General features: G+C 68.3%; 435 protein-coding genes, 6 tRNA genes, 1 other RNA gene, 1 pseudogene and 2 riboswitches (2 of these 445 cut by a window edge). Of the genes and pseudogenes, 166 read left to right on the top strand and 277 right to left on the bottom strand.

Features of this window, described 5'->3' with window-relative positions; translation table 11 throughout:
• From ACIQK7_RS00545 to ACIQK7_RS00555, 3 genes are all read right to left on the bottom strand, one after another.
• Positions 1-649, bottom strand: partial view of a 3-oxoacyl-ACP synthase III gene (locus ACIQK7_RS00545; RefSeq protein WP_403023894.1) — the 5' portion only. It extends 374 nt beyond the left edge of the window; only the first 649 of its 1023 coding nucleotides appear in the window; its start codon is at positions 647-649; the stop codon falls past the left edge of the window.
• Between the two features lie 94 nt (positions 650-743).
• Positions 744-1889 carry a flavodoxin-dependent (E)-4-hydroxy-3-methylbut-2-enyl-diphosphate synthase gene (ispG, locus tag ACIQK7_RS00550; protein ID WP_403020140.1) on the bottom strand — a complete coding sequence of 382 codons (1146 nt, stop codon included), beginning with the start codon at positions 1887-1889 and terminating at the stop codon, positions 744-746.
• Between the two features lie 38 nt (positions 1890-1927).
• The gene (locus tag ACIQK7_RS00555) at positions 1928-3256 is read right to left on the bottom strand and encodes a M50 family metallopeptidase (RefSeq protein ID WP_403020143.1); all 1329 of its coding nucleotides are present in this window, start codon (positions 3254-3256) and stop codon (positions 1928-1930) included.
• A 103-nt stretch (positions 3257-3359) separates the two neighbouring features.
• Between ACIQK7_RS00555 and ACIQK7_RS00560 the strand changes: the two genes are divergently transcribed.
• A complete protein-coding gene (locus ACIQK7_RS00560) occupies positions 3360-4553 on the top strand; it encodes a serine/threonine-protein kinase (RefSeq protein WP_403020145.1) in 1194 nt (397 codons plus the stop codon).
• Complete coding sequence (locus tag ACIQK7_RS00565; protein WP_403020148.1) at positions 4550-5026, top strand: hypothetical protein; 477 nt, start codon at positions 4550-4552, stop codon at positions 5024-5026. The genes ACIQK7_RS00560 and ACIQK7_RS00565 overlap by 4 nt, the downstream gene beginning before the upstream one ends.
• A 27-nt stretch (positions 5027-5053) precedes the next feature.
• Here ACIQK7_RS00565 and dxr read toward each other — a convergent pair whose 3' ends face one another.
• From dxr to ACIQK7_RS00630, 13 genes are all read right to left on the bottom strand, one after another.
• Complete coding sequence (gene dxr / locus ACIQK7_RS00570) at positions 5054-6133, bottom strand: 1-deoxy-D-xylulose-5-phosphate reductoisomerase (protein ID WP_403020150.1); 1080 nt, start codon at positions 6131-6133, stop codon at positions 5054-5056.
• Between the two features lie 33 nt (positions 6134-6166).
• Positions 6167-7120 carry an FKBP-type peptidyl-prolyl cis-trans isomerase gene (locus ACIQK7_RS00575; RefSeq protein ID WP_403020153.1) on the bottom strand — a complete coding sequence of 318 codons (954 nt, stop codon included), beginning with the start codon at positions 7118-7120 and terminating at the stop codon, positions 6167-6169.
• On the bottom strand, positions 7117-7593 hold the full coding sequence (locus tag ACIQK7_RS00580) for an OsmC family protein (RefSeq protein WP_403020154.1): 477 nt from the start codon (positions 7591-7593) through the stop codon (positions 7117-7119). Before ACIQK7_RS00580 ends, ACIQK7_RS00575 begins: the two co-directional genes overlap by 4 nt.
• A gap of 42 nt (positions 7594-7635) precedes the next feature.
• Positions 7636-9231 (bottom strand): long-chain fatty acid--CoA ligase, encoded by a 1596-nt coding sequence (locus tag ACIQK7_RS00585; protein WP_403020157.1) that lies wholly within the window; start codon positions 9229-9231, stop codon positions 7636-7638.
• Between the two features lie 99 nt (positions 9232-9330).
• Positions 9331-12294, bottom strand: a complete 2964-nt coding sequence (locus ACIQK7_RS00590; protein WP_403020159.1) for an FtsK/SpoIIIE domain-containing protein — start codon at positions 12292-12294, stop codon at positions 9331-9333.
• 91 nt (positions 12295-12385) lie between these two features.
• On the bottom strand, positions 12386-13651 hold the full coding sequence (locus ACIQK7_RS00595; protein ID WP_403020161.1) for a hypothetical protein: 1266 nt from the start codon (positions 13649-13651) through the stop codon (positions 12386-12388).
• Entirely contained in the window at positions 13648-15957 is a 2310-nt protein-coding gene (locus tag ACIQK7_RS00600) for a transglutaminase family protein (protein ID WP_403020164.1), read from the bottom strand. Before ACIQK7_RS00600 ends, ACIQK7_RS00595 begins: the two co-directional genes overlap by 4 nt.
• Positions 15954-17438, bottom strand: coding sequence for a DUF58 domain-containing protein (locus ACIQK7_RS00605; protein WP_403020168.1), 1485 nt, complete (start codon positions 17436-17438; stop codon positions 15954-15956). The genes ACIQK7_RS00600 and ACIQK7_RS00605 overlap by 4 nt, the downstream gene beginning before the upstream one ends.
• A complete protein-coding gene (locus ACIQK7_RS00610; RefSeq protein WP_403020170.1) occupies positions 17435-18406 on the bottom strand; it encodes an AAA family ATPase in 972 nt (323 codons plus the stop codon). The genes ACIQK7_RS00605 and ACIQK7_RS00610 overlap by 4 nt, the downstream gene beginning before the upstream one ends.
• 46 nt (positions 18407-18452) lie before the next feature.
• Positions 18453-24338 carry an Ig-like domain-containing protein gene (locus ACIQK7_RS00615; RefSeq protein ID WP_403020171.1) on the bottom strand — a complete coding sequence of 1962 codons (5886 nt, stop codon included), beginning with the start codon at positions 24336-24338 and terminating at the stop codon, positions 18453-18455.
• Positions 24335-25747 carry a serine/threonine-protein kinase gene (locus ACIQK7_RS00620; protein ID WP_403020173.1) on the bottom strand — a complete coding sequence of 471 codons (1413 nt, stop codon included), beginning with the start codon at positions 25745-25747 and terminating at the stop codon, positions 24335-24337. The genes ACIQK7_RS00615 and ACIQK7_RS00620 overlap by 4 nt, the downstream gene beginning before the upstream one ends.
• 164 nt (positions 25748-25911) lie before the next feature.
• Positions 25912-26790, bottom strand: a complete 879-nt coding sequence (locus tag ACIQK7_RS00625) for a PP2C family protein-serine/threonine phosphatase (RefSeq protein ID WP_403020176.1) — start codon at positions 26788-26790, stop codon at positions 25912-25914.
• On the bottom strand, positions 26787-27401 hold the full coding sequence (locus ACIQK7_RS00630) for an FHA domain-containing protein (RefSeq protein WP_403020177.1): 615 nt from the start codon (positions 27399-27401) through the stop codon (positions 26787-26789). The genes ACIQK7_RS00625 and ACIQK7_RS00630 overlap by 4 nt, the downstream gene beginning before the upstream one ends.
• A 124-nt stretch (positions 27402-27525) precedes the next feature.
• On the opposite strand from ACIQK7_RS00630, the gene ACIQK7_RS00635 reads away from it, so the two are divergent.
• Positions 27526-28584 carry a hypothetical protein gene (locus ACIQK7_RS00635; protein WP_403020179.1) on the top strand — a complete coding sequence of 353 codons (1059 nt, stop codon included), beginning with the start codon at positions 27526-27528 and terminating at the stop codon, positions 28582-28584.
• Positions 28585-28599: 15 nt separating this feature from the next.
• Here the strand turns inward: ACIQK7_RS00635 and ACIQK7_RS00640 are convergent, their stop codons facing one another.
• The 32 genes from ACIQK7_RS00640 to argS all read right to left on the bottom strand — a co-directional run bounded on the left by ACIQK7_RS00640 (position 28600) and on the right by argS (position 59897).
• The gene (locus ACIQK7_RS00640) at positions 28600-29406 is read right to left on the bottom strand and encodes an IclR family transcriptional regulator C-terminal domain-containing protein (RefSeq protein ID WP_403023897.1); all 807 of its coding nucleotides are present in this window, start codon (positions 29404-29406) and stop codon (positions 28600-28602) included.
• Positions 29407-29475: 69 nt separating this feature from the next.
• Positions 29476-30369: an ABC transporter ATP-binding protein gene (locus tag ACIQK7_RS00645; RefSeq protein ID WP_403020181.1), complete on the bottom strand. Its 894-nt coding sequence runs from the start codon at positions 30367-30369 to the stop codon at positions 29476-29478.
• A complete protein-coding gene (locus ACIQK7_RS00650) occupies positions 30366-31136 on the bottom strand; it encodes an ABC transporter permease (RefSeq protein ID WP_403020184.1) in 771 nt (256 codons plus the stop codon). Before ACIQK7_RS00650 ends, ACIQK7_RS00645 begins: the two co-directional genes overlap by 4 nt.
• The gene (locus ACIQK7_RS00655; RefSeq protein ID WP_403020186.1) at positions 31133-31921 is read right to left on the bottom strand and encodes an ABC transporter permease; all 789 of its coding nucleotides are present in this window, start codon (positions 31919-31921) and stop codon (positions 31133-31135) included. Before ACIQK7_RS00655 ends, ACIQK7_RS00650 begins: the two co-directional genes overlap by 4 nt.
• 153 nt (positions 31922-32074) lie before the next feature.
• On the bottom strand, positions 32075-33028 hold the full coding sequence (locus ACIQK7_RS00660) for an ABC transporter substrate-binding protein (RefSeq protein ID WP_403020189.1): 954 nt from the start codon (positions 33026-33028) through the stop codon (positions 32075-32077).
• Between the two features lie 156 nt (positions 33029-33184).
• Positions 33185-33592 (bottom strand): 4-carboxymuconolactone decarboxylase, encoded by a 408-nt coding sequence (pcaC, locus tag ACIQK7_RS00665; RefSeq protein WP_403020190.1) that lies wholly within the window; start codon positions 33590-33592, stop codon positions 33185-33187.
• The gene (locus ACIQK7_RS00670) at positions 33589-34374 is read right to left on the bottom strand and encodes an alpha/beta fold hydrolase (RefSeq protein WP_403020193.1); all 786 of its coding nucleotides are present in this window, start codon (positions 34372-34374) and stop codon (positions 33589-33591) included. Before ACIQK7_RS00670 ends, pcaC begins: the two co-directional genes overlap by 4 nt.
• Positions 34371-35753, bottom strand: coding sequence for a lyase family protein (locus ACIQK7_RS00675; protein ID WP_403020196.1), 1383 nt, complete (start codon positions 35751-35753; stop codon positions 34371-34373). Before ACIQK7_RS00675 ends, ACIQK7_RS00670 begins: the two co-directional genes overlap by 4 nt.
• Positions 35754-35757: 4 nt before the next feature.
• Complete coding sequence (gene pcaG / locus ACIQK7_RS00680; RefSeq protein ID WP_403020197.1) at positions 35758-36318, bottom strand: protocatechuate 3,4-dioxygenase subunit alpha; 561 nt, start codon at positions 36316-36318, stop codon at positions 35758-35760.
• Complete coding sequence (gene pcaH / locus ACIQK7_RS00685; RefSeq protein ID WP_403020199.1) at positions 36318-37187, bottom strand: protocatechuate 3,4-dioxygenase subunit beta; 870 nt, start codon at positions 37185-37187, stop codon at positions 36318-36320. Before pcaH ends, pcaG begins: the two co-directional genes overlap by 1 nt.
• A 69-nt stretch (positions 37188-37256) precedes the next feature.
• Positions 37257-38054, bottom strand: coding sequence for an IclR family transcriptional regulator (locus tag ACIQK7_RS00690; RefSeq protein ID WP_325208571.1), 798 nt, complete (start codon positions 38052-38054; stop codon positions 37257-37259).
• Positions 38055-38097: 43 nt separating this feature from the next.
• The gene (locus ACIQK7_RS00695) at positions 38098-38865 is read right to left on the bottom strand and encodes a YaaA family protein (RefSeq protein WP_403020202.1); all 768 of its coding nucleotides are present in this window, start codon (positions 38863-38865) and stop codon (positions 38098-38100) included.
• A gap of 28 nt (positions 38866-38893) precedes the next feature.
• A complete protein-coding gene (locus tag ACIQK7_RS00700) occupies positions 38894-39160 on the bottom strand; it encodes a F0F1 ATP synthase subunit epsilon (protein ID WP_403020205.1) in 267 nt (88 codons plus the stop codon).
• A gap of 2 nt (positions 39161-39162) precedes the next feature.
• Complete coding sequence (gene atpD / locus ACIQK7_RS00705; RefSeq protein ID WP_403020207.1) at positions 39163-40674, bottom strand: F0F1 ATP synthase subunit beta; 1512 nt, start codon at positions 40672-40674, stop codon at positions 39163-39165.
• A 27-nt stretch (positions 40675-40701) separates the two neighbouring features.
• Positions 40702-41601, bottom strand: a complete 900-nt coding sequence (locus ACIQK7_RS00710) for a F0F1 ATP synthase subunit gamma (RefSeq protein ID WP_403020210.1) — start codon at positions 41599-41601, stop codon at positions 40702-40704.
• Between the two features lie 51 nt (positions 41602-41652).
• A complete protein-coding gene (gene atpA, locus ACIQK7_RS00715) occupies positions 41653-43290 on the bottom strand; it encodes a F0F1 ATP synthase subunit alpha (protein ID WP_403020213.1) in 1638 nt (545 codons plus the stop codon).
• A 55-nt stretch (positions 43291-43345) separates the two neighbouring features.
• On the bottom strand, positions 43346-44143 hold the full coding sequence (locus ACIQK7_RS00720; RefSeq protein ID WP_403020216.1) for a F0F1 ATP synthase subunit delta: 798 nt from the start codon (positions 44141-44143) through the stop codon (positions 43346-43348).
• A gap of 3 nt (positions 44144-44146) precedes the next feature.
• Complete coding sequence (locus tag ACIQK7_RS00725; RefSeq protein WP_403020219.1) at positions 44147-44698, bottom strand: F0F1 ATP synthase subunit B; 552 nt, start codon at positions 44696-44698, stop codon at positions 44147-44149.
• A 9-nt stretch (positions 44699-44707) separates the two neighbouring features.
• Positions 44708-44941, bottom strand: coding sequence for an ATP synthase F0 subunit C (gene atpE / locus ACIQK7_RS00730; protein ID WP_403020222.1), 234 nt, complete (start codon positions 44939-44941; stop codon positions 44708-44710).
• A 65-nt stretch (positions 44942-45006) separates the two neighbouring features.
• Complete coding sequence (gene atpB, locus ACIQK7_RS00735; protein WP_403020224.1) at positions 45007-45747, bottom strand: F0F1 ATP synthase subunit A; 741 nt, start codon at positions 45745-45747, stop codon at positions 45007-45009.
• A 165-nt stretch (positions 45748-45912) separates the two neighbouring features.
• Entirely contained in the window at positions 45913-46353 is a 441-nt protein-coding gene (locus ACIQK7_RS00740) for a hypothetical protein (protein WP_403020225.1), read from the bottom strand.
• Positions 46350-47570: an MraY family glycosyltransferase gene (locus ACIQK7_RS00745; protein ID WP_403023900.1), complete on the bottom strand. Its 1221-nt coding sequence runs from the start codon at positions 47568-47570 to the stop codon at positions 46350-46352. Before ACIQK7_RS00745 ends, ACIQK7_RS00740 begins: the two co-directional genes overlap by 4 nt.
• Before the next feature lie 2 nt (positions 47571-47572).
• Positions 47573-48235 carry an L-threonylcarbamoyladenylate synthase gene (locus ACIQK7_RS00750; protein WP_403020227.1) on the bottom strand — a complete coding sequence of 221 codons (663 nt, stop codon included), beginning with the start codon at positions 48233-48235 and terminating at the stop codon, positions 47573-47575.
• A gap of 42 nt (positions 48236-48277) precedes the next feature.
• Positions 48278-49180 (bottom strand): peptide chain release factor N(5)-glutamine methyltransferase, encoded by a 903-nt coding sequence (prmC, locus tag ACIQK7_RS00755; RefSeq protein ID WP_403020230.1) that lies wholly within the window; start codon positions 49178-49180, stop codon positions 48278-48280.
• Positions 49140-50219, bottom strand: coding sequence for a peptide chain release factor 1 (gene prfA / locus ACIQK7_RS00760; RefSeq protein WP_403020233.1), 1080 nt, complete (start codon positions 50217-50219; stop codon positions 49140-49142). Before prfA ends, prmC begins: the two co-directional genes overlap by 41 nt.
• A 2-nt stretch (positions 50220-50221) precedes the next feature.
• Positions 50222-52438: a transcription termination factor Rho gene (gene rho / locus ACIQK7_RS00765; protein WP_403020236.1), complete on the bottom strand. Its 2217-nt coding sequence runs from the start codon at positions 52436-52438 to the stop codon at positions 50222-50224.
• A gap of 186 nt (positions 52439-52624) precedes the next feature.
• Positions 52625-53575 (bottom strand): homoserine kinase, encoded by a 951-nt coding sequence (gene thrB / locus ACIQK7_RS00770; RefSeq protein ID WP_403020238.1) that lies wholly within the window; start codon positions 53573-53575, stop codon positions 52625-52627.
• Entirely contained in the window at positions 53572-54654 is a 1083-nt protein-coding gene (gene thrC / locus ACIQK7_RS00775) for a threonine synthase (RefSeq protein ID WP_403020240.1), read from the bottom strand. Before thrC ends, thrB begins: the two co-directional genes overlap by 4 nt.
• Before the next feature lie 60 nt (positions 54655-54714).
• On the bottom strand, positions 54715-56040 hold the full coding sequence (locus ACIQK7_RS00780; protein WP_403020242.1) for a homoserine dehydrogenase: 1326 nt from the start codon (positions 56038-56040) through the stop codon (positions 54715-54717).
• Positions 56041-56042: 2 nt separating this feature from the next.
• Positions 56043-57467 (bottom strand): diaminopimelate decarboxylase, encoded by a 1425-nt coding sequence (gene lysA, locus ACIQK7_RS00785; RefSeq protein ID WP_403023903.1) that lies wholly within the window; start codon positions 57465-57467, stop codon positions 56043-56045.
• Positions 57468-57537: 70 nt separating this feature from the next.
• Positions 57538-58245, bottom strand: a complete 708-nt coding sequence (locus ACIQK7_RS00790) for an LmeA family phospholipid-binding protein (RefSeq protein WP_403020244.1) — start codon at positions 58243-58245, stop codon at positions 57538-57540.
• Positions 58246-58247: 2 nt separating this feature from the next.
• Positions 58248-59897 carry an arginine--tRNA ligase gene (argS, locus tag ACIQK7_RS00795; RefSeq protein ID WP_403020246.1) on the bottom strand — a complete coding sequence of 550 codons (1650 nt, stop codon included), beginning with the start codon at positions 59895-59897 and terminating at the stop codon, positions 58248-58250.
• Between the two features lie 62 nt (positions 59898-59959).
• On the opposite strand from argS, the gene ACIQK7_RS00800 reads away from it, so the two are divergent.
• Positions 59960-60598 carry a hypothetical protein gene (locus tag ACIQK7_RS00800; RefSeq protein WP_403020248.1) on the top strand — a complete coding sequence of 213 codons (639 nt, stop codon included), beginning with the start codon at positions 59960-59962 and terminating at the stop codon, positions 60596-60598.
• A gap of 73 nt (positions 60599-60671) precedes the next feature.
• A tRNA-Arg gene (locus ACIQK7_RS00805) sits at positions 60672-60744 on the top strand.
• Positions 60745-60759: 15 nt separating this feature from the next.
• Here the strand turns inward: ACIQK7_RS00805 and ACIQK7_RS00810 are convergent.
• The 4 genes from ACIQK7_RS00810 to ACIQK7_RS00825 form a co-directional block, all read right to left on the bottom strand.
• On the bottom strand, positions 60760-61263 hold the full coding sequence (locus tag ACIQK7_RS00810; protein WP_403020250.1) for a hypothetical protein: 504 nt from the start codon (positions 61261-61263) through the stop codon (positions 60760-60762).
• 304 nt (positions 61264-61567) lie between these two features.
• The gene (locus ACIQK7_RS00815) at positions 61568-62203 is read right to left on the bottom strand and encodes a hypothetical protein (RefSeq protein ID WP_403020252.1); all 636 of its coding nucleotides are present in this window, start codon (positions 62201-62203) and stop codon (positions 61568-61570) included.
• 34 nt (positions 62204-62237) lie between these two features.
• On the bottom strand, positions 62238-63200 hold the full coding sequence (locus ACIQK7_RS00820; protein ID WP_403020254.1) for a quinone oxidoreductase family protein: 963 nt from the start codon (positions 63198-63200) through the stop codon (positions 62238-62240).
• 60 nt (positions 63201-63260) lie between these two features.
• The gene (locus tag ACIQK7_RS00825) at positions 63261-63734 is read right to left on the bottom strand and encodes an ATP-dependent zinc protease (RefSeq protein ID WP_403020256.1); all 474 of its coding nucleotides are present in this window, start codon (positions 63732-63734) and stop codon (positions 63261-63263) included.
• Positions 63735-63760: 26 nt separating this feature from the next.
• Between ACIQK7_RS00825 and ACIQK7_RS00830 the strand changes: the two genes are divergently transcribed.
• From ACIQK7_RS00830 to ACIQK7_RS00840, 3 genes are all read left to right on the top strand, one after another.
• Positions 63761-64945, top strand: coding sequence for a RimK family alpha-L-glutamate ligase (locus ACIQK7_RS00830; RefSeq protein WP_403020258.1), 1185 nt, complete (start codon positions 63761-63763; stop codon positions 64943-64945).
• A gap of 88 nt (positions 64946-65033) precedes the next feature.
• Positions 65034-65531: a transporter substrate-binding domain-containing protein gene (locus ACIQK7_RS00835; protein ID WP_403020260.1), complete on the top strand. Its 498-nt coding sequence runs from the start codon at positions 65034-65036 to the stop codon at positions 65529-65531.
• Positions 65528-66523 carry a cation diffusion facilitator family transporter gene (locus ACIQK7_RS00840; protein WP_403020262.1) on the top strand — a complete coding sequence of 332 codons (996 nt, stop codon included), beginning with the start codon at positions 65528-65530 and terminating at the stop codon, positions 66521-66523. The genes ACIQK7_RS00835 and ACIQK7_RS00840 overlap by 4 nt, the downstream gene beginning before the upstream one ends.
• Position 66524: 1 nt before the next feature.
• On the opposite strand, the gene ACIQK7_RS00845 is transcribed toward ACIQK7_RS00840, so the two are convergent.
• Positions 66525-67961 (bottom strand): helix-turn-helix domain-containing protein, encoded by a 1437-nt coding sequence (locus tag ACIQK7_RS00845; protein WP_403020264.1) that lies wholly within the window; start codon positions 67959-67961, stop codon positions 66525-66527.
• A 128-nt stretch (positions 67962-68089) separates the two neighbouring features.
• Here ACIQK7_RS00845 and ACIQK7_RS00850 point away from each other — a divergent pair, with 128 nt between their 5' ends.
• The 6 genes from ACIQK7_RS00850 (at position 68090) to ACIQK7_RS00875 (ending at position 75186) form a co-directional block, all read left to right on the top strand.
• Positions 68090-69949, top strand: a complete 1860-nt coding sequence (locus ACIQK7_RS00850) for a phosphoenolpyruvate carboxykinase (GTP) (RefSeq protein ID WP_403020266.1) — start codon at positions 68090-68092, stop codon at positions 69947-69949.
• Positions 69950-70108: 159 nt separating this feature from the next.
• A complete protein-coding gene (locus ACIQK7_RS00855; protein ID WP_403020268.1) occupies positions 70109-70648 on the top strand; it encodes a SigE family RNA polymerase sigma factor in 540 nt (179 codons plus the stop codon).
• Positions 70645-71424: a hypothetical protein gene (locus ACIQK7_RS00860; protein WP_403020270.1), complete on the top strand. Its 780-nt coding sequence runs from the start codon at positions 70645-70647 to the stop codon at positions 71422-71424. The genes ACIQK7_RS00855 and ACIQK7_RS00860 overlap by 4 nt, the downstream gene beginning before the upstream one ends.
• 41 nt (positions 71425-71465) lie before the next feature.
• Positions 71466-73508: a TPM domain-containing protein gene (locus ACIQK7_RS00865; protein WP_403020272.1), complete on the top strand. Its 2043-nt coding sequence runs from the start codon at positions 71466-71468 to the stop codon at positions 73506-73508.
• Between the two features lie 85 nt (positions 73509-73593).
• Positions 73594-74334: a PspA/IM30 family protein gene (locus ACIQK7_RS00870; RefSeq protein WP_403020274.1), complete on the top strand. Its 741-nt coding sequence runs from the start codon at positions 73594-73596 to the stop codon at positions 74332-74334.
• A gap of 39 nt (positions 74335-74373) precedes the next feature.
• Positions 74374-75186: an arginase family protein gene (locus ACIQK7_RS00875; RefSeq protein WP_403020276.1), complete on the top strand. Its 813-nt coding sequence runs from the start codon at positions 74374-74376 to the stop codon at positions 75184-75186.
• Positions 75187-75194: 8 nt separating this feature from the next.
• Here ACIQK7_RS00875 and ACIQK7_RS00880 read toward each other — a convergent pair whose 3' ends face one another.
• A complete protein-coding gene (locus tag ACIQK7_RS00880; RefSeq protein WP_403020278.1) occupies positions 75195-76436 on the bottom strand; it encodes a glycosyltransferase in 1242 nt (413 codons plus the stop codon).
• Positions 76437-76486: 50 nt separating this feature from the next.
• On the opposite strand from ACIQK7_RS00880, the gene ACIQK7_RS00885 reads away from it, so the two are divergent.
• Together ACIQK7_RS00885 and ACIQK7_RS00890 are read left to right on the top strand one after the other, a co-directional pair.
• Positions 76487-76921: a hypothetical protein gene (locus tag ACIQK7_RS00885; protein ID WP_403020280.1), complete on the top strand. Its 435-nt coding sequence runs from the start codon at positions 76487-76489 to the stop codon at positions 76919-76921.
• A 99-nt stretch (positions 76922-77020) separates the two neighbouring features.
• Positions 77021-77602 carry a hypothetical protein gene (locus tag ACIQK7_RS00890; protein ID WP_403020282.1) on the top strand — a complete coding sequence of 194 codons (582 nt, stop codon included), beginning with the start codon at positions 77021-77023 and terminating at the stop codon, positions 77600-77602.
• 16 nt (positions 77603-77618) lie between these two features.
• Here ACIQK7_RS00890 and ACIQK7_RS00895 read toward each other — a convergent pair whose 3' ends face one another.
• A complete protein-coding gene (locus tag ACIQK7_RS00895) occupies positions 77619-79034 on the bottom strand; it encodes an amidase (RefSeq protein WP_403020285.1) in 1416 nt (471 codons plus the stop codon).
• A 79-nt stretch (positions 79035-79113) separates the two neighbouring features.
• On the opposite strand from ACIQK7_RS00895, the gene ACIQK7_RS00900 reads away from it, so the two are divergent.
• Genes ACIQK7_RS00900 through ACIQK7_RS00910 form a run of 3 tightly spaced genes read left to right on the top strand, consistent with a single transcriptional unit; the run spans position 79114 to position 81139 of the window.
• Positions 79114-79482, top strand: coding sequence for a GntR family transcriptional regulator (locus ACIQK7_RS00900; protein ID WP_403020287.1), 369 nt, complete (start codon positions 79114-79116; stop codon positions 79480-79482).
• Complete coding sequence (locus ACIQK7_RS00905; RefSeq protein ID WP_403020290.1) at positions 79479-80369, top strand: ABC transporter ATP-binding protein; 891 nt, start codon at positions 79479-79481, stop codon at positions 80367-80369. The genes ACIQK7_RS00900 and ACIQK7_RS00905 overlap by 4 nt, the downstream gene beginning before the upstream one ends.
• Complete coding sequence (locus tag ACIQK7_RS00910; protein WP_403020293.1) at positions 80366-81139, top strand: ABC transporter permease; 774 nt, start codon at positions 80366-80368, stop codon at positions 81137-81139. Before ACIQK7_RS00905 ends, ACIQK7_RS00910 begins: the two co-directional genes overlap by 4 nt.
• Before the next feature lie 4 nt (positions 81140-81143).
• Here the strand turns inward: ACIQK7_RS00910 and ACIQK7_RS00915 are convergent, their stop codons facing one another.
• The 5 genes from ACIQK7_RS00915 to ACIQK7_RS00935 are packed head-to-tail and all read right to left on the bottom strand — an operon-like array spanning position 81144 to position 84552.
• Complete coding sequence (locus ACIQK7_RS00915) at positions 81144-81512, bottom strand: hypothetical protein (RefSeq protein ID WP_403020295.1); 369 nt, start codon at positions 81510-81512, stop codon at positions 81144-81146.
• A gap of 13 nt (positions 81513-81525) precedes the next feature.
• Positions 81526-82104 carry a GNAT family N-acetyltransferase gene (locus ACIQK7_RS00920; protein ID WP_403020297.1) on the bottom strand — a complete coding sequence of 193 codons (579 nt, stop codon included), beginning with the start codon at positions 82102-82104 and terminating at the stop codon, positions 81526-81528.
• Positions 82104-82910: an ABC transporter permease gene (locus ACIQK7_RS00925; protein ID WP_403020299.1), complete on the bottom strand. Its 807-nt coding sequence runs from the start codon at positions 82908-82910 to the stop codon at positions 82104-82106. The genes ACIQK7_RS00920 and ACIQK7_RS00925 overlap by 1 nt, the downstream gene beginning before the upstream one ends.
• Positions 82907-83815, bottom strand: coding sequence for an ABC transporter ATP-binding protein (locus tag ACIQK7_RS00930; RefSeq protein ID WP_403020301.1), 909 nt, complete (start codon positions 83813-83815; stop codon positions 82907-82909). Before ACIQK7_RS00930 ends, ACIQK7_RS00925 begins: the two co-directional genes overlap by 4 nt.
• Positions 83816-83865: 50 nt before the next feature.
• The gene (locus ACIQK7_RS00935; RefSeq protein ID WP_403020303.1) at positions 83866-84552 is read right to left on the bottom strand and encodes a uracil-DNA glycosylase; all 687 of its coding nucleotides are present in this window, start codon (positions 84550-84552) and stop codon (positions 83866-83868) included.
• A gap of 80 nt (positions 84553-84632) precedes the next feature.
• Between ACIQK7_RS00935 and ACIQK7_RS00940 the strand changes: the two genes are divergently transcribed.
• The gene (locus tag ACIQK7_RS00940) at positions 84633-86144 is read left to right on the top strand and encodes an MFS transporter (RefSeq protein WP_403020305.1); all 1512 of its coding nucleotides are present in this window, start codon (positions 84633-84635) and stop codon (positions 86142-86144) included.
• A 2-nt stretch (positions 86145-86146) separates the two neighbouring features.
• On the opposite strand, the gene ACIQK7_RS00945 is transcribed toward ACIQK7_RS00940, so the two are convergent.
• Positions 86147-86941 (bottom strand): SDR family oxidoreductase, encoded by a 795-nt coding sequence (locus tag ACIQK7_RS00945; protein WP_403020307.1) that lies wholly within the window; start codon positions 86939-86941, stop codon positions 86147-86149.
• A 76-nt stretch (positions 86942-87017) separates the two neighbouring features.
• On the opposite strand from ACIQK7_RS00945, the gene ACIQK7_RS00950 reads away from it, so the two are divergent.
• The 7 genes from ACIQK7_RS00950 (at position 87018) to ACIQK7_RS00980 (ending at position 94689) form a co-directional block, all read left to right on the top strand.
• A complete protein-coding gene (locus ACIQK7_RS00950) occupies positions 87018-88121 on the top strand; it encodes an acyltransferase family protein (RefSeq protein ID WP_403020310.1) in 1104 nt (367 codons plus the stop codon).
• Between the two features lie 117 nt (positions 88122-88238).
• On the top strand, positions 88239-89558 hold the full coding sequence (locus tag ACIQK7_RS00955) for a bifunctional o-acetylhomoserine/o-acetylserine sulfhydrylase (RefSeq protein WP_325209070.1): 1320 nt from the start codon (positions 88239-88241) through the stop codon (positions 89556-89558).
• Between the two features lie 73 nt (positions 89559-89631).
• On the top strand, positions 89632-90837 hold the full coding sequence (locus ACIQK7_RS00960; protein ID WP_403020313.1) for a homoserine O-acetyltransferase: 1206 nt from the start codon (positions 89632-89634) through the stop codon (positions 90835-90837).
• Positions 90834-91514 (top strand): response regulator, encoded by a 681-nt coding sequence (locus ACIQK7_RS00965; RefSeq protein WP_403020315.1) that lies wholly within the window; start codon positions 90834-90836, stop codon positions 91512-91514. The genes ACIQK7_RS00960 and ACIQK7_RS00965 overlap by 4 nt, the downstream gene beginning before the upstream one ends.
• 70 nt (positions 91515-91584) lie before the next feature.
• Positions 91585-92751 carry a sensor histidine kinase gene (locus tag ACIQK7_RS00970; RefSeq protein ID WP_403020317.1) on the top strand — a complete coding sequence of 389 codons (1167 nt, stop codon included), beginning with the start codon at positions 91585-91587 and terminating at the stop codon, positions 92749-92751.
• The gene (locus ACIQK7_RS00975) at positions 92748-93983 is read left to right on the top strand and encodes a hypothetical protein (RefSeq protein ID WP_403020320.1); all 1236 of its coding nucleotides are present in this window, start codon (positions 92748-92750) and stop codon (positions 93981-93983) included. The genes ACIQK7_RS00970 and ACIQK7_RS00975 overlap by 4 nt, the downstream gene beginning before the upstream one ends.
• A gap of 34 nt (positions 93984-94017) precedes the next feature.
• Complete coding sequence (locus tag ACIQK7_RS00980) at positions 94018-94689, top strand: response regulator (RefSeq protein ID WP_403020323.1); 672 nt, start codon at positions 94018-94020, stop codon at positions 94687-94689.
• A 12-nt stretch (positions 94690-94701) separates the two neighbouring features.
• Here the strand turns inward: ACIQK7_RS00980 and ACIQK7_RS00985 are convergent, their stop codons facing one another.
• Positions 94702-95910 carry a glycosyltransferase 87 family protein gene (locus ACIQK7_RS00985; protein ID WP_403020326.1) on the bottom strand — a complete coding sequence of 403 codons (1209 nt, stop codon included), beginning with the start codon at positions 95908-95910 and terminating at the stop codon, positions 94702-94704.
• Complete coding sequence (locus ACIQK7_RS00990) at positions 95907-96710, bottom strand: NAD(P)H-hydrate dehydratase (protein ID WP_403020329.1); 804 nt, start codon at positions 96708-96710, stop codon at positions 95907-95909. The genes ACIQK7_RS00985 and ACIQK7_RS00990 overlap by 4 nt, the downstream gene beginning before the upstream one ends.
• A 22-nt stretch (positions 96711-96732) precedes the next feature.
• Here ACIQK7_RS00990 and ACIQK7_RS00995 point away from each other — a divergent pair, with 22 nt between their 5' ends.
• On the top strand, positions 96733-97848 hold the full coding sequence (locus ACIQK7_RS00995; RefSeq protein ID WP_403020332.1) for an NADH:flavin oxidoreductase/NADH oxidase: 1116 nt from the start codon (positions 96733-96735) through the stop codon (positions 97846-97848).
• Positions 97849-97858: 10 nt separating this feature from the next.
• Here ACIQK7_RS00995 and ACIQK7_RS01000 read toward each other — a convergent pair whose 3' ends face one another.
• From ACIQK7_RS01000 to ACIQK7_RS01010, 3 genes are all read right to left on the bottom strand, one after another.
• Entirely contained in the window at positions 97859-98899 is a 1041-nt protein-coding gene (locus ACIQK7_RS01000; protein ID WP_403020335.1) for a hemolysin family protein, read from the bottom strand.
• Complete coding sequence (locus tag ACIQK7_RS01005; protein ID WP_403020338.1) at positions 98896-100212, bottom strand: hemolysin family protein; 1317 nt, start codon at positions 100210-100212, stop codon at positions 98896-98898. Before ACIQK7_RS01005 ends, ACIQK7_RS01000 begins: the two co-directional genes overlap by 4 nt.
• 85 nt (positions 100213-100297) lie before the next feature.
• Positions 100298-101737, bottom strand: coding sequence for a GuaB1 family IMP dehydrogenase-related protein (locus ACIQK7_RS01010; RefSeq protein WP_403020340.1), 1440 nt, complete (start codon positions 101735-101737; stop codon positions 100298-100300).
• A gap of 134 nt (positions 101738-101871) precedes the next feature.
• Between ACIQK7_RS01010 and ACIQK7_RS01015 the strand changes: the two genes are divergently transcribed.
• Positions 101872-105696 (top strand): multifunctional oxoglutarate decarboxylase/oxoglutarate dehydrogenase thiamine pyrophosphate-binding subunit/dihydrolipoyllysine-residue succinyltransferase subunit, encoded by a 3825-nt coding sequence (locus ACIQK7_RS01015; protein ID WP_403020342.1) that lies wholly within the window; start codon positions 101872-101874, stop codon positions 105694-105696.
• A 63-nt stretch (positions 105697-105759) separates the two neighbouring features.
• Here the strand turns inward: ACIQK7_RS01015 and ACIQK7_RS01020 are convergent, their stop codons facing one another.
• Both ACIQK7_RS01020 and ACIQK7_RS01025 read right to left on the bottom strand, forming a co-directional pair.
• Positions 105760-106002 carry a zf-HC2 domain-containing protein gene (locus tag ACIQK7_RS01020; RefSeq protein WP_403020345.1) on the bottom strand — a complete coding sequence of 81 codons (243 nt, stop codon included), beginning with the start codon at positions 106000-106002 and terminating at the stop codon, positions 105760-105762.
• A complete protein-coding gene (locus ACIQK7_RS01025) occupies positions 105999-106730 on the bottom strand; it encodes a sigma-70 family RNA polymerase sigma factor (protein ID WP_403020347.1) in 732 nt (243 codons plus the stop codon). Before ACIQK7_RS01025 ends, ACIQK7_RS01020 begins: the two co-directional genes overlap by 4 nt.
• Before the next feature lie 46 nt (positions 106731-106776).
• On the opposite strand from ACIQK7_RS01025, the gene aroA reads away from it, so the two are divergent.
• Genes aroA through hisN form a run of 3 tightly spaced genes read left to right on the top strand, consistent with a single transcriptional unit; the run spans position 106777 to position 110038 of the window.
• Positions 106777-108180: a 3-phosphoshikimate 1-carboxyvinyltransferase gene (gene aroA / locus ACIQK7_RS01030; RefSeq protein WP_403020350.1), complete on the top strand. Its 1404-nt coding sequence runs from the start codon at positions 106777-106779 to the stop codon at positions 108178-108180.
• A 14-nt stretch (positions 108181-108194) separates the two neighbouring features.
• A complete protein-coding gene (rsgA, locus tag ACIQK7_RS01035; protein ID WP_403020353.1) occupies positions 108195-109217 on the top strand; it encodes a ribosome small subunit-dependent GTPase A in 1023 nt (340 codons plus the stop codon).
• Between the two features lie 41 nt (positions 109218-109258).
• A complete protein-coding gene (gene hisN / locus ACIQK7_RS01040) occupies positions 109259-110038 on the top strand; it encodes a histidinol-phosphatase (RefSeq protein WP_403020355.1) in 780 nt (259 codons plus the stop codon).
• A gap of 1 nt (position 110039) precedes the next feature.
• On the opposite strand, the gene ACIQK7_RS01045 is transcribed toward hisN, so the two are convergent.
• Entirely contained in the window at positions 110040-111494 is a 1455-nt protein-coding gene (locus tag ACIQK7_RS01045) for an MFS transporter (RefSeq protein WP_403020357.1), read from the bottom strand.
• Between the two features lie 61 nt (positions 111495-111555).
• Here ACIQK7_RS01045 and ACIQK7_RS01050 point away from each other — a divergent pair, with 61 nt between their 5' ends.
• Positions 111556-113181 carry an MDR family MFS transporter gene (locus ACIQK7_RS01050; protein ID WP_403020360.1) on the top strand — a complete coding sequence of 542 codons (1626 nt, stop codon included), beginning with the start codon at positions 111556-111558 and terminating at the stop codon, positions 113179-113181.
• Here ACIQK7_RS01050 and ACIQK7_RS01055 read toward each other — a convergent pair.
• Positions 113178-113396 (bottom strand): hypothetical protein, encoded by a 219-nt coding sequence (locus ACIQK7_RS01055; RefSeq protein WP_403020362.1) that lies wholly within the window; start codon positions 113394-113396, stop codon positions 113178-113180. The genes ACIQK7_RS01050 and ACIQK7_RS01055 overlap by 4 nt on opposite strands.
• Positions 113397-113527: 131 nt before the next feature.
• On the opposite strand from ACIQK7_RS01055, the gene ACIQK7_RS01060 reads away from it, so the two are divergent.
• Positions 113528-114178 carry an IMPACT family protein gene (locus ACIQK7_RS01060; protein WP_403020364.1) on the top strand — a complete coding sequence of 217 codons (651 nt, stop codon included), beginning with the start codon at positions 113528-113530 and terminating at the stop codon, positions 114176-114178.
• A 3-nt stretch (positions 114179-114181) separates the two neighbouring features.
• On the opposite strand, the gene ssrA is transcribed toward ACIQK7_RS01060, so the two are convergent.
• Positions 114182-114555: a transfer-messenger RNA gene (gene ssrA / locus ACIQK7_RS01065) on the bottom strand.
• Between the two features lie 214 nt (positions 114556-114769).
• Here ssrA and ACIQK7_RS01070 point away from each other — a divergent pair.
• The gene (locus ACIQK7_RS01070) at positions 114770-115255 is read left to right on the top strand and encodes a septum formation family protein (protein WP_403020365.1); all 486 of its coding nucleotides are present in this window, start codon (positions 114770-114772) and stop codon (positions 115253-115255) included.
• A 6-nt stretch (positions 115256-115261) separates the two neighbouring features.
• On the opposite strand, the gene smpB is transcribed toward ACIQK7_RS01070, so the two are convergent.
• The 3 genes from smpB to ftsE all read right to left on the bottom strand — a co-directional run bounded on the left by smpB (position 115262) and on the right by ftsE (position 117455).
• Complete coding sequence (smpB, locus tag ACIQK7_RS01075; protein WP_403020367.1) at positions 115262-115741, bottom strand: SsrA-binding protein SmpB; 480 nt, start codon at positions 115739-115741, stop codon at positions 115262-115264.
• Between the two features lie 77 nt (positions 115742-115818).
• Entirely contained in the window at positions 115819-116730 is a 912-nt protein-coding gene (ftsX, locus tag ACIQK7_RS01080; RefSeq protein ID WP_403020369.1) for a permease-like cell division protein FtsX, read from the bottom strand.
• Positions 116727-117455: a cell division ATP-binding protein FtsE gene (gene ftsE / locus ACIQK7_RS01085; protein WP_403020371.1), complete on the bottom strand. Its 729-nt coding sequence runs from the start codon at positions 117453-117455 to the stop codon at positions 116727-116729. The genes ftsX and ftsE overlap by 4 nt, the downstream gene beginning before the upstream one ends.
• Positions 117456-117775: 320 nt before the next feature.
• On the opposite strand from ftsE, the gene ACIQK7_RS01090 reads away from it, so the two are divergent.
• Positions 117776-119356: a hypothetical protein gene (locus ACIQK7_RS01090; RefSeq protein ID WP_403020374.1), complete on the top strand. Its 1581-nt coding sequence runs from the start codon at positions 117776-117778 to the stop codon at positions 119354-119356.
• 60 nt (positions 119357-119416) lie between these two features.
• Here the strand turns inward: ACIQK7_RS01090 and prfB are convergent, their stop codons facing one another.
• The 8 genes from prfB to ACIQK7_RS01130 all read right to left on the bottom strand — a co-directional run bounded on the left by prfB (position 119417) and on the right by ACIQK7_RS01130 (position 124375).
• Positions 119417-120526, bottom strand: a complete 1110-nt coding sequence (prfB, locus tag ACIQK7_RS01095; RefSeq protein ID WP_403020377.1) for a peptide chain release factor 2 — start codon at positions 120524-120526, stop codon at positions 119417-119419.
• Positions 120527-120574: 48 nt separating this feature from the next.
• On the bottom strand, positions 120575-121063 hold the full coding sequence (locus tag ACIQK7_RS01100; RefSeq protein WP_403020379.1) for a GyrI-like domain-containing protein: 489 nt from the start codon (positions 121061-121063) through the stop codon (positions 120575-120577).
• A gap of 75 nt (positions 121064-121138) precedes the next feature.
• Positions 121139-121588, bottom strand: coding sequence for a pilus assembly protein TadG-related protein (locus ACIQK7_RS01105; RefSeq protein ID WP_403020382.1), 450 nt, complete (start codon positions 121586-121588; stop codon positions 121139-121141).
• On the bottom strand, positions 121585-122052 hold the full coding sequence (locus ACIQK7_RS01110) for a hypothetical protein (RefSeq protein WP_403020384.1): 468 nt from the start codon (positions 122050-122052) through the stop codon (positions 121585-121587). Before ACIQK7_RS01110 ends, ACIQK7_RS01105 begins: the two co-directional genes overlap by 4 nt.
• A complete protein-coding gene (locus ACIQK7_RS01115) occupies positions 122027-122425 on the bottom strand; it encodes a TadE/TadG family type IV pilus assembly protein (protein ID WP_403020387.1) in 399 nt (132 codons plus the stop codon). The genes ACIQK7_RS01110 and ACIQK7_RS01115 overlap by 26 nt, the downstream gene beginning before the upstream one ends.
• A gap of 6 nt (positions 122426-122431) precedes the next feature.
• Complete coding sequence (locus tag ACIQK7_RS01120; RefSeq protein WP_403020388.1) at positions 122432-122614, bottom strand: hypothetical protein; 183 nt, start codon at positions 122612-122614, stop codon at positions 122432-122434.
• 64 nt (positions 122615-122678) lie between these two features.
• Positions 122679-124025 (bottom strand): permease prefix domain 1-containing protein, encoded by a 1347-nt coding sequence (locus ACIQK7_RS01125; RefSeq protein WP_403020390.1) that lies wholly within the window; start codon positions 124023-124025, stop codon positions 122679-122681.
• Between the two features lie 2 nt (positions 124026-124027).
• Positions 124028-124375: a PadR family transcriptional regulator gene (locus ACIQK7_RS01130; protein ID WP_147721982.1), complete on the bottom strand. Its 348-nt coding sequence runs from the start codon at positions 124373-124375 to the stop codon at positions 124028-124030.
• A gap of 205 nt (positions 124376-124580) precedes the next feature.
• On the opposite strand from ACIQK7_RS01130, the gene ACIQK7_RS01135 reads away from it, so the two are divergent.
• On the top strand, positions 124581-125387 hold the full coding sequence (locus ACIQK7_RS01135; RefSeq protein ID WP_403020394.1) for a fumarylacetoacetate hydrolase family protein: 807 nt from the start codon (positions 124581-124583) through the stop codon (positions 125385-125387).
• A gap of 7 nt (positions 125388-125394) precedes the next feature.
• Here the strand turns inward: ACIQK7_RS01135 and ACIQK7_RS01140 are convergent, their stop codons facing one another.
• Genes ACIQK7_RS01140 through ACIQK7_RS01155 form a run of 4 tightly spaced genes read right to left on the bottom strand, consistent with a single transcriptional unit; the run spans position 125395 to position 128629 of the window.
• Positions 125395-126336: a type II secretion system F family protein gene (locus tag ACIQK7_RS01140; RefSeq protein WP_403020397.1), complete on the bottom strand. Its 942-nt coding sequence runs from the start codon at positions 126334-126336 to the stop codon at positions 125395-125397.
• Complete coding sequence (locus ACIQK7_RS01145) at positions 126324-127196, bottom strand: type II secretion system F family protein (protein WP_403020400.1); 873 nt, start codon at positions 127194-127196, stop codon at positions 126324-126326. The genes ACIQK7_RS01140 and ACIQK7_RS01145 overlap by 13 nt, the downstream gene beginning before the upstream one ends.
• Complete coding sequence (locus tag ACIQK7_RS01150) at positions 127196-128416, bottom strand: CpaF family protein (protein WP_403020402.1); 1221 nt, start codon at positions 128414-128416, stop codon at positions 127196-127198. The genes ACIQK7_RS01145 and ACIQK7_RS01150 overlap by 1 nt, the downstream gene beginning before the upstream one ends.
• Before the next feature lie 54 nt (positions 128417-128470).
• Entirely contained in the window at positions 128471-128629 is a 159-nt protein-coding gene (locus ACIQK7_RS01155) for a hypothetical protein (RefSeq protein WP_325209108.1), read from the bottom strand.
• 80 nt (positions 128630-128709) lie between these two features.
• On the opposite strand from ACIQK7_RS01155, the gene ACIQK7_RS01160 reads away from it, so the two are divergent.
• Both ACIQK7_RS01160 and ACIQK7_RS01165 read left to right on the top strand, forming a co-directional pair.
• A tRNA-Leu gene (locus tag ACIQK7_RS01160) sits at positions 128710-128791 on the top strand.
• 136 nt (positions 128792-128927) lie between these two features.
• The gene (locus tag ACIQK7_RS01165; protein ID WP_403020405.1) at positions 128928-129665 is read left to right on the top strand and encodes a DedA family protein; all 738 of its coding nucleotides are present in this window, start codon (positions 128928-128930) and stop codon (positions 129663-129665) included.
• Here the strand turns inward: ACIQK7_RS01165 and ACIQK7_RS01170 are convergent.
• From ACIQK7_RS01170 to ACIQK7_RS01210, 9 genes are read right to left on the bottom strand one after another with little or no spacing between them, the layout of a single operon-like run.
• Positions 129662-130312 carry a metal-dependent transcriptional regulator gene (locus ACIQK7_RS01170; RefSeq protein WP_403020408.1) on the bottom strand — a complete coding sequence of 217 codons (651 nt, stop codon included), beginning with the start codon at positions 130310-130312 and terminating at the stop codon, positions 129662-129664. The genes ACIQK7_RS01165 and ACIQK7_RS01170 overlap by 4 nt on opposite strands.
• Positions 130309-131160, bottom strand: a complete 852-nt coding sequence (locus tag ACIQK7_RS01175; protein ID WP_403023906.1) for a metal ABC transporter permease — start codon at positions 131158-131160, stop codon at positions 130309-130311. Before ACIQK7_RS01175 ends, ACIQK7_RS01170 begins: the two co-directional genes overlap by 4 nt.
• A 2-nt stretch (positions 131161-131162) precedes the next feature.
• Positions 131163-131900 (bottom strand): metal ABC transporter ATP-binding protein, encoded by a 738-nt coding sequence (locus ACIQK7_RS01180; protein WP_403020410.1) that lies wholly within the window; start codon positions 131898-131900, stop codon positions 131163-131165.
• Between the two features lie 7 nt (positions 131901-131907).
• Positions 131908-132834 carry a metal ABC transporter substrate-binding protein gene (locus tag ACIQK7_RS01185; RefSeq protein WP_403020412.1) on the bottom strand — a complete coding sequence of 309 codons (927 nt, stop codon included), beginning with the start codon at positions 132832-132834 and terminating at the stop codon, positions 131908-131910.
• A 32-nt stretch (positions 132835-132866) separates the two neighbouring features.
• The gene (gene rdgB / locus ACIQK7_RS01190) at positions 132867-133454 is read right to left on the bottom strand and encodes an RdgB/HAM1 family non-canonical purine NTP pyrophosphatase (RefSeq protein WP_403020414.1); all 588 of its coding nucleotides are present in this window, start codon (positions 133452-133454) and stop codon (positions 132867-132869) included.
• A complete protein-coding gene (rph, locus tag ACIQK7_RS01195; protein WP_403020416.1) occupies positions 133451-134182 on the bottom strand; it encodes a ribonuclease PH in 732 nt (243 codons plus the stop codon). The genes rdgB and rph overlap by 4 nt, the downstream gene beginning before the upstream one ends.
• Positions 134175-135434, bottom strand: a complete 1260-nt coding sequence (locus ACIQK7_RS01200; RefSeq protein WP_403020418.1) for an FAD-dependent oxidoreductase — start codon at positions 135432-135434, stop codon at positions 134175-134177. The genes rph and ACIQK7_RS01200 overlap by 8 nt, the downstream gene beginning before the upstream one ends.
• A 5-nt stretch (positions 135435-135439) precedes the next feature.
• Positions 135440-136771 carry a UDP-N-acetylmuramoyl-L-alanine--D-glutamate ligase gene (gene murD, locus ACIQK7_RS01205; RefSeq protein WP_403020420.1) on the bottom strand — a complete coding sequence of 444 codons (1332 nt, stop codon included), beginning with the start codon at positions 136769-136771 and terminating at the stop codon, positions 135440-135442.
• Positions 136768-138165, bottom strand: a complete 1398-nt coding sequence (locus ACIQK7_RS01210) for a hypothetical protein (protein ID WP_403020421.1) — start codon at positions 138163-138165, stop codon at positions 136768-136770. Before ACIQK7_RS01210 ends, murD begins: the two co-directional genes overlap by 4 nt.
• Positions 138166-138273: 108 nt before the next feature.
• Between ACIQK7_RS01210 and ACIQK7_RS01215 the strand changes: the two genes are divergently transcribed.
• Positions 138274-139518 (top strand): nicotinate phosphoribosyltransferase, encoded by a 1245-nt coding sequence (locus ACIQK7_RS01215; protein ID WP_403023909.1) that lies wholly within the window; start codon positions 138274-138276, stop codon positions 139516-139518.
• 113 nt (positions 139519-139631) lie between these two features.
• Here ACIQK7_RS01215 and ACIQK7_RS01220 read toward each other — a convergent pair whose 3' ends face one another.
• A complete protein-coding gene (locus ACIQK7_RS01220; protein WP_403020423.1) occupies positions 139632-141089 on the bottom strand; it encodes a helix-turn-helix domain-containing protein in 1458 nt (485 codons plus the stop codon).
• 128 nt (positions 141090-141217) lie between these two features.
• Between ACIQK7_RS01220 and aceB the strand changes: the two genes are divergently transcribed.
• Both aceB and ACIQK7_RS01230 read left to right on the top strand, forming a co-directional pair.
• Positions 141218-142837 carry a malate synthase A gene (gene aceB, locus ACIQK7_RS01225; RefSeq protein WP_403020425.1) on the top strand — a complete coding sequence of 540 codons (1620 nt, stop codon included), beginning with the start codon at positions 141218-141220 and terminating at the stop codon, positions 142835-142837.
• Positions 142838-142877: 40 nt separating this feature from the next.
• A complete protein-coding gene (locus ACIQK7_RS01230; RefSeq protein ID WP_403020427.1) occupies positions 142878-144470 on the top strand; it encodes an isocitrate lyase in 1593 nt (530 codons plus the stop codon).
• Between the two features lie 66 nt (positions 144471-144536).
• Here the strand turns inward: ACIQK7_RS01230 and ACIQK7_RS01235 are convergent, their stop codons facing one another.
• The 4 genes from ACIQK7_RS01235 to ACIQK7_RS01250 are packed head-to-tail and all read right to left on the bottom strand — an operon-like array spanning position 144537 to position 147797.
• Positions 144537-144890 (bottom strand): GntR family transcriptional regulator, encoded by a 354-nt coding sequence (locus tag ACIQK7_RS01235; protein WP_403020429.1) that lies wholly within the window; start codon positions 144888-144890, stop codon positions 144537-144539.
• Positions 144891-144895: 5 nt separating this feature from the next.
• A complete protein-coding gene (locus ACIQK7_RS01240) occupies positions 144896-145156 on the bottom strand; it encodes a DUF3039 domain-containing protein (RefSeq protein ID WP_147722015.1) in 261 nt (86 codons plus the stop codon).
• Between the two features lie 59 nt (positions 145157-145215).
• Entirely contained in the window at positions 145216-146787 is a 1572-nt protein-coding gene (locus ACIQK7_RS01245; protein WP_403020431.1) for a hypothetical protein, read from the bottom strand.
• Positions 146763-147797: an ABC transporter ATP-binding protein gene (locus ACIQK7_RS01250; protein WP_403020433.1), complete on the bottom strand. Its 1035-nt coding sequence runs from the start codon at positions 147795-147797 to the stop codon at positions 146763-146765. Before ACIQK7_RS01250 ends, ACIQK7_RS01245 begins: the two co-directional genes overlap by 25 nt.
• Before the next feature lie 261 nt (positions 147798-148058).
• Between ACIQK7_RS01250 and ACIQK7_RS01255 the strand changes: the two genes are divergently transcribed.
• From ACIQK7_RS01255 to ACIQK7_RS01280, 6 genes are all read left to right on the top strand, one after another.
• The gene (locus ACIQK7_RS01255; protein ID WP_325209124.1) at positions 148059-148754 is read left to right on the top strand and encodes a phosphocholine cytidylyltransferase family protein; all 696 of its coding nucleotides are present in this window, start codon (positions 148059-148061) and stop codon (positions 148752-148754) included.
• 59 nt (positions 148755-148813) lie between these two features.
• A complete protein-coding gene (locus ACIQK7_RS01260) occupies positions 148814-149614 on the top strand; it encodes an ABC transporter permease (RefSeq protein ID WP_403020436.1) in 801 nt (266 codons plus the stop codon).
• Positions 149614-150369: an ABC transporter ATP-binding protein gene (locus ACIQK7_RS01265; protein ID WP_403020438.1), complete on the top strand. Its 756-nt coding sequence runs from the start codon at positions 149614-149616 to the stop codon at positions 150367-150369. Before ACIQK7_RS01260 ends, ACIQK7_RS01265 begins: the two co-directional genes overlap by 1 nt.
• Positions 150370-150467: 98 nt before the next feature.
• Positions 150468-152201, top strand: coding sequence for an ABC transporter ATP-binding protein (locus ACIQK7_RS01270; RefSeq protein ID WP_403020441.1), 1734 nt, complete (start codon positions 150468-150470; stop codon positions 152199-152201).
• A complete protein-coding gene (locus ACIQK7_RS01275) occupies positions 152201-154231 on the top strand; it encodes an ABC transporter ATP-binding protein (protein ID WP_403020443.1) in 2031 nt (676 codons plus the stop codon). Before ACIQK7_RS01270 ends, ACIQK7_RS01275 begins: the two co-directional genes overlap by 1 nt.
• 85 nt (positions 154232-154316) lie before the next feature.
• Positions 154317-155240 carry a hypothetical protein gene (locus tag ACIQK7_RS01280; protein ID WP_403020446.1) on the top strand — a complete coding sequence of 308 codons (924 nt, stop codon included), beginning with the start codon at positions 154317-154319 and terminating at the stop codon, positions 155238-155240.
• Between the two features lie 18 nt (positions 155241-155258).
• On the opposite strand, the gene ACIQK7_RS01285 is transcribed toward ACIQK7_RS01280, so the two are convergent.
• The 5 genes from ACIQK7_RS01285 to ACIQK7_RS01305 all read right to left on the bottom strand — a co-directional run bounded on the left by ACIQK7_RS01285 (position 155259) and on the right by ACIQK7_RS01305 (position 160896).
• Complete coding sequence (locus tag ACIQK7_RS01285; RefSeq protein ID WP_403020448.1) at positions 155259-156557, bottom strand: CDP-glycerol glycerophosphotransferase family protein; 1299 nt, start codon at positions 156555-156557, stop codon at positions 155259-155261.
• Between the two features lie 7 nt (positions 156558-156564).
• The gene (locus ACIQK7_RS01290; protein ID WP_403020450.1) at positions 156565-157437 is read right to left on the bottom strand and encodes a glycosyltransferase family 2 protein; all 873 of its coding nucleotides are present in this window, start codon (positions 157435-157437) and stop codon (positions 156565-156567) included.
• Positions 157434-158243 (bottom strand): CDP-alcohol phosphatidyltransferase family protein, encoded by an 810-nt coding sequence (locus ACIQK7_RS01295; protein ID WP_403020452.1) that lies wholly within the window; start codon positions 158241-158243, stop codon positions 157434-157436. Before ACIQK7_RS01295 ends, ACIQK7_RS01290 begins: the two co-directional genes overlap by 4 nt.
• A gap of 1 nt (position 158244) precedes the next feature.
• The gene (locus tag ACIQK7_RS01300; RefSeq protein WP_403020454.1) at positions 158245-159297 is read right to left on the bottom strand and encodes a glycosyltransferase family 2 protein; all 1053 of its coding nucleotides are present in this window, start codon (positions 159295-159297) and stop codon (positions 158245-158247) included.
• A 96-nt stretch (positions 159298-159393) separates the two neighbouring features.
• Positions 159394-160896, bottom strand: a complete 1503-nt coding sequence (locus ACIQK7_RS01305) for a S1C family serine protease (protein WP_403020456.1) — start codon at positions 160894-160896, stop codon at positions 159394-159396.
• Between the two features lie 158 nt (positions 160897-161054).
• Here ACIQK7_RS01305 and ACIQK7_RS01310 point away from each other — a divergent pair, with 158 nt between their 5' ends.
• Positions 161055-162251 (top strand): pyridoxal phosphate-dependent aminotransferase, encoded by a 1197-nt coding sequence (locus tag ACIQK7_RS01310; protein ID WP_403020458.1) that lies wholly within the window; start codon positions 161055-161057, stop codon positions 162249-162251.
• Here ACIQK7_RS01310 and ACIQK7_RS01315 read toward each other — a convergent pair.
• The 6 genes from ACIQK7_RS01315 to ACIQK7_RS01340 form a co-directional block, all read right to left on the bottom strand.
• The gene (locus ACIQK7_RS01315; protein WP_403020461.1) at positions 162248-164029 is read right to left on the bottom strand and encodes an ATP-binding protein; all 1782 of its coding nucleotides are present in this window, start codon (positions 164027-164029) and stop codon (positions 162248-162250) included. The genes ACIQK7_RS01310 and ACIQK7_RS01315 overlap by 4 nt on opposite strands.
• Entirely contained in the window at positions 164026-165093 is a 1068-nt protein-coding gene (locus ACIQK7_RS01320) for a response regulator (RefSeq protein ID WP_403020463.1), read from the bottom strand. The genes ACIQK7_RS01315 and ACIQK7_RS01320 overlap by 4 nt, the downstream gene beginning before the upstream one ends.
• Before the next feature lie 57 nt (positions 165094-165150).
• Positions 165151-165978 carry a carbon-nitrogen hydrolase family protein gene (locus ACIQK7_RS01325; RefSeq protein WP_403020466.1) on the bottom strand — a complete coding sequence of 276 codons (828 nt, stop codon included), beginning with the start codon at positions 165976-165978 and terminating at the stop codon, positions 165151-165153.
• A gap of 84 nt (positions 165979-166062) precedes the next feature.
• Positions 166063-166139, bottom strand: a tRNA-Met gene (locus tag ACIQK7_RS01330).
• Between the two features lie 74 nt (positions 166140-166213).
• The gene (locus ACIQK7_RS01335) at positions 166214-169108 is read right to left on the bottom strand and encodes a UPF0182 family protein (protein WP_403020468.1); all 2895 of its coding nucleotides are present in this window, start codon (positions 169106-169108) and stop codon (positions 166214-166216) included.
• Between the two features lie 88 nt (positions 169109-169196).
• Entirely contained in the window at positions 169197-170297 is a 1101-nt protein-coding gene (locus ACIQK7_RS01340) for a PDZ domain-containing protein (RefSeq protein WP_403020470.1), read from the bottom strand.
• A 103-nt stretch (positions 170298-170400) separates the two neighbouring features.
• Here ACIQK7_RS01340 and ACIQK7_RS01345 point away from each other — a divergent pair, with 103 nt between their 5' ends.
• Positions 170401-171753, top strand: coding sequence for a zinc-dependent metalloprotease (locus ACIQK7_RS01345; RefSeq protein WP_403020472.1), 1353 nt, complete (start codon positions 170401-170403; stop codon positions 171751-171753).
• A gap of 792 nt (positions 171754-172545) precedes the next feature.
• Here the strand turns inward: ACIQK7_RS01345 and ACIQK7_RS01350 are convergent.
• Together ACIQK7_RS01350 and nudC are read right to left on the bottom strand one after the other, a co-directional pair.
• Positions 172546-174270 carry an ATP-dependent helicase gene (locus tag ACIQK7_RS01350; RefSeq protein ID WP_403020474.1) on the bottom strand — a complete coding sequence of 575 codons (1725 nt, stop codon included), beginning with the start codon at positions 174268-174270 and terminating at the stop codon, positions 172546-172548.
• Positions 174267-175238, bottom strand: a complete 972-nt coding sequence (nudC, locus tag ACIQK7_RS01355; protein WP_403020476.1) for an NAD(+) diphosphatase — start codon at positions 175236-175238, stop codon at positions 174267-174269. Before nudC ends, ACIQK7_RS01350 begins: the two co-directional genes overlap by 4 nt.
• Positions 175239-175330: 92 nt before the next feature.
• On the opposite strand from nudC, the gene ACIQK7_RS01360 reads away from it, so the two are divergent.
• Entirely contained in the window at positions 175331-176341 is a 1011-nt protein-coding gene (locus tag ACIQK7_RS01360; protein WP_403020478.1) for a phosphotransferase, read from the top strand.
• 43 nt (positions 176342-176384) lie between these two features.
• On the opposite strand, the gene ACIQK7_RS01365 is transcribed toward ACIQK7_RS01360, so the two are convergent.
• Positions 176385-179675 (bottom strand): UvrD-helicase domain-containing protein, encoded by a 3291-nt coding sequence (locus ACIQK7_RS01365; RefSeq protein ID WP_403020480.1) that lies wholly within the window; start codon positions 179673-179675, stop codon positions 176385-176387.
• Positions 179668-182787 (bottom strand): ATP-dependent helicase, encoded by a 3120-nt coding sequence (locus tag ACIQK7_RS01370; protein ID WP_403020482.1) that lies wholly within the window; start codon positions 182785-182787, stop codon positions 179668-179670. Before ACIQK7_RS01370 ends, ACIQK7_RS01365 begins: the two co-directional genes overlap by 8 nt.
• A gap of 95 nt (positions 182788-182882) precedes the next feature.
• On the opposite strand from ACIQK7_RS01370, the gene ACIQK7_RS01375 reads away from it, so the two are divergent.
• From ACIQK7_RS01375 to surE, 4 genes are all read left to right on the top strand, one after another.
• On the top strand, positions 182883-183107 hold the full coding sequence (locus tag ACIQK7_RS01375) for a DUF3107 domain-containing protein (RefSeq protein ID WP_147722057.1): 225 nt from the start codon (positions 182883-182885) through the stop codon (positions 183105-183107).
• A 2-nt stretch (positions 183108-183109) separates the two neighbouring features.
• The gene (locus ACIQK7_RS01380) at positions 183110-183400 is read left to right on the top strand and encodes a hypothetical protein (RefSeq protein ID WP_403020484.1); all 291 of its coding nucleotides are present in this window, start codon (positions 183110-183112) and stop codon (positions 183398-183400) included.
• A gap of 72 nt (positions 183401-183472) precedes the next feature.
• Positions 183473-184456, top strand: coding sequence for a 1-phosphofructokinase family hexose kinase (locus ACIQK7_RS01385; protein WP_403020486.1), 984 nt, complete (start codon positions 183473-183475; stop codon positions 184454-184456).
• An 8-nt stretch (positions 184457-184464) separates the two neighbouring features.
• Positions 184465-185208: a 5'/3'-nucleotidase SurE gene (gene surE / locus ACIQK7_RS01390; protein ID WP_403020489.1), complete on the top strand. Its 744-nt coding sequence runs from the start codon at positions 184465-184467 to the stop codon at positions 185206-185208.
• 24 nt (positions 185209-185232) lie between these two features.
• On the opposite strand, the gene ACIQK7_RS01395 is transcribed toward surE, so the two are convergent.
• The 3 genes from ACIQK7_RS01395 to ACIQK7_RS01405 all read right to left on the bottom strand — a co-directional run bounded on the left by ACIQK7_RS01395 (position 185233) and on the right by ACIQK7_RS01405 (position 187360).
• Positions 185233-185679 (bottom strand): VanZ family protein, encoded by a 447-nt coding sequence (locus ACIQK7_RS01395; RefSeq protein WP_403020492.1) that lies wholly within the window; start codon positions 185677-185679, stop codon positions 185233-185235.
• Positions 185680-185747: 68 nt separating this feature from the next.
• On the bottom strand, positions 185748-186596 hold the full coding sequence (locus ACIQK7_RS01400; RefSeq protein ID WP_403020494.1) for an aldo/keto reductase: 849 nt from the start codon (positions 186594-186596) through the stop codon (positions 185748-185750).
• Positions 186597-186643: 47 nt separating this feature from the next.
• Positions 186644-187360, bottom strand: coding sequence for a ferritin-like fold-containing protein (locus ACIQK7_RS01405; RefSeq protein ID WP_403023911.1), 717 nt, complete (start codon positions 187358-187360; stop codon positions 186644-186646).
• A 248-nt stretch (positions 187361-187608) separates the two neighbouring features.
• Here ACIQK7_RS01405 and ACIQK7_RS01410 point away from each other — a divergent pair, with 248 nt between their 5' ends.
• Positions 187609-189015 (top strand): DEAD/DEAH box helicase, encoded by a 1407-nt coding sequence (locus ACIQK7_RS01410; RefSeq protein ID WP_403023913.1) that lies wholly within the window; start codon positions 187609-187611, stop codon positions 189013-189015.
• Between the two features lie 4 nt (positions 189016-189019).
• Here the strand turns inward: ACIQK7_RS01410 and ACIQK7_RS01415 are convergent, their stop codons facing one another.
• Positions 189020-189871 carry a PHP domain-containing protein gene (locus tag ACIQK7_RS01415; protein ID WP_403020496.1) on the bottom strand — a complete coding sequence of 284 codons (852 nt, stop codon included), beginning with the start codon at positions 189869-189871 and terminating at the stop codon, positions 189020-189022.
• A gap of 36 nt (positions 189872-189907) precedes the next feature.
• Here ACIQK7_RS01415 and ACIQK7_RS01420 point away from each other — a divergent pair, with 36 nt between their 5' ends.
• From ACIQK7_RS01420 to ACIQK7_RS01430, 3 genes are all read left to right on the top strand, one after another.
• Positions 189908-190966 carry an endonuclease/exonuclease/phosphatase family protein gene (locus ACIQK7_RS01420; protein ID WP_403020498.1) on the top strand — a complete coding sequence of 353 codons (1059 nt, stop codon included), beginning with the start codon at positions 189908-189910 and terminating at the stop codon, positions 190964-190966.
• Positions 190967-191169: 203 nt separating this feature from the next.
• A complete protein-coding gene (locus tag ACIQK7_RS01425; protein WP_403020499.1) occupies positions 191170-191361 on the top strand; it encodes a hypothetical protein in 192 nt (63 codons plus the stop codon).
• A 63-nt stretch (positions 191362-191424) separates the two neighbouring features.
• Positions 191425-192969, top strand: a complete 1545-nt coding sequence (locus ACIQK7_RS01430; protein WP_403020501.1) for an aminopeptidase P family protein — start codon at positions 191425-191427, stop codon at positions 192967-192969.
• Between the two features lie 19 nt (positions 192970-192988).
• On the opposite strand, the gene ACIQK7_RS01435 is transcribed toward ACIQK7_RS01430, so the two are convergent.
• A complete protein-coding gene (locus ACIQK7_RS01435) occupies positions 192989-193486 on the bottom strand; it encodes a general stress protein (RefSeq protein WP_403020502.1) in 498 nt (165 codons plus the stop codon).
• A 36-nt stretch (positions 193487-193522) separates the two neighbouring features.
• Between ACIQK7_RS01435 and ACIQK7_RS01440 the strand changes: the two genes are divergently transcribed.
• The 4 genes from ACIQK7_RS01440 to ACIQK7_RS01455 are packed head-to-tail and all read left to right on the top strand — an operon-like array spanning position 193523 to position 197991.
• Positions 193523-194857 carry a magnesium transporter MgtE N-terminal domain-containing protein gene (locus tag ACIQK7_RS01440; protein WP_403020504.1) on the top strand — a complete coding sequence of 445 codons (1335 nt, stop codon included), beginning with the start codon at positions 193523-193525 and terminating at the stop codon, positions 194855-194857.
• Positions 194841-195347: a DUF1003 domain-containing protein gene (locus tag ACIQK7_RS01445; protein WP_403020506.1), complete on the top strand. Its 507-nt coding sequence runs from the start codon at positions 194841-194843 to the stop codon at positions 195345-195347. Before ACIQK7_RS01440 ends, ACIQK7_RS01445 begins: the two co-directional genes overlap by 17 nt.
• Positions 195340-196431 (top strand): P-loop NTPase, encoded by a 1092-nt coding sequence (locus tag ACIQK7_RS01450; RefSeq protein WP_403020507.1) that lies wholly within the window; start codon positions 195340-195342, stop codon positions 196429-196431. The genes ACIQK7_RS01445 and ACIQK7_RS01450 overlap by 8 nt, the downstream gene beginning before the upstream one ends.
• Positions 196432-196440: 9 nt before the next feature.
• The gene (locus ACIQK7_RS01455) at positions 196441-197991 is read left to right on the top strand and encodes a succinic semialdehyde dehydrogenase (RefSeq protein WP_403020509.1); all 1551 of its coding nucleotides are present in this window, start codon (positions 196441-196443) and stop codon (positions 197989-197991) included.
• Positions 197992-198085: 94 nt separating this feature from the next.
• Here the strand turns inward: ACIQK7_RS01455 and ACIQK7_RS01460 are convergent, their stop codons facing one another.
• Positions 198086-198454 (bottom strand): sec-independent translocase, encoded by a 369-nt coding sequence (locus tag ACIQK7_RS01460; protein ID WP_325209174.1) that lies wholly within the window; start codon positions 198452-198454, stop codon positions 198086-198088.
• Positions 198455-198538: 84 nt separating this feature from the next.
• On the opposite strand from ACIQK7_RS01460, the gene ACIQK7_RS01465 reads away from it, so the two are divergent.
• A complete protein-coding gene (locus tag ACIQK7_RS01465; RefSeq protein ID WP_325209175.1) occupies positions 198539-199171 on the top strand; it encodes a class I SAM-dependent methyltransferase in 633 nt (210 codons plus the stop codon).
• Positions 199172-199221: 50 nt separating this feature from the next.
• Here ACIQK7_RS01465 and ACIQK7_RS01470 read toward each other — a convergent pair whose 3' ends face one another.
• Positions 199222-199392 carry a DUF3117 domain-containing protein gene (locus ACIQK7_RS01470; RefSeq protein WP_147722088.1) on the bottom strand — a complete coding sequence of 57 codons (171 nt, stop codon included), beginning with the start codon at positions 199390-199392 and terminating at the stop codon, positions 199222-199224.
• 78 nt (positions 199393-199470) lie between these two features.
• Positions 199471-200568 (bottom strand): succinyl-diaminopimelate desuccinylase, encoded by a 1098-nt coding sequence (gene dapE, locus ACIQK7_RS01475; protein WP_403020512.1) that lies wholly within the window; start codon positions 200566-200568, stop codon positions 199471-199473.
• A gap of 33 nt (positions 200569-200601) precedes the next feature.
• Here dapE and dapD point away from each other — a divergent pair, with 33 nt between their 5' ends.
• Positions 200602-201537, top strand: a complete 936-nt coding sequence (gene dapD / locus ACIQK7_RS01480; protein ID WP_403020515.1) for a 2,3,4,5-tetrahydropyridine-2,6-dicarboxylate N-succinyltransferase — start codon at positions 200602-200604, stop codon at positions 201535-201537.
• 56 nt (positions 201538-201593) lie between these two features.
• Here dapD and ACIQK7_RS01485 read toward each other — a convergent pair whose 3' ends face one another.
• From ACIQK7_RS01485 to ACIQK7_RS01525, 9 genes are all read right to left on the bottom strand, one after another.
• Complete coding sequence (locus ACIQK7_RS01485; RefSeq protein ID WP_403020518.1) at positions 201594-202895, bottom strand: citrate synthase; 1302 nt, start codon at positions 202893-202895, stop codon at positions 201594-201596.
• A gap of 114 nt (positions 202896-203009) precedes the next feature.
• Complete coding sequence (gene fdxA / locus ACIQK7_RS01490) at positions 203010-203333, bottom strand: ferredoxin (protein WP_325209179.1); 324 nt, start codon at positions 203331-203333, stop codon at positions 203010-203012.
• Entirely contained in the window at positions 203330-204580 is a 1251-nt protein-coding gene (locus tag ACIQK7_RS01495; protein ID WP_403020520.1) for a PIG-L family deacetylase, read from the bottom strand. The genes fdxA and ACIQK7_RS01495 overlap by 4 nt, the downstream gene beginning before the upstream one ends.
• A gap of 52 nt (positions 204581-204632) precedes the next feature.
• Positions 204633-206540 (bottom strand): translational GTPase TypA, encoded by a 1908-nt coding sequence (gene typA, locus ACIQK7_RS01500; RefSeq protein ID WP_403020522.1) that lies wholly within the window; start codon positions 206538-206540, stop codon positions 204633-204635.
• 88 nt (positions 206541-206628) lie between these two features.
• A complete protein-coding gene (locus tag ACIQK7_RS01505) occupies positions 206629-208452 on the bottom strand; it encodes an ABC transporter substrate-binding protein (protein ID WP_403020524.1) in 1824 nt (607 codons plus the stop codon).
• An 82-nt stretch (positions 208453-208534) separates the two neighbouring features.
• On the bottom strand, positions 208535-210265 hold the full coding sequence (locus ACIQK7_RS01510) for a dipeptide ABC transporter ATP-binding protein (RefSeq protein ID WP_403023915.1): 1731 nt from the start codon (positions 210263-210265) through the stop codon (positions 208535-208537).
• A 26-nt stretch (positions 210266-210291) separates the two neighbouring features.
• Complete coding sequence (locus tag ACIQK7_RS01515; RefSeq protein ID WP_403020526.1) at positions 210292-211254, bottom strand: ABC transporter permease; 963 nt, start codon at positions 211252-211254, stop codon at positions 210292-210294.
• Positions 211244-212173 (bottom strand): ABC transporter permease, encoded by a 930-nt coding sequence (locus ACIQK7_RS01520; RefSeq protein ID WP_403020528.1) that lies wholly within the window; start codon positions 212171-212173, stop codon positions 211244-211246. Before ACIQK7_RS01520 ends, ACIQK7_RS01515 begins: the two co-directional genes overlap by 11 nt.
• Positions 212174-212232: 59 nt before the next feature.
• Positions 212233-213843, bottom strand: coding sequence for an ABC transporter substrate-binding protein (locus ACIQK7_RS01525; protein WP_403020530.1), 1611 nt, complete (start codon positions 213841-213843; stop codon positions 212233-212235).
• Positions 213844-214202: 359 nt separating this feature from the next.
• Between ACIQK7_RS01525 and ACIQK7_RS01530 the strand changes: the two genes are divergently transcribed.
• The 3 genes from ACIQK7_RS01530 (at position 214203) to ACIQK7_RS01540 (ending at position 217138) form a co-directional block, all read left to right on the top strand.
• Positions 214203-214991, top strand: a complete 789-nt coding sequence (locus ACIQK7_RS01530) for a CPBP family intramembrane glutamic endopeptidase (protein WP_403020532.1) — start codon at positions 214203-214205, stop codon at positions 214989-214991.
• 186 nt (positions 214992-215177) lie between these two features.
• Positions 215178-215522: a DUF485 domain-containing protein gene (locus tag ACIQK7_RS01535; protein ID WP_403020534.1), complete on the top strand. Its 345-nt coding sequence runs from the start codon at positions 215178-215180 to the stop codon at positions 215520-215522.
• On the top strand, positions 215519-217138 hold the full coding sequence (locus tag ACIQK7_RS01540) for a cation acetate symporter (RefSeq protein WP_403020535.1): 1620 nt from the start codon (positions 215519-215521) through the stop codon (positions 217136-217138). Before ACIQK7_RS01535 ends, ACIQK7_RS01540 begins: the two co-directional genes overlap by 4 nt.
• A 61-nt stretch (positions 217139-217199) precedes the next feature.
• On the opposite strand, the gene gcvP is transcribed toward ACIQK7_RS01540, so the two are convergent.
• The 5 genes from gcvP to ACIQK7_RS01565 form a co-directional block, all read right to left on the bottom strand.
• Entirely contained in the window at positions 217200-220049 is a 2850-nt protein-coding gene (gene gcvP, locus ACIQK7_RS01545; protein WP_403023918.1) for an aminomethyl-transferring glycine dehydrogenase, read from the bottom strand.
• A gap of 69 nt (positions 220050-220118) precedes the next feature.
• Positions 220119-220505, bottom strand: a complete 387-nt coding sequence (gcvH, locus tag ACIQK7_RS01550) for a glycine cleavage system protein GcvH (RefSeq protein ID WP_403020537.1) — start codon at positions 220503-220505, stop codon at positions 220119-220121.
• The gene (gene gcvT / locus ACIQK7_RS01555) at positions 220502-221695 is read right to left on the bottom strand and encodes a glycine cleavage system aminomethyltransferase GcvT (RefSeq protein WP_403020540.1); all 1194 of its coding nucleotides are present in this window, start codon (positions 221693-221695) and stop codon (positions 220502-220504) included. The genes gcvH and gcvT overlap by 4 nt, the downstream gene beginning before the upstream one ends.
• A gap of 181 nt (positions 221696-221876) precedes the next feature.
• Positions 221877-221971, bottom strand: a riboswitch (glycine riboswitch).
• A gap of 59 nt (positions 221972-222030) precedes the next feature.
• Positions 222031-223737, bottom strand: coding sequence for a VWA domain-containing protein (locus ACIQK7_RS01560; RefSeq protein WP_403020542.1), 1707 nt, complete (start codon positions 223735-223737; stop codon positions 222031-222033).
• A gap of 171 nt (positions 223738-223908) precedes the next feature.
• Positions 223909-224457, bottom strand: coding sequence for a hypothetical protein (locus ACIQK7_RS01565; RefSeq protein WP_403020544.1), 549 nt, complete (start codon positions 224455-224457; stop codon positions 223909-223911).
• 217 nt (positions 224458-224674) lie between these two features.
• Here ACIQK7_RS01565 and ACIQK7_RS01570 point away from each other — a divergent pair, with 217 nt between their 5' ends.
• Positions 224675-225340: a hypothetical protein gene (locus ACIQK7_RS01570; protein WP_403020546.1), complete on the top strand. Its 666-nt coding sequence runs from the start codon at positions 224675-224677 to the stop codon at positions 225338-225340.
• A 59-nt stretch (positions 225341-225399) separates the two neighbouring features.
• Positions 225400-225972 carry a GNAT family N-acetyltransferase gene (locus tag ACIQK7_RS01575; protein ID WP_403020548.1) on the top strand — a complete coding sequence of 191 codons (573 nt, stop codon included), beginning with the start codon at positions 225400-225402 and terminating at the stop codon, positions 225970-225972.
• Positions 225973-226031: 59 nt separating this feature from the next.
• On the opposite strand, the gene ACIQK7_RS01580 is transcribed toward ACIQK7_RS01575, so the two are convergent.
• Entirely contained in the window at positions 226032-226361 is a 330-nt protein-coding gene (locus tag ACIQK7_RS01580) for a DMT family transporter (protein WP_403020551.1), read from the bottom strand.
• A 9-nt stretch (positions 226362-226370) separates the two neighbouring features.
• Positions 226371-226435: riboswitch (guanidine-III (ykkC-III) riboswitch) on the bottom strand.
• Positions 226436-226507: 72 nt separating this feature from the next.
• Here ACIQK7_RS01580 and ACIQK7_RS01585 point away from each other — a divergent pair.
• Complete coding sequence (locus ACIQK7_RS01585) at positions 226508-226897, top strand: hypothetical protein (RefSeq protein ID WP_403020554.1); 390 nt, start codon at positions 226508-226510, stop codon at positions 226895-226897.
• 7 nt (positions 226898-226904) lie between these two features.
• Here ACIQK7_RS01585 and ACIQK7_RS01590 read toward each other — a convergent pair whose 3' ends face one another.
• Positions 226905-228236 carry an MFS transporter gene (locus ACIQK7_RS01590; RefSeq protein WP_403020557.1) on the bottom strand — a complete coding sequence of 444 codons (1332 nt, stop codon included), beginning with the start codon at positions 228234-228236 and terminating at the stop codon, positions 226905-226907.
• A 74-nt stretch (positions 228237-228310) separates the two neighbouring features.
• On the opposite strand from ACIQK7_RS01590, the gene ACIQK7_RS01595 reads away from it, so the two are divergent.
• Positions 228311-228883 (top strand): nitroreductase family protein, encoded by a 573-nt coding sequence (locus tag ACIQK7_RS01595; RefSeq protein ID WP_403020560.1) that lies wholly within the window; start codon positions 228311-228313, stop codon positions 228881-228883.
• A gap of 5 nt (positions 228884-228888) precedes the next feature.
• On the opposite strand, the gene ACIQK7_RS01600 is transcribed toward ACIQK7_RS01595, so the two are convergent.
• A complete protein-coding gene (locus tag ACIQK7_RS01600; protein ID WP_403020563.1) occupies positions 228889-229131 on the bottom strand; it encodes a toxin-antitoxin system YwqK family antitoxin in 243 nt (80 codons plus the stop codon).
• Between the two features lie 67 nt (positions 229132-229198).
• Here ACIQK7_RS01600 and ACIQK7_RS01605 point away from each other — a divergent pair, with 67 nt between their 5' ends.
• Positions 229199-229774, top strand: a complete 576-nt coding sequence (locus tag ACIQK7_RS01605) for a 1-acyl-sn-glycerol-3-phosphate acyltransferase (protein WP_403020565.1) — start codon at positions 229199-229201, stop codon at positions 229772-229774.
• A 112-nt stretch (positions 229775-229886) separates the two neighbouring features.
• Complete coding sequence (locus ACIQK7_RS01610; protein WP_403020567.1) at positions 229887-230234, top strand: hypothetical protein; 348 nt, start codon at positions 229887-229889, stop codon at positions 230232-230234.
• A 3-nt stretch (positions 230235-230237) separates the two neighbouring features.
• On the opposite strand, the gene ACIQK7_RS01615 is transcribed toward ACIQK7_RS01610, so the two are convergent.
• Positions 230238-230600: a DUF4440 domain-containing protein gene (locus ACIQK7_RS01615; RefSeq protein WP_403020570.1), complete on the bottom strand. Its 363-nt coding sequence runs from the start codon at positions 230598-230600 to the stop codon at positions 230238-230240.
• A 106-nt stretch (positions 230601-230706) separates the two neighbouring features.
• On the opposite strand from ACIQK7_RS01615, the gene ACIQK7_RS01620 reads away from it, so the two are divergent.
• Positions 230707-231447: a polysaccharide deacetylase family protein gene (locus tag ACIQK7_RS01620; protein WP_403020572.1), complete on the top strand. Its 741-nt coding sequence runs from the start codon at positions 230707-230709 to the stop codon at positions 231445-231447.
• On the opposite strand, the gene ACIQK7_RS01625 is transcribed toward ACIQK7_RS01620, so the two are convergent.
• The 4 genes from ACIQK7_RS01625 to ychF form a co-directional block, all read right to left on the bottom strand.
• Complete coding sequence (locus tag ACIQK7_RS01625) at positions 231401-232270, bottom strand: EamA family transporter (RefSeq protein ID WP_403023921.1); 870 nt, start codon at positions 232268-232270, stop codon at positions 231401-231403. The genes ACIQK7_RS01620 and ACIQK7_RS01625 overlap by 47 nt on opposite strands.
• Before the next feature lie 47 nt (positions 232271-232317).
• On the bottom strand, positions 232318-232668 hold the full coding sequence (locus ACIQK7_RS01630) for a zinc ribbon domain-containing protein YjdM (RefSeq protein ID WP_403020575.1): 351 nt from the start codon (positions 232666-232668) through the stop codon (positions 232318-232320).
• Positions 232669-232733: 65 nt separating this feature from the next.
• Positions 232734-232952 (bottom strand): hypothetical protein, encoded by a 219-nt coding sequence (locus ACIQK7_RS01635; protein ID WP_403020578.1) that lies wholly within the window; start codon positions 232950-232952, stop codon positions 232734-232736.
• Positions 232953-233052: 100 nt separating this feature from the next.
• On the bottom strand, positions 233053-234129 hold the full coding sequence (gene ychF, locus ACIQK7_RS01640; RefSeq protein WP_403020580.1) for a redox-regulated ATPase YchF: 1077 nt from the start codon (positions 234127-234129) through the stop codon (positions 233053-233055).
• Positions 234130-234203: 74 nt separating this feature from the next.
• On the opposite strand from ychF, the gene ACIQK7_RS01645 reads away from it, so the two are divergent.
• The gene (locus ACIQK7_RS01645) at positions 234204-234806 is read left to right on the top strand and encodes an exonuclease domain-containing protein (RefSeq protein ID WP_403020582.1); all 603 of its coding nucleotides are present in this window, start codon (positions 234204-234206) and stop codon (positions 234804-234806) included.
• A gap of 20 nt (positions 234807-234826) precedes the next feature.
• Here the strand turns inward: ACIQK7_RS01645 and ACIQK7_RS01650 are convergent, their stop codons facing one another.
• Positions 234827-235105, bottom strand: coding sequence for a DUF2470 domain-containing protein (locus ACIQK7_RS01650; protein ID WP_168220109.1), 279 nt, complete (start codon positions 235103-235105; stop codon positions 234827-234829).
• A gap of 70 nt (positions 235106-235175) precedes the next feature.
• On the opposite strand from ACIQK7_RS01650, the gene rmuC reads away from it, so the two are divergent.
• Positions 235176-236660 carry a DNA recombination protein RmuC gene (gene rmuC, locus ACIQK7_RS01655; RefSeq protein ID WP_403020586.1) on the top strand — a complete coding sequence of 495 codons (1485 nt, stop codon included), beginning with the start codon at positions 235176-235178 and terminating at the stop codon, positions 236658-236660.
• A gap of 22 nt (positions 236661-236682) precedes the next feature.
• On the opposite strand, the gene ACIQK7_RS01660 is transcribed toward rmuC, so the two are convergent.
• Positions 236683-237639: a hypothetical protein gene (locus ACIQK7_RS01660; RefSeq protein ID WP_403020589.1), complete on the bottom strand. Its 957-nt coding sequence runs from the start codon at positions 237637-237639 to the stop codon at positions 236683-236685.
• A gap of 483 nt (positions 237640-238122) precedes the next feature.
• Positions 238123-239091: a class II fructose-bisphosphatase gene (gene glpX, locus ACIQK7_RS01665; protein ID WP_403023924.1), complete on the bottom strand. Its 969-nt coding sequence runs from the start codon at positions 239089-239091 to the stop codon at positions 238123-238125.
• Between the two features lie 261 nt (positions 239092-239352).
• Here glpX and fbaA point away from each other — a divergent pair, with 261 nt between their 5' ends.
• Positions 239353-240378 (top strand): class II fructose-bisphosphate aldolase, encoded by a 1026-nt coding sequence (gene fbaA / locus ACIQK7_RS01670; protein WP_147722165.1) that lies wholly within the window; start codon positions 239353-239355, stop codon positions 240376-240378.
• 57 nt (positions 240379-240435) lie between these two features.
• Here fbaA and ACIQK7_RS01675 read toward each other — a convergent pair whose 3' ends face one another.
• The 4 genes from ACIQK7_RS01675 to ACIQK7_RS01690 form a co-directional block, all read right to left on the bottom strand.
• Complete coding sequence (locus ACIQK7_RS01675; RefSeq protein WP_403020592.1) at positions 240436-241581, bottom strand: hypothetical protein; 1146 nt, start codon at positions 241579-241581, stop codon at positions 240436-240438.
• Positions 241578-242759 (bottom strand): sensor histidine kinase, encoded by a 1182-nt coding sequence (locus tag ACIQK7_RS01680; RefSeq protein ID WP_403020595.1) that lies wholly within the window; start codon positions 242757-242759, stop codon positions 241578-241580. Before ACIQK7_RS01680 ends, ACIQK7_RS01675 begins: the two co-directional genes overlap by 4 nt.
• Before the next feature lie 84 nt (positions 242760-242843).
• Positions 242844-243434 carry a DUF6264 family protein gene (locus ACIQK7_RS01685; RefSeq protein ID WP_403020598.1) on the bottom strand — a complete coding sequence of 197 codons (591 nt, stop codon included), beginning with the start codon at positions 243432-243434 and terminating at the stop codon, positions 242844-242846.
• Complete coding sequence (locus ACIQK7_RS01690) at positions 243431-244519, bottom strand: 4-hydroxy-3-methylbut-2-enyl diphosphate reductase (RefSeq protein WP_403020600.1); 1089 nt, start codon at positions 244517-244519, stop codon at positions 243431-243433. The genes ACIQK7_RS01685 and ACIQK7_RS01690 overlap by 4 nt, the downstream gene beginning before the upstream one ends.
• 82 nt (positions 244520-244601) lie before the next feature.
• Between ACIQK7_RS01690 and xseA the strand changes: the two genes are divergently transcribed.
• The 5 genes from xseA (at position 244602) to ACIQK7_RS01715 (ending at position 248898) form a co-directional block, all read left to right on the top strand.
• Positions 244602-245834 (top strand): exodeoxyribonuclease VII large subunit, encoded by a 1233-nt coding sequence (gene xseA, locus ACIQK7_RS01695; RefSeq protein ID WP_403020602.1) that lies wholly within the window; start codon positions 244602-244604, stop codon positions 245832-245834.
• Between the two features lie 9 nt (positions 245835-245843).
• Positions 245844-246059: an exodeoxyribonuclease VII small subunit gene (locus ACIQK7_RS01700; protein WP_147722179.1), complete on the top strand. Its 216-nt coding sequence runs from the start codon at positions 245844-245846 to the stop codon at positions 246057-246059.
• A 3-nt stretch (positions 246060-246062) separates the two neighbouring features.
• Positions 246063-246791 (top strand): DUF4245 domain-containing protein, encoded by a 729-nt coding sequence (locus ACIQK7_RS01705; RefSeq protein ID WP_403020606.1) that lies wholly within the window; start codon positions 246063-246065, stop codon positions 246789-246791.
• A complete protein-coding gene (locus ACIQK7_RS01710) occupies positions 246788-247423 on the top strand; it encodes a carbonic anhydrase (protein ID WP_403020609.1) in 636 nt (211 codons plus the stop codon). Before ACIQK7_RS01705 ends, ACIQK7_RS01710 begins: the two co-directional genes overlap by 4 nt.
• Positions 247424-247494: 71 nt before the next feature.
• Positions 247495-248898: a class II fumarate hydratase gene (locus ACIQK7_RS01715; RefSeq protein ID WP_403020611.1), complete on the top strand. Its 1404-nt coding sequence runs from the start codon at positions 247495-247497 to the stop codon at positions 248896-248898.
• Between the two features lie 94 nt (positions 248899-248992).
• Here ACIQK7_RS01715 and ACIQK7_RS01720 read toward each other — a convergent pair whose 3' ends face one another.
• The 4 genes from ACIQK7_RS01720 to ACIQK7_RS01735 all read right to left on the bottom strand — a co-directional run bounded on the left by ACIQK7_RS01720 (position 248993) and on the right by ACIQK7_RS01735 (position 253327).
• The gene (locus ACIQK7_RS01720; protein ID WP_403020614.1) at positions 248993-249757 is read right to left on the bottom strand and encodes a hypothetical protein; all 765 of its coding nucleotides are present in this window, start codon (positions 249755-249757) and stop codon (positions 248993-248995) included.
• A gap of 60 nt (positions 249758-249817) precedes the next feature.
• A complete protein-coding gene (locus ACIQK7_RS01725; protein WP_403023927.1) occupies positions 249818-251116 on the bottom strand; it encodes a PhoH family protein in 1299 nt (432 codons plus the stop codon).
• A gap of 265 nt (positions 251117-251381) precedes the next feature.
• A complete protein-coding gene (locus ACIQK7_RS01730; RefSeq protein ID WP_403020616.1) occupies positions 251382-252545 on the bottom strand; it encodes an aminotransferase class V-fold PLP-dependent enzyme in 1164 nt (387 codons plus the stop codon).
• Complete coding sequence (locus ACIQK7_RS01735; RefSeq protein ID WP_403020618.1) at positions 252542-253327, bottom strand: isoprenyl transferase; 786 nt, start codon at positions 253325-253327, stop codon at positions 252542-252544. The genes ACIQK7_RS01730 and ACIQK7_RS01735 overlap by 4 nt, the downstream gene beginning before the upstream one ends.
• An 81-nt stretch (positions 253328-253408) precedes the next feature.
• Between ACIQK7_RS01735 and ACIQK7_RS01740 the strand changes: the two genes are divergently transcribed.
• Positions 253409-254161 carry a hemolysin III family protein gene (locus ACIQK7_RS01740; protein ID WP_403020620.1) on the top strand — a complete coding sequence of 251 codons (753 nt, stop codon included), beginning with the start codon at positions 253409-253411 and terminating at the stop codon, positions 254159-254161.
• A gap of 12 nt (positions 254162-254173) precedes the next feature.
• Here ACIQK7_RS01740 and ACIQK7_RS01745 read toward each other — a convergent pair whose 3' ends face one another.
• Complete coding sequence (locus tag ACIQK7_RS01745; RefSeq protein ID WP_403020622.1) at positions 254174-254461, bottom strand: hypothetical protein; 288 nt, start codon at positions 254459-254461, stop codon at positions 254174-254176.
• Complete coding sequence (gene mca, locus ACIQK7_RS01750) at positions 254458-255354, bottom strand: mycothiol conjugate amidase Mca (protein ID WP_403020625.1); 897 nt, start codon at positions 255352-255354, stop codon at positions 254458-254460. The genes ACIQK7_RS01745 and mca overlap by 4 nt, the downstream gene beginning before the upstream one ends.
• Before the next feature lie 49 nt (positions 255355-255403).
• Between mca and ACIQK7_RS01755 the strand changes: the two genes are divergently transcribed.
• Positions 255404-255844: a DUF4307 domain-containing protein gene (locus ACIQK7_RS01755; RefSeq protein WP_403020627.1), complete on the top strand. Its 441-nt coding sequence runs from the start codon at positions 255404-255406 to the stop codon at positions 255842-255844.
• A 129-nt stretch (positions 255845-255973) separates the two neighbouring features.
• A complete protein-coding gene (gene greA, locus ACIQK7_RS01760) occupies positions 255974-256468 on the top strand; it encodes a transcription elongation factor GreA (RefSeq protein WP_403020629.1) in 495 nt (164 codons plus the stop codon).
• Between the two features lie 46 nt (positions 256469-256514).
• Here greA and ilvA read toward each other — a convergent pair whose 3' ends face one another.
• From ilvA to ACIQK7_RS01790, 6 genes are all read right to left on the bottom strand, one after another.
• The gene (gene ilvA, locus ACIQK7_RS01765; RefSeq protein ID WP_403020631.1) at positions 256515-257783 is read right to left on the bottom strand and encodes a threonine ammonia-lyase; all 1269 of its coding nucleotides are present in this window, start codon (positions 257781-257783) and stop codon (positions 256515-256517) included.
• The gene (locus tag ACIQK7_RS01770; RefSeq protein ID WP_403020633.1) at positions 257780-258967 is read right to left on the bottom strand and encodes an AI-2E family transporter; all 1188 of its coding nucleotides are present in this window, start codon (positions 258965-258967) and stop codon (positions 257780-257782) included. The genes ilvA and ACIQK7_RS01770 overlap by 4 nt, the downstream gene beginning before the upstream one ends.
• 70 nt (positions 258968-259037) lie before the next feature.
• Positions 259038-260123 carry an ABC transporter ATP-binding protein gene (locus ACIQK7_RS01775; RefSeq protein WP_403020636.1) on the bottom strand — a complete coding sequence of 362 codons (1086 nt, stop codon included), beginning with the start codon at positions 260121-260123 and terminating at the stop codon, positions 259038-259040.
• Positions 260120-260932 carry an ABC transporter permease subunit gene (locus tag ACIQK7_RS01780; RefSeq protein WP_403020637.1) on the bottom strand — a complete coding sequence of 271 codons (813 nt, stop codon included), beginning with the start codon at positions 260930-260932 and terminating at the stop codon, positions 260120-260122. Before ACIQK7_RS01780 ends, ACIQK7_RS01775 begins: the two co-directional genes overlap by 4 nt.
• Positions 260929-261795 (bottom strand): ABC transporter permease, encoded by an 867-nt coding sequence (locus ACIQK7_RS01785; protein WP_403020639.1) that lies wholly within the window; start codon positions 261793-261795, stop codon positions 260929-260931. Before ACIQK7_RS01785 ends, ACIQK7_RS01780 begins: the two co-directional genes overlap by 4 nt.
• Positions 261795-262922, bottom strand: a complete 1128-nt coding sequence (locus ACIQK7_RS01790) for an ABC transporter substrate-binding protein (protein WP_403023930.1) — start codon at positions 262920-262922, stop codon at positions 261795-261797. The genes ACIQK7_RS01785 and ACIQK7_RS01790 overlap by 1 nt, the downstream gene beginning before the upstream one ends.
• 150 nt (positions 262923-263072) lie before the next feature.
• Here ACIQK7_RS01790 and ACIQK7_RS01795 point away from each other — a divergent pair, with 150 nt between their 5' ends.
• Positions 263073-264293, top strand: a complete 1221-nt coding sequence (locus tag ACIQK7_RS01795) for a winged helix-turn-helix domain-containing protein (protein WP_403020640.1) — start codon at positions 263073-263075, stop codon at positions 264291-264293.
• Here the strand turns inward: ACIQK7_RS01795 and ACIQK7_RS01800 are convergent.
• The 4 genes from ACIQK7_RS01800 to ACIQK7_RS01815 are packed head-to-tail and all read right to left on the bottom strand — an operon-like array spanning position 264290 to position 268388.
• Complete coding sequence (locus ACIQK7_RS01800; RefSeq protein WP_403020641.1) at positions 264290-265174, bottom strand: M48 family metallopeptidase; 885 nt, start codon at positions 265172-265174, stop codon at positions 264290-264292. The two genes, ACIQK7_RS01795 and ACIQK7_RS01800, sit on opposite strands and share 4 nt — an antisense overlap.
• A 20-nt stretch (positions 265175-265194) precedes the next feature.
• Positions 265195-265761 carry a LemA family protein gene (locus ACIQK7_RS01805; protein ID WP_403020644.1) on the bottom strand — a complete coding sequence of 189 codons (567 nt, stop codon included), beginning with the start codon at positions 265759-265761 and terminating at the stop codon, positions 265195-265197.
• A 42-nt stretch (positions 265762-265803) separates the two neighbouring features.
• On the bottom strand, positions 265804-267156 hold the full coding sequence (locus ACIQK7_RS01810) for a D-arabinono-1,4-lactone oxidase (protein WP_403020646.1): 1353 nt from the start codon (positions 267154-267156) through the stop codon (positions 265804-265806).
• Positions 267153-268388, bottom strand: coding sequence for an amino acid deaminase/aldolase (locus ACIQK7_RS01815; protein WP_403020648.1), 1236 nt, complete (start codon positions 268386-268388; stop codon positions 267153-267155). The genes ACIQK7_RS01810 and ACIQK7_RS01815 overlap by 4 nt, the downstream gene beginning before the upstream one ends.
• Before the next feature lie 205 nt (positions 268389-268593).
• On the opposite strand from ACIQK7_RS01815, the gene ACIQK7_RS01820 reads away from it, so the two are divergent.
• Positions 268594-270681, top strand: coding sequence for a hypothetical protein (locus ACIQK7_RS01820; RefSeq protein ID WP_403020651.1), 2088 nt, complete (start codon positions 268594-268596; stop codon positions 270679-270681).
• 8 nt (positions 270682-270689) lie between these two features.
• Here the strand turns inward: ACIQK7_RS01820 and ACIQK7_RS01825 are convergent, their stop codons facing one another.
• The 11 genes from ACIQK7_RS01825 to ACIQK7_RS01875 form a co-directional block, all read right to left on the bottom strand.
• Entirely contained in the window at positions 270690-271400 is a 711-nt protein-coding gene (locus ACIQK7_RS01825) for an SOS response-associated peptidase (protein ID WP_403020653.1), read from the bottom strand.
• A gap of 44 nt (positions 271401-271444) precedes the next feature.
• Positions 271445-271518: transfer RNA gene (locus tag ACIQK7_RS01830), tRNA-Leu, on the bottom strand.
• 18 nt (positions 271519-271536) lie between these two features.
• Positions 271537-272874, bottom strand: a complete 1338-nt coding sequence (locus tag ACIQK7_RS01835; protein ID WP_403020656.1) for an NAD(P)/FAD-dependent oxidoreductase — start codon at positions 272872-272874, stop codon at positions 271537-271539.
• Between the two features lie 10 nt (positions 272875-272884).
• On the bottom strand, positions 272885-274156 hold the full coding sequence (locus ACIQK7_RS01840; RefSeq protein WP_403020659.1) for a S8 family peptidase: 1272 nt from the start codon (positions 274154-274156) through the stop codon (positions 272885-272887).
• Positions 274153-274695 (bottom strand): DUF501 domain-containing protein, encoded by a 543-nt coding sequence (locus tag ACIQK7_RS01845; RefSeq protein ID WP_403020662.1) that lies wholly within the window; start codon positions 274693-274695, stop codon positions 274153-274155. Before ACIQK7_RS01845 ends, ACIQK7_RS01840 begins: the two co-directional genes overlap by 4 nt.
• A complete protein-coding gene (locus tag ACIQK7_RS01850) occupies positions 274695-275201 on the bottom strand; it encodes a septum formation initiator family protein (protein ID WP_325209248.1) in 507 nt (168 codons plus the stop codon). The genes ACIQK7_RS01845 and ACIQK7_RS01850 overlap by 1 nt, the downstream gene beginning before the upstream one ends.
• 21 nt (positions 275202-275222) lie before the next feature.
• Positions 275223-276503, bottom strand: coding sequence for a phosphopyruvate hydratase (eno, locus tag ACIQK7_RS01855; RefSeq protein ID WP_403020665.1), 1281 nt, complete (start codon positions 276501-276503; stop codon positions 275223-275225).
• Positions 276504-276619: 116 nt separating this feature from the next.
• Complete coding sequence (hisS, locus tag ACIQK7_RS01860) at positions 276620-277849, bottom strand: histidine--tRNA ligase (protein ID WP_403020668.1); 1230 nt, start codon at positions 277847-277849, stop codon at positions 276620-276622.
• A 23-nt stretch (positions 277850-277872) separates the two neighbouring features.
• Positions 277873-278484: a TetR/AcrR family transcriptional regulator gene (locus tag ACIQK7_RS01865; RefSeq protein WP_403020671.1), complete on the bottom strand. Its 612-nt coding sequence runs from the start codon at positions 278482-278484 to the stop codon at positions 277873-277875.
• 37 nt (positions 278485-278521) lie between these two features.
• Positions 278522-279052, bottom strand: a complete 531-nt coding sequence (locus tag ACIQK7_RS01870; RefSeq protein ID WP_403020673.1) for a ferritin — start codon at positions 279050-279052, stop codon at positions 278522-278524.
• A gap of 287 nt (positions 279053-279339) precedes the next feature.
• On the bottom strand, positions 279340-280002 hold the full coding sequence (locus tag ACIQK7_RS01875) for a MazG family protein (RefSeq protein WP_403020676.1): 663 nt from the start codon (positions 280000-280002) through the stop codon (positions 279340-279342).
• Between the two features lie 65 nt (positions 280003-280067).
• On the opposite strand from ACIQK7_RS01875, the gene ACIQK7_RS01880 reads away from it, so the two are divergent.
• A complete protein-coding gene (locus ACIQK7_RS01880) occupies positions 280068-280829 on the top strand; it encodes a CPBP family intramembrane glutamic endopeptidase (RefSeq protein WP_403020678.1) in 762 nt (253 codons plus the stop codon).
• Positions 280830-280853: 24 nt separating this feature from the next.
• Here ACIQK7_RS01880 and mfd read toward each other — a convergent pair whose 3' ends face one another.
• From mfd to ACIQK7_RS01895, 3 genes are read right to left on the bottom strand one after another with little or no spacing between them, the layout of a single operon-like run.
• The gene (gene mfd / locus ACIQK7_RS01885; RefSeq protein WP_403020679.1) at positions 280854-284492 is read right to left on the bottom strand and encodes a transcription-repair coupling factor; all 3639 of its coding nucleotides are present in this window, start codon (positions 284490-284492) and stop codon (positions 280854-280856) included.
• Positions 284493-284534: 42 nt separating this feature from the next.
• A complete protein-coding gene (pth, locus tag ACIQK7_RS01890; RefSeq protein ID WP_403023933.1) occupies positions 284535-285137 on the bottom strand; it encodes an aminoacyl-tRNA hydrolase in 603 nt (200 codons plus the stop codon).
• 36 nt (positions 285138-285173) lie between these two features.
• On the bottom strand, positions 285174-285818 hold the full coding sequence (locus ACIQK7_RS01895; RefSeq protein ID WP_403020681.1) for a 50S ribosomal protein L25/general stress protein Ctc: 645 nt from the start codon (positions 285816-285818) through the stop codon (positions 285174-285176).
• 203 nt (positions 285819-286021) lie between these two features.
• On the opposite strand from ACIQK7_RS01895, the gene ACIQK7_RS01900 reads away from it, so the two are divergent.
• Complete coding sequence (locus ACIQK7_RS01900; RefSeq protein WP_403020683.1) at positions 286022-286969, top strand: NAD(P)-dependent oxidoreductase; 948 nt, start codon at positions 286022-286024, stop codon at positions 286967-286969.
• A 1-nt stretch (position 286970) separates the two neighbouring features.
• On the opposite strand, the gene ACIQK7_RS01905 is transcribed toward ACIQK7_RS01900, so the two are convergent.
• Positions 286971-287483 carry a gluconokinase gene (locus ACIQK7_RS01905; RefSeq protein WP_403020686.1) on the bottom strand — a complete coding sequence of 171 codons (513 nt, stop codon included), beginning with the start codon at positions 287481-287483 and terminating at the stop codon, positions 286971-286973.
• Positions 287484-287604: 121 nt separating this feature from the next.
• On the opposite strand from ACIQK7_RS01905, the gene gndA reads away from it, so the two are divergent.
• The 3 genes from gndA to ACIQK7_RS01920 are packed head-to-tail and all read left to right on the top strand — an operon-like array spanning position 287605 to position 289923.
• The gene (gene gndA, locus ACIQK7_RS01910; RefSeq protein ID WP_403020688.1) at positions 287605-289062 is read left to right on the top strand and encodes an NADP-dependent phosphogluconate dehydrogenase; all 1458 of its coding nucleotides are present in this window, start codon (positions 287605-287607) and stop codon (positions 289060-289062) included.
• A gap of 2 nt (positions 289063-289064) precedes the next feature.
• Positions 289065-289544, top strand: a complete 480-nt coding sequence (locus ACIQK7_RS01915; RefSeq protein ID WP_403020690.1) for a GNAT family N-acetyltransferase — start codon at positions 289065-289067, stop codon at positions 289542-289544.
• A gap of 4 nt (positions 289545-289548) precedes the next feature.
• Positions 289549-289923 carry a hypothetical protein gene (locus ACIQK7_RS01920; RefSeq protein WP_403020692.1) on the top strand — a complete coding sequence of 125 codons (375 nt, stop codon included), beginning with the start codon at positions 289549-289551 and terminating at the stop codon, positions 289921-289923.
• Here the strand turns inward: ACIQK7_RS01920 and ACIQK7_RS01925 are convergent.
• From ACIQK7_RS01925 to ACIQK7_RS01940, 4 genes are all read right to left on the bottom strand, one after another.
• Positions 289920-291326 (bottom strand): CoA transferase, encoded by a 1407-nt coding sequence (locus ACIQK7_RS01925; RefSeq protein WP_403020694.1) that lies wholly within the window; start codon positions 291324-291326, stop codon positions 289920-289922. The two genes, ACIQK7_RS01920 and ACIQK7_RS01925, sit on opposite strands and share 4 nt — an antisense overlap.
• A gap of 30 nt (positions 291327-291356) precedes the next feature.
• Positions 291357-292334 carry a ribose-phosphate diphosphokinase gene (locus ACIQK7_RS01930; protein ID WP_403020697.1) on the bottom strand — a complete coding sequence of 326 codons (978 nt, stop codon included), beginning with the start codon at positions 292332-292334 and terminating at the stop codon, positions 291357-291359.
• A 45-nt stretch (positions 292335-292379) separates the two neighbouring features.
• The gene (gene glmU / locus ACIQK7_RS01935; protein ID WP_403020699.1) at positions 292380-293819 is read right to left on the bottom strand and encodes a bifunctional UDP-N-acetylglucosamine diphosphorylase/glucosamine-1-phosphate N-acetyltransferase GlmU; all 1440 of its coding nucleotides are present in this window, start codon (positions 293817-293819) and stop codon (positions 292380-292382) included.
• Between the two features lie 149 nt (positions 293820-293968).
• Positions 293969-294043 (bottom strand) — tRNA-Gln (locus ACIQK7_RS01940).
• A 101-nt stretch (positions 294044-294144) separates the two neighbouring features.
• On the opposite strand from ACIQK7_RS01940, the gene ACIQK7_RS01945 reads away from it, so the two are divergent.
• Positions 294145-294654, top strand: a complete 510-nt coding sequence (locus ACIQK7_RS01945; protein ID WP_403020701.1) for a MarR family winged helix-turn-helix transcriptional regulator — start codon at positions 294145-294147, stop codon at positions 294652-294654.
• Between the two features lie 15 nt (positions 294655-294669).
• Here ACIQK7_RS01945 and ACIQK7_RS01950 read toward each other — a convergent pair whose 3' ends face one another.
• The 5 genes from ACIQK7_RS01950 to ACIQK7_RS01970 form a co-directional block, all read right to left on the bottom strand.
• Positions 294670-295038, bottom strand: a complete 369-nt coding sequence (locus ACIQK7_RS01950; RefSeq protein WP_403020703.1) for a TraR/DksA family transcriptional regulator — start codon at positions 295036-295038, stop codon at positions 294670-294672.
• A gap of 23 nt (positions 295039-295061) precedes the next feature.
• Entirely contained in the window at positions 295062-295721 is a 660-nt protein-coding gene (locus ACIQK7_RS01955) for a methionine ABC transporter permease (protein WP_403020705.1), read from the bottom strand.
• Positions 295721-296743: a methionine ABC transporter ATP-binding protein gene (locus tag ACIQK7_RS01960; RefSeq protein WP_403020708.1), complete on the bottom strand. Its 1023-nt coding sequence runs from the start codon at positions 296741-296743 to the stop codon at positions 295721-295723. Before ACIQK7_RS01960 ends, ACIQK7_RS01955 begins: the two co-directional genes overlap by 1 nt.
• Positions 296744-296824: 81 nt before the next feature.
• Positions 296825-297718, bottom strand: coding sequence for a MetQ/NlpA family ABC transporter substrate-binding protein (locus tag ACIQK7_RS01965; RefSeq protein WP_403020710.1), 894 nt, complete (start codon positions 297716-297718; stop codon positions 296825-296827).
• A 94-nt stretch (positions 297719-297812) separates the two neighbouring features.
• Positions 297813-299609, bottom strand: a complete 1797-nt coding sequence (locus ACIQK7_RS01970) for an ABC-F family ATP-binding cassette domain-containing protein (RefSeq protein WP_403020713.1) — start codon at positions 299607-299609, stop codon at positions 297813-297815.
• A gap of 330 nt (positions 299610-299939) precedes the next feature.
• On the opposite strand from ACIQK7_RS01970, the gene ACIQK7_RS01975 reads away from it, so the two are divergent.
• Complete coding sequence (locus ACIQK7_RS01975; RefSeq protein WP_403020715.1) at positions 299940-300794, top strand: DUF559 domain-containing protein; 855 nt, start codon at positions 299940-299942, stop codon at positions 300792-300794.
• 121 nt (positions 300795-300915) lie between these two features.
• Here ACIQK7_RS01975 and ACIQK7_RS01980 read toward each other — a convergent pair whose 3' ends face one another.
• Genes ACIQK7_RS01980 through metG form a run of 5 tightly spaced genes read right to left on the bottom strand, consistent with a single transcriptional unit; the run spans position 300916 to position 305741 of the window.
• On the bottom strand, positions 300916-301851 hold the full coding sequence (locus ACIQK7_RS01980) for a 4-(cytidine 5'-diphospho)-2-C-methyl-D-erythritol kinase (RefSeq protein WP_403020718.1): 936 nt from the start codon (positions 301849-301851) through the stop codon (positions 300916-300918).
• Positions 301852-301893: 42 nt separating this feature from the next.
• The gene (locus tag ACIQK7_RS01985) at positions 301894-302430 is read right to left on the bottom strand and encodes a hypothetical protein (protein ID WP_403020720.1); all 537 of its coding nucleotides are present in this window, start codon (positions 302428-302430) and stop codon (positions 301894-301896) included.
• 10 nt (positions 302431-302440) lie between these two features.
• On the bottom strand, positions 302441-303280 hold the full coding sequence (rsmA, locus tag ACIQK7_RS01990) for a 16S rRNA (adenine(1518)-N(6)/adenine(1519)-N(6))-dimethyltransferase RsmA (protein ID WP_403020722.1): 840 nt from the start codon (positions 303278-303280) through the stop codon (positions 302441-302443).
• The gene (locus tag ACIQK7_RS01995; protein ID WP_403020723.1) at positions 303277-304173 is read right to left on the bottom strand and encodes a TatD family hydrolase; all 897 of its coding nucleotides are present in this window, start codon (positions 304171-304173) and stop codon (positions 303277-303279) included. The genes rsmA and ACIQK7_RS01995 overlap by 4 nt, the downstream gene beginning before the upstream one ends.
• On the bottom strand, positions 304170-305741 hold the full coding sequence (metG, locus tag ACIQK7_RS02000; protein ID WP_403020725.1) for a methionine--tRNA ligase: 1572 nt from the start codon (positions 305739-305741) through the stop codon (positions 304170-304172). The genes ACIQK7_RS01995 and metG overlap by 4 nt, the downstream gene beginning before the upstream one ends.
• A 150-nt stretch (positions 305742-305891) precedes the next feature.
• On the opposite strand from metG, the gene ACIQK7_RS02005 reads away from it, so the two are divergent.
• From ACIQK7_RS02005 to ACIQK7_RS02020, 4 genes are read left to right on the top strand one after another with little or no spacing between them, the layout of a single operon-like run.
• Positions 305892-306680 (top strand): DeoR/GlpR family DNA-binding transcription regulator, encoded by a 789-nt coding sequence (locus ACIQK7_RS02005; protein ID WP_403020728.1) that lies wholly within the window; start codon positions 305892-305894, stop codon positions 306678-306680.
• Positions 306677-307642 carry a 1-phosphofructokinase family hexose kinase gene (locus ACIQK7_RS02010; protein ID WP_403020731.1) on the top strand — a complete coding sequence of 322 codons (966 nt, stop codon included), beginning with the start codon at positions 306677-306679 and terminating at the stop codon, positions 307640-307642. The genes ACIQK7_RS02005 and ACIQK7_RS02010 overlap by 4 nt, the downstream gene beginning before the upstream one ends.
• Positions 307643-307644: 2 nt before the next feature.
• On the top strand, positions 307645-309642 hold the full coding sequence (locus tag ACIQK7_RS02015) for a fructose-specific PTS transporter subunit EIIC (protein WP_403020733.1): 1998 nt from the start codon (positions 307645-307647) through the stop codon (positions 309640-309642).
• A 23-nt stretch (positions 309643-309665) separates the two neighbouring features.
• A complete protein-coding gene (locus tag ACIQK7_RS02020) occupies positions 309666-309935 on the top strand; it encodes an HPr family phosphocarrier protein (protein WP_403020735.1) in 270 nt (89 codons plus the stop codon).
• 73 nt (positions 309936-310008) lie between these two features.
• Here the strand turns inward: ACIQK7_RS02020 and rsmI are convergent, their stop codons facing one another.
• A complete protein-coding gene (rsmI, locus tag ACIQK7_RS02025) occupies positions 310009-310839 on the bottom strand; it encodes a 16S rRNA (cytidine(1402)-2'-O)-methyltransferase (RefSeq protein WP_403023935.1) in 831 nt (276 codons plus the stop codon).
• Positions 310840-310883: 44 nt separating this feature from the next.
• Here rsmI and ACIQK7_RS02030 point away from each other — a divergent pair, with 44 nt between their 5' ends.
• Positions 310884-312401: a dolichyl-phosphate-mannose--protein mannosyltransferase gene (locus tag ACIQK7_RS02030; RefSeq protein ID WP_403020738.1), complete on the top strand. Its 1518-nt coding sequence runs from the start codon at positions 310884-310886 to the stop codon at positions 312399-312401.
• On the opposite strand, the gene ACIQK7_RS02035 is transcribed toward ACIQK7_RS02030, so the two are convergent.
• The gene (locus tag ACIQK7_RS02035) at positions 312398-313375 is read right to left on the bottom strand and encodes an NAD(P)H-quinone oxidoreductase (protein ID WP_403020740.1); all 978 of its coding nucleotides are present in this window, start codon (positions 313373-313375) and stop codon (positions 312398-312400) included. The genes ACIQK7_RS02030 and ACIQK7_RS02035 overlap by 4 nt on opposite strands.
• 243 nt (positions 313376-313618) lie before the next feature.
• On the opposite strand from ACIQK7_RS02035, the gene ACIQK7_RS02040 reads away from it, so the two are divergent.
• The 8 genes from ACIQK7_RS02040 (at position 313619) to ACIQK7_RS02075 (ending at position 321856) form a co-directional block, all read left to right on the top strand.
• Positions 313619-314932, top strand: a complete 1314-nt coding sequence (locus ACIQK7_RS02040) for an O-acetylhomoserine aminocarboxypropyltransferase/cysteine synthase family protein (RefSeq protein WP_403020742.1) — start codon at positions 313619-313621, stop codon at positions 314930-314932.
• Positions 314929-315495, top strand: a complete 567-nt coding sequence (locus tag ACIQK7_RS02045) for a CoA-binding protein (RefSeq protein WP_403020744.1) — start codon at positions 314929-314931, stop codon at positions 315493-315495. The genes ACIQK7_RS02040 and ACIQK7_RS02045 overlap by 4 nt, the downstream gene beginning before the upstream one ends.
• Before the next feature lie 39 nt (positions 315496-315534).
• The gene (locus ACIQK7_RS02050; protein ID WP_403020746.1) at positions 315535-315948 is read left to right on the top strand and encodes a VOC family protein; all 414 of its coding nucleotides are present in this window, start codon (positions 315535-315537) and stop codon (positions 315946-315948) included.
• Positions 315949-315978: 30 nt separating this feature from the next.
• A complete protein-coding gene (locus ACIQK7_RS02055; RefSeq protein ID WP_403020748.1) occupies positions 315979-316638 on the top strand; it encodes an MBL fold metallo-hydrolase in 660 nt (219 codons plus the stop codon).
• A gap of 65 nt (positions 316639-316703) precedes the next feature.
• A complete protein-coding gene (locus tag ACIQK7_RS02060) occupies positions 316704-317144 on the top strand; it encodes an SRPBCC family protein (protein WP_403020750.1) in 441 nt (146 codons plus the stop codon).
• 144 nt (positions 317145-317288) lie between these two features.
• Positions 317289-319598 (top strand): glycosyltransferase family 2 protein, encoded by a 2310-nt coding sequence (locus tag ACIQK7_RS02065; RefSeq protein ID WP_403020752.1) that lies wholly within the window; start codon positions 317289-317291, stop codon positions 319596-319598.
• Positions 319595-321154, top strand: coding sequence for a glycosyl hydrolase family 18 (locus tag ACIQK7_RS02070; RefSeq protein ID WP_403020753.1), 1560 nt, complete (start codon positions 319595-319597; stop codon positions 321152-321154). Before ACIQK7_RS02065 ends, ACIQK7_RS02070 begins: the two co-directional genes overlap by 4 nt.
• A 69-nt stretch (positions 321155-321223) precedes the next feature.
• Positions 321224-321856, top strand: a complete 633-nt coding sequence (locus ACIQK7_RS02075) for a pyridoxal 5'-phosphate synthase (RefSeq protein WP_403020755.1) — start codon at positions 321224-321226, stop codon at positions 321854-321856.
• Positions 321857-321878: 22 nt separating this feature from the next.
• Here ACIQK7_RS02075 and ACIQK7_RS02080 read toward each other — a convergent pair whose 3' ends face one another.
• The 12 genes from ACIQK7_RS02080 to ACIQK7_RS02135 all read right to left on the bottom strand — a co-directional run bounded on the left by ACIQK7_RS02080 (position 321879) and on the right by ACIQK7_RS02135 (position 332236).
• On the bottom strand, positions 321879-322655 hold the full coding sequence (locus ACIQK7_RS02080; protein ID WP_403020757.1) for a sulfite exporter TauE/SafE family protein: 777 nt from the start codon (positions 322653-322655) through the stop codon (positions 321879-321881).
• A 52-nt stretch (positions 322656-322707) separates the two neighbouring features.
• The gene (locus tag ACIQK7_RS02085; RefSeq protein ID WP_403020759.1) at positions 322708-323535 is read right to left on the bottom strand and encodes an aldo/keto reductase; all 828 of its coding nucleotides are present in this window, start codon (positions 323533-323535) and stop codon (positions 322708-322710) included.
• A gap of 25 nt (positions 323536-323560) precedes the next feature.
• A complete protein-coding gene (locus ACIQK7_RS02090; protein WP_403020760.1) occupies positions 323561-324679 on the bottom strand; it encodes a bifunctional 2-methylcitrate synthase/citrate synthase in 1119 nt (372 codons plus the stop codon).
• A gap of 30 nt (positions 324680-324709) precedes the next feature.
• Positions 324710-325627: a methylisocitrate lyase gene (gene prpB, locus ACIQK7_RS02095; RefSeq protein ID WP_403020762.1), complete on the bottom strand. Its 918-nt coding sequence runs from the start codon at positions 325625-325627 to the stop codon at positions 324710-324712.
• Positions 325627-327129: an MmgE/PrpD family protein gene (locus ACIQK7_RS02100; RefSeq protein ID WP_403023938.1), complete on the bottom strand. Its 1503-nt coding sequence runs from the start codon at positions 327127-327129 to the stop codon at positions 325627-325629. Before ACIQK7_RS02100 ends, prpB begins: the two co-directional genes overlap by 1 nt.
• Entirely contained in the window at positions 327123-327785 is a 663-nt protein-coding gene (locus tag ACIQK7_RS02105; RefSeq protein ID WP_403020764.1) for a GntR family transcriptional regulator, read from the bottom strand. Before ACIQK7_RS02105 ends, ACIQK7_RS02100 begins: the two co-directional genes overlap by 7 nt.
• A 217-nt stretch (positions 327786-328002) precedes the next feature.
• Positions 328003-328755 carry an ABC transporter permease gene (locus ACIQK7_RS02110; RefSeq protein WP_403020765.1) on the bottom strand — a complete coding sequence of 251 codons (753 nt, stop codon included), beginning with the start codon at positions 328753-328755 and terminating at the stop codon, positions 328003-328005.
• Entirely contained in the window at positions 328755-329675 is a 921-nt protein-coding gene (locus ACIQK7_RS02115) for an ABC transporter ATP-binding protein (protein ID WP_403023941.1), read from the bottom strand. Before ACIQK7_RS02115 ends, ACIQK7_RS02110 begins: the two co-directional genes overlap by 1 nt.
• Entirely contained in the window at positions 329675-329965 is a 291-nt protein-coding gene (locus ACIQK7_RS02120; protein WP_403020767.1) for a transcriptional regulator, read from the bottom strand. The genes ACIQK7_RS02115 and ACIQK7_RS02120 overlap by 1 nt, the downstream gene beginning before the upstream one ends.
• Positions 329955-330593, bottom strand: a complete 639-nt coding sequence (locus tag ACIQK7_RS02125; protein WP_403020769.1) for a hypothetical protein — start codon at positions 330591-330593, stop codon at positions 329955-329957. Before ACIQK7_RS02125 ends, ACIQK7_RS02120 begins: the two co-directional genes overlap by 11 nt.
• 23 nt (positions 330594-330616) lie before the next feature.
• Positions 330617-331384, bottom strand: coding sequence for a lysostaphin resistance A-like protein (locus ACIQK7_RS02130; RefSeq protein ID WP_403020771.1), 768 nt, complete (start codon positions 331382-331384; stop codon positions 330617-330619).
• An 84-nt stretch (positions 331385-331468) separates the two neighbouring features.
• Complete coding sequence (locus tag ACIQK7_RS02135; RefSeq protein WP_403020773.1) at positions 331469-332236, bottom strand: GAP family protein; 768 nt, start codon at positions 332234-332236, stop codon at positions 331469-331471.
• Between the two features lie 117 nt (positions 332237-332353).
• Here ACIQK7_RS02135 and ACIQK7_RS02140 point away from each other — a divergent pair, with 117 nt between their 5' ends.
• The 3 genes from ACIQK7_RS02140 to hrpA are packed head-to-tail and all read left to right on the top strand — an operon-like array spanning position 332354 to position 338127.
• Positions 332354-333547, top strand: a complete 1194-nt coding sequence (locus tag ACIQK7_RS02140; protein WP_403020776.1) for a sensor histidine kinase — start codon at positions 332354-332356, stop codon at positions 333545-333547.
• Positions 333544-334200 (top strand): response regulator, encoded by a 657-nt coding sequence (locus ACIQK7_RS02145; protein WP_403020778.1) that lies wholly within the window; start codon positions 333544-333546, stop codon positions 334198-334200. The genes ACIQK7_RS02140 and ACIQK7_RS02145 overlap by 4 nt, the downstream gene beginning before the upstream one ends.
• 12 nt (positions 334201-334212) lie before the next feature.
• Positions 334213-338127 (top strand): ATP-dependent RNA helicase HrpA, encoded by a 3915-nt coding sequence (hrpA, locus tag ACIQK7_RS02150; protein WP_403020780.1) that lies wholly within the window; start codon positions 334213-334215, stop codon positions 338125-338127.
• On the opposite strand, the gene ACIQK7_RS02155 is transcribed toward hrpA, so the two are convergent.
• The 6 genes from ACIQK7_RS02155 to ACIQK7_RS02180 form a co-directional block, all read right to left on the bottom strand.
• Positions 338119-338892, bottom strand: coding sequence for a sulfite exporter TauE/SafE family protein (locus ACIQK7_RS02155; protein WP_403020782.1), 774 nt, complete (start codon positions 338890-338892; stop codon positions 338119-338121). The genes hrpA and ACIQK7_RS02155 overlap by 9 nt on opposite strands.
• 80 nt (positions 338893-338972) lie before the next feature.
• The gene (locus tag ACIQK7_RS02160) at positions 338973-340028 is read right to left on the bottom strand and encodes an amidohydrolase family protein (protein WP_403020785.1); all 1056 of its coding nucleotides are present in this window, start codon (positions 340026-340028) and stop codon (positions 338973-338975) included.
• Between the two features lie 14 nt (positions 340029-340042).
• Positions 340043-340567 carry a 3-hydroxyanthranilate 3,4-dioxygenase gene (locus ACIQK7_RS02165; RefSeq protein ID WP_403020788.1) on the bottom strand — a complete coding sequence of 175 codons (525 nt, stop codon included), beginning with the start codon at positions 340565-340567 and terminating at the stop codon, positions 340043-340045.
• 14 nt (positions 340568-340581) lie between these two features.
• Positions 340582-340995, bottom strand: a complete 414-nt coding sequence (locus ACIQK7_RS02170; RefSeq protein WP_403020789.1) for a RidA family protein — start codon at positions 340993-340995, stop codon at positions 340582-340584.
• Entirely contained in the window at positions 340988-341800 is an 813-nt protein-coding gene (locus ACIQK7_RS02175) for a 2-keto-4-pentenoate hydratase (RefSeq protein WP_403020792.1), read from the bottom strand. The genes ACIQK7_RS02170 and ACIQK7_RS02175 overlap by 8 nt, the downstream gene beginning before the upstream one ends.
• Positions 341797-343326 carry a 2-hydroxymuconic semialdehyde dehydrogenase gene (locus ACIQK7_RS02180; RefSeq protein WP_403020793.1) on the bottom strand — a complete coding sequence of 510 codons (1530 nt, stop codon included), beginning with the start codon at positions 343324-343326 and terminating at the stop codon, positions 341797-341799. The genes ACIQK7_RS02175 and ACIQK7_RS02180 overlap by 4 nt, the downstream gene beginning before the upstream one ends.
• A gap of 156 nt (positions 343327-343482) precedes the next feature.
• Here ACIQK7_RS02180 and ACIQK7_RS02185 point away from each other — a divergent pair, with 156 nt between their 5' ends.
• From ACIQK7_RS02185 to ACIQK7_RS02205, 5 genes are all read left to right on the top strand, one after another.
• A complete protein-coding gene (locus ACIQK7_RS02185; protein WP_403020796.1) occupies positions 343483-344433 on the top strand; it encodes a LysR substrate-binding domain-containing protein in 951 nt (316 codons plus the stop codon).
• A 162-nt stretch (positions 344434-344595) separates the two neighbouring features.
• Positions 344596-346233: a thiamine pyrophosphate-binding protein gene (locus tag ACIQK7_RS02190; protein ID WP_403020798.1), complete on the top strand. Its 1638-nt coding sequence runs from the start codon at positions 344596-344598 to the stop codon at positions 346231-346233.
• A gap of 56 nt (positions 346234-346289) precedes the next feature.
• On the top strand, positions 346290-347096 hold the full coding sequence (locus ACIQK7_RS02195; RefSeq protein WP_403020800.1) for a cyclase family protein: 807 nt from the start codon (positions 346290-346292) through the stop codon (positions 347094-347096).
• 21 nt (positions 347097-347117) lie between these two features.
• Positions 347118-348710: a phytoene desaturase family protein gene (locus ACIQK7_RS02200; protein ID WP_403020803.1), complete on the top strand. Its 1593-nt coding sequence runs from the start codon at positions 347118-347120 to the stop codon at positions 348708-348710.
• 269 nt (positions 348711-348979) lie between these two features.
• Entirely contained in the window at positions 348980-349480 is a 501-nt protein-coding gene (locus tag ACIQK7_RS02205; protein WP_403020805.1) for a CarD family transcriptional regulator, read from the top strand.
• Positions 349481-349564: 84 nt separating this feature from the next.
• Here ACIQK7_RS02205 and ACIQK7_RS02210 read toward each other — a convergent pair whose 3' ends face one another.
• Both ACIQK7_RS02210 and ACIQK7_RS02215 read right to left on the bottom strand, forming a co-directional pair.
• The gene (locus ACIQK7_RS02210; protein WP_403020807.1) at positions 349565-350557 is read right to left on the bottom strand and encodes a ribonucleotide-diphosphate reductase subunit beta; all 993 of its coding nucleotides are present in this window, start codon (positions 350555-350557) and stop codon (positions 349565-349567) included.
• Between the two features lie 169 nt (positions 350558-350726).
• Positions 350727-353258 carry a ribonucleoside-diphosphate reductase subunit alpha gene (locus ACIQK7_RS02215; RefSeq protein ID WP_403020809.1) on the bottom strand — a complete coding sequence of 844 codons (2532 nt, stop codon included), beginning with the start codon at positions 353256-353258 and terminating at the stop codon, positions 350727-350729.
• Between the two features lie 220 nt (positions 353259-353478).
• On the opposite strand from ACIQK7_RS02215, the gene ACIQK7_RS02220 reads away from it, so the two are divergent.
• Positions 353479-354681 carry an MFS transporter gene (locus ACIQK7_RS02220; protein ID WP_403020812.1) on the top strand — a complete coding sequence of 401 codons (1203 nt, stop codon included), beginning with the start codon at positions 353479-353481 and terminating at the stop codon, positions 354679-354681.
• 102 nt (positions 354682-354783) lie between these two features.
• Here the strand turns inward: ACIQK7_RS02220 and ACIQK7_RS02225 are convergent, their stop codons facing one another.
• Together ACIQK7_RS02225 and ACIQK7_RS02230 are read right to left on the bottom strand one after the other, a co-directional pair.
• Positions 354784-355782: an aldo/keto reductase gene (locus tag ACIQK7_RS02225; RefSeq protein WP_403020813.1), complete on the bottom strand. Its 999-nt coding sequence runs from the start codon at positions 355780-355782 to the stop codon at positions 354784-354786.
• Positions 355783-355791: 9 nt separating this feature from the next.
• The gene (locus tag ACIQK7_RS02230; RefSeq protein WP_325209308.1) at positions 355792-356679 is read right to left on the bottom strand and encodes an alpha/beta hydrolase; all 888 of its coding nucleotides are present in this window, start codon (positions 356677-356679) and stop codon (positions 355792-355794) included.
• Positions 356680-356778: 99 nt separating this feature from the next.
• Here ACIQK7_RS02230 and ACIQK7_RS02235 point away from each other — a divergent pair, with 99 nt between their 5' ends.
• The 5 genes from ACIQK7_RS02235 (at position 356779) to ACIQK7_RS02255 (ending at position 362887) form a co-directional block, all read left to right on the top strand.
• Positions 356779-357654, top strand: a complete 876-nt coding sequence (locus tag ACIQK7_RS02235; protein WP_403020816.1) for a DUF4349 domain-containing protein — start codon at positions 356779-356781, stop codon at positions 357652-357654.
• A 9-nt stretch (positions 357655-357663) separates the two neighbouring features.
• Positions 357664-358992, top strand: a complete 1329-nt coding sequence (locus ACIQK7_RS02240) for an MFS transporter (RefSeq protein ID WP_403020818.1) — start codon at positions 357664-357666, stop codon at positions 358990-358992.
• A gap of 63 nt (positions 358993-359055) precedes the next feature.
• The gene (locus tag ACIQK7_RS02245; RefSeq protein WP_403020820.1) at positions 359056-360933 is read left to right on the top strand and encodes a lipase maturation factor family protein; all 1878 of its coding nucleotides are present in this window, start codon (positions 359056-359058) and stop codon (positions 360931-360933) included.
• Entirely contained in the window at positions 360926-362359 is a 1434-nt protein-coding gene (locus ACIQK7_RS02250; RefSeq protein ID WP_403020821.1) for a phytoene desaturase family protein, read from the top strand. Before ACIQK7_RS02245 ends, ACIQK7_RS02250 begins: the two co-directional genes overlap by 8 nt.
• 24 nt (positions 362360-362383) lie before the next feature.
• On the top strand, positions 362384-362887 hold the full coding sequence (locus ACIQK7_RS02255) for a DUF805 domain-containing protein (RefSeq protein ID WP_403020824.1): 504 nt from the start codon (positions 362384-362386) through the stop codon (positions 362885-362887).
• 277 nt (positions 362888-363164) lie between these two features.
• Here ACIQK7_RS02255 and ACIQK7_RS02260 read toward each other — a convergent pair whose 3' ends face one another.
• From ACIQK7_RS02260 to ACIQK7_RS02270, 3 genes are all read right to left on the bottom strand, one after another.
• Positions 363165-363800: a DNA-3-methyladenine glycosylase I gene (locus ACIQK7_RS02260; protein WP_403023943.1), complete on the bottom strand. Its 636-nt coding sequence runs from the start codon at positions 363798-363800 to the stop codon at positions 363165-363167.
• Between the two features lie 86 nt (positions 363801-363886).
• Positions 363887-364504, bottom strand: a complete 618-nt coding sequence (locus tag ACIQK7_RS02265) for a methylated-DNA--[protein]-cysteine S-methyltransferase (protein WP_403020826.1) — start codon at positions 364502-364504, stop codon at positions 363887-363889.
• A gap of 76 nt (positions 364505-364580) precedes the next feature.
• A complete protein-coding gene (locus tag ACIQK7_RS02270) occupies positions 364581-365036 on the bottom strand; it encodes an RNA polymerase sigma factor (protein WP_403020828.1) in 456 nt (151 codons plus the stop codon).
• Positions 365037-365220: 184 nt separating this feature from the next.
• On the opposite strand from ACIQK7_RS02270, the gene ACIQK7_RS02275 reads away from it, so the two are divergent.
• Positions 365221-365811, top strand: coding sequence for an NADPH-dependent FMN reductase (locus tag ACIQK7_RS02275; protein ID WP_403020830.1), 591 nt, complete (start codon positions 365221-365223; stop codon positions 365809-365811).
• Positions 365812-365819: 8 nt separating this feature from the next.
• Here ACIQK7_RS02275 and ACIQK7_RS02280 read toward each other — a convergent pair whose 3' ends face one another.
• Both ACIQK7_RS02280 and ACIQK7_RS02285 read right to left on the bottom strand, forming a co-directional pair.
• The gene (locus ACIQK7_RS02280) at positions 365820-366209 is read right to left on the bottom strand and encodes a VOC family protein (protein WP_403020832.1); all 390 of its coding nucleotides are present in this window, start codon (positions 366207-366209) and stop codon (positions 365820-365822) included.
• Positions 366206-366487 carry an ArsR/SmtB family transcription factor gene (locus tag ACIQK7_RS02285; RefSeq protein WP_403020835.1) on the bottom strand — a complete coding sequence of 94 codons (282 nt, stop codon included), beginning with the start codon at positions 366485-366487 and terminating at the stop codon, positions 366206-366208. Before ACIQK7_RS02285 ends, ACIQK7_RS02280 begins: the two co-directional genes overlap by 4 nt.
• A gap of 72 nt (positions 366488-366559) precedes the next feature.
• Between ACIQK7_RS02285 and ACIQK7_RS02290 the strand changes: the two genes are divergently transcribed.
• Together ACIQK7_RS02290 and ACIQK7_RS02295 are read left to right on the top strand one after the other, a co-directional pair.
• Entirely contained in the window at positions 366560-367270 is a 711-nt protein-coding gene (locus ACIQK7_RS02290; protein WP_403020837.1) for an RNase H family protein, read from the top strand.
• Positions 367271-367341: 71 nt separating this feature from the next.
• Complete coding sequence (locus ACIQK7_RS02295) at positions 367342-368721, top strand: APC family permease (RefSeq protein ID WP_403020840.1); 1380 nt, start codon at positions 367342-367344, stop codon at positions 368719-368721.
• On the opposite strand, the gene ACIQK7_RS02300 is transcribed toward ACIQK7_RS02295, so the two are convergent.
• Positions 368698-369081 carry a hypothetical protein gene (locus ACIQK7_RS02300; protein WP_403020842.1) on the bottom strand — a complete coding sequence of 128 codons (384 nt, stop codon included), beginning with the start codon at positions 369079-369081 and terminating at the stop codon, positions 368698-368700. The genes ACIQK7_RS02295 and ACIQK7_RS02300 overlap by 24 nt on opposite strands.
• 54 nt (positions 369082-369135) lie before the next feature.
• On the opposite strand from ACIQK7_RS02300, the gene ACIQK7_RS02305 reads away from it, so the two are divergent.
• Both ACIQK7_RS02305 and ACIQK7_RS02310 read left to right on the top strand, forming a co-directional pair.
• The gene (locus ACIQK7_RS02305) at positions 369136-369501 is read left to right on the top strand and encodes a VOC family protein (RefSeq protein ID WP_403020843.1); all 366 of its coding nucleotides are present in this window, start codon (positions 369136-369138) and stop codon (positions 369499-369501) included.
• A 2-nt stretch (positions 369502-369503) separates the two neighbouring features.
• A complete protein-coding gene (locus tag ACIQK7_RS02310; RefSeq protein WP_325209322.1) occupies positions 369504-369866 on the top strand; it encodes a hypothetical protein in 363 nt (120 codons plus the stop codon).
• A gap of 17 nt (positions 369867-369883) precedes the next feature.
• On the opposite strand, the gene ACIQK7_RS02315 is transcribed toward ACIQK7_RS02310, so the two are convergent.
• Positions 369884-370171: a hypothetical protein gene (locus ACIQK7_RS02315; RefSeq protein WP_325209323.1), complete on the bottom strand. Its 288-nt coding sequence runs from the start codon at positions 370169-370171 to the stop codon at positions 369884-369886.
• 87 nt (positions 370172-370258) lie between these two features.
• On the opposite strand from ACIQK7_RS02315, the gene ACIQK7_RS02320 reads away from it, so the two are divergent.
• The 3 genes from ACIQK7_RS02320 to ACIQK7_RS02330 are packed head-to-tail and all read left to right on the top strand — an operon-like array spanning position 370259 to position 374386.
• The gene (locus ACIQK7_RS02320) at positions 370259-372967 is read left to right on the top strand and encodes a DEAD/DEAH box helicase (protein WP_403020847.1); all 2709 of its coding nucleotides are present in this window, start codon (positions 370259-370261) and stop codon (positions 372965-372967) included.
• Between the two features lie 50 nt (positions 372968-373017).
• Positions 373018-373836 carry an alpha/beta fold hydrolase gene (locus ACIQK7_RS02325; protein WP_403020849.1) on the top strand — a complete coding sequence of 273 codons (819 nt, stop codon included), beginning with the start codon at positions 373018-373020 and terminating at the stop codon, positions 373834-373836.
• Positions 373829-374386 carry a TetR-like C-terminal domain-containing protein gene (locus tag ACIQK7_RS02330; RefSeq protein WP_403020852.1) on the top strand — a complete coding sequence of 186 codons (558 nt, stop codon included), beginning with the start codon at positions 373829-373831 and terminating at the stop codon, positions 374384-374386. The genes ACIQK7_RS02325 and ACIQK7_RS02330 overlap by 8 nt, the downstream gene beginning before the upstream one ends.
• A gap of 58 nt (positions 374387-374444) precedes the next feature.
• Here the strand turns inward: ACIQK7_RS02330 and ACIQK7_RS02335 are convergent, their stop codons facing one another.
• From ACIQK7_RS02335 to ACIQK7_RS02345, 3 genes are all read right to left on the bottom strand, one after another.
• Positions 374445-375089, bottom strand: a complete 645-nt coding sequence (locus ACIQK7_RS02335) for a hypothetical protein (RefSeq protein ID WP_403020855.1) — start codon at positions 375087-375089, stop codon at positions 374445-374447.
• Positions 375090-375184: 95 nt separating this feature from the next.
• The gene (locus ACIQK7_RS02340) at positions 375185-375544 is read right to left on the bottom strand and encodes a hypothetical protein (RefSeq protein ID WP_403020858.1); all 360 of its coding nucleotides are present in this window, start codon (positions 375542-375544) and stop codon (positions 375185-375187) included.
• A gap of 427 nt (positions 375545-375971) precedes the next feature.
• Positions 375972-378479 carry an ATP-dependent Clp protease ATP-binding subunit gene (locus ACIQK7_RS02345; protein ID WP_403020861.1) on the bottom strand — a complete coding sequence of 836 codons (2508 nt, stop codon included), beginning with the start codon at positions 378477-378479 and terminating at the stop codon, positions 375972-375974.
• A gap of 201 nt (positions 378480-378680) precedes the next feature.
• On the opposite strand from ACIQK7_RS02345, the gene ACIQK7_RS02350 reads away from it, so the two are divergent.
• Positions 378681-379229, top strand: coding sequence for a type 1 glutamine amidotransferase domain-containing protein (locus ACIQK7_RS02350; protein WP_403020864.1), 549 nt, complete (start codon positions 378681-378683; stop codon positions 379227-379229).
• 86 nt (positions 379230-379315) lie between these two features.
• Here ACIQK7_RS02350 and ACIQK7_RS02355 read toward each other — a convergent pair whose 3' ends face one another.
• Positions 379316-382783: a TM0106 family RecB-like putative nuclease gene (locus tag ACIQK7_RS02355; protein WP_403020867.1), complete on the bottom strand. Its 3468-nt coding sequence runs from the start codon at positions 382781-382783 to the stop codon at positions 379316-379318.
• 99 nt (positions 382784-382882) lie between these two features.
• On the opposite strand from ACIQK7_RS02355, the gene ACIQK7_RS02360 reads away from it, so the two are divergent.
• Entirely contained in the window at positions 382883-383623 is a 741-nt protein-coding gene (locus tag ACIQK7_RS02360) for a hypothetical protein (RefSeq protein WP_403020869.1), read from the top strand.
• Between the two features lie 148 nt (positions 383624-383771).
• Positions 383772-384545: a hypothetical protein gene (locus ACIQK7_RS02365; protein ID WP_403020871.1), complete on the top strand. Its 774-nt coding sequence runs from the start codon at positions 383772-383774 to the stop codon at positions 384543-384545.
• Between the two features lies 1 nt (position 384546).
• On the opposite strand, the gene ACIQK7_RS02370 is transcribed toward ACIQK7_RS02365, so the two are convergent.
• Complete coding sequence (locus tag ACIQK7_RS02370) at positions 384547-385146, bottom strand: glyoxalase (protein WP_403020873.1); 600 nt, start codon at positions 385144-385146, stop codon at positions 384547-384549.
• A 65-nt stretch (positions 385147-385211) separates the two neighbouring features.
• On the bottom strand, positions 385212-386006 hold the full coding sequence (locus ACIQK7_RS02375) for a nuclease-related domain-containing protein (RefSeq protein WP_403020875.1): 795 nt from the start codon (positions 386004-386006) through the stop codon (positions 385212-385214).
• 173 nt (positions 386007-386179) lie between these two features.
• Here ACIQK7_RS02375 and ACIQK7_RS02380 point away from each other — a divergent pair, with 173 nt between their 5' ends.
• Both ACIQK7_RS02380 and ACIQK7_RS02385 read left to right on the top strand, forming a co-directional pair.
• The gene (locus ACIQK7_RS02380; RefSeq protein WP_403020877.1) at positions 386180-386656 is read left to right on the top strand and encodes a nucleotidyltransferase domain-containing protein; all 477 of its coding nucleotides are present in this window, start codon (positions 386180-386182) and stop codon (positions 386654-386656) included.
• Between the two features lie 32 nt (positions 386657-386688).
• The gene (locus tag ACIQK7_RS02385) at positions 386689-386997 is read left to right on the top strand and encodes a DUF86 domain-containing protein (RefSeq protein WP_403020879.1); all 309 of its coding nucleotides are present in this window, start codon (positions 386689-386691) and stop codon (positions 386995-386997) included.
• A 44-nt stretch (positions 386998-387041) separates the two neighbouring features.
• Here the strand turns inward: ACIQK7_RS02385 and ACIQK7_RS02390 are convergent, their stop codons facing one another.
• A complete protein-coding gene (locus ACIQK7_RS02390) occupies positions 387042-387413 on the bottom strand; it encodes a YccF domain-containing protein (protein WP_403020881.1) in 372 nt (123 codons plus the stop codon).
• Positions 387414-387474: 61 nt separating this feature from the next.
• On the opposite strand from ACIQK7_RS02390, the gene ACIQK7_RS02395 reads away from it, so the two are divergent.
• The 3 genes from ACIQK7_RS02395 (at position 387475) to ACIQK7_RS02405 (ending at position 389937) form a co-directional block, all read left to right on the top strand.
• Complete coding sequence (locus ACIQK7_RS02395) at positions 387475-387840, top strand: VOC family protein (RefSeq protein WP_403020883.1); 366 nt, start codon at positions 387475-387477, stop codon at positions 387838-387840.
• A 26-nt stretch (positions 387841-387866) separates the two neighbouring features.
• On the top strand, positions 387867-388187 hold the full coding sequence (locus tag ACIQK7_RS02400; protein ID WP_403020885.1) for a nucleotide pyrophosphohydrolase: 321 nt from the start codon (positions 387867-387869) through the stop codon (positions 388185-388187).
• A gap of 229 nt (positions 388188-388416) precedes the next feature.
• Positions 388417-389937, top strand: a complete 1521-nt coding sequence (locus ACIQK7_RS02405) for a DNA/RNA helicase domain-containing protein (protein WP_403023946.1) — start codon at positions 388417-388419, stop codon at positions 389935-389937.
• Between the two features lie 21 nt (positions 389938-389958).
• Here ACIQK7_RS02405 and ACIQK7_RS02410 read toward each other — a convergent pair whose 3' ends face one another.
• A complete protein-coding gene (locus ACIQK7_RS02410) occupies positions 389959-391065 on the bottom strand; it encodes a type I restriction endonuclease (RefSeq protein WP_403020887.1) in 1107 nt (368 codons plus the stop codon).
• A 477-nt stretch (positions 391066-391542) separates the two neighbouring features.
• Positions 391543-392943: a DUF2130 domain-containing protein gene (locus tag ACIQK7_RS02415; protein ID WP_403020889.1), complete on the bottom strand. Its 1401-nt coding sequence runs from the start codon at positions 392941-392943 to the stop codon at positions 391543-391545.
• A gap of 187 nt (positions 392944-393130) precedes the next feature.
• On the opposite strand from ACIQK7_RS02415, the gene ACIQK7_RS02420 reads away from it, so the two are divergent.
• Together ACIQK7_RS02420 and ACIQK7_RS02425 are read left to right on the top strand one after the other, a co-directional pair.
• Positions 393131-395047: a putative Ig domain-containing protein gene (locus ACIQK7_RS02420; RefSeq protein ID WP_403020891.1), complete on the top strand. Its 1917-nt coding sequence runs from the start codon at positions 393131-393133 to the stop codon at positions 395045-395047.
• A 147-nt stretch (positions 395048-395194) separates the two neighbouring features.
• Positions 395195-395896, top strand: a complete 702-nt coding sequence (locus ACIQK7_RS02425) for a M50 family metallopeptidase (protein WP_403020893.1) — start codon at positions 395195-395197, stop codon at positions 395894-395896.
• 96 nt (positions 395897-395992) lie between these two features.
• On the opposite strand, the gene ACIQK7_RS02430 is transcribed toward ACIQK7_RS02425, so the two are convergent.
• Both ACIQK7_RS02430 and ACIQK7_RS02435 read right to left on the bottom strand, forming a co-directional pair.
• Entirely contained in the window at positions 395993-396208 is a 216-nt protein-coding gene (locus ACIQK7_RS02430; protein WP_403020895.1) for a hypothetical protein, read from the bottom strand.
• A complete protein-coding gene (locus ACIQK7_RS02435) occupies positions 396205-396843 on the bottom strand; it encodes a maleylpyruvate isomerase family mycothiol-dependent enzyme (RefSeq protein WP_403020897.1) in 639 nt (212 codons plus the stop codon). Before ACIQK7_RS02435 ends, ACIQK7_RS02430 begins: the two co-directional genes overlap by 4 nt.
• Positions 396844-396922: 79 nt before the next feature.
• Between ACIQK7_RS02435 and ACIQK7_RS02440 the strand changes: the two genes are divergently transcribed.
• Genes ACIQK7_RS02440 through ACIQK7_RS02450 form a run of 3 tightly spaced genes read left to right on the top strand, consistent with a single transcriptional unit; the run spans position 396923 to position 398623 of the window.
• Positions 396923-397483 carry a hypothetical protein gene (locus ACIQK7_RS02440; RefSeq protein ID WP_403020900.1) on the top strand — a complete coding sequence of 187 codons (561 nt, stop codon included), beginning with the start codon at positions 396923-396925 and terminating at the stop codon, positions 397481-397483.
• A complete protein-coding gene (locus ACIQK7_RS02445; RefSeq protein WP_403020903.1) occupies positions 397477-398277 on the top strand; it encodes a hypothetical protein in 801 nt (266 codons plus the stop codon). The genes ACIQK7_RS02440 and ACIQK7_RS02445 overlap by 7 nt, the downstream gene beginning before the upstream one ends.
• A gap of 28 nt (positions 398278-398305) precedes the next feature.
• The gene (locus ACIQK7_RS02450) at positions 398306-398623 is read left to right on the top strand and encodes a cupin domain-containing protein (protein WP_403020905.1); all 318 of its coding nucleotides are present in this window, start codon (positions 398306-398308) and stop codon (positions 398621-398623) included.
• Between the two features lie 16 nt (positions 398624-398639).
• On the opposite strand, the gene ACIQK7_RS02455 is transcribed toward ACIQK7_RS02450, so the two are convergent.
• The 4 genes from ACIQK7_RS02455 to ACIQK7_RS02470 are packed head-to-tail and all read right to left on the bottom strand — an operon-like array spanning position 398640 to position 402824.
• Positions 398640-399347, bottom strand: coding sequence for a TSUP family transporter (locus tag ACIQK7_RS02455; RefSeq protein ID WP_403020907.1), 708 nt, complete (start codon positions 399345-399347; stop codon positions 398640-398642).
• Entirely contained in the window at positions 399344-400681 is a 1338-nt protein-coding gene (locus tag ACIQK7_RS02460) for an MFS transporter (protein ID WP_403020909.1), read from the bottom strand. Before ACIQK7_RS02460 ends, ACIQK7_RS02455 begins: the two co-directional genes overlap by 4 nt.
• A complete protein-coding gene (locus ACIQK7_RS02465; protein ID WP_325209367.1) occupies positions 400678-401499 on the bottom strand; it encodes an SDR family NAD(P)-dependent oxidoreductase in 822 nt (273 codons plus the stop codon). Before ACIQK7_RS02465 ends, ACIQK7_RS02460 begins: the two co-directional genes overlap by 4 nt.
• Entirely contained in the window at positions 401496-402824 is a 1329-nt protein-coding gene (locus ACIQK7_RS02470; RefSeq protein ID WP_325209368.1) for an NAD(P)-binding domain-containing protein, read from the bottom strand. The genes ACIQK7_RS02465 and ACIQK7_RS02470 overlap by 4 nt, the downstream gene beginning before the upstream one ends.
• Before the next feature lie 124 nt (positions 402825-402948).
• Between ACIQK7_RS02470 and ACIQK7_RS02475 the strand changes: the two genes are divergently transcribed.
• Positions 402949-404079: a helix-turn-helix domain-containing protein gene (locus tag ACIQK7_RS02475; RefSeq protein WP_403020911.1), complete on the top strand. Its 1131-nt coding sequence runs from the start codon at positions 402949-402951 to the stop codon at positions 404077-404079.
• Between the two features lie 38 nt (positions 404080-404117).
• The gene (locus ACIQK7_RS02480; RefSeq protein ID WP_403020912.1) at positions 404118-404315 is read left to right on the top strand and encodes a hypothetical protein; all 198 of its coding nucleotides are present in this window, start codon (positions 404118-404120) and stop codon (positions 404313-404315) included.
• 48 nt (positions 404316-404363) lie between these two features.
• On the opposite strand, the gene ACIQK7_RS02485 is transcribed toward ACIQK7_RS02480, so the two are convergent.
• From ACIQK7_RS02485 to ACIQK7_RS02495, 3 genes are all read right to left on the bottom strand, one after another.
• Complete coding sequence (locus ACIQK7_RS02485) at positions 404364-405116, bottom strand: SDR family NAD(P)-dependent oxidoreductase (RefSeq protein ID WP_403020914.1); 753 nt, start codon at positions 405114-405116, stop codon at positions 404364-404366.
• Positions 405117-405234: 118 nt separating this feature from the next.
• Complete coding sequence (locus ACIQK7_RS02490; RefSeq protein ID WP_403020916.1) at positions 405235-405786, bottom strand: ASCH domain-containing protein; 552 nt, start codon at positions 405784-405786, stop codon at positions 405235-405237.
• Between the two features lie 73 nt (positions 405787-405859).
• Positions 405860-406402, bottom strand: a complete 543-nt coding sequence (locus tag ACIQK7_RS02495) for a DUF1697 domain-containing protein (protein WP_403020919.1) — start codon at positions 406400-406402, stop codon at positions 405860-405862.
• 34 nt (positions 406403-406436) lie between these two features.
• Here ACIQK7_RS02495 and ACIQK7_RS02500 point away from each other — a divergent pair, with 34 nt between their 5' ends.
• Positions 406437-406733, top strand: coding sequence for an acylphosphatase (locus tag ACIQK7_RS02500; RefSeq protein ID WP_403020921.1), 297 nt, complete (start codon positions 406437-406439; stop codon positions 406731-406733).
• A gap of 7 nt (positions 406734-406740) precedes the next feature.
• On the opposite strand, the gene ACIQK7_RS02505 is transcribed toward ACIQK7_RS02500, so the two are convergent.
• Positions 406741-407481, bottom strand: coding sequence for a Pr6Pr family membrane protein (locus ACIQK7_RS02505; protein WP_403020923.1), 741 nt, complete (start codon positions 407479-407481; stop codon positions 406741-406743).
• Between the two features lie 101 nt (positions 407482-407582).
• Positions 407583-407747 carry a CsbD family protein gene (locus tag ACIQK7_RS02510; protein ID WP_147722482.1) on the bottom strand — a complete coding sequence of 55 codons (165 nt, stop codon included), beginning with the start codon at positions 407745-407747 and terminating at the stop codon, positions 407583-407585.
• Positions 407748-407909: 162 nt separating this feature from the next.
• Between ACIQK7_RS02510 and ACIQK7_RS02515 the strand changes: the two genes are divergently transcribed.
• Positions 407910-408725, top strand: a complete 816-nt coding sequence (locus ACIQK7_RS02515) for a DUF1206 domain-containing protein (RefSeq protein WP_403020927.1) — start codon at positions 407910-407912, stop codon at positions 408723-408725.
• A gap of 8 nt (positions 408726-408733) precedes the next feature.
• Here the strand turns inward: ACIQK7_RS02515 and ACIQK7_RS02520 are convergent, their stop codons facing one another.
• From ACIQK7_RS02520 to ACIQK7_RS02530, 3 genes are all read right to left on the bottom strand, one after another.
• Positions 408734-409129: a YchJ family protein gene (locus ACIQK7_RS02520; RefSeq protein WP_403020929.1), complete on the bottom strand. Its 396-nt coding sequence runs from the start codon at positions 409127-409129 to the stop codon at positions 408734-408736.
• A 192-nt stretch (positions 409130-409321) separates the two neighbouring features.
• On the bottom strand, positions 409322-410956 hold the full coding sequence (locus ACIQK7_RS02525) for an MDR family MFS transporter (RefSeq protein ID WP_403020931.1): 1635 nt from the start codon (positions 410954-410956) through the stop codon (positions 409322-409324).
• A 23-nt stretch (positions 410957-410979) separates the two neighbouring features.
• Positions 410980-411597, bottom strand: coding sequence for a TetR/AcrR family transcriptional regulator (locus ACIQK7_RS02530; RefSeq protein ID WP_403020933.1), 618 nt, complete (start codon positions 411595-411597; stop codon positions 410980-410982).
• Positions 411598-411713: 116 nt separating this feature from the next.
• Between ACIQK7_RS02530 and ACIQK7_RS02535 the strand changes: the two genes are divergently transcribed.
• A complete protein-coding gene (locus ACIQK7_RS02535) occupies positions 411714-413696 on the top strand; it encodes a diguanylate cyclase domain-containing protein (RefSeq protein WP_403020936.1) in 1983 nt (660 codons plus the stop codon).
• Positions 413697-413762: 66 nt separating this feature from the next.
• Here ACIQK7_RS02535 and ACIQK7_RS02540 read toward each other — a convergent pair whose 3' ends face one another.
• Positions 413763-414857, bottom strand: coding sequence for an acyl-CoA dehydrogenase family protein (locus tag ACIQK7_RS02540; RefSeq protein WP_403020938.1), 1095 nt, complete (start codon positions 414855-414857; stop codon positions 413763-413765).
• A 2-nt stretch (positions 414858-414859) separates the two neighbouring features.
• Positions 414860-415975 carry an acyl-CoA dehydrogenase family protein gene (locus tag ACIQK7_RS02545; RefSeq protein ID WP_403020940.1) on the bottom strand — a complete coding sequence of 372 codons (1116 nt, stop codon included), beginning with the start codon at positions 415973-415975 and terminating at the stop codon, positions 414860-414862.
• 271 nt (positions 415976-416246) lie between these two features.
• Between ACIQK7_RS02545 and ACIQK7_RS02550 the strand changes: the two genes are divergently transcribed.
• Together ACIQK7_RS02550 and ACIQK7_RS02555 are read left to right on the top strand one after the other, a co-directional pair.
• The gene (locus ACIQK7_RS02550) at positions 416247-417083 is read left to right on the top strand and encodes a formate/nitrite transporter family protein (protein WP_403020942.1); all 837 of its coding nucleotides are present in this window, start codon (positions 416247-416249) and stop codon (positions 417081-417083) included.
• A gap of 45 nt (positions 417084-417128) precedes the next feature.
• Complete coding sequence (locus ACIQK7_RS02555; protein WP_403020944.1) at positions 417129-419024, top strand: heavy metal translocating P-type ATPase; 1896 nt, start codon at positions 417129-417131, stop codon at positions 419022-419024.
• Here ACIQK7_RS02555 and ACIQK7_RS02560 read toward each other — a convergent pair.
• The 6 genes from ACIQK7_RS02560 to ACIQK7_RS02585 all read right to left on the bottom strand — a co-directional run bounded on the left by ACIQK7_RS02560 (position 418999) and on the right by ACIQK7_RS02585 (position 423311).
• Positions 418999-420228 (bottom strand): Dyp-type peroxidase, encoded by a 1230-nt coding sequence (locus ACIQK7_RS02560; protein ID WP_403020946.1) that lies wholly within the window; start codon positions 420226-420228, stop codon positions 418999-419001. The genes ACIQK7_RS02555 and ACIQK7_RS02560 overlap by 26 nt on opposite strands.
• The gene (locus tag ACIQK7_RS02565) at positions 420228-420791 is read right to left on the bottom strand and encodes a copper chaperone PCu(A)C (RefSeq protein WP_403020948.1); all 564 of its coding nucleotides are present in this window, start codon (positions 420789-420791) and stop codon (positions 420228-420230) included. Before ACIQK7_RS02565 ends, ACIQK7_RS02560 begins: the two co-directional genes overlap by 1 nt.
• The gene (locus ACIQK7_RS02570) at positions 420788-421417 is read right to left on the bottom strand and encodes a copper resistance protein CopC (protein ID WP_403020950.1); all 630 of its coding nucleotides are present in this window, start codon (positions 421415-421417) and stop codon (positions 420788-420790) included. The genes ACIQK7_RS02565 and ACIQK7_RS02570 overlap by 4 nt, the downstream gene beginning before the upstream one ends.
• 58 nt (positions 421418-421475) lie before the next feature.
• Positions 421476-422096 carry a hypothetical protein gene (locus ACIQK7_RS02575; RefSeq protein WP_403020952.1) on the bottom strand — a complete coding sequence of 207 codons (621 nt, stop codon included), beginning with the start codon at positions 422094-422096 and terminating at the stop codon, positions 421476-421478.
• Between the two features lie 73 nt (positions 422097-422169).
• Positions 422170-422245, bottom strand: a tRNA-Ala gene (locus ACIQK7_RS02580).
• Between the two features lie 52 nt (positions 422246-422297).
• The gene (locus ACIQK7_RS02585) at positions 422298-423311 is read right to left on the bottom strand and encodes a hypothetical protein (protein ID WP_403020954.1); all 1014 of its coding nucleotides are present in this window, start codon (positions 423309-423311) and stop codon (positions 422298-422300) included.
• A gap of 167 nt (positions 423312-423478) precedes the next feature.
• On the opposite strand from ACIQK7_RS02585, the gene ACIQK7_RS02590 reads away from it, so the two are divergent.
• Positions 423479-424180 (top strand): hypothetical protein, encoded by a 702-nt coding sequence (locus ACIQK7_RS02590; protein ID WP_403020957.1) that lies wholly within the window; start codon positions 423479-423481, stop codon positions 424178-424180.
• On the opposite strand, the gene ACIQK7_RS02595 is transcribed toward ACIQK7_RS02590, so the two are convergent.
• Positions 424177-424824, bottom strand: a complete 648-nt coding sequence (locus ACIQK7_RS02595; RefSeq protein WP_325209396.1) for a GNAT family protein — start codon at positions 424822-424824, stop codon at positions 424177-424179. The genes ACIQK7_RS02590 and ACIQK7_RS02595 overlap by 4 nt on opposite strands.
• A gap of 3 nt (positions 424825-424827) precedes the next feature.
• Positions 424828-425721: a UTP--glucose-1-phosphate uridylyltransferase GalU gene (gene galU, locus ACIQK7_RS02600; protein WP_403020959.1), complete on the bottom strand. Its 894-nt coding sequence runs from the start codon at positions 425719-425721 to the stop codon at positions 424828-424830.
• Between the two features lie 34 nt (positions 425722-425755).
• Here galU and ACIQK7_RS02605 point away from each other — a divergent pair, with 34 nt between their 5' ends.
• From ACIQK7_RS02605 to mscL, 3 genes are read left to right on the top strand one after another with little or no spacing between them, the layout of a single operon-like run.
• On the top strand, positions 425756-426346 hold the full coding sequence (locus ACIQK7_RS02605; RefSeq protein ID WP_403020962.1) for a 5-formyltetrahydrofolate cyclo-ligase: 591 nt from the start codon (positions 425756-425758) through the stop codon (positions 426344-426346).
• A gap of 16 nt (positions 426347-426362) precedes the next feature.
• Positions 426363-426665, top strand: a complete 303-nt coding sequence (locus tag ACIQK7_RS02610; RefSeq protein ID WP_403020964.1) for an FmdB family zinc ribbon protein — start codon at positions 426363-426365, stop codon at positions 426663-426665.
• 28 nt (positions 426666-426693) lie between these two features.
• Positions 426694-427125 (top strand): large conductance mechanosensitive channel protein MscL, encoded by a 432-nt coding sequence (gene mscL / locus ACIQK7_RS02615; RefSeq protein WP_403020967.1) that lies wholly within the window; start codon positions 426694-426696, stop codon positions 427123-427125.
• A gap of 20 nt (positions 427126-427145) precedes the next feature.
• Here mscL and ACIQK7_RS02620 read toward each other — a convergent pair whose 3' ends face one another.
• The gene (locus tag ACIQK7_RS02620; protein WP_403020970.1) at positions 427146-427460 is read right to left on the bottom strand and encodes a hypothetical protein; all 315 of its coding nucleotides are present in this window, start codon (positions 427458-427460) and stop codon (positions 427146-427148) included.
• A gap of 2 nt (positions 427461-427462) precedes the next feature.
• Positions 427463-431227, bottom strand: a complete 3765-nt coding sequence (locus tag ACIQK7_RS02625) for a DEAD/DEAH box helicase (protein WP_403020972.1) — start codon at positions 431225-431227, stop codon at positions 427463-427465.
• A 107-nt stretch (positions 431228-431334) separates the two neighbouring features.
• Between ACIQK7_RS02625 and ACIQK7_RS02630 the strand changes: the two genes are divergently transcribed.
• The 5 genes from ACIQK7_RS02630 to ACIQK7_RS02650 all read left to right on the top strand — a co-directional run bounded on the left by ACIQK7_RS02630 (position 431335) and on the right by ACIQK7_RS02650 (position 435197).
• A complete protein-coding gene (locus ACIQK7_RS02630) occupies positions 431335-432639 on the top strand; it encodes a hypothetical protein (protein WP_403020974.1) in 1305 nt (434 codons plus the stop codon).
• A gap of 243 nt (positions 432640-432882) precedes the next feature.
• On the top strand, positions 432883-434364 hold the full coding sequence (locus tag ACIQK7_RS02635; protein WP_403020977.1) for a DUF2510 domain-containing protein: 1482 nt from the start codon (positions 432883-432885) through the stop codon (positions 434362-434364).
• Between the two features lie 77 nt (positions 434365-434441).
• The gene (locus ACIQK7_RS02640) at positions 434442-434792 is read left to right on the top strand and encodes a hypothetical protein (RefSeq protein ID WP_403020979.1); all 351 of its coding nucleotides are present in this window, start codon (positions 434442-434444) and stop codon (positions 434790-434792) included.
• Complete coding sequence (locus ACIQK7_RS02645) at positions 434789-435007, top strand: hypothetical protein (protein WP_403020982.1); 219 nt, start codon at positions 434789-434791, stop codon at positions 435005-435007. The genes ACIQK7_RS02640 and ACIQK7_RS02645 overlap by 4 nt, the downstream gene beginning before the upstream one ends.
• A 34-nt stretch (positions 435008-435041) precedes the next feature.
• A complete protein-coding gene (locus ACIQK7_RS02650; RefSeq protein ID WP_403020984.1) occupies positions 435042-435197 on the top strand; it encodes a hypothetical protein in 156 nt (51 codons plus the stop codon).
• A 48-nt stretch (positions 435198-435245) separates the two neighbouring features.
• On the opposite strand, the gene ACIQK7_RS02655 is transcribed toward ACIQK7_RS02650, so the two are convergent.
• Positions 435246-436043, bottom strand: coding sequence for a hypothetical protein (locus ACIQK7_RS02655; protein WP_403020986.1), 798 nt, complete (start codon positions 436041-436043; stop codon positions 435246-435248).
• 48 nt (positions 436044-436091) lie between these two features.
• Positions 436092-436490, bottom strand: a complete 399-nt coding sequence (locus ACIQK7_RS02660) for a four-helix bundle copper-binding protein (protein WP_403020988.1) — start codon at positions 436488-436490, stop codon at positions 436092-436094.
• Between the two features lie 75 nt (positions 436491-436565).
• Between ACIQK7_RS02660 and ACIQK7_RS02665 the strand changes: the two are divergent.
• From ACIQK7_RS02665 to ACIQK7_RS02680, 4 genes and pseudogenes are all read left to right on the top strand, one after another.
• A pseudogene (locus tag ACIQK7_RS02665) lies at positions 436566-436820 on the top strand (SDR family oxidoreductase); the annotation flags it as partial.
• A gap of 93 nt (positions 436821-436913) precedes the next feature.
• A complete protein-coding gene (locus ACIQK7_RS02670; RefSeq protein ID WP_403020991.1) occupies positions 436914-437687 on the top strand; it encodes a hypothetical protein in 774 nt (257 codons plus the stop codon).
• Complete coding sequence (locus ACIQK7_RS02675) at positions 437684-438295, top strand: hypothetical protein (protein WP_403020992.1); 612 nt, start codon at positions 437684-437686, stop codon at positions 438293-438295. The genes ACIQK7_RS02670 and ACIQK7_RS02675 overlap by 4 nt, the downstream gene beginning before the upstream one ends.
• A gap of 112 nt (positions 438296-438407) precedes the next feature.
• Complete coding sequence (locus ACIQK7_RS02680; protein ID WP_403020995.1) at positions 438408-438842, top strand: hypothetical protein; 435 nt, start codon at positions 438408-438410, stop codon at positions 438840-438842.
• Between the two features lie 31 nt (positions 438843-438873).
• Here ACIQK7_RS02680 and ACIQK7_RS02685 read toward each other — a convergent pair whose 3' ends face one another.
• The 4 genes from ACIQK7_RS02685 to ACIQK7_RS02700 all read right to left on the bottom strand — a co-directional run bounded on the left by ACIQK7_RS02685 (position 438874) and on the right by ACIQK7_RS02700 (position 440917).
• The gene (locus ACIQK7_RS02685) at positions 438874-439446 is read right to left on the bottom strand and encodes a PKD domain-containing protein (RefSeq protein ID WP_403020997.1); all 573 of its coding nucleotides are present in this window, start codon (positions 439444-439446) and stop codon (positions 438874-438876) included.
• A 233-nt stretch (positions 439447-439679) separates the two neighbouring features.
• Positions 439680-440219, bottom strand: coding sequence for a hypothetical protein (locus ACIQK7_RS02690; RefSeq protein WP_403020999.1), 540 nt, complete (start codon positions 440217-440219; stop codon positions 439680-439682).
• Between the two features lie 69 nt (positions 440220-440288).
• Complete coding sequence (locus ACIQK7_RS02695; RefSeq protein WP_403021001.1) at positions 440289-440465, bottom strand: hypothetical protein; 177 nt, start codon at positions 440463-440465, stop codon at positions 440289-440291.
• Positions 440462-440917: a DUF1761 domain-containing protein gene (locus ACIQK7_RS02700; protein WP_403021004.1), complete on the bottom strand. Its 456-nt coding sequence runs from the start codon at positions 440915-440917 to the stop codon at positions 440462-440464. The genes ACIQK7_RS02695 and ACIQK7_RS02700 overlap by 4 nt, the downstream gene beginning before the upstream one ends.
• 73 nt (positions 440918-440990) lie before the next feature.
• Between ACIQK7_RS02700 and ACIQK7_RS02705 the strand changes: the two genes are divergently transcribed.
• Entirely contained in the window at positions 440991-441176 is a 186-nt protein-coding gene (locus ACIQK7_RS02705) for a hypothetical protein (RefSeq protein WP_403021006.1), read from the top strand.
• Positions 441177-441424: 248 nt separating this feature from the next.
• A complete protein-coding gene (locus ACIQK7_RS02710) occupies positions 441425-442111 on the top strand; it encodes an HNH endonuclease (RefSeq protein WP_403021007.1) in 687 nt (228 codons plus the stop codon).
• A 67-nt stretch (positions 442112-442178) separates the two neighbouring features.
• Here ACIQK7_RS02710 and ACIQK7_RS02715 read toward each other — a convergent pair whose 3' ends face one another.
• The gene (locus tag ACIQK7_RS02715; protein ID WP_403021009.1) at positions 442179-442622 is read right to left on the bottom strand and encodes an SRPBCC domain-containing protein; all 444 of its coding nucleotides are present in this window, start codon (positions 442620-442622) and stop codon (positions 442179-442181) included.
• 178 nt (positions 442623-442800) lie between these two features.
• Here ACIQK7_RS02715 and ACIQK7_RS02720 point away from each other — a divergent pair, with 178 nt between their 5' ends.
• On the top strand, positions 442801-443727 hold the full coding sequence (locus ACIQK7_RS02720; RefSeq protein ID WP_403021011.1) for an aldo/keto reductase: 927 nt from the start codon (positions 442801-442803) through the stop codon (positions 443725-443727).
• Positions 443728-443832: 105 nt separating this feature from the next.
• Here ACIQK7_RS02720 and ACIQK7_RS02725 read toward each other — a convergent pair whose 3' ends face one another.
• From ACIQK7_RS02725 to ACIQK7_RS02755, 7 genes are all read right to left on the bottom strand, one after another.
• Positions 443833-444669, bottom strand: coding sequence for a substrate-binding periplasmic protein (locus tag ACIQK7_RS02725; RefSeq protein ID WP_403021013.1), 837 nt, complete (start codon positions 444667-444669; stop codon positions 443833-443835).
• Positions 444670-444715: 46 nt separating this feature from the next.
• Complete coding sequence (locus tag ACIQK7_RS02730; RefSeq protein WP_403021014.1) at positions 444716-445372, bottom strand: amino acid ABC transporter permease; 657 nt, start codon at positions 445370-445372, stop codon at positions 444716-444718.
• 2 nt (positions 445373-445374) lie between these two features.
• Positions 445375-446013 carry an amino acid ABC transporter permease gene (locus ACIQK7_RS02735; RefSeq protein ID WP_403021017.1) on the bottom strand — a complete coding sequence of 213 codons (639 nt, stop codon included), beginning with the start codon at positions 446011-446013 and terminating at the stop codon, positions 445375-445377.
• Positions 446013-446786, bottom strand: coding sequence for an amino acid ABC transporter ATP-binding protein (locus tag ACIQK7_RS02740; RefSeq protein WP_403021020.1), 774 nt, complete (start codon positions 446784-446786; stop codon positions 446013-446015). The genes ACIQK7_RS02735 and ACIQK7_RS02740 overlap by 1 nt, the downstream gene beginning before the upstream one ends.
• A complete protein-coding gene (locus ACIQK7_RS02745) occupies positions 446783-447991 on the bottom strand; it encodes an aspartate aminotransferase family protein (protein WP_403021021.1) in 1209 nt (402 codons plus the stop codon). Before ACIQK7_RS02745 ends, ACIQK7_RS02740 begins: the two co-directional genes overlap by 4 nt.
• On the bottom strand, positions 447988-449526 hold the full coding sequence (locus tag ACIQK7_RS02750; RefSeq protein ID WP_403021024.1) for an aldehyde dehydrogenase family protein: 1539 nt from the start codon (positions 449524-449526) through the stop codon (positions 447988-447990). Before ACIQK7_RS02750 ends, ACIQK7_RS02745 begins: the two co-directional genes overlap by 4 nt.
• Positions 449527-450051: 525 nt before the next feature.
• Positions 450052-450355, bottom strand: the final stretch of a protein-coding gene (locus tag ACIQK7_RS02755; RefSeq protein WP_403021027.1) for a cache domain-containing protein. 419 nt of this gene lie beyond the right edge of the window; the window shows 304 of its 723 coding nt (coding positions 420-723); its start codon lies off the right edge, out of view — the gene reads right to left on this strand; the stop codon is at positions 450052-450054.

Here is a 450355-nt window from a genome sequence, read left to right on the forward strand (position 1 = left end):
AACGCGTGATGCCACCCAGGATGCGGTGCCCCTCCGGGTGCAGGTCACTCGGCCCCAAGACGGCCGCAGCGGCGCCGGAGCCGAGCGTGAGACTCGCGAACTCCTCCACGAACTCGTCCTTCGTGAGCTCGGACCCCGAGAGGCGTTCGAGCGTGTTGAGGTGCAGCTCGTCGGCATCCTCCCCGTCGACGATCACGGCGTACTTGATCTGCCCCGACTCGATCAGCTGGGCCGCGAGCGTCATGCCGTTGACGAAGCCGAGGCACGCGTTCGTGATGTCGAAGTTCATGGCGGATGACGGCAGGCCGAGCCCGTGATGGATGCTGACCGCGACGGAGGGCTCGAGGTGCTTTCGCGTCACCGAGGTGTTGATCATGAGCCCCACCTCGGAGGGGTCGACCTTCGCCTCCGAGAGCGCGCGAGCCGCAGCATCCGTCGCCGCCTCGACGAAGGTCATGCTCGAATCCCACTGCCGACGCTCCATCACGCCGGCGACGCGCTGCAGGAGCCCCTTCGGGAGGCGCAGCCGGCGCAACGACGCGCTCAGGCGGTCATCGATCTCCTCGGAGGTCACGACAACGGGCGCCGTCGTCGTCGTCACCGAGAGCAGGGACGTATTCCCGTGTCGGAATGTGGCGTTGCCACCCATCGTCTGCTCTGCACTCGCGCTGGTCCTCATACGACCTGACGCTATGCCGGGACGCCTCCGAAGTAGCTGGACGTCGCCTGAATGGCGATGCCCGCTAGACGGTGACGACCTCCGGCGAGCCGAGTTCGCCGGGCATGTCCTCCGCGAGGCGCGCGGCCTCCTGGATCAGCGTCGCCACGATCTCCGACTCGGGCACGGTCTTGATGACCTCGCCCTTGACGAAGATCTGGCCCTTGCCGTTGCCGGATGCGACACCCAGGTCGGCCTCGCGAGCTTCACCCGGTCCGTTGACGACGCAGCCCATGACCGCGACGCGCAGCGGCACCGTCACGTGCTTGAGCCCCTCCGTCACCTCATCCGCGAGGGAGTAGACGTCAACCTGGGCGCGGCCGCAGCTGGGGCAGGAGACGATCTCGAGCTTGCGCTCGCGCAGGTTGAGCGACTGCAGGATCTGCAGGCCGACCTTGACCTCCTCGACGGGAGGGGCGCTGAGTGAGACACGAATCGTGTCGCCGATGCCCTCCGAGAGCAGGATGCCGAAGGCGGTCGCCGACTTGATTGTGCCCTGGAAGGCGGGACCGGCCTCCGTGACGCCGAGGTGGAGAGGCCAGTCGCCGCGCTCGGCGAGGAGCCGGTAGGCCTTGACCATGACGATCGGGTCATTGTGCTTGACCGAGATCTTGAAGTCGTGGAAGTCGTGCTCCTCGAAGAGGCTCGCCTCCCACACGGCGCTCTCCACGAGCGCCTCCGGGGTGGCCTTGCCGTACTTCTGCAGCAAGCGCGGGTCGAGCGAACCGGCGTTGACGCCGATGCGGATGCTCACGCCGGCATCCTTCGCCTCCTTGGCGATCTGCGCGACCTGGTCGTCGAACTTCTTGATGTTGCCGGGATTGACGCGCACTGCGCCCACGCCCGCCTCGATCGCGGCGTAGACGTAGCGCGGCTGGAAGTGGATGTCGGCGATGACCGGGATCTGGCTCTTCTTGGCGATGATCTTGAGCGCATCGGCGTCGTCCTGATGCGGCACAGCCACACGCACGATGTCGCAGCCGGAGGCCGTGAGCTCCGCGATCTGCTGGAGGGTCGCGTTGATGTTGGTGGTCTGCGTCGTCGTCATCGACTGCACGCTCACGGGGGCATCGCCACCCACGAGCACATTGCCCACCGAGAGCTGGCGGGTCTTGCGGCGGGGAGCGAGTACTTCGGGGATTCTCGGCATTCCGAGATTGATGGCAGCCACGATGCAAGTCTACGCGGGCTCGCCTCAGAGACCGGTGATCAGAAGAGGGTGATCGGCTTGACGATGTCGGCGTAGATGAGCAGCGCGCTCATGCCGCCGAGGAGTACGACGACCGTGAGCGTGAGCGGAATGAGCTTCGCCGTGTCGACCGGGCCCGGGTCACGGCGGCCGAAGAGCTTCGCGATGCGACGACGCAGGCCCTCCCACAGCGCGCCCAACACATGGCCGCCGTCGAGCGGCATGAGCGGCACGAGATTGAAGACGAAGAGGGCAACGTTGACGGATGCGACGAGGCCGATGAGGAAGCTCACGCGCTCGACGATGGGGATCGTGTCGACCGTCGTGATCTCGCCCGCGATACGACCAACGCCGACGACCGAGAGCGGCCCGTTGGGGTCCCGCTCCTCCGGACCGAAGGCCGCCTCCGCGACATCGACGAGCCGCTGCGGCAGGTTCAGGATGACCTGCGCCACCGCGACCGTGTTGTTCCACACCTGGGGGAACGCGGCCGTGACGGGCTGGCGCACAAGCTCGTAGGCGGCGGTGATGCCGACCATGCCGACCTCCTCCGTCAGCAGCTCGCCGTCGGCACCCTCGACGGCCATGCCATCCTCATCGAAGACGTAGCGCTCATTGAGGTACGGAGTGATCTGGAGGGTCTCCCGCTCACCGTCCCTCTCGACGACGAGCTCGAGCGTCTCGCCCGGCGATTCGCGGAAGATCGCGCTCCCCTCCTCCCAGGAGGTCACGGGGGTGCCCCCGACGCTCAGCATCCGGTCGCCGGGGAGCACGCCCGCCTCGGCCGCTGGGGCCGTCGGCGCATCGGGATCGCACTCGTCCAGGGCTGAGCCGGCGGGAACCATGCACTCCGCGACCGAACCGATTGTCGTGCTGGGCTGCTGCACGCCGAAAGCCGACAGCACGACCATGAAGAGCACGAGGGCGATCAGGAGGTTCATGAAGGGCCCGCCCAGCATGATGATGATGCGCTTCCAGACGGGCAGGCGATAGAAGGCGCGGGCATCCTCTCCCGGCGCGATCGTCTCGGCACTCGCGACGCGCGCGTCCTGCACGAGGGTCTGGAAGAAGCCAGTGCTCGCCTCGCGCGCACGACCGCCCTTTGCCGCGGGCGGGTACATGCCCGACATCGAGATGTAGCCGCCGAGCGGGATCGCCTTGATGCCGTATTCGGTCTCGCCGCGGCGCCGGGACCACAGGGTCGGGCCGAAGCCGATCATGTACTGGCCGACGCGCACACCGAAGAGCTTGGCCGGCACCAGGTGCCCCACCTCGTGCAGCGCGATCGACAGCGCCAGGCCGACGACGATGACGATGACGCCCACGATGTAGAGCAAGACGGATTCCACTGTCCGAGGATACCCGCCCCTCTGCCCGCCCGAGCTGTGCCCCTGTGGGCCGTCGCGCGACGGGGTTAGCATGACCCAGAGAGCCAGCATGAGGAGTTGAGACGTGACGACGCTGCGAGCCGACGAGCACCTTCTCGGCGGCCGATACCGCCTCTCCCAAGAGCTGGGCCGGGGCGGGATGTCGACCGTGCACCGTGCCACGGATGAGGCGCTGGGGCGAGAAGTCGCCGTGAAGGTGCTCGCGAACGGCCTCACCGATGCGGAGGGTCTCGCGCGCCACCGCGAGGAGGTGCAACTGCTCGCGAGCCTCAGCCACCCGGGCCTCGTCACCCTGTTCGACGCCGCGACCGACGAGGAGGCCGACTGCGCCTTCCTCGTCATGGAACTGATCGACGGCCAAGACCTGCGCACTCGGCTCATGGAGGGCCCCCTGCCGCCGACCGAGGTCGCCGTGATCGGCCGGCACCTCGCGGAGGCACTCACCTACACGCACTCCCGCGCGGTTGTGCACCGCGACGTTAAGCCGGGCAACATCCTGCTCCCGCGGCGCGACGGCGAGGTGACCGGCGCGCCCGCCAAACTCGCCGACTTCGGCATCGCCCGCATCGTCGACGGGGCCCGGCTCACGGCGACCGGCACCGTGCTCGGCAGCGCCGGGTACTTCTCGCCCGAGCAGGCACTCGGCGCGCCCCTCACGGGCGCAAGCGACTTCTACTCGCTCGGGCTCGTGTTACTCGAAGCGCTCACGGGCGAGCGCGCGTTCCCCGGATCCGCCGCAGAGTCCATGGCCGCCCGGATCCATCGGGATCCCCATATGCCGGCGGGACTCGACGCCGAATGGACCGAGGTGCTGAGCCTCATGACGGCGCGTGATCCGGAGCAACGACTCAGTGGGCTCGATGCGGCGGAGCGGCTCTCACAGCTTGCGTCACGCCCGTTGGCGGAGGCGACCCAGCCCCTGCACCCCGCGGCATCCGTCGATCCGACCCTGCCATTCCCTGTCGCCGAGACGACGACGCAGGATGTCGGCGATGCAACCAAGCCCGAGCACGCCGGCGATTCGACGAAGCCCGAGCACGCCGGCGAGAAGCCGGAGGCGAGGGATGCAACGCGCCCGAGCCAGCGTCGCCGGATGCTGCTGTGGGTCGCCATCGTCGCCGCCCTCATCATCGTGGTGACGGTGGTTGCCGTCGCCCTCCAGTCGAGAACCGCAGACCCGATCTCTCCCTCCTACCCCGCTGTGGAGGGCGAACTCGGCGAGAGCCTTGAGCAACTGCAGAGGAGCGTCGAGCCGTGACTCGCATGCGCACCATCGTCGCCGCAACGGCACTCTGCCTCGCAGCGAGCCTTGGACTCTCCGGCTGCGCCACGGAGGGCGACTACTCCCACGCGGCGGCGGAGCGCCTCCAGGAGCGGGTACTGGGCGCCACCGCGGCCGCGGCATCCGCCGACTACGCGACCGTGCTCGGCGCGCTCGACGCACTCGAGGTCGACCTCGGCGACGCCCTCGCGCGAGGGCACGTCACGCAGGCGCGCCACGACGCCATCGCGGCGGCCATCGCGCACGTGCGCAAAGAGGTGGACGCGATCATCGCGGCGCAGCAACCCGAACCCGAGCCTCAGCCTGAACCGCAGCCGGGAAGTGGCGAGGACGAGCCGAAGGGCCCCGGGAAGGAGAAACCCGATAAGCCCGGGAAGCCCGAGGAACCGGGCGGTAAGGGGCCCGGGAACAAGGGCGGCCCAGGCAACAACGGCAAGGGGAATGGCTGAGCCTGAAGCTGTTGAGGGCCGGGGCTCTCAGCGCCGCGCTATGAGGCGGTCGGCACTCTCGCGGGCGGCACGCTCCGCCTCGAGCACGCCCTCGAGCGACATCTCCCGCGGCTCGTGCTCGTCGACCACGCGCTCGACGACGTCGAGGATGTCGAGATAGCCGATCGCTCCCGCGTGGAAGGCCTGCACGGCCTGCTCGTTCGCCGCGTTGAACACGGCGGGATAGGTGCTGCCCGCGCGACCGACGCGCTTCGCCAGCTCGACGGCCGGGAAGGCGACCGAGTCGAGCGGCTCGAAGGTCCACTGCTGCGCCGTCGTCCAGTCGAGCGGCACGCCGACACCCGGCACGCGGTGCGGCCAGTCGAGGCCGAGCGAGATCGGCAGCCTCATGTCGGGCGGCGAGGCCTGGGCGATCGTTGAGCCGTCGACGAACTCGACCATGGAGTGCACGATCGACTGCGGATGCACCGTCACTTCGATGTCATCGAAGGGCACATCGAACAGCAGGTGCGCCTCGATCACCTCGAGCCCCTTGTTCACGAGAGTCGAGGAGTTCGTCGTGACGACGAGGCCCATGTCCCAGGTCGGATGCGCGAGCGCCTCGGCCGGAGTCACTGACGTCAGCTCCTCGCGGGTGCGGCCGCGGAACGGTCCGCCGGATGCCGTCAAGACGAGGCGCCGCACCTCGGCGCGGGTTCCCGAGGCGAGGGCCTGGGCGATCGCGGAGTGCTCGGAGTCGACCGGCACGATCTGGCCCGGTGCCGCGGCATCCGTCACCAGCGACCCACCAACGATGAGGCTCTCCTTGTTCGCGAGGGCGAGCGAGGCGCCCGAGCGCAGGGCCGCCAGCGTGGGGCCGAGGCCGACCGAGCCCGTGATGCCGTTGAGCACGACGTCAGCCTGCACCGATTCCACGAGCCGCACCGAGTCGTCAGCGCCCAGCGCCGTCTGCGACACGCCGAAGCGTCGCGCCTGCTCGGCGAGCGCCTCGGCATTGCTGCCTGCCGTCAGGCCGACGACCTCGAAACGCTCGCGATTCGCCGCGATGACGTCGAGTGCCTGCACACCGATCGAGCCGGTCGAACCGAGGATGATGACACGACGCACTATGGCCCTCCCGGACTGGTCAGTAGACGGATGCTAGGTGGTCGCGAGCACGTCGACGACCCACACGAGGGTGTCGGTGCCCGTGACCGACGATGCCACATCGCCGCCGGGACCATAGCCGAGCGAGGGAGGGACGACGATGACGACGCGGGAGCCGACCGACGCGCCGATGAGTCCCTGCTCGACACCTGGCAGCAACTCCGACAGGGCGATGCGCTCAGGGCGCAGGGCACTCCAGTTCTCCTCGACCGTCAGGCCGTTGCGCCAGAGCACGGAGCGGTAGCGGATCGTGACATCCGCGCCCGCCCTCACGACGGGGCCGTCGCCCAGCAGCGCCGGAACCGAGACGAGTTCGGTCGGCGCGGGCACGTCGGGCACCGTCACGACGGGCACGCCGAGCGAATCGTCGACCGTGGGAAGGGCGGGATCGATCTCCTGGGGTTCCCCGTCGGCGACCTCGGCCGCCACCGAGACGATATCGAAGACGTAGACGAGCGGGTCGTCGGCACCGAGGCCGGGCACGAGCCGCTGCCCCACGGCATCCTCCGGATGCACGACGGCAGCAACACGCGAGCCCGCCGTCGAACACAGCAGGGCGCGCCGCACACCGGGCGTGGCGGAGCTCAGGTCGAGGGGAATCACGGTGTGACCCACCCCCGCGGCGCCGTATCCCGAGGCCTCGACGGGCTCGCCCGTCGCGCCATTGAAGGCGACGAATTCGACCGTGACGAGGGAACCAGGCACCGCGACGCGGCCATCACCCTCGACGAGCACGAGTCGCTCGGTCGTCAGGGGGCGCAGTGGGGTGTCGAAGGAGACCTCGGGGCGCAAGAAGAGTTCGCCCTCCGCCGACACCCCGAGCGAGGCGTTCTCCGGCGCGCAGCCGGGGGCGTTCTCGTCAGGCTCGGGAGGGGTCTGGCAGCCAGCGAGCAGGATGGCAGTGGCCGAGAGGGTCGCCACGAGGGCGAGCCGCCGCGCCGCCCTCACGAACCCACCACGACAGTGCTCGGCTCGTGCCCGACGGGAAAGTTGACCGACGAGGCGATGAAGCATTTGCGTGCTGCCTCCGCGTGTGCCGCGTTCGCCGCCGCCACCATGTCGGCACTCGCGACCGTCACCACCGGCCTCAGGGTGGCCGAGATGAAGGAGCCGCCGCCGTCATCCGTCTGCCGCATCATGCCCACGGCCGCATCCGTGTATGCCGTCACGATGACTCCCGCCGCAGAGGCCACGTGCAGGTAGCTCAGCATGTGGCACTGGCTGAGTGCCGCGAGCAGCATCTCCTCGGGGTTCCAACGGTCCGCGTCGCCGTGGAAGGTGCGGTCAGAGGAGCCCTCGATGTCATGCTTGCCCGCCGCGCCCACGACATGGTCACGACCGTACGCGCGGTAGTGGCTCGTGCCGGAGCCCCGATTCCCGGTCCACTCGACGGTGACGGCGTAGCGGTGTTCGAGGTTCACACGAACAGCCTACGACGCTGGCGGCGGGCCGGTAGCGACGCGCTACCTTCCGTAACGCTGCCGCAGGTCGGCCTTGCGGATCTTGCCGCTCGCGGTGCGTGGGAACTCCTCGACGAAGACCACGTTCTTCGGCACCTTGTAGCGCGCAACCCGCCCCTGCAGGTAGTCACGCACGGCCTCCTCGCCCAGCTCACGGCCCGACCGCAGGCTCACGATCGCCCACGGCACCTCGCCCCACTTGTCGTCGGGCACGCCGATGACCGCGACGTCGGCGACGGCATCCAGCTCGCGGATGGCCTGCTCCACCTGCGCCGGATAGATGTTCTCGCCGCCGGAGATGATCATGTCCTTGAGCCGGTCGGAGATCGTGAGGAAGCCATCACCGTCGCGGTAGCCGATGTCACCCGTGCGGAACCAGGTGCCGTCGGCATAGGCCTCGGCCGTGGCATCCGGCCTGTTCCAGTACTCGCGGATGACATTGGGGCCCGACACCTGGATCTCGCCCGGCTCCTCTCCCGCGACCTCGGCGCCGTTCTCGTCGATGATGCGGATGTCGGTGAAGAAGTGCGGAAGGCCCGCGCTGCCCGCCTTCGCCCGGCTGCGTGCCGCGGGGATGCTCGTGACCCCGGGGGCCGTCTCGGTCATGCCGTAGCCGCCCGAGAAGGCGAGGCCGCGTTCCTCGTAGGCGTCGATCACGCGGAGGGAGACGGCTGAGCCGCCGCAGGTGAGCTGCCGCAGGGACGAGAGATCGGTGGATTCCCAGTCGGGGTGCTCGCACAGCAGCTGGTAGGTCGTGGGCACGCCGCTCATGCTCGTGACGCGGTGCTTCTCGATCGCCGCGAGCACCCGGCTCGGGTCGAACCTCGGCTCGAGGACCAGGGTGCCGCCCTTCAGGAGGGTCGGCAGCAGGCCCATGCCGAGCGAGGCGACGTGGAACAGCGGGGAGATCATGAGCGCGACCTCGTCGCTGCGGTAGTCGTAGTCGACGAGCACGTTGAGTGCGTTCCACGTGAGGTTGCCGTGCGTGAGGAGCGCGCCCTTCGGGTTGCCCGTCGTGCCGGAGGTGTAGAGGATGATCGCTGCGTCATCGAGCGAGACGGGAACGTCGATGCGCTCGGGTGTTGCAGCGTCGATGAGCGACTCGAACTCCTCGACGACGACGCGCGCGGATTCTCCTGTGGCGTCGCCCGTCGCGTCATCGAGCGTCGGCAGCGACGCGGTGATGGGGGTGCCGAGGCCGTTGTCGTTGACCGTGATGCGGTGGGTCACGGGTGAGGCTGCGACGCCCCGCGCCGCGACCGCGTCGAGAGTCTCCGGGTGAACGAGGATCGTGCTGCCGGAGTCATTCAGGCCGAAACGCAGCTCGGGGGCCGCGAGTCGTGCATTGAGCGGCACGAAGACGGCGCCCAGGAGGGTCGTCGCGAAGAGGGTCTCGATGAAGGCAATGTGGTTCTCACCGAAATAGGCCACCCGGTCACCACGATTGACGCCGCGGTCGCGCAGAGCGACTGCAAGCCGCTCGACCCGCGCAATCAACTCAAGGTAGGTCGTGCTGTGACCGGCGAAGACGATCGCCGGCTTCTCTCCGGACTTGTTCCTCCGCCGTTCCAACCACGAGCCGATCCCCTGATTCAGCATTGAATCCCACCCTTCGGGCATGGCGTATTCGCGCCCCACACGCTAACGCCCCGACCGCCATGGTCGGGATTCACACGGTATTTTCAATCATTGAGTTTGTCAACTAACGCGGTCCGGGATCTGGACCCTCCGCGCGGTGCCGTCTGGATCGAGCGCCCACGCGCCGCCGGGCCGTCCCGAGAGGGGCGGCGGCAGGAGAGACTGACTGGAGACGAGGCGAAATTCCGAGACCGTGCACCGATCGAAGAGCACGGTGCCCTTCAGCCGAGCGCTCGGGAACGCTGACCATGCCGCCTGCCATTCCGCGGGATCCCCGAGGGCAAGCGGATGCTCGCCCTGCGCCCAGAGCGACGTCGCCTCCTGGGGCGAGCACAGGGCGCGTCCCGCACCGCGTGCCAATCCTGCGATCGCCGTTCGTCGCGTCGTCACCACGGCGGATACTCCGTCGCCCTCTCCCAGCCCGCAGGGCACACGAGTCCGGAACGGCGGCACGACGAGCGCATTGGGCGCGAGGGCGACCTGCACCTGCGCACCGCGCCAGCGTCCACGCCCCGCCGGCGCCGAGCCATCGTGATGGGCGCCGTCGCCGCCCGCCATGACGTGTTCCTGCCGCGACGGGAGTCGCAGGAGCAGTCGGGAGTCGAAGAGGGATGCGAGGGCCTGCATCGAGGGAGTCAGCCGCTGCGCCGCGACGGCGCAGTGCGTCGCCGTCGCTGAGCCATCGCGCAGCACCATTGCGACAAGATCCAGGAACGCCCCCGCGTGGCTGTCGGGGAAGCGGGCCACGAGGCCGTCGAGGTCATCGAGCACGAGGATCCGGTGCCGCTCACCACGGTGCTCGGCTGCACCATCCCGGAGAGCGCTGAGCTGGTCCCACGCGAGTTCGACATCGGATCCGATGTGCACGAGCTGCAGTCCGGACTCCCTCGCACCTGCGGCCACGGCGGCGAGCGCCGCTGACTTTCCCGAGCCTCGGCCCCCGAGCACCAGCAGATTGCCATGCTCAGTGGGGCACCACTTGGCAATGGGCTGGCGTTGCTCCTCCGGCAGGTCTGTGAGCCCGAACGGGATGGCCGGGCCTGCCGAGGCGGAGACTTCTTGCGTCGTCAGCACATCGTCCCACGCGATGCGGGCGGGAAGCGGAGGCAGCCACGGCCGGCGTGGCCGAGCCGTTCCCTCCCACCGCTCACCGAGGCTCCGCACGAGTTCCTGTGACGCGAGCGCCACCTGCGTCAGCACCGGCTCGTCGCCCGCGACGCTCACAAGGCATCGGCCGACCGGATGGCGCGGGAGCGACGCGGCGGCATCCGTGCCGACTACCGCCACACTGTCCTGGCTGTTGTTGACGCGGAGTGACAGTCGCAGGGCACAGTTGGCCAAGATCGCGTCGCGTACGACGCCGCCGGGCCGCTGCGTGCACAGGATCAGGTGCATCCCGAGGGATCGGCCACGCGCGGCGATGTCGGCGAACACCGGCTGGAGCTCGGGAAAGTCGGCGACCATGGCGGCGAACTCGTCGACAACGACGACGAGGCGTGGCAGTGCCACCTCGGGGCCCAGCTCGTCGATCGACCGGGCTCCCGTGCGCGCAAGCACGTGTTCGCGGTGTCGCACCTCCGCCCTCAGGCTCTCGAGGGCACGTTCGGCCGCTGCATGGTCGAGGTCCGTGAGAAGGCCCACGCTGTGGGGCAGCGTGTCGACGCCCACGAAGCTCGAGCCGCCCTTGAAATCGACGAGCAGGAAGCTGACCTCCTCTGGCGAACGTTGGCGCGCCATCGAGAGGATCCAAGCGATGAGCAGCTCACTCTTGCCGCTCCCTGTCGTGCCGCCGACGACGGCGTGTGGGCCGTCCGCGACGAGATCGATCGTGACACGGCCTGCGGCACCCGCGAGGAACGTCGCGGCGAGCGATCCCCGCCCGGTGCCGGAGGTCGAGGTCCCCGCCGCCGCCGCCGACATTGTCCACAGCGCAGCGAGCTCGACGGAATCCGGCACCGCTCCCCCACCGACGGCGAGGCCCTCCTCCTCGGCGGCTGCCATGAGTGTCGCGGCGAAGCGGGCCGCATCGACCGCCGAGACGAAGTCGGCCCTCATGGTGCGCGGCACGAGGGGCACCCCGTCGGCGTTCAAGACTCCGAGCTGCGGATGTCGCAGCATCCGGAGTTCGCCGCCCGAGACCTCGATGCCGACGCGGCATTCGCGGGGCAGCTGCTCGATCGAGTCGGCGACGACGACGGGGATGCGAACGGGCGCATCGCCCGGCCGCTGCGGCGGAGCGAGGAAATCGAGCCGCAGCCCATCGTGGCCTTCACTCGCGACGAAATGCGGGAGCGCACGATGCCACGCCTCAAAGCCACCGCGGAGTTCGAAGAGCGAGGGCGGGAGTGAATCGGCCAACTGCACGGCGACGGCTCGCGCAACCGCACGGGCCGGCACACGCGAGCCGCAGATGCCGATGCCAAGCCGCGCATCGACCGAGACCGGCGCACCCTGCAGCCTCGCGGCCTCCTCTCGGAGCGACACGAGCGCGAGGCGGCCCTCGTCGTGCTGGCCGTGCGCCGTGACTCGCCGCCGCAGCCACCGGCGCCCGACAGGCGCGTGCTGCACCTCACTCACGCCCGCGGCCTCTCCCGTCACGCGGATGCCACTCGCCCGCTCCCCGAAGCCCAGGACGATGGGCATTTCCCCTGCGACCAAGCGCCAGCGCTCCGCATCATGCAGCGCGGCGGGAAGCAGGGAACTCGCGGCGCGCAGGCTTCGCCGCAGGCCGTCACGGAGCCGGTCGTGTTCCACGAGTATGCGCTGGCGCGTTGCCGCGACATCCGCCTCGAATCTCCGCAGCTCGCGCCGGAGTCGTCGCCGGCCCTGCACCCGCGCATCGATGAGGCTGCCGAGCGCCACGAGTGGCCCCAGCACAGCGAACATGAGGGCGAAGGGTGAGCGTGTGAAGAACCAGAGCGCGAGCGAGGCGACGACAGGAGCGAGTGTCGCGAGCACCGGGAAGCTGTAGGGCTCGGGAGGCTGGGGCGGGCGCGGCAGGGCGATGTCTCGGGGTTCGATCACCCCATGAGCACAGCATTCGTGGCCGCGCTCGAAGGCCCGCTCCGAGCAGAGCGTGGAGCCGAGCCGCGGATGCGCGCGGTGGAGGAGCGGATCAGCTCACGACGAAGAACTGCTCGCCGATCTCGACGCGGCTGCCGCGCACGACCCGGTACCGCTTGTCTGCCTCGCACCGTCGAGGGGCGGCATCCGGTTCCTTGAGCACGGTGCCGTTGCCCGAGAAGCGGTCCTTGATCCAGAAGACTCCCGCCTCCTGGCCGAACTCGAGGTGCGTCTTCGACACCGAGCGCCCCGTGTCGAGCACGCGAACGAGCTGGTCGAAGAACTCCCCCGGCTCAGGACGCGGATTGCGACCAACCAGGCCGGTGCCATAGACGGTCACGCTTTCACCCGTGCTGAACTGCAGCACGAACCGCTCCCCGCCGCGGCGGTGCACGATGCGGGTCGCCTCGACGTCCTCATCGTCTGCGTCGGCTGAGGTGACGGGCGCGGCCGGGCGCCGTGATGCCGCGGGGCTCACGAGAGGAAGTGCGACAGGAGTGCTCGATACGGCCTGGGGCGGCTCCACGACGGGCGACGCTACGGCCGGAGCCGCCGAGCTCGCTTCCGCGGCGGGCTCGGCCGGGGGCTGTGCATCGGCGACACTCGTCGGAGCTGAGCTCTCATCCACAGGCGGCGACGGCACAGGCGACGACGGCACAGGCGACGACGGCACGGGCGACGACGGCACCGCATCCTCCACCTGTTCGGGCCGGGCACCGGGAGGCGACTGCACGAAGACCGGCATGGTCGGGAGAGGAGTCGCAGCGGCTGGAACGCCGGGAGCCACGAGTTCGGGTGACGTGCTGGGCGGCATGCTGGGGGCAGCCGGCGCAGGCTCGGCGCGACGCGTGTCGATGACCCCCGTGAAGGCGGCGGTGACGGACTTCGAGACAGAGCCGCATTCCCCGCAGAAGATGTCGCCGGGTCCCATCTGGCTGCCGCACTGCTGACAGGTGAGCGGGTTCCTCACGACAGGCGCGGGAGCGGGAGCAGGTGGCTCGGGTCTGGCATCACCCGTCACTTCGTCGGGCGACGTCTCGGTCGCAGCCGCCGATGCGGCATCGACCGCCGCCTCAGCCTCGGCCGAGAGGGACCATCCCTGGCTTGCGGATGCGGCGTCGCGCTGTGGCGTGGGCGGCGGCGGCACAAGACCTGCCTCTGCCGTGGGCGTTGCCGCCTGCGGGGTGGGTGCCTGCCCCGATTCCTCGGCGGGTGGCGGGGGCGTGATCGCGTCAGCGGGGGCGCTCACACGACGACCGCACTCGCCACAGAAGATCGCCCCGCGCGGCAGCGCGGTGCCGCAGTGATTGCACGTCATGTGAGGCGTCTCTCTCGGGAAAACAATTCCTTGAGACTATAGCCAGCGAGCGATCGGAGCGAGACTGTCGCCTTGAACCGTTCCCAGCGGGTGCGGGACGAGGCGATCCCCTCCTCGAGATCGCGGACCGCGAGCCACACCTGTCTCGCCTCGTCGTCGTCCACCCGCTCGGGCGCGAACACAGCACGGTCGGCGACGGATGCCAGCACGAGCGGCTGCACTCCGCCGACGGTCTCGGCAACCTCACTGCGGGTCGCCGACTTCGGCACGGCATAGCCATAGTCGACAACGATGTCCTCGAACTCGCGCCACCCGCCGCTGACGCGGGCCGCGGCGGATGCTGCCCGGTGGCGCAGGTACCGGCGGCGCGCCTTCGCAAGGAGGACGGCGAGGAACGGCGAAAGCAGGACGAGCAGCACGCCCGCGACCCACGCGAGCACCTTGAGCGCGGCGAGGAGGACGGCCATGAGGGGATCCTCGGCGGGATCGTCGTCGGGGCTGGCCTCGAGTGGAACCTGGTCGCGCCGGGGGTCTGCTTCGACGGCGGGCGGCGGCACGGGACTCTGCGGTCGCGCGACGACGGCGGGCTCCTCGGGCTCCTCATCGGGGATCTCTCGCACTGGCGGCGTCGGATCGATCGCGACCCAGCCGTACTGGGCGGTGTCGACCTCGATCCAGGCCGAGACATCCGAACCCCGCACGATGGCCGCATCTTCGCCGCTACTCTCGGGGGCGAAGCCGAAGACCACTCGCGAGGGGAAGCCGATCGCGCGGGCCATGAGCGCGGCCACGACAGAATACTGCTCCTCGTCGCCGATCATGCGCGGCTCGGTCAGGAGCTCCTGGATGCGGTCGATGCCGTGCCCAGACCTGCTGAGCGGCTCGTCGTCGGCCACACCGTGGCTGACATACCCCTCCGCCGCGAGTGCATCGAGCATCGCGTCGAGTCGTTCGCCAGCCGACTCGGCGTCGCGCACCCAGTCGTCGAGCACGATCGTCAGTTCCTCCGGCACGACGGCCGGTTCGGGCACGGCTGCCGTGCCCGGGATGAGGCGACTGAGATCATCGGGCTCGTCCGGGAGCCGGAGATCAAGCTGGTAACGGTCGCCGGCATCCAGGCCCTCGAGCACGACCCCGGAGCGTCCCGTCTCGTTGAAGAAGAAGGAGTCGCGCAGCTCGGCCGCGTTGCTCCCGCCGAACTCGATCGAGGTGAGCAGGCCGACGGTGGGAACCCAGATGCCCCGATACCCGCTCACCTGCACATCCACGCTCGCCGCTTCGCCTGCCGAGGCGTCTCGCGGGATCGCCGTCGGGAGCCGTGTGAAGGAGCCCGACTCGCTCGTCACGGCGTCGCTTCCGACGCTGAAGACGACGCCGTCGTAGGTGTCGAGGGTCGCCAATCGGATGCGCGCCCCCTCGGGCAGGTTCGTGACGGAGAACATCGCCGAGTCGGCAAGCGCCGGCTGGTGATACTTGCGGAACGCGCTCAGCGGGCTCCCGTGCGCCCGCGGGTCGAAGGGTTGCTCGACGATGTCGCGGAACACCGCCCGCTCCCCCTCCGGAGCCGAGACGGCTGCCGAGGTTCCGCCGATCGTGACGGCGACGGCGGAGATGACGATGGCGGATGCGGCGGTGCGCAGTGCCGCGAGGGTTTCGAGTGATCCGCTCCCATGCGTCGTCGCGGAGGCGAGCGCACGGATGCCCTCGCGACGCCGGTGCCATCGCCGCCAGCTCAGCCAACCGAGCACGACGACGAGGTAGAGGAGCGTGAGCGCGACCGCCGCGGGGGCATCTCGCGGCCCGAATGCGAGGCCGAGCACGAGCACGACCGTGGGCGCGAGCGCAGCGAACTCGCCCCACTCGAACCTCACGGCGACCGTCACCGCGATGACGACCGCGACGAGGATGAGCAGGAACGCCGGCACGAGGAGCGACTGGTATGCCCCGACCGGCAGTGCGATCGTGAGGAGCTGCCTCCAGCCCAGGGCCGCGGCCCTCACGAGCTCGAGTAGCCCCTCCCCCGTCGGCAGGACGCCGAAGAGCGCACTCGAGGGAATCGCGAGAGGCACTCCCAGGAGGAGATATGCGAGCACCGTCGCTACCACGAGCACGGGGCCGGGCCACCGGAATCGCGCACCAACGAGGGCGATGGCGCTTGCGGCGAGGATCGTGACCGCCGCCATGATGAGGAACTGCTGGTGCTGGTAGATCGGCCAGAATGCCGTCGCGGCGATGACCGTCGCGACGATGACGAAGGTCGTTGATGTCGCGACGAATCCGCTCGAGTTCTGGCCGCGCTGCATCATGCTGCCGCCGACCGTGCAAGGCTGCGCTTGAGGTCTTCCAGGTATCCGATCGTCAGCACGCTGAGCCCCGGCACTCTGCGGAGCCCTGGGACGGTCTCGGGGTCGCAGACGATGGCCACGACCTCGACGCCGGGAGGAAACCGTGTCGACGCCGTGCGAAGCTCGCCCGGCGTGGGCACCGAACCGCAGATCAGGAACGCAACTGACACGCCCGCGACCTGCTCCGCGGTGACACGCGCGATGTCGACAAGGCCGAGGGATGCCGCGTCTCGCTCGACGAGGGCGAGGTCATCGAGCAGGCGCCCCGGGTTGAGGGTGCTGAGTGAGCGCACCGCGAAGACCTTCTGTTTGGCGAACTCGGGTGTCGTGGCGCCGACGACGACCGAGATGTTGCGCACGTCGCGGATGGCGCGGATGCCGAGCGAACCGGCGACGCTTACCGCCATCTCGAATTCCTCGTCATTTGCGTAGTCACGCTCCGCGAGGCTGAGGGCGATGACGAGATGGCTGCGGCGGGTCTCCTCGAACTGCCGCACCATGTGCGTGCCGGTCTTGGCCGTGCTCTTCCAGTGGATGTAGCGCCGCTCATCTCCCGGCGCGTATTCGCGGAGCGCATGGAAGGAGACGTCGCTGTTCGTGACGTCCCGCGTGGGGTTGCCCTCCAGGTCGCGGATCATGCCCGTGCTCGTGCTGGGGATCGCGGTCGTGCGCGGATGCACATAGAGCTCGTGCACGTCGGTCCAGGAGATCTCGCGCCGCACGAGTCCGATGGGGTCTGCGCGCACGGTGCGCACGGGCCCCACGGGAAGCCTCCCGCGGCGGGCGGTGGGGATTGCGAACTCGTGCTCGAAACGCTCGCCCGATGACAGGCCGGGGAGGGCGAACTCGGCGAGCCCGGGGCCAATCGGCACCTCAGCCTTGACGCCGAAGGCGCGGCGGCGACTGGGATTCTCGATCGTGAGGCGCGCGGAGGCGGGATCGCCGACCACGACGCGGCTGTGCGGAATCGAGAGCTCGATCGTGAAGGCGTTGCGGCCGACGAGGTAGATGACGGCGATCAGCACGAGCACGAGCGAGCTGTAGGCGACCGCAAGGAGCTCCGGCCATCGCAGCACGTACCCGAAGACGAAGGCCGCGACCGTCACGATCGCGAGGCTCCACCCGAGCGGCGTCACGACGGCACCCACGCGCGCCGCGATCACCCCGATCCACCCGCTCACACTCCTGAGGGCGCGCACGGCCACGACGATGAGGTCGGCGAGGATGCCGTCGCGATTGCCCACAAGCCGCGAACGGGTATTGGTCACGGTGTTGGCGGTCGTACCGAGCCCCTCAGGGCGCCGCGTCGCGCTTGTGACGCTCGTGCGCGTCCTTGCGCGCGCGGCGCTGCGCGTCAGCGCGGTACGGGATGCCCCAGGCTTGAGCGCGCCGGGACGCGTCGCGGGTCGGGGCTCGTCGCTCTGTCGGCGTTCGGGCGTCACACGGCCTGCCTGTCGCTGGGCGGCGAGGTCTCCATGAGGATCTGGCTCATGACGCTCGAGGGGGTGACCCCGTCGAACTCGGCTTCGGGGTCGAGCACGAGGCGGTGCGCGAGCACGGGCTCAGCGAGTGCCTTGATGTCGTCGGGAATCACGTAGTGCCGCGCTGCGGCGGCCGCGAGTGTCTTCGCGGCGCGGATGAGGGCGAGGGCGCCGCGCACGCTCGCGCCGAGCCGCACCTCATCGGCCGAGCGGGTCGCGTCGACGAGCCGGGAGACGTAGTCGTTGACGGAGGGGTCGACGTGCACCGTGCGGGCGAGCGCCGCCATCTCCACGATCGTCGCGGCGGGAACGATCGCGGGCACGATCGTGTCGTGCGCCTTGACGCCGGCCCCCTCGAGGATGCGGAGCGTCGAAGCGTGGTCGGGGTAGCCGATCGAGGTCTTCATGAGGAAGCGGTCGAGCTGTGCCTCCGGCAGGCGGTAGGTGCCGGCCTGCTCAACGGGGTTCTGCGTCGCGATGACCATGAAGGGCGCGCCCACCGGATGCGTGACGCCGTCGACCGTGACGCGTCCCTCCTCCATTACCTCGAGGAGTGCCGCCTGGGTCTTCGGGCTCGCCCGGTTGATCTCGTCGGCCAGCACGATGTTCGCGAAGACGGGTCCCTGGTGGAACTCGAAGTCGCCCGAGCGCTGGTCGTAGATGCTCACGCCCGTGATGTCACCGGGGAGGAGGTCGGGCGTGAACTGCACCCGGTTGCTGCTGCCCTGCACGCTCTGCGCGATCGCGCGGGCGAGGGAGGTCTTGCCCGTGCCGGGGAAGTCCTCGAGCAGGAGGTGGCCCTCGCTGAGGAGCGAGGTGAAGGAGAGCTTGATCACGAAGGTCTTGCCGAGCAGCACCTGCTCGACGTTGGAGACGAGCCGGTTGAAGATGTCGGAGAACCAGGCGGCCTGTTCGGGTGTCATTGTCATGCTGTTGCCTCTCGTCGTGCCGTGGTCACTCGCGCCGTACTCGATGTCATTCTTCGCTGTCGCCCGGCTCGGTCACCGGGGGCGGTGGCGGGGGCGGAACCTCGCACTCGGTCTCCCCATATTCTGGGTCCTGGTACCCGCCGACCGTCGCCTTGATACGCAGTGCCGTCGAGTTCTCGGGCACGGCCATCTCGGGCGTCCAGGCCTGCCATGCCCCCAACCAGATGCCTCCAGGCGTGCGGAACTGCACACGGTAGCTCGGCGCGCCGAAGCCCGCCACGTTGGCCGGCGGGTTGGGCGTGAAGGCTTCGCCCGCGATACAGCTGAGCACGCTCGCTCGCGTGGCAACGGGCGTCAACTGCTGGGGGGCGGATGCCGCGCCACACAGGTCTGCGCTGTCATCCCTGCAGGCCCTCACTTGCACCGTGACGGGCTGCCCGTAGACGGTGGACAGGGCGGGCGAGGTCACGAAGTCGCCGCGGGCGACGGGGCGCCAGGCGCCGTTGCCGCCGATCATGACCTCGTAGCGGGCGGCAGGACGAAGTGCCGAGAGGCTGCGTACGCGCACGTCGTGGTATCCGCCCGTCGAGTGCTCGATCACGAGGTCGACGGAGGCCTGTCCCGGCTCTCGCTTGCTCTCGACGGCACCCGAGACACTCACGGTGCAGAAGAGCCCGTTGTCGGAGTAGACGGCATAGGTGTACTGGACGCCGTCGATCGCACTCGTGTCGACCCATCCGCTCGCGACATCCGCCGCGATGCGTCCCGGGTAGGAGCCGGGCGTGCATGCCGCGGGCGGCGCACTGCCGCCGCTGAAGCGCGCGACGTGATAGGTGCCGGCGCGAGCCCCGTTCCAGCCGGCGCCCGTCCAGGTCACGGCGATGTGTCCCTCCGTGCCGGTGAGCCGTGCCGCGACGGGCACGGCGGGCGGTGCCCCGACGGCCGTCACGGCGACGGGCGAGGAGTGGTTCCACTCCTCCGTCGTCGCCTGCGCGCCGTTCCGGGCGAAGACGACGACCTGATACGCCTGTCCCGCCTGCACGAGCCTGCCGACCGTCGTCGTGAGGCTCGTGGATGTCGTCGCGATGTCGGTCTGGCCGACACCCGGCCCAGAGATGCGCACCGTGTAGCCGGAGACGGGAGTGCCGGGCGAGGGGTCTGGCACGCGAGACCAGGAGATCGTGAGTTCACCTTCCGCACCGCCGCTCGCGCGCGCCGTGACATCCGTCGGCGCCGCCGGCAGGTAGTCGACCCGCAGTGGCACGCTCGCGGGACTCGCCTCGGAGGCACCGAGGGAGTTCGTTGCGATGACACGGAACTCATAGGAGACCCCGACCTGCAGGTCGCTCAGGGTGCACAGCTGCTCAAGGCCACAGTTCTTGCGGTAGCCGCCATTGCTGTCGCTCACGACCTCGAATGAGGTGATGGGAGAGTTGTTGAAGGCGGGCGGCGTGATGCGCAGGGTCAGCGCACCGTTGGTGTGACCGCCCGCGCGGCTCGGCGCGGCCGGCGTGTCGGGCACGTCCTGGACCGAGATTGTGACCGTGCCCCACATGTACCGGCTGGGGTCGCCCGTGGCATCCGCGACCTGGTACTGCAGCTGGGTGTCTGTCGGGGCCGCGGACCCCGACACCGACACGGTGAGGCGGCTGCGGTCTGCGCTCGGCACGACCGAGACTCCCTCGGGGAGCGTTCCGCCGTCGAGGCCCCGGATCGCGACGACCGAGAGGGGCTGGCCCGGGAAGGGGTTCGCCGCAGCATCGTTCGCGAGCACGTCGATCGTCGTCGTCTCACCGCGGGGTGTCACAGCCCTGTCCGGCGCCGGCCGCGCGAGTGGCCGGGTCGAGGCCACGACGCGCAGGGTGATTGTGCCCGCCTGTCCCTCGCTCAACTCATCACGCACGCCGAGCGTGATCGCCGTCTGGCTACCCTTCACCGCGGCAGGATCCGCCCGCAGTGTGAGCGTGCTGCCCGTCAGCGTGTAGCTGAAGTCGCGCGGGAGCGGCTCCAGCACGCGGTAGGCGAGCTCGTCGATGTCGTCGGGGTGCGGATAGTTCGTGAGCCGCAGGAGGTCGAGCGATTTCTCCTCGGACGGTTCGAACTCGATCGTGCCGCCCGCGAACACGGGTGGCTGGTTCTCGCGCGGGGTCACCCGGATGGGCAGCACGAGCGTCGCAGTGCGCGCCCCCGCGGCATTCGCGCTCGCGCCGTCGGTGACCTCGAAGGCGATCGAGGCGGGACCGAAGTACTTGTCGGCGGAGGTGAAGACGAGGGTGTCGTCGTCGATGACAAGGGAATCGCCATTCGCGTTGGTGGCCCGCACGGTCGTGCGGTCGGTGAGGCGCACGCTGTTGCCGCCGACCGCGATGACATGATCGTTGATGTCGATCACCAGGCGGGACTCGCTCGCGACCGTGAGGGGCTTCGCTCGGCGGTCGAGCTGCGGGAGGGCATCGTCGAGGCCCGGCACGCGGATGAAGGCGTAGGAGATGACCTCCGGGTCGTCGGGATGCACGACCGAGAAGGGGATGATCTGCCGTCGCTCCGCAATCGTGACCGTCACGTCGCCGTCATCGGTCACGACCGCGTTCTCGCTGAAGCGCTCGAGCAGTCGCACCGTCAGGGTGTTGGCCGGACCGTCGGCGAAGAACACGTTCTGAAGCACGTCGACCGTGACGGTCTCGCGCTCGAGGATGTCGGAGAGCGTCAGCACGGTGTCGTTCGCGACGGGGTAGGCGTGCGGCGCCTCCGCGTCGACCACGACCGTGATGAAGGCCGAGCTCGTGCCGCCGAAGCCGTTCTCGACCTCGTAGACCAGGCCGTACTGTCCCGGCTCCTCCGGCACATCGATCACGACGATCTCGCCATCGATCTCCGCGCTGATCTCGGGCGTGTTCGGCAGCACGGAGGTGATCGTCAGGGTGCCGCCATCCGGGTCGATGTCATTCGCGAGCACCTGCACCGAGACCGAATCACCCGGCCGCGTGACGACCTCGTCGGCCGTGGCGATCGGGTTGCGCGCCTCCTGGAGCGGTGGGCTGATGCCCACCCGCACCTTGCCGATTGCCCGTGCGCCGAGGCTGTCCATGACCGTGTAGGTGAAGGTGTCGGTGCCGGCCGAGTAGCCGCCGGCCTCGTACTCGATCGTGTCGGTGCCGACATCCGTCACCGCGCCTTTCTCCGGGGCGGATTCGAGGCCCAGGAGCTGCACTGAGTCGCCATCCGGGTCGATGCCCGTGAGGGGCACGCGGATGCTCACGGTGCCGCCGGCCGTGACCCTCGCCGTGAGCGTGCTCGGCGTCGGTGCGCCATTCGTCGCCTCGACGACCTCGCGCACCGCGATGCGCACCTGCGCCTGCGAGGTCTGCCCGTCGGGCCCCATCACGGCGTAGACGGCCGTGAAGTCGCCCGTCTGCTCCGGCGCGAGGTAGCGCAGCCGGTCACCGGATGCGAAAAGGAGGCCAGACCCGGAGGCCCGCTCGACGAGTTCCTGGCTGAGCGTGAGCGGTTCGCCATCCGGGTGGAGGTCGTTCGCGAGCACGGGGATGTCGATCGTGTCCCCCACCCGCACGGTGACGCTGTCATCCGTCGCGACAGGCGCCTGCAGCTGCGCCGGGGGGATCTCGATGACCGTGATGGTGCCGGCCGCCTCCGCGAGGCCGTTCGTGATGAGGTAGTCGACCGTGACGGGGCCCGCGTCGAGCGGTGCCTCGAGGCTGATCCGCACGGAACGCTGCTCAAGCACTTGAGCGCGCACGCCGGGCGCCTGCTCGGTCGAGACCGAGGTGACCATCAGCACTCCCCCGGCGGGGTCGATGTCGATTGAGGCGACATCAATCGTCTGCTCGCTGAGCGTCTTGACGAAGACCGTCTTCGGCACGGTGATTGGGGTCGAGTTGGCGTCGGGTGGCGCTTCGACATCGATGCGCACGAGCCCCGTGACCGTCTGGCTCCCGTCTGTGACGACATACTCGACGTAGAAGGTGCGCACCTGGTCACTCGTGAAACGGAAGGTGCCGTTCTCGAGATTGGGCGTGATGGTGGCTCCCGTACGCGATGGAACCGCGCTCAGGCGCACCGTGCCCGTCCCACCGCGAACATGCTCGAGCGGGCTGACCCGCACCTCGCCGCCCGCGTAGCTGCGCACAGCGAAGGGGTCCGCGATGATCGGGACCTCGCCCGCCGGGTTGACGGTGACCGAGAGCGACCCTGCGCCGCGGGCCATGCCATCCGTCACTGACACGGCGACCGTGCGAAGCGTCGCCGCCGCGCCGCCCTCCTGGAACACGACGGCGCCCTCCGGCTTGTAGCTGACGCCGTCGGGGTCAGCGGTCGAGGCTCCCGCAAGGTAGATGACGTCGCCGTCGGGGTCAACCCAGTCACCAAGGACGTTGGCCGTCACCCGTCCGCCCTGCGCGACACTGCTGCGAGACTGTCGCACCTGCTGGGGCGCCCCGTTCTCGCCCGGGCCACGGATCTCGACCGTCACGGTCGCCGAGGCCGAACCACCCCTGCCATCGGTGATCGTGTAGGGGAAGGACAGCGAGCCCTGTGCGGCAGGGCTCAGGGTCAGCTGCACCTGCTGCCCGTCGCGCACGAGGTCGAGCTGGCCCACAGACTCGTCGATGGCACCGATCTCGGACACGACCAAGACGTCACCATTGGCGTCGTAGTCGTTCAGGAGCACGGGCAGCACGGTCGAACGACCGGGCCTCGCCCCGAAGACATCATCCGTCGCGACGGGCGGAACCTGGGTCTTCTCGAACTCGGGCGGAGAATCGAGGTCGTTCTGCTCGACCTGCTCCTGGTTCTCCTCGACCTCGATCAACTCGCTCCAGTTGTCGATCAACTCGCCGCCCGCCTGCACCGCCCAGGTGCGCCCGGAGCGCGGTTCGTTGAGCACGACACGGTCGCCATTCACTGCGAACTCGAGTCGCCCTGCCCCGGCGTTCGCCCCCGCGAGCTGCAGCTCGACGGCCGCCGAGCCCCTGCAGTCGCGCCAGGCGAGCCCGTCCGCCCACGCGGCGAAAGAGCAGCCGCCGACGACGATCGGTGCCGCGGAGGTCGCAGAGCGATCCGCGACAAGGGACTCGACGGCGCCGTCGAACCCAATTCGGAGGAGACCCTCACTCGTGGCGAGGAGGATGTTGCCGGACTCGGGGCCGGGCTGCTGCAGGCGCATGCTGTCGCCCGCCTCGACCGAGTCGGAGAGGTCCACGACCGTGCCGTCCAACCACAGGGAGCGAGACTCGTAGTCGACGATTGCGACCCGCTCGCCGAGGGCCGTGATGGCGACATCCTCGCCCTCGGCGTCGAAGTCGATGGCCCGCGTTTCAGCGCCCGAGGTGAGGGCGATTGCGTCGGTTGCGAGATCGACCCGGTAGAGCTGCCCCGTGTCAGCGGAATACGCGTGCAGGAACCCGCTGGGCGTCACCGTGATGGCCGCGTTCGCACCCAGGCTGAGGAGTGGTTCGGTCGCCGCATCGAAGGAGCCCAGCTCTGCCGAGGTCGTGATCCACACCTCGCCCGTGTCCTCCGCATAGACGACCGCGGCGTCTCCCGCGAGGAAGACCTGCGGGCCCTCGGTCGGGAGGGCGACGCTGTCGACGACCTCCGACATTGCTGGGTCAACGATGTCGAGGCGGGTGTTCGCCCTGTCGACGAGCAGCACGGTGCTCCCCTGCTGCACAACGTCGATCTCATTGCCGGAACTCTCGACAACGGTGTTGAGCAGCTGGATCTCGGTGTTGGCGCGACCGATGACCTGCTCCTGGCCGTTCGCGACCCACACCGAACCGTCGCTGAGGTCGAGCCGCTGGGCCGTGTATCCCTGCGAGACGAAGGCGACCCCGACGAGAATCGCCGCGATCACGACAATGCTCGCCACCGTGATCGCCGACGACGCGTTGCGTGAGAGCCAGGCCCTGATCATGGCCGTATCGTCGCGCACTTCTGGTTGCTCGGCGCGCCCGCAGCACCGGAGCGATTCACGGTGACCGTGATGCACACCTGCTCGCCGGGCTCACCGGCCACGACGAAGGCGGGGTTCGTCTGCATGCTGCTTGCGCCCTCGGATGTCGCGATCTGGTACGAATCGCCAGACCTGAGACCCGGATCCGGCCAGGTGAACAGCACGTCACCCGATCGTTCCCGAGCCTCGATGTCGGTGACGACGGGCGTCGCCGAATTGGCTCGCACGAGGATGTAGACGGCCGTGCCCGCAAGGGCCAAGACGAGGACTGCCGTGACGACGAGCGTCCACGTGAGCGCCTTCGCGCCCTTCGTCGGCGGCTGGGCGAGCGAGCCACTCCGGCTCGGCTGCGCGTGTTCTATCGGCGCGCTGTCGGATCCTGAAGCAGCCGATCCCCTGCGCCGGCGACGGGAACGTCCCGGCGAGGTGCCCGCATCGGCGCCGAGGGCCCGCACCCGCGTGCGGTCCTCGAAGTCGGAGACGGTGCCGAGTGCCCAGTCATCCATCGCCACTTCGATGGGCGTCTGGGGAAGGCCGAGCTCCGACTCGATCGTCTGCAGCTGGTGCACGAGCTCGAGCACGGTGCGGGGACGGTGCTCAGGGTTGCGGGACATCGCACGCTCGAGCGCGAGCTCAAGCGCGCGCGGCACGTCGGGGCGGCTGATCGGTTGGGGCCGTGCGCGACCGATGCGGGCGATGAGGTCGGCGCTCGTGTTCGACTTTCCCGGAATCTCGAAGGGCGAGCGCCCCGCGAGGAGCGAGTACACGGTTGCGGCGTATGACCACACCTCGGCCGCGACCGAACCGGAGTTCTCGCCGAGCAGCACCTCGGGCGCCGACCACGGGATCGACATCCCGACCGCCTCCTCGGCGTCGGCCCCCGCGAGGGTCGCGGCGATGCCGAAGTCCGAGAGCACGGGATGCCCGTATGCCGTGAGCAGGATGTTGGAGGGCTTGATATCACGGTGCAGCACGCCGGCGCGGTGTGCCGTCTCGATCGCGCTGCCGATCTTGACGGCGATGCGCAACACCTCAGCGACGGGAATCGACTCGCGGCGGTAGCGCTCGCTGAGCGCCGAGGAGCACATCTCCATCACGAGGTAGGGGCGGCCGTCTGAGGACACGCTCGCTTGGTACACCGTAAGGATCGACGGATGCGAACTCAACTGGGCCATGAGATTCGCCTCGGCCTGGAACATCTGCCGCACGTGGTCGTTGACGACCTCACTCAACAGCACCTTGACCGCGACCTGGCGGCGGGGCATGTTCTGCTCGTAGAGGAAGACATCCGCGAATCCGCCGGAGCCGAGGATGTGCACATGGCTGAAGCCGGGCAGCACGGGCGGCTGTGACGGCAGTCGTCTCGCCATTCAGCCACCCCCTCGGCGGATCTCGTGGAGTTGCGGGATCAGATCGCACGGATGCGGCCGGTCTCCCTGCGGCGCCCGGCGAGCTTTCATTCTAGGCGAGCGACTTGCGGGGTTGAGTTGGAGGAATCCCCGATGACGGCCGCATTCAGGCCCCCATTCGGGGGTCATTCCTCCTGCGTGGGGAGTTCGGCCGTGCGGGGAATCGTGTCTTCGTCGTCACCTTCCGACTGCTCTTCCTGCGCCGCCGAGCCGCCTGCCGCGTCGTGGGGCGCTGCAATGACATCGATCACGACCGCGGTCACGTTGTCACGCCCACCGGCATCGAGCGCTCGCACCACGAGCTCCTGCACGACCTCGGAGCAGCTCGTGCCCGCAGCGAGGATCTCGCCGATGATGCGGGCGTCGACCTCCTTCGTGAGGCCGTCGGAGCAGAGCAGGAGGCGCATCCCCTGGCGCACGGGAATGTGCCAGAAGTCGGGGACGGGATCGGCGTTGAAGCCGACCGCCCGCGTGATGATGTTGCTGTCGGGGTGCGACTCGGCGTCGCCCGCGGCGATCATGCCGGCGTCGACCATCTCCTGCACGACCGAGTGATCGACCGTGACCTGCGCGAGGCGGCCATCCTGGAGCGCGTAGACCCGGGAGTCCCCGACGTTGAAGACGAGCCAGGCGACCTCGTCCTCCTCCATCGTCAGCATGGCCCCCGTCACGGTCGTGCCAACGCCGAGACTCGCCTCATCGCTGACCTCGCCGATGTCCCGCGTCGCGAGGCGCAGGGCCGCACCGATCTCGGCGGGCGCACCGAACGGACCCTCGGTGGCCTCGGAGAGGCGGCGCACGACGGCGGCGCTCGCAAGGTCACCGGCGGAATGGCCCCCCATGCCGTCCGCGACCGCGAAGAGCGGCGGCGAGGCCACGTAGCTGTCCTCGTTGTGCTTGCGACGGTGCCCCGTGTGCGTGGCGACGCCCCAGGCGAGCTCGATCTCGCCGCCCGAGGGGATGGCGACGCGATGGTTCGCCGTGTTCTCGCCGATCTCGGTCACTGCGGGGCTCCTTGGATCATGGATCTCTCTCCGGTCGTGCGCTGAAGGGGAAGGATCTCGAGCACATTGCCGTCGCCGATGTCGACAACCGTGCCTGGCGTGACGACGAGAGACTCCCCCGGGCGAAGCGCCCGTGGCGTGGCCCCCGGCATGGTCACAGTAGTGCCGTTTGTCGAACGCAGGTCGGTGAGGATGACGGATGCCCCCTCCTGCCGCACCTCGAGGTGCGTGCTCGACACCTCCTGCTTGGGCGACGGCACGCGCACAAGCCGGGGTCGCACTCGCTGCGGCACGCGCGGGAGGCTGGGCCTCCTGCCGATGTGCGCTGGACGGTCGAGCTCGATGGGCTCGTGCGAGTTGACCGTGAAGCGGTAGGTCGACGCGGCGGCCGGGCTCGGAGCCGGCGCCGCACTCGCCTGCAGCGCATCCGTGCCCTGCGGGAAGGACTGATTCGGCGCATCCGGATTCGCTGCAGCGACACCGAGCGCCGGCGCATCGACCGCGGGTGGCCGGAGTCGGGTGACGAGTCGCGTGTCAGCGTCGTCGGGTTCCGCGTCGAGCGCGTCCGTGCGCAGCGGCCTGATGACCGTGTCCTCGACATCGCGCTCCACGCCCCCAAGCCTATTCGCTCCCGCGTGGCGAGCGTGTTCATGTCGCGGTGCGACACCCCCATTCGCGGGCGGCTGTACGGGATGCGACTGGTATCCTCTTCGAGGCAAGAGCAGGGAGATTTGGGTGGAGTTCCTCGACGACGACCCTGCCGTGGCGCAGAAGCGTCCTCGTCACCGTCGCCGCAACACGCTCGGCACCCTTCTCGGCCTGCTCATCGTGGGAGCGCTGACCGCTGGCGGCATCTGGGTCGCCAACAACCCGCAGCCGATCATCGACCGCGTCACGGTGTGGCAGTACGAACCAGACCCCGTCATCGCGGCGCACGCGGAGCGCCTCCAGCTGACCGAGCACGGGCGCTTCCTCTACTTTGCGAGCACTCCGGTCGTCAGCAGCGGCGAGACGTTCAGCGAGCAGTGCCCCATCGACCACAACGAGCAGGAGTTCGGCGTGCTCGGATGTTACGTGCACGCCGAGAAGACGATCTTCCTGTTCGACGTGACCGACGAACGGCTCGACGGCGCCGAGGAGGTCGTCGCGGCGCACGAGATGCTCCACGCCGCCTGGGACCGCACGGGCGAGGCTGAGAAGGAACGACTCGGCACACTCCTCGAGGAGGAGTTCGCGCGGCTCATCGACGACCCCGACTTCTCGGCGCGGATGGAGTTCTACTCCCGACACTCCCCCGGCCAGCGCGCCAATGAGCTGCACTCGATCATCGGCACGGAGGTTGCGGAGATCTCGGCCGAGCTCGAAGAGTACTACTCCCGATACTTCGCCGACCGTGCGATCGTCACCGGCCTGCACTCCTCATCCCACGCGGTCTTCGTCGACCTCCAGGCCCAGGCCGACGCGATCGTTTCGGAGCTCGAGCAATTGAAGGCGTCCGTCGAGAGCGACTACGAGCGATACACGACGGGCTACGACCAGCTCAACGGCGACATCAAAGTGTTCAACCAGCGTGCCCAGGACGGCTTCTACACCGAGCAGGGTTTCGCCTCCGCGCGCTCGCGACTTCTCACCCGCGGGGCCGAACTCGACGCGCTCTACGCCTCAATCCTCAAGCGCGTCGAACGCCACGACGCGCTCGCGGCGCAGCTCAAGACGGTCAATGAGACCTCGGCGCAACTGCAGCGCGGCCTCAACATCGGCGGCGAGGTGCGCGCCGAGGTCGATCCCGGCTGATGGTGTCGCGAGGCCTCAGTCGGAGACCATGAGGCGCGAGACGGCGCTCGTGCGGGCGAGTTCGGCCTCGATGCCCGCGACGGCATCCGCGAGGGGGCACTCCACGAGTGACCTGAACGACTCGGCGTCGCGCGTGCTCACGTGGGAGGAGACGTTGACGGCTGCGAGGGTGCGGCCCCGGGCATCCGTTATCGGCATTGCCATCGACCGCAGGCCGTGCTCGAGCTCCTGGTCAGTGAGTGACCATCCCCGCTCGCGCACGCGGTCGAGCTCCCCCAGCAGGTCAGGAATCGTCGCGATCGTGCGACTCGTGCGGCGCTCGAGCGGCACGGCCTCATAGCGGCGCACGACCTCCTCCCTCGGCAGCGCCGCGAGGAGCACTCGCCCCATCGAGGTCGCGTAGGCGGGAAAGCGAGTGCCGATCGTGATGCCGATGCTCATGATCCGGCGCGTGGGCACGCGGGCCACGTAGACGATGTCGGTGCCGTCGAGCACGGAGATCGAGGTGGTCTCCTCAACGCGGGCGGCGAGCTGTTCGAGATGCGGCATCGCGAGGTCCTGCAGTTGCAGGCCCGAGAGGTAGCTGTAGCCGAGGTCGAGCACGCGCACGGTCAGCGCGAAGACCTTGCCGTCGGTGCGCATGTAGCCCAAGTCGCAGAGGGTGTGCAGAAATCGGCGCGCCGTCGCCCGCGTGAGCCCTGTGCGGCGCGCGACCTCGCTCAGGCTCATCTCGGAGTGCTCCGCGTCGAAGGCCCGGATGACCGCGAGACCGCGTGCAAGCGACTGGACTCCGGATGCCCCGGCGGGCAGTGTCGGCGGCACGGCGCGGCCCGCGGGGTCACCCGTCGCCGACGCCGTGCTGCTCGTGGACACTGCCCGCCCGTTCTCTCGCTAGGGGGTGCGCGTGGCGGTGGAACCGGTCGCGGCCTCCGCCTTCGCCCGCTGGATCTGCTCGTAGACGTGCCCGCGCAGTTCCGTGAAGCGCGGCAGCGACCGCGTCGACAGCTGGTCGCGCTCCTCGGGCAGGTCGATGCGCAGGTCCTCCTGCACCACGGTCGGCGAGCTGGAGAGCACGACGACGCGCTCGCCCAGGTACACGGACTCGTCGATGTCGTGCGTCACGAAGAGCACCGTGATGCCGAGCTGCTTCCACACGCGCCGCACGAGGTCTTCGAGGTCGGCGCGGGTCTGGGCGTCGACGGCCGCGAAGGGCTCGTCCATCAACAGCACCTTGGGCTGGTAGGCGACGGCGCGGGCGATCGCGACGCGCTGCTGCATGCCGCCCGAGAGCTGCCAGGGGTAGCTCTTCGGCACGTGGTCGAGCCCGACGGCCTGCAGCGCCTCGTCGACGAGGCGGTCACGCTCCGCCTTGGCGACGCCCTGGTTCTTGAGCGGCAGTTCGACGTTGTCGCGGATGTTCATCCAGGGGAACAGGCTGCGCCCGTACTCCTGGAACACGACCGCGAGCCCCTTGGGCGGCCCCGTGACGATCTTCCCGTCGAGGGCGACCATGCCGGAGGTCGGGGCGAGAAGGCCCGCGATGCACTTGAGCAGCGTGGTCTTGCCCGAACCGGAGGGCCCGACGAGGCACACGAACTCCCCCTCGCGGATGTCGAAGTGCAGGTCGCGCACGGCCTCGATGTCGCCGGCATCCGTTTGGTAGACCTTCTTGATGTGCTGCACCGAGAGCGCGACACCCTCGGGAATCGTGATCGACTCGGTGCGGCTCGTCTTGATGGTTCTCGTGCTGGCGGTGCTGGGTGTGCTGCTTGTGTCGTTCGTCATCGGTCAACCTCTCTCAGGCCGTGGTACCAGCGAAGCACGCGCTTCTCGGTGAACTGGAAAATCAGGGAAAGCGCGACGCCGAGGAGGCCAAGCAGGATGATGCCTGTCCACATCTCAGGCACCGCGAAGGTGCGCTGGAACTGCACGATCGTGTGACCGAGGCCAGACGACGCGCTGCCGAGCATCTCGGAGATGACCATGAGGATGAGGCCGATCGAGATCGATTGGCGCACCCCCGTCATGATCTGGGGGCTCGCGGCACGCAGCACCAGGTGACGCAGGCGTGCCCCACCCTTGATGCCGTAGACCGCGCAGGTGTCATTGAGCACTGAGTCCACGGCCCTGACGCCCTCGATCGTGTTGAGCAGCACGGGCCAGATGCAGCCGAAGACGATCACGGCGATGCGCATCTGGTCGTTGATGCCCATGACGAGCGCGAAGACGGGGATGATGACGGGCGGCGGGATCGCACGGAGGAACTCGAGTGCTGGTTCCATGAGCATCCGGAGCACCCGCACCGAGCCGATCAGGATGCCCAGCACGACGCCCGCGATGATCGACACCACGATGCCGATGAGGATGCGGCCGATGCTCGGCAGCACGTCGCGCGTCATACGCTCGCCGAACCACACGTCGCCGAAGATCTCGAACAGCTGCAGCGGCTTCGGCACGAAGAAGTTCGTATTGCCGATCGTGAGCGCCCACCAGAGGATGAGCAGTACGACCGGGAGGCCCACGAAGAAGCCGAATCGCTTGAGGAGACTCATACCGCCACGTCCTTCCGCACGGAGGCGTGCCAGCGCAGCACACGCTTCTCGATGAAGCGCATGACCATGTTGATGATCACGCCGATGATGCCCGTCGCAAGCACGAGCGAGTACATCGCCACCACGCTGCCGCCCGAGCGGTTGAGTTCGATCTGCTTGCCGATGCCGGGCGTTCCGATCACGAGTTCCGCCGTGATCGCCAGCACGAGCGCGACCGCCGCGGCGAGTCGAAGCCCCGTGATGAGGTAGGGCAGGGTCGTCGGCCAGACGACGTGCCTGACGCGCGCCCACCAGCCCAGTCCGTAGCTCCGCGCGGTGTCCATCGCGACGCTGTCGACATCCGCAGTGCCGTAGAGCACCTGGATGAGGATCTGCCAGAACGAGGCGTAGACGATGAGCAGCAGGGCCGACTCGATGCTCACGCCGAAGAGGAGCACGGCGAGCGGGATGAGCGCGACCGACGGGATCGGGCGCAGGAACTCGATCGTCGTGTGGGTCGCCTTGCGCAGGAAGTTGCTGCCACCGATGAGGAATCCGATCGCGGTCGCCGCGACCGCCGAGATCGCGAGACCGATGGCCCAGCTCGTCATGGTCTGACCGACGCTCGTCCAGAAGCTCGCCGAGACGAGATCGGTGCCGAGCCGTACGAGCACGTCGCTTGCCGGCGGGAAGAAGCGCGGGTTCACGAGGCCGGTGCGTGACGCGATCTCCCATACGGCCAGGAAGAGGATGATTCCCACGACGCCCAGCACTGGGGCCGCAAGGGAGTGCTGCGTCCAAGGCACCCGTCTCACGGGGCCGCGGGGTGGAGATGCTGCGACTGTCACGTCATTTCTCTCTCATCGTTGAGGGTGCGACCGTGGCCGCGGTTCGGGTGGGTAAGCATGGCAACCGGTGCCGCTGCGGCCAAGCCGCAGCGACATCGGCGCCGGGTGGGATCAGTCGAGTGCGAAGAAGGTGTCGAGCTCGGGTGCGGTCGAGAGACCGCTGAACTCGACGGCAGCATCCGCGAGCCTCTGTGCCGCATCGAGGTCGACGTCGGCGCGGAAGCGCGGGAGGGCGATCTGCTCGATGAGCTCGGGCGAGATCTCGGTGTAGGTGCCGAGGATGCGACGCACCTCGTCGGGGTTGTCGCCCGCGTACTCGAGCGAGCGCTTCATGGCCGTGCGGAACGCTTCGACGATCTCGGGCTTCTCTTGGATCGTCTGGGCTGTCGTGAAGTAGCCCGCGACATCCAGTTCGGGGTCGAAGCCGTTGAAGTTGTAGAAGAGCACCCGTGCGCCGGCGTCGACCGCCTGCGTGAGGAAGGGCTCGACGATCCAGGCAGCGTCGACCTGCCCGTTCTCGAGCGCCGCCGGCGCGTCGGGGAAGCCGACCTCGATGAACTCGATGGTCGAGGCGTCTCCGCCGTCGTCGGCCACGATCTGGCTCACGGTGCTGTCACCAATGTTGGCGAGCGTGTTGACCGAGACGGAGCGTCCCGCGAGGTCAGCGGCCGTCTGGATGTCGGAGTCGGCACGCACGACGACCCCGCCGAAGTCCTTCTCGAGGTCTTCGCTCGCGGTGACGCCGTTCGCGACGACGCTGAGGCTCATGGGCGTGTCGGTGCCGAACTGCTCGTTGGCGAACATGAGCGACACATAGTTGCTGAATCCGAAGTCATAGTCGCCGCTGACGACGCCGGGCACGATTGCCGCGCCACCACCGGCCGTGTCGATCGTGACGTCGAGGCCCTCCTCCTCGAAGAAGCCCTGGTCGACGCCGAGCCAGATGGCTGCGGTATCGGCGATGGGAATGACGGCCGCGCTGACCGGGGTCAGTTCGCCGTCTTCGCCAGGGGTGTCCCCGCCGTTGGACCCCGAGCATCCCGCAAGCGCGAGTACGCCAACCATTGCCGCTGCTGTAACAATCTGCCTCTTCATGCCACCACTTCCTTGTGTGCGTATTGGCCCCTGTTGTTCGCGTGGCGAACAAATGTTCTCCACGCACACAACAGTTGTCGACTTAAACTATCGACGCCATCACGTAATGGCAAGACACGCGGCGGATCAGTCCGTGGGCGGATCCTCCGCGAAGACGGTCTTGACGACTGCGAACGCGGAATTCGCGGCGGGAACCCCGCAGTAGATCGCAGACTGCAGCACGACCTCGACGATCTCGTCCCGAGTGAGGCCGTTGCGCTGGGCCGCGCGCAGGTGCATCGCGAGCTCCTCCATGTGCCCGTGCGCGATAAGCGCCGTCATCGTGATGGCACTGCGCATGCGGCGGTCAAGCCCCGGCCGCGTCCAGATCTCGCCCCACGCATAGCGCGTGATGAGCTCCTGGAAGTCCGCCGTCGCGGGCGTGATGCCCTGCGTGGCACGGTCGACATGGTTGGCACCAAGCACCTGCCGGCGCACGGCCATGCCCTCGTCGTAGCTCTCCTGGTTCGTGCGGCCTTCTCGTGCCATGGTCATGCTCCCTTGCGAGGTGTCGTGATGAAGGTGTCGATGAGGGCGGATGCCACGGCCTCCGGCTTTTCGACGGGTGCGAGGTGTGCCGCGCCCGCGATCTCGACCCCGATGCCGCCCGGCACCGCGTCCGCGACCGAGCGCGCCTCCTCCGGCGTGATGACGGGGTCGAGGTCGCCCCACAGCGCGAGGAGCGGCACCGAGATCTCCCCAAGACGAGGCCGGATGTCGCTTGCTGCGAGCGCCTCGCAGCACAGCGCGTAGCTCTCATCGTCCGCGTAGGCGAGGCTGTTGAGCAGGGCGCCCGATGCCTCCGGCTGCGCCTCAATGAAGCCGGGCGCGAACCAGCGCTCGGCCGAGCCCGCCACCAAGACGGGGGTGCCCTGCTGTCGCACGGTCGCGGCACGCTCGCGCCAGGCATCCTCGCTGCCGATCTTCGCCGAAGAGCAGATGATCGAGGCTCCGAGCAGCCGCTCCGGATGCCGCAGCGCGAGTTCCAGGGCCACCTGGCCGCCGAGCGAGACACCCGCATAGTGGAACTGGTCTATGCCGGCCTGCCGCGCGGTCTCGGCCACGGCATCCGCAAGTTCGGCGACCGTGAAGGCGTCGCGTGCCGCGGGAGACTGGCCGTGGCCCGGCAGGTCGACCGTGAGGATCGTGAAGTGCTGCTTCAGCAGCGGGATCGCACGGCCCCAGAGGATGCTCGAGGTGCCGAGCGATTGGCCGAGCACGAGGGCTGGCCCCCTGCTCCCCTCGACCGCGATTCCTGCCAGCACCGGCTGCGTCACTCTGCGTCCTCCGTGTCGGCCGCTCGGGCCGCGTCGATGATCCTGTCGATGATGAGACCCGCGTCGCCCACGTAGCGGGCGGGATCGAGCGAGGCCGCGAGCGTCTCGTCGCTTACCTCGGCGAGCGCCGCCTCACCCCGCAGCAGCGCAAAGAGGTCGGCATCCGGGTCGCCAGCAGCGCCCGTGACGAGCTCCTGCAGCCGGTCACGCCCGAGCCGCGGCCCGTACTCGAGCATGAGGCGCTCGCTCACGATGAGGGGTCCGCTCAGTTCGAGGTTGCGGCGCATCGCCTCGGGGAACGCCCGGAGCCCACCCGCGAGTTCGGCCGCAGCGTGCGCTGATCCCCCGACGAGGCGGAGCAGCTGTCGCAGCGCCTGCCACTCGGCGTGCCAGGCCCCCTCCGGGCGCTCGTCGACCGCAACGGCGCTCGCCTGCAGTTCGGCCGCGAGCGCAGGGGCCTGCCGAGCCGCCGAATGGATGAGCAGGCTGAGCACGGGGTTCTGCTTCTGGGGCATGGCCGATGAGCCACCGCGGCCCGCCACGACGGGTTCGCCGAGCTCGCCGAACTCGGGTCGCGCGAGCAGCAGCACGTCGATCGCGACCTTGCCGAAGGCGCCGGCCGCCTGCGCGAGCGCCGCACCGAGTTCCACGACCGGGCTCCGCTGCGTCTGCCACGGCACCGACATCTGCAGTCCGAGCCGAGCGGCCACGCGCTCCGCGACCGCGAGTCCCGTGCCGGTCTCGCCGATGACCGAGTATGCCGAGAGCGTTCCGCCCGCGCCGCCCCACTGCACCGGCAGGGAGCGAGCCGCGCGGGCGAGCGAGCGCCGTGCCGCCGCGACCCCGCCGAGCCAACCCGCGGCCTTGAGCCCGAAGGTGCTCGGCACGGCGTGCTGCGTGAGGGTCCGCGAGACCATGAGCGTGTCGCGGTGCGCATCGGCGAGCGTCATGAGTCCCGTCGCCGTCGCCGCGGTGTCGCTGCGAATGAGTTCGAGCGCCCGCTTGGCGACGAGCATGAGGGCCGTGTCGAGGATGTCCTGGCTGGTCGCGCCGCGATGCACCCAGACGGATGCCGCGGCATCCGTCGCCCCGACCGCAGCCCGCAGGTCCTTCACGAGCGGGATGACGGGGTTGCCGCCCGAGCGTGACCGCATGGCCAACTGCGCAATGTCGACCTCGAGTTCGTCGGCCGCGCGGGCGACGACCTCGGCCGTGCCCGCTGCGGCGAAGCCGAGGTCCTCCCACGCCCACGCGAGGGCCGCCTCGGCCTCGAGCATCGCCCGCACAATCGCGGCATCCGAGGTCGCGGCGCCAATGGGCGTGCCAGCCCACTGCGGCGACAGCAGCCCGAGGTCTGCCGTGTCGTCGGCCGACGTCACCCGATCAGTCCTTCTGCCGGTAGTCGAGGAACACGGTCTCCGACTCGCCCTGCATATGGACGTCGAAGACGAGGTCGCCGCGCTCGTCGCGACGGGCGATGAGCGTGCCCGCCCGGTCGCCGACTGACGACAGGAACGCGTCATCCTTCGCGCGCTCGGCTGCCTCCGGCAGGTAGATGCGCGTGTAGAGGCGGTCGAGCAGGCCGCGGGCGAAGACGATGAGGGTGATGAAGGGCAGCGCGCCCTCACGCGTCGCTCCCGGTTCCACCGTCGTGAACGAGAACATGCCGTTGTCGTCGACGGCGGCCCGGCCGAAACCAGTGAAGGTGTAGCCGTCGCGGTGGAGCGACCCCTCAGCGGTGGGCACCGTGCCGTGCTCGTCGGCCTGCCAGATCTCGACGATCGCATCCGGGATGGCCGCGCCGTCACCGTCGAGCACACGGCCGGAGAGACGCACGGCGGCCGGATGCGTGCGGTCGACGAGCTGCTCGCCGCCCTCATAGGGCAGCGCGTAGCCGAAGAAGGGGCCGACCGTCTGGCCGGGGGTTGCGGGAAGCCTGGTCATCAGTGGTCACCCTCCTCGGGCTCGGTCCACGTGCGCTTCGAACCGTTGAGCACGATGTCCCAACGGTAGCCGAGCGCCCACTCAGGCGAGGTCACCGAGTGGTCGTAGCGTGCGACGAGGCGGTCGCGCGCATCCTGGTCGACGATCGACTGGTAGATCGGGTCGAGCGCGAACAGGGGGTCGTTGGGAAAATACATCTGCGTCACGATGCGCTGCGTGATCGCAGTGCCGAAGACGGAGAAGTGGATATGCGCGGGGCGCCACGCGTTGCTGTGGTTGCGCCAGGGGTATGGGCCGGGCTTGATCGTCTGGAAGCGATACCAGCCATTCTCATCCGTGATGGTGCGGCCCGTGCCCGTGAAGTTCGGGTCGAGCGGCGCCGGATGCTGGTCACGCTTGTGCACGTAGCGACCCGCCGAGTTTGCCTGCCACACCTCGATGAGCTGGCCGGGCACGGGGCGTCCGTCGCCGTCGAGCAGGCGGCCCGTCACGACCATCCGCTCGCCGAGCGGGTCACCGTTGTGCTGGATCGTCAGGTCGGATTCGACCCACGACACGTCGCGGTGGCCGAAGGCGGGCGAGTGCAGCTCGATCGTCTCGGGGTCCGCGAGCGCGAGGCTCTTGGTGGGGTGGCGCAGGAGGCTGCTGCGGTAGGGCGCGTAATCGATGCGGGTGCGCTCCTCGACGGGGCCGCCCGCGGCGACGCCGTCGCGGTACTCCTGCTCGAGCGCCTGCATCTCCGCGTTGATCTCGTCTTGCGTCGCGGTCGTGGCGAGCGGGTCGGTGGAACGCTGGGGGCCGTCCTGGGTCTCCTCGGCGCTCTGCACGCCGCCGCCCTGGGTGTCTGGGGTGGGGTTCGAATCAGTCACAGCCACACCTTCCCAGTGCCGGGCAGCATCACCAAGCATTTCTTTTCACTCAGTGGAAAGAAACTTTGCTCAGCGGCGCACGGCCGTGTGGAAGAGGTCGCGCCACCGCCGCCCATCGCTCTCAAGGCTGACCCCGAGCGCCTCGGAGATCTGGGATGCGGCATCCTTCAGCAGCGGCACCGCGCGCGCGACGCTCGCCCGGTTGAGGTGCGAGACGAGCCCGACCGCCGCATACGGTGGTCCGTCGCTCACGAAGATCGGCACCGCGATCGACGCGTTGCCGAGCGTCATCTCCTGGTGCGCGACGCTGTAGCCGTTGGCGCGCACGGCCTCGAGCTCGCCGCGCAGGGTCGCCTCGTCGACCCGCGAGTGCACGGTCGCCCGCCGCAGCGGCTTCGAGAAGAACTCGTCGAGGAAGGCATCATCCTGGAACGCGAGGAGCGCCTTGCCGACACCCGTCGTGTGCAGGGGCAGGCGGCCACCCATGCGGCTGATGGTCGGTACGGAGCGGCGCCCGACGAGCCGCATCGCGTAGAGCGCCTCACCCTCGTCGAGGATCGCCAGGTGCACGTTCTCCCCCGAGGCCTCGTAGAGGCCCAGGAGGAACGGGAGGGCAATCTCGCGAAAACGCAGGCTCACGGCCGCGAGCTCGCCCCGCTCCCACAGGCCAGTGCCGATCGAGTACCGCAGCCCATCCCGCTCGAGCAGTCGCTCCGACACCATCTCGGCCGCGATGCGGTGCGTCGTGGCGACGGGCAGGCCGGCACGCGTCGCGAGTTCCGACACGGTCAGGGTGTCGTGGTCCTCATCGAAGGCGCGCAGGATGCACGCGACCCGCGCGACCATCGACACCGCCGCATCCGCCATGCCGCCAATCGTATCGACGCCCGCAGGTGTTACGCTGCCTCGCTCAAGCCGCCGCGAGGCTGTTGCGCACGACCAGTTCGAGTTCGCCCTCGCGGCCGGGCTCAAGAGGGAATCCGACGGATGCCGACCACGCGCAGAGCTCGTCGAGCGTGCGAATGTCGGGCTGCTGTTCCAGGAATGCCCGCACGAACTCGCCCTTGCCCTTCTTGTTGAAGTGGTTGAGCGCGCGGCGACGCCCATCCGCGTCATCCGCCACGACCCGCACGAAGCGAGCATCGGGACGCCGCGGGATCGGGCCGAGCGCCGCGTAGGCCTCAGAGCGCAGGTCCAGGATGATGCCCTCCCGCTGCGCGAGCACTTCGCCGATGGCCTTGGCCCACACCCGCTTGAGCGAGATGCCGGGCAGTTTGGAGTCATGCGAGAGCCGGTAGGCCGGGATGCGATCGCCTGCGCCTACGAGACCGAACAGGGCGGAGTGGATCGCGATCGTGGCCGTGGCGAACTCGCGCTGTTGCTGATTGAGGGAGCGCGCGTCAAGGGCGTCGAAGAGCACCCCGGTGAACCGATCGATCGCGGGAACCGTTGCTGAGGTCCGCACCTCGCGATTGCGCTCGATCTCGCCACGGAGCGACGGCCCCACCTTGAGCGCGAGCGCCATCGCGTCAACGTCGCGCGCAAGCTCGCCGAGTGCATCGAGCACGGTCTCTCGAGGCGCCTGCAGTTCGGGAAATGACAAACGCCCCAGGTCGAGCGCTGATCCCTCCTCCCCTCCGGGGTACTTGGACTCCGAGGGAGGAAGGATCAGCAGCATCGACGCTGGGGCGTGTGACGTGGTGGAATCAGGCGTTCGTGAGCGCCGCGTGGCGGGCCACGATCGTGATCGTGTTGTGCTCTACCGAGAGGAAGCCGTCTGCCGCGTCAGCCGTGACACTGCCGCCGTCCTCGAGCGTGACGCGCACTGCGCCCGCGCCGAGGATCGCCAGCATGGGCTCGTGGCCGGGGAGGATACCGATCTCACCCTCCGTCGTGCGTGCCACAACCATGCGGGCCGAGCCGGACCACACTTCCTCGTCTGCAGAGACGAGGCTCACCTGGAGAGAGGCCATGACTAGCCGTTCTCCTTCTGGATCTTGGCCCACTGCTCTTCGACGTCGGAGATTGCACCGACGTTGAAGAACGCCTGCTCGGCCACGTGGTCGAACTCGCCCTTGGCAATCGCATCGAAGGACTCGATCGTGTCCTTGAGCGGCACCGTGGAGCCCTCGACACCCGTGAACTTCTTCGCCATGTAGGTGTTCTGCGAGAGGAACTGCTGGATACGGCGCGCACGCGACACCGTGATCTTGTCCTCTTCGGAGAGCTCATCGACACCGAGGATGGCGATGATCTCCTGCAGCTCCTTGTTCTTCTGGAGGATCTGCTTGACCGTCGTGGCAACGCGGTAGTGGTCCTCGCCCAAGTAACGGGGGTCGAGGATGCGCGAGGTCGACGTCAGCGGGTCGACGGCCGGGTACAGACCCTTCGACGCGATCTCACGGCTGAGCTCAGTCGTGGCGTCGAGGTGGGCGAAGGTGGTCGCCGGAGCCGGGTCGGTGTAGTCGTCGGCGGGCACGTAGATCGCCTGCAGCGAGGTGATCGAATGTCCACGCGTCGAGGTGATGCGCTCCTGGAGGATACCCATCTCGTCGGCAAGGTTCGGCTGGTAACCGACGGCGGAGGGCATGCGGCCCAGCAGCGTCGAGACCTCCGAACCGGCCTGCGTGAAGCGGAAGATGTTGTCGATGAAGAGCAGCACGTCCTGCTTCTGCACGTCGCGGAAGTACTCCGCCATCGTGAGCGCGGAGAGGGCGACGCGAAGACGCGTTCCCGGCGGCTCGTCCATCTGGCCGAAGACAAGGGCGGTCTTGTCGAAGACGCCCGCCTCCTCCATCTCGTGGATGAGGTCGTTGCCCTCACGGGTACGCTCACCGACACCGGCGAACACCGACACACCACCGTGGTCCTGCGCGACGCGCTGGATCATCTCCTGGATGAGGACGGTCTTACCGACACCGGCACCACCGAAGAGGCCGATCTTTCCACCCTGCACGTAGGGGGTGAGGAGGTCGATGACCTTGATGCCGGTCTCGAAGAGCTCGGTCTTGGACTCGAGCTGGTCGAATGCCGGGGGCTTGCGGTGGATGGGCCAGCGCTCCGTGATCTCGATCTTCTCGTCGGGGCCGGCGTTGAGCACCTCGCCGATGACATTGAAGACCTTGCCCTTGGTGACGTCGCCGACGGGCACCGAGATCGCGGCACCCGTGTCGCGCACCTCCTGGCCGCGAACGAGGCCGTCGGTGGGGTTCAGGGCGATGGCACGGATGAGGTCGTCACCGAGGTGCTGTGCGACCTCGAGGGTGATCTCGTGCGAACTGCCCGCCATGGTGACGGTCGTCTTGAGCGCGTTGTAGATGCCCGGGATCGCGTCGTGCGGGAACTCGATGTCGACGACAGGACCGGTGACGCGTGCGATGCGTCCGACGCCGCCGGCAGCGACGGGAGGCACGGTAGCGGCGGCCTTCTTTGACGCGGCTGGCTTGCGCGCCGCGGGCTTCTTTGAAGCGGGGGCTGTGTTGGTCATTGCTTCCCTGTTCTCTCTAGCTTCACGTTATTTCGAGCTCGACAGGGCGTCGGCCCCGCCCACGATCTCGGAAATCTGTTGGGTGATCTCTGCCTGACGCGCGTTGTTGGCCAGACGCGTGTAGTCGAGGATGAGGTTGTCTGCGTTGTCGCTCGCGGACTTCATCGCCTTCTGCGTCGCGGCGTGCTTGGCCGTCGCCGACTGGAGCATCGCGTTGAAGATCCGGCTCTCGATGTACACCGGCAGGAGCCCGTCGAGCACGTCGCCGACCTCCGGCTCGAAGGCGTACAGCGGGAAGACCTCGTTGGAGTCGGGCTCCTCGACGCCCTCGACGACCTCGAGCGGCAGGAGGCGCACGACCTCGGGGGTCTGCGTCAGCATGCTCACGAAGCGGTTGTAGACGATGTGGATCTCGTCCACACCGCCCTCATCCGCCGGACGCACGAAGGCTTCGACAAGGTGCTCGCCGATCTCCTTGGCGGTGTCGAAGACCGGGTTGTCGGTCTCGCCCACCCAGCTCTCGACGAAGTCGCGCTTGCGGAAGGCGAAGTATCCAACGGCCTTGCGCCCGACGAGGTAGTACACGACCTCCTTGCCCTGGCTGCGCAGCAGCGTGGCAAGCTCCTCGGCCTCGCGGAGCACGTTCGAGTTGAACGCGCCCGCGAGTCCGCGGTCGGAGGTGAAGATGACGACCGCGGCGCGATCGACCCTCTCCGGCTCCGTCGTGAGGATGTGGTCGACATTCGAGAACGTGGCCACGGCCGACACCGCTCGGGTGATGGCGCGTGAGTACGGAGTCGATGCGGCCATGCGGGCCTGCGCCTTGGCGATGCGCGATGCCGCGATCAACTCCATGGCACGAGTGATCTTCTTGGTCGTCTGGGCAGAACGAATCTTCTGCCGGTAGACCCGAAGTTGCGCTCCCATGTATCTCTCAGTCCTCAGTCATTGGTTCGATGCGTGTCAGGAGAAAGCTCGTCAACGCTTCTGCTTGACGATCTTCTCCTGGTTGACGTCTTCCGCCTCCAGCTCGTCGAACTGCTCGTTGCCGGCCGTGATGAGCGGCTTGCCCTCACCCGTCTGGAACTCGAGCTTGAACTTCTCCACCGCGGCGTCGAGCTGCGAGACAGTGTCATCGTCGAGCACGTTGGTGTCGCGAAGGGTGTCGAGCACCTTGGTGTTGCGGCGCAGGTAGTCGAGCAGCTCGCGCTCGAAGCGCAGGATGTCCTCAACGGGCACCTCGTCGAGCTTGCCGTTCGTGCCTGCCCAGATCGCGACGACCTGGTCTTCGACGGGGTACGGCGAGTACTGCGGCTGGCGCAGCAGCTCGGTGAGGCGCTCACCGCGGGCGAGCTGGCGACGGCTGGCCGCGTCGAGGTCCGACGCGAAGAGCGCGAAGGCCTGCAGCGAGCGGTACTGCGCGAGCTCGAGCTTGAGCGTTCCCGAGACCTTCTTGATCGACTTGACCTGGGCGTCACCACCGACTCGCGAGACGGAGATACCCACGTCGACCGCAGGACGCTGGTTGGCGTTGAAGAGGTCGGACTGAAGGAAGATCTGGCCGTCGGTGATCGAGATCACGTTGGTCGGGATGTAGGCCGAGACATCGTTGGCCTTCGTCTCGATGAGCGGGAGGCCCGTCATCGAGCCAGCGCCCAGCTCGTCGGAGAGCTTCGCACAACGCTCCAGCAGCCGGGAGTGGAGGTAGAAGACGTCACCGGGGTATGCCTCACGCCCCGGCGGACGACGCAGGAGAAGCGAGACGGCACGGTAGGCCTCAGCCTGCTTCGACAGGTCATCGAAGACGATGAGGACGTGCTTGCCGCCGTACATCCAGTGCTGGCCGATGGCCGAGCCGGTGTAGGGCGCGAGGTACTTGAAGCCGGCGGGGTCAGAGGCGGGAGACGCGACGATCGTCGTGTACTCCATGGCGCCTGCCTCCTCGAGCGCGCCCTTGACGGCGGCGATCGTGGAGCCCTTCTGGCCGATGGCGACATAGATGCAGCGCACCTGCTTGTTGACGTCGCCCGACTCCCAGTTGGCCTTCTGGTTGATGATCGTGTCGATCGCGATGGCCGTCTTACCGGTCTGGCGGTCACCGATGATCAGCTGACGCTGTCCACGGCCGATCGGGATCATGGCGTCGATCGCCTTGATGCCGGTCTGCATGGGCTCGTGCACCGACTTGCGGGCCATGACGCCAGGGGCCTGGAGCTCAAGGGCACGACGACCCTCGGATGCGATCTCGCCGAGGCCGTCGATGGGGGCACCAAGCGGGTCGACGACGCGACCGAGGTAAGCGTCACCCACGGGCACCGAGAGGACCTCGCCGGTGCGGGTCACCTCCTGGCCAGCCTCGATGCCGCTGAACTCACCGAGCACGACGACACCGATCTCGCTCTCGTCGAGGTTGAGGGCGAGGCCGAGCGTGCCGTCAGCGAAACGGATGAGCTCGTTCGCCATGACGCCGGGGAGTCCCTCGACGTGCGCGATGCCGTCGGCCGCGTCGACCACGTGGCCGACCTCGGTCGTGGTGGCCTGCGCCGGGTCATAGGACTTCACGAAATCCTTGAGCGCGTCGCGGATCTGATCTGGGCTGATCGTTACGTCTGCCATGTGCGTTTCCTTGTCTTTGCGGCGCCTCGCGGCACCGTGGCGTTGTGAGCCGGTGTCAGCCGGCGAGTTGCAGTCTGAGGTCGGCGATGCGGGTTGCGACGCTGCCGTCGATGATGTCGTTGCCGATAGCGATGCGAAGCCCGCCGATGAGCGAGGGGTCGATCACCACGTTGAGCTTGACGGTGCGGCCGTAGCGGTTCGCAAGCGACTGCTGCACCTTGACGCGCTGTGCATCGGTGAGGGGCGCTGCAGCCGTGACAGTTGCGATCAGGTACCCGGAGGCATCCGCGACCGTGCGAGTCGAGTCGGCGACGAGCTGGCCGATGCGCCGACCCCGGGGCTGCTGCACGAGGTGCCGCACGATGGCGAGCGCCTCGGAGGACAACGCCCCAGAGAAGAGCCGATCGACGAGGGCTGCCTTGGCGGCAGGCTCACCAAGCTTGCTGCCGATCGCGAGCTCAAGCTCGGGATTCGAGGTCACGGTTGCGCCGAAGGAGAAGAGCTCCCCCTCGAGGTCCGCGCCCTGGGGAGCCGCGGAGGCCACGGCCCGAAGGCCGAGATCCTCGATGCCCGCAAGCATGTCGTCGATCGACGACCACCGCTGAGTCACCACCGTCTCAAGGAGTGAGATGGCCACGGGACTCAACGACGATCCGAAGACCGCCGTGAGCGCGGCACGCTTGTTTGCGTCGTCCCCGGCGGTCTCACCCAGCAGCGTGCGCAGCTGGAGCGAGGAGCCGATCGTGCGGCCCGCCGCGAAGAGCTCGTCCGCAAGGGCGAGCGAAATCGACGCGCTGGCGGCCTCGAGCGCAGCGCGTGACGCCGCGGTCGCCTCTCGTGTCGCTGATCCCATTGCTTACTTGCCGTTCTTCTCGGATGCCTCGAGGTCTGCAAGGAAGGAGTCGACGAGAGCCGTCGCTTTCTTGTCCTCGCTGAGGCTCTGGCCCACGACGCCCGCCGCGAGGTCGAGCGCGAGCGAGCCCACCTCGTTGCGCAGGGAGACGAGTGCCGCCTGGCGCTCGGCCTCGATCTGCGCGGACGCGTTGGCGGTGACACGTGCGGCCTCGATGGAGGCCTGCTCCTTGAGCTCCTGCAGGATCTTCGTGCCGTCGACACGGGCCTGCTCACGGATCTTGCCTGCCTCGGCGCGAGCCTCGGCGAGCATCTCGTTGTACTTCTCGAGCTGCGCGCTGGCCTCTGCCTGGGCGGCCTCAGCCTTGGCGATGCCACCCTCGATCACGGCGGCACGCTCGTCGAGCATCGTCGTGACCTTGGGAAGGATCATCTTCCAGAAGGCAAAGAGGATGATCGCAAAGCAGACCAGCGACCAGATGATGTCGTAGTCGGCCGGGATCAGCGGGTTCTGGGTGGCTTCACCCTCCGCTGCCAGGACCAGTGCGTCAAGCATTGAGAATCCTTAGTTGGTGAAGATGAAGTACGTGGCGATGCCGATGAAGGCGAGCGCCTCGGTGAAGGCGATACCGATCCACATGAGCACCTGGAGCTTGCCCTGCAGTTCAGGCTGGCGAGCGACGGACTCGATCGTCTTGCCGACGACGATACCCACGCCGATGGCCGGGCCGATCGCCGCGAGGCCGTAGCCGACGGTCGCAATGTTTCCGCTGAGTTCAGCAACGGTTGTTACGTCCACGTTGTGTTTCCTTCCGTAGGTGAGGCGGGCGGCTGCCCGTCCCCTGGGTCGTAGCTGGGTGGTGCTTAGTGTTCGTCTGCCAGCGCGAGCTGGAGGTAGACGGCAGTCAGGATCGTGAAGACATAGGCCTGCAGGATCGCGACCAGGATCTCGAAGAACGAGAATGCAATTCCGAACACGAGGGTGCCTGCGCCGAAGAGCGGGAACAGCCCCTCCGTCGAGAAGAAGAAGAAGTGCGTCGCGGCGAAGAACAGCACGAGCAGGAGGTGGCCCACGATCATGTTCATGAGCAGTCGCAGCGTGTGGGTCACGGGGCGCACGATGAACGTCGAGATGAACTCGATCGGGGTGACGATGATGTAGAGCACCGGCGGCACGCCAGGGGGGAACAGCGAGTTCTTGATGAAGTTGCCGGGGCTCTTCTTGATGCCCGCGTAGATCCAGGTCACGTAGGCGATCGCAGCAAGTACGAGCGGGGTGCCGATCACGGCGGTGCCGGCGATGTTGAATCCCGGCACGATACCTGTGATGTTGAATGCCAGGATCATGAAGAAGAAGGCCGTCAGGATCGGCAGGAAGCGGCGACCGTCCTTCTTGCCGAGCAGGTCTTCTGCGATGCCGACGCGCACGAAGTCGAGGCCGTACTCGATGAGACCCTGGAAGCGACCGGGCACGAGGCGCAGGTTGCGGGTACCCAGCCAGAACACCAGCACGATGAGCAGCGTCATGAAGACGCGAATCATCATGATGCGGTTCATCGCGAAGGGGGTGCCTTCGAAGAGCACGATGTCCGGGAAGAACTCCATGATCGATGGAGCATGGAATTCGTCACCGACAGCCAGCGGGACGAATGATGTCAGAGCGTTAACTAGCAGCTCTCTCTCCTGTATCCGGGCGTCGTGGAACGCGGTGACGAAAAGGGGGGGCTTTCGGAAATCACTCTATCAATACTTCAGGGGCCGAGAGTACACTCAGCGCCCCTCATCCGTCGTCTCTTCTTCGCCGGGCAGTACTGCGTCGCTGACATAGGGCATCCGGGACCGCGCAATGACGACGACATCGACCACGAGTGTGCCGATGATCGCCGCCACGAGGCTGAAGAACAGCACCTGCGGATGCACCCAGTCCTGGTCGCGCAGCACGAAGATCAGCACGAAGAAGACGATGAACTTGAGCAACCACGCGCCCATGACGATGCCGAAGAAGGCGGCGAGGTCGTAGCGCGAGGCGATGATGATGCTCAGCGAGGTCACGCCCAGGAAGACCATGGCCATCGCGGTGCCGATGAGCGCACTTGCGACACCGCTCATCCCCGCCACGGCGAATCCGACGAGCGAACCGACGACGGCGATCACGAGGGCGAGCAGAGCGCCGTATGCCAGCACTCGCTTGAAGACGGGGATCGAACTCATTGATGTTCCTTCGAGGTGTAGTCGTGACGGGCGTCAGGGTCAGACGCGTTGGCTGCTTCGTCGAGCGGGTCGAGGCTTGGGTCGAGTTCCTGCCCCGGTTGTGCCCGCTGCACGGCAGCTTCGAGCACCTTGCGCTTGGTGATGGGCGCGAGGGTGAACCATGCGCTCACGGCGAAGCCTGCGACGACGAAGGCGAGGGCCCACCAGAAGGGCACGAACATGAACAGGAGGGTGCCGACGGCGACCACGCCCGTCCAGGCATAGAAGATCAGCACGGCATGGAAGTGCGAGTGGCCCATGTCAAGCAGACGGTGGTGCAGGTGCTTGCGGTCGGCCGAGAACGGCGACTTGCCCGCGCGCAGCCGACGGATGACCGCGAGTGCGAAGTCGAGCAGGGGCACGATCAGCACCGCGAAGGGCAGGAGGATCGGGATGAAGGCGGGCAGGAGCTGCCGGCCCGATTCCAGCGCGGCGGGATCGACCTGCCCCGTGACGGAGATCGCGGAGGCAGCCATAAGAAGGCCCACCAGCAGGGCGCCCGCATCCCCCATGAACAGGCGCGCCGGGTGCCAGTTGAGCGGCAGGAAGCCGAGGCAGGCGCCGGCGAGGGCGACCGTGATGAGGGAGGCGAGGTTGAAGTACTCCGACTCCCCCACGCCGTTGGAGAGGATGTAGGTGTAGACGAAGAAGACGCCGTTGGCGATGATCGCAACCCCCGCGACGAGGCCGTCGAGGCCATCGATGAAGTTGACGGCGTTCATGACGAGCACGACCGCGATGACCGTCAACACGAGGCCGGTGACGGTGGGCACGATCGTGACGCCCCCGATCGGGAGCGTCGTGAGCTGGATGCCCTGCCAGACCAGGATGCCCGCGGCGAGCATCTGACCCGCGAGCTTCGTGAGCCAGTCGAGATCCCAGATGTCATCGGCGACGCCGATGAGCACGATCAGGAGGGCTCCAGCCAGGAGCCCCAGCACGGGACCGGGATCGACGAAGACGAGATGGAATCGGTCGAGTTGCGACGCCACGCCGAACGCGACGAGTACGCCGATGAACATCGCGACGCCGCCGAGGCGCGGCGTGGGGCGCGTGTGCACGTCGCGTTCCCGGATCTTGGGATAGAGACGGAACCGCAGGCTCAGCTTCAGGATGACGAAGGAGAGCACGAACGTCACAACGGCGGAGAGTCCGCCGATGAGCACGTAGAAGATGATCCTCATGTGGGAGAGCCGCCACCCGTCGACCGCTCGAGCACGGCGGCGATCGCGGCATCCGTCACCGCTCCGTGGCGCACGATGGTGACGCCGTGCGAAGCGACGCGGGAGGCATCGATGATGGTCGAGCCCTGGGTGCCGCCCTCGCCACCATCGAGGTAGACCGCGACACTGTCGCCGAGCATCCGCTCAGCCTCCTGCACCGTCGTCGCGGCCGGCTGGCCCGTCAGGTTCGCGGATGAGACCGCGAGCGGCCCGGTCTCGGCGAGCAGCGCAAGCGCGATGGGGCTCGCGGGCATGCGAAGCGCGACGGTTCCCGCCGTCTCGCCCAGGTCCCAGTCGAGCGACTCACGCGCGGGCAGGATGACCGTCAGGCCGCCGGGCCAGAACTCCTCGACGAGTGCGCGCACCTCAGCGGGCACCTCAGCAGCGAGGGCGTCGAGCGTCGCGAGGTTCGGGATCAGCACGGGCGGAGGCGACTGGCGACCGCGTCCCTTGGCGTCAAGCAGGCGCTGCACGGCCTTTGGACTGAAGGCGTCGGCTGCAACACCGTAGACGGTGTCTGTCGGCATGACGACGAGCTCCCCGCGGCCGATAGCAGTCCTCGCGAGGCGCATGCCGCTGAGGAGTTCGCCCGGGTCTGAGCAGTCGTGAATGGTCGCCATGTCGGGGGTAATCCTAGCGGCGGGCCGCTGTATGGGCCGTGTTCATGGGCGGATCGCCGTCGTCGCCCGGTCGCGGCCGAGCAGATCGCGGTGGGAGGCGATCGCAAGCCAGCCGTCGCCTCGCAGGAGCTCGGCCATCGACGCTGCCTGCTCCTCGCCGTGTTCCATGACGAGCAGTCCGCCGGGGTGGAGCAGCGCGAGGCCGCGCCGGGAGACGACACGAACGACATCGAGGCCGTCGGCACCGCCGTAGAGGGCGTGAGGCGGGTCGAAGAGCTGCACCTCGGGGTCGCGAGGGATCGCTTCGGCTGGGATGTAGGGCGGGTTCGAGATGACGACGTCGACCGTGCCCTCGAGTTCGGCGAAGGCCTCCCCCAGGTCGACGAACTCCAGCACGGCGTTGCCCGCGCCGCTCTCGTCGAAGTTGCGCTTCGTCCAGGGGAAGGCCTCGGGAGAGTTCTCGGCCGCGTAGACGCGTGCGCGAGGAACCTCTGTGGCCATCGCGAGGGCGATCGCGCCTGAGCCTGAACCCAGGTCGACCGCGAGCGGCTCGGGCGATGCGACCGCCTGGAGGGCATCGATCGCGAGCTGCACGACCTGCTCGGTCTCGGGGCGGGGCACGAAGACGCCGGGCCCGACCGCGAGTTCGAGCGAGCGGAACGGTGCCCTGCCGGTGATGTGCTGCAGCGGTTCGCGCGAGGCACGGCGACGCACGAGGGCCGTGAAGGTCGAGGCATCCGTCTCTGAGACCTCGGTGCCCGTCACAGCCCGCGCCTGCACCTCGCCCCGGCTCAGCCCGAGCACGTGCCCGAGCAGGAGTTCGGCGTCGACCTGCGGCGTCGGCACTCCTGCCGCGGCAAGCGACTCGACCGCGGCAGTCCGCAGCTCAGCGACGGACGACACGTCAGGACTGGTCGCCGAGGTCGGCGAGCCTGGCCTCCTCATCGAACTGGATGCATGACTCGATGACCGGCCCGAGCGCCCCGTTCATGACGCTGTCAAGGTTGTAGGCCTTGTAGCCCGTGCGGTGATCGGCGATGCGGTTCTCGGGGAAGTTGTAGGTGCGGATGCGCTCCGAGCGGTCCATCGTGCGGATCTGGCTCTTTCGGGCGTCAGAGGCGGCCGCCGCGATCTCCTCCTGCTGGCGCGCGAGGATGCGAGCACGGAGGACGCGCATGCCGGCCTCACGGTTCTGCAGCTGGCTCTTCTCGTTCTGCATCGACACGACGATGCCGGTCGGGAGGTGCGTGATGCGCACGGCGGAGTCGGTCGTGTTGACCGACTGGCCGCCGGGGCCGCTCGAACGGTAGACGTCGATCTTGAGGTCGTTCTGGTTGATCTGCACCTCTTCGGGCGCATCCACCTCGGGAAAGACGAGCACGCCCGTCGTGGACGTGTGGATTCGACCCTGTGTCTCCGTCACGGGGACGCGCTGCACGCGGTGCACACCGCCCTCGTACTTGAGGTGGGCCCACACACCCTGCGACGGGTCGCTCGCGTTGGACTTGATGGCCACCTGCACGTTCTTGTAGCCGCCGAGGTCGCTCTCGTCGCTCTCGAGCATCTCGGTCTTCCACCCCATGCTCGCCGCGTACTGGAGGTACATGCGCAGGAGGTCGGCCGCGAAGAGTGCGCTCTCGGCGCCGCCCTCACCGCCCTTGATCTCCATGATCACGTCGCGGCCGTCGTCGGGGTCGCGCGGGATCAGCAGGCGCCGAAGCTTCTCCTGCGTCGTCGCCACGGCCTCCTCGAGCGCCGGGACCTCCTCCGCGAAGGCGGAGTCCTCCTTGGCGAGTTCCCTCGCCGCGGCGAGATCCTCCTGGGCCTGCACCCAGTGCTCGTGTGCCGACTTGATCTGGCTGAGCTCCGCGTAGCGGCGGTTTACCTTCTTGGCTCGCGCCGCGTCGGCGTGCAGGGCCGGGTCGGACAGCTGCGTCTGCAGGTCCTCGTGCTCGGCCAGCAGCACGGCTACTGACTCGAACACGCTCAGTCCTCCTTGTTCGCCGAGGCGCCCGGGAGGGACTTCTGGATCTGCATGAGGAACTCGACGTTCGACTGCGTCTCACGCAGCTTGCCGAGCACGATCTCGAGCGCCTGCTGCGTGTCGAGGCCCGCGAGGGCGCGACGCAGCTTCCAGGTGACCTTGACCTCGTCGACGCCCATGAGCATCTCCTCGCGGCGGGTTCCGGATGCGTTGACGTCGACGGCAGGGAAGATGCGCTTGTCGGCCAGCTGGCGCGAGAGGCGAAGCTCCATGTTGCCGGTGCCCTTGAACTCCTCGAAGATGACCTCGTCCATCTTGGACCCGGTCTCGACGAGCGCCGTCGCGAGGATCGTCAGCGAGCCGCCGTCCTCGATGTTGCGCGCGGCACCGAAGAAACGCTTCGGCGGGTACAGCGCCGAAGAGTCGACACCGCCCGAGAGGATGCGGCCGGATGCCGGCGCAGCCAGGTTGTAGGCACGGCCGAGGCGCGTGATCGAGTCGAGGAGCACGACGACGTCGTGGCCCAGCTCGACGAGACGCTTGGCGCGCTCGATCGCGAGTTCGGCAACCGTGGTGTGGTCCTCAGCGGGCCGGTCGAAGGTGGAGGCGATGACCTCACCCTTGACGGTGCGCTGCATGTCGGTGACCTCTTCGGGCCGCTCGTCGACCAGCACGACCATGAGGTGGACCTCGGGGTTGTTCTTGGCGATCGAGTTCGCGATGGCCTGCAGCACGAGGGTCTTGCCCGCCTTGGGCGGCGAGACGATGAGGCCGCGCTGACCCTTGCCGATCGGCGACACGAGGTCGATGATGCGGGTGGTCAGCTTCTGCTGCTCGGTCTCGAGGCGCAGGCGCTCCGAGGGGTAGAGCGGCGTCAGGTCACCGAAGTGCACGCGCTCGCCAGCCTGCTCGATGGGCAGCCCGTTGATCGAGTCGATCTTGACGATCGCGTTGTACTTCTGGCGGCCGCCCTGGTTGTCGCCCTCGCGGGGCTGGCGGATCGCGCCAACGATCGCGTCGCCCTTGCGCAGGTGGTACTTCTTGACCTGGCCGAGGGAGACGTAGACGTCGTTGTTGCCGGGGAGGTAGCCCGTCGTGCGCACGAAGGCGTAGTTATCGAGCACATCGAGGATTCCGGCGACTGGGATGAGCACGTCATCCTCGCTGATCTCCGGCTCGAAGTCGTCGCCGCCACCGCGACGCTTGCGGTCACGGTAGCGGCCGCGTCCCCCGCGCTCGGAGTCGTCGCCCTGCTGCTGGCGCCCACGACCACGGTCGTTCTGGTCGCCCTGCTGCTCGTCCTTCTGCTGCTGGTCGTTGCCGCGGTCCCCGCCCTTGCGGTTGCGGTTGCGGTTGCGGTTGCGCTGCGGACGCTCGCCGGAGTCGTCGCCCGAGTCGTCACCGTCGCGGTCGCGGTCGCTCGAGGCACCGCTCTTGTCGGCACCGTTCTGGTTCTTGTCGGCACCGTTCCGGCCGCCGTTCTGCTCGCGCCCGTTGCCCTCGGCATCCTGTGCCTGGCGCTCCTGGTGCGAGGCCTCCTGCTGCTCGCGCTGGTCGCCACTCTCGGCTGCCTGCGAAGCGTCGGCCTTCTCGGACTCGCCACGGCTCTTGCCGCGGCGGCCCTGCGACTTCTGCGCCGGAGCGGCGGCCTCGCTGCTCGCGTCACTGGCATCCGCCTGCTGGCCTGCGCCGGCGTCGTCAGCGGGCGCGTCGACGCCGGACTCGCCACCGTTGGCGTGGTCGGTCGCCGACTTGGGCGAGGTGCGCTTGCGCGCGGGCGCCTTGCGCGCCGGCTTCTCGGCGGCGGGCTCACCCGCGGGCGCCTCGGCCGGTGCTGCCTCCGTCTCAGCTGCCGCGCTCGTCGTCGTGATGACGCCGTCGGCTGCTGTCGCCCGTCGCGGCGCACGCTTGCGCGGCGACGACGTCGCGGCCGCTACGGCCTGCTGGCGCTCAGAGGATTCGTTCTGGCTCGGCGCGGACTGCGACGCAGTCTCGGCCTGGGGTGCAGCGTCAGCCTGGGGTGCGGAGCTCTGCTCCGCGTCGGCCGGCGACTGCGTGTTCTGGGTCTCGTTGATTGCCTCCACGAGGGCTCCTTTGCGAAGTTTGGTCGCGCCACTGATGCCGAGGGACGCCGCAAGAGCTTGAAGCTCGGGGACGCGCATCGATGCCAGATCTGCGTTCGAATCCGGCCGTGCGGCGCGGACTGCGGGATCAGTCACTAAGAGGTTTCCTTTCCCAGCCAGGCGCCGAATCTGAAGAGGATGTGGCAGAACCTGACGGAGAGCTAGTCGCGCGTCGACCTCGGCCTCGACCACTGGCCTCTACGGCGAAGCGGGGAGAAGGAGAGCGACGAAGCGATGCTGGTGATGGTGCAACCCGTGGCGCGAGATCGTGTCTGTGCCTGGCTAAGCCGAAGGCCTTGCCGGGTGCAGGTTCACTGTAGCACCTTTGAAGTCAACGGCGAGCATGAGCGACTGCCACGCGACACCCCGGTGGGCGGCCACGAGCTCGGCCGCGACGAGGCGTTCAGCGGGGTCGCTGCAGAGGACGAGCACGGATGGGCCTGCCCCAGAGACGACGGCAGCGTGGCCATGGGCACGCAGTTCCTCGACGAGCGCGACGGTGTCGGGCATGGCGCTCGCACGGTAGCTCTGGTGCAGGCGGTCTTCCGTCGCATCATGAAGCAGTTCAGGGCTCTGAATGAGCGCCGCGATGAGGAGCGCGGACCGGGAGACGTTGAAGATGGCGTCTTCGTGCGGAACAGAGGCAGGGCGGAGGCTGCGGGCCAGCTCGGTTGAGAGCGTGTGCTCGGGCACGCATACGAGTGGCGAGACACCGCGGTGCACGATGAGCTTCTTGTGCTGCGGTCCGTGCTCAGCCGTCCAAGCGATTGTCAGGCCGCCGAAGAGCGCAGGGGCGACATTGTCTGGGTGGCCCTCGAGTTCCGACGCGATCGAGAGGAGCGCGTTGGAGTCGAGGTCGACGATGCCCTCGAGGAGCCCCTTCGCCGCCATGATTCCGGAGACGATCGCGGCACCGGAGGAGCCGAGCCCTCGCCCGTGCGGGATGCTGTTGTGCGCCACGAGGTCGAGGCCAGGCATCGGCACGCCGTAGCGCTCGAGCGTGAAGCGGATCGACCGCACGACGAGGTTCGACTCGTCGGTGGGCACCTCCCCCTCACCGATGCCGTGCACCTCAACGGTGGCGCCCGGCTGCTCCCGCACCGTGACCTCAAGGTCGTCATACAACGCGAGCGCGAGGCCAAGCGTGTCGAATCCCGGGCCCAGGTTCGCTGATGTCGCGGGAACCTTGACCGTCACCGACCTCCCGATCGGCGGGGCCTCCAGAGTGGTCATGCCGTCGCTTTCTCCAGTCCGAGCACGCCGGCGACCTGTGCCGTGTCGACGGGAACGACCGTCGGCTGCACATCCGCGCCGTCGGCACCCCGCAGGGCCCACTGGGGATCCTTGAGGCCGTGGCCCGTCACGGTCAGCACGACGGTCGACCCGGCGGGAACGATGCCAGCCTCCGCGCGCTCGAGCAGGCCGGCGACGCTGATCGCGGACGCGGGCTCAACGAAGATGCCGACCTCTGCCGAGAGAATGCGGTGCGCCTCGAGGATCTTGTCATCGCTGATGGCGCCGAAGTAGCCGTCGCTCGTTTCACGCGCCGCAAGGGCGAGCTCCCAGGACGCCGGGTTGCCGATGCGGATGGCGCTTGCGATCGTGTCGGGATTCTTGACGACGTGACCATCGACGATGGGCGCACTTCCCGCGGCCTGGAAGCCGAACATCCGGGGCAGTCGGGTCGATACGCCGCGCTCCAGCTCCTCGCTGTACCCGCGGAAGTAGGCCGTGTAGTTGCCCGCGTTGCCGACGGGGATGAAGTGGAAGTCCGGGGCATCCTCGAGCACCTCGACGACCTCGAACGCGGCCGTCTTCTGGCCCTCGATGCGGTCGTTGTTGACCGAGTTCACGAGGTGGACGGGGTAGTTCTCGGCGAGGTCACGCGCGATGTCGAGACAGTCGTCGAAGTTGCCCTGCACCTGCAGGAGCTGGGCGTTGTGTGCGATCGCCTGCGCGAGCTTGCCCATCGCGATCTTGCCCTCCGGCACGAGCACCGCCGCGGTAATACCGGCATGTGTCGCATAGGCGGCCGCCGATGCGGAGGTGTTGCCGGTCGAGGCGCAGATAACAGCCTTGGCGCCGTGCTCGACTGCCTTTGTGACCGCCATCGTCATGCCGCGGTCCTTGAAGGACCCGGTCGGGTTCATGCCCTCGTACTTGACCCACACCTTCGCGCCCGTGCGCGCCGAGAGTGCCGGGGCGGGCAGGAGTGGGGTGCCGCCTTCGCCGAGGGTCACGACGGGGGTGGCATCCGTCACGTCGAGCCGGTCAGCGTACTCGCGGATAACTCCGCGCCATTGGTGGGCCATGATGAACCTTCTACTCGGAGCCTTCTATCGGTGGTGCTTCGGGATCGCCGTGGTGGGCGACTAGTCGGTGCCCTCGACGCGCAGCACGGAGGTAACTGCCCTCACGGTGTCGCTGTGCGCCGCGAGAGCCTCGACCGTGTCTGCGAGGGACGCCTCGGATGCCTCGTGCGTGCCGATCACAAGGGTAGCGGTGGCCGCGGCGCCGTCGTCGCCCGGCGAGCTGACCGACTGGTGCACGGTCTCGACCGAGACACCGTGCTCGCTGAACACGGCCGCGACGGATGCGAGCACGCCGGGCCGGTCATTGACCAGGAGGCTGATCTGGTAGCGGGTGCTCACGCTCTCGATCGGCAGGAGGGGCAGGTCGGCGTGCGTCGACTCCGCGAGGCCGGGACCGCCGATGACGTGCCGCCGGGCGGCCGAGACGACGTCGCCCAACACGGCCGAGGTGGTCTCGAGCCCGCCGGCGCCGGCACCGTAGAACATGAGGTCGCCGGCGGCCTCCGCCTCGACGAAGACCGCGTTCTTGGCGCCATGCACTGCGGCGAGCGGATGCGTGCGGGGCACGAGCGCCGGGTAGACCCGCGCGCTCACCCCGGCGTCACCGTCGGCGTCGATGAGCCGCTCGCAGATCGCAAGGAGCTTGATGACGTAGCCGGCCCGGCGCGCGGCCTCGACCTGCTCACCCGTGACCGAGGTGATGCCCTGGCGGTAGACGGCCTCGATGGGCACGGCGGTGTGGAAGGCGAGGCTCGCGAGGATCGCCGCCTTCTGCGCGGCGTCGTAGCCCTCGATGTCTGCCGTGGGGTCGGCCTCCGCGTAGCCGAGCTCGGTCGCGGCGGCGAGGGCCTCCTCGAGGCTCTGCCCATCCGTGTCCATGCGGTCGAGGATGTAGTTGGTCGTGCCGTTGACGATGCCCAGGATGCGGTTGACGTGGTCACCCGCGAGGCTGTCACGCAGCGGACGGATGATGGGGATCGCGCCCGCGACGGCCGCCTCGTAGTAGAGCTGCGCGCCGACCTGCTCGGCGGCGGCGAAGAGTTCGGGGCCGTGGGTCGCGATGAGCGCCTTGTTGGCGGTGACGACATCCGCACCCGCGTTGAGTGCCTGCAGGATGTAGCTGCGCGCGGGCTCGATGCCGCCAATCAGCTCGATGACGATGTCGGCGCCCACGATGAGCGATTCCGCATCGGTCGTGAGGAGCTCACGCGGGATGTCGGCGCTGCGCGGGGCATCGACATCCCGAACCGCGACACCGATCAGTTCGAAGCCGGCGCCAGCACGGAGCGCGAGCTCGTCGCCGTGCTTCTGCAGCTGCGCCACCACCTGGGCGCCGACGGAGCCCGCACCCAGGAGGGCGACGCGCAGGTTTCGGTACTCGATCATGGCTATCCGTTCCTTCTCGCCGGGACGATTCCCGCATCCCTCGACAGCAGGTCTTCTTCGGTCTCGCCGCGCACGATCACGCGGGCCTGCCCGTCGCGAACCGCGACGACCGCGGGCCGCGCGAGATAGTTGTAGTTGCTGGAGAGTGACCAGCAGTAGGCGCCCGTCGCCGGCACGGCGACTAGGTCACCTGCGCGCACATCGGAGGGCAGATAGTCGGAACGCACGACGACATCGCCGCTCTCGCAGTGCTTGCCCGCGACGCGCACGAGCGCCGGTTCGGCGTCGGATGCGCGGCTCGCGATGCGCACGGTGTAGTCGGCTTCATAAAGGGCCGGGCGGATGTTGTCGCCCATTCCCCCATCGACGCTCACGTACTTGCGCACGGCGGATTCGGCGTCGGTCGTGCCGCCCATGGCCACGAGCACGTCTTTGACCGTGCCGACCTCATAGAGCGTGAAGGTGGATGGGCCCACGATGGCGCGGCCCGGCTCGACCGCGACGACGGGCACGGGGATGCCGAGCCGTGACGATTCCGCGGCGACGATCTGGGCGAGGGAGCGCGCGATCTCGGGGAGGGAGATGGCCTCGTCGACGCTCGTGTAGGCGATGCCGAAGCCGCCGCCGAGGTTGATTTCGGGAACAGGGCCGTCGTTGAGCAGTTCTGCCTGCAGGGTCATGAGCCGACGGGCGGATTCACCGAAGCCGACCGCCTCGAAGATCTGGGAACCGATGTGTGCGTGCAGCCCGGTGAACTCGAGCGAGTCGTGCGAGCGGATGCGGGCGACGAGCGACGCGGCATCCGCAAGGGCGATGCCGAACTTCTGGTCTTCGCGAGCGGTGGCGAGGTATTCGTGCGTGCTCGCGTGCACGCCGCTGTTGACGCGGAGCCGCACGCGCTGGCGCACGGTGTGGCGCGCAGCCGCCTCGGCGACGCGCTCCACTTCTTCGGCGCTGTCGATCACGATGACCCCGACACCGGATGCCACGGATCGGTCGATCTCGCGGAGTGACTTGTTGTTGCCGTGGTGGCCGAGGCGAGCCGGGTCGACGCCAGCCGCGAGCGCGACCGCCAGCTCGCCTTCGCTCGCGACGTCGATGTACAGGCCCTCTTCGGTCACCCAACGTGCGACCTCGGCGGAGAGGAAGGCCTTGCCCGCGTAGTAGACCTTGGCCGAGCTGCCGACGGCGGCGAACTCCCGGTCGAATGACGTGCGGGCCTCGCGCGCGCGGTGGCGCACGTCGGACTCGTCCATGACGTAGAGAGGCGTGCCGTATTCGGCCGCGAGCTGCGTCGCGGGAACCCCGTCGATCTCGATGACGCCCTCGGCACCGCGGGAGACGCTGCGGGCCCAGATCGCCGGGTCGAGCCCGTTGGCGTCAGCGGGCACGGCAAGCCAGTCGGGGGCGAGCGGGTTGGAGGTCACAGGGGCCTTACGGTCGAGAGAGCTTGAGCGGTTGTCGGGGTGCGCGCCGGGCACGCCTCCACAAATCCTATTACTCGGCGGGCGCTTCGCCCGCCGAGGTCTCCTCCGTGAGGCACTCGCCGCGGGTCGAGAGGGCGTCGAGATTCGTGGGCACTCCGCTGCCGTGCGCCGTGAACTCGAGCGCACCGTCGTCGACCGTGACGCCCGTGAGGCGGATCGACTCGGGCAGGAGCGACGCCGAGCACACCTTCACGCCCGCGGTGGCGAGGTCGACGAACTGGCTGAGGTCGATGTCGACCGCGTCGCCCGCCGTGACCCCGACCGCCGTCAGCACGAGGTGGCCCGTCTCATCGAGCGTGGGCTCGAGCGCGACCGAGAAGGGGATGACCGTGCCGAGCACCTCGATCTCGTTGGCCACGGCGACCGCACCGTCGGCGATGCTCACGTCGCCTGTGTACCCCGCATTCTGGGCGAGCCGGTCGAGCCCCTCCGGGCCGAGCGTGAAGGTCACGTCGACGTCATCGAGTTCGCCCTGTGCGACCTGCATCAGCATCGAGAAGCCGTTGATGGTGACATCCGCCCCCACCGCCTTGCCAGGCACGCGACGCTTGATCTCGGCCTCGGCCCGCGTCTCGGCGAAGTCGCGCAGGCCCATGTCGATCAGCACGAAGGCGCCAGCCAGCATGGCCGCGGCGACCGTGAGGCCGATGATCGCCTTCAGGATGCGTCGGCCAACGCTCGGCTTCGGGTTGCGCGGATCGACGGGCCGGCGAGCCATGGCTACATCCTCTCGGGAGCTGAGACGCCGAGCAGGCCGAGCGCAGTGCGGAGTACCTGGCCGGTGGCGTCGTTGAGCCAGAGCCGCGACGAATGCACGGATGTCACGGGCTCATCGCCGAGCGGCGTGACCCGGCAATTGTCGTACCAACGGTGGTAGGAGCCCGCGAGCTGCTCCGCGTAGCGGGCCACACGGTGCGGCTCGCGAAGTTCGGCGGCGTGCGCGACGACGCGCGGGAACTCGGCGAGCGCCCCCAGCAGCACGCTCTCGGTCTCGTGCTCGAGCGTCGAGGCGTCGAAGCCCTCGCGGGAGACCCCGGATGCGGCCGCGTTGCGGGTGACCTGGTTGGTGCGGGCGTGCGCGTACTGCACATAGAAGACGGGGTTGTCGTTGGTGCGGCGCTGCAGGATCTCGGGATCGAGCGTGAGGGGCGAGTCGGCCGGATAGCGCGCGAGGGAGTAGCGCAGGGCATCCGTGCCCAGCCAGGCCTGCAGGTCGTTGAGCTCGATGATGTTGCCGGCGCGCTTCGACAGCTTGGCGCCATTGATCGAGACGAGCTGGCCGATGAGCACCTCGACGTCCTTCGCGGGGTCGTCACCGGATGCGCCCGCGATCGCCTTGATGCGGTGCACGTAGCCGTGGTGGTCGGCGCCGAGCAGGTAGATCTTGTGGCCGAAACCGCGGTCGGTCTTGCTCAGGTAGTACGCAGCGTCGGCGGCGAAGTAGGTGTAGATGCCGTTGCCGCGCTTGATGACGCGGTCCTTGTCGTCGCCGAAGTCGGTCGTGCGCACCCAGATCGCGTCGTCTTCGTCATAGACGTGGCCCTGCTCGCGCAGGCGCTCAACGGCGGTGTCGATCTTGCTCGGTGCGCCCGCGTGCAGCTGCCGCTCTGAGAACCAGACGTCGAAGTGCACGTTGAAGCGGGCGAGGGAGTCCTTGATCTCCTGCAGCTGCAGCTCGTAGCCGAGTTCGCGGGCAGTGGCCAGCGCCTCCGCGTCGGGCAGGTCAAGCAGGCCGGGCTCACGCTCGAGCACGGCCTTCGCGAGGTCGGCGACATACTGCCCGGGGTAGCCGTTCTCGGGCGTCGGCTCCCCCTTCGCGGCGGCGAGCACGCTCGCGCCGAAGTTGTCCATCTGGTTGCCGGCGTCGTTGATGTAGAACTCGTTGGCGACATCCGCACCGGCGGCGCGCAGTACGCGGCCGAGCGCGTCGCCCAGGGCAGCCCAGCGGGTGTGGCCGATGTGGAGCGGCCCGGTCGGGTTGGCCGACACGAACTCCAGGTTGATCGTCTGGCCGGCGAGCGCATCGCTGCGGCCATAGGCGTCGCCCTGCTCCACGATCGACTTGGCGAGTGCCCCGGCAGCCGCGGCATCGAGGGTCACGTTGATGAACCCGGGGCCAGCGACATCCACTGCCGCCACACCTTCGACATCCTTCAGGGCCGACGCGATCTCGGTGGCGAGCTCGCGCGGGTTGGCGCCCAGCTTCTTCGCGAACTTCATGGCAACGTTCGACGCCCAGTCACCGTGGTCGCGGTTGCGGGGCCGGTCGAGCCGCACGTCGTCGATGGTGACGGATGCGTCACTCCCGCGGGCCGCGATCGAGGCGGTGACGATATCGAGCAGGGCGGCGGAGAGTTCAGCGGGGGTCACGATTCGAATTCTATCGGGTGGGTCATCCGGAGGCGGGTGGCCACCCCGGGCATGATGGAGGGGTGAACCTCGTGAAGCCCTCCCCCGTCCAGGCCCCCGCTGGCATCGTGCGTCGACGTCGCCTCACCTGCGTCGGTGTCGCCCTCGCGGGGCTCCTCGCCCTCAGCGGCTGCGCGACGAGCGAGCCCACGCCCACTCCGGATGCCTCCGGTTCACCCTCCCCCTCGGCGAGCCCCACGGTGACCCCCTCCGCGAGCGCCGAGCCGAGTGAGGCACCCGTCCCGCCCGCCGACGAGGCGGCCCCCGTCGGCGTCACCTGCCAGCAGCTCATCACGCCCGACGACCTCTACGCCTACAACCCCAACCTCGCCTACATCGAGGGCGAGGCACCCGCGGCCGGCACCGCTGGCGCACGAGCCGTCGCCGCGAAGGGCGTCGCCTGCGTCTACCGCAACCTCACGAGCAACGAGACGATCGTCGTCGCCGCGTCCAAGCCCGGGCCGACCGCGCTCACGCAGCTGCGCGCCGAACTCTCGGCAAGCGCGACGCCCGCCGACGGGCTCGGCGGCGAGGGATGGTTCGGGGGCGGCACCGCGACCGTCATCGCGGGCGAGCACCTCGTGACCGTGACATCCGACATCTTCACGGCCGCCGCCGACGCGGCCCAGCTGGCCACGACCGCGGTCTCGCACCTCGGTTAGCGGTGACAGTTCGCCGCGCGGCGTGCTGCTAACCTAGTCACGCACTTCGGGCCTCCACGCCCGGAGAGCATCCGCCCTCGTAGCTCAGGGGATAGAGCGCCGGTTTCCGGTACCGAAGGTCGGGGGTTCGAATCCCTCCGAGGGCACTTTCTGAGTCTTTCTCACGCGGCAGATGGTTCGGGCTCGAGCGTTCGAACGGCGAGAGCACCACTAGCCAGCATGACCCCCAGCGGCATGGCGACCGCTTCGAACGGCGCGCCCACGAGCCACAGGATGTCCCGGGCGAGATTGCCCGCGACGTCCACCGCGCCCAGGAGGTCGTGCTGCCATTGCTGCAGTGATTCCTGCACAACCAGACCCAGCACGGCCAGCGCGACACCGACCCAGAACAGCCGCTTGAGGATCCGGCGCGCGAACAGGGCTGCCCCTGTGTCCACGAGGTCATTCGCTCCGGCGTCGCTCGGTGACCTGAAGCGTTCGGATGCTCGAATGACGATCAAGAACGCGATGAGCGCAAGGCCGAATTGGAGCGCAACCTGACCGAGCACTGCCTGCGTCCAGTGCAGTGCCGGGGCGTTCAGCCCAGCGTCTCCCCAGAGCGCGAACACCAGCGGCACAAGGTACAGCCGAGCGATCAAGCCGGTGAACGCCAGGACTATCCCCATCCAGAGAAGCTGCTTCCAAGTCGGCGTGGCGACATCAGAACTCCCTCGATCTTGGTGAGTTTCATTCACTCACCATGGCAGAACGCCGCGTTCTTCACCAGCAATCTCTCCTGACGCACACCTCCGGCTAGTGACCATTGCGTTGCGTCATAGACGCACAACGCCCCCGCGTTACGGGGGCAAATCGGGATCTCCAGCACGGTCCAATGTGCCTCTTCCCTGTCGCTCGCCCTACGGCCACAGTTTCCTCTGTGCGCGCCAGCTTTATCTGTAGCAGCGGGCCCAAACCTGTAGCACTCGCTCGTCAGACGCGCGGCGTGTAGCCCGCGAGCGGCGTCGGCCCGGGGCTTCTCTCCCACACGCCCGTGAGGCTCGCGGCCACGTCGCCGGGCAGTGCGTCACCGACGCGACGGATGACGCTGAGCACCGCATCCCCGGTCGTAATGGTCGTGACCGTTCCGGAGCTGTCGACCTGCAGCTCGGACGGCACGGGAACCTCACGCGACTCCGAGCCGCTCCCCCGCACCTGCGCCGTGCCGGCGATGAGCTCGCGCTGGCCATCCTTCTCGACGTAGAGCTCGGCTTCCGTGCCGCCATTCAGGATCGTGGAGGCGAGCACCTGCGCATACACGGGGTCGCCGGTGGCGTCGTAGGCCCAGCGCTGGCCGAGCACCGAGTGGTCCATGGTGCCGATGAGCGCGGCATCCGCCCCCTCGAGCGGAGCGCCGCGGTAGGTGACGGGCACATGGAGCGCCTCGCCCTGCCCGGCGCTCAGGATGAAGGTCTCCATTCCGACCTCGCCGGCCGGGTCATCGAAACGATAGGTCGCGACGCTGCGCCACTCCTCCTCGGACGGATAGGCCCACGGCTGTTCAACGAGCCAGGGGACGATCAGTTCGAGCTTGCTGGGACGCAACTGCGCGCGGAAGAGGATGGCCATGGCCACAGGATAGCGACGCCAGTTGGGCGCGCGATCAGGCTCGCAGGATGACCTTGCCCGTCGTGCCGCGCGACTCGAGTGCCTCGTGCGCGCGGCGTGCATCCTCGAGCGAGAACGCCTCGCCGATGCGCACCGAGAGCGTGCCCTCCGCGATCGCGGCGAAGAGGTCGCCCCAGCGCCACTGCCGCTCCGCCTCATCGCGCAGGAAGTGCCACAGGCTCGGCCGCGTGACGAGGAGCGAGCCGCCCGCATTGAGCCGCTGCAGGTCGAAGGGTTCCACCTGCCCGCTCGCCCCGCCGAAGAGGATGAGCGTGCCGCGCGTGCGCAGCGAGGCGAGCGACCCGTCGAAGGTCGAACGCCCGACACCGTCATAGACGACCGCGACACCCTCCCCATCGGTCATCTCGCGACTCCGCTCCGCGAAATCGTCGTAGGAGAAGACATCCGTTGCCCCAGCAGCCCTGCTCAGTTCGGCCTTCTCAGCGGTCGACGTGGTCGTGAAGACCCGCACGCCGCGCGAGACGAGCCACTGCGTCAGCAGCAGCCCAACCCCGCCCGCGCCCGCGTGCACGATGACCGTGTCACCCTCGGCCGGCGGCGTGATCGACGTCGAGAGGAAGTGCGCCGTGAGCCCCTGCAAAGGCGCGGCCGCCGCGACATCCGGGTCGACGCCCTCTGGCACGCGCATGGCCAGGTCAGCCCGCACCGTGAAGTACTCGCAGTAGGTGCCGGCGGCATCCACCGTCGCGACCCTGTCGCCAACCTCGAGTGAGGTCACGCCCTCGCCGAGCGCCTCGACGGTTCCGGATGCCTCGACCCCGGGCGTGAACGGGAGTTTCGCCTTGTACACGCCCGCGCGCACGTAGGTGTCATAGAAGTTGACGCCGGCCGCGTGGGTGCGCACTAGCACCTCGCCCGGTCCCGGTTGCGGCGTCGGCCGCTCCGTCAGGACAAGCTTCTCAGGACCACCCTGCTCATTGACGACGATGCTGCGCATGACATGACTCCACTCTCGTCAGAACCCGTCATCCCAGCGTAGCCACCCGCCCGCGACGCGTCACCGGCCGCGGTTCGCCCGCCGCGCCTCACGCGGCGCCTTGCCTCCGAGGAACGACCGCGCCGAATCGACGAGGAACCCCTGCCGCAGCGCCTCCCGGCCGATGAGCATCCTGAACCCCATCGAGTCGCGGTTCGCGAGCGTGACCTCCGCCGTGACGACCCGGCCATGCATCGAGATGTCCATCAACACGACGATGCGCTCCGTCGTGTGCCCCGAGGAGCTGCGCACCGACCTGTGGTCGTGCACATCGCATTCGATCTCGACCGCATCCCGGTGCGACTTCTGCCACGGATGCACGGAGAACCGCACGCGCTCCCGCTCGCCGGGAATCAACTCGATGTCGAAGGCGTGCAGGCTCGAGGTGCGCGCGCCGGTGTCGAGTTTGGCCTTGATCCAGGGGACGCCGGATTCCGGAATGCTCACCCATTCACGCCACCCGACAGTGGTGATTGAATGAGGATCCTGTCCCATCCCCCCATCTTGTCAGGGCAAGCACAATGAAACTCGCAATTCTTTCCCGCGCGCGCCAGTCGTACTCCACCCAGCGGCTGCGTTCAGCCGCCCTCCAGCGCGGGCATGAGGTCAAGGTGCTCAACACCCTGCGCTTCGCGATCGACCTCTCGGGTGATGAGCCAGACCTGCACTTCCGCGGGCGCCCGCTCTCGACCTACGACGCGATCCTGCCGCGCATCGGCAACTCCATCACGTACTTCGGCACGGCCGTCGTGCGGCAGTTCGAACAGATGGATGTCTACACGCCCAACACGGCCAACGGCATCACGAACGCGCGCGACAAGCTGCGGGCGACACAGATCCTCTCCCGCCACAACATCGCCATGCCAGCGACGGCCTTCGTGCGGAACCGCGCCGACGTGCGGCCGGCGATCGAGCAGGTCGGCGGCGCCCCCGTCGTCATCAAGCTCCTCGAGGGCACGCAGGGCATCGGCGTCATCCTGGCCCCAGATGCCAAGGTCGCCGAGGCCATCATCGAGACACTGCACTCCACCAACCAGAACGTGCTGATCCAGCGCTTCATCAAGGAGAGCCGGGGCCGCGACATCCGTGCCCTCGTCGTGGGTGACCGCGTGGTCGCAGCGATGCGCCGCAGGGCGGTGGGCGACGAGTTCCGCTCCAACGTGCACCGCGGCGGCAATGTCGAGCCCGTCGAGCTCAGCCCCGAGTTCGAGCGCACCGCCGTGCGCTCCGCCCAGATCATGGGGCTCAAGGTCGCCGGCGTCGACATGCTGGAAGGCTCGGATGGCCCACTGGTCATGGAGGTCAACTCCTCGCCGGGCCTGCAGGGCATCGAGACGGCGACGAAGCTCGACGTCGCCGGCGCGATCATCGATTACATCTCCAACGAGGTCGCCTTCCCCGACATCGACGTGCGCCAGCGCCTCGCGGTCTCGACCGGGTACGGCGTCGCGGAACTGGTCGTGCACGCGGGCGCCGACCTCGTCGGCAAGACGCTCGGCGAATCGGGCCTGCTGGAGCGGGACATCACGGTGCTGACGCTCAACCGCGGCACCTCCGTCATCCCGAACCCGCGTTCGCGCCAGCTGCTGCAGGCCGAGGACCGCCTGCTGTGCTTCGGCAAGACCGAGGAGATGCGCTCCATGATCCCGAGCCGCAGGAGGCGCGCGAAGGTGCGTCGCCTGCCGAAGGCCCCGCCCGCCGAGTAACGCATCCGCGGTGACATCTCCCGGATGCCACAGCGGGCTGAACGGTGGCTCCCTTGCGAATCGGGTGGGGCGGACTAGCGTTCCTCGCATGAGCAGGTTGAACACCCCACGCCTCGCATGGGCTGCCCTCATCGCCGCCCTCCTGGGGTTCACGGGCTGCGGCCTCACGGTGCCCACGGATCCCGACGGCACGCTTGAGGGCGTCACCGACGGCGTGCTTCGAGTCGGCGTGACCCCGAACGACGACCGCGTCACGATCGACGACAACGGCGAGCCATCCGGCAATGATGTCGAGCTGATCGAGGACTTCGCCGACAGCGTCGACGCCGAGCTCGAGTGGGTGCCGGGCTCGGAGGAATCGCTCGTGCGCGACCTCGAAGCGGGGCGGCTCGACCTCGTGATCGGTGGCTTCACCGACACGACCCCCTGGTCGAACAAAGCCGCAGTGACGCGGCCCTACCTCGAAGTCACAGAACCCGACGGCACAACGCTCAAACTCGTCATGCTGGCGCCCATGGGCGAGAACGCCTTTCTCACGAAACTCGAGACCTTCCTGACAGAACACGAGCAGAAGGACGAGCGGTGAAAGGCAAGTACGAGCTTCGTGAACTGAGCGATGAGAAGGAGGCGACGCTCACGCAGGCGGTGCGCCTCGAGTGGATCACGATCGCCTTCCTCGCCGTGACCGTCACGCTGGTCTTCCTCGTGCTCGGCAATTCGCAGGCGATGAAGGCCGCGTGGCTCGAGGACATGCTGTCGTTCATCCCGCCCATCGCGTTCCTTGTCGCCGTGCGCATCACGCGCCGCAAGGCGACCATTCGGCATCCCTATGGCTACCACCGCGCGGTGGGCGTCGGGCACCTCGTCTCGGCCCTCGCCCTCACGGCCATGGGCATCTTCCTCATCATTGACTCGGGGTCTGGTCTTGTCACGGGCGAGCATCCCTCGATCGGCACGGTCGTGCTCTTCGGCAACGTCATCTGGCTCGGCTGGCTCATGATCGGCGTCATGCTGCTCATCGCGGTGCCACCGGTCATCATCGGCCACAAGAAGATGAAGCTCGCAGAAGACCTCCACGACAAGATCCTCTACGCCGATGCCGACATGAACAAGGCCGACTGGATGACGGCGGTCGGCTCGGCGGTCGGCGTCGCGGGGGTCGGGATCGGCCTGTGGTGGTTCGACTCAGCGGCCGCCCTCTTCATCTCGAGCAGCATCCTCTGGGACGGACTCCGCAATATGAAGGGCGCCGTGCTCGACCTAATGGACGAGCGCGCGACGACCTTTGATGACCGGCGACCACACCCCGTCGCCGGCGAGATCCAGGATTACCTGCGCGGTCTCCGCTGGGTGCGGGATGCGGGGGTGCGGGTGCGCGACGAAGGCCATGTCTTCCAGGTCGACGCCTTCGTCGTGCCGAAGTTCGGCCGCACGCCCCCACTGCGCCGACTCGACGAGGCACGCCAGGGATGCATCGCGCTCGACTGGCGCGTGCACGACATCCTCATCGTGCCCGTCGACGAGCTGCCCGAGATGGTCGAGAGCGCGCGTCACCCCGAACGCGAACGCCACGAGTGACTCAGTCGGTGTTGCCCGAGTGCGCCTCGAGGAAGTCGTAGAGCTCGCTGTCGTCGACCCCCGGGAACGTGCCGGATGGCAGCGGCGAGAGGATGTGCGCGTGCAGCTTGGCACTCGCCCAGGCCCTGCCCGACCAGCGCTCCGCCTTCTCCCCTGAGGGCCGGCGGCAGCAGTTCACATCCGGGCACCGTGACGTCTCGCGGTTGCGGGTGTCGCGGCCGCGGAACCATTTGGCGTCATTGAAGGGCACACCGAAGGTGATCGAGAACTCCTCCTGCGTGCCCGTGCCGGTCTGCGTCGAGTTCCAGTAGGTGCCCGTCGGGGTGTCGACGTACTGGTAGAACTCGGTCGTGCGGTTCGTGCGCGTGAAGGCGAGTCGGGCGCTCCAGTGGCGACACACGAGCTGGCCCTCGGTCGAGCCCGTGACATCCGTCGGCAGCAGCAGCCCGTCGTTCTCGTAGCCCTTGTAGAGCGCGCCGTCGTCGCCGACGCGCAAAAAGTGGACGGTCATGTCGAGGTGGGATGTCGCGAGGTTCGTGAAGCGCAGCGCCGCCGCCTCGTGGGTCACCCCGAAGGCATCACGGAAGTCCTCGATCGCGAGGTTGCGGTCGCTCTTGGCCTTCGTGAGGAAGTCGACCGAGGGGCCGAGCGGCATGAGGCACGCGGCCGCGAAGTAGTTGATCTCGAGCCGCTGCTGCAGGAACTGCGCGTAGCTCTCGGGCTCGCGGTGGTCGAGCAGGCGGTGGGCCATCGCCTGCAGCGCCATCGAGCGCAGGCCGTGGCCGCCCGGGATCGAGGCGGGCGGCAGGTAGATTCGCCCGTTTTCGAGGTCGGTGACGGAGCGGGTCGAGTGCGGCAGGTCGTCAACATGGATGAGGTCGAAGCCGAGCTTCTTGGCCATGAGCGCGACCGAGCGGTGCGTGAGTGCGCCCGTCGTGTGGCCGACGCCCCGCAGGAGGTCTTCCGCGAGCGTCTCGAGCTCGGGCAGGTAGTTGTTCTTCTCCCGCATGCGGTGCCGCAGCTCCGTATTGGCACGCCGAGCCTCCTCGGGGGTGGCGATCGCTTCGCGTGCACGGCGGGCAAGTTCCTGGTGCAGACCTACGAGCGCTTCAAGCGTCTCATCGGTCATGGAGCGGGTGACACGGATGCCGGGGAGCCCGAGCCCCTGATAAAGGGCACCCTGCTGCATCCGTTCGAGTTCGATCTCGAGCGCCGCGCGCTTGGTGGGCGGTTCGGAGTTCAGGAGTTCTGACACCTCGAGGTTGAGGCTGTCGGCGATGGACTGCAGGAGCGAGAGCCGCGGTTCCCTGCGCCCGTTCTCCATGAGTGAGAGCTGGCTGCCGGCGATGCCGACCTCTGCTCCCAGTTGGTCGAGCGTGAGGCCTGCTCGGGTGCGGAAATGGCGGATGCGCTGGCCCAGTGTTGCAAGATCGGTCACGACTTTATGTTAGCGAAAGAATCGATGTTCTTATGCACATGTATCGGCAGATGTGCCCCTGTGGGGGCCGCATACTGTAATCACCAAGCATTTTTGCGCACCCGCGCACAGAACGGACGGACAAGCCGATGACACTGACGACACCGAGGCCCAGCTCGACAGAGACCACGTCCGAGGCCTATGCCGGCGTGCCGAAGGGTGCAAGCCCGAAGGTTGTCGCGTGGGTCGACTCCATCGCGGAGCTCACGAAGCCCGACCGTGTCGTCTGGTGCGACGGCTCGCCCCAGGAGTGGGACCGCCTCACCCGTGAGATGGTCGCCGCGGGCACGCTCATCAAGCTGAACCCCGAGCACCGCCCCTACAGCTTCCTCGCCCGCAGCAACCCGAGCGATGTCGCCCGCGTCGAGTCGCGCACCTACATCTGCTCCGAGAAGGAAGAGGATGCGGGGCCCACCAACAACTGGATCGCCCCCGCCGAGATGCGCAAGACCTTCGACGAGATCTTCGACGGCTCGATGCGTGGTCGCACGATGTACGTCATGCCCTTCTCGATGGGCCCCATCGGCAGCCCGCTCGCGAAGCTCGGCGTGCAGGTCACCGACTCCCCCTACGTTGTCGCGAGCATGGCAGTCATGACCCGCATGGGCACGGCGGCGCTCGAGCTCATCAACGACGACACCGAGTGGGTTGCGGCCGTGCACAGCGTCGGCGCGCCCCTTGAGCCGGGCCAGCAGGATGTCGCGTGGCCGTGCAATGACACGAAGTACATCAGCCACTTCCCCGAGACCCGCGAGATCTGGTCGTACGGCTCCTCCTACGGCGGCAACGCGCTCCTCGCGAAGAAGTCGTTCGCGCTGCGAATCGCCTCCGTGCTCGCTCGTGATGAGGGCTGGCTCGCCGAGCACATGCTGCTCCTCAAGGTCACCAACCCGCGGGGCCGCGTCTTCCACGTCGCCGCCGCGTTCCCCTCCGCCTGCGGCAAGACCAACCTCGCGATGCTCCGCCCGAGCATCCCGGGCTGGAAGGTAGAGACCATCGGCGATGACATCGCATGGCTGCGCCCCGGCCCGGATGGCCGACTCCGCGCGATCAACCCTGAGGCCGGCTTCTTCGGAGTCGCCCCGGGCACGAGCCCCAAGACGAATGCAACGGCGATCGAGACCCTCTGGGGCAACACGATCTTCACGAACGTCGCTCTGCGCGAGGACGGCGACGTGTGGTGGGAGGGTCTGACCGACAAGGCACCCGCGAACCTGACCGACTGGCAGGGCAACCCCTGGACGCCCGAGTCGGCAACCCCGGCCGCGCACCCCAACTCCCGCTTCACGGTCGCCGCCCACCAGGCACCGTCGATCGCGGACTCGTGGGACGACCCGCAGGGCGTCGTGATCGACGCGATCATCTTCGGCGGTCGGCGCGCCACGAACGTGCCGCTCGTCGTCGAAGCCCGCGACTGGGAGCACGGCGTCTACATCGGCGCGACCGTCTCCTCCGAGCGCACGGCCGCTGCGGAAGGTGCCGTCGGCGAGCTTCGCCGCGACCCCTTCGCCATGATGCCGTTCTGCGGCTACAACATGGCTGACCACTGGTCGCATTGGCTCTCGGTCGGTGAGAACCTTCGCTCCGCCGGCAACATGCCCCGCATCTTCCAGGTCAACTGGTTCCGCAAGGACAGCGAGGGCAAGTTCATCTGGCCCGGCTTCGCCGAGAACGCCCGTGTGCTCGAGTGGATCCTCGACCGTGTCGACGGTCGCGCGACGGCTCGCGAGACCCCGCTCGGCTACGCGCCCTCCGAGGGCGCCCTCAACATCGACGGCCTCGACCTGAGCGACGAGCAGATGCAGGAGCTCTTCGCGATCGACCCCGAGTCGTGGCTCGCCGAGATCGAGGACACCGAGCAGTTCTTCGCCCAGTTCGGCGAGAAGCTGCCCGCGCAGCTCAGCGAGCAGCTCAGCGAACTGCGCACGCGCCTGAGCGAGACGAAGTAACGCTTCACAGGCCCTGAAGGGGCGCCACTCCACACGGAGTGGCGCCCCTTTCTGCATCTCCTCCCCAACGTTTCGGCAACGGTGCGCGTCTTGAGAGATGAAGGGCACGCCAGCGGTGCACTCTGAGCAGATGACATCTGACGTAGGGGAAAGGGCCACGTGAGCGAGACGGGGTGGGAACAGGTCGTGCGCGACCTCGTTGCGCACCGCGGAGAGGCACTCGTGCGCTACGCCTCCCTCGTCTCTGGCAATCCGGATGATGCGGCCGACCTCGTGCAAGACGCCCTCGTCAAGACCTTCGGCCGGCTCAGGAACGGCCTGAGCCTGCAGAGCGCAGAGGCCTACGTGCGCAGGGCCATCCTCAATGCGGCGCTTGATCGGGGTCGTCGCATGACCCGGTGGCGGCGCATCTCGCACCTCACGGCAATGGTCGATGAGCAGGAGTCCCCCGCGCCGGCGACCGAGGAGCGGCTCGACCTGGCCGAGCAACTGCGGCGGCTCGCCCCACGCGAACGAGCCTGCCTCGTGCTCCGCTACTACGAGGACCTCAAGGTCGACGACATCGCGGCGAGCCTCGGCATCAGCTCGGGTGCTGTCAAGCGGTATCTGAGCGACGGCCTCGCCAAGCTCTCCGCGGCACTGCAGGACGGCGGCGCGCAACAGACGAATGACAGCATCCAGGTCAGGAGCATCCCATGACAGATGATCGTGCACGCCACGAGACGCAGGAGGAGCGACGGCTGCGTCAGCTCCTCGCCGACGGCCCCGTGCCCGGCACGCTCGACCCCGACTCCGTCATCCGGCGCAGCCGCTCTCGGCGTCGGGTGGGTGCCGTCATGACGACGGCGGTCTCGGCACTCGCCGTCGTGGGTATCGGTGCCGCCGCGCTCGGCGGGCTGGGCGACATCCTGCCCCGCACCTCGGTGGCGGACGCGGGATCGAGCGAGGAGGCGACGCTCTTCGGCGCGGAGGGCGGGGCATCCGATTCGGGCATGCCGCTGGCACCCGCCAGCAAGGTGCATGCCTGCGCGGCGCCCGTGTCGCAGGTCGCGCCGAGCATGACCGGGCTCGTGGTGACGCCCGAGTTCGAGGCGCTCGCCGCCGCGGACGGCACCGTGAAGCACGGCACCGTCACCGTGAGCAACACGGGCATCGACACCGTGCGGGGCACCGTGCCGCAGGAACCGGTCATCGCGCTTGCCGAAGACGGCGTCACCGTGTGGCACAGTAGCGAAACCGGCGAACTGCCCGGCGCCGAGGTCGACCTCGAACCGGGCGAGTCAATGCGGCTCGAGGCGAGCTACCTCCCCGTGCGCTGCGAGCAGGAGGACGAGACGCGCGAGAGCCTGGGCGACCACCTGCCGCCTCTGGAGCCCGGCGTCTACCAGCTGCGCGCAATCATCCCGTTGACGCTGGACGACGGATCGGCGCCGGAACTCCTCACGGGCCCGGCCCAGGAGATCACGCTGCGATAGCCACCATGGCAGGGCTCGGTGCCCGCCGATACAGTCGAGGCGTGACGACCCTCGCAGCACAACGACGCATCCGACCATCACTTCGCCGTGGAGCCGAGCGCGCGCTCCTCATCGTTGTCCTCGCCGTGGCGGCGATGTGCCTCGCGCCAGCAACGGCATCCGCGGAGGAACCCGTGCGCTTCGGCGGATCAGACGTTGTCGACACGGCGGGCGTGCTCGGAGGCCAGGCCGCAGCCGTGGAAGACGCGCTCGACGAGCTCTACGCCGAGGCAGGCATCCAGCTGCTCGTCGCGTACGTCGACACCTTCGACGGGATGGCGCCCGCTGCCTGGGCTGAGCGTACTGCGGAGCGGAATGGACTCGGCTCCAATGACGTGCTCCTCGCGGTGGCAGTCGAGGATCGCAACTACGTCACCTGGTACCCCGACGACTTCGAGCTGAGCGAGGGCAAGACGCTCTCGGTCGAGCAGGACGATATCGAGCCGCAGCTGCGAGCGGACGATTGGCCGGGCGCCGCAATCGCCGCAGCCGATGGTTACGCGCGTGCCAGTCAGGGCATCAACTGGCTGCCGATCCTCGCCGGCGCTGCCATCATCGGGCTGGGTGTGTGGGGCTTCACGGCGTTCCGTCGGCGCAGAGCCGCAAACGCGCAGCGGCGAGCGGATGCAGCGCGCCTCGAGGAACTGGAGCAGCGGGCATCCGTCGCCCTCGTCGCCCTCGACGACGAACTCATGACGAGCAGCGAGGAACTCGCCTTCGCCGCGGCGCAGTTCGGGGAGCAGGCGACGAAGCCGTTCCGCGACGCGGTCGCCGAGGCGCGCGCCAAGTCGATGGAGGCCTTCGAGCTCAAGCAGCGACTCGACGACCCCGACGAGGAGCCGGATGCGGAGCGGGCCGCCATGGCCGAGCAGATCATCGCGCTGACGGCCGAGGGCGACGCCGCACTCGATGCGCAGGCGGCTGCCTTTGCCGAGCTGCGGGAGCTGGAGAAGAACGCGCCGCAAGCACTCGCCGAGGCTCAGCGCACTGAGACCGAGCTTGAAGGAAGGGTCGCGGCTTCCGAGCGGACACTCGCCGAGTTGGCTGAGCGCTACGACGCATCGGCCCTCTCAGCCGTGGCCGACAACGCGATTCAGGCTCGCGAATTGCTGACCTTCGCAGCCGAATCCCGCGGTGCTGCAGAGACGGCCCTCGCGGCCGGGAAGACAGGGGACGCCGCCGTGCAGGTGCGTGCGGCGCAGGCCACCGCGGGACGCATCGCGCAACTCCTCGACGCGGTGGATGCCCTCGCGGTCGAACTCGACGCCGCTTCTGCGCGCCTCACCGACGCGGTTCGCGACACGCAGGATGACCTCGCCTCCGCCAGCGCACTGGCGAACGACCCCAGAATTGCCGCGTCGACGCAGGAGCTGACGCGGGCGATGGCGAAGGCATCCGCGGCCGTTGATCGCGCGTCGTCGCGGGACGGGCACCGGGATCCCCTCGTGAGCCTTACCTCACTCACGGCAGCCGATGCCGAACTCGACCGCATCCTCGCCGCCGCGCGCGAGGAGCAGGAGCGCACCGCCCGTGCCCAGCGTCAACTGCCGGACACCATCAGGCGCGCCGAGACGGCTGTGGCGCAGGCGTCCTCCTTCATCACGACGCGACGCGGAGGCGTGAGGGAGCACGCGCGCACGCGACTCGCCGAAGCCGAGCGACTCCTCGCCGCCGCGGTCGCTTCGCACCACGACCCCGTCAGCGCGGTCGACACGGCCCTGCGCGCCGCGAGCACGGCGGAGACCGCTCTCGCTCGCGCGCAGTCGGACGTGCAGGCCACCAGCGGCTACGGCACAACGACCAGCAACGACAGCGCCGTGCTTGGCGCGCTGCTCGGCGACCTTATCTTCGGCGGGTCTGGCAGCCGCGGCTCCAGCTGGGGAAGTGCCCCTGGCGGCTGGAGCGGATCCTCGAGCAGCGGGCGCAGCAGCTTCGGCTCGAGCCGCTCGCGCAGCAGGAGCAGTAGCCGGAGTAGCAGCAGAAGCAGAAGCAGCGGACGTAGCTCCGGCCGCTCCCGTGGCCGCACGGGCGGCGGCCGATTCTGAGCCAGCGCGCTCCCTGTCGGCGCTGAGTCGCGTCCGATACAGTCGCAGGGAGGGCGCCCGCTGCCCGTGACGAAAGGACACCTCTATGGCCAAGCAATCCATCTTCGGTCGCATCGCGCAGCTGGCGAAAGCCAACATCAACGCGCTGCTGGACGCGGCGGAAGACCCCGCCAAGATGCTCGACCAGATGGTCCGCGACTACAAGAACAGCATCGAGGAGGCCCGCGCGGCGACCGCCGATACGATCGGCAACCTCCGGATGCTGGAGCAGGACCACGCCGAGGATGTCGCGAACGCCGAGGACTGGGGCCGCAAGGCCATCGCCGCGAGCCGGAAGGGCGATGAGCTTCGCGCAGCAGGCAACGCGACCGACGCGGACAAGTTCGACAACCTCGCGAAGGTCGCCCTGGGCCGGCAGATGGCCGCCGAGAAGGAGGCCCGCGACGCCGAGCCCATCATCGCGAGCCAGACAGCCGTCGTCTCTCAGCTCAAGAAGGGCATCGAGGCGATGGAGGGCAAGCTGCGCGAGCTCTCCGCCAAGCGTGACCAGCTGATCGCCCGTGCAAAGACGGCTGAGGCGCAGACGCAGGTCATGGATGCCATGAAGAGCATCGATCTGCTTGACCCCACGAGCGAGATCAGCCGCTTCGAGGAGAAGGTGCGTCGCGAGGAGGCCCGCGTGCTGGGCCAGCAGGAACTCGCATCCTCGAGTCTCGACGCGCAGTTCGAGCAGCTCGAGATCTCGGATGAGGCGATCGAGCTTGAGGCGCGCCTGGCTGCCCTCAAGTCGGGCGGTTCGCCGAAGGCCGTGACCTCGGGAGAGTAAGCATGTCGGGAGGCTGCTGCGGCGTGAAAGACTGACGCCGTGGCAGCCTCTTTCTTTGTCGTCCCGCAGTGGCAGGGCTCCCCGTCGACCCGCGCGATGCGCCTCGCCGACGGGGCGCACGCAATCAGTCGCGACCTCCCGAGCGCCTCGACGACGATCGTTGACGTTCCGGCGGGTGCCGGCGACGCCCTGGGCACCCGCGTGAACCGAGCCTCTTCGGTCGTCGCGGTGCGTGACAATCTCGCGGCGGCGCTCTCACGTGCGAATGCGCCGGCCATCACGATCGGCGGCGACTGCGGCGTCGCACTGGCGGCGGTGCCGCACGCGCTGCGACCGGATGTCGCGGTGCTGTGGTTCGACGCCCATCCCGACCTGAACACCCCTGAGTCGTCGCCGTCGGGCGCCTTCACTGGCATGGTGCTGCGCACGCTGCTCGGCGAGGGCGAGCCCATGCTCGTGCCGGCGCATCCGCTCTCGCCGTCACAGTTGGTGCTGGTCGGTGCCCGCGACATCGACGCGAGCGAGGCGCAGTTCATCGAGGCGGCGGGCATCCCCGCGCTGGGGAGCGAGACCACAACCGACGAGGTCGTCGAGGCGGTGGCCGCCACAGGGGCGAAATCGGTCTACGTGCACGTCGACCTGGACGTGCTCGACCCCGCGGCCGTGCGCGGACTGGGCAACCCGGTGCCCTTCGGGATGCAGGTCGAGCAGGTGACGTCGGCGATCCGCGCCGTCGTCTCGCGCTTCCCCTTGGCGGGGGCGGGCATCAGCGGTTTCATGCCGTCGTCTGCCGAGGATGCCGACGACGACCTCGGCACGATTCTTCGGATGATCGGCGCGTTGACCCACTGAAGTGCTGCCTAGGCGCCGCCCGGCCCGGCGAGGCCCGCGTAGAGCGCCAGGAGTGCGGTCGCGTTGGTGCCCCACGTGAATCCGAGCGCGTGCTCACGGGCGCGCCGCGCGAGCTGCTCGCGGGCAGCCTGGTCGTCGAGGAGTGACCCGACGGCGGCAGCCCAGTCCTCGGGGTCACGAGAGTCGAGCAGCACGCCCGACTCCCCTTCGGCGATCGACTCCATGAGGCCCGTGCTGCGGTAGCCGACCACGGGCGTTCCGCTCGCCGCCGATTCGAGGGCGACGAGCCCAAAGGTCTCCGAGTGCGAGGGCACGAGCGTGAGGGTCGCGACCGCGAGGAGATCGGCGAGCGGCTGGCGCTCGAGTGCACCGACGAAGCGTACGTCGTCCTCAACCCCGAGGCGGCTCGCGAGCGAGCGCAGGGAGTCAAGGTACGGCTCGTCGCCGGGGGTGGCCTCCCCCGCGATGACGAGCACGGGTGTCCACCCGCGCCTGCGGCGGAGGGCTGCCAGCGTGCGAACAGCGAGTTCCTGGTCCTTGAGCGGCTGCACGCGGCCGACGACCGCGAGCACGGGCCGGCCCTCCTCGATCGAGTACTCACGCCGCACCCTCCCGGCCGCGGCACGGTCGGGCGTGAAGAGCGACACGTCGACCCCGGGCGGGATGACCCAGACCCGCTCGGCCGGTGCGTGCAGGTCATCGATGAGGCATCCGACCTCAGCGACGGAACCCGCCACGACGGCGCTCGCCTGGCCCGCGAGGTATCCCTCCGAGCGCAGCCGCAGCTCTGGTTCCGGCTCCTGCCCTGCCGCGAGGTGCTGGTTCTTCATTGCCGCGAGCGTGTGGAAGCTCTGCACGAAGGGAACACCGAGTTCGAGCGAGACCGGCAGGGTCGCGATGCCACTGAGCCAGTAGTGGGCGTGGATGACGTCGTAGCGAGGCGCCGTGCGGCCCGCGAGGCGCGCGACCGACTCCCCGAACTCGTCTGTCAGCGCGGGCAGTCGAGACTTGTCGACGGATGCCGGCGGCCCGGCGGGCAGCGCATGGATGCTGACGCCCGGTTCCACAAGGGTGACGGAGGGTGCCCCGGATGCGCGGGTCAGCAGTTCGACCTCGACGCCGCGTTTCGCGAGCTCGTGCGCGGTCGCGAGCAGTGAGACGTTGAGCCCGCCTGAGTCGCCCGTTCCCGCCCGCTGGGCGGGGGGCGTGTGCATCGCGACGAGTGCGACCCTCCCCACCGTGCGCGTCATGCTCTCACTGTATCCGGCGAGACAGCCGACGCCCCTGCTACAAATGGCTCATGACACGCGGCACGCCGGGCACCCGCCTCGAGCGCGCGTGCCGCCGGGTCGTCGGCCTCGGGCGCGGGGTCCCGCTCGTGAGGCGCGCAGCCCTGAGCCCGCTCGTCGCGCGCCCCGGCTACTGGCTCGCGACGGCGGCCGGCCTGCTCTGGGGCGCCCTGCTGTCGCGTGGCCGCATCCGTCGGCGGGGCGGCGTCATCGTCGCGAGCGGATGCCCGCGATGGGCGTTCGGGCGAGGCGGCACGACGATCGGGGCCGTGTACCTCACACGCGACCAACTCGGCGCCGGCGTGCTCGCGCATGAAGCCGTGCACAGGGCGCAGTGGCGGCGCTACGGCCTCGCCTTCATTCCGCTGTACTTCGCGGCGGGGCTCGACGCGCGCCGCAACCGCTTCGAGATCGAGGCCGGACTGCGTCAGGGCGGTTATCGCTAGGGGCGTCACGCTCTCATAACGGTGCCCTGTCCGCAGGCGCGTCGTGCCACCCTGCAGTATTCTCGGCTGTGCCCGATGCTGCGGGCTGACTGGAGGATCATGAAGCTTCGTGTCGCCCTCGCGGGCATCCCGCTGCTGGCATTCGCTCTCGTGGGCTGCGCCGATGCGGGGAGCGAACCGGAGCCCGTCGACACCACGCAGTCCCCGAGCGCGTCACCGCAGCAGTCCGCGTCCCCCACCCCATCGACCGAGCCGGCCGGGCCTGAGCCGCTCTCGTGCAACACGATCATCACGCAGCAGACCCTCGACGGCTTCGAGGCCGCTGGCTACGTGCACGAGGTGGACTTCGAGTCGCAGTTGCGCTCGGAGAGTCGCATCGAGACGCTCTTCTTCGACTACGGCGGGCTCGCCTGTTTCTGGTACCTGCCGAACAGTGACGGCTGGTTCACGGCCGCGTACTCGGAGATCACCGAGACCCAGGCGACCGAGGCCCAGGCGCTCCTCGAGGCGGAGGGCTACGTGCGCACGGAATCCGGCACCGACGTGACCTACGCGGTCGACCCGGAGGCGAACCTCCTCGGCCACCAGGACACGTATCTCTTCGAGCCGGGTGCCTGGTACCACTCGAACCATGCCGAGGGCGTCTCGGAGATCCGCACGGTCGTCGGCACCCGCCGCTAGCGCGAGGTCCCTGCGGTCACCACTGCGCGGGGTGGCGCTTCTGCCACTGCAGTCGACGCTCCAGCTGTGCTCCGATCGCGAGGAGCGTGTCCTCGTCACCGGGCCGGCCGATGAGCTGGATGCCCATGGGGAGCCCGTCGTCCGTCTCATGCACGGGAAGCGTGATCGCCGGCAGGCCGCACACGTTCACGAATGAGGTGAACGGCGTGTACTGCACCTGCTGCTCGAAGTTGCGCTCGCCGTCCTCGCTGTCGTACCAGCCGATCGGCCGTGGCGTCATGGCGAGGCTGGGCGTCACGACGGCATCGACGTGGGCGAACTGCGCGATGACGGACCGCTCGAATGCCGTGAGCCAGGCCAGCGCCTCGGCGAGCTGACGCGCGCTGATCTCACGTCCGCGATGCACGAGCCACTGGGTGAGCGGTTCGAGCAGCTGCATTGCCTCACCCTCGGCCGGGATCGAGGCGGCGCCGACCTGCCAGATGGTGCGGAAGTGAGGTGCGTAGTCGGGCGAGGGCTCAAGCGCGACGTCCTGCAGGCCGTGCCCGATCGCGGCGAGCTCTGCGACACCGCGATCGAGGGCGGCCTGCGCCTCAGGCGAGACGCGGATGTCGTAGGCATCGTCCCAGGGGCTCGTCGTCATGACGCCGAGCTCGAAGCGTCCTTCTCCGCGAACGGCACTCCCGAGCAGCGCGCCCTCCGGGGAACGCGGCGCCCGAAGCGTGTAGGGAAACTCTCCCTCGCCGATCATGGCGTCGAGCAGCATCGCGGCATCCGCGACCGTGCGTGCGATTGGGCCGGCGACGCCGAGGCCCGCGAGTGAGCCGATGCCCGACCCCGCCGGCACGAGCCCGCGTGAGGGCTTGAGCCCCACGAGCCCCGTCGCTGCAGCGGGGATCCGCACCGAGCCACCACCGTCGGAGCCGGGCGCAAAGGGAAGCAGCCCCGCCGCGACCGCGACCGCCGCTCCCCCGCTGGAGCCGCCGGCGCCGAGTTCGGTGTTCCACGGTGTGCGGGCGGGCGGGGCGACGAGGGATTCCGTGTAGGACGGGAGCCCGAACTCGGGGGTGTTCGTCTTGCCGAGGCTGATCGCTCCCGCGGCGTCGAGCACCCGGGGCAGCTCGTCGCTCTCGTCGGGCACGAAGTCGGCCATGAGCCGGGAACCGAACTTGGTGGGGACGCCGGCCCTGCGGTTGAGGTCCTTGTCCCCGAAGGGGAGCCCCCAAAGAGGGGCGCTCCGCGGATGCTCCTGCTCAAGCGAAGCTGCTCGCTCCCGTGCCGCCTCTGGCGTGACGGTGACGAATGCCCCGAGTTGCCCGTCGAGGCGCTCGATGCGGTCGAGGTAGTGGGAGACGAGTTCGAGGGCCGTGATCTCGCCCCGGCGAAGCCAGTCCCACTGCTCCTGGGCGGTGAGGTGGTGGAGTTCGAACATAGGTGAAGCCTAGGGCTTGACAACAGGCATGGTTAAGTGGTTCATTAGTTGAGTAACCAACCAGCGAAGCGGAGAAGCCATGGAAGAAGGACGACCGATCTTCGTGCAACTCGCCGAACAGATCGAGAACGACATCCTGAGCGGCGCACTGCCCGAAGAGAGCCAGGTGCCTTCCACCAACGAGTTCGCCGCGTTCCACCGGATCAACCCCGCCACCGCCGGCAAAGGGGTAAACCTGCTCGTCGACGCCGGCATCCTCTACAAGAAGCGAGGCATCGGAATGTTTGTCGCCACCGGATCCCGCGACCGCATCGTGCGCCAGCGCATGGAGCGCTTCGAGGTCGACTACGTGCATCCGCTTCTTGTCGAAGCGGCCAAGCTCGGCCTCACGCACGACGACGTCGCCGCACTCATTAGGACAACCACCATGGAAGGAAGCACGTCATGAGCCCCGTCGTACAGGTCTCGGGCCTGAGCAAGCACTTCGGCAGCGTCCGCGCTGTCGACGATGCGAGCTTCAGCCTCGAGCAGAACAAGATCACCGGCCTGCTCGGCCGCAACGGTGCAGGCAAGAGCACCCTCATGAACCTGCTCACAGGGCAGGAGTTCGCCACTCGCGGCGACATCAGGGTCTTCGGCGCCTCACCCGTCGAGAACGCGAGCGTGCTGCGGAACATCTGCTTCATCAAGGAGAGCCAGCGCTACCCGGAGGACTTCTACGTCAAGCACGTCTTCAAGAGCGCCCCCTGGTTCTTCGAGAACTGGGATGCCGAGTTCGCGGAGCAGCTCGTCGACGAGTTCCGCCTGCCGACCGACCGGCGCATCAAGAAGCTCTCCCGCGGGCAGCTCTCCGCGGTCGGCATCATCGTCGGGCTCGCCTCGCGCGCTCCCCTCACGTTCTTCGATGAGCCGTACCTGGGCCTCGACGCCGTCGCGCGACAGGTCTTCTACGACCGCCTCCTCGAGGACTACGCCGAGCATCCGCGCACCGTCGTGCTGTCGACCCACCTCATCGACGAGGTCAGCATGCTCCTCGAGCATGTACTCCTCATCGACGACGGTCGCATCGTCATCGACGAAGACGCCGAAGCGCTCCGCAACACGGCAACAACCGTGGTCGGCACGCGTAGCGCCGTCGACGCCTTCGTCGCGGGTCGAGAAATCCTGCATCGCGACGGCATCGGCGGCCTCGCATCCGTCACGGTCGGCGGCCTCGACGACAGCGAGCGCGCCGCCGCACACGCCGCAGGGCTTGAACTCACGCCCGTCTCCCTGCAGCAACTCATCATCCGCAAGACGGGCACCACGACACGAGAGTTCGAGCAGAGCGCATGACCACGACCATCCCACTCCCCCAGCGCAGCGCCGGCGGCGACGAGCTGCAGCGCATCCTCAACGTCGCCAAGCTGCACCTCACGGCTCGAATCCCGTTGCTCGTGCTCCCGTGGATGATTCTCGGGATCATCTTCGCAGCGAACGTCGCGATCTGGCTCCTCATCCGCGCCGCGGCAGGAGACGCCGCGATGGCCGATGCGGGCGAGGGCATGCAGTTCTCCGGTGCCTCGACCTTTATCTTCGTCTACATGTTGGTCGTCGCCGTGCAGGCGGTGAATGCCACATTCCCCTTCGCACTCGGCTACGGCGTCACACGGCGCGACTTCTATCTCGGGTCGAGCCTGACCTTCCTCGCGCTGAGCGTCTACTACGCGGCGGGCCTCACACTCCTGAACTGGCTCGAAAGGTCAACTAACGGGTGGGGCCTCGGTGGGCGCATGTTCGACGTCGTGTACTTCTCGACCGAGAACCTGCTGACCCAGTTCCTGCAGTTCTTCCTCGTGTTCCTGTTCTTCTTCTTCGTCGGTGCCGCGACCGGTTCGGTGTACGTGCGATGGAAGAGCTTCGGGATGATCGTGTTCTTTGCCGCACTCGGCTTCGCCCTCATCGGCGCCGCCGCGGTCATCACGCTCAGCGAGAGCTGGGGCGCGGTCGGTGAATGGTTCGTCTCGAACGGCCCACTCGGGGTGGCGCTCTGGCTGCTCGTGCCGACCGTCCTCTCGGCGCTGGCCGGCTTCCGGCTCCTGCGGAGGGCCACGCCAAGGAACTGAACCGCTAGCCCTCCAGTTCGAGACGGAGCTGCCGCAGCATCCGATCGAACTCCCCCGGCGCCCGCTCGACGACGGCTCTCCCAGAGAACCGTCCGAGCGGGCGCTGCCGTTTCGAGACATCGAGGATCACGTGCGTGACCTGGGAACCGTGGTCGTCAGCGACGACCCGGTACTCGCCGCGATACCAGCGACCGCCCTCACTCACGACGAGATGCGCGCGCGGATCAGCCAAGAAGCGGCTGCGTCGCTGCTCGCCCGGATCGCAGCGCGCGGCGATGGCCTCATAGACCTCGTGCGGGCGCGCGCGAAGATGACCGTGCAGCGTGAGGAGCACACGGTGCGGCTCAGGCCGCCGGCGGGAAGCCTCGGTCATGGAGCGCTGTCGCCTACTTGAGCGACTTCTGCATCAGGATCGTGCCGAGCCAGCGGTCGAACTTGAAGCCGACACGGCCCATGCGCCCGATCTCCTTGAACCCGAACTGCTCGTGGAGGCGGATGGAGCCCTCGGCACCGCGGTCGGCGATGACGGCGACGATCTCCTTGATGCCAGCCGCGCGGGAACGCTCGACCAGCTCGGCCATGAGGGCGCGCCCGAGTCCCTTGCCGGTCGCGGCCGGGCCGAGGTAGATGGAGTTCTCGACCGTGTAGCGGTAGGCCGCCTTCTCCTTCCACGGGTACACGTAGGCGAAGCCCAGGATCTCTCCCGTCGGGCTCACCGCGACGAGGAAGGGAAAGCCCAACTTCTGCATGTGCGCGAGCTTCGCGCGGAGCGAGCGGAGCGTCATGGGTGACTCGTCGAACGTGACGGTGGTGTTGGCGACGTAGTGGTTATAGATCTCTCGAACGGACGGGAGGTCCTCCGGAGTCGCCGCTCGCACCGTGTAGGAGAACACCTCCGGCTCGGGGGCCGGGGGGCGAAGGTGCGCGGGGAGCGTCCGCCGCTCGAGGTATTCCTCTTCGAGCATCAGGTCACGTCCCTGCGCCAGGTCGTGACAGCCCCGATGATCGCTGCGACGGCAGCGAAGGCGAGGAGCACGAGACCACCCTGCCACCATTCGAGCAGGCCGGCCGACGACGGGCCCGACATGACCGCGAAGACGCTCGACCCCACAAGGGCATCGCCAGCGGCACCCGGGAGGAAGCGGCCGATCTCGGCGAAGCCCTCGACGAGCATCCCGACCGTGCGCAGGATCGGCTCGACGAACTGCGTGAAGGCGAGCAGCACAACGATCGCGGCGATCTGATTGGGGATCAGCGTGCCGAGCCCCACGCCGATGATCGCCCAGATGCCCATCGCGAGCACGGCGCGGCCGAACATGAGCCAGGTCTGCGAGTCGTCGAGCCCCGTCACCATGTCGCCCGCGGCGAGGAGTGGCGCCCCGACGGCGACGGATGCCGCGAGGGCGACGACGCCATAGAAGATGCCGAAGCAGAACAATGTCACGAGCTTGGCGGCGAGCACGGTTCCGCGGCGCGGCGTCGCAAGGAACGTGGGCGTCAGCGTCTGGTGCCGCACCTCGCCCGTGACGGAGAGCGTGCCGAGGATGACGGGGAACACGTAGCCGACCGTGACTGCGACGCTGTAGACGAGCTCGTGCAGGCCGTCGAGCCCGCCGGCATCCTGGGCGCCGGGGAAGAGCCCGCCGAAGGCCGCCCCCAGCGCGCCCGCCGTGAATGCCACGTAGACGGCGAGGATGAGTGCGAGCACCCACCACATGCGGGTCGTCGTGAGCTTCGTGAATTCTGAGCGCAAGGCTCCCGTGAACCTCACTTGGAGCCTCCTTCGCCCACGATGTCGAGGAATGACTGCTCGAGCCCGCCGTGACGCGGCGCGAGCAGGGAGAGTGGGACGCCCGCCGAGAGCGCGGCGACTCCGACTGCGGCCGCGTCGATGCCCGTGATCGTGACCCCGGCGTTGGTCACCTCAGCGGTGCCTCCCGCCGCCAGGACGGCCGCCGCGAGCGCCGCGCGGTCGGGCGCATCCGCCATGACGGCGCCGCCGGTCTCGAGCCCCTCGAGCGAGCCCTCGTAGACGAGCCTGCCGCCCGAGATGATGACGACCCGGTCGACGCTCTGCTGCACCTCGCTCAGGAGATGCGATGACACGAGCACCGTTCGCCCCTCCGCTGCGAGGTCGCGCAGGAAGGTGCGGATCCAGCGGATGCCCTCCGGGTCGAGCCCATTGACCGGTTCGTCGAGCACGAGCACGCTCGGGTCACCGAGCAGCGCGCCCGCGAGGCCGAGCCTCTGCCGCATCCCGAGCGAGTAGCCGCCGACGCGTCGGTCGCCGTAGTCGCCCAGACCGACGAGCCCGAGCACCGTGTCGACGCGTGAGCGGTCGATGCCACCGGCGGCAGCGAGGACGCGAAGGTGATTGCGTGCCGTGCGGCCGGGGTGGAAGCTGGCCGCCTCGAGCGCCGTGCCGACCGTCGCCATGGCCTGCGGCAGGTCGCGGTAGCGCTTTCCGTTGATCGTCGCAGTGCCCGAGCTCGGCTGCACGAGCCCGAGCAGCATGCGGAGGGTCGTCGTCTTGCCCGCACCGTTGGGGCCGAGGAAGCCGGTGACTGCCCCGGCTGGCACCGTGAAGCTCAGGTCTGAGACGGCTGCGACGTGCCCGAACCGCTTGGTGAGTCCCGAGAACTCGATCGTGTGTCCCTCGCGCGCGTCGTTCGCCACCAGGCCTCGTCTCCCATCACGCCGCTAGGGCTTCGCTCGCTCGGTCCGTCTCATTCGAGGCGCCAGTCGATCCCCTCGGAACCCTGCTGCTCCAAGAGCATATTCGTCCGGCTGAACGGTCGCGAGCCAAAAAAGCCGCGGGATGCCGAGAGGGGGCTCGGATGCGCCGAGGCGATCATGGGGACGCCCGCCAGCAGGGGGGCGGCCGCCTCGGCCTGCCTCCCCCACAGGATCGCCACGAGTGGTCCGCCACGCTGCGCGAGCGCCCGGAGCGCGGCATCCGTGACCCGCTCCCAGCCCCAGCCCTTGTGCGAGCCGGACTCGCCGGGCCGCACCGTGAGCACGCGGTTGAGCAGCAGCACGCCGCGGTCGGCCCACGCCGAGAGGTCGCCGTGGGAGGCGGGCGGGATGCCGAGGTCATGCCCCAATTCGCGGTAGATGTTGACGAGGCTGCGCGGCAGCGGCCGCACGTGGCGCTCGACCGCGAAGGCGAGGCCGATCGAGTGGCCAGGCGTCGGGTAAGGGTCCTGCCCCACGATCACGACGCGCACGGCATCGAGCGGCGTTCGGAAGGCGCGCAGCACGTTCTCGCCCGCCGGGAGGTAGCCGCGACCCTCCGCGACCTCCTGTCGCAGTCGCTCCCCCAGCGTGGCGATGTCGGATGCCACGGGCTCGAGCGCCTGCGCCCAGCCCTCGTCGACCAGCTCGTGCAGCGGCTGCGGGGTCTGCGGGGTCATGCGGCGGCGTTCTCGGTCATGTGGCCCATCACTCGAAGAGGGGAATACGGCACAGCCATTCTGGCCGCTACGCTCCCCCCATGCGCACACTCATGGCGGGACGGTCGGGCGCCGTGACCGCAGGCCTCATCGGCTATCTCTTCTTCGTCGAATTCGTCAGCGGTATCCTGCAGGGCTTCTATGTGCCCCTCATCCCCGACCTCGTCGACTACCTGGGCATCATCGACGCCGACTTCAACGTCTTCGAGGGCGCCCAGTTGCTGCTCTCCGCGCTCGTCGTGCCCGTGCTCGCGAAGCTCGGCGACATGTACGGCCACAAGCGCATCCTGCTCATCTCGACCGTGCTGACGGCGGGCGCGACCTGGTGGCTCGCCTTCGCGGGCGACTTCACGAGCTTCCTCATCGCATGGACCCTGCAGGGCTTCTACGTCGTGTGGCTGCCGCTCGAGGTCGCCCTCATCTTCGACAAGGGGCGCCGCACGGGCCACGCCGCCTCGGCGACGCGCAAGGCGGCCGCCCTGCTCATCGTCGGCCTCGAGGCCGGCGCGATCGCGGGCGCGCTCGGCGGCAGTGCCGTGTTCGGCGCGTTCGGCGGCGAGGAGGAACTCTTCACCTCCATGGTGCCGACCCTCATGGTGCCCGCGATCGCCGTGACGCTCGTGTTCTTCGTGATCCTCTTCGGCGTTCCCGAGTCGGAGCCACTACCGGGGAGGAGCCTCGACTGGGCTGGCTTCTCGATGCTCACGGTCGGCCTCCTGTTGATCACCTCAGGGCTCACCTTCCTCAAGTTCAATGGGCCCGGGACCTGGTGGGTCTGGGCCGTCATCGCGCTCGGTGTGCTCACCTTTGTGCCCTTCACCCGCTTCGAACTCAGGCAGGCCGACCCCGCCATCGACCTCCGGGTGCTCGCGCAGCCCAACATGTGGCCCGTGCAGTTGACGGCATTCCTCATCGGCATCTCGATCCTCGGCGCGCAGGCACCCCTCTCGACCTTCGCCGGCACCGACCCCGGCGAGGTGGGTTTCGGTCTCGGTCTCGCCTCGGGCAGCATCTCGATCCTCATCGGGGTCTACCTGTTGTCGATGATTGTGGGGGCGCTCCTGTTCCCCGTCGCCTCGCGCCTCACCTCCCCGCGCACCGCCCTCATCGGGGCGGCCATGCTCGTGGCGATCGGCTACCTGCTGTTCCTGCCCTTTCACTCGGAGGTCTGGCAGGTGTTCACCAACATGGCGATCGCGGGCATCGGCTCCGGCGTGCTCATGGGTGCCATGCCGGCCGCCGCGGCCGCGGCAGCACCCCGAGGGCAGACGGGTGTGGCATCCGCCCTCACGAATACGACCAAGACGATCGGTGGTTCCTTCGCCTCGTCGGTGTTCGCGATCGTGCTGACGATCGGTGCCGTGCAGGTCGCCGGCTCGACCGCGAGCAGCCTCTTCGGCTACATGGTCGTGTGGTCACTCTGCGGGGGCGGCGCACTCGTCGCCGCGCTGCTGCTCTTCGCGGTGCCCAAGCTCGCATTCGCCGACGAGACAAATGCTGACGAGACGGATGCCGACCCCGACACGGTCGCGGCAGTGACGGCCGCGCAGTAGCCTCAGGCCTTCGGCTCGAGGGGCCCGCGCACGAGTTTGTGCTGAGCCGCCTGCGCGACGGGACGCACGACCGCGAGGTCGATGTTGACGTGCCCCGGCAGGTGCAGCATGTCGGTGATGACCCGGGCAACGTCCTCCGCCGTGAGCGGATGCTCGACCCCCTCATAGAGGCGGTCGGCCGCCTCGCGGTCACCACCGAGCCGCTTGAGGGCGAACTCTTCCGTGCGCACCATGCCGGGGGCGACCTCCAGCACGCGGATCGGCTCGCCCGCGAGTTCGAGCCTGAGGGCACCGACGAGCGCATGGGTGCCGAACTTGGCGGCGTTGTAGCCACCGCCACCCTCGTAGGGCACGAGACCGGCCGTCGAGGTGAGCGTGAGGATGTCGGCGTGGGGGATGTCGGCCTCGCCCGCGGCATCCGTCGCTCCCCGTCGCAGGAGCGGCAGGAGTGCCTCAGTGACCCGCTTGACCGCGAGCACGTTGACGTCGAACATGCGCGCCCAGTCATCAGCCGAGCTCTCCTCGACCGTCGCAGCGCCGAAAGCGCCGCCCGCATTGTTGATGAGCGCGTGCAGCGGGCCGTCGGCCTCGAGCCATTCGCGCAGGGCGTCGACCTCGGACTGCACCGTGAGGTCGGCGACGAAGACGCGGGCTCCCGTCTCCGCGGCGAGCGCCTCCAAGCGCTCCGCTCGGCGAGCGACGCCGACGACATCCCAGCCTCGCGCGACCAGGGCACGCACCGTCGCCGCGCCTATACCCGAACTTGCTCCCGTGACAACGGCTCGTCTCGCATTCACAGGTCCACGGTATCGCCCCGTTCATATGCTGTGGACTATGGAGGGATCTGCGACATCGTCACGCCAGCGAGTGCGCGTGCCACTGTGGGACAACGCGCGCTTCATCGCCGTGACGCTCGTGGTCGTGGGCCACGGAGTTCAGAGGCTGGCGCTCGAGGACGACGTCGCCCTGACGGTCTACCTCTTCATCTACGCCTTCCACATGCCGGCCTTCGCGATCATCAGCGGCTACTTCTCCAAGCCGGGCCCGCCGAACTCACGGCAGATGCAGAAGGTCATCACCGACATCCTCGTGCCGTACCTGATCATGGAGACGATCTGGACGATCGTGAAGGGTCTCGCGAACTGGCCCGACGGCTTCGACCCGAATCCCTCGCAACCGTCGTGGACGCTGTGGTTCCTGCTCGCCCTCGGCTTCTTCCGCCTGATTCTCCCCTACCTCGCACTGCTGCGTTGGCCCCTCGCGTGGGCGCTCCTGCTCTCGCTGGGCGTCGGCTATCTCACAAACGTCGACAGCACCTTCTCCCTCTCGCGCGCGATCGGCATCCTGCCCTTCTTCGTGCTGGGCTGGAAGCTGCACGAGTGGAACATCATCGAGCGCTGGCGGGTTGCCGGCTCGGCACTGTGGTGGCTCCGAGGCGGCGCGGTCGTGACCTTCGCGATCTCCGCGACCGTGCTGTGGGCCAACATCGAGGGTTGGCGCGAGATGAACCTCAAGAACTGGTTCTTCTACGACGACGCCTACGCGCAGCTCGGCGGCACCTTCTGGTGGGCCGGCCTCGTGCGCCTCGCAATCATCATCGTCGCCGTCATCCTCTCGGCGGCCTTCTTCGTGCTCGTGCCCCGCTCGAACACGTGGTTCACCTCGTTCGGGCAGGCGACCATGTACATCTACCTGCTTCACAGCTTCGTGCTCTACCCAATCCGTCAGACCTCCTTCCTGCGCGAGCACGCGACGGTGCCGTGGCTCATCGCCATGATTGCCCTGGGCGTGCTCATCAGCATCGCCCTCGCCTCGGGCCCCGTGCGGCGCATCTTCCGCCCACTGATCGAGCCGAAGCCACGCTGGCTCTTCGCGAAGGGCGAGGAACGCCCGCCAGGGCCGTCCAAGGTCGACCCGACGGGCTCGCTGCGGGTCATCTCGCGCGAGGATCGGCGCCCTCCCTCGCCAAAACCGTGACGGGCGGATGCTGCTGAGCGTTACCGAGTGTGTCGCACCCTTTGACCGCGTCCCCCTCAGTTCCTATGCTCGTCCCGGGGCACCGAGGTGCGGGGCCGCGAATCAAGGAGCAACACAGTGAGCGACGACTGGAAGTTCGAGACCAAGCAGATCCACGCCGGTGCGGCGCCCGATCCTGTCACCAACGCCAGGGCGACCCCGCTCTACCGCACGACGGCCTACGTCTTCAACGACGCCGACCACGCCAAGAACCTCTTCGCGCTCGCCGAGTTCGGCAACATCTACACGCGCATCCAGAACCCGACGCAAGACGTTGTCGAGCAGCGCGTCGCCGCGCTCGAGGGCGGCTCGGCGGCGCTCGCGCTCGCCTCAGGCCAGTCGGCGACCTCGCTCGCGATCCTCAACATCGCGCAGGCGGGCGACCACATCGTCTCGTCGTCGTCGATCTACGGCGGCACCTACAACCTGTTCGAGTACACCCTGCGCAAGCTCGGCATCGAGACGACCTTCGTCGAGAACCAGGATGACCCGAACGAGTGGGCTGCGGCCATCCGGCCCAACACCAAGCTGCTCTTCGGCGAGACGATCGGCAACCCGAAGATCAACATCCTCGACATCGCGGCCGTGGCCCAGGTCGCCCACGACAACGGCCTGCCGCTCATCGTCGACAACACGATAGCGACGCCGTACCTCATCCGTCCCCTCGAGCACGGTGCCGACATCGTCGTGCACTCGGCGACCAAGTTCCTCGGCGGTCACGGCACGGCGCTCGGCGGCGTCATCGTCGACGGCGGACGCTTCAAGTGGTCGCAGAACGTCGAGAAGTTCCCGGGTCTCACGGAGCCCGACCCCAGCTACCACGGCGCGAGCTACACGACCGCGGTGGGCGACGAGATCGCCTTCATCATCAAGGCTCGCGTGCAGCTGCTGCGCGACCTCGGCCCGGCCATCTCGCCCGACAACGCATGGGGCCTCATCCAGGGCATCGAGACCCTCAGCCTGCGCATCGAGCGTCACGTGCAGAACGCCCAGGAGGTCGCCGAGTGGCTCGACAACCACCCGGACGTCGACACGGTCTACTACGCGGGCCTGCCGACGAGCCCCTGGTACGCGACCGCCAACAAGTACGCCCCCAAGGGCGTCGGCGCCGTGCTCTCCTTCGAGCTCAAGGGAGGTGTGGATGCCGGCCGCGCCTTCGTCAACGGGCTCTCGCTCTTCAGCCACGTCGCCAACATCGGTGACGTGCGCAGCCTCGTCATCCACCCCGCCTCGACGACGCACTCGCAGCTGACCCCCGAGCAGCAGCTCACGGCGGGCGTCACGCCCGGCCTCGTGCGCCTCTCGGTCGGCCTCGAGAGCATCGAAGACATCAAGACCGACCTCACGGCCGGTCTCGACGCCGCACGCACGGTCGCGGAGGCTGCTCGCAACAGCTGAGCCGTCGACACCGCAAGGGGCCCGCGTAACAGGACGCGGGCCCCCTCGTGTTTCGGGGATACTTGGGCGTGACATGGACTGGCAGACACCGGAAGACAGCGTTCCGTCGAGCTTCATCACCGAGGCCAACAATCGGGCGCTGATCGGCAAGCCGCCCGCAAGCGGCGCATGGCGCGAGGGTGACCCCGCCGGGCACCGACGTTTCGCGAATCTCGGCCCCCTGCGACTCGAGCGCGGCGGCCACATCCCGAACGTGCGGATGGCATTTGAGACGTGGGGCGAGCTCAACGACGACGCCTCGAACGCGATCCTCGTGCTGCACGCCCTCACGGGAGACAGCCATGTCGTCGGCCCGCCCACTCTCGGGCATCCGACGACCGGATGGTGGTCTGGAATCGTCGGCCCCGGTCGCTACCTCGACACCGAGCGCTGGTTCATCGTCGCCCCCAACATGCTCGGCGGCTGCCAGGGAACGACCGGGCCAGCCTCGCACACGACCGAGGGCATCGAGTGGGGCCCGCGGTTTCCCTACCTGACGATTCGCGACCAGGTCGCCGCGCAGGTGGCCTTCAGCGACTCGCTCGGCATCGGCCGTTGGGCTGCCGTCGTCGGCGGCTCGATGGGAGGCATGCACGCGATCGAATGGGCCGTCGGGCATCCCGAGCGTCTTGAACGGGTCGCCGTGCTCGCCGCTCCGGCGCTCAGCAGCGCCGACCAGATCGCGCTCAACTCGGTGCAGATCGAGGCGATCCGCATGGACCCCGCATTCCGCGGTGGCGACTACTACGACGCCGCCGACGGAGACGGGCCCTATCGCGGCTTGGCGCTCGCCCGGCGGATGGCGCTGCTCAACTACCGCTCGCCCGACGAGCTCAACGCCCGCTTCCAGCGCAGTTGGCAGAGCGATATCAGCCCCCTCGGCGACCAGGGCCGCTTCGCCGTCGAGAGCTACCTCGACTTCCACGGCAACAAGTTCACGCGTCGCTTCGACGCCAACTCCTACATCACGCTCGTCGAGGCCATGAACTCGCACGACATCGGACGCGACCGTGGCGGCGTCGAGGCCGCGCTCGCCCGGGCGACGGCCAAGGCCCTCGTGCTCGGCATCGACACCGATCGTCTCTTCCCCGTGCCCGACCAGCAGGAGATCGCGCGCGGGCTTGCGGGCAACATCGATGGCGACGACGCGATCGTGATCTCCTCGAGCTTCGGGCACGATGGCTTCCTGATCGAGGACGACCTCGTCGGGCCGCACCTGCGGAGGCTGCTCGCGTCATGAGCCAGGCGCACGGGGTCGGCGACATGGGAGTGACTCCCGTGGCGAGCATCCGTGTCGGCGTCGTGGATGACCACCGCCTCGTGCTCGATGGCGTGAGCGCACACCTGCGCTTCAGCCACCCCGACCTGCAGGTGGTCGCGACCGAGACGACCTGGGTCGGCCTGCTGCAGCATCCGGACTTTCCCGTCGACGTCGCCGTGCTTGACCTGAGCCTCGGCGATGACATCCCCGTCGAGACCAAGATCCGCACCCTAGCGACGGCCGGCACCCGCACGGTCGTCATGAGCCGACACGCCGACGCGATCTCGGTGCAGTCCGCACTCCAGGCGGGCGCCTACGGCTTCGTTCCCAAGGCGGATGACGCGACCGAACTCGTGCAGGCGATCCGCGCCGCCGCCGCGGGGATGCCCTACCGGCCCAACTCGATCGGTCTCGACGTCGACTCATTCAACCGCACGACGCCCGGTCTCGGACGGCAGGAGCTGCGGGCGCTCATGCTCTTCGCGACGGGACGTCCCGTGCGCGAGGTCGCCGAGGTGATGGAGACAACCGAGGAGACCGTCAAGTCGTACCTCAAGCGTGCGCGCCGCAAGTACCGCGCCGCTGGGGTCGACCTCGGCACCAAGGCGCTCCTGCGTCGGCACGCCGTGCGCGAGGGCTGGATCGGCCCCGAGTAGCGCGGTTCCGCCACGCCCACCGGGAGTGTTGCGCCCCTCAAGGGGGTGTGCCTGTGTGACGATTGCTTTCGTGGACGCCCTTGCCCGAGAACGCGATCGCCTGCTGCAGCGGTCGGCTCGGATGCTTGGGGCCGGTTCAACCCTCGTGGCCTTCGCCTGCTTCCTGGTGCCCGGCGTGCTCGAGCCTGACCTGCTGATCGCGGTCATTCCCCTCTTCATCGTGCTCTTCGTGATCCACCTCCTGGTCGGCACGTCGAAGTCGCTCCTCCTCGTAATCGGCGGCCTCGTGGCGGGCCTCGCGATCCTCGCGGTCGTGCAGGTGCCCGCCGAGGAGGAGACGAGTGCGGCCATCCGCGGGGCCATGGCGCCCCTCGCCGCGGCGGGCCTCGCCTCGTTCGCCATGGTGCTCGTGACGGAGCGCATCCGGGCGATCGTGCTTGGCCTCGGCTTCGCGGCCACGCTCGCGCTCATGGTCATGGCGGCCCCCGCACCCGACGCCGCGGCCCGCGCGGTCATCCTCGTCGTGTTCGGCTGGGCGCTCGTGATCGTCTTCGCCTACTGGCTCAACGCGGCGGTGCCGAGGGCGGCGCGGCGCATCAACAGCATCGGGCGTGCACACCGGGCCGAGCGGAGGGCGAGCGAGACCGAGGCACAACGACGCCAGGGCGCTCGCCTGCTCCACGACACCGTGCTCGCGACCCTCACGCTCCTCGCGCACGCGGGGGTCGGAGTCTCGACGGACTCGATGCGGCAGCAGGCCGCCGACGACGCCCGCCTGCTGCGCCAGCTGCGGCTCGGTGTAGCGGGATCGCACGCGGTGCCGGTCGTGCACAGCAACGAGCCGGTCTCCGAGACACCGCTCGGCACGACGCTCGAGTCGGTCAAGCAGCGCTTCGGCCGCATGGGACTCGAGGTCTCCTGGCACGGCACCGGCCACGTGCTGCTTCCGAGCGAGGTGCTCGATGCCTTCCTCCTCGCACTCTCCGAGTGCCTCGAGAACGTGCGGCGCCACGCGGGCGTCGCGAACGCCCACGTGACGATCACCGATGACGAGACCACCGTGCGGGCCATGGTGACCGACCAGGGTGTCGGCTTCGCACTCGACGAGGTGGGCGAGAGCAGCCTCGGCTACAAGGAGTCGATCGTCGGCAGGCTCAAGGAGGTCGGAGGCAACGCCCGCGTCTTCTCTTCGCCCGGCGCAGGCACGACCGTCGTGCTGGAGGTGCCGCGCGTATGAGCTACGGAGACCTCGGAGAGAACACGCTCGGCGTGATCTTCGGCAAGCGCCGCGGACAGCCGGGCGCCCCCACGCGTGCCGCGCGCCAGGCGAGAGCCGCGGGGGCGAGCCTCGGCACGGGCTACCTCGGCGTCGGCACGGGTGTGCTTGCCGGACTCATCGTGCTCTACGGGCTCACGCTCCTCATCTGGAACTGGGAGCTCTACCCCGACACGCTTCCCGTCACGCTCGCCTGGTTGCTGCTGCTCGCAATGCTCGCCGGTGTCGCCGTCTCAATCGCCACGCGAGGCGAGAACATGCCCGACTGGCTCTTCGTCCTCGTGGTCCTGGCCGTCTTCGCCGTCATTGCCCTCGACCTCGTCGCGGTGTGGCCGGTCGGCAACACCGCCGCGCTCGGCACCGCCTCGCTCTGCGCCTCGACGGGGCTGCTCGTCTCCGTCACGCTGCGTCGCACCTGGGAGGTCGTCGGTGCCACGATCCTGGTCGCCGCCGTGCTCATCTGGGGCATCTCGGCCAGCTCCCCCGTCACGACCACGACGATCCCCGCCCAGCTCACCTTCGTGGCCCTCGCCGTGCTTCCCACCCTCTTCGGCGTGTACATCGTGCGTCGATTCCGCCGCCTTGTGCAGACCGAGCTCGACCGGGTGCTCGTGCAGAGCACGGTATCAGCGCCCCGATTCGCGGTCGGCATGCTCGCATCCGAAGAACTCGCCCGCCTCGACCTCGCAGCCGAGGAACTGCTCGACTCGGTTGCCACCGGGCGCCTCTCGCTTCCGCTCGAGCCGACCATGGCGTCTCGAGCGGCATCCCTCGCCACCGAACTGCGCCTTCACCTCATCGAGGGCCGCCGCGAGACGTGGCTCTATCACGCCATCACGGAGTCCGAGACGCTCGGTCGCTCGGTCACGCTCGTCGATCGCAGCAGCCTGGCGGGGCTCCTCGACCGGCGCCAGCGCGACGGCCTGCTCTCCGCTGTCTGGCTGCTCGTGAGCGACCGTGAGAACAAGCCCGTCACGGTGCAGTTGACGGTCGGCCCCGCCGAGGGAACCCAGCGCGTCGACCGGATGGTGGGCGTTCCCATCTCGATCGTGACGACGGGGATGCCACGCAACCGCGTCGATCCAGCTACCTGGGAGGCCATCGGCAAGGTCGGGCGCTACACGGATTCGACCCAGGACTCGAGCCTGCGTGTCGAAATCCAATGCCTCGTGGATAATCCGGCTGACCAGTAGCATTCAATGGCGAAGACGAAATAAGGGGAATCACGTGTCTATTGCTTCAGATCCACTACGACTCGCGATCGTTGATGACCACAAGATGCTTCTGGGGGCGCTGACCGAGTGGGTTCGCTCGGCCGCTCCCGACATCAACCTTGTCGCCGCCGTCTCCAGCTGGCCAGAGCTCCTGACGCACCCGCAGTTCCCCGTCGACGTCGTGCTCCTCGACCTCGACCTCAAGGACAACCTGCCCATCTCACTCAAGATCTCGACGCTCAAGACGACGGGCGTCAAGACCGTGCTCATGAGCACCTACTCCGAGCCGAACGTCGTGCGCGAGGCGCTCGCTGCCGGCGCGCTCGGCTACCTCGTCAAGACGGAGGATGCCTCGATGATCGTCGAGGCGATCCGGGCCGCAGCCAATGACGAATCCTTCATCTCGGCCGAACTCGACCTCGCCATCAACCAGACCGAGGTCGGCGGATCACCCAAGCTGAGCGCACAGGAGCGCCGCGTCATGGCGCTCTACGGTGGTGGTGAGCCCGTCAAGGCGGTCGCCTACCAGCTCGGCATCTCGGAGGAGACGGCCAAGTCGTACCTCAAGCGCATTCGTGAGAAGTACCGCATCGCCGGCATCGACGTCGGCACCAAGGTGGCCCTGCGGAAGCGCGCGATCGCCGACGGCATCCTGCTCCGCGGTGAGGGACCCCACGACTTCTAGTTCGCAGGCCGGTCAACGTCGCCGAGCACGGGGCGTGCGGAGCATCGCCCGCACGGCCCAGCCCAGCAGCACGAAGAGCAGCAGGTTGCGCAGCGTCAGCACCGTGAGCATGGCGGGCTCGAGGGCGAGCAGGTAGCCGTAGAGCACGGGGTAGACGATCTGCGTCAGCAGCGCGATCACGAGCACGAGCACGGCAGGCATCCGGAAGGCCGCCGCGCCATTCGGTTTCGCGACCAGGCCGATGATGACGGCCGCCGAGAGCCAGGTGATGAACTGTGGCGATCCGACCTTGTTGACGGCGATCATCGCGGTCACGAGGGCGAGCACGAAGGGCGGGAGGAGCGCCTCCGGCCTCACCCCTCGGCCCAGGAGCCAGAGCGCAAGGCCGACGATCGCGGCGGCGACCAGCGCAAGGAGGGGCGTCATGATGGCGGCGACCACCTCGACGTGCGGCCCGAAGACCTGGTAGGTCAGGATCTCCTCGTCGTAGTAGAGGCCGGATGCCTCATCCCCCAACGCTCCCAGCAAGAGCCACGGGGCACTCGCGGGCGCCTCGATCTGCAGGCCGCGGCCGGTCTGGGTCGTGATGAAGCTGAAGAGGGGCGCCCCACCCCCGAGCACAACGGCCGTGATCATGACGATCGCGCTCGTCGCCAGCACGCCCAGCAGGATGTGGAACCGCTCGCGCAGCGCGATGAGGGCGGCGCCGATGATGGCGGCCGGCCAGACCTTCATCCAGGTCGCTGCGGCGAGCAGTGCCCCCGCCACGACGGGACGACGCGCGAACAACACTGCCGCGATCACGACGAGCGGCACGGTGACCGAGTCGATGCGGCCGAGGGCGATCGGCCCGACCGCGACCAGGTACGCTGTCCACCACCAGCCGGCCGCGAGACCACGCGCGCGGCCCCGCCATCCGGTCACGAATGCGAGCGCGAGGCAGTTCAGCAGCACCATGAGCGCGAGCCACACGAGTGCGTAGTGGCTGCCGCCCACGGCGGCGACCGTCATGGGGAGCAGTGCGAGCACGGGATAGACCCACGAGGTGTCGATGCCGACCCACGGCCCTCCCTCGAGGCCGAGTTCGACCCACCAGGCGTAGAGGTACACATCGCCGATCGGGTGCCCGGGACCCGTATACGCCAGCCAGCCGATCCAGACATTCGCGGCGAGGAAGGCGCACCACAGCCAGGTGCGCGAGGCGCCGACGCGCTGCCTCACGCGAGGAGCCCGGCGACCGCAGCCGGGATCGCGGCAATGAGCGCCCGCACGGTGAAGGGCCCGCCCGCAGACGCCCGGCTTGCGGCCTCAGCGTGGATGACGGATGCCGAGGCGGCCAGGCGGGCGAGCATCCGGTCATCGTCGCTCAGTTCGCTGGCGTGGGTCGCGACGAGCGCGCCGAGGATCCCCGCCAGCACGTCGCCCGTGCCAGCGGTGGCGAGCCACGGGCTCGCGGGTGGACACGCGATGAGTTCACCCCCGGGCGTCGCCACGAGGGTGCTGTTGCCCTTGAGGAGCACGACCGAGCCGAGAGATGCCGCCGCCTCGCTCGCCGCGCGGGCGGGGTGCTCGGCGACCCACTCGGTGTCCACGTCCATGAGTCTCGCGAGTTCCCGGTGGTGCGGCGTCAGCACGGCGGGGCCGGCGACCTCATGCACGAGCGAGAGGGCACCCGCGTCGAGCACGGCGGGCACCGCATCCGTCACGACGTCGTCCCAGTGCGAACTGCGGTCTTCACCGGCACCCGAGCCTGCGAGCCAGGCCTGCACGCGCCCCGGCTGCGTGACGACCTCGGGGCACGCCTGCAACACGAGCGCCGTGGGTCGCTCGGGGCCCAGGTAGCGCACCATGCCGACCCCCGTGGCAAGGGCAGCGTCGACGCCGAGCACGGCGGCGCCGGGATAGGTGTCGGAGCCCGTCGCAATGCCGAGGACCCCGCGGGTGTACTTGTCGTCGCTCGCGGTGGGCGTCGTGATCATGGCCGCCGTGTCTCTCCGGGTCCACTCGACGGGTGCGCGCATACGTCCACGATAGTTTGGTGAAGTGACCGATACCGCGCCCTCACTCTTCGCTCCGCTCAACCTCCGATCCGTGCAGTTGCGCAACCGCCTCTGGGTGTCACCCCTCTGCCAGTACTCGGTCGATGCCGAGGACGGCGTGCCCACGGACTGGCACCTCGTGCACCTGGGCTCCTTCGCCCGGGGCGGCGCAGGCCTCGTCATGACGGAGGCGACGGGGGTCAGCCCCGAGGGCCGCATCTCGGCCGAGGACACCGGCATCTACAACGAGGAACAGGCGGAGGCCTGGCGCCGCATCGTCGACTTCATCCACAGACAGGGCTCGGCGGCGGGCATCCAGCTCGCCCACGCCGGCCGCAAGGGCTCGATGTGGCGCGAGTGGGGGCCGCGCGGCGGCATCACGAGACCGCAGGATGCCGGTGGCTGGCAGACCGTCGCTCCGAGCGCGATCCCCTTCGGCGACTATGCCGCTCCCGTCGCGCTCGACGAAGCCGGCATCCAGGGCGTCATCCAGGACTTCGCCTCCGCGGCGGAGCGTTCCGTGCGGGCGGGTTTCGACGTCATCGAGATCCACGCCGCCCACGGCTACCTGCTGCACCAGTTCCTCTCGCCGCTCAGCAACACGCGTGACGACGAGTGGGGTGGCTCGCTCGAGAATCGCGCGGCCCTGCTCCTGCGGGTGACGGATGCCGTGCGCTCGGTCATCGGCGACGACCGCGCGCTCTTCGTGCGCTTCTCCGCCACCGACTGGGCGCCAGCCGAGGCGGGCCCATCGTGGGACCCGGAGCAGATGGCGGTCGTCGGCGGTTGGCTGGCCGACCGCGGCGTCGACCTCTTCGACGTGTCGAGCGGGGGCCTCATCCCGAACGCGAAGATCGCGGTCGGTCCGGGCTACCAGGTCGGTTTCGCCGAGGCGCTCAGGCGTGCGACCGGCTCAGCCGTGAGCGCGGTCGGCCTCATCACGACGGCCGAGCAGGCGGATGCTGTCGTGCGGGAAGGCCGTGCCGATGCGGTCATGATGGGCCGCAAGCTCATGCGCGACCCGAACTTCCCCACCCGCGCGGCGGTCGAACTCGGGCTGGAACCCGGGTCTTGGCCGGCGGCATACCGTCGCGCGCTCACGCCGATCGAACGCTGGTGACTCCGCTCCGCTAGAGCCGTCGGGTCGCGTCCTGCACCTCGCCGACCAGCTCCTCGATGATGTCCTCGAGGAAGAGCACACCCTTCGTGGCGCCCTCCGCGTCGAAGACGCGTGCGATGTGCACGCCGGAGCGGCGCATGGTCGCGAGGGCGTCCTCCAGGTCGGTGTCCTCGAACACCGAGATGAGGTGCCGGATGCGCTTGGGCGGCACGGGTTCCGTGAATTCGCCGTCCTCGTCGAGGTCGATCACGTCCTTCAGGTGCAGGTAGCCGCTCGGTTCGCCTTCATCGTCCACGAGCACGTAGCGCGAGAACCCGTGCTGTGCGACCGCGCGCTCGACCTCGGCAGGCGTCGCCGCCTCCGACACCGAGACGAGCGTGTCGAGCCCGACGGCGATATCGCGCGCCTTCTTCGAGGTGAACTCGAAGGCATTCGACAGCGCACCGGTCGTATCTGTCAGCACGCCCTCGCGGGTCGAGTGGGCCACGATATTGGCGACCTCGTCGAAGGTGAAGGAGCTCGTCGCCTCGTTCTTCGGCTCGACGCCGAAGAGCCGCAGCACCCCGTTTGCGATCGAGTTGAGCGCCCAGATGAGGTGCTTGAAGACGCGGGACACCCACACGAGTGGTGGCGCGAGGATGAGGGCCATGCGATCCGGTAGCGAGAACGACAGGTTCTTCGGAACCATCTCGCCCAGCACGACGTGGAGGAACGAGACGATCACGAGGGCGATGATGAACGCGACCGTGCTGATGATCTCAGGGGCCCAGCCCGTGAGGCCGAGCGGCACCTCGAGTAGGTGATGGATCGCCGGCTCCGAGACGTTCAGGATCAGGAGCGAGCACACCGTGATGCCCAACTGGCTCGTCGCCAGCATGAGGGTCGCGTGCTCCATTGCGTAGAGCGTCGTCTTTGCCGCGCGCGAACCCGCTTCGGCCTTGGGCTCGATCTGCGAGCGACGGGCAGAGATGACGGCGAACTCGGCGCCGACGAAGAAGGCGTTCGCGCCGAGCAGCACGACAAGCCACACGATGCCCCAGACGTCGCTCATCGCTCCTCCTCCACGATCTGCTCCGCACGCGGCGTGAAGCGGATGCGGTCGATGCGTCGACCGTCCATCCGCTCGACCCGGAATTCACCGGCGTCGATCGCGACCGTGTCGCCCACCTTGGGCAGCCGACCCAGTTCGCTCATGAGGAAGCCTGCGACGGTCTCGTAGGGGCCATCCTCGGGCACCGTGACATCCGCCCGCTCAAGGAGCTCATCCGGCCGGAGCATTCCGGGGAAGGTCAGCCAGTTGCGGGAACGCACGACACCAGCGCGCGTGCGGTCGTGCTCATCGGAGACCTCGCCGACCAGCTCCTCCACAAGGTCCTCGAGCGTCACGACGCCCGCGGTGCCGCCGTACTCATCGAGCACCACCGCCATCTGGTAGCCGTGCTGGCGCAGCTCCTCGAGCAGCGAGTCGAGCCGCATGGTCTCGGGCACGCGCAGCGCGTCGCTCTGGAGTGCGGAGGCCGGAACATCCGCTCGCTTCTCCCGCGGCACGGCCACCGCCTGCTTGACGTGCACGATGCCGACGACGTCATCGATGCCGTCATCGACGACGGGGAATCGGGAGAAGCCGGTGCTCTTGGCAAGGTCGAGCACGACCTGGGCCGAGTCGCCACGTTCGACGCTCGAGACTCGGGGCCGCGGCGTCATGACATCGGCCGCGACATGCTCGTTGAAGGCGAGGGTGCGCGCGAGGAGTGTCGCCGTGTCGACCTCAAGGGTTCCCGCCATGGCGGAGCGGCGCAGGAGCGAGGTCAGCTCCTCTGCCGTGCGTGCCGACGACAGCTCTTCCTTCGGCTCAATGCCGACGCTTCGCAGAATGACGTTGGCGGAGTTGTTGAGCAGCGCGACGGCCGGCTTGAAGACCCATGTGAAGGCGAGCTGGAACGGCACCACGACCTTGGCGGTGCCGAGCGGCAGCGCGAGGGCGAAGTTCTTCGGCACGAGCTCGCCGATGATCATGGAGAGCAGCGTCGCGATCGTGACCGCGACGATGGCGGCGACTCCGCGTTCGACCGCCTCGGGAAGGCCGAAGACCGACAGCGGCCCCGCGAGGAGCGCGCTGAAGGCGGGCTCGAGCGTGTAGCCCGTCAGGAGCGTCGTGAGCGTGATGCCCAGTTGAGCGCTGGAGAGGTGCGTCGAGGTGCGCCGCAGTGCGGCGATCGTCATGGTGAGTCGGGACTCGCCCCTGGCCTGCCGAGCCTCGAGTTCCTGGCGATCGAGGTTGACAAGGGCGAACTCGGATGCCACGAACAGGCCGGTGCCGATCGTGAGCACGATGCCGATGGCGAGCAGGATCAGCTCGTGCACTGGGCCACCGACGAATAACTAGAGGGAGGGTCGTCCATTTGCGCCAACTATAGCCGACCCCACCGACGCTTCTTCTGCGAGTCGGCTACCAGCTGACCGGCAGCGCCTTGCCCTCCTCGTAGCCGGCAGCCGACTGGATGCCGACGAGCGCCCGGTCGTGGAACTCCGCGAGCGTTCGCGCGCCGGCATAGGTGAAGGAGCTGCGCACCCCCGAGGTGATCATGTCGAGGAGGTCCTCGACCGAGGGCCGAAGCGGGTCGAGGTAGATGCGCGAGCTCGAGATGCCCTCCGCGAACAGCTCGCGACGTGCGAGCTCGTAGGGGCTCAGGCGGTTGAAGCGCGCCTGCACGGCCTTGGTCGAGGCCATGCCCCAGCTCTCCTTGTAGAGGCGACCTTCGGCATCCGTCTGCAGGCGACCCGGTGCCTCGATCGTGCCGGCGAACCAGGAGCCGATCATGACGGATGCCGCACCCGCCGCCAGCGCGAGGGCGACGTCGCGCGGGTACCGCACTCCCCCGTCTGCCCAGACGTGGGCGCCCAGCTCGGCCGCGACCTCGGCCGTCTCGAGCACCGCGGAGAACTGCGGGCGCCCCACGGCGGTCATCATGCGGGTCGTGCACATGGCCCCGGGGCCGACGCCCACCTTGAGAATGCTCGCGCCGGCCGAGACGAGGTCACGCACGGCGTTCGCCGTCACGACGTTGCCGGCGACGAGCGGCAGGCCGAGGTCAAGCGCCGCGACCCGTTCCACCGCTCCGACCATGCCCTCCTGGTGGCCGTGGGCCGTATCGAGCACGAGCACGTCGACGCCGGCGTCCGCGAGGGCCCTGGCCTTCGCCTCGATGTCCCCATTGATGCCGACGGCTGCCGCCACGCGCAGGCGGCCATCGCCGTCGACGGCGGGACGGTAGAGGGTGCCACGAAGGGCACTGCGCCGGCTGAGCGTGCCGACGACTTTGCCGTGGCGCATGACGGGGGCGAAGTCGAGCTCGGCCTCGACCATGAGGTCGAACGCGGCCCGCGGCTCGTCGACATCATCGACGTCGATCGAGGGAAGCTCGCCGCGCAGCAGGTCGCCGAGACGGGCATCCGGCAGGGCCGTCGCGAGCCTGGCGGCAGGGAGACATCCGAGATACTCACCGTCACCATCGCGCACGATGATGCCGTGGCCCTCGACGGGCGGCACGAGTTCGAGCGCGTGGTCGACGGTCTCGTCGGCCGAGAGGTCGAGCGGGGTGTCGTAGCCGGGCGCCTGGTCCTTGACCCAGCGGATGGCGGCGTCCAGTTCCTGCAGCGGAAGGTCCTGCGGCAGCACCCCGAGACCACCCCTCCGAGCGAGCGTGGCGGCGAGGCGCGCACCCGTGACCGAGTTCATGTTCGACGACACGATCGGCAGGGTTGCGCCCGAGCCGTCGGTCGGATCGAGCGAGACATCCAGCCTGCTGTCGACGCCGGATCGACTCGGCACGAGGAAGACGTCGGAGTAGGTGAGGTCATGGCGTGGGGACGCCTCGTAAAACTTCATGTTTTTAAGGGTAGCCCCGACCCCGACTCGGCGGCAGCGTCCAGCCGGAGGGATTACGCTTGTTGTCTGTATGTGGCCATCGGCGCCCAGATCTGCGCCGAACAATCGATAGTGACAACGGAGAGTGGGCGGCTGTGTCTAGCCAAGTGACCGGCATCGGTTCTGAAGCGGGATCTTCAGGCGAGTTCGGAGCCAATGAATGGCTCGTCGACGAGATGTACCAGCAGTTCAAGGTCGACCGGAATTCGGTCGACAAGTCATGGTGGCCCATCCTCGAGAACTACCACCAGACCAAGGGCCAGGTCTCGAACCCGGCAACGGATGCCTCGTCCGGCGCGAAGCCCGCGGCCAACGAGTCGAAGGCCGCGCCGGAAGCGCCGAGCGACTCGAGCGGTCCCGCCTCGGGCCAGGAGCCGCAGATCCCCGTCGAGGTGACGAACGAGCCCTCAGGGCAGGCCCCCAGCAAGGAGCCCGCGACCACGACCGGCAGCCAGCCCATCGCCCGCACCACCTCCCTCCAGGCCAAGCCGCAGCCGATCCCCGCCGAAGCGCCAGCAGCGCCCACCGCTGCTGACGAGCCGAGCGAGCCGCAGGATGTCGTCACCCCGCTCAAGGGCGTCGCCAAGACGATCGCGGCCAACATGGACCAGAGCATCTCGGTGCCCACCGCGACGAGCTACCGCACGGTGCCGGCGAAGCTCATGATCGACAACCGCATCGTCATCAACAACCACCTCAAGCGCGCCCGCGGCGGCAAGGTCTCCTTCACGCACCTGCTCGCCTGGGCGATGGTGAAGGCGCTGCGCGACTTCCCGAGCCAGAACGTCTACTACGACGAGGTCGACGGCAAGCCCGTCGTCGTCGCCCCGGCGCACATCAACCTGGGCATCGCGATCGACCTCCCGAAGCCCGACGGCTCACGCCAGCTCGTCGTTCCCGGGGTCAAGCGCACCGAGACGATGAACTTCAGCCAGTTCCTCGCCGCCTATGAGGATGTCGTCAAGCGCGCCCGTGACAACAAGCTCACGATGGCCGACTACCAGGGCAACACGATCTCGCTCACCAACCCGGGCGGCATCGGCACCGTGCAGTCGGCGCCGCGCCTCATGAAGGGTGCCGGCTGCATCATCGGCGCGGGCGCCCTGGAGTATCCGGCCGAGTTCCAGGGCACCTCGGCAGAGACCCTCGCGAACCTCGGCATCGGCAAGACCATGACGATCTCGTCGACCTACGACCACCGCGTCATCCAGGGCGCGGGCTCGGGCGAGTTCCTCAAGCTCATCCACGAGCGCCTGATCGGCAAGCACGACTTCTACGAGGAGATCTTCGCCGACCTGCGCATCCCGTACTCCCCCATCCGCTGGGCGCCCGACATCCACGTCGACCTCGCCTCGGCGATCGACAAGACCGCTCGCGTGCAGGAACTCATCAACTCGTTCCGCGTGCGCGGCCACCTCATGGCCGACGTCGACCCGCTCGAGTACGTGCAGCGTTCGCACCCCGACCTCGAGATCGAGAGCCACGGCCTCACCTTCTGGGACCTCGATCGGGAGTTCGTCACGGGCAACCTCGGCGGCCGTCGCACGGCGAAGCTGCGCGACATCCTCGGAATCCTGCGCGACGCCTACGCCCGCAAGGTCGGCGTCGAGTACATGCACATCCAGAACCCCGAAGAGCGCAAGTGGATGCAGGAGCGCCTCGAGGCGCCCTACGAGAAGCCGACGCACGCCGAGCAGATGCGCATCCTCGCGAAGCTCAACGAGGCCGAGGCCTTCGAGACCTTCCTCCAGACCAAGTACGTCGGGCAGAAGCGCTTCAGCCTCGAGGGTGGCGAGTCGATGATCGCCCTCCTCGACGCGATCCTTCAGGGCGCCGCCGAGAAGGGCCTCGAGGAGGTCGCGATCGGCATGGCCCACCGCGGTCGCCTCAACGTGCTCACGAACATCGCCGGCAAGACCTACGGCCAGATCTTCCGTGAGTTCGAGGGCACACAGGACCCTCGCACCGTGCAGGGCTCCGGCGACGTCAAGTACCACCTCGGCACCGAGGGCACCTTCACGGCGCTCGGCGGCGAGCAGATCCCCGTCTACCTCGCGGCGAACCCCTCGCACCTCGAGGCGGTCGACGGCGTGCTCGAGGGCATCGTCCGCGCCAAGCAGGACCGCAAGCCGATCGGTACCTTCCAGGTCGTGCCGATCATGGTGCACGGTGACGCGGCCATGGCCGGCCAGGGCATCGTCGTCGAGGTGCTGCAGATGTCGCAGCTCCGCGGCTACCGCACTGGCGGCACGATCCACGTCGTCGTCAACAACCAGGTCGGCTTCACGACGCCTCCCGGCGAGGCCCGCAGCTCGGTCTACTCGACGGATGTCGCGAAGACCGTGCAGGCACCCATCTTCCACGTGAACGGCGACGACCCCGAGGCGGTCGTCCGCGTCGCAGAGCTCGCCCTCGAGTTCCGCGAGAAGTTCCACAAGGACGTCGTGATCGACCTCGTCTGCTACCGCCGTCGCGGCCACAACGAGGGCGACGACCCCTCGATGACGCAGCCCCTCATGTACAACCTCATCGAGGCGAAGCGCAGCGTGCGCACGCTCTACGGCGAGGCGCTTGTGGGACGCGGCGACATCACCCAGGAGGAGTACGCGGCGGCGCAGGCCGACTTCCAGGACCGCCTGGAGCGCGCCTTCGCCGAGACGCACGCGGCGCAGACGAACTCGATGCCGATCGTGACGCAGGACGGCAACGCCCAGAGCGACCTCGAGCGGCCCGACTCGCAGCAGGACGACCGCGCTGGCGAACTCGAAACGACCGGTGTCGCGGAGTCCGTCATCACCACCATCGGTGACGCGCACGCCAATAAGCCGGCCGGCTTCACGGTGCACCCCAAGCTCGACGCGCTCCTCAAGAAGCGCGTCGACATGAGCCGCAAGGGCGGCATCGACTGGGGCTTCGGCGAGCTCATCGCGCTCGGTTCGCTCCTGCTCGAGGGCACCCCCGTGCGCTTCGCCGGCCAGGATGCTCGCCGCGGCACCTTCGTGCAACGCCACGCGGTGCTCCACGACCGCGAGAACGGCCAGGAATGGCTGCCACTGCTCAACCTCAGCGAGAACCAGGCCCGCTTCTGGATCTATGACTCGCTGCTGAGCGAGTACGCGGCGATGGGCTTCGAGTACGGCTACTCGGTCGAGCGTGCCGACGCCCTCGTGCTCTGGGAGGCGCAGTTCGGCGACTTCGCGAACGGCGCCCAGACGGTCATCGACGAGTTCATCGCGAGTGCCGAGCAGAAGTGGGGGCAGCGCTCGAGCGTCGTGCTCCTGCTCCCCCACGGCTACGAGGGCCAGGGCCCCGACCACTCCTCGGCCCGCATCGAGCGCTTCCTGCAGCTGTGCGCGGAGAACAACATGACGGTCGCGCGTCCCTCGACGCCCGCCTCGTACTTCCACCTGCTGCGCCGCCAGGCCTACGCCCGGCCGCGTCGCCCGCTCGTCGTCTTCACCCCGAAGGCGATGCTGCGGCTCCGTGGCGCCACGAGCGACATCGCGGACTTCACGAACGGTCGCTTCGAGCCCGTGATCGACGACACGAGCGTCGACAAGGGTGCCGTGAAGCGGGTCGTGCTGCACGCCGGCAAGCTGCACTACGACCTAAAGAACGAGCTGCAGAAGCGCGAGATCAACGACATCGCGCTCGTGCGGGTGGAGCAGTACTACCCGCTGCCGCTCCGTGAGCTCTCGGCGGTGCTCTCGCAGTACCCCAACGCGGAACTCATGTGGGCCCAGGAGGAGCCGGAGAACCAGGGCGCCTGGCCGTTCATCTACATGGAGCTCAAGCGCAGCCTGCCGAACCGCGAGATGAAGGTCGCCTGCCGTCCGGCGTCGGCCTCCCCCGCGACCGGTTCAACCAAGCGCAGCGCGCAGGAGCAGGCCGAGCTGATCGACCGCGCCCTCACCATCTAGGGCAGAGCTCAAAGCGAAGGGCGGGCATCCGATCGGATGCCCGCCCTTTGTCGTTGTGTGCGGCTAGTGCGTCGCCTGGATCTCCCTGATGCGCGCGAGCACCTGGTCTTTGAGGTCTTCTGGCGCCGTCTCCTGGCACGCGCGCTTCACCGCGAGCGTGAGCACTTCGCCGATATGCGCCTCATTCGCGCAGTCAGGACAGTTGTCGATGTGGTCGCAGATGTCGGCCGCATCCTGTGCCTTGAGTTCGTTGTGCAGGTATTCCTCGAGTTCGGCCTTCGCCTTCTCGCAACCGCAGTCGGTCATTTCTTGCTCCCGGTGGTCGGCGCGGCCTCGAAGCCGCGGCCCTGTGCGTATTCCGCGAGCAGGCCGCGCAGGAGGCGGCGTCCGCGGTGGAGTCGGCTCATGACGGTGCCGACGGGGGTCTTCATGATGTCGGCGATCTCCTGGTAGGCGAAGCCCTCGACGTCGGCCAGGTAGACCGCCAGGCGGAAGTCTTCGGGGATTGCCTGCAGCGCATCCTTGACCGCGCTGTCTGGCAGGTGGTCGATCGCCTCAGCCTCGGCAGAACGCGAGGAGGTGGAGGTGGTCGACTCGGCGCCGCCCAACTGCCAGTCCTCGAGGTCGTCGATCGTGCCCTGATAGGGCTCGCGCTGCTTCTTGCGATAGGTGTTGATGAAGGTATTGGTGAGGATGCGGTAGAGCCATGCCTTGAGGTTCGTGCCCTGTTCGAAGCGGCCGAAGGCAGCGAAGGCCTTGACGTAGGTCTCCTGCACGAGATCGGCGGCGTCGGCAGGGTTGCGCGTCATCCGCATGCCAGCCGCGTAGAGCTGGTCCATGAAGGGCATGGCCTGCTCCTCGAACAGGTCTCGAAGCTCAGGAGACGCGCCCTCGGCAGCGTCGTCGCGAGCGTCGGTGGGAGGAGCGGCCGATTCGTGGTCTTCGGGGGCGGGGATATCGCTTGGCATCGCCGCCAAGCTTAGTTCGCGGGCAGGCGAGAGGAAGGTGGAGATTGGGTCGAGCGTGAGCGTCATTCGTCCTCCCATCGTGTGCCAGCAACAGCCGATACCCTTGACAACGATGCTGATCTCCAAATATTCCAATCCCGACTTCGACCCCTACCAGGGCGAGGCACTCGTCGAGCCCGACGACGGTCCCTGGACGGCACCGACCGCGACTGCCCCCCTCTCGGCCACCGTGTCGATCCCGGGCTCGAAGTCGCTCACGAACCGCGAACTCGTGCTGTCTGCGCTCGCGGATGGCCCGTCCGTGCTCCGCAGGCCCCTTCACTCGCGGGACAGCGCCCTCATGATCGACGCCCTCCGCGGCCTCGGCACCGTGATCGAGGAGGGCGAGCCCGGGCCGTTCGGCCCCGACCTCGTCATCACCCCGGGAGAGCTCTCTGGTGGGGCATCCGTCGACTGCGGGCTCGCCGGCACGGTCATGCGATTCATCCCGCCGGTTGCTGCCCTCGCGCTTGGCCCGGTCGCGTTCGACGGCGACGAATCAGCACGCCGCCGCCCCATGCGCACCACGATCGACTCCCTGCGTGAGCTCGGCGTTGACGTCAACGATGACGGACGCGGAGCCCTCCCCTTCAGCCTCTACGGCTCCGGCAGCGTCGAGGGAGGCCCCCTCGAGATCGATGCCTCAGCCTCGAGCCAGTTCGTCTCCGGTCTCCTGCTTTCGGCGCCCCGCTTCGCACACGGTCTGCAGCTTCGTCACACGGGCGAGCACCTGCCGAGCATGCCGCACATCGAGATGACGGTCGAATGCCTGCGCCAGCGCGGCGTCGAGGTCACCTCGCCGCGCAGCGGTGAGTGGATCGTCGAGCCAGGGCCGATCGCGGCAGCCGAGGTCGCGATCGAGCCGGACCTCTCCAATGCCGCGCCGTTCCTCGCGGCCGCCCTCATCGCGGGTGGCACCGTGACGATCGACGGCTGGCCCCAGCAGACAACCCAGGTCGGCGCCGAACTCGCGCGCCTCCTGCCGCAGTTCGGGGCATCCGTCACGGTCGCCGACGGCTCGATCACGGTCGACGGCGGCGCTGGCCTCATCGGCGGCAAGGCGCTGCCGGGCGTCGACATGGATCTCAGCATCGGCGGCGAGCTCGCCCCCACGATCGTCGCGCTTGCGGCGCTCGCCGAGAGTCCGAGCCGCATCACCGGCATCGGCCACCTCCGCGGGCACGAGACCGACCGACTCGCGGCACTCGTCGCCGAGATCAACGGACTCGGCGGCGCGGTGAGTGAACTGCCCGACGGTCTCGCGATCGAGCCCCGCGCCCTGCACGGCGGGCCCTGGCGCACCTACGAGGACCACCGGATGGCGACGGCCGGCGCCGTCGTCGGCCTCGCGGTCGAGGGCGTCGAGATCGATGACATCTCGACGACTTCGAAGACCCTGCCCGAGTTCGCTGAACTCTGGTTCGGCCCCCTCCTCGGCCTGACCCGCCCCTCGGTCGACCCGCTCGGGCTGCTGTAGCGCGTGGCACTCGCATGAGCTGGCTCACCGACGTCGATGACGACGACGATCGCTATGCCGACTACGAGGCGAAGTCGAGGCCCAACCCGAAGGCCAACAAGCCACGCACCAAGAGACGACCCGAGCACGAAGACGCGGTCGAAGCCCGGGTCGTGACCGTCGACCGCGGCCGCTACACCGTGCTCGTCGATGAAGGGGGTGCCGGCGAGCACGCCGTCACGGCGACGCGCGCGCGCGAACTTCGCCGTCAGGCAATCGTGACGGGCGACCGGGTCGACGTCGTCGGTGACACCTCGGGAATCGAGGGAAGCCTCGCGCGCATCGTGCGCATCCGCCCTCGCGACACGGTGCTGCGTCGAAGCGCCGACGACTCCGACGAGGTCGAGCGCATCATCGTCGCGAACGCCGACCAGATGCTCATCGTCGTCGCGGTCGCGAACCCGGAGCCGCGGCCGCGTCTCGTGCACCGCTACCTCGTGGCGGCATTCGACGCCGGTATCGAGCCAATCCTCTGCATCACCAAGACCGACCTCGCCGACCCCGAACCTTTCCTCGCGGAGTTCGCGGGGCTGGACCTCACGATCGTCACGAGCGGCAAGGGCGCGACGCCCACCGAGGAGATCCTCACGCTCCTCGCTGGACATTCGACCGTCGCGGTCGGCCACTCGGGGGTCGGCAAGTCGACCCTCGTGAATGCCCTCGTGCCGGAGGCGAACCGGGCAACCGGGCACGTCAATGAGGTGACCGGCCGCGGGCGCCACACCTCCTCGTCAACCGTCTCCTACCGCGTAGAGGGCGGCTGGATCATCGATACGCCGGGCGTGCGGTCCTTCGGCCTCGGGCACGTCGATGTCGATAACGTGCTGCGCTCGTTCACCGACCTCGCTGAGATCGCAGAGGAGTGCCCGCGCGGGTGCACACACCTTCCGGATGCCCCCGATTGCGAGCTCGTCGAGCGTGCCGAATCCGGGAGGCTCGGCGACTTCGGTAGGCAACGCCTCGACTCCTTCCAACGGATGCTCGCCTCCCTGGCGTGAGCGGACCCGGCTGCCTCTAGCCTTCGCGCTAGCCTTGAGACGTGAGCGATGACCTCGATCTGGCACAGCGCCTTGCCGATGCCGCAGACGCCGTATCCGCCGCCCGCTTCCGGGCGAACGACCTCGTCGTGACGACGAAGCCCGACATGACGCCGGTGTCGGATGCCGACCGCGCGGCAGAGGAGGCCATCCGCGCCCTGCTCGCTTCCGAGCGCCCGGACGACGCGATCCTCGGGGAGGAGTTCGGCACCTCGGGAGACTCGCGTCGCCAGTGGATCATCGACCCCATCGACGGCACCTCGAACTTCGTGCGCGGCGTGCCCGTGTGGGCGACGCTCATCGCGCTCGCAGTCGACGGGGTTCCCGTGCTCGGCGTCGTCAGCGCGCCCGCCCTCGGCAAGCGCTGGTGGGCGGAGCGGGGCGAGGGCGCCTTCGTGCGCGATGCCGAGTCACCGCAGGGGCGCCGCCTGCAGGTCTCGAAGGTCGCCGCACTCGCGGATGCCTCGATCAGCTACAACAGCATCCAGCAGTGGGACTGGCACGGCAGGCTCGATGAGCTCGTCGCCCTCTCGCGCGCCGTCTGGCGCACGCGCGCCTACGGTGACATGTGGTCGTACATGATGGTCGCCGAAGGACTCATCGACATGGCAGGCGAGTTCGACCTCCAGCCCTACGACATGGCGGCGCTCGTGCCGATCATCGAGGAGGCCGGGGGCACCTTCACCTCGGCCGACGGCGAGCCGGGCCCCTGGCATGGCTCAGCGCTCGCGAGCAACGGTCTCCTGCATGAGGCTGTGCTCGACATCATCGCGCGGCGCTGAGCTACTCGCGGCGCATGCCCCTGATCGAGCGCAGGTCGGCGATTGCGAAGATGAGCGCGATGCCGACGAGACCGAGGGCGGCGAGCATCCCGAACGCGTAGGCGTGGCTGAATGCGTTGCGCAGGCTCTCGGTGGCCTCCTCGCGGAAGATCGTGGCGAAGAAGGCCGAGCTCGCGACCGCGACACCGACGGCCGTGCCGACCCGCTGGCCGACCTGGGCGATCGAGCCGGCGACACCACCCTGCACGACCGGGACGTCGGTGAGCGTGATGGTCTGGTTGGGCGAGATGACGAGGCCGCCTCCCGCTCCTGCGACGCCCATGAGCACCGCGAGTAGCCACGGCACCAGCGCGGGCGGGGCGAGGAGGGCGACGGGAATCGAGGCCCCGAACCCCACGCCGACGAGCACGAGGCCGATGAACACGAGGCGGCGGCCCATCGTGGCGACGTGTCGCCCGCCGACCGCCGAGGTGTAGGCCGAGACAAGCGCGAAGGGGATGCTCACCATGCCCGCGAAGACAGCGGAGACGCCGAGCCCGTTCTGCAGGAAGAGCGTGTTGATGAGGAAGATTGCAGGCGTTGCGGCGAAGTACGCCGTCGCAATGAGCACACCGTTGCGATAGGAGGTCAGCCGGAAGAGCCCGAAATCGATCACGGGCGACTTGCCTCCCGCGACGTAGCGGTTCTCCCACCAGACGAACGCGGCACCCGCTGCGGCGAAGAGCAGCAGCCACCACCAGCGGGCGGGGTCGTCGCTCGGCCGACCCGTCGTGAGCACGAACGGCAGCATGAGGCCGAAGACGGTGGCACCCAGAAGGAGCACACCGATGAGGTCGATCTCGGTGCGCTTGGTCTCGTGATGCTGCTGCGCCGGCAGCCGCCACAGCGCGAAGGCGAGCGCGAGCAATCCGAGCGGCACGTTCATCCAGAAGGTGAGGCGCCAGCCGTCCTGTTCGCCGCCCACTGCGATGAGGAGACCGCCGAGGGTGGGCCCGAATGCGGTCGAAAGGCCGATGATGGCACCGAAGAGGCCGAAGGCCTTGCCCCGCTCTGGCCCCTGGAACAGTTGTTGGATCAGGCCGAGGATCTGCGGCATGTGGATGCCTGCAGCGACGCCCTGCAGCATCCGACCCAGGACAAGGATCTCAATCGTCGGCGCGACGGCACACATGATGCTCGTTGCGACGAAGACGCTGAGCCCGATCGCGAAGAAGAGCTTGCGGGAATGGATGTCGCCGAGCCGACCGGCGGGCACGAGCACGAGCCCCATCGCGAGCGCGTAACCAGCGACGATCAGCTGTAGCTCGCTCGGGCCAGCCCCGAGGGAAGCCTCGATCGACGGCAGGGCGACGTTGACCTTGGAGAGGTCGAGGATCGTGAGTGCGGCTGCGGCGGAACACACAGCGAAGGCCTGCCACCGTGCGCGATCGGAGACCTGGGAGCGTATGGTGGGCATCCCCTGATTGTATTCGTGCAGTGGTGCAGAATATTCGTGCATTACTGTATATTTGCAGACGATGCAAAATTCTCCCGCCCCCTCCGCCGCCGCTGAATCCAGGTCGGCAGCCAAGCCGCGTGTGCTCCTGGTCTTCATTGGCCTGATGCTCGCAATGCTGCTCTCTTCGCTCAGCCAGACGGTGCTGAGCGCTGCGATGCCCACCATGGTGGGCGAGCTCGACGGCGTCGACCACATGCTCTGGGTCATGACCGCCTTCATGCTCGCCTCAACCGTCGTCATGCCCATCTACGGCAAGATCGGCGACCTCATCGGCCGCAAGGGCCTCCTGATCGCCGCGATCGTGCTCTTCATCGCCGGCTCCGTGCTCGGCGCGGTCGCCGCCGACATGTCCATGCTCATCTCGGCGCGCGTCGTGCAGGGCCTCGGCGGTGGCGGGCTCATGATCCTGTCGCAGGCGATCATCGCCGACATCGTCCCCGCTCGCGAGCGCGGCAAGTACATGGGCGCGCTCGGTGCCGTCTTCGCCGTCTCCTCGGTTGCTGGCCCTCTCCTCGGCGGGTGGTTCACCGAGGGGCCCGGTTGGCGCTGGACGTTCTGGATGAACATCCCGCTCGGCATCGTCGCGCTTGCGGCCGCCGTCTTCCTCCTCCGCCTGCCGAAGCGCGAGCACGAGAAGCCGCGCGTCGACGTCTGGGGCATGGTGCTGCTCACGATCACGACGACCTGCATCGTGCTCGTCGCCTCGTGGGGCGGCAAGGACTTCGCGTGGGGCTCCACGACGATCATCGGCCTGATCGTCGTCGCGGTGCTCACCGCGGTGGGCTTCGTGCTCGTCGAGCGGGTCACACCCGAGCCGATCATCCCCCTGCACCTCTTCCGCGAGGCCAACTTCAACATCACCACGATCGCGGGCCTGCTCACGAGTGTCGCCATGATGGGCACACTCGCCTACCTGCCGACCTACCTGCAGATGACCTTCGGTGCGAGCGCGACGGATGCCGGTCTCCTCATGATCCCCATGATGGCGGCCCTGCTCATTACCTCGATCGGCGCGGGCCAGATCGTGAGCAAGACCGGCCGATACAAGTGGCTGCCGATCGTCGGCAGCATCATCCTCGCGATCGGCCTCGCACTGCTGGGCACGATCTCCCCCGACACTCCCCTCTGGGTCTTCTGCGCCTACCTCGCCGTCATGGGAATCGGCCTCGGCACGAGCATGCAACTGCTCGTGCTGATCGTGCAGAACACCTTCCCCGCACGCGAGGTGGGCACGGCGACCGCCGCGAACAACTACTTCCGTCAGATCGGTGGCTCGCTCGGCGGCGCGGTCATCGGCAGCCTCTTCACCACGAGGCTCGCCTCACAGCTCAGCGAGCGCCTGCCCCAGCAGGGCGGCGCCACGAGCGACATGAACTCGCTCACGCCCGCGCTCGTGCACGAGCTGCCGACCGCCATCCACGAGCAGGTCATCTGGGCCTACAACGACGCCCTCGCACCGCTGTTCCTCTACATCGTGCCGCTCGCGATCATCGCTGCGGTGCTGCTGCTCTTCGTCAAAGAGAAGCCGCTCGCAACGACGATCGAGCGCGAGGTTGCGGTGACGGCCGTGCCGGATTCCCTCCAGGAGGTCTACCCGGTCACGACAGGTTCGGTAACGGTGCCGGAGTCGCGCGAGCTTCGCTAATCGCCGTCAACATCCTTGGCCTTGCCACGATGTGCTGAAAATGCCGCACCGAATGCGATCCCCATGGCCAAGCCAAGGCCGACGCCCATCGCAATGTTGTCAAGGCTGACGCCCATCGCCGTACCGACGCCGACGCCGAGCGCGATGCCCGCGCCCATCATCGAGTTGCGCGACGACTTGCCCTTCGGAGCATTGTCTGGCTCTTGATCAGTCATATCCCCAGACTAGGAAGGCACCATCCCGTGCGCCTCCCCCGCGCGGACGAGTTGTGCGGTGCATCCGTGTCGCGGCATCCCCTGCTCGGCCTAGACAGCGCGGGGGCAAGCTCGCGAGGGAGAATGGTGACATGGCTGATGTGACGCTCCGCGGCGGCCCCGGCGCAAGGGTCACCGTGGAGACAGAGGTGAAACGCTCCCGTTTCATCTGCCGCCTCGAGCGCGTCGCGTCGGAGGATGCCGCGCGTGCGGTGATCGACGGCACCCGGCGCGAGCACTGGGGCGCGCGACACCACTGCTCCGCGTTCATCATCGGCCCATCGGATGCCGCCAGCCAGGTGCGCAGGTCGAGCGACGACGGTGAACCATCCGGCACGGCGGGGGCACCCATGCTCGACGCGCTCGCTGGCGCCAGCCTCGTCGACACCGTCGCCGTGGTCACGCGCTACTTCGGTGGGGTGCTCCTCGGCACCGGCGGCCTCGCCCGTGCCTACTCGGATGCCGTCGCGCACGCGATCCGCGAGGCACCGCTCGTGGCGCGGGAGCGGCGGGAGCTGTTCCGCCTCAGCCTTGAGCACGCCGATGCGGGCAGGGTCGAGTCGGAGCTGCGAGCGCGGGGCGTCGTCGTGCTGACTGTCGAGTATGCAGCGCGGGCCGAACTGAGGCTCGCGGGAGGCGGGGCGCTGCACGAGGTCGTTGCCGCCGTGACATCCGGTGCGGGCACGCTCGAAGGGCTCGGCCACGAATGGGTCGATGTGGAACTCAACAGCGCGCGACGGTGACGATGGTGGAGATGCGGGGAATTGAACCCCGGTCCACTGCTGTGGTCATGTGTCTTCTACGGGTGTAGCCAGTGCAGGCGTTCTACTCGGCTCCGGAATTTGCCACTGGCAGCTAAACCGACGAGCCCAGCCCGAGTGCAAGTCCCCCGTAGCCCTCAGGCGTAACTACGGAGCAATCTCTCTAGATGACGCCAGGATCCGGGTAGAGAGCATCCCCGGGCTGACGGACTTTTTAGTGCGCTCGCTTAGGCAGCGAGGGCGAAGTCAGTGCGCTTGGAATCGGCACTTATAGTTTGCCGACATCGTTAACGAGATAAGTCGGCATCCTCGACCCGCTTCTCACAATTGCGCAGGCAATGTCGAAACCGATCATCCCCATACGCGTCTTGGTGAAAGACGTGTCACAGTCGCACGCTGTTGAGTTGTCAAGCTGCACCGCTCGGGCGCAGCCTTCAATGATAGCAAGGCGATCGCCTCGAAGGAAGCGCTCTTGCGCTAGCTGGGCGCCGGCTGGGAATCCCGCTATGCTTCCCGAGAAGATTTCACGATCCGAGACGCCCCTCGCGCGCTCGGCGACAGGAAGCAGAGGCCGTGACCCGCAGAACCCTCTCCGCCGTCGCCCTCTCCGCGCTCGCTGTGCTCGGACTCACGGGCTGCAGCATCGTGGCCATGGCCGACCTCATCCAGGGCAAGGAAGACGTCTTCTCGATCGCGGTCGGCGATTGCTTCAACGACGACACGGCCGCCGTCGAGCAGGTCGATTCGGTCGTCATGCCGAAGTGCACCGAGCCGCACGACAACGAGGCCTACCACCTCTACGACCTCGCGTCGTCGACCTTCCCCTCCTACGACGAGAACGCCATCCTCGAGGAGGCGGAGATCGGATGCTTCACCGAGTTCGAGGGCTTCGTCGGCTCCCCCGTCGACAAGACGAGCCTCTACTACGGCTACTACTACCCGAGCCCCGAGGGCTGGGAAGAGGGTGACCGCGAGATCCTCTGCCTCGCCTATGACACGAACGGGCCCATCTCCGAGCCGCTTCGAGGCAAGGGACCTAGCTACCCGTACGAGGGCTAGCCGCGGTTACTCCCCCAGGTGGCGCCGTGCCGCCATGGCACGCTGCGCCTCACGATTGTCCTGGCGCTCGCGCAACGCTTGGCGCTTGTCGTACTCGCGCTTGCCCTTCGCGACCGCGAGTTCGACCTTCGCCTTGCCGTCGCTGAAGTAGAGGGAGAGCGGCACGAGCGTGTAGCCACCCTCCTTGACCTTGTTGTGGATTTTGAGGATCTGCGCTTTGTGCAGCAGCAGCTTGCGCTTGCGGCGGGGCGGGTGGTTGGTCCAGGTGCCGCCCGTGTATTCGGGGATGTGCACGGCATCGAGCCATGCCTCCGCATGGTCGTCGATGAAGGCGTAGCCGTCGACAAGGCTCGCGCGGCCTGCGCGCAACGACTTCACCTCGGTGCCGGTGAGCACGAGGCCCGCCTCATAGGTGTCCTCGATCGTGTAGTCGTGGCGAGCCTTGCGGTTGGTCGCGACGACCTTCTGACCACGTTCCCTTGGCACGATGCATCCTTTACGTCCTGTACGTGCCGGGCGACACGCAGCCCACAATCCTACAGCGGGCCAGGATGCAAGCCCGACTACACCTTGAGGTAGCGGCTGATCGCGACGTTGGCGGAGATCGCGGCGAGCACGATGCCGACAGCGAGCAGGATCGGTGCCACGACGGCTGCCTCCTCGAGCCCCACGAAGGAGGTCGCCACCATCGTCTCGGCGAGGTAGCCCTGCACGAAGAAGTGCACGACCGCGACCGTCGCTCCCCCGGCCAGCGCAGCGCCGATCACCCCGGCGATGACGCCTTCAAGGATGAACGGTGTCTGGATGAAGCGGTTGGAGGCACCGACGAGTCGCATGATGCCAAGCTCGCGCCGGCGGCTGAAGGCGCTCAGACGGATGGTCGTGGCAATCAGCAGCACGGCCGCGACGAGCATGAGCGCTGCGATGCCGATCGCGGTGTAGCTTGCGGCGTTGAGCGCGTCGAAGATCGGGTCGAGGTACTTGCGTTGGTCGGCCACCTCGTCGACACCCGGCGTGCCCGAGAGGGTCTCGATCAGCACGCCAGACTGCGTGGGGTCGACCATGTTCACCCAGAACGTCTCCGGCAAGAACTCCGGGGTGATGTAGTCAGCCTCGGCACTGTCGGTGAACTCGACGTACTTCTCGTACGCCTCCTCGTGGGTCTCGAACTCGTACTCGTTGACGAGCGGGGAAAGCTCAGACGATTCGAGCTTGGATGCGACGGCCGCCTTCTGCTCGTCCGTCGCCTCCGTCATGTTGCAGTTCGCGGTGTCTGTCGTGGCGGTGCACATGTAGACCGCCACCTGGGCGCGGTCATACCAGTAGCCCTTCATCTCGTTGATCTGCATCTGCAACAGGATCGCGGTGCCCACGAAGGTGAGCGAGATGAAGGTCACGAGCACGACGGAGACGACCATCGAGAAGTTGCGCCGCAGGCCCTGGCCGACCTCCGACATGATCAGGCCGAACCTCACTGCGCCGCCTCCGTTCCGAAGCCCTTTTGCAGGGGGATCGCCTGCGTGAGGTAGCCGCCCTGCCGTTCGTCGCGCACGATCTGGCCCGCGACGAGCTCGATCACGCGGCGCTGCATCTGGTCGACGATGCCGGCGTCGTGGGTCGCCATGATGACGGTCGTGCCGCTCTGGCTGATGCGCTCGAGGAGCGTCATGATGCCAGCGGATGTCGCAGGGTCGAGGTTTCCCGTCGGCTCGTCGGCCAGCAGCAGGGCCGGCCGGTTGACGATCGCGCGGGCGATGGCGACACGCTGCTGCTCACCACCGGAGAGCTCGTGGGGGAAGCGGCTCGCCTTGCCCGCGAGTCCCACCATCTTGAGCACGTCGGGCACGGCCTCCTGGATGAAGCCCTTCGACTTGCCGATCACCTGCAGCGAGAAGGCCACGTTGTCGAAGACCGACTTCTGGGGCAGCAGGCGGAAGTCCTGGAAGACGACACCGAGGTTGCGCCTGAAGTAGGGAACCTTGCGGCTCGAGAGTCGGCCGACGTTTTGGCCGAGCACGTGGATCTCGCCCTTCGTCGGGTTCTCCTCCTTGAGGATCAACCGCAGGAAGCTCGACTTTCCACTGCCGGAGGCACCGACGAGGAACACGAACTCCCCCCGCAGGATCTCGAGGGTCACGGAGTTGAGGGCGGGCCTGGTGGTGCCGGCATAGAGCTTGGTCACCTGATCGAAACGAATCATGTCCCGTCGAGCCTAAGCATCCGTCGCCCATCCGGCTGCAACGACAGGCCGACGCGCGGATGCCCCGCCGTGCGCTGTAGACATCCTCCAACGATCGGATGCCGCATTAGTTGGCTATTGACCTTCGATACACACTTTCCGACGGACCCTCACACCGCTCTCGGCCGCTGTTAGATTCAGCGCAATCCACTGGAGGCGACTCGCACCGGGCACCAACGACGGTGCCCGAATGGTGCGGGAAAGCCCTCCTTCGGCGCGCGCCTCAACAGCATGATGGTGTGCGTTTTGTGCTGCCCGGATACCGACAAAGGAGTCACTGCATGAGCGGTCCCGCCCACACCAGGTCTGAACGACGCGATAGCTTCTCGAAAGTCGCGATAGCCGCGCTCTCGATCCTGCTCATCGGCCTGCTCGCCTTCTTCTTCATCACGACCGACAAGCTCGCCGCCGGAGCCTCACAACTGAGCGAGGGCGCGACGACGGCACGCGACGGATCCATGCGCCTCGTTGATGGCGCCGCCACACTCTTCGATGGCACCGCGACACTCAAGGACGGCACGGCCAGCGCGAAGGCGGGCGCCGACAAGGTCGCCGCCGGTGCTGACTCTGCGGCAGAGGGCGCGAGCAAGCTCGCCGACGGCGCCTCCTCGGCATTCACGGGCTCAATCTCGCTCGCCGAGGGCGCCAACAAGCTCTTCAACGGTGCAAGCACCCTCAACCAGGGCGCCAGCACCGCCGCGACGGGGGCTCGCACCCTCGCGCAGGGCGCGGCCGATGCCAACGCGGGCGCCCATGACCTCGCGGCGAAGCTCGCGGGCGCGAAGACGACCGGCTCTGAAGTAGTCGCGAACGGCGCCGCGCGGGTGTCCGCGGGTGCCAGCAGAGCACTCGCTGGGGCACAAACCCTAACGGTGAAGACGCAGGCGATCGCGGATGGCGTGTCCGCGGCTTCGACCGCGGTGAAGGGCCTGAGCGACTATGCGGGCCTTCTCGGTGGCGATACCGCCGTACCTGCAGCTGAAGTCCACGTCGCTTCTGGCGAGGCTGCCGCAAATGCGGCGGCACTCGCTCGTCAGCTCGGAAACTGGGCGGCCACGGACTACGTGCCTACCGACGCTGAGATCGACGCTCTCGCGACCAGCCTGAGCGGTCTCGCTACCCAAACGGGCACTGTCAAGGCAGAGATCAACGGCTTCAAGGGCAAGATCGACACTCTGCTCGGCAGCCTCAACAAGGTGCCGACCAAGGCGGACGGGAGCGACGCTGGCCTGAAGATTGGTTCGAGCCTCGTGGCCCAGGGTGCGGCGCAGCTCCTCGGGGGAACGGACCCGATCAACGCACCCGGTCTGACGGAACTCTCGATCGGCGCTAACGACCTCGCAGCCGGCGCCACCAAGCTCGACACAGGCGTAGGCCAGCTTGCCGCCGGCGCGAACTCGCTTGCCGCGGGTACCGCGAAGGTCGCCACGGGTGCGGGATCTCTCGCCGACGGCACCGCCAAGGTCTCGGCCGGTGCTGGCACCCTGTCGAGCGGTGCCGCCAGCCTCACGACGGGCGCCAACAACCTCAACACGGGCCTCGAGACCCTGTCGACGGGCGCTGGTTCACTCGCCGAGGGCACCAGTACGCTATCGGCCGGTGCCGCTGACCTCGCCGAGGGCAACGGAAGCCTCGCCGACGGCGCGAAGAAGCTCAACGACGGTGCCAAGGCGCTCAACGATGGCGCCGCCGAGTTGAGCGACGGCAACGAGCGCATCGCTGCTGGCTCCGGCGAGCTCGCGTCTGGCGCCCAGAGCGTCAGCCCGGCGGCCCTCGCGCCGACCGTGCTGATCATCCTCGCGGTGCTGGTGGCCGCGACGATCGCCTGGCTGATGGTGAGCCGCCGCCTGGCACGTCGCTGACGTAGCAACACCGACGCGGGTCGGGCCGGTCTTCGGATCGGCTCGGCCCGCTTTGTCGTCCTAGTCCGCGATGACGCGCTTACGCCAGCGGATGCCCGCCGTGATGAATCCGTTGAGGTCACCGTCGAAGACGTCGTCGGGCTTGCTGACCTCGTGCTCGGTGCGCAGGTCCTTCACCATCTGGTACGGCGCGAGCACGTAGCTACGCATCTGGTCACCCCAGCTGGCGGTGATGTTGCCCGCGAGCTCCTTCTTCTGTGCCGCTTCCTGTTCCTTCTGCAGCAGGAGGAGTCGGGACTGCAGCACGCGGAGCGCTGCGGCACGGTTCTGGATCTGGCTCTTCTCGTTCTGCATCGAGACGACGATGCCGGTGGGGATGTGCGTGATGCGCACGGCGGAGTCGGTCGTGTTGACCGACTGGCCGCCGGGCCCGCTCGAACGGAACACGTCGATGCGCATCTCGTTCTCGGGGATGTCGATCGACTCGGTCGCCTCCATGAGCGGGATGACCTCGACGGCCGCGAAGCTCGTCTGGCGCTTGCCCGCCGCGCCGAAGGGCGACATCCGCACGAGGCGGTGCGTTCCCGCCTCGACGCTCAGGGTGCCGAAGGCGTAGGGGGCGTCGAACTCGATCGTGGTCGACTTGATGCCCGCCTCCTCGGCGTAGCTCGTGTCGAGCACGCGCGCCGGGATGCCGTTCTTCTCGGCGTAGCGCAGGTACATGCGCTGGAGCATCTCGGCGAAGTCGGCCGCGTCGACGCCGCCGGCACCCGCGCGGATGGTCATGACGGCGGGGCGGGCGTCCCACTCCCCGTTGAGGAGCGTCTGCACCTCGAGTTCGCCGAGCACGCGCTGGATGTCGGCGAGTTCCTTGTGGACCTCGGCTGCGGCATCCGCATCGCCCTCTTCATTGGCGAGCTCGACCATGATCTCGATGTCGTCAAGGCGCTGCTGCAGGCTCGTGATCTTGGCAAGCTCCGCCTGGCGGTGACTGAGGGCGCTGGTGACCTTCTGCGCCTTCTCGGTGTCGTCCCACAGGTCGGGTGCGCCCGCCTGCTCGCTCAGCTTCGCGATCTCGGCTTCGAGTCGCGGCACGTCGACGACGGCCCGGATTTCGGCGAAGGTGCCGCGGAGGTCCGCGACCTGGCCAGTGATATCGAGCTCATCCATTGTGGGCACCAGCCTACCGGGACAAGCCCCGTGCATCCGCTGGCGGCGTCACTCCCTGGGCGCGATGGGCCAGACGATCTCGGTCACCATGTCTTCGGGCCTGGCATCCGGGGTCGGCTCGGTCACGTAGACCTCCCAGTAGAGCTCGCCCGGCGTGTGGTCGTGCCGCTCCATCCACGCCAGCAGCGTGCCGTATGCATCGGCGAGTCCGTCGTAGGGGCCGCGATGGATGTGCCGGGCCGCCAAGCCGGTCGGCAACTGCTGTGCCGCAACCCCGTTGGAGGATTCGACGGGTCGTAGCGTGGGAAAGCCCGCCGCGACATCGACCGTCTCGCTGGGCATGCCGCGGTACAGGGCGATGGCTGGCCCCGCGAAGCCCGCGTCCTGCTGACCGATCACTGCGGCGACGATTTGGTAGACGCTGTCGAAGTAGTCCCTAATCTTCGCCATCTCGACCGTCTCGCGGCGCACGGCGACCGTGGTCCTCTCCAGCGTGACGATCATGGTGTCGGATGCTTCGCTACCGCTGTCGCTCACGGCTGCTCCTCTGCTCGTGCCCTTGTCGGCGGAACCCCGATTCTCCTCGCCGCGGGACGGTTCTTCAATGGTCCGTCAGCCAAAGACCGACCTGGCGGATGCCTCGACCTCGATGCGCAGCCCCTCCGGCACGAACACGCTCACGATGGGAGGGCGCCAGGTCGCGGACAGCGCGACGACGGCGCCGGAACCGCCCGGACTCTCTGCGCGATCGATTGCCAGGTCTTCGAAGGAATGCGGCACAGCGGCGATATGGGCGTTGACGGTCGATGCGACCCGTGCGTCGTCGAGGATCGCGGTCGGCCGCGCCGAGGTGGAGGCCACGTCGTCGAGACCGAATGCCTCCGCGCCCGCAAGCGCGGCACCATCAGCGAGCGAGTAGAGGCGCTTGCGTTCGATGTAAAGGGAGGTCGCGGCGGTCACGAGCAGCACGACCGCGAGGCAGAGGGCTGCGTAGAAGATCGTGAGCACGAGCGTCGACCCCGTCTCGTCGCGGACGGCGTGAGACCATCGTCGCCCGCTCACGGCAGCCCCGCAAAGCGCGAGACCTGCTGGCTCGCCGAGGCAGCTACCGGGATGCTGAGGGGCGTGTCGACGCTGAGTCCGGCCGGCACGAGCGGCAGCGCGACCCTCGCCTCGACCGTCACGGTGACGACGCCGCGTCGATTCAGGCAGGCGTGCGGCTGTGGAGCGCAGTCGATGCGGATGCTCGCTGCCGCGGCATCCATCCCGTGGTCCGCGAGCGCGAAAGCCACCGCCCGCTCCGCGCGCTGCGTGGCTTCGGTGACCGTGCCCGCCTCGACGTAGGTGCGGCTCGCCTGTCGCGCGGCGGCCTCCACGGCGAGCACGCCGGATTGGAGGGCGGACAGCGCGACGATGAGGTAGACCATCGGCACGAGGAGCAGGGTGCCCGCCGTGAGGAATTCGAGGGACGCCGAGCCGCGCTCATCCGGTATCCATCGCTCAGTCCACGATCTCCAACGCTGCACGGCCCGTCACCTCCACGCCGCGGTCGAAGCCGATGAGCCCGATCACCGGGAGGGGCGCCCGCACCGTCACGACGGCCGCACGATGGCCCAGGTAGGCACCCTCGGTGATCGTGACATCCGTCGCATACGCAGGGCCGATCGCGGTCGTGATGAGTTCGCGCGTACGGACGGCGCCGTCGGCGCGCGTCCTGTCCGCCAATGCCGCGAAGCGTGCGCCCTCCCCAGCCGCGTCGAGCAGCGTGTTGCGCACATGCATCGCGAGGCCGAGTTGCACGACCGAGAGGGTGAGGAGCGTCAGCAATGCACCGACCATGACGAACTCGGCGGGCGCGGAGCCCCGCTCCCCCTCACCGCGAAGGATGGCGACCCGCACGGGTGCTCAGAACCCGGAGACGCGCTGGATGGCCTGTTCGAAGACCGAGCTGAGTGCGGGGCCCGCGAGCGACCAGATGATGATCACGAGCCCCGCGGTCATGAGCGTGATGAGCACCCACCCGGGCACGTCACCGCGCTCGGAGGAGAGGCGGGCGAACGCGGAGCGGATGCGGGGGAAGCCGGTCATGCGGGGATGTTACTGAGGGATCCGCAGCATCCGTCGCCGTTTTCCACAGCGACTGCCGAGGCGCTCAGGCGAACGCGAAGAGCGGGGGCAGCACGAGCGCGACCGCGAGCACCCACGCGGCGAGCACCGGGAGGTACGAGGTCTGCCAGCGTTCGAGCCACATTGCGGGCGCCCTGCGGGCCAGAAGCCGGGCGATGTGCCACGCGGTCACCGCGAGGTTCACCAGCAGCACGAGGTTGAGCCCGAGCGCCGCCACGCGATTGGCGGTCAAGCCGAACTCTCCGACGCGGCCGAACATCGACACGAGCACGAGCACGTCGAGCGCGATGGCGGCGACGACTGCCACGAGGCGGAGCGCGTCGAGCACACCGGGCTTCGACGGGCCGCGGGCCGAGATGCCGTAGACGATGAGGCCGAGCACGACGAGGAGCAGCACGTCGAAGACGATCAGCAGGTCGCGGTCGAACTCGCGGCCCACCCCCGCGGCGGCGTAGCCGACCGCCGAAACGACCAGCATGAGCGCGAACAGCGGGGTGAAGATCGCGGTCAGCACGGGCGCGATGTTCTCGATGACGCTCTTCTTCGCTTCGACGAGCCAGGCCGCGACGATCACGGCACCCGCAGCGCCCGAGGGCACGACCCACTCGAAGACTCCCTCGATCATCTCGGGCGCGATGGGTCCGAGCACGAGCGCTGTGAGGCCCACGAGCACGCCACCCCCGAGGGCGATCAGCGCATAGTAGATGGCCCACTCCCCCGAGAAACGGATGAAGTCCATGCGGCGCGGATGCGAGCCCATCTCCCCGCCGACGTAGGCAACACCGACCGCGAACCACAGCACGACGGGCAGGTGCAGGGCGATCAGCACGGTCGTGCTCTCGCCGCCATAGGGGAAGACGGATGCCGCGACGACCACGACCGCGACCGCCGCGGCGAGTGCGATGACCCGGGGCCGTGGCATCCGTCGCTGCAGTGCGAAGTAGGCGGCGAGCGCGGGCAGCACCGTGACGCTGGCACCGCGCAGGAACCACTCCTCGCGGAGGTCACGCCCGTCGCCCGGCATGTCGGCGATGAGTCGCGCCACCTGGATGAGCACGGCGGCGAGCAACGCGAAGCCGAGCATCACGAGCACCGAGCCGCGCTTGTCTTCCGCGGGGGCATGCGTGAGCGTCAGCTGCTTCCACAGGCGGTCGCTGTGCTCGCGGGCGAACTCGGCCGTCAACTGGTCGACCCGGCCGAGCCGGCCGACCGAGATGAGGAAGGCCTCGTCTGGCGAGAGACCGGATGCCTCGAGTTCCGCCACCTGCTCGCGCAGGTGTGCCTCCAGTTCGTCGGCGTCACCCTCATCGACCGTGCCCCCGCGCACGATCGCCGAACGCCACTCCTTGATACGTGCCTCAAGCTGTTCCATCGTCACACTCCCGTCGCGGGGATCGCGAAGCCCCAGAGTCCGCCGAGCGTGCGCGTGGCGGTGACCCATTGGCGCCGCTGCTCGGCCAGCTGCGCCCTGCCCGTCTCGGTGATCTGGTAGTACTTGCGCCGCCGGCCCTCGGGCGAGACGCCCCATTCGGCGTGCACGTGACCGAGCCGCTCCAGCCGGTGCAGGAGCGGGTAGAGCATCCCGTCGGTCCACTCGAGCTCGCCGGCGGAGAGCTCGCGCACCCGCTTGAGGATCGCGTAGCCGTAGCTCGAGCCCTCCATGAGGATGGCGAGCACGAGCGGCGTCGCCATCGCGGCGACGAGGTCCTTGTCGATGTTCATGGGCCACCTCCGGATGGAAGCCTATACCTAGAGCTGCAAGGTATCTAGAACTGCGAGGCATGTCGCGCTCAGACGCGTTGCGCAATGTGGAACGGCAAGGAGCGCTGGCGCAGCCCCTACTGGGAGACTGCTGCCGTGCGAGGCATGCCCGCGCACGATCGATTCACGCTTGTCGCGAAGCCTGAACCACTGGAAGGATCCATCTGTGAAGATCGCACGCATCGCCCTCGACGGCGCCGCACGCTGGAGCATCGTCGAAGGCGACACTGTTCGCACGAGCGACTCCCCTGTCGAGCTCGCGGATGTCGCATCCGCCGCCCTCGATCGTGTACTCCCTCTCGCCGAGGTGACGCTGCTGCCGCCGGTGCTGCCGACCGCGAAGGTGCTCTGCGTGGGGCTCAACTACCGCGACCACGTGCTCGAGATGGGGCGCGAGATGCCCACGCATCCCGTGCTGTTCACCCGCTTTCCCGACACCTTTGTGGCCCCAGGCGCCCCTATGGTGTTGCCCAAGGCGAGCGACCGCTTCGACTATGAGGGCGAGTTCGCGATCGTCATCGGGCGCGCCGGTCGCGCGATCGACAAGGAGGACGCACTCGAGCATGTGCTCGGCTACACGATCCTCAACGACGGGTCGCTGCGCGACTACCAGGCGCACACGATCCAGTTCACCCCCGGCAAGAACTTCGCCGACTCCGGATCGGTTGGCCCCTGGATCGTCAGCGCCGAAGAGTTCGGCCCCGTGACGTCGCAGCGCGTGCGCACGACCGTCGACGGCGAGGTGCGTCAGGACTCGAGTCTCGACCAGCTGGTCTTCGACGTCGCGACCCTCGTCGAATACGTCTCGACCTGGACCCCGCTGCGCCCCGGCGACATCATCGCGACCGGCACCCCCGGCGGGGTCGGTGCGGGGTTCACACCGCCGAAGTTCCTGAAGGCGGGGAGCACGGTCGAAATTGAGATCGACGGCATCGGGATACTGCGCAACCCGATCGTCACCGAAGAGGAATAGCCTCCGCTCAGAACCCCACCTGGAGCACGTGGATCCCCGGGAAGATCGCGAACAGGATCGTGACGGGGAGGATGAGGAAGACGAGGGGCACGAGCATCGCCACCTCCTTCTTGCCTGCCAGTTCAAGCAGGCCACGCTTGGTGTCTTCGCGCGCATCCTGAGCCTGGGCCCGCAGCACCTCGGCAAGCGGCGAGCCGCGCTCAAGCGCGATTGTCAGTTGGTCGACGCAGCGGGTGAAGGGCGCCAGTTGTAGTTCGTCGGCGCAGCGCCGCAGCGACTCCGAAAGGGGCGCTCCCGTCGTGACATCGGTGAGCACGGCCCCGAGCTCGCGAGACAGTTCCCCGCTGCTGATGCGAGAGACGCGGCGAAGCGCCTCGAGCACGCCCTCCCCCGCCGACAGGCTCAGCGTGAGGAACTCGAGCACCATCGGCAACTCGGTGGCGAGCCGCGACATGCGGCGTGAGGCCGCGCGCTGGAGCAACCAATCGCGCAGGAATACGCCGGCGACCCCACCCGCGGCAATCGAGCCAGCACCGAGCATGACGGGCGAGGCATGCTGCGGGGCCAGGACGACCGTGACAGCGGCACCGACCGCGACCCCAGCGATGGCGGCAAGCAACTGTTGGGAGCGGTAACCGTCGAGCGTCAGGCCCGATCCAGCCTGGCGCAGACGCAGTTGCACCGCGGCCGAGCCACCCAGCACGCCACCCATTGCCCGGCGGAGTGCAGCGAAGGGCGGGCCGAGAAGGGCGCCGAACACCGGCAGGGGGTCGGACTGCGAACGGTGCAGGTGGGCGCGTGCCCCGGCGGAGACATCGGCGACATGCGGAGCTACGCGAGCTGCGAGGCGCGGACGGCCGAGCCGAGGGATGCGAGTCGCGAGCACCCACAACCCGAGCCCCAGCGCGCTGCCGCACAGCAGCGCCCAGGCCGCGCTCAACGGAACCACCGCTCCTCCTCCGGGAGTCGGCCGATCGCGATCATCACGCGGTAGGCGAGCATCGTCACGACGAGTCCCGCCACGATGAGGCCGGCGCCAGAGGGCGTGTTGTAGGCGGCAGCCGCCTCTGGCCTGGTCGCGAGCAGCAGGAGCACAACCCACGGAGCCGCGGCCCCGAGCCGAGCCGCGTTGACGACCCACGACTGCCTCGCCTCGACCTCGGAACGGATCGCCGAATCTTGGCGCAGGTAGGTCGAGAGGCTGCGGAGCACGGTCGTGAGTTCCGTACCACCGACCTCACGAGACATCCGGAGTGTCTCCAGGATGCGGTCGGCAACGGGGTCGGCGAGTCGCAGCTTGAGCTCGTCGAGGCAGCGCGAGAAGTTCGCCGTGGACTGGTAGTCGCGCGCAAAGGCGGCGAATGCGGCCCGCGTTCCGGGCGGACCGACTTCGGCAAGGGCCGCGATGCCGTCGGGCAGGGAGAGGCCGGAGCGCACCGCCGAAACGAGATGGTCCACGACGTCTGGCCAGAGGGATCGGAGTTGTCGCCTGCGAGCGCGGGAGCGCCACGACACCATCATGAACGGCACCGCGCCGGCCGCTGCGGCGGCGGCAAGTGCGATCGCGAGCACGGGAACGAACGCGAGGGTCACTCCCCCGACCGCGAGGGCGAGCAGCAGTGACACGACGATGAAGGTGGCTGGCGTCACGGAGGCGAGACCGGCCAGCGTGAGTTGCTCCGTCATGAGCTCGTGCACTCGCGAGCGTCGGCGCTCGCGTTGGCGGGGTGCCCAGAGAAACGGGGATGCCGTGAGCAGCAGGCCCACGCCGAGGGCGCCTCCCAACAGCGCCGGAAGCACGGGGAGCATCATGCGACCCCGGCGGCGACGAGAGCGGCTGATCCGAACTTCTCGGCACGCGGCGGTGCCATGCCGGTGGGGCGGAGTCCGTCGGCGGTCGTGGCGAAGAGCGACACCGCCTGCACGACACCGCCGTCGACGACGCCCGTCGGCGCCACGATCTCCGCGACCCGGCGGTGGCCATCCGCCGTCTGCTCACAGTGCACGACAAGGTCGACGACCCCAGCGACGGTCGGGAGCACGAAGGACGCGTCGATGTTTCGGCCGGCCAGCAGGGGCAGCACCGAGAGCTTGGCGAGGGCGTCCCGCGCGCCGTTCGCGTGCACGGTGCACGCTCCGGGCACCCCAGAATTGAGGGCGATCAACAAGTCGAGGGCTTCTGCCTCGCGCACCTCGCCGACGACGAGCCGGTCTGGGCGCATCCGGAGCGACTCCTTCACAAGCCTGCGAAGCGTGATCTCGCCCGAGCCCTCGAGGCTCGCCTGTCGGCACTGCATCGCCACCACGTCGCGACCGCCCAGGTCGAGTTCGAAGGTCTCCTCGACCGTGATGATGCGCTCGCGCTCTCTCGCCTCGGCGAGGAGCGCCCCCAGCATGGTCGTCTTGCCCGCGTGTGTCGCCCCCGAGACGATGACATTCACCCCGGCACGCACTGCGCCGCGAAGGAACTCGGCCGCCTCAGGCGTGAGGGAGCCGCGCTGCACGAGGTCGGCGAGCGCCGAGATGCGCCGCGTGAACTTGCGGATGTTGATGGCCCACTCCCTGCGCGTCACGTCGGGAATGACGACGTGCAGACGTGAGCCGTCGGGCAGGGAGGCGTCAACGAAGGGCGAACTCAGGTCGACGCGTCGGCCCGTGGACTGCAGCATCCGCTCGACCAGGTCGCGCACCTGCGACGAGGTCAGACGGATGTCGGTGCGCTCTGAACCGCCCCCGCGCGCGATGAAGACCTGGTCGGGTGCGTTGATCCAGATCTCCTCGATGTTCGGGTCGTCGAGGAGAGGCTGGAGCGGACCGAACCCGACGAGGTCTGCGAGGATGCGCTTCTCAGCCTCGCGCTCATCGGCGAGCATCGGCACGGCACCACCGAGCGCCCGCTCGCTGTACCGCTGCACCTCCTCGCGCACGAGACGGTCAGCGATCGAGCGGTCGGCCGTTAGGTCGACGCCGTCGCGCCGCACCCTGTCGCGCACGCGCTCCGTGATGAGCGAGAGCGCGTGTTGGGGCATGCGTCACATCCTGCGCCACGCGCCTCTCGCGTGCGCCGCGTTTTCCACAGGCGCTCAGCGCGTGCGGCCGCGCCCCCTGATGCCACCGAAGATGGCGGTGATCGCGAAGAGCACGAGGCCGATGATGGCGAGCCAGAAGAGACCCTCGACGACGAAACCGATGATCGAGAGGACGATCCAGATGGCCAGGAGGATGAGGATGATCTTCAGCATGCTTCGCACGGTAGGCCCGATGTCTGGGCACGCGTTCAGGGAACGTGCAGCATGGGGCCGGCGGTAGACTGGCGTCTCCCGCGGGAGTGGTGAAATTGGTATACACGCCAGATTTAGGTTCTGGTGCCGCAAGGCGTGAGGGTTCAAGTCCCTTCTCCCGTACAACGACCGGCACGACGCATCCGCCTTCGAGTTCGACGGAATCATCCTGAAGAACGAGGCGCTGGGGGCACTCCCGCCGCTAATCTTGAGCAGGTGCCAGCAGGCGCCGCACCCGATCGACGGAGTCCCGCGCTTGATGCCTTTCGCCCTCATCCCTTGGCTTGACCCCGAGACCCTCATCACGGGCTTCGGGGCCTTTGCCCTCCTGGGCGTGTGCCTCATCGTCTTCTCTGAGACCGGACTGTTGGTCGGCTTCCTCCTTCCCGGTGACACGCTCCTCATCATCACGGGCGTGCTGACCTTCGCGGAGGTCATCGAGATGGACATCTGGTGGGTGTGCCTCGCGATCGGCGTCGCCGCCTTCCTGGGTGGCGAGGTCGGCTACCTGATCGGCCACAAGTTCGGCCCGAGCATCTTCGAGCGCAAGGAAAGCGGTGTCTTCAGCCGCGAGAACGTTGAGCGCACGAACGCCTTCTTCTCCAAGTTCGGCGGGCTTTCCGTCATCCTTGCCCGCTTCGTGCCCATCCTCCGCACCTTCGTGCCCGTCGCGGCGGGCATCGGCCACATGGACTACCGCAAATACTCGCTCTACAACGCGATCGGTGCCCTCATCTGGGGCGCCGGCCTCACGTTCCTGGGCTTCGTGCTCGGCTACATCCCGCCGGTGGAGCAGTTTGTGCGTCAGTACATCGATCTCATCCTGCTCATCGCGGTCGCGGCGACCGTGATCCCCACCGCGTTCCACTACTGGCGTTCGAGCCAGAAGGCGAAGCAGGCGCGCACGGCGGGCATCCCGACCCTCAATGCTGAAGACATCGTGCTCGACCCGGCCTACTTCGATCAGGACCCCAGCAACGACCCCGACAAGCGCTAACGCGAGATCCAGATCTCCCTGGCCGCCTCGTCGCCGACGTCGAGCTCGACGCCCTCCAGCACGATCGCGAGCGCGCCGCCGAACGGCTTGCGGCCAACCACCCTCACCCTCGCATCCAGGTCGAAACCTTCGGCCTCGAGGTAGCGCAGGAGATTGGGGTCACGGTCCCGGATGCGCACGATGCCGCCCTCGTGACCGTCGGGCGCCTCGGCCAGCAGCACGGCGGGCGGCATGACGACGCGGCCATCCGCACTCGGGATGGGGTCACCATGCGGGTCACGCACCGGCCGGCCCAGCTTCTCGAAGATAGCATCGAGCATGCGGTCGGAGACGGCGTGCTCGAGCACGTCGGCCTCCTCGTGCACCTCGTCCCAGCGGTAGCCGAACTCCTCCACGAGCCACGTCTCGATCAGGCGGTGCCGCCGCACCATGCGCAGCGCGAGGGTGCGCCCCTCCGCCGTGAGCGTGATCGCCCCGTAGGGCACATGATCGACGAGGCCGGATGCCGCGAGCTTCTTGACCATTTCCGTGACGGTCGACGCCGCGAGGCCCAGCCGTGCTGCGAGGGCCGACGGGGTTGCCGCTACGTCGTCCCACTCCCCGAAGGAGTAGATCGTCTTGACGTAGTCCTCGACCGCGATCCTCATGCCGCGACCGCCCTTCTCCGCCGCAGCGCCAGCGTCACGACTCCCCCGCGGGCGCCAAAGAGGTAGGCGAGCACGAAGGCGAGGGCTTGCGAGAGCACGACGGCGCCGCCCGTCGAGACGTCCAGGTAGAAGCTCGCGTAGACGCCAACCACGCTCGCACCGACCGTGACGAGCATGGCGAGCGCGAGCATCCGGTCGAAGCGTTTCGTGAGGAGGGATGCGGTCGCGCCGGGCGTGATGAGCATCGCGACGACGAGGATGATGCCGACCGCCTGCAGCGCGACGACGACCGTGAGCGCGAGCAGGCCGAGCAGGAGGGCCGAGAGCATGCGCGTGTTGAGGCCGATGGCGTTCGCGTGGCTGCGGTCGAAGGCGAGCAGGGTCAGGTCGCGGCGCTTGAGGAGCAGGATCGCGGATGCCACGGCGCCGATTACGACCACCTGCACGATGTCGGCATCGCTCACGCCAAGCACGTTGCCGAAGAGGATGTGGCCCAGGTCAGTCTGGCTCGGGGTCGCCGAGATGATGACGAGGCCGAGCGCGAAGAGCGAGGTGAAGACGACGCCGATCGCGGCATCCGATTTGATCTTCGTCGTCGCTCGCACGCCCCCGATGAGGGCGACGGCGCCGACCCCGAAGAGGAACGCGCCGACCGCGAAGGGCCAGCCGAGCAGGTAGCTCACGGCGACACCCGGCAGCACGGCGTGCGAGACGGCGTCGCCCATGAGCGACCAGCCGATGTGCACGAGCCAGGTCGAGAGGAGGGCGCAGGTGACGCCCGCGACGAGCGTCACGAGCAGCGCGCGGGTCATGAAGTCGAAGCGGAGCGGTTCGATGAGCCAGTCGATGATCACGGCAGCTCCACCCCCAGCCCGAAGGCCAGTGCCAGGCGTTCCGGCGCGAGCGCCTCGGCGGGCGTGCCCTGGAAGAGCACGCGCTTCTGCAGGAGCACGACCTCGTCGCAGAGCTCGGGCACCCCCGCGAGATCGTGCGTCGACACGAGGATGCCGCAGCCCTCCCCCGCGAGTTCACGCAGGAGCGTGATGATGGTGCGCTCCGAACCCTTGTCGACGCCAGCGAAGGGCTCGTCGAGCAGCATGAGCCCCGCCTCCTGCGCGATGCCGCGCGCGACGAACACGCGTTTGCGCTGGCCGCCGCTCAGCTCGCCGATCTGTCGGCCGGCGAATTCGGTCAGCCCGACGCGCTCGAGCGCCTGTTCGACGGCGGCCCTGTCTGCCGCCCGCACCCGCCGCGTGAAGCCCTGCCTGCCGTAGCGGCCCATCATGACGACGTCGGCAACCGAGACCGGGAAGTCCCAGTCGACCGCCTCCGACTGCGGCACATAGGAGACGCGATTCTCCCGTCGGGCGCGGGCGGGCTGCCCGCCGAAGAGACGGATGCTGCCCGCAACCGGCTTCACGGAGCCCATGAGCGCCCCAAATAGCGTCGACTTGCCCGAACCGTTCATGCCGAGCAGGCCGGTCACCCGCCCGGGGTGGAGCGTGAGGTCGACCCCGTCGAGCGCCACGACCTCGTCGTAGCGCACGGCCAGGCCGCGCACCTCGATCGCGGGCGCGGCAGCGGGCATCCGGGGCTCACTCACTTGTCAGGCCCTCGACGATCACGTCGATGTCGTGGCGCAGCAGGTCGAGGTAGCTCGGCACCGGGCCGCCGGGTTCGCTCAGCGAATCGACGTAGAGGTTCCCGCCGAAACGCGCGCCCGATTCGGATGCCACCTGCCGCATCGCCCCGTCGTTGACGGTCGTCTCGCAGAACACGGCAGGCACCTCGCGCTCCTCCACCAGCTGGATCGCGGCGCGCACCTGCTGCGGCGTGCCCTGCGTATCGCTGTTGACGGGCCAGAGGTATCCCTCCGTGAGCCCAAGGTCGCGGGCGAGGTAGCTGAAGGCGCCCTCGCAGGTCACGAGCACCCGCCGTTCCTCGGGCAGTTGCTCGATGGCAGCTTCCAGTTCGGCCGCGAGGTCGGCGAGTTGCGCCGAGTACTCGGCGGCCGCCGCGTCGAACTCCGCGGCCCGCTCGGGTACGAGGTCACCGAGCGCGACCGCGATATTGGCGACGTACTGCTGGCCGGCGACGGGCGACATCCAGGCGTGCGGGTTCGGCCGCCCCTCGTAGTCGCCGCCCGCGATATCGATGGGCTCGATGCCATCACTCAGCACGACGTGCGGCACGTCGATGCGCTCCACGAACTGCTCGAACCAGCGCTCGAGGCCGAGCCCGTTGTCGAGGATGAGGTCAGCGGATGCCGCATTCCTGAGGTCCGACGGCGTGGGCTCGTAGCCGTGGATCTCGGCGCCCACCTTCGTGATCGACTCGACCTCGACCGCGTCGCCGCCGACCGCGCGCACCATGTCGGCGATCACCGTGAAGGTCGTGAGGACCTGCGGCTTGCCAACCTCTGCGGGCTCGGTCTCCGAGGGAGTCGCCGCGCAGCCGCTGAGCAAGGCGACTGTGACTGCGGCCGCCCCAAGGAGGCGCATGCGTGGCAAGGCTTTCGGCATGCCGAAATATTATCCCACGGCCAGCCTCATCATCACCCCTCGCGCAGGCGCTCCCTCACCCGCGGCATGAGGGCACCGAAGGCCCGCGAGCGGTGGCTGATGGCGTTCTTCTCGTCGGCGCTCAACTCGGCCGACGCGACCTCCAGGCCCTCGGGCTTGAAGATCGGGTCGTAGCCGAAGCCGCCCGACCCCGCCGGCTCGTGCAGGATCGTGCCGGGCCACACGCCCAGCTCGGCGAACTCGACCTCGCCGTCGACGAAGGCGGCCGCGCACATGAAGTCGGCGCGACGGTCGCTCGCGTCGCCCAGGTTCGCGAGCAGCAGCCGGTAATTGTCGACGTCGTCTCGCGTTCCGGCGTAACGAGCGGAGCGGATGCCCGGCTCACCGCCCAACGCGGCGACACTGATGCCCGAGTCATCCGCTATCGCGGGCAAACCGGTGTGCTTGTGGGCCGCGCGCGCCTTGATGAGCGCATTGGCCTCGAAGGTGTCGCCATCCTCGACCGGCTCCGGGCCGTCGTAGCCGATGAGCTCGATGCCGTCGAGCTGGGCACCGAGGATGCGACGGAGCTCCGCAACCTTGTGCTGGTTGTGGGTCGCGAGGACGAGTGTGCGGGTCATGCCTCGAGCGCGGCCTTCTGCAGGGCGGTGAGGCTGTTCGTGCCCGCGAGCGCGAGGTCAAGCAGGGCGTCGAGCTCGGCGCGGTCGAAGGGGACCCCCTCCGCCGTGCCCTGCACCTCGATGAACTTGCCGGAGCCCGTCGCGACGACGTTCATGTCGGTGCCCGCGCGCACGTCCTCCGTGTAGGCGAGGTCGAGCATGGGCGTGCCGTCGATGATGCCGACCGAGACGGCCGCGAGGCTGTCGGTGAGGGGCGCCGCCTTCTGCGCGATGAACTTGCTCTGCTTGCCCCAGTCGAGCGCGTCGGCGAGCGCGACGTAGGCGCCCGTGATCGCGGCCGTGCGGGTGCCGCCGTCGGCCTGCAGCACGTCGCAGTCGATCATGATCGTGTTCTCGCCGAGCGCCTTCATGTCGACGACCGCGCGCAGGCTGCGGCCGATGAGTCGCGAGATCTCGTGGGTGCGTCCGCCGATCTTGCCCTTGACCGCCTCGCGGTCGTTGCGGCTGTTCGTCGCGCGCGGCAGCATCGAGTACTCGGCCGTGACCCAGCCCTTGCCCTTGCCGGTCATCCAGCGGGGCACGCCGTTGGTGAAGGATGCCGTGCACAGCACCTTCGTGTCGCCGAAGCTCACAAGGCAGCTGCCCTCCGCCTGCTTGCTCCATCCGCGCTCGAAGGTCACGGGGCGAAGCTGGTCGGGGGTGCGGGAATCGATGCGCAGGTCAGTCATGCCGCAATCCTCCCACGCTCGCGAACTGCGACCGCAGCCCGGCCGAGACGTGCTCCGGCCGGATTCCTCGCCCGACCACCCTCGCCATGACCCGTCGCGCGACGGGCAGCACGAACCGCAGCGCGAAGCGCACCGATGGAGGAAGCGGATTCGGAATCGTGAGACCCGCCCCTTCCCGCGCGATGCGTCGGTGTAGCTGCAGTTGCACCGGCTGGATGATCCGCACCGGCAACAATCGTCGTCGCTGCACGGCGGCGAGATCGCGCCGGCGGACTCGGCCGCTGCGCAACGCTGGTGCGAGGCGATTCGCCGCAGCGACGGCATCCTGGATCGCGAAGTTCACACCGACGCCGAATGCGGGCGACATGGCATGGGCCGCGTCGCCCAGGCACAGCACCCCTGGCCCGTGCCAGCGCGTGATCCTGTCGACCTGCACTGTCAGCAGTTTGATGGCGTCCCAGGAGACGAGCGAGTCGACGACGGATGCGACGGGCTGGGCGGTCTTCGCGATCCGCTCCCTGAAGGCGGCGAGCCCCGACTCCTGGATGGCCCCGTAGCTCCCCTTCCTGATGACCATGCCGGCCTGGTAGTAGCCCTCCCGCGGGATCGTCAGCACGAGCGTGGAACCGTCGAAGTAGCCGAGGGTGGCGGGCGCATCCGCGGGTCTCGGCAGCCGGAACCACAGCACATCCACATCGATGCCGAAACGTCGCACGGGCAGGCCAGCAAGCCTTCGCACGATCGAGCCGCGCCCGTCGGCGCCCACCGTGAGCACGGCCCTCACCGTGACATCCTCGCCGTCACGGCGGGCCGAGACGCCCCGCACGCGTCCGCCCTCGCGCAGCAGCCCCGTGACATCCGCGCCCGTGATCAGGCGAAAGTTCGGGAACTGCGCCGCCCGCGCGGCGATGAAGTTCAGGAAGTCCCACTGCGGCATGAGGGCAAGAAACTGCGCACCACTCGCCGGGAGCGTGCCGAAATCGACGGGCTGGATGCGATTGCCCCCGATCACGACATCGAGGGTCGTCACCTCGGTGTGCGGCAGCCTGAGGAACGCGTCTTTCAGGCCGAGCTCGTCGAGCAGGTCGATCGTGGATGGGTGGATCGTGTCGCCGCGAAAGTCGCGCAGGAAGTCCGCATGCTTCTCGAGCACGACGACGTCGACGCCAGCCCGGGCGAGAAGGTAGCCCAGCATGAGGCCGGCCGGCCCACCCCCGACGATGCAGCATGTCGTGTCGAGGGAGGCGGCCATGAGGGTCAGTCCTCGGTCGCTGTCGCGGTGATGGCGGCGCGGAAGTCCGCCGCGCGTTCCGCGAAGTTGCGGTAGATGCCGTAGCTGGGCGCGGCCGGCGAGAGGAGCACGAAGCCGCCTTCGGGCGTCAGCGCCCGCGCCTGGCGCACGGCATCCGCCATGTCGGCCGCGGTCGAGACCCGTTGGGCGGCGGGCATGAGCCCCGTCAGGCGCTCGCCGCTGCCTGGCAGGCCGATGACCGCCTCGATCGGATGCTCGGCCAGGTAGTCAGCCAGCGGCGCGTAGTCGACACCCCGGTCGGCCCCGCCGACGAGGAGCGTGAGCGGCGCGTCCGCGAAGGCGCGCATGGCCTCGATCGCGGCGTAGGGGCTGGTCGAGAGGGAGTCGTCGACGAAGGTGAGGCCCGAAGCATCCGGAATCTCCTCGAGCCGGTGCTCGAGCGGCGTGAACTCCGCGAGCACCGACGCGACGCGCTCGCGCTCAGCGACGAGATCGAGTCCGTCGCGTTCGACCGCGGCGAGCGCGAGGCACGCGTTGAGGGCGTTGTGCTCACCGCGGAGGGCGAGGGTCTCGCGCGGGAAGAGCCGCTCCGTGCCGCGAATGAACCAGCCGTCGGCGACGTGGAAGCTCTCCTCCAGCCCCACGAGCTCGGGCGCCATGAGGGGATGCCGCGCCGTCACCTCAGCCATGAGGCGCCCATCGGTGGCGTTGACGATCACGCGGCGGGGCTTGTGGGCGATGAGGTTGAGCTTGTCGCGGAAGTAGGCCTGCTCGCTGCCGTGCCAGTCGAGGTGCTCGGCGAACAGTGAGGTGACGACGGCCGTGTGCGGCGACACCGTCAGCCCCGCGCACTGGTAGCTCGACAGCTCGACGACGTAGCGCGGCGACTCCGGCAGCGACAGGAGCGGCACGCCGATGTTGCCGCCGAGCGCGGCAGGCCCGTGCAGCGCCGTCTCCAGGTGATGGATGAGGCTGCTCGTCGTGCTCTTGCCCTTGCTGCCCGTCACCGCGACGGTCTGCTCCGCGTGCTCGGCGAGCCACAGGCTCGTGCCCGTCGTCAGCTCGATGCCCGACTCCCGCACCCGCTGCAGCAGCGGATGCTGCGGGCTCACGCCGGGCGACGCGACGACGAGATCGATCGCCCCCTCGACGGCACCGACGTGCACGGGAACCCGCTCACCCCACACCTCGGTCCAGGCGGGTGCGGAGGCCGCGTCATCCGTGTAGGCGATGACGGATGTCGCGACCGGCGCCGCCAGCTCGGCGACCGCCTGCCCCTCACGGCCGGTACCGACGATGAGCACGCGGCGCCCGCGGAACGTCTCGGCCGCGCTCACAGCGGCACACCCGAATCGAGCAGGTCGCGCGCCTCGGCGTAGATGCTGGGCACGGGAGTCGCCGCGCGGTCGGCGAAGAGCGAGCGCTCCATCGCGGGGTCACCATCGAGCAGCTCGGGGGCCCGCTCGACGAGCGCCTTGACGACGGCGGAGTCCCACCACTCGGGCGAACGCGCGGCCAGGCTCATCGCGACGGTCGACTCCGCTTCCTCACCCACGCACTCGAAGGGCTTGTGCGCGTCGAGTCCCAAGAGGGAGGCGAAACCATCGGCAAGCTCGGGCTTGGCGAACATGTCGGTGCCGATGATGCCGACGAGGCGGTCGCGGGACATGAAGGGAGACAGCGCGAGGAACACGAACTGGCACTTGGCACACTCGCCGCACCAGCCGGGCTCGGCGCCCGAGAGGCGGAACGCCCGGTTGCAGCTCACGATCGCATCGTCATAGCGCTCGGTGCGGGCGAACTTGCCCGCGATGCGCAACTCCGTGAAGGGGCGCAGGAGCGAGAAGTAGGCCCCCCGCTCCCCGGTCTGCGCCTCGATCGCACCGGCGAGCAGCTGCTCGGCCTCGAGGCTCTTCGACCACTGGTGGTTGACGGGCTCGCCGTCCCAGACGAGGGTCGGCTCGGCGGCGGAGTTCTCGTTCGACATGACGACCGGCCCGAGCCCGAGCAGCCGTGCCTGCGCGAGCGCGATGAGGGAGTTCATGGCCGTGACGGGCACGTGACCGTTCAAGGCCCCCGCCGTGTTGAGTTCGAAGAGGGCGGGGTCGAGCGTGCGGGTGGCCGTCACGAAGGGCAGCCCGGCCGCCTCCGCGACGCGGCGCATGATCGCGTTGGGGTTGACCGAGAACTGGGTCACGTCGAGGCCCGCGAGCCGCAGCGACTCGACCGTCACGACCGAGTCCTTGCCCCCGCCGACGGGCGCGAGAGGCCGAGCGAGACGCTCCCCCTTGAGGTCGACGGATGCCCGCGGCGCCGCGGGCACGCCCGTCACCGTCACCGCGGTCTCCAGCAGCGCCGGCAGCCCTGCGCGGTAGGCGAACTCCGCGAGCCCGTGCCGCAGCGCCTGCTCCAGGAACGCGGCTCCCTCGGCCGCGAGACCGTCCACCGCCACCTCATAGACGGGTGGTGCAGCCGCCTTGTAGTAGCTGAGTCCCAGCACCGCACCCAGCAGGGGCAGGATGTCGCGGGCCGCCGCCCAGTCGGGCGTCACTCCGTCGGCCGGGGCCGAGAAGCCGATGCGCTCCGTGAAGCTCGAGGGTGAGGCATCCGCCCCCTCGCGCGGAACGAGCGTGAAGGTGAAATCAACCGCGCTCGCGGACTCGTCGACGCTGAAGCTGTCGAAGCGGAACGCCCCATAGGCGCTCGGGTCGAAGGGGCCTGCGGTGCTCACCGCAAAAGACTAGTCGACGGGCATCTGAGGTGGCCCGATCGCCCGCGTTAGGCTGGCCGGGTGAGCGACGCATCGACCGCCCTGCTGACCGACCAGTACGAACTGACGATGGTGGACGCCGCCCTGCGTGCCGGCACCAACGATCGGCCGTGCATCTTCGAGGCCTTCGCGCGTCGACTCCCCGGCGCCCGGCGCTACGGGGTGCTCGCGGGCACGGGCCGACTGCTCGAGCTCATCGAACGCTTCCGCTTCTCCGACGCGGAACTCTCCTGGCTGCGTGACAACAGCATCGTCTCCCCCGAGACGATTGACTGGCTGGCCGACTACCGCTTCTCGGGCGACATCCATGGATACCGGGAGGGCGAGGTCTACTTTCCGGGCTCGCCGCTGCTCGTCGTCGAGGGCAGCTTCGGCGAATGCGTCGTGCTCGAGACCCTCATCCTGAGCGTGCTCAACTACGACTCGGCCGTCGCCACGGCCGCCGCGCGCATGGTCGGCGCGGCCGCTGGCAAGCCCCTCGCCGAGATGGGCTCGCGCCGCACGGGGGAACGCAGCGCCATCGCGGCCGCCCGTGCCGCCTACATCGCCGGCTTCGCCTCGACGAGCAACCTCGAGGCGGGGCGCACCTGGGGCGTGCCGACCATGGGTACCGCCGCGCACTCCTTCACGCTCCTGCACGAGACCGAGGAAGAGGCCTTCCAGGCGCAGGTCGACGCACTCGGCCCCGGCACGACACTGCTCGTCGACACCTATGACGTGCACGCCGCCGTCGAGAAGGCCGTGCGCATCGCCGGCACGCAGCTCGGCGCCGTGCGGATCGACAGCGGGGACCTCCCCCAGCAGGTCGCGGCTGTTCGCGCCCAGCTCGACTCCCTCGGCGCGACCGAGACCCGCATCACGGTCACGAGCGACCTCGACGAATACACGATCGCCGCGATGTCGGCGACCCCCGTCGACTCCTTCGGCGTCGGCACCTCGGTCGTCACGGGTTCCGGCTCGCCCGCATCCGGCATGGTCTACAAGCTGGTGGCGCGACAGGATTCCAGCGGCGAGTGGATCTCCGTCGCGAAGAAGTCGGCCGACAAGGCAACCGTCGGTGGGCGCAAGTTCCCCGTGCGGCAGCTCGAGGACGGGGTTGCGACCGCCGAGGTCCTGCACACGGGCGCGGCCGAACACGACGGCCGCGAACTCCTCGTGCCGCTCATCGTTGACGGCGCGGTCGAACGGCAGTACCTCGGCGCGGAGGGCACCCGGCTGGCGCGCGAACACCGGGCCGCGGCCGTCGCAGAGCTCCCGCCCGCCGCGTCACGGCTCAGCCGCGGCGAGCCGGTACTCCCCACCGTCTACGCGTAGCCCCTTTCACAATTCAGGACTTGGCCCTCCCAATTCAGGACTTGGCCCTCCCAATTCAGGATCTGGCCTCAGCTTCTCCTGAGTTGTGAAAGCCAAGTCCTGAATTGAGAACGTCAGTCTTTGGGCGCGTGCGACTCCAGGAAGGCATAGACCTCGCTCTGGTCGATGCCCGTCAGCGTGCCTGAGGGCACCGCGGCGAGCAGCGAGGAGTTGAGGCTGGCGCTCGGGAGGGCGTGCTCGGCCCACTTGCTGGCGAGCTCTCCCGGCGGCTTGCGGCAGCACGCCGGGTCGGGGCACGACGACACCTGGCGGTGCTTGGTGTCGCGGCCGCGGAACCACTTGACGTTGGCGAAGGGCGTGCCGACGCTCACCGAGAAGGCGCCCTGGTGGGTCGTCTGGATGCTCGAGGTGCACCAGTACGTCCCGGCCGGCTTGTCGGTGTACTGGTGGTACGGGCTGAAGCGGTCATCGACGTCGAACACCTGCCGGGCGCTCCACCGGCGACACACGACCTGTCCCTCGACGGCGCCAAGGGCATCCGTCGGGAAGGCTGCGTTGTCGTTCTCGTAGGCCTTCGAGATCGTGCCCGACTCGTGCACCTTGAGAAAGTGCACGGGGATGCCGAGGTGCTGCGTCGAGAGGTTCGTGAAGCGGTGCGCCGCGGTCTCGTAGGTGACGGCGAAGGTGTCGCGAAGGTCTTCGACCGAGAGCTCCTTGGCGTTCTTCGCCGCCGTGAGGAACTCGACCGCGCCCGCCTCCGGCACCATGAGCGCCGCCGCGAGGTAGTTCGTCTCGACGCGCTGGCGAAGGAACTCCGTGTAGTCCTTCGGTTCCGTGATGCCGAGCACGTGGCCCGCGAGCGCCTGCAGCAGTGACGTGCGCGGGTCTCCCCCGGGGTTCATCTGCAGGTAGATGCGGCCGTGCTTGCGGTCGGTGACAGAACGAGTGGATGCCGGCAGATCCTTCACGTAGTGCAGCGAGAAACCGAGGTGGCTGGCGAGGTCGGAGGCGATGCGCTGTGAGAGGGGCCCGCCCGTGTGGCCGACGGCCGAGAGGAGTCTTGCTGCGGTCTCCTCGAGCTCGGGGAAGTAGTTGTTCTGGGTGCGCATCTGCTGGCGCAGCTCGGTGTTCGCCCTGCGTGCCTCCTCCGGTGTCGCGGCGCGCTGCCGGTGCAGGCGTTCCAGCTCGGCATGCAGCCCGAGGATCGTCTCGATGGCCTCATCGCTGAGCGACTTGCGCACAGGCAGGGGCGGCAGCCCGAGCGATGAGTAGAGGGGTCCACGCTGCGCGCGCTCGAGCGCGATCTCGAGTGCGGCGCGCTTGGAGGGTGCCTCGGTCGCGAGCAGTACCTCGAGCCCGACGCCGAGTGCGCGGGCGAGCGTCTGGAGGTCGCTGAGGCGGGGTTCGCGCTTGCCGTTCTCAAGCACGCTCACCTGGGAGGGTGCCCGGCCGATTGCCGCTCCGAGGTCGTCGAGCGTCATGCCGCGCTCCGTGCGGAGCTGGCGGATGCGCTTTCCGATCGTGAGGGCGTCGAGCGTCTCGTCGATGGGCGGGGCGAGCATGTCGGTCATGGATTCAGGGTGCCAGACAACCTTCTTCTATGCAACAGAAGAAGGGCAAATCTTCTGTCTCAGTTTGGCGGGAAGAGGTTTGATTCTTGGGTCAGAGTTGGGGAAAGCACCGGACGAAAGGTCACACCATGAACCCCACAATCGAGATCACGGGCCCCCAGCGGGACCGCTTCGACGAGATCCTCACCGACGAGGCCCTTGCGTTCGTGGCAGCACTCCACGCTCGCTTCAGCGGCCAGCGGCACGACCGACTCGCCGACCGGATGCAGCGGCGCTTCGACCTCGGCAATGGACGCGACCTGCGCTTCCTGCCCGAGACCGAGCACATCCGCAACGACGAGTCCTGGAAGGTCGCGGGCGCCGGCCCGGGCCTCGAGGACCGCCGCGTCGAGATCACGGGCCCGACCGACCGCAAGATGGCAATCAATGCGCTCAACTCGGGCGCCAACGTGTGGCTCGCCGACCAAGAGGACGCGACGAGCCCCACCTGGGCCAACGTCATCGGCGGCCAGATCACCCTCTACGACTTCCTCCGCGGCCAGCTCGACTACACGAGCCCCGAGGGCAAGACCTACGCGGTCACGGCCGAGCGCACCCCCACGATCGTGTTCCGCCCGCGGGGCTGGCACCTCGTCGAGAAGCACCTGCGCTTCATCGACCGCACGGGCATCAGCATGGCCGCATCCGGCAGCCTCGTCGACTTCGGCCTCTACTTCTTCCACAACGCGAAGAAGCTCATCGAACAGGGTCGCGGCCCCTACTTCTACCTGCCGAAGCTCGAGTCACACCTCGAGGCTCGCCTCTGGAACGAGGTGTTCTCGTTCTCCGAGGAGTACCTCGGCATCGAGCACGGCACGATCCGCGCCACGGTGCTCATCGAGACGATCCCCGCCGCCTTCGAGATGGAGGAGATCCTCTACGAGCTGCGCGACCACTGCGCAGGCCTCAACGCCGGCCGCTGGGACTACATCTTCTCGATCATCAAGAACTACCGCGGCCGCGGCCAGTGGTACGTCATGCCCGACCGCAACCAGATCACCATGACGGTGCCGTTCATGCGGGCCTACACCGAGCTGCTCGTGAGCACCTGCCACAAGCGCGGCGCCTTCGCGATCGGCGGCATGAGCGCCTTCATCCCCAACCGCCGCGACCCCGAGGTCACCGAGCGCGCCCTCGAGCAGGTCGCCGCCGACAAGCGCCGCGAGGCGAATGACGGCTTTGACGGCACCTGGGTCGCCCACCCCGACCTCATTCCGACCGCGAAGACGGAGTTCGACGCCGTGCTCGGCGACAAGCCCAACCAGGTCGACCGCCTGCGCGACGACGTGCACGTCACCCGCGACCAGCTGCTCGACATCCGCTCGATCGGCGGCACGGTGACGGATGCCGGACTCCGCGACAACGTCTCCATCGCCATCCGCTACATCGAGTCGTGGCTGCGCGGTGTCGGCGCCGCCGCGATCGACAACCTCATGGAGGACGCCGCGACGGCCGAGATCAGCCGCTCGCAGATCTGGCAGTGGATCCACCAGAACACCGTGACCGAGGAAGGCACCGTCATCTGCACGGAGGTCGTCGAGGGCATCATCGAGCGCCTCGGCCTTGAGCGCTTCGACGGCGACCGCTTCGACGACGCGATCGACGTCTTCCGCGAGGTCGCCCTCCGCGAGGAGTACCCGACCTTCCTCACGATCACCGCCTACACGCGCTACCTCGTCGAGGAACCGCAGCCCGTCGCATCCGCCTGACCCACACCAGCCCCATCCCACCAACGAAGGAATCAGCACCATGACCACGTATCAGGACGACATCGCGTCGATCGAGGCCCTCAAGCAGCAGTACGGCAGCAGCTGGGACGCCATCAACCCCGAGTCGGTCGCCCGCATGCGCGCCCAGAACCGTTTCAAGACGGGCCTCGAGATCGCCCAGTACACGGCAGACATCATGCGCCGCGACATGGCCGAGTACGACGCCGACTCCTCCGTCTACACGCAGTCCCTCGGCGTGTGGCACGGCTTCATCGGCCAGCAGAAGCTCATCTCGATCAAGAAGCACCTCAAGAGCACCAACAAGCGCTACCTGTACCTCTCGGGATGGATGGTCGCGGCGCTTCGCTCGGAGTTCGGCCCGCTGCCCGACCAGTCGATGCACGAGAAGACGGCCGTTCCCGCGCTGATCGAGGAGCTCTACACCTTCCTGCGCCAGGCGGATGCTCGCGAGCTCGACCTGCTCTTCACGAAGCTTGACGCCGCCCGCTCGGCCGGCGACGAGACCTCGGTCGAGCTCATTCAGTCGCAGATCGACAACTACGAGACGCACGTCGTGCCGATCATCGCCGACATCGACGCCGGCTTCGGCAACCCGGAGGCGACCTACCTCCTCGCCAAGAAGATGATCGAGGCTGGCGCGTGTGCCATCCAGATCGAGAACCAGGTATCCGACGAGAAGCAGTGCGGCCACCAGGACGGCAAGGTCACGGTTCCCCACGAGGACTTCATCGCCAAGATCAACGCCGTGCGCTACGCGTTCCTCGAGCTCGGCATCGACAACGGCGTGATCGTCGCCCGCACCGACTCGCTCGGCGCCGGCCTCACCCAGAAGCTCGCCGTCACGCAGACGCCCGGCGACCTGGGCGACCAGTACAACTCCTTCCTTGACGTCGAGGAGATCTCGGAGTCCGAGCTCGGCAACGGCGATGTCGTCATGAAGCGCGACGGCAAGCTGCTGCGCCCGAAGCGCCTCGCGAGCAACCTCTACCAGTTCCGCCAGGGCACGGGTGAGGCTCGCTGCGTGCTCGACTGCATCACCTCGCTGCAGAACGGTGCCGACCTGCTGTGGATCGAGACCGAGAAGCCGCACGTGGGCCAGATCGCCGGCATGGTCGACGAGGTGCGCAAGGTGTTCCCCAACGCCAAGCTCGTCTACAACAACAGCCCGTCGTTCAACTGGACCCTCAACTTCCGCCAGCAGGCCTTCGACAAGATGGTCGAAGAGGGCAAGGATGTTTCGGCCTACGACCGCGACAAGCTCATGAGCGTCGAGTACGACGAGACCGAGCTCGCGACGACCGCCGACGAGATGATCCGCAACTTCCAGAAGGAGGGCTCGGCGAAGGCCGGCATCTTCCACCACCTCATCACCCTGCCGACGTACCACACGGCTGCGCTGTCGACGGATGACCTTGCCAAGGGTTACTTCGCCGACCAGGGCATGCTCGCCTACGTCAAGGGCGTGCAGCGTCGCGAGATCCGTGAGGGAATCGCGACCGTCAAGCACCAGAACATGGCTGGCTCCGACATCGGCGACAACCACAAGGAGTACTTCGCGGGTGACGCGGCCCTCAAGGCCGGCGGCCAGAACAACACGATGAACCAGTTCTAGTCCTTCGCCAGAACTGAAGAAGCCCCGGCCTCGGCCGGGGCTTCTTTCGTCGTTGAGGAGGGAGGGTCAGGAGCGCAGCGCCGCTTCGACCCAGTCGAGCGCAGCCTTCTCGTCGACGCCGAGCCGGCGCACATCGGCCGCGAACTGTCGTGCGAGTTCCTGCACCCGGCGCTCCGAGGCATCCCCCGTCGCGGCGACGAAGGTGCCGGCGCGGCCGCGCGTCTCGATGATGCCGTCTGCCTCGAGCTCGCGATAGGCGCGCGCGACCGTGTTGGCCGCGACCCCGAGGTCGGCAGCGAGGCCGCGAACCGTCGGCAGCTTCGCACCCGAGGGGAGACGCCCGCTCTTGACCTGCTCGATGACCTGCCCCCGCAACTGTTCGAAGGGCGGGGTGGACGAGGTGGGGTCGATGCGGAACACGGTGGCTACTTCTTCATCGACTCGTAGATTTCCTTGCACACGGGGCACACGGGGAACTTCTGGGGATCGCGCCCTGGCGTCCACACCTTGCCGCACAGGGCGATGACGGGCCGACCCGTGAGGGCCGACTTCATGATCTTGTCCTTGTTGACGTAGTGGGAGTAGCGCTCGTGATCGCCGTCTTCCACCTGCTCCTGGTTGAGGAGTTCTTCAAGCTCGCGGTCGAGGGTGTCGGTGCCGCCGCCGGTGTGCTCTGTGTCGCTCATGGCATCAATGGTAGGCGTTCCGAGCCGCCTCAGCGCCGACAAGATCAGGCCACCGTCACTCAGTTGCGGAGCGTGAAGGCGAGCAACTCGGGTGCCTGCCGCGAGAAGGTCCGTGCCCCGATCGCAAAGCCGAGCACGAGCACGAGAAGCCCGACGCCCGCACCGGCGGCGAGCGAAAGCATGCCCCAGTTCCCTCCCTCAGCGAGCTCCAGTGCGGCAAGGCCGAGAGCGGGCAGGGCACACAGCACGATGAGGAAGAAGGACACCGCCTGTCCCGCTGCGCTGCCGGAGGACTGCGGTTGCGCGAAGGGGCTGCCGCCCGGCCTCACGGCGGCGTAGGGCATCCGCACAGAGGTGACGCTCGAGATCCCGATCCCGCCGAGCAGCAGGGCGAGGCAGACGCCGAGCATGGACGGGAAGACAGTCCAGTCGCCGTAGAGCAGCACCGAGATGGGTGCGAGCACCGCGATGACGACAAGCCCGAGACCCAACACCGGCAGCGCCCGGCCGACCCGGTCGGCCCATCCACTCACGTTGGAGGCGACATGGAGCCAGAGCGCGGAACTGTCGTAGGCGAGGTCGTTGTGCAGCAGCCAACCGAGGAACAGGCAGGCGACCGGCAGCGGGACGAGCGCGAGGTTCTGCCACCACACGCCGACGACGAGGAAGGGGATGACGACGATGAGCGAGACGACCGGGATGACCGCGAGGGCGAGCTTGTAGCGGCCGTCCCGCGCCCAGTAGGTGAGGCTGCGGGCGGCGATGACGCCAGCTTCGCTCCTGGGAAGCAGGTCGAACCAGCCGAGGCCCCTGCCACCCCACTCGGCCGACAGGTCGGCGGATGCCCGCGAGCGGAGCATGACGATCACGAGCGCGTGCCAGAGCAGCCACAGCGCTGCCACGAAGAGCGCGGCGAGCGCGAGCTTGAGCCACGCCCCACCCATGTCACCTTCTGCGGCGAGCGCGGGCGCAGCCCAGGCCTGGCCGAGCGGCGAGGCCCCGAGCCCGACTGCGGCTCCGCCGAGTCGCTCGACGATCGACGCTTCTCTCATGCCCAGCACGAGGGCCAGCACAAAGGGCAGGCACGCCAGCAGGGCGAAGACGCCGAGGATGCCCGCGAGCTCGCGCAACCGGCGGGTCGAGAACACGAGAGCGGCGAATGACCGCATGAGCCGAGCGCCGAGCACGCCCGTCACCACTATGAGCACGGAGGCGAGGAAGGCGACGAAGCCGACCCCGGGATGCTGGGACCACGCGACGAAGTAGGCGCCGGCCGTGACGATGAGCAGCACGGAGGGCACACTCAGCAGGGCGCTCAGCGCGAGCCCGCGCGCAACCACGAGGGGCTCGAGCCCGAGGGGACCGAATACGCGCGGGTCTGCCACATCGTCGGATGATGCGACCGCGGGAACGATAAAGAAGCCGAGGGTGACGAGCGACCCGACGATGACGCCGGCCGCCGCGGCATCCCGTGCGGGGAAGACGCTCGGGTCGAAGAAGGATTCGATGACATACCCCGTGAGGGCGATGCCGAGACCGAGCAGGAGAGCGAGGCCGAACAGCTGCTCGGGCCTGCGTCGCAGGGCGTGCGCCAGTTGCGTGAGTCTCAGACGGAGAAAGAGCGCAACCACTCCATGTCCTCCCCCGGCTGCAGTTCGCCGATGAGCCTGACGAAGCGCTCCTCCAGGGTCGTGTCACCCCGCACGCTCTCGGTCGTTCCGCTTGTGAGTACGCGTCCCTCCGCAACGACCGCGATCGAGTCACACACGCTTTCGACGAGGTCCATGCTGTGACTCGAGAGCACCACTGTGCCACCCGCATCCGCATAGCGGCGCAGGATGCCGAGCACGGTCGCGACCGAGACGGCGTCGACCGACTCGAAGGGTTCGTCGAGGATGAGCAGGCGCGGCGAGTGGATGAGCGCGGCGGCGAGCGCCACTTTGCGCGTCATGCCCGCCGAGTAGTCGGTCACGAGGCGATCCTGGGCGTCCTCGAGGTCGAAGGCCCTGATGAGTTCCTCTGTGCGCGACAGCACGGTCGCCCGATCGAGGCCGCGCAGCATGCCGGAGTAGTAGAGGAGCTGGCGCCCCGTGAGGCGGTCGAAGAGCAGCAGGCGGTCGGGCAGGATGCCCATGTCGCGCTTCGCTGCCGCCGGCTCGACCCAGACGTCCCGGCCGCCGACGAGCACGTTGCCCTGGTCGGGACGCAGGACGCCCGTGACGATCGACAGGGTCGTCGTCTTGCCCGCACCATTCGGGCCGACGATGCCGAAGATCTGCCCGGCGCGCACCTCGAGGTCGACGCCGTCGACCGCGACGGTGGAACCGAATCGCTTGACGAGGCCGGAGACCTCGAGCACGACGGGGGCATCCGCGTAGGGGTCGGGCACGCTGGCCTTCGGTGCTGCGGCGGGGACAGCGGATGTCGCCACCGCCGCCTCGACGTCAGGCTCAACGACCTCGTCGATTGCGTCAGGCGCGCCTGGCTCGAGCTCGTCGACGATCGACTCCTCGGATTCAACCTCGGGAGTCACCACGGCGGGACGCTGCGCCGTGCCGAGCCGGTCGATGAGCTGGTCGAAGCGGGTGAGGGCCTGCTCGATCGAGAAGGGCGTCGTCTCGGCTGCAGGGTCCTTTGTCACCGCTCAACCGTACCAACCTGTAGGCCGTCACAGGAGGGCCAGGTCGCGTTTGGGTCACGAATTGACGACAGTGCGCTGGGAACCCCTTCTTCTGGGCACACTTCTCGCTACCGTAGAGACCAGCACAACGAGGTGTCCTAATTTCTGCTGCGCCGTAAACAGCACGTGAATATGCCGCCGTCACTCGGCGAGCGATCAGCGTCCTGTCAGGGCTTCCCCAAAGCGCAGCCCTACACTGCACTCTTCACTAAGGAGCAACTCGTGAGCACCCAGATCGTCATCCTCGCCGCTGGAATGGGCAGCCGGCTCGGCCGCAGCCTGCCCAAGTCGCTGACCGAGCTGAGCGACGGCCGCACGATCATGCAGCAGCAGTTCGACAACATCCACCACGCATTCGGCCGCAACGCCAAGGTGAGCATCGTCGTCGGCTACAAGCTCGAGCACATCATCGAAGCGTTCCCCGAGGCATCCTTCGTCTACAACGAGCAGTACGACGTCACCAACACCTCGAAGAGCCTCATGCGCGCCCTCCGCGCCTCGACGCCCGGCGGCGTGCTCTGGATGAACGGCGACGTCGTCTTCGACCCCGAGGCTCTCGAGCGCGCTGCCAAGCTCGTCGCCCGCGACCAGTCGTTCGTGACCGTCAACACGGCCAAGGTCTCCGACGAGGAGGTCAAGTACACGACCGACATCCACGGATACATCCGTGAGCTGTCGAAGACCGTCAAGGGCGGGCTCGGCGAGGCCGTCGGCATCAACTACATCTCGCGCGATGACAAGGCGGTGCTCCTGCGCCAGCTCGCCCGCGTCGGCGACCAGGACTACTTCGAGCGCGGCATCGAGCTCGCGATCGAGCAGGACGGCCTGAAGGTCGAACCGCTCGACATCTCGGACCTCTACGCCGTCGAGGTCGACTTCGCCGAAGACCTCGAGCGCGCGAACCTTCTCTTCCGCTGACCCACGCCGTCAAGGCTGGATGCACGAGTCGCACGGGCGCGACCCAATACGATAGCCGGGTGCCCGTAAGCCACTCCCCGCGACCCCAGTGGTCGCCGTTTGAGCGCTACCGGCGTTCCCTGTGGCTCCTGACGGTGCGCGACCTGCGCGTGCGGTACTCGACATCAGCTCTCGGATACGTGTGGTCGATCCTCGACCCGCTCGTGATGGCATCCATCTACTGGTTCGTCTTCACGCAGGTCTTCGACCGGCCGGTAGGCGAGCAGCCCTACATCGTCTTCCTGCTCGTTGCCCTCCTGCCCTGGATGTGGTTCAACGGCGCCATCTCCGACAGCACGCGGGCGTTCATCCGTGAGGCGAAGCTCGTGCGTTCCACGAAGCTCCCCCGCACGATCTGGGTCAACCGCATCGTGCTGTCGAAGGGCATCGAGTTCATCGCGAGCATCCCCGTGCTCGCGGTATTCGCGATCTTCTCGCCGGGGGCCGAGTTGCACTGGCAGGTCGTGTTCTTCCCTCTCGCGGTGCTGCTGCAGGGGATGCTCGTGATCGGCATCGGGCTGATCGTCGCGCCGCTTGTCGTGTTCTTCCGCGACCTGGAGCGTGCCACCAAGCTCGCCCTGCGCTTCCTCTTCTATGCCTCCCCGATCATCTACGGCATCACTGACCTGCCCGAGAACCTGCAGTTCTGGGCATCCTTCAATCCGCTCGCAGGAATCTTCTCGCTCTATCGCGGCGCTTTCTTCCCCGACCAGCTCGCGTGGGACACGATCGGCATCGGCGCAGCCATGAGCGTCGTCTTCCTCCTGATCGGTCTGCTCGTGTTCCGCCGCTCCGAGCGCGCCGTGCTGAAGGAGATCTGATGATGGCATCCGTCGCTGCTCAGGGTCCCGTGATCGAGGTCGCCGGTGCGGGCATCCGATTCAAGCGCAATCGGCGCGCCCGCCGCAGCTTCAAGGACCTCTTCGCGGGGCGCAAGCGCCGCAGCCGGCCCGACGAGTTCTGGGCGCTGCGCGACGTCGACTTCACGGTCATGGCCGGTGAGGCGATCGGCGTTGTCGGGCGAAACGGCCAGGGCAAGTCGACACTGCTCAAGCTCGTCGCAGAGGTCATCTTGCCCGACGAGGGCCGCGTCGCCGTGCATGGTGGCGTCGCCCCACTCATCGAGATCACGGGCGGGTTCGTCGACGACCTCACGGTGCGCGACAACGTCTTCCTCACGGCGGGACTGCACGGGATGTCTCGTGCCGAGATCGAGGAACGCTTCGACGAGATCATCGACTTCGCCGAGATCGGCGACTTTCTTGACACCCCCTACAAGCACCTCTCGAGCGGCATGCGGGTGCGCATCGCCTTCGCGGTCGTCACGCGTCTCGAAGAACCGATCCTCCTCGTCGATGAGGTGCTCGCGGTGGGCGACAAGGCCTTCCGGGAGAAGTGCTACCGCCGCATCGAGGAACTGCTCGAGGGCGGCCGCACCCTCTTCTTCGTCTCGCACAACGAACGCGACCTCAAGCGCTTCTGCACCCGCGGGCTCTACCTCGACAAGGGCAAGCTCGTCATGGATGCGCCGATCGCCGAGGTGTTGCAGCGCTACAACGCCGACTACAACGCCTGAGCCCCGACCGCAGCAAGAAAACGCTGGTCTCGGGGCGGCCGCTTCGGTAATGTGGGCGGCCCGGCTCCGCCTGCCGGCATCTCGCAAGGACTCCCCTCTTGGCACTCCTCTCCCTCGTGCTGCGCACGATCAAGCCGTATACGCGATGGGTCATCGCGGTCTTCGTGCTGCAACTCGTCTCCACCATCGCGGCGCTGTACCTGCCGAGCCTCAACGCAAGCATCATCGACCGCGGCATCGCGCAGGGTGATCTCGACTTCATCTGGTCGACCGGGGTGACGATGCTGGGCGTCTGCCTCGTGCAGGTCGCGACGGCCATCACGGCGGTGTACTTCGGCGCCCGCACGTCGATGGCGGTCGGCCGTGACATCCGTCGTTCGATCTATCGCAAGGTCGATTCGCTGAGCGCCCTCGAGCTGGGGCGCTTCGGCACGGCCACGCTCATCACCCGCGGCACGAACGACGTGCAGCAGGTGCAGATGCTCGTGCTCATGACGCTCAACTTCATGGTGTCGACGCCCATCATGTGCATCGGCGGCATCATCATGGCGCTGCGTGAAGACGTGGGGCTGTCGTGGCTGGTCTGGGTGTCGGTGCCCGTGCTCTTCGTCGTCGTCGGCATCCTCGTGTTCCTCCTCATGCCGCTCTTCCGACAGATGCAGGACCGCATCGACGGCATCAACGGGGTGCTGCGCGAGCAGATCATCGGCATCCGGGTCGTGCGGGCATTCGTGCGTGAACCCTTCGAGGCCGAGCGCTACCAGCGTGCGAACGAGGCGCTCACCAGGGTGTCGGTCAAGGTCGGCAACCTCTTCGTGCTCATGTTCCCGGCGATCATGATGATCCTGCACCTCGCGACGGCGGCCGTGCTCTGGTTCGGCGGGCAGCGCGTGGATGCGGGTGAGATGGAGGTCGGCTCGCTCACGGCGTTCCTGCAGTACCTGCTTCAGATTCTCATCGCCGTCATGATGGGCGTCTTCATGGTCATGATGGTGCCGCGCGCGGTCGTATGCGCCGAGCGCATCGACGAGGTGCTGGAGACCGAAAGCAGCCAGGCACTGCCGCAGGGCGCGACACACGAGACGCCGCGCGATGGACGCGTCGAGTTCCGGGCTGTGACCTTCGGCTACCCGGGCGCCGAGCGCCCGGTGCTCGACGAGCTGAGCTTCGAGGCGATGCCCGGCCAGACGACCGCGATCGTGGGCTCGACGGGCTCGGGCAAGACCTCCCTCGTGCACCTCATCCCCCGCCTCTACGACCCGCAGCAGGGCTCCGTGACGATCGACGGCGTGCCCGTCTCGAAGCTCACGCGCGCCCAGCTCGCGAGCGTCGTCGCCCTCGTGCCGCAGAAGCCCTACCTGTTCTCGGGCACGATCGCCTCCAACCTGCGCTTCGGCAACGCGGATGCCACGGACGACGAGCTCTGGGAGGCGCTTCGCATCGCGCAGGCGGAGGACTTCGTGCGCGCGATGCCCGAAGGGCTGAACGAACACGTCGCGCAGGGCGGCACGAGTGTCTCGGGTGGACAGCGGCAGCGGCTCAGCATCGCGCGGGCGCTCGTCGCCAAACCGGCCGTCTATCTCTTCGACGACTCCTTCTCGGCACTCGACGTGACGACCGACGCCCGCCTGCGCGCCGCCCTCGGCGACGCCATCAGCGGCGCGACCGTCATCATCGTCGCCCAGCGCATCTCCACGATCCGCGAGGCCGACCAGATCATCGTGCTCGACGGCGGCCGCATCGTCGCCCGCGGCACGCACGACGAGCTGCTCGAGACCGACCCGACGTACCAGGAGATCGTCGAGTCGCAGTTGAGTGCGGAGGTGGCGTGATGGCACGGCGGGAGAGGCGCTCCGCGCCCGCAGCGAAGGATGCGGCATCCGAGCCCACCACGGTCGACGCCGTCATTGACGGCACCGACTTCACCCCGGGTGAGGCCGACGGCGACATGTTCGGGGGCACCCCCGCGCGCAAGGCGCAGCACTTCTGGCCCTCCGCGAAACGGCTCCTCGGGCTGCTGCGGTCGGAACGGGCCGGGATGGCGCTCGTGGTGGCGCTGGTCGTGGCATCCGTGGTCCTGACGGTGCTGGCGCCCAAGGTGCTTGGCCAGGCGATGGACGTCATCTTCAACGGGGTGCTCGGATCGCAGCTGCCCGCCGGTGTGCCGCTCGAGACGGTCATCGAACAGGCACGGGCGAGCGGCAACGAGCAGTTCGCCGACATGCTCTCGGGCACCGAGGTGGTGCCGGGCCAGGGCATTCAGTTCGACGAGCTGGCTCGGCTCATCCTGCTCGTGCTCGGCATGTACACCGTGGCATCCGTGCTCATGTGGGCGCAGGGCTACATCCTCAACAAGCTCGTCATGCGGGTCGTCTACCGGCTGCGGCAGGACATCGAGGAGAAGCTCAACCGGCTCCCGCTGCGCTACTTCGACACCCGCCAGCGCGGCGACCTCATGTCGCGCGTCACGAACGACGTCGACAACATCCAGGCCGCCCTGCAGCAGGCGTTCTCACAACTCGTGCAGTCGGGGCTCACGGTCATCGGCATCGGGGCAATGATGTTCGTCGTCTCGTGGCAGCTCGCCCTCATCGCCCTCATCGCGCTGCCGCTCTCCGCCATCATCGCGGGCGTCATCGGTGTGCGTTCGCAGAAGCTCTTCGCCGCCCAATGGAAGAACACGGGCCACCTCAATGGGCACATCGAGGAGACCTTCTCGGGCCAGGAGATCGTGCGCGTCTTCGGCCGTGACCGCGAGATGCTCGAGGAGTTCGACCGGCGCAACGACGACCTTTACCGCGCGGCATCCGGAGCGCAGTTCGTCTCGGGCATGATCATGCCGGCCATGACCTTCGTGTCGTACCTGTCATATGTGCTCATCGCGGTCGTGGGCGGCCTGCGGGTCGCGACCGGCAACCTCACACTCGGCGACGCGACCGCGTTCATCCAGTACTCGCGCGAGTTCTCGCAGCCCCTCAGTGAGATGGCGGGCATGGCGAACATGCTGCAGTCGGGCGTCGCCTCGGCCGAGCGCACCTTCGAGCTGCTCGACGCCGAGGAGCAGGACACGGAGACACCCGAGCAGCGGATGCCCGCCCGCCCCGACGGGCACGTCGAGTTCGAGGGCGTCACGTTCTCGTACTCGCCAGAGAAGCCGCTCATCGAAGACCTGTCATTCTCCGCCGAACCGGGGCAGACGGTCGCGATCGTCGGGCCGACCGGCGCGGGCAAGACGACCCTCGTCAACCTCGTCATGCGCTTCTACGAGCTCAGCGCGGGGCGCATCCTGCTCGACGGGGTCGACATCACCAAGCTCTCGCGCGCAGAACTGCGCTCGCAGGTCGGCATGGTGCTGCAGGACGCCTTCCTCTTCGAGGGCACGATCCGCGAGAACATCCGTTACGGACGACTGGATGCCACGGACGAGGAGGTCATCGCGGCAGCCGAGGCCACCATGGTCGACCGATTCGTGCGCCAGCTGCCCGAGGGCTACGACACCGTGCTCGATGCCGACGGCGGCAGCGTCTCTGCCGGCGAGCGGCAGCTCATCACGATCGCACGCGCGTTCCTCGCCAACCCAGCCCTGCTCATCCTCGACGAGGCGACCTCCTCGGTCGACACCCGCACCGAGCTCCTCGTGCAGCAGGCCATGGCGGCCCTCCGCACGGAACGCACCTCCTTCGTCATCGCGCACCGGCTCTCGACCATCCGCGATGCCCACACGATCCTCGTGATGCAGGAGGGTCGCATCGTGGAGCAGGGCAACCACGAGAGGCTGCTCGAGCGCCGCGGGGCGTACTACGACCTCTACCAGTCCCAGTTCATGGCCGGTCGCGAGACCGACGGCATGGTCGCGGGCTGACAGCACCTCCCGCTCGCCCGCGCACGCGGCACTCCTCCAGACTCGCGCTCCTACAATTGGACGCCCGGGCCAGAAGGGGGCTGCAGTGACCGACCCGACCCACACGACACCGATGCAGGACGAGGCGCCGATGCAGGCAGCGACGCCGACCATGGCCGTGCGCGGCTTTGACCGGCTGCTCACGACGCAGCGACCCGCCGTGCTCGCGCACGTGAGGAACGTGCGGAGGAAGCATCCGGATGCCTCGCCTGAGCAGGTCATCCGCATCCTCGAGAAGCACTACCTCGCGGTCGTAACCTCGGGTGGCGCGGGGGTCGGGGCCGCGGCCATCGTGCCCGGGATCGGAACCGGAGCGAGCCTCGCGCTGACGGGCGTCGAAACGGGCGTCTTCCTCGAGGTGAGCGCCCTCTTCGCGCAATCGGTGACCGAGATCCACGGGATCGCCGTGACCGACCCCGACCGTGCCCGCACGATCGTCATGGCCATGATGCTCGGCACGCCGGGCGCGGAGCTCGTGCGCAGCCTCGCGGCGCAGGCGACCGGCAAGGGTGTGCCGCGCACCGCCTTCTGGGGCGACATCATCGGTCGTTCCGTGCCCCAGGCCTTCACGGGGCCGATCGCCGACCGGGTCAAGCGCGCCTTCATCGCCCGCTTCGCCCGCAACACCTCCACGAACGCGCTCGGACGCCTGCTGCCCTTCGGTGTCGGCGCAGTCGTCGGAGGCACCGCAAGCCACCTGCTCGGGCGCAAGATCATCGCAGCCTCGCGCGACGCCTTCGGGCCCCCGCCAGCCACCTTCCCGCCCAACCTCGAGCAGTTGAAGCCGCCACGCATGCCGCTCATCAAGCGGGTGCCGAAGGTCTCGCCCAAGCTCGTGCCGCTGCGCCGACAGCTGCCTGCGGCGCCGAGCCACGAGGGCGCTGCACCCGTGGACCCCGCTGCCTCGGCCGAGCCGGGAGGCTCGATCGAACTCGACGCCGCCGAGCCGCTCGACACACCCGAGCGCTGAGCGGGCCGGCACCCGGCGTCACTCCCCGACGGGCGCGGTCTCTTCCTCGTCGTCGCCCGTGAAGGGGTCGACCTCGCTGTCGATGCGGTCGTCGCGGTGGATCGCCGCGTGCCGGTCCCACTCCCCCATGAGCTGTTCGACGGCCGCATGGAAGCGGGCAGTCGCCGCGCCTGGGGTCGTGTCACCGAAGTGCCGCTCAACCCAGAACCGCAGCGTCGCAAGCGCCTTCTCGTCTGCGCTCACGCGGTCGACGTGCGAGATGACATCCGCCGCCTGACCTGCCGAGAGCCACTCGGCAGCGCCGAGGTAGCCCTCCTCATCGACGTCCGCCTGGGGCGATGCCGGCCTGGTCACGATGAGCGGCTTGCCGGTCGCCAGCCGGTCATAGATCATCGCTGAGATGTCGGTGATCGCGACATCCGCGTTCGCCAGCTGCCAGCCGAGCGTCGGACCATCGTCGTAGACATGCTGCGCGCGCGGATCCGCCGCGTTCGCCGAGGCGATCGCCGCGACGATCTGCTCGTGCGCCGACTTGGTCGCGGGGTCGAGCACGCCAGTGCGCGGATGCGGTCGATAGATGAGGCGAAAGCGCGCGTCGCCGAGCAGGGCGCGCGTCAGGGCGACGCCGTGTGAGGCCACCGAGCCATACGCTGCCGCGGCGCGATCGCCCTCCCACGTGGGCGAGTAGAGCACGACCGTGCGCTCGTCTGGCGTGTAGGGCAGCTCGCCCTGCATGTGGTCGGCCTGCGGCCGCCCGATCTGGATCGTGCGGCGGTCGACGTCGAAGGCCCAGAGCTTGCGACTCAGGCGCTCGTGCGCCGCCGCGCCCGCGATGAGGCTGTAGTCGTAGGCCTTGAACTGGTTGGTCGTCATGTACATCTTGTCGGACTCGCCGTGGTTGATGAACACGTGCCACATGCGGCCGTAGCGGAACATCTGGAAGTTGCGCGAGTTCTGGTTGACGTAGAAGACGATGCGCAGTTCCTGCTCGGCGACGAACTGCTCGAGGTCGACGACCTTGCGCGCGTAGACGACGGGCACGGGCGACTCGTCGAGCAGGCGCAGCATCGTGCTGGGCGTGCGAGCGATGATGGCGACCGGCCAGCGCTTCGAGAGCTCCGCGAGGGGCGCGTACCACTGGCGCACCTGATACATGTTGACCGCGGCATCCGCGAAGTAGACGGCGATCTGGATGCTATGGGGCGCCGGCTTCTGCACGGTGCGCAGGCGGCCAGCCAGTTCGTTGCGGGTGCGCCGGCCTCGGAGCAGGTTCCTGACCAGTCGCCGCGCGGTCTTCAGGTCATGGATCAGGGGCATCACGCCATTAAACCAAGGGCGGTCTGCCGGCGCGGGCCATACGCCACACCGTTACCCACTTGATGCGCCTGCGCCCACCTGCGGGCTCTCGCCACCCGGCCCACCAACCGCCGAACCAGGCGCGCAGGGCAGCGGGATTGCGCGCCCAGCGCAGCACCTGGATGCCCGTCCACGACCCCACGTAGAGCGGCGCGATGAGCCACGGCAGGTTACGCTTCGCAAGCCAAACGCGATTGCGGGCATTGAGACGGTAGTAGTAAGAGTGCCGTGTCGGCTCGATCGCCGGGTGATGGGCGACGAGCTCGCCCGCGTACCAGACCCGCAGTCCCTGGTCCCAGACCCGCCACGCCAGCTCGATGCCCTCGTGCGCGTAGAAGAAGGGCTCGGCCCAGCCACCCGTCGCGTCGAAGACCCTGCGCGGCATGACGAGGGCACCCTCCCATACCGAGAAGACGTTGCTCGAGGCATCCGCTTCTCCCTTGCGGATGCGAGGCACCCAGCGACGGGGGTTGGTCACGCCGCTGGGGTCGACGACTCGCGGCTGCACGAGCCCGATCTCCGGATGCTTCACCATGAGGTCGATCGAGTCGGCGACGAAGCGCGGCGACGGCACGCTCGCGTCGTCGTCGAGAAAGAAGAGCCATTCGCCCGAGACGTGGTCAACCCCGCGGTTGCGGCCCGCGGGAATGCCGAGGTTCTCAGCCAGGCCGACGCCTCGCACACCCTCGGGGAGCGCCGTCGGCTGCCAGCCGTTGCCGACGACGACGACATCGAGGCGCACATCCTGCTGGGCGAGGATGCTCGCGAGCCCCCGCGCGAGGTCTGCAGGGCGCTTGCCCTGCGTCAGGACGACGACGCCGACCGTGGGGAGGCTGGTCACGCCCGCACGCGCCTCGACGCGATGATCGCGACGAAGTGACCCGCCAGCGCGAGGGCGGCGAGCGGCACGAGCGCCACGAGCAGTGCCCGGTCGGCCAACTCGGGGCCGATGAAGAGACCGACGATCGCCGCGGCGAAGGCGAGGATCGTCAGCTCGACCGAGTGGTAGAGGCGGTGGAAGGGCACGAAGCGGGCGACCCGACGCAGGGTCGCCACGAGGCCCGGGCGCGGCTCCGACTCCTCCTTGCGGTCCGCGAGCTTCGGCAGGCCGGCGTTGGCACGCGCGACGTGCACCATGTCGTTGAGTGCCTTGTTGAGGATGATGAAGACGGCGAGCAGCAGGCCGAGCGTCGTCCAGAAGAAGTCCTCGGGCGCGTCGAAGGGGTAGCCGGCGGCGCGGATGCCCAGGACGATCGGGATGAGCCCCTCGGTCGTGTAGTGCCCCACCTTGTCGAGGAACACGCCCGCGGGCGAACTCGTGCCGCGCCACCGCGCGACCTCGCCGTCGCAGCAGTCGACGAGCATCTGCAGCTGCCCCATCGCGAGCGCGAGTACGGCACCCCAGATACCGGGGATGAGGAGGGAGAGCGCCGTGCCCCAGCCGACGAGGATCATGATGCCCGTGACGCCGTTCGCCGAGATCGACGTGCGCAGCAGCATCCAGGTCAGGTATGGCGACAGGTTGCGCAGGTAGAGGGATGCCGTCCAGTGCTCCGCATTTGCGCGCAGGCGCACCTCGGGCGGCTGTGCCACGGCACGAAGTTCGGCGATCGACTGGGGTCGACCCCGTGGTGCGTCGGTCGTCATGTCACCTTCCCACCTGTGCGGTGATGTTGCGGCTCAGCTTGAGGAAGCCGAGCACGAATCCCGTGCCCCATCCGAAATGGATGACGGGCAGCACGATGAGGTACCAGGCAGCCGAGCGCGCACCCTCGCTTCGCAGCACGGGCACCGCGGCGGCGAGCACGAAGAGGGCGTAGAGGGCGGGCACGGCGAAGGCCGCGACGAGCCAGGAGCCGGTGAACGCGCCGATCGTGCCGAGCACGAGGCCGAGCAGAATGCCGATGACAGCGAGGGGCGGCACGAAGTAGCGCAGCCCGTTCTCCTTGGGAAAGCGACGCGCGAGCTCGCCACGCCAGATGCCTGTCGCGACGAACTGCCGCAGCAGCTTCACGAGGCTCGACCGCGGCCGGTAGACGACCTGGAGGGCCGGCGTGAACCACACGGTGCCACCCGTTCCGCGCAGGCGGCGATTGAGCTCCCAGTCCTGACCGCGCTTGATGCCCTCGTCGAAGAGGCCGACCTCAAGCAGGCGGTGACGCTGGAAGGTGCCGAGGTACGCGGTCTCGGCCGGGCCCTCCTCGCCTCCGACGTGGTGCGGTGTTCCGCCAAGGCCGGCGCGTGAGCCGTAGGCGTGGGCGACGGCGCGTTCGAAGGGTGTAATGCCCTCCGCCTTCATGATGCCGCCGACGTTGTCGGCTCCCGTGCGCAGCAGCGTCTCGACCGCGATGCGGGTGTAGTCCCTGGGCAGCACGGAGTGGGCGTCGACGCGCACGACGATCGGATGGCTCGAGGCGCGGATGGCAGCGTTGAGTCCGCCCGGCGTACTTCCCAGCTCGTTCGGGATGCTGCGGATGCGGGGGTCCTCCGCCGCGAGCTGCTCGATCACACGGTTGGTGCCGTCGACGCTCGGGCCCAGCGCGAGCACGATCTCGCTCTCGCCCGGGTAGTCCTGTCCCGTGAGGCTGAGCACGGCCGCCTCGATGTGCTCAACCTCGTTGAGCACCGGCATGACATAGGAGACGCCAGGGTATTCAGCGGACTCGCTCGGCATGCTTTCCAGTCGTCGCAGCTCTCTCATCGGGCTTGCCATGGGCAAGCGCGGGGCTCGGCACAGCCTGCGGCAGAAACGCCTCAGGCTGGGCCGAGCCTACCAGCAGGCCGGTGCCGGAACCCGTCAGCCGAGCTCACCGAGCGTGACCGTGGTGGTGTTGCGCTCACCGTCACGCACGTAAACGAGTTCCGCCTCCGCGCCGCCCGGAAGCACGCGCACCTGCGCCGTGAGGTCGGTCTTGCCGGTGATGGGGAGCCCCTCGAACTCGACGACCACATCGCCCTGCTTCAGCCCTGCCTGCTCGGCAGCGCCATCCGGGGTCACGCTCTGGATGGAGGCACCGACCACGTCGCTGTCGATGGCACGGTCGTCCGTGACATCCGCCACCGTCGCGCCAAGGAGGCCGTGGCTCGCGGTGCCGTTCTCAATGAGCTCGGATGCCACGCGCTGGGCCAGGTTCGCCGGGATCGCGAAGCCCACGCCGATGCTTCCCGCCGTCGAGGAGCCGGTGTTGCCCGTGCTCGCGATCGCCACGTTGATGCCGATGACCTTGCCGTCCTCGTCGAGGAGCGCGCCGCCCGAATTGCCGGGGTTGATCGCGGCATCCGTCTGGATCACGGGGAGGGCGATCGTCGAGGAGACGGGTGCCGAGCCGCGGTCGGGACCGTTGTCGAACTCCCAGAAATCGAAGGGGCCCCAGCCGTCGGGCGCATCTGGCTGCGGGGCGTCGGGCGCTTCCTCCGACTCCGGCGCCGCTGACGACGCGACCGTGATGCTGCGGTTGAGCGCGCTCACGACGCCGCTCGTGACGGTGTTGCTGAGCCCGAGGGGCGCACCGATCGCAATCGTCGTGTCGCCCACGTTGAGCTCATCGGAGTCGGCGAACTCGGCCGGCTGGAACTCGACATCCGCATCGACCTTGACGACCGCGAGGTCTGCGATGGGGTCGCTACCGACGAGTGTTGCGTCGAAGAGCCTGCCGTCATAGGACTGCACACGGATGCTCGGCTCGGCCGTCGCGCCGCTGAGGGTCGCGACGTGCGCATTGGTGAGGATGTAGCCGTCCTCACTCAGCACGACGCCCGAGCCGCTGCCGGATGCCTGCCCGCCATTGACCGAGAGCGTCACGACCGAGGGCGCGACGGTCGCCGCGACGCCACTGATGACGGTCGCGTTGTCGACGTCGTTGATCATGACGTTGGTGCCCACGGGCCCCTGGCTGCTCGCCGGGCCGCCAGCGCCGCCCGTCACACCCGCGTAGACCCCGGCGCCCACGCCACCACCGACGAGGGCCGCGATCGCCGCGACGGCGACCATGCCGATGCCCGCACGGCGCGGTTCAGGCCGCTGGGAGGAGTCGGGCTGCTGCGCGCCGGTCGCGCCCGCGCCGAAAGCAGCACCCCGCTGGGGTGCCGGATCCTGCGGAGATGACGCGGCCTGCGGAGAGGGAGCACCCTGCGGAGACGAAGGCCCATCCGGCGATGCGGCCCCCTGCGCCTGCGCAGCCGCTGCGGGCGTGCCCGCCCCGTCCGCGCTTGCGGCGGGGCGTGTCTCGCCCGCGCGGATGTCGGGAGGCGTCGGGTCCTCGTGGCGTTCGGGCTGCTGGCGCTCGGGCTGCTCAGTCATGGGGGGCTCCTTTCGGTGGTGCAAGCCTCCCCCCGGAACCTTTGCGGTTCCTATGGACGCGCTCAGAGGAGGCCGATGCTTTACTCAACGCCGAGCATCCGCTGGGATTCCCGCACCGGCGCCCACGCTAGCCTGTCAGCGATGAGAGGTGGTCGACGATGACGGTGCACGGATCGTGGACGCGGGCGGCCGAATCCGCCATGCTGCTGGGCGCGGACGGCACGCTCAGCCAGACCATCTTCGCGGAGATGACCGCGCTCGCCTCGCGGCACGGTGCCGTCAACCTCGGCCAGGGCTTCCCCGACGAGGACGGCCCGGCCGAAGTGCTCGAGGCCGCGCGGCAGGCCATCAGCGACGGCGTCAACCAGTACCCGCCCGGCATCGGCCTGCCCGTGCTGCGGGAGGCGATCGCGCAGCACCAGCGCCGCTTCTACGGCCTCGAGGTCGACCCCGACACCGAGGTCATGGTCACGGCGGGGGCGACCGAGGCCATCGCCGCGACGATCCTCGCCCTGACGGAGCCGGGCGACGAGGTGCTCACCTTCTCCCCCTTCTACGACTCCTACGGCGCCATGATCGGACTCGCACGCGCGGAGCACCGCACGGTGCCGCTCCGCGGGCCGCACTTCCAGCCCGACCACGACGAACTGCGGGCCGCCGTCAACGACCGCACCCGCATCATCCTCATCAACGACCCCCACAACCCCACGGGCAGCGTCTTCAGCCGCGAGACGCTCGAGCTCGTCGTGGAGCTCGCGCACCGGCACGACGCCATCATCATGACCGACGAGGTCTACGAACACCTCGTCTTCGACGCGCACCATGTGCCGATCGCCACCCTGCCGGGGGCTGCGGAACGCACCGTCTCGATCTCAAGCGGAGGCAAGACCTTCAACGCGACCGGCTGGAAGGTCGGGTGGCTGACGGCTCCCGCCCAGCTGCTCCAGCCGATTCTCGCGGTCAAGCAGTTCCTCACCTACAGCAACGCGGCGCCCTTCCAACCGGCGATCGCGGCGGGGCTCGGCCTCGACGATGCCTTCTTCGCCGCGGCATCCGCGACCCTCCGTCGACGCCGCGACGCGCTGGCCGAGGGACTCACTGCGGCGGGCTTCGCGGTGCAGCTGCCTGCCGCTGGCTACTTCATCGTCGCGGATGCCGCGGCCCTCGGCGCGACGGATGCCCACGACTTCTGCCGCGCACTGCCGGAGCGTGCGGGAGTCGCCGCGGTGCCGTTGACGGCCTTCGTGCACCCCGAACAGCGGGAATCCGTCGCCAGCCTCGTGCGCTTCGCATTCTGCAAGCGCGACGAGGTCATCGCCGAGGCATCCGAGAGGCTCCTGGCGCTGCGCTCCTAGTCGTCGAGTCGGTGCAGTGGCAGCGTGAACGCGAAGGTGGTGCCCGCGCCCACCTCGCTCTCGGCCGAGAGCGTGCCACCGTGGGCCGTGACGATCGCCTTCGTGATCGACAGCCCGAGACCAACGCCCTGCACGGCGGCGCGCGTCGCGGTCGAGGCGCGGAAGAAGCGCGTCGACAGCATCGCGATCTCGTCGGGCGGGATGCCCATGCCGGTGTCGCGCACCGTGATGCGCACGACGGAGCCGAGCGGTTCGACCGACACCGTGACCGTCCCGCCCCTCGGCGTGAACTTGATCGCGTTCGAGAGCAGGTTGTCGCACGCCTGCGCGATGCGGGTCGCATCGCCGTTGACGATCGGCCGCGTCGCCGGGGTGTTGCAGATGAGCAGCACGTTGGCGGCGTGTGAGGCGGGCCTCGCCGACTCGACGGATGCCTCCACGACGGCGTTGACGTCGACCTCCGCCTCCTCGATCGGGAACTTATGGGCCGCGACCTGTGCCGTGAAGAGCAGGTCGCCGACCAGGCGGAGCAGGCGGTGGGCGTTGCGCTCGGCAACCCCCAGGTACTGCAACTGCTCCTCCGTGAGGGGGTCGGTCGCGTCGCGCATGAGTTCGAGGTAGCCGAGGATCGAACTGACGGGGGTACGCAGTTCGTGCGAGACAAGCCCGACGAACTCATCCTGCAGCTTCGCGAGTTCCTTGACATCGCTCACGTCGGTGCCGACGAAGATGTACCCGACCGTGCGGCCGTTCTCGTCGATTCGCGGGGTGACGGCGACGTGCGCCGCGAGGGCGTCGCCGTTGCTCTTGAGATAGGTCCAGTCGCGGTCTTCCGAACCGCCGAGCCTGGCGACCTCGACGAGGGCGGAGAAGCCGGGATTGAGCACGGTCGCGCCGGCGGGGTAGCCGAGTTCCTCGGCGCGTGCCTCGAGCTCATCCTCGCGATGGAACTCGTGAATGTAGCGCTTGCCGATCACGTCATCGGCTGAGAGGCCGAGCATCGATTCGGCTCCCGTGTTCCACACGTCGATGAGGCCAGTGAGGTCGGTGCCGATCACCGACTGGCGCGTGACGGAGTCGAGCACGCTGCGGAACAGGTGCCCAGCCGACTCGAGCTGCGCCTCGTTCTCGCGCAGCTTGTCGACCAGGCCGACAGCATCCGCAAGCGCCTGCTCACGCTGCTCCGCCAGTTCGGCGTTGGCCGCGACGCGCTTGCGCACATCCTCCATGACGCTGTTGAGGATGAGCGCGATCGTGAGCACGACGAAGAGCGTGACCGTGACCTCGAGAAGCGAGGTATTGACGAGCTCGCCGGTCGTCGGCCACGCATACGGGAGCAGCAGCACCCCCGCCGTAGCGAGCACGGAGACCACCAGCCACAGCGTGCCGCGGCGGAGCGCGAGCCACATCACTGGAAGCAGCAGTGCGGAAGTGACCTCTGGGCCAATCGCGATGCGAGAGAGACCCACGGCCAGCATCGACAGCAGCGGGACGATGACGACGAGATCAGTGTCTGCCCGCAGCGCGAAGAAGACCGAGGCGGCGGCGGCGAGGGTCAGCACGACAAACGCCGAGATGAGCGCGCTCGCGTCATTGACCGGCGCGGGCCCCCAGACGGCCCACGCGTAGATGATCAGCAGCACGTTGGAGATCGGCATCTGGAGAAGGAACGGCGAGTTCACTCGAGCGGCAACGAGCCGCTTCCAGATGTGGTTCTTCGAATCGCGCCCCAACTCGGTCCAGTAGCCCCCGACTGCGACTTCAGTGTTATTGCTCACTGCGACAGCTGGCGCGCAGACACGTCGCGCTGGCCGCGGGCCGTCTCGCCGGATGCGGTCGAGAGGTCGCCCGAATCGCGCACGATCTCGAGGGGCTCGCAGGTTGCGCCCTCGCCGAAGCGAGCCCAGTAGCGCGCGGTCGCCTCCAGGAACTCGGCTGAGTGGTAGCGGCTCACCGCGACCTGCGAGCGGTGGGCCTGCACAAGCTGCACCTTCTGCTCGAGCCAGCCGTCGATATTGACGAAGCGGTTGGGCCTGAAGTCGACCGTCGCCGAGGCACTCTGGTAACAGGAGACGCTGCGCACGGCACGCGTCGCGAGCAGCGCCGCCTTGTTGACGGCGCGGTGGTCCTGATGCATGTCGTGTTCGCTGTGCACGTACACGACGGTGGGGCGGATGTCGCTGACCAGCCGTTCGATGATGCCCAGCGTCGGCTCGTTCTCGCCGATCTCGGTCTCGGGCAGGTCTTCCAGGTGAAGGCGCGCACCGAGCAGCTCGGCCGCCATGAACGCTTCGGCCTGCCGCTCACTCACGTGGCCGCTACGACCACCCCGCGACAGCGTCAGGATGTGCACCTCGTCGCCCGCAGCTCGGTGGGAGAGCAGGATCCCGCCCACGCCGATCTCGACATCATCCGGGTGCGCGCCGATCGCGAGCACGACCTCCGGATCGGGGATGTTCGCCTTTGCCGCGCGGAACTCCTCCGCGAGGCGCCCGACGACCGCGATGAGCTCACTCGACGAGATGGGCTTGGTGAGGAACTCGTTGGCGTTTGCGCGCAGCGCCTCGACCGCGTAGTCGACCGAGACGTGGGCGGTCATGACGACGACGGGCGTGCCCGGTCGCACCTCACGCACGAGCTCGATGACCTGAATGCCCGTGATGCCCGGCATCTCGATATCGGTGATGACGACGTCGGGCTCGTAGAGCCGCATGGCCTGCTGGGCAAACGATGGGTCGGTGAACGTCTGGACGATGCATCCCTGCTTCGTCAGGATCGTCTTGATGTAGAAGGCGACGTCTGGGTCATCCTCGACCACGACGACGCGATATGGCTCTGTCATTCCTGCTCCCCCCGCAAGTGCTGCGTGGCAAGTCTACGGGCTCGACACGACGCAGGACTAGCGTTCGTGTACCCCGAACCTGCGCAGTTCGAGGGCCGGATTGACGCGCCGCACCTGCCTGATGCGATCGCTTGTCACCCAAGTGAGGGCGATATCAGTCGTCTCCCCGATCGTCGCGACCTCCACGCCCATGGGGTCGACGATCATGCTGTTGCCGACGCCGATGGGTGGAGCGTGGTCGGCCGCAGCGAGGTAGATCGTGTTCTCGAGCGCCCTCGCGGTGATGAGGGTGCGCCAGTGGTGCTCCTTGAGCGGGCCGCGCACCCACTCGCTGGGGCAGGCGACCAGCTCGGCACCGGCATCCGCGAGCCGGCGGGTGACCTCGGGAAAGCGCAGGTCGTAACAGGTCTGCAGGGCCACCGTCATGTCGCCGACGACGAAGGTCTCAGGGTCGCCGATGGGGCCCGGAGCCACCCACTCTGACTCCCGCTGCCCGAAGGCGTCATAGAGGTGGAGCTTTCGATAGGCGGCGACCCGCTGCCCGCTCGGGTCGACGGCGAGGGCCGTGTTGTAGACGCGCTCCCCGCCCATCGTCTCCTCGACCATGCCGGCGACGATGTGGATGCCCAGCACCTTCGCGAGGGCGGCGAGGGCGGTTCCGAACGGCCCGTCGAGCGGCTCGGCGGCCTCGACGACCTTCTCGTCGAGGCTCGGCAGGAAGAACGACGAGTACTCGGGGAACACGACGAGCTGGGCTCCGCGGGTGGCGGCCGTGGTCGCAAGGTCGCGGATGGCGGCGAGGTTCAGCTCCTTGTCGTCGCCGGGAGCGAACTGCGCGACCGCAACAGCGACGGCCGCGCCTGAGGTGGCGGTGCGGAGGGTCATGTCGGCCACGCTACCCGACGTCGAGCCCTGCAACGCAAAAGGCCCGGAACCATTGGTTCCGGGCCTTCTCGCTCTGATGAGCTTTGGTTGCGGGGGCAGGATTTGAACCTACGACCTCTGGGTTATGAGCCCAGCGAGCTACCGAACTGCTCCACCCCGCGCTACAAGAATCAAGCCTAACACATGCCCCGAGGTGACTCGAACGGGCCCGGGTTTCCCCGGGCCCGCCGCTTGGTCACTGGGATGCCGTGAAGAGGCGCTCGAGCGCGTCCTGGAGGCGCTCGTCGGCTTCGGCGGCCGCGACGAGGTCGTTGGCCGCGTATGCAGCTTCACGGTCCTGCAGTGCCTTCTGCGCATCGGCGAGGGCCGTATCAAAGCCTGGCGCGCCAGGCTCGCTCGGCGTCGTCGGAGCCTCTGGGTCAGAGGGCTCCGCCGGGTCGATCGGCTCGGTCGGGTCGATGGGCGTCGTCGGCACACCCTCGTCACCCGCGTTGGCACCGGAGTCGCCACCGAAGATCGCATCGAGCGCGGCATCCAGGCTGTCTTCGAAGGCGATCTCCTCACCGAAGGAGACAAGCACCTTCTGGAGTACCGGGAAGCTGGTCTCACCCGTGGACTGCACGTAGATCGGCTGCACGTAGAGCAGGCCGCCACCGACGGGCAGGGTCAGCAGGTTTCCTCGGCGCACCGTCGTCGAGCCCTGGTTGAGGATGTTGAGGTCCCTCGATACGACCGGGTCGGCGTTGAAGTTGTTCTGCACCTGGCCCGGGCCGGGAACCGTGTCATCCTTCGGCAGCGTGAGCAGCGTGAACTCACCGTAGTTCTCACCCGCATCCGCATTGACCGCGAGGTAGCCGGTCAAGACGTTTCGGGTTCCCTCACCCGAGGAACGCGGGATGTAGGTGCTGTAAAGGCTGAACGCCGGCTCTTCCATTCCGGGGAGCTGCATCGACAGGTAGTACGGCGGTTGCGACTTCGCGGCCGCGGCACTCGCGGTGGGCTCCGGCGGGGTCACCCACGCGTCGTCACCCGAATAGAACGAGTTCGCATCTGTCACGTGGTACGTGCCCAGGATGGCACGCTGCACCTTGAAGAGGTCGGCCGGGTAGCGCACGTGCGAACGCAGGTCCTCGCTCATCTCACTGGCCGGCTTCAGCGTGGTCGGGAAGATCTTCTGCCAGGTCGCGAGGACGGGGTCCTCCTCGTCCCACGCGTAGAGCGTGACCTCGCCAGAGTAGGCGTCAACCGTCGCCTTGACCGAGTTGCGGATGTAGTTGATCTGGTCGAGCGCGACGAGCGGCTCCTCCGTGTAGGTGTCGACGATCGCCTCGCTGAGCGCCTGCACGTCGGAGTAGGGATACTCGGCGCTTGTCGTGTAGCCATCGACGATCCAGACGACCTTTTCGTCAACGACTGCAGGGTAGGCCTCGCTGTCGAGCGTCAGGTACGGCGCAACCTTCTGCACCCGATCGCGGGGATCGCGGTCGTAGAGGATCTGCGATTCCTCGTTGACGGCATCCGACAGCACGATCTGCTCCGACTGGAACTTGATGGCGTAGACGAGCTGCTTGAAGATGTTGTCGAGCTTCGGCCCGCCGTCGCCCTGGTAGGTCGTCGTTGCGTTACGGTCGCTGTTCTCGCCACCTGCCGGGTAGTCGAGTTCGATCTCGGGAGCGCCCTCTGGGGCACCGACGATCGAGTAGAGCGGCGACTCCTCACCAAAGTAGATGCGCGGCTCGTACTCGCCAAGCACACCAGTGCTCGGGATGCCCGACTGGATGAACTCGGGCATCCCGTCTGGCGTGCGCTGGTTGCCAGCCGCCGCGACGACGCCGAAACCGTGCGTGTAGACGAAGGTCTCGTTGTAGCGGCTGTTGCTGCCACCAGTGTTGGCCGCGTTGACCTCGCGCACCGCGATGACCGTGTCTTGCACCTCGCCGTCAACCTCATAACGGTCAACATCGAGGTGGTCGGCAAAGGAGTAGTACTGGCGGATCTGCTCGAGCTGGCGGAACGAGTCAGACACGAGCGCGGGGTCAAGGATTCGGATGCTCGCCGTCGTCTCCGCGTCGCCGCGGAGCTGGCCGGGCTCGGCATCCGTCGTCGCCGAGTACGGCGTCTCGACGACCTCGCTCACGCCGTAGGCGGCGCGCGTCGCCTCGATGTTGCGCTCCAGGTACTCGGCCTCGAGCGAACGCACGCTCGGCTCGACCTGGAAGCGCTGCACGATCCACGGGTAGACACTGCCCACGAGGATCGACACGACGATGAGCAGCGCAGTGCCGATGATCGGCAGACGCCAGCGCCCGATGACCGCCGTGACGATGAAGAGGATTGCGACGAATGCGGCGACGCCGGCGATGATCGCCTTACCGGGGATCACGGCGTTGACGTCGGTGTAGGAAGCGCCGTAGAGCAGGCCGCTGCTCGTCTCAGAGAGCGTCGCGTACTGGTCGAGCCAGAACGAGACCGCCTGCAGCAGCAGGTAGATCGCACCGGTGATGGCGAGCTGGATGCGCGCCGTCTTGGAGATGCGCACCTCTCGGCCGCTGACCCGGATGGCGCCGTAGAGGTAGCTCGTCGCAAGCGCCGCGAGGGCGGAGATGATGACGACCGCCGACGCGAAGGTCACGATGCCCTGATAGAAGGGCAGCTCGAAGAGGTAGAAGGAGATGTCGAGGCCGAACTGTGGGTCGGTCTCACCCATGGGGGTGCGGTTGAGCCACATGAGCGCCTGCTCCCAGCGGGTCGCCGAAGCGATACCCGCGAAGAAGCCGAAGACGACCGGGATGCCGAAGGTTGCCAGTCGACGCAGCGGCTCGACGACCTCCTGGTAGCGGTCGAGCTGCGCATTGAGCTTGGCGTACACCGGTCGCCGACGGAAGGCGATCTCGATGCTGAGCCAGACGGGCAGGGCCATGCCGAAGAACCCGATGAGGAACATGACGGCGGTCGCGAGCCACTGCGTGATGAGCACCGACTCGAAGCCGAGTTGCTGGAACCAGAGCCAGTCGGTGTAGAGCCCCGCGAAGACGAAGAAGAGGAGCACTACCGCGGCGATGATCACCGCCGTGATGACGAGTGTTCCTCGCCGTCGCGTTTCGGGTGTCTGTGAAGTTGCGGAAGTCAAGCGGTACTCCTGGCTCGGTGCTGCACTCGGTGCTCGGGCGGGGTACGGCCTAGCTTAACGCGGAAAGCATGGATGCCGCCGCGCGACCTCAGCCGCAGGAGGGCAGCGACTCGGCGTCGCCCTCGCTGATCGCGTCAAGCGCCGTCACCGCGTCGCTGAGCGTCTCGACCGCGATCACCCGCAGGTTCTGCGGCTCGTGGCCGATTGTCTCGGCGCAGTTCCGCTCGGGCACGAACATCCACTCCGCGCCCGCACGCGCAGCACCGTACATCTTCTGGCGCACACCGCCGATGGCTCCCACGCGACCGTCGGCCGTGATGGTTCCCGTGCCAGCGATGTGCTCCCCGCCCGTCTGCTGGCCCGGCGTGAGCTTGTCCATGATGCCGAGGGCAAACATGAGGCCAGCGGACGGACCGCCGACGCTGTCGAGGGTGATCTCCACATCCACGGGAAGCTCGTAGTCGACCTGCACACCGACCCCGACGACCGGGATCGGTTCCTCACCCTCCGACATGACGGGCGTGATCTCGACGTCGAACTGCTCGCCGTCGCGAAGCACGGTGACCGTGGCCGGGGTCCGCGTGCCATGGGCGGCAAACGCCGAACGCAGGGTCGAGACATCCGAGTAGGCCGTCCCATCGACCGCGACGATGACGTCGCCCGGCTCGATCAGCCCCTCTGCGGGATAGCCCTCGGCGACGCTCGCGATCGTGAGGGTGCCCTCGACCTCGTGGCCGAGCTCGCGAAGGGCCGCCGCGACCGCCTCGCGCTGCGAATTCTCCATCTCGACGCGGTTGGCCTCCTCGGCCTCCTCGAAGCTCGTGTTCTCGGGATACACCGAATCGAGGGGCACGACCGAGCGGCTGCGGTCGAACCACGCGCTGATGACGGAGAACCAGCCCGTGCGGGTCGCGCGACTGCCGACGACACTGACCGTGAGCAGGTCGAGGGATCCGCTCGTCTCATAGGTCTCGGCATCGATGTCGATCAGTTCGGTCTCATCGCCGTCGATCTCGACCGTGCCGAGGGTGTCGTAGACGGGCCCCGGCTCCTGGATCACATACGGAGTCGGCACGAAGGAGAGCACGATGGCCGCGACGAGGGCGACAACAAGGAGCCACCACCCGAACCGTGCCTGCGGCGCACCACGACCGTGCTCCCGCTCAGCGGGCGAGGGGAAGAGCGACACCGTGGTCCTTTCGTGGTCTGTTCGCCACGGGCGCACAGGTGAGACAACCGCCTCGGGGCAAAACACAGGGACCCCGGGGCATGCAGCGGCTAGCGTAGTCGGCATGGCTGACGATTCCCAGCGCGACCCGGGCGACGAACTCCGCGACATGCTCAGGGAGCTGCTCTCCGGCAACGGGGAGATCGACCCGAGCCGCCTTGCGGGCGCCGCCGGCCTCCCCGACGACCCCGCCCTGATCGCCCAGATGATCAACCAGCTTCAAGGGGCGCTGCGCCACAGCGGTGACGGCGTCAACTGGGACCTCGCGCTCGACCAGGCGAAGGCGATCTCGGCGTCGACGAGCACACCTGTGACCCCCGCCGACCGAGAGGCGCTGCAGCAGGTGCTCGGCGTCGCCGCCCTCTGGCTCGGTGAGGTCACGTCGATCGCAGAACTCACCGCAGAACCCCACATCCTCAGTCGCGAGGCGTGGGTCGAGTCGACCATGCCGGTCTGGACCCAGCTCGCCGAGCCCGTCGCGACGAGCATCGCGGATGCACTCACCGAGGTGCTTCGCGAGCAGGCGCCCGAAGAGCTCTCCGGCATGCTGGCCAACGCCGGCCAGCTCATGCGCAACGTGGGTGGCACCCTCTTCGCGATGCAGCTCGGCCATGTCGTGGGGCAGCTCTCGACAGAGGTCGTCTCGGGCGGCGACATCGGCATCCCGCTGCTTGGCGCATCCGCCTCATCGTCCGAACACCAGGCGGCGATCGTGGCGCAGAACGTGGCGGCATTCGGCGAGGGGCTCGACATCGCGGCCGACCAGGTGCAGCTCTACCTCTCGGTGCGGGAACTCGCGCACGCGCGCCTCTTCCGTCACGCCAAATGGCTGCGGCTGCAGCTCATGACCTCCATCACGGAATACGCGCGCGGCATCCACATCGACACGGAGCCGCTGCAGGATCTCGCCGCCGACCTCGACCCCTCAAACCCCGAGCAGCTGCGCGAGGCGCTCGCGAGCGGCGCACTCATCCCGCCGAAGTCCGACGCCCAGATCGCGGCACTCGCCAAGCTCGAAACCCTCCTCGCCCTCATCGAGGGTTGGGTCGACGTCGTCACCGCGCAGGCCACGACGCGCCTGCCCTCGAGCGGCGCGATCGCCGAGATGGTGCGCCGTCGGCGTGCGGCAGGCGGCCCCGCCGAGTCGGCCTTCGCCACGCTCGTCGGCCTCGAGCTGCGCCCGCGACGCCTGCGCGAAGCCGCCGCCATGTGGCAGAAGGTAACGGATGCGGTGGGCGCCGAGAAGCGCGACTCCCTCTGGTCGCACCCCGACCTGCTGCCGACCTCGGACGACGTCGACAACCCCGACGCCCTCGTCGCGCGGCTGACCGACACAGAGCCGCAGCTCGACGACATCGACCGCGCGATCGAGGACCTGCTGGGCGACGAGAGCGGGGACCGCCCGCACGAGGCCTGAGCCGCCTCCCCTGTGGAAAACTCTGTCCACCCCTCACGGGTTTGCCTCATCATCGCGATGTGCCCCTGAGACTCGACCCCCGACTCCCCCTCGTGTGGCGATCCCCCGACAGCCTGCAGATCGGCGTCGACAGGGCCATCGTCGTGCTCGAATCCGTCACGAATGCCGAGGAGCGGATGCTCGCGGCACTCGTCGGCGGCACGACGGATGCCGCGCTCGCCCTCCTCGCCGAGACGGCCGGTGCGACGCCCGATGAGACAGCCGCGCTGCTTCGGCGGGTCGCCCCCGCACTCGTGCCCGCCGCCGAGACGGACGCCCCGTTGCGACCGCGCGACATCGTCGTGACGGGCGTCGGCCCGACCGCCGACCGCATCCGCTATGTGCTCGAGGAGCGCGGGATGCTGCTGCGGGATGCCGGCGAGCACGATCGACCGGACCTCGCGATCGTTGTGGCCCACTTCGTTGTCGACCCCGCCGACCGGGCTCGCTGGCTGAGCCTCGACGTGCCGCACCTGCCCGTGCTGCTCGGAGACAGATCGGCTCGCCTCGGCCCGCTCATCGAACCCGGCCAGAGCGCATGCCTGCAGTGCCTCGAACTGCACCGCCGCGACGATGACGCTGCGTGGCCCGCCATGGCGGCCCAGCTCTGGGGGCGGGCGGCCGCGGTCGATACCCCCCTCTTCGCGGGAGAACTCGTGTGCCAGGTCATGAGGCTCGTGGAACGGCGGCTCGACACGGGGGCACCGCGAAACGTGAACTCAGTGACGGTGGATGCCGCGAGCGGGCTGCGGACTACGACCGCCTGGCAGATGCATCCGGAGTGCGGCTGCGCAACTCCCCCAGGAAGCGACTCGACCGGCGGTCGCCGGCCCGCTGCTGCCCCCGCGACCACGACAGGTGCAGGCGCTCCCGTGCTCGCGTAACGCCCACATAGAGCAGGCGGCGCTCCTCCTCGATGGCCTCGTCATCCTTGGCGTAACTGATCGGCAGCAGCCCCTCGCTGAGCCCGATGAGGTAGACGCTCGCCCACTCGAGGCCCTTCGCCGCGTGGATCGTCGCGAGCGTGACGGCGCGCTGGGTGGGCTCGTTCTGGGTCGCGGCGCGATGACTGAGCTCGTCGACGAAGGATCGCAGGGTGGCGCCCCGGCCCGCCTCCTCCGCGAGCGCCATGATCGTGTTGAGCGACTCCCATCGGTCGCGCACGGCGCCCCTGCCCTCGGGCTCCTCCTGGGTCCAGCCGAGTGAGCGCAGCACGTCGCTGACGGTCTTGAAGAGCGGCTCGGGGGTGCCGCCGACCGCCGCACCCTTCAGCATCATGACCGCCTGCTTGACCTCGGGAAGTTCAAAGAACCGGGTCGCGCCCGTCACCCTGGTGCTCACGCCCACGTCGGCGAGCGCGGTGTCGATCGCGACCGCCTGCGAGTTCACCCGGTAGAGCACCGCGATGTCCTGCGGGCGCGTGCCCGCGGCGATCTCGGCCGCGATGGCACGGGCGGTCGCCCGAGCCTCCGCCATGTCATTGTCGTACGCGGTGACGGCGGGAGGTTCCGCCGTCGAAGCGACCCCCTTCGCGAGCGGTGCGGGATGCAGCATCAGGGCTCCCGGCCGATCACGCATGAGGCGGTTCGCGGTCTCGATGATGGGGGCGAGTGAACGGTAGTTGCGCTCGAGCCGTACGACCGTGGCATCCGGATAGTCAGAGGGGAAGCGCAGCAGGAAGCGGGAGGAGGCGCCAGCGAAGGAGTAGATCGTCTGGCTCGCGTCGCCGACGACGCAGACGTCGCGGCGGTCCCCGAGCCAGAGCTGTAGCAGGTAGTGCTGCAGGGGCGAGACGTCTTGGTACTCGTCGATGACGAAGAAGCGATACTGCTCCCGCACCTGCTCGGCGACCCGCGGCTCCGACTCGACCATCCCGGCCGTCGCCAGCAGCACGTCTTCGAAGTCGAGCTGGCGCCGCTCGTCCTTGAGGTCCTCGTAGGCCTGATGCATCGCGAGCATCTTCTCGAGGTCCAGCTGCTGCGGGAGGGTGCGCTCCGCCTCCGCGTACTCCGCGAGGCTCAGGCGCGAGACCTTGCGCCACTCGATCTCCGCAGCGAGGTCGCGCAGCGTTGCCGTGTCGAGCCGCAGCCGCAGGCGTTCTGCCGCCTGCCCGAGCATCCGGCCCTTGCTCTCAAGGATGCGCGGCATCGCGCCGCCGATCACCTGCGGCCAGAAGTAGCCCAGCTGGGAGAGGGCGGCCGCGTGGAAGGTGCGGGCAGAGACGCCTCCCGCCCCGAGCCGAGCGAGGCGGGCGCGCAGCTCCCCCGCCGCCTTGGCCGTGAAGGTGAGCGCCATGACCCGGTTGGGGGCATAGACACCGGATGCGACGCCATAGGCGATCCGGTGGGTGATCGCGGTCGTCTTTCCGGTTCCCGCACCCGCGAGCATGCAGACGGGGCCGTGGGTCGCCTGCGCCGCCTCGCGCTGTTCCTCATCGAGGTGCGCGAGCAGGGCATCCGCGCTCGGTGGCTCGTTCATCGAGCCCTGCCCACCGCGGTGCCGTCGACGATCTCGCCGCCGTACCAGTGCTCGATGATGGCGCGGGCAATCGAGACACGGCCGGGAAGGATGATGTCGTCGAGCGACGCCGCCAGCTCTTCGCGACTGAACCAGCGCAACTCGAGGATTTCCTCGCCATCCGGCGTCAGTCGGGATTCGCGCGAGGCATCGACCCGCGCTGTGAATCCCAGCATGAGCGACGCGGGGAAGGGCCAGGGCTGCGAACCCAGGTACTCGAAGTCGGTGACCCAGAGCCCGCTCTCCTCCAGCACCTCCCGCTCGACCGCGCCTTCGAGCGACTCGCCGGGCTCCACGAAGCCCGCGAGAAGCGAGAAGCGGTTCGACTCCCACTGCGCATTCGAGCCGAGCAGGAGGCGGTCGGAATCATCCAGCACCGCCACGATGATCGAAGGGTCGATTCGGGGATAGATGTCGTGCTCAGGATCGACACCGCGGCGCACCCAGCCCGCCTGCACAACCTCCGTCGGCTGGCCGGTGCGCGGCGAGAAGCGGTGCGAGCTGTGCCAGTTGAACAGCGCGACCGCCTGCGTCAGCAGTTCAACGTCGAGCGGGGTGGCCGAAGTGCCGAGCGAACGGAGGTTCTGCCAGTTCGCGGCGGAGGGCGCGGAGGGAATCTGCTCGACGTCGCGCGGCACCGCGATCGCCAGCACAGCGGCGCCTCCAGGGAGGCTCCCCTGCTGTTCGATCGTGCGCCCCAGGTAGACGAGGGCGTCGGCGCTCTCGATCAGCTCTGCGGGGATCTCGGATGCCGCGAGGAGCGCGAGCGAACCGGAGTCGACGAGGGCTGCGCCACGGCGGACGACGATGGCACGGGTCGCGGGGTCCGCAAGCAGTGCCGGGATCGCGTCAGAGCGCAGGCGGGTCGGCACGTCGCGATCGAGCCCGGAGCGCCAGACGGGAAGGCGCGCCGGCATCGGCTGTGGCATGCGGAACCAATCTCGTTGAATGGCGTGGTTGGGCATCCGCCTTTCGCGTGGCGTTCTGCCCGAGGCGACCCGAATCGACCTAGCCTGTCTGTATGGCCAGATCGCATCTCACTTTAGCCGCCTTGGCCACCGCCGCCGTCGAAGGACTGGACGCCAGGGAGGTGGGCGGCTACGACTCCGGCGACGAGAGCGACTTCGACTCCGCCGTCGTCACAGGCACCGACGGACGCCACTGGATCGTGCGCGTTCCGCGTTCCGAGCGTGCCGAACTCGAGCAGCAGGCCGACATGACGGCGCTGCGCGCCCTGAGCGTCGGAGTGCGCGGTCGCCTGCCCTTCGAGGTGACGCGCGTCGCGGGCCAGACCCCTGTCGGCACCACGCGCGCGGTCGTGACAGAGTTCGTCTACGGCGATCGGGTGCACCTCGACGCCATCCCCGCCGGCGAGGGCCTCGCGACCTCGATCGGCCGTGCCATCGCCGCGATCCACACGCTCCCCACGAGCTTCGTGGGCGACTCCGGCCTTCCCGTACGCTCGCCCCAGGAGTGCTTGCGCTCGCTCGTCGGTGTGCTCGACCGGGCTGCCGCGACCAACCTTGTTCCCGTCGCCCTGCTGCGCCGGTGGGAACGCGCCACGGAGGATTCGGCGCTGTGGCAGTTCATGCCCACCGTCATCAATGGCGCCATGACGGCAGAATCCTTCCTGCGCTCGGGCAATGAGGTGTCTGGGGTCAACGGATGGCACGCGCTCTCGGTCGACGACCCGGCGCGCGATCTTGCGTGGCTGCTCGCCGCCCGCGACCCTGCCGTCGCGGAGTCGGCGCTCGATGCCTACCAGGTGGCGCGCGGCTCGAGCGATCGACAGATCGCGCAGCGCGCCCGCCTGTATTCGGAGCTCGAACTGGCGAAGTGGCTGCTGCACGGCAAGCAGGAACGCAGCACCGCGATCGTTGATGACGCGGTCGCACTGCTCCACGCGCTCATGGACCGTGTCGAGACCGACATGGATACGAAGATCACGCACGAGACCATGCCGGTGATGGCGGTTGACGAGGTCGAGGCGATGCTCGACGAGCGAGAGCGGCGCGGCGACGCCCAGTCATAGCGCGCGTCATTCCTAGCGCGGTCTCGTCATAGCGCGCGGGCGCTCAGTTGCCCTTGCCTCGCTCCTGCGATTCCAGCCAGAGTCGCTCGAGCTCATCCTTCTCGAAGATGCGTCGCGGGCTGATGATCGCGTCGTCGGCGACGTAGTAGAACACCGCGTCGATGCGGGATGCCTCGATGCCTTTCCATTCGGCGTAGGCCTGGCGATAGAGCGCGAGCTGCAGTTGCCGGTCTTCGAGCTCCCGGTCGTCGCGGGGCGCCTTTCCGGTCTTCCAGTCGACGACCTCGTAGCGTGCCTGGCCGTCGGCGCCCGGCTCTGTCTCGTAGACCGCGTCGATCTTGCAGACGACGATGCGGCCCGCGAGGGGAAGGTGGATCTCCCGTTCGACCTCGAGGGGCGTGATGCCCGCCCAGCGGGACGCCTCGAAGGTGCGCTTGAGCACCTCCAGCTGCGCTTCCTGTGTGACCTCGTCCGCGCCCTCCTCCATATCGAGTTCGCCGGGGAAGGCGTCGATCTCTTCAAGCGCCCCGTGCACGCCGTAGCGGTGCTCGACCCACTCGTGGAAGAGCGTGCCGAGTCGCGTTGCGCGGTAGGGCCGCTCGGGCATGGGGCGCCGCAATTCGGCCGCAGTCTCATCAGGAGCCGTGACGTAGTCCTTGAACCGCGACGCGGGCACGCGCACGGGCGTCTCGCTCTGGGCATCCTTGCGTCCTCGGACGCGCCGCTCCTCAAGGAGCAGCTCGAGGTCGGCCTGCCACCTGCCCTCGTCGAGGGCTACACCTGCGGCGCGCTGGACACGCGCGGCGCGCACGCGCTCGGCGGCGTCCTCGACGTTCCTTCGGCGCCCTCCGAGGGGATCCTCCGGCCAGGTGAAGACGAGGTCGTCGGTCGTGCCGGGGTCGCTCTCGTTCTGCGGTACCTCTGGCGGCGGCGCCACGATGCCGGCATCCGCGAGCGAGAGGAGGTAGCGGCTGGGGCGCCGCGCCTTCGTCTGGCCAGACCAGAACGACCCGGTCAGCAGGAGCCGGTGCCGTGCACGGGTGACGGCAACGTAGGCGAGCCGTCTCTCCTCACGCTCCTGGTGCTCGCCGACCGTGGCCTTGAACACCTTGATCGTCTCGACGAGTTGCTTGCGGGTCGTCGCTGTGCGCCAGTCCAGGGTCGGGAGTTCGGCGGCGTCGCCGCGGAACTCCCACGGGAGCCTGCCGAAGCCGAGCCACGCCCCCGTGCCCTCGAGCGGGGTCGCCGGCAGTTCGCCCTCGACCATGCGGGGCACGACGATGATGTCGCGTTCGAGTCCCTTCGAGCCGTGGATCGTCATGAGCTGCACGACGCCCGGCTCTGGTTCCTCGGGACGGGGAGCCAGGTTGTCGCGCCATTCGGCCTCGCGCAACCACGCGAGGAAGCTGCGGAGGCTCGGCGCATCGTCGACGGCGAGATAGTTGGCCAGCGCGTCGTAGAAGGCGTCGAGCGGCGCCCGGCCGAGCACCCGATCGGGATTGGATGCGACCTCGACGTCGATCATGAGCTCCTGCTCGCACATCGTCACGAGGTCGAGGAGGTCGAGACCGGCACGGCCGCGCAGGCGTGCGAGCAGGGTTCCGGCCTCGCGCATCCGTCCGACGCCGACCTCGCTGAGGCCCGTGATGAGCGAATGGTCCGGCTTCGCCGTCGCAAGGAAGTCGAGCGCCTCGACGAGCGATGCACCCTCGTCGTCGGCGACCGAGTCCCGCAGTCGCTGCACGACGTCGTCGTCGAGCCTGCGCTGGGCGAAGTCGCGCCGACTGAGCACGGATGCGATGCGTCGCAGCCCGTGGAGGTCGCGGGCGCCGATGCGCCAGCGAGGGCCCGCGAGCAGGCGCACGAGTTCCGACCCGGCGGATGGATCGGACAGCACGGTGAGCGCACAGACGAGGTCGGCCACCTCGGGCTCCTCCATCAGCCCGCCGACACCGAGCACGTGGAAGGGAACGCCGTGCTGGCGCAGCGCCTCCACGAAGGCGCGCTGCGTGCGACGGGTGCGGAAGAGCATGGCGGCGGTCGCCTGCCGGGGCGTGCCGCCCTCGATGACCGGTTCCCTGAGGCGCTGGGCGAGCCAGCGGGCGACGGTGTCGGCCTCCCCAGCGAGGTCTTCCTCGAAGGCGGATTCGACCGCGTGATGGGAGGCGGCCGGTGAGGGCGCGAGGCGCTCGACCTGCACGCGCGTCGCGGCGGTGAGCGGCTCGACGATAACGTTCGCGGCGTCCAGGATGCGCGTGCCGTTGCGCCAGCTCGTGCTCAGCGAGTACTGCTGGACGCCACCCTCCGGGCCCGCGAACTGCCGCGCGTAGTCCTCGAGGTTCGCCGAGCTCGCGCCGCGCCATCCGTAGATCGACTGGTGCGGATCGCCGACCGCCATGACCGCGTGGTCGCCGAAGAGTTCGGCGAGCAGCCAGGTCTGCACGACGCTCGTGTCTTGGTATTCGTCGAGCAGCACGACCCGGTAACGGTCACGGAGTTCCTCGCGAATCCGGGGCACACCCCGCACGAGGTCGAGCGCGAGGGCGACCTGGTCTGAGTACTCGACAAAACCGCGGGCCGCCTTTGCCGCCTGGAACTGCTGCGCGAGTTCGATGAGCACTGGCAGTGCCCCGACGGCTCCGACCTGCTTCATGACATCACGGAACTCGCCGCGGCCGCCGAGCGGAAGCTCCTCGAGTGCCGCGAACTCCCCCGCCATGGCCACGACGGCATCGGGCTCTGCGATGTTCTCGACGAGGCCGTGGCTGACCTCGAGCACCGCCTTCGTGATGACGTCGACGCTCTTGCCGAGCAGGCCGAGCCGTTCGTCGCTGCTCTGCGTCACGATCCTGCGCGCGAGCTGCCATGCGGATGCCTCGCCCAGCACGTCTCCGTCTGGTTCCCGCCCGAGCAGCAGGGCGTTGTCGCGGTAGATGGTGTTGGCGAAGGAGTTGTAGGTCGCGACGCTCGGGGAATCGAAGGGATCGCGCTCGCCCGGCACGAGGCCCTGCCTGTCGAGTTCGTCGAGGCGCTGGCGGATGCGCTCCCCGAGCTCTCCCGCCGCCTTGCGCGTGAAGGTAAGGCCGAGGATCTGCCCGGGCGCGACGTGGCCGTTCGCGACGAGCCAGAGCACGCGTGCGGCCATGGTCTCGGTCTTGCCGCTGCCGGCTCCCGCGACGACGAGCGCCGGGCCGAGCGGCGATTCGATGACGGCGCGTTGCTGCGGCGTCGGCCGATGGTGGCCGAGCGTGTCGGCAATCGTGTCGGCGCTGATGGCCGCGGCGGGCCGAGCGGCATCCTGGCCTTCGCGCTCGCTAATGAGCAGGTCAGTCACTCGTCACCGCCCTCACCCGGTGCAGGCGCCGCGCGGCGGCTCCCGGTCGGCGGTCATCGATCTCGCGGCTGCCCTGGAACGCGGCCGCCGCCATGCCACGCGCAGCGATGGCGATGCGCTCGCGGAACTCCTGGAGCTGCTCCGGCGTGAGTGGTGCCTGCATGCCCTCACGGTAGGACTTGCCTCCGACACCCTCCTTCACGAAGAGGAGCTTCGCTCCCCCGGGCGCGTGCCCGCCGTGCGGCGCGAGCGCCTCGTCGAGGAGACCCTCCGCGTACGCGAGCTGGTAGGCGGCAAGCTGCGGATGCGCGTCGAGCACACTCTGTTTCGTCTCAGGCCTACCGGTCTTGAGGTCGACGATGACGACGCTTCCGTCGGGTGAGCGTTCGACCCGGTCGATCGAGCCGCGCACGCGGGCACGATCGACATCGAGCTCGAAGCGACTCTCGGCACCGATGAGTTCCTTGCGCTCCCGCGTGAAGTCACCGAGGTACTCGGCGACCCCCGCCGCGAGCGCTCGGGTGGCCGCACGTTCCTTCTCTGCGAGCCACGGTGCCTCGAAGACGAGTTCGCTCCACCTCGATTCGATGGCCTGCCACACCCCTTCAACGCTCGTGTCCTCGCTCGTCTCCATCGCCCAGTGCACGATCGTGCCGATGCTCATGGCGGTGCTGGGAGCGGAGCCGGAGAGCGAGTCGATGAACCAGTCGAGCGGGGACTCCTCGAAGGCGCTGAGCCGCGAGGGCGAGACGGGAACCTGCTCGTCGTCGTCGAAGACGGGCTCGGTCGTCGACGGCGTGAGGAGACCGTGCCAGTCTCCGGGGTCCGCCCCGGGGACCGCCTCGTCGGCGAGGTGCGCGAGGGCCGCGGCGGCGGCGTCGCGCGAGGCGGCGGAGCCGTCCCTGCGCGACAGCTCGTGCCGCAGGCGGCCCGTGAGCCCGCGGAGCGACAGCGGGATCGGGGAGGTGGCGTCGAGTCTCGCGGCGCCATCCGGCACGAGGGAGAAGAACACGCTCGGCGCCTCGTCGTCGTTCGCAACGGAGCTCACGATGATTTCGCGACGGCAGCGTGACGCGGCGAGCGCGAACATGCGGAGTTCGTCATCGCGCACGAGGCGACGTTCATCGAGCGTCGCGGTGTCGCCGGCGGCCGCGCGCGCGAGGTCCTGCGCCCCGAGCAGGGTGCCCCGGATGCGAAGGTTCGGCCAGACGCCCTCCTGCACGCCGGCGAGGGCCACCGTGTCGAACTCGAGCCCCACGACTCCCGAGGACGTGGTGACGAGCACGGCCTCGCCCCGCGCCTGCGGCGAGAGCGTGTCTTCGGGCACGTCGGCGTCGAGCACATCGTCGAGGAACACCCGCGCGGGGGCGCCGGGATCTCGCTCCACGAAGCGCTTGGCCGCCGAGAACAGGGCCACGATGCCGTCGAGATTGCGGTGTGCCTCGTCGGCGACGATGCCGCTGCCCATCGCGTCGTCGTACCAGCGTCGGTGCAGGCCGCTGCGTTCCCATGCGAGCCACAGCAGCTCCTCGATGGAGGCGTCGTCGTCGTGTGCCTGCCGTACGGCAGCCAGCGTCGCCGCCAGGCGTTCGGCCCGGCGGGCCGAACGGTGGTCGATCGTGGCGAAGCGCCCGGGCCCCTCAAGTGCCTCGACGATCAGCGCATCCGCGCCTCGGTCGCCGCCGCCCGTGATCTCCTCCGCTCGCAGCGCGAGCCGAAGCCGACGAAGGTCGAGCCGGTCGAGTTGCCCGAACGGGCCGAGCAGCAGGTCTGCCGCCGCCGCGGCTGTCAGCGGCGTGCGCCCCATGCCGATGTCGACCACGCCCAGGAGGCTTCGCGCCGCACCATCGTCGCGAAGCGGGCGCGCGGCGAGTGTCGTGCGCGTGGGCACCTCCGCGAGCGAGAGCGCTCGAGCGATCGCCGGCACCTGGGCGCCACTGCGCACGATGACGGCCATGTCAGACCAGGCGACACCGTGCATGAGGTGCCGCTCGCGCAACCTCCGCGCGATCGCGGAACGCTCGCGCGATGGCGTGGGGGCCTCCACGAGCGCGATCGAACCCTCGGAGGGCTCGGCGGTCGTGGCCCCGCGCTGGCCTGTGAGGCCAGCGGTGCCGATGTGGGCGGTGACGGACGACACGAAGCGGGTGAGGAGCGCGCCCTGCCGATGCACCGTGCCGAGTTCGAGCAGCCGTGTCTCGACGCCCAGCACCTGGGAGAGCTGGCCAAGGGCATCCGCCTCGCCCCCTCGGAACGCGTTGGCCGCCGTGTCGGGGTTGCCGAACGCGACGACCGCCGTGCCGCGCTCGGCGAGTGCGGCGAGCACGCTGAGCGTCGAACGGGTCGCCTCCTGCGCGTCATCGACGAGCACGAGGCGCAGGGGCGCCGCGATGTCGCCCGGCCGGCCGCGCTGAAGCTCGCGCACGGCGCGCTCCACGAGTTCTGTCGAGTCGAGCTGGTGGGGCCGCTGCAGGCCGAGCACGTCGTGATATTCGGCCAGGAGCTCACCCGCGGCGACCCACTCGGGACGGTCGCGCTCGAGACCGAGTGTCTTCAGCCGGGCGGGCGAGATGCCGTGTTCCGTGCTCCGCATGAGCAGCTCACGGAGCTCCGTGCGGAACCCGCGGGTGCGTCGTACATCGGCGCTGAGGTGCTCGGGCCAGCGAGGGCCTGCGCCATCCTCGATATGGCCCTCGAGCAACCCGGCCAGGTCGGCATCCTGCTCACCACCGGTGATGAGGGTGGGGCGCGGCCGACCATCGGCGCGGGCGGCCGCGCCCACGATGTCGAAGGCCAGGGAGTTCACGGTGCGGGCGAGTGGCCCCGTCGTGGGACGCGCGACGCGCAGCGCCAGTCGGTCGCGCAGGCGGGTCGCCGACACTCGGCTCGAGGTCAGTACGAGCACCTCGGTCGGGTCCCAGCCGAGGTCGAGGATGCGGTGGGCGGCCAGTTCGACCATGGCCGTGGTCTTGCCCGTGCCCGGTGCACCGACGACCGCGGCGGAGACGCCGGGCGGCAGGGCGAGCACGGCTCGCTGCGCGTCGTCCAGCATGGGGATGTCGAGGTGGGTGGGTGCAGCGTCGTCGACCACATCACGCACCTCATCTCGCATGCCTCAACGCTAGCGGCGGCCACCGACACGACGCCCCCATTGCGCCGTGGACGAACGCCGGCTCGTCGCGGGGCGCCATGTCGTACTCTGGGCACGTGGAAATTCGAATCGGCATCATCAACAGCGCCCGCGAGATCAGCTTCGAGTCGAGCCAGTCCGCGGCGGACATCCAGGCGGTCGTGGCGCAGGCCCTCGACACCGACGCGAAGTACTTCAGTCTCAAGGACGACAAGGACAGCCTCTATGTCGTGCCGGTCGCCTCGCTCGGTTACCTCGAGATCGGTGCCGAGAACCCCCGCCGGGTGGGTTTCGTAGCGTGAGCATGGAGATGCTGTTCGCCGTGCTCGGCGGACTCATCCTCTCGCTCGCGGTGCACTTCGCCCTGCCACGGCGCGAGCTTCGGGGGGCCGCGCTCCTCGCTGCGATCGGCACGGCGGTGTCAGCCGTCGTCTGGAGTGCGCTCACGTGGCTCGGCTTGCCCTTCGACGGCGGCTGGATCTGGGTCGCCTCGATCGCAGCAGGTCCCGTCGTCGCGCTCATCGCTGGCCTAGTCCTTCCGAAACGCCGCATCGCGGCCGACGAGCAGCTCTTCGAGAAGCTCGCCAAGGGCTAGGAGCGCCACCTCACCCAAAGCGGGTGCCGCGCATCCAGCCGCCTTCAAGGGAGCGGTCCTAACGTCGCGACCATGAGCCGCGTGGTGATCTTTGCTCCATCCCCTTTCCTCACCGTCACGGTCGAGAACCATGGCGCTGGCGACGAATTGCACCTCCACGCGGGAGGCCAGGGTGTCTGGCAGGGCCGGATGCTCCGGCGCATGGGCGTCGAGGTCACGATGTGTTGCGCCCTCATTGGCGAGGGCGGCACCGTGCTCGGCCCTCTCCTATCGGATGAGGGATTCACGGTCGAGGCCGTCAAGGTCGACGGCAACGGCGGCGGCTATGTGCACGACCGGCGTGGCGGCGAACGCGAATCGATCGTCGAGATCGACGGCTCGCCCCTCGACAGGCACACCCTCGACGAGCTCTACACCCTCACGCTTCGCGAGGCGGTCGGTGCTGACGCCGTCATTTTGAGCGGCCCGGCCGGAGATGAGACGCTCCCTGCCGAGGTGTATCGCCGACTTGCCACAGATCTCGGTGCCGCCGGCTGCACCGTCATCGTCGACCTCGCCGGTGAGCGGCTCTCGGCGGCCCTCGAGGGCGGTGTCGATGTCGTCAAGGTGAGCGATGAGGAGTTGCTCGCCGACGGTCGCGCGAGCAAGGCCGACGACGACAGCATCATGGCGGGGATGCGCGCCATGGCCCAGGAGGGCGCCCGCTCGGTGATCGTCAGCCGATCCCCCGAGCCGATCCTCGTGCTCCAGGACGGTACCTTCCACGAGGTGCACATGCCCGAGTTCGAGGCGGCCGACACGCGGGGTGCGGGCGATTCCCTCACTGCCGGCGTGACGGCGGCCATCGCGCGCGGCGAATCACTCGTCGATGCCGTGCGTCTCGGTGCCGCGGCGGGGGCCCTCAATGTGACCCGCCACGGACTCGGCACGGGCGACGCCGAGGCGATCGAGAAACTGCGCACCCTCGCTGAGGTGCGTCCCGCGACGCAGGAGACGGCGGATGCCGCGACCACCATGACACCGGGAGACCTGGCCGCACGGGCCGAGGAGGAGTGAAGACAGCAATGACCACGGCACTCATCACGAACGACGACGGAATCGATTCGCCCGGCCTGCACAGCCTTGCCCGCATGGCGATTGAGGCTGGGCTCGATGTCGTCATCGCGGGCCCCTCGGAGCAGTCGAGCGGCAGCAGCGCATCGATCCTGGGCGCGAACGCCCACGGGCGCGTGCCGTACTCCCGGCGTGAGCTGGAGGGCTTCGACATCCCCGTCTTCGCCGTCGACGCCGCGCCGGCCCTGATCTCGCTGATCGCCGCCCATGGCGCCTTCGGCTTCGTGCCCGACCTCGTCTTCTCTGGGGTCAACCGCGGCGCGAATGTGGGGCATGCGATCCTCCACTCCGGCACGGTGGGTGCGGCCCTCACGGCAGGAGTCAACGGAGCGCGCGGTCTTGCCGTCTCGCTCGACGTCGGCATGGATCCGGATGCCTGCCTGTGGGATGCCGCCGCACCGCACGTCTCCCACCTCGTGCCCCTTCTGCTCGAGCAGCCGGCCGGCACGGTCTTCAACCTCAACGTGCCGAATGTCGATGCGAAGACCGAGCTGAGGGAGGGACAGCTCGCCGCCTTCGGTATCGTGCAGACGCTCACGGCGGTCGGGGGCGACGACGATGTACGCCTCGAGGTCTCCGACACTCCCGCCGACCAGGAGGAGGGCACGGATGCGGCACTCCTGCGGGCGGGCCATGCGACCGTGACGAACATCACGGGCGTGCGCGAGGCATCCGTCGCCGTGCTCGCGAACTGAGCGCTTGGCCAGAAGCCGCAGCCTTCACGCGCGGAGCGCGCGAGCGTCCCTTCGGATGGCGACGGCCTTCGGCCACGTGATCACGAGCGCGAAGAAGACGCCGATGACGGCGCCGATGGAGTTCGAGGCCAGGTCGCGTGGGTCGGCGACCCGCTCGGGCAGCATGAGCTGGATCGCCTCGATGCCGACCGTGAGCGCGACGGCGAGGACGATGGCGCCCCACCAGAGCCGGCGGCCGAGCAGCAGCACGAACATGAGCCCGAGGGGCACGAACATGAGCACGTTCGCCGTGAACTCGACGCCGCTGTAGGTGACCCAGTCGGTCGCATCGTGGCGCTGCAGCCACCGGATGACCCGCAGCAGCAGGCCGCGTCCTTCGTCGTCGAGCGGTTGCGGGCCCAGCGTGATCCACGCGACGACGGCGAGGTAGCCGAAGGTCGTGAGGCTCAGGATGGGGTGGCGCCGCAGCATCCGTCAATCATGGTGGACACGGTCTGTGAGCGCGCCGCCCACGCGCCGGGAAGTGGCTGGGCCTGCGCCTAGAACTCCTCGTGGGTATCGGGGTCCCCGTCCCAGAGCCGGCCGAACTCGAGGGCGCTGATCGCGGCGACCTGCTCGTCGTCGAGTTCGAAACCGAAGACGTCGAGATTCTCGCGCTGCCGCTCGGCGTCCCCAGACTTCGGCAGCGGGATGGCCCCGAGCTGCACGTGCCAGCGCAACACGACCTGGGTCGGGGTTACGCCGAGCGCTTCGGCGATCTGTACGATGGCGGGCTCGGTGGCGAAGTCCGCGTGCCGGGAGCCGAGCGGGCTCCAGCTCTGCGTCACGACGCCGTGCTCCCTGTGGAAGTCACGCAGCGGCTCCTGCGAGAAGCGCGGATGCAACTCCACCTGGTTGACGGCGGGCGTCACGCCGGTCTCCTCGATGAGTCGCGTGAGGTGTTGCGGCGTGAAGTTGCTGACCCCGATGGACCGAGCGAGACCGCGCTCGCGAAGCTCGATGAAGCCGCGCCAGGCATCGACATAGCGATCAACCTTCGGCAGGGGCCAGTGGATCAGGTAGAGGTCGACGTAGTCGAGCCCGAGGTTGCCGAGTGACTCCTCGAGGCTCGCGATCGCCTCGTCGAAGCCGTGGTGCCGACCGGGCAGCTTGGTCGTGACGAAAAGTTCCTCGCGCGAGACGGGCTGCTCAAGCCCGGCGGCGGCACGCACCGCCTCGCCGACCTCGCGCTCGTTGCCGTAGTTGAGGGCCGTGTCGAGCATCCGGTAGCCGGATGCGACGGCGGCGGTCATGGACGAGATGCCCTCGTCGCCCGTGAGCTTGTAGGTGCCGAGGCCGAGGGCCGGGATGTCGCGGCCGTCGTTCAGAGTGATCGTGGGGGTCGTCATGCCCCCAGTCTGCCTCGGGAGATGCGCGCCGGGTAGGCCGCGAACGCTCAGGCAGTGAGCCCGAGCGCGTCCATGCGTCGAGTGTGCGCCGCGATCAGTTCCGTGAAGACGGGCTCGAGCCGTGCCTCGTCTGGCGCAACCCGGCCGGGCACCGCGAGGGACGAGCGCGCGACGAGCAGGGTGTCGCCCACGAGACGCCGCCCCCACAGCGCAAGGCGCGACGCGAGCACGGGCTCAGCGTCGATCGCGCTGCGCAGCTGCTCGACGATGATGTGGCTGGGGTCGTCAGAGAGCACCTTCTGGATACGCTCGCGAGGAGCGGGAGGCAGTCCGTCGGCGAGGGCCAGGAAGAAGTCGGTCAGCATGCTGGCGGTGATGTAACTCGTCACGACGGTCTCGTGCCAGTCGCTGCTGCGCGTGCGTTCACGGAACGACTCGACGGGGGCAGCGAAGTACTCCATGAGCTCTTCCGGACGGTCTCCGCCCCGCTCGATCTCCTCGAGGAGGCCCTCCAGCTTCGAGAGCGACACGCGGGCGACCCGCGTGAGTGCGACCTTGTCTCGCGTCGTCGGAGAGTGCGCGATGGCCCCAGAGACGACCTCGAAGTTCGACAGCTGCAGCGATGCCGCCTGGCCCAGATAGCGCGGCAGGTCGGGCGTGAGCTCGGCAAGACTGACCCTGTTGACGGCCTGATCGGATGACGAGCGCCGCGGCTTGAGCTTGGGTGCGTGCACCGGACGGGGTCGGCGGCCGAAGAGGGACATCACGCATAAAGACTAGCGTCGAGGGGCTTATCAGACGGTCATCCCCTAAACTGGCTGGTAATGCCTCCCGCTTCTGGTGGAGGCTCCCTACGCCCCAGGTCAAGAGCGGGCGTACGCACGCTTCGGAACAGGGCACACTCATCGTGACTTCAGAACAGATCACCCCAGACACAGATTCAATCGAGATTGACGCGACGCCGGCTCCCGTCGTCGAGCAGACCTTCGCCGACCTCGGCATCGAACCAGACATGGTTGACGCGCTCGCGTCGAAGGGCATCCTCTCGCCCTTCCCCATCCAGGCCCAGACCATCCCCATGGGGCTCGGCGGCCAGGACATCATCGGCCAGGCCAAGACGGGCACGGGCAAGACCTTCGGCTTCGGCCTCCCCCTCCTGCAGTCGCTCGGCACCAACCCCGAGCCCGGCGTCAAGGCGCTCGTCGTCGTGCCGACCCGCGAGCTCTGCGTGCAGGTCGCGGAAGACCTGACGCTTGCCGCCTCCAACCGCTCCACCCAGGTCGCCGCGATTTATGGCGGCAAGGCCTACGAGGGCCAGATCGAGCAGCTCAAGGCGGGCGCACAGGTCGTCGTCGGCACCCCGGGCCGCCTGCTCGACCTCGCGAGCCAGCGCATGCTCTCGCTCAAGGACGTCAAGGTCATGGTGCTCGACGAGGCCGACAAGATGCTCGACCTCGGCTTCCTCTCCGACATCGAGAAGCTCTTCTCCCAGACCAACCCCACGCGACACACGATGCTGTTCTCCGCGACGATGCCCGGCCCCATCGTGGCCCTCGCGCGTCGCTTCATGAACAAGCCGATCCACATCCGCGCGACTGACCCCGACGAGGGCCTCACGCAGGCGAACATCAAGCACGTCGTCTACCGCGCCCACAGCCTCGACAAGGACGAGGTGATCGCGCGCATCCTGCAGGCCGAGGGCCGCGGCAAGACCGTTATCTTCACGCGCACCAAGCGTGCCGCCGCGAAGCTCGTCGAGGAACTGGGCGAGCGCGGCTTCAACGCCGCCGCCGTGCACGGTGACCTCAACCAGGACCAGCGTGAGCGCGCCATGGCCGCGTTCAAGGCCGGCAAGAAAGACATCCTGATCGCAACGGATGTCGCGGCACGCGGCATCGACGTCAATGACGTCACGCACGTCATCAATCACACCGTGCCCGACGACCACGACACCTACCTGCACCGCGCTGGCCGCACGGGCCGCGCCGGCAAGACGGGCATCGCGGTCACCTTCGTGGACTGGGACGACCTGCACAAGTGGGCGCTCATCAACCGCGCGCTCGAGATGGGCATCGACGAGCCCCTCGAGACCTACTCCTCCTCGCCGCACCTCTTCAGCGACCTCGACATTCCCGAGGGCACCAAGGGTCGTCTTGCGAGCGCGGGCCCCGTGCGGGCGCGTGAACCGCGCACGGGCGCCGCGGGCGCCTCGGGAGGTAGCCGTGGTGGCTCCGGCCGGCCCGCGCGCGAGCGTGGCGCCGCAGACGGTCGCCGCCGCCAGCACGGCCGCAGCGACGCCGAGAACGCAGCGAAGCCCGAGGGCGCTGGCACGCACGATGGCGGCGAGCCGCGTCGTCGGCGTCGCCGCACCCGCCGCCCCAGCACGGGCGCGGGCAGCACGCCGCCGCCCACCGCCTGAGCCGCTAGGGCAGGAACGGCGCCGAGCCGGTGCCTTCCGCGATGATCCGCTCGAGCACGGCTTCCTCGGTCGTGAATTCCGCGAGACGGTTCGGCTTGCCGAAACCGTGGTAGTCACTCGAGCCTGTCATGACGAGTTCGTAGCGTTCGGCGAGGCGCCGCAGCATCCGTTTTCCTGACTCGGTGTTCTCGCGGTGCCCGACCTCGAGCCCCAGCAGCCCCGCCTCGACCAGGCGCGCGAGGGTCTTGTCGTCGACGACGGCATCCCGACCCTCGGTCGCCGGATGCGCGAGCACCGGCACGCCGCCCGCAGCCCGGATGAGCCGCACGGCGGTGACGGGATCGGGCGCGTAGTGCGGCCTCGTGTAGCCGTGCCGCGGGTGCAGGATCGACTCGAACGCCTCGCTGCGCGTCGCTGCATGCCCCTTCGCGACGAGGGCATCGGCGATGTGGGGCCGGCCCACGGTTGCGCCCTCCTGCGTGTGCTCGAGCACGTCGTCCCAGCTGAGGCTGTAGTCGACCGAGAGCCTGTGCACGATGCTCTCGGCGCGGGTGAGCCGGGACGCGCGGATGCGGGCCGTCTCGGCGACGATCGCGGCATCCGTGGGGTCGAAGAGGTAGGCGAGCACGTGCACTGAGCGCCATTCGAGGCGCGTGCTCAGTTCCATGCCGGGGATGACGGTGAGCGAGGTGCCGACTGCCGCCAGCCGCGCCTCCTCCCACCCGGCCGTCGAGTCGTGGTCGGTGATGGCGATCGCGTCGAGACCGGCCTCGATCGCCGCCTCGACAAGCATTGTCGGGGTGTCTGTGCCGTCCGAGACGCTGCTGTGCGTGTGCAGGTCGATGACGCGGGCCATGCCGCCACTCTATTCGCGTGGGCCAAGTAGTGTTGCATGGCCATGTTCCGTCGACTCATTGCCGCCCTCGTGATCGGGGGGACGGCCGTGCTCCTGCTGGTCATGGCCTGGCCGCAGCTGTTCGGGGCGCAGCGCCTCGGCGGGGTCGTGCAGCTCGTGTCGCTGCGGGGCCTTGCGATCGCGGTCGCCCTCGCGCTCGTCGTCGTGCTGCTCCTGCTCGCCCTCATCATCCGCCGCTTCCGGCCGCTGGCAGCGTCGCTCACGGTGCTCCTCCTCGCCTTCGCGGCCGTCAGCGGAGCTGTGCTCGGCACTCGCGGCTTCGGGCCGGGCGACTCGATCGATCCATCCCAGCGCGCCGCCGACGCTGTGACCGTCATGGCCTGGAACACCCTCGGCCCCGCGACGGAGGCAGCGGATGTCGCATCCCTCGCCCTCGAGGTCGAGGCCGATGTCGTCGTGCTGCCCGAGACCCGCGAGGAGGACGCGATCGAGGCTGCCCTGCTCATGCGCGAGGCGGGCCAGCCGATGTGGGTGCTCTCGAGCGCCTATGACCGCATCTCCCCGGCGCGCTCAACGTCGATGCTCATCAGCGTCAGCCTTGGTGAGTATCGCTTCGACCCGGATGCGCGCACGACAGCCGTGCTGCCGACGGTCGTCGCGACGCCCCTCGACGGCGAGGGGCCGACCCTCGTGGCGGTGCACGCGGTCGCCCCCATCCAGGGACAGATGGACAATTGGCGCAGCGACCTTGAGTTCCTCGCTGAGCTGTGTTCGGGCGACGACATCATCATGGCGGGCGACTTCAACTCGACGATCGACCATTTCTCTGGCCTCGGCTCACTTGGGTCCCGCGCACAGGCCGACCCCCGCGCCGCGGCGGCTCGGCTCGGCGACTGCTCGGATGCCGCGGCGCTGGCCGGCGCCGGGGCGGTCGGCACGTGGCCCACGTGGGTTCCTGCGCCGTTCGGCGCCCCCATCGACCATGTCATGGCGACTGCCATGTGGCAGGTCGATGGCTTCCGGGTGATCGACGACCGTGATGCCACGGGCAGCGACCACCGCCCGGTCGTCGCGGTGCTCAGCCCTGCCGCCTGAGCGGCAGCATCCACTTCCTCTGCAAGGTCACGATTTGGTATCCGACTTGCGAGAGTGAGCGTTCTGTATTTATATAGAGAATGCGTTCTACAGAGTGCTCGTTCTACAGAATGGGCGTTCTGCAGAATGGACTCTCTTGTCCACACGCATCCCAGATACATCGTCGGGCACGCCAGCCCGATGCCGACCAGCGAAGGAAGAGCATGTACGACACGATCGTTGCCCCAGCAGTTCTCCCGCAGCGCGAGGCCCCCACTGCGCCCTACCCCGTCGAGTCCGAAGACCACGTCTCGCTCGCCATGGCGCCCATCTCCTCACTCTTCGGTCCGCTCGTGCCGCGCAATGCGCACCGTCGCCCCGCTCGCGCCCGGCGCACCTACCGCGCCGTCGCCTGACAGGCGTAGGGGTCGGTCCGCACTCCCAGCGCGTTTTCCCCGCCCCGGTGGGACAATGGCTGGATGGACGCGCACGCCACTGAGACCACCGGCACCAACACGACCGATACGACGAGTACGGCAACGCCCGACGTGACGCCAGAGGCTACGGCCCCGAGGGCAACGGCCAATCGCTCGACGACGCCAAGCTCCTCCACCTTCACTGACTACATCTCATCGCAGTGGGCAACTCGCGAGGAGACCACGCCGAGTGCCCGCGAGGTCGCCGAGCACGCGGCCCGCCGCAGGGCAGCAATCTCAGCGCTGCACCGAGGACGGCGACTCATCGTGCCCGCCGGCGCAGCCAAGGTGCGCTCCAACGACACCGACTACCCCTACCGGGCCCACTCCGCCTTCGCCCACCTCACCGGCTGGGGCGCCGACAGCGAGCCCGGCGCAGTACTCGTGCTCGAACCGACGGGCGAGACGCATGAGGCCACCCTCTACTTCCGCGAGCGCGCGGGCCGCGACTCCGATGAGTTCTACGCGAACCCTGAGATCGGTGAGTTCTGGATCGGGCCGCGCCCCTCGCTGCGACAGGTCTCCGCCGACCTCGCAATCGCGACTGAGCACCTCGCCGAGTTCGACGCCGTCGTCGCGACGAGTGACGCATCCACCCTCATCGTGCGTGATGCAGACGACGCTGTCACCCGCCGCGTCGACGAGACCCGCACGACCCTCTCCCCCGACGACGAGTCGTGGCGAGAAGCGGATGACGCCCTCTCACGCGACTGCTCCGAACTGCGGCTCGTGAAGGATGCCTGGGAGGTGCAGCAGATGCGCCTCGCCGTCACTGCGACCGCCCGCGGCTTCGACGACGTCATCGCGGACCGCGACGAGATCGTCGCCCACCCCCGCGGCGAGCGCCTCGTCGAGGGCACCTTCAACCGGCGGGCCCGCGCCGATGGCAACACGGTCGGCTACGACACGATCGCCGCGAGCGGCCCGCACGCCTGCATCCTGCACTGGACGCGCAACGACGGCGCCGTGCGCGAGGGTGACCTCATCCTCCTCGACGCCGGCATCGAACTCGAGAGCTACTACACGGCAGACATCACCCGCACGCTGCCCGTGAGCGGCACCTTCACGCCCGTGCAGCGTCGCGTCTACGAGGCCGTGCTCGAAGCAGCGGATGCCGCCTTCGCGATCGTGCGTCCCGGCATCCGCTTCCGGGAGATCCACGCTGAGGCCATGCGGGTCATCGCCGAGAAGACGGCCGAGTGGGGCCTGCTCCCCATCAGCGCCGAGGAGTCGCTCGAGGCCGACAAGCAGTACCACCGCCGCTACATGGTGCACGGCACGAGCCACCACCTGGGGATGGATGTGCACGACTGTGCCAAGGCTCGTCGTGAGCTCTACCTCGACGGGGTGCTCGAGGAGGGCATGGTCTTCACGATCGAGCCAGGGCTCTACTTCCAGCCCGATGACCTCACGGTGCCCGAGGAGTACCGCGGCATCGGCGTGCGCATCGAAGACGACATCCTCGTGACCGCTGACGGGGCCGAGAATCTCAGCGTCGGCATCCCGCGCACGGCAGACGACGTCGAGCAGTGGATGTCGCGGCGCTGACCCAGTCGGCAGCGCTGACTCACTCGGTGGGTTCGGGCTGCGCGAGCAGTTCCTGCGCGCGCAGGGCGAGCGAGGGGTCGACCACGATCTGGTAGTTCGACGCGATGACCTGGTGCGTCGAGGTGAAGTCGCGGCGGCTGCGATTCATGGCGTAGGAGACGATGCCGAAGATCATGCCGAAGCCTGCACCGATAAGGAGCGCCGCGCCCACGAAGGCGATCGCGCCGGGATTGTCGGAGAACAGGAACAGGATGATGCCGAAGAAGAGGCCGAACCAGGCACCGCTCGCGGCTCCCGCACCCGCCGCGCGGCCGTAGGTGAGCTTGCCCGTGACCCGCTCGACGGTCTTGAGGTCATTGCCCACGATCGCGAGCTGCTTGACCGGAAACTCGCGCTTCGCCAGCCGGTCGACGACCCCCTGGGCCTCGGGGTAGGTCTCGTAGGTGCCGAGGATCTCACCACGGGGAAGACTGGGCGTCAGGGCACCGCGACGCGAGAACGGAGATGGGCTGGTCACAGGCTCATTCTTCCATGCGACGGCTAGGGTTAAGCCGTGAGCCCCACACGAGTGTTCGTCGCGCGCCTGACCGGGTGCTCCGTCTTCGACCCCGCGGGTGACAAGGTCGGCCGTGTGCGCGATGTGCTCGTCGTCTACCGGGCCACCCAGTCCCCCCGCGTCGTCGGTTTCATCGTCGAGGTTCCCGGTCGTCGCCGGGTGTTTCTCTCGATCGGGCGCATCACGAGCATCAGCTCGGGGCAGATCATCACGACCGGCCTCATCAACCTGCGCCGCTTCGAGCAGCGCGGTGGCGAGGTGCGGGTCATCGCCGAGATGCTGGGCCGCCGTGTGACCCTCGTGAACGGCCGCGGCACGGCCACGATCGAGGATGTCGCGATCGAGGAGACCGGGCCCGGCGAGTGGCAGGTCAGCGAGCTCTTCCTGCGCAGGCCCAAGACGAGCGCCTCGCCCTTCGCCAAGGGCCCCACGCATTTCGCCTCGTGGGACGAGGTGCGCGAGAACACCGACGACGGCGAGGCGCAGTCGGCGACACAGCTGCTCGCAACCTACGAGGACATGCTCCCCGCCGACCTCGCGAGTGCCCTGCTCGACCTGCCGGAACAGCGGATGCTCGAGGTCGCGGGTGAACTGAGCGACGACCGCCTGGCCGACGTGCTGGAGGAGATGCCGGAGGAGCGCCAGGTCGAGATCCTCGACAAGCTCGAGGACCGCCGCGCCGCCGACGTGCTCGACCAGATGCAGCCGGATGACGCTGCCGACCTCATCGCGCAGCTCAGCGAGGAGCGCAGCGAGGTGCTGCTCGACCTCATGCAGCCTGACGGCGCCGATGACGTGCGCATGCTGCTCAACTACGAGCCCGACACGGCCGGTGGTCTCATGACGACCGACCCCATCATCGTCTCGTCTGAGGCGACCGTCGCAGAGGGGCTCGCCCTCATCCGTCGTCACGAGCTCGCGCCAGCACTCGGCGCCGCGATCTGCGTCACCCTTCCGCCTTACGAGACGCCCACGGGTCGCTTCCTCGGCATGGTGCACTTCCAGCGGATGCTCCGCTACCCGCCCGGCGAGCGCCTCGGCACCCTCATCGACCAGAAGCTCGAGCCCGTGCATGTCGACGCCTCGGCGGCGGAGGTCGCGCGCATCCTCGCGAGCTATGACCTCGTCTCAGTGCCCGTCGTCGACGACACCCACCGGCTCGTCGGCATTGTCACGATCGACGACGTGCTCGACTACCTGCTGCCCGATGACTGGCGAAGTCACGACGAGGACGACGACTTCTCGCCGCCCACCCTCGACACCCGACCCCAGCCCGTGATCACAACCGCCGCTCCCCCAGGAAGGAGGCGCCCGAATGGCCAGACACGATGACGGCGACCTCCAGGAGCCCAAGAACCTGAAGCAGTCCCGGCTGCCCCGCTTCGGCCGCGGCCAGGACCGCATGGGGCGCTTCTCCGAGGCGTTCGCCCGGTCGATGGGAACCCCCTGGTTCCTCGTTGGCATGACGGTGTTCTGTGCCGTGTGGATCACCTACAACACGATCGCGCCCGAGGAGATGCAGTTCGACCCCCGCGCGCTCAACTACACGCTGCTCACGCTTATCCTGTCGCTGCAGGCGAGCTACGCGGCGCCCATGATCCTCCTTGCACAGAACCGCCAGGACGACCGTGACCGCGTGCAGATCGAGCAGGACCGCCAGCGCGCAGAGCGCAACCTCAACGACACCGAATATCTCGCGCGCGAGGTCGTGGCCCTTCGCCTCGCGATGAAGGATGTCGCGACGAAGGACTTCATCCGCGCCGAACTGCGCTCCATGCTCGACGAGCTCGACCGCGAGAAGAGCGAACCCCGGAATGACTGAGGCGGCCGTCCGCGCCGCCCTCGCCCGCGTGATTGACCCCGAGATCCGGCGCCCCATCACCGAGCTCGACATGGTGGGTGACGTGCAGGTCGACGGCGCTAGGGCATCCGTCACCATCAAGCTGACGATCGTCGGATGCCCCGCGGCCGACCGCATCGAACGTGACGTGCGCGAGGCGGTCGCGACGGCGGGCATCGACGAGCTCGACCTCACGATCACGGTCATGACGCCCGAGGAGCGCCGCGCCCTCACGGAGCGACTGCAGGGCGGCCGCACCCGCACGATGCCGTTCACGCGCGAGAGCCTCACGCGCGTGATCGCGGTCACGAGCGGCAAGGGCGGCGTGGGCAAGTCGACCGTCACGGCGAACCTCGCGGTGGCCCTCGCGGCGCGTGGCCTCAGCGTCGGGCTCGTCGACGCGGATGTCTTCGGTTTCTCCATCCCCGCGATCCTCGGCATCCCCGACGCGAAGCCGACCCGGGTGGGCGAGATGATCCTGCCGCCCGTCGCGCAGGGCGTGAAGGTCATCTCGATCGGCATGTTCGTGGAGGGCCAGGCCGCCGTCTCCTGGCGCGGGCCCATGCTGCACCGCACGATCCAGCAGTTCCTGACCGATGTCTATTTCGGCGACCTCGACGTGCTCCTGCTCGACCTGCCGCCCGGCACGGGCGACGTCGCGATCTCGGTCGGCCAGCTGCTCCCCCACGCCGAGGTGCTCGTGGTCACGACCCCTCAGGCGGCCGCCGCCGAGGTGGCAGAGCGCAGCGGCATCGCCGCCCGCCAGACGGGCCAGCAGGTCATCGGCATCGTCGAGAACATGGCCGGCCTCGTGCAGCCAGACGGCAGCATCCTGGAGCTCTTCGGCTCCGGCGGTGGCGATGAGCTGTCCCGGCGCCTCGCGGTGCCCGTGCTCGCCCGCATCCCGTTGAGCGTGCCACTACGCGCAGGCGGCGACGAGGGCCGCCCGGTCGTGCTGTCGACGCCGACGGATGCCGCGGCATCCGCCATCTCGCACTTGGCCGAGCAGCTCGCCCGCCGCGGGCGCGGGCTCGCCGGCCGAAGCCTGGGGGTCTCCCCCGCCTAGGATGGCGGAATGGCAGGCTCACAGCTCACACCCGAGGTCATTGCCGACCTCGTCCCCGACCTCACGACTACATCGGGCGACACCGCCGACGTCATGGCTCCCTTCACTGGTGAGGTGCTGCACGCGCTTCCCCTCAGCACGGTCGACGACGTGCGCGACGCGGCCGAGCGGGCCCGTCTCGCGCAGCTCGCCTGGCAGCACGCGGGCTTCGCGCACCGCCGCCGGGTGCTGCTGAAGGCGCACGACCTGCTGCTCGAGCGGCGCCAGCTCCTCCTCGACGCCGTGCAGAGCGAGACCGGCAAGACGCGCGGCCAGGCCTTCGAGGAGGTCTTCCAGGCCGCGAACGTCACGCGCTACTACGCCCTCACGGCGCAGCGTGTGCTGCGGCCGGAGTCGCGTCGCTCCGCCATCCCCGTCGTCGTCACGACGCAGGTCGACGTGCGGCCGAAGGGCGTCGTCGGCGTCATCACGCCCTGGAACTTTCCGCTCAGCCTCTCGATCATGGACGTCATCCCCGCCCTCGCCGCGGGCAACGGCGTCGTGCAGAAGGCCGACAACCAGGGCGCACTGAGCATCCTTGCCTCGCGCCGCGCCTTCATCGACGCTGGCGTGCCGGCCGAGCTCTGGCAGGTCGTCGCGGGCGCGGGTGCCGAGATCGGCACGGCCGTGACGGATGTCGCGGACTACGTGTGCTTCACCGGCTCGACCGCGACGGGGCGCACGGTCGCAAAGCGTGCGGCCGAGCGGCTCGTGGGCGTCTCGCTCGAACTGGGCGGCAAGAACCCGCTCCTCGTACTCGACGACGTCAACCCCGAGAAGGCGGCTGCAGACGCCGCGTATGCCTGCTTCTCGTCGATGGGGCAGCTGTGTGTCTCGATCGAACGCATCATCGTGCACAGCGCCGTCGCCGACGACTTCATCGACGCCTTCGTGCGCCGCGTCGAGGCCCTCAGCATCGGGCCCGCCTACGACTACACGACGGATGCCGGTTCCCTGGCGCTGCCGTCACAGCTCGAGACCGTGCAGCGCCACGTCGATGACGCCCTCGCGAAGGGCGCGACGCTCCTCACGGGCGGCCGCGCCCTGCCGCACCTCGGCCCGCTCTTCTACGCCCCCACGGTGCTGACGGATGTCACGCCCGAGATGGAGTGCCACTCCAACGAGACCTTCGGCCCCGTCGTGAGCATCACCATCGTCGACAGCGAGGAGGAGGCGATCGTCGCGGCGAACGACACGGAGTACGGGCTCAATGCGTCCATCCTGAGTGGAAGCATCCGTCGCGCCCGTCGCGTGGCGAGCGCGCTCGAGAGCGGCAGCGTCAACATCAACGAGGGGTACCGTGCGACCTTCTCAGCGATCGACGCGCCCATGGGCGGCGCGAAGCAGTCGGGGCTGGGTCGCCGCAATGGCCCGGAGGGACTCCTGCGCTTCGTCGAGCAGCGCACCGTCTCGGCCAACACTGGCATCATGTCGCTGCCGCGCACGGCCGAGGAGTTCACGCCGCTCGTTGGCGTCATGGTGACGCTCCTCGTGGCGTTGCGCACGCTCCGCCTCCGCTGACCCGTCTTTCCCAATTCAGGACCCGGCCTTCCTAACTCAGGAGTCACCTGGCGTGCCGACCGGCCCGAACAGACACTCCTGAGTTGGGAAAGCGCTAGGTGGCCTCGGAGTCGAAGGGGACGGCCTCGCCCGACTCCGCGAGCTGGGCGCGCCGAGCGGCGGCCGACTCGACCGGGCGGGCGCGCGTCGGCGGCTTGACGACCGGCTCGGGTTCTTCGACGAGGGCCTCACGGATGATTCGGCGCGGGTCATACTGCCGCGGATCGAGTTTCTGCCAGTCCACGTCGTCGAACTCGGGCCCCATCTCCTCGCGGAGTCGGTCCTTGGCGCCGTTCGCCATGTCGCGCAGCGATCGCACGAGCCGCGCGAGCTTGGCGGAGTATTCGGGCAGGCGCTCGGGGCCGAGCACGAACACGGCGATCAGCCCGATGAGGAGCAGCTTCTCGAACGTGAGCCCAAACACTCGTTCAGACTAACGTGATCGGCCGAGGCGGAGCCGTATCCTTGGATGAGCCCCACTTCGCAACCCGGGGCAGGGAGCCCCCACGTGTCTGACAAAGATTCCAACTGGCGTTTCGTCGAGGAACTCATCACCGAGCCCAACGAGATCGCGCAGGCCCGCCAGCATTCCCTCGAGCTGGGTGTCGAGCCGATCGCACCGGCGGTCGGCGCCCAGGTATCCCTCATCGCGGCGGCGTCCGGCGCCAGGAACATGATCGAGATCGGCACGGGGCTCGGCGTGAGCGGCCTCTGGCTGCTGCGCGGCGCCCCGGATGCGACCCTCACCTCGATCGATATTGAGTCGGACTACCAGCAGGCCGCCCGCAAGGCTTTCGTCGCGGCGGGCACCCCGAGCAGCCGGGCGCGCCTCATCACGGGCCGCGCCCGCGACGTGCTCCCGCGCATGAACGAGCAGTCCTACGACGTCGTACTCGTCGATGCGGATGCCGCATCCGTCATCGAATACGTCGAGCACGGCCTGCGGCTCGTGCGCCCGGGCGGCACCGTGCTCGTGCCCCATGCCCTCTGGCGCGACAAGGTCGCCGACCCGACCAAGCGGGACGACACGACGGCCGGGTTCCGGGCCCTCATCAAGGAGACGGCCGACTCGACGGCAGTACTGAGCGCCCTGTCTCCCGCGGGGGATGGGCTGCTGCAGCTGACCCGACTGCGAGACTGAGCTCGGGGTCGTCGCCTCGCGGCGCGACGTGCGGTGTTGGCCGGGTGCCGTTAGGCGCTGACGACGCCGGCGAGGGCGTCGTGGAGTTCCTTTGCTTCCGCGTCGTTGACGGAAACGACGAGCCGTCCGCCGCCCTCGAGGGGCACGCGCACGATGATGAGACGACCCTCCTTAACAGCCTCCATTGGTCCGTCGCCGGTCCTCGGTTTCATGGCCGCCATTGGGTCCCCTTTCGTGGATGTCTCTCCATTATTCCGCACGGGGGCGCCATAAGTGAAAACGGCGGGGACGGTCGAGCCCTAGTTGCCCGACAACCAGCGGCGCAGGCCCGCCTCACAATCAACAATCTGCTGCACGGGAACCCGTTCATCGTCGGCGTGCGCCTTGAGGGGGTCACCCGGCCCGTAGTTGACGGCGGGAACTCCGAGCGCCGAGAAGCGCGCGACATCCGTCCAACCGTACTTCGGATGCGCCGTGGCGCCCACTGCCGCCAGGAACTCGCGCGACAGGGGCGAGTCGAGCCCCGGGCGGGCACCCTCAGCGCGGTCTACGACCGTGACGTCGAAGCCATGGAACACCTCGCGCAGGTGCGCCTCCGCCTCGTCTGCCGAACGGCTCGGGGCGAAGCGGTAGTTGACGTGCACCATGCACTCGTCGGGGATGACGTTGCCCGCGATGCCGCCCGAGATGCCGACGGCGCTCAGCCCCTCCCGGTAGACGAGTCCTTCGACCTCGATCTCGCGCGCCTTGTACTCGACGAGGCGCTGGAGGATGGGCGTCGCCGCGTGGATGGCGTTGTCGCCGACCCAGGGCCGGGCCGAGTGGGCGCGGAGCCCGAAGGTGCGCACCTCGACGCGCATATTGCCGTTGCATCCGCCCTCGACCTCGGAACGGGTCGGCTCGCCCAGGATGGCAAAGTCACCCTTGAGGAGCTCCGGGCGCGTGCGGGCAAGGCGGTTCAGGCCGTTCATGTCGTCGGAGACCTCTTCGTGGTCGTACCAGATCCACGTGACGTCGACAGGCGGCTCGGTGAGCTCGGCGGCGAGCTTGAGCTGCACCGCGACCCCCGCCTTCATGTCGACCGTGCCACGACCCCACAGGTACTCGACGCCATCGATCGTCTCGAAGCGCGTCGGCACGTTGTTGTTGATCGGCACAGTATCGATGTGGCCGGCGATCACGACGCGGCGGTCGCGACCCAGCTGCGTGCGCGCGATGACGGCATCGCCATCGCGGATGATCTCGAGGTGTGCACAGGGGGCGAGGGCGGCAACGATGGCATCGGCGACGGCTGCCTCATCACCCGACACGGAGGGGATGTCACAGAGCCGCTGTGTGATCTCGACGGAGGTCGCGGAGAGGTCGAGCACGGGAGTGGTCAGGCTGCTGGTCGACATGGCCCCAGCCTAATCGCCGATACTCTGGAGGGCATGACTTCACCTGCCTGGGGCTACGGCCTCGCCACCATCTCGGCTGACGGCACCGTGCTCGACACGTGGTTCCCCACCCCCGAACTCGGCACCCGTCCCGCCCATGTCGACCCCCACATCGCGCCCTCCGAATTCGAGGAACTCACCCGGACCGACGAGCGCCGCAACGTGCGCCTCGAGTTCATGACGGTCGAGATCGACCTCGACGAGGCACCCGCGTCGACGCCCGACGCCTACCTCCGCCTACACCTGCTCAGCCACCTGCTCGTCGCGCCCAACAGCATCAACCTCGACGGCATCTTCGGCAAGCTGCCCAACGTCGCGTGGACCAACGCGGGGCCCGTGCAGCTCGATGACTTCACCCGCCTGCGCCCCTCGCTGCAGCGCCACGGCATCGTCGCGCACAGCGTCGACAAGTTTCCCCGCCTCATCGACTACGTCACGCCCGCCGGCGTGCGCATCGCGGATGCCGACCGGGTGCGCCTCGGAGCCCACCTCTCCCCCGGCACGACCGTCATGCACGAGGGCTTCGTCAACTTCAACGCCGGCACGCTCGGCGCCTCCATGGTCGAGGGACGCATCTCGCAGGGCGTCATCGTCGGCGACGGCACCGACATCGGCGGTGGAGCCTCCATCATGGGCACGCTGAGCGGCGGCGGCACGGAACGCATCACGGTCGGCCAGCGGGCCCTCCTGGGCGCGAACTCGGGCATCGGCATCTCCATCGGCGACGACTGCGTCGTCGAGGCCGGCCTCTACGTCACGGCAGGCACCAAGGTCACCGTGATCGACGACTCGGGCGAGCGCACCGCCAAGGCATCCGAGCTCAGCGGTGTGCCGAACCTGCTCTTCCGCCGCAACTCCGTCTCGGGCGCCGTCGAGGTGCTCGCGCGCACCGGCAAGGGCATCGAGCTCAACGCGGCGCTGCACGCCTAGCCGTACGCCAACGAGAAACGCCCCGACATCGTCGGGGCGTTTCTTCGTGGTGCGACTCAGCGCTCGTTTGGCCACTCGCGGGCGGGCTCGCCCACGTAGAGCTGCTGCGGGCGACCGATCTTGGTCTTGGGGTCGTTGTTGGCCTCGCGCCAGTGGGCGATCCATCCGGGCAGGCGGCCGATCGCGAACAGCACCGTGAACATCCGCGTGGGGAAGCCCATGGCCTTGTAGATGACGCCCGTGTAGAAGTCGACGTTGGGGTAGAGCTTGCGCTCGATGAAGTAGTCATCGGCGAGTGCGACGCCCTCGAGCTCCATCGCGATGTCGAGCAGGTCGTCCTTGATGCCAAGGGCCTCGAGCACCTCGTGGGCGCTCTCCTTGACGAGGCGTGCCCGGGGGTCGAAGTTCTTGTAGACGCGGTGGCCGAAGCCCATGAGACGGATGCCGTCTTCTTTGTTCTTGACCCGCTCGACGAACTTCTCGACGCTCTGGCCGGAGTCCTTGATCTGGTTGAGCATGGTGAGCACGGCCTCGTTGGCGCCGCCGTGGAGGGGGCCGTAGAGCGCGTTGATGCCGGCGGAGACGGATGCGAAGAGGTTCGCCTCGGTGGAGCCGACGAGACGCACGGTCGAGGTCGACGCGTTCTGCTCGTGGTCCTCGTGCAGGATCAGGAGGCGCTCGAGCGCCGTCGCGAGCACGGGGTTAACCTCGTAGTCCTCGGCCATGTTGCCGAAGTTCATCTTGAGGAAGTTCTCGACGAAGCTCAGCGAGTTGTCGGGGTAGAGGAACGCCTGGCCGATCGCCTTCTTGTGCGCGTAGGCCGCGATCGTCGGCAGCTTGGCGAGGAGGCGGATGGTCGAGATCTCGACCTGCTCGGGGTCGTGCACGTCGAGCGAGTCCTCGTAGTACGTCGACAGCGCCGAGACGGCCGAGGAGAGCACCGACATGGGGTGCGCGTTGTGCGGGAGCGCATCGAAGAAGCGCTTGAGGTCTTCGTGGAGGAGCGTGTGGCGACGAACCTTCTCCTCGAACTCCTCGAGTTCAGAAGCGGTCGGCAGGTTGCCGTACATGAGCAACCACGCGACCTCGAGATAGGTGGAGTTCTTCGCGACATCCTCGATCGCGTAGCCCCGGTAGCGCAGGATGCCCGCATCCCCATCGATATAGGTGATGGCGCTCTTCGTTGACGCGGTGTTGACGAAACCCTGGTCGAGCGTCGTGTAACCGGTCTGCTTGGTGAGCGTCGAGATGTCGATGCTGTGTGCGCCCTCGACACTCGACAGGATCGGGAATTCGGCGGACCCTCCGGGATAGTGGAGCGTGGCCTTCTCGGCGTTGGTGATGGCAGCGTCGTTCACACTTACAGCCTAGAGTGCACTTTGCTGCACCGTTGAACCGTCTAAAGGAAAATCCGGATGCTTGGGGAGATTCTCCAAAGCATCCGGATCTTGCGGTGCGTGCCGTCGCTGGGCTCAGGCCGGCGGCTGCGGGGGCAGGGCTGCCACGATCGGGTGGTCCTTGTGGATCACGCCGACCTTCGCTGCGCCGCCAGGGGAGCCGATGTCGTCGAAGAACTCGACATTGGCCTTGTAGTAGTCGGCCCACTGCTCGGGGGTGTCGTCTTCGTAGTAGATCGCCTCGACGGGGCACACGGGCTCGCAGGCACCACAGTCGACGCACTCGTCGGGGTGGATGTAGAGCATCCGATCGCCCTCGTAGATGCAGTCGACCGGGCACTCGTCGACACACGCGCGGTCTTTGACATCGACGCACGGTAGAGCGATGACATAGGTCACAGCGACGATCCCTCCTGTCTGGGCTGGACTCCCATCCTATCCCCGCCCCGCGTGGGAAGCTTCGGCCACGCGAGCACCACGAGGGAGATCAGCAGGGGCGCGTAGGCCCAGACGAAGCCCTCGACGTTGCCCGGCACGAGCACCGAGCCGCCCGGCCCCTCCTGCGAGAGCAGGGCCGTGGCACCCGCGACGCCGACCGCCGTGCTGAGGGCGATGAGCCGGCTCTCGAAGACCAGGCGCATGCCGACGAGCAGCGCACCGACGACGAGCAGGCTGACGATGAGGCCGATGGGGATCGTGACCTCGCCGAGCGTCAGGCGGTGCTGATGGTTGATCGTGAGCAGCACCCCGATCAGCAGGCCGATGATGAGGGAGACGAGCGAGGAGGCGACACGGCTCGTGCGGGTCTCCGGTTCGGGGTCGCCGGACTCGGGCGCACCCGCCGCGGCATCCACCAGCCGGAGTCCCTCAATGGTCGCGACAGGCCGCACGCGGCCGTTGGAGAGCGCGAAGCTCACGGGCTCACCCTCGCGCTCGATCACGGTGACCTGCGTGGCGTGCGCCCGCAGCGCGGCCACCTTCGCGTCGAGCACCGGCGTGACGTCGAGGAGCATGACGTCGTCGGGGGCATCGTGCGCCTCGGGGTCGCTGACCCAACGTTCGAGCTGCGCGGCGTCTTCGACCGCCTCGAGGAAGCCGACTCCGGCCCTGCCCGCCGCCTCCCGGGCGGCACGGTGCGCGAGCACGTGATCCGGATGCCCATAGCCGCCGCGCTCGTCATAGCTCACGACGGACGTGGCCCCCGTCGTGCGGATCGCGGCGACCATGTCGGCGACGACCTCTTCGAAGTCGGCGAGGCAGAGGCATCCGGGGCTCGCGTCGGGCACCAGGTGGGGCAGGCCATCGGCGCCCTCGACCATGCCGGAGTCCTCGTAGCGGCGCTCGGGAAGGCCTTCCGCCCGCGCGCCCGCGGCGCCGAGGTAGAGGTGGCGCGTGACGCCCAGCTCGCGCAGGGCATCGGCGAGTTCGCCCTCACGGTGGGCGGCGAGGGCCGGCCCGACACCCTCGAGGTGCGCGAGTTGCGGCGGGATGACCTCGCCCCGCTCGCCGCGCGTGCAGGTGAGGAGCGAGACCGCCACGCCCTGCTGTGCGAGCGTCGCTATCGACCCGCCCGTCGAGATCGTCTCGTCGTCGGGGTGGGCGTGCACGAACAGCACGCCCTCATTCGGCAGGCCTGAGGACTTCACCCCTACAGACTAGGCTCCGCCGCGCGATCGCTGCCGCGCGGCGGAGTCGAGACTACGCGTCCTGCTTCTTAGCGCGCGCCGTGGCGCGACCGCGCGCGATCGAGTCGAGCTCGACCTTGCGGATGCGGATGACCTCGGGCGTGACCTCGACGCACTCATCCTCACGGCAGAACTCGAGGCTCTCCTCGAGCGTCAGCTGGCGCGGGGGCGTCATCGACTCGAAGTTGTCGGCAGTCGACTGCCGCATGTTGGTGAGCTTCTTCTCCTTGGTGATGTTGACATCCATGTCTTCATTGCGGGAGTTCTCGCCCACGACCATGCCCTCATAGACCTCCTGCGTGGGCTGCACGAAGAAGGTCATGCGCTCCTGCAGGTTGATCATGGCGAACGGGGTCGCGACGCCGGCACGGTCGGCAACGATCGAACCGTTGTTGCGGGTCACGATCGAGCCAGCCCACTCGCCGTAGCCGTGCGCGATCGCGTTGGCGATGCCCGTGCCGCGGGTCGTCGTCATGAACTCCGAACGGAAGCCGATGAGGCCGCGCGACGGCACGATGAACTCCATGCGCACCCAGCCGGTGCCGTGGTTCGTCATGTTCTCCATGCGACCCTTGCGGGAGGCGAGAAGCTGGGTGATGGCGCCGAGGTACTCCTCGGGCACGTCGATCGTGAGGTGCTCGAAGGGCTCGTGCAGCTTGCCGTCGATCTTCTTGGTAACGACCTGCGGCTTGCCCACCGTGAGTTCGAAGCCCTCGCGGCGCATCTGCTCGACGAGGATCGACAGGGCGAGCTCGCCGCGGCCCTGCACCTCCCACGCGTCGGGGCGGCCGATGTCGAGCACCTTGAGCGAGACGTTGCCGATGAGCTCCTTGTCGAGCCGGTCCTTGACCATGCGCGCGGTGAGCTTGTGGCCCTTGACCTTGCCGATGAGGGGCGAGGTGTTGGTGCCGATCGTCATCGAGATGGCGGGGTCGTCGACCGTGATGGTCGGCAGCGGGCGCACGTCATCGGGGTCGGCGAGCGTCTCACCGATCGTGATGTCGTCGAAGCCCGCGACCGCGACGATGTCGCCGGGACCCGCGCTCTCAGCGGGGTAACGGTCGAGCGCACGCGTCTTGAGCAGCTCCGTGATGCGGGCACTCGTGACGGTGCCGTCGTGGCGGGCCCAGGCAACCGTCTGGCCCTTCTTCAGGGTGCCGTTGAAGACGCGGAGCAGGGCGAGGCGACCGAGGAACGGCGAGGAGTCGAGGTTCGTGACCCAGGCCTGCAGCGGGTGCTCGTCGTCGTAGCTCGGCGCGGGGATGTGCTCGAGGATCGCCTCGAAGAGGGGCTCGAGGTTGTCGTTATCGGGCAGCGAGCCGTTCTCGGGCTTGTTGCGACTCGCGGCACCGGCACGGCCGGAGGCGTAGACGACGGGCACGTCGAGGATCGCGTCGAGGTCGAGGTCGGGCTGGTCTTCCGCGATGTCGCTCGCAAGGCCGAGCAGGAGGTCCTGGCTCTCGCCGACGACCTCGTCGATGCGCGCATCCGGGCGGTCGGTCTTGTTGACGAGCAGGATGACCGGCAGCTTCGCCTCGAGCGCCTTGCGGAGCACGAAGCGGGTCTGCGGGAGGGGGCCCTCACTGGAGTCGACGAGCAGCACGACGCCGTCGACCATGCTGAGGCCGCGCTCGACCTCACCGCCGAAGTCGGCGTGGCCGGGGGTGTCGATCACGTTGATCGTGATGGGGGTGCCGCCCGCGTGCTCGCCGTTGTAGCTGATCGCCGTGTTCTTGGCGAGGATCGTGATGCCCTTCTCACGCTCCAGCTCGTTCGAGTCCATCGCGCGCTCCTCGACGTCGGCGTGCGCGTCGAAGGAGTTGGTCTGGCGAAGCATCGCGTCGACGAGGGTGGTCTTGCCGTGGTCGACGTGGGCGACGATCGCCACGTTGCGCAGGTCAGAACGGGTGGCAATTGCCATAGAAGTAGTGTCCTCAAAGAATGTGGGAAAGAAAGAAGGGGGGTGGAGTCACCGCTGCCCTACACGGCAAGTGTACTCCCCCGCGCAATTAGCCCTTTGCAGGGTCGTCTGCGGGGCGCCAGCGCCAGGCGTCGTGCAGCACCGTCGGGGCATAGGGCGACGGCGAGACTCCCGCGACCTCGGGCGCGACGACCGTGACGACGGGAAGCTGCGCGATCGGCATGCCCAACCCCTCCTGCCACAGGAGGGCGTCCAGTTCTGCGCGCAGGGCGGCCCGCGCATCCGCGTCGTCCTCGCGCTCGAGTTCGTCAAGCACCTCGTCGATCTCCTCGCTCGCGAAACGGCCGTGGTTGAGCGGCGAATCGCTGCCGAACATGGCGGTCGCCGACTGCGCCGAGAGCGTGCGGTCGCGCAGGCCGTAGAGCGCGGCATCCCAGGCGCCGGGGGTGCCGAGCAGGTTGCGCCAGTCGGGGCTTGAGCAGTCGGTGACGGCGATGCCGACGGATGCCGCGGCATCCCGAATCTCAGAGAACTGGGCCACACGGCGGGGGTTCGCCGGGTCGAAGAGCATGCAGACGGTCGGTCCGGCCTTCACCTCGCCGTCGGCGATGGCGGATGCGAGGCCTCGCTTGGCCGAGCGCGCATCCGCTTCGATGCGGTCGCCGTCGCTTGCCTCGACCGAGTCGTCGTAGCCGTGCGCCCCCGGCATCATCGTGAAGGAGTCGCGTGCCGTGGCATCCGCCCCCTTCGCCCCGGCGGCCTCGATGAGCTCGTCACGGGGAACGCTCGCCAGGAGCGCGCGCCTGACCTCGGAGTTCTCGATGGCGGCGTTGGCGCTGTCGTCGAAGCGCAGCTGGAGCACATCCCAGACACCGCCCCGCGTGACCTTCGGCTCGACCTCGAGGTCGTCGAGCGCCGCCATGACATCGGCCGACACCTGCGGTGAGAGCACGTCGACCTCGCCGTCCTCGAACGCGCTGAGCGCCTCGAGCGGATCAGAGATGTGCCGCACCTCGATCGTCTCGAACCGTGGACGGTGCTCGCCCCGGTAGCGCGGGTTCGCCGTCAGCGTCAGTGCTTCGCTCGCGAGTGCCGTGATCATGTACGGCCCAGTGCCCACGAGCAGCGCCGGGTCGACGTCGCCGGCCTCGACCGCGAAGCCGCTGTTCCAGGCCCGGGAAAGGGCGGCGAGTGCCTCCGAGTCCCGTGTGGCGATGGCATCCACCACCGCGGCCTTGGCCTCCTCGTCGGATGCCTCGTCATCGAGGTCGAGGGCGAGCCTCCCCACGACGTGGGCGGGCAGGCCGACCGTGAAGATCGCGGCCCAGTCAGCCACGGGCTCCTCGAAACGGAGCGTGATGGAGCGGTCGTCGTCGCCGATCTCGGGGAGTCGCGTCGCCAGGTGCAGCCCGTTCGCCGTGAAGCCGTCGAAGTACACGGCATCGTCAGGGAAGTCCTCCGTGAAGAGCCCCGTCTCGGGATCGACGTACTTGTCGGCGTCGATGTCGTCGTCATTCAGCGCCCGGGAGTTCGCAGCCCAGGAGAGCAACAGATCAGCAGCGTCGACCTCGGCGCCATCCGACCACTCCACGCCATCGGCGATCGTGTAGCGCACCTCAAGCGGGTCGTCAGCGAGCTTCTCGACCGCGCCGAACGACTCGTCGAAGATGAGGCGCCCCTCGGCATCCCACGACGCGAAGGAAGAGTTGGTCGCGGCGACCACGCTCGCATTGCTGTCGTTGGCGCTGCCGTGCCCCGTGTTGGGGTTGTATGACGTGAACGGCGCGTCAAGCGCAACCGTGACACTCGTGCCCTCGGCCACGCGGGAGTCGCTCGTGCACGCGGCAAGCCCGAGCACGAGGAGGGCCGAGACCATGACAGCGCCGGATGCCGCGACGGAACGTTTGAGCACCAGACCCCCTTCAGACCGTCGACAATGCTACCGACCGCACCCTGACGGCCCCGTGGGAGCCCGTCAGGGCGCGATGGTCGCGTCAGGCGCCGAGCGTGAGGTCTGCGCCGGGGATCGCGTTGAGCAGTTCGCGCGTGTAGGCCTGCCGCGGGTTGCCGAAGACCTCATCGGTCGTGGCGGACTCGACGATGCGCCCCTTCGACATGACCGCGACCGTGTCGGCGATCACGCGCACGACCGCGAGGTCGTGCGTGATGAAGAGATAGGTGAGCCCGAGCTCCGACTGCAGCTCCGCGAGCAGGTTGAGGATCTGCGCCTGCACGAGCACGTCGAGTGCCGAGACGGCCTCATCGAGGATGACGATCTCTGGCTTGAGCGCGAGCGCCCGCGCGATCGCGACACGCTGCCGCTGGCCTCCCGAGAGCTCGTTGGGGTAGCGCCCCATGAGCGTCTCCGGCAGCGAGACCTGCTCGAGAAGCTCCCGCACTCGCGCCTTTCGCTCTGCCGCCGTGCCGACGTCGTGGGTCACGAGGGGCTCCGCGATCGTCGACGCGATGCTGCGCAGCGGGTCGAGCGAACCGTAGGGATCCTGGAAGACCGGCTGCATCTTGCCGCGCAGGGAGAAGAGCTCGCGACGGTTGAGCTTTGCGATGTCGGTGCCGCCGATGCGGATCGAACCGGATGTCACGGTCTCGAGCTTCAGCAGCATGCGGGCGACGGTCGACTTGCCAGAGCCCGACTCCCCCACGAGCGCCATGGTCGTGCCGCGCGGGATCGAGAACGAGACGTTGTCAACCGCCGTGATCTCGCGGGCACCGGCCTTGCCGCCGCGGATCTTGAAGACCTTGGTCAGCTGATCGACCACGATGGCCGGCTCGGCGGTGGTCGCAACGTTGTGCGTGCGAGCCTCGCCGGCGGCGATGAGGTCGATGTCCTCCGAACCCTTCGGCACCTCGTGCTCGATCGAATCGAGGTGACCACCCGAGGTCTGGATTCGCCGTGAGGCGAGGCTGGGAGCCGCCGCGACGAGACGCTGGGTGTAGGGGTGCTGCGGGTCTTGCAGGATCTGCCGCGAGGGGCCGGACTCCACGATGCGGCCCTTGTACATGACGATGAGCTTCTCGGCACGGTCGGCGGCCAGGCCGAGGTCGTGCGTGATGAAGAGCATGGCCGTGCCCGAGTCGCGCGTGAGCGTCGCGAGGTGGTCGAGGATGCGCTTCTGCACCGTGACGTCGAGCGCGGATGTCGGCTCGTCGGCGATCAGGAGCTTGGGCGTCGACGAGAGGCCGATCCCGATGAGGACGCGCTGGCGCATGCCGCCCGAGAACTGGTGCGGGAACTGCTTGAGTCGCGTCTCCGCGTCGTCGAGTCCCGCCTCCTTGAGCACCCGGATGGCGTGCGCCTTGACCTCCTTGCGACCCGTCGCAATGCCGTTTGCTCTGATGGCCTCCTCAACCTGGAAGCCGATCGACCACACCGGGTTCAGGTTCGACATCGGGTCCTGCGGCACGAGCCCGATGAGCTTGCCGCGCACGTCCTCGATCTCGGAGCGCTTGAGCTTCGTGAGGTCACGACCCTCGAAGAGCGCCTCGCCCTGCGTCACTCGACCGGAGCCGGGAAGCAGATTGATGATGGCGTGCGCTGTCGTGGACTTGCCCGAACCAGACTCGCCCACGATCGCGACGGTCTCGCCGTGGTTGATCGTGAAGTTGACGCCCCGCACGGCGGGTACGAGGCCGTCCTGCGTCTGGAAGCCGACGTGCAGGTCGCGGATGTCGAGCAAGGGACCTGTGGCGTTTGCCATGCGGTTCATTTGCGTCGCGTTCATCGCTGTATTCGTCAACGCTGGGCCCTCGCCTTCGGGTCGAGCGCATCGCGGAGTACCTCGCCGAGCGTGATGAAGGCGAAGACCGTGATCGAGAGCGCGATGGACGGGAGGATCAGCGTCTGCGGATCCGTGCGCAGGTCGCGCTGAGCGGCACTGATGTCATTTCCCCACGACATGGTCGAGGTCGGCAGGCCGACACCCAGGAACGAGAGCGTCGCCTCCGCGACGATCGCCGACGCGAGCGAGATCGTCGTGATGACGATGACGGGCGCGATTGAGTTCGGCAGCACGTGGCGCACGAGGATCTTGAGCCGCGAGACCCCGAGCGCCTCGGCCGCCATGACGAAGTCGGATGCCTTGACGCGCAGGATCTCCGATCTCAACACACGCGCGACGACTGGCCACGCGAACAATCCGATCGCGAGCGAGATCACCCACACGCTGCGGTAGGCGCTCAGCACCGACATGACGACGACGGCCGCGAGGATGTAGGGAATCGAGAAGAAGATGTCGCCCACGCGCGAGATGACGGCGTCGAGCCAGCCACCGTAGAAACCGCTGACGGCGCCGGCCACGAGGCCCAACACCGTTGTGATCACGATGACGATGAAGCCCACAGCGACCGAAGTTGACGTGCCGTGGATGATGCGCGAGTAGATGTCGCAGCCCTGCTTCGTGAAACCGAGAGGGTGGCCCGAGGTGGGGCCGCCGTTGCTGTTCGCCAGCAGGCATCCACTGTTGGGGTCCACCTGTGTGAACAGCCCAGGGAAGAGCGCGACGATCGCGATCAGCACGATGAGCGCGCTCGAGAGCCAGAACAGGGGGCGACCTCGGAGGTCACGCCACGCATCGCGCCACAGGTTGCTGGGCTTCTCGTCGGTGCGCACCTTGACACTGTCGATCTCGACGAGTGGCGTCTCCTCCAAGGGAGCGACGTAGTGGTTGGGCTTGCCGCCCGGAGTGTTACTTGACATAGCGGATCCTCGGATCGAGAACGGCGTAGAGCAGGTCGATCACCAGGTTGACGACGAGATAGATGAGCACCATGACGGTCACGAAGGAGACGACCGTCGGGCCCTCGCCTCGCAGGATCGCCTGGTAGAGCGTGCGACCGACACCGGGCACGTTGAAGATGCCCTCCGTGACGGTTGCGCCCACGAGCAGCACGCCGAAGTCGGTGCCGAGATAGGTGACGACTGGGATGAGGGAGTTGCGCAGGATGTGCACGGGGATGACCCGGCCGCGGCTCAGACCCTTGCCGTAGGCCGTGCGCACGAAATCGAGCCCCTGCGTCTCAATGACGGAGGCACGCGTAAGCCGCACGATCTGGGCGAAGCTCACGCTCGCGAGCACGAGTGCGGGCAGCACAAGATCGGCCCAGGGCGCGCCAGCGCCGACCGTTGTGCGGGCCCAGCCGAGCTGGATGCCAAAGACGTACTGCGCGACGAAGGCGACGACGAAGATCGGCAGCGAGATGAGCACGAGGCTCACTGCCAGGGCGCTGGCATCGAAGAGCTTGCCCTTGCGGAGACCCGACACAAGGCCGACGAGGATGCCCGCGATGCTCTGGAACAGCATCGCCAGCACGGCCAGGCGGATCGTGACAGGGAAGGTGCGGGCGAGGATCTCGGTCGTCGGTTCGCCAGTGAACGACGTGCCGAAATCGCCCTGGAAGATTCCAGTGAAGTAGTACCAGTACTGCACGATGAACGGCTCATCGAGGTGGTACTCGGCGCGCAGTCGGGCGAGGAGCGCGGGGTTCGGGGTCTTGTCGCCGAAGAGTGCGAGGATCGGGTCGCCCGGCATGGCGAACACCATGAAGTAAATGAGGAACGTCGTGCCAATCAGGACCGGGATGGCCTGGAGCACGCGCCAGAGGAGATAACGAGCCATAGTGATTCACACGGGAAGGCGGGGCGACGACCGGGTCGCCGCCCCGCCTTGAGCCGAAATCAGCCCTTGGTGATCTCGTGGTAAAGCGGCACGGAGTTCCACCCGAAGGTGACGTTCTCCACGCTCTCGCTCCAGCCACCGGTCACGTTGGAGTACCACAGCGGGATGACGGGCAGGTCCTGGAGAAGGATCTCCTGGGCCTGCTGGAAGAGCGCGGTGCCCTCCTCGACGTCAGTCGACGTGGAGCCCTCAGCGAGCAGCGCGTCGAACTCGGGGTTCGAGTAGTCGCCGTCGTTCGAGCCAGCGTTGGTCGCGTAGAGCGGTCCGAGGAAGTTGAACAGACCGGGGTAGTCGGCCTGCCAACCGGTGCGGAACGCCGTCTGGATCTGGCGCTCAGTGATGAGCGTGCGAGCCTCAGCGAACGTCGGGTACGGCTGCCCGGAGGCGTCGATGCCCAGCGTGTTCTTGACGCTGTTGGCGACCGCATCAACCCACGACTGGTGTCCACCATCCGCGTTGTACGCGATCTGGAAGGAGCCGGTGAAGGGGCTGATGGCGTCGGCCTCGGCCCAGAGCTTCTTGGCCTCGTCGGGGTTGTACTCGAGCACCTCAGCGCCCTCGAGCTCGTCGGTCCAGCCATCGATCACCGGGGAGGTGAAGTCAGAGGCGGGGGTACGCGTGCCCTCGAAGATCACGTCGGTGATCTCCTCGCGGTTGATCGCCATCGAGATGGCCTGGCGACGGAGGTTGCCCTCTTCGCCGCTCCAGTGCGCGAGGCGCTCCGGAATCGTGAAGGACTGGAAGATCGCGGCCGGCTGGTTAGCCCAACGGTCGCCGAGCTCGTCCTGGTACGTCGCGAACGCGGAGTCCGGGATCGCGTCGAGCACGTCGAGGTTGCCACCCTGCAGGTCGGCGTATGCCGCGTCCTGGTTGGCGTAGAAGACGATCTCGAGACCATCGTTCTGCGGCTCGCGCGGTCCGTCGTAGTCGGGGTTGACCGCGAGCGTGATGCGCTCGTCGTGCTTCCAGGCACCCTCGCCGTCAAGCATGTAGGGGCCGTTGCCGATGGGGTTCTCGCCGAACGCGTCCATGTCCTCGAAGGCCGAGGCGGGAAGCGGGTAGTAGGCCGAGTAGCCGAGTCGCAGCGGGAAGTCCGAGAGGGGCTGCTTCAGCGTGACGGTGAACTCCGTCTCGCTGACCTTCTCGAGACCCGTGAGCTCGCTGTCCTCATCCCAGCTGAAGCCCTCGATGTCCTCGAAGAAGTAGCTGGAGAGCTGCTCGTTGCTCAGCAGCGCGCCGTAGTTCCACGCGTCGATGAACGAGTCTGCGTTGACGGGCTCACCGTTGGTGAACTCGAGGCCCTCGCGGATCGTGATGGTGTAGGTCTGCGAGTCCTCGGTCTCGATCGACTCCGCGACGTCGTTGTGTGCTGCACCCTCGCCGTCGTAGTAGACGAGTCCCGCGAAGATCGCGTCAAGGATCTTGCCGCCACCGGTCTCGTTGGTGTTGGTCGGGATCAGCGGGTTCTGCGGTTCGCTGCCGTTCGTGGTGATGACACCGCCGGCGTTGTTGCCCTCGTTGCCCCCATCACCTCCGGCGCAGCCAGTGAGCACCAGGGCGCTCGCGGCGACGATCGCTGCGGCCCCAAGGCCAATGCGTCGCATCTTCAATTTTCCTCCTGTGCAAGTGAGTCGACGCCCGGTCCAGAACGGACTCGGGCCCCGGATGCCGCGGTCTCGCCGGACGGCGGAACCGCAAGCGGTGCGTGTGGATTTAGCGCCACATTCACCTGCCCCCGGCTACGGGGGCAGACGGTGTAGTTTGCCACGATAGGTGCCCGGAGCAAGAAAAGTGGCTGAGGATCTCGATAATTTACACAGCCGCAATGGTTACGCGGGAAATCCTCACCGTACGCACTTTTCTTGCGTGAGAAGCGCTATCGGCTCGATGATAGCGCTTACATGCGGACTCCAGCGCGATCCACGCGCAGGGAACCCTTCAAGTGATCAGCCCAAGAAGGAGCAAGCGATTGTCGACACCCGCCAACGGGCGCGCGAATGAGCAGCGGCCTCGCCGACGCCTTGCCGCCGAAGTCGCCATCGTGCTCGGGCTCTCGCTCGGCGCATCCGCCCTTTACTCCATCGTCGCCATCATCAACCGGTTGACGCGGGAAGAGACGCTCTCGCAACAGACCGCCACACTCAACACCTCCCTGAGCCCGCGCCCTGTCTTCGACCTCGTCTATCAGGTCCTGGGGGTCTTCTTCGACCTCATGCCCGTGGCGCTCGTCTGCTACCTGCTGTGGAACGCGGCACGCCCACACCTCGGCGCACTGGGGATCGACCTCCGGCACCCTGGGCGCGACACGCTGCACGCCGTCGCGCTGGCACTCGTCATCGGCGTCCCCGGGCTCGGCCTGTACCTCCTGGGTCGGCAACTCGGCATCACCGTGACGGTCGTGCCGACCGCGCTCGATGAGCACTGGTGGACTGTGCCCGTGCTGCTGCTCTCAGCTGCCCGCGCCGGCATCGTCGAGGAGGTCATCGCCGTCGGCTACCTGCGCGACCGACTCAAGCGCATCGGATGGGGGCCGTGGGCCTTCATCGCCGCGAGTGCCGTCCTGCGCGCCTGCTACCACCTCTACCAGGGCTTCGGTGCGTTCGTCGGCAATCTCGCGATGGGCGTGCTCTTCGCATGGCTCTACCAGCGCACCGGCCGGCTGCTTCCGCTCGTGATCGCGCACTTTCTCATCGACGCGGCTGTCTTCGTCGGGTACCCCTGGGCTGCGGCCACCTTCCCTGGCCTGCTGGCCCCGTGACATCCGCTTCCGCGGGCTCAAGACAGCGCTGAAGAATATGTTGGCGCACGCCACATACCACGGGTAGAGGCATCACACCAGTCTCTTGACACCCGTTCAAGGGCCATGTTTGAGTTTCCCCCGCAGCACGCAATGCCGCGTGCTTCCCGTCCGGCGCACCGCGCCTCGACAACGCAAGGGAATCGCATGAGTAATGACGCTCGCAGTGCACCGCTCACCAACTTCGCAGAGGTTGAGGCATCAGAACCCTTCACACGATTGAAGAAGCGGCATCGCTCCTTCGTGTGGCCACTCACCATCGCCTTCCTCGTCTGGTATTTCGCCTACGTGCTCCTCGCCTCCTACGCCCCCGACTTCATGTCGACCAAGGTGTGGGGCAACATCAACATCGGCCTCCTCCTCGGCCTCGGTCAGTTCGTCTCGACCTTCGCCATCACCACCTGGTACGTGTCATTCGCGAACCGGCAGCTCGACCCCCTGGCGGCAGAGATCCGCGCCGACCTCGAAGCCCGTGAAGGAGTTGCACGATGAACCGCACCGACATCATTCGCGCCGCCGCCGAGTCGACCGAAATCGGCAACCCCATCCTCAACATCTCCATCTTCGGCGCCTTCGTGCTGGTCACCCTCGTGATCGTGCTGCGGGCCAGCCGCAACAATAAGACCGCAGCCGACTACTACGCGGCGGGGCGCTCCTTCACCGGGCCCCAGAACGGCACCGCCATCGCAGGCGACTACCTCTCCGCGGCATCCTTCCTCGGCATCTGCGGGGCCATCGCCGTCAACGGCTACGACGGCTTCCTCTACTCGATCGGCTTCCTCGTGGCGTGGCTCGTCGCGCTGCTGCTCGTCGCCGAACTCATGCGGAACACGGGCAAGTTCACGATGGCCGACGTGCTCTCGTTCCGCCTCAAGCAGCGGCCCGTGCGCCTCGCAGCGGCCACCACGACGCTCGCGGTGTGCTTCTTCTACCTGCTCGCGCAGATGGCCGGTGCCGGCGGACTCGTCTCGCTGCTGCTCGGCATCGACGACACGGTCGGCCAGTCCGTCGTCGTCGCCGTCGTCGGTGCGCTCATGATCCTCTACGTGCTCGTCGGAGGGATGAAGGGCACCACCTGGGTGCAGATCATCAAGGCGGTGCTGCTCATCGCTGGCGCCTTCGTCATGACGGTGTGGGTGCTCGCGCTGCACGGCTTCAACCTCTCCGAACTGCTCGGGGCCGCGGCATCCGTCGCGGGAGACGAAGTGCTGAACCCGGGCAAGCAGTACGGCATCAGTGACCTCACGAGGCTCGACTTCGTATCGCTCGCCCTCGCCCTCGTGCTAGGCACCGCGGGTCTGCCACACGTGCTCATGCGCTTCTACACGGTGCCGACCGCCCGCGAGGCACGACGTTCGGTCGTGTGGGCCATCTGGCTCATCGGTGCCTTCTACCTCTTCACCCTCGTGCTCGGCTACGGCGCCGGCGCCCTCATCGGTGCCGAGACCATCGCCAACGCGCCCGGCGGGGTCAACTCGGCTGCGCCGCTGCTCGCCTTCGAACTCGGCGGTCCGCTGCTGCTCGGCTTCATCTCGGCGGTCGCCTTCGCGACAATCCTCGCGGTCGTTGCGGGCCTCACCATCACGGCCGCGGCATCCTTCTCGCACGACGTCTACTCGAGCGTCATCAAGAAGGGCAACCCCGCGCCGGGCAGCGAGGTCAAGGTCGCCCGCATCACGGTCGTCGCAATCGGCATCCTCGCGATCGTCGGCGGCATCGGGGTGCAAGGGCAGAACATCGCGTTCCTGGTCGCGCTGGCCTTCGCCGTCGCTGCATCCGCAAACCTGCCGACCATCATCTACTCGCTCTTCTGGCGCAGGTTCAGCACCAGGGGCGCACTGTGGAGCATGTACGGCGGCCTCGGCTCGGCGATCTTCCTCATCGCCTTCTCGAATGTCGTCTCGGGCAGCGATACCTCGATGATCCCCGGAGTGGACTTCTCCTGGTTCCCGCTCAACAACCCGGGCATCATCTCGATCCCGCTCGGCTTCATCCTCGGCTGGCTCGGCACCGTCACGAGCAGCCGTCGGGAGGATCCCGCCGTCGCCGCCGAGATGGAGGTGCGCTCGCTCACGGGCCACGGCGCCGAGAAGGCCGTGTCGCACTAACCGCAGGAACGTCGAAGCCCCGGGACGATTCGATTGTCTCGGGGCTTCGATGTTTCACACGCTAGGCGAATGCCTCCGGGGGCGGGCACGCGCAGACGAGGTTACGATCGCCGAAGGCGTTGTCGATGCGCCGCACGGGTGGCCAGTACTTGCCGTGGATCGACCGCACGCGGTCCGGTCCCGAGAGGGCGGATGCAGCGGGGTAGACGGCCTGCTCGCGCGAGTAGGGATGCGCCCACTCCCCCACGAGCGCCGACTCGGCCGAGTGCGGCGCTCCCCGCAGCGGGTTGTCGTCGGCAGGCCACTCGCCGCGACCGACGGCATCCGCTTCGGCCTTGATCGCGATCATGGCGTCGATGAAGCGGTCGATCTCGGCGAGGTCCTCACTCTCGGTCGGCTCGACCATGAGCGTCCCGGGGACGGGGAAGCTCATGGTGGGCGCGTGGAAGCCGTAGTCGATGAGACGCTTCGCGACGTCATCGACCGTCACCCCCGTCGCGGCCGTGAGCGGGCGCAGGTCGAGGATGCACTCGTGGGCGACGAGCCCGTTGTCACCCGCGTAGAGCACGGGGAAGTGCTCCCGCAGCCGCGCAGCCACATAGTTGGCGGCGAGCACGGCCGCGCCGGTCGCCCGGGTGAGGCCCTCCATGCCCATCATCCGCACGTAGGCCCAGCTGATCGGCAGGATGCTCGGGCTGCCGTAGGGCGCCGCGCTGATCGGTCCGCCGCCGTGCACATACTCGCCCACGAGGTCGGTCGCGAGGTCGAAGGCCGGATGCTGCCCCGACTGCGCCATCGGATGCCCGGGCAGGAACGGCGCGAGGTGCGCCTTCGCCGCGACGGGGCCGACGCCTGGGCCTCCCCCGCCGTGCGGGATGCAGAAGGTCTTGTGCAGGTTCAGGTGCGAGACATCGCCGCCGAAGTCGCCGAAGCGCGCGTAGCCGAGCAGCGCATTGAGGTTGGCGCCGTCGACGTAGACCTGCCCGCCCGCCTCGTGGACGGCATCCGTGATTGCCCGGATCTCGTGCTCGTAAACACCGTGCGTCGACGGGTAGGTGACCATGAGCGCCGCCAACTGCTCGCGATGCTCCTCGACCTTTGCGTGCAGGTCGTCGAGATCGACGTTGCCGAGCTCGTCGCAGGCGACGACCACAACCCTCATGCCCGCAAGCACGGCGCTCGCGGCGTTCGTGCCGTGCGCGCTCGACGGGATGAGACAGATGGTGCGCTCGAGGTCACCGTTGGCGCGGTGGTAGCCGCGGATCGCCAGAAGGCCGGCGAGCTCGCCCTGGCTACCCGCGTTGGGCTGCAGCGAGACCGTGTCGTAGCCCGTCACCTCGGCGAGCCACGACTCGAGGTGACCCGTGAGCACGAGGTAGCCCTTGACGTCGTCGAGCGGCGCGAACGGGTGAAGACCCGCGAACTCGGGCCAGGAGATGGGCTCCATCTCGGTCGCCGCGTTGAGCTTCATGGTGCACGAACCGAGCGGGATCATGCCGCGATCGAGCGCGTAGTCCTTGTCTGCCAGGTACTTGAGGTACCGCATCATGCTCGTTTCCGAGCGGTGCGTATTGAAGACCGGATGCTCCATGAACGGCGTCTGCCGCAGGCACTCTCCCAGGAGACGCGAGCGGTGTTTCGACCAGTCGAGGTCAATGCGGCCCGAGCCTCCGAAGGCCCGCACGACCGCGTCGATGTCGCGCATCGTGGTGGTCTCGTCGACCGAGAGCTGCACCGTGTCGTCGTCGGCCTGCCACAGGAGCACATCGCGCTCCTGTGCAGCGGCGACGATCTCCGCCGCACGGCCAGGCACGCGAACCTGCAGCGTGTCGAAGAAGCGTTCGTGCACGAGTTCGATCCCCAGGCCCTGCAGCGCCTCGGCGAGCACCGAGGCGTGGGCGGCGACGCCCCGCGCGATGCTCTTGAGCCCCTCGGGCCCGTGATACACGGCGTACATCGATGCCATGACGGCGAGCAGCACCTGCGCCGTGCAGATGTTCGACGTGGCCTTCTCGCGACGGATGTGCTGCTCACGCGCCTGCAGGGTGAGGCGGTAGGCCGGATGCCCGTCCGCATCCTTCGAGACACCGACGAGCCTGCCGGGCAGCTGCCGCTCGAGCCCCTTGCGCACGGCCATGTAGCCGGCGTGCGGTCCGCCGAAGCCCATGGGCACGCCGAAGCGCTGCGTCGTGCCGACCGTGACATCGGCGCCCAACTGACCGGGGCTCTCGAGCAGCGCGAGTGCGAGCAGGTCGGCGGCGGCGACCGCGACCGCGCCCTTCGCTTTGGCCCCGGCGAAGACCGTGGCGGGGTTCCAGATGCGGCCGGATGCGCCCTGATACTGCACGAAGACGCCAAAGTAGTCCTCGGGCAGGGAGTCGCCGAACGCGGTCTCCTGCAACTCGATGCCGACCGCCTCCGCGCGGTTCACGAGCAGCGCCTTCGTCTGCGGAAGCGCATCCGCATCCACCAGGAACACGTTCGACGCCGACTTCGACGCGCGCCGCGCGAGCAGCATCGCCTCGACGACCGCCGTGCCCTCGTCGAGCATCGAGGCGTTCGCCGTCTCCATGCCCGTCAGGTCGCAGACCATCGTCTGAAAGTTGATGAGCGCCTCGAGACGACCCTGCGATATCTCGGGCTGGTACGGCGTGTAGGCCGTGTACCAGCTGGGGTTCTCGAGCACATTGCGCTTGATCACAGCCGGGGTGAAGGTGTCGTAGTACCCGAGGCCGATCATCGAGCGCCGCACGCGGTTGTGTCTCGCGATCGTGCGCAGCTCCGAGAGCGCCTCCGCCTCCGTCGCGGCAGGTGGGATGGTCGAGCGACCGGTGTCACCCACGCGGATGCCCGCTGGCACCGCCGCCGTGACGAGCGCGTCGAGCGTGTCGTAGCCGACAGCACCGAGCATCCGCTCCTGCTCCGCCGTGGCCGTGCCGATGTGCCGCGCGCTGAACGCGCCGAAGCTGTCGCCCACGGACTACGCCTGCGTGAGTGCCGCGTAGGCCTCGGCGTCGATGAAGCCGGCAGCCTCGAGCGCCTCGGGCGAGGCGACCCGCATGGTGAAGAGCCAGCCGTCACCCTCCGGGGCTTCGTTGATGAGCTCAGGGCTGTCGGCCACCGCCGTGTTCGCCTCGATGATCGTGCCGTCGACGGGCGCGTACACCTCGCCGACCGACTTGGTCGACTCGACCTCGGCGACGACGCGGCCCTTCTCGACCTCGGTGCCCGCCTCCGGCACGTCGACGAAGACGACCTCGCCGAGCTTGTCGGCCGCGTAGGCGGTGATGCCCACCGTCAGCTGGTCGCCGTCGATGCGCACCCACTCGTGCTCCGGCGTGTACTTGAGTGCTGCCTGCTCGCTCATGAGGCGACCTTTCTCTGGGTGGTGCGCTTGTAGAAGGGAAGAGGTGTGACGGATGCGGGCATGCGGCGCCCGCGCACGTCGATGAAGAGTTCAGTGCCCGGCTCGGTGAGGTGCGGGTCGACGAAAGCCATGGCGATAGGGCGCCCGAGGGTGGGGCTGAGCGCGCCGCTCGTGATCTCGCCGACGGGCTCGCCGCCCTCCGCCACGTCGAACACCGGGTAGCCGGCGCGACCGGCGCGCCGACCCTCGGAGGTGAGCCCGACGAGCAGGCGGGCATCCGGCGCGAGCGCCTCCTCGGATGCCGAGCGGCCGACGAAGTCGCCCTTGCCCTCGAGCCGAACCGTGCGCCCCAGACCGGCTTGCGCCGGCCTGATACCGAGGCCGAGTTCGTGGCCGTAGAGCGGCATGCCCGCCTCGAGCCGGAGGGTGTCGCGGCAGGCCAGGCCGGCCGGCACGAGTCCGTGCGGTGCACCGACGCTGATCAGCGCATTCCAGAGATCCTGCGCGAAGGGGGTGCGGATGTAGATCTCGAAGCCGTCTTCACCCGTGTAGCCCGTGCGGGCGACCATGACCTCGTCCCCACGCCAGCTGCCGGTCGTCGAGCGATAGTTGCCGAGCGCATCCACCGGCACCGGCAGCTCGAGGCTCTCGAGCGCGAGCATTATCGTCTCGGATGCCGGTCCCTGCACCGCGACGAGCGCGAGCGCGTCGCTCTCATCGACGACGGTCGCATCGAACCCGGCCGCGCGCACCGAGAGTGCTCCCGCAGCCTCGAAGCGGTTGCCCGCATTGGCGACGACGCCGTAGCGATTCTCGTGCGTGCGGTAGACGATGACGTCATCGACGACGCCACCCTCGGAGCTGAGCAAGAGGCTGTAGCGCGCCTGGCCGACCTCGATCGAGGAGACGACATTCGACAGCGCGAAGTCGAGGGCGGCCCCCGACTCGGGCCCCGTCACGAGGATCTCCGCCATGTGGGAGAGGTCGAAGAGTCCCGCCGCCTCGCGCACCGCGCGGTGCTCCTCGAGCTCGCTCGCGTAGCGCACGGGCATCTGCCAACCGGCGAAGTCGGTGAAGCTCGCACCGGCAGCAACGTGCACGTCGTGGAGTGGACTCACGCGCCCGGGCCGCGCGGAGGCATCCGCATCACGGTCGTTCGGAATACTGCTGTCACTGCTGGGCTGGCCCATACGAGTTCTCCAATAGCTAGGCGTCGACGACGCTGGGAACTCTCCCTCTGTCATGGGACCTGAGAGCTTCGTCGACCGATCGGTCGGCTTTCACCTTGGGTGGAACTGCGGAGTTGGTTTCGGTACGGCGCTGCGCGCCTACTCAACCTGGATCGCTCCGCGATTCACTTTTCAGAGTTGCCTGTTCGATGCGGTACGCGTACCTGAGAGATTTCGGAGAGGATTGCTCCTTCGGTGCCCGAACCGTGTGGTTCGGAGCTCTCCCGCATCGCCTGAACGGCAGTATTCGGTTGTGCGGGCAAGCATAGCAAGGCCCGCCCGCATCGCATCCGGCATCAGCAGGTCGGTCGACATGTCCTCTGCGAGAACGCATCGACGAACACCTTGTCGAGGTCATTCGGTTCGAAGGCGGAGAACGCCCCGCCACCCGTGACGTTCGCAATCTGCTGCATGGGCTCCATGACCGCATCAGGACCGAAGCCGATCAGGATGACCGGCACCGGCTTCAGCGGGTCGTGCATCGCGGTGAGTTCAGCCAGGAGGGCATCGAGCGTGATGGAGTTGCGGTCGTCGTTCCGGCCGTCGGTGATGATGACCATCGAGTTCACCATGCCGGGGACGAAGCCCTCTTTCATGTGCTTCACCCCGGCAAGGATGGTGTCATAGAGGCCCGTGTCGCCCCGGATGTATTGGGGAAGCGTCGCGGTCACGTTGGCGATCGCCGCCCTGTGGTTGTCATCGCCGAGGGCGCCGACCGGCACGAGCTCTTCCCAGTCCTGGTCGCCCGCGCGGTTCGTCGAGAAGACCCACACCCCCATGTGCGCCTCACCGCCGTAGCGGCCGAGCGAGCCTCCGGCGGCCCGCTGGTAGACGTCGATGCGGCGCAGCCCATTGCCAGCCGGCTCGAGCATCGAGCCCGAGACGTCGACCGCCACGAGCATCCGTGAACGCCGCGTCAGCGAACTCCACTGCGTGAGCGCCGCGACCTGCTGCTCCGCGACGGCAGCGGCCGGGACGGAGGTCGAGATCGGCAGCACGCCGGTGGCCTTGAGCTCGCCAGCGCCGGCGTGGTCGCGGAAGCCTTCGGCCATGTAGAACGCCCCGCCGAGGCGCGCCGCCTCCTCGAACGCGGCGAGCAGCGAGTCGCGCTCCTTCGACTCCGGCTTGTTGCCCGTGAGATCAATGAAGGGGTAGTCGAGCGCGGAGGTTCCGTCGTTGGGGTAGAGGGCGATCACCGGGACATCCGGGTTCGCCTCATTGTGCGCGACGACATCGCGCTCAGACATGACGACAACGGTCGGCGCGGGAGCGGCGAGGGCCGCATCCACCGCTTCCTCCTTGGAATTGGGGATGGTCTTGCCGAGCTCGATCATGGTCGAGGGCAGCCGCCGCGGGTCATCCGCCGGTGCCACGGCCGTCATGGAGGCGAGCGCGGCGAGGCTCGACGACGACGACTCGGGGTCGGGCACGACCCCTCCGATGAGCCCCGCCAAGAGTGTGGTCCACCCGACCTGATCGGCCGCGAACTCGGCAGAGCGGGCTGCGGGCGCCGCAAGTACCACGGGTGAGCTGGCAACGGATGCCCGGGGCTCGATGACCGGCTTGGTGCGACCGAGCGCTTCCGCAGTCGAGTTCATTCGGGCGATCCAGAGTGAGGAATCCGGCACCCAGGCATCCGCATCGGCCAGCGCGTTGGAGGCCAGGAGCGCCGCCGTGTCGCCGGAACTCTGTGCGCGCACCTCGGTCGAGACGCACACCTCGGAGTTGGCGTCGAAGTCTTCCGCGATGTTCGTGATCGCGCCGTGGATGGAGGTGTCGGTGACGACCACGAGTTCGACGGGGTCGGTGCAGCCGAGGCCCCCCGAGGCGTTGGCCGCGAAGATGCTCGCGAGCCCGCCCTGCGAGATGGCGACGCCCGCACCCGTCACAAGGATGAGCACGGCTGCGGCGGCCGCGATGGGGCTGAGCAGGTTGCGGGGGGTGCGGGGTGCGGGTGCGCGGTGCCGACGGCGCGCGCTATCGTGCGGGTCACGGGTATTCACAACAACTCCATTGCTGATGGGAGCGGCGCCTTCGGGTAACGCTGGAGCCGAGCCGAGCGACCCCCGTTAGGGGGCGCGTAGGCAAGAGTGTAGGGGAGGTGGCGCGTTAAGTGAAGAAAAGTTCAGCGAGCCACCTCGCAAACCGCGAATGACTGTGGTAGAGACCGCCGCCTAGAAGCCCCAGTCGTCGGCGAGCTCCGAGCGGAGTTGTGCCGTCTCGCGCTCCTTGATGAGACGAGCGAGGTCGACGTCGATGAGTTCGCGCATCCGCTGCTCCTTCTCGGTCTCGTAGGCCGGATCGTCATCGACCTCCGGCTGCACGAGCGCCTCCTCGAGCGCCCGGGAGACATCTCGCCACGCCTCATCGCGCGAACGCTCGATCAACGCGAGCATGTACTCGTCGTCCTCACGGAACTCGCGCAGGCGCTTCGCGAGGGCGCGCGAGACCGCCTCCCGGCGCGTCAGGTTCTTGACGTCGCCCGCGCGGTAGTCATGCGCATGACCAGCCCTGCCTGCGAGGGACTCCGCCTCCTCGACCTCCCGCGCCAGCCGATCGGCGGCGGCATCCGACTCGGCAGCGAGAGAGGCGATGACGGCTCTCGCCTCGACGAGGTAGCGCCGCGGCTCGTAGTCCGCCGACTCCCCCACGGCGCCGATGATGATGGCGTTTCGCAGCCTCAGGCGCGCGGCGTATTCGGCGAGCATGATGCCTTCCGCCACCGCAGCCTGAAACGTTAGCGGTTCGCGCGGAGTCAGCATGGACGCGTCGAAGGGCGCCGCTCGCGCACGCGAACGGCGGCTACGGCGACGGAACCATTTCACAGTGTGGGAGGACTCTCAGCAGCGGGCAACCTGGGCAGATCGAGCCTACCCCGCACCCTGCCATCTGGAGATGGAGGGCTTGGCAGGGCGAGCGAAGCGATATTGACTCAGAAGGATGGATACGGTCATCTTCTTCGGCTACGTCGTCACCTACCTCGCCCTCTTCATCTGGGGCTGTGCACTCCTCGCCCGCAGGGGGCGAGTGGATGCCTCGGCCATCCCGCTCCTCGTGATCGCCGGCCTGGTCTACGACAACACGGTCATCGCTTGCGGACAGTGGATCGGCGAAGGTCCGCTTCTCGAGGCGCTGAGCTTCGGGCGCTTCTGGATCCACGCGATCGTCACGCCGCTCCTCGTCGTGTGGGCGTGGCACGCGTGCCGTCGCGCGGGGGCGCGCTGGGCGGCAACCCGGGTGGCCGCCGTCGTGGTGATCGCCTTCGCGCTTGCCCTCATGGTGCTCGAGTATGTGACGGTGCTGGCGGGACTCGAGATCGAGGCCGTCGAGGAGTACGGCGTGCTGAGCTACAGCAACGCTGAGGCCCCGAGCGGCCCGCCGCTCATGGTCCTGTTCGTCGCGGCCGCGCTGCTCGTCGCCGGCATCGTCGTGTGGGTGAAGCAGAAGAGTCCCGTGCTCACGATCGGCACGGTACTCATGACCATCGGCAGCGCCGTCCCCATCCCGGTCGAGAGCGGTGCCGTCACGAACGCATTCGAGCTCGTGCTGCTGACCTCGATCGTGTGGACGACCGCCCGTCAGGATGCCTTGGAACGTTCTCGTTGACCCGGCCATGTCGGTAGCGCCGAGTACCGTGACCGTCACTGAAGAGTTGGGAGACGACGATGGGCATCGAAGTACGGCCAGCGCACAATTTCGACGACGTCGCGCTCGTGCTCGGACCCAAGCGGCCCGACGCATCCGTCTGCTGGTGCCTCTCGTGGCGGCTCGGTTCCAAGGAGAACCGCTCGCTCGTCGGGCCTGAGCGCGCCGAGAAGGTGCGCGCACTCTGCTCCCGTGAGCTGGCGCCCGGGGTGCTCGCCTACCGTGACGGCGAGGTCTCAGGGTGGGCTGGCATCGCACCCCGCTCCGAGCTGCACCCCTTCGCCAACTCGCGCAAGATCCCCCATGTCGACGACCTGCCCGCCTGGACCCTGTGGTGCATCCGCGTGCGCCCCGGCTATCGCAAGCAGGGGGTCACGCAGGCACTCATCGAGGGCGCGGTCGACTACGCCCGGGCATCCGGTGCTCCCGTCGTCGAGGCCTACCCGGCCGACAACGGCGAGGAGCGAATGGATGCGACCATGGCGTTTGTGGGCACGCGCCGGTGGTTCGAGCGGGCCGGCTTCACAAAGGTCGCTGACACGGATGCGATCGCTGGCGGGTTCCCGCGGATCGTGATGCGGCGAGCGCTCTGAGCGATGGGGGCGGCTCAGGTCGGCTCGGCTCAGTGCACCTGGGCTCGGTGCACCTGGGCTCAGTGCACCTCGGCGTCGCTCACGAACTTCAGGCCGACGATGCACCCGACGAGCCCCATGATGAGGAGCACCTTGAGGAGCGACACCGGTTCGGTTCCCGAGAGCATCGCCCACACGACCGTCAACGAGGCGCCGATGCCCACCCACACGGCATAGCCCGTGCCGACCGGGATCTCGCGCAGCGCGAAGGCGAGGCCCCCCATGCTGAGGATGAGCGAGACGCCGAAGATGATGCTCGGCCAGAGCTTCGTGAAACCCTCTGAGCGGCCCAGGGCAGTCGCCCAGACCGCCTCGAGCATGCCGGAGATGATGAGAACCAACCAGTACACGTCTACTCCCGTGGCCAGTCTTGTCGCGTTCCGGGTACTGATCCCTCGTCCGGGGGCGCGGTTGGGCACCCAGCGGTCAGAGTAGCAATCCTGGATGGGCGGGGGCTGCCTTGACCCGACGTATCGGGCCGTGCGTACTATGACGCGTGTTCATTCCACGGCGGGCCAGCTCCATTCGGGCGTCATGTGCGGGCGACTTCGCCTGCTCCGACACCGCGGGATTCGACGCGGGGCTCGTGCTCACCGTCGTCGGCGCCCTCGCGGTGCTTGTCGTCGCCTACCTGCTCTTTCGACGTCGGCACGTGCAGTGGACCTTCCTGCTCGGCCTGCTCACCATCATCACGGGAGCGGCGATCGGGCTCGCACAGCAACCGGCCTCCTTCGGTTGGTTCGCCTACGCCCCCGTCAACGGGAGCGTGTTCGTGCCCATGATGCCTTCGACGCTTCCCGGGCTGATCCTCGTGGGCACGGGCCTGCTCGTCACGGGAGTCGGGATCGGCGGGATGCTGCGACGCGGCGCCCCATTCGAGCGCTGAGCCCGCGTCATCCGGCGTCGCGCCGCGACACCTCCGGTAGCCGTGCACCCGCGAAGACCCCGACGAGTCCCATTGCCGCGAGGAAGAGCAGCGCCCAGAAGATGTGCGCCGTCGCCAGGAGCGAACTGATGCCGCCCACGACAAGAAGGATGACGCCCATCGCGGTGTTCGAGACGGCAACATATTTCGTGCGGGTGTCGCCCTCGGCCATGTCGACGATGTAGGTCTTGCGGCCGACCCGCACGCCCGTGTGCATCATCGTGAGCAGGAAGTAGCTGCCGATGAAGACAAGCGTGCCGAGCCAGCCCTCGCCCGTGAAGCCCGGCAGGGCTGCGACGACGACAGTCAGCACGATCACGGCCGACGCGATGCCCGCCCCAATGCTCATGAGGCGCTTGCTTGACCGGTCGGCGAGGCGCCCGAAGAGACGACCGCCGAGCAGCGCCGCGAGGCCCGAGGCGATGACGAAACCGCCCAGCCCCGCGAGGGTGTTCGAGCCCGACTCGATCGAGAGCGACACGATGAACGGTGGGCTCAGGGCCGAGACCAGCAGGAGGCTCCGCACGAGCACAAAGCTGCGGAACGGACGGTCGTCGCGAAGGAGCCGCACCATCTGGCCGAACCAGTGCGCATCCTGCCGCTGCTCGCTCGACTGCTGCGGATCATCCGCTGGTTCCCGGATGCCCGCATAGACGACCGCGACGAGCACCCACAGGGCCGCGCCGCCCGCGAGCAGCCAGGCGAGCTGTCCGGCTGCAAGCTCTTCCCCGCCGACCACACGGATGGTGACGCCCAGGGTGATCGCGACGACCCCCGCGGCGGCGGTCGCGACGCCGTTGATCTGGCCGCGTTCCCCCTTTGGCACCGTGCGCCCCTGCACGTCTTTGGACGAGATGGAGCAGAGGCAGCGCCCGAGCGAGAACACGGCGAGCGCCACGATGATCGCGATGCCGGCCCCGAGCCCCTCCCCCAACGCCGCAGTCAGGGCAATCGCCGCGACCGAGAGCGCCTGCCCGAGCGCACCGGTCACGAAGACCCACTTGCGCCGACGCGCGCGCAACACGATGGGGGTGAGGAAGGCCTGCGGCAGCATCGACCCGGACTCGCGGATCGGCACGAGCACACCGACGAGCGCGCTCGGCACGCCCAGGGCCGAGAACAGCCACGGCAGCACGGTCGACGCGTTGACCGTCTGGTCGCCGGAGGACTGCAGCGCGTTCGCCAGCACGAGTCGGAGCCCGTTGGGGGCGACGTTGCGGCGCACCTCGGCGGGGAGTTCCGCCTCGGCCTCCTGGTTGCGCCGCAGGAGCGCGGAGTAGAGGCCCTCGATCTTGCTCACCCCTGCACGGTATGCGCGCCGCTCTCCTGCTGCCAGTGAGCATCGCCTCACCTAATGAGGAGAGAATGGCCCATATGACGTCTCACTCAGACCCTGTGCTCTCGGCCATGGCGGCACGCCGCTCGGTCTCCAAGGTGGGGCCCGAGACCCCGACGGATGCTGAACTCGCGGAACTGCTCACTGCGGTGACGCCGGTGGCCGACCACAAGGCGCTGCGTCCGTGGCGACTCATCACGCTCCGCGGCGACGACCGGATGCGACTGGCAGACGCACTCGATGCGGCAGCGGGCGAGACGCGTGCCCCGGGCGATGTCAACCCCAAGCCGTTCCGGGCTGAACTGCTGATCGCCGTCGTCGCGAGCCCCAAGGAGCATCCGGCCGTTCCTGTCTGGGAACAGCACGCGACCGCGGCAGGGGCCGCCCACCTGCTCGAGCTCGCCCTGTGGAGCGCCGGTTGGGGCGTCATGTGGCGCACCGGGATGCTCGCGAATGCCCGGGAGGTGCGCGCGGCGCACGGCCTCAGCGATGACGAACTGCTGATGGGGTGGCTCTACGTCGGCAACATCGAGGAATCCTTCAAGGCCCGCATGCTGGAGTCGAAACGCCCCGCCCTCGACTCGTGGCAGTTTCTGGGGCGGATGCCGTAGCCCTTTCAGCCGCGCTGCGTCACCTTGTAGGGCTTACCGTCCTGGTCGTAGGTGATCCACTCGCCGACCGCCTCGCCCGCGGCGAAATGGCCGGAGCGCTTGAGGGTACCGTCCAGGCGGTACCACTCCCAGTACCCGACGGGCTGGCCGTCTTTGACCTTGCCCTTCGACCAGCGCGTGACACCGTTCGCGTGGTACTTGATCAGGTACCCGTCGATGAACTCTGACTTCTTTGGTGCCGCCGCCATGTGCTCACGTTAGGGGTGGGCGTCCGCCGCGTCCAGCGCGACCCCCGCACTCCAATATTCTGGACACATGTTCCTCCGACGCCTCGCCGCGCGTGCATTCTGGGCGGTCAGCGGGTGGCGCCTCACCTCCGCGCCCGCACCCGATCGCCCCACCGTGCTGATCGGCGCACCCCACACCTCCAATTGGGACTTCGTCTTCATGCTCGCGATCGCGTGGCGACTCGACATGCACTTCCGCTGGTTGGGCAAGAAGAGCCTCTTCCGCGGACTGGCCGGGCCGATCATGCGGGGCCTCGGCGGCATCCCCGTCGACCGGGATGCACCCAGCGCCGTCGTCTCGGAGGTCGTCGATCGCATCCGGGCTGGGGAGGTCTTCGGGCTCGTCGTGACCCCCGATGGCACCCGCAAGGGCCACACCCACTGGAAGTCGGGCTTCTACCGCATCGCGCGCGAAGCCGAGATGCCCGTCACGCTCGGCTTCGTCGACCGCACCACGAAGACCTCTGGCCTCGGCCCGACCATCGAACTGACTGGCAATGTCTCGAGCGACATGGACCGTATCCGCGCCTTTTACGCCGATAAGGCAGGCGTGCGACCGGAGCACCGCGTCGAGCCGCGGCTTCGCGAGGAGACTGGTCTGTAGCGCGGGCACGCAGAGGTGTGCGTGCCCGCGGATGACTGGGTTTCGGACAGATGATCGCGCCGCGGCAGCGTCATCTGTCCGAAAGCCGGTCATTCGTGCCACGAGCGCAGCCGTGCCCGCTTCGCAGTTGCCTGGCGCCCCCGTGATCGCGCGCATCCGGCGCCTGATCGTCGTCGCTGGGCTCGCCGCGCTCGTGTACACCGTGTTCACGCGAGCGGGAAAGTCGATGTGCTTCAGTGGCGCGGATTCAGACGGGTCATTCATCGACGCGTCAGGGAGCCCCATCGCTCCCAGCTGCGCCGCAGCCATCATCGGGATCGCGGTGGCTGCATCCGTCGTCATCAGCCAGGTGTGGTTCGGACTCATCCCCCTGAGCGAGTATGGCAATGGCTTCCTCCTCTTTCCGTTTCCGTTCGGAGGAGTGGAGATCACCGTCACTCCGCTCGAGACGGCAATGTAGCCATCAGCCCACCGGCGTTCCCTGGTGGAAGGCCATGCGGTATCCGCTCGCTGTGCACTTCCAGATTGAGGAGCGACGGCTGCGGCCCTGTTGGGTCACGAGCAGGTAGGTGAGCAGGTAGTGGTCGCCCGCAATGAGGACGACGCGCTCCTCCGTGATTTCGAAGGCCGCCAGAGCCGCCGAGAACTCCGGGTCGGCGAGCGCCGCGACGATATCGCTGCGTGACCAGAGCCGACCCGACTGGCCAATCTCAATGAATTCGGGCGCTAGAAGCTCTTCAACTTCGGCTGGCGACGACCGCAACTGGGGCGTCAGCAAGCGAAGTTCTGACTCGAGGATTTGACGGGCACGAGCGTCTTCGACCATGCGACCAGATTACGGACGAGGCGCGACGGCACTACCACTCCGGTGGGGTCGACGGTCAGAATGCCAACATGACCTTTCTCGCGCCCGGCATCCCGCGACGATGAGCATGTCCCGACGCACATGGCGAACGCTCGCCGTGACCCTCTCGACCCTCGTCGTGGCGGCGCTTTCCGTCGGCTACGTGGCTTACCGCCTCATCCCGTCTCGCACGACGCAGCTCGCCGGCGAGCTCGTGCACCGCGTGGACACCGATGACCGCGTCGTCGCGCTGACCTTCGACGATGGACCCACTGACGCGGATGCCGCTGCCGTGCTCGACGCGCTGGCTGAACGCGGCGTGCTCGCGACCTTCTACCTCAACGGCCGGGAGATCGTGGCGAATCCGGATGCCATGCAGCGGATCATCGCGGAGGGTCACGAGATCGGCAACCACACCTGGAGTCACCGCTCGATGACGTTCGTGACCTTGGACACGGTGGCCGAGGAGGTCGAGTCGACCGACACCGCCATCCGCGCCGCCGGCTACAAGGGCCCCGTCACGTTCCGCCCGCCGTTCGGCAACAAGCTGCTGACCCTGCCCCTCTACTTGGCCCGGCATGACCGACTGACCGTCACCTGGGATGTCTCGAGCGAGGACTTCTCGGGGGCCGAGCAGAGCAGCGCCGACATCGTGGATGGCATCATCGCGACGACCAGGCCGGGGTCGATCATCCTGCTGCATCCGTGGTTCGGCCGGACCGCATCCCTGGAGGCGATCGGTGAGGTCATCGACCGCCTCGCGGCTGAGGGCTACCGCTTCGTCACGGTGTCGGAGCTCCTGGAGGGGCGCCGCCCTGGCCCGTCGTGACGATGGGGTCTGTCGCTCTTGTGCCGCCTCGCTGGGCTGCAGCACCGGCGGCGATGACGATGGCAATCCCCAGGAGTTGCATCAGGGTCGGAGTCTGAGCCAACACAAGCAGGCCGATGAGGATGCCGAAGGCGGGCTCGATCGAGAGCAGTGTGCCGAATGCGGTGTGGGTCATGCGGCGTAGGGCGAGCATCTCGAGCCCGAACGCGATCACGGGGGTGATCAGCGCGATTCCGGCGGCTGCGGGCAGCACCCACCAGGTGAACTCTCCGTCCAGCACCTGCGGCAGCCCGACCGGCAGGGTTGCGATCGCTGCTACCGGGATGGTGAGCGAGAGGCCGCTGATGCCGGCGAAGCGATCGCCGACGTGTTGGGTGAGGATGTTGTACAGCCCCCAGCAGGTTCCTGCCGCGAGCGCGAACCCGACACCGGCCAGGTCGACCTCCCCCTGCCACGGTTCCGTGAGCAGCACCACGCCGACGAGGGCGAGCGCAGGCCACAGCAGCGCCTTCCTGCTCTTGCCCATCAGCCCCGCAACCGCCAGCGGGCCGAGGAACTCGATCGCGACCGCGGTGCCCAGTGGGATGCGTTCGACGGCGGCCAGGAAGAACAGGGTCATGAAGCCGGTGACGGTGCCAAGCGCCAGGAGCGCGGGGACATCTCCGCGGGTGAGTGAGCGGATGGCGGGACGCGCGATCATCCACAGGAAGACCACCCCGAAACACATGCGAAGCCAGGCCGTGCCGCCGGGGCCGACCTGCTCGATCACCGGAACCGAGAGGGCGCTGGCGAGCTGCACGGCAAGCATTGCCGCGACCGCCATCGACCACGGCGGCACGCCACGCACCTCCCGGGCCCGGTCGGCCACGCTCAGAGGACCTTCTTCACGACGCTCGACTTGAGCTGCATCCGGCCGAATCCCGGCACGGTCGCGTCGATGTCATGGTCGCCCACGCCATCCTCGATGAGACGGATGCCGCGCACCTTCGTGCCGACCTTGACGACACCGCCGCCCGCGCCCTTGACCTTGAGGTCCTTCGCGATCGTCACGGTGTCACCGTCTTCGAGCACGTTGCCGACCGAATCCCGGATGACCGTGGCCGACGCTTCCTCGGCATCCGCACTCCACTCGTGGCCGCACATGGGACACACGAGAAGCGCGCCCTGCTCGTAGGTGAACGCCTCATGGCACTCGGGGCAGGCGGGCAGCGCGTCAGACATTGGTCTCGAACTCAAGCACCTGGCAAACATAGCAATCCCCTGACCGAGGGCATCGCACGCTGTTCTCAGAGCACGGAGCGGACTATCTCCACGATGCGCTTCTCCGTAACCTCGTCAACGACCTCGAAGTACCACGCCGCCGGCATCAAGCCGCCGTCCGCTCCACCGGCCGCCCGGAAGGACACCTTCTCGGTCAGCGCGAGGTTCAGGCGATCGTCGTTGCGCAGCGTCACGAGCGCGGCATGGTTGCGCGCAAAGACTCGTACTGGAAAATCGTCGAGCACACGGCCCCTTGATACGGCCATGCCATCACGCCCATGCGAAGTCGGCATCTGCAGTGCGATCGAGACGATGGGCACGCGGAAGCCGCCGGGTCAACTCGAGCTAGACGTTAAAGCGGAACTCCACCACGTCGCCATCCTGCATGACGTAGTCCTTGCCCTCCATGCGGGCCTTGCCCTTGGCGCGCGCTTCCGCGACGGAGCCGCACTCCATCAGGTCGTCGAAGGAGATGACTTCGGCCTTGATGAAGCCCTTCTCGAAGTCCGAGTGGATGACGCCGGCGGCCTGGGGCGCCTTGGCACCCTTCGGGATCGTCCAGGCGCGCGTCTCCTTCGGCCCCGCCGTGAGGTAGGTCTGCAGGCCGAGCGTGTCAAAGCCGATGCGGGCGAGCTGGTCGAGGCCGGACTCCTCCTGACCTGTGCTGGCGAGGAGCTCTGCCGCATCCGCTTCGTCCAGCTCAATGAGTTCGGACTCGAGCTTCGCGTCGAGGAAGACCGCCTTCGCCGGCGCGACCAGGGCGGCGAGCTCGTCGAGCTTCGCCTGATCACCCAGGATGCCCTCGTCGACGTTGAACACGTAGATGAACGGCTTGGATGTCAGCAGCCCGAGTTCGCGGATGGGCGTCAGGTCGAGCTTCTCGTTCGATGAGAGCGGCTTGCCCTCGTTGAGCCACGCGACCGCCGCCTGCGCCGTCTCGAGCACGATCGGCTCGGTGCGCTTGGTCTTCACCTCTTTCGTGTAGCGCTCGATCGCCTTCTCGAGCGTCTGCATGTCGGCGAGGATCAGCTCAGTGTTGATGGTCTCCATGTCGCTCGCCGGGTTCACCGCGCCATCGACGTGCACGACATCCGAGTCGCTGAATGCGCGCACGACCTGGGCGATGGCATCCGCCTCACGGATGTTCGCAAGGAACTTGTTGCCAAGACCCTCGCCCTCGCTCGCGCCCTTCACGATGCCGGCGATGTCAACAAAGGTCACAGGGGCCGGCAGGATGCGCTCGCTGCCGAACACCTCGGCCAGCTTCGCGAGGCGGTCGTCGGGCAGCTGCACGATGCCCTCGTTCGGCTCGATCGTGGCGAACGGGTAGTTCGCGGCGAGCACCGAGTTCTTGGTCAGGGCGTTGAAGAGGGTCGACTTGCCCACGTTGGGGAGTCCGACGATTGCGATAGTGAGAGCCACGGAAGTCAAGGCTACCGTGGCCTGCTGAGCGTGCCGCGTCGGTCAGTGTCGGATGCCCGTGCGAGCATGAAGACGTGCCACTGGATTTCACCGCCATCGACTTCGAGACCGCCAACTCTTCGAGCGCGAGCGCCTGCTCGGTCGGACTCGTGAAGGTGCGCGACGGTCGCGTCGTCGACAAGGCCTCCTGGTACATCAAGCCACCGCTCGGATACGACGCCTTCCTCGAGTGGAACACCCGCATCCACGGCATCGTCGCCTCCGACTGCGCCGAAGCGCTGGGATGGGCCGAACAGCTCCCCGACCTGGTCGAGTTCGCCGACGGCGACCACCTCGTCGCCCACAACGCGGGCTTCGACATGGGCGTCATCAAAGCGGCGTGCGAGGCGACCTTCGTCACCACGCCGACCTTCGACTACCTGTGCAGCCTGCAGGTCGCCCGCAAGACCTACCACCTCGACTCCTACCGACTGCCGGTCGCGGCGATGGCGGCCGGCTTCGAGGACTTCCGCCACCACGACGCGCTCGCGGATGCCGAGGCGTGCGCGGCGATCATGATCCATGCGGCCAAGCGGCACGAGGCATCCGATGTCGCCCACCTCGCGACGATCGCCGGCACCCGCGTCAAGAGCATCGGCGTCGTCGTCGACGACCACGCCCCCATGGTGCTCGGCTAGGCGCAGCGCTCGACGGGGAACTACTCCCCCGTCACCGCCGTCTCGAACAGGCGGAACAGCTCCGCCCGCACCTCGTCGCGGAACTTCAGCGGTCGCGACCACGGCACCTCGACATCGTCGACGCCGTCGGGAGTCGTCACCGTGAACACGGCGCGGTGCTCATCGAAGGTGGCCATGATGGCCGACTCCGCGGTGGGCGAGTTGCCGTGCACCTGCGCGATGAGCAGTGTCGTATCAGGCTGGCTCGAGTTCATGTAGCTCGTGATCGCCTGCACCACGTCATCGGAGAAGATGCTCATGATGACAATGGTGACACGGCTGCGGGCGGTTCGTCCCAGCAATGTCAGAGGCCACTGACAGACTTTTTTCATGGACCCTCTCGCACTGCTCATCGGCCTCATCATCGGCGGCGTCCTTGGCGTCGTGGGCGGCGTGCTGATCATGCGCGGGCGCGGCACTGCACAGACGTCCGGCGAAGACCCGAAGGTGATGGAGGCACGGCACCAGCTCGCCCTCGGTGAACTGCGCGCGCAGGAGCAGGCCGTGCAGGCGCGACTCTCGAGCCAGCTCGCGGGCGTGCAGGCGACAGCGGATGCGCTGCGCGAGCAGATGGCCACGATGCAGGCGCAGCACGCCGAACAGGTCTCGACGCTGCAGGCACAGCACCGCGAGATGATCGAGCGCCAGCGCAGCGAGGCACAGGCACAGGCGGAGCGCGAGCGCGCCGAGAGCAAGGTGCTGCAGGCGCTGAGCCCCGTGCAGGAGAGCCTCCGCACGATGCAGGCCAAGGTCACGGAGCTCGAGCGCGAACGCAGCACGCAGTACGGCTCGATCGCGGAGCAGCTCAAGCAGGCCCAGATGTCTGATGAGCAGCTGCGCGTCACGACCGAACAGCTGGCATCCGCGCTTCGCTCCAACAGCACGCGCGGCGTCTGGGGCGAAACCCAGCTGCAGCGCATCGTCGAATCGGCTGGCCTGACGCAGTACGTCGACTTCACCACGCAGCACAGCGTGTCGACGGATGCCGGTGCCGGGCGCCCGGACATGGTCGTGCGCCTGCCAGGCAACAAGTCCATCGCGATCGACTCCAAGGTGCCGCTCGAGCACTACATCGAGGCGAGCCACATCCCGCTCTCCGCCATCGGCGAAGAGGCTGCCCGCCGCACGAAGCTCATCGAGCAGCACGTCAAGGCGGTGCGCTCACACGTCGACGCGCTCGCCAAGAAGACCTACTGGGAGGGCCTCGACGCGAGCCCCGAGTTCGTGATCGCCTTCATCCCAAGCGAATCGCTGCTCTCCTCCGCGCTCGAGGCCGACCCGGCCCTGCTCGAGTACGCCTTCGGCAAGCGCGTCGCCCTCGCCTCCCCCGTCAACCTATGGGCGGTGCTCAAGACCGTCGCCTTCACCTGGCAGCAGCAGGCCGTCTCCGATGAAGCCAAGAAACTGTTCGACCTCGGCAACACGCTCTACCAGCGCCTCGGCACCCTCGCCGGGCACGCCGAATCGATGCGCAAGGCAATCGAGCGCACGGTCGACAGCTACAACAAGTTCGCGAGCTCCCTCGAGACCCGCGTGCTCGTCACCGCGCGCCAGTTCCCCGGCATCGACGAGACCAAACTCGACCTCGTCGCCGAACCGCAGGCCATCCACACCGCACCACAGAAACTCACGGCCGGCGAACTCGACGCACCTGCCGAAGACAACGCTGCCAATGAGTTCAAGGTGCCGAATGCGCTCGACGCTCCCAACCCGGCCGAAGGGTCGGCCGGGAGCGGATTCAGCGACGAGACGCTCGACCTCAGCGAGTTCGACAGCGAGTTTGAGACCCCTGCGCCGGCCGACCGCACGAACTGATCGGGTGCAAGAACACGTGAAGCTAAGTCAGACGACGCGGTCGCCCCGACGGTAGACCCGCCTCCGACAGGATGCGGTGCATCCTCGTCGACGGATACAGGTCACGCGCCTCCCAGCGGCTGAACGCCCGAACCTGTCGACGGATCCGGTTCTCGCGCCGCTTCTCCTCCAGCACCACCTGCTCCACCGTCCGCCCCTCCCGCAGGCTTTCATCCAGGTACTTGCTCGCACCATCGAATTCGCCGACATGGGCGAACTCCGGCCACGCGAAATCCACCTCCCCGATCTGCCCCTCGTGATCCGAGAACGGCAACTGCAAAACAGGCGGTGGAAAACCGAGCAGGTGAATCTGCACGCGGCTGTGAGACTCCTCCACCGAGTCCGAACGGTCCGTCGAGAACCCTGCAGCCACACGAGCCCTACGCCACCCCCTCGCCCCCTCGGCCACGGAGACGCGTTCGAGAACCTCACCCCTCATCGTGAGGCGGCCGCCTTTGCGCCGACGGTGCAACGCCGAGTCGATACACGCGACCGCATCGGCAAACCTGAGTTTCCGGGCAAGATCCACCACAGTCTGCGCGGGCGAGGTCACCAGCATCCCCTGATGCTCCACCACCTCGACACCCGCGAGGTCGCGACAGTGTCGCCGAATCCTGCCCGAAGAGCGCCCGCCCGACGCAGGCTCGACGGTTACGTCCACTGTGTCTGGCCAGGGCGACAGCATCCGGATGCCCCAGATCGCGGCGGCAGCCCGGTGCGAGAAGACGACGTCCGCGCCGATTCGTTCCGCCGTTGCCAGCACCCGCAGACGGTGCTGCCCCATACCGTCGGCCTGCACCCAAGCGTCTCGCGAAACGAATGTCCCAGGCACAACCCGGACAAGATCACCCTCAGACACTGCGCGGCGCAGCCGACGATCAGTGGAACCGAGGTCGATGACAGTACTGCGGCGCACGAAATCCGGCAGGCATTCGTTCATCCAGTGATCGTCGCGTGCTGCACCCACCAGACAGGTACGTCATCCGCGAGCAGTGGAACGATGAGCGCAGGCAGCCTGTGGAGGAGCTGTCCACTCGCGTCAGAGCGCCGAGCGCTGCACCGTTTGGCCCACCGCTACACGCAAAGCAGTAGCGCGAGGCGGAAAGTGCAGCGCTGGCGGAAATTCCCGGCCACCGACGCAAACGGCCCCCGCATCCCAACACGGGTCAGAACGACGCGAACGCTACACCGTTTGGCTCGGCGCTACAGCCAACGCTGTGGCGCGAGGCGGAAACTGTAGCGCTGGCGGAGGTTCCGCGGCGTGTGGGACATCCGGCGCAGCGGCCGGCGCCAGCGGCCGGCGCAGCCGCCGCAGGCCGCCGCAGGCCGCCGCAGGCCGCCGCAGGCCGCCGCAGGCGTACTCAGGCACCGCAGGCGGCAGCCGCCGCAGGGCCGGCGCAGAGCGCGCCGCCACGGCGTCAGCTCAGTCGTCGAGCCACTTCGAGACGAGGTGGTCCGCCACGACGCGGCGGATCGTGCCCGAGCGGGCACGCAGCACGACACTCTCCGTGCGGATGACCGGGCCCTTGCGCTGCACGCCCGACACCAGTTCACCGTTCGTGACACCCGTCGCGACAAAGAAGGTGTTGTCGCCGCGAACAAGCTCGTCGGCCTCATACACGTGGTCGAACTTCAGCCCGGCGTCGATGCCGCGCTGGCGCTCCTCATCGGTGGTGGGAGCAAGTCTGCCCTGGATGAAGCCGCCCAGCGCCTTGATGGCGGCCGCGGTTGCGACACCCTCCGGGCTGCCACCGATGCCCACGCACATGTCGATGCGGCTCTCGTAGCGGGCCGCGTTGATGCCGCCAGCGACATCCCCATCGAGCATGAGGCGGGTGCCGGCGCCGGCGGCCCGGATCTCGTCGATCAGTTCGGCGTGGCGCGGCCGGTCGAGCACCGCGACGCGAAGGGACCCGACATCCTTGCCGAGCGCTTTCGCGAGCGCCCGCACGTTCTCGCCGATGGGCTTGCGGATGTCTACGACGCCGATGCCCTCGGCACCGGTGACGATCTTCTCCATGTAGAAGACGGATGAGGCATCCAGCATCGTGCCCCGGTCAGAGACGGCGATCATCGAGATCGCGTTCTGGCGCCCGGCAGCGGTGAGCGAGGTGCCGTCGATCGGGTCGACCGCGATGTCGCAGGCGGGGCCGTTGCCATTGCCGACGACCTCGCCGTTGAAGAGCATGGGCGCCTCGTCCTTCTCGCCCTCACCGATCACGACGGTGCCCTCGAAGTCGACCGTGCCCAGGAACTTGCGCATCGCGTCGACCGCTGCACCGTCGGCGCCGAGCTTGTCGCCCCGGCCGATCCAGGGGTAGGCCCGGATGGCGGCCGCCTCTGTGGCCCGCACCAACTCCATGGCCAGGTTGCGGTCGGGGTGGGCGATCATGCTGTCAGAGTCGGTGGTCACCGGTGATCCTTCGCTCGGCGGGCTCCATTGCCAAAGCGTCAGGGGTGGCAGTGGAGGGGCTGAAAGGCCACAGCCATCCTACCGAGCGCTCCCCTCCCCGCAGGCCGCTCGGTCGCCACCGCCCGGCACTCCCCCAGGAGGGGGATGCTGGCTAGACTTTGAGCGGTTCGGCCCGTCACCGGGAGTCCCATCGTTGCGAGAACCCGAGCCGAGACATCCGTTCGTCGTGAAGGAGAAGCTATGCCCATCGCCACCCCCGACCAGTACGCCGAGATGCTTGACCGGGCCAAGAAGGGCGGCTTCGCCTACCCGGCCTTCAACGTCTCGTCGTCGCAGACGGTCAACGCCGTGCTGCAGGGTCTCACCGAGGCGGGTTCGGATGGCATCATCCAGGTGTCGACGGGCGGCGCGGACTACTGGGCCGGTCAGAGTGTCAAGGCACGGGCATCCGGAGCGCTCGCCTTCGCCGCATTCACCCGCGAGGTCGCCAAGAACTACCCCATCACGGTCGCGCTCCACACCGACCACTGCCCCAAGGATGCCCTCGACGGCTTCGTCATGCCCCTCATCGAGGCGAGCGAGGAGTCGGTCAAGGGCGGCGGCGAGCCGATCTTCCAGTCGCACATGTGGGACGGCTCGGCCGTTCCGCTCGATGAGAACCTCGAGATCGCGAAGCAGCTGCTGCCCCGCATGAAGAACATCAACTCGATCCTCGAGGTCGAGATCGGTGTCGTCGGCGGCGAGGAAGACGGGGTCAGCCACGACATCAACGAGCACCTCTACACGACGCTCGATGACGCGATCGCGACGGTCGAAGCCCTCGGATTCGGCGAGCAGGGCCGCTACATGGCCGCCCTCACCTTCGGCAACGTGCACGGCGTCTACAAGCCCGGCAACGTCAAGCTCAAGCCGGAACTGCTGCGCGAGATCCAGGATGGCCTGAGCGCGAAGTACGGCAAGGATGCCCTCCCCCTTGACCTCGTCTTCCACGGCGGTTCGGGCTCGACCGAGCAAGAGATCGCGACGGCGGTCGCGAACGGCGTCATCAAGATGAACATCGACACCGACACGCAGTACGCCTTCAGCCGCTCGGTCGCCGACACGGTGCTGAAGAACTACGACGGCTTCCTCAAGGTCGACGGCGAGGTCGGCAACAAGAAGGTCTACGACCCGCGCTCGTGGGGCAAGAAGGCCGAGTCGGCCATGGCGGCCCGTGTCGTCGAGGGTGCCACGCAGCTCGGCTCGGCCGGCAAGTCGCAGTCCTGAGGCTCGGCAGCGCCGAATAGAGCATGGGCCCCGCGGAGCAATCTCCGCGGGGCCTTCTCAATCTGCGTACCCGTCAGCGGGCGGGAGTTTGAAGCGCATGCGTAGCTGCTCCCCCACGGCCCATTCGAGGTCATCGACCGATGCCTTGAGCGAGATGAAGTAGGGCGCCAGCATCATGACGCGGCGCCCTTCGGGCAGCGTGATGTTCATGCTGAACGCGACCGCGGTCGTGCCGTCGTCGAGCGAGCGCAGTTCGATCCTGAGCGCCTCGCCCGCGAGCACGGGCGACTCGAGGGCCGCCGAGATGAGGGTGTGGATGGCGGCACGTTGGGAGCGCGACATGCGGTTCGCCGCGCCATCCGGATCCTCAACAGAGAGGCGCTCGTGCTGGGGGATCGTCTCGAGCCAGCTCCGGTTCACGACCTCGACAAGGTCGGCACGGATGCCAGCGGCGAGGGATGCGGCATCCGCTCGTTCCTTGGCGCTGACGCGGCCGCCGTCGGCGACCCGTTGCAGGAGGGCCAGCACGTCGTCACCAATCGCGACGGGCGTGCCGTGCTGCTGCAGACGGCGCACGAAGGACGAGGGGCGCTCGGCGTTCTCCTCCCGGTCGTAGGGAAGGGCGCGCCATCGGGTGACGGCTGCGACGACCAGCCCGGAGAAGGCGGCACCGGCGACGCCGACATGGAACGGCAGGCTCGACCCCGCGATGAAGGCGCTCCACTCGCCGATCTGGGAGGTGTCGAAAGCCCACCGTGACGACAACCCCGCGATGAGCGCGCCGATGAGCCCGAGACCGCCGATGACGAGACCGGGCAGGTAGGGGACGAGGGCGACCATGACGGTCGCGAGGCCGAGCGGGCCAGTCCATTCGCCGAGCGGAACACTGCTGCCCCGGTGCCCGATCGCCGAAACCAGCATGCTCGCCACGCCGAGCGCCATGGGCAGCGCGGCCTGCGTGGGCCGCACGAGTGGACGGTGCGGTTGGGCGGCGCGCTGCACCACGAGGCATCCGAGCACCGAGAGAATCGTCGCGATGACGGTCGCGAACGGCGAGACACCCTGCCGCGCAATCATGATCGTGATCAGGATGCCGCCAGCTGCCGTCGACAGCACGGCGATGAGCGGAAGGTTGAAGGCGAGGATCCAGGTGAGGGGGTCGGCCTTCTGCGGGGAGGCCCTGAGCGTGGATGCGAAGGTCATGAGAATGCGCCCATGGTCTCCGACACCGGCAGCGAGATGACGACCGAGGTGCCAGCGCCGGGAGACGACCACAGGGTGACGCTGCCGCCCTGGTCCTCGATGCGCCTGACAATGGCCATGCGGATGCCCAGCCGGTCGTCTGCGATCGACTCCGGGTCAAAGCCGTGGCCGTCGTCGACGACCATGACGGTGAGGCGATCGGTGCCGTGGTCGATGAACACTTCCGCCGTCGTGCAACCCGAGTGTTGCAGCACGTTATCGAGGGCGGCCCGTATGGCGCCGAGGAGCGCCTCCCGGTCGGCGGGCGCGAGGGAGTCGATCATGTAGCTGCTCCCACCCACATCCACTGAGAGCCCACTCCACTGGAACTCGCGGATGATCTCGTAGAAGTCACTCTTGGGGACATGCCCGTGGGCATCCGCATCGGCGGGTGAGCGCCAGGCTCGGATCTCATCGAGGTCGCGTCGCAGCCGTGCCCGGTCGTAATCGGTGAGGGAGAGTGGCCCATGCGCGATCAGCGCGAGGTCACGGAGCACGGTCTCGTGCACGACGACCGCGGCACGGCGCTCACGCTGCCGCTCGTGCTCCTCGCGCTGCACCTCGGCGGCGATCGGTTCGGTGTCGACGAGCTGCTGCTGCGTGCGGTCGCTGAACCACATGAGGAGATAGGTGGAGAAGTACAGGAAGCCGATGAGAAGGGCGTATGAGTCTGGCTGGATGGGCAGACCGACAGCATGTTGGGTGCCGATGACAGCGGCCTCAGCGAGGAATGTTCCCACGAGGCTCCACACGGCGCCGCCGAGCGCGCCGCCCGCGGCCGCTCCCGTGAGCACGATCGCCGTGCCGATCGTGCCCACCAGCACGATTCGACCGGGATCGATCTCGAGCGTCACCATTTCGAGGATGTAGCCGACAATCGCAGCAGATCCGAGTGTGAGGTAGGCCACCGCCGTCAGCCACCCCGGCCACAGCGCGAGCACCGCGAGCATGGCGCCCGTGCAGACGATGGTGAGGAGGGGCGTGAGCATGAGCTCGGGACTGCCCTCGCGCAGGAAATATTCGGCCGTCACGACCCCGTGTTCGATGAGCACGACCGCCGCGAGTACCCAGCCCGCGCGCGTCGCCGCCTGCAGACGGAAGCCCGCCGCTATGGATCGCGGTGGGACACGGAGGGGCATGAGGCGAGGCTATGCGCCGCTTCTGCGACCGGCAACGTCCCTAAACGCGGGGCGGGCCTTTCTGTGCACGCGGCCCCACGCGTCTCAGGCCTGGAGCGACACGCTCTCGACGTAGCGCATGAATGCGGGGTCGACGATGATGGCGGCGAGCCACAGGGCGCTCACGAGCAGCACCGCCAGCACGCCGGCGACAAGCGGGATCCACCACGATGCCCTGCCGCGGCGCAGCGCCGTGACCGAGAGCCACAGCGTGAGCACCCACAGCAGCAGTTGGGCGACGATCGCGATGATGCCGAAGGTGCGCGCGGCGGTGAATGACGTGTAGGCGTCGAGCCCTTGGGCGGCGAACGCCGTCGCAAGGCCGTCGCCGAGGCCGAGCAGGCTCGGGATGCTCAGGAGCGTGCACGCGAGTCCGAACGCGAGGAGCATGGTGGTCGCCATGCGGTTGCCGGCGCCCTTGCGTGCGGCGGTGGATACCGCTGCTGGGCGCTCGACCGCGGGCGCTGCGGCGGCGGGGGCCGTGGCATCCGTCGCCTGTTCCTCCACGCGCGGCCGGGTGAGGGAGGCGAGGTGGCGCTCATACTCCTCGAGCGTCATGCCCCGAGCCTTCGCGACCTGCTCTGGGGTCGCGTACTCGCCGTACTCGGGGCGCGGGCGGTCTGCCGCTGCCGTCACTGCATCTGCCAGTCGAGCTTGCGGCGGCCGCCGAGGCCGCGGGCGTCGGGCTGGCCGCTGGCGTCGCGGCGGAGTTCCTTGGGGAGCGAGAACATGAGGTCCTCCTCGGCGGTGACGACCTGCTCGACATCGCGGTAGCCGGCGTCGGCGAGGTCGGTCAGCACCTGCTGCACGAGCACCTCGGGCACGGATGCTCCGGAGGTCACACCGACCGTCTCGACGCCGTCGAGCCATTCCTGGCGGATCTCGCTCGCGTAGTCCACGCGGTAGGCCGCCTTGGCGCCGTACTCGAGCGCGACCTCGACGAGGCGCACACTGTTGGAGCTGTTGGCGGAGCCGACGACGATGACGAGGTCAGCATCCGCAGCAACCTTGCGCACGGCGACCTGGCGGTTCTGCGTGGCGTAACAGATGTCGTCGCTCGGCGGGTCTTGCAGGTGCGGGAAGCGCTCGCGGAGGAGGCGCACGGTCTCCATGGTCTCGTCGACGCTCAGTGTGGTCTGCGAGAGCCACACGAGCTTGTCGGTATCGGGCACCTCGACGGTCGCGACCTCGGCAGGGCTGTTGACGAGGGTCGTGCGCTCGGGCGCGTGCCCCATCGTGCCCTCGACCTCCTCGTGGCCCGCGTGGCCGATGAGGAGGATGTGGAAGTCATCGCGGGAGAAGCGGGTCGCCTCGCGGTGCACCTTGGTGACGAGGGGGCAGGTGGCGTCGATCGCCTGCAGGCCGCGGTCGGCGGCGCCCTTGACGACGGCGGGAGAGACACCGTGGGCGCTGAAGACGAGGTGCGAGCCGGTCGGCACCTGGTCGACCTCGTCGACGAAGATCGCACCCTTCTTCTCGAGCGTGGAGACGACGTGCACGTTGTGCACGATCTGCTTGCGCACGTAGACGGGAGCGCCGAAGTTCTCGAGCGCCTTCTCGACCGCCACGACGGCTCGGTCGACCCCCGCACAGTAGCCGCGCGGCGCGGCGAGGATGACCCTCTTCTGACCGGCGACGGGCTCGTCGCGCAGACGCTCGCGGCGCTCGGGGATGACAGGGGCCGCGAGACTCGCCAGGCTTCCATTGCTGATCGTGCTCACACACCCAGTCTAGGCCGGGCTGCCTGCCCGAACGCTGGGCAGCGCGACCCGTGAGGTCGGGGGTGTCCCGTAGCCTGATGGCATGACGAGCGACGCCCTCCCGACCGTGGACTCCCCGTGGCCCGTGAGCGTGCTCTCGGGCAAGATCCGCGGCTGGATCGAGCGTCTCGGGGCGGTGTGGGTCGAGGGCGAGATCACCCAGTGGGGCGTCTCGGGCGGCAATGTGTACGGCAAGCTCAAGGACCTCGAGGCGGATGCGACCGTGAGCTTCGCCGTGTGGTCATCCGTGAAGGCGAAGATCCCTGCCGACCTCAAGCAGGGTGACCATGTCGTCGCGCTCGTCAAACCCAACTACTGGGTCAAGGGCGGCACCCTCACCATGCAGGTGCTCGACATGCGACACGTGGGCCTCGGCGACCTCCTCGAGCGCCTCGAGCGGCTTCGGCAGGCACTTCGTGCCGAGGGACTCTTCGACCCGGCGCGCAAGAAGCCGCTCCCGTTCCTCCCCGGCACCGTCGGCCTCGTCACGGGCAAGGATTCGGATGCCGAAAAAGACGTGTTGCGCAATGCCCAGCTGCGCTGGCCGGCCGTCGAGTTCCGCGTCGCGCACGCGGCCGTGCAGGGCGAGCGGGCCGTGAATGAGGTGATCGCCGCCATCCGCCGCCTCGACGCCGACCCGGAGGTTGACGTCATCATCGTCGCCCGCGGCGGCGGCGACTTCCAGAACCTCCTCGTCTTCAGCGACGAGCAACTCGTGCGCGCGGCGGCGGCCGCGACGACCCCCATCGTGAGCGCGATCGGCCACGAGAACGACCGACCCCTGCTCGATGATGTCGCCGACCTTCGGGCGTCCACGCCCACGGATGCCGCCAAGCGAGTGGTGCCGGATGTCGCGGAGGAGATCAGTCGCGTGCAGCAGGCCCGCGCGCGCATCGGGATGCGACTCACCTCACTCCTGTCGACCGAGGCGGACCGCCTCGAGCAATTCCGCAGCCGGCCCGTGCTCGCCTCCCCCTCCTGGATCGTCGACACGAGGGCCGACGAGCTCTCGCGCTGGACGGGCCGCGCGCATGAGCTCCTCGAGCTGCGCATCGAGCGCTCTCGCGCCTCGGTCGGCGAGCTCCGCTCGCAGCTGCGCGCGCTCTCCCCCAAGGCCACACTCGAACGCGGCTACGCGATCGCGCAACTGCCCGATGGCGCGGTGCTGCGGGATGCCGCGGATGCTCCCCCCGGAACCTCCCTCCTCCTCACCCTTGCGTCGGGGTCACTCACGGCCGAGACCACGCCGGGCGGGGCGACAGGCGCAGAACGGTAGGATTGCCGCGTGACAGAGAACCCCTCCCCCGACGTCTCCGAGCTCAGCTACGAGCAGGCGCGCGACGAACTCGTGCGTGTCGTCGCCGAACTGGAGCAGGGGTCCTCGACCCTCGAGCAGTCGCTCGCCCTCTGGGAGCGCGGTGAAGCACTCGCGGCCCGGTGCGAGGAGTGGCTCATCGGCGCACGCGCCCGCCTCGACGCTGCCCGCGCGACGGCGGAGTAGCCCGTGGCACGCAATAGCGGCGGCGAGTCCTCCGGACCGCGGGCGCCCATCGTTGCCGAGTTGGGCCGGCCCGAGACTCCCGAGGAGACGGCGGCCCGAAAGGCTGCCTCCTCGCGGCGCTATCGGGAGAGCAAGACGAGCATCAACCTGCTCGTCGCCCTCTTCGCGTCACTCGCCATTGTGCTCGTCACCGTCATGATCGTCGTGCGTCCCGCTCCGCCTCCCGCTGATCCCGTGAACTACTCCGAGATCGCTTCCCAGGTGCAGGCAGACCTTGGCGAGGTCGTCGCGAATCCCCAACTCGGCAGCGACTGGGTCGCCAACGCTGCTCGTGTCTCGACCGGTGCCGACGGTGTCGCCCGGTGGTACATCGGCTTCGTGACTCCCGAGAAGGATTTCGCGGCCATCACGCAGGGTATCGACGCCAACCCGACCTGGCTGGCCACGACCCTCGAGGGCGGCTTCGCGACCGGTACCGCGACGATCGCCGGGCAGGACTGGGACATCTACGACCGGCGTGATGGCGATGACATCGGCAACTTCGCCTACGCCATGGCAACCGTCGTCGGCACGAGCACGATCGTGCTCCACGGCACGGCGACGGACGAGGAGTTCGCAGAGCTGGCCACGGCCGTCACCGCCTCCATGGCCGCAGGCAGCCCTGCTTCGTCCGACAGCACAGTTTCGTCCGACAGCACAGTTTCGTCCGACAGCACCGAGGAGACCCCATGACGGACGCCCCACTCAAGACTCCGGCCGAAGCCTGGCAGGAGATGGTGCGCGGCAACGAGCGCTTCGTTGCCGGCACGCCGCGGCATCCGCGTCAGGATGTCGACCGAAGGCACGAGCTCCTGGGCGAGCAGAAGCCGAGCGTCGCCCTCTTCGGCTGCAGTGACTCGCGCCTCGCCGCCGAGATCATCTTCGACAAGGGACTCGGCGATTTGTTCGTCGTGCGCAACGCGGGCCAGATCATCTCTGACTCCGTGATCGGCACGCTCGAATACGCGGTCGCGGTCCTGCATGTTCCGCTGATTGTCGTGCTGGGCCACGACGAGTGCGGTGCCGTCCGCGCTGCGATCGACTCGCAGGAGACGCGCGCGCCCATGCTGCCGCCTCATATCCACCACCTCGTGGAGCGCATCACCCCCGCCGTGCTGCGCGTGCGCCGCAGCATCGAAGCCGGCGTACGCCCCGACGCGACTGAGGTCGGCCGCGAACACCTGCGCGACACCGTGCGGCAGCTGCTCGAATCATCCGAGCTCATCAGTGACGCTGTCGCCGCCGGTACGCTGGCTGTCGTGGGCGCAAACTACCGCCTCGCCGAGGGTACGGCCGTGCCCGACGTCATGGTCGGACAGGTCTGAGCTCTCCAGCCATGACTCCGCGGCAACCCCCGCCGCACCCCATCACCTGAACAGAAAGAGATGACAGCGCCGTGACATCAGAGCCTGAGTTCCGCATCGAGCACGACACGATGGGCGAGGTGCGCGTGCCCGTCAACGCCCTCTACCGCGCCCAGACCCAGCGCGCGGTCGAGAACTTCCCGATCTCGGGCAAGGGCCTCGAGTCGGCGCAGATCGCCGCCCTCGCGCGCATCAAGAAGTCTGCAGCGGTCGCCAACAAGGAGCTCGGTGTGCTCGACGCCGGCATCGCCGACGCGATCGTCGCCGCCGCCGACGAGGTCATCACTGGACAACACGACGAGCACTTCCCCGTCGACACCTACCAGACCGGCTCCGGCACCTCGTCGAACATGAACATGAACGAGGTGCTCGCGACCCTCGCGACGCGTCACCTCGGTGCCGACGTGCACCCCAACGACCACGTCAACGCCTCACAGTCGTCGAATGACGTCTTCCCGACCTCGGTGCACGTCGCCGTGACGCAGGCCCTCATCGAGGATCTCGTGCCCGCGCTCGACTACCTCGCGGTCGCGCTCGAGGAGAAGGCGGAGCTGTGGAAGACCGCTGTCAAGGCCGGCCGCACGCACCTCATGGATGCCACGCCCGTGACGCTCGGCCAGGAGTTCGGCGGCTACGCGCGCCAGATCCGCCTCGGCATCGAGCGCGTCGAGGCATCTCTCCCCCGCGTCGCCGAGGTGCCGCTCGGTGGCACCGCGGTCGGCACGGGCATCAACACGCCCGCCGGCTTCCCCCAGAAGGTCATCGCGCTCCTCGCAGCCGAGACGGGCCTGCCGATCGTCGAGGCGAAGGACCACTTCGAGGCGCAAGCCAACCGCGACGGCCTCGTCGAGGCATCCGGTGCGCTCCGCACGATCGCGGTCTCGATGACCAAGATCAACAACGACCTGCGCTGGATGGGCTCCGGCCCCAACACGGGCCTCGGCGAGCTGCACATCCCAGACCTGCAGCCCGGCTCCTCGATCATGCCCGGCAAGGTCAACCCGGTCGTGCCGGAGGCCGTGCTCATGGTCGCCGCCCGCGTCATCGGCAACGATGCGACCGTCGCGTGGGCTGGAGCATCCGGCTCCTTCGAGCTCAACGTCGCCATCCCGGTCATGGGCACGGCGCTGCTCGAGTCGGTGCGTCTGCTCGCGAACGCCTCGCGCGTGCTCGCGGACAAGACCATCAAGGGCCTCGAGGCGAACCTCGAGCGCACCTCGGCGCTTGCAGGCATGTCGCCCTCGATCGTCACCCCGCTCAACAAGTTCATCGGCTACGAGAACGCCGCCAAGATCGCCAAGCACTCAGTCGCCAAGGGCATCACGGTGCGCGAGGCCGTCATCGAGCTCGGCTACCTCGAGCGCGGCGAGCTCACGGAGGAGCAGCTCGACAAGGCGCTCGACGTGCTCGCAATGACGGTGCCGCCCACGGCGTAGCCGTACTCAGCACGCGATCGACGCGGGTCGGCCACTGGCCGGCCCGCGTTGTTGCATCTCGGCGGCACCCGCGAGCGGGACCTCACACCTCGCGTCAGCGGGGTTCGATGACCGGCACAAGACGCACATCGGCGCCGTCGAGCGTCTGCACCGCCCGCTCGCCGATCGGCACGGCGAGGTCGATCGGGATCAGCAGCGACGGCCCGACCGTGGAACCCCCGGCGCAGAACTCATGGCCGACTGCATCTGCGCCGACCGGCGCCGCGATGGCCGAGGAGATCGACACCTGCACGGCCTCCGCCGTCTCGATGACGACAGCCTCGACCGGGGCGCACTGCGGCTTGACCCGCACATTGAGCACAAGCTCTGCGCTGTCGAGCGCCGCGAAGTCTCCCGTCGGCTCGCGTCCGATCAGGGTGTCGCTCGCGCCAGGGGCGTCATAGGTGTCGAGATAGACGAGGTAGCGGGGCTGGTGCGTGGCGTTGTCGAAGGGCTGGTAGCCGAGGAGCGGTTGGGGCGCGAAGCTCGGGTTCGCGACATCCGCCGACTGCACGACGCGGTCGACGACAACGGGCGTCGGCGCAGTGCCCCACATCCGCTGCAGGGCGGTCTTGGGCGGCTCGGGGGTGGGCAGCGAGTCAATGAAACTGACGGCCGCGACGACCGCGATCGTGAGGAAGGTGCCAACACCCAGGCCGGACAGGATGCGATGGAACGCATAGGCGGTCGCGCCCGGCTCGCTCGCATCGGGGTTCCTGCGGAGCCACGACGCGAGGACGCGCCACTGGGAGCGCGGCGAGACGAGTCCCCACAGGAAGAAGACCGCGAGGAGCGCCGCCGCGAAGACCAGAAAACTCACATGACGACTCTACGGCGTGCCGGGGTGGCCTCGACTCGACCACCCCGGCGCATCCGTCGATCAGGAGAGCTCGTTGGACTCCAGCATGTCGGTGACGAGCGCCGCGATCGCGCTGCGCTCAGACCGCGTGAGGGTGATGTGCCCGAAGAGCGAGTGCCCCTTGAGCGCCTCGATGACGGATGCCACACCGTCGTGCCGACCGACGCGCAGGTTGTCGCGCTGGGCAACGTCATGTGTGAGCACGACGCGCGAGTTCTGGCCGATGCGACTGAGCACTGTGAGGAGCACGTTGCGCTCGAGCGACTGCGCCTCGTCGACGATCACGAAGGCGTCGTGGAGCGAGCGCCCCCGGATGTGCGTGAGCGGCAACACCTCGAGGAGCCCTCGGTCGATGACCTCGTCGAGCACGTTCTGCGACACGACGGACCCGAGGGTGTCGAAGACCGCCTGTGCCCACGGATTCATCTTCTCGGCGGCATCGCCGGGCAGGTAGCCGAGCTCCTGGCCACCGACCGCGTAGAGCGGGCGGAACACCATGATCTTGCGGTGCTGTTGCTTCTCGAGAACGGCCTCGAGGCCGGCGCACAGGGCGAGCGCCGACTTTCCCGTGCCCGCGCTGCCACCGAGCGAAACGATGCCGACGTCGGGGTCGAGCAGCAGGTCGATCGCGAGCCGCTGCTCGGCTGAGCGGCCGTGGAGGCCGAAGACCTCGCGGTCGCCGCGCACGAGACGCACCTCGCCGCGTGCAGTCACACGCCCGAGTGCGGAGCCCCGATCGGAGTGGATGACGAGCCCCGTGTTGATCGCGAGGTCACCCGCGGCACGGCTCGAGATCTGCTCCTGGTCGTAGAGCGTCGCCATCTGCTCGCTTGAGAGGTCGAGCTCGGCCATGCCCGACCATCCGGAGTCCACCGCCATCTCGGCGCGATACTCCTCGGCCGCGAGACCGATGGATGCTGCCTTGACGCGCATCGGGAGGTCCTTCGACACGACCGTGACCGCGAGGCCCTCCGTGGCGAGATTCATGGCGACCGCGAGGATGCGCGAGTCGTTGTCGCCCAGCTTCAAGCCGGAGGGCAGTGTCTCCATGCTCGAGTGATTGAGTTCGACGCGAAGCGAGCCACCATTGCCGACCGCGATGGGAAAGTCGAGACGCTCGTGCTTGACGCGCAACTCGTCAAGGTTGCGGAGCGCCTGGCGCGCGAAGTACCCGATCTCGGGGTCGTGGCGCTTGGCCTCGAGTTCCGAGATGACCACGACGGGAAGGACGACTGCGTGCTCCGCGAAGCGGAAGATCGCCCGGGGATCCGAGAGCAGCACCGAGGTGTCAAGCACATAGGTGCGCTCAATCTGCTGCACGACGGCAGACGGCGAGGCCGCCGGCGCCTGGTTCGGATTCGACTGCTCTGCCTTGGACTGGGCCACATTCGCTCCATTCCCGAGCGCAAGGCGCTCGGTTTCTCAGCGAAACGGCCGTGCCCGCTCTGGTCGGGCGTAACTCGAAACGAACTTACGTGGCCGTCTCGATCAGGCGCCATACCTGATGACTCTGACGCTACGTCCGCGCACGCGCTGCGGGGCGAACGACACGCGGCCGAAGGTTACGGATGCGTGAACACCCGTGTCAGGCAGAAACGCCCGCGGCGAACTCGGCGAGCGCCATTCGCAGGAGCGACAGGGTCTCCTCGCTCGTCGACACGTGCGGACTGAGACGGATGCTGCTGCGCCACACTGTCGCGGAGACAGCATGGTTGTGCAGGGCCGCCGCGAGCGGGGTGACGTGTGCCGCATCCGGTTCCACAACGACGATGCCGGCGCGTTCGTCCGCGGCCCGAGGTGAGATGACGGGCAGGCCGAACTCATCGACGACGGCGAGCACCTGGTCGACGCGTTCGTGGAGCCCCGCCTCCACCTCGTCGATGCCGACGACATCGAGCCGCTCGAGCGCAGTCGCGAGCCGGGCTTGGGCGGTGGGCCGAGGGCGAGAGATCGCGAAGGACGCCGCCGCACGCGGCGCCTCTGGGACATCTGGTACCCCTCCCTCGCCGGACATCTCGAGGAAGTCGGCCGGTTCGTCGATCCAGCCGGAAAGCACGGGTTCGATCCGTTCGAGGGCCCGGTCGCTCATGACGAGGAAGCCCGTGCCGCGTCCGGCCCGCAGCCACTTCTGCCCGCCGGACACGATGACATCCGCGACCTCCCAGGGAGCGTCAACGGCACCGAATGCCTGCACCGCGTCGACGATGAGGAGGCGGTCACCGATGACCTGGCGGATACCCTCGAGGTCGATGCGGTAGCCGGTGCGGAAGTCGACCACGCTCACGAGGACGGCCGTGACCTCCTCCGGTAGCTCGCGGAAGGTGCCGGGGGTCACTCGGCCATACTCGGGCTCGAGCCAGAGCGGCTGCAGCCGACCGAGCGCACGCTGGGCTCTCGCGACCGCGAAGAGGGTGCTCGGGTATTCAGCGGGCGAAAGCGCGACGACGCCCTCGAGCCCGAACATGGTGTGCATGATGCCGGTGCTCGTGTCGGGCTGGAACACCACCTGGTCGCTCTCGAAGCCTGTGGCCCTCGCGACGGCCTCGCGCATCCGCTCGTCGTGCTGCTCGGCCGAGTCGAGGGTGCCGAAGCGGGCCCGGCTCGTGAGCTCGGCGACCATGCGCTCTTCGGCGATGACCGGCTCGCCAGCGGGGCCAAGGTAGGCGAAGTCGAGGTAGCCGGGGTCCTCCGCGAAGTCTGTGACGTATTCGGTGAGCGGCGCGACCGGGGGCGTGCGACGACGGATCACGAACCGAATCTCCGGTTGCGCGTTGCGTAGTCGCGGAGGGCACGAAGGAAGTCGACCTCGCGGAGGTCTGGCCCCAGCGCTTCGACGAAATAGAACTCGCTGTGGGCGCTCTGCCACAGCATGAAGTCACTCAGTCGCTGCTCGCCCGAGGTACGGATGACGAGATCGGGGTCGGGCTGACCGCCCGTGTAGAGGTGGTTGCCGATGAGCTCCGGCGTGAGGATGTCTGCCAGGGCGTCGAGCGTGCCGCCCCTGCTGCCGTGTTCCCGCACGATGCTGCGCATGGCATCCGCGATCTCGCGACGGCCACCGTAGCCGACCGCCAGGTTAATGTGGAGGCCCTTCTTGCCTTCCGTGCGTGCCTCAGCCGCCTTCAACGCGTGCACGAGCGGCTCGGGAAGACCCTCGGGCGAACCGACATGCTGCACGCGCCAGTCACGGTAGTGCGAGAGGTCTTCTGCGAGGTCGGCGATGATCTCGAAGAGCCCGTGCAACTCGTCTTCCTTGCGGCCGACCAGATTGTCGGTCGAGAGCAGGTAGAGCGTCGCGTGTTTGATGCCAAGATCGTCGCACCACACGAGGAACTCGCGGAACTTCGCTGCGCCCGCGCGATGCCCGTGCGCGACGGCGCCGAGGGAACGCTGCCGCGCCCAACGACGATTGCCATCCAGGATCATCGCCACATGCTTCGGCAGTTCCTGCGTGGCGAGCCAGCGCCGGATGCGGTTCTGGTACAGCCCATAGAGGATGCCTCGCCCCAGGGGGACTTCCCGTTTCTGCACGGGTCTACGCTAGCCCACCGCGCCGATGAGGCTCGGTTTCCTTTCAGGATCGTTCTCCCAGCGAACCCATAGAATCCGGTCATGACCAGCCCCGACTCCCGCGGAACCGGGTCGAGCACCGCACACGAACCCGGTACCGACCTGCCCAACATCCCCCTCCTCGACGACGAGCGGGAACGTCACGGCGCGGAGGTCGAGGCCAAGCCGACCTGGCGGGGCTGGATCCACGCGGGGACCTTCCCCCTCGCGATCGTGCTCGGGGTCGTGCTGATCGTGCTCGCCGACGGCGCTGCCGCCAAGGTGTCATCGGCAGTCTTCATCGCCTCGTCGATGCTGCTCTTCGGCATCTCGGCGCTCTACCACCGCTTCAACTGGAGCGACCGCACCAAGCGCATCCTGAAGCGACTCGACCACGCCAACATCTTCCTGCTCATCGCGGGCTCGTACACGCCCATCACGGTGCTGGCGCTACCGGAGGAGAAGTCGTGGCTGCTGCTCGGCCTCGTGTGGGGTGGGGCGCTGCTCGGCATCGGCTTCAGGGTGTTCTGGATCGGCGCGCCGCGCTGGCTCTACGTGCCGCTGTATGTGCTGCTCGGCTGGGCGGCCGTCATGTTCATCGTCGACTTCTTCCGCGCCGACGCCGTCATGATGACCCTCATCATCGTGGGCGGGCTCTGCTACACCGTCGGCGCGGTCGTCTACGGCATGAAGAAGCCGAACCCCGTGCCCGGAGTCTTCGGCTTCCACGAGATCTTCCACACCCTGACGCTCGTGGCGTTCCTCTGCCACTGGACGGGCATCCTGCTCGTGGCGATCGACCCGCCGCTCGCCTAGCGGCCCGACCGTTCAGGCGGAGGCGTCAGGCTTCTGCTCTGCCTGCTCTGCCTGCTCTGCCTGCTCTGCCTGCTCTGCCTGCTCTGCGGCAAGCTTCTCGCGGATCTCGCCGCGGTAGCGGGTGCGTCGCACCCGCCGGTTCATGTCGATCGCGATGAACACGACCGCGGCAGCCACCAGGAACGTCGCGACGAAACCGATGACACCCGGTGTGACCGTGTTGGGGTCGAAGTCCGCATCCTCGGCAGACGCCAGGAGCGCGAAGAGCATGGTGGCGGACTCGACAACGAGTGCATTCATGCGCCCGCCTCCTCACTGCTGGCGGGTTCGCCAGTCTCGCTAATGCCGGCGAACAGGTCGTTCTCCGGGGTGGTCGTCGGCACTCGTGACGACACGAGCTCGTAGTCCTCGAACGGCCATGCCTCCCTCTGGAGGTCGAGGGTCCAGAAGAAGAATGAACTGTCTGGCGGCACCTGGCTGGCATGAGCCTTCAGGGCCGCGTCGCGCACCTCGAAGAAGTCGCCGCAGGGCACGTGGGTCGTCGCGGTGTCTGGCTTGGTGCCCATCCAGCCGAGCATCCGCTCGACCTCCTCGAGGAGGTGCGACTCGGGGTCGCGCGCCCGCAGGGCATCCGCGAGGGCATTGATCTTGGTGGGGTTGAAGCCGCGGTCGTAATAGACCTTCTGCACCTGCCACGGCTCCCCCGCCTCCGGGTACTGCTCGGCATGCGCCGCGGCCTCGACCGCGAACATCGTCACGTCGTGCGTCTTGATGTGATCCGGATGCGGGTAGCCGCCGTTCTCGTCATAGGTCACGACCACCTGCGGCTTGAACTCGCGGATGATGCGCACGAGCGGCGCACCCGAGTGCTCGACCGGGATCGTCGCGAAGGAGTTCGCCGGCAGGAGTTCGCCCTCGGCGGGCAGGCCGGAATCCATGTACCCGAGCCAGCGGTGCTGGATGCCCAGCATCTCCTGTGCCTTCGCCATCTCGTAGCGGCGGAAACCACCCATGTCGCGATCGGCCATCGCACGCGGATCGAGGCCCTCATAGAGCACGTCGCCGCGCTCACCACCGGTGCAGCTCACGACCATGACCTCTGCGCCCTGCGCGAGGTAGTAGGCCGCGGTCGCAGCGCCCTTGCTCGACTCGTCGTCGGGGTGGGCATGCACGGCCAAGAGTCGCCTGGTCACGGTGCTCCTTCGATACGAATAGTCTTGAAGACAAGCGTAAGGGGAGACAGTGACAGGCGCAGACCAGGCGGGCGAGAACTTCGCGACGGCCACGGATGCGGCCGCTCTCGACGCTCGCTACGGCCGCACCCCGCAACGCCGCGCTCGCCAGCGACTGCTCGCCTGGGTCAGCGCGATCGCCGTCGCGCTCGTCTTCGTGGCATGGGTCGCGTGGGCTGCCTTCGACGGCACGGCGGCGTCCCTCCAGTCCCGGATGCTCGGCGCAGACATCCAGGCCGACCGCAGCGTCATCATCACCTACGAGGTCAGTGCGCCGGCGGGTTCCGAGGTCTCCTGCGCGCTCGAGGTGCAGAACGACAAGCACGCGATCGTGGGCTGGAAGATCGTCGACCTGCCGGCATCCGATCGCTACACCCGAACCTTCACCGAAGAGGTGCGCACGGTAGATCAGGGCGTCACAGGCTTGATCTATCGCTGCTGGCTGGCGTAAACTCTGTTTCTGGAGATCGGCCGGTTGGCCGATCTCATTCGTTTATGTGAGTCGACACGCAGATTTGCATACCTACGGGCCGCACCTCCTTCCCTGGCGAGCGGCCCCTTCGTGTTGAGGGAGTACACCATGTCCGGGCAGATCACAGAAACCTGGCTGACGCAGGAGGCATACGACCGGCGCAAGGCCGAGCTCGAACACCTCTCGGGCGAGGGCCGCTCGGAGATCGCGAAGCGCATCGAGGCCGCCCGCGAAGAAGGCGACCTCAAGGAAAACGGCGGCTACCACGCAGCCAAGGAGGAACAGGGCAAGATCGAGGCGCGCATCCGCGTGCTCACGGAGCTCCTTCGCCACGCCAAGGTCGGCGAGCCCGCCGAGTCTGGTGTCGTCGCGTCCGGCAGCGTCGTGACGGCGCTCGTCATGGGCGATGAAGAGGTCTTCCTGCTCGGCAGCCGCGAGATCGTCGACGATGAGGCCGACAGCGAGCTCGACGTCTACAGCGAGGGCAGCCCGCTCGGCGAGGCCATCCTCGGTCTCAAGGTCGGCGACAAGACCTCCTACACGGCACCGAACGGCCGCGAGATCTCAGTCGAGATCAAGAAGGTCGAGCCCTACCAGCCGTAGTTCTCACTGTTCAGGACGGCCGAGCGGCCGTCCTGAATTGTGCGGGTCAGAAGTCGCTGCGCGGGTCGTAGCCTGCTTCGCGCAGGCGCTCGAGCACGCGCTGCACATGCTCAGGACCTCGTGTCTCGATGCTCAACTCGATCTCGACCTCACCCATGAGGGCGTTGCGGTTGTGCCGCGTGTGCAGCACCTCGACGACGTTGGCATTCGCCTCGCTGATGAGCTCGGCGATGCGGGCCAGCTGTCCGGGACGGTCAGGCAGCATGAGCCGCAGCTTGAGGTAGCGATCGGATGCCACGAGCCCGCGCGAGATCACACGCTCCATGACCTGCGGGTCGATGTTGCCGCCGCTGAGGATCGCGACCGTCACGCCCGTGTCCTTGACCTTGCCCGTGAGGATCGCCGCGACCGCGGCGGCGCCAGCGGGCTCGACGACAAGCTTGGCGCGCTCAAGCAACACCAGCAGGGCGCGGGCGATGTCGTCATCCGTCACCGTGACGATCTCGTCGACGGTCTCGCGGATGATGTCGAAGTTGAGCACACCGGGGGTCGCGACGGCGATGCCGTCGGCGATCGTGGGGGCGACAGTGACGGGCGTGGGCCGGCCGGCCGCGATCGACCCCGGGTACGGGGCGGCGTTCGCGGCCTGCACGCCGATGACCCGCACTGGGCGACCGAGGGTCGCGAGCTTCTGGTGGAGGGCACTCGCGACACCGGCCGCGAGCCCACCGCCGCCGATCGGCACGATCACGGTCTCGAGGTCGGGCACCTGCTCAAGCATCTCGAACGCGAGCGTGCCCTGGCCCGCCACGACATCGTGGTGGTCGAAGGGTGGAATGAGCACGGCGCCCGTCGACTCCGCGAAGGCGGCAGCAGCGCGGAGTGGCTCCTCCACCGTGTGCCCGCGCAGCACGACCTCGGCGCCGTAGCTGCGCGTCGCCTGCAGCTTCGGTAGGGCCACGCCGACCGGCATGAAGATCGTCGCCGCGATGCCGAGCTCGCGGGCCGCGAAGGCAACGCCCTGCGCGTGGTTGCCCGCCGAGGCCGCCACGACGCCCCGCGCACGCTCCTCGGGCGAGAGCTGTGAGAGCCGGTTGTAGGCTCCGCGGATCTTGTAGGACCCCGTGCGCTGCAAGGACTCGCACTTGAGGTGGACGGGCCCGCCGACGAGGTCGGACAGGTAGCGCGAACTCTCCATCGGGGTGACCTGCGCCACCGTGCTCACGCGCTCGCAGGCTGCCTCGAACTCCGCGAGCGTCGGGCCGGGGATGGCACGAACCTCGGTCGCCGCCGTCGCTGCTGTCGTGTCAGTCATTGCCTGGCTCCTTCCGGCCGTGTCGGCGATCGCCGTGAGGCGCTGGCCTCCCTGCCCCACTCCTCCGCGAGCGCGACACCACCCGGCTCCTTCCACCGCTGGCGGGCGATGTACCCGACCATCACGTTGAGCGTTGCCACGACGGGCACCGCGAAGAGCGCACCGGGGATGCCCGCGAGGAAGCTTCCTCCCGCAACGGCGAGCACAACCGCCAGCGGATGAATCTTGACCGCGTTGCCCATGATGAGCGGCTGCAGCACGTGGCTCTCGACCTGCTGCACCAAGAGCACGATGCCGAGCATGATGAGCGCGACCACGATGTCCTTGAAGACGAGGGCGATGAAGACCGCGAGCGCGCCCGTGAGCACGGCGCCCACGATCGGCACGAAGGAGCCGAGGAAGACCGCAACCGCGATCGGCACAACGAGCGGCAGCTGGAGGATGAAGGCTCCGAGACCGATACCGATCGCGTCGATCGCCGCGACGAAGATCTGCACCTTGACGAACTGCGTGAGCGTGCCCCACCCCGCGCGACCCGAACCGTCGATCGCGGGGCGAGCGGCCACGGGGAAGATTCGCACGAACCAGCGCCAGATCGTGCGCCCGTCAACGAGCATGATGACCGTCGCGAAGAGCACCAGGAAGAGTCCAGCGACGAAGTGGCCCGCGGTCGAGCCGATCGACATCGCGCCACTCACGAGCACTTCGCTGTCGCGCTGCACGCTCGCCCAGATCTCGGCCGCATACTCCGTGATCTGCGCTTCAGTGAGGTGCAGGGGGGATGCGAGGAGGAAATCCTTGAACTCCTCCCAGGCCTCGAGCGACTGCACCTGGAGTTGCGGCAGCCCGGCACGCACCTCAAGGACGATGAGCACGACAAGACCGCCGACGACCGTCACGAGTGCGACGAGGGCGGTGATGATCGCGAGCCAGCGGGGCCAACGGTGCCGCTGCAGGAACTGCGAGAAGGGAACGAGGAGCGCGCTGATGAGGATTGCGATCATGAGCGGCACGACAATGATGCGCAGTTCCATGATGAGGAAGACCAGGAGGGCGACAACCGCCGCGATCGCGAGGATGCGCCACGACCAGGCACCCGCGACACGCATGCCGCGCGGCACCAGTTCCTCTTCGCGGGCGCGCTGCGGCACGGAGGGAGAGGACTTGCTCCGACCGAAGATCACCCGGCAAGTCTAGACGGGCGAGGCGCCGCCGCCCCGATGTATTCCGAAGGACGCATGTACGGCGTTCCCGTCAGCCGGCGACGGCCACAACAGGCACCCCGCGGAACCGCAGCCCGACCCCCTCGCCGGGCCTCGGCGCCACACCGAGGTCGTGCTGCACTGTAACGACGGTGCCATCGTCGAGTTGCACTCGCGTGCGGCGGAGGGAACCGAGGAAGCTGCTCGCAAGCACGACACCGGCGAGCGAACCGGGTTCCCCCGCAGGGACGAACAGGATGTCCTCCGGCCGCACGAGGGCCTGCGCGGCGCCATCCGTCGCCGTTCCGAGCACGGGGAGTTCGGCGCCCTGGAACGCCACGCGACCCGCCGAAACCACCCCGGGGATGCGATTGCTGAGCCCCACGAAGCTCGCCACGAATGCCGAGGCTGGCGACCTGTACAACTCCTCGGGCGTGCCGACCTGCTCCACCCGCCCATCATTCATGACCGCGACCCGGTCGGCGACCGCGAGCGCCTCCTCCTGGTCGTGCGTCACGAACACGGTCGTGATGCCGAGGGAGGCCTGCAGCCGATGGATCTCATCGCGCAGTTGCACCCGCACCTTCGCGTCGAGGGCCGAGAGCGGTTCATCGAGCAGGAGCACCCGCGGTCGCGTCACGAGCGCCCGGGCAAGCGCCACCCGCTGCTGCTGCCCACCGCTCAACTGGTGGGCATAACGCTCGGCGAGGTGACCGAGCCCGACCATCTCGAGAGCCTCCAGCGCTCGGGCGCGGCGATCCTTCGCACCGACCCGGCGCATCCGGAGCCCGAATTCCGTGTTCTCCACCACCGTGAGGTGCGGGAACAACGAGTACGACTGGAAGACCATCCCCATGTCACGCTGATTGGCAGGCATCGGCGCGACATCCTTCCCATCGACGAGGATGGCGCCCGAGGTCACGGCCTCCAGCCCAGCGAGGCTGCGGAGCGCAGTCGTCTTGCCACAGCCCGAGGGGCCCAGCAGCGCCAGGAACTCCCCCTCCTCGATCACGAGATCGACCCCGTCGAGCGCGCGACTGCCGCCGGGGTAGACCTTCGTCACGCCGCGGAACTCAACGCGCGTGCCACGCGCGCCCTGCGCGGTGACGAGAGTCATGGCATCCGTCATCGTGGTCATGTTCTCTTCCTTCGGGTTCGGGTTCGGGTGGCGCCGGCGCGGGCGATCACGAAGAGCATCGTGAAGGCGAAGGCAAGCGCGAGCAGGGCGAAGATGATCGCCACATAGGGGTCGCTCTTGGAGACCTGCACGAGCGCGGTCTGCAGGTTCTGCCGATTGAGCAGGGACGCGATCGTGTACTCCCCCAGCACGACCGCGACAGCGATGACGGATGCCGCGAGCACTCCACCCCGGATATTCGGGACGATCACACTCACGACGACCCTGGCCCACCCCGCACCGAGCGAACGCGCCGCCTCGCTCAGGGTGACCACGTCGACCGCACCGAGCGCGGACTGCACCGCTCGGTGCGCGAAGGGCAGCACCGTGATGCCATAGGCGAAGGCGAGCGTCCACGGGGCTGTGCCGACCGTGCTGGCCAACACCGAGTAGACCGGCGCGAGACCGACCACGAGCACGACCGCCGGCACCGTGATGGGCACGAGGCAGAGAAGCTCGAGCGGGCGCGCCAGGCGCGGGAACCGGAGCGTCACGAGGATCATCGTCGGCACGAGCAGCAGCACGACGATGCCGACCGTGACCGCCGCGAGCACGATCGAGTTGCCGACGCCCGTGAACAGGGCACGGTAGCGACGCTCGTTCTCCGGGTCGAGGATGTCGGCCCAGTGGTTCAGGTCATAGCCCCCACCAAGGCCGGCGCGGAGGGTGAACTCCGCCATCGCGATGATCGGGATGGCAAAGACGAGCCCCACCGTCGCCAGGATGACGATGCGGGTCGCCCGGGATGGGGCGATACCCACGCGGCTCATCGCTGCCACCGTTCAGTGCGACGCTGCAGGAGCGAGTACGCCCCCATCACGACGAGCATGACGACGACCATGCCGATGGCGAGCGCCCCCGCGACATTCTCGCGACCGAGCACCGTCTCACTGACGAGGGCCGCGCGGATCTGTAGCGGAACGATCTGCGCGCCCTGGCTGATGAGCGCTGCCGCCGTCGCATACGACGAGAACGCGTTCGCGAAGAGGAGCAGCAGGCTGCCGAGGAAGGCCGGCATGAGGATGGAGCCACCGACGCGGACCCAGAAGCCCCAGCGCGAGCATCCGAGGGTCGCAGCGGCCTCCGCCCACTGGGGACGCAGGCCCTCCATGGCCGGCATGAACGTGATCACCATGAGCGGCACCTGGAAGTATAGGTAGGGCAGCAGGAGGCCCGGCACCTGGTAGAGCCATACCCCGTCGGCGAAGATGTCCACGCCGAAGGTCTCGAACAGCCAGCGCGTGACAAGCCCCTGGATGCCGATCGTCGCGATGAACGCGAAGGCCAGCATCACGCCGCCGAACTGGGCGAGCACACCGCTCACGGCATCGACCACGCTGCGGAGGATGCTGTCGGGCCGCGAACCGACCAGGGCGAAGCAGACGACGGCGCCGATCAGCGCGCCAACAATCGCCGTGACGGCCGAGACCCAGAACGAACTCAGGAAGGCATCGATGATGACCGGTTCGCCGAGCGCCGCCAGATTGTCAAGCGTCAGACGACCGTCGCCGTCGAAGAAACCGGTCGCGAGCGCGACCACCGTCGGCACCACCAGGAACAACAGGATGTACACGCCGAACGGGGCGAGCCCAAGATGGGCCCACCCCGCACGCCGCGTGTGCGGTGCAGCCATTACCGGATGGCCGCAGCCCACTTCTCAGCGAGGAGCGCCGACGCGGCCTCGGTCTGCTCAGGGGTGAACTGCACGAGGTCCGCGGGGGCCTCGCCGACCGCGCCCAGCGCATCCTCGTCGACCGTGCCAGCCTCGATCATCGCGGCGAGACGCACCGGGTAGGCGCCAGCCTCCAGGTACAGGTTCTGCGCCTCATCGCTGAAGATGAACTCCTGCCACAGGCGGGCCGCCGCCGGGTGCGGGGCATCCACGTTGATCGCCTGGTTGTAGTAGCTGCCGACCGCGACGCCGGGAAGCACGGTGACCTTCCAATTGCGCTGGCCCTCGTTCGCCTTCGACTCAGCGAGGTTGTTGTAGCTCCAGTCGAACACGACGGGGGTCTCACCTGACGCGATCGTGGCGGGGGTCGGGTCGAGCGGCAGGAAGTTGCCCGCCGCGTTCAGCTCTGCGAAGAAGTCGATGCCGGCCTGGATGTCGTCCGCCGAACCGCCTGCCTGGAGCGCGGCGAGGTTGACGGCAGCAGCGGCGGCGCCCGCCTGCGTCGGGTCGCCGTTCAGCGCCACCTTGCCCTTGAACTCCGAACCGAGGAGGTCGTCAAGGCTCTCGGGCTCCGGCACAGCGTCCGCGTCGTAGCCGATCGACATGAGGCCCGTGTAGTCATAGACCCAGAGCCCCGTCGACTCCTTGTGGTCGGCGGGAATGTCGTCCCACGTCTCCACCTTGTAGGGGGCGAAGTAGTCGAGGCTCTCAAGCGCCACGGCCGAACCGAGGTCGAAGACATCCGGAGCAGTGTCCTGGCCCTTGAGGTTCTTCGCCGCCTGAATCTCCTCGGCGCTCGAGACGTCGGGGTCGGCCGAGTTCACCGTGATGCCGAACTTGTCCTCGAACGCGGCGATGATCTTGCCGTAGTTGGCCCAGTTCTCGGGCAGCGCGATGACGTTGAGCTCGCCCTCCGCCTGCGCAGCCTCGATGAGGCCTTCCATGCCTCCGAAGTCGGCTGCGCTCGTCGCGGTCGCCGCGTCGACCTCGGATGCACCGGCCTCGGCCTGGGAGCAGCCGGTGAGTGCCACGGCTGCGGCCGCCAGCAGTGCGAAGCCCGCGGTGTAGTGCTTCTTGATCAAGGGAATTCCTCCTGAGCCCGGACGGCGGGCCGCGCTGTGAGCGGCTCGGGATCACCCTCCGGCCCTCGGAACCTAGGGCCGTGATGCGACCGGCACGTGGAACGCGCGTGAACGATGGGTGAACGACTGTCGGGAGTGCCAGCTATCGTCTGAAGAGTGCCACTCACCACACTCTCCGCAGCACAGGCGAGGCGCCTTGCCCTCGGAGCGCAGGGCTTCGGGTCGCGGCCTGGCGAGGGTGGCGGCATCCGTCGCTTGCGTGGCCTCGTGCGGAGTCTCGGCCTGCTGCAGCTCGACTCCGTCAACGTCTTCGAACGCAGCCACTACCTTCCCGCCTTCTCGCGGCTGGGGGTCTACGACAAGACGCAGCTCGATCGGCTCACCTTCGACCCGGCGGGTGGGCACACGGAGTACTGGGCGCACGAGGCCGCCGTCATCCCCCTTGAGACGTGGCCGCTCCTACGCTGGCGCATGGAGGACCGGCGCGCGAAGGCGCTGGGCAATCCCGAGCACTGGGCGCACAGCAACCAGGCCATGCTCGCGTGGCTTCGCGATGAGCTGGCAGAGAAGGGGCCGCTCGCGGCGAGCGCGATCGAGCACGACGCCAACAAGCGCAGTGGGCCGTGGTGGGGCTGGTCTGACGTCAAGCGCGGCCTCGAGTACCTCTTCGCGTGGGGCGACGTCGTGAGCGCTGGCCGCACCCGCTTCGAGCGCCGCTATGCGCTGCCGGAGCAGGTCATGCCCCAGCACATCCTCGACACGACGGTCGAGCGCTCGGAGGCACAACGCCAGCTCATCGAGATCGGGGCACGCGCCCACGGGGTCGGCACCGCCACCGACCTCGCCGACTACTTCCGCATGTCGACCGCCGAGGCGAGCACCGCCATTCGCAACCTGACGGACGAAGGCGTGCTCGAGCCCGTCACGGTCGAGGGCTGGACCCGCGGCGCCAAGCCGCTCCCCGCGTGGAAACATCGGGACGCCACGGTGCCGCGGCGCATCCAGACCGCAGCCCTCCTCTCGCCCTTCGACCCCGTCGTGTGGTTCCGGCCGCGAGCCGAGCGCCTCTTCGACTTCCACTACCGCATCGAGATCTACACGCCCGAACCGAAACGGGTCTACGGCTACTACTCGCTGCCGATCCTCCTCGACGATCGCCTCGTCGGCAGGGTCGACCTCAAGAGCGACCGCAAGGCCGGCATCCTGCGCGTGCAGTCCGCCTGGCAGGAGACGGATGCGCCAGCCGAGACGGCGGCACGACTCGCTCCCCTCCTGCAGCAGGCCGCCGCGTGGCAGGGCCTCGGCGCGGTCGACGTCGTCGACCGAGGCACGCTCGCGCCTGCGCTCGCGCCTGCGCTCGCCGCTGAGCTCCGCTAGAAGCCGCTGCCGATCGTGCGGAGGCGGGCGATGCGCTTCTCGAGAGGGGGATGCGTCGAGAACATGCGGTCCACGATGCCTGGCTTGGTTGGGTCGCTGAGCCACATGTGCGCCATCGACGTGTTCTGACGCCTCATGGGTCGCCCGTACTGGCCCAGCTTCGCGAGGGCACTCGCGAGGGCTTCCGGATGCCGCGTGGTCATGGCACCAGTCGCATCCGCAAGGTACTCACGCTCACGTGAGACAGCCGCCTGCACCATGGTGGCCGCGAGCGGCGCCAGGATCATGGCGGCGATGCCGAGGACCAGCACGATCGGGTTGCCGCCATTGTTGTTGCGGTTGCCGCCGAAGAACGACATGCGCATGAGGATGTCGGCGATGAAGCCGATCGCGACGACGAGGCCGAAGACAATCGTCGTGACGCGGATGTCGTAGTTCTTGACGTGCCCCATCTCGTGCGCCATGACACCCTCGAGCTCGGCATCCGTCATCATCTCGAGCAGGCCCGTTGTCGCCGCGACGACAGCGTGCTGCGGGTCGCGGCCGGCCGCGAAGGCGTTGGGCGCGGGGTCGTCGACGATGTAGACCTTCGGCATCGGCAGACCCTCCGTGATCGAGAGGTTCTCGACGATGCGGTACAGGCGGGGGTCGTCACGCTTCTCGATCGGGCGCGCGCCGCTCAATGCGACCGCCTGGCGCCCCGAGGCGAAGTACTGAATCACCACATAGATGAGGGCGCCGACGATCGTGCCGGTGAAGATGGCCCAGTTGCCGCCGCCCCAGATGGCATCCGCGACGAAGGCAAGCACGGCGATGAGGATGAGGAACAGCAGGATGATGAAGACGGTGTTGCGCTTGTTCCTCGCTATGGCGCGATACATTCAGCCCCCGACGCCCGAGGTCAGAACTGGACGCGCGGCGGCTCGGCGATCGCAGCCGAGTCCGACACCTCGAAGAACTCACGCTCGTTGAAGCCGAGGCCGCGCACGAAGAGCGTGTTGGGGAAGACCTTGATCTTGGTGTTGAGCTCACGCACGCCACCGTTGTAGAAGCGGCGAGCCGCCTGGATCTTGTCTTCCGTGTCTACGAGCTCGCCCTGCAGCTGCAGGTAGTTCTGGCTCGCCTGGAGCTGCGGGTATGCCTCCGCGACGGCGAAGATGCTCTTGAGCGCCGACTGCATGTGGTTCTCGGCGACTGCCGCCTCGGCGGGGCTGCCCGCGCTGAGCGACTCCGCACGAGCCTTCGTGACCGCCTCGAAGACGCCCTTCTCGTGCGCCGCGTAGCCCTTGACCGTCTCGATCAGGTTCGGAAGGAGGTCGGCGCGCCGCTTGAGCTGCACCGTGATGTCACTCCACGCCTCGTCGACGCGCACGTTGAGGGTGACCAGGCCGTTGTAGGTGGCCCAGAGATAGATGCCCACCACCACGACGAGCAGGATGATGATGCCGAAGATGATGAGGAGTTCCATGGCAGAACTATAGCGAAGGGGTGCTGTGGGGGCCCTGCGGATTCAGGGGCCGAGCACGCGGCGGATGTAGCGGTTCGTGAAGGTGCGGTGCGGGTCGAGCCGGTCGCGCACCGCGAGGAACTCCGCGAAGCGCTCGTAGCGCGGCGCGAGGGATGCGGCATCCTGCGTGTGCATCTTGCCCCAGTGCGGCCGCCCGTCGTGTGCGGTGAGGATCGACTCGATCGCGGCGAAGTACTCGTGGTGGTCGTCGCGGAAGTAGCGGTGCACCGCGATGTAGCCGCTCTCACGACCGTGCGAGGTCGCCAGGAGGGAGTCATCGGGTGCCGTCGCGCGCACCTCGACCGGGAACGAGATGCGCCAGCCCCTCGCGTCGATGAGCATGCGGATCTCCCGCAGCGCGTCGCCGAGCGCCTCAAGCGGCACCGAGTACTCCATCTCGCGGAAGCGCACCGAGCGCCGGGTCGCGAAGACCCGGTGCGAGACATCCGTGTAGTCGCGGTCGCCGATGAGCCGGGTCGCGAGCCGGTTGACGCCCGGGATGAGGGCGGGAGCGGCGCGGCCAGCGGCACAGGTCACTGCGAAGACGCCGTTCGAGAGCAGGGCCTCGTCGACCCAGCGGCCGACGGGCGAGAGAGGTGCGGATGCCGCATCCGCGGGCAGGCGGGTGTTGGTCTTCGTCAGCACGGTCGCCGTGTGGGGGAACCAGTAGAACTCGAAGTGGTCGGCGCCGCGCATCCGCTCGCTCACCTCGTCGAGCACGGCATCGAGGGGTTCGGGGCGTTCGACCGCCTGCAGGAGGAACGACGGCACGCACGCGACCGTCACGTCGACGAGCACTCCAAGCGCCCCGAGGCCGACCCGCACGGCTGGAAGGAGCTCGCTCGACTCGTCGATCGAGAGCACCTCGCCCTCGGCCGTGACGAGAGTGGCACCGACGATGCGGCTCGCGAGGCCGCCGAAACGGATGCCCGTTCCATGCGTTCCCGTCGAGATGGCGCCCGCGATCGTCTGCCGGTCGATGTCGCCCATGTTCTCGAGCGCGAGGCCCAGCGGGTCGAGGAGGGCGGGGAGCTCGTGCAGCCGCGTGCCGGCGCCCAGCCGCACACGACCGCTCGCGGCATCCGCTTCGATCAGGCCGCTCAGGGCGGAGACGTCGACCTGCACGCCCTCCGCGGCCGCGATGGCCGAGAAGCTGTGGCTCGCGCCGACACAGGTGACGCTGAGCGCGCGCTCGCGGGCGAAGCGAACCGCGCCCACGACCTCCTCGACCGTGCGGGGACGCGCCGCGAAGACGGGCCGCGCCGACTGCGAGCGCCCCCAGTTGCGCCAGCGTCGACCGGGGAGCACGAACTCCGGCACCCAGGCGCTCGAACTCGTCTGCACGCTCACGCTCATAGGAAGGCCATCCCCTCGCCCCGGTAACTCGGCACCGTGCCGACGACCTCGGCACCATCGACGAGCACGAAGTCGTTGACGTGCTCGGCCAACTCCCCCGCCTTGGCGTGCCGCAGCCACACGCGGTCGCCCACCGCGAGCGCGGCCGCCCCCGGCCCTGCGAGCGGGGTCTGCACCTCGCCCGCCATCTCGCGCGGCAGCATCCGCAGCCCCTCCGGCCACACGGCGATCGGCAGCCGGTCGGCACCCGGTGGGCCGGATGCGACCCAGCCGCCGCCGAGGAGGGTCGCGAGGTGCGGGCGCGGCTTGCGCACGACGGGCAGCGCGAAGACGGCCGCGGGCGCCGGGCTGAAGTTGCGGTAGTGGTCGAAGAGGTGGGGGCCGAAGAGCCCGCTGCCCGCGGCAACCTCCGTGACCGAGTCATCCGCCGTCGTCGTCTCGAGCGAGCCCGTGCCGCCGCCATTGACGAACTCGAGCTCGGCGACGCCCCGCACGGCCGCGACCGCGAGGGCCCGGCGCTCCGCCAGTTCCGCGGCAGAACGGCGCTTCATCCAGCGGATGACCGCGCCGCCAGCCGGCCCCGAATCATCCGCGACACCCGCCAGCTGACCCTCATAGGCCATCATGCCCACGAGCTCGAAGCCGGGACGGCGCGCGACCTGTTCAGCGAGCGTGCGCGCTTGTTCGACCGTGTGCACGGGGGAACGCCACGTGCCGACGTGGCCGAGCAGTCGCGAGTCCCAGGAGGCGTCGAGTTCGAGGCACACGCGCACGGGCGGCCGGTTCGCGGGGGCCGCCACGGCGTCGACGAGGTCGAGGTGCTCGACGGAATCCACCATGAGGGTGATGCGGCGCGAGGCATCCGCGTCCTGGAACAGCGCGCGGAGCGACGCGCGATCCGCCGTCGGGTAGCCAACGACGATGTCGTCGATGCCGCTCGTGCGCGACAACCACAGCGCCTCTGCGAGCGTGTAGGCGAGCACACCCTCGAAGCCCGGTTGCGCGAGCACGCTCTCGAGCGCCGAGCGCACGCGCAGGGACTTGCTGGCGACACGGATGCGCGTGCCCGCCGCCCGCTCGCGCAGCATCCGGGCATTCGCGGCCAACGCGGGCAGTGAGAGCACCGCGAGGGGCGGGTCGATGGACGCAGTGGCGGCGGAGAGGGACTCCCAATGGGACGCCGAGGTGCGCCACCCGGCGAGCGAGTCGGGGAGCACGAAGGCGGTGGGCATGACCCCACAATCGTGGTCGACAGATCACCCTGTCAACCGGCGAGAACGGTATGCCCCGGCGCCGCCGCTCGCGGCCCGCGCCACGGTGACGAAATCAACCGAAATGATGACGACAGGGCTGGACTCCTCACGTAGTCTCCTCGTAGACCAATCTGTCCACAATCGCCCAGCAGCCGCAGGCACCCCCACCCCGAGACGAGTGACGGTGCGAAGTACTTTCTCCGACCGCGACGCCACGCGCGCCCAGGTGCGCCATTGGCGCGCCCTCGCGGTGGCGCTCCTGCTCGGCACGCTGGTCTCTGGCGCTCCCAGCGCCGCCGCGGCGCCCGACGAGACCTCTGCTCCGGATGCCGTGCAGGAGGAGGCAGACCGTGTCACCATCACGGCGCCCGCCGACGGGGCATTCATCGACCGGAACAGCCTCACGGTGCGCGGCACCGGCACAGTCGCCGGGGCCGCGATCAGCGTCAGCGTCGACGAAACGGAGGCCTGCACCGGGACCGTCACCGAGACGGATGACGAGCTCACCTGGGCCTGCAGCATCGGCACCCTCACGAATGGTGCGAACCGCGTCGTGACCGCGACCCAGACAGACGATGGCGACCTCACGAGCGTCTCCGTCACGGTGCACGTGCTCGGGCCGCCGACGATCGATGACCTGAGACTCACGACGGGTGTCATCTCGGGCTCTGCGCACCCGGGCGCCTCCGTGCAGGTCACGCTCTCGGGCGGGGCCGGATCGTGCACGACGACCGCAACCTCGACTCGCTACTGGTCGTGCACCCCCGGCGCGCCGGGCGGTCGCGTGGCCTCCGCCGTGTACGACGTGAGCGCGCGGCAGTCGCACGCCTCGATCGGGCCGGAGGGGAGCCGCTCCTCGTCGACGACACGCACGCTCGAGATCGACAACGTCGCGCCGCAGCCGCCCGTCATCACCTCGCCGGCTGGCGACTATCGGCTGCTGCGCCTCCCCGCGACCTTCACCGGCACGGGAGAGGAGGGCGGCAGCGTCGACGTCTACCTCGACGGCGTGCCGGTCTGCAGCGCTCGGGTGGTTGGCACGGGCTGGTCGTGCGTCGGCGGGAGCGCCCTCAGCAATGCCGCCCACGAGGTCCGCGCCATCCAGATCGACGCGGCGGGCAACCACAGCCCGCCGAGCACCGCCATCCGTGTCTTCTTCGGCCCCCGGCCAGCACCGCCGACACCCGAGCAACCTGGCACCCCGTCGCCGAGCCCCACGCCCAGCGAGACGCCGCAGGAGGTGCCGCCGCCCAGCACGCCGAGCCCCTCCGCGGTGGCGCCGCTTCCTCCGCTCGCGGGGGATGCCTCCCCCGACGCCCTCAGCAACTGGGGCACGCCCACGACCTTCGGCGACGGCCTCCCGAGCCTGGGTGAGAGCGTCGAGCGCGGCAACTGGTGGCGCGCACCCCTCCTCGCGCTGGGAGCGATCGCGCTGATCGCACTGCCCAGCCGGCTGCTCGCAAGCGAACTGCGGGGACGCCTCCGCGAGCGGCGACCGGTCGCCGTGCGCAACCGCGAACCCGTGCCGCTCATCGACCAGCACACGACCGGGGTGACACCCTGGCTCTCCGCTGCGCTCCCCTTCGCCGTCACGGTCGCCTTCATGGTCGTCTCGAATGGCGTCGATGCCGAGGTGCGCTACCTGCGACTCGCGGCCGCTGTCTCGGTCGCGCTCGGGCTCCTCAATCTCGTGGGTGTCGCCACTGCGACCCGCCTCGGACGCCTCTGGCAGGGCGTCGACGGGCGCATCCGTTTTCGCCCCATGCTGCTTGCCGCGGCAATCGCGACAGGCCTCTTCTCGCGGCTGATCGGCATCGTGCCGCCCTTCGTCTCTGGCACCCTCATCGGTGTGCGGATGCCCCACGAGACGCCCGTGCGCGGTCGCGCCATCGTGCACCTGCTGCAGGTGGGCACCGTGCTCGGCCTCGGCCTCATCGGTTGGGTGGGCCACTCCACGGTTGGCGACGTCGTCGGCTTCTGGCCCTCGCTCCTCAGCGAGATCTTCGCGGCGCTGTGTCTCGTCGGGGTCGGCTCGACGATCGTGCTGCTCCTGCCGGTCGGCGCGCTCCCGGGCCGCGTGCTGTGGGAATGGCATCGCTGGGCGTGGTTCTGCATCGCCATGGTGGGCTGCACGATCGCGTTCGCGCCCCTGCTCGGCGGGCCCGACTCGCACTGGCCGCTCGCGATCGTCCTCATCATCGCCGCGAGCATCGCGGCCCTCTTCATCGGCGCCTGGGCGACCCTCCGCTTCCTCGTGAGGCAGCCGGACTGACCCGAGCATCAGAACAAGGCGGGCTCGGGGGTCTCGTCGATCGGTTCCACGAGTTGAGGGCCGTCGTTGCGCACGCTGTTCACCGCGCGTGAGACGGGGTGGTAGACCAACTCGTTCGCGACATCCCGCGACGACAGCTGCAGCAGCTCGACCCGCTCCGAGGGATCGAGATGACCGCCGAGCCAGTCGTCCATGCTCTCGCGCTTCACGAACGCGGGCATGCGATCGTGCACCTCGCCCGGGGCGACATGCGCGTCGAGCGTCACGATCGCCATCGACAACTGCCACGCGGCATCCGCCCCGCCCTTGGGGTCGCGCCAAGGACGGATGATGCCCGCCATCGCGATGTCACCCTCGTCACGGTGGATGAAGTAGGGCTGCTTGCCATCCGGCAGCGCGCGCCACTCGTAATACCCGAGGGCCGGCACGATGCACGGATGCTCGGCGAAGGCCGAGGCGAAGAGCCGGTTGCTTGTGACGGTCTCGATGCGCGCGTTGATGATCGGCTTGCCGCCGCCGAAGGTGGGCGACGAGGGAGGAACGATGCCCCAGCGCACCCCGGCGACCCGGCGCTCACCCTCATGCTCGCGAATGACCGGGACCGTGTCAGTCGGCGCGATGTTGTACCGGGGGCGCCAGTCGTTGAAGTCGCCGCCTCTCGCGACGTACTCCTGGATGAGGTCGTCGGTCTCCTTGTTCATCGCGAAGCGGCCGCACATGGCTCCACGGTACGCCCGACCGCCGACACGGCGAGCGAAAAAGGTGCCCCCACTGGGATTCGAACCCAGACTGAATCGATTTTAAGTCGACTGCCTCTGCCGGTTGGGCTATGGGGGCGAAGACCGCCCCCGCAGTCTACTTGCGGGCCGGAGCAGCCTTGGGACGGGCCGCGTACTCCTCGAAGACCGCGCGAGGCGCGCCCCGCATCTCGATGCCGACCGTGTCGCGGCGGAACAGGAAGGAGATGATCCAGTTGCCGAAGACGCGGGCCTTGCGCTCCCACATGGGCATCGCGAGGCCGTGGTAGCCGCGGTGCATGACCCACGCGAGCACACCCTTGACGGCGATGCCACCCGACTGGAACACGCCGTGACCGATGCCGAGGCCGGCGACCGCACCGAGGTTCTTGTGGAAGTACTCGCGGGGCTCATCGCCGCGCAGGTGACCGACGAGGTTCTTCGCGAGGAGCTTGCCCTGGCGCACGGCGTGCTGCGCGTTCGGCACGCACATGCCCGCGACGCCGCCGCCACTGAGGTCGGGAACGGCGCTGACGTCGCCGGCGCCCCAGACGTCGGGAACGATCTCGCCGTCTTCAGTGCGAGCGCGGAGGTCGGCACCAAGACGAAGACGACCGCGCTCCTCAAGGGGAAGGTCGGTGTTGCGGAGCACGGGGTGCGCCATGACGCCCGCGGTCCAGATGATCGTGTCGGACTCGAACACCTGGCCCGTCGAGGTCTCGATGCGACCGTCGACCGCCGAGGTGAGCTGCGTCTCGAGGTGCACCTCGGCGCCGCGCTTCTTGAGGTTGTCGAGCACCCAGTGGCTCGTCTTGAGCGAGACCTCGGGCATGATGCGGTCCATCGCCTCGATGAGGTGGAAATGCGTGTCGTCGAAGGTGAGGGTCGGGTGCTGCGCGAGCAGCGCGCTGGCGAAGCTGCGGAGCTCTGCGAACACCTCGATGCCCGCGAAGCCGCCGCCGACGACCGTGATCGTGAGCAGGCGGTCACGCTCGGGGCCGGGAGGAAGAGCGGATGCCTTCTCGAAGTTGCCGACGATGCGGTCGCGGATCGCCGCGGCCTCCTCGATCGTCTTGAGGCCGAACGCGTTGTCGGCGATGCCAGGGATGGGGAAGGTGCGGGTGATCGCGCCCGCCGTCACCACGACGATGTCGTACTCGAAGGCCCACTCCTCGCCGACCTCAGGCGTGATGGTCGCGGTCTTCGACGCGTGGTCGATCGCCGTGACGCGGGCCGCGACCACATTGGTCGACTTGAGGTGGCGACGCAGGGGAACCACCGCGTGTCGCGACTCGACTGTGCCAGCAGCCACCTCAGGCAGGAAGGGCTGGTAGGTCATGTACGGGAGCGGGTCTACGACCGTGACCTCGGCCTCACCGCGCCGCAGGAGCTTCTCCAGCTTGAGCGCAGTGTAAAAACCGGCATATCCGCCGCCGACGATGAGGATTTTTGGCACGACGGCGATTCTACTCTTTTCGGCGCAGTCTCCCGAATTCGCGCACCGCACGCCACCCGACAGCACCGAAGGCGAGGGCAAAGATCGTGTAGACGAGCACGGGAATGCCGACGAAACGCAGCTGGTCGAGCGTCGGCAGCACGGTGCCGAGCGGACTCACGGGACCAGCCACCTCTTGCTCCTCGATGGGAGTCGGCGACGGCAGCACGGGGGTCGGCGTGGGGATCGGCTCCGCATCCGCGCGGCGGTAGAGCCGGATCCAGTCGGCGAGGAGCTGGGCGGGGTCCTCCCCCACCGTCGCGACGGAGCCCTGCACTGCGGCATCCGCGTCGATCAGTCCGTGCCCGTAGATGGGGCTCGGGTCTCGTTGGCCCGGCACCTGCCGCGCCGTCTCGGTGATGCGGTTGATGACACCGCCAGCGTCGAGCTGCGGATGCGCCGAGCGCACGAGGGCCACGAGTCCAGCGACGATCGGTGCGGCGCCGCTCGTGCCGCCCCACGCCGAATACCCGCCGCCGGGTGTTGCCCCGACGAGTTCCTCGCTCGGCGCCGAGACCGAGATCGTGATGCCCTGCGAGGAAGCGTCGAAGCTCGCATTCCCGCGACGGTCGACGCCCGCGACCGTCAGCACGCCCGGCATGGTCGCAGGCGCCCCGACCTGGGTCGTGCCGCTGCCGCGGTTGCCAGCGGCAGCCACGACGACGACGTCGTTCTGCATGGCATAGAGGAAGGCCTCATCCCAGCTCTCGGGCCACTCGATCGTGTTGCGCGTGAGCGACATGTTGATCACGTCGGCACCGTTGTCGACCGACCAGCGCACCGCCTGCGCGATCTGGTCGTCGGAGGGCACCGTGCCCACACCGAAGCCGACCGACACCGAGAGGAGGTTCGCCTCGGGCGCGACACCGATGACGCCCGAGTCGGCGCCCGTGCCGCGACCAGCCAGGAGCGACGCGACCATGGTGCCGTGCTCGCGACTCGAGTAGCCGACGGGAGTCTGCCCATCGGACGCACCCACGCCCGAGACATCCGTACCCCCGACAACGGCGCCCGCGAGATCGGGGTGCGTGCCGTCGATGCCCGTGTCGATGACGGCGACCGTGACGCCAGCGCCGCGCGTCTTCGTCCATGCCTGCGAGATTCCGTAGTCGTCGAGCCAGTACTCGCGATCACGGATGCTGTCTGCCACGGCTGGTGGCGCCGCCGGCGAGACGAGCGCCAGGAAAAAGGCGGCGACGAGTGCCGAGGCAAAGGTGGAGACCCGCCGGCGCTGGGGCGTCACTTCACCCCGCTCGCCGTCGGTGAGTCACCCTCTTCGTCGGAATAGTCGGCGCACTCGCACACCTCGGGCGACCAGTCGGCACGTTCGAGGGCGAGGTCGCCGATCGGGTTCACACCGGGGCCGGCCGCGAGGGAATGCCCAACGAGCGCGTGCAGGCACTTCACACGGGTGGGCATGCCACCGGCCGAGATGCCCGCGATCTCCTCGACGTGCTCAATGCTCTCGCGGTCGGCGAGGTAGGCCTCGTGCGCGGCACGGTAGGCATCCGCCATGTCGCCCTCGAGGAGCGCTGCGAGCTCTGGCATGACGCCGGTGGCTTCCAGCGTCGAGACCGCGGCCGTCGCCGCCGGGTGGCAGAGGTAGTACAGCGTCGGGAAAGGCGTGCCGTCCGCGAGCCGCGGCCGCGTCGACACGACAGTCGGGGCACCACATGCGCATCGGGCGGCGATGCCGACCACGTCGCGCGCGGGGCGGCCGAGCTGCCGCGTCACGATGCGCACATCCTCAGCGCTCGGCAGGTCGAACGGGGGTGTCGCCATCAGTCGACCTCCTGAATCTCTGGGGCAACGATCTCGGAGGGCGGAGCATCCGTCAGCGCAGCCGTGAACACGGACGACAGCATCGCGTCGACCCAGTCGACCTCCGTCGTGAGCACCTCGTCACTGATCGGCAGGCCGGATTCCGTCACGGGAGTCTGGCCGTCGTCGATCACCAGGTAGCTGAACTCGCCCGGCTTGACGTAGTAAAGGCGCTCACGCGCCTGCGCTTCGACATAACTCGGGTCATCCCAGCGGGCGACATCCTGCTCAAGGTCCTTCACGAGCTCGCGCTGCGCCTCGACCTCCGCCGCCAACTGGGCCCGCTCATTCTGCTGCTCCGCGAAGATGCGCAGGGACGGCGCCAGGGCCACGATGAAGACGATCAGCATGCCGAGCGTCAACATCGTGAACCCTGAGAAGCGGATGCCTCGAAGCCAGTGAGCGCCCGCGCCCTGCTCAGGCAACGCCGCAGGCACGCGGCGCACACGGGGCTTTCGGGTGCTCATCCCCCAAGCGTAACCGGCGAATCAGCCCTTGAAGCGGGGGAACGCCGAACGACCGGCGTAGACCGCAGCGCCATCCAGCTCCTCCTCGATGCGAAGCAGCTGGTTGTACTTGGCGACACGCTCCGAACGGGCGGGGGCACCCGTCTTGATCTGGCCACAGTCGGTCGCGACAGCGAGGTCGGCGATCGTCGTGTCCTCCGTCTCGCCCGAGCGGTGGGACATGACGGCCGTGTAGCCGCTGCGGTGGGCGAGGCGGACGGCGTCGAGCGTCTCGGTGAGCGTGCCGATCTGGTTCACCTTGACGAGGATCGAGTTGGCGGTGCCCTGCTCGATGCCCTTCGCAAGACGGCTCGGGTTGGTCACGAAGAGGTCGTCACCGACGAGCTGCACCTTGTCGCCGATCTCGGCGGTGAGCTGTGCCCAGCCCTCCCAGTCATCCTCCGAGATGGGGTCCTCGATCGTGACGAGGGGGTACGCCGCCGCGAGCTCGGCGTAGTACGAGCTCATCTGGGCGGCCGAACGCGTCTGACCCTCGAAGGTGTAGTTGCCGTTCTCGAAGAACTCGGTCGCCGCGACATCCAGGCCGAGGGCGATGTCGGTGCCGACCTTGAACCCGGCCTTCTCGATCGCCTCGACCAGCAGGTCGAGCGCATCGCGGTTGCTGTCGAGGTTCGGCGCGAAGCCGCCCTCGTCGCCGAGGCCCGTGCTCAGGCCCTTGCCGTGCAGGATGCTCTTGAGCGCGTGGTAGGTCTCGACACCCCAGCGCAGGCCCTCGCGGAAGCTCTCGGCGCCGACGGGGAGGATCATGAACTCCTGGATGTCGACGTTGCTGTCGGCGTGCGAGCCACCGTTGATGACGTTGAGCATCGGAACGGGCAGCGTGTGCGCGTTGGGCCCGCCAAGGTAGCGGAAGAGCGGCAGGTCAGACGAGTCGGCAGCGGCCTTCGCCACCGCGAGGCTCACGCCGAGGATCGCGTTCGCGCCGAGCTTCTTCTTGTTGTCGGTGCCGTCGAGCTCGATCAGCGCGGCGTCGATGAGGCGCTGGTCGGTCGCGTCGAAGCCCTCGAGCTCCGGGCCGATGACGTCGAGCACGGCGTCGACCGCGTTCTGCACGCCCTTGCCGAGGTAGCGACCCTTGTCGCCGTCACGGAGTTCATAGGCCTCGAACGCGCCTGTCGAGGCGCCGGAGGGAACAGCTGCGCGCGAGACGGTGCCATCCTCCAGGAGGACCTCCACCTCCACGGTCGGGTTGCCCCGGGAATCCAGGATTTCGCGGGCTCCGATTGCCTCGATCAACGACACAGGTGATCTCCTTCGAGAGGTGTGGGGGTTGGATGCTGCCAATCCTACTCAGGCTGCGCTTTCACAACTCAGGAACTTTCTCGCCAGGTCCTGAATTGGCAAAGGCAGGTCCTGAGTTAGGAGAGGGGGCGGAGCTCGAGGGTTGCGGCATCCGTCTCGGCGTTGACAAAGGCGAAGCGGCTGAAGCCCTCCGCCGCGAGGCGCTCGAGGGTGGCCTTCGTGTTCTTGGGCCGGCGCTCGAGGCGCACCCGGTGCCCCTGGCCCACGAGGGCGGTCTTGAGCGCGACGAGCTGGCTCGCCGGCGCATCCTTGTCGTGGAGGAGCGCGACCGCGTCAGCGCCTTCCGCGTCGGGGAGGTCGACGAGGTCCACGAGGCGCTCGAAGCCGAGTGAGAACCCGGTGGCCGGGACATCCGTGCCCAGGAAGCGGCCGATCATGCCGTCGTAGCGCCCGCCGCCGCCGAGCGAGTAGCCGAGCGAGGGGTGCGCGACCTCGAAGATCGTGCCGGTGTAGTAGCCCATGCCCCGCACGAGGGTCGGGTCGAAGACGAGCTCCGCGCTCGGCACGGCCGCGCGCAGGTCGAGGAGCGCCTGGTAGGCCTCCGCGTCGAGCCATTCGGGCGCGTCGTCGAGGAGGTCCCAGCCCGATGCCTCGAGTGCGGCCGCGAGGCCCTCGGTCGCGATGCCATGCTCCGCGAGCTCTGCGGCGACACCTTCCGGGCCGATCTTGTCGAGCTTGTCGATCGTGATGAGGGCGCGCTCGTGCAGTTCGGCCGGCACATTCCAGTGCGAAAGCAGGCCGGTGAGGATGCGACGGTCGTTGATACGGATGCTGCATCCCTCGAGCCCCAGGGCGTCGAGCGCCGCGGTCGTCGCCGTGATGAGCTCGATCTCCGCAAGAGGGCCGGCCTCACCGATGATGTCGATGTCGCACTGCACGAACTGGCGGAAGCGCCCCTTCTGCGGGCGCTCGGCGCGCCACACGGGCGCGATCTGGATCGCGCGGAACACCGTCGGCAGCTCGGCGCGGTGCGTCGCATAGAAGCGCGCGAGTGGCACCGTCAGGTCGAAGCGCAGCCCGAGGTCGGTCAGGTCGAGGGCGTCGGATGCCGCAGCGAAGTCCTCGCTCGTGAGCCCCCGCTTGAGGATTCCGAAGGCCAGCTTCTCGTTGTCGCCGCCGAGGCCCGAGTGCAGGCGCGCACTGTCCTCCACGACCGGGGTCTCGATCTCGTCGAAGCCGTGGGAACGGTAGACATTGCGGATGACGCCGAGCACGCGTTCGCGTCGCGCCTTCTCGGCGGGGAGGAAGTCGCGCATGCCACGGGGAGGATTGACGGGAGAGGCCATCCTCCTATTCTGGCAGGCGACCCCTACTCGCCCGTGCGACCGTCGGCGAGCGCCAGGGCCGCCTCCAAACGCGCGCGGGACTGCTCGATGAAGCGGCGGAATGAGCGCGTCGCGCTCTCGGGGTCGCGATGCACGATGAGGTCGTATTGGAGGCCCATGACGGTGTCGACCGCGAGGCGCGACTCCGCCTCGGCCTCCTCGTCGCTGAAGCCCATGTCGAGCAGCACATCGCGGCCGAGGTTCTGCCACTCCGTGAAGGTCGTGCGCGTGTGGGTGTGCCCGCGGTCGTGCGCTTCCAGCAGTGCGGCTTCGAACTCGAGCCGCAGGAGCCTGATGTTGCGCTCCTGCACGGCCCACTCCCACGAGCGTTCGAGACCCGCCACATAGGTCTCAACCGTGGCCGGTCGCTCCTTGACCTTGGCCAGAACGGGGTGCGATCGCTGCGAGATGGCGCGGACGATCTCGCTCAGGAGTTCGTCGCGCGAGCCGAAGTGATAGACGAGCGTGAAGGTGCTCACCCCGAGCGCACTGGCCAGCGGCCGCAGAGACAGGCTCGACAGCGGCTTGTCGAGCAGGTAGTCGAGGATCTGCTCGAGCAAGGCGGGCTTGCGTGCGGGATCCGGCCGTCGGGACATGCCCGCAACCCTACAACGAGAAGAACTCGGTTTTCGCCTAGACCGCTCCGCCTGCGGCTTCCGGGGCGTTCGGGTCGTGACCGCCGTCACCGATCGACTCGCGTGCGAGGTAGTTCTCGACGTCGAAGAGGTTCTCGGCACGCTCCATGATCGTGAGGAGCGTGCTCATCGACGCGACCTCCTCGACCTGCTCCTTGAGGAACCAGAGCATGAACTGCTCACCCAGGGCATCGGTCTCGGCGCGAGCTGCCGCGAAGAGGGCCTCGATCTGCTGCGTGACGCGCTTCTCCTGCGCGAGGGCAAGGGCGATGGGTTCGCGCTCGTCAACAAAGGCGTTCTGCACTGCCGATACGCCGGGGATGGCGACGCCCATCCCTCGGTCGAGCCGGTACTGCACGATCATCATGGCGTGGTTGCGCTCCTCGAGCGCCTGGCTGTAGAAGTGCTTGGCCAGTTGGGGCAGGTCACGCTCGTCGAACCAGACGGCGATCGCAATGTACTGCTGGGCCGCGTCGAACTCGTGGCCGATCTGCTCGGCGAGGAGCTGGTCGAAAGATGCTGTCGTCATGCGGGAGACGCTACTCCGCGATGGCCGCGAGCGCATCGAAGGTTAGGCATGCCAACAACGAAGTGAGGGCAGGCATGCCATGCCTCACGGCGATAATGCATAACGAGCGTCCGCTCTTTCCTGTAGACTTCAGGCTGGCATGCAACGCCACGCAGACATGGCCGAATGATCGGGTAAATCTTCGGCCAGCGCCCGCGCACCATTCGTTTCTGTTGTGAAATTTCCAACACAAACACGCCGGGCTGGTGCCCTTCCCGTTCGGGTCGGGAAGGGCACAACCCCTCTTGTTACTGTGCCGCCTCGGCCTCGCGGATCTCCGCCTGCAGTCCCCGCAGCGTGGCCCGCAGCGCGCGCTCCGAGTTCAGCCCGCGCGAGCGCGCCGACGCGACGATCGCGAGCAGCAGCCCGCCCAGCTCGTCCTCCGACTCGACCGGGATGCCGGCCGGCGCATCGTCGAGCACACCAACCTTCTGTGCGCGCCCGAGCAGCTTGTCGGCGAGGGCGAGCGAGGGCATCCCCTGCGGAATCCCGTCGAGAACACTCGTGCGGTGCGCCTTCTCCTTGGCCTTCATCTCGTCCCAGACCAGCACGACCTCATCGGCGGTCTCGGCGAGCGCGTCGCCGAAGACGTGCGGATGCCGCGCGACCATCTTTGCGCGACTCCGCTCCGCGACATCCTCGATCGTGAACGGCTCCTCGGCCGCGTGCGCGGCGATGTCCGTGTGGAAGAGCACCTGGTAGAGCACATCGCCGAGCTCCTCGATGAGCTCCTCGCGCGTGCCCGCCTCGATCGCCTCGACCAGCTCGTGTGTCTCCTCGATGAGGTACTGCACGAGCGACTCGTGCGTCTGCTCGGCATCCCAGGGGCATCCACCCGAGCCCCGCAGCCTCGCCATGAGGGCGATGAGTTCGTCGAGCTTCGGATGCTGCGGCACGGATGTCTCAGTCATGCGCCCATCCTCGCATCCGCCGCGCGGGGGATCTGCCGCACGGGCGCAGCCGCCAGAATGGAGACATGCTCTCGCCCGACGATCCGCTGGCCCGGATCGTCCTCGCGGTCGCGCTCCTCGGCCTGCTCGCCCTTCTCGTGGTGCGTGCAGCGCGCAAGGACCGCCGCGAGTACACGCGATTCAAGCGCTACCGCACGACCCGGCGCCGGCAGGCGATGATGCGCAAGTGGCTCGTGGAGTCCTTCGTCGTGCACGGCGGGGCCGCCGTCATCATGCTGCTGCTCGCCTGGCAGCAGGTGCCGCTCATGCTTGCGGCGATCGAGGACCTCGCTGCCGTGCAGTGGTTGCGGGATGCGGCATCCGAGGGTCTCCTCAAGGGCTTCCTGATCGGCGCGATCAGCGCCCTGCTCATCGCCTCGATCGCCCTGCTGCCGCTCGCCCGCGGGCAGGACGAGGTCGTCACGGTCGGCGACATCCACGCGCTCCTGCCGCGCAACCGGGGCGAGCTTCGCTACGGCGCGCTGCTCTCGATCAACGCGGGCGTCGTCGAGGAGCTGCTGTTCCGGCTCGCGCTGCCGGCCGCCGTCTTCGGAGTCACGGGGAGCATCGCCGCGGCGGTGCTGGGCAGCACGGCGATCTTCGCCGCCCTCCACCTCTACCAGGGCGCGTCCGGCGTCATCGGCTCCGCCATCATCGGCGCGCTCCTCATGGCGGTCTTCATCGGCACCGGCAGCATCCTCGTGGCCATCGCGGTGCACGCCTTCATCGACCTGCGCTCGCTCGTCGCGATCCCCATGATGGTGTACCGCGTGCACCGCAAGGCGTAGCGCGGCGCCCCGACCCCGAGTGGCTCAGGCCTTCGACTCGACCGCCGCCTCGACCGGCTCCGGCTCCTTCGGCAGGAACTGCTCGAACAGCTGCCCCACCCACTCGATGAGCCCATCGTCGCTCAGCGCCTCGCCGCCCGCCTTCGGGAGTGGGATGACGACCGCGCTGTTCTGGGTGAAGTAACGGCCACCCGGATACATCCGCTGCAGGCGCACCTGGAGCGAGTCGGGCAGCTCAAGCGGCGCGATGCGCAGGTTGGGGCCCATGACGACGACCTCGCTGAGGCCGGCCTTCTGGGCGCGCCGCCTAAGGCGCGACACCGCGACGAGCTGCAGCACGGGTGGGGGAAGCTCGCCGTAGCGGTCGGCCAGTTCCTCGGCGACCGCATCGATGGCATCCGTCGCCGCCTGCGGCGAACTCGCCGTCGACAGCTTCTGGTAGGCCTCGAGCCTCAGCCGCTCGCTCTCGACGTACTCCTCGGGGATGCGCGCATCCACGGGAAGCTCGAGGCGCAGCTCCGTCGGTCCCTCCACGTCTTCACCGCGGAAGGCGCTCACGGCCTCGCCGATCATCCGCAGATAGAGGTCGAAGCCGACGCCGGCGATGTGGCCCGACTGCTCGCCACCGAGGAGGTTGCCGGCGCCACGGATCTCGAGGTCCTTGAGCGCGACCTGCATGCCCGCGCCCAGCTCGTTGTTGGCAGCGATCGTCGCGAGCCGGTCGTGAGCGACCTCACCGAGGGGCTTGTCGGGGTCGTAGAGGAAGTAGGCGTAGGCCCGCTCTCGGCCACGTCCGACCCGGCCGCGCAGCTGGTGCAGCTGCGAGAGGCCGTATTTGTCGGCCCGGTCGATGATGAGGGTGTTGGCGTTCGAGACGTCGAGGCCCGTCTCGATGATGGTCGTCGAGACGAGCACGTCGAACTTGCGCTCCCAGAAGTCGACCATGACCTGCTCGAGCTGGCCCTCGCCGAGCTTGCCGTGCGCGACCGCGATGCGGGCCTCTGGCACCAGCTCGGCAAGCTGGCTCGCGACCCGGTTGATGCTCGAGACGCGGTTGTGCACGAAGAACACCTGGCCCTCGCGCAGTAGCTCGCGCCGGATCGCCGCCGCCACCTGCTTCTCGCTGTAGGGGCCAACGAAGGTGAGGATCGGATGCCGGTCTTCGGGCGGCGTCGCGAGGGTCGACATCTCGCGGATGCCCGTGACGGCCATCTCGAGCGTGCGCGGGATCGGCGTGGCACTCATCGCCAGGATGTCGACGTTGGTCTTGAGCTTCTTGAGCGCATCCTTGTGCTCGACACCGAAGCGCTGCTCCTCGTCGACGATTACAAGCCCGAGGTCTTTGAACGCGATCTCCTTCGAGAGGAGGCGGTGCGTGCCGATGACGACATCGACTGTGCCATCCGCGAGGCCCGCGATGACCTCCTTCGCCTCCTTGTCGCTCTGGAAGCGACTGAGGCCGCGCAGGTGGATGGGGAACCCTGCGAAGCGCTCCGCGAAGGTCTCCATGTGCTGCTTCACGAGCAGCGTCGTCGGCACGAGCATCGCGACCTGCTTGCCGTCTTGCACTGCCTTGAAGGCGGCACGGACGGCGACCTCGGTCTTGCCGTAGCCCACGTCGCCCGCGACGAGGCGATCCATGGGAACCGGCTTCTCCATGTCGGCCTTGATCTCGTCGATCGTCGTCAACTGGTCGGGCGTCTCGGCGAAGGGGAAGGCATCCTCGAACTCGCGCTGCCACGGGCTGTCTGGGCCGAAGGCGTGGCCCTTGCTCTGCTGGCGGGCCGAGTAGAGCTTGACGAGCTCGACCGCGATGTCGCGCACCGCCTTGCGGGCCTTGCCCTTCGCCGCCGCCCAGTCGCTGCCACCCATCTTGCTGAGCTGGGGAGCCTCGCCGCCCACATAGCGCGAGACGAGGTCGAGCTGGTCGGTCGGCACGTAGAGCTTGTCGCCCGGGTAGCCACGCTTCGACGGGGCGTATTCGATCAGCAGGAACTCGCGCGTCGTCTTGACCGCGTTGCGCCCGCCGCTCGAGACCTCGCGGCGCACGAGCTCCAAGAACTTTCCGATGCCGTGCGTCTGGTGCACGATGTAGTCGCCCGCCTTGAGCTGCAGCGGGTCGACCACGTTGCGACGCCTCGTCGCGAGCTTCTTGACCTGGCGCGACTCGTAGCCGACCGCGCGACCGAAGAACTCGGTCTCACTGAAGAGGGCGAGACGGATGTCGGGCACCTCGAAGCCCGCCTCCACCGCACCCGTCACGACATAGGCGACGCCCGGCTCGAAGACACCATCCTCCGGCAGGTCGTCGACGACGCGCGCGGCAAACCCGTGTTCGCCCAGCGCCTCGGCCGCGCGCTCTACGAGCCCGTGCCCCTGCGCCGTGATGACGACCGACCAGCCCTCCTTCAGCCGGTCACCGACATGCGCGATCGCGCCATCCGCGTTGCCCGTGAAGCTCGGCGTGGCATCCGCCTCGATGCGCACGTAGTCGCCCGCCGCCTCGACCATCTCGCTGATGGCATCCGCACCCTCTGCGCCGTCGGCCGCGTAGGAGGCAGCGCCACTGTCGAAGGCGCTGAGCGTCCACCACGGACGCTCCCCCGCCGCATCGCGCAGCTGCCGCAGGGTCAGGAAGTCCCCCGCGCCGAGGTCGATGGGCGCCTCAGCGCCCGCCGTCGCGGCGTTCCAAGCGGCATCGAGGAACTCGCGGTTCGTCTCGAGGAGCGATGTCGCTCGCGTCGCAACCCGTTCGGGCGAGATGACCGCGACCGCGGCATCCTTGGGCAGGTAGTGGGTGAATGGCACCAGGCGCTCGAGCAGTGCGGGCGCGAGTGATTCCATGCCGTCGACAGGGATGCCGTCGGCGATCTTCGCGAGCATGGTCGAGAGCCCCGGGAACTCGTGCAGCATCTCGGTGGCGCGCTGCCGCACCGAGTCACTGAGCAGCAGCTCGCGGCACGGGGGCAGGTCGACGCGCTCAACCGCCTCGGGGAGCGAACGCTGGTCGGCGACCGAGAACTGACGAATCTCCTCCGCCTCGTCACCGAAGAACTCGAGGCGAAGCGGATGCTCGGCCGCCGGCGGGAACACGTCGAGGATGCCGCCGCGCACCGCGAACTCGCCGCGCCGCGTCACCATGTCGACCCGCGAGTAGGCGAGGTCGACGAGGCGGCGCTGGATCTCCCCAAGCTCGTAACCCCGCCCCCTCGCCGTGATCGTGAGCGACTCGAGGGAGGTCAGGTTGTCGGCGATCGGCTGGATCGCAGCGCGCACGCTCGCGACCACCACGAGCGAGCCGCCCTTGGGGTCGCGCGCGGCATCCCACTCGGCGATGCGCCGCAGCGCCTCGATGCGGCGGCCGACGGTCTCGGTCGAGGGGCTGAGGCGCTCGTGCGGAAGGGTCTCCCACGCGGGGAACTGCAGCACGGTCGCGGAAGGCGAGTTGGTCGAGATCGCGGAAGTGAGCGCGTCGGCTTCCCGGCCGGTCGCGACGATCGCGAGCAGTGCAGCCGGCGGCGTGCGGCGCGACAGCAGCCCGGCGAGGAGCGGCGCCCGGAGGCCCTCGACGAGCGAGAAGTCGGCATCACGCGACGCGTATTGGAGGGCGTCGTCGAACGATTGGGCGCGCGAAAGCGCAGTAGCCAAGCCCTGGAGGATCACCCGACAAGCTTACGGTGAGCCGCTGACAGGGGACTTCGTGGGTTATGAAGGCGCGTGGAAGCGCTGCTGCGCGGCCGCGAGTCCGTCGGCCGCGAGTGACTCGACGGCGTCGGCGGCATCCGCCAGCAGGTTCGGCAGCACGGCGCGCTCAGTCGACCCGAAGTCGCGCAGCACGAAGTCGGCCGCGGGTTGACGCCCGGGCGGCCGACCGATGCCGACCCGCACTCGGAGGAACTCGGGAGTGCCGATCGCGGAGATGATGTCCCGAAGCCCGTTGTGACCTCCGTGCCCGCCGCCGCGCTTGAGCCGCACCGAGTCGAAGGGGATGTCGAGCTCGTCGTGCACCACGATGAGTCGCTCGGTGGGGATCTTGTAGAAGCGAAGCAGGGCGGCAACGGGGCCGCCCGAGAGGTTCATGAAGCTGTTGGGCTTCGCCAGCACGAGGCGCGGACCATCGATGCCGGTGCGGGCCTCAGCGACCATGGCATTCGCCTTGTGCGAGCGAAATGAGGCCGACCGCCGGTCGGCAAGCTCGGCGAGCACCATCTGCCCCACGTTGTGGCGGTTGCCCGCATAGTCGGCGCCCGGATTACCGAGGCCGACAACGAGCCACTGGACGCCACCCTCATCGGGGGTGGCGTCCAGCGGCTTCGTGCGTGTGAAGAGGCCTATCTCAGCGCCTTACTCGGCAGCCTCTGCGTCGCCCTCGGCCGCAGCCTCGGTCTCAGGCTCGGCCTGGACGGTCGGGACGACGACGCTGACGACGAGCGTGTCTGCCTCGGCGACGAGCGTGACGCCCTTGGGCAGCACGATCGCGTCGGCGTTGAGGTGCGTGACAGCCTCGACGCCCTCGACGCTGATCTCAAGGCTCTCGGGGATCTCGATGGCGGGCGCCTCGATGAGGATCGTGTGCGCCTCCTGCTCGAGGGCGGTGCCGGGGGCAGCCTCGCCGACAACGTGGACGGGAACCTCGACCTGCACCTTCTCACCCTTGCGGATGACCATGAGGTCGACGTGCTCGATGAGCTGGCGCACCGGGTCCTTCTGCACGTCCTTCACGAGGCCCGTCTGGGTCTTGCCGTCGATCTCGAGCTCGAGGATGGCGTTGGCCTTGCGCAGGAGCAGCGCGGTCTCGTGGCCCGGGAGGGCGATGTGGAGGGGCTCGGTGCCGTGGCCGTAGAGCACGGCGGGGATCTTGCCGGCGGCGCGCAGACGGCGGGCGAAGCCCTTGCCGAAGTTGTCGCGCACGTCAGCGACAAGGTGGTTCGAGAGCTCGGTGGTGCTCGCGACGGACGGGCGTCCTGCGCGGCTGGTCTTCTCACCCATGGTGATTCTCCTTCTTGCGGGCCGGGCCCGCTGTCGTGTGTGGATTCAACTCGAACGCATCGGCACGACCCGAAACGGGTGGTGCTGCGTGAGGAAAGACCGAAGCCCTGCTCGCCGCGTCGATAACGGATGCCGCGGCATCCGAAACTCAGATGCCATCGGTCCCTCGCCGAAGTTCAATGGGAGAGTCTAGCGTAAGACGCATGACTACAAGCCCCCTGCTGGTGTTGGTGCCGGACACGATGCAGGAACCGGCGCCCGTCGTGCCCGGCGCGGAGTTCCTGCGCTACGAGGCGGCGGCGCCCATCGCCCGCGATGACGCCGACGTGCTCGTCGTCTGGGGCAACCCGGGCGAGCACATCCGCGACGCGGCCCGGCGGATGCCGCGACTCAGGCTCGTGCAGGCGCTCTCTGCCGGCACGGATGTGGTCGAGGCCGCTGGGTTCGCGCCGGAGGTGGCGATCTGCTCGGCCGCCGGGCTGCACGACCTCCCCGTGGCAGAGCACACGCTCGCGCTCGTGCTGGCCGCGGCGCGCAGCCTGCACGTCGCCGCCCAGGCCAAGGTGGAACACCGCTGGGCCGGCGAGATCGGCGGGATGCAGCAGGAACCAAGCCCCGGCCGCTTCACGACGCTCAGGGGAGCGCGCGTGCTTCTGTGGGGCTTCGGCGGCATCGCCCGCACCCTCGCACCCCATCTCCTGGCACTCGGCGCGAACGTGACGGGCGTGGCCCGCTCGGCGCGCACGGCCGACGGAATCCGCGTCATCGCGGTGCACGACCTCGGCACCGAGTTGCCGCACACGGACGTGCTCATCAACATCCTCCCGGCGACGCCCGCAACCCGGCACCTCGTCAACTCGGAGGTGCTGGGCCGGCTCCCCCATCACGCCTGGCTCGTCAACGTCGGCCGTGGCGCCACGGTCGACGAGGATGCCCTCGTGCACGCCCTCCGCGCGGGCCGGCTCGGCGGGGCGGCCCTCGACGTCTTCGACACGGAGCCGCTGCCACCCGAGTCACCCCTGTGGGACGAACCGAACGTCATCATCACGCCCCACGCCGCGGGCGGTCGACCACTCGGCTCGGCCGCGCTCGTCGAACACAACGTGCGGGCGCTCCTCGACGGAGGCCCGCTGCGCAACCGCGTCGTCTGAGTCAGGCCTGCAACTCGCGCACAGCGGATGCCGCGGCCGCGACGACCTCGTCGACGCCCGGCTCGATCGACACACTCGCGCCAGGCTCGTCCGTCGCGAGCGGCTCGAGCGCATCCAACTGCGACTCGAGCAGGCCGACGGGCATGAAGTGGCCAGCACGCGTGCGCAGGCGGGACTCGAGCAGTTCACGCGAGCCGTCGAGGTGCACGAAGACCGTCCGCGGCGCAGCCGCCCTGAGGCCGTCGCGGTACGAGCGGCGGAGTGCCGAGCACGCCATGACCATGCCCTGTCCCGCCTCGGCCGCCTCGGCGAGCGCCTCGCCGACACGCCTCAGCCAGGGCATCCGGTCGTCGTCATCGAGCGGGATGCCACGCGCCATCTTCTCGACATTCGCCGGCGGGTGCAGGTCGTCACCGTCGAGGAACCGCAGGTCGAGCGCCTCTGCGAGCCCCATCCCCACGACCGATTTGCCAGACCCGCTCACACCCATGACAACGACGAGTGGTGGCTGCATTGCGTTCCCTTCACCGGTGCGGAGTGCGCGCTGCACGCGGACACACTCTCACGCTAGTTCCGATGTGAGGCCACGCAGTAGCCTTGAGCCATTCCCTTTCTCGACTTTGAGGAGCACCAGCGTGGCCGAACCCACCGCAGCACAGGCAAACATCGGCGTGGTCGGGATGGCGGTGATGGGCTCGAACCTCGCCCGCAACCTCGCCAGCCGTGAGGGAAACACGGTGGCGATCTACAACCGCTCCTTCGAAAAGACCCAGACTGTGCTCGACGAGCACCCCGAGGCCGGCTTCGTGCCCGCCGTGGACTACAAGGAGTTCGCGGCCGCGCTGCAGAAGCCGCGCACCGCCATCATCATGGTCAAGGCGGGAGCCGCGACGGATGCGGTGATCACCGAGCTGACCGAGGTCTTCGAGCCCGGCGACATCATCGTCGACGGTGGTAACGCCCTCTTCACCGACACCATCCGTCGCGAGCGCACCGTGCGTGAGACGGGCATCAACTTCGTCGGCGCCGGCATCTCGGGCGGCGAGGAGGGTGCCCTCAACGGCCCCTCGATCATGCCGGGCGGCAGCGCCGAGGCCTGGGAGACGCTCGGCCCCATCCTCAAGTCCATCGCCGCGGTCGCCGACGGCGAGCCCTGCGTGACGCACGTGGGCACCGATGGCGCCGGGCACTTCGTGAAGATGGTGCACAACGGCATCGAGTACGCGGACATGCAGCTCATCGCGGAGGCCTACGACCTCATCCGCCGCGGCACGGGCAAGTCGCCCGCCGAGATCGCGGAGATCTTCGAGGAGTGGAACACGGGCGAGCTCGAGAGCTACCTCATCGAGATCACGGCCGAGGTGCTGCGCCAGGTCGACGCCAAGACGGGCGAGCCCCTCGTCGACGTCATCAAGGACGAGGCCGGCGCCAAGGGCACGGGTGCCTGGACCGTGCAGACGGCCCTCGACCTGGGCGTGCCCGTCTCCGGCATCGCCGAGGCGGTCTTCGCCCGCTCGCTCTCCTCGAGCCGCGCCAGCCGCGACGCGGCCGCGAACCTGCCGGGCCCCGATGAGACCTTCGAAGTCACGGATGCCGCGGACTTCATCGAAGACGTGCGCCTGGCCCTCTTCGCCTCCAAGATCGTCGCCTACAGCCAGGGCTTCGACGAGATCGTCGCGGGCGCACGCCAGTACGACTGGGACATCGACCTGGGCGAGATCGCCCGCATCTGGAAGGCCGGCTGCATCATCCGCGCCCAGTTCCTCGGCCGCATCACGGAGGCCTACCTGGAGGACCCGCGCCTCGGCTCGCTCCTCACCGCCCCGTACTTCACCGACGCGATCGCCCGCGCACAGAAGTCCTGGCGCCGCGTCGTGATCGCGGCAGCGCAGGCGGGCATCCCCTCCCCCGCGTTCTCCTCGTCACTCGCCTACTACGACGGACTGCGCGCCGAGCGCCTGCCCGCCGCCCTCATCCAGGGCCAGCGCGACTTCTTCGGCGCCCACACCTACAAGCGCATCGACGCCGAGGGCACCTTCCACACGCAGTGGAGCGGTGACCGCAGCGAGATCGAGGCCGAGGACACCCACTAGGCATGTCGCTGTCGCACATCCCCCGCCCGGCCCTCGAGCGAGACATCCCCGAGATGCTCGCGCTCATCCAGGACCTCGCCGAGTACGAGCGCGAACCGGATGCCGTCAAGACGAGCGAGGACGACCTGCGTCGCGCGCTCTTCGGCGAGCATCCGACCGTCTTCGCCCACGTGGTCGACGGCGACGAGGAACGCCTCGCCGGCATGGCGATCTGGTTCCTGACCTTCTCTACCTGGGAAGGGGTCAACGGCATCCACCTCGAGGACCTCTACGTGCGCGAAGAGTTCCGCGGGCGCGGCTACGGCCGCCAGCTCCTCGCGACCCTTGCGGCCGTGTGCGTCGAGCGTGGCTACGCCCGGCTCGAGTGGCAGGTACTCGACTGGAATGAGCCCGCCATCGGCTTCTACAAGAACCTCGGCGCCGAGCCCATGGACGAGTGGACGACATTCCGCCTCAGCGGCGACGCGCTGCGCAGCCAGTAAGCCCATGGTCGACGACGAGCATCCCGAACTCTCGGGCTACGAACCCTACGAAGAGCGCCCAATTCGTAGCGGACGACGGATGCTGCTGCTCCGCCTCGTCGTGCTGCTCGCGGTGCTCGGGCTCGTGCTCCCCGGCATCATCACGACCGTGAGCCTCGGCGCGAGCAACGCCGAGCGGGCCTGCTCCTACCGCGGCAGCATCATGATGCCCGGCGCGGCCCGCTACGAGGCGCGCTGGGAACTCTTCGGCCCCGGCGGCATTGGCTGGGAGTGCTACGCGACCGACCGCAACGGAGACCGCCTGCACGTCGACTCGATGGGACTCATCCCCGTCGCGCCGGGCCCCGGGGTCACGCCCGTCGACACGCGCGACACCTAGGCGGCGGGGGAACCCCACTCCGCGGCATCCGAGCCCAGGGGCTTCGGGATGCGCTCAAAGCCGAAGTTGATCTCGTCGAAGCGGGCCGGTGGAGGCAGCAGTTCGGCGGCGCCCCACTGCGTGCCGATCATCGTGCAGGGGCCGTTCCACTGATCGAAGACACCGTCGGTCGGCTGGTCGCCGCCGGAGACGAGGGCCTCCGCCACGCGCGCGAGCGAGGTGCGGGTCGACGAGCCAGCGCCATCGCGCACGAGTTCGACGACACCCCGAAGCACGGATGCCGCGAGCAGGTAGCCGGTGGCATGGTCGAGCGCCTGCACGGGCAGCTGCTGGGGACGCTCCTCCCACGTGGCGACCATGCCGCGGTGTGAGATGCCGCTCGCCATCTGCACGACACTGTCGAAACCGCGGCGCTCGCGCCAGGGGCCCGAGAAACCGAAGGCCGTGAGGGATGCCTCCACGAGGCCGGGCCGCAGCCGCTGGCGGGTGCCCGCATCGAGCCCGAGACGATCGAGGGCGCCGTCGCGGTAGCCGTGCACGAGCACATCCGCCTCAGCGAGCAGGGCTTTGAGACGCTCGAGCCCCTCGGGCGTGCGGGCATCGAGTCGCGCCGTGCGCTTGCCGAGCGTCATGTTCGGCACGATCGCCGGTTCATCCCAGTCGGGCGGGTCGACCCGAAGCACGTCAGCGCCGAGGCCCGCGAGGAACCGGGTCGCAACCGGCCCCGCCAGCACGCGCGTGAGGTCGAGCACGCGCAGGCCCGCGAGCGGTCGTTCGACGGTCGGCCGCCAGTGCTCGCCAACAGCACCCGCCGAACCCCGGTCGCGGTGCAGGAGCGGCTCGCTCGCGACCGCCGCGCCCTGCGGGTGGGCACGCCACTCCTCGCGGGTGCGCATCGCGGCGGAGACCCCGCCCGCCTCGACGACCGCCTCCTCCAACTCGAATGCGTCCCAACGGCCCACAAGGCGCCTCACATCAGCGGGGTCGGTCGCTTCGGTTGCCCCCAAGACCCGCAGCGCCGCGGCGCGATGGTGCGACGCATTCGTGTGCAGGCGCACCCAGCCGCCCCGGGCCGCCCGGTAGTTGCGCGTGTAGGGGTCCCAGACGGGCGGCACCGACCACCCGGCCGGCCGCACGGCCGAACCGAACCACGCGGATGCGAGCAGTCGGTTGACGCTGACCCGCGGTTCCGCGCCGCCCACGAGCGCCCCGAGTTCCGTCGCCGCGAGCCCTGCAACGCCGATGGATGCCGCGGCCAACGCCGAGACACGGAACGCCGACGGAAGGTCGCCGATACCGGTCACCCGAAGGCCGGGGAGCAGGGCATCCGCCCCTCCCAGGGCCGCCCAGAACTCTGCGGCGAACGGCACCGCCTCGTGCCCCTCAACTGGCCCGGTGCCCACCGGCGACCCGCCCCCTCTCGTGCGTGACGTTTACGCGGCGCCGTCGAACATCGACGTCACCGAACCATCGCTGAAGACCTCGTGGATGGCGCCCGCGATGAGCGGGGCGATCGGGAGGACCGTCAGCTTCGGGAAGATCTTCTCGGGCGTCAACGGCAGGGTGTCGGTCACGACGACCTCGTCGATGAAGTCAGCCTGCAGGCGCTCCGCCGCGGGGTGCGAGAACACCGCGTGCGTCGCCGCAACCACGACATTCTTGGCACCGGCCTTCTTGAGCGCCTCCGCGGCCTTGGCGATCGTGCCGCCCGTGTCGATCAGGTCGTCGACGAGCAAGCACGTGCGCCCAGCAACCTCACCGACGATCTCGTGCACAGAAACCTCGTTGGCGACGCGCGGGTCGCGACGCTTGTGGATGATCGCAAGCGGGGCATCCAACTTGTCGCTCCAGATGTCAGCGACGCGAACGCGGCCCATGTCGGGCGAGACGACCGTGAGCGTCTCGTTGTCGAGCTTCTCCTTGAAGTACTTGAGCAGCACCGGCATCGCGAAGAGGTGATCGACGGGGCCGTCGAAGAAGCCCTGGATCTGTGCGGCATGCAGGTCGACGCTCATGATGCGGTCGGCGCCGGCAGCCTTGAAGAGGTCGGCGACGAGGCGGGCCGAGATGGGCTCGCGGCCACGACCCTTCTTGTCCTGACGCGCGTAGGGGTAGAAGGGTGCGACGACCGTGATGCGCTTCGCCGAGGCGCGCTTGAGCGCGTCGACCATGATGAGCTGCTCCATAAGCCACTCGTTGATCGGGGTCGTGTGCGACTGGATGACGAAGGCGTCGCATCCACGCACGCTCTCGCTGTAGCGGGCGTAGATCTCACCGTTCGCGAAGGTGCGCGTCTCGGTGTGCACCAGCTCGGTGTCGAGTTCGCGGGCGATGTCCTCCGCCAACTGTGGGTGTGCGCGGCCCGTGACAAGCACAAGCTTCTTCTGTCCGTTGACGGTGATCTCGGACAAGTCCGCTCGCTCTCTGCCGGTGTGGCCCCAACGGGACCGTGGTTCTCAGGCCTCGTCGACCGCCCCACCGGATGCCTCGGCCGCCTCAGCCGCCGCGGAACCCGGCCTGTTGGTGCCGACCCAACCTGCCATGTTGCGCTGTGGAGCCACGCTGATCGCCAGCGCGCCCGCCGGAATGTCTTTGCGGACCACCGTGCCGGCACCTGTATAGGCTCCGTCTCCAATCCTAACGGGCGCGACGAAGACGTTGTGCGAACCGGTGCGCACGTGCGACCCCACGATCGTGCGGTGCTTGTTGACGCCGTCGTAGTTCGCAGTGATCGTGCCGGCGCCCACGTTCGAGCCGACGCCCACCTCGGTGTCGCCGATGTAGCTGAGGTGCGGCACCTTGCTGCCGTCGCCGATGTTCGCGTTCTTCGTCTCCACGAAGGTGCCAATCTTGCCGTCGGCCCCGAGGACAGTGCCCGGCCGCAGGTAGGCGAAGGGGCCGACACTCGCGCCCGCGCCGATGACCGCAAGCGTGGCATCCGTGCGCTTGACGACGGCGTTCTCGCCGACCTCGCAGTCGACGAGGGTCGTGTCAGGGCCGACGATCGCGCCGCGCTCGATCTTCGTCGCCCCACGGATCTGGGTGCCCGGCAACAGCTCGACATCCTCGGCCAGCGTGGCATCCGCGTCGATCCACACCGAGGCCGGGTCGAGGATCGTCACGCCCGCGACCTGCCAGCGACGGATGATGCGGGCGTTCAGCTCCCGCGCCGCCGCCGCCAACTGCACCCTGTCGTTGATGCCCGCGACGAGCCATGGGTCGCGCACCGAAACCGCCTCGATGCGGCCGCCCGACTGCCGGATCACAGCCGCGGCATCCGTCAGGTACTTCTCCCGCTGCGCGTTCTGCGTGCCCACCTGGCGAAGAGCCTCCCGCAGGGGACCCGCCGAGAAGACATAGACGCCCGCGTTGACCTCGCGCACCGCAAGCTGCTCAGACGACGCGTCCTTGTGCTCCACAATGGCCTCGAAGAGGCCATCCGCCGAACGGACGATGCGACCGAAACCAGACGGGTCATCGAGGATCGCCGACAGCATCGTCAGCGCGTTGCCTTCATGCTGGTGCGCCGACACCAGCGAGCGCAGGGTCGCCGCATCCAGGAGCGGGACATCCGCGCTCAGCACCACGACACGACCCTCGAACTCAGCCGGCAGCGCCTCCAGGGCAACCTCGACCGCGCGGCCGGTGCCCGGCACCTCGTCCTGGTCAACGATGATCGCGTTCGGGGACCGGCGCAGCACCTCGCCAGACACCGCCTCCCGCTCGTGGCGCACGACCGTGAGGATGTGGGCCGCACCCAGCTCCTCCGCCGTCGACAACACGTGGCCCACGAGCGGCACACCCGCGAGGGCATGCAGCACCTTCGCCTTCGCCGACTTCATGCGGGTGCCCTGGCCGGCCGCCAGGATGATGACGGCGAGAGACTGGTCGGTCATGGGTTGGGGGCTCCTTGTTGTCACGCTCGTTCACGCTGAGGGCATCTCGCACTCAGGATTGCGAGTGTCCTTCCGGGCTGAAAACTAATCCGCCTGCGGCGGATGCGCTCCGCGCACGGAGCCGGTTGAGATCGCTCCGCGATTTCAACTGGCTCCGCCCCCAGGATTCGAACCTGGTCCTAACAGTTCCAAAGACTGCCGTGCTGCCGTTACACCAGGGCGGACCGTGCCACCCCCACAATGCACGGGCGGACACGAGAGACAAGTCTGCCAGAAGAGAACCAAAGGAAACCGCCAAGATCCGCCGCTCGGGATAATGGTGACCATGCCCGCACGCGACAACCCCGACCGGCTCGACGAAGTCGATCGCATCGTCGACGCCTGGCAACGCGAACGGCCAGACCTCGACTTCGCCCCGCTCCAAGTGCTCAGCCGGGTCGGCCGCCTCGCCCGCCACCTCGACCGTGCCCGCCGCACTGCCTTTGCGGCATCCGGCCTCGAATCATGGGAATTCGACGTGCTCTCCGCCCTCCGACGCGAAGGCGAGCCCTACCAGCTCAGCCCCAAGTCGCTCCTGCAGCAGACCCTCGTCTCCTCCGGCACCATGACCAACCGCATCGACCGCCTCGTCGAGCGCGGACTCGTCACCCGCAACGCCGACCCGCGCGACCGGCGCAGCGTGCTCGTCACCATGACCAGGGAGGGACGCGCCCGCGTCGACACGGCGATCACGCAACTCCTCGAATCGGAGCGGGCACTCCTCGCCGCGCTGCCGGATGCCGAACACGAACGACTCGCCGACCTGCTGCGGGTGCTCAACCTCGACTTCGACTGAACCCGTTCGCGGAGCTCAGGCGCGCGAGGCGCAGTCCACGCAGAGACTCGCCGACGGGCGCGCTACGAGACGCGCCTCGGGGATGTCACGGCCGCACGACTCGCACACGCCGAAGCTTCCTGCATCGAGTCGGCTGAGGGCGGCCGTGATCTGGCTCAGTTTGTCGCGGGACTGGCGAAGAAGCGCGTCTGACTGCGAGCGCTCGAACGCGATCGTCGAGCCTTCCGGGTCGTGCTCGTCGTCAACGTTGGAGTCCTGACGGGCATCCACGATGCGGCGGATGTCCTCGCCCAGGCCAGCCATGAGGCGCACGGTGGACTCGCGCTCGGCACGCAGTTGCTCGCGAAACTGCTCGAGCCGAGCATCCGTGAACCGGGGTGTCATGCCCCGAGTATGCCCTGACAGCGTCAGCGGCGCAGCACGCGGCGGGCGAGCCAGTTGGCGAAGAACTGCACGAGCTGCACGATCAGGATGATGATGAGCACGGCCGCCCACGTGACGATCGGCTCGAACTGGCGATAGCCGTAGAGGATCGCGAAGTTGCCGAGCCCGCCGCCGCCGATGAAGCCCGCGACGGCGGTCATGTCGACGATCGCGACGAAGACAAAGGCGTAGCCGAGGATGAGCGGGCCGAGCGCCTCGGGCAGCAGGAGGGTGCGGATGATGCGCCACGGCCCCGCGCCGACCGAACGCGCCGCCTCGATCACGCCGGGCTGCACCGTCAGCAGGTTCTGCTCGACGATGCGGCTGATGCCGAAGACGGCCGCGAGGGCGATCGAGAAGATGATGGCGGGATCGCCGATACCGGTGCCCACGACGGCGCGGGCGAGCGGCTGCACCGCCGCGAGGAAGATGATGAACGGGATGGGACGGAAGGTGTTGACGAGCACGTTCAGCACGGTATTGATGACGCGGTTCGGCAGGAGGCCGCCGGCGCGGGTCACGTAGAGCCCGAGCCCGACGATGAGCCCACCGAGCCCGCCGAAGAGCATGCACAGGGCGACGATGTAGAGCGTCTCGAAGGTCGCGTCGAGCAGCTCGGGAAGCAGGGCGATCAACGCATCCATCAGCGCACCTCCGTCACTGACACAGTGCGGGAGATCGCCGCGAGTGCCGCGTCGATGCGGTCACCCTTCAGCGCGAGCGTCAGGTGCCCGAAGGTGCGGCCCTGGATCTCGTTGACTCCGCCGTAGACGAGTTCGAACGTGACGCCGTGGTTCGCGAACTCGAGGAAGACCTCCGACTGGCTCACACCGCCGTCCGCGAATGACACCGTCACGATGCGACCCGGATGCTTCAGCCGCAGCTGCTCGAGGGCCTCCCGCTCTGGAACCGCCCGGATGACGGTTGAGACGAAGCGCTTGGCGGCATCCGTCTGCGGGTCGGAGAAGACGTCGAAGACGCTGCCCTGCTCGATGACGCGACCGGAGTCCATGACGGCGACGCGATTAGCGACCGCCTTGATGACCTCCATCTCGTGCGTGATGAGCACGATCGTGATGCCGAGTTCGCGGTTGACCTTCTTGAGGAGCGCGAGCACCTCGGTCGTCGTCTCAGGGTCGAGCGCGCTGGTCGCCTCGTCGGCGAGCAGGATCTTGGGGTTCGTCGCGAGCGCGCGGGCGATGCCGACGCGCTGCTTCTGGCCACCCGAGAGCTGGTCGGGGTAGTTGCGCGCCTTGCCGGCAAGGCCGACAAATTCGAGCATCTCGGCCACGCGGGCCTTGCGCTCGGCGGCGGGCATCCCGGCGACCTGCAATGGGTACTCGACGTTGCCGGCGACCGTGCGCGAGTTGAAGAGGTTGAACTGCTGGAAGATCATGCCGATGCCGCGACGCACGTCGTGCAACTGACGCTCCCGCAGCCCGCTGATCACGCGGCCGTCGACCTCGACCGTGCCACCCGTGACCGGTTCGAGCGCATTGATGAGCCGCACGAGCGTGCTCTTGCCCGCGCCCGAGTAGCCAATGATGCCGAAGATGTCGCCCGCCTCGATGTCGAGGCTGACGGTGTCGACCGCGACGAGCGGCGCCGCACCCCGCTTGGACGGCGGGTACGACTTTGAGACCTCGCTGAGTCTCACGATCGGCATGGGGGCTGCTTTCGTCATCCGGGGAATCAGTACGGCGGCGGATGCTCCGAGAAGCATCCGCCGCCGGCTACTGCATAAAGGCTACTCGTTGGCCTCGACGTCGGCCTCGACCTTGGCGAGGGCATCCTCGAGCTCGGATGCGGGGGTGTCGACGAGGATGGCCGTGCCACCCGAGACCTCGAGCACGCCGTCCTGCACCGCCTGCGTCGTCTGGTAGATCTCGACGAGGCGCTGGAAGAGCTCGTTGTCCTTGTCGTCGGCGCGGGCCGCGAAGATGTTGATGTAGGCCTGCGCGGCGGGGTCGCTGGGGTCGTCGACCGCGATGGCGCTGAGCGGGTCGATGCCCGCCTTGGTGACGAAGTCGTTGTTGACGACAGCTGCAGCGACGTCAGCGAGCGAGGTCGCGGTGAACGAGGCATCCGCTGCCTTGACCTCGACGCGAGACGAGTCCTCGATGTCGGCGAGGGTCGAGAAGATGCTGCCACCGTCCTTGAGTTCGATGAGGCCGGCGGACTGCAGCACGAGGAGCGCGCGCGCCTGGTTGCTCGTGTCGTTGGGCACGATGACCTGCTCGCCGTCCTTGATGTCGTCGACCGAGTCGTACTTCTGCGAGTAGAGGCCGAGCGGGTAGATCGCGGTCGCGCCGATCGGCACGAGGTCATCGCCGGATGCCACGTTGTGCTGCGCGAGGAAGATGACGTGCTGGAACTGGTTCAGGTCGAGCTCGCCCTCCGACAGCGCGGGGTTCGGCTGGTTGTAGTCGGCGAAGTCGATGATCTCGACGTGGATGCCCTCCTCCTCGGTTGCCTCGAGGTAGACATCCCAGTAGGGGTCGCTCGCGCCGACGACGCCAAGCTTGACGGGGTTGGACTCGGAGCCGAGCTCCGCGTCGGAGTCAGACGACGCGCAGGCGGCGAGGCCGGTGAGGAGCGCGGTCGCGGTGGCGACGGCAGCAAGCTTCTTGAGGAGGGACATGGGTGGTGCCTTTCAGTGGTGCGGGGTATCCAGTGTCATCCGTGTGCGGAGCAAATCCGAATCAGGTGACGAACTGTGACAGGCGACCGCGTCGTCAGCCCTCGAGGAGGTCGGTGAGCTCGAGCCAGCGGGTCTCGAGCGCCGCGGCATCCGATTCGAGCTTCGACAGTTCCGCTGTGAGTGCGCCGAGCCCCTCGTAGTCGTTCTGGTCGTGGGCTGCCATCTGGGCGTGCACCGCCTCCACCTTCTGGCCAGACTTCTCGAGCTTGCGCTCGACCGAGGCGAGCTCCTTCTGGGCGTTGCGCAGGTCAGCGCCCGAGAGACCGGGAGCCTTCTTCGCCGGGGTCGTCGCCGCCTTGGTGGCCGAGGGGGCATCGGATGCCGCATCCGCCGCCGTGCGGATCTTCAGGTACTCCTCGACCCCACCGGGCAGGTGCCGCAGGTGCCCACCGAGCACGGCGTACTGCTGATCGGTCACACGCTCGAGCAGGTAACGGTCGTGGCTCACGACGAGGAGCGTGCCGGGGAAGGAGTCGAGCAGGTCTTCCATCGCCGCGAGCATGTCGGTGTCGAGGTCGTTGGTGGGTTCGTCGAGGATGAGCACGTTGGGCTCGTCGAGGAGGATCAGCAGCAGTTGCAGGCGACGCTTCTGGCCACCCGACAGGTCTTTGATGGGGGTGCTGAGCTGGGCGCTGTCGAAGCCGAGGCGCTCAAGCAGCTGGCCCGGGGTGACCTCCTTGCCGCCCGCGACGTAGGAGGACTTCTGGCGGCCGATGACCGTGCGCACGGGTTCGTTCTGCACCTCGGCCAGCTCGGCGAGCTGCTGGTCGAGGATGGAGATCTTGACCGTCTTGCCGCGCTTGACGCGTCCGCTCGTGGGTTCAATCGAGCCCGCGATGAGGCCCAGCAGCGTCGACTTGCCTGCACCGTTGACGCCCAGGATGCCCGTGCGCTCGCCCGGCGCGATGCGCCACTCGATGTCGCGCAACACTTGCTTGTCGCCGTAGGTGACGCCGACGTCGAGCAGGTCGACGACATCCTTGCCGAGACGCTGCATCGCCATCGACTGCAGGCTCACCTTGTCGCGCACGGGCGGCTCGTTCGCGATCAACTCGTTCGCGGCGTCGATGCGGAACTTCGGCTTCGCCGTGCGGGCCGGAGCCCCGCGACGCAGCCAGGCGAGCTCCTTCTTCATGAGGTTCTGGCGCTTCGCCTCCGTGACGGATGCCATGCGGTCGCGCTCGACGCGCTGCAGGATGTACGCCGCGTAGCCGCCCTCGAAGGGCTCGATGATGCGGTCGTGCACCTCCCAGGTGGTGTTGCAGACCTCATCGAGGAACCAGCGGTCGTGAGTCACGACGATGAGGCCGCCCTGGCCCGCAGGCCAGCGACGCTTCAGGTGCTCAGCCAACCACGCGATGCCCTCGACGTCGAGGTGGTTGGTGGGCTCATCCAGGAACACAACATCCCAATCGCCGACCAGCAGCTTGGCGAGGCCGACCCTTCTTCTTTGCCCACCGCTGAGCTGGCCGAGAGTCGCATCCCACGGGATGCCGCCAAGCAAGCCGTCGATGACGTCGCGGATGCGGGCATCCGAAGCCCACTCGTACTCCTGCTTGTCGCCCACGATCGACTCACTCACGACGATCGAGTCGTCGAGCTCGTCGGCCTGGTCGAGCATGCCGATCGTCGTGCCCTTGCGTACCGTCACACGGCCGCCGTCGGGTTCGATGCGGCCCGCGAGCAGCCGCATGAGGGTCGACTTGCCGTCGCCATTGCGGCCAACCACGCCGATGCGGTCGCCCTCATTGAGGCCGATCGTCACCGAGTCAAAGATGACGCGCGTTGGATATTCGAGGTGGAGGGACTCTGCCCCCAGGAGATGTGCCACGTGGGTCGACACTACCGGGGTGCGGCTGGGCGGGCGCACGGCGCGGCTGGCCCCGTGCCGTCAGACCGCGAGACTGCGCAACTTGCACTTCCCCACCCGGCGTGGTGCAACCTTCGTAGTCTCACCTCTACCGCACGCAGGCGCGCAAGTCGCGTTCCCGGCGTGAGACTACGCAAGTCGCACTTCGGGCCCCTATTGGGTGCAACTTGCGTAGGCTCGCGAAGCTGTGGATGCGCGCCCCGCGAGGACTCGCACCCCGGGCACTCTGGGCCGGTGCGAATTCCTCTCCCCGACGGTTTCACCGGACGACCATTCAGCAGACGCGAGGCCTTGGCTGCCGGAATCAAAGACAGCCAACTCCGATCGACCAAACTCGCCCGCCCCTTCCACGGCGTGCGCGCCCTCAACTGGGACCCGTCCTACGAGGCTCACATCCGCGCCTACCACGCGCGGATGCCCCGCACTCAGCACTTCAGTCACGGCACCGCGGCCCTCCTCCACGGCTTTCCCGTGCCCGTGCTCGCGACATCCGCTGTCCAGGTGAGCGCCGCCTCGTCGGCGGGATTCCCCCGCGCGCAGGGCATCGTTGGACACCATTCTGACTCCCGCGTCGTGATACTAGGTGGCATGCGCGTCACACACCCGGTGGACACCTGGTGCGACCTGGCTACCTCGCTCTCGGTCGACGATCTCATCGCCATCGGCGACTTTCTCATCACAGGCGACGAACCATACAGTGGTGTGCCGCCGTTGGCTCGGCTCCCCGAAGTGGAGCACTCAGTTCGTCTCCGTGCTGGCCGTCGCGGAACGCCAAAGTTGCGGGCTGCGCTTGAACTCATGCGCTATGGGCCGCTCTCTCGAATGGAAACCGAGATGCGCCTGCTGATGGTCCGCGATCGCCTCCCCGAACCAACTTTGAACTTCAGGGTTCACGACAGCAGCGGGCGCTTCGTGGCCATGGTGGACCTCGCGTTCGACACGTGGAAGGTCGCCGTCGAGTACCAGGGAGACCTTCACCGTGAGAAAAAGCGCTTTCGCGCCGACATCACGCGACGGGAACGCCTTGAGGATGCCGGTTGGACCGTGATCTTCGTGTCAGTTGACGACGTCCGGAGACAGCCGAGGGAGACGCTCCGCCGGATACGCAAGCGTCTGCGCGATCGCGGCGCACCTCTTGGAGGCTGACGGCCACCCGTGAGACTGCAGAACTTGCAAATTCGCGGAGGCATTGGTGCAACTTGCGTAGTCTCAATGCGTTGAAAGGGAGCCGTGAGCGGATGCGACCGCGAGACGGCGGATGCGCGGCTCAGGCCGTGACGACGCGGGCGCCGTGCACGGGGCCCGTCGCCCGCACCGCGGTGAGGCGCGCCGCGCTGAGCGCCACCTGCAGTTCGAGCGCCGAGTCGACGTCGGCCGCGAGGAATGCGATCGTCGGTCCCGAGCCCGAGACGATGCCCGCGAGGGCGCCGTTCTCCTCGCCGAGTTCGAGCACCTTTGCAAGCCGCGGCTCCAGGTGAAGGGCGGGCGCCTGGAGGTCATTGTGCATGGCCTCCGCGAGCATCGCCGAGTCACCTGCGCGGAGTGCTTTCAAGACCGGATTGTCGACGGTGGGCTGCAAGGTCACAGGCGAGATGTCGAGGGCATGGCGTTCCCGGTGGCGGTCAAGCTCCCGGTACACCTCGGGGGTGCTCATGCCGAAGTCTGCGAGGGCGAAGACCCAGTGGAACGTGCCCTTGGCGAGTGCCGGGCTGAGTTCGTCACCGCGGCCCGTGCCGATCGCCGTGCCGCCCATGAGGGCAAAGGGCACATCGGCGCCGAGCTGTGCCGCAAGGCTGAGCAGCTCTTCGCGGCCGAGGTCGGTTCCCCAGAGGGTGTCGCACGCGACGAGGGTGGCCGCGGCATCCGCTGACCCACCGCCCATTCCGCCCGCGATGGGCACGTTTTTCTCGATCTCGAGCCGCACTCCCCCGCGGTGATCGGCGACGCGCGCCAGGAGGCGGGCGGCGCGGATCGCGAGATTGCTGCCGTCGGTCGCGAGTGCGGACGTGTCGATGCTGCCGCCGAAGGTCACGGAGAAATCATCCGCCGGGTATGCCCTGACGTCTTCATAAAGCGAGACGGCCTGGTAGGCGGTTGCGACATCGTGGTACCCGTCGTCGAGCAGCGCTCCGACCTTGAGGCACACGTTGAGCTTGCCGGGGGCACGGACGTGAACCTTGGCGGGCCGGGCGTGCGCACTCATATGAACAAACCTAGCCGAATGCCTTGTCTGCCCCAGCCCGGGTCACAGCGCACGCAGCAGTTGGGTCATGGCGGCCTTCTCCTCCGCGAGCACGTCGGGCCCTGCGAGCTTCGTGCGCGTGAGCGCGATGCGCACGCGGCCGGGCGCGCCGCTCGTGACGGGGCTGAGCGTCGCCGTGATGCCGGTGGCGTCTTCGAGCGACCAGCGGGCACTCGGATGCTTCGCCTCCGGGCTGCTCGACGCGGGCTCGCTGCCGGCCCACCCGCTCGCCACGGCGATCACGCGCGCGAGCAACTCCCGCGCGTCGCCCGCCATCGTGCGGCTGGCCCCGGACGAGAAGGATCCATCGGACTGCTGCCCGGGCACTCGCATCCCCCGCGCCTGCTCGTAGGCGATCGTGATGCCCTGCGCCCACCAGCCGTCGACGCCGTGCTCTTCGACGAGCCAGGTCGCGATCTGCGGGTGGGTCCAGGCGGTGGCACCCTCGGCATCCAGCAGCTCGTGCCATGCCGCTCGCGCGCGTCCCGTCGCCGCCTCGAGCTTCTCGCTCGATACGAGTTTCTCGTTGCCCGCAACCATGGTCGCCAGCCTAGGCAGCGGCGCGGGTGATCGCGAGGAAGTCGTGCACCGTCAACTGTTCGCCGCGCTCGGTCGGCTTGATGCTGGCGGCTTCGAGACGAGCGGATGCCTCGGCCGAGCCCCCCAGCACGCCCGCGAGTGACTGGCGCAGCATCTTGCGACGCTGCCCGAATGCGGCGTCGACGAGTTCGAAGGTCGCGAGGCGCTCCTCCTCGGTGCCGAGCGGTTCGTCGCGCACCGTGAAGCCGACGAGGATCGAGTCGACGTTGGGCACAGGCCAGAAGACCTGGCGGCTGACGAGGCCCGCCGTGCGCCAGTGGCCGTACCAGGCCGCCTTGACGCTGGGGCTGCCGTAGACCTTGCTGCCGGGCTGTGCGGCGAGGCGCTGGCCCACCTCAGCCTGCACCATCACGAGGCCAGAGGTGATGTACCTGAAGTGCTCGAGGAAGTGCAGCAGCACGGGCACCGAGACGTTGTAGGGCAGGTTCGCGACGAGGGTTTGCGGATGCCGCGGCAACTCCATGATCGTCATGGCATCGTGGAGCACAACCGTGAGGTCGGCGCCCGGCTGCATCGTCTCGACCGTCTTGGGCAGTTGCCCCGCGAGGCGCGGGTCGATCTCGACCGCGACGACGGGGGCGCCCGTCTCGAGGAGTCCGAGGGTGAGGGATCCGAGGCCCGGGCCGATCTCGACGACCGGAGAGTCACCGGTGACCCCCGCGGCCGCGACGATCCGGCGGACGGTGTTGCCGTCGATGACGAAGTTCTGCCCCAGCTTCTTGGTGGGCTGCAGGTCGAGGAGTTCAGCGAGGTCGCGGATCTCGGAGGGGCCGAGCAGTTTGCCGCTCATGCGAGAGGGTGCGGCGGGAGCTCGCTCGGGGCATCCGGCACGACCGGTTCGTCGTCCCACGAGCCGTAGACGGCTTCCGTGTTGGAGGCGATGACCGCGGCGAGCAGCGAGTCTGGCACGTCGAGGTGATCGGCCATGAAGCGCAGGGTCGTCGGGATCATGTACGAGGCGTTCGTCTGCCCGCGATGCGGCGTGGGCGTCAGGTAGGGCGAATCCGTCTCGATCAGGATGCGGTCACGCGGCACGACCTCGAGGGCCTCGCGCAGGTTCGCCGCATTCTTGAAGGTGACGGTGCCCGCGAAGGAGAGGTACCAGCCCTCCTCGGCACAGAGTCGCGCCATCGTGGCGTCGCCGGAGAAGCAGTGGAACACCGTGCGCTCGGGGGCGCCCACGCGCAGGAGCGTGGAGATGACCTCGTCGTGCGCGTCACGGTCGTGTATCTGGAGCGCCAGGCCGTGCTTCTTGGCGATCTCGATGTGCGCCTCGAAGGAGTAGAACTGGGCCGGGCGACCCACCTCGTCGGTGCGGAAGAAATCGAGCCCCGTCTCTCCCACGGCGCGCACGCGGGGCCGCTGGGCGAGTTCCTCGATCTCCGCGAGCGAGGCGTCGAGGGTGCCCGCGGCATCGAGCTCGGGGGCGTCGTTGGGGTGGATCGCGACGGCCGCGAGCATGCGGGGCTCACGAGCGGCCATCTGAGCCGACCAGCGTGAGCTCGCGACATCCGTGCCCACCTGCACGACACCCTTGACCCCGACGCTCGAGGCCAGGTCGAGGGCCTCGCGGTAGTCGAGGAGTTCGGGCTCGCCGTTCGGCTGCCACGCCCCGTGCTCGAGGTGCGTGTGGTTGTCGTAGACGCCCACCGTGAGCGCCTCGGGCAGCGGAGGGTAGGTCATGCCTGCTCCTGCTCGACACGCGGGAAGAGCGGCGGGAGCGTGTCGACCGTCGCGCCCGGCTGCAGCACGCCCCAGCTGCCCGCCTCGGGGATGCGCTGCTCCGTGAGGGGCGAGGTGAAGCCGAGCGCCGCCCAGAGCTTGGCGGTCGCCTCTGGGATGACCGGGGAGAGCAGCACGGCGAGCGCGCGCAGCCCCTCGGCCGTCATGTAGAGCACGGTGCCGAGCCGCTCGCGCGTCTCCTCGTTCTTGGCGAGCACCCACGGCTCGTTGATCGTGATGTAGCCGTTGAGGTCGTCCACCAACGTCCAGATGGCCTCGATCGCCTCGTGGATTGCGAGGCGCTGCATCGCGGCATCCGCCTTCGTCACGGCCGAGGCGAGCGTCTTCTGGATGGCGAGGTCAGCATCCGTGTACTCGCCCGGCTGCGGCACGCTGCCGTCGTAGTAGCGGTTGATCATCGCGATGACGCGGGAGGCGAGGTTGCCGAAACCGTTGGCCAGTTCGGCCTGGTAGCGGGCGGAGAGGTCCTCCCACGAGAAGGAGCCGTCCTGGCCGAAGTTGATGGCGCTCATGAAGTAGTAGCGGAACGCGTCGGCGCCGAAGGTGTCGGTGATGTCGCTCGGTGCGATGCCCGTGAGCTTCGACTTCGACATCTTCTCGCCGCCCACCAGGAGCCAGCCGTGGCCGAAGACCCGCTGCGAGACGGGCAGGCCCGCCGCCATGAGCATCGCCGGCCAGATGACGGCGTGGAAGCGGGCGATGTCCTTGCCCACCAGCTGCACGGCCGGCCAGCGCCGTTCGAAGTTCTCCTGGTCGGTGCCGTAGCCGATCGCGGTGATGTAGTTGAGGAGCGCGTCGAACCACACGTAGAGCACGTGCGAGTCATCCCACGGCAGCTTGACGCCCCAGTCGAAGCTCGAGCGCGAAATCGAGAGGTCGCGCAGGCCCTGCTGCACGAACTGGATGATCTCGTTGCGCACGCTCTCCGGCTGGATGAAGTCGGGGTTGTCGCGGTAGAGCTTGAGCAGCGGCTGCTCGAAGTCGCTCATGCGGAAGAAGTAGTTGGTCTCCTTGAGCACCTCGACGGGGCGCGTGTGGATCGCGCAGACCTGCTGCCCCTCAAACTCGCCCGTGCCGGGGACGAGGTCGCTCGGCTGCTTGTACTCCTCGCATCCGACGCAGTAGTGGCCCTCGAACTCGCCCTGGTAAATGTAGCCGTCGTCGTAGAGCTTCTCGAGGAAGAGGCGCACGCCATTCTCATGACGCTCGTCGGTCGTGCGAATGAAGTCGTCGTTGGAGATGTTGATCGTCTCGAGCAGCGGCTTCCACGCCGTCTCGACGAGCCGGTCAGCCCACTCACGCGGCGTCACGTTATTGGCGACCGCCGTGCGGAGGATCTTCTGCCCGTGCTCGTCGGTGCCCGTCAGCAGCCAGGTGTCGTCGCCGCTCTGGCGGTGCCAGCGGGCGAGCACATCCGCCGCCACCTCCGTGTAGGCGTGCCCGATGTGGGGAACGTCATTGACGTAGAAGATTGGCGTGGCGATGTAGAAGGACTTGCCGGAGGACATGGCCTCAATCCTAAGCGGCAGCCCGTGGCTGTCACCTCGGCCAGCGGCGAAGCGGGCAGACTTGGAAATGTGTGGGATTGCCTGTGAATGTGTTGCAATCGATACGAAACGCGCATAGTCTCACACCACCCTTCAGTCGCGAGGAGCGCCATGTACGCCGAGGAACGCCAGCAGCACATCGAGGCCCTGCTCTCGACCTCCGGACGAGTTGCCGTCGTCGACGTGGCGGCGGAGCTGGGCGTCTCGACGGAGACCGTGCGTCGCGACCTCGACCACCTTGAGGCCCGAGGCGTGCTTCGGCGCGTGCACGGCGGGGCCATCGCGGCCTCCCTCCTGGGGCGCACGGAAGAGAGCGTCTCCCAGCGACGCGACCGAAACACCGCCGCGAAAGACCGCATCGCCGCGGCTGCGATGGCGCTGCTACCGCCGAACTTCACGGGTGCGATCGCGATCGACGCCGGCACGACGACAGGCATGCTCGCCCAGCGCATCGCCCGCTGGCAGCCCGAGAACGCGAAGCAGCGACTCGTCGTCATCACGAACTCGATCCACATCGCGGCGACCGTGAGCGACAACCCCCACATCGAGATCCAGACGCTGGGCGGACGCATGCGCGGCATCACCGGCGCGGCCGTCGGCGCAACGACGCTCACCCAACTCTCTGCGCTCCGGCCCGACATCTCCTTCATCGGCGCCAACGGCATCCACGAGGGGTTCGGGCTCAGCACCCCGGACACCGAAGAGGCAGCCGTCAAGACGGCACTCACCAGGGGCGCCCAGCGTGCCGTCGCCCTCGCCGACGAGTCGAAGCTCGGCGTCGAATCGCTCGTGAGCTTCGCCGCCCTCTCTGACATCGACATGCTCGTCACGGATGCGGCACCGGATGCCGCCCTCGGCGAGTCCTTCGAGGCGGCAGGCGTCGAGGTGGTCATCGCATGATCGTCACCCTCACCGCGAATCCGAGCCTCGATCGCACCATCGAGCTCGCGACACCCCTCGCCCGGGGCGAGGTGCAGCGCTCCAGCGCACGGCGCGAGCAGCCCGGCGGCAAGGGCGTCAATGTCGCGCGGGCCCTCATCGCCTCCGGCGTCGAGACGGTGGCCGTGCTTCCCGGCCGCGAGGATGACCCCATGCTGCTGGCGCTCGCCGCGGCCGGCATCCCCTCGGCGGGCCTTCCCATCGCGGGGACCGTGCGTTCCAACCTGACCCTCACGGAGCCCGACGGCACCACGACGAAGATCAACGAGCCCGGGCCCACCCTCACGCTGGACGAGGGCACCGCCCTCATCGACCTCCTCGTCTCCCACGCGCGAGACGCCGCCTGGTTGGTGCTGGCCGGTTCCCTTCCCCCCGGGCTGCCGAGCGACTTCTACGTGCGTGTCGTGCGGGCCGTGCGCGAGGCGGGCGGCAACCCGCAGATCGCCGTCGATTCCTCTGGGCCCGCCATGCTCGCCCTCGTGGCCTCCGGCGAGCGCGTCGACCTGATCAAGCCCAACGCCGAAGAACTCGCCGAACTGGCTGGGCACGGCGATGCCGCGACACTCGAGGCGGATGCTGCGGCAGCCGCATCCCTCGCCCTCGAGCTTGTGCACGGAGGGGTAGGCAGCGTGTTGGCGACCCTCGGTAGCCGCGGCGCCGTGCTCGTGACGGCCGAGGGGGCATGGCATGCGAGCATGCCGCCCGTGACGGTGCGCAGCACCGTCGGCGCGGGGGACTCCTCCCTCTCGGGCTACCTCATCGCGCAGCAGCGCGGCGACGCGCATGAAGGTCGCCTCGCGCAGGCCGTCGCGCACGGCACCGCCGCCGCCGCACTGCCCGGCAGCGAGCTGCCCTCGCTCTCCCAGACCAACCCGGGAGCCGCCACTGTGACGGCTCTCACCGTGAACACCCACCTGGAGTAACGATGTCGTCTCTCATCACCCCCGAACTCGTGCTGCTCGACACCGACCTCGGCAGCGACCGCGCTGGGGTCATCCGTCGGCTCACCTCCCTTGTCGCGGAGAGGGGCCGCGCCACCGACGCCGAGTCGCTCTTCGCCGACGCCTGGGCGCGTGAGCAGAAGACCGACACGGGCGTGCCCGGCGGCATCGCGATCCCCCACTGCCGGTCCGAGGCGGTGACGCAGGCGACCCTCGTGATGGCGCGCCCCGAGCCGGCCGTCGACTTCGGCGCCACCGACGGACCCGCCGACCTGATCTTCTTGATTGCGGCACCCGCCGGCGCCGACCAGGAGCACCTCACACTGCTCTCGGCCCTCGCCCGCTCACTCGTGCGCCCCGAATTCGTGGCATCGCTGCGCGAGGCCGGCAGCGAGTGGGAGATCGTCGCCCTCGTGGAAGAGGCGATCGCGCCTGAGGAACCGAGCGAGAAGACCGCGGATGCCGCAGCCACCCCGCGAGCGGAAGGCAAGACCCTCCTCGCCATCACGGCATGCCCCACCGGCATCGCGCACACCTACATGGCGGCTGACGCCCTGAAAGCTGCCGCCGACCGTGCGGGCGTCGAGCTCCACGTCGAGACGCAGGGTTCGGCCGGCGCGAAGCCACTCGACCCCACACTCGTCGCGGCAGCATCCGCCGTCATCTTCGCTGTCGACGTGGACGTGCGCGACAAGGGCCGCTTCGCCGGTCTGCCCGTCATCCAGGCCCCCGTCAAGCGCGGCATCGATGCGCCCGACGACATGATCGCGGAGGCGCTCGCCGCCGCCGATGACCCCGCAGCACCCCGCGTGATGGGCACCAACGCCACCTCCGAGAGTGCGGACACGCGCAGCGAGCACTTCGGGCAGACACTCAAGCGCGCCCTGCTGACCGGCGTCAGCTACATGATTCCCTTCGTCGCGGGAGGCGGACTCCTCATCGCGCTCGGCTTCCTCCTCGGCGGCTACGACATCACGGAAGTCGCGGGCGACGTCGTCGTACAGAACAGCCTGTGGAACCTTCCCGAGGGTGGGCTCCTCGCCTACCTCGGCGCGGCGGCATTCAGCATCGGTAGCGCCTCCATGGGGTTCCTCGTGCCCGCGCTTGCCGGGTACATCGCCTACGCGATCGCGGACCGTCCCGGCATCGCCCCCGGGTTCACGGCGGGCGCCGTCGCGGTATTCATGGGTGCCGGCTTCCTCGGCGGAATCGTCGGCGGCCTCCTGGCGGGCGCCATCGCCTACGCGATCGGGCGCCTCAATCCCCCCGCCTGGCTGCGCGGACTCATGCCCGTCGTCATCATCCCGCTCCTCGCCTCCATCGTGGCCTCCGGACTCATGGTGATCCTGCTCGGTGGGCCCATCGCTGCCCTCAGCACGGGACTCAGTGACTTCCTCAACGGATTGACCGGGGCATCCGCCATCGTGCTGGGCCTCATCCTGGGCGCAATGATGGGCTTCGACCTCGGCGGGCCCGTCAACAAGGTCGCCTACTCCTTCGCGGTCGCCGGGCTCAGTGCCGGTTCCCTCGACGACCAGGCGCCGTGGACCATCATGGCCGCCGTCATGGGCGCCGGGATGGTCGCACCGCTCGCGATGGCCCTCGCCTCCACCGTCATCGCTCGCGGCAGCTTCACGCCCGTCGAGCGAGAGAACGGCAAGGCTGCCTGGCTCCTTGGCGCCTCCTTCATCTCGGAGGGCGCGATCCCCTTCGCCGCCGCCGACCCGCTGCGCGTCATCCCCGCCAGCACCATCGGCAGCGCCGTGACGGGAGCGATCATCTTCGCGACCGGTGTCACCTCGCAGGCTCCCCACGGAGGCGTGTTCGTCTTCTTTGCCATCAACAACTTCGCGATGTTCGTTGTCGCCATCCTCGCCGGGGTCGTCGTCACGGCCCTCATCGTCGTCGCCCTCAAGCGCTGGGCCGTGCGCCGGCCCGCGATCGCCGACGTGGGGAACGCCGCAGCGCCCGTCGCCGCCTGACCCATCACAAGGAGAGAAGAATCATGCCAGAACGCACCGCCACCATCGCCAGCAGCGTCGGACTCCACGCCCGGCCCGCGACCCTTTTCGTCAACGCGGTCAACGAGCAGAAGGTGCCCGTGACCATCCGCAAGGGCGACGGACCCGCCGGCAATGCCGCGAGCATCCTCACAGTCATGGCCCTCGGTGCCGCCAAGGGCGAGACAGTGACGCTCGCGGCCGAGGGCGAGGGCGCCGAGGAGGCGCTTGAGACGCTCGTGCAGCTGCTTGAGACCGACCTGGACGCCTCCTAAGCGGAGACAGCCCCAGAACCGCGGTGCGAGTGTTGCAGCAGGGGCGAGCCGTGAGCCATCGCGGCGGCCCTGCTCATCGCTGGCGCGATTGCCTCAGTTCCAGCGCGCCCTCGTAGAGCTCGCGCTTGCTCAGTCCGGTCGCCTCGGCGACCTCGGCCGCCGCATCCTTGAGCCGGGTGCCGGATGCCACGAGCTCGAGCACCTGCGCAACGCCACCGTCGATCGACGCGACGGTCGGCGCGGCGCCCTCGATGACGACGACGATCTCCCCCTTGACGCCGCCGGCGGCCCATTCCGCGAGCTCGGAGGCCGTGCCGCGTTTGACCTCCTCAAACTTCTTGGTGAGCTCGCGGGCGACGACGACCCGGCGGTCGGGGCCAAGGACGGCCGCGACATCCGTCAGCGCATCGGCCAGGCGGTTGGGCGACTCGAAGAACACCATGGTGCGGGCCTCACGCGCGAGTGCCGTCAAGGCCTTGCGGCGGTCGCCGCCCTTGCGCGGCAGGAAGCCCTCGAAGCAGAAGCGGTTGGTGGGGAGGCCGGAGACGGCGAGCGCCGTGAGCACGGCGGAGGGGCCGGGCAGCGCCGTGACCGTGACGCCCGCGGCGGTTGCCGCGGCGACGAGCGGGAAGCCGGGGTCGGAGATCGCGGGCATGCCGGCGTCGGAGAGCACGAGTACGTCGGACTCCCTGGCGAGCTCCACGATCTCGGCGGCCTTCGCGACCTCGTTGTGCTCGTGGAGGGGGATGAGCCGCGGCCGGTTCTCGATGCCGAGCGCGCGCATGAGGTGCACGGTCGTGCGGGTGTCTTCGGCGGCGATCACCTCGGCGCTCGCGAGGGCATCGCGCAGCCGCTGCGAGGCATCGCCGAGATTGCCGATGGGCGTCGCCGCGAGGATGATCATGGGCTCCATCCTCGCAGGCTCGGCGGGTTGAATAGGGTGGGCGGGTGACCCGCCGCCTCGCCCGCCTGCCCGAGTGGCTCTGGTTGCTGGCGGTCACGGTGCTCGCCGCGGCGCTGCGCCTGTGGAACCTCGGCCACCCGCGCGCCCTCGTCTTCGACGAGACCTACTACGTGAAGGATGCCTGGACGCTCCTCCACCTCGGCTACGAGGGCAGCTGGCCGGAGGGCGCAGACGCGGGCTTCGTCGCAGGGGACGTGAACACCTACCTCGACGAGGCGTCGTTTGTCGTGCATCCGCCGCTCGGCAAGTGGATCATCGCGCTCGGCCTCGGCGCCTTCGGAGCCGAGGACCCCTTCGGGTGGCGCATCGGCATGGCGGTCGTCGGCATCGTGGCGGTCGCGGTGCTGTGGCTGGTGGCGCGCATCCTGTTCCGTTCGCCCCTGCTCGCGACGATCGCGGGCGGGCTCATGGCGGTCGACGGCCACGCGATCGTCATGTCGCGCACGGCCTTGCTCGACACCGCGCTCATGCTGTTCGCCCTGCTCGGCTTCCTTTTCGTGCTGCTCGATCGGCGCCAGAGCCGGGAACGTCTGGAGCGATGGATGCTGCAGCGCGAGAAGCGCGGACTCTCCCGCGACTGGGGCCCAGCCCTGTGGGCCCGCCCGTGGCTCGTGGCCGCCGGCCTCGCCTTCGGCCTCGCGACGGCCGTCAAGTGGAGCGGGCTGTACTTCCTCGCGATCTTCGCCGTCTACACGCTCGTCGTCGACGCCCTCGCGAGGCGACGGGCGGGCATCCCGTTCTGGTTCTCGGGCACCGCCCTCAAACAGGCGCCCGTGAGCTTCCTGCTGACGGTGCCGATTGCCGCCGGCGCGTATGTCGCGAGCTGGGCGGCGTGGTTCCGCACGGACGGCGGCTACTACCGGCAGTGGGCGCAGGGCAACGCCTGGGAGGGTGCGCTCTCGTGGGTGCCGCGCGACTGGCAGAGCTGGTGGCACTACCAGGTGAGCGCCTACAACTTTCACGTCGACCTCGGCGCGGAACACGGCTGGGCCTCACCCGCGTGGCAGTGGCTGCCCATGCTGCGACCCACGGCGTTCTACCGCGTCTACTCCGACGAGGGCGAGAACGGATGCTCGGTCGAGCGCTGCGAGCAGTTCATCACAACCTTGCCGAACCCGCTCATCTGGTACCTGGCGGTGGGGGCACTCGGGCTGCTCGTGTGGCGGCTGCTGCGGCATCCGCGGTCCTGGCGTGCCGGACTGATCCTCGTCGGCGTCGTCGCGGGGTGGGCCCCCTGGCTGCTCTACCCGGAGCGCACGATGTTCCAGTTCTATGCGATCGCCTTCCTGCCCTACATGGTGCTCGCGCTGACGTATGCGCTGGGCGTCGTGATGGGGCGGCCGTGGGAGGGCGAGTGGCGGCGGGCCACGGGCATCCGGGTCGTCATTGTGGTGCTGGCGCTCGTCGTGCTGCTGAGCGCCTACTTCTACCCGGTCTGGACGGGGATGCAGCTGCCGGAGCCGTTCATCCGCAGCCACTACTGGCTGCCGGGGTGGCGCTAGGGCGTCAGCAGGATCTTGCCCGTGTGGGCGGACCCCTCCATGCGGCGGTGGGCATCCGCGACCTCGGCGAAGGGGAAGGTGCTGTCGACGAGGGGGCGCAGGCGGCCCTCCACAACCCAGGGCCACACGTGCTCGCGTACCCCCGCGACGATCGCGAGCTTCTGCTCGAGCGGGCGGGCGCGCAGGGTCGTGCCCCAGATGCGCCCGCGCTTGACCATGAGGTGGGCGAGGTTGAACTCTGCCGGCACGCCGCTCTGGTTGCCGATGACCATAATGCGGCCGTCCATCGCGAGGGCACGCACATTGGATGCCGCGTAGGCGCCGCCCACGATGTCGAGGATCACGTTGGCCCCGGCACCGTCGGTCTCCTCCTTGATGCGGGCGACGAAGTCCTCCTCGCGATAGTTGATGAGGATGTCCGCCCCGAGCTCGGCGCAGGCCGCGAGCTTCTCGGAAGAGCCCGCCGTGACCGCGACGCGTGCCCCGCTGAGCTTCGCCATCTGGATCGCCGTCGTGCCGATGCCGCTGCCGCCGCCGTGCACAAGCAGGGTCTCGCCCGGCTGGAGCTCGGCGCTCATGAAGACGTTCGACCAGACGGTGCAGAGGGTCTCGGGCAGCGCGGCCGCCTCGACGAGGTCAAGGGAGTCCGGCACCGGGAGGGTCAGCCCCTCGTGCACCACGACCTCATCGGCATAGCCGCCGCCGGCGAGGAGGGCACACACGCGCTCGCCGACACGGATGCCCGTGACATCCGGTGCCGTCTCGGTCACGGTGCCAGAGACCTCGAGGCCCGGCCATTCGGGCGCTCCTGGAGGCGAGGGGTAGTTGCCCTGGCGTTGGGCGATGTCGGCGCGGTTCAGACCGGCCGCCGCGACGCGGATGCGCACCTCACGTTCGCCGAGGGGCAGGTCGTCGACCTCGCTCAGGACCAAGTTCTCGGGGCCGCCGGACTCGCTGACAGTGATGGCGCGCATGGGGTCCTCTCGTGGGATGTGTCACTCGCACGATACGCGGGACTGGCGGCCGCAGCATCCGCCCGCCGCTCACGTCGCACTCACCCGGGCCCTCGCGCTGGATGACTGCCTTTCGGACAGATGATCGTGCCGCGGCACAGTCATCTGTCCGAAAGGCAGTCATTCGCGGCGAAGGAGGACGCTCGCGGTCACACGACGTAACGCGGCAAAGCGCGTGTGGGAGGCTCGGATAGCCTGTGCCCTATGGCAGACCGGGACACGACCGACCGCGACTGGGGCTTCAAGACCCGCGCGATCCACGCAGGCAACATTCCAGACGCAGTGAGCGGCTCGCGCGCACTCCCCGTCTACAACTCGACGGCGTTCGTCTTCGACAACAGCGCGGATGCCGCTGCCCGCTTCGCCCTGCAGAAGTACGGCAACATCTACAGCCGCGTCTCCAACCCGACTGTCGCATCCTTCGAAGAGCGCGTCGCGAGCCTTGAGGGCGGCCTCGGCGCCGTCGCGACCGCGAGCGGCCTCGGCGCACAGTTCATCACCTTCGCGTCGCTGGCCGGCGCTGGCGACCACATCGTGGCATCCGCGAACCTCTACGGCGGGTCCATCACGCAGCTGGATGTCACGCTGCGACGGTTCGACGTCGAGACGACGTTTATCCAGTCCGCCGACCCGGCCGACTATGCCGCCGCAATCAAGGACAACACCAAGCTGATCTTCGCCGAGACGGTCGCGAACCCCTCAGGCGACGTCGCCGATCTGGAGGGACTGGCCGAGGTCGCCCACGCACACGACCTGCCGCTCATCATCGACTCGACGGTCGCCACGCCCTACCTGTGCCGCCCCATCGAGTGGGGTGCCGACATCGTCACGCACTCGGCGACGAAGTTCCTCGGCGGGCACGGCACCGTGCTTGGCGGCGTGGTCGTCGAGTCGGGTCGCTTCGACTGGTCCGGCCACCGCTTCCCCCTCTTCGACGAGGCCGTTCCCCACTACGGCGGGCTCAACTGGTACGGCAACTTCGGTGAGTACGCGTTCCTGACCCGGCTGCGGGCTGAGCAGCTGCGCGACATCGGGCCTGTGCTCTCCGCGACATCCGCCGCCAACCTGGCGCAGGGCGTCGAGACGCTGCCCTACCGGATCCAGGCGCACGTCGACAACGCCCGCGCGGTCGCAGAGTGGCTGCGCGCCGACGACCGCATCGAGTACGTCAACTGGGCAGGCCTCGAGGAGCACCCGCACCACGACCGCGCACTCAAGTACCTAAACGGCACGCCCGGCTCGGTCTTCGGCTTCGGCATCAAGGGCGGTCGGGCGGTGGGCCAGAAGTTCATCGAGTCGGTTGAACTCGCGAGCCACGTCGCCAACATCGGCGACGCCAAGACCCTCGTCATCCACCCCGCCTCGACGACCCACGCGCAGCTGACCGAGCAGCAGCTCATCGACGGCGGCGTCGGCGCCGGCCTCATCCGCATCAGCGTGGGCATCGAGGATGTCGACGACATCATCTACGACCTCGACCAGGCGCTCGACGCCGCACTGAAGGGAGCGTCCGAATGAGCGACACCGAGACTGTGCAGCTTGCCAACGGCCTGAGCTGCAGCATCCCGGCCTCCTCCCCCCTCGCGAAGCTGCTGAAGTCACAGCGCACCTGGGTCGGCCCGACCGCGAAGCAGCGCCTCGGCATCCTGCGTCGCGCCAAGTCGATCGCGATCGTTGGCGCCTCGCCCAACCCCGCCCGTTCGAGCTACTTCGTCGGCACCTACCTGCTGCAGTCGAGCGACTACCGCGTGTACTTCGTGAACCCGAACGCCGACGAGATCCTCGGCCAGAAGGCCTACCCCGACCTCGCCTCGCTGCCCGAGGTGCCTGACATCGTCGACGTGTTCCGCAAGGCGAGCGACATCCCCGCGGTCATCGACGACGTGCTCGCGGTCGGCGCGAAGACGATCTGGGTGCAGCTCGGCATCTACAACGAGGAGGCGGCCCGCTACGGCGAGGAGCATGGCCTCACGGTCGTCATGGACCGTTGCCTCAAGGTCGAGCACGCCCGCTTCCACGGCGGCCTGCACCTGCTCGGCTTCGACACGGGGGTCATCTCGTCGCGCAAGGCGATCGCGTAGGCACTCGCCAGTGTCGGCGGATGCTGGCACGATTCGCTCATGGACCAGCGACTGAGCCTCATCACGCTCGTTGTCGATGACGTCGAGCGTTCCCGTACGTTCTTCGTCGACGGCCTCGGGTGGCGCCCCGAAGTGTTCGTCGATGGCGAGGTGCTCATGCTGCGCGTGGGCGAGCGTCTCGCGCTGTCCCTCTGGGACCGTGGGCACGCCGAGGTAGAGATCGGCACGGTCTCGCGGGACGGCTCCGCCCCCGTGACGCTCGCGCACAACGTCGCGAGCGAGGCCGAGGTCGACGCCGTCATCCGGACGGCACGGTCGGCGGGGGCGCGCATCCTGGCCGAGCCGCAGCGGCGGGACTGGGGCGGATATTCCGGCTACTTCGCCGACCCGGACGGCTTCCGCTGGGAGGTCGCGCACAACCCCGGACCGTTCGGCCAGTCGCTGTTGCCGTGAGCCGAGACGGCGCCTCAATAGGCTGACAGCATGACCCTGCTTCACGATCTCGGTTTCGCCGTCATCCGCTCCGTGTCGGTGTCGGACATGAATAACAACGTGTACCTCGTCACCTCTCGCACCTCAGGCGCGCAGGTGCTCATCGACGCCGCGAACGACTGGCCAGTGATCGAGGGGATGCTCGAAGACGCTCGCGACGACGCAGCGGCGGCGACATCCGTGGGGGCGATCGTGACGACCCACCAGCATCGGGACCACATCGGAGCCCTGGCGGAGGCGAGACGCGCAACGGGCGCTCCCCTGCTTGCGGGTGCCGACGATGCCGACGCGATCGAGGGGCACACGGGGGTTGCGATCGACCGGCGGCTGTCGCATGGCGACACGGTCGCGGTCGACGACCTCTCCCTTGGCATCGTGCACCTTCGCGGGCACACCCCGGGGTCGGTCGCACTCGTGCTCGATGGCACAAGCGGCCCGACGCACCTGTTCACGGGCGACAGCCTGTTCCCGGGCGGGGTCGGCAACACGTGGGGAGACGCGGGGCGCTTCGAGCAGCTCTTCACTGACGTGAGCGAGCGGCTCTTCGGGGCGTTCGGCGACGACACCCACGTGCATCCGGGCCATGGTGCCGGCACGACGCTGGGGGCGGAACGCCCGCGCCTCGAGGAATGGCGGGCGCGCGGCTGGTAGTCGGGCCGGTTCACCCCCTCTCGCGGGGATGACCCGACCCGAAAGTTTCGCAAGACTTGGTGCCCATGAGAACACGGCGGTCGATCGATATCCCTCGAGACGCCGCATCGGTGTTCGGCTACCTCTCCCGCGTGGAGAACGAAGTCCAGTGGCGCGAGTCGATCGTCGAGAGCCGGTACCGCCACGCAAGTGAGCCCGCCGTCGGAGTCCGCGGTGAGACCCATGTCGAGATGGGCGGACGGGGCGTCGTCATGCGCTGGGATATCAGCGAGTTCGAACCGGAGACGCTCGTGGCATGGACACTCGACGGTTCACCTTGGAACGGCGGTGGCAGCTATCGAGTCGTGCCGACCGACTCGGGATGCCGGCTGACTGCCTCGCTCGAGGTGCGCCTCCACGGCGTCATGCGCGTGCTCGAACCGATCCTGTGGCTGAACTTCTCGCGAGGTCTCCGGGGCGACCTCGCGAGCGTGCAGGAGCTGCTGTCGGGGTCGCCGCGACGGTGAGGTCCTGCGCGGGGTAGCGCTCCGCGCGGCCGGGGACATCCGGGGGTCCCCCTTTCTGGGGACTGGATCCGGTGAAGCGGGGTACATCGTGACGATATATTAGAGAGTGGCCGGTGTCCCCGAAGCCGGCCACAAAGGACCCCAATGCCGCGCCCCGAATCCGCCGTACGACGCCGCCAATGGGGAGCCGAGTCCCGCGTGACTCCCCTCCCCACGACCCATCCGAAACCGAGCGACGAGAAGATCACCCTCGCCCGGGCCGCCATCGTGCTGACGGTCGCCCTCTGGGTGCTCTACGTCATCTGGACGATCCTGCGCCAGTTCATCAACAACGAGATCGGCGGCTTCCGATTCACGATGGAGGCCTTCTCCTACCTCGTGGTCGTGACCTTCCTCACCTTCTCCGCGCTCATGTATTTGCTCGCGCGGCACGGAGCACTCCAGCGGTTCCGCGCGTATGAGCGCACGCCCCGCGCCGAGATCGATCGGCACTTCGCAGGCAAGGACAGCGCAATCACCGTGCTGGTGCCTTCCTACCGGGAGGAGCCGGATGTCGTTCGGGCCACGCTGTGGTCCGCCTGCCTCCAGGAGTTCCCCTCGGTGCGTGTCGTGCTCCTCGTCGACGACCCGCCCCACCCCAGCGACCCCTCGGCCGCGGAGGACCTCGAACGCACCCGAGGCCTTGCCGACGAGATCTCGCAGGAGCTCAGCGAACCAGCGGCCCGCTTCGAGGCGGCCCGGCTCGACTTCGAACACGACGGCGCCACGGGCGACGCCAGCGCTGACACCGTGCGGCGACTCGCGGAACACTACGCCTGGGCCGCCGAGTGGATCAGCCACAAGGCTGAGACCGAGAAGCGTGAAGACCACGTCGACGACTTCTTCGTCAACCAGGTGCTGCTCGGCCTCGCGGGAGACCTGGCCACGACCGGCCGAGCCCTGGCAACCGCTGCCGACCGCGACGAAAGCCTGCCGGCAGCGCGCATGCTTGAGCTCCACCAGCGACTCGAGCGCATCTTCCGCGCCGAGGTCGCGACCTTCGAGCGAAAGCTCTTCGCATCCCTCTCGCACGAGGCCAACAAGGCGATGAACCTCAACGCCTACATCGGCCTGATGGGAGGCTCCTACCGCACCGAGGAGACGCCGAGCGGCCGGGTGCTGCGCCCCGTCACGGATGCCCGCCAGGCAGACCTCGTCATCCCCGACACCGAGTACATCCTCACGCTCGACGCCGACTCGCTGCTCCTGCGTGAGTACTGCCTGAGGCTCGTGCACTTCATGGAGCAGCCGGGCAACGAGCGTGTGGGCGTGACGCAGACCCCGTATTCGTCGTTCCGGGGAGCGGCGACCCGCATCGAGCGGCTCGCGGGAGCGACGACCGACCTGCAGCACATCCTTCACCAGGGCAAGACCCACTACGACGCAACCTTCTGGGTGGGCGCGAACGCGGTGATCCGCAAAGCCGCCCTCGAAGACATCGTCGAGACCGAGACATCCGGTGGCTTCGTCGTGAAGCGCTATGTGCAGGACCGGACCGTCATCGAAGACACCGAATCGAGCATCGACCTCGGCACGCACGGCTGGTCGCTCGCGAATCACCCGGAGCGCCTCAGCTACAGCGCGACCCCGCCCGACTTCGGTTCGCTCGTCGTGCAGCGACGGCGTTGGGCCAACGGTGGACTGCTCATCATGCCGAAACTCGTGCGGCAGGTGCGCGAGCGCCGGGCCCGGGGCGAGAGAGTGCGGCTGAGCGAGATCCTGCTGCGCGTCAACTACATGGCATCGATCACGTGGGCCAGCTTCGGCCTGCTGTTCCTGCTCGCCTACCCCTACGACAGCCGCCTGCTGAGCCCCGTCGTGCTGATGGCCGCGCTCCCCTACTTCATCGCCATGGGCACCGACCTGCGCTACAGCGGATACCGGTTCAGCGACATCCTGCGCATCTACGGCTTCAACCTGATCCTGCTGCCGGTCAACCTGGCCGGCGTGCTCAAGTCGATCGAGCAGGCGCTCACGGGGCGCAAGATACCCTTTGCCCGCACCCCGAAGGTGCGCAACCGCACCTCCGTGCCCGTGATCTACCTGCTGTCGCCCCTCGCGATCATCGCCTTCTCGGTGCTCACGTTCATGCGCGACGTGCAGGTGGGCAACTGGGGCAACGCCGCCTTCGCCGCGTTCAACGCCATCCTCGCCACCTACGCGACGATCGCATACATCGGCATCGGCAACATGATCGTCGACCTGTGGCGGGCGGCGATCGGCTGGCTCTTCGTGGAGGTGCCGCCCAAGGCTCCGCCCGCACCGCCCGAAGACGCCGAGCCCGACTGGCGGGCCGTGCTCTACTACGGCGACGAGTCGGTGGGCACCCTGCGTCACGAACTCACCCACGTGGAGGCGGCAGAGCCCGCTCCCGCGAAGCAGGCCACCCCGAGTCGCGAGGAGGTCGCATCATGAGCGCGACACACAGCGGGCCCACCCGCAGGTTGTCGAAGCTGCGCCTGACGATCGCCCTCGCGGTCATCTGCGCCGTCGTCGCCGCCGGATTCATCAACGTGCGCGACTGGGCCGTCTCGCGCGATGTCGTCTCGGCGGAACCCTGGTTCGCAGGCTACGTCGACGTCACGGCGACACCCCACCACGAGTTCGAGAACCCCGCAGGCGAGAGCAGTTCGCAGGTGATGCTCTCCTTCATCGTCGCCGCGGCCGACGCGCCCTGCACACCCACCTGGGGTGGTGCATACACGCTGGCGGCCGCCGCAACCGACCTCGACCTCGACCGGCGCATCGCGCGCCTCGAGCAGCAGGGCGGAGCCATCGGCATCTCCTTCGGCGGGCTGCTCAACGACGAACTCGCGACATCGTGCACGGATGCCCGTTCCCTCACTCGCGCCTACGAGACCGTGATCGAGCGCTATGGCGCCTCGACGATCGACCTCGACATCGAGGGAGAGAACCTCTCCGACGCGGAGGCCGGCGAACGACGCGCGCAGGCCATCGCGGGCGTGCAGCAGTCGCGCCGGGCTGCGGGCGAAGACCTCGCGGTGTGGCTGACGCTGCCCGCCGCGACCTTCGGCCTCACGGAGGACGGAACGACCTTCGTGGCCCAGATGCTCGCGGCTGGTGTCGACATCGCAGGGGTCAACGTCATGACGATGAACTTCGGCGACAGCCTCGATGACGGCGAGACGATGGCGGATGCCTCGGCTCGCGCACTCCGCGAGACCCACCGCCAACTCGGCATCCTCTACTCGCAGGCTGACACTCCGCTCTCGAGCGCGACGCTGTGGCGCAAGCTGGGCGCGACGCCCATGATCGGCCAGAACGATGTCGCGACGGAGGTGTTCACGCTTGAGGATGCAACCGCGCTCAACGCCTTCAGCCTGGAGCAGGGCCTCGGCCGCCTCTCGATGTGGTCACTCAACCGCGACACCGAGTGCGGCCCCAACTATGTGCACCTGACGCGAGTCTCGGATTCGTGCAGCGGAGTGGAGCAGGGCACCACGCGGTTCGCGGACCTGCTCGCCGCCGACTTCGATGGCGCACTCGAGAGCTCGGCTGGGGCGATCACCCTCGCGGAACCGCAGGACGGCGAGATAGTGGACGACCCCGAGACGAGCCCGTACCCGATCTGGAACGAAACGGCCTCCTACCCCGCCGGCACGAAGGTCGTGTGGAAGCAGGCCGTCTACCAGACGAAGTGGTGGACCTCGGGTGACGCCCCCGACGCACCCGTGCTCAGTTCCTTCGAGACCCCGTGGACGCTCCTCGGGCCAGTGCTTGAGGGAGAGAAACCGGTCGACCAGCCAACCATCCCCGCCGGCATGTACCCGGAGTGGGACGGCATGGCGGTCTTCGAGAAGGGCGACCGGGTCATCTTCGACGGCCTCGCCTACGAAGCGAAGTGGTGGACGACGGCCGACAGCCCGGAGAAGTACAGCGCCGATCCTGGCGGTGCCGCCTGGCGCCCGCTCACTGTCGAGGAGATCGAGGAGGCCGTCGCGGCGGAGTGAGCCGAAAGGGCCGCGTGGGGGTTCGTGCGCTTCCCCTCGCCGGGACGGGTCGGGCTTAGCATTGCGACCATGAACTACCCGCAGACCCTCAGCGGCGACGGCGGCCTTGAGCTGCCCGAGTTCGACTCGCCCCCACGCGACCCCGGTGCGCTGCTCGTGACCTGGTTCTCGCGCGCCGAGCAGTTGGGGGCGCGCGAACACCTCGCGGTCGCACTCGCAACGGCGGATGCCGACGGCCGGCCCTCAAACCGCATGGTGCTGCTGAAGCGAGTGGATGCCGCGGGCGTGACATTCACCACGACGGCGACGAGCCGCAAGGGGCGCGAACTCGCAGGGCAGCCATGGGGCGCGATGACGGCCTATTGGCGCGAGACGATCCAGCAGGTGCGACTGGCTGGGCCCGCGCGGCGGCTCAGCGAGGAGGAGTCCGACGCGCTCTTCGCCGCGCGACCCATCCCGTCCCAGGCATCGGCAATCGCATCACACCAGGGCGAGCCGCTCGACGACCCGGCAGCGCTCGTCGAGCGCGCCTCCGCCCTCGCGGCTTCGCCCGAGGTCCTGCCTCGGCCCGAGTACTGGTACGGCTACCGGCTCGAGCCCGAGGTCGTCGAGTTCTGGCACGGCACCGTGCACCGCTTGCACCGGCGCCTGCTGTACGAACGCAACGGCGACGCCTGGACGCATCGGCGACTGCAGCCCTAGCGTCGCGGTCGCACCGGCGGGCTCAGCCCTTGTTGCGGTGCTGGCGAATCGCCTTTATTGCGAGCTGGGTTGCCGTGAACACGAGGAGGAGCGCGAAGAGCACGCTGCCGAGTTGCGGGTCGACGAAGCCGGCCACCGCGATCCCGCCGAACGATGACGGCACCGCGAAGAGGCCGATCATGAGCGCCCCCTTCACATCGGCGTTGCCGTTGCGAAGGTTGTTGATCGTGCCCGTGATCGCCGTGGGGATCATCATGACGAGCGAAGACCCCTTCGCGACGAGGTCCCCCATGCCGAAGAGCACGATCATCACGGGAACCACGATCACGCCGCCCCCGACACCGAGGAGCCCCGACAGGATGCCCGTGGCGAGTCCGACCCCGGCAAGCGCGAGCACTGAACCGAGCGAGTAGACGAACTCGCCGCCGCGGTCGGGCACGGTGAAGAAGAGACTCGCGGCCATGACCACCTGGAAGGCGATGAAGCCCCACCTGAGCCAGAGCTGCGAGATGCGTGCCAGGAGTGCCGTGCCGATGATGGAGCCGACGATGGCGCCGGCCGCGAGGCATCCGGCCACAACCCAGTCGACGTCACCGTTGATCGCGTAGCCGAGCGAGCCCGCGATCGCCGTGGGCAGGATCGCCGAGAGCGAGGTGCCGCTCGCGCGACGCTGCTGGTAGTGCAGCAGGATCACCAGCAGCGGCACGATGACGATGCCGCCGCCCACCCCGAACAGGCCAGAGAAGAAGCCCGCAAGGATGCCCGTGAGGGCGAGGAGGAGCACGCGACGAGTCTTCATGGGCGCTTTCGGGAAGGGCCGGGCAGGGGCTGGAGCGGAGGATTGGGTGGGCTCAGTTGAAGCTGTCGGGGTGCGAGCCGACTCGCCCGTCGCGCTCGAGGGCCGTGATCGCCGCAACCTCGCCGATCGTCAGCTCGAAGTCGGTGACGTCGAAGTTCTCGGCCATGCGCTCGGCACGGTTCGACTTGGGGAAGACGATGTGCCCACGCTGCAGGTGCCAGCGGACGACGACCTGCGCTGGCGTCTTGCCGTGAGCTTCGGCAGCATCCGCCACCGCCGCCTCCTCGAAGAGCGGGTACTTGCCCTGGCCGAGCGGTGCCCACGCCTCGATCGCGATGCCCTTGTCGCGGCAGAACGCCTGTACGCCGGGCTGCTGGTAGGCGGGGTGTACCTCGATCTGGTTGACGGCGGGCACGATGTCGCTCGCGTCGAGCAGGCGCTCGAGGTGCGGCACCAGGAAGTTGGAGACGCCGATCGAGCTGGTGAGGCCGTCCGCCTGGAACTGCTCGAGCGCGTGCCATGCCTCGACATAGAGATCGTTCGCGGGCGCTGGCCAGTGGATCAGGTAGAGGTCGACGCGGTCGAGGCCGAGCTTCTCGAGGCTCGATTCGATCGCGGGGCGGGAACGGTCGGCCGCCTGCTCCGTGATCCACTGCTTGGTCGTGATGAAGAGCTCATCGCGCGGGATGCCCGACTTCGCGATGGCGCGCCCCACGCCCTCCTCGTTGCCGTAGATTGCCGCCGTGTCGATGTGGCGGTAGCCCGCCTCGAGGGCGTCGGTGACGATGCGCTCGGTCTCCGCCGGGTCCACCTTGAACACCCCGAACCCCAGCTGGGGAATGTCGCGGCCGGAGTTGAGCGTGATGGTGGGAATCGTCATCCCACTATCGTGCCACCGTTTTGGGTCACACCTCGCGCTGGTCTGGCCCGTTGTAGGCGCTGAGGGGGCGGATGAGCGAGTTCGAGCGCAGCTGCTCCATGATGTGCGCCGTCCAGCCGGTCACGCGCGACGCCACGAAGAGCGGCGTGAACATCTCGGTGTCGAAGCCGATCAGCCGGTAGGCGGGGCCGCTCGGGTAGTCGAGGTTGGGTTTGATCGACTTGCGGGCATCCATCGCCGCTTCGAGGCGGTCGTAGAGTTCGCCCATCTGGCCTGCGTCGTAGTGCTCGATGAGGGTGTCGAGCGCCTTCTTCATGGTGGGCACGCGCGAGTCGCCGTTCTTGTAGACGCGGTGGCCGAAGCCCATGATCTTGCGCTTCTCGGCGAGGGCTTGATCGAGCCACTCCTCGGCACGCTCGGGGATGACGATCTCGTCGAAGACGTGCATGACCGCCTCGTTGGCGCCGCCGTGGAGCGGGCCCTTGAGTGCGCCGATCGCGGCCACGACCGCGCTGTAGATGTCGCTCAGCGTCGAGGTGACGACGCGCGCAGTGAAGGTCGAGGCATTGAAGGAGTGCTCCGCGTAGAGGATCATCGACACGTCGAATGCCTCGACCACGACCGCCTCGGGCACCTCACCGAAGGTCATGTGCAGGAAGTTCGCCGAGTAGGAGAGGTCATCGCGCGGTTCGACGAGCTCCTGGTCGCGGCGGCGGCGCTGGTCGTAGGCGACAATCGCGGGGATGCGCGCGAACATGCTGATCGCGCGGCGCAGGTTCGCCTCCTCGTCATCGGCCGACGACATCCCGGGCACCGTGTCATCCTGGGCGCCGATGACGCTGACGGCGGTGCGCACGACATCCATCGGATGCGCGGTCGTCGGCAGCTCGTCGATGACCCGCTTGATGACGGGGTCGAGGCGGCGCTGCGAGCGCTCCAGCTCCTGGAACTCCTCCAGCTGCACGGGCGTCGGCAGCTCGCCGTGCCAGAGCAGGTAGGCGACCTCCTCGAAGGTGCACTTGGCGGCGAGCTCCTGCACCGGGTAGCCCCGGTAGAGCAGCGAGTTGGTCTCGGGGTTCACCTTCGAGATGGCGGTGGTGTCGACGACGACCCCCGCGAGTCCCTTGCGAATCTCCTCAGTCATGACACTCCTTCGTGATGCTTCGTGAGCCGGTCAGTGCCGGCCGGGAACGGTGAAGTTGAACACGCCCTCGTCGAAGGAGTTATACCCCGCGTAGTCGACGAGTTCGTAAAGACGGGCCCGCGTGAGCATCTCGGGCACGGATGCCTCCTGCGTGCCCTCGGCGACGATCGTGTCGAGCACGCGCTCGGCTGCCCCCATCGCCGCCCGCAGCAGGGTGACGGGGTAGATGACGATGTTGACGCCGACATCCCGCAGCTGCTCGGTCGTGAAGAGGGCACTCTTGCCGAACTCCGTCATGTTGGCGAGGATCGGCACGTCGATCGCCTTCCGCACGGCCTCAAACTCACTCAGGTCGGCCATCGCCTCCGGGAAGATCGCGTCGGCGCCCGCATCCACGAGCGCCTTCATGCGATCAATGGATGCGGCGAGTCCGGCCTCTCCAGGGATCGTGCCGCGCAGGTCGGTGCGCGCCATGATGAGCAGATTCGCGTCGCGGCGGGTCTCGACCGCGGCGCGCACGCGCTTGATTGCAGTGTCGTCATCCACGACCGCCTTGCCGTCGAGGTGACCGCAGCGCTTGGGGTTGACCTGGTCCTCGATGTGCACGCCAGCGACGCCAGCGTCCTCGAGTTCATGGATCGTGCGGGCGACGTTCATGGGCTCGCCGAAGCCCGTGTCGATGTCGACGAGCGACGGGAGGTCGGTCATCCGGCTGATCTGGCCGGCGCGCTGGGCGACCTCGGTGAGGGTCGTGAGGCCGATATCGGGCAGTCCGAGCTCATTGCTGAGCACGGCGCCCGAGATGTAGACGCCCTCGAAGCCCTTCTCCTCGATGAGCCGCGTGCTGAGCGGGGTGAAGGATCCTGGAAAGCGCTGGAGCTCGCCGCTCGCGAGGCGCTCGCGGAGCCCGGCCCGCTTCTCGGCGGAGGTCTTGGTGGAGTACAGCATCAGAAGATCCCCCTCGTGGTGAGGCGCGGGAGTTCCGCGTTGATCGTGAGGCCGCAGAGCTCGTCGGCGCTCAGCTCGGGCAGGCGCTGCGCGACGTCGAGGAAGCGCTCGATCTCGTCAGCCTCGAGCACGCCCTCGGCGAGGGTGCGGAACTTGCCGACGTACTGCTCGCGCGCGAAGGGCCGGGCACCGAGCGGGTGGGCGTCGGCGACAGCGATCTCGTCGACGACGCGGGTGCCGTCCATGAGCTCGATCTCGACGCGACCGCCGAAGGCCTTCTCGCTGATGTCGTTGGAGTGGTAGCGGCGCGTCCACTCGGCATCCTCGAGCGTCGTGACCTTGTGCCACAGCTCGACCGTGTCGGGGCGACCAGCGCGCTCCGGCGCGTAGGAGTCGACGTGGTGCCAGCTGCCGTCCTGCAGCGCGACCGTGAAGATGTACGGGATCGAGTGGTCGAGCGTCTCGCGGCTCGCCGTCGGGTCGTACTTCTGCGGGTCGTTCGCGCCCGAACCGATCACGTAGTGCGTGTGGTGGCTCGTGTGGAGCACGACGCTGCGGATGTTGGCGGGGTCACGCAGTTCGGGACGCTCCGTGCCGAGCTTGCGGGCGAGGTCAATCCACGCCTGCGCCTGGTACTCGGCCGAGTGCTCCTTCGTGTAGCTGTCGAGGATGGCGCGGCGCGCCTCACCCCGCTCGGGCAGCGGCACCTCGTAGCGACCCTCTGGCCCGTCGAGCAGCCACGCGATGACGCCGTCCTCACCCTCGTAGATCGGGGTGGGGCTCGTCTGGCCGCGCATGGCCCGGTCGACCGCTTCGACCGCCATCTTCCCGGCGAAGGCGGGGGCGTGTGCCTTCCACGTGGAGATCTCGCCCTTGCGCGACTGGCGAGTCGCCGTCGTCGTGTGGAGCGCCTGGCCGACGGCCTGGAAGATCGTCTCGGTGTCGAGGCCGAGGAGCGTGCCGATGCCGGCCGCCGCCGAGGGGCCAAGGTGTGCGACGTGGTCGATCTTGTGCTTGTGCAGGCTGATGGCCTTAACGAGGTCGATCTGGATCTCGTAGCCCGTGACAATGCCGCGGAGCAGGTCGTCACCGTTGCGGCCCATGTGCTGGGCGACGGCCAGAATCGCAGGGATGTTGTCGCCCGGGTGCGAGTACTCCGCGGCGAGGAAGGTGTCGTGGTAGTCGAGCTCGCGCACGGCGACGCCGTTGGCCCATGCTGCCCACTCCGGGCTGACGCGGGTCGTCGTGCCGAAGACCGTCGCGCCGGGCTCGAAGCCGCCGTGGCGCTCGGCCTGCTCGCGGGCAGAGACGACGGGCGCGCGGGTCAGGCTCGCGGCGGCGACCGCGGCGTTGTCGATGACGCGGTTGATCACCATGTCGGTGACTTCCTCCGTGACGTCGACACGCTCGGATGCGACATCCGCGATCTTGTAGGCGAGTTGCTCCTCGCGGGGCAGGTTCTCGTCGCTGCGGTATGTGCGCACGGGGTGGAGCTTCACGATGCGGTCCTTTCGAAGGGGGTCGTCCCCGCCGTGGCGAGGACGCTGGTGAGGGCGTTGTGGAGGTGGACGTGGGTCGCGTGGGCCGCGAGGTCGGCGTCGCGGGCGAGGATCGCCTGCACGATGAGCAGATGCTCCGTCGCGGCCTGACGCAGGCGCGCGGGGTCGTCTTTCGCAAGGCGGCGGATGCGCGCGAGATGGGTGCGCAGCGAGCTCAGCGCGGCGACCAGGTAGGGGTTGCGCACGGCGTCGTCCATTGCGGTGTCGAAGCGCGCGACGAGGTCGTAGTAGTCGTGGCGTGCAGGGTCGTCGGATGCCAGCAGGCCGGGGGCCGCGCGGAACTCTGCCTCGAGCGCGGCGAAGGTGGTGGCATCCGCTCGCACTGCCGCGAGGCGGGCCGCCTGCTCCTCGAGGGCGCGGCGCACCTCGAAGAGCTCGCGGATGTTGTCGAGGGAGACGTCGGTGACGACGAGGCCGCGGCCCGTCTGGGTTGCGACGAGGCCGTCGGCGACGAGGCGAGAGAGTGCCTCACGGAGGGGCGTGCGGCTGACGCCGAGACGCTCGGACTGCTCAACCTCGCCCAGGACCGTGCCGGGCGGGAGTTGCCAGTCGAGGATGTCGTCGCGAAGAGCGCGGTAGGCGCGATCTGATGCTCGCATCGTTGCCCCTTTCGCCTCACTGACATCCCCACTGTATACACAAAAGCACCGTGAGCCAACAAATTTGGCGAGAGAGGCCCCTCTAGCCCGCCCTCTGTATACACGCACGAAGGGTCGGCAGCCGGCGACACGGGCGATGTGCGCCTTTGGTGGCGTTGCGCGTGCTTTACTCCGCACGTCGCCATCAAAAGCGCACATCGCGCGCACGACGCGGGCCTCAGCGGAAGCGGCGACCCTCGTCGCGGCGGAAGAGGAACAGCGCCAGGGCGGCGGTGCCCGCAATCCACACGAGGATGCCGATCCACACCCACGGGTGCAGCTCGCCACCCTGCACCGCCCAGATCACGAGCTCACGCGCCTGCCGCGAGGGGAAGAACGTCGAGAGCGTGTCGAGCCACGGCGCGAACATGATGGGCGGCAGGAACAGCCCACCCGCGAACGCGAAGCTGAACATCACGATCTGCACGACCGCGATCGCCGCCTTCGAGGGCATCGAGTAGCCGATGCAGACCCCGATCAGCATGAACGGCAGTGCCGAGACGGCGAGCGCCACCAACCCCAGCAGCACTCCAGACACGGATGCTTCGGCCGCCGTGAACAGCTTGCCGATGACGATCACGGGCAGGATCGCGACGAGCCCCATCATTCCGATCGAGAACACATAGCCGAGCACCCGCGAGACGCCGGATCCGGGCAGCGTGCGGAGGTAGGGGTCCCACGGCTTCTCGCGATCCTCGGAGATCGTGAGGCCGAAGCTGAACAACGAGTTCGACATCACCGCGAAGACGCTCAGCGAGATCACGGCCTGCGTCGCGTAGAGCGGGTTGGCGGCAACCACCTCCTGCGGCACGACGAAGAACAGCAGGGCGAGGGCGGGGAACGCGAGCGCGCTGATCACGGCGATGGGGATGCGCATGGTCTCGAGCAGCCCGTACTTGGCGTGGACGAGGGCGAGGTTCATGGTGGACATCAGTTGCTTCCCTTGGCGTTGAGGTGAACCGGCTGGGCGCCTGCGCCTCCGGTGAGTGTCAGGAATGCCTCCTCGAGGCTTGCGCCGCGCACCGAGAGCCCGTGGAACGGCACTCCCGAGTGCACGAGGGCACGCACCGCCTCGTCGGCGTCGCGAACGAAGAAGGTGTGCGCACCGTCCTCCTCGGCACGGGTGTCGACGACCTCGGGGAGGGCGGAGACGGCATCCGGATGCTCGGTCGTGAGCCGAAGCATCCGGAGCCCCACCTGCTCCAGCACGCTCGAGAGGTCGTCGTCGGCGAGCACGCGGCCCTCCCCGATCACGACGACGCGTTCCGCGAGCGCCTCGATCTCCTCGAGGTAGTGGCTTGTGACGACGACCGTCGCGCCGGCGGCCTGCTGCGCCTGGACGGCCGCCCACAGCACCTTGCGTGCGTCGACGTCGAGTCCCGTCGTGGGCTCGTCGAGCAGCACGAGCTTCGGCCGCCCGACGAAGGCGAGCGCCACACTGATGCGCCGCTTCTGCCCGCCCGAGAGCGAGCCGGTCTGGCGGCGCAGCAGGTCGGCGAAGCCGAACTGCTCGGCGAGCTCCTGCTTGGGTGCCGGGTTCTCGAAGTGTGCGCCGACGTAATCGAGCACCTCCCCCACCCGCAGCGTCGGGGGCAGGGCCGTCTCCTGCGGGGTGCAGCCGAGCATCCGCCGGTTGTGGTGGTCGCCGGGGCTGCCGCCGAAGAGTTCGACGGTGCCGGAGGTCGGCCTGCGGAGGCCCTGCAGGAGGGAGAGGAGCGTGCTCTTGCCGGCACCGTTGGGGCCGAGGAGGCCCACGATGCGGCCGGAGCCGATCTCGAGGGAGACATTGTCGAGGGCGGTGACGTCGCCGAAGCGGCGCGTCACGTGCTCGAGGCGAGCGAGGGTGTTCATCATGGTGCTCCCAACAGGTTTCGGAGAGTTTCGGTGTAGTCCTCGAAGGCGCGACGACCGCGCTTCGAGAGGGCCAGGTAGGTGACGGGTGTGCGCCCCTGGTGTGTCTTGGTGATCTCGACGTATTCCGCATCCTCGAGCTTGCGGAGATGGGTCGAGAGGTTGCCCGCCGTCATGTCGAGCAGTTCCTGTAGGCGAGGGAACGACATCTGGTCGCCCACCGGCAGCGTTGCGAGGGTCGCGGTGATGCGCAGCCGTGCCGCCGCATGAATGACCGGATCAAGCTCCACGGCGTGCCCTCCTGATCACGAGGGCGACGTGCGCCGCGGCCACGAGGAAGCCGCCGCCTCCACCGATTGCCATCACCAGGTTGTTGGTGGGGAGACCGAAGAAGGGGGCGACCGAGCCGACGACGAGCAGGAGGCATCCGAGCACCAGTTGGCTGCGCTCAGTCCACAGGGCTGCGCCCGCGAGGTACATGAGCCCGGCCATGAGCGCGTAGGCGGAGGGGAAGTAGAGGGCCGCGAGTTCCGGTGACATCCCGTTGCTGATGAGCCCCACCCCGACTGCGGCGAAGGCCATACCCGAGAGCGACCACGAGATGCCGTACACGGAGCCCTGGAACGCGGTCGAGCCACCGCGCACCCCGCGCCCGATCCGCATCCCGACGATGGCGGACGTCACGATCGAGGCGACGAGCAGCACGCCGAACACCGTGCCGGCCAGCGAAAGGGGCATCCAGTCCGTCACGCGGCCGAGCCAGAGGAGCACGAAGCCAACGAACCACGCGATGCCCCACACGAGGTAGAGCCAGGCAACGGGAGCGATGTAGGCCAGGTCAACACGGCGGCGCTGTCGCTCGGCGAGCGCGAGCATCTCGGCCGGGTCGAGGGGGCGGTCCTCGTCAGATTCGGTCATGGTGACTGCTTTCGTAGGGGTGGTCATGAGAGCACGAAGGGAAGGATGAGCGCGGGCACGCTCGTGAACAGGTTGACGACGAAGTGGGCGACGACGAGCGGCATGAGCCGCCCCTGCCAGCGGAAGATCAGCGCGGAGCCGAGCCCCCACACGAAGAAGGCGATGCCGAGCACGAGCATGCCGGGCACGGTGCTGGCGAAGAAGACGTGCTGCAGGCCGAAGGCAAGCGACGGCACCACGATCGCCGCGACCCCGCGGAGCCGTCCCTGGCTGTAGCCGCGGAACAGCAGCTCCTCCGTCGGCGCGTTGAGCGGCGCGAAGGTCAGCACCACCACGACGGCGAAGACGATCGATGCCGCCATGCTCATCAAGGGCAACTCCGTGACATCCGGGGCGAACACCGCCTCGAAGCTCATGAACGTGTCGGCTCCGTAGAGGGCGAACATCGTGCCGATGATGGCGCCAGCGAAGGGCACGTAGAGCACCATGATCCAGAGCAGGCCCCACAGGATGTCGCGGCCAAGGCGTGCGCGATCGAAGCCGAGCATCGCCCGCAGGGTCGTGCCCTCGGCGTGCACGACGCGACGCAGCACCAGGAGGGTGATCACGTTGACCGGCAGGAGATACAGGGCTGACAGGGACCCGGCGGCGGCGATCCCCGCGGGCTGGCCAAGGAGCGCCAGCACGCCCACCGTCGCCAGCGCCGCTGCGGCGACGAGGGCGACCCGCGCGAACGGAAGCGCCACCGCGAGCGCGGTGTGTTGCAGCGAGGTGGCGGGGCGGGAAGACATGGCTACTTTGTAACACAAAGTGCTCTGCGAGCGCAATGACTTTGTTCCTCGCGCGCGAGCGCTGTCGACCAGCGCCCCCCTGCCTCAGGAGATGAACCCGAGCACGTCAGTGAGCTCGGGCACCCGCGAGATCGCGTCTCGAGCAACGAGGAAGCCGACGATCCCCACGATCCAGGAGGTCGTTTCGGCACCCTCGCGGGCCATCCATGCCGCAAGACGTTGCAACAGCGGCTCGACCAGCCGTCGGGCGAGGATGCGGGCCGCCAGCAGCACGAGCGCCGGCACCACCATGACGACGCAGTAGGCCGCGAGGGTCACTGCGCGAGTTCCGCCGTCGAGCTCCGAGCCGCTGATGAGGCCCACGGCCGCCAGGTACGGCAGCATCGTGGCGAGTTCCAGCACGGCCGCCGTGAGCGCGAGCGCCACGAGGCTGAGGAGGGAACCGCGCCCGCCCCCGTCGTGCATGGCCCGGTCGCGCCAGCGGAGCAGACGCCCCGGCGTGGCGTCGGCACCCTCGCCCGCGGCATCCGTCTTCTTGCGGCCAATGAAGAAGCTCCACACCAGCAGGCCCGCCCCGATGACGAACTGCACACGGCCAGCCACTGGCCCCTCGAGGAACCCCGCGTCGGAGAGGAACGTGACCGCCCCCGCCGTAAGCAGCAAGCCCACGCCGAAGTAGAACAGCGCGACGGTGGCGAGGAACACCAACACCCGCGAGGCCCGCAGGCGGCCCGGCGCCAGCAGGAGCCAGATGGGGATGAGGAGGGTGCCGAAACTGAGCGAGTCGACCAGCGCGAGGGCCAGGAGCGGCAGCGCCAGTTCGAGCGGGAGATCGAGCGGAAGGGAGAGCATGCCACCAGCGTCGCGGGCGGCCGCTCACGCGGGAATCGGCCACCCGGCCGAACCCGTCACAGGCGGGTACATCCTTCGGATGACCCCGGAGGTCGGCGCCTGTGCTGAGATTGCATCGTGGATGTTCGCGAGTGGTGGGGCCAAGACCGCACGCGCGCAATCGCCGAGGCCTTGGGGGTCGCCGCGCTCGGACTGCTGCTGCTCTCGGTCGGACTCGTCAGGGCATGGGAACCCCTCGGAGGCCACACCTTCTCCCCGTGGTGGCACGTGCTGCCGCTCGCCGTCGCGTGCGGCGCGATCCTCATCGAGCGGCGGCATCCGCTCATCGCCCTCGGCATCGGCCTCGTCGCCTTCGCCGTCGACGCCTACGCGGGCGGCAGCCTCGGCGTCATCATCGCGCTCGTCAACCTGCTCTACGCCGCCGCCCTCTACTCCGGCCCCGGCACCCCACGCCGGCTGGGGATCGCGGCCGTCGCCGTCGTCGTCGCCAGCACGGCGGGAACGTTCATCGTCACGGGCGACCTGCAGCAGACCATCCTCATGGGCCTGCAGGTCTTCGCACTCCTCGGCACCCCGCTCTGGTGGGGCCTTTCGGTGCGCCAGCAGCGCGAACTCGCCGAGCTCGCTGCCGCGAGGGCCCGCGACATCCAGCGCCTCGCCGAACTGCGGGAGGCCGACGCCGTGCGCGGGGAACGCACCCGCATGGCCCACGACCTGCACGATGCACTCGCCGGCAACCTCTCGGCGATCGCAATCCACTCGGAGGCGGCCCTCACCGCCGACACCCCAGCGCGCGAGGCGCAGGCGCTGGGGGCGATCCGCTCCGCCAGCGTGGAAGCCCTCGAGGAGATGCGCTCCATGATCGACCTGCTTCGCGGCGAGGACGACGCGCTCGTCTCCCCCGCCCGCCTCGCCGAGATCGCGGAACTCGTCGCGGGCGCGCGCTCCCGCGGCACCGAGGTGCACTACCGGGTCACGCCCGAGCCCATTCCTCGCCTCCCCGCCGCGGTCGACCACGCCGCCTACCGCATCGTGCAGGAGGCCCTCGGCAACGCGGCCCGGCACGCCATGGGCGCGAGCATCCGCATCGAGGTAGAGGTGGGGGCCGAGAAGGTCGACATCAGGGTCACTAACGCCCGCGGAAACGCCACAGCCGACGCCGCGGGTGGCGGGATGGGCACCACCACCATGCGCGAGCGGGCCGAAGCCCTCGGCGGCACCTTCAGCGCCGGCTGGACCCCCGACGACCACTGGCTCGTTCGCGCCGCAATCCCACTCGCCACAAACCCCATCGCGAGCGTGACCACATGATCAGCGTGCTCCTCGCCGACGACCACGCCGCCATCCGCTCCGGCCTGCGGCTGCTCCTGCAGAACGCCAACGACGTCACGGTCGTCGGCGAAGCGGGCGACGGCGCCACCGCCATCAGCAACGCGCGCGCCCTCCGCCCCGACGTCGTGCTCATGGACATCCGGATGCCCGGGGTCGACGGCATCGCCGCCACCCGCGCCATCCGTGGCGAAGGCCTCGCCGAGGTGCTCGTGCTCACGACCTTCGGCCACGACGACGTCGTCTTCGACGCACTCCGCGCGGGCGCCGCCGGGTTCCTGCTCAAGACCGTCGGCGGGCCCCAACTCATCGATGCCGTGCGACGGGTCGCCACGGGCGAAGGCGTGCTCGCCCCGGAGGTCACGCGCGGGCTGCTCGACGCCTTCGCGCGCACGGCCGAGCCCGAGGCATCCGCGGCCCCCGCCTGGCTCGAGACCCTCACCGCCCGCGAGATCGACGTGCTGCGCGGCCTCGCACAGGGCCGCTCGAACGCCGAGATCGCCCGCGAACTCCACATCTCGACCGCGACCGCCAAGACCCACGTCTCCCGCGTGCTCGCCAAGCTCGACTGCAGCACCCGCATGCAGGCGGCGATCCTCGCGCGGGAGGCGGGGCTCGACACGCCCGCGACGTAGGATGGAGGGCTCATGACTGCCGCCCTCCCCGTCACCGTCACGTACCCGGAAGACCTCCCGGTCAGCCAACGGCGTGACGACATCAGCGCGGCCATCCGCGACAACCAGGTCGTCATCGTGGCGGGCGCCACCGGCTCGGGCAAGACGACGCAGCTGCCCAAGATGCTGCTCGAACTCGGCTACGAGTCAATCGGGCACACGCAGCCCCGCCGCATCGCCGCCCGCACGATCGCGGAACGCATCGCCGAGGAACTCGGGCAGGAGGTCGGCGAACTCGTCGGCTACCAGGTGCGCTTCACCGACCGCACCGCCAAGGGCACCCGCATCAAGCTGATGACCGACGGCATCCTGCTTAACGAGATCCACCGCGACCGGATGCTCCGCAAGTACGACGCCATCATCATCGACGAGGCGCACGAGCGCAGCCTCACGATCGACTTCCTGCTCGGCTACCTCAAGCAGCTGCTGCCGAAGCGCCCCGAGCTCAAGGTCATCATCACCTCGGCGACGATCGACCCGGAGAGTTTCGCCAGGCACTTCGCCGCCGCGTCCGGTGACCCCGCCCCCATCGTCGAGGTCAGCGGGCGCACCTACCCGGTCGAGATTCGGTACCGCCCGCTGGCCCCGGATGCGCCCAGCGATGATCCCGACGATGAGCAGTCGAGCGGCACGGGCGACGCGATCGACCTGTTCGACGGCATCAACGCCGCGATCGACGAGCTCGGGCGGGAGGGCAGCGGCGACATCCTCGTCTTCCTGAGCGGTGAGAACGAGATCCGCGATGCGGAGGATGCGATCCGGTCGCGGAATCTGCCCGGCGTGGAGGTACTGCCGCTCTACGGGCGGCTGAGTTCGGCCGACCAGCACAGGGTGTTCCAGAGGAGCTCGAGCCCGGGCATCCGTCGCCGCATCGTGCTCGCGACCAACGTCGCCGAGACCTCGCTGACCGTGCCCGGCATCAAGTACGTGATCGACGCGGGCACCGCGCGCATCAGCCGGTACAGCACGCGCGCGAAGATCCAGCGGCTGCCGATCGAGGCGATCTCGCAGGCATCCGCGAACCAGCGCTCCGGGCGCTCCGGCCGCACCAGCGACGGCATCGCGATCCGCCTGTACTCGCAGGAGGACTTCAAGAAGCGGCCCGAGTTCACCGACCCGGAGATTCTGCGCACCAACCTTGCCGCGGTCATCCTGCAGATGATCTCGCTCGGGCTGGGCGCGATCGAGGACTTCCCGTTCCTGCAGCCGCCCGATTCCCGCGGCATCAAGGACGGACTCGACCTGCTGCGCGAGCTGGGGGCGGTCAAGGGCAACGCCGAGATCACGAAGGTCGGCCGCCAGCTCTCGCAGTTGCCGATCGACCCGCGCCTCGCCCGCATGGTCATCGAGTCGGGTCGCCACGGCGTGACGCGCGAGGTCATGGCGATCGTCGCCGGCCTGAGCATCCAGGACCCGCGCGAGCGACCACTCGAGAAGCGCCCGCAGGCCGACCAGATGCACGCCCGCTTCGTCGACAAGACGAGCGACTTCCTCACCCTCCTGAACCTCTGGAACTACCTCAAGGAGCAGGAGGAGGCCCTCAGCGGCAACCAGTTCCGTCGCCTGTGCAAGGCCGAGTACCTCAACTATCTGCGCGTGCGGGAATGGGCGGATGTCTACCGACAGCTCACCCGCATGGCGAAGTCGCTGGGGCTCACGGTCGGCGAACCGAGCAACGACGGGGTCGGCATCCACAAGTCGCTCATGGCGGGGCTCCTGAGCCAGCTCGGCGTTCGTGACGACACCGTGGTGCCGGCATCCGGCAAGGCGCCGAAGGATCGCGATCGTCCGCGCAACAAGAAGGGCGAATACATCGGGGCGCGGCAGGTGCGCTTCTCCGTGTTCCCGGGCTCGGCGCTCGCCAAGAAGCTGCCCGCCGAGATCATGTCGGCCGAGCTCGTGGAGACGAGCCGCCTCTTCGCCCGCATGAACGCCGCCGTCGACCTCGCCTGGGCCGAGCCGCTCGCGGGTGACCTCGTCAAGCGGCAGTACGGCGAACCCCACTGGGAGAAGAAACAGGGCGCCGCGGTCGCCTACGAACGTGTCACCCTCTACGGCGTGCCGATCGTCGCGCGTCGCCGCGTGCAGTTCGCACGCATCGACCCCGTGCAGTCCCGCGAACTCTTCATCAGGCATGCCCTCATCGAGGGCGAATGGGATGTCACACGGCTCGACAAGCGCCTGACCCAGTTCGATCGCGCCAACCGGGCCCTGCGAAAGCAGCTCGCCGAGGTTGAGGAGCGCACCCGCCGCCGCGACATCCTGCTCGACGACGAGGCCGTCTTCGAGTTCTACGACCGTCACATTCCCGCACAGGTATGCACGCAGCGGGACTTCGAGGCGTGGTGGAAGCGCACCAGGGTGGAGCAGCCAGAGCTCCTCACGATGACGCGCGAAGACCTGCTCGAGGAGTCCGACGCAGCGCCAGAACTGCTCGAGTCGGACTACCCGAAGTGGTGGCACCAGGGCGATCAGCGGCTCAAACTCACCTACCGCTTCGAGCCCGGCGCGAAGGACGATGGCGTCACCGTGCACGTGCCGCTCGCCCTACTGGCCCGCCTCTCCCCCGCAGGCTTTGACTGGCAGGTGCCCGGCCTGCGCCCAGACCTGGTCGCCGCCCTGATCAAGGCGCTGCCAAAGGCGATCCGCCGCAATGTCGTGCCCGCGGGCGACTGGGCGCGCAAGCTCCTCGCCGACCTCCCCGAGGAGCTCGACGTCACCGAGATGCCGCTCACGGAATATCTCGCCCGCGAGATCCAGCGCCGCACCTACACGCCCGTTGACGTCGAGGACTTCGAACTCGAACGCGTGCCCGATCACCTGCTCGTGACCTTCGCGGTCATCGGCGAGCACGGCCGCGAACTCGCCCGATCGAAGAACCTCACCTCGCTGCAGGCCAAGCTGCGCGACCGCGCTCGGGAGAGCGTTGCGAAGGCCCACGCGCGGGCGTCACAGCCCGCGCCTCGTCCGGGTGCGGCGGCCGCGACATCCGCCCCGTCCATCGAACGTTCGGGGCTCACCTCCTGGGACTTCGAGGAGCTGCCGCGCGTGCGCGACACCAAGCTCGCGGGCAACGTCGTGCGCGGCTACCCGGCGCTCGTCGACGAGGGCGGTTCGGTCGCCATCCGGCTCATGAGCACGCCCGCCGAGCAGCTGCGCGAGCACCGTCGAGGAGTGCGTCGGATGCTACAGCTCGCGATCCCCGCACCCACCGCGTATGTGCAGCAGCACCTGACCCCGGCTGAGATCCTCAGCCTCGGCGCGAGCCCCTACGCGTCGACGAAGGAACTCTTCGCCGACGCCATGGCGGCGACGCTCGATGCGGTCATCGGACAGGCGATGGATGCCTCGGGCCTCCCCTGGACGCGTGCAGAGTTTGAGGCAGTTCGCGACCGCGCCTCCTCCGGCATCGTCGACGGGCTGTTCACCACGGTCTCGCTCACGGCTCGCTCGCTCGCCGCGGCGCGCGCCGCCGAGAAGGCCATCAAGTCTGCGACAAGCATGGCCCTCATCGCGCCGCTCGCCGACGCGCGCGAGCAACTCGGCGCCCTCGTGCACCCAGGGTTCGTCGGAATCGCCGGGGCGGAGCGTCTCCGCCGCATCCCGCTGTACCTCGACGGCATCACGCACCGGGTCGGCCGCCTCGCCGAGAACCTGGGCCGCGACCGCGTGTGGATGGCGGAGGTGCAGAAGGCCACTGAGCTCTATGTGAAGGCGGGGGGAACGCTGCCGCTGACGCGCGAACTGATCGACGAGCCATCGCAAGCCACCCTCGTGCAGGTGCGCTGGATGCTCGAGGAACTGCGCATCAGTCTCTTCGCGCAGCACCTCGGTACGGCCGGACCGGTTTCGGTGCAGCGGGTGCAGAAGGCGCTCGCATCACGCTGAGCCGCGCTGGCGCCACGCCTTAATCGTGAGCTGCGTCGCCGAGACGACGATGAGCGCCGCGAAGAGCACATTGCTCAGCTGGGGAGAGATAAGTCCTGCCACGGCAACGCCACCGAGGGACGCGGGCACCGCGCTGCACCCGATAAGCACGGCCGCGGGGACATCTGCGTTGCCATTGCGCAAATTATTGAGCGTGCCGACGATCGCGGTGGGAATCATCATGACGAGCGAGGTCCCGCGAGCCGCGAGGTCACCCATGCCGACGATGAGCATCATGAGCGGAACGATCGTCACTCCGCCGCCGATGCCGAAAAGACCCGAGAGGCCACCCGTGATGAAACCGATCAGCACAACGACCGCAAGCAGGGGCACGCTGTAGCCAACCTCAGCGTCACGCTCAGGCGCCGTGAGGAACAGCACGACCGCCATGACGACCTGAAACACAATGAATCCGCCTTGCACCCAGTGTTGGCCGATACGCACCAAGACCTGCGTGCCGAAGAACGAACCCACGACGGCCCCGACTGCAAGGCATCCTGCGATGACCCAGTCGACGTTGCCAGCAACGGAATACCCGAGGCCTCCCACGACCGTGATGGGCAAGATCGCCGTGAGCGAGGTACCGCTGGCCAGTCGCGGCTGGTAGTGCAGGGCGATGACAAGCAACGGGATGATCGCAATGCCCCCGCCCACACCGAACATGCCCGAGAAGAATCCGGCAAGCACGCCGACGGACGCAAGGGCGAGCACTCTGCGCGGCGTCACCGGCCGCGCCCGCCTATCGGCCTGCTGAATGATCTCACCCCACCCTCGATGCAACTTGACCGGGGTCCCCTCAAAGTTAGTCAGGACGCGCTGCGCACGAGCGCCTCGGGCTCCGGTTGGGTTGCCTCCTCCATGCCGAGGAATCTCAGGGCGTTGCCGCCGAGGAGGGCGCGACGCTGCTCCTCGCTCAAGAAGCCCGCACTGCGAATGAGGTGCCCCGAGGGCGACTCACCGAGCGGGTAGGGGTAGTCGGAGCCGAGCATGACCCCCTCGGTCCCCATCGTGCTCACGAGCAGCTGCAGAGCATCTTCGCGGAAGACGACGGAGTCGACGCTGAATCGGTCGAGGTAGTGCGACGGCGGATGCTCGGACTTCGCAATCAGATCGGGCCGACCGTGCCAGGCATTGTCCATGCGACCCACCCAGTAGGGGAATGATCCTCCGCCGTGCGCGAAGCAGATGCGCAGCGAGTGCGGCAGCCGGTCAAAACCGCCACCCAGGATCAGCGAAAGGATCGACAGGTGCGTCTCGGCTGGCATGCTTACGAGCCACTGCGCCATCCAGCGGTCGAGACGCGGCGAGTTCGGCATGTCCCACGGGTGCACAAATACAGGCACGTCGCGGTCGGCGCAGTGCTGGAGGAATGCGACGATACCTTCATCATCGAGGTCCTTGTCGCCGACGTGGTTGCCAATCTCTACGCCGCGGTGACCGTTGTCGATGCAACGGTCAAGCTCGCGGCACGCGGCATCCGTGTCCTGCAGCGGCACCTGGGCGAACGGGATCAGCCGTCCGCGAGCCGGCTCGCAGATGTCGAGCGCCAAATCGTTGAAGATGCGGCTGACCTTGATCGCCTGCTCCGGATCGTTCGCGTAGGAGAAAAACAGCGGCGTCGGCGAGACGACCTGAATATCGACACCGTCCGCGTCCATCTGCTCGAGGCGATCGTCGGCGCTCCACGCGTTCGACAGCAGCGGGCGGAACTCGGTCTCGCCCAGCATGAGCATCGCATCCCGCTCGCCGGTGACCCGCAGCCACGGCCAGGGGCCGGGACCGCCTGCAACCTGGGAGAGCTCGGGCCATCCGCGGGGCACGTAATGCGTGTGGATGTCGATCGTGGGAATGGTGGTGCGCATGGCTACGGCCCGGTTCAACCGCGACCGGGGTGCACGGTGCCGCATTGCTCGCACGTGCGCCCCGCGTCATCCCGCGCGTAGAACTCTTCGAACACGGGTGGCAGATCCTCGACGATGTCGCGCACCTGCAACTCGACCTCGTGCACGAGATTCGAGCAGTTGAGGCAGTACCACTGGAACTTCTCACGCGTGCCCTCCTCGCGGATCTTCTCGATCACGAGGCCGATCGAGCCAACCTCCGGGCGCTGCGGCGAGTGAGGGATGTTGCCGGGAAGCAGCCACATCTCGCCCTCACGGATGTCGACGCGCTTGGGCCCGTCCTCCGTCATCAGGTTCACGTGCATGTTGCCGCGCACCTGGTAGAAGTACTCCTCGTAGGGGTCGACATGGAAGTCGGTGCGCTGGTTGGGCCCACCCACGACCTGCACGATGAAGTCCTTCGAAGGCCACATCGCCTTGTTGTTCACGGGAGGTTTGAGCGAGCTCTCGTTGTCAGCGATCCACTGTTCGAAGTTGTACTTCTCTGGAATGTTCGTCATTGGACAGTTCCCTTCTAGAGCGCCCGGTGGGCGACTGCCTGGATTTCGATGAGGAGGTGCGGGTGCGGGAGCTGGTGCACCGCGACGGTCGTGCGGGTGGGGCCGTTCTCGTCGAAGAACTCGCCATAGACCTCGTTGTACCCGCCGAAGTCGTTCATGTTGACGAGATAGGCGGTGACCTGCACGAGGTCGTCGAGCGAGGCGCCCATACTCGCGAGGATCTCGCCCATGTTCTCGATCACTGCGCGGGTCTGGGCACGGATGTCGAGGTCTGTCGTGCCCATCTCGTCGACCGAGACGCCGGCGAAGCTGTTGTCGGGGCGCCGACTGCTTGTGCCAGAGACATAGATGAAGTCACCGGCCCGCTTGGCGTGGGGAAAGCGTCCCCTGGGGGTTGCGAGGTGATTGACGACCTTGGCGTCAGCCATGTGCGGCTCCATTCTCATTCAGTTCTGCCTGGCGCTCGCGGTCAACGTGGATCTCAACCTGCCCGAGCCCGGCGATGACGGCGGAGACATCAGATGCTTCGCCCACCGCTACGGCGGCGGTCGCCGCCCCCGCCAGGATGATGGAGCCCGCGTCGAGCGCTCGTCCCACTTCAGGAAGCATCCGTGCGAGGCGCTCAACCGCGTGCAGCGGGTGGCCGAGGATGGCGGAGGTCGTGCCGGTGTCGGCGACGGCACCGTCAGCGAACAGCGTCACGGCGAGACCCTCGAGGTCGCGGCGGAACGGCTGCCACGTGCCGACCGCATAGTAGGCAGCGGAGGTGTTGTCGGCCACCACGTCAGTGAGGCTGAATCGGAAGTCGCGATAACGGGAGTCGATGACCTCGAGCGCAGGCGCAACCGCGTCGATCGCGTCGACGAGTTCGGCGGCGCTCCCATCCGGCTCGACGCGACGACCCAGCCGGAATGCGACCTCCGGCTCGACTCGCGGATGCACGAGACCGTCGAGCACCATCGACCCACGGTCAGCCAGCAGCATCCGGTCGGTGAGGAAGCCCACGATGATCTCGTCGACGCCCATCTGTTGCATCTTGGCGATGCTCGTGAAGCCGAGTTTGACGCCCGTGAGAGTCTCGCCGCGCGTCTCGCGCATCGCGAGCAGGCGCCGCTGTACGGCATAGGCGTCGCGGAGTTCGAGTGCTTCGCCGAACTGCTCGATGGCGGTGCCGGTCACCTGCGCTCCATCGATGAGGTCGGCGACGCGTTGCAGGTCGAGTACTTCGGTCATGATGCGGCCGCCGTCTCTGGCATCACGGGCGACTGCGGCTGCGCGTCACTGAGGGTGACGCAGACGTTGGTCGGCTCGGAGTAGAAGTTGAGCGAGTGCTCGCCGCCCTCCCGCCCGATACCCGAGAGCCCGGTGCCCCCGAAGGGTGAACGCAGGTCGCGCAGGAACCAGTTGTTGACCCACGAGATGCCCACCCGCATACTGCCCGCAACCCGGTGTCCTCGCTCGAGGTCATTCGTCCAGACAGACGCCGCGAGGCCATACTTGGTGTCGTTGGCGAGTCGGATGCCCTCCTCCTCTGTGTCGAAGGGGATGAGTCCCGCAATGGGCCCGAAGACCTCCTCGCGCATGACGCGCGCGTCTTGGTCGAGCCCCGTCCACAGGGTGGGTTCGATCCAGGCACCGCCAGCGAGATCGCTCCCGAGGTCGGGGATGCCACCGCCAGCGATGACCTCTCCACCCTCCTGGCGCGCCAACTCGAGATACGAGAGCACCTTCTCGCGGTGCCCGGTCGAGATGAGCGGCCCCGTGGTCGTGCCTTCAGCGTCGGGGCGTCCGAGGCGCAATGATCTCGCGCTCTCGGCGAGACGTGCCGTGACCTCGTCGAAGATTCCGCGCTGCACATACACGCGCTCGGTGCAGAGGCAGACCTGCCCCGTGTTGGTGAAGATCGAACGGGTGAGGCCCGCGACGGCGCGATCGATGTCGACATCGTCGAAGACGAGGGCTGCGTTCTTGCCGCCGAGCTCGAAGGAGACGGGCCGCACGAAGGGTGCCGATGCACGCATGATGGCGGAGCCCGTCGATGTCTCGCCCGTGAAGGTGATGGCGTCGAAGTCCGGATGCGTCGTGATGAACTCACCCGCGGAGTCCTGGCCGAAGCCGTGCACGACGTTGAAGACACCGTCGGGCACTCCCGCCTCGACCATGATCTCGGCGAGCACCGTCGCCGACGACGGCGTCTCTTCAGAGGGCTTGACGACGACCGCGTTGCCGCATGCGATGGCGGGCGCGACCTTCCAGGTGAGGAGGAGGAGCGGGAGGTTCCAGGGCACGATGACGCCGACGACACCGAGCGGCTTGCGCAGCGCATAGTTGAGGGCGCGGCGACCGTCGGCCGCCTCCGTGAGGTAGGAGTCGACGCCCGCCGAGGCGATCATGTCGGCGAAGGCGCGGAAGTTGGCGGATGCCCGGGCTATGTCAACCTCGCGCGCCAGGTGCAGCGGCTTGCCCGTGTCGGCAACCTCGGCAGCGAGCAGGTCGTCGAAGCGCGCGTCGATTCGGTCGGCGATGCGGCGCAGGAGCGCGGCCCGCTCGGGGACCGTCGATCGGCCCCAGGCACCGTTCAGTGCCGCGCGGCCTGCCTGCACCGCGGCATCCACCGCTGCGCGGTCTGCCTCGGCAACCATGGCGACGAGGCTCCCGTCTACGGGGCTGCGCTTCTCGAAGTGCGAGTCGGTCTCGATGAACCGACCTCCGACGAAGTTTCGCAGCGTCGTCGCTGTCAGCTGGGCTGTCGCTGTCATGTCGTGTGCTCCGCCATCCTGGTGCCCCGAGTTATTTGGGGGCGGTCCGTCGTCGCCGCGTCGGTGCGGCAGTCATCCCACCTTCGGCGATCGCGACATGCTTGTCGAATGCCTAATCCTCGTCTTGGCATGCTCGTATGGACATATCATTGCGGGATGGACACGAGAGCCCTTCTCACCGGCCAGCTCAAGCTGAGGCACTTCGCCCTAGCCCTCACGATTGCCGAGAGCGGCAGCATCGTGCGCGCAGCCGAGCACCTCTACGTGACGCAGCCCGTCGTCAGCCGCGGGCTCCGCGAACTCGAGGAGATCCTTGGGGTGCCTCTCTTCGAACGCGGACCCAAGGGAGTCACACCAACCGTGTTCGCCGAGGTGTTCCTCGACCACGCCCGTGCGATCGTCGGCCACGTCAAGCAGGCCACCGATCACATCGCGGAACTCGCGGATGCGACACGAGGCAGCGTCGCGATCGGCACCTACGTGACGGGCGGCAACCTGCTCGTGCCGCGTGCCATCGCGTGGCTCAAACGGGAACGTCCGCACCTCGCCGTGGTCGTGCGCGAGGCGACGCCGGCCCGCCTCCGCGATGCCCTCACGACGGGCGACATCGACCTCATCGTCGGCCGCTCGACACCGCCCTATGACGACACGCTCTTCAAGGAGATCGCCCTCTATCACGAGCCATTCCGCGTGGTCGCGCGAGCGGGACATCCGGCGTTCGAACTCGCCAACCCGACGCTCACCGACCTGCGGGTCTACCCGTGGGTGCTGCCCGTTGGCGAGACCGCCCTTCGCGGCGAGATAGCCGCGGCGTTCGCACGGGAACAGATTGCGCTACCCGAACAGCAGGTCGAATGCTCGACCCCCATGACACTTCGCACGATGGTCGCCGAGACGGACTTCCTGGCGACGGTGCCCCACACGATGGCCAGCGAAGACCCGCTCCTGCACGAGATCGGCCTCGACCTGCATGGCGTCGGCCAGACCGTCAGCGTGATGATGCGCCAGAACACGAGCGCGAGCCCCAGTGTCGCCCTCGCCCTCCGCGCCCTCGAGCACGCGGCAGCCGGCATCCGTCGCGAACTCGGTCGACCGGCATCGGCATGAGCGCGGTATGCCCGAATGGCTAACATGGAGCCGGAAAAGGCATTGGCGTGAACATGCCCCGCTCGAAAGACTACGAGGACACGCCGCGCAGCAGGCAGCGGCAGGATCCGAAGGTCCCGGCCGCGCCGGACCGCACAACCACGACAATGGAGTCCCGACAGCATGAAGGTTTTCGAGAGAGTTGCTGAGACGCTCGCCGAGCTCGGTGTCAACACCGTATTCGGCGTCATCGGGAGCGGGAACTACGAAGTCACCCGGGCCATGATTGAGCGTGGCGCCAAGTACGTCGCTGCCCGCCACGAGGGCGGGGCTGCCTCCATGGCGGATGCCTTCGCCCGCGTCGGCGACTCGGTTCCGGCGATCTCACTCCACCAGGGCTGCGGCCTGACGAACGCCATCACGGGGATGACCGAGGCGGCGAAGTCCGGCTCCCCCATGATCGTGTTGACCGCCGAAGTGGCCGCGTCTGCCATCCACTCCAACTTCAAGATCGCACAGGACCGGCTCGTGGAATCGATCGGTGCCGTCAGCATGCGCATCACGGCCGAGAGCGCGGCCCGAGACATCGAGCTCGCGTACCGCACCGCCGTGACGCGACGCGTGCCAGTCGTCGTCAACCTTCCGCTCGACGTGCAGCTCGCCGAATCGACGGAACAGCACACGCCCTCCCTGCCCGAGCTCCCGCTCGCTCCCGCACCGTCGTCACGGGCTATCGCCGCCCTCGTCGAGTTGATCGAGGCATCCGAGCGGCCTGTCATCGTCGCCGGCCGGGGGGCCCGCAGCGCGGGTGCCGAGTTGCGCGACCTCGGAGAGACTGCGGGCGCCCTGCTGGCAACCTCAGCCGTGGCCCGCGGTCTCTTCAACGGAGACCCCTACTCCCTCGACATCTCGGGCGGCTTCAGTACGCCGCTGGCCGTGCAATCGATTCAGGATGCCGACCTCATCGTCTCCTTCGGATCCGCCCTCAACATGTGGACGATGCGTCACGGCACGCTCATCGGCGACGCCACCAAGGTCGTGCAGATCGATGATGACGCACTGGCGCCCGGGCGCCACCGCCCGGCAGACCTGGGAATCGTTGGGGATGCCGCCGAGACTGCTCGCGCTGCCGCGCAGCTGCTGCGCGAGCACAATTCAGGAGCCACCCGCTACCGCACCGAGGAGCTCCGGCAGGCAATCGCGGCGGAAGGGCGCTGGAACCTCGTGCCCTACGACGACCTCGGTGACGACGAGCGAATCGACCCCCGCACCCTGACGATCGCGCTCAACGACATCCTTGACGCCGACCGCGTTGTCGCGGTCGACTCGGGTAACTTCCTGGGCTACCCGAGCGCGTTCCTTGACATCCCCGACGAGAACGGCCTCGTCTTCAGCCAGGCGTTCCAGTGCGTCGGCCTCGGTCTCGCTAGCGCCATCGGTGCGGCATACGCGCAGCCCGAGCGCCTCCCGATCTGCGGCACGGGTGACGGCGGCGCGCTCATGGCAGCCGCCGAACTCGAGACGGTCGTGCGGCTGGGGCTCCCCATGGTCGTGATCGTCTACAACGATGCCGCCTACGGTGCCGAACTCCACCACTTCGGCGAGACGAGCCACGACCTCGGCTTCATCACGTTCGACGACACCGACTTCGCTGCGATCGCTCGCGGATACGGCTTCACCGCGGCCACGGTGCGCGGCGTCGATGACCTCGATGCCGTCAAGGAGTGGGTCGCGGGTCCGCGCGACACCCCGCTCCTTATCGATGCGAAGATCGCCCGCATGGAATCGTGGTGGTTGGCCGAAGCGTTCAAGGGGCACTGACGCAGGGCCCTCGCCTGAACATCAACGATGATGCCCGTGACCCGAGGAGCAAAGACATGAGCACAACACTTCCCGTCCAGAACCAGACCGCCATCTCGGCCCTCCTCAACGGCCTCGCGGGAGGCGGCGTCGAGGTCCACGACCTCACCGCCCCGCTGAGCCCGACGACGCCGGCGCTGCGACTTCCCGCTCCGTTCCCCAACCTCATCGACCTTGAGCTTGAGAACATCGCCCAGTTCGACGAGCGTGGGCCCATGTGGGCGCACAACAACATCCACGTCGGCGAGCACTACGGCACGCACGTGGATGCCCCTTCCCACTGGATCAGCGGACGCGACGGCCACGACGTCTCGCAGCTTCCCGTTGAGCGACTGATCGGCGAGGGCGTCGTGCTCGACGTCAGCGAGCAGGTTGCAGCGGACCCTGACTTCCTCCTCGAGAAGGAACACGTGCAGGCGTGGGAGGCCGAGCACGGCGCGCTGCCCAAGGGCGGATGGCTGCTCTTGCGCACCGGCTGGGACCAGTACGGCCACGATGAGGCGCAGTTCCTCAACACTGACGAGAACGGCACCTCCCACACACCCGGCGTCTCGGCAGCCTGCGCGAAGTGGCTCGCGGAGGAGACGCCGATCGCAGGTTTCGGTGTCGAGACCGTCGGCATCGATGCCGGCCGCGGCTTCGAGTTCGACCCGCCGTTCCCCGTGCACTACCACCTGCTCGGCAACGACAAGTACGGCGTCACATCGCTCAAGAACCTCGCGCTGCTGCCCACGCGCGGATCGCTCATCGTCGTGCTGCCTCTGCCGCTCGTGGGCGGCACGGCGAGCCCCGCGCGCGTCATCGCGCTCGTGACCCGCGCCTGACCAGGCGCGAGCGAGCCCCGCATGACCACCGAGTACGTCGTCGTCGGCGGCGGCATCAACAGCCTGGTTGCCGCCGCCGAGCTGGCGCTCGCGGGGCACTCCGTCACGATCGTTGAGGCGTCGGGGCGCCTGGGCGGTTTCATTGACTCGGGCGAACTGACGCTTCCCGGCTTCGTGCACGACACCTTCTCGTCGTGGCATCCGAACTTCGTGTCGAGCGGCGCGTACGCGGTGCTCGGTGACGAACTGCATGCGCGCGGGCTCGTCTACGAGAACACGACGGATGCCGTGACGGCGAGCGTCGAGGGCGAGCGAGTGACCATCGCGCAGCGTGACCCCGAGGCAACGGCCGAGGGGCTCGAACACGGTGCCGACCGCGACGCATACCGGGAAATGCTGGCGTGGACAGAACGATACGGGCGCCTCATCTTCGGGGCGCTCTCGAGCGAACTCACGCCCTTCACCCTCGGTCGTCTTGGAGCAGGTGCACTCCGCGGAGGACGCCGGAACACCGCGGCACTCGCGCGACAGGCGCTCATGAGCGGCCGCGCCTACACACGTTCGCGGTTCAGGGGCGGCGACGTCGATCAGCTCTGGACCCCGTGGCTGCTGCACGCCGGCCTCGGCCCTGATCATGCCACGGGCGGGGCAATGCTGCCCGTCATGGCGGCGGGGCTCCACGGCGCTGGCCTCCCCGTCGTACGCGGCGGCGCCCGCCGTTTCGTCGCCGCGTTCGAGTCCTTGCTCCGCGACTGCGGCGCAGAGGTCCATCTCTCGGCGCCCGTCGACCGAGTCGTACTCGAGCGCGGGCGGGCCGTTGGCGTCGCATCCGGAGATCGGATGTTCCGCGCGTCACGGGCGGTGATCGCAGGCACGACGCCGCGCGACCTCTACGGGTCACTGCTGCCCAAGCCGGCGGTTCCCGCAACGGTGCGTGAGGAAGCCGCAACCTTCCGCTTCGGCAGGGCCGCCATGCAGGTCCACGTCGCGCTCGACCGCCCGCTGCGATGGAACGATGAGCGACTGCGCGCGGTCCCGCTCGTGCATATCAGCGATGGCTCGGGGAGCACGGGGGTGGCGTGTGCGCAGGCTGAGGCCGGCTTGCTCCCCTCCACCCCGACGGTCGTCGTGGGGCAGCAGTCCCTCCTCGACGAGAGTCGCGCACCCGAGGGCAAGGCGACACTGTGGTTGCAGTTGCAGGAGCTTCCGTACGCGCCCGCGGGGGATGCATCCGCCGTGCTGGACACGACACAGGGGTGGACTCGGGAACTCACGGAAGGCTACGTCGATCGAGTGCTCGACCGCATCGAGCAGCACGCACCGGGCGCGCGTGCTTCAGTACTTGAGGTGACCGCGCTTTCGCCCGTCGACCTGGCATCCGCGAACCGCAACGCGAGTTTTGGGGACCCCTACGCCGGTTCGACCGAGATCGATCAGAACCTGCTGTGGCGTCCGCTCCCAAGCGCTCCGCGCCACCGCACTCACATACCGGGACTCTGGCACATCGGGGCATCGACGCATCCCGGGCCGGGGCTCGGGGCGGGCTCCGGGCACCTCGCGGCGCAGCAGCTGCTGCGCCAGGCGCGCGGGCGGGGCCGGACGGTGCGCCGCTAGCCCGCCCACCTTGACACAAAACGTGATACAATAGGGGCATCCACGCCCGCGGAACGAACGCCAGGCACCCCTGCCAGCGTCACACCGCACACCTGCCCGGCGCTCACGCGCCGCTCTCGCACCTTGGACGGTGCCGGTCGCGACGCATCGACGCCGCGGCAGGTACGACCCCCGACGCAGCATTCGGGTTCGCGCAGTTCTCGCGCCACGCGAACCCCCGTCGGACAACAGGTCGGGTGAGGACCTCGCGCGTACACGAGGGAGCAGGAATGAAGTTCAGCAAGGGCCAGACCGTCGTCCACCCACACCACGGGCCGGCCGTGATCCGTCGGATCACGTCTCGCCGAGTGAACCGCACGGCGGTCAAGTACTACGACCTCGAGGTCATCGAGTCGAACCTGCACGTCAGCATCCCCGTCGACCGCGCCGAGGAGATGCGACTGAGGCCCATCCTCACGAAGACGGAGATCGAGCAGGTGCTCGACGTGCTGCGGGCCCCCTCCGCGCCCGAGATCGAACAATGGTCGCGCCGAATCAAGGAGAACCGCGACCGCTTGAACAACGGCGATATCTTTGCGCACGCCGCCATCGCCCGCGACCTCGGCCGTCGCGACGAACGCAAGCGGCTCTCCTTCGCCGAGCGACAGATGCTCCGCGAGGCTCGCGAACCCCTCGTCGTCGAGGTGGCGATCGCGCTCGGCAAGAGCGCCGAGGAGGCTGACGCGCTTCTCAAGCAGGCGGAGGCCTCGGGCACCCTCGTCGCTGCCTAGCGCCCGGCGAGCCGAGAGGCAGGCACACAGCGCAGAAGGCGCGCCCCGGGATCGGGGCGCGCCTTCCTCGCGGGTAAGCGGAAACTACTTCGCGGCGGATGCCGTCTTGGCGTTGACCTCGTAGGAGGTGTTGGTCGACTCGAAGAAGTTCACCAGCTCGAGGGTGTCATTCGCGGTCGCCATCCACTTGGCCGGGTTCGAGACCTTGTAGTGCGGCTCGAAGCCGAGCTCCTCAAGGCGACGGTCAGCCAGGTACTTGACGTACTGGTTGATGTAGTTGGCGTTGAGGCCCAGGATGCCGCCCGGCAGCAGGTCGTGGTTGTACTGCTCCTCCAGCTCGACCGCGTCGAGGATCATCTGGCGGATCTCCTCGGCGAACTCGGGCGTCTGCAGCTCGGGGTTCTCCTCCAGCACCGTGAGGATGAGGTTGATGCCGAACTTGAGGTGCAGGCTCTCGTCGCGCACGATCCAGTCCATGAGAGAGCCGAAGTTGCGCAGCAGGTTCCGCTGGCGGAACGACAGCGCCACCATGAAGCCCGAGTAGAACCAGATGCCCTCGAGCACGACGTTGTACGCAACGAGGTTGCGCACGAAGTCCTGCTTGCCCTCGAGCGTGTTGATGTCGAGCGTCTCCTCCGTCATCCGGCGAAGGAACTTGACCTGGAACTCTTCCTTCTTCGCCATCGACGGGATGTCGACGTGGGCCGCGTAGGCCTCCTCGCGGTTGATGGGGAAGGTCTCGAGCACGTACTCGAACGACATGCAGTGGTTGGCCTCCTCCCACATCTGCTTGGCGAGGTAGAGGTGCGCCTCGGCCGAGTTGACGTAGGGGTAGACGCCGAAGGCGAGCGCCTTGTTGACGAGCAGCTCGTTGGGGTTGAAGTAGCTCATGAGGAACGTCACGGCGTGACGCTCTTCATCCGTCATCTTCTTGAAGTCGGCGATGTCTTCGCCGAGCTGGATCTCATTGGGGAACCAGGTGTTGGCAACCGCCTGGTCGTAGAGGTCCATTGCCCACTGGTACTTGATCGGCTTGAGCAGGAGTGCTTCCTGGATGCCGGTGCCGAGAATGCCCATTCGTTACTTCATCTTCTTTCTGGTGTGTGCGCGAGCCGGGCCCGCCGGGAGATCTGCCCCGGCGGGCGCGACCGGCTACGCGGTGGGTCCTACTGGCAGCTGTCGCACTGCAGGTCGTCCATCGGGTCGACCGGGACGTAGTACTCGTCGGGGTTGAATCCACCCATGATCAATTGCCTTCCTTCGGGGCGACGCTGCCGAAGCCGCGGCGGGCGGGCGCCGAGACGGCGGGGGCTGCTGCCGGGGCGGCGCTCACCGCGGTCTGCTCCTCTGCGGGCGTCGCGGCGGAGGGCACGGATGCCGCGGCCGAGCTGGCCGCGCCGAAGCCGCGCTTCGCCCCGCCAGAAATCTCCGCCGTCTTGTTGACCTTGACGGTGGACTGCTCGGCCTGGTGGCGGGGCTTCATGTGCAGGTAGTACGTCGTCTTGACGCCGCGCTCCCATGCCCCGTAGTAGATGTCCATCATCTCGCCGAGGTCACGCGTCTCGAGGTACATGTTGCGGCTGATGGCCTGGTCGATCCACTTCTGGGCACGCGCCGCGACCTCGAGGAAGGCGTAGGGCGAGAGCTGGAAGCTCGTCTTGTAGACCTCCTTGAGGTGGTCCGGGATCGACGCCACACGCGAGATGTCGCCCTGGCTGCGCAGGATGTCTTCGCGAACGCTCTCCCACATCCCGAGCTTCTGCAGGTCGGCGACGAGGTTTCGGTTGACCTCGAGGAACTTGCCGTTCGAGGTCGAGCGGCTGAAGATCTGCGAGAACTGCGGGTCGAGGCCGGGCGTCGTGCCCGCGACGAGGCCAATGGATGCCGTCGGCGCGATGGCCATGAGCGTCGCGTTGCGCATGCCGCCCTTGACCTTCTCCCGCATCGCGTCCCAGTCCAGGCGCGTCTTGCGGTTGACCTTGATCTCGACGCCGCGATCCTGCTCGGTGAGCGCGATCGAGTCAAGCGGCACGAGGCCCTGCGACCAGCGCGAACCCTCGAAGTTCGTGTAGGAGCCGCGAACCTTGGCAAGGTCGGCGCTCTCGTCGATCGCCGCGTAGGAGACGTGCTCCATGATCTCGTCGATGAGGTCGTAGGCCTCTTCGCTCTCGTAGGAGAAGCCGTGCTTCTCGACGATGTCGGTGAAGCCCATGACGCCGAGGCCGACGGCGCGGTTCTGCTGGTTGGAGAAGTCAGCCTCCTTGACCGAAGACCGCGTGATGTCGATCAGGTTGTCGAGCTGGCGCACGGCGATGCGGGCGCTCTCCTCGATCTTCGCGAAGTCCATGCTGACCTTGCCGGTCGCTTCGTCGACGAGGAGGTGGCGGCTGAGGTTGATCGACGCCAGGTTGCAGACGGAGACGTTGTCTTCGTCCTGCGGCAGCGTGATCTCGGTGCAGAGGTTCGAGAGGTGGATCGTGCCTGTGTTGTTGTTGAGGGCACGGTTGTTGATCGTGTCCTTCCAGGTGAGCCACGGGTGGCTCGAACCCTGCAGCGAAACGAGGATCGCCTTGAACTGCTCGCGCGCCTTGATGACCTTGTGCATCCGCAGTTCGCCGTTTTTGGCCATCTCGATGTACTCGTTGTAGCGAGCCGAGAAGGCGGCACCGTAGAGCTCGTTGAGGTCGGCGACCTCGAGCGGGTCGAAGAGGTACCAGTCCTCGTCGTTCTGCACGCGCTTCATGAACTCGTCCGAAATCCAGACAGCCGTGTTGGCGGTGCGGGTGCGGCGGTAGGGGTCACCGGAGTTCTGGCGCAGGTCGATGAACTCGGGGAAGTCGAGGTGCCAGTTCTCCATGTAGAAGCAGAGGGCGCCGAACTTCTTGCCGCCACGGCTCACGGCACGAAGGATCGAGTCGATCGTGTGCATGAAGGGGATGGGGCCCGTCGAGGTCGTGTTGTTGGAGCGAATGGGCGAACCCTGGGCGCGCAGCTTCGTGACCGAGAGGCCGATGCCTCCCGTGCCCTTCGTGAGCCACATGACATCGCGCGTCGTCTTGGCGATGTGCTCCATGTCGTCCTGCATCTCCATGACGAAGCAGTTCGCGAGCTGGGGGTAGATCGTGCCCGCGTTGACGAGCGTCGAGCCGGCCGCGAGGTACTCGAGCTTCGACATCTTGTCGTAGAACGCGATGGCGGTGGCGTTGGGGTCGGGCTCATTGAGTGAGAGGCCCATCGCGATGCGCATCCAGAAGTACTGGGGAACCTCGAGGGCGTCGCCGTTGCGGCCCTTGATGCCGTAGCGGTTGTTGAGCGTGACGACACCGATGTACTTGAGCAGCTCGTCGTGCTTTGGATCGAGGGCGGCCGCCAGCTGGTCGAGGTCGAAGAGCTCGACGAGGCGCGGGTCAAGGAGGCCCTCCTCGACGCCGCGGCGGATGTTGGGGCCGAAGTGCTCGACGTGCAGGCGGCGAAGGTCGTCGTCGTTCTCGTAGTCGCCGAGCACGCGCTTGTAGATCGTCTTCAGGAGGAGGCGCGCCGCGACGGTGTCGAAGGCCGGGTCGTCCTTGACGTTCTGCAGGGCCACCTGGATGACGGCCTCATCGAGCTGCTGCGTCGTGATGCCATCGAAGAGTGTGAGCTCAAGCTCGCTCGCGATCTGCGTCACCCACGTGATGTTCTCGTCGAGGCCTTTGCTGGCCTCTTCGATCGCGAGGTTGATCTTGTTCGCATCGTATGGCTCGCGTGTGCCATCGCGCTTGACTACGGTGATTCCCACTCTTTTTCCCCTTTGTGCCGATTGAGCGTTCGACCACTATATAGCGGGGTATGCCCGAGAACATATCCCTATATCTAGTGGGCGTGTCGTCCACAGATGTGCATAACTTCGCCGAGTTCTGCACAGCCTGTGCAGTAATCCTGCCCGCTGCCACCGACATCCGAATCCGCCCCCTGCGGCGCCGCGAAAGGGCATCCGCGGGGGCTAGACTCGTGCTCTTGTGAAGCGCTATATCGACCTGCTGAAGACGCGCGGCGTTGGGCGCCTCATGGGGTCGCAGCTGGTCGCACGCTTCCCCGGCGGGATGCTCTCGCTCGCCTTCCTCCTGCACGTCGAGCAGGTGCACGACTCCTACGGCGCGGCCGGCCTCGTGCTCGCCGCCACCAGCATCGGGCAGGCCATCGCCGGGCCAGTCACCACCAGGTGGATGGGGGTCTGGGGCATGCGGCCCGTCATCGTGCTGACGGCATCCGTCTGCGCTGCCGCCGTGGCGACGATCGCGCTCGTCGAGATGTCGGTCGCGCTCTACATGGTGGTCGGCTTTGTCGCGGGCATATCGAACCCGCCCATCCAGCCTGCCGTGCGCACCATCTACCCCAAGCTCGTGCCCGCGAAGCAGCTCACCCCCCTCTTCTCGCTCGACGCTTCGGCTCAGGAGATCATCTGGGTCGTCGGCCCGGTCGTCACCACCTTCGTCGCGACCCAGGTGGGCACGCGGCAGGCGATCCTGCTCGCGCTCGTGTTCCTCGTCGTGGGCACGGCGTGGTTCGTCGCGGCGCGCGAACTCAGCCAGGTGCGCATCCCCCGCGCCCGCAGACGAATGGGGGCCGTGCTGGGTCGGCCGAGCGTACTGCTCGCCACGGGCCTCGGCTTCCTCCTCGTCGGCGCATGCGCCGCCATCGAGGCCGGGGTCGTCGCGACCTTCGGCCATGGCGACGCGAGCGCCGGAATCGCCCTCGCCATCTTCTCGGTCGGCTCGCTCGCGGGCGGTTTGGTATTCGGTCACCGGCAGATCGACCCGTGGGCGCTGGCCCGCCGCATGGGCATCGTCTTCGTGGGCCTCGCGGCATCCATGCTCATCCTGGAACTGTGGTGGATCTCGGTCGCGCTCTTCGTCGCCGGGGTCGGCATCGCGCCCGCCCTCGCCGCGATGTTCACGATCACCTCGGCGAGCGTCAAGTTCAGCGAGACCGCCGAGGCCTACGGGTGGATCGGCACGGGCCAGTTGATCGGTGCCGCGATCGGCTCGGCCCTCGCCGGCTTCATGATCGACGGCTTCGATGCCGTCGGCGCCTACTGGGTGGCGGCGGTGTTCGCGTTCGCGGGCGTCATCGTCGCCGTCTTCTTCCGTGGCCCCGACCTGCGCGGCCGCGATGCGAGCCCCATCCCCGACACGGAGCCGGTGCTCACCCTCAAGGAGTGAGCCGCGGCTACCAGCGCGGGTTGCCCGTGAGATCTGTCTTCTGCACCCTCCCGGGGTACCTGAAGGTGCTCAAGTCGGATCTCAGCGGGGGTCGATCGCGAGTTACCAGCGCGGGTGGACGGCGGCGCGGAAGTAGCGGTCGTAGATGTCGCGCACGCCCGCGGTGAAGCCCTCGCTGAGCTGTGGGAGTTCACCCGCGGCCGCGTTCGAAGCGGCCTGCTCGGGGTTGCGCGCGCCCGGGATGACCGAGCTCACGCCGTCGAGCTGTGCGACCCACGCGAGGGCGACCTGCGCGGTCGAATATCCGGATGCCGCGGGCTCCCCCGCGATCAGGGCCGCGAACTCCTGCGCCGCCGCGACGCCGGCCTCGAAGTCGACGCCCGAGAACGTCTCGCCCACGTCGAAGGCCTCACCGCCGCGGTTGAAGGTGCGGTGGTCGTTCTCGGCGAAGGTCGTCTCGGTCGTGTACCTGCCGCTCAGGAGCCCGGATGCGAGGGGCACGCGAGCGATGATGCCAACTCCAGCATCGCGAGCCGCAGGCAGTACAGCGTCGAGTGGCTTGAGGCGGAAGGCGTTGAGGATGATCTGCACAGACGCGGTGCCGGGGCGCGCGATCGCGGCGAGCGCCTCATCGACGGTCTCGACGCTGACGCCGTAGTTGGCGATCGCGCCCTCCTCGACGAGGGTGTCGAGCGCGTCGTAGACGGCGTCGTTCGAGAAGACGGGCGTGGGCGGGCAGTGCAGCTGCACGAGGTCGAGCGTGTCGACGCCGAGGTTGCGGCGCGAGCGGTCGGTCCACTCGCGGAACTTCTCGAGCGTGAAGTTGGCGGGGTCCTGCTCCTCGCGTCGGCCCATCTTGGTCGCCACCGTGATGTCGAGGGAGGGGTTGTCGGCGAGGTAACGGCCGATGATGCTCTCGCTGCGACCGTCGCCATAGACGTCGGCGGTGTCGAAGAAGGTGACGCCGGACTGCACGGCCGTGTCGAGGACGGCCGTGGCATCCGCTTCGCTGACATCACCCCAGTCGGCGCCGAGCTGCCAGGTTCCGAGGCCGATGACTGAGACGGTGCGGCCCGTGCGGCCGAGAGTGCGAGTGTGCATGCCTCGACGCTACCCCGCGTCGGCTGCCGCTGCCTGCTCGTCGCGGGACTCTTGTTCCGCCGTCGACTCGACCTTGGCCTCGGCCTGCTCCCCGCGAATGGCGGCGGCGACCTCCCGCGCGAGGCGACGCCGCACAATGTGGTCGTTGATCTCGACCCGGCGCACGGTGACGTTGCGCATGTTCTTGATGAACTTCATGCTGCCGGGCACTATGAACTGGTCAAGCGCCCCGTAGACGATCTCGACGGGCGCACGGATTGCGGCGATGTCACTCACGGTCGTCTGCGACTCGATGCAGCGTTCGAGCGAGAGCACGAAGGCCTGCCAGTTCTTCTCCGTGATCTCGAAGACGTTGCGAATGGGCACCAAGCGGGCGATCATCGCCGCGCGCTTGAGCGTGAATTCCTTGTGGCTGCGCAGGTACTCGTAGGCCTTCAGGTAGGCGCCCACGGCTGCCCGTTCCACCGGGTCGCCGATCTCCTGCGGCGCGAGGTAGATGGGTGGGCTGACGAGCACGACCTTCTCGATCTCGTCGCGAGTGACCCGCGCGTGGCGGGACACGATCAACGCGCCGAGGGAGTGACCGACGATCGTGTACTCGCCCCGGATGCGCAGCCTCTTGATGGTGCGCTGGAGCCACTTGACGTGCTCCTCGATCGTGTATTCGGCGTTTGCGGGCACCGGCGACTCCCCGTGCCCAAGAATGTCGATCGAGATGACGCGGTGGTCGCGCTCGAGCAGCGGCACGAGGTTCTGGAACGTGACAGACGACGACGCGATGCCGTGCACCAGGATGACGACGGGACCCTCCCCCACATCGCTCGCAACATGCAGCACGGGCCGCGGCGCGAGGCCGACGGCGGCAAGGGCGGTGCGGATGCTGCTGCCGAGGGTCATGCTGCCGATTATGGCAGCGGGCACTGGGCCGGGCCTGACGCCCGAATCGTTGCAAACGTTGGGTAGTGCTCTGCTTCTCCTCACCCATAGCCTGAGCCCATGAGGCGACGACTGCTGCTCCCGGCCACGATCCTGCTGACGCTCGCGGCACTCACCGGCTGCTCTGCGGATGCCCGAGGCGGGTTCTCGGAGGCCAGCTACGACTCCGGCGGGGCGGCACCCAACGAGGCGATGCCCGAGGTCTCGGAGGACCGACTTGTTGAGCAAGCCGACGACAGGCAGGTCATCGTCACAGGCGACCTGTGGCTCACGGTCGAGGACCCGCGCGACGCGGCTGACGAGGCCGCCGACATCGTGGAGCGCGCGGGCGGCCACGTCGACAACCGCTCGGAGACCGCGCCGCGCGACGACGATCCGGGCCGCGCCGAGCTCACGGTGCGCATCCCCTCGGCCAAGCTCAGCGGCACCCTCAATGACCTCGAGGAACTCGGCGAGGTCGAGGAGACCCGCACCTACCGGCAGGACGTCACCTCGGTTGCCAAAGACCTCGACGCGCGCATCACGGCGCTCGAGGCATCCGTCGACCGCCTGCTCGCGCTCATGGTCGACGCCGACACGACGAGCGACCTCATCACGATCGAGTCGACGCTCTCGGAACGGCAGTCAGACCTTGAGTCGCTGCAGTCCCAGCGCCGCTCGATCGCCGATCAGGTCGACTACTCGACCATCACCGTGCACCTCGGCTCGGAGGCCGACGCCCCGGTCGACGAACCCGACACCTTCTGGACGGGACTCGTCGCCGGATGGGAGGCGCTCGTGGGCTTCGTGTCGTTCCTGCTCGTCGCGCTCGGCGTCATCCTGCCGTGGCTCATCGTGCCCGCGATCGCGCTGCTGCTGACCCTGGCGCTGCTGCGTCGGCGGCGGCGCCAGCGCGCTGCTGCATCCGTGACGGGCGAGGGCGACCGCACGGCGTAGGCTTTTCGGGTGCCTGCGCCTGAAACACCCCCGAAGAGTCGGCGCCTCGAGCACCTGATCGACCTCACGCCGCTCAAGCACAGCCCCGCCTTCGCCCGCCTGTGGATCGGCACCGCGATCGCGACGATCGGCAGCCAGATGACGGTCGTCGCCGTCGGCCTGCACGTCTACTCGATGACAGCGTCGACCTTCGCCGTCGCCATGGTCGGCACGATCGCGCTCGTGCCGATGATCCTCGCGGGCTTCTACGGCGGGATGCTCGCCGACGCCTTCGACCGCAGGCGCGTTGCCCTCACGGCCGCCGTCGTCGCGTGGCTCGCGATCGCGACCCTCGCCACGATCACCTGGCTCGACGTGCAGCAGCTCTGGCACCTCTACGCGCTCACGACCCTCAACTCGGTCGCGGCCACGATCATGGGGGCCACCCGCAACGCCATCACGCCGCGCCTGCTGCCGCGGCACCTGCTGCCCGCAGCATCCGCCCTGCAGGGCATGAGCATGGGCGCGGCCATCACGGTCGGCCCGGCGATCGCCGGCGTGCTCGTCGCGAGCTTCGGCTTCGCGTGGACCTACTCGCTCGACGTCGTACTGTTCTGCGCCGCGTTCCTCGGCATCATCTCGCTGCCCTCCATCACCCCCGAGGGCGAACTGCACAGGCCCGGCCTCGAATCGGTGCGCAAGGGGCTCGCGTTCCTCAAGCGGGCGCCGAACATCCGGATGTCGTTCATCGTCGACATCATCGCCATGACCTTCGGCCGACCGCATGCGCTGTTCCCGGCCGTCGGGGCGCTGCTCATCGGGGGCGGGGCCGTGACGGTCGGCATCCTGACCGCATCGGGCGCGATCGGCACCCTGCTGTGCAGCCTGCTCTCCGGCAAGCTCGGCACCGTGCGGCGGCACGGCATCGCGATCGGCTGGTCCATCGCGGCCTACGGCGCCTTCGTCGTCGGCTTCGGCGTCGTCATCGCGGTCGTGCAGCTCGGAGGCTTCGCCGCTGACACGGAAGACATCGCCGGCGCAAACCTGACCGCCCTCGTGCTGGCGTCGATCATGATGGCCGGCACAGGGGCATCCGACAACGTCAGCGCCATCTTCCGCTCGACCATGCTGCAAACCGCCGTGCCCGACAACATGCGCGGGCGCCTGCAGGGCATTTTCATCGTCGTCGTCACCGGCGGACCCCGCATCGGCGACTTCTACGTCGGCGCGGTTGCCCTCGTGGCGGGGCTGTGGTTCCCGCCGCTGCTCGGCGGCATCCTGATCATCGCGCTCATCGCGCTGTGCCTTCGGTTGACGCCGTCGTTCCGGGCGTACGACGCGCTCACGCCGACGCCGTAACTCGCACCCCGGCTGGGTGCCAGGTGAGAGCGCCCACGGTGTCCCGCTCCTACCGTCTGCCGCATGGAGTGGATGTGGGCGCCCGAGTACGAGCTCGCGCGGCAGGTGTTGCAGCGGGGCGTCGCCGCCGTGTTCCTCGTCGCCTTCCTGTCGAGCTTCAACCAGTTCCCCGCGCTCCTCGGCGAGCGCGGCCTCTCGCCCACGCCCGCGTTCCTGCGCCGCGTGACCTTCCGACAGGCGCCGAGCATCTTCCACTGGCACTACAGCGACCGGATGCTTCGGCTCGTCTGCCTCGTCGGGGCCCTCGCCGCGGCATCCGTCGTCGTCGGGTTGCCGCAGATGGGGCCACCGTGGGTTCCCCTGCTCGTGTTCCTCCTGATGTGGACCCTGTACCTCTCGATCGTCAACGTCGGCCAGACCTTCTACGGCTTCGGCTGGGAGAGCCTGCTGCTCGAGGCGGGGTTCATCGTGGCGTTCCTCGGCTCGAACGAGGTGCCGCCGCCCCTGCCGATCATCGTGCTGTGCTGGTGGCTCGTGTTCCGGCTCGAGTTCGGGGCGGGCATGATCAAGATGCGCGGCGGCGAGGAGTGGCGCGACCTCACGGCCCTCATGTACCACCACGAGACGCAGCCCATGCCGGGGCCGCTCAGCCGCTTCGCGCACCTCATGCCGGCGTGGTTCCACAAGTCCGAGGTGCTCGGCTCCCACTTCGCGCAGCTCATCGTGCCGTGGTTTCTCTTCGCGGCGCTCATCCCGCATCCGGTCGCACAGATCGCCTCCTCGGTGGCCGCCGTCATCATCATCGGCACGCAGGGCTGGCTCGTGCTGACCGGAAACTTCGCGTGGCTCAACTGGCTCAGCATCGTGCTCGCCTTCTCGGCGATCGCCGACTTCCCGTGGCTCGTGAAGGCGGCGACCGCGCTCGACCCCTGGGTGCCCGGGTGGGTGCTACCGGGGCGCGGCGAGGCCGGCACCTTCGGTGTGGCCGATGAGCACGCGTGGTTCGCGATCGTCGTGCTCGTGGCATCCGCGTTCCTGGTCGTGCTGAGCTGGCGCCCGCTGCTGAACCTCTTCTCACGCAACCAGCTCATGAACGCGAGCTTCAACCGCTACCACCTCGTGAACGCGTACGGCGCGTTCGGCACCGTCACGAAGGAGCGCTACGAGATCGTCATCGAGGGCACCCGCGCACCGACGCCGGACCGCGGATGGCGGGAATACGAGTTCAAGGGCAAGCCCGGCGACCCCACGCGGGTGCCGCGGCAGTTCGCGCCGTACCATCTGCGCCTCGACTGGCTCATGTGGTTCCTGGCGCTCGGCCGACAGGAGCGGTGGTTCAGCGTGCTGCTCATCCGCCTGCTCGAGGGCGACAAGGGGGTGCTCCGGATGCTGCGGCTCAACCCCTTCGATGGGGCCCCGCCCTCGTGGGTGCGTGCGCGCGTGTTCCTCTACCGGTTCGCGACGCGCGAGGAGCGGCGCGAGCGCGGGCTGTGGTGGGTGCGCGCGCCGATCGACGAGCTTGTGGGGCCCGTGCAGCTTGGGCCCGGGCATGCGTCGCGTGGCGGCGGTACGACGCTGGGCACCGGTGCGGATGCGCGCTCGGGCACAACTCCGGGTGCGGGCTCCGACACCACTCCGGATGCTCCGCGCTCACTTTTCGGCAGGCCGCTTAGACCGCGGCGCGAGCATCCTGCCGAAAACCGAGCGTGGCATCTAGACGAGGTGGCTGGATCGGCTGCGGGCGGCGCGACAGCGGCGGACGCGACCACGGCGGACGCGACGACGGCGGCGGAGGCACCCGCGCGCGACGCCGACGTCGACCCCGACGAGGCGAACGCCGTCGACGTCGAAAACCCGGCCGGCGAGCCCGACCCGAGCGCTGAACCGGGCGAGCCGGACCCTGGCACCCGCCAACCCGGGCAGGATGGTGCCCGTGGTTGATGCGAATGTGGTGGGGGCCGGGCCCAACGGTCTCGCCGCCGCGCTGACGCTCGCCAAGGCGGGCCTCGACGTCGTGCTGACCGAGGCGGCGGATGTCGTGGGCGGCGGCCTGCAGACGCGCGAGCTGACGGGCCCCGGCTACCTGCATGACGTCTGCTCGGCTGTGCACCCGGCGGCGCTGGCGTCGCCCTTCTTCCAGGCGTGGGGCCTTGAGCGCCGCGTCGACTTCGTCATTCCGGAGGCGTCGTATGCGCATCCGCTCGACGGGGGCCGGGCCGGCATCGCGTGGCACTCGCTCGACCGCACGGTCGAGGACCTCGGCCCCGACGGCAGAGCGTGGCGCCGCTTCTTCTCACCGCTGCTGGGGCGCATCGACGGCATCGTCGACTTCACGGGATCGCAGCTCCTGCGGGTGCCCGACTCAATCCCGGCGGCGGTGCTCTACGGACTCCGCACGCTCGAGCAGGGCACCTCCGCGAGCTGGAACCGACGCTTCTCAGGCGAGGCGGCCCGCGCGATGATCACGGGCGTCGCCGCCCACACGAACCACTCCCAACCGTCGCTCACGACCTCCGGCGCGGGCATCCTGCTGGCGGCCCATGCGCACGCCGGCGGCTGGGCCATGCCGCTCGGGGGTTCCCAGGCGATCGCGGATGCCATGGCCGCCGACTTCGAGGCGATGGGCGGGCGCGTCCGTCTAAACACGACGGTAACCTCCGCGAAGGACCTCGAACCGTCGAAGATCACCCTGCTCGACACGACCCCGCGGATGCTCGCCCGCTTCACCGAGCTGCCGGCGAAGTATGCGCGGGCGATCGGCCGGTTCCGCTACGGGCAGGCGGCGGCGAAGGTCGACTTCGCGCTCTCCGGGCCCGTGCCGTGGAGCAACGCGCAGGTCGCGCTCTCGCCGACCGTGCATGTGGGCGGTTCGCGTCAGGAGATTGTGGCCGCCGAGCGCGAGGTCGCGCGGGGGCGGGTACACGAGAAGCCGTATGTCTTGGCGGTGCAGCCCTCGTTCGTCGACCCCTCCCGCGCGCCGGCCGGACACCACGTGCTGTGGACCTACACGCACGTGCCCAACGGCAGCACGGCGGATGTCACGGAGTCGGTCATTCAGCAGATCGAGCGCTTCGCTCCGGGGTTCCGCGACCTCATCGTGGCCTCGAACACGATGTCGACGAGCGACTTCGAGGCGCACAACGCCAACTACATCGGCGGGGACATCTTCTCCGGCGCGCTCGACCTGTTGCAGCTCGTCAAGCGTCCGGTGATCTCGCGCACCCCGTGGCGCACTCCCGTCGACGGCCTGTACCTGTGCTCCGCGGCGACGGCCCCGGGACCGGCCGTCCACGGGATGAACGGCTGGTACGCCGCCGACCTCGCCCTGCGCGATCACTTCGGCATGCGGGCGCCCTATCGAAACTGAGGGCTCCTCCCCTAGGATCGGGCTGTGACCTACGCCACCGGAGTGCTCGCGGATGCCCCGCCCGCTTCCGGCGCGTCCCTGCCGACCGCCATGGCGCGGTTCGTGGGGAACGCGTTCCTCCTGCGCGGCCGCGCCAGCCGCAGTGAGTACTGGTGGTGGATGCTCGTCAACCTCCTCGTCGTCGGGGTCTGCCTGTTCGCCATACCCCTTCTGGCGGCCGGATCGGCTCCGCAGTCGAACTTGCGAGTCGGGCCGTTCGGTTCGGGACTCTTCGCCGACCTTGCCGTCTTCACAGCGAGCGCGACCGGCCCTTCCGAGTCGGCGGTGGTCGCGGGTTTCGCGATCCTCGGCGCGGGGTGGATCCTCTTCACACTCGTTCCCGGGGTTACGGTCGCCGTTCGCCGCCTCCACGACTCCAACCTGTCGGGCGCCTGGGCGTTGCTCGCGCTCATCCCGGCAGGTCAGCTGGTCGTGCTGGTGCTCATGCTTCGCGGGTCCAGGTGGGAGGGCGCGCGCTTCGACGCGTGAGGGGGGCTGTCCCGGCATCGCAACGACCTGCGGTGAACGGCAACGTTTTTCCGCGACATGCCACTCGTCCTCGACGCCAGCCGGCGTGTCGCGCTGAAATCGTTGCCACTCACCGCACGCAGCGGTGCGGCCCTGTCGCACCTGCAGCCCGAGGTGGCTGCCGGAGGCGGCTGCCGGAGGCGGCTGCCGGAGGCGGCTGCCGGAGGTGGCTGCCGAAGGCGGCTGCTGGCTGCTGTTGCCACGCATCACCACAGCTCGGCCCCGAACCCCACGACACCTACTCCGCCCACACCCCCGAGCTGCCGCGGCGGTGGCTGCCGCGGAGGTGCGTGTCGACGATGCCGATGGCCTCCATGAGGGCGTACATGGTCGTTGGGCCGACGAAGGTGAACCCCTTCTTCTTGAGTGCCTTCGAGAGGGCGACCGATTCGGGTGAGGTGGTGGGGACATCCGCGAAGGTGACTGGCTTGGGCGTTTCAGCCGGCTGGAACGACCAGACGAACTGGGCGAGACCGCCCTCCTCGCGCAACGCGACCGTCGCGGCGGCGTTCTGGATGGTCGCCGCGATCTTGAGGCGGTTGCGCACGATGCCCGCGTCGGCCATGAGCCGATCGAAGTCTGGCTCGCCGTAGCCCGCGACCGTGTCGGGATCGAAGTCGTGGAATGCCGCACGGAAGGCAGGGCGCTTGCGCAGGATCGTCGCCCACGAAAGGCCGGACTGGAACGCCTCGAGACTCAGCCGCTCGAAGACTCCACGCTCGTCGCGCACGGGCATACCCCACTCGCTGTCGTAGTACTCGCGCATGAGCGGATCACGGGATGCCCACAAAGGCCGCGCGAGTCCGTCTTCGCCTACGACGAGGGGCGACGGTTCGGGAGCCGCGCTAAGCGCGGGCGAGACAGGCGCGCCCACGTCAGCACCGGCGCCAGGGGCAGGCGCAGCCGCCCCGAGCGCAGCGCCAGCCTCGGCAGTCGTCGCCGCCCCCTCCGTCCCCGCGCTCACGCTGCCGCCTCCAGCCCGAGCAGCACGCGTTTGGCATCGAGCCCGCCGAGGTAACCGCCGAGGGATCCGTCGGAGCGCAGCACTCGGTGGCACGGCACGACGATGGGCAGCGGGTTGGTCGCGCAGGCGGTGCCGACGGCGCGCACGGCCCGCGGGCTGCCCGTCGCGGCGGCGACCTGGGTGTAGCTCTCGGTGACCCCGTAGCCGATGCCCGCGAGGTGTTCGAGCACGGTGCGGCGGAAACCCTTCGTCAGCCGCCAGTCGAGCGGCACATCAAAGGTGCGGCGCGTGCCCGCGAAGTACTCATCGACCTGGCGGGCGGCAGCGTCCAGTCGGGCGGGCGACGCCAGCAGCCTCGGGCTCACCCGGGCGGCGAGCGCCTCGAGCACGGTGTCGAAGTCCTCTCGTTCGAAGGCGAGGCGCACGAGGCCCTCGCGGGTCGCGGCGAGGAGCAGTGCCCCGACCGGGGTGTCGACCGTGCGGTAGGCGACGTCGAGGAGGTCGGATGCCGCGGCATCCGTCTCGAGTCGTGCGTGCAGTCGGGAGAGGGCCGCCGCCTCCTCCGGCTGGTCGGGCTGCAGCGCGGGTGGTGCGCCTTCGAAGATCGTGGTCATGGGAGCTCCTTGTCGTGATGCCGTCTCCCTGTAGACGCGCGGGAGGGCACGGATGTGAGGTCGGGTGCCGAGATTGTCAGGGCTGCCACTTCGCTCGCAGGGCGGCGACGCCGTCTGAGGAGGCCCGGCGTGCGGCATCCGGTGTGCAGCCGATGATGGCGGCGACCTCGGAGTGCGGGAGTCCCGCGAAGAAGTGGTAGGCGACAGCCTGCCGCTGCCGATCCGGCAGGGTGGCGACGAGGGCCCAGAGGTCTGGATCCGCGGCCGGTGCGGGCCCTGTGGAGGGAAGCTCCGCGACCGGCAGCGGAGCACGCTCGCGCGCCCTGATCACGTCGATCGCCTTGCGGTGCGCGATCGTGACGAGCCACGCCTCGACGTTGGCGCCGTCGGGCAGGGAAGGATAGGCGCGCAGCGCGGCGAGGAAGGTCTCCGACCACGCGTCATCCGCGTCCTGCACTCCGAGCACGGCCCGGCACACGCGCAGCACGGTCGCACCATGCTCCTGCACGACGCGCTCGAACGGATGCTTCACCCGCCCAGTCTGGCAGCGCCCTCCGACAGCGGCGCCCGGGCGATCGCATGTGAACGCGCGCTGAGTGAGGCCCGCAGCAGCACCGGTGCATCACCAGTGAGTCGCCTGATTCTCGCCCAATGTTGAGGGTCCGCGGCCTAGCGTGGCGGGCATCCGCACGCCAACGACGCCAAGGAGGCACGCCATGCCGGAGATCCACCACCACGAACCGCCCTACACGGTCGGCTATTTCGTGGGAAGCCTCGCGACCGCATCCATCAACCGCACTCTCTCGAAGGCGCTCATCAAACTCGCCCCCAAGGAGCTCGAGTTCACCGAGATTCCCATCGCGAACCTGCCGCTCTACAGCTACGACTATGACAACGACTATCCGGCCGAGGGTCGCGCGCTGAAGGAGGCCATCGCATCCGTCGACGCCGTGCTCTTCGTGACCCCCGAGTACAACCGGGCCATCCCCGGTGCGCTCAAGAACGCGATCGACTGGGCGAGCCGGCCCTGGGGGCAGAACTCCTTCGCGCGCAAGCCCTCCGCGGTCATCGGGGCGTCGATTGGCGCGATCGGCACGGCCGTCGCACAGCAGAACCTCCGTAGCGTCTTGAGCTTCTGTGACTCGCCACAGATGAACTCGCCCGAGGCCTACATCCAGATCACGCCCGGCCTCATCACCGACGACGGCGAGGTGACGAATGAGTCGACGAAGGAGTTCCTCACCGGCTACATGAACTCCTACTTCGAGTTCATCACGCGCGTCTTGACGGTCATCCCGAAGCCCTAGACCGCCGCTCAGCCGTGGAACTGGGCGATCTGCAGGAGGTTGCCGCAGGTGTCGTCCAGCACGGCGACCGTGACGGGGCCCAGGTTGCTCGGCGGCTGCGTGAAGGTCACGCCCTCGGCGACGAGCCGGTCGTACTCGGCCTGCACATCGTCGACCGCCATGACGCAGCAGGGGATGCCGTCTTCCAGGAGGGCATCCGCGTAGGCACCGGCGGCCGGATGCGCCTTCGGCTCAAGCGAGATCTGCGTCGCGTCCGGCTTGCCCGCCTCCACGACGGTGAGCCAGCGGTGCTCACCCATGGGAATGTCGGCGGCGACCTCGAAGCCGAGCGTGCCCGTGTAGAACTCGAGTGCGTGCTGCTGGTCGTCGACGAAGATGCTGACGGTCTGGAGCTTCATGTGCGTGTCCTTCGCATGGGCCACCGTTCGGCGATCTGCGCGAGCGGGGCGGTGTTGATGGTGTGGAGCTTGTAGCGCCCGCGGCGCTCCGTGCGCACGAGTCCCGCCGCTTCGAGCACGTCGAGGTGCTGCGACACCGCCTGCCGGGTGGGGGTCAGGTCGTGGTGCATGGCGAGTTTGGTGCACAGCTCGAAGAGGGTCTGCTCATCGCGCTGCATGAGTTCGTCTAGCAGGAGGCGGCGCGTCTCGTCGGCCAGGGCCTTGTAGACGTCGCTCACGCGCCCAGCATAGGCAAGCGTTCACTTGCATGTCAAGCATCCGGTGTCGGGGCGCGAAGCTACGATTGCCGAATGACGATCATCGCCGCCGCCGACGGTTCAGCACTCGGAAACCCCGGCCCCGCCGGCTGGGCCTGGTACGTCGACGACGGATGCTGGGACGCCGGCGGCTGGAAGCACGCCACCAACAACCAGGGCGAGCTGAAGGCCGTGCTCGAGCTCTTCCGCGCGACCGCCCACGTCGACGACGACCTGCTGGTGCTGTGCGACAGCCAGTACGTCATCAACTCCGTCACCAAGTGGATGCCGGGGTGGAAGCGCAAGGGCTGGCGCAAAGCCGACGGCTCCCCCGTCATGAACGTCGAGTTGCTCAAGGAGCTCGACGAGGCACTCAAGGGTCGCGACTTCACCTTCGAGTGGGTCAAGGGCCACGTCGGCCACGAGCTCAATGAGGCGGCGGATGCCCGTGCCCGCGCCGTCGCGGAGGCCTACCGCCGCGGCGCCCCCGTGCCGAGCGGCCCCGGCTTCACGGCGGGCCACACGGTGAGCACTGGCACACCGGCAGTGAGCGAGCCCCGCCCAGTGATCGACCCCACGGATGAGGTGCCGGATGCCGACATCGACGACCGGTTCACGGGGGAGGACGACGCCCTCTTCTCGCTCGACGCACCCACGTGGCATCCGCTCACCATCTCGCTGACCGAGGACGAGCACGAGCGCCTGCTCCGCCGGGCCCGCGATCGCGGCGTCACGCCGGAGGAGCTCCTCCGGGGCCTCATCTAGGCCCGCATACTCCCAGCCTCCGGCGCCCGCAAGCATTGCCGGCGGAGCGGTTCGGGCTTACCTTCTGCCTCATGACCTCACCTGCGGGAGTCGAGACGCCACCGGCCAGCGCGAAGCTCAAGCGCAACATCTCCGGCCTGTTCCTGTTCCTGTTCATCCTCGGCGACGTGCTGGGCGCCGGCATCTACGCGCTCGTCGGCGTCATGGCGGGCGAGACGGGCGGCGCGATCTGGGTGCCGCTCGGCATCGCGCTCCTCCTGGCGCTGCTGACCGCCGGGTCGTATGCGGAGCTCGTGACGAAGTACCCGCGCGCGGGCGGTTCGGCGGTCTTCGCCGAGCGCGCCTTCAAGACGCCGATCGTGTCATTCCTCGTGGGCTTCTCGATGCTCGCGGCCGGCGTCGTGAGCGCGGCCGCACTGGCGCTCGCGTTCGCGGGCGACTACCTGGGCGCGTTCATCGACATCCCTCCCATCCTCGGCGCCGTGCTCTTCCTTGTGCTCGTCGCGCTCATCAACCTGCGCGGCATCAAGGAGTCGATGCAGGCGAACTTCGTCATGACGGCCATCGAGCTGACAGGCCTGCTGATCGTGCTCATCGCGGTCGGCGTCTTCGTGGGCGGCGGCAACGGCGACTTCAGCCGTCTCACCGAGTTCAACCCCGACACGACCCCAGCATTGGCGATCATGGCGGGCGTGCTGCTCGCCTACTACTCCTATGTGGGCTTCGAGACCTCGGCAAACATTGTGGAGGAGATCCGCAACCCCGCCCGCGTGTACCCCCGCACCCTCTTCGCCTCGCTCCTCACCGCGGGGGTGCTCTACATGCTCGTCGCCGCGGCATCCACCGTCACCCTCGCGCCGGAGGAACTCGCGGAGTCCACCGGCCCGCTGCTCGCCGTCGTGGAGGAGACGGGCGCCGGTATCCCGCCGTGGCTCTTCAGCGCGATCGCCCTCATCGCGGTCGCGAACGGATGCCTCCTCACGATGATCATGGCGAGCCGCCTCACCTACGGCATGGCGAAGCAGCGCCTGCTGCCGCCCCCGCTCGGCAAGGTGCTCCCCCGCCGCGGAACCCCCTGGGTCTCCATCATCGTCACGACGATCGTCGCGATGGGCCTCACCTTCACGGGCGACCTCTCCACGCTTGCGAACACGGTCGTGCTCCTGCTGCTGTTCGTCTTCCTCAGCACCAACGTGGCCGTGCTCGTGCTGCGCCGCGACGAGGGCGAGCGCGAACACTTCAAGGTCTGGACCTTCGTGCCCGTGCTCGCGATCCTCTCCTGCATTGGCCTCATGACGCAGCAGTCGGGCGAGGTGTGGATCCGCGCACTCATCCTGATCGCGGTCGGTGTGGCCCTCTACTTCGCGACCCGCTGGTGGTCGAAGAAGGGCGACGGCACGGATGCAACGGACTCCGTAACCCCCGCGTCACCCCAGCGCGACGAGCAGTGACGCAGCCGCAAGCACAACGCACACGGGCGTCATGAGGTACCGCTCGGGCTTAGAACGCGAGATGGCGTTCATGAGGATGCCGAGCACGAAGTAGGCGAAGAGCACCCACATCGCGACATCCGCCACCGTCTCGTCGAGGGACACAGCCCCCACCTTCGCGAGGATGATGAGCACGAAGATGCCGTAGAGCACGATCGAGACGACGCTGCCGACCCGCAACTTTGCCGGAAGCACGCGGTGCTGGCCGCCCCACGCAAAATGCCCGAGAGGAGCACCCGCGATGAGGGCGACCTGGAATACGGCGAGCGCCGCCAGCAGGAGGAGCAGCGCCGCGACGGCGAACCCGGTGAGCGAGATCATGTGCACATCCTCGCGCCTATTGACTCCCGGACTGCGGCGGCGCACCCTTGCCCCATGAAGGCAATCGTGAATCACTTCGAGATCCCCGCCGATGACCTCGAGCGGGCGCAGTCGTTCTATGCCGAGGTCTTCGGCTGGAAGATGGAGGACTGGGGCGACGGCAACATCATGGTGGAGGCTGCCGAGGGCGGCATCGGCGGCGACATCCACCAGCGGGGCAGCGATGTTCCGCACCCGACCTTTGTCATCACGGTCGACCGCATCGAGGATGCCGTGGCCGCCATCACGGCGAAGGGTGGCCAGATGGTCTCGTCCATCCAGACGATGGAGGGCATGGGGCGCTACGCCTACTTCAAGGACAGCGAGGGCAACCTCCTCGGCGTCTGGGACACCGTCACCGACGCCGTGCAGGAGGAATGACCATGAAGGTGAAGTTCATGCTCATGGTCTTCGGCGAGGAGTCCGAGGTGCGCACGCACGGGTCGACATGGGCTGAGCGCGTCGCCTCCTTCATGGTGCAGCTCGATGACGAGCTGGCGCAGAGCGGCGAACTCGTCTACTCCGAGGTATTAGAGGACGGGCATGACGCGCTCCTCGTCGACCGGCACGGCGGCATCCACGACGGGTCACTCGCCGGGGCGACGCCGCTGCTGCGCTTCATTGTCGTGCGGGTGACGGATGAGTCGCGCGCGCTCGAGATCGCGGCCCGCATGGCCGAGGCGGTCGGCTCGGCGGTCGAGGTGCGGGAGGTGCGCGAACTGCATCCGGATGCGATCCGCCCCTAGCGCGGAACCCTAGGGAATCAGGCCCATTCGCGCTTGGCGAGGCGCGAGAGCACCTGCGGTTCGTCCTCGGGCTCAGGCATGCCGTCGAACTCGGGCGAGGCCGGATAGACGAGTACGGGGACGCCCGAGACCAGTTGCACCGAGACATCCATCACGCCGTCGGTGCTGTTGATGTAGCAGCGCACCGTGAAGAACTCACCGAAGGGCTTGCCGCTCGCGACCAGGTGGTTGACGTAGCCGATGAAGCCGTCGGCGAATCGGTCGGAGACGGTGAAGGAGCGGCCGTAGTAGTCGATGCGTTTCATGATCGAACTCTACGGGGAGCGCGCGGGGTCGACGCTGAGTGGCCGCCGTCATCCGCGACTGTCGGATGCTCGTGACAGACTCGGGTGGTGCCCTCGCCAACGCCTCCCGACGATGCCTGGCGCGGTCGGCTTGAGGCGCTCGTCGGCGGTCAGGCTCAGGCATCCGACGGCCGGGCGATGGCCCTGCAGTTCGAGTTGCGCGAGCTCATCCCGCCGGCCGTACGGCGTTGGGGCGGCGCCGTTGCGCGCACCGTCACGGCGGATGCCGCGATCATCGGCGAGGTGCGTCTCGCGGTGCGACCCGTCGCTCGCAGCACGGCCGGCAACTGGACCCGCGCCGAACTCTCCTGGGCCAACCTTCCCTTCAAGGCGAGCGCAGCCAACCTCGACGAAGCGCACCACGCGTGGTTCTCCCAGTTCGCCGCCCTGCACCGGCCCGTCCGCGACGTCTACACGGGCCGCGACGGCGACTGGCTGCACCTCGACGACTACCAGAGCCCGCTCCTGTGGAACCTGTTGGCGGATGCTGCGGGGCTCGGCATCGCCTTCGTCGGCAGCACGGGCGGCAGCCGCGGCGCGGAGGTGCTGCTCGGGCGCGAGGCCCGCGTCGCGCTCGACGCATCGTCGAACGCCGAGGGGCTGACGCTGGCCCCGCGGGTGGAGTTCGACGGGGAGCAGACCGCCGCGGCATCCGTCGGCGTCATCGCCGACCACGGGCTCTACCGCTTCGAGCTCACGCCACCCCGCTTCGAGCTGGCCCCGCTTGACCGCCCGCTCACGCCCGAGCGGAGGGCGCTGCTGCAGCAGGACGCGATCGTCGTGCCCGCGGCATCCGTCGACCAGGTCGTCGCGGAGCTCGTGCCCGAACTGCAGCGCCGCGTGGGCGTCACGAGCACGGATGCCACGGTCACAGTGCCTGCACCCGCGCCTCCCCCGGCCGCCGAGCGCGACGAGGAGCACCCCGAACCGCCCCAGCTCATCATCAAGACCGTGCCGACGGACCAGCCGGACTGGTTCGACCTCGGCATCATCGTGCGGGTGGGCGAGTATGACATCCCCTTCGGCCCGCTCTTCAAGGCGCTCGCGAAGGGGCAGAAGAAGTTCAAGCTCGTCGACGGCACGCACCTCAAGCTGACCCTGCCTGTCTTCGACCGCCTGCGCGAACTGATCGCTGAGGCGCAGGACATCGAGGAGTGGGAGGTCGAGCCCCGCATCAGCCGCTACCAGGCGAGCCTCTGGGCCGACTTCGAAGACCTCGCGGATGAGACGGATGAGGCGGTCGAGTGGCGGGCCGCCGCACGCGGGCTGCTCGACGCCGCCGAGATCCCGCGGGTGGAGCACGGCCTTGCCGTAACCCTGCGGCCGTACCAGCAGGAGGGTCTCGACTGGCTCGCGTTCCTCCACTCGCACGGCCTGGGCGGCGTGCTCGCCGACGACATGGGACTCGGCAAGACCCTGCAGACGCTCGCGCTCGTCGAGCATGTGCGGCGAACGGCCACGGATGCCGCGGGCACGCGAACCGGCGACGGTGCGGGCCCAGGCACCGGCAACGCGACGGCTTCGGACACCGCCGCGGGCGTGCGCCGCCCCTTCCTCGTCGTCGCCCCCACCTCAGTCGTGTCGAACTGGGTCGCGGAGGCCGAGCGCTGGGCGCCCATGCTGCGCGTGCAGCAGGTCGGCACGACGGGTGCGGAGCTCGACCCCTCGGCCGACATCGTCGTGACCTCCTATGCGCTGTTTCGCCTCGACTTCGCGAACTACCGCGCCGCGACCTGGGCGGGGCTCGTGCTCGACGAGGCGCAGTTCGTCAAGAACCATGCCGCCCTCGTGCACCGTTGCGCCCGCGACATCGTCGCCCCATTCAAGCTCGCCATCACGGGCACCCCCATGGAGAACAACCTCATGGAACTGCGCGCGCTCTTCGCGATCGTCGCGCCCGGGCTCTTCCCCTCAGCCCGGCGCTTCGCGGAGCAATACGTGCGCCCCATCGAGAGCGGGCAGCGCGAGCGCCTCGAGCGCCTGCGCCGCCGCATCCGCCCACTCATGCTTCGCCGCACCAAGGCGCTCGTCGCGGCCGACCTGCCCGAGAAGCAGGAGCAGGTCGTGACGGTCGAGCTGCAGCCCGAACACCGGCACCTCTACGACACGGTGCTGCAGCGCGAGCGCCAGAAGCTCTTCGGACTCATCGACGATGTCGACCGCAACCGCATGATCATCTTCCGCTCGCTGACCCTGCTGCGGATGCTCGCGCTCGACGCCACCCTCATCGACGAGGCCCACGCGGGCGTGCCGTCAAGCAAGCTCGAAGTGCTGCTCGAACAGCTCAAGGAGGCCGCCGCCGAGGGGCACCGCACACTCGTCTTCAGCCAGTTCACGTCCTACCTGCAGGTCGTCGCCGCGGGGTTGGATGCCGCGGGCATCCGCTACTCGTACCTGGACGGGTCGACGCGGCGCCGCCGTGAGGTGATCGACGGCTTCACGGAGGGCGAGGCATCCGTGTTCCTCATCAGCCTCAAGGCCGGCGGCTTCGGCCTGACGCTGACCGAGGCGGACTACGTGTTCCTGCTCGACCCGTGGTGGAACCCGGCCGCCGAGAACCAGGCGATCGACCGCGCCCACCGCATCGGGCAGCAGCGCAACGTCATGGTCTACCGGATGATCGCGGCCGACACGATCGAGGAGAAGGTGCTCGCGCTCTCCCGGCGAAAAGCCGAACTGTTTTCCTCGGTGATGGATGCGGACGGCGTGTTCTCGGAGAAGCTCACGGCAGAGGACATCCGCTGGCTCGTCGAGTAATTGCATGAAAGCTATTGTGCATAGCTAATTAGCTATGTATCGTAGGCGACATGACGACAACGACCTCGACCCAGAAGCTGGTACGGGCCCCACAGGGCGCCATCGCCTACGACGTGCAGGGCGAGGGGCCACTCCTTCTGCTCGTGCCCGGTATGGGCGAGCTACGCTCGAACTACCGGCACATCGTGCCCGCTCTCGTCGCGGCGGGCTTCACGGTCGCGACGACCGACCTGCGAGGGCACGGCGACTCCGACACCGGCTTTGAGAGTTACGGCGACGAGGCGACCGCCGACGACATCACGGCACTCCTGCGCGAACTCGGGCGACCCGCGATCGTCGTCGGCAACTCGATGGCGGCGGGCTCGGCCGTGATCGTCGCGGCCGAGCATCCGGAACTCGTTAGCGGTCTCGTGCTCGTCGGCCCCTTCGTGCGCGACACGGGCGGTGCCGTTTCGAGGATCGCCTTCCGGATGCTGACGGCGCCACTCTGGGTCGCTGCCGTGTGGAAGGGCTACATGCCGACGCTCTACGCGGGCGCGAAGCCCGCCGACTTCGAGGAGTATCGCGAGCGCGCAATCGCGAGCGTGCGGCGGCGGGACTATGCGCGCGCTTTCAGCAAGACGACCCGCACCTCGCACGCCCCCGCCGAGGCGAACCTGCCGGCCGTGACCGCGCCGACGCTCGTTGTGATGGGTGAGAAGGACCCCGACTTCAAAGACCCGCACGCCGAGGCACGGTGGGTCGCGGATGCCCTGCGCGGCGAACTGGTCATGGTGCCGGACGCGGGGCACTACCCACAGGCGCAGCAGCCGCAGATGACCGCGGCGGCGATCGTCGAGTTCGCGCGTGGGGTGAGCGCGCGTGGCTAGGGCCGGCCTCGACTACACGACCGTTGTCGAGCGGGGCGCGCAGCTCCTCGACACTGATCCCGCCAACCTCAGCCTGGCCGCCCTCGCGGAGCAGCTTGGCGTGCGGGCGCCCTCGCTCTACAAGCACGTCGACGGGCTGCCCGCCCTGCAGCGCGGCATCATGCTCCGTGCCAAGCAGGAGTTGGCGGAGGTGCTCGGCCGGGCCACCATGGGCCGCTCGCGCGATGACGCCGTGCGGGCGATGGCGCGGACCTATCGCGCGTGGGCGGTCGAGCATCCGGGGCAGTATCCCCTCACCGTGCGGGCGGATGCCCCCGGCGACGAGGATGACGCGCGCGCCTCGGGGATGCTCGTCGAGATCATCTTCGCCGTGCTGCGGGGCTACAACCTTGAGGGCGACGACGCGGTGGATGCCACCCGGTTCCTGCGCTCGGCCCTGCACGGTTTCATCGCGCTCGAGACCGGCGGCGCGTTCGCGCTCCCCCGCGAGCTCGAACGCAGCTTCGAGAAGCTCACGGACAGTGTGGTGACCGCGCTCGCGACGTGGTGACGTCGCGCCCGCACGTGACTGAACGCGCGAACAGCTGCCGTGTGAGCGGGTGCGGCCACTACCTTCGCATCGCCTCGTGGATGCGCAGGGCCGTCTCTATGCCGAGGGCGTTGGTGCGCGACTCGACGATGTTGCCGGCGTCGATGTAGAGGCCCACCGCGCTGACGATGATGCTCACATTGCCCTTGTTGACGATCACGCCGATGGCGGAGAGCTCGTCGGCCGGGTCAAACTCCGGATTGAGGGAGAGGACGTAGGCGCCGATATCGTCCGCGGGAGCGTACTCGTGTACCAGGCCGGCTGCCTCATTGTCGGCGCGACTGGAGGGGTTCTTCTCGATCGTGACACCGATGCTGATGCCGCCGAATTTGGCGAGGCCAGACAGGTCTTGGTCGACCGTCTGCGGGGTGAGCCAGACGCACGAGAGATCAATCGCGAGTGGCTGTTCGTTGACCCCCTCGTGACCGTCCGGGGACGGGACGAAGTCACCGATCAGGTCTCCCGCACTGGAGGCCACCTCGGCGCAGTCGGGCAGCTCGTCATAGCTGAGCATCTCGGCGCTTGCAGCGGAGCCTGCTTGCTGGCTGTCGTCAACACGCTGTTCCACCGCGGCAATGACTTCCTCTGGAGTGGAGGCGCCGCAGGCGGTGAGGGCGAGGACCAGCGGGACGGCTGCAAGGATGAGGAATCGTTTCGGGGTCACGGTGCACCATTCTGGCGCGACGGATGCCTGCGGCGCCAGCACTGCAGCAGTGCTGGCGCCGCCGACGTTGGTGGCCGTCGAGTCCGCTACCGGGGTCAGACCACCGGGGCTGGCTCCACAAGGCGCGCGACGAGAGTGCGCACCTGGTTGAGTTCGCCCTGGAGTCGTTCGACCTCGGCGCGGACCTGAGCGAGCTCCGCATCGAGGGCGATCTCGTAGCGATCGTCCCGCGGCGGGAGCGCCGCCCGGATGATGTGCGGATAACCGGCATCGAGCGCCAGCCATGCGCCCACCGGGATCGTGCGACCCGTGCGGTTGCGGATGGTGCGGGCACCATCGCTTGTGACCACCCGCAGTGCGGCACCGTCTACGCGGAGTACCCGCGCGGGGATGCTGAACGGAGGGAGTTGTTCTTTGCTCCAGCCCTGGAGGGGGAGCTCGTGCTGACTAGACAATCTGTGTACCTCATCGAATCTGGCGTCGCACGCCGGATGAGGCGCGCGTCTAGTGGGAAGGAGTGGTGTGGGAGGGGACTGGGGCACAGATCTTCGCTTCGGTAATCAATGTCATCCCCTCCTTTCTCTCTTCTTGTGCGGCCTTGGGGAACGGCCGGCGTCGCGATTCGGTTGATTGTGCGGAGCTTGTCGCGAACGCGTGTCAGAACGTCAATTTCGCGGCCCGGAAACGTTAGCGGATGCGCTGGCTGCAACGCAAGCATTCGCTGGAAATTCCTCACCGCGGGCATTGGGGCTCCGATCTTCAGGCCTCGAGGCTACGGGCAGCCACCGACGTTCGGAGGGCCTCGTCGAGTGACGAGAAACGGCCCTTCCCGACGGTCGGGAAGGGCCGTTTCTCTGCCCTCAGCGGGCGGGTCGGGCCGAGCTATGCCGCCGCGAGCGCGCGCTCTCCGCTCACCGAAAGGATGCCATCCGCGACGCTCACCCGCGCCCGGTCACCCTCGGCAAGCGCACCCGTCACGAGCAGCTCGGCGACGCGGTCGTCGAGTTCGCGCTGGATGACGCGGCGCAGCGGCCGGGCTCCGTATTCGGGCTCGTAGCCGGCATCCGCGATCCAGTCGACCGCCTCATCCGAGACCACCAGGGATATGCCCTGCGCCGCGAGCCGCTCCGTCGACCGCGCAAGCTGCAGTCGCACGATGTCGCGCAGCTGCTCGCGGTCGAGCTTCTGGAAGAGCACGATCTCGTCGATGCGGTTGATGAACTCGGGGCGCATCGCCTCGCGCACCTTGCCCATGACGCGAGCCCTGACATCCGTCGCCTGCTCCCCCGGCGCCGCGAAGCCGATCGTTCCGGTGCGGGAGGCGAGGAACTCGCTGCCGAGGTTCGAGGTCATGATGATGACCGTGTTGCGGAAGTCGACCGTGCGGCCCTGCCCATCGGTCAGCCGCCCGTCGTCGAGCACCTGCAGCAGCAGGTTGAAGACGTCGGGGTGGGCCTTCTCGATCTCGTCGAGCAGCACGACCGAGTAGGGGTTGCGGCGCACCTGCTCGGTGAGCTGGCCCGCCTCGTCGTAGCCGACGTAGCCAGGAGGGGCACCGACGAGGCGGGAAACCGTGTGGCGCTCACCGAACTCGCTCATGTCGTAGCGCAGCATCCGCTTCTCGTCGCCGAAGAGCGACTTGGCCAGCGACTTGGCGAGTTCGGTCTTGCCGACACCCGTGGGGCCGAGGAAGAGGAAGCTGCCGACGGGCCGGTTCGGGTCGCCGAGGCCGGTGCGGCTGCGGCGGATCGACTTGGCGATCGCCGTGACGGCGTCGTCCTGTCCGATGACGCGCTCGTGGAGTTCGTCCTCGAGCCGGGCGAGGCGGCTGCGGTCATCCTCGGTGAGGCGCGCGGCGGGGATGCCGGTCGCGCGCGAGATGACCTCCGCGATCTCGCGCTCGGTCACCTCGAGCCCTGCATTTTCGCTGGCGGGGGCCGCCTTGAGCTTCTCGATGCGGTCACGGAGAGCGGATGCATCCTCGTAGCGTTCCTCGGCGACGGCCTGGTTCTTGGCCTCCTCAAGTTCGGCGAGGGTCTGCTCGGGCGCCGCGACGACGCCCGAGCGCAGTCGCATCCGTGCCCCCGCCTGGTCGATCAGGTCGATCGCCTTGTCGGGCAGGAACCGGTCGGTCACGTAGCGGTGCGACAGCTCGACGGCGGCCCGGATGGCCTGGTCGGTGTAGCGCAGGCCGTGGTGCTGCTCGTAGCGCTCGCGCAAGCCCAACAGGATCTGCTCGGCGTCGTCGACGCTCGGCTCGCCCACGTGCACGGGCTGGAAGCGGCGTTCGAGCGCCGGGTCCTTCTCGATGCGGCGATACTCCTTGAGGGTGGTCGCGCCGATCAGGTGCAGCTCGCCGCGGGCGAGGCGGGGCTTGAGGATGTTGCCGGCGTCCATGCCGCCCGCCTCACCGCTACCGCCCGCGCCCACGACCGTGTGCAGTTCGTCGATGAAGACGATCAGGTCGGGGTTCGCGCTGAGCTCGTCCATGACGTTCGTGAGGCGCTCCTCGAAGTCGCCGCGGTAGCGGGTGCCGCTGAGCATGCCGGGGAGGTCGAGGCTCACGACTCGCTTGTTACGCAGCTGCTCGGGCACGGCCCCGTCGACGATCGCCTGGGCAAGGCCGTCGACGATCGCCGTCTTGCCCACGCCCGCCTCACCGATCAGCACGGGGTTGTTCTTGGTGCGACGGGAGAGGATCTCGATGGTCTGCTCGATCTCCTCGCCGCGGCCGATGACCGGGTCGAGGGCACCCTCGCGGGCGCGGGCCGTGAGGTCAATCGAGTACTCGTCGAGGGTGGGCGTCTCGGTGCCCTCGCGGGTCGAACCGCCCTCGCGGGTTGAGCCGCCCTCGCGGGTTGAGCCTGTCGAAACCGCGCCATCCGCCGCCGTCGCCTGCAGCGCTTGCGGCGTGACGCCGTGTTGCCCGAGCACCTGGCCGGCGGGCGCATCCTGGTTGGCGACGAACACCCAGAAGAGGTGCTCGGGGTCGATGTAGGTGGAGCCGAAGGCGCGGGCGGCCTGGTAGGCGTCGAGGAGCGCGCGCTGTGCGGCACCCGTGAGGGACGGGGCATCCGTCGTCTGTTCGCCCTCTGCGGGCAGTCGCTGCTCGAGCGACTTCGCGATCTGCTTGCGGTCGGCGCGCACGGCGCGGAACGCCTCGTGGATGCTGGTTTCGTCGAGCAGCGCACGCAGGATGTGGAGCGAGTCGACCTCGCTGTGGCCGTGCTCGCGGGCGAAGCGGGCGGCGCGACCCATGAGCTCGGTCGTGCGCCGGCTGAGGAAGCGCGTGATGTCAATGGGGCGGCTGGCGGCGCGCTGGCCCTGCAGGAACTGGGCGAGGAATTCATTGAATGCGTCGCCGCCGACGGGTCCGAAGAATGTAGGCAATGTGTCCTCCTGGCTTGAAGTTGAGTGCCTTCGACTCAAGTTTATTCAACGACGCGGGAGAGGAAAAATTCCGCCTCCCGACGACTTTTCTCCGAGGTTCGTGAGACTCGGCACAACTCGGCGACGAGCGGCCGTACGGTGTGCGCGTACGGCGGCGCGCCCACCCGGTGCACCGGAGGACTGATCGAAGGAGGAGCCCACATGGCTGACCTGACCGGCAAGAAGATCGCATTCGTTGCGACGAACGGCTTTGAGGACTCGGAGCTCACCGAACCGTGGAAGGCCGTGAGCGAGGCGGGCGGAACCCCCGTGATGATCTCCCCCGAATCCGGCTCGATCGAGGGCAAGAACGGCCACAAGCAGGCGGTCGACATGTCGACATCGGATGCTTCTGCCGCCGACTTCCACGGACTGGTTCTGCCCGGCGGGGTCGTGAATGGCGACACCATCCGCATGGATGACGCGGCCGTGTCGTTCGTGCGCGAGATTTTCGCGCAGCACAAGCCTGTCGGCGCGATCTGCCACGGTGGCTGGATCCTCGCCGACGCCGACGTACTGAAGGGCCGCAAGCTCACCTCCTATGCGAGCCTCAAGACGGACCTGCGGAATGCGGGCGCCGAGTGGGTCGACGAGGAGGTCGTCGTGGATGCGGGCCTCGTGTCGAGCCGCACCCCCGATGATCTGCCGGCCTTCAACTCGAAGATCGTGGAGGAGTTCGCGGAGGGCAAGCACGAGGGCCAGACCGCGTAGGCCAGGATTGTTCACGAATGCCCCCGCGGGTTGCCTGCGGGGGCATTCGCTTGTTCAGGCGGCTTTCGTTCAGGCGGCGCAGCTGATCAGGTGCCTTCCACGAGCGTGATGAACGCGCTCAACTCGGCGACCCCGTCGGGCGTGGCCGGGAGGTATTCGGTGAGGTGCGGCGAGTGCACGAGGTAGGCGGCCCACTGTGCGCGCGAGATGGCGACGTTGAGGCGGTTGCGCATGAGCAGGAACGACATGCCGCGCGGCACTTCCACCGGCGATGAGGCCGCGAGCGTGACGATCGCGATGACCGCCTCCTGCCCCTGGAACTTGTCGACCGTGCCGACCCGCACATCCCCCAGACCCGCACGAAGCAGCGCCGCATGCACGAGGGCGACCTGCGCGTTGTAGGGCGACACCACGATCACGTCGTCCTGCGTGAGGGGGCGCGGCGTGCCGTCGGTCCATTCGCGTCCGAGCATGTCACGCACGATCTCGACGACGGCGGATGCCTCTTCCACGGAGTCGACCGCGTTGCCCCAGTGGTCGACGGCGATGGGATGGAGACCGGGCTCGATTCCGTCGAGGTGGCGCGCCGCGGCATCCGGATGCGAGTGCAGAGCGCCCGCATAGGAAAGTCGCGAGACGGGCGCGGTGACGGCGGGATGCATGCGGCGGCTGGCGGCGAGGAAGTAGCCGAGTTCGCCGGGCAGCACGTCGTGGCCGTCGCTGATCCAGCCGAGCGCGGAGCCGTCGATGGGTTCCGGGTGGGTGCCCTGGCTCACTTGAGGGAGTTGCTGCGGGTCGCCGAGGAGGAGCAGGTTGCGGGCGGCGACGCTGGAGGCGATCGTGGCGGCGAGCGAGAACTGGCCGGCTTCGTCGATGACGAGGAGGTCGAGCGAGTCGCGCGGGATGCGGGCCGGGTTGGAGAGGTCCCAGGCGGTGCCGCCGATGACGTAGCCGCGGGGGTTGCTCGCCGCGAAGAGCAGCTGCCCGTCTTTGGGGAGGGCGGTAAAGGGGCAGTCGGTGTTGTCTGTCACTTTGCCGACGCGCGAGGCGTCGAGCCCCGCCTTCTCGACGACAGCGCTGAGCACGTTCTCGACGACGGCGTGGGATTGGGCGACGACGCCGATCTTCCAGCCGTGGCGCTGCACGAGTTCCGCGATGACGTGGGAGGCGAGGTAGGTCTTGCCGGTGCCGGGTGGGCCCTGCACGGCGAGGTAGGATTCGTCGAGGTCGAGGCAGGCGGCGGTGACGGCACGGATGTAGTCCTCGTCGCTCGCGTCGGGCAGCATGCCGGAGCGCGTTCGGGGCGGGGTGCGACGCAGGATGTCGACTGCCGCATCCTTCGGCCACGGCCCGCTGCCGTCGGGGCCGCGGGAGTCGACGATGGCCTGTGCCCATTCCTCGATGGCGGGCTTCTGCTGGCCGGCGGGCGGCGGGGTGCCGGGGGTGAGGGCGACGGGGAGCACCGAGTAGGGCTGGCCGTCGGCGCGGAGGGTCTCCTGGATGAGCACGCTGTCGTCGTCCACCTCGAGGAGGGTGATCTGCTTGCAGCTGCGCGCGCCCGGCTCGGCGCCGGGGTTCGTGAAGGGAGCGGGCTGCTCGTAGAGGGCGAACGGGCCGCTCATGCCGCCGGGCTTGACGCTGGAACCGGGAGCCCAGGTGCCGTGGAGCCTGACGATGCGGCGCTCGTTTCGCTGACGACCCTCTCTGTACCAGTCGGTCTCGACGCTGCCGCGGCCCACGACGAAGACGTCGCGGGTGTCGCCCCATTCCTGGATGGGGGCGACGAGCCGACTGAAGTGGCCCCACCAGAAGGTCTTCTGTTCGCGGCGGTGGTAGTCGATCGCGGCGGCGGCGAAGGCGGCGGCGGTCTCGTCGGCGGTGCGTTCGACTGAGGAACCCGCGAGCCGCAGGAGTGCGTCGTGGAGGGGCGAGGGCTCGAGCTCGAGCGGCTCGGTTTCAGAGACCGGAAGGGGTGTGACATCCGCCCCCGTGGCGAGCTCGAGCAGCCAGTCGCGCAGCCGGAGAGTCGAGACGCAGTCGTAGCGGTTGTAGTCGGCGATGTCGTGGAGCTTGCGCTCGTATCCGGCCTGGTCTCCAGAGGAGCGGAGTTCGACGGCGGCGGCGTATTCGACGATCGAGTCGGCCGCGTTGGTGACCCCGTCGGCGTCGCGGAGTTCGTCGCCCATGTAGAGCGGTTCGAGTTTCTTGATCGAGTAGGAGCGGCTGCCGACGCGGAGTGCGCGTGACACGATCGGGTAGAGGTCGACGAGCACGTGCTCCCGCAGGAGTTGGTCGACCTCGGCCTCGCCCACGCCGTGGCGGGCGGCAAGTTGTGCGAGGTGCGTGCGTTCGTAGGACGCGTAGTGGTAGATGTGCATGCCGGGGTCGCGGCGGCGGCGTTCGGCGACATCGGCGAGGAAGGCGCGCAGGGCATGCTTCTCCTCGGCGAAGTCGTGCGCCCAGTAGGCCGTGAACTCTCCCGCGCTGTCGACGTAGCCGAAGAGGTAGTCGAGGCCCCAGCGGGTGCTGTCGCCCTCGGTATAGAGCGGGTCGCCCTCGAAGTCGAAGAAGATGTCGCCGGGGTCGGGGGCGGGAATGGCGGCGAGCGCCTCCCCATCGACCAGGCGGAATGGCGGGGGCCCGGCCTTGCCGCTCCCCTCGATCTGCAGCGCGGCCTGCGCGCGCAGCCCGGCGAGGGTGCGGTCGGCGATGCCTTCGACGGGCCCGGTGGATGCGGCGAGCTCGTCGATCGTGTGGATGCCCGCTGCCGCGAGCCGCTGGTGTTGCGTGACGCGCAGCCCGGCGACGAGCAGCACGTCGCGCGCCGCCTGCACCTCGGCGTCGCACACCTCGCAGCGCCCGCAGATGGCATAGTCGGGGTCGCCCCATTCGACGGCGGATGTCGCGGCCATCCGCTCCCGCACGATCTGGTGCAGCCGCTGGCGTCGCCGCCGATACACGGGCGCGATGTCGGCGACGCTGTGGGGGCTGGTGCGTCCGTCGCCGAGGAGGAGTTCGACGCGATCGGAGACGGGGACGCCGATGCGCTCCATCTGTTCCGTGTAGGCGGCGAGCTGCAGCAACGCGGTCACGCGAGCGCTGCGCGCGAGCTTGGTGTCTTGCACGATGTAGCGGCCGTCGTCGCCGCGCACGATGAAGTCGGCGAAGCCTAGGAAGGCGATCTCGACACCGTCAACCGGTTCATCGCGCTCGTGGAACGTCGCCTGGAACACCACGTCGGCGCCCGCACGGAAGGCCTCGAGGGTGTCGTGCGCCGCGGCATCCAGTTCCGCGGACTCGCGCGCGTTGACCCGCGGAATCTCGACGACCTCATGAGAAAGCTTGTACTCCTCGAGCACACGGCCCTCGTGCTGGTCGCCGAGGGTGCTGGTGCGCTCGAGCATGGCGTCGGGTTCCGGCGCGACACCCTCAATGCGGCCGAGCTTCACGTCGAGCGCGCGCACGAACGCGAACTCACACTTCGACGCCGCCGTCAGGTCACTCGCGCTCGTGTAGACGACGGCATGCCCGTCGTCGGCCGCGCTCAGGAACACGCCTGCGCCAGGGTCTCGGTCATATCGAAACGCTATCGCGAGCCGCCGACACGGGGCACGCCGCCGCCTCGCCCGCCCGGACGAGAAGAAGGGTTGACCATGAACTCCACGAGCAACGACTACCTGCGGCTCACCCGGAGCGTCGACCCCGCCTGGGTCGAGGACTTCGTGTTGGAGCTGCGCCTCCTCGACGTGCCGGGCACCCACATTGGCGACGCCCTCGCACTCGTCGAGAGTCACGTCGCGGAGTCGGGCGAGAGTGCTCAGGATGCCTTCGGCGACGCCCGGGAGTACGCGAAAGAGTCGGCGCGGGGCCAGGTTCCGGATGCCCTCGACTTCTCGTGGATCCTCGGCAGCGTCTTCGGCCTGATCGGCATGCTGCTCACGATCTTCGGGGTGCAGGCGTGGTGCTTCGACAGCGGCGTGTTCGAGCTGAGCGTCGGCACGCTCGTGCTGATCGTGATGGTGCTCGTGGCGGTCACCTTCCTGCACTTCCGCTCGACGCAGGTCATCCGGTTCGTCGTGCGACGCACCTGGGTCGCGATCGCGATCTTCACCATGTGGTCGGTGGCGATGCTGGGCGCGCTCCTGCTGTTCCCGGCGATCGTCGCACAGATCCCGGCCGCGATCGTCACCGTGCTGGGTGTCGCGTCGCTCGCCCTCGGCAGCGTGCTCGAGTGGCGCAGCAAGAGCGCGGGCCAGCTCGAGGACCCCATCGTCGGCCCCGGCGAGAAGCCCCAGGCCGGCATGACGTGGTTCAGTCGCGTGACGATCCTGCTGTTCCCGATCCTCACGGTCGTGATGCTCGCCTTCGGCATGCTGCTCAACGCGATCGCGTGAACGAAAGGGTGACGGATGTCGCGGCATCCGTCACCCTCGCGCGTCTCCGCGCATAGGCCGCCGAGTCCGGGAGAATGGGCGGGTGCCCCTGCGACGCCGGGGTGCTGCCCGCGGTTCGGGGAACCGCCGACGACAAGGAGACCCTCCTGTGACCGACGACTTCGACAAGCTCCTGGGCGGATTCGACGAGCCGGAGGCTGAACGCACTCCGGCAGCGGAGAAGAAGGCCACGCCCCTCGCATCCGAACCCGCGGCGTCGCCGAAGCGCAACTCGGTGCTCCCCTGGATCGTCGTCGGCGTGGTCGCGCTGCTGGCGATCGGGGCCGGCGTCACCTTCGCGGTCATGAACCTGGGTGACTCGGATGCCACGGCGCCGGCGGCCTCGCAGGAGCCGAGCCCCTCGGAGGCCCCGGCCGAGACACCGTCGGCGGAACCCGAGTCACCCGAGCCCGCGCCATCCGCCCTGCCGGCCGCATGCCGGGATATCTTCAGCCCCGCCTACTACGAGGAGTTGGCTGCGACGGGCGCGGTGCTGTCGGAGGGGAACACGGGGCCGCGCGAGCAGCCCTTCGACGCGGAGGTGCCCGGGGTCGTCGAGTCGACGATCGCGGCGGCCCCGCACCTGGAGTGCACATGGAGTTTCGCGGACAACTTCAGTGTGGGCATCCAGACGGTTGTCGCTGAGGTCACCGACGAGGAGGCGATCCAGGTGACGGAGGCGCTGGAGGGTGCGGGCTTCGCGGGCGTGAACGAGCTGGGAAGTGTGCGCTACATCAAGGAGGTTGCGGGCACGGAGGGCTTCGGGCCGCACGGGTATTCGATCATCGCGCGCGACGGCCTGCTCGTCGCGACCAAGTGGGTGGACTGGCCCGCGACGGGCTACACCGCCGACATCGTGAACACGCTGCTGGGGCCTGCCTGAGCTAGTCGGCCGCGACCCAGGCGTAGCCGTCGGGGTCGGTGAACGCGCTCGACCCGGCGATGCGGATGCGGTGTGAGCCGGCACCGTCTTCGGCGACTCCCGCATTCTTGGCGAGGTCGCGGCGGCGATTGAGGGTGAGGCTGATGCGCCCGGTGTCGAGCTCGGCGTACTTGCGGCCGTAGCTCTTGGCGACGGTGAAGCCCTTGCCCTCGTAGAACCGCCGACTGCCCACGACGTCGGCGACGCCGAGCTGCAGCACGACGCTGCTGACCTCGCGGGTCACCGGTCCTGTGTTCTTCTTACTTTCGGATGCGAGGGTCACGATGGTGCCGTCGGGTGCCTGCACGACGCCGCCGTACCCCCACAGCGATTTGGCGGCGGGCTTCAGTTCGGTGGCACCAGCGGCGAGCGCGTCGGACATGAGTGCGTCGACGTCGTCGGGTTGCGCGGTGACGAGCCCGAGGGTGAAACCGCGGAAGCCGCTGCTCGGTTCGGCGGTCGGCTGCACTTGGACGAGTTCGCCGAGGGCGAGGGCGTCCGTGTAGAACTCGCGCCCGCTGCCGTTGTCGGTCTCGATGGTGAGGTGAGCGATGCTGGTCACCCGGCCATGGTGCGCGGGTCGCTGGCGCGTGTCAAGAGGTCGACCGTCTCAGGCTCGCAGCAGCTCTACAGCGCTCCCAGCACGGCCGCCACCGCGCCGATCACGACGGCGGCGAGCGGCACGGCCTTCCACAGCAACCGCACGGTCTCGGCGCGAGCCTCCTCGATCCGGAGCGCCTCGAACGCGTCCCCCTGGTGGGGTTCGAGGGCCGGGGCATCCTTCGTCCAGGTGCGCGGGTCGCTGGCGGCGTCGGCCCGCGCGCGGAGCTGCTCCGTGCTGAGCTGCGGGATGCGGCGGTCGAGCCACTTCAGCAGTTGCGTGTCGGTCAGCACCGTGACATCCGTGGGCCGCTGTTTGACGGTCATGCTGCCGGTGCCGACGAGTACGAGCAGGGGCCGCACTGTGACGTCCTCGCCGGTCGCGGCGCTGAGGAGTTTGGCGGCGCGGGCGGCCTCGTGCCGGGAGTTTCTGAGGTAGTCGGTTTTCTGCCCGGCGACCATGAGCATCCGCTCGCCCAGCCAGATGCGCGCGCCGGGGTGCCGTTTGGTGTTGACGGTGTAGACGCCGGCGGGGCCGACGAGCACGTGGTCGATGTCGGAGCCGCGCGTGCCGACCGGAACGGCGTGCAGCACGGCCCATTCGGGGCCGAGCCGCTCGAGCAGGGCGCCGACCCGAATCTCGCCGAGCGCTCCCTCGAACCAACTGCGGGCGTCCGGATGCAACGGGCTCAGACCCAGCGCACGCGCGATGCCCTTGCGCGCCGGCGCGTTCCGCTGCAGTTCCAGGCATTCGCGCACGACGCTGTACCCGGCCGGAAACGCCAGGCGCTGCGTGCCCGGCGTGGTGATGACGTCAACCATTGGTCCCCCTCGACCTGCGCCTCCCCCGAGGCGTTGCCCCAGACTAGGCGGGCGGGGCGGGGTGGCGCCGCCCCCAAGACCGGGGACGCGGATGCTGCGGCGGTGGTTTGTAGTGGTACCGACGCCAACTACTAATATGTACATTTTTCCGTACAAATTGCTAAGATGTGCCCATGGCTGCAGGTTCCGTAATCCCCGTTGCCGATGCTCGCGCGGGCCTTTCGACGATCCTGCGCAAGTTTCGCGATGCGCCAGATCTTGCCGAACCGGTCACGATCGGTTCGCATCGCAAGCCCGAGGCGGTCATCGTGCCTTTCGAGCGTTTCAGCAGGATGACCGAAGGCGATAGTTCACGGCAGAAAAGCACGCTGGACGATCTCTGCTCGCGTTCCAGCCTCGTGCGCCGAATCGCTTCGCTCAACAAGATTCAGGATGTCGCGGTCTTCGGTTCCGTCGCCAGGCGAGCCGACACTGCTGAGAGCGACATCGACCTATTGGCCACGTTGACGGATGACGGCAGCCTGTTTGACCTTGCGCAGTTCGAGATCGATATGGAGCAGCTCACGGGACGCAAGGTCGAGGTGGTCTCTCGTCGCTCTTTGGATCCGCTGAGGGACGCACACATCTTGGCCGAAGCGGTGCTGCTGTGAGCATGCCTGCGGGGTCCCGCGTGGAGCGGTGGATGGAGGACCTTCGCACGACGCTAGACACCGCAAGCGCGCTGGTCGGCCGTGGTGAAAGCGCGTTCATCAGCGACCCGGCTCTCCCGCTTGCGTTCGAAGCTCTGTCAAACCGCATCGGTGAGCTTTGCAAGCGACTCATGGCTGCCGACCCTGACCGTTTCTCCGAACCGATCTGGTCGCAAGCTGCGCGAAACCGGGACTTCGTCGTGCACCACTACGACCGCCTCGACACCCGAGCGCTGTGGGTGACGGTCACCGTGAGCTTCCCCGCGCTGGGCCGGGCATTGGACGAGGTAGCAGGCCGCTAAAACCAGCTCGGATAAGAGGGCCGGATGCCGCGGCATCCGCCCCTCTACTGGTCGACGATCTGCTTGCCGAGGGGCATGAGCGCGACGGGCACCATTTTGAAGTTGGCGATGCCGAAAGGGATTCCGATGATGGTGATGCAGAGGGCGACGCCGCTGAGGATGTGGCCGATGGCGATCCAGAAGCCGGCGAGCACCACCCAGATGATGTTCCCGAGCATCGCGCCCAACCCGGTGCCGGGCTTGTCGATGACGGTCTTGCCGAACGGCCACAGCGAGTATATGCCGATGCGCCAGGATGCGATCCCCCAGGGGATGGTGACGATCAGCACGCACATGATGACGGCGGCGAGCGCGTAGCCGAGGAACAGCCAGAAGCCCGACAGCACGAGCCAGATGACGTTGAGGATGGTCTTCATGGTGGGCTGATTCTGTCACTCTTCGCTATGTAGCGTCGGATGCCACTGCTACCGTGCACGCATGTCGCCGAAGCCGCTCCATCACTCGATCAACTACATCGAGCTGACCGTCACTGACCTGGACGCCGCGAAGGCGTTCTACTCGAAGGCGTTTGGTTGGTCGTTCAACGACTACGGGCCTGAGTATGCGGGCATCGTCGCGGCCGACGGCGAGGGTGAGGCGGGCGGGGTTGCGCTCGCGCCAGAGCCCCGCCCGGTCGGTGGCCCGCTCGTGATTCTGTACTCCAAAGATCTGGATGCCACGGAGCAGGCGATCACCTCCGCTGGAGGCAGCATCGTTGATGGCCCGTACGAGTTCCCTGGTGGGCGGCGGCTGCACTTCGCTGACCCGAGCGGCAACGAGCTGGCGGTGTGGGCGGAGTCTTAGCCGACGACCGCTGATAGCTTGACTGCGTGGCTGACCAGACTGTGCGCGCAGCGCTCGAAGCGTTCGTATCCGAGCGGGATTGGGGTCAGTTCCATACTCCAGAGAACCTGGCCAAGAGCATCTCGATCGAATCAGCGGAGTTGCTTGAATGCTTCCAATGGAGTCCGCAAGCAGACACCGAACGGGTGCGCGACGAACTCGCTGATGTCTTGACCTACTGCCACCTGCTCGCCGCTCGAATTGGGGTCGATCCCGACGAGATCGTCTTGGATAAGCTCGCCAGGACGCGGGAGAAGTATCCCGTCGATAAGGCTCGGGGGCGGAGCACGAAGTATGACCAGCTTTGAGATCGAGCACCTAGATTTCAGCGATAACTCGGTGCGGACTTGGGCCGCAGGTGACCCTAGGCGCACAAACTGGCCGGTCGTGTACTTGCTTGACGCTCCCGGGACATCTCGCGCAAAGGCGAAGACTCTTAGAGACATTTACGTCGGCGAATCCATCAATGTAGCTAGCCGAATGCGGCAACACCTTGACTCAAATCTCAAGAGCCATTTGAAGACGATTCGCGTGATCATGGACGATCGCTTCAACAAGTCGGTATGCCTTGATCTGGAGTCGTACCTCATCCGCCTGTTTGCAGGAGATGGGGCATTCCAAGTACTGAACCGCAATGAGGGCATCACCGATGCTGACTATTACGAGAGGGCGCTGTACCGCGAGACATTCCGTGAGGTGTTCGACCGCCTCAAGGACGACGGGATGTTCACCCGCAGCATCCAGGAGATCGAGAACAGTGACCTGTTCAAGCTCTCGCCGTTCAAGGCGCTCACGAATGACCAGGCCATCGCGGTGGAAGACATCCTCGAAGGCCTATTCACGGACCTGCGAACCGAAGCGAGCAGCACGATCGTAATCCAAGGCAACCCTGGGACCGGCAAGACCGTCGTCGCGATCTACCTATTGAAACTGCTGGCGGATATTCGCGCGGCGCAACCGGGCGACGTCCACGACAGCGACTCGATGTTCTCCGAGTTCTTCGTCGAGGGCTACCCGGAGATGCTTCAGAACTTTCGTATGGGGATTGTCGTCCCGCAGCAGTCGTTGCGGGAATCCGCGATCAAGGTGTTCCGTAAGACGCCGGGCCTGGAAAAGAGCATGGTGCTGACTGCGTTCGACGTCGGCGAATCGGACGAAATGTTCGACCTCTTGATCGTCGACGAGACGCACCGTTTGAATCAACGAGCGAATCAGCCGTCTGGTCCTCTCAACGCGAAGTTCCAGAAAATCACGGAGAAGCTTTACGGCTTCGATGACAAGACGAAGACCCAATTGGACTGGATCAAGGCTCGAAGCAAGCATCAAATCTTCCTCGTGGATGCTGAACAGAGCGTTAGGCCGGCGGACCTCCCAACGGAGGTCCTTGACGATCTGAATAGCGTTGCGAAGGCACATCGGAGGCACTATCCACTCGCAACTCAGATGCGCGTCCAAGCAGGCGCAGATTACGTCGAATACGTCCGTAGCCTCCTGCCGGTCGATGGCGACCTTAGAACAACTCCTCCTCTCCAGACGTTCAATGGCTACGACCTTCAGATCTTCGACGATCTGGCCGAGATGCACAGGGCGATCCGGGCGAAAGATGCGGAGCATGGCCTGGCCAGGTTGGTCGCCGGATACGCGTGGGAGTGGAAGAGCAAGGGCAACCCAACCACCTACGACATCGAGCTCGACGGCCATCGTCTGAAGTGGAATAGCACGGCGGTCGATTGGATCGCCTCACAGGGATCGCTGGATGAAGTCGGCTCGATTCACACTGTGCAGGGCTACGACCTGAACTATGCGGGCGTGGTCATCGGCGCGGACCTGCGCTTCGACCCGGATGCGCGGCGCCTGTACGTGGACCGCGCGTCGTACTTCGATAAGAAAGGCAAAGAGAACAACCCCACTCTGGGGAAGGTTTACACAGACGAAGACCTACTTCGCTTCATCACTAACATTTACCGCGTGCTTCTAACCCGCGGTATCCGCGGCACCTATCTGTATGTCTGTGATCCGCCTCTTCGTGCTTACTTGGGCCATTTCGTCCGCGAGTAGCTGTGGTTGCGTATAGCTAGATCACTCGTAGTAGTGGACAGTCTCACGAATGGCTGAAGCATGCGCGTAGATGTCTGCGAGCACATCAATCGGATGCCGGGTCTCGTTCTTCTCGGCGTCAAACAACCCGAGATACTTCTGACCCGTGTTGAAGTGCAGACGCGCGATCGGCTTTCGGTTGTTGTCGTCAAGCAGCACCCCCATGTACGACTTCGTGTCTCGATGGACGATCCTCATCGCAGAGACCTCGCTGCACGCGATCGCTCGCACAATGTGGAATGCCTCGAGTTCCTCCAGCGTCGTGTCGATACCGTCTCCAGCATCAACATCGTGTGAACTCGCTTCAGCGACGTTTGCGCTCGCATCGGCCCCCGAAACGGAAGCATTGTCGTGCGGCGCAACGTACCCTTGTCCGCCTAGCGCCGCCTTGAGTCGGTCATTCACCTGGTCGGCGAGAAACTGTTTCTGCGCCTTCCGCACTAGAACCTCGAATTGGTCTCGGACCTTCTGCGTGATTGATTTCTCGTACACCCGCGCTGTCAGGAACTTCACCCAATCGGCGTCGGGCTCCGCGAACTCGGCTGCAAGTATCCGCTTGAGCGCTCCGATGTACTTGAGCTCCTCCGCAGCGTTGACGATCGACTCGATGTCGAAGGTGTCCTTGGTGAGCTTCTGCAGCTCAGGGACCAGAGTCTCATCCAAGTCGGAGATTCGAAGAACGAGGAAAGGCTTCTCGTCCATGCGATTAGGCGCATCGAGATCGGTGTAGAAGTGGTATTCGTCGCCATCCGTAAGAATGGCGACACGTGCGTGAGCCACCGCGAAGTATCGGAAGAGTTGTGACGCCTGGTTGAGTCCGAGGGGTGCCCCAAGCTTCTTGCACTCGATCAGGATCTGCACGGTGCCGTCCTGGACGATCGCGTAGTCGATCTTTTCGCCACGCTTCGTACCCACATCCGCGGTGAACTCGGGCACAACCTCATTGGGGTTGAAGACGTCGTATCCCAGTACCAACGAGATGAAGGGCATCACGAATGCATTCTTCGTCGCCTCTTCGGTTTCGATCGACTGTCCTTGCACCGCGATCTTGTTCGCCAGGCTCGCCAGACGTTCCGCAATATCGCTCATGCCAAATCCCCTCAGTAACCAGTTCGGCTCACGTGACTCTATCGGCCCGTCCCATTGGCGGAAGGCCCCAGTTAGAGGTCTTGTGGCCGCGGGCCCTATGACCCAGTCTTCGTGTCAGACGTGGCCGAAACTCAGACGCATTCGTAACCTTCAACAATGTGCGCCCACGTCGATCGGGGGGTCACATGGCGGGGACGAGTTCGAGGAAAAAGACGTGGGCACTCGAAATCGGTGACGTCGTTCGCCGGCGAGCGATTCACGAAGCTTACGGAGGACAGCAGCAGGGCGGAATCTCGACTCCCCGCGCCACTAGTGATGTCTTGATCTTCACAGACCCTGAGGCCGGGGCACGGTACGGCTATGACGAGTTCGAGGGGCTACGCGAGGATGGGTCCTACGCGTACACCGGAGAGGGACAACGCGGCCACCAGCTTCACGGCGCTGGCGCGACTGGGATCCACTGAGTGCGCGAGCGAGCTACTCAGCAGCCTCCAGCTCAGCAAACTTCGCCGCCATCGTCGGGTTGCCCCGCGTCAGCTTCTTGATGCTGAGGTCTTCGGCCTTGTCGTTCGCCAGCCGCAGGTTGTTCGCCGACTTGTGCAGCGCCTGCTTCACCTTCTCGAGGTCCTTGATGGCCTCGTCGATACGGTGCACGGCCTCGTCGAAACCGTCGGACGCCAGTCGCCAGTTGCGGCCGAAGTGCTGCTTGAACTCCGAGATGCGAGCCTCGAAGTTCGTGATGTCGACGTTCTGCGCCCGCACCAGCTCCAGTTCGGTCTTGTACTCGAGCGCGCTCATGGCGGCGTTGCGCAACAGCGTGATCATCTGAATGAAGAACTGCGGGCGGATGACGAACATCTTCGGGTAGCGGTGCGAAACATCCACGATCCCCGTGTTGTAGAGCTCGCTCTCCGGCTCCAGCAGCGAGACGAGAATCGCGTACTCGCAGCCCTTCTCGTTGCGGTCCTTGTCGAGCTCCTTGAAGAAGTCCTCGTTCTTCTTCTTCGTCGCCGTGGCATCCGCTTCGTTCTTCATCTCGAACATGATCGACACGATCTCGGTGCCCATGGCATCCGTGTCGCGGAAGATGAAGTCGCCCTTGCTGCCGCTGCGCGCGTCGTTGTCCTTCTCGAAGTGCGCGCGCGGAAACGCCGTTGCCCGCAACCTGTTGAACTCGTACTCGCAGTGCTGCTCGAGCGTCTCGCCGACCATCTTGGTCGAGAGCTTCGCCTTCATGTCGCGCAGCCGCTCGATCGCCTCATCGCGATCCTTCAGCTGCACCTCGAAACGCTCCTTGAGCGACGTCACCTCGAGCTGCTTCTCCAGCTGCACCCGCTCGAGGCCGTTGCGGAGCTCGTCGCGCTCCTTCTCAACACCGTTGAGCGCCTCGGTGAGCTCCAGCTTCTTCGCCACCTCCACCGACGACAGCTGCGACCGCAGCTTCTCGATCTCGGCATCCTTCTCCGACGCCGTCTTCTGCATCTCGGATGCCAGCCGCGCCGCCGCCAACTCCTCCGCCGCCTTGCGCTCGGCCCGCGCCTGCTCCAAATCATTCGCGAGGGTGTCACGCTGCTTCTCGACGAGCGCGAGCGCCTCCGTCACCGCCATCTTCTGGGAGACTTCGGATGCCTCGAGCCTCGCCTTCAGCTCCTGCACCTCCGCCGCACTCGCCGCCGCCGCATCCTTCAGCGCACTCGACGCCTTCGCCTCAGCAAGTTCGAGTGCCGCCTTCTTCTCCTGCTCGGCGAGCGCCAGCCGCTCGTGCAGCTGCTGGTCGAACTCCTTGTCGCGCACCTGCTTGACGATGTCGGCGTAGCTCGACTCGTCGATCGTGAACACCTTGCCGCAGCCCGGGCACTTGATCTCTTGCGTGCTCATGAATGTCTCCCCCTCGGCGTGACTCCCCCACAGGCTAAGCGTCCGCACCGTCATCCACCGAACGCACGGCCGCGCCGGTCGGCATCTCGCAACGTCCCCCGTTTGGGGTCGCGCACTCTTGGACTGGAGTCCAATATATTCAAGCGTCCGTGTGTTTCGCGGACGAGGAGCCCCCCGAAGGACGCCGATGACCCGCTCTCGCAAACCCGCCCGCCTTGCACTGCTCCTCTCAGCCGTGCTCGCGTTCACTGCCCTCGCCACGCCCGCGGCTGCGGAGCCGGTGCCGACCGAGTGCTCCGACGAGGCCAACTTCGAGGTCCAGGCTCCGTCGGTGTTCGGCTTCGTCGGCGTCCCGCTCGCGCCCGCACCCTTGACGACCTCCTCGGCGGCGGCCGTGACGTGGAGCACCGAGTGCATGGAGCTTCCCGAGGGTGTCACCTTCGATCAGGCCAGCGCGTCCTTCGCCGGTGCGCCAGCATCCGAAGGCGAGGGTGGCGGGAGGATCGTCGCCACCAGCGAGTCGGGTAGAGGCGTTGAACGGGTAACTTTCAGAATCGGCCCGGCCAGCGCACTCCAGGTGACGATGACGGATGCCGAGGGCGAATACCTCGACCCCACCGACCTCGCTCCCGGCACAGAGTTCCGGTTGAGCGGCGCAGGCCTGCCCGCCGGCACCCAGGTGCTCGCATCCATCGGCGGCAGGCCGGTCGCAACGACCGCGGTCCAAAACGAGGGTGCCTACACGCTCGACGTCGCGATCGCCGAGGATGCGACATCCGGTGCTGTGGAGATCGTGGTCGAGTTCACGATGCCGGGCGGTGAGCAGCGCTACACGACCCGCGTGGCGGGAGACGTGTGGGTGCTCACCATCGGCGGGCCCACCGCCCTCACCCCCGTTGCGGGAACAGCCGTTGAATACACCTTCCCCGTGAGCGGCAACCGTGGTGACATCACCTACACGCTTGAGGGCACCCTCCCGGCGGGCCTGAGCTTTGACGCGAGCCGCGGCGTTATCAGCGGCACGGCCACGTCGGCGCAGGCCAAGCGCGACCTCACGATCACGGCGACGGATGCCCGTGCATCCGTCACCCACCGCGCCACCGTCACCGTGCTCGCCTCCGCCCTGATCTATCCGACGATCGCTGCGATCATCGACCCCTCAGGACTCGCCTCTGTCTTCGGCGGTCTCCTCGACAGCGGACTCACACCGGAGCAGGCACTTGAGCGGGCCAACCAGCAGAACCGCCCGAGCGCGGGTACGCGCGTCTTCATGGGCATCAACCCCAACACGGGCCACATCGGCTTTCTCGTCGGGCCGCCCGACACGGATGTCAGTGACGCGGCGTCCTGGCGCATGCCCACCGACCGCACTCCTGTCGACGGCATCGTCGTGGGTACACCCGACGCAGCGACCATCGAGGAGTTGGCCAGGGCACAGCAGGATGCCATGATCGCTGCAATTGTCGCCCAGCAGGCCGCGATCAAGGCGGAGAACGACGCCATGATCGCCATTCTGGCCGCTCAAGCCGCGGAACGGGCCGGGATCGACGCGGCTCGTCAGGGCGACAGGCAGGCCCAACAGCAGGCCGCGCGGGAAATCAACGCGGCCCGGGTGCAGCGAATCGAGGCGGAACGCCGACAGCGGGAGGCGCAGCTCGACGAAGATCGCGCGAAGAAGGTGGCGGAGGCGGCCGAGCGTCTGGAGGCAGAGCGCAGGGCCAAACTTGAGCGCGACGGCGAATCGAACCCGCTGCCCGAGGGCACGCAGGTGCGCGTCGAGATGCACTCGACGCCGGTCCTGTTGGGCACCGCCACGGTGGGCGCATCCGGTGGTTTCGCCCTCACTGTCACGGCACCCGCAGGCCTCACGCCGGGCCTCCACCACCTCGTTGTCACCTACACGCTGCCCGACGGCACGGTGCACACGAGCCGCACGCCCGTCACCGCCCTGCACCCAGACGCGCTGGTGCCCGCAAGCGACGACATCCTCCCCGTCACCGGAACGGGTGTCTCCGCCCTCGCCGCCGCAGGGTCCGTGCTCTCACTGCTCATCGGCATGGGGCTCATGTTGATCGCCCGCCGCCGCGAGGCCCGCACCAGCTGACGCCTCGCTGAGTGGCGGGTGTCGCGACGCGCAGTCGCGGCACCTCGGCCCACTTCGGTGAGTGTCGAGAATGCGCTCCACCCAGCGTGGCGCAGGCGCACCTTCTCGACACTCACGGGCTGACCCGGCCGGTGGAAGACTCGGAGGATGGACTGGTCCACCCTTTTCACGCGCGCCGACCCGATCGACCTGTCGCCGTGGGTCATGCTCGTGATCGTCGGGGCGGCGGCACTCGTGAGCATCCCGCGGGAGAGCTGGAGGGTCTTCGGCCTCTTCACGACCCTCGTCCACGAGCTCGGCCACGCGGTCGCGGCGATGCTGACCGGGCGCGTGGTGCGGGGCATCCGCATCCGTCGCAACCACTCGGGTGAGGCGCTCAGCGCGGGACGCGGAGGGGCCGTCATCAGCAGTCTCATGGGCTACCCGGCGCCCGCGATCGTCGGCGCGGGGCAATTGTGGGCGGTGTTCAGCGGCTACCCGTCGATCGCGCTCTTCGCCGGTGGGGTGGCATTGCTGCTGACACTGCTCGTGATCCGCAACCTGTTCGGCGTGCTCGTCGTGCTGGGCTCGGTTGCGGTGAGCGCGGCCCTCTGGTTCACGGCGCCGGCCGACGTGCAGTCATACGCATTGCTGGTGATCGGCATCGCACTGCTGGTCGGTTCCGTGCGTGGGCTCGGCGCCGTCATCGCGGTGCACACGCGCAACCGCGGCAACCTCGCGACATCCGACGCCTACCTCCTCTACCGCCGCACCGGGGTGCCGTCTCCCGTGTGGTTGCTGCTCTTCGCGGTCATCATCGCGGCCTGCTGGGCGTTCGCGGTGTGGTCGTACCTGCAGCACCTCGGCTAGTCTCTCGCCTCTCCGCGCGTGAGATCCGAGTTGTGCACCCTCCGGATGCGTCTGAAGATGCACAACTCACATCTCACCGCCGGGGCGGGAGCACTCTCAGTCGCGTCGCCACTTCCACCCGGCGACGCCACCCGCCGCCAGCGCCAGCCCGATCATGATGACCAGGACCGCCGGCACCGTGCCGCCGCGCACCGCCACCTCACCGACCAGGTTTCCGCCAGACGCAAGCAGAGCGGATGCCGCAACCACGACCCCCGCGACGGCAATCACTGCGAACCACAGCCGCCATGCCCACGCCGGGTTGCGCCTCACGCCAGCCGCTCCCGCAGCACTTCGACCCCCGGACCATCCAGCTCGTCGAGGTATGCCCCGCGCCCAGCCATCGCCATGACGAGCGCCAGCGTCGTCCCCGCGACGAGTGGGCCCGCCCCCGAGCTGAACCGACCATCGGATGCCTCCAGCCGCAGTCCCGCGACGAGGCTCTTGCTGTTGACGGCGAAGTTCCGTGCGGCGAAGAACTCCGCGACTGGTGTGAGGGCCGCGACATCCGGAACCCTCGTCAGCCCCAAGGGACGACGGATGTCCTGCGCGTGCACGACGACCTCGCCCAGGTAGGCGACCGTGTCGCCCGATGGAGCCGTCGTGCTGCCGACGACCGCCCGGAAACGCTTGAGCGTCTCGGCCGGGGTGGCGCCCCTGTGCTCGTCGATGCGGCGCTGGTTGTGCACGTGCATGTTGAAGCGCGCTCCGAGCATGCTGCGCAGCCACGCCCACTGGTTCATGCTGCCCGCGGCGGTGAGGTGGGCTACGACGTCTTCGACGGACCACTCACCGCACAGCGTGCCAGCCCGCCACTGCTCGTCGCTCAGCCCAGCGAGGTCATCGGCGAGCGCCGCCCGCTCGGCCCGCATCAGCTCCCAGAGGTGGTCGTCGCTCCGCTTCCCCATGGACCCAACCTATGGGCAGGCCCGCCTCCCACTGTGGAAAAGACGCGCGCGGCTCGCCCCACTTTCCTACGCTGAGCGGATGCAGCGTGCCCTAGCTCTCCCGACGGTTGCCGTCGCCCTGCTCCTGCTGACCTCGTGCACGCCGTCGCCCGGCGGCGCTGCACCGACATCGTCGCCGAGCGCGACGGCGGATGCCCCGATCTTCGTGTCAGAGGAAGAGGCCGTCGCTGCCGCGGACGAAGTCATTCAGAAGTACTGGGATGCGACCAACACGGTCTTCCAATCCGGGGGACTTCGTATCGAAAAGCTGGAGTCGATCGTCACCGAACGCCGAATGCAATCGGAACGACAGCTAGCGGATTCATTCCAGGAGCAGCAGCTCGTGCAGACTGGAAATTTTAGAGCTGAAGCCACCTCCTTTCAGCAGATGTTCAACGACGATGACACGACCGTTCTCATTGTCACCACGTGTGTGGATAGCGGCGAAGTGGAGGCACGTTTCTCCGACGGCAGGCTGGTGCAACGAATCTCCGAAGAGCCCAGGTACTTGCACGAGGTCACACTTCATGTCACGGCCAACGGGTCGGATCTTGCAGTACGCCTCGATGAGTCGGAACCTTGGACTGATTTCACATGCTGAGCCGCACGTTCCGAGTCGCGTTGACACTGCTCTTGGCGGCGAACCCAGGCGCTGAAGAGTCCGATCCGTCTAAGAGTCGCGGCTGGGCAGCGACGCTTGGTGGCGACTCTGTCGACTTCACAGCAGAGGAAACGACGCGTACGCCCGATCTGACTGCCCCTGTCCTCCCCGGAGCATCCAACCCCTACGCCGCACAGTTCACTCTCCCCGAACCAACCCCGTGGCTCCCCCACGACCCCTGCCCCGGCAACGTCTTCATCGAGGGCCGCTGCTGGGTCGTTCCCACCGAAGACCGCGACCCCGCCGCCCCGCTCACGATCTCCGACTTCGTCTCTTTCGCCCCGACACCTGCTGCCCCGACGACCGAGCCGGGTGCATTCGCGGTCCGCAACCTTCACACGAACTTCATCGCCGACGCGACCGCCCACATCCGCACGGGAACGCTCCTGGGCCAACCGGCATCCGCCGAGTTCACCCCTGTCGCCTACGAATGGCACTACGGCGACGGCACCACCGAGATGACCACCACACCGGGCGCCACCTGGACGCGTCTCGGCCTACTTGAGTTCGACCGCACTCCCACGAGCCACGCCTACGCAGACAAGGGCACCTACACGGTCACCCTCATCACCCACTACACAGTGCGCGCCGCCTACGCGAGCGATGGCGCATGGTTCCCGGTCCCCGGAACCCTCGCCATCGCATCCGCGCCCCACACGATCCAGGTCGTGAGCGTCAACACCGTGCTCGTCGACAAGACCTGCGCCGAAGACCCCGCCGGCCCCGGCTGCTGAGAGCCGATACCCCACCTACGCTGGGACCATGAGCGAACCAGTCACCATCGTCAACGACCTCCTCGACAACGCGCCCGTGCAGGCCGACAAGCTCAGCCACCACACGGTGCTCAAGTCCGACGACGCGCGCGTCATCGTGCTCGCCTTCCCCGCCGGCCACGTGATGAAGGACCACGCCGCACCGAAGACCCTGCTCATGCAGGCCCTCGACGGTGAGCTCCGCATCACCACGGAGGGCGAGACGCACACACTGAGGCCTGGCACGATCATCCGCTTCGACAAGGGCGTTCGACACGAGGTCGAAGCGGTCACGGATGCTCGGCTCATGCTCACCCTCATCAGCTGAGCCGCGTCACCAGCCGCTACAAGGCACCCACCACGAGGCTCACGCCGCCGATAAGTGAAATGCCAAGCACCACCCAGCGCAGCAGTGGTGCGGAAACCCGCGGCGCCAGCCACACGCCGAGCACGGTGCCGACGGCGAGCGCCGCGAGCTGCGACAGTCCCGGCAACACGATGCCGAGAACGAGCGCCGTCGCGAGGTTCTGCACGATGAAGAAGCTGTGCATGTTGGCGCGGGTGGTGACGGCGGCCCAGCCCGCGTTGGCTGCGTAGATGCCGATCGGCGGCCCACCGACGCCCCCGACCACGTTGAGCAGGGCACTCGTGGCCCCCGTCGAGATGGCGCCCAGCGGATGCCTCAGCCACTTCCATCGCACTCCGCTCGCCAGGATGCCGACCGCGACAATGACCCCGAGTCCGGCCACGAGGGCGAGCCACCTCGTGTCGACGTCCGCGAGCCCCCACGCGATGAGCGGCGTGCAGAGCAGGGTGGGGATCAGCAACCGGGCAACCGCGCCCGGTTGGCCGTGTCGGCCGTCCCTCGCGAGCGGCAGCAGGGAGGAGAGCGCCGCCAGCACGACGACTGCCGCAACGCCCTCGCGCGGGCCGAGGTGCATGATGAGCAGCGGAGCGGAGACGAGCGAGAACCCCATACCGGTCGCCGCCTGCACGAAGGCACCGACCGTGATGCCGAGGAGCGACAGGGCGAAGACGAGGTCGGGGGTCACCTGTCTGCGGCGCTGTCCAGGCGGCAGCGTGATTGGAAGACCATGGCGACCGCCATGAGCACGGCCGGCACGAGAGTGAAGCCGATCACGAGTGCCGTGTGAGCCGAGTCGGCCTGCACGACTTCCTGCCCCGCCGTCGTCGACACGAAGCCGCCGATCGCCAGCACCGCCGAATACACGTACGGGCCGATCGCCGTGCCCGTGGCCTCCGTCGCGGTCCACACGCCCGTGTAGGCGCCCGCCCGAGACGATCCCCGCCGCTCGGCTGCCGCCACCGCATCCGGAACCATCGAGAACGCGAACAGCTGCAGCCCCGCGAAGGAGATCCCGAGCACGACGACGACAACGGCCGTGATCGCCACCCCGAGCATCCCGCCCGCGATGAGCACGAGCGAGCCGCCGATGAAGATCAGCTGCGATAACAGCAGCCCTCGCTGCTTGCCGATGCGCTTCGACACCTTGAGCCACAGCGGGCTGGCGAAGATCGCAGGAGCGAGGAACGCCCCCATGAACAGCGAGGTGAGCCCGGTGTTGCCGAACACGTACTGCGTGTAGAACGGCACCGCTGCGAGGAAGAGGTGCGTCACGGTGCCCGTGAACAGGTAGGAGAGCACGAGCGCGCGGAAGTCCCGGTCGAGCCAGGCGACCTTGAGGTCGCTCCAGAAGGAATGATCGTGGGCATCCGGTTCGCGGAATCCCGCATGCTCGGTCAGCCGCCGCACACCCAGGATGCCGATCACACCGGTCGCGATCATGACCGCCGAGAGCAGGAGCGCCATCTGCGCATAGTCGCCGCGCTCGCCCGACTTCACGAGCGCGGGCGCAGCCACGCCAGCACCAAGCAGACCGACCGTGAGGAACACCATGCGGAACATGAACACCCGCGTGCGCTCGTGGTAGCCGATCTTCAGGTCGGAGGGCGTGGTCAGATACGGCACCTGGAAGCACGCGAAGAGCAGGTTGCCGACGATGTACCACGCGCCGATCCACAGCGCGGCGGTCCACCCCTCAAGCGCCGATGGCACCGAGAACATCGCCGTCATCGCGACCGCGAGGCCGACGCCCCACCACAGCATCCTTCGCCGGTGCCCAATCCTGCGCGCCTGTCGGTCGCTGAGGGAGCCGAGGAATGGATGCACCACCGCGTCGATCACCTTCGGCAGCAGCAAGGTCAGCCCAGCGATGAGGGGCGAGACGCCGAGCGTGTGGGTCATGAAGTAGAGCAGCAGCAGGCCGGGCACCGTGACCCAGACCCCCATGCCGAGCGAGCCGCTCGAATAGCTGGCAAGGTGGCCGAGCTTGGCGCGCACGGGCGCCTCAGTGGCAACGCTCATCGGGTTCCTCCCTGTCGGGCCACAACGCCGGCGGCGAGTGGTGCGCCCTCGAACGCCCCGGACTGGGCGCGCCGGGCGAGTGTGCGGGCGACGATCCGGTCGCTGAGGTGGGGCAGGTGGCGAGCGATGAAGAACTCCACCGCGCCACGTTTCGTGGTCGGCACGTCGCGGCGGGGGCGTCGCCGGAGCGCCGCCAACATGACCTTGTCGACGACTCCCTCCAGCGGCTCGTAGCGACTCATTCCCTCCAACGAGAGGCCGGCAGCCGCCGTCGAGCTGTGAATAGGGCTGCGCACCGACGACGGGTACACCGTCGTCACCCCCACGTGCGTGCCGAGTTCCATGCGGAGCGCATCCGCGTAGGCGACGAGGGCGCGCTTCGAGGCACCGTAGGCCGCCGCGAGCGGCAACTGCATCACGGCCATGCGCGAGGCCAGCATCACGACTCGCCCACGGGACTCGACCAGCGCGGCGACGCACGCCGCGGTCACTCGCCACGCGCCGAGGAGGTTCACGTCGAGTTGGCGGCGCACCTCCGCGCCGGGGGGCAGTTCCGCGGGGGCCGGCCCACCGACCCCCGCATTGTTGATGAGCACGTCGAGGCCGCCCAACTGCGCGATCGCTCGCTGCACGGCATCCGCCACCTGCGCGTCATCGGTGATGTCGCACGCGATGATTCCGGATGCCTCATCTGCAACCATGTCGAGACCAACGACCGTCGCGCCCTCCTGCTGCAGGCGCGCCGTGATCGCGCGGCCGAAGGTGCCCGACGCTCCCGTGATGAGCACGCGCGTGCCCCGTGCATCCTTGAGTCTCATGCGGTCACTCGCTCTCGCTGTGGGGTGGCGGCGCGGCGGGCTCGTGCCTCGCCTGCCCGGATCTCGCGGGGAATCGCGGCCACGTAGCCATCGAAGTCCACACGCATGGCGGGGCGCCGCTGGCCCCACCGCGCGGTCGCGGCCCGCAGGTGTCGGGCAACGGCGTCACGTTGCTCGGCCGGCGACGGCAGTGCGTAGCGGCCCGAGACGTGGGCTGCGAGGAGCTTCGCCTGTGCCTCAAGCACGGGCAGCGCAGCGCCGGTCGACTGCATGAGGCCCACGAAGGCGAGGGTCGGGTCGTCGAGATGAAAGACGCGCTGGTACAGCGGCATCGCCTCCGCGTCGGGGCCGAGCCAGGTCTCGGAGAGAAAGGGAATGGTCACCCGGTAGCCGGTCGCCCACACGATGACGTCCACGGGATCAGAGCCGCCGTCGGTGAACGCGACCCTGTCACCCTCGAGCCGGGCGATGCCGGGCCTCGCGACAACCTCACCATGCGTCATCCGGTGCAGGATCGTGTCACTGATGGTCGGATGGTTCTGGAAGAGGCCACCGCTGGGAGCGGGCAGCCCGTAGCGTTCCGGCCGGCCGATCGCCAGGCCGAGCATCGTCTGCGCGATCGTCTGGCGCAGGCGCCACGGCAGCACGGAGAGCAGGCCGTTGACCTGGTCGGAGGGCTTGCCGAACACATACTTGGGCACGATGAAGACGCCGTGACGCGACGACAGGAGCACGGGACCGCTCGAGACATAGGAGGCGTCGACGGCGATGTCCATCGCCGAGTTGCCCATCCCCACCACCATCACGCGCTTGCCCGCGAAGACCTCCGGGGTGCGGTAGTCGTGCGCGTGCATCTGCTCGCCCGCAAAGTCGCCCTGGTACGCGGGGCTCGGCCAGCGTGGGTCCCAGTTGTGGCCGTTGGCGACGACGACGCGGTCGAAGCGGCCGCTGGCACCGTCGTCGGATGTCACGAGCCAGCCGTCATCGTCACGCTCGACTGACTCCACCCCCGTTGAGAAGCGGATGTGTTGTGTGAGGCCGAAGCGCTCGGCGTAGTCGGCGAGGTAGCCGGCGACGAGGTCAACGCTCGGGTAGTCCGGCCAGTCGGTCGGCATCGGCAGATCGGCGAACTCGGTGCGCGTGCGGCTCGTGTTGAGGTGCAGCGAGTCGTAGGCCGGTGAGAGCCCGCTGCGATTGCCACGCACCCAGAGCCCGCCCGCCCGGTCGCCCTTCTCATAGGTGACGACCTCAGCTCCAACGTCGAGCAGCGCCTTGGTGGCCGCCAGTCCCGCTGCCCCCGCCCCGATCACGGCAATCCGCGCCATGGAACTCCTCACCTCGTTGTGGTCGAACCCAATCTAGAGGCGCGATCCCCAGCGCGGCGTGGATTACTACACCGATTCGTGCCCTCCGCTTGTGCTGCAGCACAAGCACGGCCAGTGTTGGGGCATGGAAGCAGAGTGGGCACCCGTCGCCACCCTCATCGACCGCATCGCCACAGACGACGACCTCCTTCGGGGTGTCGTGACCTCCGTGCGGGCACTCGTTCGCGAATCGGCCGCCCTCACGACGGAAGACATCGTGGGCCACACGCGGGCCCTCATCTTCGCCGCGACGCGGGCTCTCGCCGATCGGCGAGGACCGAGCGAGGCCGAGCTCTCCTTCGTCGAGGACTTCGCCGAGACGCGGGCCAAGCAGGGCGTGCCGCTTGAGGCCGTGCTCGGCGCGGTTCATGTCTCCGAGCGCACGATCTGGACCCGCGCGCGAGAGCTTGCCCCCGCCTCCGGCGTCTCATCCGAGCTGCTGTTCGACGTGCGCGAACTCTACGACGACTGGGCGGAGTCTGTGCGTTCGCGCCTCGTCGTCGCGCACCGCGCCGCGGCGGCGACCGCCAACCCCGTTGCACACGACCGGGATGCGTCGATCCTGCGCAGGCTCTTCGAGGGCGGCACCGCTGCGACGCTCGCCGCGACGGAGGCCGGGTTGCCGATTGATCGCCAGCTGTGGGTGATCGTCGGCCACGGCGCCGACGCCCCTCACTGGCACGCTGCGCTACGCGCGGCATCCGGCCGTCACGTGGCAGCACGGCTCGGCGGCTGGTTCGCCGCTGTCGTCGGCTCACCGCCGGGCGCACTCCCCGTCGCCGGCTCCGCGGATGTTGGGCCCGTCGCCGGCTACGCGGGCCCCGTCACGCCCGACGGACTCGGCCCCGCGCGACGGCTCGCAGAGTCAGCCCTGCCCGCCGCACAGAATCGCGGATGCTCCGGCCTCGTGCATGTCGCCGAGGTGGCGAGTCTCGTGGCCCTCGGCGATCGCCCTGACCTCGCCGCGATGCTGGTTGATCACCGCGCCGCCGAGTGGCGTGAACTGGGAACCTCAGCCCGCCCCGTCGCAGAAGCCGTCGTCGCATGGCTCGAGTGCGACCGGGACGTGGGGGCCGCCGCCGAACGCCTCTTCGTGCATCCGAACACCGTGCGCAACCGTGTGCAGCGCTTCGTCGACGTCACGGGCATCAACGAACGCTCCGTGTTGGGTGCCGCCGACGCGTGGTGGCTCTGCACGACGTGGCTCGCGCTCTGAGAGACTCAATGCACCATCGAGACCCAAAGGAGGACCCCATGCCAAGCATCCCCGCCAAACGCGACTGGATTCTCGCCGGCGTCGGCCTCCTCGCCATCGCCGCGGTGATCGTGATCGGCCTGCTCATCACGCAGGCGCTTAACGGCGACGAGCCGGGAGACGACATTCACCCAACGGCGCCCGCCGACACCCCGCCCGTTTCGAGCCCGCGGCCGATCATCCCGGGCGACGAATAGACGAGAAAGGGCCGCCCCTCGCGGGACGGCCCAAGACTCACGCGGCGATTACTGCGCCGTGTAGCCACCATCGACCAGGTGCTGCGACCCGGTGACGTAGCTCGCCTTGTCGCTCAGCAGGAACAGCACGAGCGCCGCGACCTCATCGGCCGAACCGAGACGACCGATCGGATGCTTCGAGACGAGGCCGTCGTACACATCCTTCGGCAGGCCCGCAAGGAGCGGGGTGTCGATGTAGCCGGGGTGCACCGAGTTAATGCGCACGCCCTTCGGCGCATAGCTGATGGCCGCCGCCTTGGTCATGCCAGCGACGCCGTGCTTCGCGGCGACATACGGCAGCGCGGCCGCGTCCCCCACAATGCCAAGGATCGACGACGTGTTCACGATCGCCCCACCGCCGGCCTTCACGATCTCGGGTGCCTGGAAGTGCATGCCGTAGAACACCGAGTGCAGGTTCACATCCATGAGCTTCTTGTAGCCCTCGATGTCGATGTCTTCTGCGAGCCCCTGCGGCCCGCCGATCCCGGCGTTGTTGAAGGCGAGGTGGAGCGCGCCGTACTCCGAGACGGCGCGGTCGACGGCCGCCTTCACGTCATCGGGGTTGCCGACGTCACCGGCAATCGCTGTGGCCTTGCCGCCCGCGGCGACGATGTCATCGACGACCTTCTGCGCCACATCCTGCTTCAGGTCGTTCACGACGACGCTCGCACCACCCGCGGCGAGTCCCAGCGCGACGGCCTTGCCGATGCCCGAACCTCCGCCCGTGACGAGTGCGATCTTTCCTTCGAATTCCTTGGTCATTTCATCCTCCTTGCGCCCTCGTGGGGTGCTGCTTGGTGAACCGCTGGCCTCGTGGTCAGTCCCTCAATACAACCCGTCTCTGCTGGGAAAATTCCATTCATACGTATACAGGTGATGTTCATGGCTCCGCGACGGGCGGCATGTCCATCGCGCCGAGGTCTGCCGCGGCATCCGCTTCGTCTGCGTGCTCGGGCGGCCACACGACCGTGAAGCGCTCGAACACGACCTCAGCGTCGTCAGACCAGCGGATGCTGCGGGCCTCCGCCACACGCCGCCAATAGCGCGTGTGGCTCTCCAACCAGCCATCGCGGCTGCGGTCACCCTCGCCCTCATCCCAGGCGAAGGCGTCGTCGACGCTGCGCACCGGCCCGAGGCGGAGCTCCGTCGACCTGAGTATGACGACGGGTGCGCCGCGTCCGTCGCAGGCGATCCAGTGTCCGCCGATCTGGGGCAACGGCTGCCGATCGGCCTCGAACTCGGCCACGAGCGTCGCCGTCGCCCGCTTGCCGCCCTCCAGCACGAGCGCCAGGAGGTCGTCCGCCAGCTCGACCGAGTCGCCGAAGAACTCGACCGACGGATGCTCGCCATCCGGCCCCGGCACCGCGTCGCGGTAGGCATGCCAGAGCTCGGCGGCCGCCGTCATGTCGGGCTCAGGCAATGGGGTGGTCATAGGTCTTCCAATCGGGTCGCATCCATCCTGCGTCGCCGCGGGCGAGAGGTCCACCCTATGACGGCGCGCTACGTCAGGAGTGAGCGGGGGCGCAGAGCAAGTCCACCAGCTTCCGCACGGTCAACAGGTTGCGCGCGGTGCCGGGCGCGCCGAGGATGCGCCCCACCCTCGCCATTCCGGGGTCCGCGGTGCCCGCCCCGCCTGCGTAGCGGATGTAGAGGTGTTCGCCCCGCAGTTCCCAGGTGTCCTGCCCCGTGGTCACCTCATGCGCGGCTGCGACGGCATCCGCGGAGGGGGCTCCAGCAAGAAAGGTGACGTACGCGAACTTCGGGTCATGCTCACCGAAGGGGAACTCCCGCAGCGCGGCCTCCAGCTCGGCGCGCGTCCGCGACACGACCTCGCGGAAGAATCCGAACCGCTCCTCGACCTCGCGTTCCAGTGCTCGCGCGAAGTCAGCCGGGTCGCCGGGAGGGGTGCACAGCAGGTTTCCGGATGCAATGTAGGTCGCGACATCCGTGGCCCCCAGCTCCTCCGCGAGGGCGCGCCACTGCGCCATCGGCAGTTTCGCGGTGCCGCCAACGTTGACAGCCCTCACCAGCCAGGCTCGACGCTCCATTCCCCCAGCATCCCACCCGCAGCAGAATAGGAACATGGATGCCACACCCTCCGACGACATCGCCCGCCGCCGCATCCGCGCCACCGTGCACGGGGTCGTGCAGGGTGTCGGATTCCGCTGGGCCGCCGCCGAGCACGCCACCGAGATCGGCGCGAGCGGCTGGGTCAGAAATCAGCAGGACGGCACCGTGCTGGCCGAGATCGAGGCCAGCCCTGAGCAGGTCGACGACATGATCGACTTCCTGCACCGCGGTTCGCAGTTCGCCCGAGTCGACGGTGTCGACGTCGACGAGCTGTCACCCGACGGCAGCGCCGGGTTCACGATCCACTAGGGGACGCTCAGCGGCGGAGGCGTCGAAGCCCGAGTGCGAGCATCCGGTCGATCAGCACGACAACGAGCCCGAGCACCAGGAAGCCGACGAGCAACCAGACCACGTTGACGCCGACGGCACCCCAGCCGAACTCGTCAGCGTCGAGGAAGAAGTAGGGGTAGCGGCTGCCCACCCCTGTGAGCACCGGGCCGAGCTCGGCGCGGATGAACGCGAAGATCGCGTAGGCCGCGGGCGTGACGAGCCACAGCACGGCGTACCACCAGCGGAACCGGCCCTTCGGCGAGAACAGCAACCAATCACCGACGGCGAGCAGCGGCACCCACGTGTGCACGAGGAGGTCCGCGAGGTCGCCGCCGTCGAAGGTGCCGAGCGCGACATCCCGGGGCACGAGCACGAAGTTGTAGACGAGGCCCGTGATCGTGATCGCGACGAGCACGATGCCGGCGAGCCACGGCACGAGCACCGGAAGCGGGCGCCTGCCGCCACCGAGTGCGCCGAACGTGCGGCCCGTCACCCACAGGTAGGCGAGCAGCACGAGCAGGTTGCTCTGGATCGTGAAGTAGCTGAACGACTGCAGGTCGAGCGCGCCCTGGTCGAGCCCCGTGTTCAGGAACAGCCCATAGGCGCACACCACCAGCAGCACGAGCCGCCAGACAAGTGCAGCGAGACGGATGCTTCGCCCCATGCCTTCGCGCGCGGCTCCCCCAGGCGTGCCCGCGGTCGCGCCGGGCAGGTCATCTTCGGCCATGGAGAGAGCCTATGGTCTCCGCTGCCGTCGACACGGCATCCGCACAGACGAAAGCGGCGACGCCGAAGCGCCGCCGCCTGCATCGACAGTCGTCGTGAAATCTACTTGAACGCGTCCTTCACGTTCTCGCCAGCCTGCTTGAGGTTGGCCTTCGACTGGTCCATCTTGCCTTCGGCCTCAAGGCGCTCGTTGTCGGTCACCTTGCCGGTGGCCTCCTTGGCCTTGCCGCCGAGTTCCTCTGCCTTGTTCTCGAACTTGTCACTCATGTGAACACCGTCCTTTCCTATCGGCAATGGGTGCGTCAGACGTTAGCCCCGGAATCGCTCGGTGGCGCATCCTCCCAAGCGACTCACAGCATCCCGGTCGCGTGCCGCGGAGCGACATCCCAAGGACCTGGCGGGAGTCGTTTCGGTGCTATCAAGAAGGGGATGACGAACGACGACCAGGAGCGCGGCAAGCGCGAACGGATGCGCGAGGCCAGCCACAGCCGGCCCGTGCGCTGGCTGGCGCGCGCCGGCCTCTTCGCGAGTGGCATCGTGCATGTGCTCATCGGGGTGCTCGCGGTGGCGGTCGTGCAGGGGTTCCAGGGCAACGCCGACCAGACCGGTGCCCTCGAGGCGGTCGCCGACACGCCCGGCGGCGTCTTCGTGCTGTGGGTTGCCGGGGTCGCCCTCGTCGGGCTCGGCCTCTGGCAGTGGACAGGGTCGCTCACCGCCGGCGCCGACGACTCGAAGATCTTCCCGCGATGGCTGCGCAACCACGCGAAGGCGATCGGCTTCGCCGGTGTTGGCCTGGCATGCCTGGCCTTCGCGATCGGGGGCCGCCCGAACGCCGCCGAGTCGACCCGCATCGCGAGCACCATGCTGATCGACTTTCCCGGCGGCGTGTTCGTGCTCGCGGCCATCGGCGCGATCGTCGGCGGCGTCGGTGTCGCGTTTGTCTTCCGCGGGGGCAGCCGCAACTTTCTCGAAGACATCCAGCCGCCCCACAACCTCCTCGGCGGCGTGATCGTTGTCATCGGCATGATCGGCCACATCATGAAAGGGCTCGCCCTCATCGTCGTTGGCGGGCTCTTCGCCGCCGGCGCCCTCTTCACCGACTCCAGCTGGACCTCAGGACTCGACGGCGCCATCCGATGGCTCGCAGAACTGCCGACGGGGCCCGTGCCGCTCTTCGCCATCGCGGGCGGATTCATGGTGCACGGCCTGTACCTCGCGGCGCGCGGCGTCTACATCCGCCGCTGAACCGCGACTCACCCCACCGCGTCGAGGTACCGCCACCGCCCGTCGACGCGCGCAAACCGGCTCACCTCGTGCTGGCTGCCCGCCGCGGCATCCGCCCCGGGCGTCGGCTTGAAGTACGCGGTGAACTCGACGATGCCGCCGTCGTCGCTGAGGCCGCCCGCCTCGGCACGGTGGATGTCGAGGCGGTACCAGCGCAGACGCTCATCGAGCTCGAGCGAGTCGGGCCGGGTCGACGGATGCCACGTCACCAGCAGATAGTCGGCGTCGCCCACCGCAAAGGCACTGAATCGCGACCGCATGAGCCGCTCCGCCGTGGGGGCGGATGCCTCGCCCCGGTGGTAGCGGCCGCAGCACTCGTCATAGGATTCGCCGCTGAGGCACGGGCATCGCGTGGGTGCAGTCACGCACCCATCATCCCAGCCGCGCGCCCCGAGTGCGGTGAACAGCAACCGTTCTGCTCGTGCCCTCGGCGCGTCGCCTCCGCCACGCCGCCGCGCACGCAGAAACGTTGCTGTTAACCGCATGTAGAAGCGCTGGCCGACCGCCGCAACGGCCGCCCCGTGAAGCTTGCTCCACTACTCGGGAACTCGCCGGCACTACTCCCGCTGCGCGCCTGCGTCTGCGGACTGCGCTGCGTGCCGCTGCTGCGCTTCGAGCCGTTCGGCTTCCTCGCCGCCGATCGCCTCGCCGCGCGCGACCATGCCGGCCGTGTCGGAGAGCGGGATCTGCTTGAGGAAGAGGGCGAGCACGAAGGCGAGCAGGAGGAAGGGGATGAGGTACCAGAACACGGGCGCGAGCGAGTCCGCATACGCCGTGACGATGCCGTCGCGCACCTCGTCGGGCAACTCGTTCAGTGTCTGTGGGTCGAGGGTCGCGGTCGCTTTGCTTGCCGACGCGGCATCCGCCCCCGCATCCGTGAACACCTTCGTGAGGTTCTCTGAGAGACGGTTCGTGAAGAGCGCACCGAAGATCGCGACACCGAGGGAGGCCCCCACCTCGCGGAAGTAGTTGTTGGTGCTCGTCGCCGAGCCGATGTCATTCGGTGCGACCGCGTTCTGCGTCACGAGCACGACGACCTGCATGATGAGGCCGAGACCCGCGCCGAAGAGGAACAGGTAGACGCAGATGAGCCAGACCGGAGTCTCGGCCGTCAGCCCTGTGAAGAGGAGCATCGCGCCCGCCGTGACGAGCGTGCCGAGGATCGGGTAGATCTTGTACTTGCCCGTCTTCGTGATCGCGAGACCCGAGAAGATCGAGGTGCCCATGACGCCCACCATCATGGGGATCATCAGCAGGCCAGAGACGGCGGCGGATGTGCCGGACGACATCTGCAGGAACGTCGGCACGAAGGCGATCGCCGCAAACATGCCGAGTCCGAGCGTGAAGCCGATCGCGGTTGCGTTGACGAAGATCGGGTTGCGGAAGAACGACAGCGGGATGATCGGATCCTCCGCCTTCGCCTCGACCCACACGAACAGGCCCGCCGCGATGAGCATGCCGGCGCCCCACAACCAGGTCTCCGGGGCATCCCAGCCGTGGTCGGCGTTGCCGCCGAACTCGCTGAAGAAGATGAGACAGGTCGTGGCGATCGAGAGTGTCACGACGCCGAGGATGTCGATCTTGTGGGTCGCCTTCTTGCTGGGCAGGCGCAACGCGAACCAGCAGATGAGGAAGGCCGCGATGCCGATCGGGATGTTGATGTAGAAGGCCCACTGCCAGGTCATGTGGTCGACGAAGAAGCCGCCGAGGAGGGGGCCGGCGACGGCAGAGACGCCGAAGATCGCGCCGAGGGGGCCGAGGTACTTGCCGCGCTCGCTCGCGGGCACAATATCGGCGATGATCGCCTGCGAGAGGATCATGAGGCCACCGCCGCCGAGGCCCTGCGCCGCACGGAAGACCACGAAGCTCCAGAAGTCACCCGCGAAGGCACAGCCGATCGAGGCGAGCGTGAACAGGGCGATCGCGACGAGGAACAGGTTGCGCCGCCCCAGCACGTCGCCGAACTTGCCGTAGATCGGCATGACGATCGTGGTCGCGAGCAGGTAGGCGGTCGTGATCCATGCCTGGTGCTCGACGCCGCCCAGTTGGCCGACGATCGTGGGCATGGCGGTCGAGACGATCGTCTGGTCGAGGCTCGCGAGCATCATGCCGGCGATGAGCGCGCCGAAGATGACCCAGATGCGCCGCTGCGTGAGCAGGATCGGCGCGGGCGCGGAAGAAACGGATGTCATGGGGGTTCCTTGCTGGGAGACGGTCAGTTCGGGAGCGCGGCGGCGAAGATTTGCTTGGCCGCGTCGAGTCGCGTTTGGAAGATCTCGGGGAGGGTGTGCGTGTTGTCAGGGCTGAGGAACTGCCGCACGCCCGATTGCACGATCGCGTCACACAGCGTGACCGCCATGTGGGCGACCGGATGCTCGGAGACGAGGCCCTCGCGGGTGCCGACGAGCATCGTCATGTAGTGGTGGTGCTCCTCGCCGCGGCGCATGAGCTGCTCGACGAGCTTGGGCTCGCGGTGGGCGGCAGCGAAGAATGCGCCGGCTTCCGCTGGGGTGAGGCCGATGACCGCGAAATGTGCGGCCGCGAGCGTCAGGAGGTCTTCGAGGAGGTTCGGGGAGATGCCCTTGATGCCGTCGGCACGCCCGTCGAGAAAAGCGTCGACGGCGGCGGGATCGACGCCGTCACCGTATTCGCCGATGACCGCCTGCTCTTTGCCTGGGAAGTAGTTGAAGAAGGTGCGGCGCGAGATGCCGGCGTGCTCGCAGAGGTCTTCGACCGTGAAACCCTGCAGCCCCGACGTGGCCGTGAGGCGCCGCGCGTAGGCGGTGATCTCGCGCCGAAGCTCGGCCCGCCGATCGCTTGCACTCTGAATCACGGAGTGCAGTATTGCACTTGTCGAATCAAAGTGCAAAATACCCCAACTTGGGAACGTGTCGTCGCCCCATCACCCCTGTTACTCTGGCGCCAGATAGTCGCACGGATGCGACGCGCATGACGACGGGGGTGCAGAACGTGAGCGGTTTCTTCACAGGTCCCACCTCAACTCAGCGAACTCAGCAGGCAAGCGCCTTCATCCAGCCGCACGGGATCTCCTTTGGCATCAGCCACCGCGGCATGGATGCGACGATCGTCGCAATCTCCGACTCCTGTGAGCAGCTCTGGGGCCTGCGCCCCGAGGAGATCCTCGACAAGCCGAGCGCCGAGTTCATGGGCGCGCCCGAGCGGCTGCCGGTCAACAGCACGAGCGAACGAGCCGGCCCCATGCGCGTGCACGACTTTCGCGACGATGTCTGGTACTTCACGCTGACCCGCACGTCGGGACAGGCGATGGTGCACCTCGAGCCCTCCAAGCCCGAGGCACGATCGGATGCGACGCTCTGGCTCGCCGAGACCACGGAACAGCTCGAACACTTCACGGATGCCGCCGAGCTGTGGGATCACGGCTGCGCGACCGTCCGCGCGCGCCTCGGCTCCGACCGCGTCATCGTGATGCGGCTCCACAAGGACGCCCACACCGATGTCATCGCGGAGTCGGTCAACGAGGACATCGGTTCCTTGTTGGGCCTTCACGTCCCTGCCCCCCGGGAACCCTCCTCCGAGCTCGCGCACTACTCGCAGTCCCGGTCGAGCAACCTCGTGAATATCGACGCGCTCCCCTCGCTCATCGTGCCGCGGACCGACCATCGCGGCCTGGGCTGGAACGTCTCGCTCTCCCCCCTCGCCCTGGGCGCGCCCCACCACCTCACGGTGCTTCGCAAGATGGGTGGCGTCGCGGCAGATTTCAGCGTCAACCTGCACGGCGACGCGGGCCTCGAGTTCATCCTCGGCAGCCACTCCGTCACCCCGACCTACATCGACCCGCTCGAGCGGGCGGCGATCGAGCTCTACGCTCGCATGCTGCACCACCGCGTCTCCACGCTGCGCCGTTCGGCCAACGCCGCCCGGCGCTCCGAGCTGGCCGAGGTGCAGCACCACATCGTGGAGCGCTTCGGCGACGGCAGCATCGCCGACTCCCTCGCCGCGCACTCGCGTGATGAGGGCGTGCTCGATCTCATCACCGCGGATGCCGCGATCATCTCGGTCGGCACCGAACGCCGGGTCCTCGGCGACCTCGACGAGCACGAAGCCGAGGTCGTAAGCGACACGGTGCGCAACTGGGTCGACACCCTCAGCCGCCACGGCGCCCTGCTCACCGACCGCGTGCGCGACATCCACCCTCGCCTGGCGGATGCTGCACCCCGCGTCGCGGGACTCCTCGCGATCTCGATCGGCGCCCAGGGCGACTTCGTCTGCTGGGTGCGCCGCCCGGTCAGCCAGACGGTGCACTGGCTCGACCTCACGGATTCGGCGCAGGATGCGTCGCCCAGCACGATCCGGCGGCAGACCAACAACGTCGCTGACAGCGCGCGACCGTGGAGCGACCGCGACCGCTTCGCCGCGGAAGAACTCGCGCGAGACGTGCAGGATTCGCTGCTGCGGCGAGCGCAGGCGGAACTCGCGCAGCTTGCCCTCGTCGACGCCCTCACCGGGCTGCCCAACCGCCGCCTGCTGCTCGACCGCCTCGAGAAGGCGATCGGGCGGGCTCACCGCGGCCGCCACTTCGCGCTCCTCTTCCTCGATCTCAACGACTTCAAGGCCGTCAACGACACCTTCGGCCACCAAGCGGGTGACGAGGTGCTCGTCGAGACGGCCCGGCGCCTCGAGGAGGCCGTGCGTGACGGCGACACGGTCGCGCGGCTCGCGGGAGACGAGTTCGTGGTGCTCTGCGAAGACACGCGCCAGGGCGAGGAGGCACTCGTGGCCGAGCGCATCCGCGTGAGCTTCGCCCGACCCTTCACGGTCACGGGCGGCGAGGCCAGGGTGGGTGTCGCCATCGGTGTCGGCCACGTCGAACTCGGGCTCGATGCCCCGAGCCTGCTCGACCGCGCCGACCGGGCCATGTACGAGGCGAAGTCGGAGATGAAGCGCGCCTGAGCTTCAGGCAGCATGACGATGGCCCGGCCGAGCAACGCTCGTCCGGGCCATCGTGGTTGTCGTGCGCTAGCCGATCGGGTCGAACACGTCGTGGTCGCCCACGGTCGCGGCGAGGCGCTCGTTGTGGAACGCCTCATCGCCGATGATCTGCTCGATTGCCAGGATGCGGCTCGCGTAGTGCCCCACGGAGTACTCGGCCGTCATGCCGATGCCGCCGTGCAGCTGGATCGCGTCGAGGGCGATGTGGCGACCCGCGCGGGCAACCTGGATGGCGGAGTGGGATGCTGCGGCTGCAACCTCCGCGTCAGTCGAGCCCTCATCTGCCGCCACGATCGTCGCCCACGTGATGGCACTGCGGGCGAGTTCGAGCGCGACGTACATGTCCGCGGCGCGGAAGGTGAGCGCCTGGAACCTGTTGAGCGTCACGCCGAACTGCTTGCGCGTCTTCAGGTAGTTGACCGTGATGTCGAGGGCCACCTGCATCGCGCCGAGCGCCTCGTGCCCGTAGGCGATGCGGGCGAGGTTGAGCGCCCGCTCGATCGCCACCGACTCGTCACCACCCGCGCCGAGCGGCACGGCTGGGGTGTCGGTGAAGGTCACGGTCGCGGCGCGGGAGCCGTCGTGCGTGCGCTCCGTCTCGGCCGTGTAGCCCTCGGTGACGAGGAAGAGGCCGGTGCCGGCATCCGTCTTGGCTGACACGACCAGCAGGTCGGCGCGCTCGGCCTGGATGACGGGCGCCTTGACGCCGTTGAGCCGGCCGTTCGCGAAGGTCACACTCGGCTCGGTCGACCAGGCCTTGCCGGGCTCGGCCCACGCGAAGACGGGGAGCACGCTGCCCTCGGCGATCGCGTCGAGGTACTGCTCCTGCTGCTCCTCGGTGCCGACGGATGCGATGAGCCCGCCGGCGAGCACGACCGCCTCGACGAAGGGGTCGGGTGCGATGACCTTGCCGAGCTCCTCGGCGACGAGCGAGACCTCGGCGGGCGTCGCCTCGAAGGGGAGGCTCAGCACGCCCATCTCGGCGAGCTGTTCCCACGCCGTGAAGCCGAGCTCGGTGTTGGTCGCGGCGCGCCGCGTCTCGGAGGAGTCGTAGACCTTCGTGACGAGGCCGCGCACGGCCTTGACGAGGTCGAGCTGTTCTGAATCGATAGTGAAGTCCACGTCTACAGTCCCAGGATCGTGCCGGCGATGATCGTGCGCTGGACCTCGTTGGATCCGCCGTAGATCGACACCTTGCGGTTGTTGAGGAAGACCCGCGAGTCGTGACTCGTGAGTGCGGCGGGGCCCTCGAGGTCCATGAGGAGCTCCGAGACGGCCTGCGTGAGCTGCGAGCCCTTGATCTTGAGCACGCTCGACGCCGGATGCGGCTTGCCACCGTCGGAGTGGGCCGCCACCCGCAGCGCGGTCGTCTCGAGGGCGAGCAGCTCGTTCTCGAGCGTGACGATGCGCGCGGCGTAGCGCTCGAGCACGCCGCGCTCCTTCGCAATCGACTTCGCGGTCGCGAGGTGACGCTGCGAGGCGCCGACCTGGGCGATGCCGACGCGCTCGTTGCCGAGGAGGAACTTGGCGTAGGTCCAGCCCTTGTTCTCCTCGCCGACGAGGTTCTCGGCGGGCACGCGCACGTTCTCGAAGAAGACCTCGTTGACCTCGAAGCCGCCGTCGATGAGTTCGATGGGCCGCACCGTGACACCGGGGGTCGTCATGTCGATGAGGAGGAAGCTGATGCCCTCCTGCTTCTTCGCCGCCTTGGGGTCGGTGCGCACGAGCATGAAGATCCAGTCACCGTACTGGCCGAGCGTCGTCCACGTCTTCTGACCGTTGACGATGTATTCGTCACCCTCGCGGATGGCGGTCGTGCGCAGACCTGCAAGGTCGGAGCCGGCATCCGGCTCGCTGAAGCCCTGCGACCACCAGATGTCGATGTTGGCGGTCTTGGCGAGGAAGCGCTCCTTCAGTTCCTGCGAACCGAAGGCGGCGATGACGGGGCCGACCATGCCGGCGTTGAAGGGAAGCGGCTGCGGCACGCCCGCGAGCTGCATCTCCTCGTGCCAGATGTGTCGCTGCAGCTGCGACCAGTCCTGGCCGCCCCACTCGACCGGCCACCCGGGCACGGCGAGGCCCGCGGCGTTCAGAATCTGCTGGCTCTCGACAAAGTCTTCCTTGCTGAGTTCCTGACGGGCCAACACCTTGGTGCGGATGTGCTCCGGCACCTGCGTGGTGAAGAACTCACGCATCTCCTCCCGGAACTTCTGATCCTCCGGGGACAACTGCAGTCTCATAGGGCTCCCTCGCTCTGGACGTGTTGTTCGAGAGTAGGCCCTCGGGCGAGAGCCTACGAACCGGTGCGCGATTCCACCAGCGCGACTCCGGACTGCTGCTGCGCCGATTGGCGTGCGCTACAAGACGCGGCCTCACACACTCCCCCGGCGGCTGTGCGGGGAACGTAATGAAACCCGGCGCAGACCGACACGGCGGGGAAACCTCCCCTGCCTAGCGTCGAGAGTGGCCGGCAGCCGCGGCCCCCCACCCAGACCCTTCGGAGCGTGCCCCATGTCGTATGTGAAACCCGCCGACCTCGTCACCACCATGATCGACGCCGGTGAGTCCAAGGTCCTCATGTCCACCCGCGACACCCTCGTGCGTGCCGCGATGGGCGGTGCGCTCCTCGCACTCGCCGCCGCCTTCGCCATCACGGTGACCGTGACGACCGGGATGCCGCTGGTGGGCGCCATCCTGTTCCCGATCGGCTTCATCATGCTCTACCTGCTCGGCTTCGACCTGCTGACAGGCGTCTTCGTGCTTGCGCCCCTCGCATGGCTCGCCAAGCGGCCGGGCATCACGATCGGCGGGGTGCTGCGCAACTGGGGGCTCGTCTTCGTCGGCAACTTCATCGGCGCCTTCACGGTCGCCGTACTCATGGCGATCGTTGTGACCTTCGGCTTCGCGACCGCCCCCAACGAGGTCGGTCAGCAGATCGGGCACATCGGCGAGGGCCGCACCGTTGGCTACGCCGAGCATGGCGCGTCGGGCATGCTCACCCTCTTCGTGCGCGGGGTGCTCTGCAACTGGATGGTCTCGGTCGGCGTCGCCGGTGCCATGATTGCGAAGGATGTCCCCGGCAAGGCGCTCGCGATGTGGATGCCCATCATGCTCTTCTTCTTCATGGGCTTCGAGCACTCGATCGTCAACATGTTCCTGTTCCCCTCCGGCCTGCTGCTCGGCGGCGACTTCACGGTCATGGACTACCTGATCTGGAACGAGATCCCCACCGTGCTCGGCAACCTCGTCGGCGGCCTCACCTTCACGGCGATTCCGCTCTACGTGACCCACGCCCGCATGAAGGCGAAGCGCGAGGTGCCGCTGAGCACCCCGCGCATCCCCGCTTAGCCCGGACACCGCGCGTGCGCCCCGGGAGTGCGAGAGACTGGCCTCATGTCTCGCGCACTCCCGGCGCTCACGCGCTACCCCATCATCACCGCCACCGTCTCGGTCGGGGTCGTCGTGCTCGGGCTGGAGCTTGCGGGGCAGTCGCTCGTCGCACGCTGGGTGGCGACCATCTTCGTCGCCCTCATCATCGTCTGGACCGTGATCGGCATGGCGAGGGACATCATGCGCGGCCACTTCGGCCTCGACATCCTCGCCGTCATCGCGATGGGGGCGACACTTGCGGTGGGCGAGTACATCGCCTCGCTCATCATCGTGCTCATGCTCTCCGGCGGCGAGGCACTCGAGGACTACGCGCAGCGGCGCGCCGCCCGCGAACTCACGGCCCTCCTCGACCGCTCACCGCAGGTCGCGCATGTGCTCCGCTCTCCCGGTGATGGGGCATCCGAGCGGGTGCAGGATGTCGCAGCCGACGCCGTGCGCGTGGGCGACACCCTCCTCGTGCGCCCGTCAGAGGTCGTTCCCGTTGACGGCGAGCTGCTCACAGAAGGAACCTTCGACGAGTCATCACTGACCGGCGAAAGCATGCCCGTCACCCGTGCCCCCGGCGAGGAAGTGCTCTCAGGATCAATCAACGGCGACAGGGTCGTGCGGATGCGCGCAGTACGCGTGAGCGCCGACAGCCAATACCAGCAGATCGTCACCCTCGTACAGGAGGCCCAGGCCTCACAAGCACCCGTCGTGCGGCTCGCCGATCGTTTCGCGATTCCCTTCACCGCCATCTCCCTCGCTATCGCCGGCACCGCCTGGGCCGTCTCGGGCGACCCCTCCCGGTTCGCCGAAGTGCTTGTGCTCGCGACCCCCTGCCCGCTCCTCATCGCCGCCCCCGTCGCCTTCCTCGGCGGGCTCTCGCGTGCCGCGAAGGCCGGCGTGATCGCCAAGGGCGGTGCCGTGATCGAGCAGCTCGCGCGCGTGCGCTCGGCCGCGTTCGACAAGACAGGAACGCTCACAATGGGGCGGCCGGACCTCGTGCGGGTCGAGGCGGTGGGGGTCGGCGCCGACGAGCTGCTGCAGTTCGCTGCATCCGCTGAACAGTATTCGAGCCATGTGCTGGCCGAGAGCATCCGTCGCGCCGCCACCGCCCGAGGCCTCGACCTGCTGCCCGCGAGCGAGGCGAGCGAAGTCGCCACGGCGGGAGTCCACGCCGTCATCGGAGGGCGAAAGGTCGTGGTCGGCAAGCCCGCGCACATTGCGGAGATCGCACCCGACGCGCGCACGATCAACCTCGAACCGGGGCAGGCCGCCGCCTACGTCGCAATCGACGGGCGCTACGCGGGTGCCCTCGTGCTCGCCGACGACATCCGGCCGGAATCCGCCGCCGTCGTCGACTGGCTCCGCGACACCGGGGTCGAGCATGTCGCCATGTTCACGGGCGACGCCCGCGTCACCGCCGAGAGCGTCGCCGCGCAGGCCGGAATCGCCCACGTGCACGCGGAACTGCTGCCCGGCGAGAAAGTCGCGCTCGCGGCGAAAACCCACCCGCGCCCCCTACTCATGGTGGGCGACGGGGTCAACGACGCGCCCGTGCTCGCCGCCGCCGACGTCGGCATCGCCATGGGCGCCCGTGGCGCGACGGCCGCCGGTGAAGCCGCCGACGCCGTGATCCTCACGGACTCGCTCACGGGAGTGGCCGAAGCCGTCTCCATCGGACGCCACACGCTGCGCGTCGCCTACGCGGCAATCTGGATCGGCATCGCCCTCAGCGTCGGGCTCATGCTCATCGCCACCACTGGGGCGATCCCGGCGGTCGCGGGGGCGCTCACGCAGGAACTCGTCGACCTCGCCACGATCCTCTACGCCCTGCGCGCCCTGACAGGACCCCGGCTGGCGCTTCGCACTTCGACGCCAGCCGGGACACTCACGTCAGCAGCGTCTCCCCGATGAACCCGCCCTCCTCGCAACCGGGAGGCATCGCAAAGACCGCCGAACCGATCGGGGTCGTCCACTCGTTGAGCAGGTCGAGTTCGTCGAGACGGCGTTGAATGGGCACGAACTGGGCCGCGACATCCGCCTGGAGTGAAACGAACAGCAGGCCGGAGTCGGAGACCTCCGCCCCCACAGGGGACTCGTCGTAGTTGTAGGCGCGGCGGAAGATCACCTCCTCGCCCCGCGACCGCCGCACGTGCGAGAACGCGGGGATCAGAGGGAACCCGACGGCGGACTTCGCCTCAAGGTCCGGTTCGTCGAACTCCGCTCGCGCTCCCTCCGAGCTGCTCGTGAGCGGGGCACCGTTCGACTGGAACCGCCCGAGCGCCTGGTCGCGGCCACTGCGGTCGAGGCGATCCCAACCGTCCAGGTCCATGTGGATGCGCCGCAGGACCAAGCCGGTACCGCCCGCCATCCACCCCTCGTTCGACCACACGGCGCGCTCGAACTCGGGGGTTCCCGGCACGGGGTTGCTCGTGCCATCCACCTGTCCGAACAGGTTGCGCATAGTGGTGCCCGAGCGTTCCGAGCCGTGCGCTCGCCGGAATCCTCGCTGCGACCATCGCAGGCGGGCGAAGGAGCGAGCATCCTTGAGCAGCATCCGCACCGCGTGCGCCACCGTCACCTGGTCGTCGGCGGCCACCTGCAGCAGCAGGTCACCATCGCTGAACTCCGGGCGCAGCCGATCGATGCCGAAGGCGGGCAAGGGGGCGAGCCACTCTGGCGCCCGCCCACCCACGCGCGACACCAGGCCGGGCCCGAAACCGAACGTCACGGTGAGCCGGGCGGGTGTCACCGCCAGTTCCGGCTCCGTGTCGGCGAGGGGAGGCAGCCCCCGGGTCAGACGGGAGGCATCGTCGCTCAGGATACGCATGAGGCGCCGCAGCCCGTCTCGGTCCACCTCCGGCAGCAGGTCGAGGGCGATGAACACCGCATGCGCCTGCGGCTCCGTATCGAGCCCGACCTGGTGCACACCATGGAACGGGACCGTCTCCTCGCCATGCAGCGGCTGCGCCACCGGCGCATCCGCCGCCGGGCGCATCGCCCGATCGATCCCCATCGCCGCGACCGCCCCCACACCGGCGGCAGCACCCCCGAGGAGGAACTGCCGCCGGGTGGCGACAAGACGGCGGGCGCGGGCGGTTGCGTCACCCGCAGGCATCAGTGGCCGCCGGAGTGTTCGGCCTCACCCTCGTAGTTCTCGTTCGCGCCCGCGAAGTCCTTCACGGGTGCCGAGAACTCGAGCATGGACCCATCGGAGAAGCGCAACTCGACGCTGATCTCCTCACCCGGCGAGAGAGGGCCCGTCAGGCCCATGAGCATGAGGTGGTCCCCGCCCGGTTCGAGCACACGCTGGCCATTCGCGGCGATCGTGAAACCGCCGGAAACCTCGCGCATCGTCATGGTGCCGGACGCGTCCGCCACCGTCTCGTGCAGTTCGGTCGCCGACGCCGCATCCGTCGTCGCGGACACGACCGTCGCCTCTGCGTCGCCGCCATTGCCGAGCACCACGAAAAGGCCCGTCATGCCGGCGTCGCCCGCCTTCACCCACGCGTCGGAGACCGTGACCACCTCGGCGGAGGAGGAAGCGGATGTCGCAGCATCCGTCGCGTCCTGCACGGCACAGCCCGCCAGCATGGCGAGCAGGCCGAAGGGCACGAGGGCAGCACTCATCCGGCGCCTCCGCACTGTCGTGCTGCGGGGCGCCATCGTTGCGGCGGTCACCGTGCGCTCGTCTCCGAGTCGCGGCGACCGCGCCGACGGACTACGACAACCACGACAGCGATGACGGCCGCCGCGATCACGACGATCGCTGCGATGACGCCGACGCTGAACCCATCACCCTCGTCGCTCGCTTCGCTGTCGACCACCGCATCGTCTGATGTCGCCTCGGGGGTCTGCTCGGGCTCCTCCGTCTCCTCAGGCGCCTGTGGTTCCTCCGAAGGCTCTGCGGGGGCATCCACCGTGAACGGCACGACACCAGAGATCGGGTGGCCGTCCTCTGAGACAACCTGCCAGCTCGCCTCGTAGGCACCACCGGGCATCCCGTCTGCGAGCGGCACCGTCACCCGGCTGCCCTCAACGACCGGGGCGGAATCGACCCAGTCGCGACCCTCGGCATCGGCCACAACGACGAGCGTCGACGAATCACCCAGGGTCATCAGTGCGCCAGAGAACTCGAGCACAAGCTGCTCGGGAGCCGACTCGAGCACCGCGCCCGAGGCCGGGTCACTGCCGACGAGCGAATCATGGGCAGCCGCGGGAAGCGCGGGCACGGCGACGGCACCCAGGGCGAGCGCCGCCCCGGCGGCGAGCGCACCCAGGCGCGAAATGAATGTGGAACGGGACATGTGTGAAACCTTTCTCTCGACGCCACAGGAGGGCGTCACTCGCGTTCTTGTGGGAAATTCAGAAGGCGAGTGCGAGAGGAGGGCCGCGGCGCGGATGCGACGCGCGGGCGAGACACGACGAGAGCGACAGGCCAGAGAACTGTGGCAGGGGCATCCGCTCTGCGGCCACTCCCACCGGTTCGAGGTGCGCGGGCATGACCCGCGCGGCAACCCAGGCGACGGCACAGCCGGCGATGCGACGGATGCGCGCCAGCGCGGACTCCCCGCGGTGCACGGCGACGATCGTCACGGCAGCGGCGATGCCGTGCCACAGCCACATCACGCCCGAGTCATAGGACGCAGCGCCGACGCTCGACTCCGCGGCAACCATGACGAGGCCGTGCGAGCCGTGCCCCGCAGTCGAGGACACGAGCGCGGTCGAGCCTCCCGAAGCGCCGATGACGAACAGCGTGTGGAAGAAGAATTGACTCACGCCCACCGATACGGCGAGCCGACCGAGTGAGAGACTCCAGCGCGCGAGGGCGATACACACAGGGAGCGAGAGCATCCACGGAGTGAGGATTCCGAGCCAGCCGGGAACCTCGCCCCCGCCGAGCACGTGCGAAAGCAGGGCAATGAAGGTCGCCACCGTGGCGGCGGCGACCCCGCGCACCGCATGCCGCTGGCGAGACGACTCCATACGTCCATTGTCCCACCGCGTCGATGGGTGCCCACACACGACGAAAGCCCCGCCGATCGGCGGGGCCTTCTGCTGGTGGACCCTAGGAGATTCGAACTCCTGACCTCCTCGATGCGAACGAGGCGCGCTACCAACTGCGCCAAGGGCCCTCAAGCGGTATCTACGATAACACCATCGCGGAGGCGGACCGCACGGGATTCGTCAGACCGCGCGACGGCGGCGCAGCGCCTCGTTGATGTCGGCCGGCGCGAGGTCGAGGTCGTCGATGACACCCATGCTCGCGAAGCGGCTCGGTGCCTTCTCGGCGGGAGCGGGAGAAGCGGATGCCGCGGGCACGCCCTGAGCGGCCGCCGGCGCCTGCTCCGCCTGGCTCGCGCGCAGGGCCTGCTCGGCGCGAGCGGACGCCTCCTTCAGCTCCGCGGCGTGATCGCGAGACGGCACGGTGGCGTCGGCTTGCTCGACGGCGACCGGCCGGGCGAGGCGGGCCGCGGCATCCGCGAAGCTGACATGCGGCACGGCGGGGGCCTCCGGCCGTGAGAGGTAGAGCGGCTTGGGGATGGGGTTCGGCGTCCAGCCCGGCTTGGCCTCGGCATTCGCGGAGGGCTTCTCCCAGAGGTCCTGCACGGGGGTCGAAACCTTGGGCGCCTGCTGCACGACGTCAGCGAGCTGCCTGCGCGCCTTCGACACGGCAGCAAGCTGGCCGAGCAGCACGGTGGCACCCGCGGCGACGACGACGGATGCCACGAGGAGCACGGCACCCATCCCTGACACCGCCTGCACGCCTCCAGCGATGATGCCGACGATCGACGCGGCGAGCACGAGCGTCGAGATCAGGCGCGAACGACGAAGTCGGCGGGAAGCGAGCGAGGTACGGGCGACATCCGCCGCGATCGCGGGCTGGGTCTCGGCAAGTCGGTGGGCGGCGGCGCGCGCGTCGGCGGCCCGTTGGGCCCGCTCGATGGCACGGGTGCGCTGCATTTCGCGGTGCATGACCTTCTCCTGTTCGGCGACGCTGCGCGCCGAGTTCTCGACCCGCACCTGCTCAGGCATCTCAGCTGTCTCGGCGAGGATGCGGAGCGTCTGCTGCAGTCGCACGGTGTTGCGTTCGGTCGAGAGGTACTCGCGGCGACGGAACCACGTCGGCACCAGATAGGCGAGCCAGAGCACCGCGGCGAGCGCGATGACCACGCTCGAACTGAGCCCCTCGAATCCCATGCCCCCAACGGTACGAGTGGGGCGGCATAACGGGCGTCAGGTCATGGGGTGTGTCTGCTGTGAAATCACCCCGCGGACCTCTCGCTCTGCCCCAGATCGCGGGGGTGTCGCTCCGGTATACCGGAGCAATAGCATGAGGCGCCCTATCACCAACCCGAGGAATTATCGTGCACGCAGACTCCCCCACCGCCGCATCCGCCCAGCGCCCCCGCCGCCTCTCCGACCTGTTCGGCAACATGGAGCTGATCATCGTCGTGCTCCTCGGCCTCGTCTCGACCTTCACCGCCTACGCCTCGTTCCAGGCGGCCCTCTACGACAGCCAGATGGCGGGCGCCTACACGAAGGGCCAGACCGCAAGCACCGAGGCAGAATCGCTCTACCTCGAAGCCAACCAGCAGTACGTGCAAGACGTGCAGCTCTGGGCCACGCTCACGCAGCTCAGCATCGACTCCGAGTCGAGCGACGCCGCCCTCGCCGAGTCGGCACAGTCGAAGTTCGACACCATGTACTTCCAGTCGGTCAGCGAGGAGCTCGACGCCGCCATCACGTGGGCCGGCGAGGAGAACGACGCCGACCCCGAGCTCTACACGAGCCCCTTCGACCACGAGCCCTACGTGGAAACCCTCTTCAGCCCATACCAGGAGGCCGCGGAACTCGCCGCCACCACGATCGCCAAGGGCGACGAGGCCAACAGCCTGAGTGACCGCCTCACCCTCAACACGGTGCTCATGGCGATCTCGCTGTTCCTGCTCGGTGTCGGCGCCGTCGTCAAGAGCCGGCGATCGCAGATCATCCTGACCGTGATCGCGACCGGCGTGTTCGTCGTCGCCGCCGGCCTCACGCTCGCGATCCCGTTCGTGGGACTCTAGGAGCGCTTCACACCGGCTGCCCGCCAGTCCGCCTCGGGAATCTCGGCGTTCAGGGCGGGCACCCGGTCGTCGAGCCATCGGCGCAGCACTCCCTGCCGCACCTCCTCCACGACGAGCGCGAAGCAGAAGTGGTCGCGCCAGTCGCCATCGATATGGATATAGCGGCGCCGCAGCCCCTCGTAGCGGAACCCCAGCTTCTCCACGACCCGCAGCGACGCTGAGTTCTCCGGCCGGATGCAGATCTCCATGCGGTGCAGGCCGAGGGTGAAGAAGCAGTGGTCGGTCGCAAGGGCGACCGCGGTCGGCGTCGCGCCACGGCCCGCGAAGCGTTCAGACACCCAGTAGCCGAGCGTCGCCGAGGCGAGTGACCCGAAGGTGATGCCCGAGACATTCAGCTGCCCCGCGAACTCCCCGTCGACCTCGATCGCGAAGGGGATGCCCTGGCCGGCGCGCGCATGGGCCAGGAGGTTGCGGATGCTGTACTTGACGTCGAACTCGGTGGGCCCGTAGGGGCTCGTCGCCTCCCAGCGGCTCAACCACGAACGGTTGTCGAGCAGCTCACGTTCCAAGGCGCGCGCATCGCGCACGCGAATCGGTCGGATCGTCACCGCGCCCTCCGAGAGGGTCGGCAGGGGGGCAGCCACGGCTCAGTCCAGGGTGCCCACGAAGTCCTTGAGCCAGGGCCGGAGCTCCTCGCCCAGGTCATCCCGGTCGACCGCGAGCTGCACGATCGCCTTGATGTAGTCGGCACGGTCACCCGTGTCGTAGCGGCGGCCGCGGAACACGACACCGTAGACCCCGCCCGTCGCCTCCGGCACCTGCGCCATCGTCTGCAGAGCATCCGTCAGCTGGATCTCCCCGCCACGGCCCGGCTCCGTGCGCTCCAGGATGCGGAACACCTCCGGCATGAGCACGTAGCGCCCGATGATGGCCAGGTTGGAGGGAGCCTCGCCCGGCGGCGGCTTCTCGACCATGCCGGTGATGCGCACAACGTCATCCTCGTCGGTCTCTTCGACCGTCGCGATGCCATACATATGGGTCTGCGAGGGGTCGACCTCGAGGAGGGCGACGACGCTCGCGTCACGCGCGGCCTGCACCTCGAGCATCCGGCTCAAGAGCACATCGCGGGAGTCGATGATGTCGTCGCCGAGCAGCACCGCGAAGGGCTCGTTACCCACATGCATCTTCGCGCGAAGCACGGCATGGCCGAGGCCCAGCGGGTTGCCCTGACGCACGTAGTGCATGTCGGCGAGCTCAGTCGAGTAGTTGACCTTCTTCAGCCGCTCGGTGTCGCCCTTCGCCTTCAGGGTCGCCTCAAGCTCGTTGTTGTGGTCGAAGTGGTTCTCAAGGGCGTTCTTGTTGCGGCCCGTCACCATCAGCACGTCGGTGAGGCCGGCGTTCACCGCCTCCTCCACCACATACTGGATGGCCGGCTTGTCTACGACCGGGAGCATCTCCTTCGGCATCGCCTTCGTGGCCGGAAGGAACCGGGTGCCGAGCCCGGCCGCCGGAATGACCGCTTTGGTGATCGTGAACGCCATGAGGCTTACAGTACCTTTCCCTAGGATGGCTTCTATGTCAGACGAGTTACCGAATCTAAAACGCGCCATGCGCGCCGAGCTTCGGGAACGGCGTCGCATCATGACCAGCAGCGAAGTCGAGAACGCCACCGAGCAGCTCACACTTCACCTCACGCGCCTGACAGAACGCCTAGGTGCGAACTACGTCGCGGCATACCTCCCGAACCCCGACGAGCCGAACATCCGGCCGTGGCTCAACTGGGCGCACGAGCGCGGAATGCGCGTGCTGCTGCCAATCTCGCGCGACGACGGCCTGCTCGACTGGGTGCTCGGCGACGGCGAACATGAGCTCGAGGGCCGCTTCGGCGTGCCCGAAGCGGTCGGCGAGGTGCTCGGCCCCATCGCCATCAACGAGGTCGACCTCATCATCGTGCCGGCGGCATCCATCGACCGCAGCGGCATGCGCATGGGCTGGGGTCGCGGCTACTACGACCGGATGCTCGGGTCAATGCAGCAGCGCCCGCCGGTTTATGCTGTGGTATTCGACAGTGAGCTGGTCGACGAAGTGCCCACCGACGTGCACGACAAGCCGGTCGACGGCGTCGTCACCCCCAGCGGCATCGTCGAACTTCAGCAGTCCACCTGACGACCGGAGCATCTGCATGCCCACCTACGCCTACCGTTGCGCCTCGTGCGAGCACGCCTTCGAGCAGTACCAGGCCTTCACCGACGACTCCCTCACCGACTGCCCCGCCTGCGGCGAGTCGAGCCTGCGCAAGGTCTTCAACTCCATCGGAGTGACCTTCAACGGATCCGGCTTCTACCGCACCGACTCTCGCGGCACGGCTGACGGCTCCAAGAAGTCGACGGATGCCTCTGGCACGAAGTCCTCGGATGCGGCAGGCTCGTCGTCATCAGGCACGCCCGCGTCGAAGCCCACCCCGGCCGCGAGCACCCCCGCCTGAGCCACCCCGGAACGCGAAGGAGAGCGTCATGCTCAAGGGTTTCAAAGAGTTCATCATGCGCGGCAATGTCATTGACCTTGCTGTCGCCGTCGTCATCGGCACTGCGTTCACGGCGATTGTGAACTCGATCGTCGAGAACCTGTTCAACCCGCTCATTGGGGCGCTGTTCAGTGCGGAGAGTCTCGCAACGGCGTGGCCGGTGGAGCTTCCGAGCCTCGGCGGTGGCGAACCGGCCGTGCTGCAACTGGGCGCCGTCGTGGCCTCGCTGATCCAGTTCCTGCTGATTGCCGCGGTCGTCTACTTCGTGTTCGTGTTCCCGATGAACAAGTTCCGCGAGCGCGCTGAGGCCCGCAAGGCCGCCGGAGCTCCCGAGGCCGTCGAGCCGCCGACCGAGCTCGAGTTGCTGCAGCAGATTCGCGACCTCCTGGCAAAAGACGCCGCCTCTCCCTCGAAGGAGTAGCTCCCCGCGGGGTGCGACGTTCAACCCCAGTGGGGCGGCTTGTCCCTCTTGAGGCGCTCGTCGTTCTCGCCCTCCGCGTGGCGCGGCGGCTCCGGCACGCCCGACGGGTCGTAGCCGGGCACCGGTTCCGTCGTGACGCGGCGGCGCACCCGGGGGCGGCGCTGTGGCACAGCATCCGCGGAACCCGGGGCCGCCGCGGCATCCGTTTCGTTCGACGTTGTGCGGGTTTGCGGGCGTTGCGCGTGCTCTACGTCGCCCTTCGCCCGCGAACCCGCACCACGTCCGCCGTCAGCGGGGCCGCCGCGCTCCCGAGAATCGGGGTCGTGCTCCGCCACGGTTACGCCGACTTGATGACGGGGATCGGCTCCGTGATGGGCCCCTGGCCTGCGCCGAGGAGCGCCACGACTCGGTCGGCGATCGCGTCGGGGTTGTTGAAGAGCTCGAACGCGTGCACGCGCATGTAGTGCCAGCCGAGGCGACGCAGCAGCTCCGGGCGCAGGCGCAGCGACTCGCGCAGGCTCGCCCCTTGCAGCACGGCGTCGGACTCGATCGTGAGGCACTTGCCGCCGTGCGAAGTGACGAGGCCGAGCTTGCCGCGATGGCCGAGCGCGACGCGGAGTCCACGCTTCTCGAGCCGCTTGGCGAGGTCGACGAGCATGGGGTCGCTGTCGTCTGGCACGAACTCGGCGGCCGTGCGAGCGGATGCGTCAGCCAGGATCTCAGCGAGAGCGACGGCTCCGCGCTCCATGCGCGACTCGTCGATGTCTTCCGGCTCGAAGCAGGTGACGATGACCATGCCGCGGCGGGCGCGGGTCATGGCGACCGCGAGGAGCCGCTCGCCGCCGGGACGACCGAGCGAACCGAAGTCGCTCAGCACGCGCCCGTGCGGGGTGCGGCCGTACCCGATCGAGAAGATGACGCGGTCGCGACTCTGCGCGACAGCCTGTTCGATCGTCGCGACCGTGAAGGGCTCCGAGCGCTCGCTCAGCACGAACTCGCTCAATTCCGGGCGGCCGGGCAGCGCGCCCAGCACGGCCTGCTCGACGCGCACGGCGTGCTTCTCACTGGCCGTGATGACCATGAGCGACTCGTGCGGGCGTGTCTTGGCGTGCTCGATGACGAGCTCAACCACCCGGTCGACCTCGGCATCCGGACTCTCGACGGCGCCGGAATCCTCGTCGGGGAGGGCGCTGCCGTGCTTGACGTGCTCGAGCTTGAGGCTTCCGTGGCCGAGGAAGCTGCCCGCCCAGGGAAGCGACTCGATCTTGCCCGCATAGAAGCGGCGATTGACGAGCTCGGCGAGGTCCTCGCCACCGGCCCGGTAGCTGCGAGTGAGGGCGAGCGTGGGCAGGAGCGTGCCGAGCCGCGCGAGCGTCGAGTCGGCGTGCACTTCATCGAGGTCGGTGTCGGTCTCCGTGTGCACCGTGTCAAGGGGCGTCTCACCCGTGAGGCCGATGCGGAAGGGCGAGGGCGTCTGCGTGACCGGGTCGCCGAACGCGACGGTCTGCTTGGCGCGGCGGATGGCACCGACCGTCTCGGCGAGGGTCGTCGCCCCCGCGTCGACCAAGATGACGGTGTCGAAGGGCATCGTGTCGGTGATCTGGTCGACCTCGTAGGGCGAGGCGATCCAGACGGGCGCGATCGTGCGCGACAGGTGCGGCGCGGCCCGCTGCAGTTGCTCAGAGGTCACGTGCTCGCGGCGAAGGATGCCCTTGAGCTGCGTCGCCTCGTCAGGCCAGTCGACGAGACCGATGCTCCAGTTCTCGGCGAGTTGCCACGCGAGCAGCTGGGCGCTGCCCGCAGCGTGGGCCTCGTCGACGAGCCGGAAGTCGGCTTCGAGGCGATCGAGCACACCCGTGTTGGCACCGAGGAGGGCCCGGTCGCCCTCGAGCATCGATTCGAGCGCAGACTTCCACCACGCGAGTTCGAGTTCCGCGGCGACCTGCGAGTCGGGCACATGCCGCTCGGAGAGGTCGACGAGGAGAGGGTCGAGCTGCAGGTCCTGCAGGGTCGTGCGCAGGGCGGCGCGCTCCTGGAGGTTGGCAAGGGCATCCGATTCGGCGGCGAGGCCCGCAAGCTTCGCGAGCAGCTCGGCGATCGGAAGGTTGACGAGCTCCTGCCGCGGGTCGCTCGTGCCGAGCGGCTTGTCGAGGGATGCAAGGTCCTGCTCGATCTGCTGGTGCAGCACCTGCGCGGAGGCGATGCCGGCTGGAACCTTGGGCGGGATGCCGGCGGGCACGTAGCGCTGCCACATGAGCCGCTGCTGCTGGATGCGCACGAGGCTCTCGTGCATGTCGCCAACGGAGACGCCGGGACGCACGTACTCGCGCGCGAGCTTCTTGAGCCTGCGGCGATTGGCGCCGGACATCTCGGGAGATTCCTTGCGTGGCGCCGTCGCAGCGATCAGCTCGCTGAGCGAACGGTCGAAGACGACCGGCTGGAACTTGTCGAGGGTGTCGCGGATCTCCGTGAGCAGCCGCAGGTAGGTGCCCAACTCCGCGACCGACTCGAAGGGACGCATGTGGGTCGAGCTGATGAGCTCGCCGGCGCGCTCGAGCAGGCGCGGCACCTCGTCTTCCGAAAGGCGCTTCGCCAACATGTGGGCGGCGGTCGCCTGCTCACTCGTGGCAAAATTCGCGCCGTACCAGGGGGAATCCCCTGGCCCGTAACGGAACTCGCCCAGCTTGGCGGCCTGCACCATCGCCTCGGCGGCAGCCTTGCGGTTGTCGATGAGGCGCTCGATCGAGGTGCGGGAGAGGCGGGCCGTCGTCGACGGGGGCGTCGGGAGGAGCGCGAGACGCGAGAGCTCGGTGAGGCAGTCAAGCACCGAGATGCCGATGACGGGGTCACGGCGGGCGATCGCGATGCGGTAGTCGAGCAGCACCTTGCGCAGGCGAACGAGCGCGTCGTCAACCTCGGCGAGCTGCGCGGGGCGTGCCTTCTCGTTGCGGGAGATCGCCCGGATGACGTCGCGGCGCAGGGTCGAGGGCGAGACGGCCGCACCATGCAGACCGATTTCGGCGAGGCGCTGCGTGATGCCGGTGAGGCTCGAGCGGCGCGGGCTCACCACGAGCACGCGCTTGTTCTGGTGCACGAGGGCACCAAGCGCGTTGACGATCGTCTGCGTGCTGCCCGTGCCTGGCAGGGTCTTGACGACAATCGAGTTGCCCGCGGCGATCTGCGCGATCACGGCTTCCTGCTCGCCATCCGCGTCGAGCAGCAGGTTGTCGGTCTCAGGGGCACGATCATCCGGATGCTGCGGATCGACCGCGACGATGCTCTCGCCGACCGTCCACTTGGCCCCGGGGTTGCCTGCGAGCGCGTCGAGGATGGGGTGCTCGAGCTGGGCGGCATCGTCGACCATGCGGTCGCCCACGGAGGCGAAGCTCGACACGACGAGCCGCGGCTGCACGTTGAACCACTGCACGTGCGAGGTCAGCCCGCGCAGGCGGTCGATCACGGTGTTGGGCTTGAATGCCCCGTCATCTTCAGCGAGCGCCACGAAGGCTTCGGCGTCGAGCGTGACCCCGTGCTGCTCCTCGAGCGCGCGGGCGAGGTCGGGGTTGAGGAATGGCGTGCCAAGCAGCTTCATCTCGAAGTCGCGGCCGTAGCGGCGGATCGCGAGTGGGCGAAGCAGCACGGGAGCCCGGTAGTCGACCTCGTCGTGGCTCCACTCGCAGATGCCGATGCCGAGGTGCACAGCATCGATACCGCGCGCGGCGGAGAGTTCGAGCGACTTCGAGGCGATCTCTCCGGCAGCGACGCGGGCCGACCGGAGGGCGAGGTCGTCACGGATGAGGCTCGACAGGAGCGTCTTCTGCCCGGTGATGAACTGCGCGAGCCCACCGGGGTGAGTCGTGCTGAGCTCGATGCGGCTGCGCGGGTTGTCGACGAAGTGGATGAGCGGCGACGGCCCACCGACCGTGGCGAGCTGCTCACGCCAACCGTGCCACGTGGGCTCGGCGATGTTGGCTGCCGTGTAGCGCGGGTCGCCGAGGCTCAGCGCATGGGGTGCCGTCACCTGCTTCTCCGCGCGGGCAGCATCGTTGGCGAGCTCGTCACCGAGTTCGTCGTCTTCCGGTTGTCTGTTGGCAGGCCACACAGCGCCCACCTTAAGCGTCGAAACCCCGAATTCCCGGTAGGCGGGGCCGTTTTCGCCGCTTGCCGACGCTCAGCCTCGACGCGATCAGGCGCAATACAGTTGGGGGCATGGATGTCGCGTGGACCATCATCCTCACCCTCGCGGGCATCTTCGCGCTCGGGATCGTCGCGGGCTTCACCGTGTTGTTCCGTCGGGGACGGCGCGAGGACCCGGCGTTGCACGCCTCGCGCTCGGGTGCGCCGCTCGCCGTTGCGGACCCCACGGGCGCTGCCGCGAAGCGTGCAAACATCCTCCTCGTGCATGCGGACGACGCGGTGCGCGACGCCAGCGACGAGCTCGACTTCGCGCTCGCCCAGTTCGGCCAGGAACGCACGCGAGCGCTCGCGGCGGTCGTCGCCTCCTCGAAGCGGCGGGTCATGGAGGCCTTCGAGCTGCAGCAGCGCCTGGATGACGCGATCCCCGACAGCGAGGCGCAGCGCCGGGACTGGACGGCGCGCATCGTGCACCTGTGCGAGTCGGCCCAGGAGGAGCTCGCTGCAGAGCTGCAGGCGCTCGATCGGCTGCGCGAGGCCGAGCGCAACGCCCCCGAGACCCTTGCCGCCCTCCGCCGCAGGGTGGAGACGCTTCAGTCGCAGCGCACTGAGGCGGGCGTCGTGTGGGCCGAACTCCAGCGCAGCTACGCCCCCACGGCGGTCGCGAGCGTGAGCGACAGCCTCGACCGCGCCGACGAGGAACTCGACCAGGCACGCGAGGCGATCGACACGGCGGCGCTCGCGGCGGACGTCGACGGACAGGCATCGTCGTCGCGAGCCACTTCGGATGCGATCGACGCCCTACGCTCGGGCGAGGATCACGTACGGCGAGCCGCCCATCTGATCGACGCGGTGAAGGCCCTTCGCGAACAGCTCGCTGCGGCCGATGCCGCCCTCGTCGAGGGCATCCGCCACACTCGCGGGAACCTCGACGAGGCCCGAGCCTTGCGCGACGGTACGACGGATGCCTCGGCCGGCGCGGAGGTGATCGCGGCAATCACCGCGGTTGAGGGCGCGCTCGCGCAGGTCGACGAGCGCGACCCGCTGGCATCCCTCGACCGGCTGCGCGACGCGAACGCTCGCCTCGACGCCGCAATGTCGGGCGCGCGCAACGCCGAGCAGCGCCTCGCGCAGGCCCGGGAAGCGCTCGCGGGGGCACTCGTCGGGGCGCGGAGCCAGGTGGCGACGACGCGCGACTATATCGAGGGGCGACGTGGCGGTATCGGCAGCGAGGCCCGCACTCGGCTCGCGGAAGCCGAACGCCTCCTCGCCGTCGCCGAGGCAGAAGTCGACCCGGTGCTCGCCCTCGACACGGTCCGCAGTGCGACGACCTACGCGCGGGATGCGGATGCCCTCGCGCGTTACGACCTGCTGCGCTGAGCTGCAGCAGGGCGACGTACCCCGGCCTCCGCCGCCTGCCCCGCTTGAGGGGTGGCCAAACCGCCACGGATGGTATTGGATGGCGGCGGGGGAACACCGGGGGCCGGTGCTTCAGCAAATTGGGGGAATGTCCCCCAAACTGAGGACACGGTGCGATACGCTTCTGCAACCCGAGAACTCCCCAAAGGGGGCTGAACACCCGACAGCCCCCGGCAGGAAGAATCGCAACGCGGGAGTGCTGACATGACCGATTCGCTCAACAACGCCACACCCGCAGGCTGGTATGTCGACCCGATGACGCACCAACACCTGCGGTGGTGGAACGGGCAGGCGTGGACCGAGAGCGTCGCTCCCCTGCCCGGCGCGCCCGCCGCACAGCCGGTTGCCCCTGCACCGCGCGTGCAGCAGCGCTTCGCCATCGGCGCCGGTGACGGCAACACGCAGGCCGCCGCGGCCCAGACCCAGTCGACGGCCGAGCGCTTCACGCCCTCCTCCGTTCCCGCGCAGGAGCAGCACGGCGAGGAGCAGGGTTTCAAGACCCAGGTGCCCGCCTATGCCGCCCGCATCGAACAGCCGCGGGCCGAAACGCAGACGAATGCCCAGCCCGCCATCCCGTGGCCGGCGATGGGCAACGCGACAACTCAGACCACCGGCCACTACACCCCCCAGTACGGCGACGCCCTCGACCTCCTGAAGGGCACCTCGCTCGTGAGCGGCTCGGGCGGCCCCGATGCCGCTCCTGCCTACCGGCGTACAACAACAGCGCCGATCGACACGGGCACGGATGCCTCAGCCGACGACTTCGCGCAGTCGCAGCGTCTCGACCCTCCCCATGCGGAGGTGCGCCCCGATCTGGCCTTCGCGACGCGCCAGCAGCAGGAGGAGGCCGCCCGCGCGGCGGAAGAGGCCCACCTTGCCGAGCTCGCGCGCCAGGAGGAGGCCCGTCTCGAATGGGACCGCCAGTTCCAGGCACAGCAGGCGCAGGCCGAGGAACTGCGGCTCGCGCAGGTGCAGGCGCAACTCGACCAGGCGCAGCATCAGGCGCAGATGCAGCAGGGTCAATCGCAGCAGGCATCCGAACCCGACGCCGAACTCGAGTCGACGCTCATGTCGCGCCGCCAGCGTCGCGAGAAGCCCGAGCCGGTGCCGTCCGCCCCGCCGGCGGAACCCCGCGAACACGACGACCGCAACGACGACGTCTGGGCCGGGCCGGAAGACCGCAGGGCCGAGGTCAAGCCACAGTGGTCAACGGTCGGCAGCGCGCGAGCCGCCGAACGGCAGTACGCCGCGCCCAGGTTCTGGGGCACCGTGTCGGTCTGGCTCCTCACGATCACCCCGTGGCTTGGCGCCCTCGCCGCGTTCGTCGCCCTCGCGCTCTTCGACGCCTGGTCATTCCCGGCGCTCGGTGTGCTCGCACTCCCCTGGCTCATCGGCGTGCTGTGGGCGCAGCAGGATGCCACGCGCCTCGGCGACTTCGGACACGAACGGCCGGCACGCGCGGCCTGGGCCATGCTCACCGCGCCCGTCTACCTCGTCATCCGCACCATCCGCGTGCGCCAGGAGGTCGGCACCGGCACGGCACCCCTGTGGGTGTGGGCGCTGAATGCGGCCGCAGTCATCAGCATCGTGGCATCCGTCGGCCTCGCACCCGACGCGCTGCCCGCCTACCTCGTGACCGCCCTCGAGCCGCTGCGGGAGACGGCGGGCGCCTGGCTCGGCCGCTGACCTGCCCGCCACCCGGGGCCTGAACCTTCACTGAGTATCACCCCACCGACGCGACTGGCGAGCCTATCGTGGGCCCCATGAGCACCCACGAACACGACCGGCGCAACCGCGCGGATGCCCCTCTCGGCGCTCTCTCGCCCGGCTCGACTGCGACGGGGGCGGGCTCGACGAGAGACCAGTGGCTGGCCGAGTACGGGATCGAGCCGCCGAGCGTGCCGCGCTCCCCCGCCGACCCCGAGGCGCTCATCCGCGGCCAGCGCGTCACGACGGCACACGACATGGAGCCGGGCGAGGCTACGGATGTCACACCCGAAGCGACGGCCGAGGCATCCGTTCCCGAGGTGCAGCCCGCCGGGCCCGCACACGCTGACGCAGACCTGAATCCCGCCGAACCGGCATCCGCCACCGACACGCAGGAGGAACAATGATGGACCGCACACCGCACCCTGAGCAGCCCGCCGAAGGCACCGACCAGCCTGCCTACACTGAGGAGGAGACGGCCGACCGCGGCAGCGAGGAGTCTGGCGACGACGTCGCCGACGACATATTCGCGGCCATCCCCGGCCGCCTCAACCAGGACCTCGACGACCCGTCGAAGTCCGACCCGAGCCTGGGTCCAGATCATCCGATCGGGTCTCCCTGAAGCCAAACAGCTGAAGTGCAGGTGAGGAGGTCACATGGCCAAGGAGTATGAGCCCATCCTCGACGACGAGCGCGAGGAGGAACTGGTCGATGAGCCGGAGGTCAAGGCTCCCCCGACCATCGACCCCGACGAGCGCATCGAGGTCGAGGAAGACGACGACGTGCCCTTGGACGACGAACGTCCCGCCTGAGTCATGAGTACTGGGCGCTGAGCACGCCAGCGGGCTCGGTGGGGGCGGCTATGCCGTTGCCCGCCGGGCCCGCTTCTTCTGTGCCGCGGCGAACATCGCCATGAAGACGATCGTCGTGATGGCGCTCGCCGCGAGGAGCGCGAGCGCGACGGGCTGGGTGATCTCCCGCGCGCCTGTCATGAGCGCGACGGCGACGGCGACGATCGCGTGCACGACCGTCGTGAGCGCCACGCGCTGCAGCACCGAGCCGTTGCCGAGGTGGCCGAGCAGCACCGCGAAGGCGGTCACCGCGAGTACGACGGCGCCGACCGTGAGCGCGGTGTCGTGCATGGGGAACATCTGCACGACCCAGAAGCCCCACACGAGCCCGATGATGATCGTCGCAAGCAGGCGGCTGCCCGCGAGTTCAAGGATGGGCTGGGCGAAGCCGCGGATGGCGAGCTCCTGGAGCGCCACCGCGACGATGATGCCGACGATCGTGACGACGTCCGGCACGCCGTCGACGCCGAACTCTGCGACCGGCAGCGCGACCCCGGCGAGTGCCAGCACCGCGAGCGTCAGGCCGAGGAACACCGCGGATGCCACGACCCCGAGCACGAGGTGCGCGATGACCTGGCGGCGCGCAACGGGCGCGGGCCACAGTCCCTCGAGCGTGCGACGGTGGCTCGCCCAGGCCGCGAGAGCACCGGCCGCGGGCCCGAGTGCCGCGAGCGGCAACACCCCTGCCGCGACCCCGCTGAGGTCCTGCCAGACGTCGAGCACGACCGAGACGATGCCGGCCGTGACGGCGAAGATGACGAGGGGAACGAAGGCGCGCTCAAGACGCGAAGTGTCGGGGGTGGGCACACTCCATCGTACGTGGGGCGCGCCACCCTCCCGGGCGTCGGCCGAGCGTCAGCCCAGCGTCTCGAGCAGGCGCCGACAGCTTGCGGCGCAGCGGCGACACGCCTCCGCGCACGCCCGGCAGTGCTCGTGCATGTCGGCGTGCGACTCACACTCGGCACCGCACGCCTCGCACGCGGCGATGCATGCGGAGAGCAGCGCTGCGAGGATCTCGGGGTCGCCGCTGCCCTGCCTGCTCAGCACCCTCAGGGTCGCGTTGCACACGTCGGCACAGTCGAGGTCGGTGCGGATGCACTTGCGGAGGTGATCGACCGAGTCCTCGTGCAGGCAGGCATCCGCGCATACCGTGCAGGCCTGCACGCAGGCGGCGATGTCATCGATCACGGCAGCCAGGTCAGACACGTCTGCGCCGGCCGCCGGGTGGCTCTTGAGTATCGTCTCTGTTGTCATGCGGGTCACGGTACGACGAGCAGCCGACCCATCCGGCGAATGCGCAGGGAGTTGTCAGCATGGCTGCGGCGGGGCGCGCCCGGTGAGATCGCGACGCCCATGACGGGGCAGGAAGACGAGAATCCCCGCGACGCGGAACGGCCGGGCGTGCCGCTGGGGCGTCCGGGAGACGCGCGGGAGGTGGCATCCGTCATCGCGTTCCTCGCCTCGGAACACTCCTCCTAGGTCACGGGAGCCTCCCTGCTCGTCGACGGCGGAATGGTGCAGATGGGGCCCCAGGCGGGCTCCCATATCGAAAGCAACGAGTGGCGGTCGCCCAACAAGCAGTAACGACGATCCCTCGCTCCCCACCTTGAATCCCCAGCGGGGTTGGCGTATCACCTGACCCAAGGCACAAGCACGGGAACCCGAGGAGGGCGAACAATGAGCACGCCAGGAGATCGCAACGACCCCGCCGCACGCGATGCGGCGGCAAGGGATGCAGCGGCACGGCACGACGACGACACGCTGCGACGTGACACGGCAGTCGGCGACGACCGCCGCGACTATGCGCCGACCGCTGCGCCGGTGTCGGCGAGCGCCGCATCCGCCAACACGGGCAGCAACGCTGCCGCCGTCCCTGTCGAACAACGCAGCACCCTCCGCGAGGAGGTGCTCGAGCGGGAGGAGGAACGCTTCGGCGGCATCAAGGTGGGCTCCGCCTTCTTCGGATGGCTCGCCGCCGTCGGCCTCGGAGTGCTGCTCACGGCACTCGCCGCGGGCATCCTGACCCTCCTCGGACTCGAGGTGGGGTTCGGCAATGCGGCCGAGGTAGCGGAGGAGAACGCCGACACGGTCGCCCTCGTCTCAGCCATCACGCTCATCGTCGTGATGTTCGTCGCCTACTTCTGCGGCGGATACGTCGCCGGGCGCATGGCCCGCTTCGACGGCGCCAAGCAGGGGCTCATGGTGTTCCTGTGGGGCCTCATCATCGCGGTCGTCGTCGCGATCGTCGCCGCCGTCACGGGTGACGCCTTCAACCTGCTCAGCAACGTGCAGGCCCTGCCGAGCATCCCGCTCGGTGACACGGATGTCACTGCCGCGAGCATCATCACGGCGATCCTGCTCGCCCTCGCAATGCTCGCCGGTGCGGTGCTCGGCGGCATGGCTGGGATGCGCTTCCACCGTCGCGTCGACCGAGTGGGGCTGGGCCGATGATCGAGAACAGCGCAGTCGGAAGCATCATCGGCGCCCCCGCCTTGGGACCCGATGGGGAGAAGATCGGCACGGTCGGCCAGGTCTTCGTCGAACCGCACACGAGCATGCCCAACTGGGCGACCGTGCACACGGGTCTCTTCAGACGTCACGAGACCTTCGTGCCGCTCGACGGTGCCACGTTCGACCGCGAATCACTGCACCTGCCCTACGACAAGGACACGATCAAGGACGCGCCCCACGTCGAGACGGACGGCCCGCTCAGCCCTGAGTCGGAGGCGGAGCTGTACCGCTACTACGGCATCACCCCCGATGTTCCGGATGCGTCGCCGGTCAAGTCCGAACGGGACGCCACGACCGAACGCGACGCGCACGACGCGCACGACTCGCACGACGCCGGGGGCGAAAGCGCGCCGCCGCTCGGCGTGCCCGTCGCACACACCCCGGCCAACGCGCATGACCGTCACCCCGACCCAGACGCGGCCGCGGCGGGGGCCGAGTATGCGGAGGAGTCGCGTCGGCAGCAGGGCGAGGCATCCGACACCGCTGGCGACGGCGTGGCCGACGACGGCACGGCGCCTCACAAGGACGGCCCGCGCCACCGCGCCTGACGCCTCACCGTCGACGCCGTCACCCTCGGGTGGCGGCGTCGATGCGTGTGCGCTCCTGTGCCTTTGCTCAATATCTGTGCGGTGACGGATGCCCCGGCCTAACGTCTGCGGCATGAGCAACATTGACGACACGAACCTGGGCGGCACCGACGGTCTCGGCGGGCAGCCGTCGGACCTGGGCGCCGACGCGAACTCCTTCGAGCAGGGCACGGGCGACCCCGTGGGCGCTGGCACGGTCGAGACACCGAACGTCGATGGTGGGCGACCCGACGGCGCGCCTGATGAGGACGCGACATCCGATGACCCAGCACCTCGTGACCCCGTCGACGCTGCGGCGGAATCGAAGCAGACCGTCGTGAACGATGCCGTCGCCGGCGAACCGGTCGAGGGCGCGCCCGAAGGAGACGACCCCGGGATTATCGAGCCGGTCGAGGGTGTCGGCGACGATGAGGAGAACCGCGCCGAGTTCGACGCGACCGATGGCCTGGCCGAGGATGCGCCAGACCAGATCCAGACCGACCCTGACGGGGATGTCGCGAACCGCTGAATCCTCCTGGTTGGCGACTCGCCAGTTGCGTTCAGCAGCCGACGCCGGAGGGATCCTCGGTGCAGTCCTTGTCGACAAGCACGGTGTTCACGGAGTAGACCTGCAGCGACATTGGCGGCGACGCGATTGGCAACGTGCCCGGGATGTCCCACCAGAGACCGTCGCCGATCGTCGCCCGCACCGCATAGTGGGTCGTGAGCTGGACCGTGTAGGTGCCTTTGTCGGCATAGACGTGACTGGTGGGGGTCTCCGTGAACTCGTTGGCTTCGTCGTTCCACGGTGCCCCGGGGGTTTCGGTGAGGGCGGTCGAACCGTCGCCGAAGTCCCACGAGTAGGCGACCGGGATGAACTGTGCCGTCACGGGCTGCCCGAGGAGCGGACCGCTGCGCGTGTGAGCGGATGCAGCGGCGTAGAAGTTCGTCGGCAGCCCGCGGATCGCTAGCCCCGCCGGCTCTGAATGCAGCGTCGCGGATGCGGGCGCGAGCGCAAGGAAGTCCTCGATTGTGAACCCCGGCGCGCCCTCCGCTGGTTCCGCATCCTCGACATCGTCGGCTCGTTGGCACAGCGGGCGCAAGTTGCCCTCGGCGCCGACGACGCAGCGCATATCGATCGTTGGCGGGGGTGGGGTGTTCTGGAACAAGGCGTTGTATCGGGTGACTGGCGGACCCAGGGTCGTCGGTGCTTCCACTTTCGCGCCGAGCCCAAGGGCACCGTCTGCCAGCTCAGTACAGAAGCGAAACACTGCGCCGGACAACACACAGTCCGGTGGGTTCGACGGAAGCGAGGGTGATGGAGACGGTGCGGGGGCTGCGGAGAGAACGGCAAAGAGAAGCGTCGCTAGCAGGGAGAGTCTTGCCATGGTTCCATTCCAGCAACCAGGAGGGATGGCTCGCTTTCCTTCGTCACGACCTCGAACTTGACCTGGGACAAGGTGCGATCTGGACCGTCGAGTAGATCGAGCTTTTCGCCCTCAGCATTGACGATCGAGTGTTTGCTGTAGTCGATGCATGCGGTAACGATGAGAGTCTCGCCATACGACTGGAGGAACTGAACGCTATCTGCCGTCAGGTCACCTACTTGATGGACGGCGTCCTCGCGAAACTTGGCTGCAGTGGTTTGTACGTCTTCGAGCCACTCTTTCGCGCTGAGGGGAGCAAGCCTTTCAACGCCCTTCCCACCTTCCTTGAACACCGCGTTCGAGATCGTCCAATACACATCGATTGCTTCCTCAGCGGCCGCGACGGCTTCCTCCTCCGAGGCGAAGGCCGATGGCTCGGAGGACGACGTCGGGATTTTCGGCGGCTCAGTCTGCGGTGAACTGCATCCGGCAGCAAGCGTTATGACAGCGAGTGCAGCAAGGGTGGCGGGGCGACGCATCCCGCGAGGATACGAGCGCCACGAGCATCCGCGCAGGAGTTCTCCACACGCGCCGAGCGCCGCTGCGCTTCAGTCGCCGTCCGCACCGCCGTCGACGCCCCAGTCGGGCATGCCATCGTCGGGCACGAGCGTCTCGGCGACATGCTGGGTCGGGGTGCCGCCGAGCGAGTCGCCCAGCGGCAGCCGCCTGTAGAGGTCGCCGCTGGCCTGCGCCGCAGCATCCGTCTGGTTGCGCCTATCGCTCACGCTGCACCGTCCCCGCTGATGCCGAACAGGCCGATGATGAGTGCGATCGCAAGGAACGTCACCAGCTCGTGCCCGATCGTGAGGAGGGTGAGGCGGCGCGGACGGTTCTCGAAGGAGTCGTGCGTGACGACGCGCGCCGCCGTGAGGCCGGCCCACAGGATGATCGACGTGACGAGCGAGTTCCCGAGAAAGCTGCCGCCGTAGAAGTGGTGCGCGATCGCGGCAGAGCCCGCGAGCACCCACGAGGTCACGAAGCCCGTGACGACTCCGACGATGATCGGGACCCAGCCGTTGTCGTGCGGCCGCACGCGGGCGTCCTTCGCCCAGATCGTGCCGAACACCTTCGGCGTGTACCAGGTCGAGCCGACCGCGATCGTGGCGACGGTTGCGACGATGACGGCGAGCCAGTTGATCTCGGGGACCATGGCGGATGCCTCTCCGTTGAGTTGCAACGGATGCTACTCCGTCGCCCGGGCGCGCGAAATGGGGGTCTCGCCAACCTGCCGACGCTGCGACGATTACCAGATGGAATCCATGCTCGGAGTGATCGGCAGCGTTGCGATTGTCGGGTGGGTAGTTGTGCCAGCGATGGCGCTACTGCTTCTCTATGGCGTGATCCGAGTCGCGGTTGCCCGCGGACTGCGCGACCACCAACTATGGATGGAGAAGAACCGACCCGACGACCTGCTGTCGTCAGTCGACGCGATCTAAACTGCCCCGTACTGGGTGGAGAAACTTTGGCGCCCCTGCTGTTGAATCGCAGTGTGTATAGCCGAGAAGTTCAACTAGCGATTCGCCAGGACATCTTTCACTGGCTCGATAGAAAGCTCGAAAGCGGGCAATACGAGTACACGCGAGAGGAGCTCTCGAACTATCAATTCGGGGGTACGCGCATACCTCTACTCGATCGCGGCCGGGGAATTCGAAACCCCTCCGACTTCTCCTCAACGCTGAGCATCATGACGAGTCTCCAGAGCCCGTACAACGACATGCTCGACAACAGCACCTTCGTCAAATACGACTACCGCAGTGGCGGGTCGTCCGACAACGACAAGCTGCGAGCTGCTCTTCGGGGACAGGACCCGCTGATCTACTTCGAGGCTCTTCGGTCTGGCGTATACGCGGCGCATTATCCGGTTTACGTAGTGGCTGACGACCCTGCCGCCGAAGTCTTCACCATCGCGATGGAAGAATCGCTCCGTTTCTTCGGTGATCCTGCGAACATGTCTATCGACCAGCGGCGATACGCGGAGCGCACGGTCAAAGCACGCTTGCACCAACCCGCGTTCCGAGCGAAAGTTATGCACGCCTACGAGGACTCGTGCGCCATATGCTCGCTTCGGCATCTCGAGTTGCTGGACGCGGCTCACATCATCGCTGACCATGAAGTGACTGGATTTGCGAGTGTCACCAATGGCCTCGCCCTCTGCAAGATTCACCACGCTGCCTACGACCGCAACCTTCTCGGGATATCTCCCGACTATCGAATCCATATCGACAACGACTTGCTAGACGAGGTCGACGGCCCGATGCTTCGGCATGGTCTGCAAGATATGCACGGCGGGTCACTTAATCTCCCGAAGCGGCGCGCCGAGCTCCCATCGACGGAGGCTCTAGCCCTTCGCTTCGAACAGTTCGCTGCTTGAGCGGCCTCGCGTTGGGTTCGCAGCGGTTCAGATGACGATTAGCTCGTAGCTCGGAGGCAAAGCGCCGCTAGCGCGAAAGCACCTCGCCCAGCTTCACGAAGCACTCGCGCCATCCCTCTTCCGTGATGTCGCGGAGCTCCGGCGACGGAAAGCCCGACTGCTCGAAGCGCATCTGGGTCGTGCCCTCGGTCTCCTGCAGCACGACCTCGACGAGGGTCTCGGGGCCGACGAAGGTGCCGTCCACCTGCGTGAGCGTGAAGGAGACCGCGTTTGGCTCATCCGCCTTCTTCCGCTCCCCGCGCTCCGCGTAGGCGCGGCCGTTGGGGTCCTCGTACTCGATGTGCCAGGGGCCACCGACGGATGATTCGAGCTCACACTGGGTGATGGTGAAGCCCGGCGGGGCGAACCACTCCGAGACCGTGTCGGCGTCGACCCACGCGTGGTAGACCCGCTCGCGCGGCACGGGGTAATCCCAATCGACGACGATGTCGTAGGTCTCTTTCGCAGCCATGGTGCCTCCTGCTTCACACTGCCGGAGCGCGCACGGCGGCTTCGGCCCTCACGCCAGCGTGCGCCGAGCGCCGCCGCAAAGTCAAGGACGCCCACGGGACTCGCAGGCGGGCTGCAGTCGGCGCTAGCACCAGACGGGCGGGGATGGCACAACCAGCCTCGCCCGCCACAATGGGTGCATGAGCAACCCCTTCTCTGACACCTTCCCTCTCGCCCTCGGCGGCAACACCTTCGGCTGGACCAGCGACGAGGAGACCTCGCACGCCGTGCTCGACGCGTTCGTGGCATCCGGCGGCAATCACATCGACACGGCCGACTCGTACTCGGCGTGGGTGGACGGCCACGTGGGCGGCGAATCGGAGCAGGTCATCGGCAGCTGGCTCGCCCGGCGTGGCAATCGCGACAGCGTGACGATCGCGACAAAGGTGTCACGGCATCCGCAGTTCAAGGGACTCGCCCCCGCCAACATCGCGGCGGCTGTCGACGCATCGCTCGAGCGGCTCGGCACCGACCACATCGACCTCTACTACGCCCACTACGACGAGCCGGAGCGCCCCATCGAGGAGATCGCGGCCGCCTTCGACGCCCTGGTGGCGGCCGGCAAGGTGCTCGCGGTCGGCGTCTCCAATGTGGAACCGGAGCGCATTGCGGCCTGGATCGACACGGCACAGAAGAACAACCTCGCCGCGCCCATCGCGCTCCAGCCGCACTACAACCTGCTCACGCGCGAACCCTACGAGAGCAGCCTCGCGCCACTTGCGGCTCAGCACGGGCTCGGGGTCTTCACCTACTTCTCGCTCGCCGCCGGCATGCTGACGGGCAAGTACCGCTCGGCATCCGACATTCAGGGCACCGACCGCGAGCGGCACCTCTCGCGCTACACGAACGACGCCGCGTTCGGCGCGATCGATGCGCTGACGGATGTCGCGGCCGCCCACGACGTCGAGCCCGCGTCAGTCGCGCTCGCCTGGCTGCGAAACAGGCCCGGCGTGGTCGCCCCGATCGCCAGCGCGCGCAACGTCGCCCAGCTGGACGCCCTCATCGCGGGTGCCCGGCTCGAGCTCACGCCCGACGAGGTGGCGCGCCTCGACGCGGCATCCGCGTAGCCGCGCATCCGCCGCCCCTCAACGCAAAGTGCGGGTCCGGTGGCGTTGTGCGGCATAGAGCACGCACATCGCCACCGAACCCGCACAACGTTGCGAGTTGGAGCCCTAGATCAGGCGCTCTTCGCCGACCTCGGCTGCCGATGCGGGCAGGCCGTACTCGGCGAGGTACTCCACCAGGCGGCCGTCTTCACGCATCTCCTCGGCGAGGACGTTGAAGGCATCCGACAGCTCGGTGTTGGCCGGGTCGAACAGCACAGCGGTCTGCGAGGGAACGCTCGTCGACTGCACGCGCTCGTCTTCCTGCAGGACCTCGATCGTGTAGTCCTCGCCCTGCGTGGCGACGACGGCAGCGCCGTAGCCGTCGAGCGCGGCGTCGAGACGACCGGCCTTCAGGTCCTGCGCGAGGCTCAGCGAGTCGGGGTAGACACGCGTCTCGGTGCCGGGGAGGTTCTTCAGGTCGTCGACCCAGAGGTAGCCCTCAACGGTGCCGATGGTCTTGCCGAGCAGCTCGTCGACGGTGGCGTAGCCCTCCTCCGAGTAGACGCTGAGCTCGTCGAGGTAGAGCGGGGTGCTCAGGGTGACGACATCGGCGCGGGCCTGCGTGCGGTAGAAGCCACCGAGCGCGACGTCGACGCGGGCCTGCTCGATCGCCGGGATGGCGGTCGCGTAGGTGTAGGGCGCGAACTCGATCTCGAGGCACTCCGCGGCCGCGAACTCCTTGATCATGAGGGAGTCGATGCCGGCGATGTCACCGTCCTCCTCGAGGGAGTACGGCGGGGTGTTGGTGAGGGCGACCGAGAGCACGCCATCCTTCACCGTCTCGACGCCAGTCGTGGGCTCGCAGTCGTCAGCGACCGTCGACTCGCCGGCGCTGGAGCAGCCGGTGAGCACGAGCGCCGCGGCGGCGGTGAGCACGCCGAGGCTGAGAACACTCTTCTTCATTGTTTCTCCTCTTGTTGGTGTCAGGGTGTTGCTGTGTGATGTGGGGTCAAGCGAGGTGCTTGCTGAGGCGCTTCTCGAAGTTCTCCACCAGCCAGCCACCGGGCACGGTGATGACGAGGTAGAGGATGCCGGCGAGGGTGAGCACCTCGAGGTACTCGAAGGTGGATGCACCGATCGAGTAGGCCTGGCTCAGGAGCTCCGGCAGGCCCAGCGTGAAGGCGAGGGAGCTGACCTGCAGGATGAGGATCGCGAAGCCCATGAGGGTGGGCAGCGCGATGCGGAAGCCCTGCGGGATCAGGATGAAGCGCACGATGTCGCCCCGCTTGAGCCCCAGCGCGTCAGCCGCTTCGAGTTCGCCCTCCGGCACGGCGCGCAGGCCGGCACGGATGATCTCACTCGTGTATGCCGAGGTCGTGAGGCCGAGCGCGATGACGGTGGCGGCGAAGGAATCCAGCACCACCCCGGCCTCCGGCAGCCCGAAGTAGACCATCTGGAGCATGACGAGCGCGGGCATCCCTCGCCCGACCTCGACGACGATGATCGTGAGCCAGCGCACAATCGCGTTCCTGGCCGAGGACATGAAGGCGAGCACGAAACCGATCGGGATGCCGACCACGAGGGCAAGCACCGTGACCTGCACGCTCACCCAGAGCCCGGAGAGCAGGCGGGGCAACCATTCGACCCAGTCAGTCAGCAGTTCCATGGTCATGCCCTCCTTCCGAAGCTGAGTTTCTTCTCCAGCCACCGCGAGAGTGCGGCGAGCGGGGTGCCGAGGGCGATGTAGACGGCACCGGCGATGATGAACGGCAGGAGGCCCTCACCCGAGCTGCGGGCACCCTGGCTGGTGACGAACATGATCTCGGCGACACCGATCGTGGAGACGATCGACGAGTCCTTCAGGAGGCTGATGAGCCACGTGACCATGCCGGGGATCGCGACCCGGAACGCCTGCGGGCCGATGACCCGCGAGAACGTTGTCGTGCTCGTGAGCCCGAGGGCGGCGGATGCCTCGAACTGCCCCTGGTGCACGGCCATGAGCCCGCCGCGGTAGATCTCGGCGAGGTGTCCGGCCGAGATGAGCCCGAGGCCCACGATCGCGGCGGGCAGCGGCTCCCAACGGATCAGGTCGGACCCGACACCGAAGAACAGGATGAACACGAACACCACGGGCGGCACGCCGCGGAGAATGTCGATCACGCCCTTCGTGAGCAGGCGCACGATCGCGAAGCGGGAACGCCGGCCGCCCGCGAGTGGCAGGGCGATCACCGCCCCGAGCGCGAACGCCGCGAACGTCACCAGCAGGGTGACGGGCACCGCGCTGAGAATGGCGAGGAAGTGGTCCATCAGCGATCCGTGATGGCCGAGAGGAACTGCTTCGCGCGGGCGGTCTTGGGTGCGGCGAGCAGCTCGCTCGGCACGCCCTCCTCGATGATCGCGCCATCCGCCATCACGATGAGGCGGTCGGCAACCTCGGCCGCGAAGTGAATCTCGTGCGTGACGACGACCATCGTCATGCCCTGGTCGGCGAGGCGACGCATGACCGCGAGCACCTCGAGACCCAGCTCGGGGTCGAGCGCGCTGGTCGGCTCATCGAAGAGCATGATCTGCGGCTCGAGCGCGAGGGCCCGGGCGATCGCGACACGCTGCTGCTGCCCACCGGAGCACTTCTGCGGGAAGTTCTCCATCTTGCTGGCGAGGCCGACGCGCTCCAGCAGGTCGCGCGAGACCTTGTCGGCCTCCTCGCGGCTGCGGCCGAGCACGCGCTCCTGGGGGAAGGAGACGTTGCGCAGCACGTTCATGTGCGGGAAGAGGTTGAACGACTGGAACACCATGCCGACCTTGCGGCGCAGCGCAAGGAGGTCGGCCGACGACACCCGCCCAGCGAAGTCGATGTTGCTGCCGAGCACCTCGAGGGTGCCGGAGTCGGGCACCTCGAGCTGGTTGACGCAGCGCAGCAGCGTGCTCTTGCCCGAACCACTCGGCCCGATGATCGCGACGACCTCGCCGCGCTTGACGTCGAGCGAGACGCCGCCGAGGGCGACATGGTCGCCATACACCTTGCGGATGTCGTTGAGACGGAGGATGGTCTCCCCCGCCTTCGGCTGCGGATCGGTCATGTGGTGGTCCTTCCACGAAGCGCACGGACGGCATCCACGGCGCCCCGCTCGATCGTCGAGATGTGCGTGTCGGTCATTGGGGTCGACAGGGCGAGCAGGCCGTTGGTGCCGAGCATGACGCCGCGCTCGTACGCGGCCCACCAGAGCTCACCGAGGTCGAGTTGTTCACGGATGCGCATGAGCGAGCCGTTGCCGCTCACGGCAATGCCCGCCTGCTCCAGCGCAGTGCGAAGTGCATTACCACGGGCGTTGAGGGATGCGATGGCCTCTTCGTCGAAGAGTGCCATGGCGACTCGGCCCGCTGTCATCGTGATGGGGTTGGCACTGAAGGTGCCGCCCCATCCAACATTACGCTGCCCGAGCGGGTCGAAGACGCCAAGCACGTCCTCCCGGCCGCCGACGGCGCCGACGGGGAAGCCGCCGCCGATGATCTTGCCCGCACTGATGAGGTCCGGCTTCACGCCATAGGTCTGGGCGAGCCCGCCGAAGGCCATCCGCAGGGTGATGACCTCGTCGACGATCATGAGGGCGTCGACGCGACGGGTGGTCTCGCGGACGTGGTCGACGAATGCCTGCTCGGCGGGCACGAGGCCCGCGCGGTTGGGCATGAGGTCGATCAGCACGGCGGCGAGGTCGGAGCCTGCCTCGGCGACGGCCGCATCGAATGCGACACGGTCACCCTGCGGCACCTCGATCACGTCGCTGCGCACCCCGGCGGTGACGCCGGGAGCCGTGACCGAGACCACGGCGTCGGAGGTGCCGTGGTAGCTGCCCTCGAAGCGGATGAGCTTGTCGCGACCCGTGAAGGCCCTCGCTGCACGGATGGCGGTCATGACCGCCTCCGTGCCCGAGTTCGAGAAGCGCCAGCGCTCGTGGCCTGTGCGGGCCGCGAGCATCTCGGCGAGCGTGATCTCCGACTCCGTCGGCAGGCCGAACGCGGTGCCCTGCGCCATGAGCGGGGTGACCGCCGCGGTCACGTCGGGCTGCGCGTGGCCGTGGATGAGCGAGGTGTAGTTGTTGTTGCAGTCGATGACCTCGTGCCCGAGCTGGTCGGTCACGATGGCCCCCTCGCCCTTCACCGCGTAGGGCGGTGCCGGGGGCACGTACAGCGTGGAGCGGGTGTTGCCGCGCGTCATGACCCGCTTCGCCCGTGCGGGTAGCGGGTGCACGAGGTAGTCGTCGCGCTCCGGCACGACGGTCGTCATGCGGCGCTCACGATCGTGCGGTTCTGCTCGCGCATGAAACCGGGCAGGTAGTGGAGGCCGAGGCCGCCCTTGCCTGAGGATCCCGAGAGCTTCCAACCGCAGAAGGACTGCACGCCGGGCCATGCACCCGTCGTCGCGCCGTCGGCACGGTTGGAGTAGAGCACGCCGGCCTCGATCTCGTCGTAGAACTGCTCAACCTCGTCGTCGACCTTGGAGAAGACACCGGCGGAGAGTCCGTAGTCGACCGCGTTGGCCTCAGCCATGGCGGCGTCGAAGCCGTCGACGCGGATGACCGTCAGCACAGGCGCGAAGAGCTCGTCGCGGGTGAGCTGGTGGCCCTGCGGGAGGTTCTCGATGATCACGGGGGCGAAGAAGTTGCCCTCGCGGTCGAGGCGACCGCCCGTGACGATGTTGCCGTCCTTCTTGCCGAGCGCGATCGCCTCGTCGACGCGCGCCGCGATGGCGTCGTCGATGACGGGGCCGAGGTTCGTGCCGCCGTCGATGGGGTCACCGACGACGAGCTGCTCCGCGCGCTCCTTGAGCTTGGCGACGAGCTCGTCAGCGACGGATGCGTCGACGACGACTCGGCGGCACGCGCTGCACTTCTGCCCCGAGAGGCCGAAGGCCGAGCGCACGATGCCCTCAGCGGCGGCGTCGAGGTCAGCGGATGCCGCGACGATGGCCGGGTTCTGGCCGCCCATCTCGGCGAGCACGGGGCGCTGGTAGCCGCGGGGGCCGGGGGTGTTGAAGAGCTGCCATCCGACCTGCGCGGATCCGGTGAAGGCGATGCCGTCGACGTCGCCTGCCGCGAGGGCCTTGCCCACCTCGGCACCACCGTGCACCGTGTTGACGACCCCGGCGGGCAGCTCGGCCGCGATGATGTCGGCGATGATCGCGCTCGAGCGCGGCGTCTTGTCGCTCGGCTTGAGCACGACCGTGTTGCCGGTGACGAGTGCGGCCGACATCATGCCGACCGTGAGGGCGACGGGGAAGTTGAAGGGCGCGATGACGGCGAAGGTGCCGTAGGGCACGAGCACGTCGAGGTTCTTCTCGCGCTCGGTCGACTTCTGCTGCGCCTGGAAGCCGTTGTTGACCTCGAACTGCGTGCAGTAGTGCTCGATCATGTCGAGCACCTCCTGCGCCTCGCCGTAGGCCTCGAGGCGGGTCTTGCCGGTCTCGGCCGAGACGATCGCGGCGATCTGCGTGAGCTGGCGCTCGACCCCGTCGCGGGCGGCGCGGAGCATCACGTTGCGCTCGGCGTAGGGGGTCTTGCGCCAGGCCTTGGCGGCACCGCGGGCTGCGGCGATGGCGGCCTCAACCATCTCTGGGGTCGCAACGTAGGCGGCACCCACGCGGGTCTTCAGCTCGACGGGGTCGATGCGCTCGACGATCGCGTCGGACTCGAGACGCTCCCCGCCGATGAGGTTCTTCTCGATGGGCGAGGGCTCGGAGCGCACGGCAGCGAGTGCCTCTTCGTAGGCGAGGTCGAGCTTCTCATCGCCGAGGCTGGTGGAGGCGTAGTTCACTTTGGCCATGGGGGTGTCTCCTTTGTTTCGGTGCTGCCGGCCGGGCTGCGGTGCAGCGACTGGTCGGCCGGCGTTCGTGCTGCCGGTCAGGCGGCCGAGGGTCCGCTGGGTGGGGGGCTGTCGGGGGACCCTTCAGGGGCGTGCCCGTGCAGGTGCGCGAGCGGTCGCATTCGGATGGGGGTGACCGTGCGACCGGTGGACCCATGCGCCGCAGGGGGTGTCGCGGGCGCAGTGCGGGCTCCGAGCGTGACAACTCTGCACTCTGTGGTCAAAGGGTTCTCCTTGTGAATTGCCGCGTTGCAACTCGGCAGCGTTCTCGGGGCCTCCGGGTTGTGAAAGACTACAGTACTATCGGTTTTAGGCAAGCCTGCGTGAAAACGGCAGGAATTCACACGACCGAAACACGCACAAGGGCGCTATTTCGGCACGCCTGAAAACGGCGAGAACGGATGCTGCGGCGCGGTCCCGTCGGCAAGAGAACGCGACGAATGCACCCCAAAAGGGGTGATGCCGCGAAGCGGGGACTCTGCTCGATCAGCCCTGTTCGAGCCGCGCGGCGAACCAGCCGTGCACGCCCGTCGCGATCCGCTCACCCACACTCGCGCCCGTGCGACGCAGGAAGGGCTCCAACAGCAGGCCGGGGCTGAGCAGCGGGCGGTTCGACGCCACCACCCGGTCTTCGTCATCGACCAGCACGACATCACCGTGCGGGCGCAGCGCCGCAGCAAGGGCATCCGTCACCGCCACGACGTTGAGGTCGGCGGCGACGACGCCCAGGAACTCGCCCTCGTGCGTGAGTCCGAGCGAGGCCGTGATGGCGTGGTCATCGGTGCCCCAG

Source organism: Salinibacterium sp. GXW1014 (assembly GCF_044769865.1).
Taxonomy (GTDB): Bacteria; Actinomycetota; Actinomycetes; order Actinomycetales; family Microbacteriaceae; genus Homoserinimonas.

What these genes read in the sequence shown, in the direction of transcription:
- ACIQK7_RS00585 (WP_403020157.1), bottom strand. Translation starts at nt 9,231, where the DNA reads ATGCTGAATCAGGGGATCGGCTCGTGGTTGGAACGGCGGAGGAACAAG.
- ACIQK7_RS00595 (WP_403020161.1), bottom strand. Translation starts at nt 13,651, where the DNA reads ATGACGTGCAATCACTGCGGCACCGCGCTGCCGCGCGGGGCGATCTTC.
- ACIQK7_RS00600 (WP_403020164.1), bottom strand. Translation starts at nt 15,957, where the DNA reads ATGATGCAGCGCGGCCAGAACTCGAGCGGATTCGTCGCGACATCAACG.
- ACIQK7_RS00610 (WP_403020170.1), bottom strand. Translation starts at nt 18,406, where the DNA reads ATGACAATGACACCCGAACAGGCCGCCTGGTTCTCCGACATCTTCAAC.
- ACIQK7_RS00615 (WP_403020171.1), bottom strand. Translation starts at nt 24,338, where the DNA reads ATGATCAGGGCCTGGCTCTCACGCAACGCGTCGTCGGCGATCACGGTG.
- ACIQK7_RS00620 (WP_403020173.1), bottom strand. Translation starts at nt 25,747, where the DNA reads ATGGCGAGACGACTGCCGTCACAGCCGCCCGTGCTGCCCGGCTTCAGC.
- ACIQK7_RS00645 (WP_403020181.1), bottom strand. Translation starts at nt 30,369, where the DNA reads ATGACGAACGACACAAGCAGCACACCCAGCACCGCCAGCACGAGAACC.
- ACIQK7_RS00650 (WP_403020184.1), bottom strand. Translation starts at nt 31,136, where the DNA reads ATGAGTCTCCTCAAGCGATTCGGCTTCTTCGTGGGCCTCCCGGTCGTA.
- ACIQK7_RS00660 (WP_403020189.1), bottom strand. Translation starts at nt 33,028, where the DNA reads ATGGTTGGCGTACTCGCGCTTGCGGGATGCTCGGGGTCCAACGGCGGG.
- pcaC (WP_403020190.1), bottom strand. Translation starts at nt 33,592, where the DNA reads ATGACCATGGCACGAGAAGGCCGCACGAACCAGGAGAGCTACGACGAG.
- pcaG (WP_403020197.1), bottom strand. Translation starts at nt 36,318, where the DNA reads ATGACCAGGCTTCCCGCAACCCCCGGCCAGACGGTCGGCCCCTTCTTC.
- ACIQK7_RS00690 (WP_325208571.1), bottom strand. Translation starts at nt 38,054, where the DNA reads ATGGCGGATGCGGCGGTGTCGATGGTCGCGCGGGTCGCGTGCATCCTG.
- ACIQK7_RS00695 (WP_403020202.1), bottom strand. Translation starts at nt 38,865, where the DNA reads ATGCTGCTGATCCTTCCTCCCTCGGAGTCCAAGTACCCCGGAGGGGAG.
- ACIQK7_RS00700 (WP_403020205.1), bottom strand. Translation starts at nt 39,160, where the DNA reads ATGGCCTCTCTCCAGGTGAGCCTCGTCTCTGCAGACGAGGAAGTGTGG.
- atpD (WP_403020207.1), bottom strand. Translation starts at nt 40,674, where the DNA reads ATGACCAACACAGCCCCCGCTTCAAAGAAGCCCGCGGCGCGCAAGCCA.
- ACIQK7_RS00710 (WP_403020210.1), bottom strand. Translation starts at nt 41,601, where the DNA reads ATGGGAGCGCAACTTCGGGTCTACCGGCAGAAGATTCGTTCTGCCCAG.
- atpA (WP_403020213.1), bottom strand. Translation starts at nt 43,290, where the DNA reads ATGGCAGACGTAACGATCAGCCCAGATCAGATCCGCGACGCGCTCAAG.
- ACIQK7_RS00720 (WP_403020216.1), bottom strand. Translation starts at nt 44,143, where the DNA reads ATGGGATCAGCGACACGAGAGGCGACCGCGGCGTCACGCGCTGCGCTC.
- ACIQK7_RS00725 (WP_403020219.1), bottom strand. Translation starts at nt 44,698, where the DNA reads ATGCTTGACGCACTGGTCCTGGCAGCGGAGGGTGAAGCCACCCAGAAC.
- atpB (WP_403020224.1), bottom strand. Translation starts at nt 45,747, where the DNA reads ATGGAGTTCTTCCCGGACATCGTGCTCTTCGAAGGCACCCCCTTCGCG.
- ACIQK7_RS00740 (WP_403020225.1), bottom strand. Translation starts at nt 46,353, where the DNA reads ATGAGTTCGATCCCCGTCTTCAAGCGAGTGCTGGCATACGGCGCTCTG.
- ACIQK7_RS00750 (WP_403020227.1), bottom strand. Translation starts at nt 48,235, where the DNA reads ATGGCGACCATTCACGACTGCTCAGACCCGGGCGAACTCCTCAGCGGC.
- prmC (WP_403020230.1), bottom strand. Translation starts at nt 49,180, where the DNA reads ATGAGGAGGCCAGGCTCGCCGACCTCGGCGACCAGTCCTGACGTGTCG.
- thrB (WP_403020238.1), bottom strand. Translation starts at nt 53,575, where the DNA reads ATGACCACTCTGGAGGCCCCGCCGATCGGGAGGTCGGTGACGGTCAAG.
- thrC (WP_403020240.1), bottom strand. Translation starts at nt 54,654, where the DNA reads ATGGCCCACCAATGGCGCGGAGTTATCCGCGAGTACGCTGACCGGCTC.
- ACIQK7_RS00780 (WP_403020242.1), bottom strand. Translation starts at nt 56,040, where the DNA reads ATGATCGAGTACCGAAACCTGCGCGTCGCCCTCCTGGGTGCGGGCTCC.
- ACIQK7_RS00790 (WP_403020244.1), bottom strand. Translation starts at nt 58,245, where the DNA reads ATGGCTCGCCGGCCCGTCGATCCGCGCAACCCGAAGCCGAGCGTTGGC.
- ACIQK7_RS00810 (WP_403020250.1), bottom strand. Translation starts at nt 61,263, where the DNA reads ATGGGGATAGTCCTGGCGTTCACCGGCTTGATCGCTCGGCTGTACCTT.
- ACIQK7_RS00815 (WP_403020252.1), bottom strand. Translation starts at nt 62,203, where the DNA reads ATGGCCATCCTCTTCCGCGCGCAGTTGCGTCCCAGCAAGCTCGAACTG.
- ACIQK7_RS00820 (WP_403020254.1), bottom strand. Translation starts at nt 63,200, where the DNA reads ATGCGCAGCATCGTCGTCAATGAGCAGGGTGGTCCTGAGAAGCTTGTC.
- ACIQK7_RS00825 (WP_403020256.1), bottom strand. Translation starts at nt 63,734, where the DNA reads ATGGGACAGGATCCTCATTCAATCACCACTGTCGGGTGGCGTGAATGG.
- ACIQK7_RS00830 (WP_403020258.1), top strand. Translation starts at nt 63,761, where the DNA reads ATGAAACTCGCAATTCTTTCCCGCGCGCGCCAGTCGTACTCCACCCAG.
- ACIQK7_RS00835 (WP_403020260.1), top strand. Translation starts at nt 65,034, where the DNA reads ATGAGCAGGTTGAACACCCCACGCCTCGCATGGGCTGCCCTCATCGCC.
- ACIQK7_RS00850 (WP_403020266.1), top strand. Translation starts at nt 68,090, where the DNA reads ATGACACTGACGACACCGAGGCCCAGCTCGACAGAGACCACGTCCGAG.
- ACIQK7_RS00860 (WP_403020270.1), top strand. Translation starts at nt 70,645, where the DNA reads ATGACAGATGATCGTGCACGCCACGAGACGCAGGAGGAGCGACGGCTG.
- ACIQK7_RS00870 (WP_403020274.1), top strand. Translation starts at nt 73,594, where the DNA reads ATGGCCAAGCAATCCATCTTCGGTCGCATCGCGCAGCTGGCGAAAGCC.
- ACIQK7_RS00880 (WP_403020278.1), bottom strand. Translation starts at nt 76,436, where the DNA reads ATGACGCGCACGGTGGGGAGGGTCGCACTCGTCGCGATGCACACGCCC.
- ACIQK7_RS00885 (WP_403020280.1), top strand. Translation starts at nt 76,487, where the DNA reads ATGACACGCGGCACGCCGGGCACCCGCCTCGAGCGCGCGTGCCGCCGG.
- ACIQK7_RS00890 (WP_403020282.1), top strand. Translation starts at nt 77,021, where the DNA reads ATGAAGCTTCGTGTCGCCCTCGCGGGCATCCCGCTGCTGGCATTCGCT.
- ACIQK7_RS00895 (WP_403020285.1), bottom strand. Translation starts at nt 79,034, where the DNA reads ATGTTCGAACTCCACCACCTCACCGCCCAGGAGCAGTGGGACTGGCTT.
- ACIQK7_RS00900 (WP_403020287.1), top strand. Translation starts at nt 79,114, where the DNA reads ATGGAAGAAGGACGACCGATCTTCGTGCAACTCGCCGAACAGATCGAG.
- ACIQK7_RS00905 (WP_403020290.1), top strand. Translation starts at nt 79,479, where the DNA reads ATGAGCCCCGTCGTACAGGTCTCGGGCCTGAGCAAGCACTTCGGCAGC.
- ACIQK7_RS00910 (WP_403020293.1), top strand. Translation starts at nt 80,366, where the DNA reads ATGACCACGACCATCCCACTCCCCCAGCGCAGCGCCGGCGGCGACGAG.
- ACIQK7_RS00915 (WP_403020295.1), bottom strand. Translation starts at nt 81,512, where the DNA reads ATGACCGAGGCTTCCCGCCGGCGGCCTGAGCCGCACCGTGTGCTCCTC.
- ACIQK7_RS00920 (WP_403020297.1), bottom strand. Translation starts at nt 82,104, where the DNA reads ATGCTCGAAGAGGAATACCTCGAGCGGCGGACGCTCCCCGCGCACCTT.
- ACIQK7_RS00935 (WP_403020303.1), bottom strand. Translation starts at nt 84,552, where the DNA reads ATGACCCCGCAGACCCCGCAGCCGCTGCACGAGCTGGTCGACGAGGGC.
- ACIQK7_RS00940 (WP_403020305.1), top strand. Translation starts at nt 84,633, where the DNA reads ATGCGCACACTCATGGCGGGACGGTCGGGCGCCGTGACCGCAGGCCTC.
- ACIQK7_RS00960 (WP_403020313.1), top strand. Translation starts at nt 89,632, where the DNA reads ATGGACTGGCAGACACCGGAAGACAGCGTTCCGTCGAGCTTCATCACC.
- ACIQK7_RS00965 (WP_403020315.1), top strand. Translation starts at nt 90,834, where the DNA reads ATGAGCCAGGCGCACGGGGTCGGCGACATGGGAGTGACTCCCGTGGCG.
- ACIQK7_RS00975 (WP_403020320.1), top strand. Translation starts at nt 92,748, where the DNA reads ATGAGCTACGGAGACCTCGGAGAGAACACGCTCGGCGTGATCTTCGGC.
- ACIQK7_RS00990 (WP_403020329.1), bottom strand. Translation starts at nt 96,710, where the DNA reads ATGCGCGCACCCGTCGAGTGGACCCGGAGAGACACGGCGGCCATGATC.
- ACIQK7_RS01000 (WP_403020335.1), bottom strand. Translation starts at nt 98,899, where the DNA reads ATGAGCGACGTCTGGGGCATCGTGTGGCTTGTCGTGCTGCTCGGCGCG.
- ACIQK7_RS01010 (WP_403020340.1), bottom strand. Translation starts at nt 101,737, where the DNA reads ATGAAGTTTTACGAGGCGTCCCCACGCCATGACCTCACCTACTCCGAC.
- ACIQK7_RS01020 (WP_403020345.1), bottom strand. Translation starts at nt 106,002, where the DNA reads ATGACCGACTGCGGTTGCGAGAAGGCGAAGGCCGAACTCGAGGAATAC.
- ACIQK7_RS01025 (WP_403020347.1), bottom strand. Translation starts at nt 106,730, where the DNA reads ATGACGCTCACGCTCGACCCAATCTCCACCTTCCTCTCGCCTGCCCGC.
- aroA (WP_403020350.1), top strand. Translation starts at nt 106,777, where the DNA reads ATGCTGATCTCCAAATATTCCAATCCCGACTTCGACCCCTACCAGGGC.
- rsgA (WP_403020353.1), top strand. Translation starts at nt 108,195, where the DNA reads ATGAGCTGGCTCACCGACGTCGATGACGACGACGATCGCTATGCCGAC.
- ACIQK7_RS01045 (WP_403020357.1), bottom strand. Translation starts at nt 111,494, where the DNA reads ATGCCCACCATACGCTCCCAGGTCTCCGATCGCGCACGGTGGCAGGCC.
- ACIQK7_RS01050 (WP_403020360.1), top strand. Translation starts at nt 111,556, where the DNA reads ATGCAAAATTCTCCCGCCCCCTCCGCCGCCGCTGAATCCAGGTCGGCA.
- ACIQK7_RS01055 (WP_403020362.1), bottom strand. Translation starts at nt 113,396, where the DNA reads ATGACTGATCAAGAGCCAGACAATGCTCCGAAGGGCAAGTCGTCGCGC.
- ACIQK7_RS01060 (WP_403020364.1), top strand. Translation starts at nt 113,528, where the DNA reads ATGGCTGATGTGACGCTCCGCGGCGGCCCCGGCGCAAGGGTCACCGTG.
- ftsE (WP_403020371.1), bottom strand. Translation starts at nt 117,455, where the DNA reads ATGATTCGTTTCGATCAGGTGACCAAGCTCTATGCCGGCACCACCAGG.
- ACIQK7_RS01090 (WP_403020374.1), top strand. Translation starts at nt 117,776, where the DNA reads ATGAGCGGTCCCGCCCACACCAGGTCTGAACGACGCGATAGCTTCTCG.
- prfB (WP_403020377.1), bottom strand. Translation starts at nt 120,526, where the DNA reads ATGGATGAGCTCGATATCACTGGCCAGGTCGCGGACCTCCGCGGCACC.
- ACIQK7_RS01120 (WP_403020388.1), bottom strand. Translation starts at nt 122,614, where the DNA reads ATGACCGGCTTCCCCCGCATCCGCTCCGCGTTCGCCCGCCTCTCCTCC.
- ACIQK7_RS01125 (WP_403020390.1), bottom strand. Translation starts at nt 124,025, where the DNA reads ATGGAACAGCTTGAGGCACGTATCAAGGAGTGGCGTTCGGCGATCGTG.
- ACIQK7_RS01130 (WP_147721982.1), bottom strand. Translation starts at nt 124,375, where the DNA reads ATGAACATCGACAAGGACCTCGTCGCCGCGATGGCGACGCCGCTCGTG.
- ACIQK7_RS01145 (WP_403020400.1), bottom strand. Translation starts at nt 127,196, where the DNA reads ATGCTCCCCGTGCTTCCGGCGCTGTTGGGAGGCGCCCTCGGCGTGGGC.
- ACIQK7_RS01150 (WP_403020402.1), bottom strand. Translation starts at nt 128,416, where the DNA reads ATGCCCCAACACGCGCTCTCGCTCATCACGGAGCGCGTGCGCGACAGG.
- ACIQK7_RS01155 (WP_325209108.1), bottom strand. Translation starts at nt 128,629, where the DNA reads ATGCTGAAGATCATCCTCATCCTCCTGGCCATCTGGATCGTCCTCTCG.
- ACIQK7_RS01165 (WP_403020405.1), top strand. Translation starts at nt 128,928, where the DNA reads ATGCCTTTCGCCCTCATCCCTTGGCTTGACCCCGAGACCCTCATCACG.
- ACIQK7_RS01170 (WP_403020408.1), bottom strand. Translation starts at nt 130,312, where the DNA reads ATGAGGATCGCGGTCGAGGACTACGTCAAGACGATCTACTCCTTCGGG.
- ACIQK7_RS01180 (WP_403020410.1), bottom strand. Translation starts at nt 131,900, where the DNA reads ATGCCCGCTGCCGCGCCCGCGATCGAGGTGCGCGGCCTGGCCGTGCGC.
- ACIQK7_RS01185 (WP_403020412.1), bottom strand. Translation starts at nt 132,834, where the DNA reads ATGCCGAAAGCCTTGCCACGCATGCGCCTCCTTGGGGCGGCCGCAGTC.
- rdgB (WP_403020414.1), bottom strand. Translation starts at nt 133,454, where the DNA reads ATGACCCGCACACTCGTCCTCGCGACCCACAACCAGCACAAGGTTGCG.
- rph (WP_403020416.1), bottom strand. Translation starts at nt 134,182, where the DNA reads ATGACTGACCTGCGCATCGATTCCCGCACCCCCGACCAGCTTCGCCCC.
- ACIQK7_RS01200 (WP_403020418.1), bottom strand. Translation starts at nt 135,434, where the DNA reads ATGGCCGCCTCCCTCGACACGACATGCTGCATCGTCGGGGGTGGGCCG.
- ACIQK7_RS01215 (WP_403023909.1), top strand. Translation starts at nt 138,274, where the DNA reads ATGGTGGACGCCGCCCTGCGTGCCGGCACCAACGATCGGCCGTGCATC.
- ACIQK7_RS01220 (WP_403020423.1), bottom strand. Translation starts at nt 141,089, where the DNA reads ATGACCGACATGCTCGCCCCGCCCATCGACGAGACGCTCGACGCCCTC.
- aceB (WP_403020425.1), top strand. Translation starts at nt 141,218, where the DNA reads ATGAACCCCACAATCGAGATCACGGGCCCCCAGCGGGACCGCTTCGAC.
- ACIQK7_RS01230 (WP_403020427.1), top strand. Translation starts at nt 142,878, where the DNA reads ATGACCACGTATCAGGACGACATCGCGTCGATCGAGGCCCTCAAGCAG.
- ACIQK7_RS01240 (WP_147722015.1), bottom strand. Translation starts at nt 145,156, where the DNA reads ATGAGCGACACAGAGCACACCGGCGGCGGCACCGACACCCTCGACCGC.
- ACIQK7_RS01265 (WP_403020438.1), top strand. Translation starts at nt 149,614, where the DNA reads ATGATGGCATCCGTCGCTGCTCAGGGTCCCGTGATCGAGGTCGCCGGT.
- ACIQK7_RS01275 (WP_403020443.1), top strand. Translation starts at nt 152,201, where the DNA reads ATGGCACGGCGGGAGAGGCGCTCCGCGCCCGCAGCGAAGGATGCGGCA.
- ACIQK7_RS01285 (WP_403020448.1), bottom strand. Translation starts at nt 156,557, where the DNA reads ATGCCCCTGATCCATGACCTGAAGACCGCGCGGCGACTGGTCAGGAAC.
- ACIQK7_RS01295 (WP_403020452.1), bottom strand. Translation starts at nt 158,243, where the DNA reads ATGACGACCGACGCACCACGGGGTCGACCCCAGTCGATCGCCGAACTT.
- ACIQK7_RS01300 (WP_403020454.1), bottom strand. Translation starts at nt 159,297, where the DNA reads ATGAGAGAGCTGCGACGACTGGAAAGCATGCCGAGCGAGTCCGCTGAA.
- ACIQK7_RS01305 (WP_403020456.1), bottom strand. Translation starts at nt 160,896, where the DNA reads ATGACTGAGCAGCCCGAGCGCCAGCAGCCCGAACGCCACGAGGACCCG.
- ACIQK7_RS01310 (WP_403020458.1), top strand. Translation starts at nt 161,055, where the DNA reads ATGACGGTGCACGGATCGTGGACGCGGGCGGCCGAATCCGCCATGCTG.
- ACIQK7_RS01320 (WP_403020463.1), bottom strand. Translation starts at nt 165,093, where the DNA reads ATGACAGAGCCATATCGCGTCGTCGTGGTCGAGGATGACCCAGACGTC.
- ACIQK7_RS01325 (WP_403020466.1), bottom strand. Translation starts at nt 165,978, where the DNA reads ATGACCCTCCGCACCGCCACCTCAGGCGCGGCCGTCGCTGTTGCGGTC.
- ACIQK7_RS01345 (WP_403020472.1), top strand. Translation starts at nt 170,401, where the DNA reads ATGGCTGACGATTCCCAGCGCGACCCGGGCGACGAACTCCGCGACATG.
- ACIQK7_RS01350 (WP_403020474.1), bottom strand. Translation starts at nt 174,270, where the DNA reads ATGAACGAGCCACCGAGCGCGGATGCCCTGCTCGCGCACCTCGATGAG.
- nudC (WP_403020476.1), bottom strand. Translation starts at nt 175,238, where the DNA reads ATGCCACAGCCGATGCCGGCGCGCCTTCCCGTCTGGCGCTCCGGGCTC.
- ACIQK7_RS01360 (WP_403020478.1), top strand. Translation starts at nt 175,331, where the DNA reads ATGGCCAGATCGCATCTCACTTTAGCCGCCTTGGCCACCGCCGCCGTC.
- ACIQK7_RS01370 (WP_403020482.1), bottom strand. Translation starts at nt 182,787, where the DNA reads ATGCGAGATGAGGTGCGTGATGTGGTCGACGACGCTGCACCCACCCAC.
- ACIQK7_RS01380 (WP_403020484.1), top strand. Translation starts at nt 183,110, where the DNA reads ATGGAGATGCTGTTCGCCGTGCTCGGCGGACTCATCCTCTCGCTCGCG.
- ACIQK7_RS01385 (WP_403020486.1), top strand. Translation starts at nt 183,473, where the DNA reads ATGAGCCGCGTGGTGATCTTTGCTCCATCCCCTTTCCTCACCGTCACG.
- surE (WP_403020489.1), top strand. Translation starts at nt 184,465, where the DNA reads ATGACCACGGCACTCATCACGAACGACGACGGAATCGATTCGCCCGGC.
- ACIQK7_RS01395 (WP_403020492.1), bottom strand. Translation starts at nt 185,679, where the DNA reads ATGCTGCGGCGCCACCCCATCCTGAGCCTCACGACCTTCGGCTACCTC.
- ACIQK7_RS01400 (WP_403020494.1), bottom strand. Translation starts at nt 186,596, where the DNA reads ATGACGACCCCCACGATCACTCTGAACGACGGCCGCGACATCCCGGCC.
- ACIQK7_RS01405 (WP_403023911.1), bottom strand. Translation starts at nt 187,360, where the DNA reads ATGTCCCTCTTCGGCCGCCGACCCCGTCCGGTGCACGCACCCAAGCTC.
- ACIQK7_RS01410 (WP_403023913.1), top strand. Translation starts at nt 187,609, where the DNA reads ATGGTTGACGCGCTCGCGTCGAAGGGCATCCTCTCGCCCTTCCCCATC.
- ACIQK7_RS01415 (WP_403020496.1), bottom strand. Translation starts at nt 189,871, where the DNA reads ATGGCCCGCGTCATCGACCTGCACACGCACAGCAGCGTCTCGGACGGC.
- ACIQK7_RS01420 (WP_403020498.1), top strand. Translation starts at nt 189,908, where the DNA reads ATGGCCATGTTCCGTCGACTCATTGCCGCCCTCGTGATCGGGGGGACG.
- ACIQK7_RS01425 (WP_403020499.1), top strand. Translation starts at nt 191,170, where the DNA reads ATGTACGACACGATCGTTGCCCCAGCAGTTCTCCCGCAGCGCGAGGCC.
- ACIQK7_RS01430 (WP_403020501.1), top strand. Translation starts at nt 191,425, where the DNA reads ATGGACGCGCACGCCACTGAGACCACCGGCACCAACACGACCGATACG.
- ACIQK7_RS01445 (WP_403020506.1), top strand. Translation starts at nt 194,841, where the DNA reads ATGGCCAGACACGATGACGGCGACCTCCAGGAGCCCAAGAACCTGAAG.
- ACIQK7_RS01450 (WP_403020507.1), top strand. Translation starts at nt 195,340, where the DNA reads ATGACTGAGGCGGCCGTCCGCGCCGCCCTCGCCCGCGTGATTGACCCC.
- ACIQK7_RS01455 (WP_403020509.1), top strand. Translation starts at nt 196,441, where the DNA reads ATGGCAGGCTCACAGCTCACACCCGAGGTCATTGCCGACCTCGTCCCC.
- ACIQK7_RS01470 (WP_147722088.1), bottom strand. Translation starts at nt 199,392, where the DNA reads ATGGCGGCCATGAAACCGAGGACCGGCGACGGACCAATGGAGGCTGTT.
- dapE (WP_403020512.1), bottom strand. Translation starts at nt 200,568, where the DNA reads ATGTCGACCAGCAGCCTGACCACTCCCGTGCTCGACCTCTCCGCGACC.
- dapD (WP_403020515.1), top strand. Translation starts at nt 200,602, where the DNA reads ATGACTTCACCTGCCTGGGGCTACGGCCTCGCCACCATCTCGGCTGAC.
- typA (WP_403020522.1), bottom strand. Translation starts at nt 206,540, where the DNA reads ATGGCAATTGCCACCCGTTCTGACCTGCGCAACGTGGCGATCGTCGCC.
- ACIQK7_RS01510 (WP_403023915.1), bottom strand. Translation starts at nt 210,265, where the DNA reads ATGAACCGCATGGCAAACGCCACAGGTCCCTTGCTCGACATCCGCGAC.
- ACIQK7_RS01515 (WP_403020526.1), bottom strand. Translation starts at nt 211,254, where the DNA reads ATGTCAAGTAACACTCCGGGCGGCAAGCCCAACCACTACGTCGCTCCC.
- ACIQK7_RS01520 (WP_403020528.1), bottom strand. Translation starts at nt 212,173, where the DNA reads ATGGCTCGTTATCTCCTCTGGCGCGTGCTCCAGGCCATCCCGGTCCTG.
- ACIQK7_RS01535 (WP_403020534.1), top strand. Translation starts at nt 215,178, where the DNA reads ATGAGTAATGACGCTCGCAGTGCACCGCTCACCAACTTCGCAGAGGTT.
- ACIQK7_RS01540 (WP_403020535.1), top strand. Translation starts at nt 215,519, where the DNA reads ATGAACCGCACCGACATCATTCGCGCCGCCGCCGAGTCGACCGAAATC.
- gcvP (WP_403023918.1), bottom strand. Translation starts at nt 220,049, where the DNA reads ATGCTCGGTGCTGTCGGCTACGACACGCTCGACGCGCTCGTCACGGCG.
- gcvH (WP_403020537.1), bottom strand. Translation starts at nt 220,505, where the DNA reads ATGAGCGAGCAGGCAGCACTCAAGTACACGCCGGAGCACGAGTGGGTG.
- gcvT (WP_403020540.1), bottom strand. Translation starts at nt 221,695, where the DNA reads ATGGGCCAGCCCAGCAGTGACAGCAGTATTCCGAACGACCGTGATGCG.
- ACIQK7_RS01570 (WP_403020546.1), top strand. Translation starts at nt 224,675, where the DNA reads ATGGATACGGTCATCTTCTTCGGCTACGTCGTCACCTACCTCGCCCTC.
- ACIQK7_RS01575 (WP_403020548.1), top strand. Translation starts at nt 225,400, where the DNA reads ATGGGCATCGAAGTACGGCCAGCGCACAATTTCGACGACGTCGCGCTC.
- ACIQK7_RS01595 (WP_403020560.1), top strand. Translation starts at nt 228,311, where the DNA reads ATGACGTCTCACTCAGACCCTGTGCTCTCGGCCATGGCGGCACGCCGC.
- ACIQK7_RS01600 (WP_403020563.1), bottom strand. Translation starts at nt 229,131, where the DNA reads ATGGCGGCGGCACCAAAGAAGTCAGAGTTCATCGACGGGTACCTGATC.
- ACIQK7_RS01605 (WP_403020565.1), top strand. Translation starts at nt 229,199, where the DNA reads ATGTTCCTCCGACGCCTCGCCGCGCGTGCATTCTGGGCGGTCAGCGGG.
- ACIQK7_RS01615 (WP_403020570.1), bottom strand. Translation starts at nt 230,600, where the DNA reads ATGGTCGAAGACGCTCGTGCCCGTCAAATCCTCGAGTCAGAACTTCGC.
- ACIQK7_RS01620 (WP_403020572.1), top strand. Translation starts at nt 230,707, where the DNA reads ATGTCCCGACGCACATGGCGAACGCTCGCCGTGACCCTCTCGACCCTC.
- ACIQK7_RS01625 (WP_403023921.1), bottom strand. Translation starts at nt 232,270, where the DNA reads ATGGCGGTCGCGGCAATGCTTGCCGTGCAGCTCGCCAGCGCCCTCTCG.
- ACIQK7_RS01630 (WP_403020575.1), bottom strand. Translation starts at nt 232,668, where the DNA reads ATGTCTGACGCGCTGCCCGCCTGCCCCGAGTGCCATGAGGCGTTCACC.
- ACIQK7_RS01650 (WP_168220109.1), bottom strand. Translation starts at nt 235,105, where the DNA reads ATGAGCATCTTCTCCGATGACGTGGTGCAGGCGATCACGAGCTACATG.
- rmuC (WP_403020586.1), top strand. Translation starts at nt 235,176, where the DNA reads ATGGACCCTCTCGCACTGCTCATCGGCCTCATCATCGGCGGCGTCCTT.
- ACIQK7_RS01660 (WP_403020589.1), bottom strand. Translation starts at nt 237,639, where the DNA reads ATGAACGAATGCCTGCCGGATTTCGTGCGCCGCAGTACTGTCATCGAC.
- glpX (WP_403023924.1), bottom strand. Translation starts at nt 239,091, where the DNA reads ATGATCGCCCACCCCGACCGCAACCTGGCCATGGAGTTGGTGCGGGCC.
- fbaA (WP_147722165.1), top strand. Translation starts at nt 239,353, where the DNA reads ATGCCCATCGCCACCCCCGACCAGTACGCCGAGATGCTTGACCGGGCC.
- ACIQK7_RS01675 (WP_403020592.1), bottom strand. Translation starts at nt 241,581, where the DNA reads ATGACCTTCGCATCCACGCTCAGGGCCTCCCCGCAGAAGGCCGACCCC.
- ACIQK7_RS01680 (WP_403020595.1), bottom strand. Translation starts at nt 242,759, where the DNA reads ATGCCCCTCCGTGTCCCACCGCGATCCATAGCGGCGGGCTTCCGTCTG.
- xseA (WP_403020602.1), top strand. Translation starts at nt 244,602, where the DNA reads ATGACGAGCGACGCCCTCCCGACCGTGGACTCCCCGTGGCCCGTGAGC.
- ACIQK7_RS01710 (WP_403020609.1), top strand. Translation starts at nt 246,788, where the DNA reads ATGACGGACGCCCCACTCAAGACTCCGGCCGAAGCCTGGCAGGAGATG.
- ACIQK7_RS01740 (WP_403020620.1), top strand. Translation starts at nt 253,409, where the DNA reads ATGACCAGCCCCGACTCCCGCGGAACCGGGTCGAGCACCGCACACGAA.
- ACIQK7_RS01745 (WP_403020622.1), bottom strand. Translation starts at nt 254,461, where the DNA reads ATGAATGCACTCGTTGTCGAGTCCGCCACCATGCTCTTCGCGCTCCTG.
- greA (WP_403020629.1), top strand. Translation starts at nt 255,974, where the DNA reads ATGTCCGGGCAGATCACAGAAACCTGGCTGACGCAGGAGGCATACGAC.
- ilvA (WP_403020631.1), bottom strand. Translation starts at nt 257,783, where the DNA reads ATGACTGACACGACAGCAGCGACGGCGGCGACCGAGGTTCGTGCCATC.
- ACIQK7_RS01775 (WP_403020636.1), bottom strand. Translation starts at nt 260,123, where the DNA reads ATGACCACGATGACGGATGCCATGACTCTCGTCACCGCGCAGGGCGCG.
- ACIQK7_RS01780 (WP_403020637.1), bottom strand. Translation starts at nt 260,932, where the DNA reads ATGAGCCGCGTGGGTATCGCCCCATCCCGGGCGACCCGCATCGTCATC.
- ACIQK7_RS01785 (WP_403020639.1), bottom strand. Translation starts at nt 261,795, where the DNA reads ATGGCTGCACCGCACACGCGGCGTGCGGGGTGGGCCCATCTTGGGCTC.
- ACIQK7_RS01800 (WP_403020641.1), bottom strand. Translation starts at nt 265,174, where the DNA reads ATGTATCGCGCCATAGCGAGGAACAAGCGCAACACCGTCTTCATCATC.
- ACIQK7_RS01805 (WP_403020644.1), bottom strand. Translation starts at nt 265,761, where the DNA reads ATGGAACTCCTCATCATCTTCGGCATCATCATCCTGCTCGTCGTGGTG.
- ACIQK7_RS01810 (WP_403020646.1), bottom strand. Translation starts at nt 267,156, where the DNA reads ATGAGCGTGAGCGTGCAGACGAGTTCGAGCGCCTGGGTGCCGGAGTTC.
- ACIQK7_RS01815 (WP_403020648.1), bottom strand. Translation starts at nt 268,388, where the DNA reads ATGCCCACCGCCTTCGTGCTCCCCGACTCGCTCGCCGGGTGGCGCACC.
- ACIQK7_RS01825 (WP_403020653.1), bottom strand. Translation starts at nt 271,400, where the DNA reads ATGTGCGGCCGCTTCGCGATGAACAAGGAGACCGACGACCTCATCCAG.
- ACIQK7_RS01845 (WP_403020662.1), bottom strand. Translation starts at nt 274,695, where the DNA reads ATGGCGACACCCCCGTTCGACCTGCCGAGCGCTGAGGATGTGCGCATC.
- ACIQK7_RS01850 (WP_325209248.1), bottom strand. Translation starts at nt 275,201, where the DNA reads ATGAGCACCCGAAAGCCCCGTGTGCGCCGCGTGCCTGCGGCGTTGCCT.
- hisS (WP_403020668.1), bottom strand. Translation starts at nt 277,849, where the DNA reads ATGGCCTCTCCCGTCAATCCTCCCCGTGGCATGCGCGACTTCCTCCCC.
- ACIQK7_RS01865 (WP_403020671.1), bottom strand. Translation starts at nt 278,484, where the DNA reads ATGTCCCGACGGCCGGATCCCGCACGCAAGCCCGCCTTGCTCGAGCAG.
- ACIQK7_RS01870 (WP_403020673.1), bottom strand. Translation starts at nt 279,052, where the DNA reads ATGACGACAGCATCTTTCGACCAGCTCCTCGCCGAGCAGATCGGCCAC.
- ACIQK7_RS01875 (WP_403020676.1), bottom strand. Translation starts at nt 280,002, where the DNA reads ATGACTGAGACATCCGTGCCGCAGCATCCGAAGCTCGACGAACTCATC.
- ACIQK7_RS01880 (WP_403020678.1), top strand. Translation starts at nt 280,068, where the DNA reads ATGCTCTCGCCCGACGATCCGCTGGCCCGGATCGTCCTCGCGGTCGCG.
- ACIQK7_RS01895 (WP_403020681.1), bottom strand. Translation starts at nt 285,818, where the DNA reads ATGGGTGAGAAGACCAGCCGCGCAGGACGCCCGTCCGTCGCGAGCACC.
- ACIQK7_RS01900 (WP_403020683.1), top strand. Translation starts at nt 286,022, where the DNA reads ATGACTACAAGCCCCCTGCTGGTGTTGGTGCCGGACACGATGCAGGAA.
- ACIQK7_RS01905 (WP_403020686.1), bottom strand. Translation starts at nt 287,483, where the DNA reads ATGCAGCCACCACTCGTCGTTGTCATGGGTGTGAGCGGGTCTGGCAAA.
- ACIQK7_RS01915 (WP_403020690.1), top strand. Translation starts at nt 289,065, where the DNA reads ATGTCGCTGTCGCACATCCCCCGCCCGGCCCTCGAGCGAGACATCCCC.
- ACIQK7_RS01920 (WP_403020692.1), top strand. Translation starts at nt 289,549, where the DNA reads ATGGTCGACGACGAGCATCCCGAACTCTCGGGCTACGAACCCTACGAA.
- glmU (WP_403020699.1), bottom strand. Translation starts at nt 293,819, where the DNA reads ATGACCGACCAGTCTCTCGCCGTCATCATCCTGGCGGCCGGCCAGGGC.
- ACIQK7_RS01945 (WP_403020701.1), top strand. Translation starts at nt 294,145, where the DNA reads ATGCCCGCACGCGACAACCCCGACCGGCTCGACGAAGTCGATCGCATC.
- ACIQK7_RS01950 (WP_403020703.1), bottom strand. Translation starts at nt 295,038, where the DNA reads ATGACACCCCGGTTCACGGATGCTCGGCTCGAGCAGTTTCGCGAGCAA.
- ACIQK7_RS01955 (WP_403020705.1), bottom strand. Translation starts at nt 295,721, where the DNA reads ATGGATGCGTTGATCGCCCTGCTTCCCGAGCTGCTCGACGCGACCTTC.
- ACIQK7_RS01960 (WP_403020708.1), bottom strand. Translation starts at nt 296,743, where the DNA reads ATGCCGATCGTGAGACTCAGCGAGGTCTCAAAGTCGTACCCGCCGTCC.
- ACIQK7_RS01965 (WP_403020710.1), bottom strand. Translation starts at nt 297,718, where the DNA reads ATGTCCCTCCTCAAGAAGCTTGCTGCCGTCGCCACCGCGACCGCGCTC.
- ACIQK7_RS01980 (WP_403020718.1), bottom strand. Translation starts at nt 301,851, where the DNA reads ATGAGTGCGCACGCCCGGCCCGCCAAGGTTCACGTCCGTGCCCCCGGC.
- ACIQK7_RS01985 (WP_403020720.1), bottom strand. Translation starts at nt 302,430, where the DNA reads ATGGTTGCGGGCAACGAGAAACTCGTATCGAGCGAGAAGCTCGAGGCG.
- rsmA (WP_403020722.1), bottom strand. Translation starts at nt 303,280, where the DNA reads ATGAGCGGCAAACTGCTCGGCCCCTCCGAGATCCGCGACCTCGCTGAA.
- ACIQK7_RS01995 (WP_403020723.1), bottom strand. Translation starts at nt 304,173, where the DNA reads ATGACCTACCCTCCGCTGCCCGAGGCGCTCACGGTGGGCGTCTACGAC.
- metG (WP_403020725.1), bottom strand. Translation starts at nt 305,741, where the DNA reads ATGTCCTCCGGCAAGTCCTTCTACATCGCCACGCCAATCTTCTACGTC.
- ACIQK7_RS02005 (WP_403020728.1), top strand. Translation starts at nt 305,892, where the DNA reads ATGTACGCCGAGGAACGCCAGCAGCACATCGAGGCCCTGCTCTCGACC.
- ACIQK7_RS02010 (WP_403020731.1), top strand. Translation starts at nt 306,677, where the DNA reads ATGATCGTCACCCTCACCGCGAATCCGAGCCTCGATCGCACCATCGAG.
- ACIQK7_RS02015 (WP_403020733.1), top strand. Translation starts at nt 307,645, where the DNA reads ATGTCGTCTCTCATCACCCCCGAACTCGTGCTGCTCGACACCGACCTC.
- ACIQK7_RS02020 (WP_403020735.1), top strand. Translation starts at nt 309,666, where the DNA reads ATGCCAGAACGCACCGCCACCATCGCCAGCAGCGTCGGACTCCACGCC.
- rsmI (WP_403023935.1), bottom strand. Translation starts at nt 310,839, where the DNA reads ATGATCATCCTCGCGGCGACGCCCATCGGCAATCTCGGCGATGCCTCG.
- ACIQK7_RS02035 (WP_403020740.1), bottom strand. Translation starts at nt 313,375, where the DNA reads ATGCGCGCCATCACTGTCAGCGAGTCCGGCGGCCCCGAGAACTTGGTC.
- ACIQK7_RS02040 (WP_403020742.1), top strand. Translation starts at nt 313,619, where the DNA reads ATGGCAGACCGGGACACGACCGACCGCGACTGGGGCTTCAAGACCCGC.
- ACIQK7_RS02045 (WP_403020744.1), top strand. Translation starts at nt 314,929, where the DNA reads ATGAGCGACACCGAGACTGTGCAGCTTGCCAACGGCCTGAGCTGCAGC.
- ACIQK7_RS02050 (WP_403020746.1), top strand. Translation starts at nt 315,535, where the DNA reads ATGGACCAGCGACTGAGCCTCATCACGCTCGTTGTCGATGACGTCGAG.
- ACIQK7_RS02055 (WP_403020748.1), top strand. Translation starts at nt 315,979, where the DNA reads ATGACCCTGCTTCACGATCTCGGTTTCGCCGTCATCCGCTCCGTGTCG.
- ACIQK7_RS02060 (WP_403020750.1), top strand. Translation starts at nt 316,704, where the DNA reads ATGAGAACACGGCGGTCGATCGATATCCCTCGAGACGCCGCATCGGTG.
- ACIQK7_RS02065 (WP_403020752.1), top strand. Translation starts at nt 317,289, where the DNA reads ATGCCGCGCCCCGAATCCGCCGTACGACGCCGCCAATGGGGAGCCGAG.
- ACIQK7_RS02070 (WP_403020753.1), top strand. Translation starts at nt 319,595, where the DNA reads ATGAGCGCGACACACAGCGGGCCCACCCGCAGGTTGTCGAAGCTGCGC.
- ACIQK7_RS02075 (WP_403020755.1), top strand. Translation starts at nt 321,224, where the DNA reads ATGAACTACCCGCAGACCCTCAGCGGCGACGGCGGCCTTGAGCTGCCC.
- ACIQK7_RS02080 (WP_403020757.1), bottom strand. Translation starts at nt 322,655, where the DNA reads ATGAAGACTCGTCGCGTGCTCCTCCTCGCCCTCACGGGCATCCTTGCG.
- ACIQK7_RS02085 (WP_403020759.1), bottom strand. Translation starts at nt 323,535, where the DNA reads ATGACGATTCCCACCATCACGCTCAACTCCGGCCGCGACATTCCCCAG.
- ACIQK7_RS02090 (WP_403020760.1), bottom strand. Translation starts at nt 324,679, where the DNA reads ATGACTGAGGAGATTCGCAAGGGACTCGCGGGGGTCGTCGTCGACACC.
- prpB (WP_403020762.1), bottom strand. Translation starts at nt 325,627, where the DNA reads ATGCTGTACTCCACCAAGACCTCCGCCGAGAAGCGGGCCGGGCTCCGC.
- ACIQK7_RS02105 (WP_403020764.1), bottom strand. Translation starts at nt 327,785, where the DNA reads ATGCGAGCATCAGATCGCGCCTACCGCGCTCTTCGCGACGACATCCTC.
- ACIQK7_RS02110 (WP_403020765.1), bottom strand. Translation starts at nt 328,755, where the DNA reads ATGTCCACCATGAACCTCGCCCTCGTCCACGCCAAGTACGGGCTGCTC.
- ACIQK7_RS02115 (WP_403023941.1), bottom strand. Translation starts at nt 329,675, where the DNA reads ATGAACACCCTCGCTCGCCTCGAGCACGTGACGCGCCGCTTCGGCGAC.
- ACIQK7_RS02125 (WP_403020769.1), bottom strand. Translation starts at nt 330,593, where the DNA reads ATGACCGAATCTGACGAGGACCGCCCCCTCGACCCGGCCGAGATGCTC.
- ACIQK7_RS02130 (WP_403020771.1), bottom strand. Translation starts at nt 331,384, where the DNA reads ATGTCTTCCCGCCCCGCCACCTCGCTGCAACACACCGCGCTCGCGGTG.
- ACIQK7_RS02135 (WP_403020773.1), bottom strand. Translation starts at nt 332,236, where the DNA reads ATGCTCTCCCTTCCGCTCGATCTCCCGCTCGAACTGGCGCTGCCGCTC.
- ACIQK7_RS02145 (WP_403020778.1), top strand. Translation starts at nt 333,544, where the DNA reads ATGATCAGCGTGCTCCTCGCCGACGACCACGCCGCCATCCGCTCCGGC.
- hrpA (WP_403020780.1), top strand. Translation starts at nt 334,213, where the DNA reads ATGACTGCCGCCCTCCCCGTCACCGTCACGTACCCGGAAGACCTCCCG.
- ACIQK7_RS02160 (WP_403020785.1), bottom strand. Translation starts at nt 340,028, where the DNA reads ATGCGCACCACCATTCCCACGATCGACATCCACACGCATTACGTGCCC.
- ACIQK7_RS02165 (WP_403020788.1), bottom strand. Translation starts at nt 340,567, where the DNA reads ATGACGAACATTCCAGAGAAGTACAACTTCGAACAGTGGATCGCTGAC.
- ACIQK7_RS02170 (WP_403020789.1), bottom strand. Translation starts at nt 340,995, where the DNA reads ATGGCTGACGCCAAGGTCGTCAATCACCTCGCAACCCCCAGGGGACGC.
- ACIQK7_RS02175 (WP_403020792.1), bottom strand. Translation starts at nt 341,800, where the DNA reads ATGACCGAAGTACTCGACCTGCAACGCGTCGCCGACCTCATCGATGGA.
- ACIQK7_RS02180 (WP_403020793.1), bottom strand. Translation starts at nt 343,326, where the DNA reads ATGACAGCGACAGCCCAGCTGACAGCGACGACGCTGCGAAACTTCGTC.
- ACIQK7_RS02185 (WP_403020796.1), top strand. Translation starts at nt 343,483, where the DNA reads ATGGACACGAGAGCCCTTCTCACCGGCCAGCTCAAGCTGAGGCACTTC.
- ACIQK7_RS02190 (WP_403020798.1), top strand. Translation starts at nt 344,596, where the DNA reads ATGAAGGTTTTCGAGAGAGTTGCTGAGACGCTCGCCGAGCTCGGTGTC.
- ACIQK7_RS02195 (WP_403020800.1), top strand. Translation starts at nt 346,290, where the DNA reads ATGAGCACAACACTTCCCGTCCAGAACCAGACCGCCATCTCGGCCCTC.
- ACIQK7_RS02200 (WP_403020803.1), top strand. Translation starts at nt 347,118, where the DNA reads ATGACCACCGAGTACGTCGTCGTCGGCGGCGGCATCAACAGCCTGGTT.
- ACIQK7_RS02205 (WP_403020805.1), top strand. Translation starts at nt 348,980, where the DNA reads ATGAAGTTCAGCAAGGGCCAGACCGTCGTCCACCCACACCACGGGCCG.
- ACIQK7_RS02210 (WP_403020807.1), bottom strand. Translation starts at nt 350,557, where the DNA reads ATGGGCATTCTCGGCACCGGCATCCAGGAAGCACTCCTGCTCAAGCCG.
- ACIQK7_RS02225 (WP_403020813.1), bottom strand. Translation starts at nt 355,782, where the DNA reads ATGCACACTCGCACTCTCGGCCGCACGGGCCGCACCGTCTCAGTCATC.
- ACIQK7_RS02230 (WP_325209308.1), bottom strand. Translation starts at nt 356,679, where the DNA reads ATGACCCTCGGCAGCAGCATCCGCACCGCCCTTGCCGCCGTCGGCCTC.
- ACIQK7_RS02235 (WP_403020816.1), top strand. Translation starts at nt 356,779, where the DNA reads ATGAGGCGACGACTGCTGCTCCCGGCCACGATCCTGCTGACGCTCGCG.
- ACIQK7_RS02245 (WP_403020820.1), top strand. Translation starts at nt 359,056, where the DNA reads ATGGAGTGGATGTGGGCGCCCGAGTACGAGCTCGCGCGGCAGGTGTTG.
- ACIQK7_RS02265 (WP_403020826.1), bottom strand. Translation starts at nt 364,504, where the DNA reads ATGACCACGATCTTCGAAGGCGCACCACCCGCGCTGCAGCCCGACCAG.
- ACIQK7_RS02275 (WP_403020830.1), top strand. Translation starts at nt 365,221, where the DNA reads ATGCCGGAGATCCACCACCACGAACCGCCCTACACGGTCGGCTATTTC.
- ACIQK7_RS02280 (WP_403020832.1), bottom strand. Translation starts at nt 366,209, where the DNA reads ATGAAGCTCCAGACCGTCAGCATCTTCGTCGACGACCAGCAGCACGCA.
- ACIQK7_RS02290 (WP_403020837.1), top strand. Translation starts at nt 366,560, where the DNA reads ATGACGATCATCGCCGCCGCCGACGGTTCAGCACTCGGAAACCCCGGC.
- ACIQK7_RS02295 (WP_403020840.1), top strand. Translation starts at nt 367,342, where the DNA reads ATGACCTCACCTGCGGGAGTCGAGACGCCACCGGCCAGCGCGAAGCTC.
- ACIQK7_RS02300 (WP_403020842.1), bottom strand. Translation starts at nt 369,081, where the DNA reads ATGATCTCGCTCACCGGGTTCGCCGTCGCGGCGCTGCTCCTCCTGCTG.
- ACIQK7_RS02305 (WP_403020843.1), top strand. Translation starts at nt 369,136, where the DNA reads ATGAAGGCAATCGTGAATCACTTCGAGATCCCCGCCGATGACCTCGAG.
- ACIQK7_RS02310 (WP_325209322.1), top strand. Translation starts at nt 369,504, where the DNA reads ATGAAGGTGAAGTTCATGCTCATGGTCTTCGGCGAGGAGTCCGAGGTG.
- ACIQK7_RS02315 (WP_325209323.1), bottom strand. Translation starts at nt 370,171, where the DNA reads ATGAAACGCATCGACTACTACGGCCGCTCCTTCACCGTCTCCGACCGA.
- ACIQK7_RS02325 (WP_403020849.1), top strand. Translation starts at nt 373,018, where the DNA reads ATGACGACAACGACCTCGACCCAGAAGCTGGTACGGGCCCCACAGGGC.
- ACIQK7_RS02350 (WP_403020864.1), top strand. Translation starts at nt 378,681, where the DNA reads ATGGCTGACCTGACCGGCAAGAAGATCGCATTCGTTGCGACGAACGGC.
- ACIQK7_RS02360 (WP_403020869.1), top strand. Translation starts at nt 382,883, where the DNA reads ATGAACTCCACGAGCAACGACTACCTGCGGCTCACCCGGAGCGTCGAC.
- ACIQK7_RS02375 (WP_403020875.1), bottom strand. Translation starts at nt 386,006, where the DNA reads ATGGTTGACGTCATCACCACGCCGGGCACGCAGCGCCTGGCGTTTCCG.
- ACIQK7_RS02380 (WP_403020877.1), top strand. Translation starts at nt 386,180, where the DNA reads ATGGCTGCAGGTTCCGTAATCCCCGTTGCCGATGCTCGCGCGGGCCTT.
- ACIQK7_RS02385 (WP_403020879.1), top strand. Translation starts at nt 386,689, where the DNA reads ATGGAGGACCTTCGCACGACGCTAGACACCGCAAGCGCGCTGGTCGGC.
- ACIQK7_RS02390 (WP_403020881.1), bottom strand. Translation starts at nt 387,413, where the DNA reads ATGAAGACCATCCTCAACGTCATCTGGCTCGTGCTGTCGGGCTTCTGG.
- ACIQK7_RS02395 (WP_403020883.1), top strand. Translation starts at nt 387,475, where the DNA reads ATGTCGCCGAAGCCGCTCCATCACTCGATCAACTACATCGAGCTGACC.
- ACIQK7_RS02405 (WP_403023946.1), top strand. Translation starts at nt 388,417, where the DNA reads ATGGACGATCGCTTCAACAAGTCGGTATGCCTTGATCTGGAGTCGTAC.
- ACIQK7_RS02410 (WP_403020887.1), bottom strand. Translation starts at nt 391,065, where the DNA reads ATGAGCGATATTGCGGAACGTCTGGCGAGCCTGGCGAACAAGATCGCG.
- ACIQK7_RS02415 (WP_403020889.1), bottom strand. Translation starts at nt 392,943, where the DNA reads ATGAGCACGCAAGAGATCAAGTGCCCGGGCTGCGGCAAGGTGTTCACG.
- ACIQK7_RS02420 (WP_403020891.1), top strand. Translation starts at nt 393,131, where the DNA reads ATGACCCGCTCTCGCAAACCCGCCCGCCTTGCACTGCTCCTCTCAGCC.
- ACIQK7_RS02425 (WP_403020893.1), top strand. Translation starts at nt 395,195, where the DNA reads ATGGACTGGTCCACCCTTTTCACGCGCGCCGACCCGATCGACCTGTCG.
- ACIQK7_RS02435 (WP_403020897.1), bottom strand. Translation starts at nt 396,843, where the DNA reads ATGGGGAAGCGGAGCGACGACCACCTCTGGGAGCTGATGCGGGCCGAG.
- ACIQK7_RS02440 (WP_403020900.1), top strand. Translation starts at nt 396,923, where the DNA reads ATGCAGCGTGCCCTAGCTCTCCCGACGGTTGCCGTCGCCCTGCTCCTG.
- ACIQK7_RS02445 (WP_403020903.1), top strand. Translation starts at nt 397,477, where the DNA reads ATGCTGAGCCGCACGTTCCGAGTCGCGTTGACACTGCTCTTGGCGGCG.
- ACIQK7_RS02450 (WP_403020905.1), top strand. Translation starts at nt 398,306, where the DNA reads ATGAGCGAACCAGTCACCATCGTCAACGACCTCCTCGACAACGCGCCC.
- ACIQK7_RS02460 (WP_403020909.1), bottom strand. Translation starts at nt 400,681, where the DNA reads ATGAGCGTTGCCACTGAGGCGCCCGTGCGCGCCAAGCTCGGCCACCTT.
- ACIQK7_RS02465 (WP_325209367.1), bottom strand. Translation starts at nt 401,499, where the DNA reads ATGAGACTCAAGGATGCACGGGGCACGCGCGTGCTCATCACGGGAGCG.
- ACIQK7_RS02470 (WP_325209368.1), bottom strand. Translation starts at nt 402,824, where the DNA reads ATGGCGCGGATTGCCGTGATCGGGGCGGGGGCAGCGGGACTGGCGGCC.
- ACIQK7_RS02475 (WP_403020911.1), top strand. Translation starts at nt 402,949, where the DNA reads ATGGAAGCAGAGTGGGCACCCGTCGCCACCCTCATCGACCGCATCGCC.
- ACIQK7_RS02480 (WP_403020912.1), top strand. Translation starts at nt 404,118, where the DNA reads ATGCCAAGCATCCCCGCCAAACGCGACTGGATTCTCGCCGGCGTCGGC.
- ACIQK7_RS02485 (WP_403020914.1), bottom strand. Translation starts at nt 405,116, where the DNA reads ATGACCAAGGAATTCGAAGGAAAGATCGCACTCGTCACGGGCGGAGGT.
- ACIQK7_RS02490 (WP_403020916.1), bottom strand. Translation starts at nt 405,786, where the DNA reads ATGACCACCCCATTGCCTGAGCCCGACATGACGGCGGCCGCCGAGCTC.
- ACIQK7_RS02495 (WP_403020919.1), bottom strand. Translation starts at nt 406,402, where the DNA reads ATGGAGCGTCGAGCCTGGCTGGTGAGGGCTGTCAACGTTGGCGGCACC.
- ACIQK7_RS02500 (WP_403020921.1), top strand. Translation starts at nt 406,437, where the DNA reads ATGGATGCCACACCCTCCGACGACATCGCCCGCCGCCGCATCCGCGCC.
- ACIQK7_RS02505 (WP_403020923.1), bottom strand. Translation starts at nt 407,481, where the DNA reads ATGGCCGAAGATGACCTGCCCGGCGCGACCGCGGGCACGCCTGGGGGA.
- ACIQK7_RS02510 (WP_147722482.1), bottom strand. Translation starts at nt 407,747, where the DNA reads ATGAGTGACAAGTTCGAGAACAAGGCAGAGGAACTCGGCGGCAAGGCC.
- ACIQK7_RS02515 (WP_403020927.1), top strand. Translation starts at nt 407,910, where the DNA reads ATGACGAACGACGACCAGGAGCGCGGCAAGCGCGAACGGATGCGCGAG.
- ACIQK7_RS02525 (WP_403020931.1), bottom strand. Translation starts at nt 410,956, where the DNA reads ATGACATCCGTTTCTTCCGCGCCCGCGCCGATCCTGCTCACGCAGCGG.
- ACIQK7_RS02535 (WP_403020936.1), top strand. Translation starts at nt 411,714, where the DNA reads ATGACGACGGGGGTGCAGAACGTGAGCGGTTTCTTCACAGGTCCCACC.
- ACIQK7_RS02545 (WP_403020940.1), bottom strand. Translation starts at nt 415,975, where the DNA reads ATGAGACTGCAGTTGTCCCCGGAGGATCAGAAGTTCCGGGAGGAGATG.
- ACIQK7_RS02550 (WP_403020942.1), top strand. Translation starts at nt 416,247, where the DNA reads ATGTCGTATGTGAAACCCGCCGACCTCGTCACCACCATGATCGACGCC.
- ACIQK7_RS02555 (WP_403020944.1), top strand. Translation starts at nt 417,129, where the DNA reads ATGTCTCGCGCACTCCCGGCGCTCACGCGCTACCCCATCATCACCGCC.
- ACIQK7_RS02560 (WP_403020946.1), bottom strand. Translation starts at nt 420,228, where the DNA reads ATGCCTGCGGGTGACGCAACCGCCCGCGCCCGCCGTCTTGTCGCCACC.
- ACIQK7_RS02570 (WP_403020950.1), bottom strand. Translation starts at nt 421,417, where the DNA reads ATGTCCCGTTCCACATTCATTTCGCGCCTGGGTGCGCTCGCCGCCGGG.
- ACIQK7_RS02575 (WP_403020952.1), bottom strand. Translation starts at nt 422,096, where the DNA reads ATGGAGTCGTCTCGCCAGCGGCATGCGGTGCGCGGGGTCGCCGCCGCC.
- ACIQK7_RS02585 (WP_403020954.1), bottom strand. Translation starts at nt 423,311, where the DNA reads ATGGGATTCGAGGGGCTCAGTTCGAGCGTGGTCATCGCGCTCGCCGCG.
- galU (WP_403020959.1), bottom strand. Translation starts at nt 425,721, where the DNA reads ATGGCGTTCACGATCACCAAAGCGGTCATTCCGGCGGCCGGGCTCGGC.
- ACIQK7_RS02605 (WP_403020962.1), top strand. Translation starts at nt 425,756, where the DNA reads ATGTCAGACGAGTTACCGAATCTAAAACGCGCCATGCGCGCCGAGCTT.
- ACIQK7_RS02610 (WP_403020964.1), top strand. Translation starts at nt 426,363, where the DNA reads ATGCCCACCTACGCCTACCGTTGCGCCTCGTGCGAGCACGCCTTCGAG.
- mscL (WP_403020967.1), top strand. Translation starts at nt 426,694, where the DNA reads ATGCTCAAGGGTTTCAAAGAGTTCATCATGCGCGGCAATGTCATTGAC.
- ACIQK7_RS02630 (WP_403020974.1), top strand. Translation starts at nt 431,335, where the DNA reads ATGGATGTCGCGTGGACCATCATCCTCACCCTCGCGGGCATCTTCGCG.
- ACIQK7_RS02635 (WP_403020977.1), top strand. Translation starts at nt 432,883, where the DNA reads ATGACCGATTCGCTCAACAACGCCACACCCGCAGGCTGGTATGTCGAC.
- ACIQK7_RS02640 (WP_403020979.1), top strand. Translation starts at nt 434,442, where the DNA reads ATGAGCACCCACGAACACGACCGGCGCAACCGCGCGGATGCCCCTCTC.
- ACIQK7_RS02645 (WP_403020982.1), top strand. Translation starts at nt 434,789, where the DNA reads ATGATGGACCGCACACCGCACCCTGAGCAGCCCGCCGAAGGCACCGAC.
- ACIQK7_RS02650 (WP_403020984.1), top strand. Translation starts at nt 435,042, where the DNA reads ATGGCCAAGGAGTATGAGCCCATCCTCGACGACGAGCGCGAGGAGGAA.
- ACIQK7_RS02660 (WP_403020988.1), bottom strand. Translation starts at nt 436,490, where the DNA reads ATGACAACAGAGACGATACTCAAGAGCCACCCGGCGGCCGGCGCAGAC.
- ACIQK7_RS02670 (WP_403020991.1), top strand. Translation starts at nt 436,914, where the DNA reads ATGAGCACGCCAGGAGATCGCAACGACCCCGCCGCACGCGATGCGGCG.
- ACIQK7_RS02675 (WP_403020992.1), top strand. Translation starts at nt 437,684, where the DNA reads ATGATCGAGAACAGCGCAGTCGGAAGCATCATCGGCGCCCCCGCCTTG.
- ACIQK7_RS02680 (WP_403020995.1), top strand. Translation starts at nt 438,408, where the DNA reads ATGAGCAACATTGACGACACGAACCTGGGCGGCACCGACGGTCTCGGC.
- ACIQK7_RS02685 (WP_403020997.1), bottom strand. Translation starts at nt 439,446, where the DNA reads ATGCGCTGCGTCGTCGGCGCCGAGGGCAACTTGCGCCCGCTGTGCCAA.
- ACIQK7_RS02690 (WP_403020999.1), bottom strand. Translation starts at nt 440,219, where the DNA reads ATGCGTCGCCCCGCCACCCTTGCTGCACTCGCTGTCATAACGCTTGCT.
- ACIQK7_RS02705 (WP_403021006.1), top strand. Translation starts at nt 440,991, where the DNA reads ATGGAATCCATGCTCGGAGTGATCGGCAGCGTTGCGATTGTCGGGTGG.
- ACIQK7_RS02710 (WP_403021007.1), top strand. Translation starts at nt 441,425, where the DNA reads ATGACGAGTCTCCAGAGCCCGTACAACGACATGCTCGACAACAGCACC.
- ACIQK7_RS02715 (WP_403021009.1), bottom strand. Translation starts at nt 442,622, where the DNA reads ATGGCTGCGAAAGAGACCTACGACATCGTCGTCGATTGGGATTACCCC.
- ACIQK7_RS02720 (WP_403021011.1), top strand. Translation starts at nt 442,801, where the DNA reads ATGAGCAACCCCTTCTCTGACACCTTCCCTCTCGCCCTCGGCGGCAAC.
- ACIQK7_RS02725 (WP_403021013.1), bottom strand. Translation starts at nt 444,669, where the DNA reads ATGAAGAAGAGTGTTCTCAGCCTCGGCGTGCTCACCGCCGCCGCGGCG.
- ACIQK7_RS02730 (WP_403021014.1), bottom strand. Translation starts at nt 445,372, where the DNA reads ATGGAACTGCTGACTGACTGGGTCGAATGGTTGCCCCGCCTGCTCTCC.
- ACIQK7_RS02735 (WP_403021017.1), bottom strand. Translation starts at nt 446,013, where the DNA reads ATGGACCACTTCCTCGCCATTCTCAGCGCGGTGCCCGTCACCCTGCTG.
- ACIQK7_RS02740 (WP_403021020.1), bottom strand. Translation starts at nt 446,786, where the DNA reads ATGACCGATCCGCAGCCGAAGGCGGGGGAGACCATCCTCCGTCTCAAC.
- ACIQK7_RS02745 (WP_403021021.1), bottom strand. Translation starts at nt 447,991, where the DNA reads ATGACGACCGTCGTGCCGGAGCGCGACGACTACCTCGTGCACCCGCTA.
- ACIQK7_RS02750 (WP_403021024.1), bottom strand. Translation starts at nt 449,526, where the DNA reads ATGGCCAAAGTGAACTACGCCTCCACCAGCCTCGGCGATGAGAAGCTC.